Below are 453,505 nucleotides of genomic sequence, written 5' to 3' on the forward strand. Positions count from 1 at the left end.
GCTTTCGTTCTTCGTTCTTGCGTTTCCGACTCTATCAGAGTCAGTTCCGCTTGCTTTCCAGGTTCTTCGCTTTCGCGTTTTCCCTTTCCGGCGATGCCGACTCTATCAGAAGTTTTCCACCGGATTTCCCGGCTTCGGATTCCTGGATGAGGAGTCGACTGTGCCCCATTGGAATTCAATTCCTGTTGGGGGCGAGAGAGATTTTAAACCATCGCTGCCGAACTTGTCCAGTTCGAGGCAACCGTTCGAATCTACCTCCCCACGGCGACGGTGTCAACAGTCGCTGCGGGACGACGAGGAGACTAGCAGCTGAACGGGGTGCGACGCACATCGCACCGCTTCAGGCCGCCTCAGGACGACTCAGGCCGCCGTGGGCAGCGTGGCCGTCTGGTCTGCGGCTTCCACGTCGCCCGCCTCACCCGCGCGCGCGGCCCGGCCGCCGAGGACGTAGACGTACGTCAGGAACAGGCCCTCTGCCGCGACGCCGATCGTGATGCGGGCCCAGGTGGGAAGGCCGGACGGGGTGACGAAGCCCTCGATCAGGCCCGATACGAACAGGACCACCGCCAGGCCGATCGCCATGCCCAGCGCGGCGCGCCCCTGCTCGGCCAGGGCGGCCCTGCGGGTGCGCGGGCCCGGGTCGATGACCGTCCAGCCGAGGCGCAGGCCGGTGCCGGCCGCCACGAACACCGCGGTCAGTTCGAGCAGGCCGTGCGGGAGGATCAGGCCGAGGAAGACGTCGAGACGGCCCGCCGAGGCCATCAGGCCGATGCCCGTCCCCAGGTTGAGCATGTTCACGAACAGGATCCACAGCACGGGTATCCCCAGGAACGCACCCAGGACCAGGCAGACCGCGGCCGCCTGGGCATTGTTCGTCCAGACCTGGGCGGCGAAGGAGCCCGCCGGGTGGCTGGAGTAGTACGTCTCGTACCCGCCGCCCGGCTTCGTGAGCGCCTTCAGGTCCTCCGGGGCCGCGATGGCCCCCTGGACCTCCGGGTGCGTGGCTATCCACCAGCCGAGGAGGACGCCGACCGCCGTGGAGAGCAGCGCCGTCGGTATCCACCAGCGGCGGCTGCGGTAGACGGCGGCCGGGAAGCTCGCGGTGAAGAAGCGGGCCGCGTCTCGCCAGCCGGCGCGGCGGGCGCCCGTCACCGTGGCGCGGGCACGGGCGACGAGCTGGGTCAGGCGGCCCGTGAGCATCGGGTCCGGGGTGCTCGACTGGATCAGCGAGAGGTGGGTGGAGGCCCGCTGGTAGAGCGCGACCAGTTCGTCCGCCTCGGCTCCGGTCAGCCTGCGGCCGCGGCCGAGCAGCTGCTCCAGGCGGTCCCATTCCGCCCGGTGGGCCGTCACGAAGACGTCGAGATCCATCCGGTTACCGCTCCCCTGCCCCAGGACCTGCTCTGCTTCTGCTTACTTCTACTGTGGTCAGCTTGGCAGACTGGTGGCCGAGGGGCGGGTCCGGTCACGGGAAGGGTGTGCAGGGTGAGCGATCTGGTGACGGGGGACGCGGTCGTCCTGGGGTTGCGGCCGGCGAGGCTGCCGAGCCGGGCGCTGGCGATCTTCCTCGACCTGCTCGTGTACATCACCGGCTACCTGATCATCTCGATCGGACTGGCCCTGGCCACCGCTTCCCTCGATCCCGCCGCACAGGCCGCGGTCTCGGTGGCGTCCTTCCTGCTGGTGCTGGTCGGGGTGCCGATCGCGGTGGAGACGCTGTCCCACGGACGCTCGCTCGGCAAGCTCGCCTGCGGGCTGCGCGTGGTCCGCGACGACGGCGGGCCGATCCGGTTCCGGCACGCGCTGGTGCGCGGGGCGATGGGGGTCGTGGAGCTGCTGGGCACCTTCGGTGCCATCGCCTGCATCGCCTCGCTGATCTCGGCCCGCGGTCGGCGGCTGGGCGACGTGTTCGCGGGGGCCCTGGTCGTACGGGAGCGGGCGCCGGGGGTGCGGGTGATGCCGCTGCCCCCGCCGCCGCCGTGGCTGGCAGGGCGGTTCTCCGGGCTGGACCTGTCTGCCGTACCGGACGGGCTGTGGCTGGCGATACGCCAATACCTGACGCGGATGAACCAGCTGGACCCGCAGGTGGGCGCCGCGATGGCGGTGCGGCTCGCCGACGACCTGGTGGCGCGTACGGGGGCTCCGGCGCCGGTGGGTGTGCCGGCCGCCGCGTTCTTGATGGCGGTGGTGCACGAGCGGCAGAGCCGGGACGCGGCCCGCGCGTTCGGCGGCGGCGCGCCCGCGTACGCGCCTCCGGTCGCGCCCGCGTACGCGCCGCCCGCGGTGCCCGGCCCGATGCCGGACGCTTGGGGGCAGCAGGGCCCCGGCGCGTACGTACCGCCGGCCGTGGCCCCCGCCACTCCCCCGGTCCCGGTCCCGGGCGAGATGCCCGCGACCGGCGCGCCCCCGCGGCCCGCGACCGGGTTCGCGCCCCCGGGATGATCGCCTGACCTGCGCGACATGTCAGCGAACGTCGCATTCACCCTCCGCGTCACGGGCATCGAGGACGAGGCCCGGGCGCAAGCCGTCGTCGAGGAGCTCCGCGAGCTGATGCGGGACGAGGGCATCGGCCGCCAGGTCACGATCGGCATCCGGCGGGAGGACGGCGGGTACGCCGTCACCGGCGGGTCCGACTTCCCGGTCTCCGTCAGCCGCGCCCACCTGTGGTGCCCGGAGTTCGAGAAGTCCGTCGCCTGGTACGCGAAGGAAGCCGCGCCCGCTGCGGCCTGCGCCGTCGAGTGGAGCCACCCCGACGAACGGGGCTGATCCGGGGCCGGGAGCCGGGCGGGCGTCAGTCCTCGAACGTCGAGGGCGGGGTCTCCAGGTGTTCCAGTTCGATGCCCGGGGCCGCGAGGACGACGTCGCCCGCGATGTGGACCGTATGCACCTCGCCCGTGTCCAGGGCGGTGACCTGGTACTCGTCCACCACGAGCGCTCCGCCGTCCGTCGCGTGCTCGGCGCGCCCCCGCAGGGCCCAGGCCTGGTCGACCGTACGGGGCGCCAGCACCGGGTCGGTCAGCGCCACGAGCCGGACCCGGGTCGCGGCGGCGCCGGGGGCGAGCCGGAGCAGGCGGGCGGTGGCGACGAGGAAGGCGGGTGAGGTGCCGGTGAAGCCCGCGGCGGGGACGTTGCCCTCGGTGGCCTCGGATCCCGTGGGGTCGGAGCGCACCCAGGTGACCCCGTCGATGGCCGCGCCGCGCACCTGCCAGCTCGCGGCGTTCGCTTCGAGGCGGATGGGGCGGCCTAGTTCGTCGATCGCGAGGTCGACCGAGCCGCGGTGGTCGCCGTCCGGGCCGGTGAGCTGGGAGACGTAGCGCCAGCCGGAGGGGCCGGGCGCGCAGTGGAAGTGCTCCTCGCCGAGGGGCGTGTGGTCGTGCGGGTCGTGGAGCGAGTAGCGGCCGCGGGGCATGGGTGCCGTCCTTGCGTGCGTCGTACGGGGTCGTACGGGTCGTACCGGTCCTGCTCACGGGGCAGGCCCCCGGCGTACGTGCCGGGGGCCTGCTCGGTGCCGTGCATCCGCGGGGATCCGCGCGTCCGCGCGGATCCGGCCGGGATCAGTAGCGGTAGTGGTCCGGCTTGTACGGGCCCTCGACCTTGACGCCGATGTAGGAGGCCTGCTCCGGGCGGAGCGTCGTGAGCCTGACGCCGAGGGCGTCGAGGTGGAGGCGGGCGACCTTCTCGTCGAGGTGCTTGGGCAGCACGTAGACGTCGGTCGGGTACTCGGCGGGCTTGGTGAAGAGCTCGATCTGGGCCAGGGTCTGGTCCGCGAAGGAGTTCGACATGACGAACGACGGGTGGCCGGTCGCGTTGCCGAGGTTCAGCAGGCGGCCCTCGGAGAGGACGATCAGGACCTTGCCGTCGGGGAACGTCCAGGTGTGGACCTGCGGCTTGACCTCGTCCTTGACGATGCCGTCGACCTTGGCCAGGCCGGCCATGTCGATCTCGTTGTCGAAGTGCCCGATGTTGCCCACGATCGCCTGGTGCTTCATCTTGGCCATGTCGGCGGCCATGATGATGTCCTTGTTGCCCGTGGTCGTGATGAAGATGTCGGCCGTCTCGACGACGTCGTCCAGCGTCGCGACCTGGTAGCCGTCCATGGCCGCCTGGAGCGCGCAGATCGGGTCGATCTCGGTGACGATGACGCGGGCGCCCTGGCCGCGCAGCGACTCGGCGCAGCCCTTGCCGACGTCGCCGTAGCCGCAGACGACCGCGACCTTGCCGCCGATGAGGACGTCGGTGGCACGGTTGATGCCGTCGATGAGGGAGTGGCGGCAGCCGTACTTGTTGTCGAACTTCGACTTGGTGACGGCGTCGTTGACGTTGATCGCCGGGAAGAGCAGGGTGCCCTCGTCCATCATCTCGTAGAGGCGGTGGACACCGGTGGTGGTCTCCTCGGTGACGCCGCGGATCTCGGACGCGAGCTGCGTCCACTTCTGCGGGCTCTCGCCGAGGGTGCGGTTCAGCAGGGTGAGGATGTGGGCGTACTCCTCGGAGTCCGCCGTCGACGGGTCCGGGGCGGAGCCGACCTTCTCGAACTCGACGCCCTTGTGGACGAGGAGGGTGGCGTCACCACCGTCGTCGAGGATCATGTTCGGGCCGCCGGTGGGGGTGTTCGGCCAGGTCAGCGCCTTCTCCGTGCACCACCAGTACTCCTCCAGCGTCTCGCCCTTCCAGGCGAAGACGGGGATGCCCTGCGGGTTCTCCGGGGTGCCGTTCGGGCCGACCGCGATGGCGGCGGCCGCGTGGTCCTGGGTGGAGAAGATGTTGCAGGAGGCCCAGCGGACGTCGGCGCCGAGGGCGACCAGGGTCTCGATCAGGACGGCGGTCTGCACGGTCATGTGCAGGGAGCCGGTGATGCGGGCGCCGGCCAGGGGCTGGGCGTCGGCGTACTCGCGGCGGATCGACATCAGACCGGGCATCTCGTGCTCGGCGAGGGTGATCTCCTTGCGGCCGAAGGCGGCGAGGGAAAGGTCGGCGACCTTGAAGTCCATGGGTGCTGCTCCTCATGGGTGGAGAGGGTGGGTACGGCTGAGCCGCGCATCGCCTGGTGAAGACGGTGCACCGGTCGCTCAGTCCGTCGGGGGCCCTCTCTCCCCTCGGCCGGTCGCGAGGACCGCCCGACCGCCATCAGCAGCGACGCCTGACACTGATGACGAATCTACACCGATGGGCCGGGCGCGCCCCAGTGGGCCGGGGAAGCCGGGCCGGAAGCCGGCGGCTGAACGGGGCCGTCCGGCGGCCTGATTCAGGCCTTTCGGACTTTCGGTCCGGCCCTTGTGTGTTGGACGATGCCGGAGGATCGTTCGTACGCGCGAGAAGGAGATTGCAGTGACCACTCCGGCCGACTCTCCCGGTGGCGGGACCACGAGCGGGGGCGCGCGCCTGAAGCTCCTCGCCGTCACCGCGTGCCCCACCGGGATCGCGCACACGTACATGGCCGCGGAGAAGCTCCAGCAGGCCGCCGCCCGCCTCGGCGTCGACATGAAGGTGGAGACGCAGGGCTCCATCGGGGCCGAGAACGTGCTCGCTGACAACGATGTCAGAGAGGCGGACGGGATCATCATCGCCGCCGACAAGGAGGTGGACCGCGAGCGGTTCGCCGGCAAGCGGGTGCTGTCCACCGGGGTCGCCGACGGCATCCACCGGCCGGAGGAGCTCATCGAGCGCGTGCGGAGCGCGCCGGTGCAGCCGGGGACCGCGGCGGGCCCGGTCGGCGGGGGCGGCGGGGGCGGCAAGGAGCGCAGCCTCGCGTACAAGGCGCTGATGAACGGCGTCTCGTACATGATCCCGTTCGTGGTCGTCGGCGGTCTGCTGATCGCCGTCTCGCTCGCCCTCGGCGGGCACGCGACCGCCGAAGGATACGTGATCCCCGAGGGCACGTTCTGGGCTCACGTGAACGCCATCGGCGGCATCGGCTTCCAGCTGATGATCCCGATCCTGTCCGGCTACATCGCGTACGCCATCGGCGACCGTCCGGCGCTCGTGCCCGGCATGATCGGCGGATTCATCGCGAACACCGGGGCGCTCTACGGCTCCAAGGCGGGCGCGGGCTTCATCGGCGCCATCGTGACCGGCTTCCTGGCCGGTTACCTGGTCCTGTGGATCAGGAAGGTCAAGGTCCCCAAGCCCGTCCGGCCGATCATGCCGATCATCGTGATCCCGATCGTCGCGACGACGACGCTGGGCCTGTTCTTCGTCTACGTCATCGGCAAGCCGATCTCGTGGGTGTTCGAGAACCTGACGAGCTGGCTGTCCGGGATGACCGGGAGCAGCGCGGTCCTGCTCGGCGCGATCCTCGGCCTGATGATCGCCTTCGACATGGGCGGCCCGGTCAACAAGACGGCGTTCCTCTTCGGTACGGGGCTCATCGCCTCCGGCAACCACGCGGTCATGGGCATGTGCGCGGCGGCCATCCCGGTCATGCCGCTGGGCCAGGGCCTGGCGACGCTGCTGCGCCGCAGGCTGTACTCCGACCAGGAGCGCGAGACCGGCATGGCCGCGCTGTTCATGGGGATGTTCGGCATCTCGGAGGGCGCGATCCCGTTCGCGGCGGCGCGGCCGGCGGTCGTGATACCGGCGAACATGCTCGGTGGTGCGGTGGCCGGGGCGATCGCCGGTGCGGCGGGCGTGGGCGACCACGTGCCGCACGGCGGTCCGGTCGTGGCCGCGCTGGGCGCGATCAGCGGCTGGGCCTGGTTCCTGATCGCCATCGCGGCGGGCACGGTGGTCACCGCCCTGACGACCAACGCCCTCATCGACCTCAAGGCGCGCCGGGGGGCGATCGCCGCCGTGGCACCGGTCGCCGCCGGTGCCGGTGCGGGTACGGGTACGGGTACCGGTGCCCCCGGGCCGGCGGTGCTCGCGGGCGTCGGCGCGGGTACGGGCACTGCCGCGGCCGTGGCCATGGCCGCGGCCGCCCCCGCCGCCGCGGCCGCCCCCGCTGCCTCCGTGGCCGCGCCCGCGACGCCCGACGTGCTCTCCGGGTACCTGACCGCGCAGACCGTGAAGACCGAGCTGGCCTCCGGCTCCAAGGAGGCGGCCATCCGCGAGATGGCCGAGATGCTGGCCGCGACCGGCAACGTACGGGACGTGGACGAGCTCGTACGGGTCGCCCTCGCCCGCGAGGCGCAGGGCACGACGGGTCTCGGCGAGTCCATCGCGATCCCGCACGCCAAGACGGACGCGGTGTCCCGGCCGACGGTGGGCTTCGCCCGGTCCGGGGCGGGCATCGAGTGGGGATCGCTGGACGGGACGAGGGCCCGGCTGGTCTTCATGATCTCCGTTCCGGAGGCCGCCGCCGGCGACGAGCACCTGAGGATCCTCGCGCTGCTGTCCCGCAAGCTGATGGACGAGGACTTCCGCGAGCGCCTCGGATCGGCGCCGGACACCCCGGCGGTCCTGGAGGTGCTCCGCGAGATCGGGTGACCGGGCGGCCGGCCGGAAGACGCGAAGGCCCCCGCGGCGCGTCCTGCGCGGCGGGGGCCTTCGTGCGTCCCGAAGGCTGGTCAGCCCTTGGCGGCGGCTTCCGCCCTGTAGATGTCCGGCTCCAGGTAGATCACGCGGGCGATCGGGACCGCCGCGCGGATCCGGGCCTCGGCGGCGTTGATGGCGTCCGCCACCTGCGTCGCGGTGTCGTCGCCCTCGACGGCGATCTTCGCGGCGACCAGCAGCTCCTCCGGGCCGAGGTGGAGGGTGCGCATGTGGATGACGCGGGTGACGACGTCGCCGTCGACGAGCGCCGCCTTGATCTTCTCGACGTCCTCCGTGCCCGCGGCCTCGCCGAGCAGCAGGGACTTGGTCTCGGCGGCCAGGACGATGGCGATGAGGATCAGCAGGGTGCCGATGCACAGGGTGCCGATGCCGTCCCAGACGCCGTCGCCGGTCGCGAGCGCGAGGCCGACGCCGCCGAGGGCGAGGACCAGGCCGACGAGCGCGCCGAAGTCCTCCAGCAGGACCACCGGCAGCTCGGGGGCCTTGGCGCGCTTGATGAACTGGCCCCACGACAGGGAGCCGCGGATCTCGTTCGACTCCTTGATCGCCGTCTTGAAGGAGAACCCTTCGGCGACGATCGCGAAGAGGAGCACGCCGATCGGCCAGTACCAGTCCTCGATGGGGTGCGGGTGCTGGACCTTCTCGACGCCCTCGTAGATGGCGAACATGCCACCGACGGTGAAGAGCACGATGGAGACGAGGAAGGCGTAGATGTAGCGCTCGCGCCCGTACCCGAAGGGGTGTTGCGGGGTCGCCTCGCGCTGGGCCTTCTTGCCGCCGAGGAGCAGCAGCCCCTGGTTCCCGGAGTCGGCCAGCGAGTGGACGCTTTCCGCGAGCATCGACGACGAGCCGCTGAAGACGAAGGCCACGAACTTGGCTACAGCGATGGCGAGGTTGGCGGCGAGTGCCGCCACGATCGCCCTGGTACCGCCCGACGCGCTCATGGGTTTCCGGAGTCCCTTCCTCGGTACGGCGCCCCTGCCCGGGGCGCCGCGCTACGGCGGCACATTGTTGCAGTCGCAGCGGCGGACGCCACGTTCACACCGGCACGGTGGCCCGGAAAATGGTGCCGATACCGGACAGTTCGACCTTTTCGTCGGCCGGGACGAAGACCGACTCCCCGGGGGACAGCGTCACTTCGCCCGCCTTCGGGCGGCCCGCCGTGCAGAGCAGGATCTGCGGGGCCCCGGCCGGGAGGGGGTGGGGGGCGGCGCCGGGGGCCAGTGCGAAGCGGGAGAGCCGGAATTCGTCGGCGGGGGACTCGTAGACCTCCTCGCCGTTGCCCTCGGGGCGCTGTACGGCCGGGTCGGCGGGCTCGAAGCGCACGATCTTCAGGAGCTCGGGCACGTCCACGTGCTTGGGGGTGAGCCCGGCGCGCAGCACGTTGTCGGAGTTGGCCAGCAGTTCCACCCCGAGGCCGTCGAGGTAGGCGTGCGGGACGCCGGCGCCGAGGAACATCGCCTCGCCGGGCTGGAGTCGTACGTGGTTGAGGAGCATCGCCGCGATCACGCCCGGGTCGCCCGGGTAGTGGTGGACGAGGGAGGCGTACGGGGCGTACGGGTCCCCGAGGCGCTCGATCGCGGCGCCGGCCTCGGCGACCGTACGGGCCATCTCGGCGCGGTCCGCGGTCAGTACGGCGGTGAGCATCTCGCGCAGGGCCGCTTCCTCCGGGTGGGCCCGCAGGAGGTCGGCGTACGGCTTGAGCGAGTCCACCCCGAGGCCTTCGAGGAGTTCGGCGGCCTCCAGCGGCGGGCGGAACCCGCACAGGCCGTCGAAGGGGGTGAGCGCGCAGATCATCTCGGGCTTGTGATGGGGGTCCTTGTAGTTGCGGTGCCCCGCGTCGGCCGGGATCCCGCGGCGCTCCTCGTCGGCGTAGCCGGCTTCGGCCTGTTCGAGGTCGGGGTGGACCTGGAGGGAGAGCGGGGCGCCGGCCGCGAGGAGTTTGAGGAGGAAGGGCAGCCGGGGGCCGAACTTGGTGACGGCGGCCGCGCCGAGCTCGCGCTCGGGGTCGGCGGCGATGACGTCCGCGAGGGTGGTCTCGCCGGCGCCGCGGTCGAGGCGGGAGGGGGCGCCGGGGTGGGCGCCCATCCACATCTCGGCCTGGGGCTCCCCGGTGGGTTCTACGCCGAGGAGCCCGGGGATCGCGGTGGTCGATCCCCAGGCGTAGGGGCGGATCGTATTCGTCAGGCGGTCCATCTTCGTCCGTCTTCCTGGATGAAGGGCCGGCACGGTGGTGTGCTCAGCCGTGTCCCCTGGTCGCCAGCGCCAGGTAGGCGGTGGCGAAGTCCGTGACGGCGAGGAGTTCGGCGATCTGTTCCAGTTCGCCGCCCTCCTCCGGTTCGAGCTCGCTGATGGCCGTGTCGTGGCTGAGGGCGAGCTCGCGCGCGGCCGGGGCGGCGGTGAGGCCGCCCGTGGGCCGGTCGCGCAGCAGGACGATGCGGGCGCGGAGCGCTTGGGGCTCCTCCACCCGGTCACGGAAGAAGTCTTCGGGATCGGCCCCGGCGGCGAAGGAGCCGGCGAGCAGGACCCCGTGGGCCGGCAGGGCTTCGGGCAGGTCTGCGGCCAGGGCGGGGCGGCCTGCGAGTTCGGCGAGGGTGGCGGCGAAGCGGCGCCCGGCCGGTCCGGCGCCGGCGCCCTCGCTCCAGATGAGCGGGAGGGTGTCGGCGAGCTCGGCGGCGAGGGTCTTGGCCGGGTTGGAGTACGTGGCGATGGCCGGTCCGCAGCGCTCCGCGGTGCGGTCGAGCCGGTCGGCGACGCGCTGCAGGGTCTCGGGGGCGGCCGCGATCAGACCGACCTTGTCGAGGAGCACGAGCAGCGGGGTGAGCAGGGCCCACAGGGCGCCGGGGCCGGCCGCCGCGGATTCGTCGTACTCCTGGTACGGGGCCTTGGCCATCGGTACCAGGAGCCCGTGCGCGCCGTCGACGGCCTCGCTCAGCGGGGACCTCTCGGGGGCGACGGCCACGACGGTGCAGCCGCGCCGGTAGGCCTGCTCGGCGAGGACGGCGAGCCCGGGCTCGGTGCCGTCGGTGGTGGCCAGGAGCAGCAGGTCGACGGAGCCGGCCCAGCCGGGCAGCGCCCAGCGCAGGGCGCCGGCGGCGTGGGCGACGCCGGTGGGGTGCAGCCGGGTGACGGGTGCGCAGGCTCCGGCGAGGGCGCCGAGCAGGTCGGCGACGCCGGTGGCGGCGGTGCCGGGCCCGGCGATGAGCACGGCGCGGGGCCGGCCGTCGGGGCGCAGGTCGGCGAGGCCCGCCTCGGTCGCGTGCCGGGCAGCGGTGCGGACTCTGGCCCCGGCCTCGGCGGCGCCGCGGAGCAGGCCGCGGCGGTCGGCGCGGGCGAGCTCGTCCGGTGCGTCGAGGAGCGACTCGTCGAGCATTGCGGCCTCCGGCTGATTCAGAAGGGCGGGCGACTCGGTTGCTCGGGCGCCCGGTGCTGCGACGGGCGCCCCTTGATGCCTGTTCGGTGCCTGTGCGGCCCGTGCGTTGCCCGGGCGGTCCCGGGCCCGGGGCCCGGGGCGCGGCCTCAGGCGGGGCGGCGGGCCTCGTCGACGAGGAGGACCGGGATGCCGTCGCGGACCGGGTAGGCGAGGCCGCAGTCCCGACCGGTGCAGATCAGCTCGGGAGCCGCTTCGTCCGCCGACTTGTCCTCAAGGGGCGAGTGGCAGGCGGGGCAGGCGAGGATCTCCAGAAGGCCGGCTTCGAGCGGCATGGGGCGGTTCCCTTCGAACATGCGGATTGGGCGAGGTCAGCGTACCGCCGGGCCGCACCTGGCGCGGCCCGGCGGTGACACGGGCTCTAGGCCCGGACGAGGGCGAGGACCTCGTCGCGGACCTTGGCGAGGGTCTGGGGGTCGCGGGCCTCGACGTTGAGGCGCAGCAGCGGCTCGGTGTTGGAGGCGCGCAGGTTGAACCACCAGTCGGCGGAGACGGCGGTCAGGCCGTCGAGCTCGTCGAGGGTGATGCCCTCGGCACCGCCGTACACGGCCTTGACGGCGGCGAGCCGGTCGGCCTGGTCGGCGACGGTGGAGTTGATCTCGCCGGAGCCCGCGTAGCGGTCGTACGAGGAGACCAGCTCGGAGAGCGGGCCCTCCTGGCCGCCGAGGGCGGCGAGGACGTGGAGCGCGGCGAGCATGCCGGTGTCCGCGTTCCAGAAGTCCTTGAAGTAGTAGTGCGCCGAGTGCTCGCCGCCGAAGATGGCGCCGGACCTCGCCATCTCCTCCTTGATGAAGGAGTGGCCGACGCGGGTGCGCACGGGGGTGCCGCCGTGCTCGCGGACGACCTCGGGGACCGACCAGGAGGTGATCAGGTTGTGGATCACGGTGCCGGTGCCGCCGTTGCGGGCCAGTTCGCGGGCCGCGACCAGGGCGGTGACGGCGGACGGGGAGACGCCCTCGCCGCGCTCGTCGACGACGAAGCAGCGGTCGGCGTCGCCGTCGAAGGCGAGGCCGAGGTCGGCGCCCTCGGCCTTCACGCGGGCCCGGAGGTCGACGATGTTCTTCGGGTCGAGGGGGTTGGCCTCGTGGTTCGGGAAGGTGCCGTCGAGCTCGAAGTACATCGGGACGAGCTCCAGCGGCAGGCCCTTGAACACGGTCGGGACGGTGTGGCCGCCCATGCCGTTGCCCGCGTCGACGACGACCTTGAGCGGGCGGATGGCGCGCAGGTCGACCAGGGCCTTGAGGTGCTCGGCGTAGCCGGCGAGGGTGTCCTGCCCGGTGATCGTGCCGGGAGCGGTGCCTTCGGCGACGGCCGGGGCGCCCTGCTCGGACCACTGCTCGACGAGCTCGCGGACGGTGGAGAGGCCGCTGTCCTGCCCGACGGGGGCGGCGCCGGCCCGGCAGAGCTTGATGCCGTTGTAGCGGGCCGGGTTGTGCGAGGCGGTGAACATCGCGCCGGGCAGGTCCAGCGTGCCGGAGGCGTAGTACAGCTGGTCGGTGGAGCACAGCCCGATCAGGGTGACGTCCACGCCGCGGGCGGCTGCGCCGCGGGCGAAGGCGCCCGACAGGGCGGGCGAGGAGGGGCGCATGTCGTGGCCGACGACGATGGCCGTCGCGCCGGTGACCTCGACGAAGGCGGCCCCGAACAGCTCGGCCAGCGACTCGTCCCACTCGTCGGGTACGACACCACGTACGTCGTACGCCTTGACGATGTTCGAAAGATCTGCGGCCACTGCCTGCCCTCCTGGTGCTGTGCGGTGGAGCAAACCTACCTGCACGGCGAGGGGCTTTTCAGACCATGTGATGTCAGGAGTCGGGCGAACGCAGGACCCGCAGGTGTCCGCGACGCGTCTCCCCGGTGCCGCTGCCCCCGCTGCCCGGACCGGTGCCGCCGGCCTGGGCGGCGCGGTCGTGCGGACGGGCCGCTTCGCGCACGGCGTTGGCGAGGGCTTCGAGGTCGTCGCCGCTCGGGCGGGAGGGGGCGGATCCGTCCGTCAGGCGCACGACGTCCCAGCCGCGCGGGGCGGTCAGGCGCTCGGAGTGCTCGGCGCACAGGTCGTAGCAGTGGGGTTCCGCGTAGGTGGCGAGCGGGCCGAGGACTGCGGTCGAATCGGCGTAGACGTACGTCAGTGTCGCGACGGCAGGGCGGCCGCACGCAGTGCGCGAACAGCGACGTACAAGGCTCACGACGTTGGACGGTACCGCACTCTTGACCGGGCCGCGACGACTCTCCCCCGGCCCACTCCCCCGTGTCGTGCCTGCGGAGGGGCGCGGCGGGTCCGGAAACGCCCGGGTGGCAGGGGCCGCGAGGGCTACGCTGCGGGGGTGACCGACAGCCCCCTGACCCCCGGCCCGCCCCGCTCCGCCGAACCTCCCGCCGAGCCGCGGCCGCGCCGCCGCGACCGGCACGGGCGGGGGATGCGGGGGCCGCTGGCACCGCCGCAGGTTCCCTTGTCGGCGAGCCGGGCGGAGCTGTTCGGGGACCTCGTACGGGATTCGGTCGAACGGCTGGAGCGGCGGTTCCCGCAGTTGGCCGAGGTGGAGTTCGTGGTCGCGGACGTCCCGGGGCCGCCGGGCGGTCCGGCCACCGGCTGGAACGACGAGGCGGTGCCGCTCGGGGCGCTGTCGGATCCGGACGGGGCGGGGCGGCCCGCGCGGGTCGTGGTGTTCCGGCGGCCGGTGGAGATCCGGACGAAGAGCCGGGACGAGCGGGCGCTGCTGGTGCACGAGATCGTGGTGGAGCAGGTGGCGGAGCTGCTGGGGCTGTCCCCGGAGACGGTGGACCCGAGGTACGGCCAGGACTGACGGCCGGCCGTCGGTCCCGGCCCTCGTACGGGCCGCTAGTCGATCAGGACCGTGAGGTCCTGGGTGGCCTTGGGGACCGAGACCATCGCGTGGTCGTCCGACAGCGTCTGCACCGTGAACATCGGGATGCCCTCGTGCGGCAGGGTCAGCGTCCGCGCCGCGTACACCGGACCGCCGGAGACCGTCTCGACCGTCAGCGCGTAGGCGCCCTTGGCGCCCGCCGGGGCCAGCGACACGGTCTGCGTCGTGCCCGCCTTGACCGTGACCTCCTTCGAGGCCGCTTCACCGGCCTCCGTGCCCGCCGAGGCCGTCACCTTGACCTTCGCGTCCGCGCCGCCCGCCGCCGTCAGCGAGAGCACCGTCGCGTTCTCGTCGGCGCGGTTGTCGGCGACCGTGGCCCGCGCGCCGACCGGCCCGGTCGCCTGGACGAAGCCCAGCTCCTGCTTGGCTCCGCTGCCGCGGACCACGCGAACGGCCGCCACCACCGGTACGGCCTTCTTGCCGTTCGCCGGGGCCAGCACCAGCGAGCCGGCCTCGCCCCGGGTCACGTCCTTGAGGTCGAGGCTCGCCGTCATGCCGCCCTTGAGGTGCAGCTGCTCGTTGCCCGCCGGGCTGATCGAGCCGTTCGGCCCGGCCAGCTTGACCGTGAGGTCCGCGTCCTCCTCGCCCGGCGCGAAGGCCACCAGCCGTACGGAGGTGGCGTCCGCGGGGATCCCGGGCAGCACCAGCGAGCCCGCCGGGTCGGCGGAGGCGGCCAGCCAGTCGGCGCCCACCCCCTCCTCGCCGACCTGCACGGAGGCCCCCACGCGGCCCGCACGGGTCGTCACATGGGCGGTGACGTCCGGGAGCTGGGCGGCGGGCGCCAGGGAGGCCAGCGAGACGGCCTTGGTGGACTTGGGGTCGATGCGGATGTTCTCGCCGGTGCCGCCTTCGGACTTGACCGCACCGTCCGGGCCGAACATCTTGATGTCGATCACGGCCGCGGTGTCGTCGGGGTTGGTGAGGTGCACGTAGTCCTCGCGCCCCTTGGCCGTGCTCGCGCCGGGGAACCAGAAGTCGGTGCCGGGCGTGGTGCAGGCGACGCCGAGGACGCCGCGCGCCCGGCCGACCGTGACCTTCGTGGTCTGCTGCGCGGTCCAGCCGGGGGCCAGGATCCCGTCGGCGACGCCCGTGAGCGCCGGGGCGCCCGCACCGGAGGCGGTGGCCCCGGCCGGCTTGCCGCGCTCCTTGAGCTCCAGCACCGGCTTGGCCTCCTTGGTCGCGCCGAGGAGCCGGGCCGTCCCCTTGCCCGCGGCGCCGGCCGCACCGGGGGTGATCGCCGTGTACGTGGTCTCCGCGATGTCCGAGGAGCTGGGCGCCGGGCAGACCAGCGCGGAACGCTCCACCGGCATCCGGGCGGCGGCCGCGGGCTTGGCCTCGGCGGCAGGGGCCGCGGGGGCGGTGAGGTACCCGACGCCGGTGACGGCCGCCAGGGCCGCTGCCACCGCCGCCAGCGTCAGGGGTGCGCGCTGCTTCACTGCTGGGGGCTCCCGTCGGGACGCGGCTCGTGCTGTCCGTAGGTGTCGTACGGCTGCTCGTAGGGCGGGTAGGGGTACGGCTCCTGCTGGTGCTGCTGCTGCTGGTGCTGCTGCTGCGGGTACGCCTGCTGGGCCTCGTAGCCCTGCTGGGGGTACGGGTACTGCTCGTACCCGGGGGCCTGCGCGGGCGCGGGCACGTACGGCTGCTGCGGGTGCTGGGGCTGCTGCGGTTGCGGCTGCGGTTGCTCGTACGCGTAGCCCTGGTCGCCGTACGCCTGGTACGCGTACGCGTCCTCCCCGTACACCGGCTGCGCCGGGATCTGCGCGTACGGGTCGGCGACCGCGCCCGAGGGCTCCTCGGCGGCGGCAGTGGCGGCGCCGGCGGACTCGGCCCCGGCGCGCAGCCGGCGGGCCCGGCGGCCCTCTCCGGCCTCGCCCGCGGCGGACCGCTCGGCGGCCTCCGCCTCCTCCTCGGGCAGGTCGTCGTCGAGGCGGGCCTTGCGGCCCGGCAGGGCCATCACGAGCAGCACGAGCGCGAGCAGGCCCTGCGCCCAGTGCCAGGCGGTCCGGGTCAGCGCGTCCTCGTGGACGAGGTCGAGGCGGCCGCCCGCGGCGGGCAGTTCGAAGCCCTGGGCCCAGCCGTCGAGGGTCTTGGGCTTGAGGGGCTTTCCGTCGAGGGTGGCCGCCCAGCCGGGGGCCGCCCGGTCGGCGATGCGCAGGACGCGCCCCGCCTCGCCCGGACCGATCTTGGTGTGGACCTCGACGGGGCCCGAGGCGACCGGGATCGGCGCCTCGCCGGGCTTGCCCGGGACGATGGCGGCGCGGGCGACCTGGCGGTCCACCCGCCACAGGGCGCTGCCGTCGAGCTGGCTGAGGCGGCTGAGGCCCGGGGTGGCGTCGAGGACCTTGCGCATCTGCTGCGGGGCGCCGTCGCGGACCAGGATGTAGCGGATCGCGAACCCGCTGAGCTGGTCGCTCTGGTCGGCGCCGGAACCGGCGACGAGGCTGGAGACGACCTTGTCGAGCTGGGAGCTGCTGCCGGCCGCGGCGGCGAGTTCGGCGTCGCCGAGGCGGCCGCCGGAGCCGCGGGCCAGGGTGTACGAGACGGTGGCGGGCGAGGTGCCGCCGAGGACGAGGGTGCGGGCCTGGTCTCGGGTGCCGCTCTCCTCGGCGACGAACGCGGGGACCTGGACCGGGTCGCGCCGCTCCAGCGGGCCGTCGGCGCCGCTGATCATCCAGCCGGCGGCGCCGAGCAGGGGGCCCGCGGCGGCGGCGAGCGCGATCAGCGCGGCGAGCGGCTGGCGCCAGCCGAAGCTGCTGGCGGCGACCCGCTCCTTGGCGCCGTCGGCGCCGACGGCGGCCGCGGCGAGCAGGGCCAGTCCGTAGACGAGGGTGGCGGGTCCGGCCCAGCCGGTGCGGTTGACGACGACGGCCAGCAGCAGCGAGGCGAGGGCGGCGGCCCAGGCGGTGCGCACCGCGAACTGCCGCTCGGCGCGCAGCAGGGCGGCCAGGGCGGCCAGGACGATGCCGATGAGCAGCAGGCCGCCGGCGGTGCGGGGGCCGCCGGGGCTGATGCCGAGCAGGTCCAGGGCGGTGGCCGAGCCGGATCCGTAGGGCAGGCCGGCCTCGTGCAGGAGCCGGCCGGGGTGCGTGAGCAGGCTCAGCGACCAGGGGGCGAGCACGAGCAGCGGGACGGCGAGGGTGGCCAGCAGCCGCAGGCCGTACGTCTTCCAGCCCGTGCGGAGCCGGGGGGCGAGGGCGGCGGTGCCGAGGACGGCGGCGAGCGGCCAGACGACGGGGGTGAAGGCGGTGGCCAGGGTCAGCAGGAGGGTGTACGTCCACACCGGACGCCAGCCGGCCCGCTCGCCCTCGGCTCCGCCGAAGTGGAAGGCGGCGACGGCGGAGCGGGCGATGAGCGGGAGCAGGACCGCGAGGACGGCGGTGCCGAGGCGGCCGCCGGCGAGGGCTCCGGTGACGGCGGGCAGGAAGGCGTAGGCGACGGCGGCCCAGGCGCGCAGCAGCCGGGACTCGACGAGCGGCCGGGAGGCGAAGTAGGCGGTGAGTCCGGCGAGCGGGACCGAGCAGACGAGCAGCAGGGTCAGCGCGGCGCTGGTGGAGCCGAACAGCACGGTGGCGAAGGCGCCGAGGACGGCGAGGTAGGGGGGCGCTCCGGCGGTGGAGCCGGTGGCCACGGGCTGCCAGTCGTCGGTGTAGGCGCGCCAGAGGGCGAGCCCGCCGTCGGGGGCGGGCAGCAGGGCGCCGCCCATGAGCGAGCCGCCGCCGAGCAGGGCGCGGCAGGCGATCACGGAGACGAGCAGGAGGAGCGCGAAGAGGACGGGCGCGGGGTTGCGGGCGATCCGCTTGAGGCGCGCGAACTGTTCGATCTCCAGGTAGTCGGCGTCGTCGCCGCCCGGGCCGGATTCCACGGCTCCGCCGTGCCTGCCGATGGCGGCCGCGTCGGTGTCGCGGTCGGCGCCGAAGTACCCGGCGAGCTGTTCGGCGTTGGCCCGCACGCTCGCGCCCGGGGGCGGGAACAGGGGGCGCAGTTCCTTGGCGGGGACGGCGGGGCGGCCGCGTCTGCGGCGGGCGCCGAGGATGCGGCCGGGGCGCAGCAGGGTGGCGAGGAGGCCGGTGATCTCGTCGACGGCCTGGCCGGGGGCCTTGCCGACGAGGTAGGCGAGGGCGCGGAGCACGGTGCCGACGAGCAGGCGGAGCAGGACGTACGGCAGGGCGCGGCCGGAGCTGTTGGCGAGGACCGTGTAGACGGCGCCGGCCTTGTCGACGCGGTGCGGGCTGGAGCTCGTACGTCCGGCGCAGTCGACGGTGCGGCGCTCGCGGGCGGCGGCCTCGGCGTGGCGCAGGACGGCGTCGGGGGCGACGAGGACTTCGTGGCCGGCGCTCTGGGCGCGCCAGCACAGGTCGACGTCGTCGCGCATCAGCGGCAGGCGGCGGTCGAAGCCGCCGAGGGCTTCGTACACGTCGCGGCGTACGAGCATGCCGGCGGTGGACACGGACAGCACGGGGCGGACCTGGTCGTGCTGGCCCTGGTCCTGTTCGCGGCGGTCGAGGCCGGTCCAGCGGCGGCCGCTGCGGGCGATGGTGACGCCGGCTTCGAGGAGCTGCTTCTTGTCGTACCAGCCGCGCAGTTTGGGGCCGATGACGGCGGCGTCGGGGTTCTCCTCGGCGACGCGGAGCAGTTCGGTGAGGGCGTCGGGTTCGGGTGCGCTGTCGTCGTGGAGCAGCCAGAGCCACTGGACGGGTTCGCCGTGGGGGAGTTCGGGGAGGTCGTACGCGTCGTCGCGCCAGGTGCGGCTGACGGGGTCCCAGCCGCTGGGGCGCTTGAGGTACGGGAGGTCCTCGGGGGTCAGGGTGCCGGCGGAGCGGGCGGCCTCGTCGACGGCGGCGCCGAAGCCGGTGCGGCGGGCGAGGTGCAGGACGCGGTCCTCGCCGAGGGCTTCGCCGAGCAGCCGCGCGGAGTCGTCGGCGCTGCCGGTGTCGGCGGCGACGTGGTTCTGGGCGGCGCGTTCCTGGCCGAGGAGGCCGGCGAGGGTTTTGGGCAGCCAGCGGGCGCCGTCGTGGGCGACGAGGACCGCGGTGACGACGTGCCGGGGGAACTCGGGTGTGGCGGCAGCCTGGTGGGAGGCCGTCGACTGGCTGTGCAGGGACATCGCTCTACTGGCCCTCCGGCCTGGGGGTCCCCCCGGACGCGGTCCGGGGAGTGGATCCGGGGGTGGTGTGCTCCCGGAGGCTGCTGGACAGCGCCCCACACTAACGGCTGGAAACACAGCGGTCCGCCTCCTGCGGGGAAGGTGCAGGAGGCGGACCGTTTGCTCTGCTCGTTGCGCTGTCGCGCGCGATGTTCTGCGTGACGTTGTGCGTGATGTGCCGTGCGGTGTTCCGCGTACCGCCGCGTACCGCCGCGTGCCGCCGCGCGTTGCCGTGCGTTGCGCGGTGTTGCGCTGCGTGCTCAGACCGCGGCTTTTTTCAGCCGTCGGCGTTCGCGCTCGGAGAGACCGCCCCAGATGCCGAACCGCTCGTCGTTGGCGAGTGCGTACTCAAGGCATTCGGAGCGGACTTCGCAGGCGAGGCAGACCTTCTTGGCCTCGCGGGTGGAGCCGCCCTTCTCGGGAAAGAAGGACTCGGGGTCGGTCTGGGCGCACAGAGCGCGCTCCTGCCATCCGAGCTCTTCGTCCGCCTCCTCGACCAGCAGTTCCTGAAACAGCTCGGTCATGTGCGCCCCTCGCTCTGTCTGTGCGTCCCCGTGGTGTTGTCGTCACTCATCGCTACGTAACGACACGAGTGAAATTACAAGTGGGCCGCTCCCGGGCAGTCAAGCCGAGATCTGCTATTGGGCCCCTTATTCACTCTGCGGAACCAAGCGTATGCAGAAAGTGTTCATATCGCCAAAAATCGTGACACATGCATCGAGTGCCCCACGGGGCCGTGTTCATCCGCAATCGACGTACCGCTCCGGGGTGCGGTTGCGATCAAGCCAAAGAAGCGGCGCAGATCACATTTCGATCACGGGGCGGCGCGTCAGGTTTGGGCACGGCCTGTAGGGATGACGCGATGTGCAGCGCCACCTCCCCTGCATCGGTTTGCACAAACCTTTCTCCCAGCACGGCAACCGGATCAGATGAAACTTTTGCGGCCATTCGAGGCATTGGGTTGACAGTCGGGCCCGCGACCCGGTCTCCTTGTCCCCATGTCAGTGACCTCGACCGCCACCCGGACCCCCATTCGTGGGTTCCTGAGTGCTGTCCAGGTTCTCTGTCGCTGTTGCAGCTGTTGATGCCCGCGGAGCTTCGGCTCCCCCTGAGCTCCGGCCACCCCCACAGCGACCGCCAGCACGACTGACATCCGTCGAGGACTCCCCACGATGAACAGCACCTCCGTGAGCGCCCCCGCCACCACCGCCGCCCTCGCCCCCCTCGCCGTCGAGAGCGACCTCCAGATCGCCGGCGACATCCTCTCCGTCCAGCACCTGCTCCAGCCCGCCCGCGAACACCCGGCCACCGTCGCCGAATTCGTCGGCCTCGCCCGCTCCATCGCCGCGAACCGCGCCGAATGGGAGCACCTGGTCCGGTACGACGCCACCGCCCGCTGGTACCACCGGCTGCGCACGGGCCCGGGCTACGAGGTCTGGCTGCTCAGCTGGGTCCCCGGCCAGGGCAGCGGCCGCCACGACCACGGCGCCTCCTCCGGCGTCCTGACCGTCCTCGACGGCGAGCTCACCGAGCACGGCCCGCGCGGACCCCTCGCCCTCGGCTCCGGCGCCCAGCGCGTCTTCGCCCCCGGCTACGCCCACGAGGTCGTCAACGACACCCTCGAAGGGGCCGTCAGCCTGCACGTGTACTTCCCCGGCCTGACCGAGATGCCGATGCACGGCTGCTCCCCGGCCCACCGGGAACACGTACCCGCCTGACACTCCCGCCCGCCCGGCCGGCCGACCGCCACCCCCGGGCGGCGGCCCGCGGCCTGCTGACAGACTGTCCGCATGCGCATTGTTGTTCTGGCCGGCGGCATCGGCGGCGCCCGTTTCCTGCGCGGCCTCAAGGCCGCCGCTCCCGACGCGGACATCACGGTCATCGGCAACACCGGTGACGACATCCACCTGTTCGGGCTGAAGGTGTGCCCCGATCTGGACACGGTGATGTACACCCTCGGCGGTGGCATCAACGAGGACCAGGGCTGGGGCCGCACCGACGAGTCCTTCACCGTCAAGGAGGAGCTCGCGGCGTACGGGGTCGGACCGTCCTGGTTCGGCCTCGGCGACCGCGACTTCGCCACCCACATCGTCCGTACGCAGATGCTCGGCGCGGGCTACCCGCTGAGCGCCGTCACCGAGGCGCTCTGCGACCGCTGGGAGCCCGGGGTCCGGCTGCTGCCCATGTCCGACGACCGCGTCGAGACGCACGTCGCCGTCACCGACCCGGAGACCGGCGAGCGCCGCGTCATCCACTTCCAGGAGTACTGGGTCCGGCTGCGGGCCTCGCTCGACGCCGAGGCCGTCGTACCCGTGGGCGCCGACCAGGCCAAGCCCGCCCCCGGCGTGCTGGAAGCCGTCGCGGCCGCCGACCTGATCGTCTTCCCGCCGTCCAACCCGGTCGTCTCGGTCGGCACCATCCTCGCCGTGCCCGGCATCCGCGAGGCCGTCGCCGCCGCCCGGGCGCCCGTCGTCGGCCTCTCCCCCATCGTCGGGGGCGCGCCCGTGCGCGGGATGGCCGACAAGGTGCTGGCCGCCGTCGGCGTCGAAGCGACCGCCGCGGCCGTCGCCCTGCACTACGGCGGGGAACTCCTCGACGGCTGGCTCGTGGACACGGCCGACGCGGACGCCGTCGCCGAGGTGGAGGCCGCCGGGATCGCCTGCCGCGCCGTGCCGCTGATGATGACCGACCTGGCCGCCACGGCCGAGATGGCCCGCGCCGCGCTGGCCCTCGCGGAGGCCTCCCGGTGAGCGTGTCCCCCGCCCCCGACGTCCCCGCCGTCGCCGCCGTCCCCTCGTACGAGGTGCGCGCCCTCGCCGGGATCCCGGAGGTCCGCCCCGGCGACGACCTGGCCGCGCTGATCGCGGCCGCGGAGCCCGGGCTGCGGGACGGGGACGTCCTGCTGGTCACCTCGAAGATCGTCTCCAAGGCGGAGGGCCGGATCGTCCGCGCCGACTCCCGCGAGGACGCCATCGACGCCGAGACCGTACGGGTGGTCGCGCGCCGGGGCCCCCTGCGGATCGTCGAGAACCGGCAGGGGCTGGTCATGGCCGCGGCCGGCGTCGACGCCTCGAACACCGAGCCGGGCACCGTCCTGCTGCTGCCCGAGGACCCCGACGCCTCCGCCGCCCGGATCCGCTCCGCTCTGCGCGGGCTGCTCAGCGTCGACGTCGGCGTCATCGTGACCGACACCTTCGGGCGGCCCTGGCGCGCCGGGCTGACCGACGTGGCGATCGGCTCGGCCGGAGTGCGGGTCCTGGACGACCTGCGCGGCGGTACGGACGACCGGGGCAACCCGCTGAGCGCGACGATAGTGGCCACGGCGGACGAGCTGGCCGCGGCCGGGGACCTGGTCAAGGGCAAGGCGGCCGGGCTGCCGGTGGCCGTCGTACGCGGGCTCGGCCACGTACTCGGCGAGGGATCGGCGGCCGCCGACCTCGTGCGGGCGCCCGCCGACGACATGTTCCGGCTCGGTACCTCGGAGGCGGTGCGGGAGGCCGTGACGCAGCGGCGCACCGTACGGGCCTTCACCGACGAGCCGGTGGACCCGGGCGCGGTCCGCCGCGCGGTGGCGGCGGCGGTGACCGCCCCGGCCCCGCACCACACGACGCCGTGGCGGTTCGTCCTGCTGGAGTCCGCCGGGGCCCGGCTGGAGCTGCTGGACGCGATGCGCGACGCCTGGGTCGAGGACCTGCGGCGCGACGGCAAGTCCGAGGAGTCCATCGCCAAGCGGGTCCGGCGGGGCGACGTGCTGCGCCATGCCCCGTACCTGGTCGTGCCGTGCATGGTGACGGACGGCGCGCACGATTACGGGCACGCCCGGCGCGATGCGGCGGAACGGGAGATGTTCGTCGTCGCGACGGGCGCGGGCGTGCAGAACTTCCTGGTCGCGCTGGCCGGGGAGCGGCTCGGCTCGGCGTGGGTGTCCTCGACGATGTTCTGCCGGGACGTGGTGCGCAAGGTGCTCGGGCTGCCGCAGGAGTGGGAGCCGATGGGCGCCGTGGCGGTCGGCCATGCCGCGGCGGCCCCGGCACAGCGGCCCGCGCGGTCGGCCGAGGCGTTCATCGAGGTCCGGTGACCGCCTAGAAACGGGCGATGTCGCTGCGGTACATGCGCGGGGCGCGGCGGGGCGGGGTGCGGCCCGCGAGGAGGATCAGGCGGGCGGCGCGGTGGCGCTGGCCCGCGTACGGGGCCAGCAGCTCCAGCATCCGTTCGTCGTCGGCGTCCCGCTCGCCCGTGAGGGCGTAGCCGACGATGCCGGGCAGGTGCAGGTCGCCGGTGGTGACGGCGTCTGCGGCGCCGTTGCTGCGCTGGAGGGTCTCGGCGGAGGTCCACGGGCCGATCCCGGGAACGGCCTCCAGCCGGGCCGCGGCCCGGGCCGGCTCCATCGCGGCGGCCTCCTCCAGCCGGGCCGCGACGCGGGCGGCGCGCACGATGGTCGACGACCGCTTCATGTCCACCCCGGCCTCGTGCCAGCCCCAGGAGGGGATCAGCGCCCAGGTGCGGGCGTCGGGCATCACGTACAGGTCCTGGGGGCCGGGGGCGGGCTCCCCGTAGCGGCGCACCAGCCGGCGCCAGGAGCGGTAGGCCTCGTCGGAGGTGACCTTCTGCTCCAGGACGACCGGGATCAGCGATTCGAGGACCAGTCCGGTACGGGTCAGGCGCAGTCCGGGGCGGCTGCGGTGGCTGGCGTGCACGAGCCGGTGGCGCGGGACGAAGGCGGCGGGGTCGTCGTCGGCGCCGAGCAGCGCGGGGAGCGCGGTCAGCACCCAGTCGGCACCGGGGCCCCAGGCCTCCGCCTCGATCGCGCCGTCCGCGGCGCGGGACACGCGCAGGGTGGCGGGGCCCCCGGGGGTGCGGGTGGCCCGCCAGACGGAGCCGTCGGGTGTGGTGCGGAAGGTGGGGTCGGCGGGGCCGCGGCGCAGGGGGCCGAGGGTGAGGCCCAGGTCGACGGGGGCGCCGGGGCTCCGGTGCCGCCGGCGGGCGCCGGCGGCGCCCGCGGCGGGGCCGGGCCCCGTGCCCGGGGGCACCTGGGTGCGGCCGCCGCGGACGGCGGTGCGGTCGAGGGGGTCGAAGCGGCCGGCCATGCATCGAGCGTAGCCCGGCCGGCCGGCGCCCGGGGGCGGCCCCTAAGGGCGGCCCTGGAGCTTGGCGGACGAGGTGCGGGTGGGCGGGAGCTGCGCGTAGAGGAGCTTGCCGGGGCATTCCGTGGCGAAGCCGTCGCGGTGGCCCGAGATCACGTTCAGCTTGACGTTGGTGCCCTTCTTGAAGCGGTTGCCGCCGCCCGACTTCAGGGTGGTCTTCGCCCGCGGGTCCCGGTTGAACAGCCCCAGTTTCCACGCCGTGAGCTGCGCCACCGCCTTCACCGCGGCCGCCGGCGGGTTGGTGCCCGTGTACGTGCCGAGCACCGCGACGCCCATGCTGTCCGTGTTGAACCCCATGGTGTGCGCGCCGAGCACCGCCTTGGCGACGCCTCCCGCGCGGCCCTCGTACACCGTCCCGCACTTGTCGACGGCGAAGTTGTAGCCGAGGTCGCGCCAGCCGCTGCTGACCACGTGGTAGCGGTACAGGCTGCGCAGCACGGCCGGGGCGTCCTTGCAGGCGTAGTTGTTGCCGGAGGCGCTGTGGTGGACGAAGGCCGCCTTGACCGTGCTCGTGTAGACGAAGCCCGACTCGCGCAGGGTTTCGTCCGCGCCCCAGCCCAGCCGCGTGACGATCCGCGGCCGCGGGCCGATGTACGGGCGGGCCGCCGCGGTGAGGCCGCTGTCGGCGACGGCGTCGGCGGTGGTGTCCGCCTTGTCGAGGGCGGTGATCTCCTTCGCGCCGAGCGCGGCCAGCGGGACGTTGGCGGAGGAGGACTCCGCCGTCTCCATGGTCATGCCCGGCAGGGCCACCACGTCGCCCTTGTCGTCGCCTTCGGGTTCGTCGGAGGGGCCGGCGGGGCCGGCGGGGCCGGAGGGGCCGGAGGGGCCGGAGGGGCCGGAGGCGCCGTTCTTGGCGTCGACCACCGTCACCGGGTCCGAGGCCCCCGGGTCGACGAGTTCGATCCGCATGCCCGACGGGAGCCGGGCCCCGGCGCGGGTGGCCGGGGCCCCGGGCTGCGCCTGGACGCGGACCTCGACGCCGTCGGAGTCGCCGACCCAGAGCGGGGCGGTGCTGCCGCGGAGGCGGCCGGAGCCGCTCTCGCGGGTGCCGAGGTCGGGGGCGTGTTCGCCGTTGTGGGTCTCGACGTCCTGCCAGCCGGACCAGGTCCCGGTCGCCACCGCGCGGGTGCGGACCTGGACCCGGCCGAACAGCTCGGTGCCCGCGTCGTCCCAGACGACGCCGACCAGCGAGAACCTCTTGACCTCGCGCGGGGCCAGCCCCCGGGTCTCGGGCAGCCGCGGCGAGGTGTTCATGCCGGGGACGCCGGGCGACCGGCCGGCCGCGGGGGGACCCACTGGGGCGAGCGGCAGCGACTGGGTGGACCCGGCGGGGGCCACGGGGGCGGCCGCGCCCTGCGAAGGCGCGGCCAGGGCCGGAGTGGAGAGCGCGAGCGGCAGGGCCAGGGCGGCAGCCGTCGCGACACCGATCGAGGAAGCAAGGAATCCACGCATGAAAGCGATGCTGAGCACAGCCACCACGAAGCGCCATCGGAGAACTGACGGCCCGTCCGATCGCTCCCGCGTGTCCCTCGCCCGTACGGAGGAGCCGCAGCCCTCCGTACGGGCGAGGGGCCCGCGTAGGGTGTGCCGGGTGAACGCCACTGACCGCACCCCTGCCGACCTGCTGCGATCCGCGCTCGCCGCCGATCCGGGCCGCCCGCTCGTCACGTTCTACGACGACGCCACGGGCGAGCGCGTCGAATTGTCCGTCGCCACCTTCGCCAATTGGGTGGCCAAGACCGCCAATCTGCTCCAGGGCGACCTGAACGCCGAACCCGGCGACCGGCTCGCGCTGCTGCTCCCCGCGCACTGGCAGAGCGCCGTGTGGCTGCTCGCCTGCGCCTCGGTCGGCGTCGTCGCCGAGGTGGGCGGGGACCCGGCCGGCGCCGATCTCGTCGTCAGCGGGCCGGACACCCTGGAGGAGGCCGCGGCCTGCTCCGGCGAGCGCGTCGCGCTCGCGCTGCGGCCGCTGGGCGGGCGGTTCCCGCAGCCGCCCGCCGGGTTCGCGGACTACGCGGTGGAGGTACCGGGCCAGGGCGACCGCTTCGCCCCCTTCGTCCCGGTGGACGCGGACGGGCCGGGCCTGGTGGTCGGCGGCGAGGAGCTCTCGTACGCACAGCTCGTCGGCCGCGCCCGCGAGGACGCCGCGAAGCTCGGCCTCACGGCGGGCTCCCGAACGCTGTCGGGACTCGGCTACGACACCTGGGACGGCCTCTCGGCCGGCCTGTTCGCCGCCCTGGCGACGGACGGCTCGGTGGTCCTGTGCCGCAACCTGGACCGCCTCTCCCCGGAAGCCCTGACGGCCCGCACCGAAACCGAACGCGTGACCCGTACCGTCGCGTAGCGCGGGCGTCCGGGAGGCGCCGAGTGGTGTGGGTCTCGTCTCGTTCGGGGGCCGGGCAGGTGCTGACGCGGATGGGCTAACTTGGGACCCTCATAGGGCCCGAACCGGGTGGGGAGAAACAATTTTGGAAGCCATCCTGCTGGTCGGGGGGCAGGGGACGCGTCTGCGCCCCGTAACGATCAACACCCCCAAGCCGATGGTGCGCGCGGCCGGTGTTCCGTTCCTCGCCCACCAGATAGCCAGGGCCGCCGCCGCAGGTGTCACGCACATCGTGATGGCCACGTGCTACCTCGCCGAGGTCTTCGAGCCGTACTTCGGCGACGGCTCCGCCTTCGGCGTCTCGCTGGAGTACGTCGTCGAGGACGAGCCGCTCGGCACCGGCGGAGCCATCCGCAACGCCGCGCAGCGCCTGACCGGCGGGCCGGACGAGCCCGTCCTCGTCTTCAACGGGGACATCCTCACGGGCCTGGACATCGCCGGGCTGGTCGACTCCCACCGGGCCGCCGCCGCCGACGTCTCGCTGCACCTGGTGCGGGTCGAGGACCCGCGCGCGTTCGGCCTGGTCCCCACCGACTCCGAGGGGCGGGTGCTGGCCTTCACCGAGAAGCCGCAGACCGCCGAGGAGATCATCACCGACCAGATCAACGCCGGCTGCTACGTCTTCCGCCGCAGCGTGATCGACTCCATCCCGGCCGGGCGCCCCGTCTCCGTCGAACGCGAGACCTTCCCCGGCCTGCTGGCCTCCGGGGCCCGGCTCCACGGGGTCACCGAGAACACCTACTGGCTGGACCTCGGCAAGCCCGAGTCCTTCGTCCAGGCCTCCGCCGACCTCGTACGCGGAGTCGTCTCCTCCCCGGCCGTCCCGGGCCCGCGCGGCGAGTCCCTGGTGCTCCCGGGCGCCGAGGTGGCCGCCGGAGCGAAGGTGTCCGGGGGCACCGTCGTGGGCGCCGGCGCCCGGATCGGGGCGGGCGCGGTGGTCGAGGGCTCGATCGTGCTCGACGGCGCGGTCATCGCCGCGGACACCCGGGTGCGCGCCAGCCTGATCGGCGTCGGCGCCACCGTGGGAAAGCGGACCGTCCTGGACGGCGCGGTCCTCGGCGACGGGGCCGTCGTCGGCTCGGACAACGAGCTGCGCGCGGGCGCGCGGGTGTGGTGCGGGGCCGAACTGCCCGCCGCCGCCGTCCGGTTCTCCTCCGACCGCTGACAGAACGCGAGATGCCGCCGGCCGGTGAGGTCGGCGGCATCGTCGTGTCCGGGACGCGTCCGGGTCACGTCCGGGGCACGTCCGGTCCGGGCCCGGCTAGTTGGCCGTGACCGTGACCTTCTCGTCGTGCTGGATCTGCTTGACGAGCTGCTGCACCTTCGCCTTGTCCCAGAGCAGGTTGCCGCCGCGCTCGCCCGCGATCGGCATGTTCATCGACACGCCCTCGCCGCCGCTGATGCCCTTCATCGCGAAGAACATGTCGGCCAGGTCCCACAGGGACATGTCCTTGTCCACGATCAGCGTGTCCAGGCCCGCACCCAGCACCGGGTACAGCTTGAACGGGTTGAGGATCGTGCCCGGCGTCGCCGCCTGGTTGGCCAGCGTCGACAGGAACTTCTGCTGGTTCTTCGTACGGGCCAGGTCCGACTCGGCGAACGCGTACCGGGTCCGGACGAAGGCCAGCGCCTGGCTGCCGTTGAGGGTCTGCTCGCCGGCCTTGAAGTCGGCGCCCGACTTCTCGTCCTTGAAGCCCTTCTCGATGTTCATGTCGACACCGCCGAGCGCGTCCACGATGTTCGCGAACCCGGCGAAACCGATCTCCGCGTAGTGGTCGATGCGCAGGCCCGTGTTGTGCTCCACGGTGCGCACGAGCAGTTCGGGACCGTCGTCCGCGTACGCCGCGTTGAGCTTGGTGTGCTTGCCCGTGCCCGGGTACTTCTTCCCGGACTCGGAGCCGACGAAGGAGGGGATCTCCACGTCCGAGTCGCGCGGCAGCGAGATCATCGTGTTCCCGCTGGAGCAGGCCGCCAGGATCATCATCGAGTCGGTGCGCTTGCCCTCGGCCGAACCCGTGTGGAGCTTCTTCTTGTCCTCGTCGGACAGGCCCTCGCGGCTGTCGGAGCCCACGACCAGGTACGTCGTGCAGTCGCCCTCCTTCGGGCGCTCGATGACCTTGGAGAGGTCGACCTCGCGGCGCACCTTTGAGTCGGCCCAGAAGTAGGTGCCGATGGTGGTCGCGAGCAGCGCCGTGACGAGCACGATCGAGCCGATCTTGATCCGCTTGCGCCAGTCCGGGGCCGGTCCCGCGGGCCTGCGCCCCGGCCCGCCGGGACCCCCGGGGCCGCCCGGACCGGTGGGCGCGCCCGGGCCGCCCGGACCCGACGGGGTGCTCTGCGGCCGCCCGTAGACCTGGCCGCTGTTGTAGCCGCTGTCGTAGCCGCCGTACGTGTCGTGGCTCGGGGCCTGCTGCGGCGGCACCCCGTACGCGGGCGGCTGCCCGGGCCGGGCCGGCGGCTGCGCCGGTCGCTGCGGTTGCTGCTGCGGCGGCACCGGCCGCTGCTGCCGGCGCTGGACATGCGGCATACGCCGGGCACCCTCAGGCTGCGCCTGCGCGCTGCCGCGTCCGTACCGGTCGTCGCCGCTGTCGTTGCGCCCCTCGGGCCACTCACTCATGCCGCCTAGGATGCCTGGCCGGACGGGGTGCCCGACAGTCCGGGCCGAGCTTCGTTCCGGTGCTGTTGCAGAGCTGATGCCCCGGCGTCGGCTTTAAGGTGGGCGCATGACAGAGATACCGGGCGTGACGGCCGGCGAACCACAGGGCAAGCCGATCTCGGCCTCGCGGACCACGCTCAGCCACATCATGACGGCCAACGACACCAACCTCCTCGGCACGGTGCACGGCGGCGTGATCATGAAGCTGGTCGACGACGCGGCCGGCGCCGTCGCCGGGCGGCACTCCGGCGGCCCCGCCGTCACCGCGTCCATGGACGAGATGGCCTTCCTCGCCCCCGTCCGGGTGGGCGACCTCGTCCACGTGAAGGCGCAAGTCAACTGGACCGGCCGCTCCTCCATGGAGATCGGCGTACGGGTCCTGGCCGAGCGGTGGAACGAATCCACCCCCGCCACCCAGGTCGGCAGCGCCTACCTCGTCTTCACCGCCGTCGACGCCGACGGCAAGCCCCGCACGGTCCCGCCGGTGCTCCCCGAGACCGACCAGGACCGGCGCCGCAACCAGGAGGCCCAGATCCGCCGCACGCACCGGCTCGCCCGGCGCCGCGCGATCATGGCGCTGCGCGAGGAGCGCGCCGCCCAGGGATTCGACGACGCCTGAGCCGGGGCCCGGGCCCGCCCCGGACCCCGGAGCTACTTCCCGCAGATCACCTGGTCGCCCGTGACCGCCCCGTACCGGCCCTGGGGCGGGTCCTCGGGCCGGACCGGCACCACCTTCCGGTAGTCCGCCCCGGCGATCACCAGCACCGTCCGGCCCTGGCCCGCCACCGCCCGCAGCTCGCTGCCGGGCAGCGCGGTCGACACCGTACGGGCCGAGCGGTCCCAGCGCGGGTCGTACGCGATCACCGTGCGCTTGACGTCGCGGCTCGCGCCGTTGCCCGGGGCCCGGGTGGTGTCGAAGCCGGTGGCGCGCAGGGCCGTGTCCACGCGCCCGCCGAGCCCGTCGATCCGGGTGCCGTTCTCCACCCGTACCCGGATCTGCTCCGGCGGGACGTCCACCGGCACCGCGGGCTGCTGCCGCGAGCTGCCGGCCGGCCGCTGTCCCGGCGCGGCGGGGGCCAGCAGCGGCCGGTCCAGGCGCAGCGCCTCGAACAGCTTCGCGGCCTTCGGCTCGTCCCATTTCACCGTCGAGCCGATGCCCTTGACGGGGAACGAGGGGTTCCCGATCGGGACCGAGGCGAACTCCGAGGACGAGGGGGTGAAATCGCGCAGGGCCTGGCCCAGGGCCAGCATCTGTTCCGAGCCGAAGCCCCGGTCGGCCCGGACCGAACCCAGGAGGGTGGAGCTGACCTCCTTGAACTTGACCGGGTTCAGCAGGACCCCGCCGCCGGTGGCCTGCTTGATCAGGGCCGCCACGAACTTCTGCTGGCGCTGCATCCGGCCGAGGTCGGCGGCCCCGTCCACGTGGCGCGAGCGCACGTACTGCAGGGCCTGGCCGCCGCTGAGCCGGTGGCTGCCCGGCAGCAGGTCGAGGCCGGTGTTCTGGTCGTGCAGGGCCTTGACGGTGCAGATCTCCACGCCGCCCATGGCGTCGACCGTCTTCATGAAGCTGGTGAAGTCGACCTCCAGGTAGTGGTCGATCTTCACCCGGGTCATGTTCTCGACGGTCCGCACGGTCAGCTGCGGCCCGCCCTCCGCGTACGCGGCGTTCAGCTTCACCGGGTGCGGCCCGTGCTGTTTCCCGCTGGACTCGTCGCGGTGCGCGGGCAGCTCGGCGTAGCTGTCGCGGGGCAGGCTGACCACACTGGCCCGCTCCCGGTCGGCGGAGAGGTGCACGAGCATGACGGTGTCTGTGCAGTGGCAGGGGGCGCCGCCGAGGCGGTACTCGCGCTTGTCCGCGGGGGTGATCTTGTCCCGTCCGTCGGTGCCCACCAGGAGGAAGTTCAGACCGTGTCCGGCCTGCGGCCGGTTCTTCATGTCCTTGAACGGGTCCACCCGCTCGATCCCGGTGTCCAGGCCGGTCATCACCGCGTGCCCGATCGCCCCGGAGCCCAGTACCGCCACCGCCAGCCCGGCCGCCAGCCGGACTCCCCACCGGGGCCGGGCGTCCCTGCGGCGCCGGTCCGGAGCACCTCCGCGCCGTGCGCGCTGCGGCTGCGGGGGCCGGGCGGGTCGGGTGGGACGGTGCGGCTGGGGCACGGGGGACACCTCCGCGGGGGCAGCAGGACCTACAGGGACGAACCAGACACATAGGAGCCGGACCCATCGGACCGGACACATCGGGCAGATCGTCAGAACAGTAGGCCCATACGATCAGCCTCTGTCCCTACCGATCATGCGGCGCGCACCCGTTTCCCCCGTACGCGGTAACGTGACACCGATACCCGACCTTGAAGGACCACATGCCCGCCCAGCAGCCCGCAGTCTCGGTGATCATGCCGGTGCTCAACGAGGAGCGCCATCTGCGTGACTCCGTCCGCCACATCCTCGGACAGGAGTACGCCGGTGAGATGGAGGTGGTGATCGCGCTGGGTCCGTCCACGGACCGCACCGACGAGATCGCCGCCGAGCTCGTACGCGAGACCGCATCCAGTGAACGAGTCCGCGTCGTCACCGTTCCGAACCCGTCCGGCCGCACCCCGGCCGCCCTCAACGCCGCCATCAAGGCCTCGCGTCATCCGATCGTGGTGCGCGTCGACGGCCACGGCATGTTGTCGCCGAACTACATCGCCACCGCGGTCCGCCTCCTGGAGGAGACCGGCGCGCAGAACGTCGGCGGCATCATGCACGCCGAGGGCGAGAACGCCTGGGAAGACGCGGTCGCCGCCGCGATGACCTCCCGGATCGGCGTCGGCAACGCGGCCTTCCACACCGGAGGCAAGGCAGGCCCGGCCGACACCGTCTACCTGGGTGTCTTCCGCCGCGAGGCGCTGGATCTGGCGGGCGGCTACAACGAGGAGTTCATCCGCGCCCAGGACTGGGAGCTGAACTTCCGCATCCGCGAGGCCGGCGGGCTGATCTGGTTCTCGCCCGAGCTGAAGGTCCAGTACCGCCCGCGGCCCTCCGTACGGGCGCTCGCCAAGCAGTACAAGGACTACGGCCGCTGGCGGCACGTCGTGGCCCGCTACCACTCGGGCTCGATCAACCTGCGCTACCTCGCCTCGCCGACCGCGCTGTGCGCGATCGCCGCCGGTGTCGTGGTCGGCGCGGCCGTCAGCCCGTGGGGCTTCGTGGTCCCGGCCGGCTACCTCGCGGCGATCACCGCGGGCTCGGTCCCGGCCGGCAAGGGCCTCTCGCTGAAGGCCCGGGCGCAGATCCCGGTGGCCATGGCCACCATGCACATGTCCTGGGGCTTCGGCTTCCTGACCAGCCCGCGCTCGCTCGCGGCCAAGGTCATCGCGAGCCGCCGCCCGGCGGTGCGCCGGGACCTGGCCGGCGGGGTCTGAGCAGGCCGCGCACGCACGTACGGAAAGGGGCCCGGTGGCGCTGTCGCCACCGGGCCCCTTCGTGCGTGAAGGGTCCTACCAGGTGAAGCCCGGCTGGACCGCCATGCACTCCTTGTCGTCGTCGCCGTTGAGCGGGCGGGCGGAGTCCGGCGCCTTGGTCGGGGCGGGCGCCGGCGGGGTCGGCGCGTTGCCGGTCCGCCAGTCCTTGCCGACGAACAGCACGATCCCGGTGACGTCGTCGGACTTCTCCACGGCGGTGGCCGGCAGGCCGAGGGCGGTGGCCACGGCCGCCGCGTCACCGGCCTGATCGGGGCTGGAGAAGCGGACCACGGTGGTGTCCTCGGCGCCGGTCTGCTGGGTGGACTGGGCCTTGGCGAAGCCCTTACCGACGAGGAGCGTGGCGACTTCGTCGGCCCGGCCCTTGACCCGGACCTGCGCGCCGTCCTTGCCGCCGGTCGCGTTGCGCACGCTGACCGCGATCTTCGCCGGGGGCGCTGCCGGGTCGGCCGCGGGCTGGGAGGGCGCCGTGGAGGGAGCGGTCGAGGGGGAGGCGCCCGGCGACGGCGTGGAGCCGTCCGGGTTCCCGGAGCCCTTGCCGTCGAGCGCGATGTCCTCGCGGACCATCCGGAACAGGGCCTCGGCCTCGACCGGCTTGGGCTCGACCCGGCCCTCCTCGCGGGTGCTGTACACCCACGGCATGGTGGTCATGGTGATCCGCCCGGTGGGGACCTTCTTGAGCTCCATGCTGAGGTCGTACAGCTTGTCGATCTTGTCCAGGCCGGGGTCCACGACCATGGCCTTGATGGCCGCCTGCGCCAGGCTGTTGAGCTTCACCGGGTTGCTGAGCTTGGCGTTCTTGCGGAACTCACGGGCCATCGAGTTCATGTACATGTGCTGGGCGTGGGTGCGGCCGAGGTCGGTGCCGTCCTCGAACCCGTAGCGGGTGCGCAGCCACTGCAGGGCCTGCTCGCCCTGGATGGTGCTCGTACCGGCGGGCAGCTTCAGGCCGGAGCCCTTGCCGTCGCGGGTGCGCGACTCCACGTTCTGCTGGACGCAGACCGGGACGCCGCCGATGGCGTCCGCCATCGTCACCACGCCCTTGAAGTCGATCATCATGAAGTGGTCGATCGGGATGCGGGTGAGCTCGGTCCAGGCGGCGACCGTGCAGCCCGGCCCGCCCCGGCCGAGGGACTCGTTGGTCTGCACGAGGCCCTTGCTGGCCTGGTGGACCTTGCCCCCCGGCTCGGTGCACTTCGGCATCATCAGCATCGTGTCGCGGGGCATGGACACCACCGACATGTTGCTGCGGTCCGCCGACAGGTGCAGCAGCATCTGCACGTCCGCGAGGGGCGGTCCGCCGAAGGTGTCCTTGGCGCCGCCGAGGGCCTGGTTGGCCGCGTCGTCACGGGCGTCGGAGCCGATGAGGAGGATGTTCAGCGGGGTCTGGCCGAAGGCGTTGGGCTTGGAGCCGCCCAGCTTGTTCTCGCCGAGGTTCAGGACGTCCGTCTTGATGCTGCCGTTGAGGTGGCGGTAGTAGAGGTAGCCGCCCGCCGCCGTCGCGAGTATGAGGAGCGACAGGATGGAGGACACCCAGCGCAGCACCCGCCGCCGGCCGCGCCGCTTGGGGGCGCCGCCGGACCCGCCTCTCGGTGGGGGGACGGCGCCGGACGCGCCGGATCCGCCACCGGATATCTCACCGGGCTGGGCGGGCGCCCCCTCCCCTCGCACGCTGCTGTGCCTCACACGTCCCCCTCAAGATTCACTTTGTGTCGTGGTGTGCCGGTCGCACCGGCACGGGCCGGCCCGCTCGCCTTGCTCGGTCTTGCTCGGCGGGCCGGCCCGGCCTTCCCCAGTCGGCCTACTTCGCGCAGATCGCCTTGTCCGCCTCGACCCGCTGGATGTCCTCCGGCGCCTTCTGCGGCGCCGTCAGCGAGACCCCCGCCCCCTTGAAGTCGGCGCCGAGCGTCAGCTTCATCGGGGTCTTGGGCGCGGCGTCCGCCGTGCCCATCTTCAGTGCCGTGGCCGGCAGCCCCATCAGGTCGGCCAGCGCCCGGGCCTGGTCGGCCTGGTTGGGCGCGTACTCCAGCTGCGTCGCGTCGACCTTCGCGGGCGCGTTGCCGCGGTTGCTGGACTTGCCCACGCCCTTGCTGTTCTGCAGCCAGCTCACGGTGGTCGAGGCCGCGCCGCCGGGACCGCCGCCGTTGTAGACGTCCACCCGTACGTCGCCGGCGGGCGCCCGGTTGCCCTGGAGCAGGGCGTCCGACTTGCTCTTGGCCTCCGCGTCGGCCGCGTCCTTCGCCGCCTGCTCCTTCTTCTCGACCTCCGTCAGCGAGACGTCCCCCTGGATCATCTTCAGCAGCGGATCGGCCGACCCGTGCTCGATGACCACGGTCGCCTTCTGGCCCTCGGGCTCGGCCGGGTTGTCGAGCACCGGGAGCGTGGCGAAGGTGATGTTCTTCAGGTCCATGTCCTTCAACTCACCGGCGAGGTCGGTGAGTTTGTCGATGGAGCCTATGCCCGAGTCCACGTTCAGCGACTTGGTCGCCGCCTCCGCGAGGGAGAAGAACTTCTTCGGACTGGTCAGCGTCTCCTTCGACTTCATCTCGCGCATCATCGAGCCCAGGAACTGCTGCTGGGTCTTGATCCGGTCGAGGTCGCCGTGGTTGCCGAACGAGTGCCGGGTGCGTACGAAGGCCAGCGCCTGCTCGCCCTGGAGCCGGTGCTCGCCGGCGTCCAGCTTCAGCTTGGAGTCCTTGTCGTCCACCGGCTTCGCGAGGCAGACCGGAACGCCGCCGACCGCCGTGCTCAGCACCTTCACCGCGTTGAAGTCGACCATCATGAAGTGGTCGACGGTGACCCCGGTGATCTCCTTGACCGTGCGCATCGTGCAGCCCGGGTCGCGGCCCTCCTGGCCGAGGCTGATGTTGAACCGGGTCCCCTTCTCGCCGGGGATGGTCTTCGTCGAACCGTCGGGCTGCTTCGTCGGGCAGGGCGGGATGTTCGTGATCAGGTCTCGCGGGATGGACAGCGCGGTGGCGTTGCTGCGGTCCTTGGCGACGTGGAAGAGGATCGTGGTGTCGGCGTGACCGACGCTCTCCGCGTCCCCGTAGCCCTCGTTGCCCGCGCCGCTGCGCTTGTCGGTGCCGATGACCAGGATGTTGATGGGCTGGTCCTTCTTGAACCCGCCCGTACCCGCGTCACCGACGTCGGTGACCTTGAGGTTGTTGTTCAGATGGTCGTAGTAGAGGTACGCGCCCACCGAACCGGCGACCAGCAGGAAGGCCAGGGTGCCGCCGGTGACGACCAGGATCCTCTTGCGCCGGCCGCCGCCACCGCCGCCCTTGCGCGGCCGGCCGCCGCGCCGCCCGGGCGGACCGTCGCCGCGCCGCGGCCCGGGCACCGCCGGAGACGGGGCCTTGGGAGCCTTGGGGGCGCCGGGCGCACCTGTGCGGGCCGAGGACGTCGGTCTGCGGGGGGCGGCGACGGAGGGCTGCTGCTGCGCAGCGGAACGGTCCAGTTGCAGTTCGTAGTTGCCAGTGCGGGGGTTGAGCACCCACTGGTCTGCGGGGTCGATTTCTTCCGCCCGCCCACGGCTTTGCGCATCCACGGTTGCTCGAATCCTCCGTCGGTGCCTCGCGACGCGTCTCCCCCAAGACGCTCGGTCAACGATCCGGCTGCTGGTGCACGGCCTCTTGGTCTGGTCGGGGCACCGGATCGCTCACCTTATCCGCCCCAGTTGACCGCAAACCATGGTGGTGACAAATTCCACTCCCCTTATAACGGCCCAAACCACCCAAGGCCTTCGCTTCGGGCACCGCCTTTTGGGATTGCTTTACCGGCAATCGGCCGTGCCCGCCGTGGTTCCCGTGAAGGTGGGGACGGGCGCGGGGGTGGATCCGGTTCCCTTCGAGGGCTCCGGGCTCTCGCCGTCGGCGGCGCGGGCGCTGCGCGGGGCCTGTTCGGTTTCGGCCGCCGCCGGGCTCGGCGGGGTCACCGCGAGCGGCTTGTCCGTCCGCAGGTGCTCGAACAGTTGGGCCGCCTCCGGCTGCACCAGCTCGTCCCGGTTCGGGTCGGCGGCGTACGGGCGGCGGGGCACGGTCAGGAACTTGACCTGCTCGGCCGGTATGTCCCGGACGCCGCGTACCAGTTCGTACAGGCCTCGCAGCGAGGCCAGCCCGGGGTCCGTGGTCACCGAGGAGGTCGCCGCGTCCAGCAGCGGGTAGAGCCGCCCCGGGTTCAGCAGCACCCCGGTGCTCTGCACCTTCTTGACCAGCGAGCCGAGGAACTGCTGCTGGCGCTCCATCCGTTCGGTGTCGCTGCCGTTGCCCAGGCCGTAGCGGGCGCGGACGAAGCCGAGGGCCTGTTCGCCGTGCAGGGTCTGCCGGCCGGCCGGGAGCTTCAGCTTCGCCTCGGAGTCCTTCATCGGCTGGTTGAGGCAGATCTCCACCCCGCCGACCGCGTCGACCATCTTCTTGAACCCGCCGAAATCCACCACCATGTGGTGGTCGATCCGGATTCCGGAGAGCTTCTCCACGGTACGGATCGTGCAGGCGGCCCCGCCCCACTCGTACGCCCAGTTGAACTGGGCGAGCCGCTCGGCGGTGCGGCTGCCGTCCGCCGTCAGGCACGCGGGGATCTGCGTCATCAGGTCGCGGGGTATCGAGACCGCGGTCGCGCTCCCGCGGTCCGCGGGCAGGTGCAGCAGGATCGTGGTGTCCGAGCGTTCGGTGCCGCGGTCCTGGCCGTAGCGGGCGTTCTCCTTGCCGGAGCGCGAGTCCGAGCCGATGAGCAGGATGTTCTGCGAACCGCCCACGGCGTGGGTGGGGCGCTCGCGCTCGTAGCGCTCCAGCTCGGCGGCGGCGGAGGTGTCCTCGGTGATGTTCCCGTCGAGCTTGCGGTAGATCCACCAGCCGACCGCCGCCCCGCACAGGACGAGCAGGGCCAGCCCGAGCGCGATCCAGCGCAGCAGACGGCGCCGGCGGCCGCGCGGAGGCTTCGAGGAGCCTCCGGCCGCTTCGGTGCCGCCCGGTATGCCTGCGCTGTCCGTCACTGGCGCTCCGTCCCCTCACCTCGCGCGTGCGGGCCGTACGACCGAAACCACGACCCCAGCCGATCGTGCCCCCGCCCCACGCCGGCGGCCCGGGGGCAGGGGCCTGTCTAGAGCCGTCCGGGTGACAAATGGCAGTTCGTCGCCCCCTGCGAGCCGATCGAACGCGAAACGGCCCCCGGCGGGTGCCGGGGGCCGTTCTCGGGACTGCGGGGCGGGCCGGACTACGGCAGGTTGCGCGCCATGACGATGCGCTGGACCTGGTTCGTGCCTTCATAGATCTGCGTGATCTTGGCGTCGCGCATCATGCGCTCGACCGGGTAGTCACGGGTGTAGCCGTAGCCGCCGAGGAGCTGGACGGCGTCCGTCGTGACCTCCATGGCCGCGTCCGAGGCGAAGCACTTCGCCGCCGCGCCGAGGAAGGTGAGGTCGGCGTCGCCGCGCTCGGAGGCGGCGGCCGCCTGGTAGGTCAGCGCGCGGGCGGCGGCGATCTTCATGGCCATGTCCGCGAGCATGAACTGCACGCCCTGGAAGTCGCCGATCGGCTTGCCGAACTGCTTTCGCTCCTGGACGTAGCCCTTGGCGTAGTCCAGGGCGCCCTGGGCGATGCCGAGCGCCTGGGCCGCGATGGTGATGCGGGTGTGGTCGAGGGTCTTCATCGCCGTGGCGAAGCCGGTGCCCTCGGCGCCGATCATGCGGTCGGCCGGGATCCGCACGTTGTCGAGGTAGACCTCGCGGGTCGGGGAGCCCTTGATGCCGAGCTTCTTCTCCGGGGCGCCGAAGGAGACGCCCTCGTCGGACTTCTCGACGACGAACGCGCTGATGCCCTTGGAGCGCTTCTCCGGGTCCGTCACGGCCATGACCGTGTAGTACTCGGAGACGCCCGCGTTGGTGATCCAGCGCTTGACGCCGTTGAGCACCCAGAAGTCCCCGTCGCGCACGGCGCGGGTCTTCATGCCCGCCGCGTCCGAGCCCGCGTCGGGCTCGGAGAGGCAGTACGAGAACATGCCGTCGCCCTTGGCCAGCGGGCCGAGGTACTTCTTCTTCAGGTCCTCGGAGCCGGAGAGGATCACCGGGAGCGAGCCGAGCTTGTTCACGGCCGGGATCAGGGAGGAGGACGCGCACACGCGGGCCACCTCCTCGATCACGATCACGGTGGCCAGCGCGTCCGCGCCCGCGCCGCCGTAGACCTCGGGGACGTGGACGGCGTGCAGGTCGTTGGCGACGAGCGCGTCGTGCGCCTCCTGCGGGAAGCGGGCCTCCTCGTCGACCGCGGCGGCGAACGGCAGGATCTTCGCCTCGGCGAGCGAGCGGACGGACTCGCGGAGCATGTCGTGCTCCTCGGCCGGGCGGTACAGGTCGAAGTCGGCAGAACCCGCCAAGACTCTCACTCCCCAAGTGTGATGCGTGATGCTAACTACCGTTAAGTAACCCAAATCTTAGTGTCCGGCGTCCCGGCAGCGATATGTACGGAGTACGTGAGCTGCGTGACAGCCGGGTCTCCTGGGGAACGTCCCCCCGGACCGGCCCGACTATGCTCAGTGGCCGCAAACGGCCCCGCACCTCTGGAGCATCCATGGCCCCCCTCAGGATCACTGTGATCGGCACCGGCTACCTCGGCGCCACCCACGCCGCGGCGATGGCGGAGCTGGGCTTCGAGGTGCTCGGGCTGGACGTGGTGCCGGAGAAGATCGAGATGCTGTCCGCGGGCCGGGTGCCGATGTACGAGCCCGGGCTGGAGGAGCTCCTCGCCGCGCACGTCGAGGGCCTGCCGGGCTCCACCGGGCGGCTGCGCTTCACCCAGTCCTGGGAGGAGGTCGGCGCCTTCGGCGACGTCCACTTCGTCTGTGTGAACACCCCGCAGAAGCACGGCGAGTACGCCTGCGACATGAGTTACGTCGACTCCGCGATCGAGTCCCTCGCCCCGCACCTGACCCGTCCCGTCCTGGTCGTCGGCAAGTCCACCGTGCCCGTGGGCTCGGCGGAGCGGCTCGCCGCGAAGCTGGCCGAGCTGGCTCCGGCGGGCGAGGAGGTCGAGCTGGCGTGGAACCCGGAGTTCCTGCGCGAGGGCTTCGCCGTCCAGGACACCCTGCACCCCGACCGGATCGTGATCGGCGTCCACGGCGAGCGCGCCGAGAAGGTGCTGCGCGAGGTGTACGGGACCCCGATGGCGGAGGGCAGCCCGCTGGTGGTGACCGACTTCCCCACCGCCGAGCTCGTCAAGACCGCCGCCAACTCCTTCCTCGCCACCAAGATCTCCTTCATCAACGCGATGGCGGAGGTCTGCGAGGCGGCCGGCGGCGACGTGGTCAAGCTGGCCGAGGCCATCGGGCACGACGACCGCATCGGCAGGAAGTTCCTGCGCGCCGGCATCGGCTTCGGCGGCGGCTGCCTGCCCAAGGACATCCGGGCCTTCATGGCGCGCGCCGGCGAGCTCGGCGCGGACCAGGCGCTGACCTTCCTGCGCGAGGTCGACTCGATCAACATGCGCCGCCGCGGCCACATGGTCGAGCTGGCCCGCGAAGCCGTGGGCGGATCCTTCCTCGGCAAGCGGGTCGCGGTGCTCGGCGCCACCTTCAAGCCGGACTCCGACGACGTCCGCGACTCCCCCGCGCTGAACGTGGCCGGGCAGATCCACCTCCAGGGCGGCCAGGTCACCGTCTACGACCCCAAGGGCATGGACAACGCCCGCCGCGTCTTCCCCACCCTCGGGTACGCGGACTCGGCGCTGGAGGCCGCCCGCGGCGCGGAGGTCGTCCTGCACCTCACCGAGTGGCGCGAGTTCCGCGACCTCGACCCGGTCGCGCTGGGCGCGGTCGTCACCGACCGCCTGATCCTCGACGGCCGCAACGCCCTGGACACCGACCGCTGGCGCGCGGCCGGCTGGACGTACCGCGCGATGGGCCGCCCGCGCGCGTGACGTCCGCCGGCCGGCCTACGCCGGTCTGCGGTGCTGGGCGGCGCGGGCCGTGAACTCCGCGTCGCGCAGCACCCGCTGGGCGTTGCCCCAGGTCAGCAGCGCCAGATCGGTCTCCGACCAGCCCCGCTCCAGCAGCTCCGCGACCAGCCGCGGATAGCCCGAGGGGTCGGTCAGGCCCGTCGGGCGGGGGACCCCCGGCTCGGTGCCGAAGGTGGCGCCGAGGGCGACGCAGTCCGGGCCGGCCACGGCCCGTACGTGCTCCAGGTGGTCGGCGACCGCATGGAGGGAGTCGCCGGTCTGGGCCGCGTCGAAGGTGACCATCGCCAGCCCCTCCGCGGCCCGCAGGGCCAGCAGCACCTCGTCGGTCACGTTCCCCGGATGCGGCTTCAGCGCCGCCGCCGCGGTGTGCGAGACGATCACCGGGGCCTTGGAGGCCCCCGCCAGCTGGCAGGCCACCTCCGGCGTGCAGCCGGTCAGGTCCACCAGCATCGCCAGCCGGTTCATCTCCTTGACCACCTCGTGGCCGAAGGGGGTCAGCTCGTCGCGGGCCCAGGGCGCTCCCGCGGGCGCGAGGATCCGTACGCCCAGCGCGTGGAAGGCGCGCAGGGCGCCCAGCGAATCGGTCAGCGTACGGCCCGGCACGGGGCCCAGGAACGAGGCGATCCGGCCCCGGTTGCGGGCGTCGGCCATGTCGTCCGCGGTCAGCGCGAGGCACAGGCCGTCCGGGTAGCGGCGCATCAGGGCCAGCGCCGTGTCGATCTGGTCGAGGGTGTCGGACAGCACCTGGTCCGCGGTCTCGTCCTCGTGCGGCGGCAGCAGCGACCAGAACTGGGCGCCGACCCCTCCGGCGCGCAGCCGCGGGATGTCGGTGTCGACACCGCTGTCGGGGGTGTCGATGTCGTGGTACGGGCTCTGGCGCAGCGTCCAGACGAGGGTGTTGTGCCCGTCGGCGACGGGATGCACGGACAGCAGCGCGACGGCCCGTTCCAGGGCGCTGCCCGCCACCGGGGCGGGTGGGTCCTCGGCTCCCGCGGATCCGGGGCCCGCGGGGACCGTGTCGGCGGCGTACGCGGTGTGCGCCGCATAGTCGGTGTGCGGTTCATCCTGCAGGTCGGCCATGGCGTTCGGCTCCGGTCTCGGCGGCAGCAGGGAGAGAGATGCTGCCACGGTGACACGCGGGGCGGCCGGGCCGCCCGGCGGATGTGGCGTTCGGGTGTAACCCGCAGGTCACACCCCTGGCCGCAGCCGCCGGGAGGTCCGGCGCCAAGGACCGCCGGCGGCTACAGCACCGCGTTGGAGGGGCCGTGCGAGGCCGAGAGCTCGCGCGCCACCGCCTCCGCGTCGCGCAGTGCCCGTACGGCGTTGGACCAGGTCAGCTTGGCCAGGTCGGCCCGCGACCAGCCGCGCGTGAGCAGCTCCGCGATCAGGTTCGGGTAGCCCGCCACGTCGTCCAGCCCGGCCGGGGTGAAGGCCGTGCCGTCGTAGTCCCCGCCGATGCCGATGTGGTCGACGCCGGCCACCTCGCGCATGTGGTCCAGGTGGTCGGCGACCGTGGCGGCGGTGGCCACCGGGCGCGGCCGCTCCGCCTCGAAGGCGCGGTGCAGGGCCATCGCCTCGGGCGAGGTGTCGAGGTGGTGGAAGCCGTGCGCGCGCAGGTTCGCGTCCGCGGCCAGGGTCCATTCGACGGCCGCCGGGAGGATGAACTTCGGTACGAACGTGGCCATCGCGACGCCGCCGTTGGCCGGCAGCCGCTCCAGCACGTCGTCCGGGATGTTGCGCGGGTGGTCGCACATCGTCAGCGAGGACGAGTGGGAGAAGATCACCGGCGCGGTCGAGACGGCGAGCGCGTCGCGCATCGTCGTCGCGGCGACGTGCGAGAGGTCGACGAGCATGCCGATGCGGTTCATCTCGCGGACGACCTCGCGGCCGAAGTCGCTCAGGCCTCCGTGGCGCGGTTCGTCGGTCGCCGAGTCGGCCCAGTCGATGGTGTCGTTGTGCGTGAGCGTCATGTAGCGCACGCCCAGCTGGTGCAGGGCGCGCAGCGTGGCCAGCGAGTTGTTGATGGAGTGGCCGCCCTCGGCGCCCATCAGCGAGGCGATCCGGCCGTCGGCGCGGGCCGCCTCCATGTCGTCGGCCGTCAGCGCCCGTACGAGGTCCGCCGGGTAACGGTCGATCAGCTGGGCGACGGCGTCGATCTGCTCCAGGGTGGCGCTGACCGCGGTGTCGCCCGCGTAGTCGGAGCGTACGTACACCGACCAGAACTGCGCGCCGACCCCGCCGGCCCGCAGCCGGGGGATGTCCGTGTGCAGGCGGCCGCGCTGGTCGTCGGCGATGTCGCGCCGGGCCAGGTCGTAGCGCACCTGCTCGCGCAGCGCCCACGGCAGGTCGTTGTGCCCGTCGACGACCGGGTGCTCGGCGAGCAGTTCCCGCGCCTCGCCCAGCCGCTGCGCGGCGCTCACTTGCCGAATCCGAAGGAGTCGGCGCCCGCGACCTTCGTCCGCAGCCGCTTGCCCTTCTCGGTGGCCTGGTCGTTCAGCTCCTGCTGGAACTCCTTCATGCGGGCGAGCAGCTCGGGGTCGTGGGCGGCCAGCATCCGTACGGCCAGCAGCCCGGCGTTGCGCGCCCCGGCGACGGAGACGGTGGCGACGGGGACACCGGCGGGCATCTGGACGATCGAGAGCAGGGAGTCCATGCCGTCGAGGTACTTCAGGGGCACGGGTACGCCGATGACCGGCAGCGGGGTCACCGAGGCGAGCATGCCGGGCAGGTGGGCGGCGCCGCCGGCCCCGGCGATGATCGCCTTGAGGCCGCGTCCGGCGGCCTGCTCCCCGTACGAGACCATCTCGCGCGGCATCCGGTGGGCCGAGACCACGTCGACCTCGTAGGGGATCTCGAACTCGTCGAGGGCCTGGGCGGCGGCCTCCATGACGGGCCAGTCGGAGTCCGAGCCCATGACGATGCCGATGACGGGACCTGTGGTGGAGCTGCTCATGCGGTGATCGTTCCCCTGAGGTAGCCGGCTGCGTGGCGTGCGCGTTCCAGCACATCGTCCAGGTCGTCGCCGTAGGTGTTGACGTGTCCGACCTTGCGGCCGTGCTTCACGTCCTTGCCGTACATGTGGATCTTGAGCTGCGGGTCGTGGGCCATGCAGTGCAGGTACGCCGCGTACATGTCGGGGTAGTCCCCGCCGAGCACGTTCGCCATGACCGTCCAGCGGGCCCGCGGGCGGGGGTCGCCCAGGGGGAGGTCCAGGACCGCCCGTACGTGGTTGGCGAACTGGGAGGTGATCGCGCCGTCCTGGGTCCAGTGGCCGCTGTTGTGCGGGCGCATCGCCAGCTCGTTGACGAGGATCCGGCCGTCGGCGGTCTCGAACAGCTCCACGGCCAGGTGGCCGGTCACGCCCAGCTCCTTGGCGATGCGCAGGGCGAGTGCCTGGGCCTCGCCCGCGAGGGCCTCGGAGAGGTTCGGGGCGGGGGCGATCACCGTGTCGCACACGCCGTCGACCTGGATGGACTCGACCACCGGGTAGGCGACGGCCTGGCCGTGCGGGGAGCGGACGATGTTGGCCGCGAGCTCGCGGACGAAGTCGACCTTCTCCTCCGCGAGGACCGGCACGCCCGCCTTGAAGGGGGCCTCGGCGTCCTCGGGGGTGCGGACGAACCACACGCCCTTGCCGTCGTAGCCGCCGCGCACGGTCTTGAGGATGACCGGGAAGCCGCCCACTTCGGCCGCGAAGGCCGCCGCGTCCGCCGGATCGCTCACGATCCGGTGGCGGGGACTCGGGGCGCCGATCTCGTCGAGCTTCGCGCGCATCACCCCCTTGTCGGCGGCGTGCATCAACGCGTCGGGCCCCGGGCGGACGGGGATGCCGTCCGCTTCCAGGGCTCTCAGGTGCTCGATGGGCACGTGCTCGTGGTCGAAAGTGATCACGTCACAGCCGCGCGCGAAGGCGCGCAACGTCTCCAGATCGCGATGGTCGCCGATGACGACATCGTTCACGACCTGGGCCGCCGAGTCCTGTGGGGTGTCACTGAGGAGCTTGAATCTGATGCCGAGGGGGATGCCCGCCTCGTGGGTCATGCGGGCGAGCTGACCGCCGCCGACCATGCCGACTACCGGGAACGTCACCTCTCCAGGGTATCCGCCGGTATTCCGCCATCCGGACGTGACCCTGGCCCGTTCTGGTCGACGCGCGTAGCGTCGGCGCCCCCGTGTGCCGTGCGTCGCACGGTGTGCGAAGGCACAGACGGGCCCCTCGGGCGACACTTAGCATGGGCGCCTTGACCGAAGCGGCAGACGCCTCCACGGACGCCCCCGACCGGGGCGGTGACGACAGGACTGATCCATCACATGAGCACGCCGCAGCAGGGTTCCGCGCTCGAACGCGTACGCGGCCTCGCCCGCGAAGTCGCGAAGTTCGGGGCCGTCGGCGGCGTGGGTGTGCTCGTCAACCTGGGCGTCTTCAACCTGATCCGCCACACCACCGACCTCCAGGTCGTCCGGGCGAGCGTCATAGCCACCGTCGTGGCGATCACCACCAACTACCTGGGCTTCCGGTACTTCACCTACCGCGACCGCGCCCGCACCGGCGGCTCCCGCGAGCTGCCGCTGTTCGTGGCCTTCAGCGTGATCGGCCTGGTGATCGAGAACGGCGTGCTGTACGCCGCCACCTACGGGTTCGGCTGGGACGGCCCGGTCGCGACGAACGTGTTCAAGTTCATCGGCATCGGCACCGCCACCGTGTTCCGCTTCTGGTCGTACCGGACCTGGGTCTTCAAGGCCCTGCCGGAGCCCCGGCCGGATACCACCGAGGTCGCGGCCGTGGTTTCCTCCCCGCGCGGCAAGGCCGCCGGCGCCACCCGCGCCCCCGAGCACGCCGCGAAGTAGCGCGTCGCCCCGGCGTCGCCCTGCACGGTCCCGGCGTCAGCCGTTCAGCGCACCGTCTGCTCCGGCGCCGGCCGCTCCGGGGCCGTCCGGCTCAGGAACAGTGCGAACACCGGCGGCTGCGTCTGCAGCAGCTCCAGGCGCCCCCCGTCGGCCTCCGCGAGGTCCCGCGCCACCGCCAGCCCGATCCCGGTGGAATTGCGCCCGCTGATCGCCCGCTCGAAGATCCTGTTGCCGAGGTCCGGCGGCACCCCCGGCCCCTCGTCCGTGACCTCCAGCACCGCCTGGTTCCCGATCACCCGGGTACGCAGCGCGACGGTGCCGCCACCGTGCATCAGCGCGTTCTCCACGAGGGTCGCCAGCACCTGCGAGACGGCGCCGGGGGTGCCGACCGCCCGCATGCCCGTCTTCCCGGAGCGCACGATGGCCCGCCCTGCGCTGCGGTAGGCCGGCCGCCACTCCTCCACCTGCTGCTTGACGACCTCGTCCAGGTCGAAGGGGACCGCCGAGCCCGTCCGCGGGTCCCGCGAGTTCGTCAGCAGCCGCTCGACCACGTCCGTGAGCCGCTCCACCTGGGTCAGGGCGATCGTCGCCTCTTCCCGTACGGTCTCCAGGTCGTCGGTGACCGTGATCTCCTCCAGCCGCATCGACAGGGCCGTGAGCGGGGTGCGCAGCTGGTGCGAGGCGTCCGCGGCCAGCCTCCGCTCGGCGGTCAGCATCCGGGCGATCCGCTCCGCGCTGGAGTCCAGTACGTCCGCGACCCGGTCCAGCTCGGGGACCCCGTACCGCTTGTGCCGCGGCCGCGGGTCGCCCGAGCCCAGCCGCTCGGCGGTCTCGGCGAGGTCGGTGAGCGGCGAGGCCAGCCGGTTGGCCTGCCGTACCGCGAGCAGTACGGCCGCCACGACGGCGAGCAGCGCCACCGCTCCGACCACGGCCAGGGTCCGCCCGACCTCCCGGGTCACGGTGGAGCGGGACTCCTCGACGACGACGGTTTCCCCCTGCTCACCCTTGGCGGTGCCGCGGATGACGCTGTCGGGGATCCGGTCGCCGACCTCCACGGGCGGCTGACCGGGGACGGTGATCCTGGCGTAGCCGCCCATGTCGAGCTGCTCGGCGAGGGCGTGGGCGTCGATGGGCTTGCGCTCCAGGACGCTCGCTTCGACCATGCCGACCAGGCGCAGCGCCTCGGACTCGATGCGGTCCTGGGCGCTGCTGGTGATCGTCCGGGTCTCCACGATCACCAGGGAGACCCCGAAGACGGCGATGACGACGAGCACCACGGCGAGCGTGGAGTTGATCAGGCGGCGGCGCATGGTCCGGGAGGCCGCTCAGCTCTTCTCGAAGCGGAAGCCGACCCCGCGGACGGTGGCGATGTAGCGCGGGTTGGCGGCGTCGTCGCCGAGCTTCTTGCGCAGCCAGGAGATGTGCATGTCGAGGGTCTTGGTGGAGGACCACCAGGTGGTGTCCCAGACCTCGCGCATCAGCTGGTCGCGGGTGACGACCCGGCCGGCGTCGCGGACGAGGACCCGGAGCAGGTCGAACTCCTTGGCCGTGAGCTGGAGCTCCTCCTCCCCCATCCACGCGCGGTGCGATTCGACGTCGATCCGCACGCCGTGGGTGGCGGGGGCCTGGGTGGCGTCGCCCGCGCCGCGCCGCAGCAGGGCCCGGACCCGGGCCAGCAGCTCGGCCAGGCGGAAGGGCTTGGTCACGTAGTCGTCGGCGCCGGCGTCCAGGCCGACGACCGTGTCGACCTCGTCCGCCCGGGCGGTGAGTACGAGAATGGGGAAGCCGTGGCCCTCGGCGCGCAGCCGGCGGGCGACTTCGAGGCCGTCCATGCCCGGCAGGCCCAGATCCAGGACGACGAGGTCGACGCCGCCCTGAAGTCCCGCGTCCAGGGCGGTGGGGCCGTCCTCCCGGACCTCGACCTCGTACCCCTCCCTGCGCAGGGCGCGGGCCAGGGGCTCCGAGATGGATGCGTCGTCCTCGGCGAGCAGTACACGCGTCATGTGGGTGATGGTAGTGCGCGGCGGGTGTGATGAGGGGCGTGCCCGAAGACCCCTTTCGATCTGGGCTTATGAACTACTAACGGCCTTCGAATACGATCAAACGGTTCCCCGGAATCCTGTGATCCATATCTCAAGTCCTTCCATATGCCGCAGTGTCCTGTCGTATGGTGGCGAGACGCCTGATGCACTACCCAGGGGATCTTTGTGCCGAAAAGCGAGCCAAAGACCTCAAATTCTGCTCTGGTCGGTTTCAACCGGCCCAGATGACAGTGAATGACCTGTAGGCCGGGCCCCGAGCGCCAAAGGTGCGCGCCGGGGCGTGGATCCCGGTTACGGATGTCCCCTGCCCCCCTCCTTCGAGGACGGGGGCAGACCCCTGGGCGTGGGGTGGGACACCCGTCGCCGGTGCCGGCCACCCCCCACCGGGCGCTGTTCCGCTCACGAAGCGAAGCGTCCCGAGCAAGCAAGGATCGACCATGGCTTCCAGCCTGACGAGGGACTCGGCGGACCCGTCCACCGAGAAGACCTTCTTCGGCCACCCCCGTGGCCTGGCCACTCTGTTCATGACCGAGATGTGGGAGCGTTTCTCCTACTACGGCATGCGTGCACTCCTGGTGTACTACCTGGTCTCGGGCGGCGCCGACGCCGCCACGGGCAGCCAGGGTGGCGGTCTGGCCATGACCGCGGCCACCACCACGGCCATCTACTCCGTGTACGTCTCGATGGTCTACCTGATGGCCATGCCGGGCGGCTGGTTCGGTGACCGTGTCTGGGGCGCCCGCAAGACGGTCGCCATCGCAGGCTTCGTGATCATGGCCGGTCACCTCTCGCTGGCCGTCCCCGGTCAGGCGATGTTCTTCGTCGGTCTGATCCTCGTCGCGGCGGGCTCCGGTCTGCTGAAGGCCAACATCTCCACGATGGTCGGCCACCTGTACAACGGCCCAGAGGACCCGCGCCGTGACGGTGGCTTCACGCTCTTCTACATCGGCATCAACCTCGGCGCCTTCGTCGCGCCGCTGGTCGTCGGTACGGTCGGCAAGGAGCACAACTGGCACCTGGGCTTCGCCCTCGCCGCGGTCGGCATGGGCCTGGGTCTGACCCAGTTCCTGCTCGGCACCAAGCACCTGAGCCCGAAGAGCAGCATCGTTCCGAACCCGCTGTCGGCGGAGGAGCGCAAGGCCGTCCTGACCAAGGTCGTCCTCGTGGTCGTGGCCATCGCCGTCTTCTACGGCGCCGTCATCGGCCTCGGCGCGTACACGCTGAACTGGGCCCTGGTCCCGCTGACGCTGGCCGGTCTGTTCATCCCGATCGCCGTCCTGACCCGCATCAAGCGCGACAAGGACCTGTCGGGCGCCGAGCAGTCGAAGATGACCGCGTACATCTGGTTCTTCATCGCCGCCGCCGTCTTCTGGATGATCTACGACCAGGGTGGCTCGACGCTGTCCCTGTTCGCGGACGACAAGACCGCCGACACCGTCTTCGGCCTCGGCTTCTCGGCCACCTGGTACCAGTCGCTGAACCCGCTGTTCGTGATGGCGCTGGCCCCGGTCTTCGCCTGGCTGTGGGTGTGGCTGGCGCGCAAGAACCAGGAGCCGAACACCATCGTGAAGTTCGCGATGGGCCTGGTCCTGATCGGTGCCTCGTTCTTCGTCTTCATCGTCCCGATGGGCATGGCCGGCGACGGCACCAAGGTCTCCCCGATGTGGCTGGTCTCGATCTATATGATCCAGACCATCGGTGAGCTGTGCGTCTCCCCGGTCGGCCTCTCCGTCACCACGAAGATGGCCCCGCAGAAGTACGCCTCCCAGATGATGGGCGTCTGGTTCCTCGCGGTCACCGCCGGTGACTGCATCACCAGCCTCCTGTCCATCGGCGGCGTCGACCTCAACGGCACCTGGGTGATCGCCTTCCAGGCGCTCGCCGCGGCCCTGGCCGGCTTCGCGGTCTACGCGTACCGCAAGAAGGTCCAGGTACTGATGGGCGACGTGCACTGACGCACCTCCTCTGACGCGCGCGGCGGCCCGGCACACCTCCTGGTGTGCCGGGCCGCCGTGTTTTCGCCCGTACGGGTTACCTCGTGCCGCGCAGGCGACGCCACGGGGTGAACGTGAAGACCGCGCCGCCGAGCAGGATCACCGTGCCGGCGACCAGGGCCAGGGCCTTGATGCCGCCCTCGTCCTCGGCGCCCGTCTCCGCGAGGCCGCCCGAGGCGGAGGTGGAGCCGGTGGTGGCCGGCGAGCCGGAGCCGCCCTCCTGGGCGGTGGTGTCGAGCTCCAGCGAGACGCCGCTGCTGGCCGCCTTGCAGGGCACGTTGATCGGCGTGGCTCCCGGGGCCATCGTGACGTCGATCGTCAACTGGTCCGGGCTCAGCGTGACCTTGCCGGTCTTGCCGGGCTTGTAGGTGCCGGTCATGTCGCTGAGGCTGACCGGCGCCTTGTCCGGGATCGGTTCGGCGTTGGCCGGGCCGGAGACCTTGACCGTGCCGCTGTCGGCGCCGCCGAGCTTGATGTTCATCGAGGGCTTGAGGGCGCCCGCCGGCAGGGCCATCGGGCTGGCCATCGCGCCCTTGGCGGTCTTGACGGTCAGGTCGTAACCGCCGCCGTTCTTCTTGGCGTTGATGGTGACCGGGGTCTTGATGCCGCCGGGGACGACCGGACCGCAGTCGAAGGCGACCTCGACGGGCTTGCCGGGGAAGTCGGTCTGGCCGCCGCCGCCACCGGCGGTGGACCCGGCGGTCGATCCGGCGGTCGAACCGGCGGTGGACCCGCTGGTCGAGCCGCTCGACGTGCCGCTCGTCGTACCGGCGGTGGTCCCGCTGGTCGTACCGGACGTGGTGCCGCTCGTCGTACCGGACGTGGTGCCGCTCGTCGTACCGGCGGTCGTGCCGCCGCTGGTGCCGGCCGACACGTCGATGGTCGCGCCCACGCCCACGGCTCCCGTGGGCGCGCACTTGGTGACGAACGTGCCGAAGGAGAAGGTGACCGCGACGTCGTACTTGCCGGGGGTCAGCGTGATCTTGCCCGCCTTGGTGAGCTTCAGCTTCCCCTTCATCGTCGACATCTGCATGGGGGCCTTCTTGGGGATCGGCGGGTTCTTCTTCTCCCCGACGACCTTCAGCTCGCCGCCCCCGCCGCCCACCGTGATCCAGCCGGTGGGCTGGACCGCGTCCTGCGGGATGTCCATCAGGTCCGTGTTGTTCGAGGCCGGCTTCACGGTCTCCCAGGACACGTCGATCTCGTCACCGACCTTCGCCGACGCCGGGGCGGTGACCTTGGCGGTGGTCTCGCCCTCCACCGGGTCGCCGCCGCCCGCCGGCGGCACGCACTTGACGTTGAACTTGGTCTCGGCCGCCTGGGCGGGACCGGCCCCGATGGCGATGCCGGCGCCGCCGAGCAGCAGCGCGATCACGGCCGCGCTCACCCTCCGTTGGGTCTTCACAAAGGTCCTTTCGTCGTCGGACTGTTCTCAGACGGTGCGGACGCCTGTGGTACGTGTGGGTTCCTCGGCCCCGGCGCGCTGTCCGGGGTGAACCACGGCAGTACCGCCGTGGTGGTCTGGGGGGAGTCCGGCGCGGGCGCCGGCCCGGCCCCGGAGGGGCCGCCCGGCTCCGGGGCGCCCGCGCCCCGGTGGCGGCCGCCGCCCGTCGCCGCCGTGCGCGGCCGGACCTTGTCGACGACGGCCATGCCGATGCGGAAGACCGCGGCCGGGATCACCAGCAGGAGCAGGCCCCAGAACAGCACCACCCCGTACGGACGGTCCACGCCCCAGGGCTGCGTGGCCACGACCGTGTCCCCGTACTTGAGGGAGACGGTGTAGTCCCCGTGCGCCCCCGCCGCCAGGCTGACGTTCAGCCGGACCTCCGCCTTGCCGCCCGGCGGGATCGTCCCCTTCCACCGGACCTCGTCCCACAGCGGCGCGAACACCCCGTGGGCGGTGCCGAGCTGGAAGACGGGGTCCTTGACCGGGGCCGAGCCGAGGTTGCCGACGGTGACCGTGAACTTCCGGGCGGGCGGGGCCCCGAACCAGGTCAGCACCCCGTCCCCGCCCTCCAGCCGGACCCCGCTGAGCATGGCCAGGCGCGCCGAACCGGACTCGGCGGGCAGCTCGGCCACCGGGTGGCCGGTGATCTTCAGGGGGGCGGCGACGGTGGCCTGGTCCCCGCCCACGGAGGTGACGTTGACGACGCAGGGGCAGGGCTTGGGCGGCGCCGCCACGGCCAGCCGGGCGGCGAACCGGCCGTCGTCGCCGACCGAGACCGCGGCCCCGTCGGCGTTGGCGCAGCTGTTGGTGCCGCCGATCATGTTCTGTCCGCAGACCAGCAGCATCACCAGGGTCTTGGCGCGCCAGCCGGTGCCGGTGACGGTGATCTCGGCGCCCTTGGCGGCCTCCTGGAGCGAGAGCGCCACGGCGGGTTCGCCCTCGGCGGCGAGCGCCGCCGGGGCCGGGAACAGGATCAGGGCGCACAGTGCCAACCCCGTCGCGAGGCACGCCACGACCTTTCCGCAGAGCCCTCGGACGCCCGTCCCGCCGGCCGTCCCGCCGACCCTTGCGCTCACCTGGGTGCTCCCGTCAGCTCGTGTTCCGGTGCCCGCTTCCCCGCGGGTACGGGCTCCTCGCCCGCCGGCGGCCCGCCGCGGGCCCGCCGCTTGCGTACGAGGAGCAGTGCGGCCAGGCCGACCCCGCCGAGGCCGAGCAGCCCCGCGCCGATCCGGGCCGCGATCCCCCAGGGCACGAACCGCGCCGAGGCGCCGGCGGTGGCCGGGGCCGCGCCGGGGGCGGTGACGGTGAGGGTGAGGTCGACGTCGTCCAGGACCGGCGCCCCGGGCCAGGGCTCGGTCAGCGACACCCGCTGACCGGGGAGCAGTTCCACGGGCAGGGGGCGGGCGGTCCGGCCGGGGACCTCGCCGAAGAGGCCCTCGGCGCGCAGGGCCAGTTCCGGGACGAGGGCCACGTTGCCCCGGTTGACCAGGGTGTACGCGACGACCGCGCGGGCCCCCTTGCCGCGCACGGAGACGTCCTCGACCGTGAGGGCGGCCAGCGTCGGGCCGCCGACGCGCAGGTGGACCCGTACGCCCGCCTCGCGGCCGTCCTCGGCGGCGATCACGGCGGCCGGGTGGTCGCCGGGCAGGGAGGCGGGCGGGAGGGTGACGGTGAAGGGGACCACCGCGCGGGTGCGGGGCGGGATCTTCACGGTGGCGGCGGACCCGAAGCTGATCCAGGAGCCGGCGCCGGGGGCGGTGCCGCTGCGGCCGTCTGCGGCCGGGGGCACCGCCGGGCGCACGGCGAGGGCGCCGTCCGCCGTGTTGTAGGCGTCGGCCCCGCGCAGGGTGACGGTGTGCTCCCGGTCGGAGGTGTTGGTCAGGGCCAGCCGGTCCTCCAGGACGGTGCCGGCCGGGCCCGCGAGGTAGAAGTACGGGCGCGCCGGCCCGGCGCCGCCCGCGGCGGGCTCGGCGGTCCAGCCGGGCTCGTCGGCGTGGGCGGCGGTCGCGGTGACGGCGGCGCCGCCCGCGGCCCCGAGCAGCAGGGCCGCGGCGAGCAGCGCGGCGCTCGGGCGCCGGCCGGCGGTGGGCGCGGGGGTGTGGAGCACGGGCATGGCCGGGGGCGCTCCGTTCAGGACCGGGCCCGCTGGCCGCGCCGGGTCAGCCAGAGCACGCCGGCCGCGCCGGTGAGGAGCACGGTGGCGCCGAGGGTGCCGAGGGCGAGGGCGGAGTCGGTGGGTCCGGTCTGCGGGAGGGTGTCCTCCGCGGTGCCCTCGGACTCCCCGGATCCTCCGGACCCGCCGGACGATCCCGCGCCCGTCACGTCCATCTCCAGGGAGGGCTTGGGGCTGTTGCCGGGGGTGCAGGTGGTCGTGGTCCCCAGCGCCTTGATGGTGAGCACGCCCGCCGTGAAGGTGACCTTGCCGCTCTTCTTGGGGGTGTAGGTGCCCGAGAGATCGGTGATCTTGATGGGGGTGTTGGCGGGCACGGCCTCGGGATTGGACGCTCCCGAGACCGGCACGGACGCCTTCTCCGCCCCGCCGACGAGGATGACGGCGCTGGGGCTCATGGCGCCCTTGCCGAGTTCGACGGGGCTGGACGAGACGCCCTTCTGGAAGGACATCGTCAGCTTGTACCCGCCGCCCTCCTTGACGGCCTTGATGTCGATGGGCGAGACCGCCGACTTGTCCCCGATGGGGGTCTTGCAGTCGTACGCGACGTCGACGACGTCCGCGTGGGCTGCGGGGGCGGCCAGCAGGACCGCCGCCGCGGCCAGCGCGGAGGCCAGCGCGAGCGCGGTGGAGCGTTTCCGGTCGGACACCTTCGTCTTCCCCTCGGGCCACGGGTTCCCGATGGCCGATTCCTGACGGCGCATCAGATTGGTGGCTCAAGGTACGCCCGGGGCCTTACGGAGGGAAGACAAAGGACAGGCCGGGATTGACCGTTCGTCAGTGTGCGCGGACGCCCTTCCGCCAGACCGCCGAAACCAGCGGAACGCCCGGCCGGTAGGCCAGGTGGACATGGCTCGGCGCCTCCAGGAGGGCCAGGTCGGCGCGGGCCCCGGGGGCGATCCGGCCGATGTCGGTGCGGCGCAGGGCGCGGGCGCCGCCGGCGGTGGCGGACCAGAGCGCCTCGTCCGGGGTCATCCGCATGTCGCGTACGGCGAGGGCGATGCAGAAGGGCATGGAGCTCGTGTACGAGGAGCCGGGGTTGCAGTCCGTGGACAGCGCGACGGTGGCGCCCGCGTCGATCAGGCGGCGGGCGTCGGGCCACTGGGCGCGGGTGGAGAACTCGGCGCCGGGCAGCAGCGTGGCGACGGTGGTGTCCGCGGCCTGGACGAGGGCGTCGACGTCGGCGTCGGTGAGGTGGGTGCAGTGGTCGGCGGAGGCGGCCTCCAGCTCCACCGCGAGCTGCACGCCGGGTCCGTGGGAGAGCTGGTTGGCGTGGACGCGCGGGATCAGCCCGGCGGCGGCGCCGGCGGTGAGGATCGCGCGGGCCTGGTCGCCGTCGAAGGCGCCCTTCTCGCAGAACACGTCGACCCAGCGGGCGTACGGGGCGCAGGCCGCGAGCATCTCGCCGGTGACGAGGCCGACGTAGCCGGCCGGGTCCTCGGCGTAGTCGGGGGAGACGATGTGCGCGCCGAGGTAGGTGACCTCCTCGGTGTGCGCGGCGGCGATGCGCAGGGCGCGGGCCTCGTCCTCGACGGTGAGGCCGTAGCCGGACTTGGTCTCGAAGGTGGTGGTGCCCTGGCGGCGGGCCTCGTCGAGGTGCCGGACCAGATTGGCTTCGAGCTCGGCGTCCGTGGCGGCGCGGGTGGCGGCGACGGTGGTGCGGATGCCGCCTGCGGAGTAGCTGCGCCCGGACATGCGGGCGTTGAACTCCGCGGTGCGGTCGCCGGCGAAGACGAGGTGGGAGTGGGAGTCGACGAAGCCGGGGATCAGCGCCCGGCCGCTCGCGTCGAACGCGGAGTCGGCGGCCGGGGCCCGGTCGGCGGGGCCGACCCAGGCGATGGTCTCGCCGTCGATGACGACGGCCGCGTCCCGGACGAGCCCGAGGGGGCTGCCGTCCCCCAGCGCGGGGTCGTTGGTGACGAGACTGCCGATGTTGGTGACGAGGGTGGTGGACATGGTTCCCTTCGGGAACGAGAACGTCAGCCGCGGACGGCTGCGATGGACTCGGACAGGGCGGACGGGACGTCCGGGACCAGGGTGTGCGACCCGTCGCGGACGATGTGGCGGCCGCCCACCACCGTGTGGCGGACATCGGCGGCCGTGGCCGCGAAGACGGCCGTCTCGGCGCCGAGGCGGGGCAGCGGACCCGCCGTACGGACGGAGTCCAGCGCGATCGTGGTGAAGTCCGCGAGCGCGCCAGCCTCCAGGCGGCCCGCGTCGGCCAGGCCCAGCGCCGCATGGCCGTCCGCCGTCGCCGCCGCCAGCAGCGCGTTCGCCGTCCAGTGCCCCCGGGTCCGGCTCCGCAGCCGCTCGTTGAGCTCCATCGCGCGGGCCTCCTCCAGGAGGTCGATCACCGCATGGCTGTCGCTGCCGAGCGAGAGCGGGCTGCCCGCGTGCTGGAGCCGGACGGCCGGGCCGATGCCGTCGGCCAGGTCCCGCTCCGTGGTGGGACACATGCACGTGCCGGTGGTCGTACCGCCGAGCAGCGCGATGTCCCCGTCCGTCAGGTGCGTGTTGTGGACGCCGACGGTCCGCGGACCGAGCACCCCGTGGTCGGCCAGCAGCTGCGTCGGGGTGCGCCCGTGCGCGGCCTTGCAGGCCTCGTTCTCGGCGGTCTGCTCCGAGAGGTGGACGTGCAGCGGGGCCCGCCGCTCCTCGGCCCAGCGGGCGACGGTGCCCAGCTGGTCCGCCGGTACGGCGCGTACGGAGTGGATCGCCGCCCCGATCAGCGCGTGCTCGCGCGGCTTCAGGGCCGAGACCCGCTCCGCCCACGCCTCGGCCGTCCCGTCCGAGAACCGCAGCTGGTGGTGGTCGGGGGCCTTGCCGAAGCCCGAGGACAGGTACGCCGTGTCCAGCAGCGTGATCCGGATGCCCGCCGCCGCGGCCGCCTCGATCAGCGCCTCGCCCATCGCGTTGGGGTCGGTGTACGGGGCGCCGCCCGGGGCGTGGTGCACGTAGTGGAACTCGCCGACGTTGGTGATGCCGGCCAGCGCCATCTCCGCGTACACCGCCCGCGCGAGCGCGAAGTACGTGTCGGGGGTGAGGTTCTGGGCGACCTGGTACATGAACTCGCGCCAGGTCCAGAAGGTCCCGGACCCCACCTGGACGCGGGAGCGCAGTGCCCGGTGGAAGGCGTGCGAGTGCGCGTTGGCCAGCCCCGGAACGGTCAGGCCGCGCAGTACCTCCGCTCCCGGCGGCGGGGTCTCGACCCCGGTCCGCAGGGAGGCGATCCGCCCCTCGGAGCCGCCCGCCACGCCGCCCGCGGCGCCGTCGCCGCCGGAGACGGTGAGGGCCACTCCCGGCTCCACGTGCGTGCCGAGCCAGGCGTGTTCCAACCAGTACGTCTTCACCGGCAGGCCAGTCCTTCCAGTACGTCGGCCAGCGCGAGGACTCCGGCCACGCAGTCGTCCTCGGCGGCGAACTCCCGCGGGGAGTGGGAGACCCCGGTCGGGTTCCGTACGAACAGCATCGCGGTCGGGACGGCGGCGGAGAGGATTCCGGCGTCGTGTCCCGCCCCCGTGCCGAGGACCGGTACGGAGCCGCCGAGGATCCGGTTCATCTCGTCGCGCAGCGCGTGCTCGAACTCGACGACCGGGGTGAAGGACTCCCGTACGACGGCCAGGTCGATGCCGTCCTGGTCGGCGCGCTCGCGCGCTGCCTTCTCGATGGCGGTGACCACGGTGTCCAGCGTCGCCTGGTCGGCGGCGCGGGAGTCGAGCCAGCCGCGCACCAGCGAGGGGATGGCGTTGACGCCGTTCGGCTCGACGGAGATCTTGCCGAAGGTGGCGACCGCCCCGGCGAGGGCCGCCTCGGTCCGGGCGGCCAGGACGGTCGAGGCGTACGTGAGCATCGGGTCGCGGCGGTCCACGAGACGGGTGGTGCCGGCGTGGTTGGCCTCGCCGCGGAAGTCGAACCGCCAGCGGCCGTGCGGCCAGATCGCGGACGCGATGCCGACGCGGTCGCCGGAGAGGTCCAGGGCCCGGCCCTGCTCGACGTGGAGCTCGACGAACGCGCCGATGCGGGCGAGGCGTTCGGGGTCGGCGCCGATGGCCGAGGGGTCGTACCCGGCGGCCTCCATGGCCTCGGGCAGGCTGATCCCGTCGGCGTCGCGGAGCTCGTACGCCTTCTCCTTGGTCAGCTGTCCGGCGGCCAGCCGGGAGCCGACGCAGGCGAGGCCGAAGCGGGCCCCTTCCTCGTCGCCGAAGTTGGTGATGGCCAGCGGCCTGGCGAACTCCGCGCCCCTCCTGCGGAGTTCGTCCAGGGCCGCGAAGGAGGACACCACTCCCAGGGGGCCGTCGAAGGCGCCCCCGTCGGGCACGGAGTCCAGGTGGGAGCCGGTGACGACGGCGTCACCGGCGAGGGGGTCGCCGAGCCAGGCCCACTGGTTGCCGTTGCGGTCGGTCTCGTACGCGAGGCCGCGGGCCTGGGCCTGGGCCTGGAACCAGGTCCGGCAGTCGGCGTCGGCCCCGGTCCACGCGTGGCGCCGGTAGCCGCCGGACTCGGCGTGGCGGCCGATGGGGGCGAGCTCGTCCCACATGGTGTGGAACGAGGCCGCCCCGGCGGGGTTGTCGCTCACGCGTCGTCGCCCTCGCGCATGGGGACGCGGACGCCGCGCTCGTCGGCGACCGTCTCGGCGATGTCGTAGCCCGCGTCGACGTGGCGGATGACGCCCATGCCGGGGTCGTTGGTGAGCACGCGGCGGATCTTCTCGCCCGCCAGCTTGGTGCCGTCGGCGACGGTGACCTGGCCGGCGTGGATGGAGCGGCCCATGCCGACGCCGCCGCCGTGGTGGATCGAGACCCAGGAGGCGCCGGAGGCCACGTTGACCATGGCGTTGAGCAGCGGCCAGTCGGCGATCGCGTCGGAGCCGTCGAGCATGGCCTCGGTCTCGCGGTACGGGGAGGCGACGGAACCGCAGTCGAGGTGGTCGCGGCCGATGGCCAGCGGGGCGGCGAGGGTGCCGTCGGCCACCATCTCGTTGAAGCGCTCACCGGCCTTGTCGCGCTCGCCGTAGCCGAGCCAGCAGATGCGCGCCGGCAGGCCCTGGAAGTGGACGCGCTCGCCGGCCATCTTGATCCACCGGTGCAGGGACTCGTTCTCGGGGAAGAGCTCCAGCATCGCCTTGTCGGTCTTGTGGATGTCCGAGGCCTCGCCGGACAGGGCAGCCCAGCGGAAGGGGCCCTTGCCCTCGCAGAAGAGGGGGCGGATGTAGGCCGGGACGAAGCCGGGGAAGGCGAACGCGCGGTCGTAGCCGGCCAGCTGGGCCTCGCCGCGGATGGAGTTGCCGTAGTCGAAGACCTCGGCTCCGGCGTCCATGAAGCCGACCATGGCCTCGACGTGCTTGGCCATGGACTCGCGGGCGCGGGTGGTGAAGCCGGCCGGGTCCTTGGCCGCGTACGCCGCCATGTCGTCGAAGTCGACGCCGACGGGCAGGTACGCGAGCGGGTCGTGGGCGGAGGTCTGGTCCGTCACGATGTCGATCGGGGCGCCCTCGGCGAGCATCTGCGGGAGCAGCTCGGCGGCGTTGCCGAGGAGGCCGATGGAGAGCGGCTTGCGGGCGTCGCGGGCTTCGACGGCCAGCTGGAGGGCGTGGCGCAGGTTGTCGGCCTTGACGTCCAGGTAGCGGTGCTCGATGCGGCGCTCGATGGCGCGCGGGTCGACGTCGATGCAGATCGCGACGCCGTCGTTCATCGTCACGGCCAGCGGCTGGGCGCCGCCCATGCCGCCGAGGCCGGCGGTCAGGGTGATGGTGCCGGCGAGGGTCCCGTCGAACTTCTTCGCGGCGACGGCCGCGAAGGTCTCGTAGGTGCCCTGGAGGATGCCCTGGGTGCCGATGTAGATCCAGGAACCGGCGGTCATCTGGCCGTACATGGTCAGGCCGAGGGACTCCAGACGGCGGAACTCCTCCCAGTTGGCCCAGTCGCCGACCAGGTTGGAGTTGGCGAGCAGCACGCGCGGCGCCCACTCGTGGGTCTGCATCACGCCGACGGGACGGCCGGACTGGACGAGCATCGTCTCGTCCTGCTTGAGGGTGCGCAGGGTGCGGACCATCGCGTCGTACGAGCGCCAGTCGCGGGCGGCCTTGCCGGTGCCGCCGTAGACGACGAGCTTGTCGGGGTGCTCGGCGACCTCGGGGTCGAGGTTGTTCTGGAGCATCCGGAGGGCGGCTTCCTGCTGCCATCCCAGGGTGCTGAGCTCGGTGCCTCGCGCAGCACGTACGGGGCGGGGTCCTGACATGGCGGTGCCTCCTCCGGTGTTGGTCAATCCATTCACATCCTGGCTGCCTGAATAGATTCAGTCAACAGCTGCGGGCCGACCCGCCGGGTGATTGGCTGGCGGGCATGGCTGCCGAGATGCACGCGATGGACGCTCCGGACGCGGCGAAGCGCCGGGACCTGGCCGTACGGGCCGCCGTCGAGCAGGGTCTGGTGGGCGGGGCGGAAGGCTCGCAGCCCCTGGTCTGCCTGCTGGACGTGGCCGGGATCCGCTCCTCCGCCGCCGCCCTGACCGGCGCTTTCGCCGCCGTCCTGGCTCCCGGTACCCCCGTCCTGCACGCCTTCGCGGTGAAGGCCTGCCCGCTGGTGCCGGTGCTGCGGCTGCTGGCGGAGCACGGCCTGGGCTGCGAGGTGGCCGGTCCGGGCGAGCTGGAGCTGGCCCGGGCGGCGGGGGTGGAGCCGCGGCGGACGGTCCTGGACTCCCCCGCCAAGACGGTGGCCGAGCTGCGCGAGGCACTGGCCCTGGGGATCGCGGTGAACGCGGACAACCGCCAGGAGCTGGACCGCCTGGACGCGCTGATCGCGGGCGCCCCCACCCGGTCCCCGGTCGGGATCCGGATCAATCCGCAGACGGGCGCGGGCACGATCGACGCCCTCTCCACCGCCACCACGACGTCGAAGTTCGGCGTCGCGCTCCGGGATCCGGGCGCCCGCGCGTGGCTGGTCAGCGCGTACCTCGACCGCCCGTGGCTGACCCGGCTGCACATCCACTCGGGTTCGCAGGGCGTCCCCCTGTCCCTGATCGCGCAGGGGGTGCGCGACCTCCACGCCCTGGCCGAGGAGATCAACGCGGCGGCCGGACGCCGCCAGGTCGACACCCTCGACATCGGCGGCGGCCTGCCGGTGAACTTCGACTCGGACGAGGAGACCCCGACGTACGCGCAGTACGTGGCGGCCCTGCGCGAGGCCGTGCCGGCCCTGTTCCGCGGCCGCTACGGCCTGGTGACGGAGTTCGGCAGGTCGCTGCTGGCCAAGCACGGGCTGGTGGTCTCCCGGGTCGAGTACACGAAGACCACCGGGGGCCGCCGGATCGCGCTCACGCACGCGGGGGTCCAGCTGGCCACCCGTACGGTGTACGCCCCGGCGGCGTGGCCGCTGCGGATCCTGCCGTACGACGCCAAGGGCGCCCCGAAGACCGGCCCGCCCGTCGCCCACGACATCGCGGGACCGGCCTGCTTCGCGGGCGATCTGCTGGCCACGGGCCGGGACCTCCCGGAACTGGACCCGGGCGACCTGGTCGCGGTCCCGGACACGGGCGCGTACTTCTTCACGGCCCACTACGGCTACAACAGCCTCCCCCGCCCCGCGGTCCACGGCTTCACCACCACGCCCTCCGGCGGGACCCGCTTCACCCTGGCCCGCCCCGGGCAGTCCCCGGCGTCCCTGGTCACGGAGGCGGGCGGCGAGTTCCGCGACGCCCTCCTGTGACGCCGGCCGCGCCCCGGCTACTCCACGAACAGGCCCCGCGCCGCCGCGCGGGCGTCGAAGGCCTCCAGGCGGGCCTGGGCGTCGGGGAGGGCGTCGGCCATCGCCTCCAGCAGCACCCGGCCCAGCAGCATCGGCGCGCAGGCCGTGTCGAAGGCCAGGCCCGTGCCGACCGGCGCCGGAATCAGCAGGTCCGAGGAGCGGGCCACCGGCGCGAAGGCCGAGTCGGCGACCGTCACCACCTTCAGCCCCGCCCCCCGCGCGTGGTCCAGCGCCTCCGCCACCTCCCGCGGATGCCGCGGCAGCGCGAAGCACAGCAGCGCCGAAGCCCCCGCCCCCGCCGCCGCGTCGATCCGGTCGGCGAGCATCGAGCCGCCCTCGTCGAGCAGCCGTACGTCCGGATGCACCTTGGCGGCGAAGTAGGCGAACCCGCGCGCCTGCGAGGACGCCGCGCGCAGCCCCAGTACCGGCAGCGGACGGGACCCGGCCAGCACCCGCCCCGCCTCCTCGACCGACGAGGGGTCGGCGAGCATCGCCGACAGCTGCCGCAGGTTCTCGATCTCGCCCTGGACGGCCTGCTGGTACTCGTTGTACGCGTCCTCGTGCGCGGCGGCCGCGGCCCGCTCGGCGGGAGCCACCTCCCGCAGGTGCCGGCGCAGCGCCGGATAGCCGTCGAAGCCGAGCGCCACCGCGAACCGGGTCACCGACGGCTGGCTCACCCCGGCCAGATCGGCGAGCTCCACGCTCGACAGGAACGGCACGTCGGCCGCCCCGCGCACCATGCAGTGGGCGATCCGGCGCTGGGTGGGCGTCAGCCGGTGCCCCTCGAACAGCTTCTGCAGCCGCGCTGCCGGGCTGTCGCTCATCCCGACCCCTCCGTCCCCGTGAATATTCAGTCACCGAGCACTCTGCATGCGGTTATGCAGCACGGCAAGCCGCGGACCGCTCCGCGAGACGTCCCGGGCCGGGACGGCGGCGAAAACGGGGGAATTGCGGGGGTGGGGGGCGGGGCGGGACGGGCGCGGGTGGGGCGGGGCGCGGCGCGGCGCGGCGGGGAATACGGGGGCTAACCCCAGTGTCCCGGCCGCCGGCCGTTCCTACGCTGGGCGCATGGAGTCCCAGGAGCTGAAGAAGGAACTCGACGCGACGTTGGACGCCCGGCGCGAGCTGGGGCCGGACTACGAGGCCGCGCTCGTGGACTCCTTCGTGGAGAAGGTCGACACGCAGGTCCGGCGCAGGCTGGCCGAGGAGCGGCTGGCCGCCGCCCGCGGCGGCCCCGCCGGCAGGCCGTCCCCGCTGGAGGGCGGCTTCGGCGAACGCTTCGGCTTCGCCATCGTCACGCTGGTCCTGGCGATCCCGCTGTCGGCCATCGGCGCCACGCAGGCGGGGCTCAGCGGCCTGCTGGTCGCCTGGGCGGGCGTACTCGGCGTGAACTTCGTCCACGCCACGAAGCGCCTGCGCCTGCGCGACAAGGCCGAGTGACACCGGACCGGGAGGGTGTGCGCGGGGACCGCCGCACCCTCGCGCGAGCGAGGGGCGGGACGACGGCGGTCCCCGCGAAGGACACGGGCCGGGTCAGGGCCGTCCGCGTCCGTGGCGTTCGCGCGGTCCGGGAGCCGCTCCGGACGTACGCCAACGCCGTTCGGTGGTGCCGGCCGGGAGGTTCGCCCTCCCTGCCGACAACCACCACTGTGCCGGAGCCGTGTTAAGCCGGTGCTGCCACCACATGACGGTCCCGTACCTTTTGTGCGACGGCCCGACACGGCGTCATCGCGCCACGCGCTCGCGCCACTTCGCGGCTACCGCGCGGCTACTTCGCGCCCTTGGCGAGGAACGCCAGCAGGTCCTGCCGGCTCACCACACCGGTCGGCTTGCCCTCGACCAGCACGATCGCCGCGTCCGCCTCGCCCAGTACGGACATCAGCTCCGACACCGGCTCGCCCGAACCGACCTGCGGCAGCGGCCGGCTCATGTGCTTCTCCAGCGGGTCCGACAGCGAGGCCTGCTTCGCGAACAGCGCCGCCAGCAGCTCCTTCTCCACGACCGAGCCGATGACCTCGGCGGCCATCACGTCCGGGTGGCCGGCGCCGGGCTTGACGATCGGCATCTGCGAGACGCCGTACTCGCGCAGCACCTCGATGGCCTCGCCGACGGTCTCCTCGGGGTGCATGTGGACGAGGGAGGGGATGCCGCCCTCCTTGTCGTTCAGCACGTCGCCGATGCGCGCCGCCGGGCCCGCGTCCTCCAGGAAGCCGTGTCCCGCCATCCACTCGTCGCTGAAGATCTTGCTGAGGTAGCCGCGGCCGCTGTCCGGCAGCAGGACGACGACCACGTCGTCCGGGCCGAGCCCCTCGGCGGCCTTCAGCGCCGCGACGACCGCCATGCCGCAGGAGCCGCCGACGAGCAGGCCCTCCTCCTTGGCGAGGCGACGGGTCATCTGGAAGGAGTCCTTGTCGGACACCGCGATGATCTCGTCCGTCACGTTCGGGTCGTACGCGGTCGGCCAGAAGTCCTCGCCGACGCCCTCGACCAGGTACGGCCGGCCCGATCCGCCGGAGTAGACCGAGCCCTCGGGGTCGGCGCCGATGACCTTGACCTTGCCGCCGGACACCTCCTTGAGGTAGTTGCCCGTACCCGAAATCGTGCCGCCCGTGCCGACGCCCGCGACGAAGTGGGTGATCTTCCCGTCCGTCTGCTCCCACAGCTCGGGACCGGTGGTCTCGTAGTGCGAACGGGGGTTGTTCGGGTTGCTGTACTGGTCGGGCTTCCAGGCGCCGGGCTCGCGCGCCAGGCGGTCGGAGACGTTGTAGTACGAGTCCGGGTGCTCGGGGTCGACGGCGGTCGGGCAGACCACGACCTCGGCGCCGTAGGCGCGCATCACGTTGATCTTGTCCATGGACACCTTGTCAGGGCAGACGAAGATGCACTTGTAGCCCTTCTGCTGGGCCACGATGGCGAGTCCTACACCGGTGTTGCCGCTGGTGGGCTCCACGATGGTGCCGCCGGGCTTGAGGGCACCGCTCTGCTCGGCGGCCTCGATCATCCGGACGGCGATGCGGTCCTTAACGGATCCACCGGGATTGAAGTACTCGACCTTGGCAAGGACGGTGGCCTGCAGGCCTTCGGTCACACGGTTGAGCTTCACCAGCGGGGTGTTGCCGACGAGGCTGATCATCGAGTCGTGGAATTGCACCATGTTCTCCAGGGAGGGGACTCCACGGGTTCTCCGGGAGGTCACGCCAGACTAAGCGGAAAGGGATTGGCCGACCGGCAGTACGGGGCAGGTAGGTCATCGGGACCCGGCAGGAAGGGAAGGTGGCTCAAGGGGTGTCCAGGGCGAGGACGGCCCGCCGGATCGCGGCGGGCGCGGCGTACGGCGGAGGCGGGCTCGGGCTGGTCGGAGTCGCCGCCGTGGGGCTGGTGCTGGCGGAGGTCCAGTTCGCGAAGCGGACGGTGGGCACCGGGCTCGGCGATCCGCCGCGGGCGGACGGGCTGTACGGGAGCGAGTTCGCGGCGCTGGTCGCGGCCGGTCCGGATCCGGGCGCGGGGCCGCTGCGGCTCGGCATGCTGGGCGATTCCACGGCCGCCGGGCTCGGCGTGCGCAGAGCCAGACAGACCCCGGCCGCGCTGCTCGCCTCGGGGCTGGCCGCGGTGGCCGAGCGGCCGGTGGAGCTGCGGAACGTGGCCCTCTCGGGGGCCATGTCCGACGACCTCGAACGGCAGGCGGGGCTGCTCCTGGACGGGGAGCTGCCGCCGCCGGACGTGTGCGTGATCATGATCGGCGCGAACGACGTGACGCGGCGGATGCCGCCGACGCAGTCGGTGCGCCATCTGACCTCGGCCGTACGAAGACTGCGGCTCGCGGGCTCCGAAGTGGTGGTCGGCACCTGCCCCGACCTGGGCACCATCGAGCCGGTGTACCAGCCGCTGCGCTGGCTGGCCCGGCGGGTCTCGCGCCAGCTGGCCGCCGCGCAGACGATAGGGGTCGTCGCCCTGGGGGCCCGTACGGTCTCCATGGGAGACCTGCTGGGCCCGGAGTTCGCGGCGAACCCGCGCGAAATGTTCGGCCCGGACTCGTACCACCCCTCGGCGGAGGGCTACGCGACGGCCGCCATGGCCGTCCTGCCCACGCTCTGCGCGGCGCTGTCGCTGTGGCCGGAGTCGGACCGGCTGGAGGTGGCGCGGGACGAGGACATGCTGCCGGTGGCCAAGGCGGCGTCGGCCGCCGCCGGGCAGGCGGGCACGGAGGTCACCCCGGCCCGCGGCCCGTGGGCCCTGCTGAAGCACCGCCGGCGCAGGCGGGTCCCGGCCGAGGACCTGGCGGCCGCTCCGGCCTCCCGGGCGGCGTCCCCGTCCCCGCCCCGGGCCGACACCCCGTCCCCGGGCTGAGGGCCGCCGGGCGCGGCCGGGCCGGGCCGGGCCGGGGCCCGGAACAGAAGGCCGGCCCGGCGCGTTCCACCCGCGGAGCGACCGGCATCACATGCCCAAGTCGGTGACCTCGACCGTACGGGCCGGTAACTTCGCTTGCGGTCCCGCAACGAGCCGCAACTCACCCCCCTTGGAGCCCCGATGCCCGAAGCAGTCATCGTTTCCACCGCCCGCTCCCCCATCGGGCGCGCCTTCAAGGGGTCCCTCAAGGACGTGCGTCCGGACGACCTGACCGCCACGATCATCCAGGCCGCCCTCGCCAAGGTCCCCGAGCTGGACCCGCGCCAGATCGACGACCTGATGCTCGGCTGCGGTCTCCCGGGCGGCGAGCAGGGCAACAACCTGGCCCGCATCGTGGCCGTGCAGATGGGCATGGACTTCCTGCCCGGCACCACCATCACCCGCTACTGCTCCTCCTCCCTCCAGACCTCCCGCATGGCGCTGCACGCCATCAAGGCGGGCGAGGGCGACGTCTTCATCTCGGCCGGCGTCGAGACGGTCTCGCGGTTCGCCAAGGGCAATTCCGACTCCTGGCCCGACACCCACAACCCGCTCTTCGCCGACGCGGAGGCCCGTACGGCCGCCGTCGCGCAGAGCGAGGGCTCCTCGTGGCAGGACCCGCGCGAGGGCGGCCTCGTCCCCGACGCCTACATCTCGATGGGCCAGACCGCCGAGAACCTGGCCCGGCTCAAGGGCGTGACCCGCCAGGACATGGACGAGTTCGGCGTCCGCTCGCAGAACCTCGCCGAGGCCGCCATCAAGAACGGCTTCTGGGAGCGGGAGATCACCCCGGTCACCACCCCGGACGGCACCGTCGTCTCCGCGGACGACGGCCCGCGCGCCGGCGTGAGCCTGGAGGGCGTCCAGGGCCTCAAGCCCGTCTTCCGCCCCGACGGCCTGGTCACGGCCGCCAACTGCTGCCCGCTCAACGACGGCGCCGCCGCGCTGGTCATCATGAGCGACACCAAGGCGCGGGAGCTGGGCCTGACCCCGCTGGCGCGGATCGTCTCCACCGGCGTCACCGGCCTCTCCCCCGAGATCATGGGCCTCGGCCCGGTCGAGGCGTCGAAGCAGGCCCTGAAGCGCGCCGGTCTGACCGTGGGCGACATCGACCTGTTCGAGATCAACGAGGCCTTCGCGGCCCAGGTCATCCCGTCGTACCGCGACCTGGAGATCCCGCTGGAGAAGCTGAACGTCAACGGCGGCGCCATCGCCGTCGGTCACCCGTTCGGGATGACCGGCGCCCGCATCACCGGCACGCTGATCAACAGCCTCCAGTTCCACGACAAGCAGTTCGGTCTGGAGACCATGTGCGTCGGCGGCGGCCAGGGCATGGCGATGGTGATCGAGCGGCTGAGCTGAGCCGGAGCGGAGGGTAGGGGTCGCTGCGAGGTACGAGCGGCGGCACCTGCCCGTAGCGGTGGCGAAGCTCAGCGCGACCAGAAGACCGAGCGGCTGAGCTGAGCCGGAGCGGAGGGTAGGGGTCGCTGCGAGGTACGAGCAGCGGCACCTGCCCGTAGCGGTGGCGCAGCTCAGCGCGACCAAAGGATCGAGCGGCTGAGCCGAGCCGGGTTCCGCCGTCCAGACGCCGCAAGGGATCCGCTTGATCCCTTGCGGCGTTGCTGACACCGAATCCAATCCCGTCGCGGCCGACCTGTGACCGAATCTCCCCCAGGATGTGACCTTCGTCCTGGGGGTTTGGCATTTCCGCAGGTCAGAGCAGATTTGCAAGAGCCGTGTGTGACCAAAGCCCTGTCCAATTCGTGACGTAATGCACTGCACGCCATTCCCAGGTCAGGACACTCTGATGTAGGAAGTCGGGGGATCGAATCAATCAGGAGTTAGTCAGTGAGCGCCATGTCTCTTGCCCTACTGCTGACCACGGCCGCCGCCGCGGCCGTGGGCGCTGCTGCGCTGCACGCCGTACACGGCCTGCGCAAGCAGGTGACGGCCCTCCGCGGTGAGCTGGCGACGCCCGCCCACACCCGCGGCACGACCGTCCCGCACGCCCGCAGTGCCGTGCAGTCCCCCGCCGCCGAGATACGAGCCGCCGTGGCCGAGGCCCTGGCCGAGGAGCGCGAGCGCGAGCTCGCCGAGGCGCGGGCCTTCTGGGCCGCGCAGGAGGCCCGTGACGCCGCCGACGCGCCTTCGCTGCTCGGTGGCCTGCCCGGCCTCGGTGAGGACGGCCCGGGCGTCTTCCTGCCCCGCCAGGCCGACCTGGTCGGTCTGGAGCCGCTGCTCGGCGACGAGGCCGTCGACGACTACCCCGAGGATTCGGCCGAGCTGGCCGCCGCCCGCCGGCGCCACCCCTCGCACCCCGACTTCGTACCGGTCCAGGCCTCCGCCCCCGGCGCCGACCACGAGCGCACCGTCTCGCGCCTGGAGGAGCTCGCGGAGGCCCGTACGGCCCTCGCGGACGTCCGCCCGGGCCCGCTGGGCACGCTCGACGTGTACGTCTTCACCGACGGCACCACGCTGTGCATGACCCCGGGCCACCGGGAGACGGCGGAGCGCCTCGCCGAGGCACTGCGCTCGGGCACCGCGCCGATCCTGCTGGGCGGCTCCGGCATCTCGGGCGCCTACGCGCTGACCTTCTCCTGCGGCGACACCCAGGACCCTGACGACAACGTCTACATCCTCGCGGACCGCGTCATCGCGTCGCTCTGACGACCGCGCCGCTCCGCGCGGCGCGCCGATCAGCGCGTCGCTCCGGCTTCCGCCAGCTCCACCAGCCGTACGGCCTCGTCCAGCATCACGGACGGGGCCTTCGCGGTTTCCGGGGCCCCCTCGGCGGCGGCGCGCAGGGCCTCGGCGAGGTCCAGGCCGGCGACCGCCACCTGGTCCCCGACCACGAACACCCCCGCGTCGGGCATCTCCCGCGCCGGAGCCGCCCCCGCGCCCTCACCCCGCGTCTCCAGCGCCTGGGACCGTACGGAGAGCTCCCGGGCCAGCTCCAGGGCCCGGGCCGCGGCCCCCTGCTGGAGACGGCTCTGCGGCATGGCCCGCAGCCGGTCGGCGAAACGTTCCACGGCGGCGGTCAGGGGCGAAGTATCAAGCACCCGGCCGACCTTACGCGCCGCCGCGGCGCCATTGCCAACGGGCGAACTCTCCGGCACGGTGGCGTGAAGAGAACAGCACAGCACGGCGATACCTCCGGAGGCGCCCATGTCCGTAGAGTTCTCCGAGCAGACCCACCGCAACATGATCGACAGAATCCCCCTGACGACCGGTCGTGAAGTCTCCGACTGGCTCCGGGACGTGGACGACGGCCCCTCCCTCGTCCGGTTCGAGGAGAAGGTCAGCTGGCTGCGCGGCGCGCACGAACTCTCGTACGGCCAGGCCAAGGCGATCATCCACGAGTACGACCTGCGCAGAGCGGCTCGCAAATTCGGCTGAGCCCGTCCCCGACCCGACACCCACCACTCCCTCCGTCCCCGATCCCGTGCCCCTCCGAGACGCGGGAAGGCCCCGCGAGCGGTGAGCTCGCGGGGCCTTCCCCTTGTCGTCCGTACGGGTTCGACGACCGGTACGACTAGTCGTCGCCGGAGAGGATCTGGAACAGGCGCAGCAGCTCCAGGTAGATCCACACCAGGGTCACCGTGAGGCCGAAGGCCGCCAGCCAGGCCTCGTCGCGGGGGGCGCCGTAGGTGATGCCGTCCTCGACCTGCTTGAAGTCGAGGGCGAGGAAGCAGGCGCCGAGGACGACGCCGACGATGCCGAACAGGATGCCGAGGCCGCCGCTGCGGAAGCCGAGGCCGTCACCGCCCGCGAAGACCGAGAACAGCAGGTTCGCGACCATGAGCAGCATGAAGCCCATGGCGGCCGCCATCACGAAGCCGTAGAAGCGGCGGGTGACGCGGATCCAGCGCATCTTGTACGCGAACAGCACGGAGGCGAAGACGCACATCGTGCCCAGCACGGCCTGGATGACCACGCCGGCACTGAAGTAGGTGCTCGTGGCCGAGCTGAGGACGCCGAGGAAGAAGCCCTCGAAGGCCGCGTAGCCGAGGATGACCGGCGGGGAGGCCTTGCGCTTGAAGGACTGGACGAGCCCGAGGACCAGCGCGACGAGCGCGGCGCCGACGGCGATGCCGTACGACTTGTTGACGTTCGCCGGGTCGACGGGCATGGCGATCCACGCGATCGTCGCCGTGAGGATGACGGTGCCGAGCGTCATGGCCGTACGGCTCACGACGTCGTCGATGGTCATCACGTCGGTGCGGGCGGGGGCCTGCGGCATGCCGGTGGCGGCGTCCGCGGCGTAAGGATTCGTCGCGTACGGGTTGGTCCCGGCCTGCTGGTGCTGCGCGCCGAAGCCCGCGTAGCCACCGTTGTCGCGGCTGAACCCCCGTCGCGAGAAGACCGGGTTACTGCTCCTCATCTCACTCCTCCATGGCCACCGTGCGCGGCCTTGCAACAAGAGTAATGCGTTAGCAAAAATCTGACCCTACTGCTCAGGGAGGATCTTTGCCCAGCGCCTTACCGTGCATTTACGCAGACCGCACAAGAGATTTCCCATGATGTGGGCACATGGCGGCACAGGCGGGCGCCCGACGGGCGGAAGGCGCGGAGAAGCCCCGGACAGGCCCCGGACAGGCCCCGGGGAAGGTGCGCGCAGGACCCGGAACGCAGGACGGCGGGGGCACCCCATGGGCGCCCCCGCCGGTCCGTTCTGCGGGTCTCGACAGAGCATGTCGTGCCCGGAGCCGGACTTGAACCGGCACGGCCTAGGCCAGCGAGGTTTAAGCTCGCCGTGTCTGCATTCCACCATCCGGGCAGGGCGTAGCGGCTCCCGTACAAAAAGCACTGAACGCTGCGCCGAGCCTATCCGGATCACCCTGGTCAGCAGTGGGCCGTCTATCCGATGTTGTCTGATTTTATTGGCGCTTGAGGGGCCGTCAGGGGCCAGAACACGCGGTGGGCCCGTTACTGGCGGCGATCACCCGTGACGCGGGATTGACGGGATTTCGATGGCCCCCGCCACCCCTCCCGCCACCCCGCGCGCCACCCTCCCCGCCACCCCGGGCCACCCCGGCCGCCGGAAGCCGTCCGGCCGCCCCGCGCAAGTCCTTCCCCGACACCGCCCGGAGGCGGCGTCATACCAGAGGAGGAGGCGGCCCGTCCCGTGATCAGACTCCAGTGGGCCAGCGAACGGGCACCGCGGCTGATCCCCCGCAGGGGTGCCCGCCGCGACGATGGGAGCGTCCCGCCATTCCGCAGACCGCACCCCGGTCCGCAGCCCGAGGAGCCGCTCCCGTGACCACCATGAACTACGCCCCGCACACCACCCAGGCCGTGGCCGCCCGGGCCACCGGCCTCTCCAAGGTGTACGGCCAGGGCGAGACCCAGGTGGTCGCCCTGGACAACGTCTCCGTGGACTTCGGCCAGGGCCAGTTCACCGCGATCATGGGCCCCTCGGGCTCCGGCAAGTCCACCCTGATGCACTGCGTCGCAGGTCTGGACACCTTCTCCGCGGGTTCCGTCCGCATAGGCGACACCGAGCTCGGCACCCTCAAGGACAAGCAGCTGACCCAGCTGCGCCGGGACAAGATCGGCTTCATCTTCCAGGCGTTCAACCTGCTGCCGACGCTGACGGCGCTGGAGAACATCACCCTCCCGATGGACATCGCCGGCCGCAAGCCCGACAAGCAGTGGCTGGACACCGTCATCGAGATGGTCGGCCTCTCCGGCCGCCTCTCCCACCGCCCCACCCAGCTCTCCGGCGGCCAGCAGCAGCGCGTGGCCGTGGCCCGCGCCCTGGCCTCCCGTCCCGAGATCATCTTCGGTGACGAGCCCACCGGAAACCTGGACTCGCGCTCCGGTGCCGAGGTCCTCGGCTTCCTGCGCAACTCCGTCCGCGAGCTCGGCCAGACCGTCGTCATGGTCACCCACGACCCGGTCGCCGCCTCCTACGCGGACCGCGTCATCTTCCTCGCCGACGGCCGCATCGTCGACGAGGTCCTCAGCCCCACCGCCGACGTGGTCCTGGACCGCATGAAGGCCTTCGACGCCAAGGGCCGCACCAGCTGAGGGACGTTCCCTCCCCGTCCCCGCTGACCCCTTACCACCTGGACTCCTCCACCATGTTCCGTACCGCCCTGCGCAACGTGCTCGCGCACAAGGCCAGGCTGCTGATGACGGTGCTCGCCGTCGTCCTCGGCGTCGCCTTCGTCTCCGGCACCCTCGTCTTCACCGACACCCTCAGCAAAGCCCTCTCCAGCCAGTCCGCCAAGGGCTACGAGGGCGTCGCCGTCTCCGTGACCTCGTACGGCCCGACCCGCGGCGAGAACGGCCAGAAGGAGGGCGAGGCGGGCCTCAGCCAGCAGACCCTCGACAAGGTCAAGTCCCTCGGCGGCGTCGACTCCGTCTCCGGCCGCGTCTCCGGCTTCGCCGGCGTCGGTGACGAGAAGGGCCGGCTGATCGGCTCCGGCTGGTCCAACAAGGGCTCCAACTACGCCCCCGTCAAGGACGGCAAGGACCCGCGCTACGCCTTCACCGAGGGCACCGGCCCGGTCAAGGCCGGCGAGATCGCCCTGGACAAGGCGACCGCCGACACCGGCAAGTACAAGGTCGGCGACAAGGTCCGCGTCGCCACCAACGGCCCGGTGAAGGAGTACACCCTCTCCGGCGTCTTCACGACCGAGGACGGCGCGGTCAGCGCCGGCGGCAGCCTGGTCCTCTTCGACACCGCCGTCGCCCAGGAGCTGTACCTCAAGCCCGGCTTCTACCAGGAGCTGTCGGTCGCCGCCAAGGCGGGAACCTCCCCCGACCAGCTGCTCGGCGAGATCAAGCCGCTGCTCGACGACAAGCACACCAAGGCCCAGACCGGCACCGCCCTCGCCGCCGAACAGGCGAAGGACGTCGAGCGGGGCATGTCCAACATGAACCAGATGCTGCTCGCGTTCGCCGGCATCGCGCTCTTCGTCGGCATCTTCCTGATCTACAACACCTTCACCATGCTGGTCACCCAGCGCACCAAGGAGCTGGCCCTGCTGCGCGCCGTCGGCGCCAACCGCGGCCAGGTCATGCGCTCGGTCCTGACCGAGGCGCTGGTCGTCGGCGTCTTCTCCGCCGTCGTCGGCCTCGTCGCCGGCACCGGCCTGGCCGTCGCCATGCGCTCCGCGATCGAGGCCTTCGGCGCCAAGCTCCCGGCCGGCGACCTCGTGATCGCCCCGGGCACCGTCATCGCGGCCGTCGTCATCGGCGTCCTCGTCACCACCCTCGCCGCGCTGCTGCCCGCCTGGCGCACCGGCCGGATCGCCCCGGTCGCCGCCATGGGCAGCGCCCACCTGCCGGCCACCGCGAAGTCCCTGGTCGTACGGAACGTCCTCGGCTCGCTCATCAGCCTCGCGGGCATCGGCCTGGTCCTGCTCGGGGTGAACAAGGGCGGTGACACCGGCCGCATGACCCTCGGCGCCGGCGCGTTCTTCATGCTCATCGGCCTGATCGTGGTGCTGCCGCTGCTCTCCAAGCCCGTCATCGGGGCGGTCCGCCCCGCGCTGCAGAAGGCGTTCGGCGTCCCCGGCAAGCTCGCCGCGCAGAACGCCGTGCGCAACCCGCGCCGCACCGCCGTCACCGCCGCCTCCCTGGCGATCGGCCTGACCCTGGTCACCACCCTGTCGGTGCTCGGCATCACCCTCGGCCAGGCCATCGACCGGATGAGCACGGACAAGCTGAAGGCCGACTACAAGGTCTCGATGGCCGCCGAGGGCATGAGCCTGGACAAGTCGGTCGTCGACGCCCTGGCCAAGGCCCCCGGCATCAAGGCCGTCTCCCCGCAGGCCGACGGCTACTTCAAGGTCGGCGAGAACTTCCGCGCCGCGTCCGGCGTCAACCCGGCCGCCATCGGCCAGATGCTGAACATCGAGACCCTGGGCGGCTCGCTGGACAGCCTCGCCAAGGGCGAGGTGGCCGTCGCCGAGAGCACGGCGAAGAAGCAGAACCTCTCCGTCGGCTCCACGCTCCAGGTCCAGTACGACGACGGCGAGAAGGGCACCCTCAAGGTCGGCGCCGTCTACAAGGACCTGGAGGGCCTGCTCTCCCCGTACGTCCTCGACAACAAGATCCTCGGCGCGCACAGCGAGGACCAGTACATCCGCGAGGTGTACGTCAACACCACCGGCGGCGCCTCGAAGGCCGCGCAGCAGCAGGTGGTCGACGCCCTCGGCAAGAACCCGGCGATGAAGGTCGCCACCCAGCAGGACGTGCGCAACGAGATGGGCGGCATGATCAACACGATGCTGAACATCATGTACGGACTGCTCGGCATGGCGCTGATCATCTCGGTGCTGGGCGTGGTCAACACCCTCGCGATGTCCGTCTTCGAACGGACCCAGGAGATCGGCATGCTGCGGGCGATCGGCCTCGACCGCGGCCGGGTCAAGAACATGATCCGCCTGGAGGCCGTGGTCATCTCGCTCTTCGGCGCGGTGCTCGGCGTGGGCATCGGGATCTTCCTCGCCTGGGCGGTGGGCACCACCATCGCCAAGGGGATCCCGGACTACGCCCTGGTCCTCCCCTGGGAGCGGATCGGCATCTTCCTCCTGCTGGCCGCGGTGGTCGGCGTCCTGGCGGCCATGTGGCCCGCCCGCAGCGCGGCCCGGCTGAACATGCTGACCGCCATCAAGACCGAGTAGGCGCGGGAGGTTCCACCGCGGTTCGACGGCAGGGACACGGAAGGGCCCCGGGGCACACGCCCCGGGGCCCTTCCCGTGCGTACGGGGCTACGCGCCCCAGGTGCGCAGCCTCAGCGGCAGCCCCGAGCGCCCGGCCGCCGCGGGCTTCACCGCGAGGACCTGGTTGACGCCGAGCCGGCCCCGCTCGAAGCCCAGTGCCGAAGCCGCCATGTACAGCCGCCAGACCCGGGCCCGGCCCGGCGAGGTCAGCCGTACGGCCTCGTCCCAGTGCTCCTCCAGCCGCCCCACCCACGCCCGCAGGGTCAGCGCGTAGTGCTCGCGCAGCGCCTCCACGTCGCGGACCTCGAACCCGGCCCGCTCCAGCTCGCCCACCGTCGTGCCCAGCGGGGAGAGTTCGCCGTCGGGGAAGACGTAGGCGTCGATGAACTCGTCGATGCGGTACGCCTCTTCGTCCGGCTCCGGCGGGCGGGCGATCTGGTGGTTCAGCAGCCGGCCGCCGGGAGCCAGCAGGGCGTACAGGTCGCCGGCGTACTCGCGGTAGCGCGCGGCGCCGACGTGCTCGGCCATCCCGATGGACGAAATGGCGTCGTACGGGCCGTCCTTGACGTCCCGGTAGTCCTGGATCCGGATGTCGACCCGGTCGGCCAGGCCCTCCTCCGCGGCCCGCTTGCGGGCGTACGCGGCCTGCTCGCGCGAGAGCGTGACGCCGGTGACGTGGACCCCGTACTCCCGGGCCGCGTGCAGGGCCATGGAGCCCCAGCCGCAGCCGACGTCGAGGAGCCGCCGGCCGGGCTGGAGGCCCAGCTTGCGGCAGACCAGGTCGAGCTTGTCGCGCTGGGCCTCCTCCAGGGTGGAGCCGGGGTTCCAGTAGGCGCAGGAGTACACCATCGAGGGCCCGAGGACGTGCTCGTAGAACTCGTTGCCGACGTCGTAGTGGTGACTGATCGCCTGCTTGTCGCGGCTCTTGCTGTGCGCCGGGCCGCTGCGGCGGCCCGGTGCCTCCTCGGGCGGCGGCGCCGGCGCCGGCCACGGCCGGGCCAGGGCGAGCAGCTCGCGCAGGGCGGCCCGGGCCTCGGGGTCGCGCAGCAGCGCGGCGGCCTGGGCCGCGCCCGCGGTCCGGTCCGGCAGCTGCGGCAGGTGGGAACTCAGTACGCCGAGCTTTCCGAGGCCGGAGCGGCGCAGGGCCGGCGTGGTCTCGGGGGCGGGCGCGGACCCGCGCTCCCAGAGCAGCCCGGCCACCCGGTCCAGCATCTCGAAGAGGTCGCCCTCCACGGTCAGGTCGCCGGCGACCCAGGCACGGGCCAGGCCCAGTTCACCCGGCCGCCACAGCACGCGGCGCAGGGCGCGGCGGTTGGTCAGCACCAGGACGGGTCCGGTGGGCGGTCCGGCCTCGCTGCCGTCCCAGGCACGAATCCGGACGGGCAGGGGGGCGCCCAGCAGGGTCTCGGCGAGAGCGGCCAGCCGCGGCGCGGCTTCGGTCATCGTAGGCACCTCCAGTAATGATCCGACCGAACGGCCTACCCACTTCGGGCAGCGCTCAATCGGACGACACTCCGAACAGGCCTACGACGGCGCCGGGTCGGGCGACGGGGGCACGCCGAAGGGGCCGCCCGCACCACGGATGGCGGGCGGCCCCTTCGGGGACGTACTGGAGGAGTTGCCGGTCAGGCCCGGGTCAGGAGGCCTTGGCCTTCGCGGCCGGGGCGGCGGTGGCGGCCGGAGCCGGCGCCGGCTTGGCGGCCTCGTAGAACTCCTCGCGCGGGGTCTCCAGCGCACCGAGGGAGACGACCTCGCGCTTGAGGAACATGGCGAGGGTCCAGTCGGCGAAGACGCGGATCTTGCGGTTCCAGGTCGGCATGGCCATGCCGTGGTAGCCACGGTGCATGTACCAGGCGAGCCGGCCCTTGAGCTTGATCTTCGTCTTGCCCATGACGATCATCGCGACGCCCTTGTGGAGGCCGAGGCCCGCCACCGCACCCTTGTTGGAGTGCGCGTACTCGGCCTGCGGGAAGCCCCGCATGCCCGAGATGACGTTGTCGCCGAGGACCTTGGCCTGGCGCAGCGCGTGCTGGGCGTTCGGCGGGCACCAGGCGTTCTCGACGCCGGCCTTGCGGGCGGCCATGTCCGGGACCTGGGCGTTGTCGCCCGCGGCCCAGATGTAGTCGGTGCCCTGGACCTGGAGGGTCGGGGCGGTGTCGACGTGGCCGCGCGGGCCCAGCGGGAGGCCGTAGCGGGCCAGCACCGGGTTCGGCTTGACGCCGGCGGTCCACACGAGCGTGTCGGAGTCGACCTCAAGGCCGTTCTTCAGCACCACGTGGCCGTCCACGCAGGAGTCCATCGAGGTGTTGAGGTAGATCTCGATGCCGCGGGATTCGAGGTGCTCCTTGCCCCAGGTGCCGAGCTTGGGCCCGACCTCGGGGAGGATCTTGTCGGCCGCGTCCACCAGGATGAAGCGCATGTCCTCGCGCTTGATGGTGGTGTAGTACTTCGCGGCGTCGCGGGCCATGTCCTCGACCTCGCCGATCGTCTCGGCACCGGCGAAGCCGCCGCCGACGAAGACGAAGGTGAGGGCCTTGCGGCGGACGTTCTCGTCCGTCGTGGACTCGGCCTTGTCCAGCTGCTCAAGGACGTGGTTGCGCAGGCCGATGCCCTCTTCGACGCCCTTCATACCGATGCCCTGTTCGGCGAGGCCGGGGATCGGGAAGGTGCGGGAGACGGCGCCGAGCGCGATCACCAGGTAGTCGAAAGGCAGCTCGTACGCCTCGCCGACCAGCGGCGTGACGACGGCGACCTTGCGGTCCTGGTCGATGCTGGTGACCCGGCCGGTGAGAACCTCTGCCTTGGGCAGCACGCGTCGCAGCGGGACGACGACGTGCCGAGGCGAGATGCTGCCTGCGGCCACTTCGGGGAGGAAGGGCTGGTAGGTCATGTACGACCGCGGGTCGACGACCGTGACGGTCGCCTCGCCATAGCGCATCTTCTTCATGATCCGCTTGGCCGCGTACAGGCCTACGTACCCACCTCCTACAACGAGGATCCTGGGACGCTCCGTGGTGCTCATGGAACGAGTATCCAGCACCCCAAGGGGTGACGCTCGTGAGCCCCTTCACAAGGTGATGGAGGGCCTCTGCTACACTGCGCGGCCCACGTGACGGAGGTCATGGCGCGCAACGGGAACCAGGGCGTCACAGGATTCGTTGTTCACCCGTCCTGAACTGGCCTCCAGGCCCGCAAGCGGAGTAGACCACCGGGTTGGTGGATACCTACCGACGAGGTCGGGCGGCCCCCTCATTTCGCACGAATGCTCGGACGAACGAGGCCCGATGGCCCGCGGATCGCCCCGGAGAACCCTCCCCGCGGCCCATCAGGCCTCTTTTCCTTGTGAAGAACTTCACGAAGTTTCTGTGGACGAGGGGACCAAAGACCCCCGCAAGCCCCTCCGAGGGCCCTCGACGACCTTCGAAACAGCAGAACGCGGCAGCGGCGCTCCGGTGGACCCCCCGGAGCACCGGCGGTCAGGCGATGGACCAGGCGATGCCGTCGAGGATGTCGTGCTCCGAGACGACGACCTCGCGGGCGCCGGTGCGCTCCATGATGGCGAGCAGGACCAGGGTGCCCGCGCCGATCACGTCCACCCGGCCGGGGTGCAGGACCGGGACGGCCGCCCGCTCGGCGTGGGTCGAGGTCAGCATGCGGTCGGTGATCTCGCGGACCTGCTCGTACGAGATGCGGGCGTGGTGGATCGCGGCGGAGTCGTACTCCGGCAGCCCGAGGGCGATCCCGGCGACCGTGGTCACCGAGCCGGCCAGGCCCACCAGGGTCCGCGCCCCGGTCAGCGGGACCGTCTGCCCGACCAGGTCCAGCGCCGCCTCGATGTCGGCCCGCATGGCGGCGACCTGCTCCGCGGTCGGCGGGTCGGTGACCACGCCGTCCACCACCAGGTGGCGCTCGGTCATCCGGACGCAGCCCACGTCGACCGAGCGGGCCGCCCGCACGTGCTCCTCGCCGACCACGAACTCGGTGGAGCCGCCGCCGATGTCCACCACCAGGAAGGGCTTCTCCACGTGCGTGGCGCCCGCCAGCTCCTTGGTGGCGCCGATGAAGGAGAACTCCGCCTCCTGGTCGCCGGAGATCACCTCGGGCTCGACGCCCAGGATGGCGAGGACGCCCTGGACGAACTCCTCGCGGTTCTCGGCGTCGCGCGATGCCGAGGTCGCCACGAAGCGCACGCGCTCCGCGCCGAGCTCCTTGATGACCGCCGCATAGTCGCGGCAGGCCGCGAAGGTGCGCTCCAGCGCCTCCGGGGCCAGCCGGCCCGTCTTGTCCACGCCCTGGCCCAGGCGGACGATCGTCATCCGCCGGTCCAGCTCCACCAGCTCGCCGGAGGCGCCGTCGGACACCGTGCAGTCCGCGACGAGCAGGCGGATGGAGTTCGTACCGCAGTCGACGGCGGCGACGCGGGTCACGCCTGCGGCTCCGTCTGCTCCGCCTGCTCCGCCTTCTGCGCGCACGGCGTCACGCACGCGCCCTTCGCCCACCACTGCGGCAGCATCGCCAGAGCCTCGTCGCCGAACGGGTTCACCCCGGGCCCGGCTGCCAGCGAGTGACCGACCAGCACGTGCAGGCACTTCACCCGGTCCGGCATCCCGCCGGCGCTCGGGAAGCCCTCCAGCACCTCGATGGCGTCGCGACGCCGGATGTAGTCCTCGTGCGCGGCCCGGTAGGCGGCGGCGAGTTCGGGGTCCTCGGCGAGCCGGGCCTGCATCTCCTTCATCACGCCGTTGGCCTCCAGCGTGCCGATCGCGGAGGCCGCGCGCGGGCAGGTGAGGTAGTACGTCGTCGGGAAGGGCGTGCCGTCGGGGAGGCGCGGGGCGGTCTCCACCACGTCCGGCTGGCCGCAGGGGCAGCGGTGCGCGATGGCGCGCAGTCCGCGCGGCGGGCGGCCGAGCTGCTGCTGGAACGCGTCGATGTCCGCGTCGGTCGGCTCGGTCCGGTCGGTCTGGGGCGGGGGCGTCTGCATGCCTGGAGGAAGTCTCTTCGGTTGAGTGGGTGGGTGGTGCGGGTGGTACGCGTGGGGTGCGGTACCGGTCACTCGCCGGGGCGGTCGGCCTTGTCGACCCCGTCCCAGACGTTCGAGTACCAGGGCCGGTCGGAACCGGCCGCTCCGGTGCGGTGCCGCTCGGCGGCCCCGGCCCCGGGGTCGGTCATGATGTAGCTGATCTCGCCCGGGCGGACGAAGTGCAGGTGCTTGCGCGCCTGCTGCTCCGCGTACGCGTTGTCCTGCCAGCGGGCCTTCTCGTCGCGGAGGCGTTCGAGACGCCGGCTCGCGGCCTCGGCGGCCCGCCGCTGCTCCGCGATCTCCGAGCGCTGGGAGACGTACTGACGCATCGGATACGCGAGGGCGACGACCAGCGTACAGAGGACGAGCACCAGGAGCGCGGCGCGGCCGGTGAGCCGGCTGCGGCGGACCTGACGGCGCGTCTGCGAGCGGTAGACGTGGGCGGCGGTCCGCTCACCGAGCTGCTTGAGCCTGGTCGCGGTGGAGAAGGTGGAGAACCGATCCCGGTTCCCGGCCATTGATCCCGCCTCCCCTGTGTCCCTCTGTCCCTGGGCGCGCGGTACGCGCTACGCAATACGTCCCCGCACACGGTACGGGACCGAGTGCGGGGACGTACGGAGGCCAGCCCCGGAGGGCTGCCGTGATTAGCCCTTGAAGCGCGGGAAGGCGCTGCGGCCGGCGTACACGGCGGCGTCGTCGAGGATCTCCTCGATGCGCAGCAGCTGGTTGTACTTGGCGACGCGGTCCGAGCGGGCCGGGGCGCCGGTCTTGATCTGGCCGCAGTTCACGGCGACGGCGAGGTCCGCGATGGTGACGTCCTCGGTCTCGCCGGAGCGGTGCGACATCATGCACTTGAAGCCGTTGCGCTGGGCCATCTCGACGGCGTCGAGGGTCTCGGTCAGCGAACCGATCTGGTTCACCTTCACGAGCAGGGCGTTCGCGGAGCCCTCCTCGATGCCGCGGGCCAGGCGCTCCGGGTTGGTGACGAAGAGGTCGTCGCCGACGATCTGGACCTTGGTGCCCAGCTTGTCGGTGAGGGTCTTCCAGCCGGCCCAGTCGTCCTCGTACAGCGGGTCCTCGATGGAGACCATCGGGTACGCGGAGACGAGCTCCTCGTAGTACTCGGTCATCTCGGCGGCCGAGCGGGACTGGCCCTCGAACTCGTACTTGCCGTCCTTGTAGAACTCGGACGCGGCGACGTCGAGCGCGAGCGCGATGTCCTTGCCCGGGACGTAGCCGGCCTGCTTGATGGCCTCGACGATGAGGTCGAGCGCGGCGCGGTTGGACTCCAGGTTCGGGGCGAAGCCGCCCTCGTCGCCCAGGCCGGTGGAGAGGCCCTTGGTGTGCAGGACCTTCTTGAGGGTGTGGTAGACCTCGGCACCCCAGCGCAGCGCCTCGGAGAAGGACTCCGCGCCGATGGGCGCGATCATGAACTCCTGGATGTCCACGTTGGAGTCGGCGTGCGAACCGCCGTTGAGGATGTTCATCATCGGAACGGGCAGCAGGTGCGCGTTCGGGCCGCCGAGGTAGCGGAACAGCGGGAGGTCCGAGGCCTCGGACGCGGCGTGCGCGACGGCGAGGGAGACGCCGAGGATGGCGTTGGCGCCGAGCGAGCCCTTGTTGTCGGTGGCGTCCAGGTCGAACATGGCCTGGTCGATCAGGCGCTGCTCGGTGGCGTCGTAGCCGACGAGCTCCGGGCCGATCTGCTCGATGACCGCGAGGACGGCCTTCTCGACACCCTTGCCCATGTAACGGTTGGGGTCACCGTCACGGAGCTCAATGGCCTCGAAGGCACCGGTGGAGGCGCCGGACGGAACTGCAGCACGGCCGGTGCTGCCATCGTCGAGGCCCACCTCGACCTCGACCGTGGGGTTGCCTCGGGAGTCCAGGATTTCCCGGGCTACGACGACGTCGATGGACGGCACGAGCATCTCCTTCTGGGATGTGACGCTGGGTGTGCGGTGGCATGTCGGGCCGTGGGATGGCCCCGCCGACTAGAGCCTAACCGCCTCCGGGCACTCGGCCGGCCGACCGCCCGCCCCCTGGGACGAAAAAGGGCCCGAATACCCGCCTTCCGGTACATAGGACCCTGGACCGCGGGCGCGAACGCCGCCGCCCGGCGCGTGAGGGGAAGACGCGCCGGGCGGTCGGGCTGCCGCGGCGCCGCACGGGCGGCCGCGGTCGTCACTGCGGGATTCAGCTGAGCTTGAGCATCTGACCCGGGAAGATGAGGTCGGCGTCCGAGACGATGTCCTTGTTGAGCTCGAAGAGCTTCTCCCAGCCGCCCTTGACGCCGTTGGCCTCGGCGATGGTGCCCAGGGTGTCGCCCGGCTTGACCTCGTACGAGCCGTTGCCGGTCTTCACGACCGGGGCCTCGGCACGCTCGGAGCGGGTGACCGGCGCGGAGCTCTCGCGCGTGGTCTCCTTCTTCGGCTCGGTCTTCTTCGGCTGGGTCTTCTTGGTCTCGGTCTTCGTTTCCGTCTTCTTCGGGGTGTCGGTCGCGCCACCACCGTTGTAAGCGGAGCTGGAGAGGCCCTTGCCGCAGACCGGCCAGGCGCCCTTGCCCTGGCCCTTGAGGACCTTCTCGGCGATGGCTATCTGCTGCGACTTGGAGGCCTGGTTGGCCTGCGAGGCGTACGACTTGCCGCCGTACGCGGCCCACGTGGAGGACGAGAACTGCAGGCCGCCGTAGTAGCCGTTGCCCGTGTTGATGGACCAGTTGCCGCCGGACTCGCAGCTCGCGACGGCGTCCCACTGGGAGGCCGTGGCGGCGGAGGCCGAGCCGGCCGCCATCAGGGGGGCGGCGACGGCGACACCGGCGACACCGGCGAGCGTGACGATGCGGGCGGCCTTGCCGGCGCGACGGTGCTTTCCCTTGCCGGAAATCAGCATGGAGTTCTCCTCACCGACGCCTACGAGGTGAGCTGTCGGGTTCGGGCTGATGAGTGCCCGGCCGTGCGGTGTGGCGCACGACTTAACCCCTAGCCGTTCCCTCGCCGTCTCTCAACGGCCGGTCCCGGCGCCTACCTTGGTTCCCCCGCTCCTGCCTTCGGCGCTTGACGCGACGACTGTTCCCCCCGTCCGCCGGCAGGATTCGGCGATGCGGTCGAAGGAGCCCGCGGTGGCGGGCGACTCAGAAGGTAGACAGGTCTCTCCCCGATGTTCAACGAGGAACACCGGGGAGAAACGGGCCCTACTTGCGCCCTCCTTGCGGGCGTTTGCGCAGGTGAGGGCGGGGTTTGCGGAAGGCTCCAGGCGGGACACGCCAGTTGACCGGAAGAGACACATGTCTCACTTGCAGATAACGGACATTCAGCCTTTTCCGGGTGTCCGAAGTGCCGCTATTTCTAACTTAGATCCAGATTCTGACCGGGCTTGATCAGATTGGCGTCATCGCCGATGACCAGCTCGTTGGCCTGGTAGAGCGCGTTCCAGCCGCCCTTGACCCCCTTGGCAGAAGCGATGGTTGCCAGACTGTCGCCCGCCTGAACCGTGTACGAGGGATCCGACGCCGCGTCAGGCGTGGCGGGCACCTCAAGCGCGGGCGTACCACGGTGCTTGCCGCTACCGGAGGGGTCCGGGATGCCGGCCGGGTCGGTCGTGGCACCCGGGACGCCCGGGGTGCCCGGGGCCGAGGGGGAGGCGGGGGCGCTCGGGTCGGCCGGGGTGACCGGAGCGGTCGGATCCGGGCTGCCCGGCGTGGTCGGGGTGCCCGTCGAGGGGGCCGTCGGGTCGGTGGGCGCCGTCGGGGTGCCCGGGGACGTCGTCGGGTCGCCCGGGAGCACCGGGGCGCTCGGCGAAGTGGACGGCAGGTCCGGGTCGGGCATGACGGGCAGTCCGCTGTTCGGCGCGAGCGGCGCCGGCGGAAGGGTGAAGACCGGGGTCGCAGTCGGGGTCGGGGCGCCGAAGTCCTGCGGCTTCGCACCGGAACCGCCGGCCGGGACCGAGTCGTCGGGGCGCGAGGGGCTCGGGGTGACCGGGCCGAGCGTGCCGGGCAGGCCCGGGTCCACGGCGGCCGCGGGGCCCTGCCGGGTCAGTCCGGCCGTCTCCGAGCAGTGCCCGAAGGCCTCGGGGCCCTGGGCGCCCAGTACGCGCTCGGCGACGGCTATCTGCTGCGAGCGGCTCGCGAGGTCGGGGCGCTCGGCGAATTCCAGGCCGCCCGAAGCGCTCCACTGCTCCTGCGTGAACGAGAGTCCGCCGTAGGACCCGCTGCCGGAGTTGGCGCTCCAGGAGCCGCCGCTCTCGCACTCGGCCACCGTGTCCCACGTGGAGGCCTCGGCCGCGCTCGCGCCGGTGGCGGCGAGCAGGGGCAGGGCCAACGCGGAACCGGTGACTCCGGCGGTGACGACTATCGCGGGTACCTGGCGGGGGCGTCTGTGGCGGCCGTTCCCGGAACGCATGAGCTGCACCTTTCGCATAACGGCTGGGTAACGGCAGAACCTAGCCGCCTTAGCATGCGAGTAACAACTCTTGACGGGGGCTGACTTACGGTCAAAGAGAGTTCAGGGGTTTCGGGCTGTGAACTTCACGGGAAGAGTGCGCAGGCCACGCATGATCAGACCCCCGCGCCAGCGAAGCTCGTTGGGCGGAACAGCGAGTTCCAGATCCGGCAGACGCGTCAGCAAAGTCGCAAGCGCCGTCTGTCCTTCAAGTCGTGCGAGCGGAGCACCCAGGCAGTAGTGGATTCCGTGCCCGTACCCGAGGTGCTGGTTGTCGGTGCGGGAGAGGTCGAGGGTGTCCGGATCGGCGAACCGCTCGGGATCGCGATCGGCCGCGGCGAGGACGACGAGCACCGGATCGCCCGTCGCGACCTCCTGGCCGCCGAGGGTCAGCGGCTCGGTGGCGAACCGCCAGGTGGCCAGCTCCACGGGGCCGTCGTAGCGCAGCAGTTCCTCGATGCCGGTCTCCAGCAGGGCGGTTTCGCCGGCGGCGAGGGAATCCTGGAGGCGGGCGCGCTGAGCGGGGTTCATGAAGAGGGAGTGGACGCCGTTGCCGATGAGGTTCACGGTCGTCTCGAATCCGGCGAACAGGAGGATGAAGGCCATCGCGGTGGCCTCGGCCTCCGTCAGGTGGTCGCCGTGGTCGCTCGCGCGGATCAGGTCCGAAATCAGGTCATTGCCCAGATCATCCCTTTTGCGGTGGATGAGTTCACCGAGATAGGTCCGCATCTGCTTCACGGAGCGGGCGACCCCGCCGCGCGGGCCGCCGCCGTGCCGGATCATCATCCCGGCCCAGTCACGGAAGTCGTCCTGGTCCTCGCGCGGTACGCCGAGCATCTCGCAGATGGCGTAGATGGGGAGCGGGAAGGCGAACTCGTGGATGAGGTCCGCTTCACCCCGGCTCGCGAACTGCTCGATGAGGTGGTCGGTCAGCTCCTGCACCCGGGGGGTGAACTCGGCCACCCTGCGCGGGGTGAACGCCTTCGACACCAGCCGCCGCAGCCGCGTGTGGTCCGGCGGGTCGATGTTCAGCAGGTGCGTCATCAGCTCCGCCTTGCGCTCCCCCGGGATCCCGGTCTTGCCCTTGGCGTGCGCCGGCTCCGCGTGGTGCGCCGGGTTCTTGCTGAGCCGCTGGTCGGCGAGGGCCTGGCGGGCGTCGGCGTACCGCGTGACCAGCCAGGCCTCGACCCCGCTCGGCAGCTTGGTGCGGTGCACCGGGGAGTGCTCGCGCAGCCAGGCGTACGCCGGGTACGGATCGGTCGCGAACTCCCAGTCGAACAGGGTCGGGCCCTGGGGAGGAGTGCCGTCTTCGGGGGCTGCGGGGGCTGCGGGGGTCGGCTCATGCACCCGCTGACCGTATCCCGCCCGCCCCCATCCCATATGGGTGGTTCGCCGCGGCTGTCCGTAGATCCGCCAACGCTTGACCTCGCGTTCCCCGGCGTTCCTACTGTCGGTTTTGTGGATGTGAGGATCTTGAAGAGCAGCTTCGCGGTGGTGGAGAGAAGGGCCGAGCACGCGGTCAAGTACTTCTACTCCCACCTCTTCTGGCACAACCCCGGGATCCGTGAGCTCTTCCCGGCCTCCCCCGCGGACATGGAACGCCAGCGCGACCGGCTCTTCGCCGCGCTGACCCACGTGGTCACCCGCCTCGGCGACGAGAGCCTGCTCCCCTATCTCCACGACCTCGGCCGCGACCACCGCAAGTTCCTCGCCGGCCCCGAGCACTACGCGGCCCTCGGCTCCTCCCTGCTCGCCGCGCTCGCCCGCACCTGCGGCGAGGCCTGGACCCCGACGGTGGAGAAGGCCTGGTCCGAGGCGTACCAGGTGATCGCCGACGCCATGATGGCCGGGGCCGCCGCGAGCGAGGACCCGCCCTGGTGGGACGCCGAGATCGTGCGCCACCTCCAATACGGGCAGGACATGGGGGTGCTGACCCTGCGCCCGCACGCCCCCTTCCCCCACCTCCCCGGCCAGTACGCCAGCGTGAGCTGCGAGCGGGTCCCGAGGATCTGGCGCACGTACTCCATCGGGAACGCCCCCCGCCCGGACGGCACCCTCGACCTGCACGTCAGCCGCATCGAGGGCGGCCGGCTCAGCACCGCCCTGGTCCGCGAGGTGCGGCCGGGCGAGGTGCTGCGGCTCGGCGCGGCCGGAGGGCAGCTGACCTTCCGCCGCGCCGACCGGCCCGTCACCCTCATCGCGGCGGGCACCGGCTGGGCGCCGATCCGGGCCATCGTGGAGCAGTTCGCCGACCAGCCCCCCGATCAGGACGTGCGGCTCTTCGTGGTCGCCCGGGACGCCGCGCACCTGTACGACCGCCCGCTGATCGACGAGTACGCCGCCGCCATCGGCCGGCTCGGCGTCACCTACATCACGCCCGCCCCCGGACAGCACCGCGACCAGGCCACCGGGCGGCTCGCGACCGCGCTCGGCCACCGGGCCATGTGGCCCGAGCAGGACGTGTACCTCAGCGGGCCGCCGCCGTTCGTCGAACAGACCGTGCACGTGCTGAAGGAGCTGGGCGCCCTGCCGGGCAGGATCTTCCACGACTCGGTGCCCACCGCGGGCACCGGCCACGGCCCGGGCGGCCGGCCCCTGGGCTTCGGCGAGTGGTTCCTCGGCCGCCCCGAGCCGCACTGGCACAACCCGTCGGGCCGCGCGCCCCGTTAGGCCTCCCCGCCGCTCCCCGCTACTCCCCGCCGCTCCCGGCCCCGACGCCCTCGGCGGCGCGGATCGCGTCCCGGTAGGCGCGGGCCGCCGCGCGCAGCGCGGTCTCGGGGTCGACGCCCGCCGCCTCGGCGCGGGCCGCCAGTTCCAGCAGCTCGTAGCCGATGCCCTCGCCGCGGGGCAGTTCCACGGCCACCCCGCCCGTACGGACCCGCCCGGCCAGCTTGGCCGCGAGCGCGAGTCCGGGCTGGCCCAGCGGGATCCCGTCGGTGACGGACTCCCGCTGCTTCTCGACCGCCTTGGTGCGCTGCCAGTGGGCGCTGACGTCCTCCGGGGTCTGCGCGTCCGCGTCCCCGAAGACGTGCGGGTGCCGGTGGATCAGCTTCTCGACGAGGCCGCCGGCCACGTCGTCGATGGAGAACGGCTCGTCGGCGTGCTCCTCGGCGATCCGGGCGTGGAAGACCACTTGCAGGAGCACGTCTCCGAGCTCCTCGCGCAGCGCGTCCCGGTCGCCGTCCTCGATGGCCTCGACGAGTTCGTACGCCTCTTCCGTGGCGTACTTGACGAGTCCCTCGTGGGTCTGGCGCGAGGTCCAGGGGCATTCGCGGCGGACCCGGTCCATCACCTGGACGAGGTCGAGCAGGCGGGCACCGGGCAGGTCGTACGAGCCGGGCAGCAGTTCGAGGTCGGGCATGTCGACGCGGCCGGAGCCGGCGAGCCGGGCCAGCCCGTCGGTGAGCCGCCGGTCGCCCTCGCCGGACGGGATCACCACGATCGTGCGGCCGCCGGCGCAGTCCTCGACGAGCGCGTGCGCGTCCGGGGCCTCGTGCGCGACCTCGACGCCCGCCTCGCGCAGGTACGGCAGCTGCGGGTGGCCCGGGTCGGCGCACAGCACCCGGTCCGCGGCGTGCAGGGTCCGCCAGGCCGGCCAGGACAGCAGGCCGGGGGCGACCCGGTGGCTCGCGGTCAGCAGGACGATCCGGCCGGCGGCCGTGGCGTCGGCGGATCCGGCCGGGACGGGTCCGGCCGGGGCGGGCACGGCGGGGGCGGGTTCGGCGGTGTGGTCGGTCACCCTCCGAACCTACCTCCGGACGGGCGGCTCAGGCTCCGGCGGGGGCCTGCTCGGGCCGGGTCCGCTGGACGATCCAGGGGGTGTCCTGGTCGCCGAGCACGATCTGCTGCGCGTCCCAGACGCCGTAGCGCGGGTTCACCTCGATGTGCAGGGCCTTCGCGGCGGACGCCAGCTTCTCGACGGCCTTGTCCTGGCTGCCGTAGTGCTCGAAGAGCTTGTCGCGCAGCAGCTTGAAGCGGGCGTCGGCGTCGAGCTGCCCGGGCGCGAGCTGGGCCTGCTCCAGGGCGGCCGCGGCCAGCTTCTCGGTTCCGCCCGCCTGCTGCAGCTGGGCCTTGCGGAAGTCCTGGACCTCCTTCTCGCTGACGCTCACCCCCGCGTCCTCGGCGGCCCGCTCCAGAACGACCGTCTGGATCATCTTGTTGAGCTTGACCCGCTCCAGGCCGGGCGAGGACTGGATCAGCTGGGCCGCGGTGGACCCGGTCCGGTTCTGCGCGGCGCGGACATCGCCCACCTGGGCCTGGAGCGCGGAGGTGGTGATGCGTTCGCCGCCGACGACGGCCGCGGTGCCGGGCCGGGCCTGGCCCGAGCAGGCGGACAGCAAGGGGGCCGCCACGAGCAGGGCGGCGGAGACGGAGAGCGCAGTGCGACGGTGCAAAGGAGCCTCCAGGGCCGGGAGATTGTGCTTTGGTGCACAAGGCCGTGCGGTGATCGATGGTATGCAGTCAGGGTGATCCGAGCCACTGGTTCGACCAACGATTCCCCGGGTGTTGGGGTACGCGTCTGTTGATGTCACGGTCACCCCGTGGCCATCCTCCGGTCCACCGGCGGTGCCAAGGTCGGCCCACCATGTCCACACCGCACCGCTCGCCGCGCCGCCCGAGCCTGCGCGGCTCGGCCCTCGCCGCCCTGATCACGGCGGTGGCCGTCTGCGCCGGGGACGCGGTCGCCCGCGTCTTCCCGTACGGACACCGCCACCGCAGCATCAACGACCTCGGCAACCAGTTCGTCCCCTTCCACGCCCACCTGTGGGACCTCCTGCACGGGCGCGCGGAAGGCGGCCTGCTGCTCAACTGGCAGTCCGGCTTCGGCACCGGCTTCCTGCCCGACTTCGGCACCTACCTCTCCAGCCCCTTCGCGGTGCTCGTCGCCCTCTTCCCGCGCGAGGACATCGACCTCGCCGTGTACGTGGTCACCGTGCTGAAGATGGCGGCGGCCGCGGCGGCGATGGCCTGGCTGCTGCGCACCCAGCGCCGCGGGCCGTGGTGGGCGGCGGGCCTGCTGGGGGCCTCGTACGCGCTGTGCGGCTGGTCGGTGATCGAGGCCTCGTACAACCCGATGTGGCTGGACGGTCTGATCGCCCTCCCGCTCCTGTGTCTGACGGGTGAATGGGCGCTGCGCGGGCGCCGGCCCGCCCTCGCCGTCCTGGTGGTGGCGGTGTCCTGGACGGCGAACTTCTACACGGCCTACATGGCGACGCTGGGCGCGGCCTTGGTGCTCCTGGTACGGGTGGTGCTGACGCGCGAGGGCGTACGGGAGCGGCTGGCGGTGCTCGTCCGCGGCGCCGTGACGACCCTGCTGGGCATCGCGGTGTCCGCGCCGGTGCTGGTGCCCCTCTTCCTGAGCTCGAAGCAGGCCTACCCCGGGTGGACGCGCCAGTTCGACCCCGTGTCCTGGCCGGACCTGTTCGCCCGGATCCTGCCCGCGACGTACTCCTTCTCCTCACCGGCGCTCTTCGTCGGCACCGGGACGCTGCTGCTGGTGGCGGCCCTGCCGTTCCACACGGCGGTGCCGCCGCGCACCCGCCTGTGCTGGGCGGGGCTCACGGCCGCGGTGCTCCTCTCCTTCCAGTGGACGCCGACGCATCTGGCCTGGCACGTCTTCGCGACCCCGAACGGCAGCCCGTACCGGCAGACGTTCGTACTGGCCGGGGTGGCCGTGATCGCCGCGTGGACCGGGCTGGCGGCCGGGCTGCCCCGGCTGCGGGAGCTGGCGGCGGGGGCCGCGGTGCTGGCGGCGGCGGCCGCGGTCGCCGCCGCCAGCACACTCGCGACGGCCTGGGGCCTCGCCCTCTTCTGCGGCGGCCTGGCACTGGCCGTGGCGGCCTGGTGGTCCCTGCGCCATCGACGGCTGGTCCTCCCGGCGGCCGGGGTGCTGGCGCTCGTACTGATCGGGCAGGCGGCCGCGACCACGGCGTTCGGGCACAAGGGCAAGCTGGGCGGGCTGGACGACTACCCCTCGTGGGGCACGGCGCACACCGCGCGCTCCGAGGCCCTGGCCGGCGCCGAGGGCTGGCCCGCGTACCGCACGGACCCGGGCCGGCCGGCGCTGACGGGCAACGACCCGCTGCTGCTGGGCGGGGAGGGCGGCGCGTACTACAGCAGTCACACCCCGGACGTGTTCACGCGGACGATGGTGGCGCTCGGCGCGGGCTGGACCTCGCGCGGGCGCAACGTGCAGAGCATCGACAACCCGGTGACGGACGCGCTCTTCGCGGTCGGCGCCCGCCTGCGGCCCGACGGCACGATCAGCCGCGCGCAGGTCGTCCCCCCGCTGGTCACGATCCGCCCGGCGGGGCCCGTGCCCTCGTACGGACCGTTCGACGGCCCCCCGTTCGCCAACCAGGAACTGCTGCTGGGCGCCAGGGTGTACGAGGACCCCGTCGCGCCCGGGGTGTGCCGCGCGGGCACGGAGGCCTACCTGTGGGCCCCGGAGTACAACGCGACGGCCCGCCTCGCGGACGGCCGCGCCTTCCGCCTGAACGGCAACGCGCCGCGCAACCGGGCGGCCCTCCAGCCGCTGGGCGCCTCCCGGGGGGCCTCCTCGGCGCTGGTCTTCGACGCTCCGGCGCCGCCGCGCTGGGCCCTGTCCTGCCTGGACCGCACCCGCCTGGACCCGGCGGTGGCCGCCCTGCGCGCATCGGCGCCCACGGGACTGCGGGTCGGCTCCTCGACCGTCAGCGCCACGCTCCCGGCGGGCACCACGGGCACCGCGGTCCTCTCCTCCCCGGCGATCGCGGGGTGGAGCTGCAACGGCCGGCCGGCCACGCCCTACCTGGGCCTGGTCTCCGTCCCGCTGACCCCCGGCACCACCACCATCAGCTGCTCGTTCCGTCCTCCGGGTCTGGTGCCGGGCTCGGCGGTCGCGGGCGCGGCCCTGCTGGTCCTGGCCGGGCTGCTCCTGGCGGAGCGCCGCCGCGGGCCGCGGACCCGCCGCAGCGCCGGCCCCCCGCACGGCCCGGAGGCCGGCGCACCCGTGGAGCTCGCCCCGGCCGGGGCCTGAGCGGCCGGGGCCCGGGCGGCGGCGGGCTCAGCGGACCTGGCTGAGCCAGTGCAGGGTGCGGCGGACCTCCGTCGAGAAGGGATGGTTCGGACCGTGGATGCGGTCCGCGTCGAACAGCAGGCGGGCCAGGGTGTCGTGGGCCGCGGGCCGCTCGCCCAGGGAGAGCAGCAGGTGCGCTATCCGGCGCCGGACCTCCAGCGGGAGCCCCGGGTCCGGGTTCGCGTAGTGGTTCTCGAACAGCGGGAGCAGTGAGCGGTACTCGGCCAGGGCCGCCCCCGGCGCGTCCAGCTGCTCCAGGCACTGGGCCGCGTCGTAGCGGAAGCGCAGGGACTGGGGGTCGCCGGCCGGGAACTCGTCGGCGAGGCGGCGCAGTTCGGGCAGGGCCCGGCGGTACTGGCCGTCGTCCATCAGCGTGGCCGCGTACTGCTTGCGCAGCGAGCGGACCACCGTGGAGTGCTCGCCGTGCTCGGCCGCCGCGGCCGGGAGGATCCCGCCGAGGATGTCCACGGCCTGGGTGAGGAGGCCCTGTTCCAGGAGGCTGCGGGCCTCGTCCACCGCGGCCGGGATGTCCGGCTTGGGCGGGGTCTGCGGCGTGGGCGGCGTCGTCGGCTGCGGCGGGATGGTGGCGGCGCGGTCCGGCCAGGGGGCGTGCGGGCGCAGGAAGGGGCGGGTCGGGTCGAGCCTGCCCGCCGGGGTGCCCTGCTTGGGCAGCAGCGGGGCGAGGGCCTCGTACACGTGCTGCGCGGAGGCCGGCCGGTCCTGCGGGTCCTTCGCCAGCAGGTGCAGCAGGACCGCCTCCAGCTGGTGCGGGACCTCCGGGCGCAGCCGGCGCACCGGGACGGGCGGCTCGTACAGGTGGCGGTGCAGGACGCCGAGCGCGGTGGACCCGGCGAACGGGACGTTGCCGCTGAGGAGTTCGTACAGCAGCACGCCGAGGGCGTACAGGTCGGTGTACGGGCCGACCGCTCCGCCCATCGCCTGCTCGGGCGCCATGTACGCCGGACTGCCGATCGGGGTGCCGGTGCTGGTGAGGCGGGTGGTGTCAGTGTCCATCACCGAGGCGACGCCGAGGTCGAGGACCAGGACGGTGCCGTCCGGGCGGACCATGACGTTGCGCGGCTTCAGGTCGCGGTGCACGATCGGCACCGCGTGCACGGCCGAGAGCACCCCGCACAGCTGCGCGACCACGGCGACCGCCCACGGCCAGGGGTACGGATCGTGCTGCGCGAGGTGGTCGGCGAGGTCGGTGCCCTCGACGTGACCCATGACGAGGAACAGCTCGTCGCCGTCGCTGCCCGCGTCGTGGACGGTGACCAGGCCGGGGTGGTCCACCTGCGCCGTGACCCGGCATTCGCGTACGAAGCGGCGGCGCAGCTCGTCGGCGACGGAGCCGGGTCCCGCCACCTTGTCGGGGCGCAGCAGCTTGACGGCGACGCGGCGGTCCAGCCGCTGGTCGTACGCCGTCCAGACCTGGCCCATGCCGCCCTGGCCCAGGACGGAGGCCAGGCGGTAGCGCTCGCCGATGATCCGGTCGTCGTCCGTCACCGGGCCGGGCCCTCAGCGTCGTTGCCGAAGGCGTTCGGGTTCTGCGGGTGCGGGTTCTGCGGGTGCGGGGCCTGCGGGTGCGGGGTCTGCTTGCGCAGCAGTTCGCTCAGCTCGTCGAGCTCGGCGCGGACCTGCCCGATGCGCGGCGGATTGGCAGGTCCGGGGGCGGGGGTCGGCGTGGGCGTGGGCGTGGGCGTCTGCTGCTGCGCCGGCGGCGGGTAGCCGTACGCCGGCCGCTGCGGCTGCGGCTGCTGCTGGGGTACGTACGGCGCGGGCTGCGCGGGGTACCAGGCGGCGGTCGGGGCGGCCGCCCGGCCCGCGTGGTGCTGGATGTCGGCGACCAGGAAGTACACGCAGGTCAGGAACCCGGTGATGATGACGCCGAAGGCGCCCGTATTGCCCTGCCAGCCGTTGGTCTCGGGCGTCGGGTCGGCGCCGATCAGCGCGACCGAGGCGACGGTGAGCACGCAGTTGACGGCCAGCAGCCACCAGTCGCGGGGTTTGCGGGTGACGACCGCGAGCCGCAGCATCGTGGCCCAGCCCAGGAAGCCGCAGCTCAGGACGGGCAGCAGGGCGAACAGCACGCGCAGTGCCACGACTCCCCCGGTACTGGGCTGGGGGCCTTGCTGCGGCGGGAGGCCGGGGCCGTGCATCGCTGCTCCTGACGGACCGTGTCGACGAAGTTTCGGGTCTGAGCGTATACAGCGTTTCCGGCCGCCAGTGAGGGGATGTGCGCAACCGTTGCAGGGTCGCCGCACACCTCCCGGCGGACGCGGGCCGGCCGGGCCGCGCGGAAATCGCGGACTCCCCCTGACCGGCGGCGACTACCCTCGGCAGTCGAGTTGTTGTTCCAGGGGGGAATCCACATGCGAAGCCGGAGCATCGGCGTGTCGGTGCTGACCACGACGGCCTTGTTCGGACTGACGACGGCCTGCGCGCCGGTCGGCGCGAGCAAGGCCGCGGACATCGGCCGGGCTGCCCGCGCCGCCGCGTCGGCGTCGGCCGGGGCCGCGCCCGCACCGGCCGCGAAGGGCAAGGGGGCCGCCAAGGGCACCGGCGGGCTCGCGGACCTGTCGGGCGCCGAGATCCTGAGCCGGTCGCGCGAGGCGATGCGCAAGGTCGAATCGGCGCGTGTCGTCGCGAAGATGCGCGACGGCGGCACCCCGGTCGAGTTCGAGCTCTCCCTCGACAGGAAGGGCAGCTGCAGCGGCGCGATCCGGTACGAGGGCATGGGCAAGGTGGACCTCGTCAAATCCACCGAGCTCATCCACTTCAAGGGGGACGCCGACTACTGGCGGGGCACGGCCGCGAAGAAGTACGCGCCCAAGAAGCAGACCGACGCGATGGTCACGATGCTCGCCGACCGCTGGCTGAAGATGCCGGTCTCGGACCCCAAGGCCGCCGCGATGGGCCACATCTGCGATCTGGACAAGCTGACGGACGGCGGCGACCGGCCCAACCCGCTGGCCCGCAAGGGCGAGACGGTCACCCTCGACGGCAAGCAGGCGCTGGCGGTCACCACGGCGGCCAAGGAGGGCACGGAGACCGACTACATAGCCACCCAGGGCACTCCGTACGTCCTCAAGTCCACCATCACGGGGGACCAGACCGGGGAGGTCCTCTTCTCCGCCTTCGGCACGCCCGTGGACACGGCCCTGCCGCCGGGCGCGGACGTGCTGGACCTGTCCAAGCTGGGGGACGGCGGCCCGGCCGAGTCGGTCTGAGCGCGCACGGCCGGGGAGCTCCGAAGCGGAGCGGTCCCCGGCCGCGTGCGTTTCAGGACCCGAGGATCGTGGTGAGGAACTCGCCGGTCCAGGCCAGCAGTTCCCGCCCGACCAGCGGCTTCCCGCCCACCCGGGCCGTCTTGGGCCGCGGGATCAGCACCTGCGAGGTGGCCGGCTTGAGCACCGAGCCCGGGTAGAGGCGCTTGAGGCGCAGCTCCTGCGATTCGCGCAGCTCCACCGGACCGAAGCGGATGTTGGGCCCCTGGAGGGTGACGTCGCCGACCCCGCAGGCCCGCGCCAGCATCCGCAGCCCCGCCACCAGCAGCAGGTTCTCCACCGGCTCCGGCAGCTTGCCGTAGCGGTCGTGGAGCTCCTCCCGTACGGCCTTGACGTCCGCCTCGGAGTTGGCCGAGGCGATGGAGCGGTACGCCTGCAGGCGCAGCCGCTCGCCCGGCGCGTAGTCGTGGGGGACGTGCGCGTCGACCGGCAGCTCGATCTTGACCTCCAGCGGCGGCTCCTCTTCCACCCCGCCGTCGATCGCCGCCCGGTAGTCGGCCACGGCCTCGCCGACCATGCGGATGTAGAGGTCGAAGCCGACGCCCGCGATGTGCCCGGACTGCTCGCCGCCGAGCAGGTTGCCCGCGCCGCGGATCTCCAGGTCCTTCATCGCCACGTACATGCCGGCGCCCATCTCGGTGTGCTGGGCGATCGTCGCGAGCCGCTCGTGCGCGGTCTCGGTGAGCGGCTTCTCCGGCGGGTAGAGGAAGTACGCGTACCCGCGCTCGCGGCCGCGGCCCACGCGGCCGCGCAGCTGGTGGAGCTGGGAGAGGCCGAAGTTGTCGCCGCGCTCGACGATGAGGGTGTTGGCGTTGGAGATGTCGATGCCGGACTCGACGATCGTCGTCGAGACGAGCACGTCGAACTTCTTCTCCCAGAAGTCCACGACGACCTGCTCCAGGGCCTGTTCGGACATCTGGCCGTGGGCGGTCGCGATCCGCGCCTCGGGCACGATCTCGCGCAGCTTGGCGGCGGCCCGGTCGATGGACTCCACCCGGTTGTGGATGTAGAAGCACTGGCCCTCGCGCAGCAGTTCGCGGCGGATGGCCGCGCCGATCTGCTTCTCCTCGTACGGGCCGACGAAGGTGAGGACCGGGTGGCGCTCCTCCGGCGGGGTGGTGATCGTCGACATCTCGCGGATGCCGGTCACCGCCATCTCCAGGGTGCGCGGGATCGGGGTCGCGGACATGGTCAGCACGTCCACGTTGGCGCGCAGCTTCTTCAGCTGCTCCTTGTGCTCGACGCCGAAGCGCTGCTCCTCGTCGACGATGACCAGGCCCAGGTCCTTGAACTTGGTCTCCTGCGAGAACAGCCGGTGGGTACCGATGACGATGTCCACCGAGCCCTCCTTCAGCCCCTCCAGGGTGGCCTTGGACTCGGTGTCGGACTGGAAGCGGGACAGCGCCTTCACGTTGACGGGGAACTGGCTGTAGCGCTCGGAGAAGGTCCCGAAGTGCTGCTGCACGAGCAGGGTGGTGGGGACGAGGACGGCGACCTGCTTGCCGTCCTGGACCGCCTTGAACGCGGCCCGCACCGCGATCTCGGTCTTGCCGTAGCCGACGTCGCCGCAGATCAGGCGGTCCATGGGGACGGACTTCTCCATGTCCTCCTTGACCTCGGCGATGGTGGTGAGCTGGTCGGGCGTCTCCGCGTACGGGAAGGCGTCCTCCAGCTCGCGCTGCCAGGGGGTGTCCGGGCCGAAGGTGTGGCCGGGGGCCGCCATGCGGGCGCTGTAGAGCTTGATGAGGTCGGCGGCGATCTCCTTGACCGCCTTCTTCGCGCGCGCCTTGGTCTTGGTCCAGTCGGCGCCGCCGAGCCGGTGCAGGGTCGGGGCCTCGCCGCCGACGTACTTGGTGACCTGTTCCAGCTGGTCGGTGGGGATGTAGAGGCGGTCGCCGGGCTGGCCGCGCTTGGCGGGGGCGTACTCGACGAGGAGGTACTCGCGGGTGGCGCCCTGGACGGTGCGCTGCACCATCTCGATGTAGCGGCCGACGCCGTGCTGCTCGTGCACGATGTAGTCGCCGACCTCCAGGGTGAGGGGGTCGATGGACTTGCGGCGCCGGGTCGGCATCCGGCCGAGGTCCTTGGTGGCGGTGCGCTGGCCGGTCAGGTCGGTCTCGGTGAGGACGGCCAGCTTCAGCGCCGGGTCGACGAAGCCGTTGTCGAGGGAGCCGCAGGCGACGTGGACGATCGACGGCTCCAGGGTGCGCAGGTCCGCCTCCAGCCGGGCCGCGATGCCCTCACCGCCGAGCACCTCGACGGTGCGGGCGGCCGGGCCGTGGCCCTCGGTGAGGTAGACGGTGTGCCAGCCGTCGGCGATCCAGCCCTTGGTGTCGGCGAGGGCGCGGGCGGTGTCCCCGCGGTAGGCCTCGGGGGCGTGCATGCCGAGCCCCAGGGTGTCCGCGGCCAGGTCCGCGTCGTCCGCCGCGAAGGGGGAGACCGACCACCACATCATGCCGAGCTCGCGCGCATGCTCCCGTACGTCCGCGATCCCGCGCAGGGAGGCCGCGCCGACGTCGATCGGGGCCTGGCCGCCGCCGGCGGTCGCGGCCCACGAGGCCATCAGGAACTCCTGCGAGGTGGCGACGAGGTCGGCGGCCCGGGTGCGGACCCGCTCGGGGTCGCACACGACGGCCATCGACCCGGCCGGCAGGACGTCGATCAGCAGTTCCATGTCGTCGACGAGGACCGGCGCGAGGGACTCCATGCCCTCGACCGCGATCCCCTCGGCGATCTTGTTGAGCAGTTCACCCAGCTCGGGGTGGGCCTCGGCGAGGGCCGCGGCCCGCTCCCGCACCTCGTCGGTCAGCAGCAGCTCCCGGCAGGGCGGGGCCCACAGGCCGTGCTCGGCGACCTCCAGGGAGCGCTGGTCGGCGACCTTGAAGTAGCGGATCTCCTCAACCTCGTCGCCCCAGAACTCCACGCGCAGCGGGTGCTCCTCGGTGGGCGGGAACACGTCGAGGATGCCGCCGCGCACGGCGAACTCGCCGCGCTTCTCGACGAGCTCGACGCGGGCGTACGCGGCGGCGGCCAGCGCCCCGGTCACCTCGCCCAGATCGACGCTCTCGCCGTGCCGAAGGCTCACCGGGACCAGGTCGCCGAGCCCCTTGACCTGCGGCTGGAGGACGGAGCGGATCGGCGCGACGACGACGGAGACGGGCCCCGCGGCCGGGTCGTCCTTGCTCGGGTGCACCAGCCGGCGCAGTACGGCGAGCCGCCGGCCCACGGTGTCGCTGCGCGGGGAGAGCCGCTCGTGCGGAAGGGTCTCCCAGGACGGGTACTCGGCCACCTCGTCGGGCGGCAGGAAGGAGCGCAGCGCGGCGGCCAGGTCCTCGGCCTCCCGGCCGGTGGCGGTGACCGCGAGTACGGTCCGCTCGCTCCTGGCGGCCAGCGCGGCGATGGCGAAGGGCCGTGCGGCCGGGGGTCCGACGAGGTCCACGTGCATGCGGTTGCCGTCCCCGGCCGCGGTGACCGCCTCGGCGAGGGCCGGGTCCCGGGTGACGGCGTCGAGCAGTCCGTGCAGGCTCATGAAAGGAGGCTTCCGTCCGGTGGAGGGGCAACGCGAAGGGCCCGACACGTCGCACGGGCCGGGGGTTCCCACCCTACGACGCCCCCGGGTCCCCCGCGCGAGGGAACGGGGTCCCTCCCCGGAGTGACGGACCGACTACGGATCGGTGAAGGGCCGGATCTCCATCTCAGACGACTTCGACGAGCTCCCGGACGGCTTCGCCGCGGCGTTCGCAGAGCAGACGTGCACGTGCTGGCCGTGTGAACGGCCGTCGGCCCCGAACGGCCCCGAAGGGCCGGCCGGGGCCGGCGGTCCCCCGAACGAACGCCGAGCCCCCTACTCGCTCGCGATCGCGTTCAGTACGTTCATCCGTCCTGCCCGGAAGGCCGGGACCAGTGCGGCGAACAGGCCCACGAAGGCCGATCCGGCGAAGACGCCGATGATCGTCGGCCAGGGGATCTCCAGCACCTTCAGGCCCTCCAGGGCGAGCAGCTGCTGCGCGGTGGCTCCCCAGCCCATGCCCAGGCCCAGGCCCAGCAGGGCACCGAAGAGGGCGATGACCACGGACTCCAGGCGGATCATGCGGCGCAGCTGGCGGCGGGAGAGGCCGATGGCGCGCATCAGGCCGATCTCGCGGGTCCGCTCGACCACCGAGAGGGCCAGGGTGTTCACGACGCCCAGGACCGCCACGATGATCGCCAGGCCGAGCAGCCCGTAGACCATGTTCAGCAGCTGGCCGACCTGGTCCTTGAGGGTCTGCTTGTAGTCGGTCTGGTTCTGCACGGCGTACTGGGGGTACTCCGCGAGCGCGCCCTTGACGGCGCCGTAGGCGGCGTCCGCCTTCCCGTCGGCGGCCTTGGCCAGCAGCATGAACGGCCGCGGCATCCGGTCGGCCGGCAGGAACTGCTCGGCGGTGGCGGTGCTGACGTACTTCACGCCCTTGTCGAGGTTGCCCTCGTCGGAGGTGATCGCGGCGACCTTGAGCGTGGTGGTCTGGCCGCCGGTGAAGGCGACCGTCAGCTCGTCGCCGACCTTGACGTGGTGCTCGTCCGCGTAGAGCGAACCGACCGACATCGCGCCCTTGCCGTACGCCGCCGCGTGCTCGCCCGCGATCATCTTGCGCCGGACGTCCTGGGCGTAGCTCGGGTCGGTGACGCTGATGCCGTCGTCCTTGACGGAGCCGTCGGGGGCGGTGATCTTCGCCTCCACCTCCCGGTACGCGGTGACGTGGTCCAGGTTCTTGGTGGCGCGCAGCGCCTGCTCGGCCTGCGGCATGATCGGCTGGCCCGTCTGGGACTGGACGATGTAGTCCGCGCCGACCGTCTTGTCGAGCTCGTCGGTGGCGGAGGCCACCATCGAGGAGCCGACCACCGACAGGCAGGCGACCAGGGCCAGTCCGATCATCAGCGCGGCGGCGGTGGCGCCGGTGCGGCGCGGGTTGCGCAGCGCGTTGCGCTCGGCGAGCCGGCCGACGGACCCGAAGGGCCGCAGGACGATGCCGGAGAGCAGCCGGACCACGAGGCCGGCGAGCAGCGGGCCGATCACGATGAAGCCGATGAGGGTGAACAGCACGCCCAGGGAGAGCCAGAGCGAGCCGGCCGCCGCCTCGTCGGCGCCCGCGGCGAGGAAGAGGCCCGCGCCGCCGAGGCCGGTGAGGACCAGGCCCAGGGTGGCGCGGATGCGGCCGACCTTCTTGTCGCCGGGGGTGCCGGCGTCGCGCAGGGCGGCCATCGGGGAGACCTTGCCGGCCCGGCGGGCCGGGATGAAGGCCGAGACGACGGTGACGACGATGCCCAGTACCAGGCCGACGACCGGGGTGGTCCAGGCGATGGTCAGGTCATCGGTCGACAGGTGCATGCCCATCTGGCCCATGAGCTGCATCAGGCCGACGGCCAGGCCCACGCCGGCCCCGACCCCGAGGACCGAGCCGACGAGGCCGAGCAGGAAGGCCTCGACGATCACGGACTTGAGCACCTGGCCGCTGTCGGCGCCGATGGCCCGCATCAGGCCGATCTCGCGGGTGCGCTGGGCGACCAGCATCGAGAAGGTGTTGAAGATGAGGAAGATGCCGACGAGGAAGGCGATCCCGGCGAAGCCGAGCATCACGTACTTCATGACGTCGAGGAAGGAGCCGACGTCCTTGCGGTTGGCGTCCGCGGACTCCTTGGCGGTCTGGAGCTTGTACGTGTCCGCGCCGACGGCCTTCGCGACGTTCTGCTTCAGCTGGTCGTCGCTGACCCCGTCCTTGGCGATGACGTTGACGTGCGTGAAGAGGCCGGGGCCGCCGAGCAGCTTCTCCTGCGCGGTGGCGGTGTCGAAGTAGACGATCGCCGCGCCCGGGTTGGTCACGGTGAAGGTGGCGATGCCGCTGATCTTCGCGCGGACGTCCCCGGTGATGGCGATGGTGCGCAGCTCGTCGCCGAGCTTCAGGTGGTGCTTCTTCGCGGTGTCGGCGTCCACCATCATCTCGGTCGGGCCGCGCGGGGCCTGGCCGGAGGTGATCTTCATCGACTTGAGCTCGTTGTCGTTCCAGTTGCCCGCGATGGTCGGGGCGCCGGTGGTCGAGCCCATGTTCTCGTTCTTGGCGTTCACCACCGTCACCGACATCGAGACGACGCCGCCCTCGGCGCTCTTGACGCCCTCGGCCTTCGCGACCTGCTCGACGGCCGAGGCCGGCAGCACCTCGGGCTTGCCCCGGTTCGGGTTGTCCTCGCCGCCCTTGGCCCCCTTCGCGGTGACGGTGACGTTGGCGCTGGTGACGCCGAACAGCTTGTCGAAGGTGGTGTTCATGGTGTCGGTGAACACCAGGGTGCCGCAGACGAAGGCGACGGAGAGCAGGACGGCGACGGCGGAGAGCGCCATCCGCCCCTTGTGCGCGACGAAGTTGCGCCGCGAGGTCTTCAGTACGGTGCCCGCGCTCACGAGGTCCGCCCGCGCGCGTCGAAGTCCTTCATCCGGTCCAGCACCTGGTCGGCGGTGGGCCCGTACATCTCGTCCACGATCCGGCCGTCGGCCAGGAAGATCACGCGGTCCGCGTACGAGGCGGCCACCGGGTCGTGCGTGACCATCACGATGGTCTGGCCGAGCTCGTCCACCGAGCGGCGCAGGAAGCCGAGGACCTCGGCGCCGGCCCGCGAGTCCAGGTTTCCGGTGGGCTCGTCGCCGAAGATGATCTGCGGACGGGCCGCGAGGGCGCGGGCGACGGCCACGCGCTGCTGCTGGCCGCCGGAGAGCTCGGTCGGGCGGTGCTTGAGGCGCCCGGCGAGACCGACGGTCTCGACGACGCGGTTCAGCCACTGCGCATCGGGCTTGCGGCCCGCGATGTCCATGGGGAGCGTGATGTTCTCCAGGGCGTTGAGCGTGGGCAGCAGGTTGAAGGCCTGGAAGATGAAGCCGATCCGGTCGCGGCGCAGCTGCGTGAGCTTCTTGTCCTTCAGCCCGGTGATCTCGATGTCGTCCAGGTGGATCTGTCCGCTGGTCACCGTGTCGAGACCGGCGAGGCAGTGCATCAGCGTGGACTTGCCGGAGCCGGAGGGGCCCATGATCGCCGTGAACTGGCCGCGCTTGATGTCCACGTCGACCTCGTCGAGGGCGATCACGCGGGTCTCCCCGGCGCCGTAGGCCTTGACGACCTTGCGTGCCCGGGCCGCGACGGCTTCATGCCCTCCAGTACCCCCGTGCCTGGTTTCGGTCATAGCCGTTGTCACGGTGCTTCCCCTCGTTGGTTCGTTGCTCGCGCCGATGGTTCGTTGCTCGCACTGCCACGCATGTGGCCGGATTCCGCTGTCTTGCCGTCGTGAAGTCTGCGGGGCGGAGGCCGTCGGCGCCCTGGTGCCCATCGCCGTATCCGCAGGGGGGTTAACCCCACCCCGCCCCGTAGGAACCAGTTAAGGACCTCATCCGGCCGTCCTCCTCCTCCGCCGGGACGAATGGCCCCTGGGCCCTTGTGAGGAGCAACCCCTAGGGGTTCTGCATCTTTTGGCGGATCACCTCTGGGGGATACCGGGGGGATACCGCCGGATACCCCGCGATGAGAAGGTGTTCCCCGCGGATACGTGCACGGTGAAAGGATCTTGGTGAGCGCGGAGGAGAGCACGGGCGAACGCACCGGGGAAGCGGCGGCTTCCGGATCCGGAGCCGCTTCGGGGACCGGCGGGCGGGCCCCCCGTACCGCCCTGGTCACCGCCCTCATGCTGGCGATGGCGCTCGCCGCCCTCGACAGCTCCATCGTCTCCACCGCCGTCCCCCAGATCGTCGGCGACCTCGGCGGCTTCTCCGTCTTCTCCTGGCTCTTCGCCGGCTACCTGCTCGCCGTCACCGTCACCCTCCCCGTCTACGGCAAGCTCTCCGACACCTTCGGCCGCAAGCCCGTGCTCCTCTTCGGCATAGCCCTGTTCATCGTCGGCTCACTGCTGTGCGCGCTCGCCTGGAACATGGCCGTCCTCATCGCCTTCCGCCTCGTCCAGGGGCTGGGCGGCGGCGCCCTCCAGGGCACGGTGCAGACCCTGGCCGCCGACCTGTACCCGCTCAAGGACCGCCCGAGGATCCAGGCCCGGATGTCCTCCGTCTGGGCCGCCTCCGCCGTGGCCGGCCCGGCGCTCGGCGGACTCATCGCCTCGTACGCCGACTGGCGCTGGATCTTCCTGATCAACCTGCCGCTCGGCGGCCTGGCCCTGTGGATGCTCGCCCGCCACCTCGTCGAGCCCGTACGGTCCCCCGGGCGCCGCGGCCCCGTCGACTGGGCCGGCGCCCTCGCGGTCTTCGCCTGCGGCGGGCTGCTGCTCTTCGCGCTCGTGCAGGGCGGCGTCGCCTGGCCCTGGCTGTCCGCTCCCTCCCTCGGGCTCCTGGGCGCGAGCGCCGTACTGGCGGGCCTGGTCGTCCGGATCGAACGCCGGGCCGCAGAACCGATCATTCCTGGATGGGTCTGGCGCCGGCGCACCATCGCCGCGGTCAACCTGGCCCTCGGCGCGCTCGGCCTGCTCATGGTCGCCCCGCTGGTCTTCGTCCCGACGTACGCGCAGTCCGTGCTCGGCCTCGGAGCCGTCAGCGCCGGCCTCGTCATGTCCGCGATGACCCTCACCTGGCCCGCCTCAGCCGCCTTCAGCCAGCACGTCTACCGGCGCATCGGCTTCCGCAACTCCGCGGCCGTCGGGATCTCGCTGGCCGCCGTGATCCTGTTCTCGTTCACCCTGCTCCCCCACCCCGCCCGGCCCTGGCAGCCCACGCTGATCATGCTGCTGCTCGGCGCCGCCCTCGGCCTCTTCCAACTGCCGCTGATCGTCGGGGTCCAGTCCACCGTCGGCTGGTCCGAGCGCGGTACGACCACGGCCTCCGTGCTGTTCTGCCGCCAAGTCGGGCAGAGCCTCGGGGCCGCCCTGTTCGGGGCCGTCGCCAACGCGACGATCGCCGCCCGGCTGGCGCACGCCCCGATGTCCGGGCTGCCGGACCACCTCGACGGCGTCTCCGAGGCCCTCGAACGGCCGGAGCTGCTCCCCCGGGCCGCCGCCGACTACCTGCGCGAAGCGGTGGCCGCCGCCGTCGACCACATCTTCCTCGGCGCGACCGCCGCGGCCGTGGCCGCGCTGCTCGTCCTGCTCCTCCTGGCACCGCGGCGGTTCCCGATACTGGAGGAGCACCGGGAGAAGCGGCCGGCCGACACGTAGTCCGCCTCCGCCCGTCCTGCTTGTCATGACCCCGGTCAACGGAGTAGACCTCGGAGTCCTGCATCCCGGAGTTCCGCGTCCGGGATCCGTTCCGGGGGGACGACATGGCTTCCGCACTCTTCGCACTCGCCTTACTGGCCGCCCTGGCCGGGCCCACGGCCCTGCGGCTGCGCCGCCGTCCGGGCTTCGTCACCGGCCGCGACGGCCGCCTCTCCACCTCGACCACCCTGGCCCTGGCCTGGACGGTGATCCTGGTCTGGCTCCTGCTCACGATCCTCGCGTACGGGCTCACCGCGGGCGGCGGCATCGGCTGGTTCACCGGGGAGCACGGCCCGCTGTCCTCCCTGACCAAGGTGTACCTGCCACTGCTCGGAGGCCCGTACGTGGCGATGATCGGGGCCAAGACGGTCGTCGGCATCCGCGTCGAGAACGGCACCATGGCCAAGCCCGCCCCGAAGCCCACCGGCTCCGGCCAGCGCCCGCTGCGCGAGCTGATCGCGAACGACAGCGGGCGCACCGACCTCGTCGACCTCCAGTACGTGGCCCTCAGCGCCGTCACCATGCTCTACGTGGTGCTGTTCTTCCTCGCCGACGTGGGCGGCGGACTCCCCCGCCTCCCCGGCGAGATCTGGGCGCTGACGGGCGCCCCGGCCGGCGCCTACCTGGTCAACAAGATGGCCACACGGGCCAATCCGGTGATCACGCGGGTGACGGTGGCCGGCCCCGCACTGGTCGTCGAGGGCGGCGGCTTCGGCCCGGAGGCCCGGGTGGAGCTCGACTCCACCGCGCTGCCGAGCGTGTACGACCCGGCGACGGGCACCCTGAGCGCGCAGCTCCCCGCCACCGGGGCGCCGGCCGCGTTCACGGTGGTGGTCACCTCGCGCGGCCTGCGCAGCGACCCGTACCGCCACGCGCCGGCGTCCGTACCGGCTCAGGTTCCGGCTCCGGCTCCGGCTCCGGCTCCGACCCAGGCTCCGGTTCCGGCTCCGGCTCAGGCCGCGGACCAGGCGCAGCAGCCGGCGGGCTGAGGGGGGGATCCCCCCTCAGGGGAGCTTCGCGAGGAACCCCTCGATCAGCGGGGCGATCTCCCCGAGGTGCGTCTCCAGCGCGAAGTGCCCCGCCCCGTCGACGACGTGCACCTCGGCGTCCGGCGCGTCCCGCAGGTACGCCTTCGCCCCCGCCGGGATGAAGAAGGGGTCCCCCGCGCCCCACACGACCAGGACGGGCACCCCGCAGGCCCGCAGCCAGGCCTGCCAGACCGGGTACTGCGTGAAGTTCGAGGAGTAGTCGAAGGCCAGGTCGGCCTGTGCCCCGGCGCGCCCCGGCAGTCCGACGTAGTGCACGTCGAGGGTCCACCCGTCCGGTGAGACCAGGGCGGGGTCGGCGACACCGGCCTCGTACTGGAAGCGGATGCCCTCCGGGCTGAACAGGGCGCGCACCTTCTCCTCGTCGCCCGGCACCTCCCGCCGGTGTCCGGCGAACGCGCGGGCCGCGTCGGAGAGCCCCTCCTCGTACGCGTTGCCGTTCTGCACGATCAGGCCCGTCACCCGCTCGGGCCGCCGCACGGCGAGCCGCAGTCCGACGGGGGCGCCGTAGTCGAAGACGTAGAGCGCGTAGCGGTCCAGCCCCAGGGCGTCGGTGAACCCTTCCAGGACGTCCGCGAGCCGGTCGAAGGTGTACGTGAACCCGGCCGGGGTCTCGGTGCGGCCGAATCCGGGGTGGTCGGGGGCGATCAGCCGGTACCCGGTGCCGCCGAGGGCGTCCATCAGCCGGGCGAACTGGTGCGAGGAGGTGGGGAACCCGTGCAGGAGGAGCAGGACCGGTCCGTCGGCCGGGCCGCTCTCGCGGTAGGCGACGCGGACCCCGCGCACATCGGCGGTGCGGTGGTGAACGTGCAGCATCACATGCCTCCAGTGGCCTTGTTCCCATTAGTTTGACTCTGCACTTCTAACGGGTCAAGTGCTTCACGTAGCATTAGTGACATGACCGCGAACCCGACGGACACGCCGTTCCCGCTCACGGGCGAGCCCCTCGCCCTGGACCTGCTGAACACCCGGCCCGCCGATGCGGGCGATCTGATCGCCGGCCCGGAAGGACTCACGGCCTGGCTGGCCGTTCAGGAGGACCGCCTCGGGCCGGTCGCCGAGGCGGGCCCGGCGGAGGTGGCGGCCGTGCACGCCGTACGGGAGGCGGCCGGCGCGGCGCTCGCGGCCGCGCGGCGCGGCGAGCGTCCCCCGGCCGGCGCCCTGCGCGCCCTGAACGAGGCCTCGGCGGCCGCCCCGGCCCACCGGGAGCTCGCCTGGACCCCCGAATCCGGGCTGACGGCGGCCGCCCACCGCACGGGCGCCCCGGCCCGGCGGCTCGCCGCACGACTGGCGGACGCCGCGGTCGAGCTCCTGACGGACCCGCGGGTGCGGGACGTACGGGAGTGCGAAGGGGCGGACTGCGTCCTGCTGTTCCTCCCGGCGCACCCCCGGCGCCGCTGGTGCGTGGCCTCGACCTGCGGCAACCGCGCCCGCGTCGCCCGCTACTACGCCCGCCACAAGCCCTGACGGCCGGGACGACCCGTCAGCCCTCGGCCGGGGCGCGGCCCGTCAAGGCCGCCAGGCTGGAGCGCACATGGTTCATGTGCGCCCGCATCTCGTCCTGCGCCTCCCCGTGCTCGCGCAGGATCCGCTCCGTCTCCCGGCCCGTCCGCTCCTCCTGCATCCCGGCCTCCGCCAGCAGCTCCGCCGCCCGCGCCTCCGCGTCCTCCTGCCCGTGCCGCGCCGACTCCTCCGCCTCCGCGTACCCGCGCCGCGCCTCCGCCAGGCGGACCTCCGCGTACCGCTCCAGCTCCGCGTGCCGGGCCTCCAGATCGGCCTCCCGGGCCGCCAGCTCCCGCTCCGCCGCGTCCCAGCGCTCCACGTGCTCCTGCTCGCCGTCCGCCAGCAGCGCGTCCGACCGGCGCCGCATCTCCGTCAGCGCCGCCTGCGCCTGCGCCCGCCACTCCGCCGCGTCGTCCTTCGCCTCCGCCCGGACCGCGTCGGCCTCCCGCCCCGCCCGCAACAGCCCCTGGCGCGCCCGGACCTCCGTCTGCTCCCGCACCGCCTCCGCGTCCTGGCGCGCCAGCTCCGCCACCCGGTCCGCGTACGCCTCGGCCGCGCCACTCGCGTCCACCGCGTCCGCCCGCGCATCGCGCCGTACGGTGTCCGCCTCCTCCTCCACCAACAGGAGGATCCGCCGCGCCCGCTCGCTCAGCTCGTCGTACGTCTGCGGAGCCAGCGCCGCAACGGCCTCGCGCAGCCGCCCCGCCTCCGCCTCCATCCGCTTCGCCAGGACCGTCAGCCGTGCCACCCGCTCCCACGCCTCGTCCCGGCTGCCGGAGAGGCGGGCGAGATACCGGTCGACCTCTTCCGTGCGGTAGCCGCGACCTCGTACGGTCGCGAAACCCGGTCCGTGAGGTGACATGGGTGCAGTCATCCTGGAAGCGCCTCTCTCGGGGTGATTCCTGTCAAGGATGCGCCATTTGCGGCCGGAAGCCCGAATGGCCGGGCCGGTACCCCGCACGAGGGTCCCGGCCCGGCCATCCGCCCGATCATCCGATCAGAGCAACCCGTCCCACATCTGCTCCAGAAGCACCGACCACCAGCTCTCCGGCGACGCCAGCGCCGCGCTGTCGAGCCCCGCCAGATTCGTCTGGAAATCGGCGGTCCAACGGCCCGCCTGCTCCGGCGTCAGATGCTGGCGCAACCGCCACATGTGACCCAGCATCGCCAGCGAACGCGCGAACTGCGGCAGGCTCGAATTCACGAACTGCGGCGGCACCGGAGCACCGCCCGGACCGGCCTCCACCGGCACCGCCACTATGTGCGCCGTCCCGTACTGCACGCACAACGCCTTGCCGAAGTCGCTGCCCACCACCAGGTACGAGCCCGCGTCGGACGCCGGCTGAACCTGCCGCTGCGCCGCCAGCTCCGCCAGCGTCGGCACCGGCTGACCCGGCACCGCCTGCGCCCAGAAGAACGGCCCGAAGTCCGTCGGCAGACCCGCCCACATCAAGGTCTGCGCCACGATCTCCGGCACACCCTGGCGCGACACCGCCCGCTGATCGAAGCGGAACACACCCTGCGGGCCGAACGCCCCGGCCAGCTCCGCGCCGATGGCGTCCAGCGGAATCGCCGGCTGGAGCGGCACCTGCTGGAGCGGCGCCCGTACCGGCGCGGGGCGCGCCGGACCGTCCGCCACCTGGTGCAGCTCACCCTGATGGGTCAGCAGATGCCTCATGCCCTGCTGACGGCCCGCGTGGTCCTTGCCGTACGGGGCCACGCTCGTGATCCGGACCTGCGGCCAGGTCTCCCGGATCATCCGCGCGCAGTAACCGCCGGGAAGCTCGCAGGACTCCAGCTCGGTGTGCAGCTCCAGCACCTGCTGCGGCGGCACGTTCATCGCGCGCAGCTCGTACAGGATCTGCCACTCGGGGTGCGGGGTACCCGGCGCCGAACGCCGGATGAGCTGCTGCTCGGAGCCGTCCGGCGCGCGGTAGCGCAGTACGGCCTGGTAGCCCGGGCCGACCGTGGGCGCGCCGGTGGGCGCCGGGGGCGCCGCGGGGCCGGGACCGGCCTGCGGCTGCCCGGGCGGGCCGGGGGGTGCGGGCTGACCCGTCACGGCCGGACCCGCCAGCATCGTCGCGGCATGGTCCAGCCCGCCCCCGGGCGCGCCGGGAGCACCGGGAGCCCCCGGCGGACCGGGCGGCTGCGGTACGCCGGGACCCGCGAGCATCGTGGCGGCCTGGTGGCCCGAACCGCCGGGAGCGCCGGGCGGACCGGGGGGCGCCGGCGGCTGACCGGGAGCACCGGGCGGACCCGGAGGCTGGGGTACGCCGGGACCCGCGAGCATCGTCGCGGCATGGTCCAGCCCGCGCCCCAGCGAGCCCGGAGCACCGGGCGGCCCGGGAGGCGCCGGCGGCTGACCGGGAGCACCGGGCGGCCCCGGAGGCGCGGGCTGACCCGTCACCGCCGGACCCGCCAGCATCGTCGCGGCGTGGTCCAGCCCGCGCCCCAGCGAGCCCGGAGCACCGGGCGGCCCGGGAGGCGCCGGCGGCTGACCCGGAGCACCGGGAGCACCCGGAGCACCGGGCGGCCCCGGAGGCGCGGGCTGACCCGTCACCGCCGGACCCGCCAGCATCGTCGCGGCGTGGTCGAGGCCGGGCGCACCCGGAGCCCCCGGCGGACCCGGCGGCGTCGCGGGAGCCGCACCCGGCCGGGAGACCTGGGCCTTGCTCGTCGGAGCGTCGGCGATCGACCCGGAATCCGGGCCCTCACCCGCAGCCGCCCCGAGATCCAGCGCGGGGGCGATCGCGGTCTTCGGGAGCCGGCTGCCCCCGGGAATCAGCGCGGTCTTGGCCTCCGGGGCCACACCGGAAGGCGGCGCCATGTCGTCCAGGTCCGAACCCGACAGCGGGGGCGCGAACACCGTCGCGGGCAGCGGTACGGACACGTCGTCCGCACCAGGGTTCACATCGGTGCCGGCCCACGGCGTGGCCCCGGCCGGAACCCCGTCGTTCGCGGTCGGCTCGTACGGCACCTCACGGCGCAGCGGAACCGCCTCCACCGGCTCGGGACCCGGAGCGGACGCGACCACCGGCTCCGGAGCCGGCACGGGCGCCGGCCCGGGCGCGGCCACGGGCTCGGCCGCCACGGCGGGAACCGGCGTCGGCGCCGCCGCAATCCCCGCCCGGTCCGCCGCCTCCTGCAGCCACTCCGGCGGACTCAGCATGAACGAGGTCTGCTCCGAGTCGATCCGCGGCGTCGGGACCGAGGGCTCCGCCACCTGCGCGGCCGCGACCCCGTACTCCTCCTCGTACCGGCGGATCACCTCACCCACCGGCAGACCCGGCCACAGCGTCACCTCCCCGCTGTCCCGCGCGATGACCAGCCGCTGCCGGCCGCCACCGGACACCGGACCGGCCGCCCGGTCCTCCGCCCACACCACGAACCCGAGTCCGAACTCCCGTACCCGCACCTCACGGTGCTGGTACGCCGGCACGTCCCCGTTGATCCATTCCTCGGCGCGCTCCTGCGCCTGCGCAAACGTCACCATCGCGCCGTCACCCCTCCACCGGTGCCGCACCGGACACGGGAACCGAGCGTGCGAATCCGCCGTCCACCATCAGACCGGCCACCGTTTCCAACTCCGGCGGATTACCCGCCAACCGCTCCAGAAAGGCATCGAAATCGGCACCGCACGGCAGCAACAAACGCCCCACGCGCTCCTGCACGGACCAGCCGTCCTGGTCGCGGGCGTCGTCGTACGGGGAGAACCAGACCGAGCCGATCGCCTCGCCCTTGACCTTCAGCGCGAGCAGACCGCCCTGCACGAAGGCCACGCACAGGTAGTCCTTCGTCAGGTGGTCCCGCAGACACTTGTTGACGTACACGAGGTCGTTGACCGCCGCCTCCTCGCGCACCGTGAAGAACGGCTGGTCCACCAGCAGACCCAGGTCCACGTCGAGCCCGGCGCCCACCGGCGCGCAGCCGCCCGCCGCCTTCAGGAACGCGCGGTACGCCTCCGGCAGCCGGTAGCCGAGGTCCTCCTCGACTCCCTGCACCGCCTCCTCGGCGACCGACACCACCGTCTTCGGCAGACCCAGGTGCACCGGGCGCAGCTCCTGCAACGGCCGCGTCCCGCGCTTGCCGTGGTCGACCGGCGCCGTCGCCAGCCCCGCGTGATGCCGCAGCAGTGCCTTCACCTCGACCGGGACCAGCTCCATGCGCCGCGTCCCGGCCACGTGGTGCCAGGTCCAGCCGTGCGGGGTCGCCACCGGCCCGACGGTGTCCCACAGGGCGTGCCCGGCCGCGTGCATCGCCGCGTTCGCGGACACGCAGTCCGTCAGCCGCAGCTCGTCCACACCGAAACCCTCCGGCGGCTCGGCGATCTCCACCGCCGCGCGCGCGTACGGGGAGAAGTCGGGATGTCCGTCCGCGTCCATCCGTACCCCGTGGGGATGCCGAGCGGCCCGGACCGGGTCCGGGAAATGCACGACCTGCCCGGAGTACGCGGCGTTGGGTGGCGCGGCCTGCTGCCCGAGCCGACCTGTCGTCATGGCGGTAGCCCCCTGCTGGATCTGGCTGGTTCACCACAGCCTATGTGGTCGGGCAAGGGCCCCACCCGCCCACGACCCCCGCACCCGCGCGCGGGCCAGGAACATCCGAATTGATACGAATATTCGACCCCGCTTCCACACGACAGGGGACATTTGACAGGCTGTCCCCTCAGCACGGGGGCGTGCGCGACAGCGGCCACCACCGCCGCCACGGGAGGGAAGACGCGACCATGCAGAACACGGCGACACGCACGGACACCGCCGACGGCGCCTCGGGACCCGGCGACCAGGGCGACCCGGGCGACCCGGCAGCCGGCAGGCAGGCCGGGCCGGCCGCCCCGGCCGGAGACCCCCGCCTGCGCTGGAGCAGCACCGACGGCCGGCCCGCCGCACCCGTCCTGCGCTTCCGCCGCGACGGCATCCTGCCCACCATCGCCGCAGCCCTCTCCGTACGCGGCGAAACCCTCACCGGCACCGCGGGCAAAGCCGACCAGCCACCCGCCCTGCACCCCCTCGTCCAGGACTTCCTCGACACCCTCACCAGCGGCCAGCGCGAACGCTTCACCGGCCGCTGCCCCGAGGCGATCCTGCTCTCGCGCCACCTCGCGGCCGTGGAGGGCGCCCGCAGCAAACGCGCCTCCCGCAAACCCCTCACCGCGAGCGAAGCGCGCCGCGCCCTGAAGCACTCCAAGATCACCGCACGCCGCATCCGCGAGGACGGCGACCCGCTCCACGGCAGCTACGCACCCCCCTGCCGCTCCTGCGAAGCCCTCCTCGCCCACTTCGGCGTACGCGCCGTCGACCTCACCCCCGCGTCAGAGAAGGCCTGACCTCCACCACCATGACCACCTCCTCAGCCTCCTACGACCGCTCCACGGCCACCCGCTTCCCGGGCCCCGTGGACACCGCCCTGCGCACCGCCGGCTGGGAGCCCGGCCGCTGGGACATCAAGCAGGCCGAGTTCTGGGCCGATGCCCTGCGCGACCACACCACCCCCGCCGGCCACCGGCACACCGTCTTCCCCGCCGCCGTCGAGGCCTGGGCCGAATTCGGCGGCCTCCACATCACCGCGCCCGGCCCCGGCCGCCAGATAGCCCCCGCCCCGGTCCGCCTCGACCCCCTCAGCGGCCTCCACCTCGCCCGCACCTTCGCCGACCTCGGCCGCGCCCTGTCCACGGAGCTCTGCCCCCTCGGCGTCGACGCCGACGCCGGATCGCACCTCGCCATCGACCGCGAAGGCCGCGTCTACGGCATCGACCACACCGGCGACTGGTACCTCGGCACCGACCTGGACGAAGCGCTCACCCTCCTCCTCACCGGCCTCCAGCCCACCCGCCTCACCACCGCCCCGTAGGAAGGGCGCCCCGCAGGAAGGGCGCCCCGTCGATCAGGCCGGCGCTCGCCCACGCGGGCCGCGCCGGCCGGCCCGATCCGAAAGAAACGGCCTACGCCCCCCGCAGAACGCACGGCAGGACCACCGACACCCTGAAGCCGCCCTCTTCCGTCGCGCCGGACACGAAGACGCCGCCCAGGCCGAGCACCCGCTCGCGCATGCCGACCAGCCCGTTCCCGCCGCTCGGCAGGCCGGGCTGGACCACGTCCGCCCCGCACGGCCCGTTCTCCACCTGCATGGCCACCTCACCCTCCCGATGAGCCAGCCGCACCACCACCCGCGCCCCCGGCGCGTGCTTGTGGCAGTTCGTCAGCGCCTCCTGCACCACCCGGTACGCCGTCTGCTCCACCTCCGCCGGATACCCCGCCCCCGCGCCCCGGACATCCAGCTCCACGACCATCCCGGCCGCCCGCGACTGCCCGACCAGCGCCTCCAGCTCACCCAGCGAGGGCCCGGGACCGTCCTCGAAGCTCCCCACCAGCGCGGCCACCGTCGCCCTCGCGGCGGAAGCGGCGGCGGCCGGGGCCCGCTTCGGCGACTCCGCCGCCCGCAGCACCCCCAGCATCTCCCGCAACTCCGTCAACGCCTGCCGCCCCATGTCCCCCACGAGCGCGGCATTCTTCGCCGCCCGCTCCGGGTCCTTGACCGCGACCGCCTCCAGCGCCGCCGCGTGCACCACCATCAGCGACACCCGGTGCGCCACCACGTCGTGCATCTCGCGCGCGATCCGCGTGCGCTCCTCCGTACGGGCCCACTCGGCCCGCTCCTCCGCCCGGTCCGCGAGCAGCGACAGCTCCCGCTCCAGCGAATCCGCCCGCTCCTGCAAGCTCTCCATCAGCCGCCGCCGCGCCCCTATGTACAGGCCGAGCAGCACCGGCGGCACGGTCAGCGCCACCGCGACGAACACGGACAGCACGATGACGAGCGACTGCGAGGCCCCCTGGTCCCCGCTGGTCCGCACGTACATCACCACGAAGGTCGCGACCAGCGACATCGAGGTCAGCGTCGCGGTGATCCGCCGGGGCACCTCACAGGCGGCGAGCGTGTACAGCCCGACCACTCCGAGCAGGAAGCCCATCGCGGCCGGCGACACGGCGATCCCGACCAGCACCACGGCGATCGGCCAGCGCCGCCGCAGTACGAGCGTGGACCCCACGAGCAGCCCGAACAGCACCCCGACCGGCACCGGGAGCCCGGCCTCGTGCGCGAAGGGCACCCCTTCGACGGCGCACTCGACGGCCGACACGGCCGCCAGCCCCACATCGAGCACGGCCCCCCGCGGCCGCTCCCACCACCATGGCCCGTCCCGCCCGGCCCCGCCCTGCTCTTCCCCCGTAATGGTCATGCCGTCCAGCGTACGCAGGGCCCCCAGCACACGTGCGAACGTAATTCCGGCGGACCGGGCCCGATCGCACGTACGGCCGAGTCGCCCGTCGACCGCGACCTGGCACCACGTTCCGAACGTTTCTCGCACGGCTGCGCCTCGTGGGCCCGACGGGAGACCGCCCGGGGCTCGGGCTTCAGATCCACAAGACCGCCGAAGCGGCGGCCGCGGAGCGGCATCGGCCCCAGGCGGTGGGGTTGGATTCGCCGCAAGGCGCTGATCTTTACCGTCGCATCGAGGGGTGGTGGTGCGGCATAGTAGGTGCCGTCGACTCGACCGACGAGAGGTAATGTCCGGTTTAGTCGCAAATAATCCCCTGTGGTGTAATTGGCAGCACTGAGGCTTTTGGTGCCTTATGTCCGGGTTCGAGTCCTGGCGGGGGAGCTCCTGTACACGCGGGTCCTGACCTCTCGGTCGGGACCCGGCTTCGTTTCCGGGGTGCGGCCCCCCGGTATCCTTCACGGGTCCACCACCCGAAGCCGAAGGGCATCCCCGTGAGCGCCAACCGCCCGGCAGCCGTCGTCGTACTCGCAGCGGGTGAAGGCACCCGCATGAAGTCGGCCACTCCCAAGGTTCTGCACGAGATCTGCGGGCGCTCGCTCGTGGGTCACGTCGTCGCCGCCTCGCGCGAGCTGGACCCCGAACACCTCGTGGTCGTCGTCGGCCACGCCCGCGAGCAGGTCACCGCGCACCTCGCCGGCGTCGACGCCGGCGTCCGCACCGCCGTCCAGTACGAGCAGAACGGCACCGGACACGCCGTCCGCATGGCCCTCGAAGAGCTCGGCGGCGGCGTCGACGGGACCGTGATCGTCGTCTGCGGCGACACGCCCCTGCTCACCGGGGAGACCCTGCAGCAGCTCGCGGCCACGCACGTGTCCGACGGCAACGCCGTCACCGTGCTCACCGCCGAGGTCCCCGACTCCACCGGCTACGGCCGCATCGTCCGGGACGGCGCCGGCGCCGTCACCGCCATCGTCGAGCACAAGGACGCCACCGACTCCCAGCGCGCGATCCGGGAGATCAACTCCGGGGTCTTCGCCTTCGACGGCGCCCTCCTCGCGGACGCGCTCGGCAAGGTGCGCACCGACAACAGCCAGGGCGAGGAGTACCTCACCGACGTGCTCGGCATCCTGCGCGAGGCCGGTCACCGCGTCGGCGCGGCCGTCGGCGGCGACCACCGCCAGATCGTCGGGATCAACAACCGCGTCCAGCTCGCCGAGGCCCGCGCGCTGCTGAACGCCCGCCTCCTGGAGCAGGCGATGCTGGCGGGCGTGACGGTCGTCGACCCGGCGAGCACGTTCGTCGACGTGACCGTGACCTTCGGGCAGGACGCGCTGATCCACCCGGGTACGCAGCTGCTCGGCGCGACGCACGTCGCCGAGGGCGCCGAGGTCGGTCCGAACACGCGGCTCAAGGACACGAGGGTGGGCCCGCGGGCGCGCGTGGACAACACGGTCGCGGACACGGCGGTCATCGGCGAGTCGGCTTCGGTCGGCCCGTACGCGTACCTGCGTCCGGGGACGAGCCTGGGCCTGAAGGCGAAGGCCGGTACGTACGTGGAGATGAAGAACGCGACGATCGGCGAGGGCACGAAGGTGCCTCACCTCTCGTACGTGGGCGACGCGACGATCGGCGAGTACACGAACATCGGCGCGGCGAGCGTGTTCGTGAACTACGACGGCGAGCACAAGCACCACACCACCGTCGGTTCACATTGCAAGACGGGTTCGGACAACATGTTTGTGGCGCCCGTCACGATCGGGGACGGCGCGTACACGGCGGCCGGTTCGGTGATCACGAAGGACGTGCCGGCCGGTGCGCTGGCCGTGGCGCGTGGCCAGCAGCGCAATATCGAGGGCTGGGTGGCTCGGAAGCGTCCGGGAAGTGCTGCGGCGACGGCGGCGCAGTCGGCGGTTTCGGAGGATTCCGACCCCCGCTGAGGCCTCGTTGAGGTGAACTGACCGGAAACAGGTAGGCCCGGCAGGGCGTACCGTGATAGGTGCACGCAATTCGGCTGGCTCACCGTGTGCGGGACGGACGCACACGGGGGCGAGCAGCTTTCAACACGTCTGAGGAGACTGTGCTGTGACCGGGATCAAGACGACCGGCGAGAAGAAGCTGATGCTCTTCTCCGGCCGCGCCCACCCCGAGCTGGCCGAGGAGGTTGCGCATCAGCTGGGCGTTGCCCTCGTGCCGACCAAGGCTTTCGACTTCGCGAACGGTGAGATCTACGTTCGTTTCCAGGAGTCGGCTCGTGGCGCGGACTGCTTCCTGATCCAGAGCCACACGGCTCCGATCAACAAGTGGATCATGGAGCAGCTGATCATGATCGACGCGCTGAAGCGCGCGTCGGCTCGCTCCATCACCGTGATCATCCCGTCCTACGGCTATGCCCGTCAGGACAAGAAGCACAAGGGCCGCGAGCCGATCTCGGCCCGCCTGGTCGCCGATCTGCTGAAGACCTCGGGTGCGGACCGCATCCTCACGGTCGACCTGCACACGGACCAGATCCAGGGCTTCTTCGACGGTCCGGTGGACCACCTGTCGGCGCTGCCGGTCCTCGCGGACTACGTGGGCGCGAAGGTGGACCGTTCGAAGCTGACGATCGTCTCCCCGGACGCCGGCCGCGTGCGCGTCGCCGACCGCTGGTGCGACCGTCTGGACGCGCCGCTGGCGATCGTGCACAAGCGCCGTGACAAGGACGTCGCGAACCAGGTGACGGTCCACGAGGTCGTCGGTGAGGTCCGCGGCCGCGTCTGCGTCCTGGTCGACGACATGATCGACACGGGTGGCACGATCTGCGCCGCCGCCGACGCGCTGTTCGCGCACGGCGCGGAGGACGTCATCGTGACGGCCACGCACGGCATCCTGTCGGGGCCGGCCGCGGACCGCCTGAAGAACTCGAAGGTCAGCGAGTTCATCTTCACGAACACCCTGCCGGACCCGTCCGACCTGGAGCTCGACAAGATCACGGTCCTGTCGATCGCCCCGATGGTCGCGCGCGCGGTGCGCGAGGTCTTCGAGGACGGCTCGGTCACCAGCCTGTTCGAAGAGCAGCAGTAACCGGTAGCGCAGAGATCCTTTTGGGTGCGGCCTCCGCGCCGGGTAGACTCCACGAGTTGCTCGGCGAGGGAGGCCGCACCTTTTCGGTGTCGGCGCTCCGTTATCGACGCGCTCTTCGTAGCAGGCCGTTCAGGCCGGGTGACCTTCGTCCGTTTTCCGTCACCCCACGAGGAGTGAGCATGTCCGAGGTCAAGCTTTCCGCCGAGCTCCGCACCACCTTCGGCAAGGGCTCTGCCCGCCAGGCCCGTCGTGACGCCCTGGTTCCCGGCGTCATCTACGGCCACGGCAACGACCCGAAGCACGTCAACGTCGAGGGCCACGGCCTGGCGCTGGCGCTGCGTACCCCGAACGTCCTGATCTCCCTGGACATCGCGGGCGACGGCACCGAGCTGGTCATCCCGAAGGCCGTGCAGAAGCACCCCCTGAAGCGTTCGATCTCCCACGTCGACTTCCTGATCGTCAAGAAGGGCGAGAAGGTCACCGTCGAGGTCGCCGTCGTCACCGAGGGCGACCTGGCCCCCGGCAACAACATGCTGGAGACCCTCCTCAACACCATCACGGTCGAGGCCGAGGCCACCCACATCCCGACCGAGGTCACCGTCTCCATCGCGGGCCTTGAGGCCGGTGCCTCCATCCACGCCAAGGACCTGGTCCTGCCGGCCGGCACCACGCTGGCCGTCGACGGCGACACCGCCGTCCTGCAGGTCGTCGCCCCGCAGGCCGAGGAGCCGGCCGCCGACGCGGCCACCGAGGGCGAAGAGGCCTGAGCCTCGCCCTTCCCCCTCAGCACTTGCTGATCGACCGCCGTCCGGCTCCACTGGGAGCGGGACGGCGGTCGTCCTCGTTAAGGAGCATGGATGTCGGACGATGCGGCGCCGTGGCTGATCGTCGGCCTCGGTAATCCCGGGGCGGAGTACGCGGGCAACCGCCACAACATCGGGTTCATGGCGGTGGACCTGCTGGCCGAGCGGATGCGCGGGAAGTTCAAGGCGCACAAGGCGCGGGCGCAGGTGGTCGAGGGCCGGATGGGTCCTCCGGGGCCGGCGAACCGCCGGGTGGTGCTGGCGAAGCCCATGTCGTTCATGAACCTGTCGGGCGGGCCGGTGACGGCTCTGCGCGATTTCTACAAGGTGCCGGTGGACCGGATCGTGGCCGTCCACGACGAGCTGGACATCGACTACCCGACGCTGAGGCTGAAGCTGGGCGGCGGGGACAACGGGCACAACGGCCTGAAGTCGATGACGAAGTCGATGGGGCCGGAGTACCACCGGGTGCGGTGCGGCATCGGGCGCCCGCCGGGCCGTATGCAGGTCGCGGACTTCGTGCTGAAGGACTTCTCGTCGACGGAGCGCAAGGAGCTGGACTGGTTCGTGGACCGGGCGGCGGACGCGGTGGAGTGCCTGATCGCGGAGGGCCTGGAGCGGGCCCAGTCGGCGTACAACTCCTGACCGCCCACGTCATGGCCGCCGGCCGTCCGGTGCACGAAGGCCCCCGCCGTCCGGTCCGGATGGCGGGGGCCTTCGTACGTGGTGGGGTCAGCCGGTGTTGCGCAGGCCCGCGGCCACGCCGTTGACCGTGAGCAGCAGGGCTCGGGCGAGCAGCGGGTCCGGGTCTTCGCCGCGGGCGGCGGCCTCGCGCTGGCGGGCCAGCAGGGAGACCTGGAGGTAGGAGATCGGGTCCAGGTAGGCGTCGCGGACGGCGAAGGTCTGCTGGAGGACCGGGTTGGAGTCCAGGAGCTTCTGGCCGCCCGTGATGCGCAGGACCTCGCGGACGGTGAGCTCGTGTTCGGCCTCGATGCGGGCGTAGACGTGCTTGAGGTCTGCGGGTACGAGGGTGTCGACGTAGTGGCGGGCGATCCGCAGGTCGGTCTTGGCCAGTGTCATCTCGACGTTGGACAGGAAGTTGCGGAAGAAGTGCCAGCGCGTGCCCATCTCGGCGAGGGCGTCGCCCTGGCCGGCCTCGCGCAGGGCCTTCAGGCCCGAGCCCACCCCGTACCAGCCGGGGACGATCTGGCGGGACTGGGTCCAGCCGAAGACCCACGGGATGGCGCGCAGTCCGTCGAGGCCCGCGCCCGAGTCGGGGCGCCGGGAGGGGCGGGAGCCCAGGTGGAGGTCGGCGAGCTGGTCGACGGGGGTGGCGGCGAAGAAGTACGCCGGCAGGTCCGGGTCCTCGACGAGTTCGCGGTAGGCGGTGTGCGCGGCGTCCGAGACGGTGTCCATGGCCGCGTCCCAGCGGGCGAGGTCGTCCTCGGACTGCCGGGGGGCGGTGTGCAGGGCGGAGGCCTGGAGGGTGGCCGCGACGGTCAGCTCCAGGTTCTCGCGGGCCAGTGACGGGACGAGGTACTTGTCGGAGATGACCTCGCCCTGCTCGGTGACCTTGATCTCGCCTTCGAGGGTGCCCCAGGGCTGGGCGAGGATCGCGTCGTGGGAGGGGCCGCCGCCGCGGCCGACGGTGCCGCCGCGCCCGTGGAAGAGGCGCAGCCGCACGCCGTAGCGGTGGGCGACGTCGCGCAGTCGGCGCTGGGCGCGGTGGATCTCCCACTGGCTGGTGGTGATGCCGCCGAACTTGGAGGAGTCGGAGTAGCCGAGCATGACCTCCTGGACGTCGCCGCGCAGGGAGACGAGGCGCCGGTAGGAGGGGTCGGCGAGCATGGCGTCGAGGATGACGTCGGCGGCCTTGAGCTCGTCGGTGGTCTCCAGGAGCGGGACGATGCCGATCTTGGCCCAGCCGGCGTGGAGGTCGACGAGGCCGGCCTCGCGGGCGAGGACGGCGGCGGCGAAGACGTCGTCGGCGCCCTGGCACATCGAGATGATGTACGACTCGATGACCTCGGGGCCGAACTTCTCGAAGGCGTCCTTGATGGCGAAGAAGACGCCGAGGGTCTTGTGGCCGGCGGCGTCGAGGGGTGCCGGGGTGGGGGCCAGCGGGCGGCGCGAGCGCAGTTCCTTGGCGAGGAGCTTCTGCCGGTAGTCGCGCGGCATGTCGGCGTAGCGCCAGGACTCCTCGCCGAGCCGGTCGAAGAGCTGGCCCAGCGCGTGGTGGTGGGCGTCGGCGTGTTCGCGGACGTCCATGGTGGCGAGCTGGAGGCCGAAGGCGGCCAGTGTGCGGATGGTGCGGTCCATGCGGCCGTCGGCGAAGAGGGCGCCGCGGTGTTCGCGCAGGGAGGTCTGGATGAGGGTGAGGTCGGTGAGGAGCTCGGCGGTGCCGAGGTAGTCGCGGCCTTCCTCGTGGGGGGTGCCCTTGGCGAGGCGCTCGCGGGTGTTGACGAGCTTCTGGCGGATGCAGGTGGCCTTGAGGCGGTACGGCTCCTCGGCGTTCAGCCGCTTGTAGCGCGGGCTGATCTCGGGGAGGCGTTCGAGGTCGGCCTGGAGGGAGGAGAGGAGTTCCTCGGTGGCGCCGGTGTAGCGGATGGAGTTCGACAGCAGTCCGCGCAGGAAGTCGACGAGTTCGAGGGCGTCGGTGATGCCGTGCTCGTGCTGGAGGATCAGTACGTCGCGGGTGACGTCGGGGGTGACGTTGGGGTTGCCGTCGCGGTCGCCGCCGATCCAGGTGCCGAAGGTGAGCGGGCGGGTGCCGGCGGGGATCTCCACGCCGACGCGCTGGAGCTCGGCGGCGAGGTCTTCGAGTACGTCGCCGACCGCGCCGGCGTGCAGCTCGTCGAGGTAGTAGATGGCGTTGCGGGCCTCGTCGGCGGGTTCGGGCCGTACGACGCGCAGCTCGTCGGTCTGCCAGACGAGGTCGATGTTCTCGGCGAGGCGCAGGTCGTGGCGGCGGCGTTCGCCGGCGCCGGCGACGGGCTCCTCCAGGAGGGCCGCGATGCGGCGCAGCTTGTTGAGGACGCTGCGGCGGGCCGCTTCGGTGGGGTGCGCCGTGAAGACGGGGCGGACGTTGAGGTTCTTGACCGTCTCGCGCAGGTGCTCGGGGTCGGCGTCCTTGAGCATGTCGGCGGTGCGGGCGAGGAGCCCGCCCTCGGCGGCGCGGTGGGCGCGCAGTTCCTTGCCGCGGTGCACCTGTTCGGTGACGTTGGCGAGGTGGAAGTAGGTGGAGAAGGCCCGTACGAGCTTGGCGGCGGTCTCCAGGTCGGTGTCGCCGAGCAGTGCGGCGGCAGCGATGCCGTCGGTGCGCGTCAGGGCGCGTACTTGTTCGACGAGGTCGAGGAGTTCTTGGCCTTCCTGGCGGACGAGGGTCTCGCCGAGGAGGTCGCCTAGGCGGCGGATGTCCGCCCGCAGCTCCGCGTTGGCGGCGGCGACGGCGGTGGCCGGGGCCTTGGCCGGGGCCTTGGCCGGGGTGGAGGAGGCCTGGTCAGCACTGCTCACAGGTGCGGCTCCTTGCAGTGTTCGAGCGCTACTGGGAGGTGGGCTCCGGGGTGCGCGGGGGATGGGCCCGGACTCCGTTCCCGGCTGTCGCCGGGAGGGGGCCGGGGGGTGTCCCCCACCTGGTGCGCAGCTCGGCTGCCCGTGCGGACCGCGCTGTCCGACGACACCAGGATAGGTGTCCGGGCCTCGTGCCTCGCTAAACGTCTCACCAGGCGGCGCGCGGCCCGCTGCGAGCGCCCTTGAGAGCGCCTCGGGCCCGGTCGTGCTCCTCTTGCCCCGGGCTCCGGCTTTGCCATACTTACGTTGCCGTAGGTTACGGATCCGTAGCCTGGATGGGCGCCACGGGCGCCCCACCGATTACTCACCCCCCAGGGGACCCTCATGACCACCAGTCCCGAGCTGATCGAGGGCGCCTCGGCGGCCTCCGATTCCGATACCCCCGCGCCCTCCGCGACCCTCGGAGGCGAGAACAAGCGGTCCGTCGAACAGATCGCCCTGCTGCTGTTCATCGTCGTTCCCTTCCTGGCGCTGCTGGCGGTGGTCCCGCTGGCCTGGGGCTGGGGGGTGAGCTGGCTGGATCTGGGCCTGATGGTGTTCATGTACTTCCTGGCCTGCCACGGGATCACCATCGGCTTCCACCGGTACTTCACGCACGGTTCCTTCAAGGCGAAGCGCCCGCTGCGGATCGTGTTGGCCGTGATGGGTTCGATGGCGGTGGAGGGTCCGCTGGTGCGCTGGGTGGCGGACCACCGCAAGCACCACAAGTTCTCCGATCACGACGGGGACCCGCATTCGCCGTGGCGGTTCGGCGAGACCGTTCCGGCCCTGATGAAGGGGTTGTGGTGGGCGCACATCGGGTGGCTCTTCGACGAGGAGCAGACCAATCAGCAGAAGTACGCCCCGGATCTGATCAAGGACCCGGCGATCCGGCGGATCTCGCGTGACTTCGTCCTGTGGACGATCGTGTCGCTGGCGATCCCGCCGCTGGTCGGCGGTCTGGTGACGATGTCGTGGTGGGGTGCGTTCACGGCGTTCTTCTGGGGCTCGCTGGTGCGGGTCGCGCTGCTGCACCACGTGACGTGGTCGATCAACTCGATCTGCCACGCGGTGGGCAAGCGTCCGTTCAAGTCCCGGGACCGCTCGGGCAACGTGTGGTGGCTGGCGGTGCTCTCGTGCGGGGAGTCCTGGCACAACCTGCACCACGCGGATCCGACGTCGGCCCGCCACGGCGTGCTGCGCGGCCAGGTGGACTCCAGCGCCCGGCTGATCCGCTGGTTCGAGCTGGCGGGCTGGGCCACGGACGTGCGCTGGCCGTCCAGGGACCGCATCGACGCCCGGCGCAGGGAAAACGCGTCGAACGCGGCATGATGGGGGACGTGGCGATCGACGGCAGCAGTTCCAGCAGTGACAAGCCCCGGCGTGGCCGCCGGGTCCGGATGACGGGCGCCGAACGGCGTCAGCAGCTGCTGGACATCGGCCGCACCCTGTTCGCGGAGAAGGGCTTCGAAGGCACGTCGGTGGAGGAGATCGCGGCGAAGGCCGGAGTCTCCAAGCCGGTGGTGTACGAGCACTTCGGGGGCAAGGAGGGCCTGTACGCGGTCGTCGTGGACCGGGAGATGCGCCAGCTGCTGGACGGGGTGACGGGCGCGCTGACGGCCGGGCACCCGCGGGAGCTGCTGGAGCAGGCGGCGTTCGCGCTGCTCGACTACATCGAGTCGTACACGGACGGTTTCCGCATCCTGGTCCGGGACTCTCCGGTCGCCCAGTCGACGGGTACGTTCGCCTCGCTGATCAGCGACATCGCCACGCAGGTCGAGGACATCCTGGGGCTGGAGTTCAAGGCGCGCGGGTTCGACCCGAAGCTGGCCCCGCTGTACGCGCAGGCGCTGGTCGGGATGGTCGCGCTGACCGGGCAGTGGTGGCTGGACGTGCGCCGGCCGAAGAAGGCGGAGGTCGCGGCGCATCTGGTGAACCTGGCCTGGCACGGGCTGGACGGGCTGGAGTCGAAGCCGCGGCTGATCGGCCACCGCAAGAACTGAGCCGTAAGGCCACGCACCACGAACGCACGGCGGGCACGCACCGCGCGACGGCGCCCCGTCACCGGATCTCCGGTGGCGGGGCGCCGTCGCGCGGCACCGCTGCCTCGGGAGCTCAGGCCTGCGGTTCGAGGAACTCCAGCCGGTTGCCCACGGGGTCCTCGGAGTAGAAGCGGCGGTGTCCGGGAAGGTCGTCGTCCCAGACGACCTCGGCGCCGCGCTCCGCCAGTCTCTCCGCGTACGCCTCGATCCCCGTGACCCGCAGCCCCGGGTGGGCCTTGCGGGCGGGCCGGAAGTCCGCTTCGACGCCCAGGTGCAGCTGTACGGGCCCGGCGGCGAACCAGCAGCCGCCGCGGGCGGCGAGGACGGGCGGCTTGGGGATCTCGGTCATGCCGAGTACGTGGGTGTAGTACGCGCGGAGCCGGTCCTCCGAGCCCGGCGGCGCTGCGAGTTGGACGTGGTCGACTGCGCTCAGCACGGCGGTCAGAGCTCCTTGCGGGCGACGGCGAAGATGCGGCGGAACGGGAAGACGGTGCCGCGCGGGCCGGGCGGGTAGGCCTCGCGCAGCAGGTCGCGGTATTCGGCGAGGAAGGCCTCCACCGCCGTCCGGTCGTCCCCGAGGGCGGTCAGCACGGGCCGCAGGGCGGTGCCCTTGACCCAGTCGAGCACCGGGTCGGTGCCGGTGAGGAGCTGGTGGTACGTGGTGTCCCAGGTGTCGACGGTGCAGCCGAGCTCGACGAACCGGTCCAGGTACTCGCCGGGTTCGAGGAGGTGGGTGTAGCGGGCGCCGTGGCCGGCGAGGCGGCTGCGCCAGCGCGGGGTGTCGCAGAGCCGGGCGAGCAGCGCGTGGCTGGGGGCGGTGAAGTTGGCGGGGATCTGGAAGGCGAAGGTGCCGCCGGGGCGCAGTCCGTTGATCCAGGCGGCGAAGGAGCCCGGGTGGCTGGGGACCCACTGGAGGGCCGCGTTGGAGACGATCAGGTCGTAGGGCTCCTCGGGGAGCCAGTGCGCGAGGTCGCCGTGGCGGAATTCGAGGCTGCCGCCGCCCGAGGTGGGTCCCGCGTACTCGTCGGTGGCGCGGCGGAGCATCTCCGGGGAGAGGTCGAAGCCGGTGACGCGGGCTTCGGGCCAGCGTTCGGCGAGGAGCGCGGTGACGTTGCCGGGGCCGCAGCCGAGGTCGGCGATGCGGGCGGGCCTGGAGGGCAGCTCGGGTATCCGGTTCAGGAGGTCGAGGAAGGGCCGGGTTCGGTGTCCTGCGTGGCGGAGGTACTGCTGGGGGTCCCAGGTGGGCGCGGCGTGGGCGGAGGGTGCGGGGATCCTTGCCGACGCGGTATCGGAATGCATGTTCGAGCCTCCCTACTGGCGGGGCGGACGGAAGCGGAAGCGGTTCCGGCCCCCTCCATGCCCATCGTCGCCCAAAATATATCTCGACGTCAAGACTCATGACATCAAGATATCTATATCCGAGATCCTCGATTTGAAGAGACTTCACATCGACAGACCCCTTACACTGATCGGCATGGAGGACGAGGTCGACCGATTGGTCGCGGCATGGCGGCGGGAGCGCCCTGACCTCGACGTGGAACCGCTCGAAGTGCTGAGCCGCGTCAGCAGGCTCGCCCGGCACCTCGACCGCGCCCGCAGGCTCGCCTTCTCCGAGCACGGCCTGGAGCCTTGGGAGTTCGACGTCCTGACGTCGCTGCGCCGCGCCGGCGCGCCCTACCAGCTCTCCCCCGGCCAGCTCCTGACGCAGACCCTGGTCACCTCGGGCACCATGACCAACCGCATCGACCGGCTCGCGAAGAAGGGCCTCGTCGAGCGGCTGCCCGACCCCAACGACCGGCGGGGGGTGCTCGTGCGCCTCACCCCGGAGGGGCGCGACCGCGCCGACGAGGCCCTGGCCGGCCTGCTGGCCCAGGAGAGGGCGATCCTCGCCCAGCTCTCCCAGGCCCAGCGCGGCGATCTCGCGGGGCTGCTACGCCAGTTGACCGCTCCGTTCGACAACATCCCCGGCTAGGTCCGCCGGCCGTACGCCCGCCCGCCGGGCCAGGGCCACCGCCGCGAGCGTGGAGTGCACCCCGAGCTTGCCCAGCACGTTCTGCATGTGCGTGCGGACGGTGTGCGGCGACAGGAACAGCCGCGCCGCCACGTCCTTGCGGCCCAGCCCCGCCACCATGCAGCGCAGCACCTCGTGCTCGCGCGGCGTGAGGGACTCGACGAGCCGTTCGCTGTCCGTGCGGTGCTTGCGCGCGGCGGTCAGTTCCCGCAGCACCCCGGTGAGCAGCGCGGGCGGCAGGTGGGTCTCCTCGCGCAGGACCCCGCGGATGACCGACAGCAGCCGCGAGAGCGAGCAGTCCTTCGCCACCCAGCCGGAGGCCCCCGCCTGGAGGGCGTGCGCGGCCCGGCGCGGATCGTCGCGCTCGGCGAGCACGACGGTGCGGACCCCGGGATGGGACACCCGCACCCCGGCGACGAGCGCGATCCCGTCGGCGCCGGGCGGTGGCCCGGAGCCCGATTCGCGCTGGGCGGGCACGGACCCGGCGGCGGCGCCGAGATCGGCGTCGACGAGCAGGACGTCGAAACGGCGGCCCTCGGCCACCGCGCGTTCGAGGCAGCGCAGCGCGGCGGGACCGCTGCCGGCCGCGGACACGTCCACGTCGGGCTCGGCCGCGAGCGCGGCTGCGAGCGATTCGGCGAAGATGCGGTGATCGTCGACCACGAGAACCCGGATGCGAACCACAAAACCCCCAAGGGTCGGGGAACGGACGACTGCGGGCACGGCGCCCGGACCGGGTGATCCGCAGCTGCCGCGGCCGCCGCCGAGACATCTCTGCACTACCCCGGACCGGACGCCGTACCCGGCATGTCTCGACCCCTGAATCAACACCGGCCCCCACCGGTATTACGCATCAGCGTAGAACGGGGTGCCGCTCACGGTTGGCCGAATAGCAGAAGTTTTCCGAGGGATTTTCCGGCTGGGCAGGCGTGAACCAGGTTTGCGGTGGCTTGAATTCGACCATACAGACGGTCTGGAAGACGGTTTCCGGCGGGCCCGTGCCGCGGGCAGTTGCGCAGAGGGCATTTCACCCGGCGTGTGCACGCCGGGCGCCCGCGCACCGCGCCCTCCCCCGGCGCGGCCCGCCCCCGCGCGCTCCCCGCGCACGCCGCTCCCGTACCGCGCCGCTCCCCGTGCCGCGCCGTACGCACCGCGCCCCCCGCACCGTCGGGTGCGGGGGGCGCGGGTGAAGGCGGGGCGTCGGGTCAGGAGCGGTGCTTGCGGGTGAAGTTCCAGGCGTCCGTGATGATGCCGGTGAGGTCCGAGCGGGCCGGGGTCCAGCCGAGCCGCTCGTGGGCCGTGCGCGCGGAGGCGACGAGCACCGCCGGGTCTCCGGCCCGGCGCGGGGCGACGACCTCCGCGATCTCCGCGCCCGTGACCTTGCGGACCGTCTCGACGACCTCGCGGACGGAGAATCCGTTGCCGTTGCCGAGGTTGCAGATGAGGTGCTCGCCCGCGGTGGCGGCCTCCAGGGCTGCCAGGTGGGCCTCGGCCAGGTCCGCGACGTGGATGTAGTCGCGTACGCAGGTGCCGTCCGGGGTCGGGTAGTCCTCGCCGAACACCGAGATCGACTCCCGCTCGCCCAGGGCGACCTGGAGCACCAGCGGGATCAGGTGGGTCTCGGGGTCGTGCCGCTCGCCGAACTCCCCGTACGCGCCGGCCACGTTGAAGTAGCGCAGCGAGACCGCGGCGACGCCGTGCGCCGCGCACTCTCCGGTGATCATGTGGTCGACGGCCAGCTTGGTGGCGCCGTACGGGTTGGTGGGCTTGGTGACCGAGTCCTCGGTGAGCAGGCCCTCGGTGGGCTCGCCGTAGGTGGCGGCGGTGGAGGAGAACACCAGCTTGCGCACGCCGTGCGAGCGCATCGCGGCCAGCAGGGCGAGCGTGCCGCCGACGTTGTTCTCCCAGTACTTGCCCGGGTTGGCGACCGACTCGCCCACCTGCGAGGACGCCGCGAAGTGCAGCACCGCGTCGTAGGAGGCGTCCAGGTGGCGCTCGGCGTCCTGGATCCGGCCCTCGACGAAGGCGGCGCCCGCCGGGACGCCCTCGCGGAAGCCGGTGGACAGGTCGTCGAGGACGGTGACCTCGTGACCGGCCTCCAGGAGGTGCGCCGCGACGACGCTGCCGACGTATCCGGCGCCGCCGGTGACCATGTATTTCACTCGTCCACTGCCTTCTCGCGGGGGATTGCACGCGGGCGCGTGCACATGCCGGTCACTGGCTTACCGGATTACGGGCCTCCGGGGAAATCGACGGCCGCCGACGGCAGTCCCGCCCGGTCCAGCAGACCGGTGCGGGCGGCCAGCGCGGCCGCCTCCAGCCGGGAGCCCACGCCCAGCTTCATCAGCACGCGCTGCACGTGCGTACGGGCGGTGCTCGGCGCGATCTCCATGCCCGCCGCGATGAGCCGGGTGTCCTCGCCCTCGGCCACCCGGACCAGCACCTCCACCTCGCGCGGGGTGAGCAGCCGAAGCAGCCGGCTGCCCTCGTCGTCGGGCTGGGCGGCGGGGTTGAGGAGCTCGGCGAAGGCGCCCTGGAGCAGCTGCGGGGAGATCGCCACCTCCCCCGCCCGGGCTTTGGCCAGCGCCCGCTCCACCCCTTCGATCCGCTCGTCGTGGCGCACGTACCCCGAGGCGCCGGCGGCGAAGGCGGCCGCGATCCCGCGGGGGCTCGGCACCGGGCCGAGGACGACGACGGCGATCTGCGGCCGTTCCCGCTTGATCCGGGCGACCGGCTCGAAGACCCCCGGCTCGGCGGGGGTCGCGGTGCCCAGCAGGCAGACCTCCGGCGCCCGGCTGATGACCAGCTCGGCGGCGCCCGCGGCCGGGGCGGCCGCGGCCAGCACCCGGTGCCCGCGCAGTTTGAGGGCCGAGGCCAGCGCCTCGGCCAGCAGCCGGTGCTCGTCGAGCACCATGACCCGTACGCCCATCGCGCACCCACCCCCGACCCTTCTGACCCGGCAAGCTACACGCTTGTTCGACGGTGCGCGGCGGATACCGCGCAGAAGCCCCCGGAAGGCGGACCTTCCGGGGGCTCGTGCCCGCTGCGCGGTGCGGCCGCGATCGGCCGGGTATCAGCTGGCGGTGAAGGAGACGAACAGGTACTCGGGGTCGCCCTTGTCGGAGTAGGGCTTGCGGGCCATCGTCCGGGAGATGAAGAGCTTGCCGTTGTGGTAGCGGTATTCGGAGTAGTCGGGCGAGAAGCCGGTCTCGGCGGTGCGGCTGGTCTTCTCCGCCGGGTTCTCCATGAGGACGGTCTCCTTCATCGTCGTACCGTCGATGCTGACGACCTGGCCGCCCTTGTCGTACGGGGGCTCCTTGTACGCGATGATGTTCGGCCCGTCCATGCGGAGCGGGAACATGGTGTACCGCTCGCCCGCGTCGGCGCGGTCGGTGGTCTGCTTGCCGGTCTCCAGGTCGAAGGAGAGCAGCTCGTTGGTGCGGCCGGCCTCCGCCGAGCCCTGGTGCTCGATCGAGGGCAGGTAGATCTTGCCGTTGCCGACCACGAAGCCGGCGCACTTCTCGACCTCGGTGCCGCCGCACTTGCCGCCGAAGGTGCCGGAGGCGAGCGAGATGCGCGCCTTCAGCTCGCCCTTGGGGTCGACGACGAAGAGGTCGCTGACGCCGGAGGCGTTCTTGGCGGTCTTGCCGACGTCGGCGCCGACGATGAGGGGCTTGGTGGAGACGATGGACGCCCACTGGATGCCAGGGGAGAGCTTGTACGAGGACAGCTGGGCACCGGTGGCCGGATCCAGCGTCTGCGCGTACAGGGTCTGGTTGTCGCCGCTGCCGCACTTGCGGATCACGCCGAGGGCCTCGCCGCCGGCGTAGCCGCTGTCGTAGCAGCCCTCGCCGTCGACCTTGGGCGTCCACAGGGACTTGCCGTCGGCCAGGTTCCAGGCGGCGCCGCCGCTGGTGCCGCCCGCGGCGACGGTCTGGCCGCTGATGGTGACCTCGTAGTAGGAGGCGGGCTTGTCGCCGGTGGTGGCGCCCTTGGCGTTGCCGGACCACAGGAGCTTTCCGGCGGCCAGGTCGATGACGCCGACCTCGGTGCACGCGGGGTACTTGTTGTCGGGCGTGGGCTTGGTGGGCCGGAAGACGACGGCCGTCTTGTTGTCGCTGACGTGCTGGGTGGCGGCGCAGAGTTCGCCCGGGAGGGGAACCTCCCACTTCTTGCCGCCGTCGACGGTGTTGTAGCCGACGACCTTCGCCACGTCCGACTTGACGTAGGTGGAGTCGGTGATCCAGGAGCCCGCGACCGTGACGACGTCTTCCGGGGTCGGGCTGGGCTGGTTGAACAGCGGCTTCGACTTGGTGTTGGCGGGCACCTTCTCCGAACCGGGGGTGCCTGAGGCGGGCTTGTCACCGCCGGTGCTGGTCTTCGGGGCGGGCTGGCCGCCGTAGCCGCCGTCGTCGCCGGAGACGTACCAGAAGCCGCCCGCGATGATCAGGACGATGGCCAGCAGGGCCGCGCCGACGATCATCAGCTGGGTGCGCTTGTCGTTGCCGCCGCCCGGGCCGGCCGGGGCCGGGGGCCGGGCCGCGTACATGGGGGCCGTGGGCGCGCCGTAGGCCGTCGGGGCTCCGGCCCCGGCGGGGGGCTGCTGCTGCGGGTAGCCGTACCCCTGTTGGGGGTAGCCGTACGCCGGCTGCTCCTGCGGCGCTGCGCCCGGCCCGGCGGGCGCGGTCGGCGGGCCCGCCGGTACGGGCGGCTGCTGCGGCGGGGCCGGCGGCATGGGCGGCGGCTGCGGGGCGCCCTGCGGAGCGGGCGGCACCGGCGGCGGCGCGCCGAAGCCCCCGGGTGCGGGCTCCTGCGGCGCTCCGAAGCCACCGGCGGGCGGCTGCTGGGGGGGCGGCGGGGTACTCATCGCTTGCTACTGCCTCTCGGTGGGCGGCTCGGTGGACTCGCTGCGCGTCATTTGCCGAAGACCATCAGGAGCTTCTCGGGGGTGCCCTTGGCGAGAAGACGGGACTGGGAGACGAAGAGCCTGCCGTCCGCGTAGTCGACGATCGGGGTGAAGAAGGAGTTCTCGATCGGGGCGGAGGGTCCCGACGGGTTGCGCAGCAGCGCGGTGGGCGTGCCGCCGGCGGCGGGGATCGAGAGGACCTCGCCGCCCTGGTCGGAGGTGGCCTTGCGGTAGGCGATCAGCTGGCCGTTCGCGGCGCTCAACGGGACGATGGTGCGGCCGTCCCCGGCGGGGGTGCGCCACTTGGCCTTGCCGGTGCCCAGGTCGAAGGCGACGATCTCGTTGGCCTTGCCGGACTCGGCGACGGTCGGCATGTAGAGGGTGCCCGCGTCCACGGCGGTGGTGGAGCAGATCTCGACGGAGCGGAAGAGGCCGTTGGTGCACTCGGTGGCGAAGCTGCCCTCGCCGCTCACGGTGGCGCGCTGCTTGCCGTCGGGTCCGAGGACCACGATGGCGCGTTCCTTCTTGTCCTGGTTGCCGATGTCGAGGACGAGCGGGTCGAGCGAGTAGACGGCGCCGACCTTGTACTTGGCGGGCAGCTTGAAGGTCCAGGTCTTCTTGCCGGTGACCGGGTCGGCGTCGGAGACCTCGCTGGAGAGGTCGTCGTCGTAGCAGGTCGCGATGGCGATCATCTTGCCCTTGTTCGCCACGTACGCGTCGGGCTTGCAGCCCTCGGCGGTGGCGCTGCCGAACAGCTTGTCGCCGGTGCTGACCTTGAAGGCGCTGGCGGTGCCGCCGCGGCTGACGGCGACGGTGTCGCCGGTGATCCCCAGGCTGGGGCTGGTCATGATGTCGAAGAGGCCCTCCTTGGGGACCTCCTTCGTCCAGCCTTCCTTGCCCGTCTTGAGGTCGACCTGCTTCATCTGGCTGCAGGTGGCGGAGTCGCCTTCGCCGTCCTTGAACATGACGACGGTCTTGCTCTCGGCGGTGGTCTGCTTGGTGACGGAGCAGATGGGAGTGGGGAGGGCGAGCGTCCACTTCTCCTTGCCATCGGCGATCCCGTACGCGGTGAGGTTCTTCCACACGCTCTTGACGACGGTGTCGCCGACGATCCACTGGCCGCCGGAGTCCACGCCGAGGCCGGGACCGTCGATCTTGGCGGTCTTGAGCCAGAGGGTCTTGTCCTCGCCCTGCTTGCGGCCGGCGTTGAGGTCCTCGGTCGCGTTGCCGCCGTTGCCGCTGCCGTCGCCGTTGTCCACGGTGGCGGAGGGCTTGGCGTCGGCGGGGGTGGAGCCCTGCGCGACGGGCGGCTTCGGGTCCGTGCCGCCGTCGCGGAAGGCGAAGTAGCCGCCGGTGCCGAGGACGAGCACGCCGGCGACGGCCGCGGCGATGATGACGGCCGTCTTCTTCTTGGGCGGCTGCGGCGTGCCCGGCGCCTGGTACGGGCCGGCGGTGGGCATGCCGGGGGGCGGCGGGAAGTAGCCCTGCTGGGGCGCGGGCTGCTGCATGGGCTGCGTGGGGGGCTGCTGCGCGTACGGGTTGTCACCCTGCTGCGGGTACCCGTAGCCGGGCTGCGGCGGGCCGGGCAGGTGACCGTAACCGGAAGGCGGGGGCGGCTGGTTCGGCGGCTGGGGCGGCTCGGTCATCAGCGCATACCTTCGGCGTCGGGTGGCGTAGGGGGATGACCTTTGTATCACTGACGGCGCTTTTACATCGGGCCGGTCCAGCCCCTGTTCCCAAGGGAGGACCGGCCCGTGACAACGCCGTTATCGGGTCGGGCGACGCCCGCCGCCGGCGGAATCTAGGCCTCCTCGGCCAGCTCCAGCCAGCGCATCTCCAATTCGTCGCGCTCAGAGATGAGTTCGCGCAGTTCCGCGTCGAGCTTGGCGACCTTGTCGAAATCGGTGGCGTTCTCGGCGATCTGGGCGTGCAGGTTCGACTCGCGGTCGGACATCTTGTTGAGCTGCCGCTCGATCTTCTGGAGCTCCTTCTTCGCGGCGCGCGAGTCACCGGAGGCGCTCGACTTGGCGGCGGCCGGGGCGGGCGCCGGGGCGGCCGCCTCGATCATCTTCTGCCGGCGCTCCAGGTACTCGTCCAGGCCGCGCGGCAGCATCCGCAGGCTCGCGTCGCCCAGCAGCGCCATCACCGTGTCGGTGGTGCGCTCGATGAAGAACCGGTCGTGGGAGATGACGATCATCGAGCCGGGCCAGCCGTCGAGGAGGTCCTCCAGCTGGGTGAGGGTCTCGATGTCGAGGTCGTTGGTGGGCTCGTCGAGGAAGAGCACGTTGGGCTCGTCCATCAGCAGGCGCAGGATCTGCAGCCGGCGCCGCTCACCACCCGACAGGTCGCCGACGGGCGTCCACTGCTTCTCCTTGGTGAAGCCGAACTGCTCGCAGAGCTGACCGGCCGTCATCTCGCGGCCCTTGCCGAGGTCGACGCGGTCGCGCACGCGCTGCACCGCCTCCAGGACCCGCAGGGACGGGTCGAGTTCGCCGACCTCCTGGGAGAGGTAGGCCAGCTTGACCGTCTTGCCGACGGTGACGGTCCCGGCGACCGGCTGGACGTCGCCCTGCGTACGGGCCGCCTCCGCGAGCGCCCGCAGCAGCGAGGTCTTGCCCGCGCCGTTGACGCCGACGAGGCCGATGCGGTCGCCGGGGCCCAGGTGCCAGGTGAGGTGCTTGAGCAGGACCTTCGGTCCGGCCTGGACGCTGACGTTCTCCAGGTCGAACACGGTCTTGCCCAGGCGGGCGTTGGCGAAGCGCATCAGCTCGGACTTGTCGCGCGGCGGCGGCACGTCGGCGATGAGCTCGTTGGCCGCCTCGATGCGGTAGCGCGGCTTGGAGGTCCGGGCGGGGGCGCCGCGGCGCAGCCAGGCCAGCTCCTTGCGCATCAGGTTCTGCCGCTTGGACTCCTCGGTGGCGGCGATGCGCTCGCGCTCGGCGCGGGCGAAGACGTAGTCGCTGTAGCCGCCCTCGTACTCGAAGACGGAGCCGCGCTGGACGTCCCACATGCGGGTGCAGACCTGGTCGAGGAACCAGCGGTCGTGGGTGACGCAGACGAGCGCCGAGCGGCGCTCCTGGAGGTGCTTGGCCAGCCAGGAGATGCCCTCGACGTCGAGGTGGTTGGTGGGCTCGTCGAGGACGAGGAGGTCCTGGTCGGCGATGAGCAGCTTGGCGAGCGCGATGCGGCGGCGCTCGCCGCCGGAGAGCGGGCCGATGACGGTGTCGAGTCCCTGGCCGAAGCCGGGGAGGTCGAGGCCGCCGAAGAGTCCGGTGAGCACGTCGCGGATCTTGGAGTTGCCGGCCCACTCGTGGTCGGCCATGTCCCGGATGATCTCGTGGCGGATGGTCGCCGCGGGGTCGAGGGAGTCGTGCTGGGTGAGGACGCCCATGCGCAGGCCGCCGCTCTGGGTGACCCGGCCGGTGTCGGGCTCCTCCAGCTTGGCGAGCATGCGGATGAGGGTGGTCTTGCCGTCGCCGTTGCGGCCCACGACACCGATCCGGTCTCCCTCGGACACGCCGAGGGAGATGCCGTCGAGCAGGGCACGGGTTCCGTACACCTTGCCGACTGCCTCGACATTGACCAGATTGACGGCCATCAGACGCGCTCCAGGGAAGGGTGTGGATCAGCCCCTCAGCCTAACCCTCCGAGCCGACGCCGAGCGCTCCACCAGGAGCCAGCCTCCCAGAGCCATGCCGATGGCGGCGGGCGCGGTGACCGGAAGGGCGATGAGGGTGGCGCTGTGGCCCTCCAGCAGTCCGCCGAGCCCGGTCATGGACAGGCCGAGGATCCCGAGCAGGCACAGGGTGATCCCGAGGGCGGCGCGGGGCCCGGATCCGGGCTCGGCGCCGCCGCGGCCGGGGGCCTCGAAGCGGCGGAAGACGGCGACGAGTACGCCGGTCAGCGCGGCGGCCGCGAGCAGCCGGACGGGGACCTGCGCCCACCAGGCGGCGGTGGCCGGCTCGGGCAGGCGCAGGCCGAGGCCGAGCTGGGCGGCGTAGACGGCGAGCATGGCGGTGAGGTGCCAGAGGAACGCGGTCATGGCGATCCCGTTGGCGGCGACCACCGGGCGCCAGACCCGGGGGCGGGCGAGCAGCGCGGCGGCGGGCTTCCTGAGCAGCTCCACGGCTCCGACGAGCCACGTCCCGTGCGCCAGCAGCGCGAGGGTGGGCGGGGCCATGTTGGACACCTTCTCGCCCGGCATCCCGACCATGGACAGCGGGTACGAGCCGTACGCGACGAGCAGCACCGCGCCGGCCAGCCCGGCGGCGGCGAGCAGCGCGGGGCGGGTGATCCGCCCGTCGGCGCGCAGGAAGCCGAGCTGGTGGACGGCGAGCCAGACGAGGGCGAAGTTCAGGAACTCCACGTACGGGACGGCGAGCGCGAAGCGCAGTACGTCGACGGCGGCCGCGGCCGCGGCCAGCGCGGCGAAGGCCCCCCAGCCCCACCGCCGGTGGAGCCTGAGCAGCGGCGGGGTGAAGGCGACCATGGCGAGGTAGATCCCGATGAACCACAGCGGCTGGGTGACCAGCCGCAGGGCGGCCCCGGTCAGCTTCCCCTCCCCGCCGCCGGCGAGCTGGACGGCGAGCGCCCCGGCGGTCCAGACGAGGACGAAGACGAGGGTGGGCCGCAGCAGTCGCTGGAGCCGGGCGCGCAGGAAGGCGGCGTAGACGGGCCGCCCGTCGGCCCGCCGGGCCAGGGACCGGTACGACAGGGCGTGCGAGAACCCGCCGACGAAGAAGAACACCGGCATGATCTGCAGGCCCCAGGTGAGCACTTGGAGCGCGGGGACGAGGGCGAGCAGGTTCCCTATGCCCTCACTGCTGACGGCGGCCATCAGCCAGTGCCCGAGCAGCACGGTCCCGAGCGAGGCGACCCGCAACAGGTCGACGTAGCGGTCCCGGCTGCCGGGGGTGGCCTCGGCGAGGTCCTTGGCGGTGTGCGCGGCGTATCCCATGGGTGCACGTTCCCGCCCGGGGGCCGGGCGGGAACAGAGCGCTGGTACTCACTTCGCCCTGGGTACCTGCGTACGCAAGCCGCCTCAGGAGGACAGGACCGTGGCCCCCGGGGCCGGGCTGGTGGCCGTACGGGTCGTGCGGCAGGTGCCGCTCGCTTCGAGGGCGGCGGCGACCTTGAGGGCGGATTCCGGGTCGCGGACCAGGAAGGCCGTCGTCGGGCCGGAGCCGGAGACCAGCGTGGCCAGGGCGCCGGCCGAGGTGCCGGCCTCCAGCGTCGCGGCCAGCTGCGGGCGCAGCGACAGCGCCGCCGGCTGGAGGTCGTTGGCCAGGGTCGCGGCGAGGGCGTCCGGGTCGCCCGAGGCGAGGGCCGCGAGCAGCGCCGGCGAGGCCTCGGGGGCCGCGATGGTCCGGTCCTCGGCGAGGCGGTCGAACTCGCGGAACACCGCGGGCGTCGACAGTCCGCCGTCGGCCACGGCGAACACCCAGTGGAAGGGGCCCGCCTCGACCGGGGTCAGGAGCTCCCCGCGTCCGGTGCCCAGCGCCGCCCCGCCGACCAGGCTGAAGGGCACGTCGCTGCCGAGTTCCGCGCAGATCGCCAGGAGCTGGGCGCGCGGCGTGTCCAGGCCCCACAGGGCGTCGCAGGCCAGCAGCGCGCCGGCGCCGTCGGCGCTGCCGCCCGCCATGCCGCCGGCGACGGGGATGTTCTTCGCGATGTGCAGGTGGACGGCGTCGGAGCGGCCGCCCCGGGCCGCCAGGATCTCGGCCGCCCGCGCCGCCAGGTTCGTACGGTCCAGCGGGACCTGGTCGGCGTCCGGGCCGGCGCAGGTGACCGTCAGGGTCTCGGCCGGGGTGACCGTCACCTCGTCGTACAGGGACACCGCGAGGAAGACGTTGGCCAGGTCGTGGAAGCCGTCGGGCCGGGCCGCGCCCACCGCCAGCTGCACGTTGACCTTCGCGGGGACCCGTACGGTCACGCTCTTCTTCGGGCGGGGGCTCACAGCGCGGGCCTCTCCGCCGCCGGCTTGTGCTCGGCGATCGCCGCGAACTGCTCCACCGTCAGCGACTCGCCGCGCGCCTGCGGGGAGACCCCGGCGGCCACCAGCGCCTGCTCGGCGCCCGCCGCCGAGCCGGCCCAGCCGGACAGCGCGGCCCGCAGCGTCTTGCGGCGCTGCGCGAAGGCGGCGTCCACGACGGCGAAGACCTCGGCCTTCGTGGCGGTCGTCTTGATCGGCTCGGCCCGCCGCACCAGCGAGACCAGTCCGGAGTCCACGTTCGGCGCGGGCCAGAACACCTTGCGGCCGATGGACCCGGCGCGCTTGACGTGCGCGTACCAGTTGGCCTTGACGGAAGGCACCCCGTAGACCTTGTTGCCCGGCTCGGCGGCCAGCCGGTCGGCGACCTCCGCCTGCACCATGACCAGCGTGCGCTCGATGGTCGGGAACCGGTCCAGCATGGTCAGCAGCACCGGCACGGCCACGTTGTAGGGCAGGTTCGCGACCAGCGCGGTCGGCGCCGGCCCCGGCAGCTCCTCCACCAGCATCGCGTCGGAGTGCACCAGCGCGAAGCGGTCCTTGCGCTGCGGCATCCGCGCCTCGATGGTGGCGGGCAGCGCCGCGGCCAGGACGTCGTCGATCTCGACGGCGGTGACCCGGTCGGCGGCCTCCAGCAGCGCGAGCGTCAGCGAGCCCAGCCCCGGCCCGACCTCGACGACGACGTCGTCGGGCCGCACCTCGGCGGTGCGCACGATGCGGCGCACCGTGTTGGCGTCGATGACGAAGTTCTGGCCCTTCTGCTTCGTCGGCCGTACGCCGAGTACGGCGGCCAGCTCGCGGATGTCCGCCGGTCCGAGGAGGGCGTCGGATGCGGCGGCGGTCGTGCTGCCGGTCGTACTGCTGGTCGTGCTCTCGGGCTGCTGCTCTGCGGTGCTCACCGGTAAAGCCTACGGCCGCAGTGGGGCCACGGGGTCGCGCCCCTTTGTACGTAGAGCTTCTTCGCCCGGTACGTCTGTTCCGAGCCCGGGGCGTCCTGGGGGCGGCCGGAGCCGCCGAGGCTCTGCCAGGTGCGGACGTCGAACTGGTACAGGCCGCCGTACGTGCCCGAGGCGTCGGTGGCGGCGGGGCGGCCACCGGACTCGCACTGGGCCAGCGCCCCCCAGTCGAGGCCGTCGGCCCCCGCGACGGAGGTCGGCAGCGGCCTCGTGCCGACCCTGACGAGCTGGGTGACGGGGTCGCGGACGGTCTCCTCGGCGACCTTGCGGGGCTTTTGCCGCACCCCGTTGACGGTGCGCAGGACGTACGTGACGCGGCGCGCGCCGGGCCGGCCCGCCCGCTCGACGACCTCGGTGCCGGCGAACAGGGAGTCGTCGTCGGTCTTCTCGATCGCGTACGGGACGCGCTCCTCGCGGACCTCGCGGGTGCCGGTGATGCGGAGCACGGTGACGGTCTGGCCGTCGCGCGGGAAGGAGGCGGGCGGGACGGAGGTGGTGTCCTGGCCCTGGAGGGTGATCCCGGCCTGGCCGAGGGCTTCTTGGACGGTGGCGGCGTTGGTGCGGATGGTGCTCTCGCGGCCGTCCGCCATGAAGGTGACGCTGCGTTCGGTGCGGACGGCGAGGGCGAGGCCGGCCCGTGGCACGGGGGCGGTGCGCGGGGCGGAGAGGTAGGCGCCCTCGACGCGGACGCCGAATTGGCGCAGGGCCCCCTCGACGGTGCCGGCGGTGGTCCACACCTGACGGCTCTGCCCGTCGAGGGTCAGGCGCAAGGGACGGCCGTAGCGGACGACGATCTCGTCGCCGTCGTCGAGGGCCTCGGTGCGCGCGGGGGCGACGAGGTCGTGGGGGCCGACGCCGAGGCCTTCGGCGGCGAGGAGCTCGTCGACGTCGTCGGCGAAGGTGTGCAGGGTCCGGGGCTCCCCGTCGACGGTGAGCCGTACGGACTTGTCGGCGGCGACGAAGGCCGTGGTGCCGCCGGCCAGGAAGGCGACGACCAGCGCCTGCGGGACGATCCGCCGCCAGTTGCCCGGGCCCGCGGCCGTGGCGGCGGGGGCGCTGCGGCGCCGGCGCCCGGTGGGGGCGGCGAGCGCGGGGCCGGCCTCGGCACCCTTGCGGCGCCGTGCGGCCCGCCGGTCCCCGGTGCGCGGGGCGGGCACCACGGCGGGCTGGGGGTCCGGGGCCACGGCCTCGTGCCCGTACACCTCGGTGAAAGGACTCTCGCTCACGACGCTCGCTCCACTGGTCCGGCCCCATCGGTTCGGGCACGGCACCCTAGCGGACGTCCGTCACTCACCAAAGTCGTACGGCTACCCAGCGTGTCGGTCGGCCGGGGTGGAGGCGGTGGGCGCTCAGTAGTCGAAGGCGCGGGCCGTGTTCGCCGCCAGGGCGGTCGCCATCGCGTCCTCGTCGATCCCGCGCACCGCCGCCATCGCCCGTACGGTCAGCGGAACGAGGTACGGGGCGTTGGGCCGTCCGCGGTACGGCGCGGGGGTGAGGTAGGGGGCGTCCGTCTCGACGAGGACGAGCTCCAGCGGGGCAACGGCCAGGGCCTCGCGCAGCGGGGCCGCGTTCTTGAAGGTGACGGTCCCGGCGAAGGACATGTAGTAGCCGGCGGCGGCGCATTCGCGGGCCATCTCGGCGTCCCCGGAGTAGCAGTGGAAGACGGTCCGTTCCGGCGCGCCCTCCTCGCGCAGGATGCGCAGGACGTCGGCGTGGGCGTCGCGGTCGTGGATGACCAGGGCCTTGCCGCGGCGCTTGGCGATCTCGATGTGGGCGCGGAAGGAGCGCTCCTGCGCGGCCATTCCGTCGGGACCGGTGCGGAAATGGTCGAGTCCGGTCTCGCCGACGGCCTTGACGTGCGCGAGCCCCGCGAGGTCCTCGATCTCGGCGAGCGCCTCGTCGAGCGCGGTCTCGCCGCCCCCGGCGCGCGCCCCCTGCCGCGACCAGCCGTCGGGGTCCCCCAGCACGATGCGGGGCGCTTCGTTCGGGTGAAGGGCGACGGCCGCGTGGACGTTGTCGTACGCGGCCGCCGTCTCGGCCGCCCAGCGGGACCCCTTCACGTCGCAGCCGACCTGGACGACGGTGGTCACCCCGACGGAGGCGGCCTTGGCGAGGCCCTCCTCGACGGTGCCCCGCTGCATGTCCAGGTGGGTGTGGGAGTCCGCCACCGCCACCCGCAGGGGTTCGGGCAGCGGCGGCGGGGTGTCCTTGGAGGCAGTGCTCATGGAGCCGATCTTATGACCGGCGGAAGAGCCTCATCAGCCGGGAGAGCAGGCTCCCGCGCCCGGAGTCCTCGTCGGCCGCCGGGACGGGCCCGGGGGAGTCGTGCAGCGGGGTCGTGCGCTGCTTCGGGGCCCGCGGGACGTTCGCCCCGGCCGGCACCGGGCCGGCGATCCCGGGCGAGATGCGGTGGTGGTAGAGCTTGTCGATCGTGCCGAGCACCGAGGACACCTGGCCTTCGCGCATGATCCGCACCACGTGCCCGCCGCAGTTGTGGCAGGTCGGGTTCGACAGCGGGGAGGGCACCCGCTCGCCCTGGACGGTGTAGATGATGAAGGGCTGGCCCACGCCGTCGACGTGGTGCTCGATCTCGTAGCCCTGCTCCCAGCCGTAGCCGCACTTCATGCAAGCGAAGGAGTACGCCTCGTGCACGGTGTGCACACCAGGCCTCGGCACGGAGACGGGTACGGCCACTGCAGCCGCGGGTACGGGTACCGAGGTGTCTGCGATCTCACTCATGCGAGCTCCTCTTGTTCCACTGGTGCCAATGCCAGTGGACGCCTCTTCGGGCGGGAGCGCATCAGGCCCTGTCTACTGTTGGACGGCCTTTGGGCGACTCATGTCCCAAAGCGCCCGGTGCGCGGTCTGAGCTTTGCTTTTCAGGTTAGCCCTTTACCGTCTTACAGCACCTTTTGAGCCGCATTCTTTGCCGCGACGACCGCGTCGAAGACCTCCCGCTTGGGTACTCCGGCTTCGGCCGCGACGGCCGCGATGGCTTCTTTTCGACGCTCCCCGGCCTCCTCGCGCACCCGCACCCTGCGCACCAGCTCCTCGGCGTCCACATCGCCGGGCCGGGCCGCCGGTGCGCCCTCCACGACGACGGTGATCTCGCCGCGCACGCCCTCGGCGGCCCAGGCAGCCAGCTCGCCGAGCCCGCCGCGCTTGACCTCCTCGTACGTCTTGGTCAGTTCGCGGCAGACCGCCGCCCGCCGCTCGGCGCCGAAGACCTCGGCCATCGCGGCGAGGGTGTCGTCGAGCCGGTGCGGGGCCTCGAAGTAGACGAGCGTGCGGCGCTCGCCCTCGACCTCGCGCAGGCGCCCGAGGCGCTCGCCCGCCTTGCGCGGCAGGAACCCCTCGAAGCAGAAGCGGTCCACCGGCAGCCCCGACAGGGCGAGCGCGGTGAGCACCGCGGACGGCCCGGGCACGGCGGTGACCTTGATGTCCTTCTCGACGGCGGCGGCGACCAGGCGGTAGCCGGGGTCGGAGACGGACGGCATGCCGGCGTCGGTCACCAGCAGCACCCGCTTGCCCTGCTCCAGCGCTTCGGCCAGCTCCGGGGTGCGCGCCGATTCGTTGCCCTCGAAGTACGAGACGACGCGCCCGGTGGTGTGCACGCCGAGCCCCTGCGTGAGCCGGCGCAGCCGCCGGGTGTCCTCGGCGGCGATCACGTCGGCCCGCTCCAGTTCGGCCGCGAGCCGCGGCGGCGCGTCGGCGAGATCGCCGATCGGGGTGCCGGCGAGCACGAGCACGCCCGCGGAACCCGCGGAGGAGGAGGTCGAGGAGGGGGTTTCGGAGCCGGTGGGCTGGTCAGTCGTCACCCGTCCATCCTCTCAGCCGTCCCGCCCGGCACATGTCATCCGTCCCACCCGGCACACGCACCGAGGGCCCCCGGCACTGGGGTTCGCACAGCCGCGTTCCCTACGATGACCCGGTGACCAGTACCGCGACGCCGCCGCCCAGCCCCGCGGGGGCCCCGCCCGCCCCTGCGGCGGGACGCGCAGACCAGCCGTCCACCTGGCTGCGCCGCCTGCGCAGCTTCGGCTACGTGCCGCCCGCCGACGCCCGGCGCCGGGGCCCCGGGCGGGCGGCCGCCCCGAGTCCGGACGTCCGCGCCCGCCTGGTGCCCCCGTACGCCCGGCCCTCCGCGCAGCTGTGGACGGCGCTCGGGGTCCCGCTCTCCGCGTCGGCCGGCTGGCAGCGCGTGCTGGCGTGGGCGGGGCCGCTGCTGGTGGCGCTGGTGGCCGGGGTGCTGCGCTTCGTGCACCTGGGCAGCCCGAAGGCGGTGATATTCGACGAGACGTACTACGCCAAGGACGCCTGGGCGACCATCCGGCAGGGCTACGAGGCGAGCTGGCCCAAGGACATCGACAAGTCGATCCTCGCCAACCCCGACGGGATCTCCCTCCCGCTGGACCCCGGCTACGTCGTGCACCCCCCGGTCGGCAAGTGGGTCATCGGGCTCGGCGAGTGGATGTTCGGCTTCACACCGTTCGGCTGGCGGTTCATGACGGCCGTGCTCGGCACCCTGTCGGTGCTGATGCTGTGCCGGATCGGGCGCCGGCTGTTCCGCTCCACCTTCCTGGGCTGTCTGGCGGGCACGCTGCTCGCGGTGGACGGCCTGCACCTGGTGATGAGCCGCACGGCCCTCCTCGACCTGGTCCTGATGTTCTTCGTGCTGGCCGCTTTCGGGGCGCTGCTGATCGACCGGGACAAGGCCCGGGCCAGACTCGCGGACGCGCTCCCGGTGGACGAGGAGGGCCGCACCCGGCCGGACGTCACCGTCGCCGAGACGCTGCGCCTGGGCTGGCGCCCGTACCGGATCCTGGCGGGCGTCTGCCTGGGTCTGGCGTTCGGCACGAAGTGGAACGGCCTGATCGTGCTGGCGTTCTTCGGCGTGCTGACCGTCCTGTGGGACGCGGCCGCGCGCCGCACCGCGGGGGCCGGCGCCCCGTACGCGGCGATGCTGCGCCGCGACGCGCTGCCGGGCTTCCTGTCGACGGTGCCGGTGGCAATCGCGGTGTACCTGGCCTCGTGGACCGGCTGGATCCTGTCCCCCGACAACGGCAAGGGCGGCTATTTCCGCGACTGGGCGGCCAAGAACGACCAGCACAGTTCGCTGTCGTTCCTGCCGGAGTGGCTGCGCAGCCTGTGGCACTACGAGACCGAGGTCTACGCGTTCCACGTCGGGCTGACCTCCGGGCACACGTACGAGTCGAACCCGTGGAGCTGGCTGGTCCTGGGCCGGCCCGTCTCCTATTTCTACGAGTCCCCCGACCCGGGGACGGACGGCTGCCCGGCGACGGAGGCGGGCAAGTGCGCCCGCGAGGTGCTGGCCCTGGGCACCCCGCTGCTGTGGTGGGCGGGCTGCTTCGCGCTGCTGTACGTGCTGTGGCGGTGGTTCTTCCGCCGTGACTGGCGGGCGGGCGCGATCGCGTGCGCGCTGGGCGCGGGTCTGCTGCCCTGGTTCAACTACCAGGAGCGGACCATCTTCTTCTTCTACGCGGTGGTCTTCGTCCCGTACCTGTGCCTGGCGGTGGCGATGATGATCGGCGCCCTGCTCGGCCCGTCGGGCTCGACGGAACGAAGGCGCGCGCTGGGCGCGATCGCGGCGGGCGTGCTGGTCCTCCTCATCATCTGGAACTTCATCTACTTCTGGCCGATCTACACGGGCGAGACCCTGCCGATGGACTCCTGGCGCGGCCGCATGTGGCTGGACACCTGGGTCTAGCGGCCACGACACCGGGCCCGGCACCTCCTGGTGCCGGGCCCGTCCGGGGTCGTTGTTGGTGGTCACTGGCCATCCTGGGCCACCTCTCGACGGCCCACAGACGGCCCAGACCTTTACCAGCCTGGTGTCTAACCCAACCCCGGTTCGTCTCCTCCAAGAACCCTTCGAGCCGCCCCCTGAAAGGCCGCATAGGCTTGATCCACCTCTGCCTCTGCCTCATCCCGATCTGGAGAGTCATAGGCAAACAGCCTGCGCGAATCGCCGCGATGGGCTGCGCCCAAGGAGACGTAGGCTAGGAGGAGTGCAAAGCAGGCCAAGCAGAGCCGACTAGCAGCTTCACTGAGCTCCGGAGGCCCTTCGAGAGAAACCGTGGATCCTGCCTCCTTGAGCGCGATGATCGCATCCTCAGCAGCTGGAAGTTGGGAAGCAACGGGCTCGTCTGGATTCGAGGCTGGCAAGATCTTCTTGACTTCGGCAAACCTGCGATCGACCTCGTGATAGGTGGTCAGGAACTGGGCATAAGCGTCACGACGCGCCTCGCGATGCATGACGAGACGCTGCTCATCGCGATCCAACTGCCTGTCTACGCGCTCCTGGCGCCCCTTCAGCAGCGTAAAAGTGCCTGTTAACGCCACGCCAGCAAGCACACCTGCCGCGCTAATAAGCGCCACCGCCTGTTCAGCCATGCTGCATCCAAACCGACGGCAGGCGGGCTCCGCAGCCGAACGAGCAAGGCCCGCAGCCTGCACGCCCCTAGGACCTGTCCGGCCGATCATGTAACTGCTCTGGGTCTGAGGCGTTAGACCGCGTAAGCAGGCCGGAGGGATCCCGACAGCCGGCTATCAGACTCGCGAGCAGCAAGAGGGGTTCATCGTGTTGACCGGTGACAGCTTCAGCAGCAGCACCTTTGCCATCGAGCTGGGCAAGTTCCAGGTGGAGACCGTCCAGAGCGTCTCGGGACTCCAGATGGAGCAGGATGTGGTGGAGGTCCGGCAGGTCTCTCCGGTAGGGGAGCTCCTGGTCCGCAGGCAGCCGGGGGCCCGCAGCGCCGGCGAGGTCACGATCACCCGCGGCACGGACAAGAGCACCGCCTTCACCGACTGGATCAAGGCCACTCTGGTCAACGGCGACCTCGACTCGGCCCGCCAGAACATCACCATCGCTATGAAGGACGCGAAGAAGCAGACCGTCCGCCGCATCCACCTCAGCAACGCCTGGGCGTCCCGCTGGGACGGACCGTCCTTGGAAGCCTCCGAATCCGGTCCCGCCACGGAACAGGTGACGCTCGCCTACGAAGACATCACCGTTGAGTAGCCCAGGAGTTCTGTCCGGGGGATCACGCCCGAAGCCATAGCCGGATCGCGGCGAGGACGACGGAGCCCTGAAAGACGTAGGCCCTCTTGTCATAACGAGTGGCGACGGCGCGGGACTGCTTCAAGAGGTTGATCGCCCGCTCGACAGTGTTGCGCTTCCTGTAGCGGTCCTTGTCGAAGCCAGGCGGCCGTCCGCCACGTGATCCTTTACGCAGGCGGGCGGCCTGGCTGTCACTCTTCTCCGGAATGGCGTGGGGGATACCCTGCCGTCGCAGGTACTCACGGCAGGGACCATTGCTGTACGCCTTGTCGGCAGCCAGGCTGTCGGGCTTCCGCCGTGGCCTGCCCGGACCGATCCGCGGTACTCGGATCTTCTCCAGCACGGCTGCGAACTGTGTGCAGTCTGCCCGCTGACCAGGTGTGATGAGCAGGGACAGAGGACGGCAGAGGCCGTCCGCGCTCAGGTGGAGCTTGCTGGTGAGCCCACCCCGCGAGCGGCCCAGGCTCTCACCTCCAGCACCACCTCCACCAAGCGGGCCACGAGACTCTGCCAGGGCGTTTCGCCCTGGTGTTCTGCCTGCTCGCCCCCCTTTGGCGCCGGTGCTGGCGGAGGGGTGGTACGGGCACCAGCCGCATGCTGGTGAGCGCGGACAACGGTGGAGTCGACGGAGATGTCCCAGTCGATCTCACCCGCCGCATCAGCCGCGACCTGGACTTCCTGGAGCAGTCGCTCCCACGTTCCGTCCGCGGACCACAGCCGATGGCGTTCATAGACGGTCTTCCACGGCCCGAACCGCTCGGGCAGATCACGCCACTTCTGGCCGATCTACACGGGCCAGACCCTGCCCATGGACTCCTGGCGCGGCCGCATGTGGCTGGACACCTGGGTGTAGGCGCCTCCCGGCGGCCCGGGGCCGCCGGCGCTCGCGGAAGCGAGGGCTGGTGGCCATGCTGGTAGGAGGACGCCCTCGGCTTCGGATACCGGTCGTCCTGAACGGGGCGACCGGGTCGGGGGCGCCGGAGAGGTGGTGCGTCATGCGCATGCGACGACTGCTCGGCCTCGCCCTCGCCACGGCGGCCCTGGCCGGCACGAGTGCCCTCGGTGCCGCGGTGGCCCAGGCGGCGGCATCCCCGACGATCACGTCCGGGGAATGCGCGGACCAGGGCGGAACGGTCCGGACCATCCCCTACGGCGGAACGGTGTGCGTGCTCCCCGACGGAAGCAGGCTGACCGTCACCTGACGGCCCGTTGTTCCGGTCTGGTAACAAGCCGTACGCGTTGCGTTTGCACAGAGTAAGGTCCGCACCAGAGGTTCTTTGAACACGTTCAGAGAACAACGGGGATCTGGGGAGGAAGTAAGTGAACGGGGCTGCGAAAGGGGCCATCATCGGCGGGGTGTTCCTCGCGATGCTGGGCGGAGCCGGGTACGGGGTGTACGCGCTCGTGGGTGACGGAGACGACGCCGACGGCAAGAACGCGGACACCGCCGTCCGCGCCGAGAAGGGCAGCGGGCCCGTCACCGACAAGGAGGCCGCGCAGACCGCGAAGGCCTTCCTCGCCGCCTGGGCCGCCGGGGACGCGCAGGCGGCGGCGGAGCTGACGAACAACGTGCAGGCCGCGCAGAGCGCCGTGGCCGACTACCGGGCCAAGGCGCTCGTGTCGAAGGCCGTGATCACTCCGGGGGCGCAGACGGGCACGACCATCCCGTTCGGCGTCGCCGCGGAGGTCACGTACGAGGGCGCCACCAAGCCCCTCGCCTACGAGTCCAAGCTGACCGTCGTACGCGGGCTGACCAGCGGGAAGCCGCTCGTCGACTGGCAGCCCTCGGTGATCCACCCGCAGCTGCAGAAGGACGAGAAGCTGCGCGCGGGCGCACCCGCGGCCCCGCCGGTCAAGGCCGTCGACCGCAACGGCGAGGAGCTCAGCGCCGAGAAGTACCCCTCGCTGCGGCCGGTCCTCGACCAGCTGCGCCAGACGTACGGCGGCAAGACGGGCGGCAAGACCGGGGCCGAACTGTGGATCGAGCCGGCCGCCCAGGACGCGCCGAAGCGGACGCTGCTGACGCTGGTCCAGGGGGAGCCGAGCACGCTGAAGACCTACCTGGACGCCAAGGTGCAGGCGGCGGCCGAGAAGGCCGTGGCCAAGTACCCGGAGTCCTCGGTGGTCGCCGTCCAGACGGGCAACGGGCACGTCCTCGCGGTCGCCAACAACCGCAAGGACGGCTTCAACGCGGCGATGGAGGGGCGGCGTGCGCCCGGTTCGACGATGAAGGTCGTCACGGCGGCGATGCTGATCGACCGGGGCAAGGCGGCGGCCGACAAGCCGGCGGAGTGCACCAAGGAGGCCTCCTGGGGCGGCCGCAGCTTCCACAACCTGAACAACTTCGAACTGCCGGGCGGGAACTTCGCGACCAGCTTCGCCAAGTCCTGCAACACCGCCTTCATCAAGCAGATCGACGACGTCGACGACGACGCGGCACTGGCGAAGGAGGCCCGGGAGGTCTTCGGCCTCGGGCTGGACAACTGGAAGACGGGCATCCGATCGACGGACGGCCAGGTGCCGGAGGCGAAGGGCGCGGAGGCCGCCGCCGAGTACATCGGGCAGGGCCGGATCACCATGAACCCGCTGAACGTCGCCTCGTTCACGGCCACCGCGCGCAGCGGGGTCTTCCACCAGCCGCTGCTCGTCCCGCCGGAGCTCGACGGGCGGCCGATCGCGCAGGCGGCGCGGCAGATGAAGCCTTCGGTCCAGCAGCAGCTGGTCCGGATGATGCGGCTGACGGCGACCAGCGGCACGGCGGCCCAGGCGATGAGCTCGGTGGGCGGCTCCGACAAGGGGGCGAAGACCGGCTCCGCGGAGGTCGACGGCGCCGGCAGCCCGGACAGCTGGTTCACGGGCTACAGCGGCGACGTGGCCGCGGCGGCGATGGTCGAGGCCGGGGGCCACGGCGGCGACGCGGCGGGCCCGCTGGTGGCCGCGGTCCTGAACGCCTCGTAAGGGCGGCTCCTCCAACCGGGACCCCGGGACCCCCGCCGGCGGCGGCTCCGGGGGCCGCGGGGGGGCAGGGCCCTCGGGGGGGGCCGGCCCCCGGGAAGGTCAGAGCGCGCCGCGAACGGCCCGCAGCAGTGCCTGCGCCCGGGGATCGGCCGTGACCGACTTGGCGTGGGCGTTCGTCACGTACCCGAACGCCACCCCCGCCTCCGGGTCCGCGAAGCCGAGCGATCCGCCGCGCCCCGGATGCCCGAAGGAGCCCGCGGAGAGCAGGGGCGACGCCGGGCTGTGCAGCATGTACCCGGGCCCGAAGCGCGTGTTGACCACCAGCACCCGGTCCGGCCCCGACGAGAGCTCCGTACCCGCCAGCCGGCGCGTCTGCGCGGTGAACAGCCCCGCTCCGTCCTCCGTGTCGCCCAGCAGCGCCGCGTACACGCCCGCCAGGCCCCGCGCCGTGCCGATGCCGGCCGAGGCCGGGAGTTCGGCCGCGCGGAACTCCGGGGCGTTCTCGTCCGGCAGCGGGGTGATCGCCGCGAACGCCCGGCGGGTCAGCGAGGAAGGGTCTTCCCACGCCTGCGTGACGTTCCTCCGCGGACGCGTCCTGAGGCCGCCCGCCATCCCCGAAGGCGGCTCCACGGGCCCCACCCGGCCCACCCGTCCCGTCTCCTCCGCCGGCAGGCCGATCCAGAACTCCAGCCCCCGCGGCCCCGTGACCTCCTGCGCGAGCCACTGGCCCAGCGAGGCCCCGGTCACCTGCAGCACCAGCTCCGACAGCAGCCAGCTGTACGTCTGCGCGTGGTAGCCGTGCGCGGAGCCCGGTTCCCAGAAGGCCCGCTGCCCGGCGACCGCGCGCGCTCCCGAGACCCCGTCCACCGCCTCGCCCGGCGTCAGCGGAACGTCCAGGGCCGGCACCCCGGCCCGGTGCGCGAGCAGGTCCCGCACCAGCGCCCGCTCCTTGCCGCCCGCCTTGAACTGCGGCCAGTACGCCCCCACCGGCGCGTCCAGGTCCAGCAGCCCGCGCTGGTGCAGCAGCAGCGGGACCACGGCGGCGACGCCCTTGGTGGCCGAGCGCACCACCTGCGCGGTACCGGCCGCCCAGGGCTCGCCGCCCTCGCCGCCCTCGACATCCTTTGAGCCCGCCCACAGGTCCACGACCTTCCGGCCGTCCCGGTACACGGCCACCGCCGCGCCCCGGTCCCCGAGCACCTCGAAATTGCGTACGAAAGCGTCGCGGACGGCCTCGAAGCCCGCCGCCACCTCACCCTGGATGTCCACGAGCGGTCCAACAATCACCTGGTCGGACTTATGCCGGGGCGGATCCGCCGGGGATCAGGCCACCGACACCGAACGCGGGTCGAACCCGAACGGCAGCTCCAGCCGGTGCGCCCGCATCAGCTCCTCGTCGCACAGCAGGTCCTGCGTGCGCCCGTCCGCCGCGATGACCCCCTCGCTCAGGATCACCGACCGCGGACACAGCTCCAGTGCGTACGGCAGGTCGTGGGTCACCATCAGCACCGTCACGTCCAGCGAGCGCAGGATGTCGGCGAGTTCGCGCCGCGACGCCGGGTCCAGGTTCGACGAGGGCTCGTCCAGGACCAGGATCTCCGGCCGCATCGCCAGTACGGTCGCCACCGCGACCCGGCGGCGCTGCCCGAACGACAGGTGGTGCGGCGGCCGGTCCGCGAAGCCCGCCATGCCGACCTGCTCCAGCGCCTCGCGGACCCGCGTCTCCAGTTCCGCGCCCCGCATCCCGGCGGCCGCCGGGCCGAAGGCCACGTCCTCGCGCACGGTCGGCATGAACAGCTGGTCGTCCGGGTCCTGGAAGACGATCCCGACCCGGCGCCGGATCTCGGCGAAGTTCCGCTTCTCGACCGGAAGCCCGGCCACCGTCACGGTGCCGACCCCGCCGCCGAGGATGCCGTTGAGGTGCAGCACCAGCGTGGTCTTGCCGGCGCCGTTCGGACCGAGCAGGGCCACCCGCTCGCCCTGTCCGACGGCGAGGTCCACGCCGAAGAGGGCCTGGTGCCCGTCCGGGTAGGCGTACGCGAGGCCGGAGACCTCAAGGGAGGCGGGAGCGGGAGAAGACGCGGAGGGGGTCACAGGGTCCATCCCATCAGACAGACGGCGAGCGCCGCCGCCGGGAGTACGGCCGCGTACGCCCACTGGGCGCGCGTGGCCACGACTTCGTCGATCACCGGCATCGAGCCGGCGTAGCCGCGGCTGACCATCGCGAGGTGTACCCGCTCGCCGCGCTCGTACGAGCGGATGAACAGGGCCCCGGCGGTCTTGGCCAGCACCCCCCAGTGCCGGATCCCGGCGGCCTCGAACCCGCGCGAGCGCCGGGCGATGGACATACGCCGCAGCTCGTCGGTGATCACGTCGCCGTACCGGATCATGAACGAGGCGATCTGCACCAGCAGCGGCGGCAGCTTGAGGCGCTGGAGCCCGAGCAGCAGCGCCCGCAGCTCGGTGGTCGAGGCGAGCAGGACGGACGCGGCCACCCCGAGCGTGCCCTTGGCCAGGACGTTCCAGGCGCCCCACAGGCCCGAGACGCTGAGCGACATGCCGAGCACCTCCACCCGCTCGCCCTGCGCCACGAAGGGCATGAGCACGGCGAACGCCACGAACGGGACCTCGATCAGCAGCCGCCGCAGCAGGAAGCCGGCCGGGATCCGGGCCGCCGCCGCGACCGCCGCGATGAGGACGGCGTACAGGCCGAAGGCCCACACCGCCTCGCGCGGTGTGGAGACGACGACCACGACGAAGGCGAAGGTGGCGGCCAGCTTGCAGTGCGGGGGCAGGTCGTGGATCGGTGAGTGCCCGTGCCGGTAGAGCTTGTGGGCGTGGCCCGCGCCCATCTCAGACGGCCGAGGTCGCGGAGGCGGTGGAGGAGGCCGTCAGGTCCTCCGCGCGCCGGCGCCGTACGGTCCAGAAGATCCCGGTGCCGACGACCACGGTCGCGCCGACGCCGATGACACCGGCGAGGCCGCCGGAGAGACGGGCGTCGCCGACGTCCTTGACGCTGTAGTCGGCGAGCGGGGAGCCGGCGCTCGCGTGCTCCTTCACGTTCTGGTCGATGCCCTTGTCGGCGGCGACCTTCTCCAGGCCGTCGGGGCTGGTGGAGGCGTAGAAGGAGACGACCCCGGCGAGGAGGAGAGCGGTGACCAGACCGGTGATCCACACCGGCTTCGCGGACCGCCCGGCGGCGGGGACGGCGACCGGGGCCGCCGCCGGGGCCGCAGCCGGGGCGTCGACCAGCTCGCCGCCGACGCGCAGCTTCAGCGGCGCGGCCAGCCCGCGCGCCCCGTGCACCAGGTCCGGCCGCACGGCCAGTACGGCGCCCACGGTCGCGGCGGTGATCACGGCCTCGCCGATGCCGATCAGCACGTGCACGCCGACCATGGCGGTGAACACCTTGCCGAGGGGGACGTCGGTGGTCCCGCCGAGGGCGTACAGGAGGGTGAACATGACGGCCGCGCCGGGCACCGAGAGGAGCGCTCCGGCGAAGGCGGCGACGGTGACCGAGCGGCGGGTGTCGGGCAGGAGCTTCAGCAGGGCGCGGAAGACGGCGTAGGCGACGACCACGGTCACGACGGCCATGTTCATGACGTTGACCCCGAGGGCGGTCAGGCCGCCGTCGGCGAACAGGACGCCCTGCATGAGCAGCACCACGGACACGCAGAGCACACCCGTGTAGGGGCCGACGAGGATCGCGGCGAGCGCCCCGCCCAGCAGGTGCCCGCTGGTGCCGGCGGCGACCGGGAAGTTCAGCATCTGGACGGCGAAGATGAACGCGGCGACGAGCCCGGCGAGCGGGGCCGCCCGCTCTTCGAGCTCTCGGCGGGCGCCGCGGAGGCTCACGGCCACCGCGCCCGCGGCGGCGACACCTGCGGCGATGGAGACGGGGGCGTCGATGAAGCCGTCGGGCACATGCATGGGGCTGCTCCGCTTCCTGCGGTCTTTGAGCTGACAAAATCTTTAACCGCTTAAGAATAATGCCCAATTGCAAACCGTTGGCAAGAGCGTCCGCACCACAAATACCTCCGCGCGGATTCGTGGGAATGTGCGAGGCTGGGGGCAATACGGACTCATGTGTTCCGATTTGAGGAGTCTTGTCGTGTCAGCCACCGCCGAGAATCCCCCCGTGGCCGCAACCGCCACCGCCGTCGCCACCGCCGTCGCCGTCGCCACCGCCGCCGTCGAGGACCGCGTCACCGCCCGCGTGATCAGCGACGACCCGCTCTACCGGAAGATCCCGGTCGCCCTGCGCTTCGCCCCCGCGGAGCCGCTGGCCGTACGGATCGTCTTCCCCGCCGGTCTCTCCCCCGAGGGCACCGAGAACGAGTGGGTCTTCCCGCGAGCCCTCCTCGAAGCGGGCCTCCAGGCGCCGACCGGCACCGGCGACGTACGCGTCTGGCCCTGCGGCCGCGTCCAGGCGGTCGTCGAGTTCCACTCCCCCGAGGGCGTCGCGGTGATCCAGTTCGACATCGCCGCGCTGCGCCGCTTCCTGCGCCGTACGAACGCCGCCGTCACCCGGCAGGCGTAACGGCCCCGGACGGAAACGGACGCGCACGCGGAGCGGGACCGGCCCCGCACCTGATCGCAGGTGCGGGGCCGGTCCCGTTGCGCGGGGAGTGACTGACGGGTCAGGCGTTGACCAGCTCGCGGTCCTTGTCCGGACCCTCCGAGGAACCGCCGGCACCTTCGAGGTGCTTGCGCAGGCTCTCGCCCTCCACGTCCACGTTCGGCAGCAGCCGGTCCAGCCAGCGCGGCAGCCACCAGGCCTTGTGGCCGAGCAGGGCGAGCACCGCCGGCACGATCGCCATGCGGACGACGAAGGCGTCGAAGAGGACGGCGATGGCGAGACCGAAGCCGATCATCTTGATCATCTGCTCGCTGGCTCCGATGAAGCCCGAGAACACCGCGATCATGATGACGGCGGCCGCCACGACCACCCGCGCGCTGTACTGGAAGCCGGTCACGATGGCCTGGCCCGGGCGCTCGCCGTGGACGTACGCCTCCCGCATGCGGGTGACGAGGAAGACCTCGTAGTCCATGGCCAGACCGAACACGACGCCCACCATGAAGATCGGCATCATCGACATGATCGGGCCGGTCTGCTCCACCCCGAAGAGCGAGCCGAGCCAGCCCCACTGGAAGACCGCGACGACCGCGCCGAGGGCGGCGACCACCGAGAGCAGGAAGCCGAGCGCCGCCTTGAGCGGGACCAGGATGGAGCGGAAGACCACCATCAGCAGCAGGAAGGCGAGGCCGACCACGAGCGCCAGGTAGGGCAGGAGCGCGTCGTTCATCTTCTGCGAGAAGTCGATGTTCATCGCGGTCGCGCCCGTGACGAGGACGTCGTCGCCGCTGCCGTCGCGGATCGTGTGGACCAGGTTCTCGGTCTCCACGGAGGACGGGCGGTCCTTCGGGATGACCGTGATGACGGAGGCGTCGCCGTCCTTGTTCGGGGTCGGCGGGGTGACCGCGGCCACGCCCTCCAGGCCCTTGATCCGGTCGACCGTCTCGTCGGCGAGCTTCTTGTCACCGTCGACGACCACCATCAGCGGGCCGTTGAAGCCCGGCCCGAAGCCCTCGGACAGCAGGTCGTACGCCTTGCGCTGGGTGGTGGAGACCGGCTGGGCCCCGTCGTCCGGCAGGCCCATCTCCAGCTTGCTCGCCGGGATCGCGATGGCGCCGAGGCCGATCACGCCGACGAGCAGGACCATGATCGGGCGGCGCAGGACGAACCGGGCCCAGCGGGTGCCGCCGTTGGCCTTGGGCTCGGCGTCGGCCGGCTTGCCCTTGCCGAACAGCTTGCTCTTCTTGCCCGCCGGCAGGACCTTCTTGCCCGCGAAGCCCAGGATGGCCGGGACCAGCGTCAGGGCGACGAGGACGGCGATGACCACGGTGCCCGCGGCCGCGAAGCCCATCTTCGTCAGCATCGGGATGTTGACGACGGCCAGGCCCACGAGGGCGATGACCACGGTGAGACCGGCGAAGACGACGGCGGAGCCTGCGGTTCCGGCGGCCCGGCCCGCGGCCTCGTCCCGATCCCGGCCCTCGGCGAGCTCCACGCGGTAGCGGGAGACGATGAAGAGGGCGTAGTCGATGCCGACCGCGAGGCCGATCATCATCGCGAGGGTGGAGGTGGTGGAGCCGAGGTCCAGCACGTTGGCGAGCGCGGTGATGGAGGAGACGCCGATGCCCACGCCGATGATCGCCGTCAGCAGCGGCAGTCCGGCCGCGACCAGCGAACCGAAGGTGATGACGAGGACGATCGCCGCGATCAGGATGCCGATGATCTCGCCGGAACCCGTCTCGGGGGCCGTCATCAGGGCGTCGCCGCCGATCTCGACGGTGAGCCCGGCGGCCTTGGCGGCGTCGCCGGATTCCTTGAGCGCGTCGCGCGCCTCGTCCTTCAGCTCCATGCCGCTGACGGTGTACTTGACGCTCACGTACGCGGTGGAGCCGTCCTGGCTCACCGCCTGCGCCTGGTACGGGTCGGCGACCGAGGCGACCTGGGCCTTGCCCGGGCCTTCCTTCAGGTCGGAGACGATCTTCTCGACCTGGGTCTTGTTCTTCTCGTCGTTGACCGAGGAGCCCGCGGGCGCCTTGACGACGATCCGGGCGGTGGCGCCGTCGGCAGCCATGCCCGGGAACTTCTTGTCCAGCACGTCGAAGGCCTTCTGGGCCTCCGTGCCGGGTATCGAGAACGATCCGGAGGTGGGTGCGGACGCCGTCGCCGCGCCGAAGCCGGCAGCGAACAGCAGCGCCACCCACAGGAGCGCGACGAGGCCACGGCGCCGGAAGGCGCCCCTGCCGAGTCGGTAGAGGAAGGTAGCCACGGAGGCGGTTCTCCCGTTCAGGTCGTGGTGGATCCGGGACGGATCAGGGCGTGGAGAGCCGGCCCGACGACGAGAGCGGCGTGTCAGGAGCAGCAGGAAGGATCGGACGATCAGACGCCGAGGGCGGGGAACACCACGGAGTCCATGAAGTCGGCGAGGAACGCCTGGTCCACGGATCGGTCCTCCATCAGCGGCAAGGCGATGAAGGCGCCGATCAGCATGTGCGGTACGAAGCGGATCGCGGGACAGTCCGGGGCGATCTCGCCCCGTTCCACTCCGCGTCGCAGGATCTCGTCGAGTCCGGAGATCTCCGGCTCCATGAGCAGCCTGCGCAGCGCCTGGTGCAGTTCGGGGCTCGTGTGGACGGCATGGGCGAGGCCCCGCAGCAACGCGGTGTCCTTCGCCATCTGCGCGTTGTCGGAGAGCTCGACCATGCGGTGGAAGTCGCCGCGCAGCGTGCCCGTGTCGATCTCCCGGAGGGAGGTCGGCTGGGTGCACCGCAGGGCTCTGGCGACCAGCTCGGGCTTGCTCCCCCACTGGCGGTAGAGGGTGGCCTTGCTGGACTTGGTGCGGGCGGCGACCGCGTCCATGGTCAGCGCCTCGTAGCCGACCTCGCGGAGGAGGTCGAGGACCGCCTCGTGGAGCTCGGCTTCCCGCTCGGGGGTGATCCGGCTGCGCCGCGACGAGACTTCTTCGGGCATCTCCGGCACCTCCCATCCGAACGAAACCGTTTCGTACACCAATGACGATACCCCCGCTCCGAGCGAAACGAAACCGTTCCGTTTCGCTTGGGGAGTGGCATGTGTCACCTACGGCGGGCATGGATCACCTGTACGAGTTGCCAGCCCCCCTCGGCGCGGAAAGCATTGTGGGGTGAGTCACGACGGCGCGTACCTCCGCTTCCCGCACCTCCACGACGATTTGCTGTGCTTCGCGACCGAGGACGACCTCTGGGTCGCCCCGCTGGTCCCCGAGGGCGAGAGCCCCGGCCGGGCCTGGCGGATCACGGTCGACCGGACCAGGGTCGGCCACCCGCGCTTCTCCCCCGACGGCCGCCACATCGCCTTCACGAACTGGCGCAGCCTCGACCCCGAGATCCACCTCGCCCCGGTGGCCGGCGGTCCGGCCCGCCAGCTCAGCTACTGGGGGGCCACCGACACCCGCGTCTGCGGCTGGACCCCGCCCGACAAGGACGGCCGCAGCGACATCCTCGCCGTGTCCTCGCACGGGCAGCCCTTCTCCTATTACGCCTGGGCCTACAGCGTGCCGACCGACGGCTCACCCGGCGGCAAGCTGCCGTGGGGACCGGTCTCGGACATCGCCGTCCACGAAGAGGCGGGAGGAGAGCGGCGCACCCTGCTCCTGACCGGCAAGCCCCCGCACGAGCCCGCCGCCTGGAAGCGCTACCGCGGCGGCGCCACCGGCCGCCTGTGGCTGCACGGCAAACAGCTGATGGAGCACGTCGAGGGCCACCTCGACGCCCCGATGTTCGTCGGCGGCCGGATCGCCTTCCTCTCCGACCACGAGGGCATCGGCAACCTGTACTCCTGCCTGCCCGACGGCACCGACCTGCGCCGGCACACCGACCACGAGGAGTTCTACGCCCGGCACGCCTCCAGCGACGGCTCCCGCGTCGTCTACCAGTGCGGCGGGGACCTCTGGCTCGTGGACTCGCTCGCGCCCGAGGCCGTCCCGCGCCGCCTCGACGTCCGCCTCGGCGGTCCCCGCGCGGGCCGCCGTACGTACCAGATCCCGGCCGCCAGCCACGTCGACTCGCTCTCCGTCGACGCCACCGGCCGGGCCAGCGCCGTCGTCATCCGCGGCAGCCTGTACTGGCTCACCCACCGCGACGGGCCCGCCCGGACCATCGCCGACACCCCGGGCGTACGGGTGCGGCTGCCCGAGATGCTCGGCAGCGGCGGGCAGGTCGCGTACGTGACGGACGCCGAGGGCGAGGACGCGATCGAGATCGCCTACCTGCCCCGGGCCTCCGGGGACCGCGAGCCGCGCCGGCTGGCCTCGGGCGAGCTGGGCCGCGTACTGGAGCTGCTCTCCGATCCGGACGGGGAGCGGCTCGCGATCGCCTCCAACGACGGGCGGCTGCTCCTCATCGACGTGTCCGACGACGAGGGCGAAGCCGCGGGGACCGAGGAGTCCGAACGGGGTGGGGGTACCTCCCGGGCCGAAGGATCCGGGGGAGTCACCGAGCTGATCCGGTCCATCAACGGGCCCGTCACCGACCTGGCGTTCTCGCCCGACGGGGCCTGGCTGGCCTGGTCGCACCCGGGCATCGGGCGCTCCCTGCGCCAGATCAAGATGGCCCGGATCTCCGGCCCCGGCCCGCACTCCATCGTCGACGTCACCAACGGCCGCTTCGAGGACGAGAATCCGGTCTTCACCCGCGACGGCCGCTACCTGGCCTTCCTCTCCTGGCGCGGTTTCGACCCGGTGTACGACGTGCACACCGGCGACCTGTCCTTCCCGCTGGGCTGCCGGCCGTACCTGGTGCCGTTGTCCTCGGCGACCCCCTCGCCGTTCGCGTTCACCCCCGACGGGCGCCCGGCGGCGGGCGGACTCGACCCGGGCGAGGGCGAGTCCACCGAGGGCGAGGGCGCGGTGATGGTGGAGGTGGAGGGGCTGGAGAGCCGCGTCACCCCGTTCCCGGTGACGGCGTCGAAGTACTCGGCCCTGTACCCGGTCAGCGGCGGCGGGCTGGTGTGGCTGCGCTGGCCGATCTCTGGCGCGCTCGGCGAGACCTTCGCCAACCCGACCGACACCAGCGGCAAGCCCACCCTGGAGCACTTCGAGATCACCAAGGCGCGCAAGAGCGCACTGGCCTCCGGGCTGGACTGGTTCGCGGTCAGCGGCGACGGCACCCGGCTGGTCGTCAACGACGACGGCGACCTGCGCGCGGTCCCGTCGACCGAGTCCGGCGACGGCGACTCCACCGTCTACCTGGACCTGCGGCGCATCCTGCACGAGGTGGACCCCGCCGCCGAGTGGCGCCAGGCCTTCGAGGAGGCCGGGCGGCTGATCCGCGCCTACTTCTGGGAGCCGGACATGTGCAACATCGACTGGGACGGGGTGCTGCGCCAGTACCGCCCCCTGGTCGAACGGGTCGCCTCGCCCGACGAGTTCGCTGACCTGCTGCGCGAGGTGCTCGGCGAGCTCGGCACCTCGCACGCGTACGTGGCCCCCGCGCGCCGCAACGAGGGCCCGCCGCACTACCACCGGCCGATCGGGCTGCTCGGCGCCAACTTCGTGCCCCGCGAGGAGGGCTGGACGCTCGCCCGGATCCTGCCCGGCGAGTCCTCGGACTCCAAGGCCCGCTCCCCGCTCGCCGGCACCGGCATCCGGGAGGGCGCGGTGCTCACCCACATCGACGGGCGACCGGTGGATCCGGTGGCCGGTCCCCATCCCCTGCTCGCGGCGGCCGGCGGCACCACGGTCGAGCTGACCTTCGTACCCGCCGAAGGCGAGGGCCGGGCCCGGCGGGTCGCGATCGTGCCGCTGATCGACGAGCGGCCGCTGCGCTACCAGGACTGGGTGTCCAAGCGGCGCGCGGTGGTCCGCGAGCTCAGCGGCGGCAAGTGCGGCTACCTGCACATCCCCGACATGGGCGGTTCGGGCTGGGCCCAGTTCAACCGGGACCTGCGGATGGAGATGTCCCGGCCTGCGCTGATCGTGGACGTGCGCGGCAACGCGGGCGGGCACATCAGCGAGCTGGTGGTGGAGAAACTGACCCGCTCGATCCTCGGCTGGGACCTGACGCGCAATGCCCAGCCGGTCAGTTACGCCTCCAACGCGCCCCGCGGTCCGATCGTGGCGCTGGCCGACGAGGCGACCTCCTCGGACGGGGACATGATCACGGCGGCCTTCAAACTGCTCGGGCTCGGTCCGGTGGTCGGCCAGCGCACGTGGGGCGGGGTGGTCGGGATGACCGGCCGGCACACCCTGGGCGACGGCACGGTGATCACGGTGCCGATGAACGCCGCCTGGTTCCCGGAGTACGGCTGGTCGGTGGAGAACCACGGCGTGGAGCCGGACCTGGCGATCCTGCGCACCCCGCTCGACTGGGCGGAGGGGCGGCACGCGCAGCTGGACGACGCCGTGTTCCTGGCGCTGGAGCTGCTGGAGCAGGAGCCGGCCGCGGTGCCGCCCGGGTACGCGGACGTCCCCGACCTGAAGCGTCCGAAGCTGCCGCCGAGGCCGTAGGCCGCGGGGTCACGAAAAGGGGCGCGGCCTGTGCAGTGCACGGGCCGCGCCCCTTCCGTCACGAACTGCGGGCGTCAGAAGTCCCAGTTGTCGTCGAGCTCGTCGTGGACCTTTTCCTTCTTCTTCTTGGCCTGGTCGGAGGCGGGCGCACCGCGCTGGGGCGCCTCGTCCTTCGCACCCTGCCGGGCCGCCTTGGCCTTGTCCTCAAGCTCTTGCGCCTTGTCCTGGAACTGGTCCTTGATGCCCATGCTGTTCACTCCTGGTGGGGTGTAGGGGACCGGGCTGCGACCAGATTTGCACGAGCGGACAAAGCTCGCATTTCGATCAATGACGCTCCGTGCCCGGGGTCCGTTCCTTCTCGTCGGCGGCGCCTCCGGCCCCCACCAGTCCCCTGGAGACGCTCGTCAGCCGGGGCTCGAAGCGCTTCATCTCCCGCTGCCCGACGGTCGCGATGATCCCGGGCAGGTAGCCGCGCACGCCCTGCATGCCGCGCAGCCACCACTGCGCGTACACGTGCGGCGAGCGCCGCTCGATGCCGGCCACGATCCGGTCCACCGCCGGGCCCAGCGGGTACGTGCGGTTCGACGGCCAGGGCAGCCGTTGGCGCAGCTCCCGCATGACCTCGTCCTGGTCGGCCCCGCGCACCATGTCGGTGTCGGTCCAGGAGAGGTAGCCGACGCCCACCTTGACGCCCTTGTAGCCGACTTCGGCGCGCAGGCAGTGCGCGAAGGCCTCGACACCGGACTTGGAGGCGCAGTACGCGCTCATCATCGGCGCAGGCGTGATCGCGGCGAGCGAGGCGATCTGGAGGAAGTAGCCGCGGCTCTCGGTGAGTACGGGGAGGAAGGCGCGGGCGGTGACCGCCCCGCCGATCAGGTTGACCTCGACCACCCGGCGCCAGGCCTCGGGGTCGGAGTCGGCGAACGGACCGCCGGCGGCGACGCCCGCGTTGGCGACGACGAGGTCGACCTTGCCGAAGCGCTGCTTGACCTCCTGCGCGACGCGGGCCATCGCCTCGTGGTCGGTGACGTCGGCGTGCCAGTGGTCGCTGTCGGTGTGCAGCCGCTCGGAGACCTCCTTGAGGGCCTCCGGCTCCAGGCCGACCAGCGCCACCTTCGCACCGCGCGCGGACAGCTTGCGGGCGAGGAGCTCGCCGACCCCGCGGGCCGCGCCGGTGACGACGGCGACCTGGCCTTCCAGACTCCTGCGCTCGCTCACGGCGTCTTCTCCTTCAGTTCGTCGGTCACGTTCGCCAGGTGGACGGTCAGCTCGCGGATGGCGCCGGTGACCGCCTCGGGGGCCTCGATCGGGGTCATGTGCCCCATGCCGGTCAGTTCGGTCAGCCCCACGCAGCGGGGCAGCGCGGCGGCCAGCCCCCGGGCGTGCACGATCGGGGTGAGCCGGTCGTTCGTGCCGCCGACGACGGCGGTGGGCACGGTGAGCGCCGCGAGGTTCGCCTCCAGGTCCAGGCCGGCGAGCACCTCGGACCAGGCGTGGCGGACCCCGGTGGGGCAGGCGTGGACGATGCGGGCGCAGGCCTCGACCTTGTCGGGCGCGGCCCCGGGCCCCATGGTGGCGTACTTCAGCACTCTTTTAGCGACCGGCGTGACGGGCCCGAGAGGGGCGCGCGCCCCGAGGACCGCGCCGGTGATACGCGTCCGTACGCGCCCGGGACGCAGGGGCACGACCAGCGACTCCGCGACCAGCCGGCCGCTGCCGGTGCTGCACAGCAGCGCGGCGGCGGTGTGCTCGGCGAACTCCGGCCGCCCGGCGGCGGCCATGATCGTCATGCCGCCCATGGAATGCCCGGCGACGACCGCCTTCTCCCCGGGGGCCAGGGTGGCCCCGAGGACGGCGACGAGGTCGTCGGCGAGGGCCCCGGTGGCGTAGCGGGAGGCGGCGGGGCTGCGCCCGTGTCCGCGCTGGTCGTAGGCGATGACCCGGTGGTCCCGGGCGAGCTCGCGGATCTGCGCGGCCCAGAACGCGGTGGAGCAGGTCCAGCCGTGGGCCAGGACCACGGCCGGCGCGCCCTCGTCCCCGTGTTCCTCCACGTGCAGCCGGGCCCCGTCGGCGGAGACCGCGACGAGCTCCCGACGGGCGGCGGGCGGGGCGTACCGCCCGGAGGTGACGTACCCGGTCCGGCTCATGCGGCGCCCTCCGCGTTCCCGGCGCCGGCGGGGATGCGCTCGGCCCGGTCCTCCCGGAGCCGGATGACCTCGTACTCCGACAGGTCCACGCTCCGCGTCTCCTTGCGGAACTCGCCGGTCGTGCCCGGCCAGACCGTCGTGTTGCGCCCCTGCGCGTCCAGGTACCAGCTGGTGCAGCCGCCGGTGTTCCACACGGTCCGCTCCATGCGGGTCTGGACCTGGCGGTTCCACTGGTGCACCGCCGAGGGCCGGGCCGCGAGCGCGACCCGCCCGCCGAGCACGTGCAGTTGGCGCAGGTAGTCCGCCATGTAGTTCAGCTGCGACTCGATCATCAGGATCATCGAGCTGTTACCGAGCCCCGTGTTCGGCCCGATGATCGTCATCCAGTTCGGGAAGCCGGCCGCGGTCGCCCCGCGCAGCGACTGCATCCCGTCCTTCCAGTGGTCGGCGAGGGTCCTGCCCTCCGCGCCCACGACCCGGTCCGCGATCGGCATGTCGGTGACGTGGAACCCGGTGCCGAAGATGATCGCGTCGACCTCGGTCTCCGTGCCGTCGGCGGCGACCAGCGTGTTGCCCCGGACCTCCTGGAGCCCGGAGGCGACCAGGTCCACATTGGGCCGGGCCAGCGCCGGGTAGTACTCGCTGGAGAGCAGGATCCGCTTGCAGCCGATCCGGTACGAGGGCGTCAGCTTGGCCAGCAGCTCCGGGTCCTTGATCGAGCGCGCCATGTTCGCCTTGGCCAGCGACTCGATGAGCCCGAGCTGGTTGGGCCGCTTGGTGAAGGCGCTGACCTGGAGCTCCCGGATCCCCCACAACAGCCCCCGGCGGGCCGCCCGGGTGAACGGCAGCTGACGGTGCAGCCAGCGCTCCGCGCCGCTGATGGCCCGGTCGGTGCGCGGCATCACCCACGGCGGGGTCCGCTGGAACAGCGTGAGCCGGCGCACGTCGGGGGCGATGGCCGGCACGATCTGGATGGCCGAGGCGCCGGTGCCGATCATGGCGACCCGCTTGCCGCGCAGGTCGTAGTCGTGGTCCCAGCGCGCGGAGTGGAAGACCTTGCCCGGGAACTCGGCGAGCCCCGGGATCTCGGGCATCTTCGGGTCGGACAGCGGCCCGGTGGCGGAGACCACGACGTCGGCGGTGAGTGCACCGGCCGCGGTCTCGATCTCCCACCTCAGCCGGTCGGCGTCCCAGCGCATCATGCGAACCTCGGAGTCCAGCCGCAGGTGCGGGCGCAGCCCGAAGGTGTCGGCGACGTGCTCCAGGTACGCGCGGATGGCCGGCTGCCCCGAGAAGGTCCGCGGCCAGTCGGGATTGGGCGCGAAGGAGAACGAATAGAGATGGGACGGGACGTCGCACGCGCACCCGGGATAGCTGTTGTCCCGCCAGGTCCCGCCCACGGAATCGGCCCGTTCCAGGATCACGAAGTCCGTGATCCCCTCCCGCCGCAGCCGTACGGCCGCGCCCAGTCCGCCGAAGCCGGAACCGATCACCGCCACTCGTACGTGCTCGCGCCCACCCATGCCACCGCTCATGCCCGCCGCCTTCCGCAGCCCCACAGCGCAACACTGCCAGCAATCACTGGCACAATCGGGAGACTAGAGCAGCTCCGTACTCATGGGTAGAGGTCGCGCCCGGAAAGTTACTGTCGGTACGCCATAGGCTGCGTCTGTGGAAGACACGGAAGCGGGGACGACAGTGCGTGAATACCGTACGGAGGAACTGGCCGAGGCGGCCGGCATCCCCGTCCGCACCCTGCGCTTCTACCGCGAGCGCAAGCTGCTCCCGCCACCGCGCCGCGAGGGCCGGATCGCCTGGTACGACGAGCACCACCTGGCCCGGCTGCGCACCATCGCCGCCCTGCTGGAGCGCGGTCACACCCTCGGCGGCATCGCCGAACTGACCGCCGCCTTCGAGAACGGACGCGACGTCGGCCAGCTCGGCGAACTGCTCGGCATCGGCTGGTCCGAGGAAACCCCCGTACGGCTGACCCCGGAGGCCCTCGCCGACTACTTCGAGGGCGAGGTCACCCCGGAGAACCTGGCGGCCTCCCTCGACCTCGGCTACCTCGCCACCGACGGCGACGCGATCGTGCACGTCAGCCGCCGCCTGCTGGACGTCTCCTCCGAGCTGGTCCGCGAGGGCGTTCCGCTCGCGGCGGTGCTGGAGACCGGACGCCGGGTCCGCGAGCACGCGGACGCCATGGCGGCCCTGTTCACCGAGCTCATCTCCACCCACCTGCCGCAGGACGCCCTGCCTCGCCTGCGTCCCCTCGCCAAGAGCGTGGTGGAGGCGGAGCTCACGATGGCCATGGACCGCCTCCTGGCCTCGGCTCAGGACCCCAGTTCGTAGACCGCGGTCACGGGCGCGTGGTCGGACCAGCGCTCGGGGTGCGTCTCGGCCCGCTCGACGAAGGCCTTCACGGCCTTGGCGGCCAGACCCGGCGTCGCGACCTGGAGGTCGATGCGCCAGCCGGCGTCGTTGTCGAAGGCCCGCCCGCGGTAGGACCACCAGGAGTACGGCCCCTCGGTGTCGGGGTGCAGGCTCCTGACGACGTCCACGTAGCCGGCGGTGTCGTACACCTGCCCGAGCCACTCCCGCTCCTCGGGCAGGAAGCCGGCGTTCTTCCGGTTGGTCTTCCAGTTCTTGAGGTCCACCTCGTTGTGGCAGATGTTCCAGTCACCGCACACCACGACCTCGCGCCCCTCGGCGGCGGAGCGCACCTTCAGCTCGGCGAGGTAGGGGAGGAACTCCCCCATGAACCGGTACTTCTCGTCCTGCTTCTCGGTCCCGGCCTCGCCGGAGGGCAGGTAGAGGCTGGCGACGGTGACGCCCGGGAGGTCCGCCTCGATGTAGCGCCCGCTCGCGTCGAACTCCTCGCTCCCGAATCCCACCCGCACGGCGTCGGGCTCGCGCCGCGTGTAGAGCGCGACCCCGGCCCGCCCCTTGGCGGCGGCCGGCGCGAACACGGTGTGCCAGCCGTCGGGCGTGCGGACCTCGTCCGGAATCTGCCCCTCCTCGGCCCGCACCTCCTGCAGGCAGACGACGTCGGCGTCCGACCCGGCCAGCCACGGGGAGAACCCCTTCTTGGCGGCGGCGCGGATCCCGTTCACATTCACGCTGGTCACAGTGAGCATCCCCGCACCATAACGGGAGCGTTCCGTACGATGTTCCGATGTCTCACGGGATAGAGCTCCGCGTCGTGCCCTACGACCACCCGGACGCGCTCAAACTCAACGACCAGGTCCAGCTGGAGTACCAGGTGCGCTACGGCGGTGAGGGCGATGTCACACCGCTCGACCCGGCGATGTTCGCCCCGCCGCGCGGCCTGTACCTGCTCGCGTACGACGCCTCGGGCGCACCCCTGGCCAGCGGCGGCTGGCGCAGCCAGGACCGGAACGACGAGGGCTACTCGGACGGCGACGCCGAGCTCAAGCGCATGTACGTGGTCCCCGAGGCCCGCGGACTGGGCCTGGCCCGCCGCGTCCTGGCCGCGCTGGAAGCCGACGCCCGCGCGGCGGGCCGCACCCGCATGGTCCTGGAAACGGGAGACCAGCAGCCGGAGGCGATAGCCCTCTACTTCTCCTCGGACTACACCCTCACGACGAAGTTCGGCCACTACCGCACATACGACTCCAGCCGCTGCATGTCCAAGCCCCTCACCCCGTGACCCACGGCGGCGGCCGGCCCCCGCCCCCTCGGGCGGTGGTCGGGGGCTCCCGCGAAAGGGTCGCCCGTCCCGGACCGGTCTTCGCCGTTCCCGAAGGAAGCTCCTCAAACGCCGAGATCCCGCCCGGTCTTTCGACCGGACGGGATCTCGGGACGTTTCCGAGAGCTACTCGGAAACTGTCGTTTGTGGACCTGTGGGGATTTGAACCCCAGACCCCCTCGATGCGAACGAGGTGCGCTACCAGACTGCGCCACAGGCCCTTGCGACGTGTGAAACATTAGCATCCCCGTGCCGGTGCTCCAAAACCGATACCGGGGGCGTCGGCGCAGGTCCGTTCACTCGTTCGCGGCGCGGGGGCGGTCGTCGCTTTCGTACTGGTCGAACAGCGGTGTGCGGCCGCGGCCCTGGCCGCGTACGCGGGCGTTCGGGAGCGGCTTCTGGTCCGCCTTCGCGTCCGGCTTCGGCTCGGGCCTCGCGGCCGGCGAGGGCTGCGCGCGCAGCCGCGGGTCCGTCGGCTCGGCCGTGCTGGAGCGGGTCGCGCTCCAGGCGTCCGGGTTCGCGGGGCCCGTGGCGCGCGGGGCGACCGGGGCCGTCACGTACGTCGGCAGCGGGACCGGGACCGGCTCCCAGCTGTCACCGTGGGCGGGGCCGCGCTCGCGCTCGCGCTGCTGGTCCACCCACTCGGCGTGGTCGGTCTGCTCGACCAGCGCGCGCCGTCCGGCCTCCTGCGGGGAGACCGGTGGAGCAGGGTCCGGTTCGGATCCCGCGGCCGCCTCCGGCTCGCGGCGGCGCGGGCGGTTCTCGCGCAGCTGCCGGGCGGCGGCCTCGGCGCGCCGCCGGTCCATCGTGAACTCGTAGCGGCGCCGCTCCTGGACCCGCAGGTGCACGATGTACGCGCTCAGCAGCAAGGCCGGCAAGGCCGGCGCCCAGAGGTAGCCGAGACCGCCGACCGCGGCGACGATCGCGCCGAGCGTGAAGATCAGGAAGAGGAGCGCGGTGGTACGCCGACGGCGCGCGAGCACCTGGAGGCGCTGCTCGCGCCGGTGGCGCTCCGCCACGGCCGACCTCGGCTCCGCCCTGGTCGGGGGTACGGCAACGGCCCGGGCGTCGGCGTCCACGGAATTCACCGTTTCCGTCGCGGCGTCCGGGTCCGCGCGGTACTCGGGACCGGCCTCCTGGTCGCCGCGTTCACGCAGCCCCTTGGCGTAACGACGCTCCATTCCCGCCCGGCCGGAAAGCAGCCGAATGGCAGTGGAGAAGCGTTCCGTCGGACGGGCTTCGTTCAGCTCGTCCTGCCTCCGGAGCCACATGGGCACCAAGTAGGCGGCCCAGGCCCCGACAATGACTGCGTAGATGAGGCCGCTGCTGCTCACACCTCACACCGTAGAGGGGCGCGGCCGGACGGATCCGCCAATTGGGCCGGTGTGTCGCGCGAACCGGCTGATATCACGGACTTTTTTTGTGATTCTTCGGATCAGGTTATGGGCGAATCGGTTCCGCCCCCCGATAATTCGAACAGTTATTCGTTTATGCGCGTGCCCGGTGCCATCGGCGCAGGAGCCCCTCCGGGACCTCGTCCGCCGTCAGCGCGTACACGAGGTGGTCGCGCCACGCGCCGTCGATGTGGAGGTAGCGCGGCCGCAGCCCTTCCTCGCGGAAGCCCAGCTTCTCCACGACCCGCCGGCTCGGCCCGTTCTCGGGGCGGATGCAGACCTCGATCCGGTGCAGCCCGACCTTGGCGAAGCAGTGGTCCACCGCCATCGCGACCGCCGTCGGCATCACGCCCCGGCCCGCCACCTCGCGGTCCACCCAATAGCCCACGTGGCCCGCGCACATCGAGCCCCAGGTGATCCCGGCGACCGTCAGCTGGCCGACCAGCCGCCCCTGGTACTCGATGACGAAGGGCAGCATCCGCCCCGCGTTCGCCTCGGCCCGCAGATGGCGGACCATCTGGCGGTACGTCGGCCGCTGGATCACCGGTCCCCAGGGCGCGGGCGGCGGAATCGTCGCCTCCCACGGCCGGAGCCAGTCGCGGTTGCGCCGGTTGACCTCGCGCCAGGCACTCTGGTCCCGCAGTTTTATCGGCCGGAGCGTGACGTCGCCGTCGGTGAGCACCACCGGCCAGGTGGGTCCGTTCAGCTCGTGCTCCCGTGAGGCTCCGCCGGTCTGGGGTGGTCGCCGCCCCGGATCTGGTCCACCGCGTGCGGCAGGATGCGGGCCAGGACGGCCAGGCCGTCGCGCACCCCGCCCGGCGAGCCCGGCAGGTTCACGATCAGCGTGTGTCCGGCCACGCCCGCCAGGCCCCGGGACAGGGCGGCGGTCGCCACCTTGGCCAGGCCCTCGGCGCGGATGGCCTGCGGGATGCCCGGGACCTCGTAGTCCAGCACCCGCGCCGTGGCGTCCGGGGTGCGGTCGGTCGGCGAGATGCCGGTGCCGCCGGTGGTGAGGATGACGTCGTACCCGGCGGCCACGCCCTCGCGCAGCGCCTGTTCGACCGGGTCCCCGTCGGGGACGACCCGCGGGCCGTCCACCGCGAAGCCGAGCTCCTCCAGCCCCTCGGCCAGCAGCGGCCCGCCCCGGTCGGCGTACACGCCCGCCGAGGCGCGGTTCGAGGCGGTGACCACGAGGCCGCGCAGGGCGCGCCCGGGCTCGTGCCCCGCGGCCGCCGCATCCGGTTCGGCCGGCCGGCCCGCCGCCCCGCTCCCGTCTGCCGGTACGGGCAGGTGGCTGAAGGCGTCGCCGCCGCGCGGGGCGTTCACGCGCGCGTCCAGTCGCCGGACTTGCCGCCGGTCTTCTCCTCCACCCGGACGTCGGTGATGACGGCCCCCTTGTCGACGGCCTTCACCATGTCGATCACGGTGAGCCCGGCGACCGCGACGGCCGTCAGCGCCTCCATCTCGACGCCCGTACGGTCGGTCGTCTTGACGGTGGCGAGGATCTCGACGGCGTCGTCGGCGACCGACAGGTCCACCTTCACGCCGGAGACGGCCAGCGGGTGGCAGAGCGGGATCAGGTCGGGCGTCTTCTTCGCGCCCATGATCCCGGCGATCCGCGCGGTGGCGAGGGCGTCGCCCTTGGGCACTCCCTCGCCGCGCAGCAGCTCGATCACCCGCGCGGAGACGAGCACGCGGCCGCTGGCCCGTGCCGTCCGCGTCGTGACGTCCTTCTCCGAGACGTCCACCATCCGGGCCGCGCCGGCCTCGTCGATGTGCGTCAGCCTGCTGTGCGTGGTCATAGGTTCGTGCCGCTCCCGCTCCGGGCCCCGCAAGGGCCTGTGTGGTGCAACACGCTACCCGCACCGGCCGTACTTCAGCCGAGCAGGACCACTTCGAGCTCGGCCCCCGGCTCCAGCGAGGTGACGTCCTCCGGTACGACCATCAGGGAGTCGGCGTGGGCCAGCGCCGCGATCAGGTGGGAGCCCGATCCGCCGACCGGGCTGACCGTGCCCTTCTGCGCGTCGTACTTGCCGCGCAGGAACTGGCGGCGCCCGGCCGGGGAGCCCAGCGCCTTGTCGGCTTCCAGCACGGCCCGCACGCTGGGCCGGCTGACGTCGGCCAGGCCCATGAGCGCGCGGATCGCGGGCCGCACGAACAGTTCGAAGGAGACGTACGAGGACACCGGGTTGCCGGGCAGGGCCAGCAGGGGGGTGTGGTCCGGTCCGACGGTGCCGAAGCCCTGCGGTTTGCCGGGCTGCATCGCCAGCTTGCGGAAGTCCATCCGCCCGCCGTCGGCCTCGTCGTCCGCGGCGCCGACCGAGGTCAGCGCCTCCTTGACCACGTCGTACGCGCCGACGCTGACGCCGCCCGTGGTGACCAGCAGGTCCGCCCGGATCAGCTGGTCCTCGATGGTGGAGCGCAGGGTCTCGGCGTCGTCGGCCACGGCCCCGACCCGGTAGGAGATCGCCCCGGCGTCGCGCGCGGCCGCGGCCAGCGCGAAGCTGTTCGAATCGTAGATCGTCCCCGCGGCCAGCGATTCGCCCGGCTGGACCAGCTCGCTGCCGGTGGACAGCACGACCACGCGCGGGCGCGGGCGCACCCGTACGCTGCCCCGCCCGATGGCGGCGAGCAGAGCGATCTGCGGCGGGCCGAGGACCGTGCCCGCGGCGAGCGCGAGGTCACCGGCCTGGACGTCGCTGCCGCGCGCGCGGACGTGGGCCCGCGCCTCGGCGGCCCGGTGCACCCGTACCTCGCCGCCCGCGCCCTCGGGGGCCGCGCTGGCCGGGGTCATGCCGGCCGCCGCGCCGCCGCCCGTACCGCCGTCGGTCCACTCGACCGGTACGACGGCTTCCGCGCCGGGGGGCAGCGGGGCGCCGGTCATGATGCGGGCGGCCTGGCCGGGGCCGACGGTGGGCAGCTCCGCGCTGCCCGCCGCCACGTCCCCGATCACCGTCAGCACCGCGGGGAACTCCTCGCTCGCGCCCTGGACATCGGCCGTGCGGACGGCGTACCCGTCCATGGAGCTGTTGTCGAAGGGCGGGAGCGCGACGGGCACGGTGACGTCCTCGACCAGGACGCAGCCCTGGGCGTCGAGCAGCTGGAGCTCGATGGGCTCCAGCGGCCGGATCGCGGCGAGGACGTCAGCGAGGTGCTCGTCGACCGACCACAGGCGCTGGGCGGCCCGGCCGGTGTCCTGCGGTGCGCGGCTGCTCAAGGTCCTACATCTCCTCCGTGACGTAACGGTGAAGCCAGGTGCGGAACTCCGGGCCCAAGTCCTCGCGCTCGCACGCGAGTCGGACGATGGCCCGCAGGTAGTCCCCGCGGTCCCCGGTGTCGTAGCGGCGGCCCCGGAAGACCACGCCGTGCACCGGGCCGCCCACGGTCTCGTCGGCGGCCAGCTTCTGCAGGCCGTCGGTGAGCTGGATCTCCCCGCCGCGGCCCGGCTCGGTCTCCCGCAGTATGTCGAAGATCGCGGGGTTGAGGACGTACCGTCCGATGACCGCGTAGTTGCTGGGCGCGTCAGCCGGGTCGGGCTTCTCGACGAGGCCGGTGATCCGGACGACGTCGTCCTCGTCCGTGGCCTCGACGGCGGCGCAGCCGTAGAGGTGGACGTTGGCGGGGTCGACCTCCATGAGGGCGATGACCGTGCCGCCGGTGCGGGCGTGGACGTCGGTCATCTGGCGCAGCAGCGGGTCGCGCGGGTCGATCAGGTCGTCGCCGAGCAGGACGGCGAAGGGCTCGTCGCCGACGTGCGGCTCGGCGCACAGGACGGCGTGGCCGAGGCCGCGCGGGTCGCCCTGGCGGACGTAGTGCATGGTGGCCAGGTCGCTGGACTCCTGGACCTTCTTGAGGCGGTCGTCGTCGCCCTTGGCGATGAGGGCCGACTCCAGCTCGTAGTTGCGGTCGAAGTGGTCTTCGAGGGCGCGCTTGTTACGTCCTGTGATCATCAGGACGTCGTCCAGGCCGGCCGACACGGCCTCCTCGACCACGTACTGGATGGCCGGCTTGTCCACGACCGGGAGCATTTCCTTGGGCGTCGCCTTCGTCGCCGGAAGGAAGCGGGTACCGAGACCTGCGGCCGGGATCACGGCCTTCTTGATCACAGGGTGCAACTGAGTCATGGGCAGAACGATAGTGGGTCACGCGGACCGCTCCGGGCTTGTTTCCGGTAAGTAGATCCGATAATGAACCGATTTGAAAGGAAATCAGAGTCAGCTGTGGTAGAGAACCCGTCGAACCCGTCCGAAAAGGCTCCACTGCGCCGAGAACTGCTCGCCGCCCGCCGCCTCCTGCCCCCCGAGTCCCTTCGCGCATCGGCCCTGGCTCTCTCCCGCTCGGCCCTCGAACTACCCGAACTGGCCGATGCCCACACGGTGGCGGCGTACGTCTCCGTCGGATCCGAACCCGGCACCCGCGATCTGCTGGACGCCCTGCTCGCCGCCGGGAAGCGGGTGCTGCTGCCCGTGCTGCTGCCCGACAACGACCTCGACTGGGCGGCGTACGAGGGCCCGGACAGCCTGGCCGAGGCCGCGCACCCCGGGAAGATGCGGCTGCTGGAGCCGGCCGGGACCCGTCTCGGGCCGGACGCGGTCACCGGCGCCGACGCGGTGCTGCTGCCCGGACTGGCCGTGGACGGGCGCGGGATGCGCCTGGGGCGCGGCGGGGGCTCGTACGACCGGGTGCTGGCGCGCCTGGCGCGCGCCGGGGCGCATCCCGCGCTGGTCGTGCTCCTCTACGACGAAGAGGTGGTCGCGCGGGTCCCGGAGGAACCGCACGACCACCCCGTTCAGGCGGTGGCCACCCCGTCGGGGGTGGTCAGATTCACGGCTTGAGGGCCGTCACGGCTTGAGCGTGAGGGTCTCCGTGGTCGCCTTGTCCACGGCCTCCTTGCCGAAGGGCCAGTCCAGCAGCTCGCCCTTGGCCCACATCGTCGTCTGGTCCGTGTAGTTGTCGTGGTACGCGTGGCCCGAGGCACCGGTCAGGTTGATCCAGCGCGACTTGTCCAGGTCGTTGAGGTTCACGACCATGCGCATCGACGGCACCCACGTGACCCCGTACCCGCTGGAGGCGTTCCAGCCGGTCGCGTTCACCGTGGCCTCGCCGCCGCCCAGGTTCCACGGGCCGCGGTTGAGGAGCCACTGCATGAAGCCGGGGCCCCCGGTGCCGATGGTCTGGTTCTTCAGCGTCAGCTGGTGCAGGCGGCCCCAGCTCCACGTGGACTGGTCCTTGCCCAGCTTGGCGGTCAGCTCCCAGCGGGCGTCCTTCATGGCCCGCGCGAACAGCTGGTCGCGGGTGGCGGTCGCGGGCTGGTTGCGGGCGGCCGGCGTCTGCCACCAGGCCGACTTCTCGTCCTTGACCAGGCGGCGGACCACCTCGAACCAGCGGTCGCCGCCGTCCGGCTGCGCCGAGTCGGCGTCGCGCGCACCGCACTCGCGGACCGTCTTGGCCAGGTCGTCGACCGGACCGCTGCTCTCCTCCTGGACGTTCATGCAGCTGCCCTCGATCCTCAGCTCCTTCGGCATCTTGTCGCCGAAGGACAGCTTGAGGATGTTGCGCCAGACCGCGTTGAAGTACGCGGCCGCCGCCGAGTCGGGCTCCTGGGTGTAGTTCCAGCCCTCCAGCAGCTTCTGCGCCGAGCGCACGTCCGGGTCCGAGACCTCGATCTTGGCCAGCATCGGGGTCAGCAGCGCGGCGATCTCGCTGCCGTTGTCCATCTGCATGGTGCGCATGTCGTCGGTGGAGATCTTGCCGTTGTCCTTGATCTTCGCCTCGATGAGGTCGTTGATCCGCTGGCTGCGGGCGCCGTAGCCCCAGTCGGTGGTCAGGACGTACGGGTACTTGCCCGCGCCGGTCCCGCTCTCGACGACCGCCTGGTTCGCGGTGACGATGTAGCCGCGCGCCGGGTTGTAGTCGTACGGCATCTCGTCCTGCGGGATGTAGCCCGCGTTGCCGTCCCTGGCGCCCTTCCAGGCGTACTTGGAGTCCCAGCCCGGGGCCGGCATGCGGCCGTCGCCTGCGCCGCGGATCGGGATGCGGCCCGGGGCCTGGTAGCCGATGTTGCCGGCGGGGCCCTTGTTGTCGGCGTAGATCAGGTTCTGCGAGGGCACCTCGAAGTCGCGGGCGGCCGCGCGGAAGCCCGCGAAGTCCTTGGCCCGGTCGAGGGCGAAGACCGCGTCCATCGACTTGCCGGGGTCCAGGGCGGTCCAGCGCAGGGCGACGGCGTAGCCGTTGCCGCGGTCGGGGGCCGAGCTGGAGACGGGGGCGCGGCTGCCGACCGTGCCCAGCTCGTCGCTGCGGTCGGAGATCAGCGGGCCGTTGTTGGTGGTGCGGACGGTGATCTTCTTGCTCTTGCCGCCCGCGATCTTGATGACCTCTTCACGGGTCGTGAAGGGGACCACCTTGTTGTCGTAGACGTAGCCCTCGGGCTTGACCTGCTCCAGGTAGAGGTCGGTGACGTCGGCGCCGAGGTTGGTCATGCCCCAGGCGATGTCGGCGTTGTGGCCGATGACCACGCCGGGCATGCCCGAGAAGGTGTAGCCCGCGACGTCGTACTTGCACTGGTTGGAGACCGTGCGGCAGTGCAGGCCCATCTGGTACCAGACCGAGGGCAGCTGCGGGGACAGGTGCGGGTCGTTCGCGAGCAGCGGCTTGCCGGTGGTCGTGTACTGGCCGGAGACGACCCAGGAGTTCGAGCCGATGCCGCTGCCGTTGGGGCCGAGGATCGCCGGGACCTTGTCCAGGGTCGCGGCGAGGGAGGTCAGCGAGTTGCGCAGGCCCACGGTGGCGCCCTGGGCGGTGGTGTCGTCCGCGAGGCCGGTGGGGTTCGCCGGGGCGGCCGGACCCTGCGCGCCGGTCGAGGCCTGCGAGCCGGTGGTGCCGGTGCCGCCGGAGTTCTTGCCGGCGGCGGTGGAGCCCGCGGCCGTGCCCTGGGGCGCGTACTTGCCGCCCTCGATCTTGCCGGCGTCGACGATCGGCTTGTTCCGGTCGAAGGGGTACGGCGGGTAGAGCTCGTCGATCTGCGCCTGCGTGAGCTTGTTGGACATCAGCGCGCGGTCGATCTCGTCCTGCATGTTGCCGCGCAGGTCCCAGGCCATCGCCTTGAGCCAGGCCACCGAGTCCACCGGCGTCCACTGCTCGGGCCGGTAGTCGTCGCTGAGCTTGAGGGCGGCGTGCTCGACGGAGAGGTCCTTGCCGGACTTCCCCTTCAGGTACGCGTTGACCCCGTCGGCGTAGGCCTGGAGGTACTTCTTCGTCTCGGGCGACAGCTTCTTGTCGTACTCGGCCTGCGCGACCTGGCGCCAGCCGAGCGTGCGCAGGAAGGCGTCGGTCTCGACCTGGTCGGCGCCGAACATCTCGGAGAGCCGGCCGGAGGTCATGTGGCGCCGGACGTCCATCTCCCAGAAGCGGTCCTGGGCGTGGACGAAGCCCTGTGCGCGGAAGAGGTCGTCGTCGTTGTCGGCGTAGAGCTGGGGAATGCCGTGGGAGTCCCGCTTGACCTCGACGGTCCCGGTCAGGCCGGGAACCTTGAGGGTGCCGGTGGCCTGGGGGAACGAGGCGCGGACGTTGTCCATGCTCCAGTACGTCCCGTACCCGAAGCCCGACAGGAGCGCCAGGACCAGCACGAGCACGATCAGACGGGCGCGTCGTCCCCTCTTCTTGACGGGAGGAGCGGTTTCGTTGGCGGGCATCGCTGTCCTTAGAGGGGCAGGGTGGTCCTGGGAGTGCTGGGAGCAACCATAGGCGCAGCACCGGGTCCGTTGATCCGCCAGGGGTCGAGGTGACGAGGACAGGGCCGAACAGGCGTTTCACAATGTGGGTATCGCGTAAAGGGCGCGTCAAATATTAGGTAAGGTAACGAAGTACCTGCCGATCTTGCCGGACTTGTCGCCTGGAGGAACGTTCCGCCGGGCGACTTGAGGAAAGGGCCGCCCGCTGACCGTCCACACGCTCAATGAGCTCCTGCTGGTCTGCTCGCTCGTGCTGCTCGTCGCCGTCGCGGCGGTACGCATCTCTTCACGCAGCGGCCTCCCCAGCCTGCTCATCTACCTCGGCATAGGCATAGCGATAGGCCAGGACGGCATAGGCAACGTCGTTTTCGACAATGCCGAGCTGACACAGGTCATCGGCTACGCCGCGCTCGTCGTGATCCTCGCCGAGGGTGGTCTGGGCACCAAGTGGAAACAGATCAGGCCGGCGCTGCCGGCCGCGATCGTGCTGTCGCTCGTCGGCGTCGCCATCAGCGTCGGCGTCACGGCCGCGGGCGCGCACTACCTGGTCGGGCTCGACTGGCGGCAGTCCCTGCTGATCGGCGCGGTCGTCTCCTCGACCGACGCCGCGGCCGTCTTCTCCGTACTGCGCAAGGTCCCGCTGCCCTCGCGGATCACGGGCGTGCTGGAGGCGGAGTCGGGCTTCAACGACGCCCCCGTCGTCATCCTGGTCGTCGCCTTCGCGACGGTGGGCCCGGTGGACCAGTGGTACGTCCTGGTCGGCAAGATCGCCCTGGAGCTGCTGATCGGCGTCGCGATCGGCCTGTCGGTGGGCTTCCTGGGGGCGTACGGCCTGCGGCACGTGGCACTGCCCGCCTCCGGCCTCTACCCGATCGCCGTCATGGCGATCGCGGTGTCGGCGTACGCGGCCGGCGCGATGGCGCACGGCTCCGGCTTCCTCGCCGTCTACCTGGCCGCGATGGTGCTCGGGAACGCGAAGCTGCCGCACTGGCCGGCGACCCGGGGGTTCGCGGACGGGCTCGGCTGGATCGCCCAGATCGGCATGTTCGTCCTGCTCGGGCTCCTGGTCACCCCGCACGAGCTGGTGAACGACTTCTGGCCCGCCGTGGTCATCGGCCTGGTGCTGACGATGGTGGCGCGCCCGCTGGAGGTCTTCCTCAGCCTGCTGCCCTTCCGGATCCCTTGGCAGGAGCAGGCCCTGATGTCGTGGGCGGGGCTGCGCGGCGCCGTTCCCATCATCTTGGCGACCATCCCGATGGTGACCGGGATCGAGGGGAGCGACCGCGTCTTCAACATCGTCTTCGTGCTGGTCGTCGTCTACACCCTGGTCCAGGGGCCGACCCTGCCCTGGCTCGCCCGCAAGCTGGAGCTCGGCGCCGGTGACGAGGGGGCCGCCGACCTGGGGATCGAGTCGGCGCCGCTGGAGAAGCTGCGCGGACACCTGCTGTCCTTCGCCATCCCCGCGGCCTCGCGGATGCACGGCGTCGAGGTGAGCGAGCTGCGGCTGCCGCCGGGGGCGTCGGTGACGCTGGTGGTCCGGGACGCGAAGAGCTTCGTACCGCTGCCGTCGACCGTGCTGCGGCGCGGGGACGAGCTGCTGGTGGTGGCCACGGATCCGGTGCGGGACGCGGCGGAGGCCCGGCTGCGGGCGGTGGCGCGGGGCGGCAAGCTGGCCGGATGGCTGGGGACGGGCTCGAACGGGGGCTGAGCGGGGCCGCGGGCCCCGGACCTGACTTCAACAGAGCGTTAGAGTGTCGTTCTAATTCTATGTTTTCGGGGTTTGCGGGCGGTTTCACCCCACTTTTACGGGCTCCGGAATGCGAACTTCCAGTTAATCGCAGGTGAAGACACCGCATGTCGCCGGAATCACAGGACACATACCTGGTCTGCCTGTACGATAAAGGCACACCACATCGAACCAACTCTGCCTGACGCAGAGCTGGCGCGACCGCAAAGCGGCCGTGGCTCCCTCCCGCAGTGGGCGCCCAGGTATCACTCGGTTCTGCGCAAGAGGACAGCTCTCGGGGCTCCCACATGTACGGGTGCGGTCGCTCACAAGGCGGCCCACCGTCCGCAGACGGGGACGCTCTACCAGGCAGCGGAAAGGCCAGGCCGTGACATCCGCGGTCACGACCGACAAGTCCGCCCGCCCCGGTTACGGGCAGCTCCTGCGCACGCCCGGCGCCATCGGCTTCGTTCTCCCGGGATTCGCCGCCCGGCTCCCCTTCGGCATGCTGACCATCAGCATCCTGCTCCTCGTCCAGCACACCAGCGGCTCCTACGGCAGCGCCGGCATCGTCGCCGCCGTCACCGGCGTCTCGATGGCGCTGTCCGCCCCGGTGATGGGCAAGCTCACCGACCGCCGCGGCCAGAGCGCCGTCCTGGTCCCCGTCGTCCTCATGCACTCCGCCGCCGTCTCCACCCTCGTGGCGCTCGCACTGCTGGGCGCCCCCGTGTGGGCGCTGGCCCTGGCGGCCGTCCCCGCCGGCGCCTCCGTCCCGCAGGTCGGGCCGATGGTCCGGGCCCGCTGGGCCGCCAGGCTGGAAGGCTCCCCGCTGCTGCCGACGGCCGCCGCGTTCGAATCCGTCACCGACGAGTTCACCTTCGTCGTCGGCCCGGTGCTGGCCACCGCCCTGTGCACCGGCGTCCACCCGGCCGCCGGACTGATCACCGAGGCCGCGCTGACGCTGGCCGGCGGTCTGGTCTTCGCCGCGCAGCGCGCCACCCAGCCGAAGCTGCACACCGTGGCCGCCGGGAGCGAGGAGCACGCCTCCGCGCTGTCCTTCCCGGGCCTGCGCGTCCTGATCGTGGCCTTCCTCGGCATCGGCGCCGTCTTCGGCGGCATGCAGGTCTCGCTCGCCGCCTTCTCCAACGAGATCGGCAACCCGGGCGCCAACGGCCTGCTGTACGGCGTCTTCGCGGCCGGCAACATGACCGCGGGCATCGCCTGCGGCGCCATCGCCTGGAAGATCGGCCCGCGCCGCCGGCTGCTGCTCGGCTACGCCGGCCTCACCGTGGCCGCCTCGGTCCTGTGGACCGCGCACTCCATGATCCTGCTGGGCGCGCTCGGCCTGGTCGTCGGCCTGTGCATCGCCCCGGCCCTGATCACCGGCTACACGATGATCGAGTCCCTGATCCCGGCGAACGCCCGCACCGAGGCCTTCACCTGGCTCACCGGCGCCGTCGCCTTCGGTCAGGCCACCGCCGTGACCCTGGCCGGCCGCCTGACGGACGCACACGGGTCCTCGTACGGCTTCCTGGTGCCCATGGCGGGCACCGTGCTGGCGCTGGCGACCCTGCTCGCGCTGCGGTCGAGCCTGGCCCCGAAGGCGCCGAGCCGGATCATCAACTCGTCGGCGGGAACGCCTGCCACCGGTGCTCCGGAGGTCCCTGCCGCGCGGGTGAACGAGCGTGGTGTCGGTCACCGCGTGCCGGTGACGGTGGACTGATCGGCCGGAATACGTCACCATGGAACGTCGTTAGCACTCATTGAGTCAGAGTGCCAGGAGGAAATTCGTGCCGACCTACCAGTACCAGTGCACCGAGTGCGGTGAGGGCCTTGAGGCCGTGCAGAAGTTCACCGATGACGCACTGACCGAGTGCCCGAACTGCCAGGGACGCCTCAAGAAGGTGTTCTCCGCGGTCGGCATCGTCTTCAAGGGATCCGGTTTCTACCGGAACGACAGCCGCGGCGCCTCGTCGAGCAGCACGCCTGCCTCCTCGAAGCCGTCGACGCCTGCCGCCGCCCCGGCCGCTTCGTCGACGTCCTCGTCGTCGTCTTCCTCGTCGAGCACGAGCAGCAGCTCGACGTCCGCCGCCTGATCCCTGATCTCGTCCGTTCTTCGTAAGGCCCCGCAGCCCTTCCCGGGCGGCGGGGCCTTGCGCATGCCCGGTTAGGGTGGCGGCATGGCTAACGCAGAGATCGGTGTCATCGGCGGCTCGGGCTTCTACTCCTTCCTGGACGACGTCTCCGAGGTCCGGGTGGACACCCCGTACGGGCCTCCGAGCGACTCCCTCTTCCTCGGTGAGCTGGCCGGGCGCCAGGTCGCCTTCCTGCCCCGCCACGGTCGCAGCCACAAGCTCCCGCCCCACAAGATCAACTACCGGGCCAACCTGTGGGCGCTGCGCTCGGTGGGCGTCCGCCAGGTGCTCGGCCCGTGCGCGGTCGGCGGCCTGCGCACCGAGTACGGCCCGGGCACGCTGCTCGTTCCCGACCAGCTGGTCGACCGTACGAAGTCCCGCGCCCAGACGTTCTTCGACGGCGAGCCGCTGCCCGGGGGCACGGTCCCGAACGTCGTGCACACCACCTTCGCCGACCCGTACTGCCCGGTGGGCCGCTCGGTGGCGCTGGCGGCGGCGCGCGGGCGCGCATGGGAGCCGGTGGACGGCGGCACGATGGTCGTCATCGAGGGCCCCCGCTTCTCGACGCGCGCCGAGTCGAAGTGGCACGCCGCGATGGGCTGGTCGGTCGTCGGCATGACGGGCCACCCGGAGGCGGTCCTCGCCCGCGAGCTGGGCCTCTGCTACACGTCGATGGCGCTGGTCACGGACCTGGACGCGGGCGCGGAGACGGGTGAGGGCGTGTCCCACACGGAGGTCCTGAAGGTGTTCGGCGAGAACGTCGGCCGCCTGCGGGAGGTCCTCTTCGACGCGGTCTCCGCCCTGCCCCCGACGGACTCCCGCGCCTGCCTGTGCACCCACGCCCACGACGGCTGGGACCTCGGCATCGAACTGCCGTAGCGGTCCACGTGAGCGGGAGCAATACGATCGTCGCCCTCGACTTCGCGGGGCGGCGGGAGGCCGAGGCGCTCGCCGACCGCCTCGGGAATGCCTGCGGCCACTACAAGATCGGGCTGGAGCTGCTCACCGCCGCCGGGCCCGGCCTCGTCGAGGAACTCATCGGGCGCGGGCACGAGGTGTTCCTGGACCTGAAGCTCTTCGAGATCCCGAATTCCGTGGCGGGCGCGGTGCGCGCCGCGGGCGCGCTGGGCGCCTCGATGGTGACCGTGCACGCGATGGGCGGTACGGGCATCATGTCCGCGGCGGTGGCGGCGGCGCGGGAGTTCCCCGGGCTGCGGGTGATCGCGCTGACGGTGGTCACGAGCATGACCGGGAGCGACCTCGCCGACATCGGCATCGGCACGTCGACCGAGGAGCAGGTGCTGCGGCTGGCCCGGCTGGCGGTGGACGCGGGGTGCGACGGTCTCGTCGCCTCACCGCGGGAGGCCGGTGCGCTGCGGGCCGCGCTGGGGCCGCGCCCGTTGATCGTGACGCCGGGGATCACCCTGGCGGGCGGGGAGCCGGGCGAGCACGCCGCCCGTGCCGGGACGGCGCGGGCGGCCTTCGCCGCCGGGGCATCGCACGTCGTGGTGGGCCGGGCGGTGACACGGGCCGCCGACCCGGTGGCGGCGCTGCGGCGGGTCCGGGAGGGCGGCTGACCGCCGGGCGGCCACTCGTGTGGGTGATGGCGTTGTCCATAGGCTGGGGATTGTCCCCAGGGGCGAGCGGGAGTTGGCGGGGCGGCGGATCGTGAGGGGTGTCCGGGCGCTGGGTCCGGGCGTCGGAACTCGATCGCCGGTGGTGGCCGTCATGTCCAAGTCCTCGCCCTTCTCCTCTTCTTCCCCCTCTTTCCCCTCTTCCGCGTGTCCCCCCGCCTCTTCCGCGTGTCCCCCCGCGCGGCCCGTGCCCTCCTTTCCTCCGCTTCGCGTCGGGCGGGGCGGGGACCGGCTGCGCCGGGCCGTACGGCGTCGGCGGCGCGCGGCTTCGGCCGGCCTGGCCGTACTGGCGGCCGCGCTGGCGGTGGTGGGCGGGACGGAGGCGGCCCAGGCTTCGCGGGGCGCGACTCCGCCCCCCGGGGTGAAACCCCCGCCGGCCGCGGTGCGGTGGGTGTCGGCGCCGGTGCGCATCGCGGACGCGGCGACGGTGCGGCTGTTGCGGCCCGGGGACCGGGTGGACGTGGTCGCGGCGGAGCGCGCGGGCTCGCCGAGGGTGGTGGCCGCCGGTGCGCGCGTGGCCGAAGTACCCGCTCCGGAGAAGGATGTCGGGGATGCCGGGGCGCTGGTCGTCCTGTCGGTGCCCCGGGACACCGCGCGGGCTCTCGTGGGGGCGGGCGCCGTGGCACGGCTGGCGGTGACACTGTGCTGAATCGGACTTGCGTGCAGTCAAGTCACCACAAGACGGGCACCGATTGGACACGCCGGGCCCGGACTGCCGTAGCTTTCGGAACCGTTGGCTCCATGTTCGGCGGATTCGAAGAGAGGCTCAGTGGTGAGCGAGAAGAAGAAGGAAGGCGTCCTGGCAGGCTTCAAAGCCTTCCTGATGCGCGGCAACGTGGTCGACCTGGCGGTGGCGGTCGTCATCGGCGCCGCGTTCACGAACATCGTGAACTCGGTCGTGAAGGGGATCATCAGCCCGCTGGTCGGCGCCGTGGGGACGAAGAGCCTGGACGGCTACACGTCTTGCCTGAAGGACCCTTGCGGCATCGACGCGAAGGGGGAGCCCACCGGCGTGAACATCCTCTGGGGTTCGGTGCTGAACGCCGCGCTGACCTTCCTGATCACCGCAGCGGTCGTCTACTTCCTGATGGTGCTGCCGATGTCGAAGTACCTGGCCAAGATGGAGCAGCGCCGCAAGGCCAAGGAAGGCGTCCAGGAGACCATCGAGATCACCGAGCTGGTGGTCCTCAAGGAGATCCGGGACGAGCTCATCGCCCAGCGCGGCCAGAACGGCCAGAACGGCCAGGGCGGCCAAGGTGGCCCGGGCGGGTACGGCGGCCAGGGCGGCCAGGGCGGCCAAGGCGGCCAGGGTGGGTACGGCGGCCAGGGCGGCCAGTACGGTCACCCCGGTCAGGGCTACTAGCGGGTCAGACGTGGTGCGGCGGCTTCTCGTCGAGGAAGCGGGCCAGGTCGGCCGCGCTCCCGGCGGAGGCCGGCCGCTCGCCCCACCCGCGGTCGGTGTCGTCCGAGGACTGCTGGTCCAGCGGGTCGTCGAAGACGAGCCGGGGCTTGGGCCGCGGCGCGGGCGCAGCCTCGGGCCGGGGCTCGGGCTGCGGGGACTGCGGGTCGGAAGCGGGGGCGCTGCTCATGCCTCCAGAGTACGGCCGCCCCCGCCCCGGACCCCGCCCCCTCCACCGCCCTGCCCCCGGCCCGGGGTCAGCTCGGGGCCTCGGCGCCCGGGCGGGCGTAGAACCACCAGCACACCGCCAGGCAGGTGGCGTAGAAGCCGATGAAGAGCCACAGCGCGTTCGTGACGGCCATGGCGGCGAACATCGCCGGGATGAAGAAGAACCCGTAGGCGGCGATGGCGGAGGAGAAGCCGGTGACGGCGCCCGCCTCCATCTCCGACTGCTTCAGCGCCGCGGCCTGCGCCTCGGGGCCCCTGCCCTCGGCTTCACGCATGTGCTGGTCCCGGAAGATCACCGGGATCTGCCGGAAGGTCGATCCGTTGCCCAGCCCGGAGAAGGCGAAGGCGAAGAGGAAACCGATGAAGAACGCCCAGAAGCTGCCCTGGTCGCCGCCCGAGGGCAGCGCGAAGATCACCACGACCAGAGCCGCCGCCATGCCGACGAACGACAGGATCGTGACCCTGGCGCCGCCGATCTTGTCGGAGAGCCAGCCGCCGGCCCAGCGCATGAGCGCGCCGATGAACGGGCCGATCCAGGCATAGGTGGTCGCCTGGTAGCCCTGCGCCTCGAAGTTGTTCTTGATCAGCAGGGGCAGGCCGGCCGCGAAGCCGATGAAGGACCCGAAGGTGCCGACGTAGAGCCAGGTCATCAGCCAGTTGTGCTTGCGCTTGAAGATGATCTTCTGTTGGCTGAAGGGGGCCGCGGCCACCCGCAGGTCGTTCATCAGGAACCAGGCGAGCAGCGCCATGATCACCAGCAGCGGCACCCAGAGGAACGCGCCGTTCTGGAGCCAGATGTCGGTGTTCTTCTTCGCGTCGTGCTGCGGACCGCCCGCCGGCGCGCCCAGTACCGCGGCCGTGACCACCAGCGGAGCGACCAGCTGGACCACGCTCACGCCGAGGTTGCCGAGACCCCCGTTGAGGCCGTTGGCGCTGCCCTTCTCCCGCTTGGGGAAGAAGAAGCCGATGTTCGCCATCGAGGAGGCGAAGTTCGCTCCGCCGATCCCGCAGACGGCCGCGATCAGCGCCAGCTCCCAGTACGGGGTGCCGGTGTCCTGAAGGGCGAAGCCCAGCCACAGCATCGGCCCGGTCAGGATGATCGTGCTGAACGCGGTGAACTTCCGCTCGCCGAAGATCGGCCCGATGAAGGTGTACAGGATCCGGAAGGTGCCGCCGGTGATGCCGGGGATGGCCGTCAGCCAGAACAGCTGCGACTTGGAGAAGCCGAAGCCGACGTCGTTCAGCTTGACCACGGTGACCGACCAGACCTGCCAGACCACGAAGCCGAGCATCAGCGCCGGGATCGAGACCCAGAGGTTGCGCTGGGCGACGGTGCGGCCGGTGGACTGCCAGAACCCCTCGTCCTCGGGCCGCCAGTCGCCGATGGTGGCGCCCGGCTTGTAGGTCTCGCGGCGGTGCGAGCGCACCGGGGACGGGGTGGGGGTGGGGGTGGGTATGGACATGGTCATCGGTCCTTCGGGTCGAGGAGCCACAGTCCCAGCACGACGAGGAAGGACAGGATCAGGAATCCCGCGCCCCACCAGGCCGTGCCGGTGTTGCCCTCCATCCACTCGTTGACGGTCACCGTCAGCGCCCAGAGCTGGCCGATCACGACCGTGAGGGCCAGGGTCAGACGGGCGTTGAGCTTCGAGGAGCGCTCCGGCTCCTGTTCGGATCCGGCGCCCGGACCGGGGCCCGTGTGCCGGATCCGCGGGTCTCCGTAGCCGCTGGTGGGGCGGATCTGCGGATACCGCTCCCGCACCGGCCGGTTCAGCCGGGGCTGGGCACTGCCCGGCTGGTAGTCCGGGCGCGGAGGCAGGGCGCCGTCGCTCATGTGCGCCTGCTCTCGGTGGCGCGGTCCGCACCGGGGCAGCCGAGCCTGCGGGCCATGTCGGGCCGGGCCTCGCCGAACTGCCGGCACAGGGCTTCCCTCGCCGACTCTCCCGACCGGGCGGTGGCGACGGCCCAGACGCTGCCGTCGGTCTCCTCGGTCAGGAAGATCCTGGGGAGCGGGCGCGGCGGCGGGCCGGCGGTCACCTCGCCGGTACGGGCGTCGAAGACGCCCTCGTGGCAGGGGCAGTACAACTCCCCGTCGGATCCCCGGTCCTCGCGCCACAGCACGGCGCAGGCCAGGTGGGTGCAGACGGCGGAGTAGCCGACGAGGGCGCCGTCCGGCAGCCGTACGGCCAGGGCCCGGTCCTCGTCCCCCGGGAAGCGGAAGGCGACGGACTCTCCCGGCGCCAGCCGGTCGGCGACCTTCTTGGTCTGGGGCGGGCTCGCGCTGTCGCCGTGCCGGTGCAGGATGCCGGAGGCGACGCCCACACCGCCGATGGCGAGGCCGCCCGAGACGGTGGCCACGATCCGCAGGTAGTCGCGGCGGGTGGTGAGGGAGTCGGCACTGATCCGGTCGCGCAGCCGCTCCGCGGCGTCCTCTCCCGCGAGTTCCGGTCCCGTGGCGGGCGAGGGCGGTTCGGTGAGGCTCATCGGACATCCACTCCGTTGATCTCGACGACGGGCAGGCCGCCGGGGACGGGCCACTGGACCTTGTCGGCGGGGACGACCATCGCGACGCCGGTGCTGACCATCACGTCGCCGAAGGCGAAGGAGTCGGCGACCTGGACGCCGGGGCGTTCGGCCTGGAGCTCTTCGAGGGTTCCGTAGAAGAGGGCCCCGGTCGGGCAGACGGTGGCGCACATCGGGGCCAGGCCGTAGGCGGTGCGGTCGTAGCAGAGGTTGCACTTCATCTGCAGCTTGGCCTGGAGGTCGATCTTCGGGACGCCGAAGGGGCAGGCGTTGACGCAGTTGGCGCATCCGATGCAGCGGGTGGTGTCGGCCTGCTGGACCACACCGTCGGCGGTCACCAGGATCGCGTCGGCGGGGCAGACCTCGGCGCAGGGGGCGACCGGGTCCTCGCAGTGCATGCAGACGGTCGGAAGGGAGGCGACGGACATGCCGGGGTCGGTGTAGTCCAGGTGGATCATCGATTTGCCGCGGTGGGAGTCGCATTCGCGGCAGGCGGAGACACAGGCCTGGCAGCCGATGCAGCGCCCCGGGTCGATGAAGATCGTGCGGCCCATCATGGCGGGTCAGCTCCTCTCCGCCGTGCCACGGCCCTGCGGGGACGTGGGGGGCAGGCGGTCGGTGCGGGAGGCCTGGGCCTCCGGGTAGGCCTCGTGGCCCGGGGCCGTGGGCGGCGCGGGCACCTCGTCGACCCGCTCGGCGGCCTCGATCCGGGCGGCGCAGACCTTGTACTCGGGGATCTTCGAGCGGGGGTCGAGGGCGTCGATGGTCAGGGCGTTCGCGGACGTCGGAACGGGCCAGTGGTACGGGATGAAGACGGTGTCGGGGCGGATGGCCTCGGTGACCAGGGCCGGGAAGACCTCGCTGCCGCGGCGGGTGACCACCCGGACCGGGTCGCCGTTGCGGAAGCCGTGCGAGGGGTGCACCTCCACCCAGGGGCGGGGGGTCTGCTCGACGAGGGCGCCCAGGCGGCGGGTCTGGTTGCCGGAGAGGAAGTGCGCGACGGTGCGGCCGGTGGTCAGGGAAAGGGGGAACTCTTCGGTGTAGGCGTCCATGGGCGGATGCCATTCCACGACCTGGAGGTGGATCTTTCCGTCGGGGTGGTACGTCCGGCCGTCCTCGAACAGCCGGGGCGTGCCCGGGTGCTCGGTGGACGGGCAGGGCCAGGCGATCCCGCCCGTCTCCTCCAGCCGGTCGTAGGTGATGCCGTAGTAGTCGTTGACCGTGCCGGCGGAGGCGATCCGCAGCTCCTCGAACACCTCGCGGGAGCCGGGGAACTCGAAGTGCGCTCCGGCGCCCAGCCTTCGGGCGAGCTCGCAGATGACCCAGGTGTCGGTGCGCACCCCGGCCGGGGGCTCCTGGGCCTTGTTGTGCTTGACCACGCGGGCCTCGGCGTTGGCCATCACTCCCTCGTCCTCGGCCCAGGTGGTGACGGGGAAGACGACGTGGGCGTTGGCCGCGGTCTCGGAGAGGAAGAAGTCGAACTGTGCGTGGAACTCGGCGGTGTCGTAGCCGTCCTTGACCACCGCGTAGTTGGGAAGGGAGACGAAGGGGTTGTTGCAGATGCCGATGAGGCCGCGGATCTCCCGCCGCTGCATCTGCCAGACCATCTCCATCATGGAGGTGCCGGCGCCGGGGAGTTCGGATTCCTCGATGCCCCAGATCCGGCAGATCTGCGCCCGGTGCTCCGGGTTGGTGATGGAGCGGCCGCCGGGAAGGAGGTCGGACTTCTGGCCGTGCTCGCGTCCGCCCTGGCCGTTGCCCTGGCCGGTGATGGTCCCGTAGCCGGCGCCGGGCTTGCCGATGTTGCCGGTGGCGGCGCACAGGTTGATGACGGAGAGGCAGTTCTCGACGCCCTGGGAGTGGTGCTCGATGCCGCGGGCGTGCCAGGCCATGGCCCGGCCCGCACCGGCGAAGACGCGCGCGACCTGGACGATCTGCTCCGCGGGCACCCCGCAGATCTCGGCGGAGCGGGCGGGCGGGTACTGCGCGACGGTCGCCTCGACCTCGTCCCAGCCGGTGGCGTGGGCGGCGAGGTAGGCCTCGTCGGCCAGGCCCTCGGCGACGATCACGTGCAGGACGGCGTTGAAGAAGGCGGAGTCGGTGCCGGGCCTCAGCGCGACGTGGATGTCCGCGGTGCGCGCGATGGCCGTCTCGCGCGGGTCGACCACGATCAGCGTGGCGCCCCGGTCCCGCGCCCCCCACAGGTACTGGGTCATCACGGGGAAGCACTCCCCCACGTTCGACCCGGCGATGAGCAGGCAGTTCGTGAGGAGGATGTCGGAGAAGGGGTTGCCGGCCCGGTCGATGCCGAAGGCGAGCTTGTTGGCGCCCGCGGCGCTGACCATGCACAGGCGGCCGTTGTAGTCGACGTGCTTGGTCTTCAGCGCGACCCGGGCGAACTTGCCGACCAGGTAGGTCTTCTCGGAGAACAGGCTGGCGCCGCCGAGCAGGCCGAACGCGTCGTTCCCGTACGCGCCCTGGATGCGGCGGATCTCGGAGACGGTGAAGTCCAGGGCCTCGTCCCACGAGCACTCCCGGAACTCCTCGTCGCGGGATCGGCGCATCAGCGGGCTCGTCAGCCGGTCGGGGTGGTTGACCTGCTGGTAGGCGTTGATGCCCTTGGGGCACAGCCGCATCCGGTTGATGTCGTGGTTGCGGGGCTCCACGCCGAACACCTTGCCGCCGCGGTCCACGCGCAGGTACATCCCGCACTGCACGCCGCAGAAGCAGCAGTGGGTGGGGACGAGGGTCTCGCCGTTCTGGTCGGCGTGCCACTGGTCGGCAGGGATGCCGCCCGCGTCGCGGAAGTTGCGCGTGCCGGGCGGGGCGATCGACGGGTCGAGGGGCAGTGCGGCCTGCTTGGCGGGGTCCGTCGCGGTCACTTGAAGCCCTTCTTGACGTGCGCGAGGTAGGCGTTGCCGCGCAGGACCCGCTTGCAGCGCGGGCAGTACTCGACGAAGGCGTTGAAGTCGAGCTTCAGGTCCCGCATCGTGCCGCGCAGGTTCTCGACGTACGGGGCGGTGTCGACGGGCTCTGCGCAGCGCTTGCAGGCGAAGACCTGCTCGTCCTGGCGGGCCGTGTACTTGAACAGCTGCATGCCGACGGCGGCGGGCCGCTGCACGATGTGGAAGGACTTCCCGAACGGGATGTAGATGAGGGTGAACACCACCGACACCATGTGCAGCAGCGCCAGGAACTCGTAGCCGCCGCCGTGCAGGAAGATCGACGAGAAGGTCAGCAGCAGCCCGGTCACCGAGATCACGATCAGGCAGATCAGCGGCAGCAGGTCGTAGGCGAAGCGCTGGCCCGTGATGGCCCCGCGGTCCTTCATCCGCCGCCACAGGAAGTACGAGGCACCGGGGATGACCAGCACGGCGGCGATGTCCAGGCCGTGGAACATGAGCCAGCCGACGACGTTCAGCGCGTTGAAGCCGAGGATCTTGAAGCCCCAGATCCGCATCTCGTATCCGGGTCCCGAGCCGGTGGAGGAGGTGAAGGTGAACCAGCCCCAGGTGAGCGGGAAGGTGATGGCCGCCGCCAGCAGGCAGCCCCAGAAGATCATCTGGTGTGCGGCCCAGCGCGAGCGCGAGCGGGCGCCCAGGAACTTCTGGAAGCCGAGGTAGGTGGCGATCATCCGCGGCACGGCGGTGGGGGCCTTGCGGAAGTTCGCGGCGGAGAAGAAGCTGCCGAAGCCCTTCTTGAACAGGCGCCGGGCGCCGGGCGCGGAGACCCAGACCGTGTACCGGTAGGCCACGCCGAAGGCGAGGAAGACGGTGGCGACGGCGTACGGCAGCAGCGCGGAGTCGAAGTCGCGCAGGAGCCGGCTGCCCAGCACGATCGCGGCGATCAGCAGCAGCGAGACGACCGTGCCGGCGAGCGTCGCCCGCGCGGTGACGGACGGTCCGGCCGGCGGGAGGGTCCCCGTCAGCGGCGGCGCGGCCGGGCGCGGGGGCACGGACGGGGGCGGGGGCGGTGGCGGCTCCGCGGCGAGGGCTTCTGAGGGCTCGGACACAGCACCACGCTAGGTGGTCTGTACCGATTAGGCCCGTTATAACGTAGTTGGGGGTGGGCCGTACGAGTGAGTGTCCGACAAAGCCGAACGGCCCCCGCGCCTCAGACGGCGGTCAGCCCGCGGGCCTCGAAGGCCGCCCTGGCCATCGCGATCTGCTCCGCCGTGGGCGACGGGGTCCCGTGCAGCGTGAACTCCTTGCCGAGCGCCTCCCACTTCCCCACCCCCAGCTTGTGGAAGGGCAGCACGTCGACCCGCGCCACGTTGCCGAGGCGGGCGGCGAAGGCGGCGACGCCCTCGACGTTCTCCCGGGCGTCGGTCAGCCCCGGCACCAGCACGAAGCGCAGGTGCACCTCCTTGCCGAGGTCGGCGAGGCGGCGGGCGAAGTCCAGCGTCGGCCGAAGCGGCCGCCCGGTCACCTTCCGGTACGTCTCCCGGTCCCAGGACTTGATGTCCAGGAGGACGAGGTCCACATCGCGCAGCAGCGCGTCGGTGGCCCGGGCGCCGAGGAAGCCGGAGGTGTCCAGGGCGGTGTGCAGACCGAGCTCGTGCTTCATCCGGTGCAGCAGTTCGCCCGCGAAGACCGGCTGGAGCAGCGGCTCGCCGCCGGAGACGGTGGCGCCCCCGCCCGAGGCCGCGATGAACCGCGTGTACTTGCGGGCCTCGGCGATGACCTCGTCCGCGGAGGTGCGCTTGCCGGACCGCATCCGCCAGGTGTCGGGGTTGTGGCAGTACAGGCAGGTCAGCGGGCATCCGGCGAGGAAGGTGACGAAGCGGGTCCCGGGCCCGTCGACGCCGGTGGACAGGTCCCAGGAGTGGACCGAACCCTCGCTGGGCCGGTGGGTCGCGGCGGCGGCCAGGGTCGTGGGGAGGGGAAGCAGGACGGTCATGGCAGGCACCCCTTGAGCTGTGGTCCGTCGTTTCTCGATCGCGGTGGGAGATCCTTGGCGTGCGGTCCGGAGCCGGGTGAGGGCCGGCCCCGGACCGCACGTTCGCGGGGTTACAGCGCGCCGTGGAAGGTGCGGTTCAGCACGTCGAGCTGCTGGTCCCGGGTGAGGCGGACGAAGTTCACCGCGTAGCCGCTGACCCGGATGGTCAGCTGCGGGTGGTTCTCCGGGTGTTCCATGGCGTCCCGCAGCACGTCGCGGCTCAGCACGTTGACGTTCATGTGGAAGCCGTCGCCGGCCACGTAGCCGTCGAGGACGCCCGCCAGGTTCTTGATCCGCTCCCCGGGGGTGCGCCCCAGGCCGCCGGGGGTGACGGTGCTGGTCAGCGAGATGCCGTCCTCGGCGTCCTCGTACGGCAGCTTCGCGACCGACAGGGCCGAGGCGACGTAGCCGTGGGTGTCGCGGCCGTTCATCGGGTTGGCGCCCGGGGAGAACGGCTCGCCGGCGCGACGGCCGTCCGGGGTGTTGCCGGTCTTCTTGCCGTAGACGACGTTCGAGGTGATCGTCAGCACCGACTGGGTGTGCTCGGCGCCCCGGTACGTCGGGTGGCGGCGCACCTTGCGCATGAACTCCTCGACCAGCCGGACCGCGATGCCGTCGACCCGGTCGTCGTTGTTCCCGTACGCCGGGTACTCGCCCTCGACCGTGTAGTCGGTGGCCAGGCCGGTCTCGTCGCGGTGCACCCTGACCTTCGCGTACTTGATGGCGGCCAGCGAGTCGGCGGCGACGGACAGGCCGGCGATGCCGCAGGCCATCGTGCGGCGCACGTCGCGGTCGTGGAGCGCCATCTCGATGCGCTCGTACGCGTACTTGTCGTGCATGTAGTGGATGACGTTCAGCGCGTGGACGTAGGTGTCGGCGAGCCACTCCATCTGCTCGTCGAACTTGGCCATGACCTCGTCGTAGTCGAGGACGTCCGAGGTGACGGCGCCGCTCGCCGGGCCGACCTGGGCGCCGGACCTCTCGTCCCGGCCGCCGTTGATCGCGTACAGCAGGGTCTTGGCGAGGTTCACGCGGGCGCCGAAGTACTGCATCTGCTTGCCGACCGGCATCGCGGACACGCAGCAGGCGATCGCGGTGTCGTCGCCGAAGCGCGGGCGCATCAGCTCGTCGGACTCGTACTGCACCGAGGAGGTGTCGATCGAGACGCGGGCGCAGAACTCCTTGAACCCCTGCGGCAGCCGCGGCGACCAGAAGACGGTCATGTTCGGCTCGGGGGCCGGGCCCAGGTTGTAGAGGGTCTGGAGGTAGCGGAAGGAGGTGCGGGTGACCAGGGGGCGGCCGTCCTCGCCCATGCCGGCGATGGACTCGGTGACCCAGGTCGGGTCGCCGGAGAACAGCTCGTCGTACTCGGGCGTGCGCAGGAAGCGCACGATCCGGAGCTTGATGATGAAGTCGTCGACGAGCTCCTGAGCCTGCTCCTCCGTCAGGAGGCCGGCCTCGATGTCACGCTGGAGGTAGACGTCGAGGAAGGTGGAGGTCCGGCCGAGCGACATGGCCGCGCCGTTCTGCTCCTTCACGGCGGCCAGGTACGCGAAGTACAGCCACTGGACGGCTTCGCGGCCGGTGCGCGCGGGTCCGCAGATGTCGTGACCGTAGGAGGCGGCCATCGCCTTGAGCTCGGCGAGCGCGCGGATCTGCTCGGAGAGCTCCTCGCGCAGGCGGATCGTCTCCTCCAGCGGACGGGGAGTCGCGGAGAGGGAGTTCAGCTCCTCCTTCTCCTCCTTCTTGACCGCGATGAGGCGGTCGACGCCGTACAGGGCCACGCGGCGGTAGTCGCCGATGATGCGGCCCCGGCCGTACGCGTCCGGCAGGCCGGTGACGACGCCGGCCTTGCGGGCGGCGCGGATCTCGGGGGTGTAGGCGTCGAAGACACCGGCGTTGTGCGTCTTGCGGTACTCCGTGAAGACCTTCTCCAGCTCCTCGGAGACCGGGTAGCCGTACGTCTCCAGAGCGCCGGCGACCATGCGCCAGCCGCCGTAGGGCATGATCGCGCGCTTGAGCGGGGCGTCCGTCTGGAGACCGACGATCAGGTCCTTGTCGCGGTCGATGTAGCCGGGGGCGTGCGCGGTGATGGTCGACGGGACGTCGTACGCGACGTCGAGGACGCCCTTCTCGCGCTCCTGCGGGAACTTGTCCGTGATGACCTTCCACACGGCGGTCGTGCGGGGAGTGGGCCCGGCCAGGAACTCCTCGCCGCCTTCGTACGGCGTGTAGTTCTGCTGGATGAAGTCGCGGACGTCGATGGCGTCGCGCCACAGACCTCCCTTGAAGCCCTCCCAGGCCTCGCAGGCCTCGCCGTTCTTCGTGGTCTCCGCAGGAGTGGCGGTCATGGCCGGCACCTTCTTCCGTCGCATCGTCGCTTGACTCCATTGCACGCCTTTTGATCGATCATTCGGCGCCGCGTTGGTCCCGATCCGATGCCCGAAGGTCCCGCGTCTCACCGAAAATCGACGTCGACACCATCTCCGACCTGGGCTTTCCCCCAGGACGAAAGTCCATGGCACCCCTTGTGAAGATCTTCACAAGGGGTGCCCCCAGCCCCCTCAGACTCGCCGGGTGCGCACGAGCCGGAAGGCGGCAAAGAGGAGCCCGGCGGCCAGGGCCAGCACGAGGGAGATTTCGACGAGCTGCGTCGGCCAGTAGTGCGAGACCGGGTGGAATTCGGCGTACCGGCCGATGACGTGCATGTCGGCGGGGCAGTCGCCCATGTGCCCGGTCCGCTCGAAGCAGGCGTACTGCGGCAGGCGCTCACCGGTGGCGGTGACGAGTCCCGCGTCCATCAGCAGGGCCGACCCCGGCTGCCCTGCGGCCACGCTCCCGCGGGGGAAGGGCGTGATCACCGTCTGCACCGGGAGGAACGACCACCGCAGGGCGCCGAGGGCCACCAGCACCAGACCGACCAGGAGGCCGGTGACGGCCATGGCGGCGAGGGTGCGCCGCACCAGCTGGCCCACGAGGACCCCGACGGCCACACCGAGCAGGCAGTACGCGACGAGCACCGGGCCCCCCGCCTCGTAGGGCCCCCGGTCCGCCCAGTGGAGCTGATAGGTGCCGTACACCCGGGCCCAGCCCAGGCGGTAGATCCCGACCAGTGCGGCCGAGCCCAGTCCGCAGACCACCGCCGCCACCAGGACCTTCGCGCCGAGCCACGCCCTCGCCGTCGTGGACTGGGAGAGGGCGAGCCGCCAGGTACCGCTCTCCAGCTCGCGAGCGGTCATCGGGCCGGCCACGAAGGCCCCCACCAGCAACGGCAGGAACAGCAGCGCCCCACCCGCCGACTGCAGGCAGAGCCGCAGCAGGTCGTACCCGCGGTCCGGGGGCAAGAGGGCCGACGGGTCGGAGTACGGGGCCTGCGCCCCCGCGCGCAGGGCCACCACCGCGGCGAGGCTCGCGGCCACCACGGCCGGTATCGCCCACAGCACGCGCCGGTGCTGGCGGACGGTGACCCAGTACGGGCCCTTCAGCGTGAGCGCGCTCATGCCCGCACCCCCGTACCGGCGAGGGAGTCCTCGACGTCGAACGACGGGGCGTCGGGCGAGCGCAGATGGGCGAGCAAGAGCTCCTCCAGCGAGGGGTGCACCGTCTCCCAGGTGCCGCCGTCGACGGGGCCCCGCGGCCGCACGAGCGCGGTGATCCGGCGGCCCGTGGTGCGGGTCTCGACGACGGTGTGCGCGGCGAGTTCGGCGCGGGCGGCGACGGGGCCGCTCAGCAGCCGGTGGGCGGCCTGGACCTCGTCCATGGGGCCGCTGAGGCGGATCCGGCCGCCGTCGACGAGGAGGAGGTGGTCGCAGACGCCCTCCAGCTCGGTGAGGATGTGCGAGGACATCACCACGGTGGTGCCGTTCTCCGCGGCGTCGGCCATCAGTGCGCCCATCAGGCGGTGCCGGGCCAGCGGGTCGAGGTCGGCCATCGGCTCGTCCAGGAGGAGCAGGCCGGGGCGCTTGCCGAGGGCCAGCGCCAGGGCGACGCGGGTGCGCCGGCCGCCGGAGAGCGCGCGGATCCTGGTGCCCGGGTCGAGCTCCATTTCCTCCACGATCCGCTCCGCCGCCTTGGCGTCCCAGCGGCCGCCATTGAGCTCGCGGCCCATGCGCAAGGTCTCGGCGATGGTGAACTGCGGATAGAGGGGCTTGTCCTGGCCCACGTAGGCCAGCGCCTCGGCCGGCGCCGTGCGCAGCGTGCCCTCCGTGGGGAGGGCGAGCCGGGCCGCGAGGGTCAGGAGCGTCGACTTTCCGGCCCCGTTGGGGCCGACGAGCGCGCACACCCGTCCTTCGCGCAGCCGGAAGGAGCAGTCGCGCAGCGCCCAGCCTCCCCGGCGTCCGTGGCGCAGGCCGAGCCCCTCCGCCTCGATCACGGTTTCCGTCATGAGTCGCCGTCCCCCTTGAATCGTCGGTCCAGTACGGACGCGAAGAGCGCCGCCACGTCGTCCCGTTCCATCCCGGCCTCCCGGGCCCGCCGCGCCCAGTCCGCGAGTTCCTCGACCAGCGGAGAGTCGGCCGGGGCACTGCCCAGGGACCTCCGGATGAAGGTGCCGAGGCCCCGCTTCGCCTCGACGAGTCCTTCGCGTTCGAGCTCGCGGTACGCCTTGAGCACGGTGTTCGGGTTGATGGCGGTGGCCTCCACGACCTCGCGCGCGGTCGGCAGTTTGTCGCCGGGCTCCAGCAGGCCCAGGCGCAGCGCCTGCCTGGTCTGCTGGACGATCTGGAGGTACGTGGCGATGCCGCTGCGCCGGTCGATGCGGTACTCCAGCACGCCGGAACCACCCTTTCACTAGCCAAGTAGTGGAAGGGTGGTGCAGAGCCGGCTTCCTGTCAACCTGCCCCGCCGCGGCGGGAGTCGGCCTAGCTCGGGGCCTCCGCGCCCTTGCGGGCGTAGAACCACCAGGCCACCGCCACGCAGCTGGCGTAGAAGCCCACGAATCCCCACATGGCGCTGGTCACCGAGAAGTTGGCGAACATCGCCGGGATGAAGAAGAAGCCGTACGCCGCGATCGCCGCCGTGAAACCGGTGACCGCGCCCGACTCGATCTCCGCCTGCTTCAGCGCGGCCGCGTACTGCGGCGTGCCCTCCGTCAGGCCCTTCAGGTGCTGGCCCCGGAAGATGACCGGGATCTGGCGGAACGTCGAGCCGTTGCCGATGCCCGAGAAGAAGAACGCCGACAGGAAGCAGAGGAAGAAGCCGGGGAACGAGCCCCGGTCCGAGCCCGCCGGCAGGAAGGTGATCACGCCCATGATCGAGCCGGCCATGCCCACGAAGGACAGGATCGTCACCCGGGCGCCGCCCAGCTTGTCGGCGATCCAGCCGCCCGCCCAGCGCGCCAGCGCGCCCAGCGCCGGGCCCATCCACGCGTACGTGGCCACCGAGTACGCCGGGAAAGTCGTCTTGATCAGCAGCGGCAGGGCCGCCGCGAAGCCGATGAAGGAGCCGAACGTGCCGACGTAGAGCCAGGTCATCAGCCAGTTGTGCTTGCGCTTGAAGATGACCTTCTGCCGGCTGAAGGGGGTGGCGGCCACCAACAGGTCGTTCTGCCCGAACCAGGCCACCGCGGCGAGCACGACCAGGACCGGGATCCAGACGAACGCCGCGTTCTGGAGGTAGATCTCCGAGCCGTCCGCCTTCTCCTGGCCCGCTCCGATCGCCAGCACGGACGAGGTGATCAGGATCGGGGTGAGCAGCTGGACCACGGAGACCCCGAGGTTGCCCAGGCCGCCGTTGATGCCGGTCGCGTTGCCCTTCTCCTGCTTGGGGTAGAAGAAGCCGATGTTGGCCAGCGAGGAGGAGAAGTTCGCACCCCCGATGCCGCACAGCGCGGCGATCGCGATCATCGTGCCGTACGGGGTGTCCGGGTTCTGCACGGCGAAGCCCAGCCACAGCAGCGGGCCGATCAGCACCACCGTCGAGATCGCCGTGAAGCGGCGCTGGCCGATCATCGGTCCGAGGAAGGTGTAGAGGATCCGCGCCGTACCGCCGGTGATGCCCGGGACGGCCGTCAGCCAGAACAGCTGCGACTGGCTGAAGCCGAAGCCGACGTCCTTCAGGTTCGTCGCCGTGATGCTCCAGACCTGCCAGACCACGAAGGCGACGAGCAGGGCCGGCACCGCGATCCACAGGTTGCGGGTGGCGACCCGCTTGCCCGTGGTCCGCCAGAAGGACGGATCCTGCGGCGTCCAGTCCGTGATGGTGCGGCCGGGGCGGTACTGCGCCGGATCGGGCGCCTGCGCGCGGCGGCCCGTCTCCGTGCGCAGATCCTGCGTGGCGGAACTCATGGCATGTCCTGGGGGTTTGAGAAGGCTCCTGAGGGTCCTGACCCATCCAGGTTCCGTCCCGCACGCCCCCCGGCATCAGAGGAGAACGTCGCCCGGCCGACGAGGAGAACGTCGCCCCGCCGACGAGGACAAGGTCCCGTCGCCCACAGTGCGCAGGTCTGGGACCCCGACCGCGCGCCTCGCCTGCCGACCGTCGTGCGGCTGCTGTCCTGTGCGGTATGACGTACGTACCGATGACCTCCCGCAGCCGGCACGAGAGCCACCGGGCCTCGACCCCGCTGGAGCTGTTCTTCGACCTCTGCTTCGTCGTCGCCGTCGCGCAGGCCGGCCGGCAGCTGGTCCACGCGCTCGCCGAGGACCACGTCGGCCCCGGCATCACCGGCTACCTCTTCGTGTTCTTCGGGGTGTGGTGGGCCTGGATGAACTTCACCTGGTTCGCCTCCGCCTACGACGTCGACGACGTGCCGTACCGGATCGCGACCCTCGTGCAGATCGCCGGCGTGCTCATCTACGCGGCCGGGATCCCGCGCGCCTTCAACGACAACGACTGGACGATCTGCGTCCTCGGCTACGTGGTGATGCGGCTCGCGCTCACCGTGCAGTGGCTGCGCGCCGCCGCCGGGGAGCAGGGGGCGGCCCGGCGCACCGCGCTCACGTACGCGGTCGGCCTGCTGGTCTGCCAGGCCGGCTGGGTGGCGCTGCTCGCCGCCCCGGAGCACTCGCGCAGGTGGCTGTTCCTGGTCCTGGTCGTGGTCGAGCTGCTGATCCCGGCCGTCGCCGAGCGCAGCTACCAGACCCAGTGGCATCCGCACCACATCGCCGAGCGGTACGGCCTGTTCACCATCATCGTGCTCGGCGAGACCATCGCCGCCAGCACGGTCGCGGTCCAGTCGGCGATCGACGAGCACGAGGCGCTGGGCGAGCTGCTGCCGATCGCCGCCGGCGGGCTGCTGCTGGTCTTCGCGGCCTGGTGGATCTACTTCGCCGTCCCCGCGCACGACCGGCTGCGGGGCAATCGCGAGGCCATCCCGTGGGGGTACGGGCACTACGTGATCTTCGCTTCGGCCGCGGCCATCGGGGCCGGCCTCGAAGTGGCGATCGAGCACGCGGTCGGCAAGACCCACGTCTCCGCGCTGTCCGCCAACCTCACGGTGTGCGTCCCGGCGGCGGTCTTCCTCGCCTTCGTCTGGCTCCTGCACTCCCGCCACTTCAAGCGGGGCACCGCTCAGCAGCTGGTGCTGCCGCTGACGGCACTGGCGATCCTCGCCTGCGCGTGGACCGGCCCCCAGGCGGTGCTGTGGGCCGGGCTGGTCGCCTCGGCCTCCGTCGCGGTGGGCGTGACCTTGGCCGACCGGGCGCGTTCTGGTGCGTGAGGACGGCGGGCGCAGCGGCCGCGGCGGCCGAGGCGAGCGCGCCGGCGACAGGGAGAAGAAACGATGAAGGTCCCGGTACAGCGGTACGCGGACACGGGCGCGGCGGTGGCGGAGTACGGGGAGCTCGCCGACCCGGCGTTCTGGCAGCAGCCCCCGGCGGCGCGCCTCGCGGCGTTCGCCCGGCTGCGGGCCCTGGACTCGCCGGTCTACGTGCCCGAGGGCAAGGGCCGCGGCCACTGGGCCCTCGTACGGCACGCGGACGTGCAGGAGGCGAGCCGGCTCCCCAAGGTGTTCGCCAGCGCCCCCGGGGTGACCACGCCCGAGCCCGCCCGGTGGGTGCGGGCGCTGTTCGGGGACTCGATGGTCAACCTGGACGGCGCGGACCACGCGCAGCTGCGCAAGATCGTGCAGCGGGCGTTCACGCCGCGGCTCCTGGCGGCGGCCGAGGCGGACATCCTCGCGGTGGCCGCCCGGATCGTGGACGACGTACTGGCGCGGGAGCCCGACGAGTTCGTCTCGGCCGTGTCCTCCCGGCTGCCGCTGGAGGTCATCTGCAACATGATGGGGATCCCGGAGCGCTACCGCGCCGAGATCGCCGACCGCGTCAACCACGCCTCGGAGAACATCGGCGTCGAGCGGGGCCTGGCCGCCCGGCTGCGGATGCCGGGGCGCGGACTGCGGGCGCTGGCCAGGATGCAGCGGATGGTCGCGGGCATCGGCCGGGAGCGGCGCAAGAACCCGACGGACGACCTGATCTCGGCGCTGGTCTGCGCCGATGTGGACGGGCAGGCCCTGAACGCCCGCCAGCTCGGTGCGTTCTTCTCGCTGCTGATGGTGGCCGGGGTGGAGACCACCCGCAACGCGATCACCCACGGGCTGAGCCTGCTGACCGACCACCCCGGCCAACGGGACCTGCTGCTCGCCGAGTTCGAGACGTACGCGGACGGCGCGGTGGACGAGATGATCCGCCACTCGACGCCGATCATCCAGTTCCGCCGGACCGTGGCCGCCGAACACACCCTGGGCGGGCACCTGTTCCACCCCGGCGACAAGGTGGTGCTGTACTACGCCTCCGCCAACCGCGACGAGGCGGTCTTCCCCGACCCCGACGCCTTCGACATCACCCGCTCACCCAATCCGCACCTGGGCTTCGGCGGTGGCGGTCCGCACTTCTGCCTGGGCGCGCACCTGGCCCGGGTGGAGATGAAGGCCCTGTTCCGCGAGCTGCTGACCCGGCCGGTCGGACTGCGGGCGGTGGGGCTCCCGGACCTGGCGGGCTCGAACTTCGACAACCGGGTCCGCGCGCTCAAATTCGCCTTCGAACGCCCCTGAGGGGCGCGGCCGGCCACCGGGCGGGCTGGGAGCCCGGCGGCCGGAGCGGGGGGGGGGATCCGCGGGAGCGCTCATGCGCGGCCAAAAGCGCCCTACTGCAGGCGCCGCACCGCGAGCACGCAGTGGGCGCTGCCCGTGAGCACGGCCTCGTCGCCCGCGAACTCCTGAAGGGTCTTCGGGTCGACCGGCTGGCCCGGGACGGCCTCGGGCCAGGCCCGGGTGGCGAAGAGGAAGTAGGCCTGGCCGCTCTCGTTGGCCGCGGCGACCCACTCGTCCGGGGCGGTGCAGGTCGCGTTCAGCCCCGGCAGGGTCAGCGCGACCTGGTTGTCCGCGAGCACGATCTGCACGGGGAAGCCGGCCGGGTTGCGGGTGCCGTCCATGACCACGTCACCGATGGGCAGGCCGATCTCCTCCAGCAGCCCGCGGGCGGCGGTCTCGCCGGCCTCCCGCCCCCGCGGCCCGTCGCCGAGGGTGTAGGCGAGCAGGTACGGGATGTCGTGGCCCTCGGCGGGGTCGCCGATCCAGGCGAGCACCGAAAGGGTGCCGAGATGGGACCGGTCGGTTTCGGCTTGAGTTGAAGTCATGCGCCGCACCCTAGTGCTCTCTCCGCCGCGCCTTTCCGGCCTTTCACCCGGGCGGGCTAGACGGCCCAGAATCCCTCTGCGGAATTCGCCTGCATGTTCGCGTCCTGGTACTGGAGCCGCACGATGCGCGCCTTTTCCGGGATTTCGAACACCACCCACCCCTCGGCCCGCTGGCCGACGGCGAGGGAATCGAAGACGAGCGGTTTTCCGGTGGTCAGCTCACCGGTCGGCACCACCCTGTGGCGCCCTCCCGCGCTGTCGTACGCCCACATGTGCCCCAGTTCCCCGTACGAGTCCCCGCCGACGTTGACGAACGACATCGAGGCCGCCACCCAGCGCTTGCCCGCGGGCGGGGCGTAGTTCTTCTCGACGCTGACCGCGGGGTCGACGTACGCGTTGAGCACGGCCTGCAGGTGCCGGCCCATCTGACGGCCGCGCACCCGTACGGCGTCACCCACGTGTGCGTCCTTCGCGGCGGACCGGGCCGCCCCCGGGGCCGCCGGATCCTCCCCGGCCCCCGGTGCGCCGTCGTCCACCGGGACGGCGGGCGCCGCGGCCGGGGCGAGCGCGGGCCCCTCGGGGGCGCCGGAGCAGGCCGTGGCACCGATCAGCAGGAGGGGGAGCAGGGCGAGGACGGGGAGAGCGGGCTGGCGCATGCAAGATCCCTTCGGGGATGTATTTCGGTCAGTTTCACGCGCCCTGCCAGGCAATTGCGCACAACGACACGAGCGTGCGGAGCGAGTTCGTACGGCCACCTGCCAGCACAATGCGTTCCGGCGGATTCCCGCCGCTCGCACCATCTGGAGGAAGAATGCGCATTTCAACCCGCGGAATGGCTCTGACGGCCTTCTCCGCACTGGCCGCCGGCACGCTGTTCACCGCTCCGGCCGGCGCCACCGCTTTCCATCAGAGCATTTCCGTACACCATGACGCGTACGTCGCGCAGGACGGCTCCGTCACCCTTTCCGGGCCGTACCACTGCGAGCAGGCGTCACCCACCGGGGTGATGCAGATCAAGGCGACGGTCGTACAGGAGGACGGCAGCCGGCTGAGCATCGGCGCGGAGCAGCCCGTCTGCGACGGCCGGGAGCACCGCTGGGTCGCCGTCGCGCCGGGCCGGTTCGCGAACGTGCACCCCGGCCGCGCGGAAGTCACCGCGGAACTCCAGGAGATCCACCTCTCGGGCCTGATGCCCCGGTCGGTCACCACGGTCGCCCGGGACACGCGGGACGTCGAGGTCCACGGGCACTGAGCGGTACGCGGCGAGCGACACGCACCCGCCCGGTGGCCGCCGCTACCGGCAGGCGGGGGCCACGCCGGTCATCGACATGAACGCGACGGTCCGGCAGCCCGGATCCGCATGCGGGCGCCCGGCCGTACGGTGCACGGCCGCCGGTACGCCGGCGGACAGCAGGAGCAGTGCGAGGAGAGCGGTCGTGGCCCCCTTGCCCGGCCGCTTGTTCAGCCGGTGCACGGCGGTGTCCCGGTCCGTGTGGTCGTCCGTTCCATGGACGGCATCATCACTCCGGCCCCGGCATCCCACAACTCGGGGTGAGCGAGTGGTCACCCCACGCCGCGGGAGCTGCCCGCGACGTCGAACTCGCACCACACCGCCTTGCCGTCGCCGCGGGACTCCACGCCCCAGTGCGTGGCCAGCGCGTCCACCAGCAGCAGCCCGCGCCCGGTGGTCGCGGCCTCGCCCGGGGTGCGCCGGCGCGGCCAGACGCTGGAGCGGTCCTTGACCCACAGCCGGATCCGCCGGACCGGCTCCGGCAGCACCTCCATGGTCAGCACCGCCCCGCCGTCCGTGTGCAGCAGCGCGTTGACCAGCAGCTCCCCGGCGGCCAGTTCCACATCGTCGGCGAGGTCGGGCATGCCCCAGTCGCGCAGGGCCTGGCGCAGGGCGTAGCGGGCCTCCGAGAGCCCCTCCGGGTCCGCCTGGTGGATGTACTGGTGGATCCGCGGGGCCCGGTGGGTGCCCGGGTCGGGGGCCCGGCGCAGCACCAGCAGGGCCACGTCGTCCCCGGAGCCCCAGCGCTCCCAGAGCCGGTCCGAGAGGTGGTCGGCGAGCGCCCCCGCCTCCTGGGGGCCGCTGCGCACGGCGTGGGCCAGGGCGTCCATGCCCTGGGTGATGGCGGTGCCGGGCTCCTCCACCAGGCCGTCGGTGCACAGCACCAGCGTCTCCCCGGGGACCAGGTCGAGCCGGGTTTCGGGGAAGTCCTCCTGTTCGAACACCGAGGCCAGCCCGAGCGGCAGTCCGCCCCGTACGTTGGGCCAGCCCGTACGCCCGTCCGTGTGCCGGATCAGCGGCCCGAGGTGGCCCGCCCGGACCGCCCGCACGCCACCGGTCTCCAGGTCCACCTGTGCGTACATGCAGGTCGCGAAGCGCTCGGTGTCCAGTTCGGCGAGGAAGCGGGAGGCCCGGGCCAGAACCGTGGACGGCGGATGCCCCTCCCCCGCGTACGCCCGCAGCGCGATCCGCAGCTGGCCCATGATCGCGGCCGCGTGCGTGTCGTGGCCCTGTACGTCGCCCACGACGATGCCCACCCGGTCGCGGGGCAGTGCGATCACGTCGTACCAGTCCCCGCCGACCTCCCGCCCGCTCCACGCGGAGTGGTAGCGCACCGCGATCTCCCCGCCGCTGATCTCGGGGATCCGGCGCGGCAGCATCGAGGCCTGCAGTCCCGTGGCGAACTCCCGCTCCTGGTCGAACAGGAGCGCCCGCTGGAGGGACTGCGCCACGATGCCCGCCAGGCCCAGGCAGAGGTTGCGCTCCTCCGGGCTGAACTCGGTGCGCCGCCGGTAGAACAGCACGAGCCCGCCGATGGCCTTGGCCTGCGCGATCAGCGGCAGGTAGGCGGCGGCGTCGAAGCGGATCCGGCGCAGGTAGTCCGCGAGCAGCGGGAACTCCCCCGCCAGTTCGGTCAGGGAGGTGACGAACCGCGCCTTGCGGGTGAGCACCGCCTGCGACAGCGGCAGCGAGCCGTCCAGCCGGGTGAACTGCCGCTCGCTGAGGATCTCCAGCGACTCCCCGCTCAGCGCGATGATCTTGATGGCGCCGTTCTCGACCAGCCCCAGGGCCAGCCCGTCGGCGCCGAGGCGTTCCAGCGCCCCCGCGCCGGTCAGCGTGGCCGTGACGTCGTCGACCGTCACGGCCCGCGACAGGGCCTCCGTCGTCCGCTGCACGATGGCGGCCTGCTGGGCCCGCGCCGACTCCAGCTTGCGCAGCACCGTGGCGTGTGCCAGCTCGGCCGTGGCGTCCCGGACGATCCCGACGATCCGCAGGGGCCGCCCCTCGGCGTCCCGCTGGATCCGGCCCTGCGTGTGCGTCCACTGGTCGACGCCGTCGCGGCGCTGCACGGTGAAGTACGAGCCGTACGTCTCCATGCCGCCGTCCAGGGCCGCCTGCGTGGACTCCGCCAGCCGGGCGCCGTCGTCGGCCGGGATCCGCAGCCCCAGCCCGTCCGGGGTGTCGTCGAACTCCTCCCGCTCCAGATCGAAGACCACGAGCCCGGACTCGTCCAGCGTCAGCGTCCCTGCCTCCAGGTCCCACTCGAAGCTGCCCATGCCGTTCAGCGCGAGCCGCTCGCCGGGCCCCGTCACGGGGTCCCGGCTGCCCTGCCCGGATCTGTCGCGCTCCGCCGCTGCCACGAGAGACACACCACCTAACGGCCGGGCCAGCACGGCTGGGAGATCAGCCGCTCCCACTCCTCGTCAGGATGCCCCGGAAGGGTGCGCCCGGCCTCCTGCCAGCGCCTGACGAGGGAGAGGTAGATCGTCGGCTGGTCCGGTGCGGCGCGCCCGGCAGGGGTGTGGGTGCCGGGGGCGCAGGGCGAGGCGGCGGCCCTGGCCACGGGCCTGGAGCCCGGCCTCGCGGCGGGACCGGCCGCGCCGGGCTGCTCCGCCCGGCTCGCGGGAATGCGCACCCAGCCACGGCCGCCCTGTGCTCGCTGCTCCGCACTCATCGCGGACCCCTCTCGACCTCACCGCAGAGACGTCTTCGGATGCCCGGCACCGGCCCGGTCGGGCCGTACGGTCCCGGTGGAGCCCGTCGGCCTGCCCCGGGCACCGAGGCGCTTTCGCACTCCTGTGACCAGTCTCCCCGCCGTGAACCCCGCACCGTGCACGAATCGCATGGAAGGGCCGAATGAGGGAGCCGTGAGCAGCCCCGCGAAGAACAGTCCCGGCCACGAGGACTCGAAGCCGGCACTGAGCTCCGGCGTACCGCCGTCCCCGACGGTGTCGAGGACGGCCCGCAGCCGGGCGTCCAACAGCTCCAGGCGTCCCAGGTGCGGGGTGAACCCGGTGGCCGCGACCACGTGCGCGACGTCCAGTACGACCGACTCCCCGGCCGGCGTGGTCAGCCCGAGCCGGGTCCGCTCGCCGACCGCCGCCGCGCGGTGCAGCCGGTGCCCCAGCAGCACCGGCACGCTCCGCTCGAAGCGGTCCCGCAGCCACCAGGCCCCGGCGGGCCCGAGCGCGGTCGCCGCGATGCGCTCCCGGGTCGGCGCGGGCAGCCGGCGCACCGCCCAGGGCAGCTCCGACCAGGCCCAGCTGCGCCAGCCGGTACCGAGGCCGCTGTGCGGCTCGCGCAGGGCGCGCAGCAGCGGGCGCTCCAGCGGCTGGGGCACGGTGTTCCAGTTCAGCCGGGAGCGGCGGGCGACCAGGCAGGGCCGGGCCCCGTTCTCCGCCAGCAGGGCGGCGGTCTCCAGGGCCGCCTGCCCGGCCCCGATCACCGCGACCTCGCGGCCGGCGAAACGGGCCAGGTCGCGGTGGCCGCTGCTGTGCGAGCAGTGCCCGGCAGGCAGCTCCCGCAGCGGCTCGGGGAGGTGGACGAAAGGCATCACCCCGACGGCGAGAGCGACCGTGCGGGCGGGCAGCGGCGGCCCCTCGGCGGTGCGGACCAGGAAGCCGTCGCCCTGCGGGCAGACCTCGGTGACCGTCACCTCCTCCACCTCGGGGACGGCCTGCCGGGCGAACCACATGCCGTACGAGCTGAACACCTCGATCGGGAGCGGGCTGCCGTGCTCGGCCGCCGGTCCGCGGCCGGCGCAGTACGCGGCGAGGGTGTGCCGGCCGCCGGGCGCGGACAGGTTGGAGGACCAGGGCTCCGACTTCAGGTACATGCCCTCGGGCATGTGGTCCCGCCACGAGGCCATGGGCCGCCCGAGCACCCGTACGCCGAGCCCGGCCGCGGCCGCGTGCGCGGCGATCGACAGCCCGTACGGCCCGGCGCCGACCACGACGAGATCGTTGATCCGCGTCACCGCTGTCCCTCCAGTCTCATGGACCCCGCGCCACTGTCCGTGCCACTGCCCGTGCCTGCGGCGGCGGGCGGAGGCGGGTGGCGGGGCGTCACCGGGTCACCAGCTCGTCCGGTTCGGCGGGGGCCGCGGGGTTGGCCGGGTTGGCCGGGGTGGCCGGCGGAGTCAGGTCGCGGCCGCGCTGGCGCGGGGCGCGCACCACGGCTCGCGCCGTGCGCCGGCCGTGCGCCGGGACACCGCGCAGGGCGCGCGCGCCCTTGCCCGCGCCCCGGCCGAGGAACGCGGCGAGCATCGCGAGGAACGGCATCGGGTCGTCGGCGGCGAACCAGGCCGCCTCCACCCGTCCCCGCTCCACCCGCGGCGCCACCCGTACGGGCCCGGGCCGCGGACCGCCGGACCGCGCACCGCCGGGCCGCTCGCCGCCGGACCGCGCACCGCCGGCGTGCTCCTGCCCGGACCCGCTCTCCTCGGAGCGCGCCGGTGCGGGGACGGCGGCCCGGCCGACCGCGCCGGACCGCCACGGGAGTTGGCGGCCGCGGACCGCCGCCAGCAGGGCGTAGTTCTCCGCGACGAACACCCGGCCGGGTCCGCCCGAGGGCTCCGGGACCCGTTGCCCCGTCAGATCCAGGTACATCGCCTGGACCACGTCCAGCCCGCCCGCGTCCGTGAACAACCGGAACTGCGCCCCCGGCCGTGGGTTGAAGTCCACCAGCCGGAAACAGCCGTTCTCGTCCCGGCGGAAGTCCAGGTCCAGGATCCCCTGGTAGCCCAGGCGCCGGGCGAGCCGCAGCCCCGCCTCCTCCACCGCCGGGTCCGGCAGCCAGCGACCCACCGCCGTCAGCCCCGTCCGCACCGGCCAGGACAGCTCCTTGCGGCCCGATCCCGCGAGCAGCGGATGCCCGCCCCGGCCGAACGCCCCGTGGAAGAACCAGTCGGTGTCCGTCCCGGCCGGCAGGAACCGCTGGAGCAACAGCCTGCTCCCCGCCTCCTGCGTGCGCTCGTACAGCCGCCGCGCCTCGGCGGCGCAGTGCACGAGCGTGGTGCTGCGCAGCCCGGCGCCCGCGGGCAGCAGCCAGGGCCGGCTCCACTTGGCCACCACCGGCAGGCCGAGCCGCCACGCGGCCTCCGCCGCCTCCGCGCCGCTCGCGGGGATCACCGTCTCCGGGTGCGGGACGTCCCAGCGCGCGCACAGCCGCGACAGCTCCGCCTTGTCCGCCACCCGGGCCGGCAGCCCGTCGGGCTGATGGGGGATCCGGAACCGCCCGTCGAGCATCGAGGCGATCCGCGCGACGGCGATGGCGCTCAGGTCGTCCATCGCGATCAGCACCGCGGGCCGGCCGATCCGCTCCGACACCCCGACGAGGCAATCCAGCAGCGTCTCCGGGGCCTCGGGGTCCAACCCCCCGTCCGGGCCCGGATGTACGGCGCGCAGGTAGCGCGAACGCCCCATGGGACCTCCCCCGGCCTCGACGACGGCATGGACCTCCACGCCCCTGCGCCCGAGCGATCTGACGGCGCCGAGGGTTCCGTGGTGGAACGGATTCCGATCGAGTCTGAGCACTACTGCGGGCACATGGCCGTCGAACGCGTGCATGGGAACGGTGTCTTTCACCTAGTCGGACCAAGCGGGGAGGATACGCAGCTGCGAATGGCCTAGGCGGCGGTCACCGGACAGGCCATTCGTCAGATGTGATGCCTAACGTCTTTGACAAGCACACCGATTCAGGAAAGTTCGGGAGACGCCATGCCCAGACCACACCGCCGACTGGCGAGCACCTGCATCGGTACGGTGACGGCCGGGCTGCTCGCCACCGGAGCCGCGCTCGCGGCCCCCGAGAAGGAGCAGCCCAAGGGTTCCGACATCGCCATGGGCGCGTTTCTCGACTCCGGCCAGACCGGGGTCGCCCGCATCCCTCAGCTGTCGCGCTGGCTGGGCGGCAAGGAGATCCGGGTCGGGCACACCTATCTGCCCGGAGACCGGTGGGCCCGCATCGAGAACCCCGACTTCCTGGAGGCCTGGGCCCAGTGGCGCCGGGCCAAGCCGGACCGGCTCTTCGTCCTCAACGTGCCCATGCAGGAGCACAACGAGGACCACGTCCCCGACCGCGAGGTGGCCCGGCTGATCCGGGCGGGCGCGGAGGGCCAGTTCGACCACCACTTCGAGAAGCTCGCCCACCGGCTGGTGGAGCTGGGCGTCCCGGACACGGTGATCGTGCTCGGCTGGGAGATGAACGGCGCCACGTACACGCACCGCTGCGCGCCGGACCCGGAGGGATGGAAGGAGTACTGGAACCGCATCGTCAACACGATGCGCTCCGTCCCCGGGCAGCGGTTCAAGTTCGATTACGCCCCCAACCGCGGTTCGGACGCGATCGGCTGGACCAAGTGCTACCCGGGCGACGACGTGGTCGACGTCGTCGGCATGGATTCGTACGACCAGGCGCCCGGCAAGACCTTCGACGAGATGGTCAAGCAGCCGTACGGACTCCAGCAGCACGTTGATTTCGCGAAAGCGCACGGCAAAGATATCTCGTACCCGGAGTGGGGGCTGTTCCGGCACGGGGACAACCCGGCGTACGTGCAGCGCATGCTGAAGTGGATCGAGCAGCACAAGCCGCTCTACCACACCATCACCGACTACTGCCCGCACGGCGTGTGGCAGTGCAAGCAGAACCCCCGCTCCGCGAAGGCCTTCCGGGCCGCGCTCGCACCCGAGCGGCCGGGCCCGGTGATCCCGACCCCGGTGGTGCCGACGCCGGTCATCCCGACGCCGGTGGTCCCGACCCCGGTCCTGCCGACGCCGTCGATCCCGACGCCGCAGATCCCGACGCCGCAGATCCCGACCCCCGGGCTCCCCGTGCCCTCGCCGGTGGTCCCGAGCCCGCAGCTCCCGGCTCCGGACCCGTCCCCCGAGACCCCGGGCACCGGCCCGAGCCCCGAACCCGCGCCCGAACCCGTGCCCGTGCCCTCGCCGGCCGTGCCCTCGCCCGAGGTCCCGGTCCCCGCCCCCGAGCCCGTTCCGGTGTCCCCGGAGCCGGTCGAGCCGAGCCCGCAGGTCCCGGCACCCGAGAGCCCCTCGCCCGAGCCGGTTCCCGAGCCCGTGCCCTCCGCGGCGGTCCCGTCGCCGCAGACCCCGGTGGACCCGGGTACCGGCCCGAGCCCGGAGCCCGTCCCGGTGCCCGTCCCGGTGCCGGTCCCCGAGCCCTCGCCGGTGCTGCCTCCGGCCCCGGACCCGGTCCCGGTCACACCGAAGCCCGAGCCGCCCGCCAACAGCACGCAGTGGTGCGTGCCGGTCAACTTCGGCGAGTGGCTCTCCAAGCTGGTCGGCAAGCAGTCGGTCTGCGTCAAGGTCGACTGGGGCAAGGACTCCGGCTTCTGGCCCTGGTAGAGCCGTCATCGGACCCGCAGTTCGTTGAGCCGCGCCCGCCAGTCCCTGGCGGCCGGCAGCGCCTCGCGCAGCGCGTCCACCGCCCGCTCGCGCCCCGTCACCTGCGATTCGTGCAGGCGGAGCAGGGGCGCGAGCGCCGTCCTGGCCAGCAGGAACCGCTGGTTGACGACGGTCTCGGGCCGCCAGTGGTTCTTGTACGGCTCGCTGCCGCGCAGGAAGCTCACCACCGGGCGGCCCTCCGCCAGGGCCCGGCCCGCCTCGTAGCGCAGCAGCAGCGTGGCCACGTCCACCTTGCGGTTCCGCAGGTCCGGGTCGGCCCCGTACAGGTAGCCGCCGCTGAGCGCCCCCGACAGCAGCGTGACGTTGGCGGCGACCACCTTCCCGTCCAGCCGGAACTCGGTCAGCCGGCCCTCGCCCACGCGCACCATCCGCCGGGTGGCCCGGGTCAGGTGCTCGGCGAAGCGGGGCCGCAGGTGTTCCGGGGTCACCCCGCGCCCGCGCCACTGCTTCTCGTGGAGCCGCAGCAGCGTCCGTACGGCGCGCGGCACTTCCTGCTCGGTGACCTCGCGCTCCTCGATCCCGGCCGCGTCGGTCTTGCGCAGCTTGGCCCGGACCCGCTGGGCCCCGGAGGCCGGCATCCGTTTGACCAGCTCGTCGAACGGCAGCGCGGGCAGCTCCATGCAGGTGGAGTCGGTGAGCTTGCTCCGGGTCCCCTGCCACTGCTCGAAGAGCGCCTCGGCGGCGGCCCCCGGCCGTACCTCGCGCAGGTCGACGACCGCGCCGCGGGCGGCCCGGTGCAGGCCGCGGGCCAGCGCCGGGACGACCTGGTCGGCGTACCGCGCGTCCACGAGCACGTCGAAGTAGTCGGTGATGCCCCCGCCGAGCGGCACCAGGAGCGGGAGCGGCCGGTGGACGAGCATCAGCGCGCAGGCGCCGACGAGTTCCTCGCCGCGCCGTACGAGCACGATCCGCAGGCGCCCGTCCCTGCCGTACGAGAGCCACCAGGAGTGCAGCCAGGCGTGGCTCTGGAAGGGGGTGGCGGTGGGACAGGCCCGCATGAGCCGGTTCCACGGCTCTTCCATCGAGGCGAACTGCCGGGGGTCGCGGCACAGCGTCACCGACAGGGCCCCGGCGGAGCCCGTCGTCATCGCACGGACTCCTTCTCCTTGGTCTCGGTGTGGTCGCCCTGGGCGGGCAGGGAGGCGTACTCCTCGACGGCGGGCGCGGCGACGGGCCGCTCCTCGGGCCGGCGGGTGCGGCCGGCGGGCCGGGCCAGCAGCCACAGACCGCCCAGCAGCCCGCCGGCGCACAGCCCGACGGCCCCGCTGATGGCGGCGGACGGCGAGGCGGGCTCGCTCGGCGCGACGGCCTGGTTGAACAGGAGCAGCTGGACGCCGGTGTTCTTGGCGGCCTGATTGCTGCTCAGCGAGAGCGCGTCGGCGACGGCGTTGGCGATGTCGGCGGCCTCGCTCGCGCTCTTCGAGGTACCGGTGATGGCGATCATCGGGGACTCGGGGGAGGTCTCGGCGCGGACCTGCGTACGGAGCTCGCGGGCGCTGACGCCCGCCCGCGGCTGGGCGTACGCGAGCGTGGAGCTGCTGGTGGCGATGCGGGCGTACGCCTGGGCGAAGCCGAGGGCGGTGGCCGGCTCGGTGGTGTCGTCCGGTACGGCGACGACATAGCTGGTGGCGGCGTACTCGGGGGCCTTCAGCACCCCGTACGCCCCGCCCGCGGCCAGTCCCAGCACGGCGGCCACCGGCAGCGGCCACCACGCGGGCGGCGGCAGGAGCCGCACCTTGCGACGGCGCCGGTCGGTCCGCTTCTGGTCGGCCCGCTTCTGGTCGGCCTTCCTCTGGTCGGCTTTCATCTGGTCGGTCTTCTTCGGATCGGCGGTGTCAGCCATGTACGTGCCTTCCTGGAGGGATGGGAGTGGTTTCGGGCCCCCGCGCGGGGAACCCCGTCGGTGGTGCGTCGTCGATCAAGGCGCCCGGCGGCGGCACCGGGGCGGGGCGGGATCCCGGCAGGGCCAGGGCGTAGACCGCGAGAAGGCGCTCCGCGCTGCGGGCGATGTCGTAGCGGCGGGCCACCGGGGGCTGGGGCAGGCGCCGTGCCCCCGCCTCCATGTGCCCGCGCAGGGCGGCGACCAGCTCCTGCGTCCCGGTCCCGATCCGCCGGGCCCCCGGCGCCTCCGCGGCCGGCAGGTCGTCGATCGCGGGACAGGTGACGTGCAGCACCGGCAGCCCCGCCGCCAGCGCCTCCACCACCGCCAGCCCGAACGCCTCCTCCCGCGAGGGCGACACGAACACGTCCATCGCGGCCAGCAGCGCCGGGATCCCGGGCGTGCGCCCGTCGGCGCTGTCGCCCAGCGGATCCCGCTCCCCCAGCAGGTGGATCCGGCCCTGCGCGCCCAGTTCCGCGGCCAGCCGCCGCAGCGCCGCCCGCTCCGGCCCGTCCCCGGCCAGCAGCAGGTGCGCCCCCGGCAGCGCCGCCACCGCCCGTACGAGCGAGTCGAACCGCTTGCCCGGCACCAGCCGGCCGACCCCGCCGACCACGAACGCCCGCTCCGGCAGCCCGGTACGGGCCCGCGTGGCCCGGCGCACCCCCTCGTCGAAGCGGAAGCGGGCCGCCTCGATCCCGTTGGGCACGACGTGCACCCGCGCGGCCGGCACCCCCCAGCCCTCCAGCCGCGCCGCCACGGTGTCCGACACCGCGACGGTCGCCGCGCCGAGCCGCTCACTGGCCAGGTACAGCGCCCGCACCCCGCCCGTCAGCTTCCGGCCCTCGATCTCGCCCTCGCCGAGCGAGTGCTCGGTGGCCACGGTCGCCCCGACCCCCGCGAGCCGGGCCGCGAGCCGCCCGTACACGCAGGCCCGGTACAGGTGCGTGTGCACGAGGTCGTACTGCTCGCGCCGGATGAACCGCACCAGCCTCGGCAGCGCCCCCAGGTCCCGGTTGCCCTTCATGCCCAGGTGCACCACCCGGACCCCGTCGGCGCGCAGCCCCTCGGCCACCGGCCCCGGGTTGGTCAGCGTCAGCACGTCGCAGCGCATCGGCATGTGGCGCAGCAGCAGCCGCAGCTGCTGCTCGGCGCCGCCGACGCCGAGCCCGGTGATGATGTGCAGCGCCCGCAGCGTCTTCACCGGCGCACCGCCCGGCGCAGTTCCCGCACCCGGTGGCGCAGCTGCTTGATCCGCAGCCGCGCGGGCCCGTCCGCCTGGCTGACGTGCGTGCGCGGCAGGGCGTGCGGGCCGGCCAGCCGGCCGGGGTCGATGGCGCAGGCGTACCCGTACCCGGCGGCCCGGGTCGCCGCGACGACCCGCGCGTCGAGGTGGCCGTACGGGTAGCAGAACCCCTCCGGCAGGGTCCCGGTCAGCTCCCGGATCAGCTCCCTGCTGCCCCGCAGCTCCTGCTGGAGGATGTCGTCGGGGGCGGCGGTCAGGTCCTGGTGGAGCAGTCCGTGCGAGCCGATCTCCTGCCCCGCGGCGGCGACTTCGCGGATGCCCTCGGCGGTCAGCAGGGACTTGCGCGGGCCCAGCGGGTCCCACACGTTGTCCACCCCCAGCCGCCCGGGCAGCACGAACAGCGTGGAAGTGCAGTCGTGGCGGCGCAGCAGCGGCAGCGCCCGGGTCAGGTAGTCGGTGTAGCCGTCGTCGAAGGTCAGCCCGACGAGGTCGGCGCCGCGCCCGGCCGCGCAGGCCCGCAGCAGTTCGCCGACGGACACTCCGCGCAGGCCCCGCGAGCGCAGCCACAAGAGCTGCGCCTCCAGCGTGGCCGGGGTGACGGTGATGCCGTACGGGTCCTCGGCGGGGTCGGTGAACTCGGCGACCGAGTGGTACATCAGGACCCACGGCGAGGCGGTCCGGCGGGCGGGGACCAAGTGGGCGGCCGGCGCCGTGCGGGTGTCAGCGGGCATTGCGGAACCTCTGGGTCATCTGGGCGATCTGGGCGGGCAGGGCGGTGATTTCGAGCACCCGTATGGCCACGCCGCAGGCGCCGAACATGGCGGGCACGAGCAGGCAGCCGAGCGCGGCGCTGAGCAGCGGGTCGGGGATCATCGGCCCGGCGATCCAGCCGGTGGCGCAGGCGCCGACGCCGGCGACGGAGAGCCGGCCGATGCTGAGCGCGACCCGGCGGACCTGGATGGCGACGATCCGCGAGCCGAGCCCGGTGAGCAGCAGTGCGGCGGTGGTGGAGATGCCGGCCGCGTTGGCGGCGGCGATGCCGTAGGTGCCCCACCAGCGGACGGCGAAGGCTCCGGCCACGATGTTGACGAGGAGTCCGGCACCCATCGCGAGCGCCGGGAACCAGGTGGGCCGGGCGGTCGAGAAGAAGGGCCGGGACAGCGCGCCGACGAGGCAGTGGCCGAGCAGTCCGAGGGCGTAGACCCGCATGACGGAGGCGGTGGCCAGGGTGTCGCGGTGGGTGAACGCGCCGCGTTCGAAGAGGACCTGGATGATCTGGGGCGCGTAGCCGATGACGAGGGCGCTGCCCACGAGGACGGCGAGGGAGGCCAGCGCCAGGTCCTGTTCGACGCGCCGCCGGGCCTTCTCGCGCTCTCCGCCGGCCATGGCCTGGGCGACGACGGGGAAGGTGACGGTGCAGATCATCAGCGACAGCACCATCGGCATCTGCGCGACCTTCTGCGCGTAGTTCAGGTGCGAGATGGCCCCGGACGGCAGCGAGGCCGCCAGGAACCGCTCGACCAGGACCTGCGACTGCCGGAACACCGCGAAGAAGATCACCGGGGCGATCAGGCCGAACGCGATGAGGGTGGGCCGGTCCCGGTCTCGCTGGCTGCGCGGTGCGCCCTTGGCGCGGGGCGGCCCGAAGCCCACGTTCCGGATGAACGCGGGCAGTTGGACGAGCACCATCAGCAGTCCGCCCGCGGCGACCCCGGCGGCGGCGGCCCGCACCCCCCACACCGCGTGCAGGGCGATCATCGTCCCGATGATCCCGACGTTGTACGAGACGTAGATCGCGGCCGGCGGCACGAACGAGCGGTGGGCCCGCAGCGCGGCGCTGAAGTACCCGGCGATCCCGAAGGACAGCACGGTCAGCGCGGTCATGCGGGTGCACTCCACGGCCAGTGCCGGATCGGGCAGTCCGGGCGCGAGCACGGCGACGACCAGCGGCGCGGCGACGACGAGCAGGGAGGCGACGGCGGCCAGGAACACCGTCAGCCGCGGCAGGGTCGCCCCCACGAGCAGCCTTACGGGGTCCTGCGCGCGGGCCGCCTGACGGGTCAGCCCGGCGCGGGCGGCCGCCCGCCGGGCGAGGGCCTGGCTGAACGCGGGCACCATCAGCAGGGCCATGGCGTCCTCGATGAGCAGCGTCGAGGCCATCTCGGGCACGGTCCAGGCGATCAGGAAGGCGTCGCTGTCGTGCCCGGCCCCGAAGAGGTGCGCGATGGTCTGGTCCCGGAACAGCCCGAACACCGCCCCGGCGGCGGTCAGTCCGGCGGTGACGGCGGCGGCCTTGGCCAGGAACCGCCCGAGCGGAGCCGGCGCCGCGTTCCCGCCCGGAGTACCGGCGGGCGGCTCGTCGCGTACGGGCCCCTCGGCCTCGGGCGGTTCCCGGCGGGTGGCGGCCCGGGCCGCCACCCGGACCCCGCGCTCTGCCGCGGCTCCGCCCGGGGACGGGGGCCGGACCCCGGCGGAGCCCTGCGGTGCGCCGGGGGACGCCGGGGCCGGGGTGCCCGGGACGCGGGCGGGGCCCGCCCCGGCCGGGGGGCCGGAGGCGGGCCGCCAGGGCGTCGTATCGGTCACCGGCCGTCCGCACCCGAAGCGGCGCGCGGTGCGGCCACGAGGCGGGTGCGCCCTCCCGTCGCGGCGGCCGTGTCCCGTCCGGAGGGCGAGGGCAGGGCCCACCAGGCCGCCAGACCGATGATCACTCCGGTCAGGACGGTGGAGGGGCCGCCGATGTCCGCGTACAGGAAGTCGATCAGCTGCCACACGAACAGCCCGATCGCGATCAGCCCGCAGTCCCGGATCCCGGCGCCGCCGCCCGCGCAGCGCCGCAGGCCGGCGACGAGCAGCGCAGCCCAGCCTCCCGCCAGCGCGGTCAGCCCGATCAGCCCCTGCTCGCTCAGCACCAGCAGGTACATGTTGTGCGGGGAGAGCAGCGGCTGGCGGATGTACGCCTGCCCCGCCCCCGCGGTGTCGCTGCCGGAGGACAGCCCCAGCGAGGAGTGCCCGTCCCGGTTGGCCGGGAAGCCCTTGAGGCCCACCCCGACCGCCGGCCGCTCGCGCCACATCGACTCGGCGGCGGCCCACATCGTGTACCGGTCGGTCACCGACTGGTCGGGGGCGCTGGAGACCTGCGTGATCGAGGTCAGCCGCTCCGCGACCATCTCGGAGCCGACCCCGAGCCCGCCCACCAGGACCACCCCGGCCGCGGCCAGTGCGAGCAGCACCTTCAGCGCCCGCCGGATCCCGGCGAGCAGCATCACCAGCACCGCCGCGCCGACCGTGGCGATCCACGCGCCCCGGCTGAAGGACAGCACCAGCGGCACCACCAGCACCAGGGCCGCGCCGCCCGCGATCCGCCGCACCCGGCCCGGCAGTCCCGGGGCCAGGGCCGCCGCGGTCGCCACGACCAGCCCGTACGCCACCACCGTGGCCATGCCCATGACGTCGCCGGGCCCGAAGGTGCCGACGGCCCGGATGTCCTCGCCCTGGTACGAGGCCCCGGTGTGGGTCGCGAACTGCACGACCCCCACCGCGCCCTGCACCAGCGCCAGCACCACGAAGCAGCCGGCGGCCAGCCGGAACTCCCCGGCGTCGCGCACCAGCAGCACGATCGCCGCCGGGACCAGCACGAACACCTGGAGGTAGCGCACGAACCCGGGCAGCGCCGCGTACGGGTCACCGGCGGTCGCGGTCGCCACCGCCAGCCCCACGGCGGGCACGCCGAGCACCAGCACCCCCAGCGGGCTCAGCGCCCGCACCCGGCCGCGCAGCGCCTGCACGGCGCAGACCACCGCCAGCAGCAGCGAGGCGGCGTCGGCCGGGCCGACCTTGCCGGAGGTGCTCGCGTCGCCCGCCGCGATCGGGGCGAGGAGCAGCAGGACGGTCGCGGCCAGCGGCAGCAGCGGCCAGTGCCGGCGCAGCAGCCCGGCGGCCGGGTCGGGCCGGGCGGCGGCCGCGGCGCCGGGCGGGGAGACGGCGAGGCTCATCAGCTGCCCCCCAGCCGGAAGCGGAAGAAGGAGGCCGCGGTGCGGCCGAGGATCCACAGGTCCTGCCAGAGCGACCAGGTGTCGATGTAGTGGTTGTCGAAGCGGGCCCGGTCCTCGATGGAGGTGTCCCCGCGCAGGCCGTTGATCTGGGCGAGCCCGGTGATGCCGACGGGCATCCGGTGCCGGGCCTCGTAGCCGGGGTGCACGGTGCTGAACTTCGCCACGAAGAACGGGCGTTCCGGCCGCGGCCCGACCAGGCTCATGTCACCCCGTACGACGTTCCACAGCTGCGGCAGCTCGTCCAGCGAGGACTTGCGCAGGAAGGAGCCGATCGGGCTCATCCGGTTGTCGCCCGCGACCGTCCACCGGGTGGCCGACTCGTGCTCGTCGGCGCGCAGGGTGCGGAACTTCAGCAGCGTGAAGGGACGCCCGTACAGGCCGACCCGCTCCTGCCGGAAGATCACCCCGGGCCCGTCGGAGATCCGTACGGCCAGCGCGCACGCGCCCATCACGGGGGCGGCGGCGATCAGCGCGAGCGCGGCCAGCAGCCCGTCGATGGCCCGCTTCACCCACCGCTCCACCGGCCGGGACGGGCGCGGCAGCAGAGGCTGTACGGCGTACCCCCACAGCTGGTCGGCGGGCTGGGCCACCCGCATGCCGGTCACCTTTGCGGTGCCGGCCGGGTCGGCGAGCCAGAGCCGGCAGCCGTGGTCGTGGAAGAGCCGGACCAGGGAGGCGGTGCGCTCGTCGGCCTCCGGCGGGCGGGTGAACACCGCGTGCCGGACCGAGTTCTGGATGACCGCGCGCCGGATGTCCTCGTGCGTGGCGAGCACCGGCACGGCGCCGCCGTCCTCTTCCGAGGCTCCGGTGGCGGCGAGCCCGACGGGCCGCAGCCCGTACTCGGGCCGCCCGTGCAGGGCGGCGGCGACCGCACTCGCCCCGGCGCCGGGGCCGACGACGAGGGCGGAGGCGGGCCGCAGGCGGGCCGCGCGGCGGCGGAGCTGGTTGACCGACCCGCGCCCGGCGCAGGTCAGTACGGTCTGCAGACAGACGGCGCCCAGCAGGGCCGGCCAGCCCATGGCCCCGCCCGGTGCCGTGGCGGCCACGACCGCGGCGAAGGCGCACCACAGGATGGCGGCCCGCCCGGCCAGCGCGGGCAGGTCCAGCAGCGCGGAGGGCGCGAGCCGCGGCCGGTACAGCCCGGCCTGCGCGTGCAGGGCGGCGAGCAGTACGGCCATCGGGGCGGCCGCCTCGGCGGGCATCGCCGGCGCGGACGCCGACAGGACCGTCGTGGTGAGCGTCGTGGTGACTGCGGCGGCCAGCGCATCGGCGGTCAGCAGCGGGAGGACGCCGTCGCGGCGCCGGACCCGCTGCGGCCGCGCCAGGGGCCGGGCCTGGTCGGCCCGGGGCCGGCGTGGGGGGTGGATGGCGGTCACGGACCGTCGGACGGCTGCGGTGCCGGCGGCGGCGCCGCCGGACCCCGTGCCGCCCTGCCCGGTGTGCCGGGCGGGTGCGCTGTCCATCGTCATCGGCTGATGCGCTCCTGGTTCAAGGGCCGGGGCCTGCCCAGCAGTTCGTGGTACAGGCCGGTGACCGCGTCCGTGGTCCGCCGCACGTCGAAGTCGGTCCGGGCGTGCTGCCCGGCCTGCTCCCCGAGTGCGGCGAGCAGCCGCGGTTCGGCGAGCAGCCGCCCCAGGGCCTTGGCCAGGGCCGTCGGGTCCTCCGGCGGTACCAGGCAGAGCCGTCCCTGGCCGGGCGGCAGGCTCTCCCGGGCACCGCTGACGTCGGAGACCAGGACCGGTCGGCCGCAGGCCATGGCTTCGAGCGGGGCGAGCGCCATGCCTTCCCACCGCGACGGCAGTACAACGAGATCGGCGGCCCGAAGCCACGGTCGGATGTCGGGAGCGGCGCCGGCGAAGAGCACCCCGGGCGGGGCGCTGCGGCGCAGCTTCTCGGTGTCGGGGCCGTCGCCGACGAGCACGAGACGGGCCTCCGGGACGTTGCCGAGCACCTCCCGCCAGGCCCGGAGCAGGATGTCCTGGCCCTTCTGCTGGCAGAGCCGGCCCACGCAGACGGCGAGCGGCCCGTCGCCCAGGAAGGCTGCGGGCAAAGGGAGTTCGGTACGCGCGCGGGCCCGGTCGGCCTCGCGGTCGGGGCCGCCGGGGCGGAAGTGGTCGAGGTCCACGCCGTTGCGGATCACCGCCCAGTGCGCGGCGATCCCCTCGGCCTCCCCGGCCCTGCGCTCGGCCTCGCTGACGCAGAGCACCCGGTCGGCCCAACGGGCCCCGAACCGCTCCCATCGCAGGGCGAGCGCGGCGGTGGCCCCGCCGACGGCGTCGAACGACCAGGCGTGCGGCTGGAAGACGGTGGGCACCGCCCCGCGCACGGCGAGCCGCCCGGCGAGGCCCGCCTTGGCACTGTGGGCGTGCAGGACGTCGGGCCGGACCAGGCGGATGACCCGCCGGGCGCCGAGCACTTCGGCGGGCAGGTCGGGTCCGGGGGACCGTCCGGCGCGCCAGGCGAGCACCTCGGCCCCGGCCGCGCGAGCGGCGTCGGCGAGCTGTCCGCCGCGCGGGCAGGCGACCGCGGTCCGCAGGCCGGCGGCCGTCTGGGCGCGGACGAGGTCGAGGACGACGCGGGCGACGCCGCCGTCGACGGGCTGGACGAGGTGCAGGACGGACGGGGGGCGGGGAATCGGAGCCTGCGCGCGGGAAGACTGCGCAGGGGGAGGCTGTGTCGGCACGCGGAGTGGTCTCCTACGTTCAGCGGCGCGCGTCTGTCTGAACGAAGAGCACGCCGAGGAATTGACCCTGGCTTTCGCCCGTGAACCTGAAGCTCAGGCTGCGGGCGCCACCGGACAGGGCGGGACTCAGATCGAACACGTCCGCGTCATATCCGAGATTATTCATATGTTCGGGCTGTCGCACGAACGAGGGATCTCCGAATTCGGTGATCGTGGAATTCATAACATCATTAAAAGGATTTTCAGCATCGCTGATGGCGACCCGGCGGCCACTGTCGGAGGTCACCGTGAGCGAGTCCCCCAGCGTCCCCCGGTCCCCGTCGTACGCGACCACCCCGGCCTTCCCGGCGGAACCGGCGGCCGCGTCCAGGCCGGCGATCTCGACCGTGTCGGCGGCACCCGGGCCGGCGCCCGCGGCGATCGACTCGAAGCCGTCCCACACCGAGATCCGGCGCACCGGCTCCTGCGGGTGCTCGTACGCCACGACCAGCGTCCAGCCGCCCCAGGCACCCACGTCGGAGTGGCCCATCGCGATGTTCAGCTGGGCCACCGTCCACATGCCGGCGCCGCCCCTGCGGACCATCGGGGTCACGTCCGCCGAGGCCTGGTAGGCATCGCTGCCCGCGTCCGACCGGTGGCCGATCACCGTGTCGGCCAGGACCTCCTTGTAGGCCCCGCCCGGCTCGGCGACCAGCACCCGGCCGTTGTCCTGCGGCGGCTTCTGCTCGCCCACCCGCAGGTTCCCGCCCCAGTACAGGCGGGCGTACGAGACCTTCGCGCCCTGCGGGACCTTGAGCTCGGCCCGGGTGGAGTTGTAGGTGTCCGGGTCCTTGTCGACCTCGCTGTAGAACATGTCGAAATCGCTGTTGACCCCCGCCGCGCCCCGGTCGACCTCGGTGCACGGCTCGGCGTCCGGCGCCTCCTCACGGCGGCAGGCGATGGAGGAGTTGGAGGCGCGGACCAGTCCGCCGCGCTGGACGGCCTGGTAACGCTGCGCGAAGGGGACCTTGGTCATTTCCCGCACGGCGGGGGCGGCCGGGCCCGGTGGGGCGGCGGCCGCGGCCGCGGCGGGGACGTTCGCCGAAAGTACGAGGCAGGACAGCAGGCCGAGCGTGCCGAGGATTCCGCGGGACGAACCCATGACCCTGTCTCCATTTTCGATCAAGGGGACAAAACAGAAGTGAACTTTGTCAGAAAGCAGGCGGGAAATCACGCCGGACTCGCTCGTACGGCCTTTTGGGCGATAACACGCACCCTCACAGGCGGCGGGTCGTTATGCGGTGCACCATTGTTCGAACCGAAAGGAAAAACGGAGATGAAGAAGAGGCTGATGCGCGGCACCACCCTGGCGGTCGCCGGCACTGCGGTGCTGATGGGCGGCGCGGGCCTCGCCTCCGCGGACTCGGGAGCCGCGGGCTTCGCGGCGGAGTCCCCCGGTGTGCTGAGCGGCAACCTGGCCCAGGTCCCGGTCAACGTGCCCGTGAACGTCTGCGGCCTCACGGCGAACCTGGTGGGCGTGCTGAACCCCGCGTTCGGCAACACCTGCGTCAACGCCTGACCGACGGTCCGACTGTCAGCCGAACCGTCAATCAGGCCGCTCGAAACCAAGGCATCCGGGTGAAGCCACGCAACCCGAACCAGGGCCGGGGCGTTGATCCGGGTGCTCCACCACCGGGCAATCCAGCAAAAAAGGGACGACAATGATCAAGAAGATGATGGCCACTGCGGCTGCCGCAGCCTCGGTCGTGGGCATCGGTGCCGCCATGGCCCCTCAGGCGATGGCCATCGGCAACGACAACGGCATCAACACCGTCAACGGCAACGGCGCCTCGCAGATCTACGGCAACCAGGCCACCTACGGCAACATGAGCCCCCAGATGGCGCTCATCCAGGGCTCGTTCAACAAGCCCTGCATCGCGCTGCCGGCCAAGGTCAACGCCCAGTCGATCCTCGCGGTCCTCAACGTCGGCGTCCAGGACATCCCGGTCCTGTCCAACCCGATGAACCAGCAGTGCACCGAGAACTCCACCCAGGCCAAGGGCGACGAGCCGCTCTCCCACATCCTGGACAACATCCCGGTCCTGTCGGGCAACGTCTCCGCCGGCAGCTGACCGCCGCCGCGCAAGCGAGGCCGCCGCACCCTCCGGGTCGCGGCGGCCTCGCCGCTTGTCCACACCGTGCACACGCTCCTCTCGGCCGCGCCGTAAATAGCGCGAATATCCGTCGCGAATTCCGGACGGCGTACGCGTGGGTGAATTTACGAAGCCACTCGCGAAAATCTCCGGTTTCTTTTCCCGGACCCACTCGTTGTTATTTCTGCAGTGGACACGCCCCTGCGGGAAGGATCGAAAACAAATGACGTACAAGAAGGCAGTGGTGCTGGCCGCCGGCGTCCTCATGGCCGCCGGTGCCGCCTCGCCCGCCATGGCCGACTCGGCTGCCGACGGCAAGGCCATCGGCTCCCCCGGCGTGCTCTCCGGGAACCTCGTCCAGGTTCCGGTCCACGTCCCGGTCAACGTCTGCGGCAACACCGTCAACGTGATCGCCCTGCTGAACCCCGCGTTCGGCAACACCTGCGTCAACGCCTGACGAAGCACCTGCCCGCAAGGGCAAACCTCCTCGGGGTGGCCTCGGAGTGCACGGCGGTGCACTCCGAGGCCACCTTCGATTCAGCACCGGCGGGAGTGCCGGTAGACAGGGAAGGACCCATGCGACAGGTACTGAGCCGACAGGTACTGGGCAAGGGGGTGCTCACGGCGGCGGCCGCCTCAAGCCTGCTGTCGATCGCGACCGGCGCGGCCTACGCGCACCCGGGGGCGATGGCCGAGGCCTCGCATTCGCCGGGCGTGCTGTCCGGCAACAGCGTCTCGGTACCGATCACCCTCTCGCCGAACGTGTGCGGCAACAGCGTGGACGGCGGAGCGGCGCTCAACCCCGCGATGGGGAACACGTGCGCCACCACGACCGGCTCGAACGCCCACCAAGCCGACCGCGACTACGAGCGCTACCTCAGCCCGGAACACGCCGAGGCCTTCGAGCGCTACCTCGAAGAGCACCAGGGCGGCCGGCACGCGCTGCCCGAGCAGCGCCACGAGGAGCCGCGCCACGAGGAGGCCCGCCACCACGCACCGCGGCACGCGGCCCCCCGGCACGAGGAGCCGCACGACGAGGGCGGCTACGGAGGCTCGGACGAGGAGGAGTGCGACGACCATCCGCACGCCCTCCCCGCCCCGGCGCCGGTCGCCCACCACGCTCCACCGGCTCCCGAGCGGCCGCAGCCGAGGCCCCACCCGAGGCCGCAGCCGAAGCCGAAGCCGGAGGCGGAGCACCCGGCTCCGATGCCCGCGCCGAAGCCGCACCCGGCACCGAAGCCGGTCCCCCACCCGGCGCCGAAGCCCCCGGTCCACGAGGCGCCCGCCCCGGTCCCGGCTCCGGTTCCGCTGCCGGCCCCGGTCCACGAGGCGCCCGTACCGCTCCCCGCCCCGGTCGCGGAGGCGCCCCGACCGCTTCCGGCTCCCGCGCCGGTCGCCGAGGAGGCCCCCGTACCGGCGCCGCCGCACGGCAGCCGGTTCGAGGAGCACCCGGCCCCGGCGCCGGCGCCCCAGGTCGTCCGTCCCGCCGACCAGCCGCCGGCCGCCCCCGCCGGTGACACCCCGATCCACCTGGCGCCGGCTCCCGTCCCGGTGACCCCGGCCGCGCCGGCCCCCGTGCCGGCTCCGGCTCCCGCTCCGGCGCCCGCTCCCGCGCACGTGTCCGCGCCGGAGCTCGCCGCGACGGGCGCGGGTCAGCCCGGCGCGGCGGCCGCCCTCGCCTCGGCGCTGATCCTGGGCGGCGCCATTCTGTACCGGAGGTCCCGAAACGCCTGACCGGCAATACCGGTAATCGGAAGAAATATCGGCCGGAGAATCCCTCGTCGGGTTCTCCGGCCGTTGCCGTACGCGTTTCCGGAGCGGCAGGTAATCGTTACCCAGGGCGAAAGCGGCGCGACGGTCGCCACTGACACCTGTGTCCACGAAAGAAGAGGATTTCGATAATGAAGCTCACGAAGGTCGCCGCGGTCATCGCCGGCTCCGTTGCCGCGCTCGGCGCCTCCGCTCCCGCCTTCGCGGCCGCGGCGCCGGTCGAGATGCCCCCCATGAGCCTGACGAGCGGGGCCACCGAGGCGGTCAACTCGCTCGCCCCGGTCACCGAGTCGCTCCCGCAGACGCTGGGCAACGGGGTGGCCGAGCAGGGCGAGACCGTCACCAAGGTCGTGGACACCGCGCAGCGCGTCAACAAGGTCCGCAACGATGCTCCGGGCGAGGTGCTCAAGGTCGCGAGCGGGGCCACGGGGGCCTCGCCGCTCCTCGGCGGCGTCAAGCTCAACGGCGGGGCCCACTGAGCCGGTCCGGTCCCCCGCCCCCGGCGGGATCCGCGGGATCAGCGGGAGAAAAAGAACTGTGGGCGCCACCGGCGAGGCCGGTGGCGCCCACAGTCAGGTGTGCCGACTGACGTCAGTCGTTGACGCAGACGTTGCCGAACGCGGGGTTCAGCAGGCCGATCACGCTGACGGAGTTACCGCAGACGTTGACCGGGACGTGGACCGGGACCTGGATCAGGTTGCCCGAAGCCACACCGGGCGAACCCACGGCCGCGCCTTCGGCCGACGAGTCGGCCATGGCGGAGCCGGCGGCACCGGCCGCAGCGAGACCGGCGGTGGCCAGGACCAGGGCGGCCTTCTTGGCAGAGTTCATGGGAAGTGCACCTTCTGTTCGATGTTCTGCCCCGACGCGGGGCTCACACCGAGCGAAACGGTCCAGCGTCCCGTACGACACGGCCCCGCGCGCAATCAGACCTGTTCAGCTCAATAGTCGTAACCACGCGCGGTTCTCGGCCGTTCGTATGCGATCATTCCTCCCCGCTACGGGAGGGCGGGGAGCTCCGGCATGACCTCCACCGGCGTCAGGACCGGCTTGGCCGGCTTGAGCGGCTCGGCCGGACTCACCGGAGCGACCGGAGTGACCGGCTTCGCCGGCTTCGCCGGGGCGGCCGGCACCGCGGGCACCGCGGGCACCGCCGGCTTGGCGACGGGCACCGCCGGCTTGGCGACCGGAGCCACCGGCTGGGAGACGGGGACCTCAGGGATGTCCGGGATCTCGGGGATGGAGGGGATGGAGGGGATGGAGGGGATCGGCAGGGCCGGCAGGGCCGGGATGTCCGGGATCGTCGGAAGGTTCGGCAGGGTCGGCAGCGAGATCGGCGGGAGCTTCACCCCGGGCAGGAGCCCCTCCAGGGATTTGGTGATCCCGTCGAGGATCGCGGTGATCTGCGCGAGGAGGTCGTCGAGCGGCCCGGCGGCCGCCGCGCGGCGGTCGACCTGCTGCTGGACGGCCGCGACCCTGTTCCGGACGGCGGCGGCCGTGTCACCGTCCGCGGCGCCCGCGGGGGCGGCCGCGCCGGAGAGTATGACGACGGCGAGGGCCGACGGGACGAGGACGCGGACGCGGGACGGCTTCGTGCGGTGCATGGCGGTTCCTTCGGTGGTCGCACAGAGGCGGACCCGAGCGATCCGCTTCCTCACCCACCGTGCGAACACCTTCCACGGAGCGCAACCGGACCGTGAACCGCCCGGCCGCCTCTGGGCGCTTCGTACGGGCTTCGCGCACGCGTCCGCAGAAGCCTCACCCTGGGCGGGGAAATCCTCGGCCGCGGCAGGCCGTTTGAGTGAAGCAGCGGAACCAACCCCCGGGAAGGGCAGTTGACCAGGGCGCTCCACTAGCGGGCACTCGTGCGACAAAAGGACCAATGATGCTCAAGAAGATCATGACTGCTGCCGCGGTCACCGCCGCCGCCGTCGGCGCGGGCGCTGCTGTTGCGGCCCCGGCCATGGCCATCGGCAACGACAACGGGATCAACACCGTCAACGGGAACGGTGCTCAGCAGATCTACGGCAACCAGAAGACCGAAGGCCCGATGAGCCCGCAGCTCGGCCTGGTCCAGGGCACCCTCAACAAGCCCTGCATCGGCCTGCCGGTCAAGGTCAACGCGCAGTCGATCCTCGCCCTCATCAACGTCGGTGTCCAGGACGTCAACGTCCTGTCCAACCCGATGAACCAGCAGTGCACCGAGAACTCCACCCAGGCCAAGGGCGACGAGCCGCTCTCCCACATCCTGGACAACATCCCGGTCCTGTCGGGCAACGGCTCCGTCGGCAGCTGATCTCCGCTCCCTGCTTTCCGCGGTCCGGGCCCGATGTGCCCGTGGAGCGATGTGACGAGGGCCCCGGCAGCGTCCAGCTGCCGGGGCCCTCGGTCGTGCGGGGCCCTCAGCCGGTCCAGAACTCCCACCACCGGGTGAGGATCAGCATTCCGATCACCCCGATGTGCAGGACGGGCGGGGCCCAGCCGAACTCGGTGAAGAAGGTCCGTACCGGGCCGGGCGCGGGCAGTGCGCCCGTACGGACGTTGTGCGCGGTGACCGCCCAGAACATCAGCAGGGTGGCCGTCCAGGTCAGGCAGCACCACAGGCAGAGCGCGTTGATCTCGTACAGGGACTGGACCATCAGCCAGGTGCAGAAGCCGACCCCGAAGACCGTCCCGGCGTTCAGTCCCAGCCAGAACCAGCCGCGGTAGCGGGCGCCGGCCAGCAGGCCCGCGCCGACGCACACGACGGCCCCGAACGCGACGAGCCCCAGCAGGGGGTTGGGGAACCCGAAGACCGCCGCTTGGTCGCTCTTCATGACGCTTCCGCAGGAGACCACGGGGTTCAGACTGCAGGCGGGTTTGAAGTCCGGGTCCTCCAGCAGGAGGAACTTGTCGAGGGTGATCACCCAGGAGGCCAGCACCCCGGCGGCCCCGGTGAGCACCAGCAGCCAGGCGGGCGCCCGCCGGCCGGATTCCGGTTCACCCTCGTCTCGACTGGAGGGCAGTCCCTGTTGGCGGGGAAGGCCCACTGTTTTCGTTGCCATACGGCCCATGTTCCCGCGCTCCGGCACAGACCCGGGCGAACCATGCACATCCCGGGCCAAGTTGACCTGAAGGGGTGGCGGGAACCCCTGATGCTTCCCGGACGTTTTACCGAACCCCGGACGTGATGTCAGAGCCAGGGGCTACGTTGAGCTTCCGCTAAGTCACAAGCTGCGACGGCCTGGAGACCCACCTTGAGCGATCCGTACGAGACAACCGAGGCGCACCTCGCGCGACTCCTGGGCCGCGCCCTCAACTCCTTCGACCTGCCGGACCGGTTGGTCGAGCGCCTCGGTACGGCGCTCGCCCACAGCTCCTCGCTGTACGCCACCCACCACAGTCCGGCGGCGGGCCTCTGGCGGGAGACCCACCGGCACACGTACCTGCTGTCCGACGGCGGTTCGGCGTCCCTGTGGGAGCTGGTGTACCGGCTGGCGGGCGACCGGACGATCCGGCACGAGGTGTTCGTGAGCAAGGCGGAGGCCTGCCTGGCCGTGGCCCGGCTGTTCGGCGAGCCCCCGGCGGAGGCGGCGTTCGACCCGGACCTGGATCCGGCGCTCGCGGCCGCCGAGGAGGAGCCGGACACCGATGCGGCCTTGCTGAGCGCGCTGTTCGCGGCGACGGCGCCGGCGCGGCGGCACCGGGAGTACGCGGTGGAGGAGTCCGCCGACCACGCCCGCCGGGTGCTGCGGCGCGCGGAGAACCCGGACCGGCCCGGTGAGGGGACGGCGCTGCGGCTGCGGTCGGCGTACGCGCACCAGATCACCCAGGCGTTCGGGACCCGCCCGTTCACGGCGGACGGGCGGGGCACGGGATTCAACCTGTACGAGCACTCGTTCGTACTGCTGGACGGGAGCGAGCTCAGCCTGTGGGAGGTCGAGCACACGGCGACGCCGGACGGGCGGCACATGTGCGAGGTGTACGAGAGCGAGGTGGCCGCCCGCGGTGCGATGGAGCTGCGCGCACAGGTGAGATGACCGCCCCTCAGGGCAGTGCGGGGGCGGACAGGCGGAGCTCCGGGGACGGGTCCTGCGTGATGCGGACCGCCTCCGGGCGCAGGTCCGCCGGGGTCGGCATGGCAGTGCCCGGGAGCCGGACCGCGGCCGCGCCGTGGGCCAGGGCCGAGGCGAGGGCCTTGGGGCCGGTCCCGCCGGCGATCAGGAACCCGGCCAGAGAGGCGTCGCCCGCCCCGACGTCGCTGCGCACGGCGGTCACCGGCGCGGTGCCGTGGAAGGTGCCCTCGGCGCTCACCAGGAGCTGCCCGTCCGCGCCGAGCGAGGCCAGCACGGCGCCCGCGCCCCGCGAGCGGAGTTCCTGAGCCGCCCGGGCGACCTCGCCGAGGGTGGCCAGGGGGCGGCCCACCGCCTGGGCGAGCTCCGAGGCGTTCGGCTTGACCAGGTCCGGGCGGGCCGGGAGGGCCGCGGTCAGCGCCGGGCCCGAGGTGTCGAGGGCGACCCGGGCGCCGGCCTGGCGGCCGCGCGCGACCAGGTCGGCGTACCAGCCGGGGGCCAGACCGCCCGGGAGGCTGCCGCAGGCCGCGATCCAGTCGGGGTGGCCGGAGGCGGTGCGGACGGTCTCCAGCAGGAGGGCGGATTCCTCCGCGGTGAGTACGGGGCCCGGTGCGTTGATCTTGGTGAGGGTGCCGTCCGGTTCGACGAGCGCGATGTTGGAGCGGGTCTGCCCTGCGACCGTCACCGCCGTGACGTCCACGCCCTGCACGCCCAGCAGTTCGGCGATCAGGGCGCCCGCGGAGCCGCCGAGCGGGAGGACCGCCGTCGTGAGGACTCCCGCGGCGGCCACCGCGCGCGAGACGTTGACCCCCTTGCCTCCCGGGTCCACGTGGTCGCCGGTGGCGCGCACCACGGCGCCCCGGTCGAGCGAGGGGACCTCGTACGTCCGGTCGAGGGAGGGGTTCGGGGTGACGGTGAGGATCATACGAGCACGACTTCCGTACCGGCGGCCTCGATGGCCGCCTGCTGGGCAGGGGCGAGCCCCTGGTCGGTGATCAGGAGGTCCACGTCCGCGAAGGAGCCGAAGCGCGCGAAGTGTTCGCGGTCCGCCTTCGAGGAGTCGGCGAGCAGCACCACCCGGCGGGCGGCTGTCATCGCGGCCCGCTTGACGGCGGCTTCCGCGAGGTCGGGGGTGAAGAGGCCGTGCGCCGAGAAGCCGTTGGCGGCGAGGAAGGCGACGTCGGCGCGGATCTCGGCGTAGGCGCGCAGCGCCCAGGCGTCGACGGCGGCCCGGGTGCGGTGGCGGACGCGGCCGCCGACGAGGTGGAGGTCGATGCCGGCGTGGTCGGCGAGGCGGGCGGCGACGGGCAGCGCGTGGGTGACCACGGTGAGCGCGGAGTCGACGGGGAGGGCGGCGGCCAGGCGGGCGACGGTGCTGCCCGCGTCGAGGACGATGCTCCCGCCCCCGGGGACCTCGGCGAGGGCGGCGAGCGCGATGCGGTCCTTCTCGTCGGCCCGGGTGGCCTCGCGTTCGGTGAGGTCGGGTTCGAAGTCGAGGCGGCCGGCCGGGATGGCCCCGCCGTGCACGCGGCGGACCAGGCCCGCCCGGTCCAGGGCCTTGAGGTCGCGGCGTACGGTCTCGGCGGTGACCTGGAAACGGTCGGCGAGGGACAGGACGTCGATCCGGCCCGCCTCGCGGGCGAGCCGGAGGATCTCCTGTTGGCGCTCCGGTGCGTACATGTGGATTCGCGTCCGTTTCTGCGGATTACACCCCACTGTACGCTGATATAGGGCCATAACAAACCAAACGGGCATGTCCGCCAACAGAAGCGGACATGCCCGGAGGAGTGCGGGAGGAGCTAGCCGACGGGGACGGCTTCGGAGGCGGAGGCCTGCGTACCGCCCTCGCGCTCTTCCATCGGGATCTGCTTGCGCGGCAGCACGAACATCACCGCGAAGATCACGACGAGCACCGCCACGACCCACCACAGGGCGCCGCGGAAGGCGTCGGCGTACGGGGCGCCGAGGACCCGGTCGTCCGCGATCGACCCGAAGAAGACGACGGAGGTCAGCGCGAGGCCGAGCGCGTTGCCCATCTGGCCCGTGGTGTTGATCAGGCCGGAGGCCGAGCCGGCGTGCTCGCGCGGCACCTGGGACAGGATCGTGTCGTTCAGCGGGGCGACGATCAGGCCCATGCCGACGCCCATGACGACCAGCGGAGCGGCCATCTGCCAGGAGGCGATCCCCATGCCGTAGTGCTGCGACTCCCAGATGTAGAGGAGCAGACCCGCGGCCATGGTCAGTGCGCCGGCCTGGAGCACCTTGCGGCCGAACCGCGGGACGAGCTTCTCGACGGAGAGGCCGGCGGCGACGGAGACGGCGATGGAGAAGGGGATGCCGGTGGTGCCGGCGCGCAGCGGGCTCCAGCCGAGGCCCATCTGCATGTAGAGCGTCCAGACGAGGAAGAAGATGCCGGTCGCCAGGCCGAAGGCCAGCTGGACCGTGATGCCGCCGGCGAAGCTCTTGATCCGGAAGAGGGAGAGCTCGACGAGCGGGGAGCCGTCCTTCTTGATCTTGTACTTCTCGTACACGATGAAGGCGGCGAAGACCAGCGGCGAGGCGATCATGCAGACGAAGCCCCACAGCGGCCAGTCGTTCTCCCGGCCCTGGGTGAGCGGGAAGATCAGCATGACCAGGGCGAGGGTCGCGAGGACCATGCCGACCAGGTCGAGGCGCAGGGCCTTGGGGGCCTTGGACTCAGAGATGAACTTGCGGCCCAGGATCACGGCCGCGATGCCGACCGGCAGGTTGATCAGGAAGATCGTGCGCCATTCGAGGCCGAAGAGGTTCCACTCGGTGAGCAGCGCGCCGAGCATCGGCCCCGAGACCGCGCCGAGGCCGACGATCGCGCCGAACATGCCGAAGACCTTGCCGCGCTCGTGCGGCGGGAAGGTGACGTGGATGATCGCGAGGACCTGCGGCACCATCATGGCCGCCATGCTGCCCTGGAGGAGGCGGGAGGCGACGAGCATGCCGGGGTCGGCCGCGATGCCGCACAGGAGCGAGGCGGCGGTGAAGCCGGCGACGCCGACGAGGAAGAGGCGCCGGCGTCCGTAGATGTCCCCGAGACGGCCGCCCGTGATCAGGCCGGCGGCGAAGGCGAGCGCGTAGCCGGCGGTGATCCACTGGATCGCGCTGGTGGAGGCGCCGAAGTCCTGGCGCATGCTGGGTATCGCGATGTTGACGATCGTGACGTCGACCAGGTCCATGAAGGACGCGGTCATCACGATGGCTAGCGCCAGCCAGCGGCGGCGATCGGCGGGCGAGGTGGTCTCGGAGGTCATGGAAGGAAACTTAGACGGGATCTAGGCCAGATGGTGTCCTATTTCCCATGGCAATGTGGATCGCATGACCGACACCCCGGCACGGCTGCTGACCCTGCTCTCCCTGCTCCAGACCCCGCGCGAATGGCCCGGGAGCGAGCTGGCGGAGCGGCTGCGGGTGAGCCCGCGCACGATCCGCCGCGACATCGAGCGGCTGCGGGAGCTGGGGTACCCGGTGGAGGCCACGCTGGGCGCGGAGGGCGGGTACCGGCTGGTGGCGGGGGCCGCGATGCCTCCGCTGCTGCTGGACGACGAGGAGGCGGTGGCGATCGCGGTGGGGCTGCGGGCGGGCGCCGGGCACGCCATCGAGGGGGTGGAGGAGGCGTCCGTACGGGCCCTCGCGAAGCTGGAACAGGTCCTGCCGGGACGGCTTCGGCGCCGGGTGGGCGCGCTGCAGTCGGCGACGATCGCGGTGACCCGGGGAGACGGGCCGAGCATCGACCCCCGCACGCTCACCACGATCGCGGCGGCGGTGGCGGGGCCCGAGCGGCTGCGGTTCGCCTACCGGGCGCGGGACGGGGCGGACTCGAAGCGGCTGGTGGAGCCGTACCGGCTGGTGAGCACCGGGAGCCGGTGGTACCTGGTGGCGTACGACCTGGACCGGGGTGACTGGCGGACCTTCCGGGTGGACCGGGTGGCGGAGCCGTTCGCGACGGGTGCCCGGTTCGCGCCGCGGGAGCTGCCGGTGGACGCGGCGGAGTTCGTACGGCGCGGGCTGCGGGGCGGGGAGACGTACGCGGTGGACGTGTCGTTCGGCGCCCCGGCCGAGGTGCTGCCGGGGTGGCTGCGCCAGCACGCGGAGCCCGTGGGCGGGGGCTGCCGGGTGAGGTTCTCCAGCGGGGACTCCCCGGAGTGGGTGGCGGCCCGGCTGGCGCTGACCGCGGTCCCCTTCACGGTGCACACGCCCGACTTCCTGGCCGCGGCGGCGCGCGCTCTGGCGTCCCGGCTCACGGCGGCCGTGGCCCCGGGCACGGCCCCGGCCCCGGTCCCGCAGGGGTGAGCACGGGCGGTGAGCACGGGCGGCGAGTGCGGGCAGAGGGGAGCCCCCGGCGCCTGGGGGGGTAGGCACCGGGGACTCGTTCGGGGGGCGGTCGGTCCGGGGTCAGGCCACCGCGTCGAAGCCCGTGTCGCGGGCCATCCGCTTCAGCTCCAGCAGGGCGTGCTTCTCGATCTGCCGGATCCGCTCGCGGGTCAGTCCGTGCTGCTTGCCGACCTCGGTCAGGGTCCGCTCGCGGCCGTCCTCGATGCCGTACCGCATCTTGATGATGGAGGCCGTGCGCTGGTCCAGCTTGCCCAGCAGGTCCTCCAGCTCCTCGCTGCGCAGGAGGGACAGGACGGACTGCTCGGGGGAGATCGCGGAGGTGTCCTCCAGGAGGTCGCCGAACTGCGTCTCGCCCTCGTCGTCCACCGCCATGTTCAGGCTGACCGGGTCGCGCGCCCAGTCCAGGACGTCCCCGACGCGCTTCTCCGTCGTGTCCAGCTCGGCGGCGATCTCGGCGTGCTCCGGGTCCCGGCCGTTCTCCCGGTTGAACTCGCGCTGCACACGGCGGATCCGGCCGAGCTCCTCGACCAGGTGGACGGGGAGGCGGATGGTGCGGGACTGGTCGGCGATGGAGCGGGTGATGGCCTGGCGGATCCACCACGTCGCGTACGTGGAGAACTTGAAGCCCTTGGCGTAGTCGAACTTCTCGACGGCGCGCACCAGGCCGGCGTTGCCCTCCTGGATCAGGTCGAGCAGGGGCAGGCCACTGCGCGGATAGCGGCGGGCGACGGCCACGACGAGGCGCAGGTTGGAGCGGATGAAGATCTCCTTGGCCCGCTCCCCCTCGGCGGCGATGGCTTCCAGCTCCTCGCGGGCCGGGCTCTCGCCCTTGCGCTCTATCTCCCCGTCGAGGATCTGCCGGGCGTACACGCCCGCCTCGATGATCTGGGAGAGCTCCACTTCCTTGGCCGCGTCGAGCAGCGGGGTACGCGCGATCTCGTCGAGGTACATGCCCACCAGGTCGCGGTCGGCGATCTCCCCGCCCACAGCGCGGGCGCTGCCCCTGGACTGACTACGGGCGACGGCGCGGGTTGCCATGCGTGCTCCCTTGCAATGAGTTAGGTCGCGGTGCGGCTGCTGGAACGCGGGTGTCTCTTCGCGGTGCGTTCCTGGACACTCTCCCGAGTGCCCGCTTCCGAAGGAAACAACGACTGGAATCGGGACAGAATTCCCACGACGGTCCCTCTTTTTGGGGATCTTGCAGTATCCTGCCCCGCCACCGCGCCCGAGTGACCGTCGTCACACCCCGCGGTGCCCGTCGTGGCCACCCGCTCCATCCCTGAAGACGGCCACCGCCCCCTTCTGGTTGCCCGACCCGGCCCGCCGAATCGCCGGATACGCGACAACCACCCCAAACCCGCCGCTCCCGCACCCCTCACCTCACCCGTCCGAGTGAGGGATGGCGCATACGCCCCCGGCATGGTCGGCGCCTGGTCGGCTTCGGAGAGTCGCACCGCTCTCGCACACGAGACGTTGGAGGCCGTAATGCCGAAGGTCGCGACCTCCGCGTCGGATCAGGACGAGGCCGTGTGGGAGTCATGGAAGGCCATGGACCCCCATCCTGGTCGCACCCGAAGACCTGGAGGAACACGGCAGTGAGGACGGGGTCGGGGTCAAGGCGTCCGCCGTCCAGGTGATCATCGAGGTGGTCTCCCCCGGTCACGAGAACATCGCGCGCGACCGCACCCGCAAGCGGCGTGAGTACGCGCACGCCGGCGTTCCGGTCTACGTGCTCATCGACGACTACGACGCGGGCGGCACCGTCACCGTGCTGAGCGCGCCAGACCCCGAGCGCGCCGTCCACGAGGACGAGATGAGGGCCTCGTACGGAACCGGGGCCACCATCCCCTCGGGACCCGCCAAGGGGTTCACCATCGGTGCGGACATCACCAGGTCCGGCGGGGCGGGCTGAGCCCGGAACAAGACCGACCCCCTGTCGTTCGCATGCGAACGACAGGGGGTCGTCAGTCATCCCCGGGGTGCCCCGAGCCGCGTCAGTGGGCGATCACCGGGATCTTCACCTCGGCGTCGGCACCCGCGCCGTCACCGGAGGCCACCGGACCGCCGGCGCCCGGCCGGCCCGTGGTGATCAGCGTCAGGGCGATGGTCGAGCTGGCGACGAGGATGCCGACCGCCCACCAGATGGCGGAGGAGTAGCCCTCCACCATCGCCTGGGCCTGGATCAGCTTCGCCGCCGGGCCGCCCGCCGCGGCCTCGGCCGCGTGGTCGGTCAGGTACGCGGTCGTCGCCGAGGCGGCGATCGTGTTCAGCAGCGCGGTGCCGATGGCGCCGCCCACCTGCTGCGAGGTGTTGACCATGGCGGAGGCGACACCGGCGTCGGCCGGGTTCACCCCGTGCGTGGCCAGCGACATGGCCGGCATGAACGCCGTACCCATGCCCAGGCCCAGCAGCAGCTGCGCCGGCAGGATCAGCGCCGGGTACGAGGACCCGACCTCCAGCTGGGTCAGCAGCAGCATGCCGGTGGCGGCGAGCAGGAAGCCCGGACCCATCAGCAGCCGGGGCGGGACCCGGGTCATCAGACGGGCGCCGATCTGGGTGGAGCCCGTGATCATGCCCGCGATCATCGGCAGGAAGGCGAAGCCGGTCTTGACCGGCGAGAAGCCCTTCACGACCTGGAGGTAGTACGTGAGGAAGAGGAACAGGCCGAACATCGCGATGACGGCCAGGCCGAGCGAGAGGTAGACGCCGCCGCGGTTGCGCTCCAGCAGGACGCGCAGGGGGAGCAGCGGGGACTTCACGCGGGACTCGACGAACACGAAGGCCGCGAGCAGCAGGGCCGAGGCGACGAACATGCCCACGGTGAGCGCGTCCGACCAGCCGGCCGACTCGGCGCGGGTGAAGCCGTAGACCAGCGCGACCAGACCCGTGGTCGAGAGGATCACGCCGGGGATGTCGAGCGGGGCGCGGTTGCGGCCGCCCGCGGGCTCACGGATGATCATCCACGCACCCACGGCCGCGATGATCGCGAACGGGATGTTGACGAAGAAGGTCCAGCGCCAGTTCAGGTACTCGGTGAGGAAGCCGCCGAGGATGAGGCCGACGGCGCCACCGCCACCGGCGATCGCACCGTAGATGCCGAAGGCCTTGGCCCGCTCCTTGGCGTCGGTGAACATGACGGCCAGCAGGGAGAGCGCGGCCGGGGCCAGCAGTGCGCCGAAGGCACCCTGGAGGGCGCGGGCGCCCAGCATCATCGCCTCGCCGTTGGCGGCGCCGCCGAGCGCGGAGGCCAGGGCGAAGCCGATGAGGCCGACGATGAAGGCGTTCTTACGGCCCCACTTGTCGGCGATGCGGCCGCCGAAGAGCAGGAGTCCGCCGAAGGCCAGCGCGTACGCGGTGATGACCCACTGGCGGTTGCCGTCGGAGATGCCGAGGTCGGTCTGGGCGGACGGGAGGGCGATGTTCACGATCGTCGCGTCGAGGACGACCATCAGCTGGGCCAGGGCTATGAAGACGAGTGCCTTCCAGCGACTGGGATCGGCAGCCAGCGGCGCGGGCGCGGCTGTTTTTGACATGGGGGTACCCACTTCTGTGCGGAATGACTGAAACGAAGTCTCTGATACTGCTTACGACTGCTTGATGCTGTTTAAGACGGGTTTACGACGCTAGCGGGCGCGACCCGGGACGTCACATGGTTTTCTGCCTCAGGTCCTCAAGCGTGGCCGCCTCACCCGGCAGTTCGGAGCGGGCCGGTGCGCGCAACCCGTCCAGGAACAGCTGGAGGTGACGGTGGACGAACCCGTCGACCGCCATGCACGAGATGCCCGGCAGGGGCCGGCTGAGCTGGGAGAGGGCGACCATCAGGTCGCCGACGCCGACGTCCGTCCGGACCAGCCCGGCCTTCTGACCCGCGGTCACGAGGGTCTCGACGTTTTCCGCCAAGGCCTCGCGGGCCGCGATGAGTTCGGGGTGCTCGCCGTCGAAGTCCCCGCCGAGCATGGGGCACAGGGCGCCGATCCGCTCGTCCGCCGCGGCGTGCGTGAAGCGGCACAGCGCGGCGAAGGCGTCGGCCTCCTGCGCGAGAGCGTCCTCGGCCTGGACCGTGACCCGGTCCATGACGAAGAGCACGACGTGGTGGACGAGGGCCGCGCGGTCGGGGAAGTGCCGGTAGAGGGTCGCGTTCCCGACGCCCGCCCGACGGGCGATCTCGTCGAAGGGGGCCGCCGAGCCCTGCTCCACCAGCACCTCGCGCGCCGCCACCAGGATCCGCTCGCGGTTGCGCACGGCGTCCGCGCGCGGCCGCGGGACCGGGCCGGCCTCCGTGGCCAGCAGGTCCACGGCCGCCTCCGGGGCGGACAGGGCCGCCGCCGAGGTGGTGGGGCGCTTCATGCGGGGCCTCCCTGGGCCTGGGTTCCGTACTCGCCCCCCAAACGGGGAGTCGGTCCCCGCTTTGCGGGACTCCCGTACAAACGGGGATTGCGTCCCCGGTTATTTCACTCTCTTGTGTGACCTGGGTCACATGAGGGTTCCCGTTCGGCCGCACCCGGCGCGCGGGCGCGCCGCAGCCGACGGAGGGTGATCGCACAGAGCGCAGTCCGGGCCCGGCCGGCTGCCGCGGACCCGAAGGCGATCTTCATGCCGCAGACCCGCCACCGGATACGCACACCACGCCGCGCCGGCGCGTACATCGGCCTCACCGTGCTGGCCCTCGGGATCACCGCGACCGCGAGCACCGGGATATCCAGCCGAGGCCATTCCGCGGCCGGGCCCGTGGCCACGAGCGCCGAGTCGGCGCTGGCGCCCTGCCGGATCACCGGCGCGATGGGCGTCCAGATGTCCGAGGGACTGCCCACCCCGCCGGGGTACTCCCGCTCGACCGGCGAGGTCCGCGCGCTGAACCTGATGATCGACTTCCCGGACGCCAAGGGCGAGGGCACCGCGCTCGACCGGATGGCGGAGTTCTTCCCCCAGACCTCCGACTGGTTCCGCACCAGCTCGTACGGGCGGCTCACGTACCGGGCCGAGGCCCCCATAAGGACCTGGCTGCGGATGCCGATGCCGTTCGCCGCGTACGGGATCGAGCGCGGATCCGCGTACGAGCCCGGTTACCGCCAGCTCGTCGAGCACATCGTGAAGGCCGCCGACGCGGAGGTGGACTTCAGCCGCTACGACCTGGTCAACGTCCTGGTCACGCCGAACGCCGGACCGTCCGCCCTGGACACCGTGCTCTCCGTGACCTTCTCCGGGAACGCCGAGGCCCCGATGGCCGACGGCGTACCGCTCGCCAACACGTCCTTCGTCTACAGCCGCCAGGACGACGGCTCCGGCACGTACCGGGAAACCGGCTACCGGGTGCTCCCGCACGAGAACGGGCACGTCTTCGGACTGCCCGACCTCTACACCTCCGACGGCGGGGGCTCGGTCGGGCACTGGGACATCATGAGCGAGGACTGGGGAGCCAACAACGACCTGCTGGGCTGGCACAAGTGGAAGCTGGGCTGGCTGGACAGCTCGCAGATCAGCTGCGCCGCGAAATCCGGCGTCAGCGACCACACCCTGACCCCGCTGGCGGTGGAGGGCGGCACCAAGCTGGCCTTCGTACCGCTGTCGGAGACCGCCGGGTACGCGGTGGAGGTGCGCACCCGGGCCGGGAACGACGAGGCCGTCTGCAAGCCCGGCGTACTGATCTACAAGGTGGACTCTCAGGTGGACACCGGGCGCGGGCCCGTCGCCGTCTCGGACAGCGCGATCGGCAGCGGCGGCTGCACCCGGCGGCCCAACGTGCACGGGGAGCTGTCGGACGCGCCGTTCCGGCCGGGCGAGACCTTCACCGACGAACAGAACGGCATCAGCGTCTCGGTGGTGGGCGAGCTGCGCAACGGCAGCTTCCAGGTGCGCATCACCCGCCCCTGAGACCGCGCGACCGAACCGAGGAGAGAGCAGGATGACGACCGGTACCCCCGAGGAGCGGCTGGCCGCGGCCGGATTCACCCTCCCGAAGACGCTCGCCCCGCTGGGCGCCTACGTGCCCGCCCTGGTCAACGGGCACTACGTGTACACCTCCGGCCAGCTCCCGATGGTCGACGGCGCGCTGCCGCTGACCGGGAAGGTCGGCGCCGAGGTGACCGAGGAACAGGCCAAGGGGCTGGCCCGGCAGTGCGCGCTGAACGCGCTCGCCGCGATCGCCTCGGTGGCCGGGGACCTCTCCGCCGTCAAACGGGTGGTCAAGGTGGTCGGGTTCGTGGCCAGCGACCCGCGGTTCACCGGCCAGCCGGGCGTGGTCAACGGGGCCAGCGAGCTGTTCGGCACCGCGTTCGGCGACGCGGGCATCCACGTGCGCAGCGCGGTGGGGGTGGCGGTGCTGCCGCTGGACGCGCCGGTGGAGGTGGAGGTCGTCGTGGAGCTGCACACCCCGATGGGCGTCTGAGGCACCGGCCGGCCGGGGCCCGCCGGGCCGGTGGAGGCGCACGCTGCGCTCACTCGGCTCCGCGGCCGCGGAGCTCCTCCCAGGTCCACAGGAGCTGGCGGCGGGCCAGGACGCCCACGGCGTGGCGCCGGTACTTGGCGGTGCCGCGCACGTCGTCGATCGGGTTGCAGGCCGCGGCGGCGAGATCCCCGAACTGCTTGACGATCGACGGGGTGATCGCCGTACGGCTCTCCCAGAACCCGCCCTCGTCCAGGGCCGCGGCCAGGAACTCCTCGGCCGTCTTCGCCCGGACCGGCGTGGGGGCCGCCGAGCCGATGCCCGTACGCACGCTCCGGGTCCGCGGGTGCAGGGCCAGGCCGAAGGCGCAGACGGCGATGACCATGGCGTTGCGGGTGCCGACCTTGGAGAACTGCTGGGGCCCGTCGGCCACCGAGACGTGCACGGCCCTGATCAGCTCGTCGGGGGCGAGGGCGTTGCGCTTGACGCCGGTGTAGAAGGCGTCGATAGGGATCAGCCGGGAGCCCCGTACGGACTCCACCTCGACCTGCGCGCCGGCGGCGAGCAGCGCCGGGTGCGCGTCACCGGCCGGGGAGGCCGTACCGAGGTTGCCGCCGACGCTGCCGCGGTTGCGGATCTGCGGGGAGGCGACGGTGTGCGAGGCGAGGGCCAGGCCCGGGAGCGGTGTCCGCAGGTGCTCCATGATCTGCGTGTACGTGACGCAGGCGCCGAGCCGTACGACGTCCTCGCCGGTCTCCCATTCCCGCAGCGCCCCGATGCGGTTCAGGTCCATGAGGTACTCCGGCCGGCGGTGGTCGAAGTTGATCTCGACCATCACGTCGGTGCCGCCGGCGATGGGCACGGCGGTGGGGTGCTCGGCCTTGGCGGCGAGCGCCTCCTCCCAGCCGGCGGGACGAAGGAATTCCATGGGAGTCCCATCGACCGGCGCGTTCGGCCTCAAACCGAATCAGCCGGAATTCCCCTGCGGGGAGACACGTCCTCGGGCCGGACCGCCCCGGCGACACCCGGCAGGAGGCTGCGCCGGGCGAACCGGGTCGTACGCGGCCGCACCACGGCGGGGTCGAGCACGTCCCCACTCCCACCCCGACGCCCACAACCCCCAGGTCACGCCCACGCGTTTGGCTCCGCCCCGCTCCTGCCGCAATCCGTGCGACCACTCCCAGCACGATCCGCTAGGCTGTCAGCGGCCAGTTCGCCTTCGTAGCTCAGGGGATAGAGCACGGCTCTCCTAAAGCCGGTGTCGCAGGTTCGAATCCTGCCGAGGGCACAGTGGAGAAGGGCACCTACCGAAATCGGTAGGTGCCCTTCTGCGTGAGGCGGGTCAGGCGACCAGGTCCGCCGGTGGTGGCGTCGACCTTGAGGTCGGCCATCTCTCCCGCGTCCTGGATCTCAAGATCAGCTCAGGCCTCTGCTGCGTTCACCGATGCGGTCACCCTGCGGAGTGCCGGCCCGCTTCAGGGCCGCCTTGGTGTGCGCTCCGCCCTTGACCTTGCTGCGCACGAGACCGTCGAAGCCGTGGCCTGCCGGGCGCGGCGGCCGATCCGGCTCCAGGCCCTGGAAGGCCTCTCGGAAATCCTGCCTCTGCTGCTCTTTGCTCATCCCGTCGTCAACTCCCTCGGGAAGCACCCAATCGGACTATTGGGATGGTATGCAGATATGAGGAGCAACGCACCCGGACCGACCGTAAAAACTCCCGATCAAGCCGGTCAGGGGCGCGGCGGAGCCGGACGGTCCGGCTGCCCCGCCAGCCACCGGGTCAGCTCCTCCGGACAGGGCGTCCCGCGCGGCAGCTGGTACTTCGCCGCCACCCGGTACACCCCCGGCCCCGGAGCCAGCAGCTCCGTCCAGACATCGCCCGCCGCGTCGGGAGCGGCCTTGAACAGGCACCCCGCCGTGTTCGCGTATTCCTTGCCCAGCGCGCCCGAGCCCGCGCCCCCGCCGCGCGCCTTCGACGCGAACGTCTCCTGCGGCGGCGGCACCGGCCTGCCCGCCCCGTCCACCAGCCCCAGCCACGGCGAGTGCGGGATCCGTACGAGCACCCGCCCGGCCGCCTTCACGTCCACGACCAGCTGGTCCGCGCCCGCGCGCACCACCGTGGCCGACCCGGACACCAGGTCCGTCGGCCCGTCGACCTTGAACAGCCGCCAGTTCCGGTCGCCCCACACCTGCTCCAGGTACGGAAGCCCCTCGCGCACCAGCTTCGCCTCGTCCTCGCCACCCGAATCGGGTTTGTCGGACGGCAGCACCACGTAGTGCACGGCCCAGCGGTCCAGCCACTCGCGGTAGCTCTCGGCCGTGAGGGTGTCGTCGTAGAAGAGCGGATTGCGCTCCAGGTCGGCCTGCCGGTTCCAGCCGCGCGCGAGGTTCACGTACGAGGGGAAGGCGGAGGACTCGCGGTGGCTGCTGGCGGGCACCACCTCGACCCGGCCGCGCGCCGCGTCCGCCTTCTTCAGCTGGTCGACCAGCGGGGCCAGCTCACGGTTCCAGGCGGCCACCGGGGTGGTGCGGACGATGTCCGTGATGCTGTTGGCGGTGATCCAGACGTTGATCCCGATGAACGCGAACAGCACCCCGTACCAGCGCCTGCTGCGCGGGACCGCGTACGGGAGGGCCGCGAGCAGCACGGCCGTGCCGAACAGCATCACCAGCCGGGTGACGTTCGAGCCGACCTGCGAGTCGATCGCCCAGGTCAGCAGCACCCCGAACGCGTACACGGCGGCGGCGATCCGGACCGTCTTCCACCGCTTCGGCACGAGGAACAGGATCGCCAGCCCGAACACGAACGGCGGAGCGGCCGAGCCCAGCTTCATCGGCTGCGTCCCGGAGAACGGGAACAGCCAGGCCGACAGCCCGACGACCGCCGCCGGGGCGAGACCCAGCGCGTACGCCCCCGGGCGCCGTCCGCTCAGGAACAGCGCGGCCGCGATCACCCCGAGGAAGAGCCCGGCCACCGGGCTGGAGGCGGTCGCGAGAGCGGCCAGCGGGGCCGCCACGGCCGCCTTGGCCCAGCGCCGCTCCGCCCATTTGCGGGGCCAGCAGAAGACGGCGGCCACCGCGGCGAGCGCGAACATCGCGCCGAGCCCGAAGGTGACCCGGCCGGACAGGGCGTTGCACAGCAGCCCGTAGACCCCGGCGAGGGCCGGCCACAGCGGCTCGCGGACGGTGCCGCGGCTGCGGGTCAGGATCAGCGCGAGCAGCCCGGCCGAGACCGTGCCGGCGACCATCATCGTGGTCCGCACGCCGATCATGTACATCACGTACGGGGACACCACGCTGTACGAGACGGGGTGCATGCCGCCGTACCAGGCCAGGTTGTACGCCGAGTCCGGATGGCGGCCGACGAACTCGGCCCAGGCGTCCTGCGCGGCCAGGTCGCCGCCGCTGTTGGCGAAGCTGAAGAACCAGATGACGTGCAGGAGGGCGGCCACGGCGGTGGCGACGAGCACGGGGTGGCGACGGAGCAGACCGATCGCGCGGGAGCCCGCGGCGGGCGGGAGCGCCCCTATGCCGCCGGGTGCGGCCCCGGGCACGTCGCCTCCGCCGGCGGCTCCGGATGCACCCCGGTCTCCCTTGCTCTGCTGCTCAGCGGTGGTCACTGCACTACTCCCCGGATTCTCCGGACTTCCCGGACTCCCCGGGTTCACCGGAGCATCGATCGAACTTCTGCATGCCGTTCCCGGCTCGCTAGACGCGCGGCGGCGCCCCGGGGTTGCCCGGGGCGCCGGATCACGCGGTATCGCGGGGGCTGTCAGCCGACACGGGTCAGTTTGCTGCCGATGCCCGGAGCGGCGAGGTCGCTCTGCAGCGCCACCGGCACCTTCACCTGGCTGGCCCCTTCGCCGACGGTCAGGACGCCGATCTCGGTGCCCGCCTTGGCGGTCTGCGGCAGCTTGCCGTCCCCGGCGCCGAGCTTGACGTTGACCGTGAGCGACGGCCAGCCGACCGCCTCCACGTCGGCGGTGGCGACGACCGGGGTGTGGCCGCCGAGACCGTCGTCCACGTACCCGACGACATCGCCCTTCTTCGCGACGGGCGCGTTCACCAGCATCTTCTGCGTGGCCAGCATGACCTGCTTGCTCGCCGCGATCGCCGTGTCGAGGATCGGGACGCCGTACTGGCCGAGCACCGCGCCGACGATCAGCTGCTTGGTCTTGCCGACCTGCTTCTCGGCGGCGAAGAGCAGATTGCCCCCGGCCTTGGTGGTGGAGCCGGTCTTGATGCCGAGCGCACCGTTGCCCGGGATGAGCGTGTTGTAGTTGCGCCACTTCTTGCCGTACTGGTCGGTCCATTCCGGCAGCTTGGTGATCGCGATCAGCTCCGGCATCTCCACGACCTTGAGACCGAGCTTGACCTGGTCCTCGGCCGTGCTGACCGTCGTCGCGTCCAGGCCCGAGGGGTCCGTGTACGTGGTGTTGGCCATGCCCAGTTCCTTGGCGGCCTCGTTCATCTTCTTGACGAACGCCTCCTGGTCACCGCCGGCGTCCCACCGCGCGAGCAGCCGCGCGACGTTGTTGGCCGACGGGATCATGATCGCGGCGAGGGCGTCGTACTCCGAGATCTTGTCGCCCGCCTTGAGGGTGCCGACCGTGGACTCGCCCTCGGAGCTCTTGGCGCCGTCGTCGACCGCCGTCTGGTCGATGTCGATCATCGGACCCTTTTCCCCCTTCTTGAGGGGGTGGTCCTTCAGGATCACGTACGCCGTCATCGTCTTGGCGACGCTGCCGATGGCGACCGACTTCTGCTCGCCGAAGCTGCCGACGGTGCCGAGGCCCGCCGCGGCCATGTAGCCCTGGCCCTCCTTCGGCCAGGGCAGGACCGGGTTGCCGCCGTCGAAGGTGTACGAGGACTTCGCGGTCATCGTGAGCTTCGGCTCGGGCATGGGGCGCACGAGCTGGACGACCGCCAGGACGATCGCGAGGAGCGCGACGAGCGGGGCGTAGATCTTGAACCGCCGGACGGCCGTGCGCATCGGGCTCGGCGGCGGGGGCGGGTTGTTGGTGAGGTCCGCGAGCATGTCGAGCGGCGGCTTGGGAGGCAGCGGCTGCTGCGTGGTCCGCTCGGTGTGCTCGGGTACGGGTACGGGGGCGGGGGCCGCCGGGGCGGCCTTGGCCGGAGCCGGAGCCGGGGCCGGGGCCGGCGGGGCGGCCGCCGAGGCGGGCTTGGCCGGAGCCGGGGCGTCGTCCTTGCGCAGCGGAACGAACGTGCTGGCCCGCTCCCCGCCGACCGCCTTCGGCGGCACGGGCCGGGAGGCCGCGGGCTTCTGCGAAGCCGGGGCGGGGGCCGGAGCAGGGGTGGGGGTGGGGGCCGGAGCCTTGGCGTCCGGCTTGACGGCACGGAACACGGCGGTGCGCTCGCTGTCGGCCGCCTCGTCGGCGCCCTTGCCCGCGGGGCCGGATCCGGAATCCACCTTCGGGGCGCGGAACACGGCGGTGCGCTCGCTGTCCCGGGAGGCCTTGTCGTCATCGGCGGAGCCGGAGCCCCGCTCGGCGCTCCCCGGCTTCACGGCGCGGAACACGGCGGTGCGCTCGCTGTCGTCCGCCGAAGCGGAACCCTCGGGCCGGCCCGCCGGAGCCGAACCCGGCTTCCGGGCCGGAGTCCCGGCGGAACCGGAACCCTCGGGCGCGGAGGCCGCGCCACCCCGGGCGGGAGCCGAACCCGGCTTCGCGGTCGAGGCATCGGCGCCAGCCGAACCGGAACCCTCGGAAGAGGCGGCCGAGCCGCCCCGGGCGGGTGCCGAACCCGGCTTCACGGCGCGGAACACGGCAGTGCGCTCGCTGTCCTGCGCCGACGGCTTGGCCGAGGTATCGGCAGCCGGCGACTTGTCCGTGCCGGACTCCGAAGCGGAATCCTTACGCGCGGTACCGGAACCGGAACCCGCTGCCGGGCTCCGCTCGCCGTCGACCGGCTTCCCGGGGGCGGATGCCGGGGCATCCGTACCGCTGCCCGTCTCGTCGGGAGTCGGAGTCGGAGTCGCGGCCGGGGCCGGGGTGGCGGGCGGGCGCGGGGCGCTCGCGTCGGCCTCGGCCTCGGCCTCGGCCGGGGTCGGATCGGGCTGCGGCTCGGCCGGCGTGACCGACGGGGTGCGCAGGGCCGTCGTGCGGTCGCTCTCGGCCGGGGCCGGGGCGGCGTCCGCATCCGCCTCCGCAGGCGCGTCGGAGTCCGCGTCCGCATCAGCGTCGGAGCCCGCGTCGGAGCCCGCGTCGGAGCCCGCGTCGGAGTCCACCCGACCGGAGGACTCCGTCTCGTCCTCGGTCGTGGCCACCCACGCCGCCACCGCGTCGCGCAGCGGGTCGCGCTTCTCGCCCGCGGTGCCCGACTCCGGTTCCCGCGGCCGGAACACCGACAGCCTCGGGTCACGCTCCGCGGAGGACATCGCCGCCCCCGACGCTCCTTCATCAACCGACTTGTCGGGGGACTCGCCCGCCACCAGTTCCTCCTCGATCGCCACCACGTCCGGCTGTCCGAATGTCTAACAGTGTCCCGTCTCGGGAGCATCGCCCCCGCGCTAGACGAGAACGACATAGTTGCCGGTTCCCCCACAAAGCGACCAGGCGCTCTCGACAGATGAATGTGAGAGGCGTCACCCTGTCACTCATCCACGCGGGGAGGCATGGATGGGCAGGAGCCGCAGAACAATTCCGGAGGAGCTTCTGCTGCTCGCTTTGGACCCGACCACGGGTACCACGGCGCAGCCGCAGTCGCTCGACCTCGGCCTGGCCGGGGCACAGCTAGTAGAGCTGGCTCTGGCAGGACGGATAGCCCCTGACGGGGATCGTATCGCCGTGGTGATGCCACGGCCGACAGGAGATCCGACTCTGGACTCCGCACTGGAACTGCTGCGCAGGCGCGGCAGCCCGGTACGGGCCGTCCACTGGATCGGTGGACCCCGGCTGGGGCTCCGCCAGATTTACCTCGCTCATCTGGAGCGCTGCGGCATGGTGCATGCCGTCGCGGGCCAGATGTGCGGAGTGCTGCCGACGACTCGCTACCAGGCGACCGACACGGCGATCAGCCGGGAGATCCGTGCCCGGCTCGACAGTGCGATCCGCACCGGCGTACCGCCGGACCCGCGGACCGCGGCGCTCGCCGCACTGGCCCACGCGGTCGGACTCGGCAAGCACCTGTACCCCGGCAACGAGGGGCGGTCGTCCAGATCCCGGCTGCGGGATCTGATCCGGCACGACCCGATGGGCGGTCTCGTGGCGCACGCCGTCATGGACGTCCAGAACGGCGTGGCGGCGCAGCCGCGCCGCGACCGTGCACCGGCGGCCCCGCCGCCCGCCCGGGCCACGGCGAACGGCGTACCGATGCAGGCGCGCCGGACGGGTGCGATGGCACGCGCCGGTGTGGCCGCGCACTGATCCACCCGATCCACCCGATCCACCCGATCCACCGGACCGAAGGACTTTCGGCTCCACGGCTTTACCGATTCACCGCTCCACCGAACCGCCATCGCCGCAACCGGCGTCCCCGATGACCCGGTTCGGGAGCCGCCAGCGCGCGGGACGGCGGGGCCGGTCCGCCGGCCCCGCCGTCCCGCGCGTCTGCATTTCCGGGCCGTTCTCCGGCGCCGCCCCGCCCTTCGGTGGCAGTCTGCTCACCATCAGACACGCAGAGAGACAGAACCAGAAGAAGGCGGAGGTGCCGTTCAAGTGGCGTCCAATGTCAATCCCACCGTCCGACGCCGCCGACTGGGCATGGAGTTGCGCAAGCTCCGCGAAGACAAGGGCATGACGGCCGAGCAGGTCGCCGAACGCCTGCTCGTCTCCCAGTCGAAGATCAGCAGGCTGGAGAACGGCCGCCGTTCCATCAGCCAGCGCGACGTCCGCGACCTGTGCGACGTGTACGAGGTCGAGGACCGCCGGCTCGTCGACTCCCTCATGCAGATGGCCAAGGACTCCCGCCAGCAAGGCTGGTGGCACGCCTTCGGCGACATCCCGTACAGCGTGTACATCGGCCTGGAGACCGATGCCGCCAGCCTGCGCACCTACGAACCCCAGATGGTGCCCGGCCTGCTCCAGACCCCGGAGTACGCCCAGGCACTCATCCGCGGCGCGCTGCCCGAGACCGCTCCGGTCGATGTCGAAAAACGCGTACAAGTGCGCATGCACCGGCAGAAACGGCTCTCCGAGACGGACAACAACAATCCGGAAGTCGGACCGTTGCGCCTGTGGGCGGTCATCGACGAAGCCGCGCTGCGCCGGCACGTGGGCGACCCCCAGCTGATGATCAAGCAGCTTGAGTACTTGATAGAGCAGTCCGAACAGCCGTACATCACCGTGCAGGTGATGCCGTTCTCGATGGGCGCCCACCCGGGCGTGAACGGCCAGTACGCGATCCTGGAATTCCCGGACGCGTCGGACTCGACGGTGGTCTACATCGAGGGCGTGACGAGCGACCTGTACCTGGAGAAGGCCAATGACGTCCAGAAGTACAGCGTGATGTACGAGCACTTGCGCGCGCAGGCCCTCAACGTGGAACAGACGCGGCACTTCATCGGCGAGATCATCGGCGAGTACGCGGGCAAGGGGCGGTAAAGGCGGCAGGGGCGGTAGAGGCAGAGAACGAGGTAAAAGGGGAGGAAACCGGGCAGGTGGCGAGGGGGGCCGGTACGGTACACCGTCACTCCCCGGCCACAGAAGTCCTGAATGGAATATGCCACTCGGTCGGGTGAATGACCCCTTCACCTGTCCGGAGGTGCCGGTAGCGTCGATCACGTCGGTCAGGGAAGCGAAATGGCCGACACCCCACTGGCACGACTCGCTGAACCGGAGAGAAACATGGCTATTCGTCAGGGCGCCACGGACAACTGGATCAAGTCCTCCTACTCCGGCGGAAACGGCGCTTGCATCGAGGTCAAGTCCCCGGTCGTGGAGGCCATCGCGGTCCGCGACTCGAAGGTGCAGGACGGTCCGTCCCTCACCTTCGCGCCGGGTTCCTGGACCTCCTTCGTCGCCGACGTCACCGAGGGCCGGCTGGGGCGCCTCGCCTGAACGTCACGGCGTACGGCCCCGCCGGTCCCTCCTCTGCATCACGCGCCACGACCGCATCACCCGCACCACCCGCTCCACTGACTGAAGCCCTCTCGACTGGCCCGCCGTCCCGGCCGAGGGGGCTCGGCCATGTCCGCCCTACCGGAGCTCCCCCACGTACCGGTCCGTTCCCGGCACCGTCGGGATGAACGGCGCCACCAGCTCCACCCGCCCCAGCCCGGCCTCCGCCACCTCGGCGTCCAGGCCCCGGAACCGGTCCCAGCAGGCGCGCGGATCGGCCTCCAGGAACCACAGCAGCGTCAGCCGGGTGTCGACCCCCTCGACCTGCTTGACGTACGTCATCCGGTCGCCGGGCAGCGGAGTCGGCCGGAAGACCGTCACCATCGCGGCGGGCGAACCGTGCAGCCGCTTCGGCAGGGCGCGCGAGCGCAGCCACTCCAGCAGTTCCGCCCGCTGCTCGGGGCCGTCCGCGTCGACGACCTGGAGGACCAGCCCGGCGTACGGGTGGTCGAGGGCGTGGAAGTCCCGGGGACCCGCCGCCCCGTCGCGGTAGACCGTCGCCTCGTGGTCCTGGAAGGACGTGAACACGTGGGTGCGGTCCTGGTAGACGCGGCCGTCCCGGTTCAGCCGCTTGTTGATGCCGACCGTCCACTTCATGTGCTCGTCGTAGCGGCCCTCGGTGACCCAGTACGCGGAGATGTAGCACCCGGCGGTGACGGGCTGGGCGACGGCCGACTTCTCCGGGTAACGCAGCTCCTGGAGCTCGCGGGTGGCGACCCAGCGGCGGCCCGCGTACATCCAGGGCATGGCCATGGCGCCGGCGTAGTAGTGGTCGTCCTCGTACCAGCGGTTGTACGCGTACTCGTGGCCCGGATGCGGCTCCACCATGGTGATCAGCGCGTGGCCGGGTCGGACCCCGTACGGGCCGACGGCCGCCAGAGCGGCGTAGTCCTCGGGCCGGGCGTCCTCGCGGCGCTCATGTGTCGTCATGCCCAAGGGTCTAGCTGATGTGACGTCAGATGACGAGCCCTCGGGGCGCGTTCCACTCCTTGACACATAGGTGCTGTCTACATGCTTCCGCGTCTAGGATGCGCGCGTCCGCCTTCCCCGAAGGAGCACCATGTACGCGACCGCCACCCTCCCCCCACCCGCGTTCGCCGCCCGCGCCACGGCCGTCGCCGGGTCGCCCGTCCGCGAGATCCTCGCCCTCACCGCACGCCCGGGGGTGATCTCCTTCGCCGGCGGCCTGCCCGCGCCCGAGCTCTTCGACGCGGAGGGCCTGCGGGCCGCGTACGACGCCGCCTTCGCGGAATCCGCCGCCCGGGCGCTCCAGTACTCGACCACCGAGGGCGCCCCGGAGCTGCGCGAGGCGGTGGCCGCGCGGGTGACGGCCCGGGGGCTGGCGACCGGCGCGCAGGACCTGCTGGTCACCACCGGCTCCCAGCAGGCCCTCACCCTGATCACCTCCACGCTGGTGGAACCGGGCGACGCCGTCCTCGTCGAGGACCCGACGTACCTGGCGGCCCTCCAGTGCTTCGGGCTGGCCGGGGCGCGGGCCATACCCGTGCCCTGCGACGGGGAGGGCATGCTGCCCGACGCCCTGGAGGAGATCGTGGCCCGTGAGCGGCCCAAGCTCCTGTACTCGGTGCCCACGTTCCAGAACCCGACCGGGCGGACCCTGCCGGGCGTACGGCGGGCGGCGGTGGCGGACGTCGCGGCGCGGCGCGGTCTGTGGCTGGTGGAGGACGACCCGTACGGGGAGCTCCGGTACGAGGGGGCGGAGGTCCCGTGGCTCGCGGCGCACCCGGGGGCGGAGGACCGTACGGCGCTGCTCGGGAGCTTCTCGAAGGTCATGGCCCCGGGGCTGCGGCTGGGCTGGCTGCGCGCGCCGCAGGCGCTGCGGCGGGCGGCGGCGGTCACGAAGCAGGCGGCGGACCTGCACACCTCGACCGTGGACCAGCTGGCGGCGGCCCACTACTTGCGGACCGCCGACCTCGACGCGCACGTCGCCACGGTCCGCGCGGCCTACCGGGAACGGCGCGACGCACTGCTGGCGGGTCTGGGCGCGGCCCTGCCGGAGGGCTCGGCCTGGAACCGCCCCGAGGGCGGCATGTTCGTGTGGGCCCGCCTCCCGGAGGGCCACGACGCGACGGCCCTGCTGGCCTCGGCCACGGCCCGCGACGTGGCCTTCGTCCCCGGCGCCCCCTTCTACACGGGCACCCCGGACCCCCGCACCCTGCGCCTGTCGTTCACGACGCACACCCCGACCGAGATCGCCGAGGGCCTGAGCCGGCTGGCGGGAGCCTTCTCCGGGTCCTGAGGCCGGGCCGGGGCCGATCAGACCTTGACGACGGTGACGCGCCCGCCACACAGGGCCGCCAGGTCCTCCGGATCCGAGGTGAGGACGGTGGCGGGCCCTTCGGCGAGCAGCGCGGTGGCGCCGACCATGGCATCGATGGCGTACTTGTGCCCGTGCAGCCCCGCCTCGGCGAGCAGGGCGGCCGCGTGGCGCGCCACGGTGTCCGTGACCGGCTCGACGACCAGACGGGACAGTGTCCACTCCAGTGCGGCGCGGTTGATCCGGGGATGCATGACCTCCACGAGCGTGGCCGCCGACGTGATCACGCGCAGGTCGTCGGCGCGGGCGAGGGCGAGCCAGGTGGTGAGGGTGCGGTCGCGGAGGACCGCTTTGGCCAACCCCTCGCTGTCGAGGACCAGGGTGCCGCCGGCTGCGGCGGACGAGCGGGTCACGCAGCCCCCGACCGTCCGGGCGCCTGTGCTCGGCGAGCCGCGTGGAGCCGGTCCCGCAAGGCGTCGACCTCTTCGTCGGTGATGGGGCCGTGCCCCGCCTCGGCGACCGCGATGATCTCGTTCAGATCGTCGCGTTCGAGCTGGCGCGCCACGGCGGCGGCAACGTATGCGGACAGGCCCGAGTGGCCGCTGCGGGTGCGGGCCGCCTCCGCGATGTCACGCGGCATGGTGATCGAGTACTTCCCAGTAGGCTCGCTCATGCCACTCATGCTACTGGCCATCCTCCCCACCTGAACGCGGCGTTCGAGCCGCTCCCGCATCTCAGGCGGCCTTCGGCTGAGCGGTCGCGCCCCGGGCGCGGCAGTCGCCGCAGTGGGTGTCGGGGGTCGGGGAGCGGAAGGCGCGTTCGCAGCCGTCGCAGGTCCGGAAGGGGTGCCGGGGCCGGTCGGGTGGCGGGGTTCCGACGGGGGCCCGGTCGGGCACGGGCAACGGGGGCGGCAGGGCGGCCCGCAACCGGTACGCGAGCAGTCCCGCCGGGTTGCGCAGGTCGGACGGTACGTCGGCGGTCAGGGCACGCCGTACGGCCTCGGGCGCGGCCCCGCGGTCCAGCCACTCCACGACCGCGGGCGCGAGCCGCTCGACGTCCCGCTCGGAGAGCAGCAGCCGCGGTTCGCGGACCCGCAGCCCGGCCAGCAGAGACGCGGCCTCCTGGCGGAGCCCAGGGGCGACGGCCGCCCGTGACTGCGGTACGGGCTCGCCCGGCGCCGGTGCCTGCGCGCCGGGCGGTACGGGGGCGGGGCCCGGCGGGGCCGGCTCGGGGAGCAGGCGCCGCACGGGCGGTTCCGGATCCTGGTCGGGGCCGGGGCCGGGGGCACAGTCCTGATGCGGCGCGGGCCGTTCGGCGCGGGGCGCGGGCGGTTCCGGATCCGGATCCGGGGCGGGGCCGGACGGTACGGGGTCCGGGGCGGGGCCGGACGGATCCGGCCGTGGCGGCGGGTCCGGGTCGGGGTCGGGCTCCGGCGGGGCTGCGGACAGCGGGAGGTTGTACGAGACGGTGCGCGTGACCACCTTGCCCTCGGCCGTGCGCAGCCGCGTGCGGCGCAGGAACCCGGCCGCCTCCAGCTCGTTCAGCGCGAGCCCGATCCGGTACTCGGTCTCGGGGAAGCGCTCGGCCAGGGCCCGGATGCTGACCGGGGTGCCCTCGGGGAGGGACTGGATGTGCAGGCCGGCGCCGAGCGCGAGCAGCGACAGCTGCCCGTGCTGCGCGAGCAGGTTGCTCACGACGGTGAAGTTGCCCGCGAGGGGGACGTTGGCGTGCCGGACGCCGGAAAGGCCACCGGATCGGGCGGTTCCGCGCGAGGCACGGAGCGCTGCGGGCAGGGCCCGGCTAAGCTTCTGAAAGGCCATCGGGAAGGTACTGCTTCCTCGTTGGATCAGGCCCTCGGCCGGGATTGCCGTCCCGCCGGGGGCCGTCTCATGTTCTGGAGTTGTCGCGGCAGAGCATATGCCAGCCAACCCCACGCCAATCCAGTCGAGTTGGACAGATTCACCCGACCGAGCGATTGCGGTCGAACGGGGAGGCTGGAGGGGTTGGGTCTGGTTCTTCCCCCGGTTCTTTGGTGGTTTGGCACCGGCGCGACCGCCACGCGCATTCCCACTGCCCGGTCCGAACAGGGCAGTTGGGATTTCCGCAATCACGTCACTCACCGTGTTGACCCGTGCATAGCCTGTACACAGGGAGGTGGGCGGATGAGCGAGGACAGGGGCGAGTCCGGCTGGGACGTGGACCCCGAGGACGAACAGGGCGCGGCGGTGGTGGCGGCGGTGGGCCGCCAGTTGAAGGTGTGGCGGGAGATCGCGGGGATGAAGATCGCGGACTTCGCCCGCGCGATCGGCTACGGCGAGGACCTGGTCCGCAAGGTCGAGGCGGGCACGCGGATCCCGCGCAGCGAGTACCTGGACAAGGCGGACGCGGCGCTGAAGGCGGGAGGCCGCATCGCGGCCATGAAGGTGGACGTCGAGCCGGTCCGATACCCGAAGCGGGTGCGCGACTTGGCCAAACTTGAGGCGCTCGCCGTGGAGATGTACGCCTACGGCAACCACAATCTGCACGGCCTTTTGCAGACGGAAGAGTACGCCCGGGTGCTGTTCGAGCTGCGACAACCCGCCCAGAGCGCCAAAGTGATCGAGAGTGGCATGGCAGGTCGGATGGGCCGACGGGCCATCTTCGATCGCGATCCCGCTCCGACTCTCAGTTTTGTCCTGGAAGAAGTCACCCTCCGTCGGCCGATCGGGGGAAAGATGGTTCTGCGCCGACAGCTCGAACACCTTCTAGACGTAGCCAAACTGCGACAGGTCACCGTTCAGGTCATGCCGACCGACCGTGAGGAGCACGCAGGGATGGGCGGCCTGATCCAAGTGCTGAAGTTCAGTGACGGTACGGCAGTTGGACGCGGTGAGGGCAGGTTCCACGGTCGCGCAGTGACGGATCCGAAGCAGGTCCGGATCCTCGACCTGTGCTATGGCATGATCCGTTCCCAGGCGCTGTCGCCCCGGGAATCGATCGCTTTCATCGAGCAAGTGCTGGGAGAAACATGATCCACGAGCATGAGCTGGCCTGGTTCAAGAGCAGCTACAGCGACAGCGACGATGTCAACGACTGCGTCGAGGCCGCCCCCACCCCCACCGGGATCCATGTCCGGGACACCAAGGCCGTTCCCGGGCCCGTGCTGACCTTCGGGGCCGGCGCCTGGGCCGGGTTCATCGCGCACGCCGCCTCCCGCTGAGCAGGGCGGGTGACGGCGGAACGATTCAGCGCGGGCCGGAGCGTGACCGTGCGCCCGGCCCGGGGAACCGTGGGGTGATCCATACCCCCACATGACGGGACACCCACATGCGTCTGCGCAACGCCATCATCGCCGCCCTCGGCGCCTTCACCCTCCTCCTGGCCGTCCCGAGCTCCGCCTCCGCCGCGGGAGGGGAGCTCAGCTACACGTACGGCACCAACGGCGCTTCGTTCACCGGCATCCTGACCGAGCCGGCGAGCGACGACTGCATCAACATCAAGGACGCGACGGCGCTCGACCCGGCCCGCGCCCCGTACAACAAGACCGACGCCGTGGCGGTCGTGTACCTCGACTTCGACTGCGAGGGCACCTTCAACACCCTGACCGTGGGCAAGAAGACGGACGACACTGTGCTTTTCCGCTCCGTCGTCTTCAGCAGCGCGGGCTGACCCCGGTTGGGTCCGGCGGGTGATCCACTCTGACGCCGCGTGTCAGTCAGCTGATCATTCATATGCGGAACGTAGCGTTCCGGACGGGAACCTCCCTGTCCCCCCATGCCTCCAAGGAGAGTCATGCACGCCGTCCCCGCGCGTCGCCGCACCCTGCCCGCCGCCCTGCTCGCCCTGTCCCTGACCGGCGCCCTCGCCGGCCTCGGGGCGGCCCCGGCCCAGGCCGCGGCCGCCCCGGCCCCCTGCGGCACGAAGATCTCCGACTACACCGGCAGCCTCGCCGCCGACACCGCCTTCAAGGGCACGATCACGATCACCGAGCCGGGCATCGCGAACCGCGCCATCACCCTCACGCCGGTCTCCGCGAACTCCAACCTCCTCAACGTCGAGATCAAGATCTCCGACACCGAGACCACGTCCGCCACGGGCAACTTCCAGCTCCGCGTGAACCCCCTCAACCAGGGCCAGATCACCTTCCCGACCTACACGGGCGCCGTCGGCCGCAGCACCGGCGTGGCCTGCAACCTGACCAGCAGGGTCGTCGGGATCAGCGGAACGATCCACACCACCGGCGTCAAGGGCGAGATGACCTTCACCGCCACCCGCCTCTGAACCACCCCCCTCTTCCCTCCTCGGCGCCGCACCCCTAATCTGACGCACCGTCATACACGGGTCCGGCGCCGGGAGGCACGCGCATGTTGCTGCAAGGGAAGACCGTCATCGTCTCCGGGGTCGGGGCCGGACTCGGCCACCAGGTCGCCGCCGCCGTCGTACGCGACGGCGGGAACGCCGTGCTCGGGGCCCGGACCGAGGCCAATCTGGCCAAGTCCGCCGCCGAGATCGACCCCGACGGCCGGCACACCGCCTACCTGCCCACCGACATATCCGACGAGGCCCAGTGCGCGGCCCTGACCGCCCTCGGACGCGAGCGGTTCGGCGGGATCGACGCCGTCGTGCACGTCGCCGCCTGGGACTCCTACTTCGGCGGCCTCGAAGACGCCGACTTCGGGACCTGGCAGCAGATCCTCGACGTCAACCTCCTCGGCACCCTCCGGATGACCCGCGCCTGCCTGCCCGCCCTCAAGGAACGGGGCGGATCCGTCGTCATCATCGGGACGCAGTCCGCCATCGCCGCGCCCAACGAGGTGCAGCAGGCCGCGTACGCCGCCTCCAAGGGGGCCCTCACCTCCGCCATGTACTCGATGGCCCGCGAGCTCGGCCCGCACCGGATCCGCGTCAACACCGTGCTGCCCGGCTGGATGTGGGGGCCGCCGGTGCAGGCCTTCGTCACCTTCACCGCGCACACCGAAGGCGTCCCCGAAGCCGAGGTGCACAAGCGGCTCACGGAGCGCATGGCGCTGCCCGATCTGGCCACCGACGGGGACGTCGCCGACGCCGCCGTGTTCCTCGCCTCCGACCGGGCGCGGGCGATAACCGGCCAGTCCCTGCTGGTCAACGCCGGTGAGCTGATGCGATGAGCCCCCGCCGCCGCCTCCCGGCGGGGACGTCGGATCGTATGCTCACCGCATGACGACTCCGACCGAAAACGCGATGCGCCGCGCGCTCAGGCGAGCCCGCGACGGCGTCGCGCTCGACGCGACCGAGGCGGCCGTACTCCTCCAGGCGCGCGGCGAGGACCTCGAAGACCTCGCCGCCTCCGCCGCCCGGGTCCGCGACGCCGGCCTCGCGGCCGCCGGGCGGCCCGGCGTCATCACGTACTCGAAGAGCGTGTTCATCCCGCTGACCCGCCTGTGCCGTGACAAGTGCCACTACTGCACCTTCGCGACCGTCCCCGGCAAGCTCCGCCGGGACGGCCACGGGATGTTCATGTCCCCCGACGAAGTGCTCGACATCGCCCGCCGGGGCGCCGCGCTGGGCTGCAAGGAAGCACTCATCACGCTCGGCGACAAGCCCGAGGACCGCTGGCCCGAGGCCCGCGAGTGGCTGGAGGCGGCGGGCTACAGCGACACGATCTCCTACGTGCGGGCCATCTCGATCCTGATCCTGGAGGAGACCGGACTCCTCCCGCACCTGAACCCCGGCGTGATGTCCTGGGCCGACTTCCAGCGGCTCAAGCCCGTCGCACCCTCGATGGGCATGATGCTGGAGACCACGGCCACCCGCCTGTGGTCCGAGCCCGGCGGCCCGCACTTCGGCTCCCCCGACAAGGAGCCGGCCGTGCGCCTGCGCGTGCTGGAGGACGCCGGGCGCTCCTCCGTCCCCTTCACCTCCGGGCTGCTCATCGGGATCGGGGAGACCTACGAGGAGCGCGCCGACTCCCTGTTCGCGCTGCGGCGGGTCGCACGCTCGTACCACGGCGTGCAGGAGCTGATCATCCAGAACTTCCGCGCCAAGCCGGACACGGCGATGCGCGGCATGCCCGACGCCGAGCTGGACGACCTCGTCGCCACCGTCGCCGTCGCCCGGCACATCATGGGCCCCTCCGGCTGCCTCCAGGCGCCGCCCAACCTGGTCGACGGGGAGTACGCGCGGCTGATCCGGGCCGGCATCGACGACTGGGGCGGCGTCTCGCCGCTGACCCCCGACCACGTGAACCCCGAGCGGCCCTGGCCGCAGATCGACGCACTGGCCGAGCAGTCGGCCGCGGCCGGCTTCGAGCTGCGCGAGCGGCTGTGCGTGTACCCGGAGTTCGTGCAGCGCGGCGAGCCGTGGCTGGACCCGCGGCTGCTGCCGCACGTACGGGCCCTTGCCGATCCGGAGACCGGCCTCGCGAACCCGGACGCCGTCGTCACCGGCCATCCGTGGCAGGAGCCGGAGGAGGCGTTCACCTCCGTCGGGCGCACCGACCTGCACACCGCGATCGACTCGGAGGGGCGCACCGGAGACCGGCGCGAGGACTTCGACGAGGTGTACGGGGACTGGGAGGCGCTGCGCGAGGCGGCCGCCCCCGGCATGGTCCCCGAGCGCATCGAAACCGACGTACGGGCGGCGCTCGCGCAGGCCGCCGACGATCCGACGAAGCTGACCGACGACCAGGCCCTGGCCCTGCTGCACGCGGACGGACCGGCGCTGGACGCGCTGTGCCGGATCGCGGACGACCTGCGCAAGTCGGTGGTGGGCGACGACGTCACGTACATCGTCACGCGGAACATCAACTTCACGAACGTCTGCTACACCGGCTGCCGCTTCTGCGCGTTCGCGCAGCGCCGCACCGACGCCGACGCGTACACGCTGTCGCTCGACCAGGTCGCCGACCGGGCCGCCCAGGCCTGGGACGTGGGCGCGGTCGAGGTGTGCATGCAGGGCGGCATCCACCCGGACCTGCCGGGGACGGCGTACTTCGACATCGCGCGCGCGGTGAAGAAGCGGGTGCCGGGGATGCACGTGCACGCGTTCTCGCCGATGGAGGTCGTCAACGGCGCGACGCGGACGGGGATGTCCGTACGGGAGTGGCTGACCGCCGCCAAGGAGGCCGGTCTGGACTCCATCCCGGGCACGGCGGCGGAGATCCTGGACGACGAGGTCCGCTGGGTGCTCACCAAGGGCAAGCTGCCGACGGCGGACTGGATCGACGTCGTCACGACGGCGCACGAGCTGGGGATCCGCTCCTCGTCGACCATGATGTACGGGCACGTGGACCAGCCGCGGCACTGGCTCGGGCACTTCCGCACGCTCGCGCGGATCCAGCAGCGGACCGGCGGCTTCACGGAGTTCGTGACGCTTCCGTTCATCCACACCAACGCTCCGGTGTACCTGGCGGGCATCGCCCGGCCCGGTCCGACGGTCCGCGACAACCGCGCGGTGACGGCGATGGCCAGGATCCTGCTGCACCCGCACATCACCAACATTCAGACGAGCTGGGTGAAGCTGGGTGCGGAGGGCGCGGCCGAGATGCTGCGCTCGGGGGCCAACGACCTCGGCGGGACGCTGATGGAGGAGACCATCTCCCGGATGGCGGGATCGAGTTACGGCTCGTACAAGTCCGTACGGGACCTCATCGCGGTCGCGGAGGCCGCGGGCCGGCCCGCGAAGGCCCGTACGACGCTGTACGGGGAGGTGCCGCAGGAACGCCGGGACGCGGCCCGCGCCTCGGACGGGCACCTGCCGGAGCTGCTGCCCGTGCTCGACTGAGGGCGTACGGCGAAGGGCCCGGCCGGGACCGTTCCCGGCCGGGCCCTTCGCCGCGCGGCCGGTGGATCAGCCGACGAGGAGGTCCTTCTTGAGCTGCTTCAGCTCGCGGGCGTCGATGCCGAGACCGTCCTTGAGGTAGCGGTCGAAAGTGCCGTACTCCGCCTCGACCTCGTCGTAGCCGGAGTTCAGGTACTCGGCGCGGACGTCGAGCATCGGCTTGTACACGGCGGCCTGCGGGGCGGGCAGGTGCGACAGGATCGCGTCGTTGGCGGCCCGGCGGTAGTCGTTGCTGGCCAGGTAGTCGGCCATGACCGTGTCGCCCGGCACGCCGAGGGCGGTCAGCAGGGCGGCGTTCGCCCAGCCGGTGCGGTCCTTGCCGGCGGTGCAGTGGAAGAGGACGGCGCGGTCGCGGTCGCGCTCCAGGCCCTCGAAGACCTGGTGGTAGGCCTTCTTGCCGCCCTCGCCGCCGACCATCGCCTTCTCCGCGTCGACCATGGCCTTGACGGCCTCGTCGGGGGACTTCGGCAGGGCCTGGAAGGAGCCGGAGCCCGCGAAGACGTCGGCGACGGTGTACTTGGCGCCGGCCGGGACCTTGTCGGGGTCGGCGGTGCGCTCGCTCTCCATGCGGAGGTCGAAGACGTTCTTGACGCGCAGGCGCTGGAGCTTGGCCAGGTCGGCGGCGGTCAGCTTGTTCAGGGCGTCGGAGCGGTAGACCTCGCCCATCTTGACCCACTGGCCGGTGGTGGTGCGGTAGCCGCCCGCGTCGCGGAAGTTGACCGCGCCTTCGAGCGTGATGAGGCGGTCGGCGAGGCGCAGGCCCTCCCCGCGGTCGGCCTTGAAGTCGAACCACTGGCGGTCGGCGGCGGGCAGGCCGGAGACCACGGCCGTGCCCTGGGCGCCGCCCTTGGCGACGACCTTGCCGTTCGCCTTGATCTCGACCCGCTTGGCGCCCTGGGCCTTCCACTTCAGCGTGAACCGGCCGTCCGCGCCGGCGGTGACGGTGGCTTCGGTGAAGGGTATGGAGCCGGCGCGGCCGTGGTGGTTGCTCCAGGGGAGGTCCCAGCCGGTGGAGGCCGGTGCGGCGGTGGCGGCGGGGACTGCGACCAGGGAAGCGGTGAGCGCGGAGGCGACGACGGTCGCGGCGAGGAGTGCCTTCTTCATGCCCTTGAGGCTGTTGGCCGTCGGATAACTCCGCATGAACGAGACATGGCCGAAACCGGCCGGCTCCAAGGCGAGTGGCAAAACGTGCCACATGTCGATCAAGGGTCGCCACCTGGGCGTCTGCCGGCCGGTTCGGACCGGATGTGATCGAGATGTCGAGGGAACGGCCCACGGATTCCAGCCGTTCCGCAGGAACATGAGGCTTGCTGGACGCCCCGGTTCCGTATTCGATCAGACGTGTCCATTACAGTGCGCGCCAGAGCATGCCGGGGCGGGGCAGGGGGATCGCGATGGACGACACGACGACCGAGAAGCACTCCATACCGCCGATTCCCGGCACCGGCACCGACACCGGTATCGATACCGGCGCCGGTATCGATACCAGCGCCGACACCGGAGCGCGGCCGGTGGGCGGGCCCGCGGCCGCGGCCGGCATCGCGGCCCGGGTCGCCGGAGCCCGCCCCGCGCCGCAGCCCGGCGGCACGCTCGGCGGGCGGACCCGCGTCGTCGCCGGGCTCTGGGGCCGGCCCGAGCAGCAGGACTTCCGCAGCCGCGTCCGCGGCACGCTCCTCGGCTCCGCCGTCGGCGACGCCCTCGGAGCCCCCGTGGCCGGGCTCTCCCTCGACGCCATCCGCGAAGCGCACGGCCCGCAGGGCCTGACCGAACCCGCCCCGGGCCCGCAGGGCCCCCGCGGCACGGTCACCGCCGCCACCCAGCTCACCCTGTTCACCGTGGACGGGCTGATCCGCGCCCACGTACGCCGGGACACCGGCGCCTGGCACCCGCCCACCGACATCCACCGCGCGTACCTGCGCTGGGCCGCCACCCAGCACGACTGGGGCCCTGACGAGCGCCGCAAGGACAACGGCTGGCTCGCGCAGCAGGAATGGCTCTACGCCCGCCGCGCCCCCGAGCGCGCCTGCCTCACCGGCTTCGCCGACGACGTCCTCGGCACCCTCGGCCGGCCCAAGAACCCCGCCGCCCGTGACGCGGCCGCGGCCGCCCGCTCCGCCCCCTTCGGTCTGCTGGTCGGCTGGGAGCCCGGCCTCGTCCTCCAACTCTCCACCGAGTGCGCGGCGCAGAGCCACGGCCACCCCGCCGCGTACCTCACCGCCGGCGCCTTCGCCGTCATCGTCCACGGCCTGACCCGCGGCGACTCCCTCGACGCGGCCGTCCAGCGCTCCCTCGGCCTGCTCGGCGCCCGCCCCGGCCACCAGGCCGTCACCGACGCCCTCCAGCAGGCGCTGGCGGCCGTCCCCCGGGGGACGCCCTCCGCGGGCACGGTGTCGGCCCTGGGCAACAGCGGTGACGGCCCCGGCGCCGCCGAGGACGCCCTTGCCGTCGCCGTCTACTGCGCGCTCGTCGCCGAGGACGTCCCGCACGGCCTGCGCCTCGCCGTCAACCACGGCGGGGACTCCCGCGCCGCCGGCGCCCTCTGCGGGGCCCTGCTCGGCGCCCTGCACGGCGAAACCGCCCTCCCGGGCGCCTGGCTCGCCGGCCTCGAAGGCCGCGCCACCCTCCTGGAACTCGCCGACGACTTCGCCCTCGAAATGACCCAGGGACCCTCCCTGCACGGCCCGAAGGTCCCCTCCACCGGCTGGCAGACCCGCTATCCCGTGGGCTAGGCCGCCCCGTTCGGATCAGGACGGATCGGCCCCGGGCCCATCCCGATCCGAAAGACGCGACCCGGGCCTGACGCCCCCTCAACAATCGCGCGTGCAGGCCGTAGCGTGGCCCTCCATCGAAGAGCCACGGAGGTGCCCCCAGCCATGCGGATCGCCACGACCATCTTCCTGACGGACCACACCATCTCCCCCGTCCGCCTCGCCCGAGCCCTGGAGGAGCGCGGGTTCGCCGGGCTCTACCTCCCCGAGCACACCCACATCCCGGTCGCCCGCGACACCGCCGCGCCCATGGGCGGGGACCTCCCCGAGATGTACGGGCGCACCCTCGACCCCTTCGTCGCCCTCGGCCAGGCTGCCGCCGTGACCGAACGCCTCGCGCTCGGCACCGGCATCACCCTCGTCACCGAGCACGACCCCATCGCCCTCGCGAAGCAGATCGCCACCCTCGACCACCTCTCCGGCGGCCGCTTCACCCTCGGGATCGGCTACGGCTGGAACGTCGAGGAAGCCGCCGACCACGGCGTCGAGTGGCGCACCCGCCGCGAACTGGTCAGGGACCGCATGGCCCTGATGCGCGCCCTGTGGGCGCCGGAACCCACCCCGTACATCGGCGAGTTCTGCTCCGTACAGGCCAGCCAGGCCCACCCCAAGCCGGTCCAGGCCCCGCGCGAACTCGGCCCCGGCCACCCCCTCCACGGCCCCCGCACCCTGATCGGCGGCGCGGCCGGCCCGAAGCTCTTCGCGGCCATCGCCGACCACGCCGACGGCTGGCTCCCCATCGGCGGGGGCGGCCTCACCGAGTCGCTGCCGGTGCTGCGCCAGATCTGGGAGAGCGCGGGCCGCGACCCGAAGGACCTCCAGGTGGTCCCGTACGCGGTCCACCCGAGCCCGGGCCAGCTCGCCCACTACGCGGACCTGGGCATCGAGGAGGTCGTCGTCCAGCTCCCGCCGGAGCGGGAGCCGGAGATCATGCGCATCCTGGACGACTTCGCGCAGTACCTCTAATTCGTTCGACGCGGGCGCACGGCCGGTCCGACGATGGCCCCCGAAAGGGGGCTGATCCACATGCCGGGCCAGCAGAAGCGCAAACGAAGCCGGGAACGTGCCCACCGCCGGGCGGCGGCCGTACGCGGCCACTGGGAGCCGCTGTTCTCGACGCAGGTGCACGCGGAGATGAAGGAGTACGTCGGCCGCCTCTGCGCCGAGCGCGAGCTCGACCCCGAGTGCGTACGCATCGACCAGTTCTGCGGCCGCCTCACCCACCCGACGAGCTACCGGGTGAGCGTCTTCGTCCCGGAGGGACCCGCGTGAGCTTCCGGTGGGAGAGCATCCCGGCCGGCGTCCGCGAACAGGCCGACGGATACGTACTCCAGGACCGGTACATGTACGCGGTCCGGGCGGTCTGGGAGGCCGGCCGCGTATCGGGCCTCGGCCTCAGGCAGGCCCAGGACCTGGTCGGCGCCCGCTACGCGCACTTCGGCGACCGGGTGGCCCGCACCCCCGACTCGCCGGTCGACCTCGACTCCCTGGCGGCGCGCGCCGCCGGGTTCCCGGGGCGCGTGGTGGCGGTCGAGGCCGTGTGGGACGGGGACACGGTCCACGACTGGTTCGTGGTCCTGCTGGCCATCACCGACGGGCCGGCCGGGGAACACCGGCTGGCCACCGTCCACCGGAGCACCGCCGCCGCGGTGGCCACCCGCTCCGGCACGGCCCTCGCCGACCACCTGGGAGTCCCCTTCCACTTCCCGACCCCGGACCGCCCGGACGACAGGGCCCCCCGCTGGCAGCGCCGATAGCCCGAGCCGGCCGAACCGCGCTCACCGCCGGTCGGTGGCTCGCGGGTGCCCCGTACCGGCGAAGGTGATCCAGCACGTATCCCGATCCCTGTCCACGAGGTACCGGATCCCAGCCCTTGGCCGAGGCTCCGTCGGCGAATCGGACCTCCCACTGGCCGTCAGGGGCGGGCGGCGCGGCGCGGTCCCCGCGCCCTGGCGTCATGCAACACCTCGCGGATCGGGCACCGGCCCGTAGTCCCCATCATGATCCCTGGACAGCGCATCGAGCAGCTCGGGGTCCGAGTGGATTTCGGCCGTGTGCTGCCATGCGACGAGCAACTGGGCGACGGAGGCACTGTTGCCGATGGAGTCGGCTGCACGCATGGTGTCGACCAGCTCGACCGCGAACGCATGGACATCGGGCTCGGGCAGGAAGCGGACCCAGGGAAACGCGTCCGGCAGTATGTCGAGCAGCAACTCCATGCTGCCAGGCTCCCGTCGCGCCATCGCGGCCAGCATCCTGGTAGCGGCCGACACCACGGTCTGGTCTTGCTCCGCTCTCGCCGCGGTGGTGAGGACCAAGTCCTCACCGTCTCTGCGGTGCAGGAGCAGCCGGGGTGATTCCTTGAGCCGAGCGAGCGTCTGCTTGTTCTTGTTCACCAGCTCGGAGAAGTTCACAGCGTTCTCAGCGGTCACAACTTTGAAAATACTTCGAAATTGCTTGAGCCGCCATCACCCACAAGAGGGGCACAGCCACCGCCATGCCGATCACGTCGGCTCAGACCCATCCTTGATCACGGAAAAGTCGATCTCACCGTCGGAGACCATCTGCCGCAGCCGATCCACTCCAGCAAAACGCCGCTCACTGCGCCCTCGGCCCAGCTCGGCCCAGACCGTCTTGCCGATCACCCGGTCGGCGACGCCCCAGTCAGCGGCGACGGCATCGACGATGCGCAGGCCGTAGCCGCCCTCGGCCTGGTGGGCGTGCGGCTGGACGACGGGCCGCCGCTCGCGGCGGGCGTCGGACACCTCGATGCGGAGCACGCTCCCGAGGAGCGTCAGCCTGAGCTCGAAATCCCGGCCGGCGGCGTGCCCGTGGGTGACGGCGTTGGCGGTGAACTCGGCGACGATCCGCTCCGCGTCCTCGGACAGCGGGGTGCGGTGCGGAATCCCCCAGTCGTGCAGCTCGACCACGGCGAGACACCGCGCGAGGCGGGCCCCGCGCCGGGTACTGCTGAAACGCTGCGTGAACGTGCGGACGGGGGGCTGGGCGGGGGCAGGGGGTGCGGTCATGGGAGCAACGTGGCGGGTGGGCGGGGCGGTTGCCAGAAAGTCGACCGCTACTTTTCATCTGTACGAGTTCACGTTCTGGACAGGCGCGGTTACCGCCCGTGAAGCTGAACGCGGGAGGTGACCGCGATGGCGAGCCAGGACGAGAGCGGTGACGGCGGGGCAGGACCGGACGGGGGCTTGCGGAACTTCGGCGAGACGCTGAAGGCCTTCCGTAAACGGGCTGGGTTCACTCAGGAGCAAATGGCCGAACGCCTTCGCTACTCCGTCCAGTACGTCGGCTCGGTAGAACAGGGTCGGCGACATCCGTCCGCGACGTTCGTGAACCGCGCGGAGGAGGCGTTGGACGCCTTCGGCGTCATCCGCATCGCTGCTAGGGAGCTGACGCGGAGGCGGGGGCTGGCGTCCTGGTTCAGGGCATGGGCGGAGCACGAAGAGGAAGCGGTCACGCTCAACACGTACGAGTCCCGTTCGGTCCCAGGGCTGTTACAGACCGAGCCCTACGCACGCGCATTGGTCAGCGCGGCACTCCCGCCACCCACGGCGGAAGAGGCGGAGGCTCGGATCGTGGCTCGCCTGGACCGGCAGAAGCTGCTGTCCCGCACCCCGTACACAGTCTTCAGCTTCATCCTCGAAGAGGGGGTCATTGAGAGGCAGACCGGTGGACCGGTCGTAACCCGCCAGTTGATCGACCACCTGCTGGAGTACGCGGCGCTGCCCAATGTCGACCTGCAGATGATGCCGAGAGTGAGCCAACAACACGTGGGTCTCGGTGGACCCTTCTGTCTCCTCGAAACGAACGACCACGAGTGGGTGGGATACAGCGAAGGTCAGCAGTCGGGTCGGGTCATCTATGACCCGAAAGACGTCAGCGTTCTCCACCAGCGGTATGCCAAACTTCGCATTCAGGCCCTCAACCCTGCTGACAGCGTGGGCTTGTTGATGCGAATGCGAGGCGACCTGTGAACAGATCCCAGTTGCGTTGGTTCAAGAGCAGTTACAGCAGCGGCGACGGCGACAACTGCGTCGAGGTCGCCCTCCCCTGGCACAAGTCGACGTACAGCGGCAGTCAGGGCGACAGCTGCGTCGAGGTCGCCGCATGCCCCGAAGCCGTCCACATCCGGGACTCGAAGGTGACGGCGGGCCCGGAGCTGGCCGTACACCCCACGACCTGGGCTGCGTTCCTCGGCGGCGTCACCGGAGCCTGAGCTCCGGCCGGTCGGCATCAGAGGGAGTCCGGGGGTTTCCCGGCAGTCCACTGTCCTTCCGTGTCGGTCCGGGCCGTCAAGGGCGCTCCCTGCGGTCGCGTCGCTGCGCGATGGCCTTCGGCCACCCTTGACTGCCCGGCCCGCCCCGGAATGCCATAAGACTGCCGGGAAGCCCCCGAAGGAACGGTCAGGGGGGACGTGTTCCCACATCCCCGTGTCAGGGATGCCGACCGTGCCCCCCTGTCCAGCCACCCCAGCCCACCGGGCCACCCAGCCGGAGCGAAATGACGCCCGGGGAGGCCGGAGCCTCCGGCAGAGCCCTCACGACAGTCCTTTCCGCACCACACCGGCCCACCCCACACCAGGCAGCGATCAGATCCCCATCCCCCACCCCCACGCACCAGATCGCTACGCGCTCCTCGCCTCTCAGCGTCCGACGACCGCCTGTGGCCGGACATAAGCCGCCCACCACTCGCATTGACCTCTCCCGGCAGGCGCCCGCGGGCTGTTCGTCCCTTTCATCCGGTGATCGGGACCCTCAACGAGCCTTGGTGGAGTGAAAGGTTGAAACATCCGGCATCAGGCTCCTCCTCGCCCCCTCCCACCCACTTTTCACCCCTCTCAGCCGTCATTTGCAGTCCGATCGGGCGGCAGACGCCCGACAAGCGGCCCAAGGACTTCGTCTGGGCGGCCTATGTCCAGCCACAGGCGGTCGCAGGCCGCTAGGCCGAGAGGAGCGCGTAGCGATCGGCCGCGCCCCCCGTCATGGCCGGGCCCGGTGGCCCCGGGAGGGATCTCCGGGCGATCCGGGGGTGCTGGTCGGCATATCCAGATGCCCTGGTCGGAACACGAACCCCCCGGCCATCCTTCGGGGGCTTCCCGGCAGTCTGTTGTCTTTCCGGGGCGGGCCGGGCGGTCAAGGGTGGCCGAAGGCCATCGCGCAGCGACGCGAACGCAGTGAGCGCCCTTGACGGCCCGGACCGACACGGAAGGACAGTGGACTGACGGGACGCCCCCGGACCCTCTCTGATTCCGGTCCGCTGTGGCCCTGCCCTGCCCTGCCCTCCCCGACCCCGACGCGCCGTTCCTCCGAGCCCCGCCCCACCGTGGCCCCCTACCCCGCCCGCCAGAACTGGGACAGCGCCGCCTCCTTGTACGGGGCCGGGCTCACGCTCAGGTCGCCCGCGAAGGGGCGGTCCAGGGCCATCACCAGCAGCAGGCTGAAGCCGATCAGACCGGCCACCGCCGAGACGAACAGCAGCTGCATCTTCAGGCTGCGCAGGCCGAACAGGAACGTGAGCGGGAGGATCACCAGCGCGCCTCCGTACACCAGTACCTGGAGCAGCACCGGCAGGGACGTTTCCGCCATCGTGACGCGGGCGCGGCGCTGCGCCGCGACGTCGTTGAGGCGGCCCACCGCCTCCTCGTAGAAGGTCTCGTTGCGGGTTCCGGAGGGCTCGTACGCCTGGAACGCCCGGTACAGGCCGTGCGTCTGCTCGGCGGTCGCGTCGTAGCTGGGGCGGCCGTCCCGCATCATCGGCCACTGGACCTCGACGACGGCGTGTACGTAGGCGCCCACCGCCTGCTCCACGCGGGCGCGTTCGGCCGGCGGGAAGGACTCGGCACTGCGCACGACGAGGGCGAGGTCGGTGGCCTCGGTCGCGACGACGGTCTGGGTGCTCTCCAGCTGGGTCCAGAGCGTGACGACGACGAAGGCGAGGATGATCCCGTAGATCGCGCCGAACATGCCGAGGGCCACGCCGACCATCTCGTTGTGCTCGCCGCCGGCCAGGTGCGGGAAGCGGCGGCGGGCGGCCAGGCTGCCGAACACGGCGAGGGCGACGAAGCCGCCGACGAGGAGGATGCCGAGGGTGAACGTACTGAAGGTATTGAGCAGCCACAGGATCATGGCCTGCTCAACGATCAACTCCCCTTGAAGGCCCGCCCGCAGGCCCGCCGCCCGGTCGCCGGGTCAGCGCACCGACGGGGCCTTCGGGAGCCCGTCGATGGCGTTGCCCGCGCCCGCGAGGGAGCTGTCGGTGGCGTGGGTGGCGGTGCCGGCGGCGGAGGTGGTCACGGCCAGGGCCGTCTTCGTGTCCTCCACCGCCTGGCCCGGGTGGTTGGCGATGTCGGTGATGCGCTTGGTGACGGGCTGCCCCTCGATGGTGGGGCCCTTGGTGTCGGCGTGGGCCGCGGCGAGGGGGCTCAGGGCGAGGGCGGCGCCGCTGGTGAGGACCAGGGCGGCGAGGCGGCGCTTCATGGGGTTCATGCCGTACCCAACGACCCGCCGCCACCCAGGGTCACCACCGGGCCCACCATGGGGTGACGTCCGGTGCGACCGGTATTGGGTCCGCGGCCCGGAGCGGGGGGATCGTCCCGGGCCGCGGGGACTCCTCCAGTGTGCGGCGGGGTCAGTCCTCGACCACCAGGGCCGGGGTGGACTTTGTCAGGATCTCGCCGCGGAAGAAGGCCGGGCTGCGGCGCTCGGTGACCAGCATGACGACCAGGCCGAGGGCCAGCAGGCCGACGCCGATGACGAAGACGCTGCCGACGCCGAGGACGGTGGAGCCCGAGCCGTACGACGGGTTCCACATGTCGATGAGGGTCTTGAGGAAGACGGCGGCGAGCAGGAGCCCGCCGAGGACCGGGAAGACGCCCTTGAAGAACAGGTCACGGGCGGAGCGGCGCAGCTCGCCGCGGAAGTACCAGGCGCAGGCGAAGGCCGTCAGCGAGTAGTAGAAGCAGATCATCAGGCCGAGCGCGAAGATCGTGTCGGTCAGGACGTTCTCGCTGACGAGGGTCATCACGGTGTAGAACGCGCCGGTCGCGACGCCCGCCATGACGGTGGCGCGGCCCGGGGTCTTGAAGCGGGGGTGGACCTTGGCGTAGGAGGCGGGCAGGGCCTCGTACGTGGACATGGCCAGGACGGTGCGGGCGACCGGGATGAACGTGGTCTGGAGCGAGGCGGTCGCCGAGGCGAGGACCGCGACGAAGAGCAGGATGCCGAGCACCGGGCCCATCACCGGGCCGGCGAGGGCGGCGAAGACGTTGCCGGAGGTCTCGGGGTTGCCGAGGCCGAGGCCGGCGGCGCCGGAGCCGACGGCCATCTGGGCGGCGATGCCGGTGGCCAGGTACGAGCCGACCAGGACGACCATCGCGATGAGCGAGGCGCGGCCGGGGGTCTTGGCGGAGCCGGTGGTCTCCTCGTTGGTGGCCAGGCACGCGTCCCAGCCCCAGTACATGAAGATCGAGAGGGAGAGTCCGGCGGTGAAGGCGCCCATGGACTCGACCGCGAAGGGGTTCATCCACTGCCAGGAGAAGTCCAGGCCGGTGTCGAAGGTGCCGGCCGAGGCCTTCTGGAAGGCCATCGCGACGAAGAGGCCGAGGACCGCGAGCTGGAGCCCGACCAGGGTGTACTGGACGCCCTTGGTGGCGGTCATGCCGCGGTAGCTGATGGCGGTCGCGGAGGCGATCAGGGTGAGGCAGGTGACGATGTGGACGAGCTTGTCGTCGTCCAGGGCCGCGATCGCCGGATTGCCGGTGATCTCTCCGGCCAGCAGCCAGAAGTACGAGGTGGCGACCCCCGCCAGGTTGGAGAGCACGATGATCGTGGCGATCACCAGGCCCCAGCCGCACATCCAGCCGATCCGCGGGCCGAAGGCCTTCACGGTCCAGGTGAAGGAGGTGCCGCAGTCCGGTACGGCCTTGTTGAGCTCGCGGTACGCGAAGGCGACGAGCAGCATCGGCAGGAAGCCGGCGAGGAAGACCGCCGGCATCTGGACGCCGACCTCTCCGGCGGTGGAGCCGAGGGTGGAGGTCAGGCAGTAGACGGGGGCGACGGTGGAGATGCCGATGACGGCACTGCCCACCAGGCCCACGGAGCCCTTGCCGAGGCCCTTGCCGCGCACGTCACCGTCGTCGCCGGCGCCGCCCTCGCCGCCGGCACCGCCGTTCACCGTGTCTGCGACCCGAGGCCGTACGTCCAGCTGTGTCATGGGTCAGGACGTTAGAGGCTGCGTTTTCCATATCCGGAGGCTTTGAGTCCGACCCGCTACCGACGGAAACACCTTGGAATCCAGAGCCAATCCCGGTTCACCGTCATGCAATTCAAGGTTCATCTCCGGACCCGCCCCCTGGACACCAGGGAGCGGACACTCCGTTCCGGAATGCGGAAACCGCAGCCGTACCCCTTTTGTGCCGCTTTGAACTTTCCCGTGTGACCCGCGTCTCACGTCGTCCAGACGATCGACTGCATCTCGCTGTACGCGTGCAGCGCGTACGAGCCCACGTCCCGCCCGACGCCCGACCGTTTGAAGCCGCCGAACGGGGCCTCCATGTTCCGGCCGATCGTGTTCACGCCGACCCCGCCCGCCCGCAGCCGGCGCGCCACCCGGAAGGCGCGCGCCGCGTCCCCGGACCACACGTAGCTCAGCAGCCCGAAATCGCTGTCGTTGGCGAGGCGGACCGCCTCCTCCTCGTCCCCGTCGAAGGGCACGACCACGACCACCGGCCCGAAGATCTCCTCCCGGACCACCCGCATGTCGTTCGTGCAGTCCACCAGCAGCGTCGGCGCCACGTAGAACCCGCGGCCGTCCCCGACCACCGGCCGCTCCCCGCCGTACGCGATCCGCGCGCCCTCCTTGCGGCCGAGCTCGACGTACGACTCCACGCGGTCCCGGTGCGCCGCCGAGATCACCGGGCCCACCACCGTCCCCGCCGCCGCCGGGTCGCCGACCTTCATGAAGGCCAGGTAGCCGGTCAGCTTCTCCACCAGCCGCTCGTACACCGACCGGTGCACGATCACCCGGGTCGGAGCCGTGCAGATCTGACCGGAGTAGAAGGAGAAGGTGGTGCCGATCCCCATCACCGCCGCGTCCAGGTCGGCGTCCCCGAAGACGATCGCCGCGCCCTTGCCGCCGAGCTCCATCAGCTGCCGCTTCATCGAGCGGCCGCAGACCTCCGCGATGCGCTGCCCGACGCCCGTGGAGCCGGTGAACGACACCATGTCCACGTACGGGGAGTCCACCGCGGCCTCGCCGACCTCGACCGACGCACCGCAGACCACGTTCACCACGCCGGCCGGAGCGCCCGCCTCGTGCAGGGCCTCCGCCATCTTGAACACCGACAGCGGGTCCTGCGGGGCCGGCTTCACCACCACCGTGTTGCCCATGGCCAGCGCCGGGGCCACCTTGCCCGCCGGATTCGCCCACGGGTTGTTGTACGAGGTGATGCAGGTGACCACGCCGACCGGCTGGCGGACCTCCAGCGCCCCCAGGACGCTCGCCTTCCCCATCGGCCCGGCCTCGGTGACCTGCGGCGCGAGCCCGCGCTCCACCGGTTCGAGCGCGCCCTTCGCGTACCGCCTGAAGCGCGCGACCCCGACCCCGACCTGCATCCCGCGCGCGATCCCGGTCGGCGCGCCCGTCTCGGCGCGGGCGAGGGCCGACCACGGCTCGTACTCGCGCTGCATGATGTCCGCGGCCCGGTCCAGGACGGCCGCCCGCTCCTCGGGACTCGTACGGGACCAGGGCCCGAAGGCCTGCGCCGCCGCGCGCGCCGCCTCCTCGACCTGGGCGCGCGAGGCCTCGGGCGCGAGCCCGACCACCGACTCGTCGGCCGGGTTGACCACCTCGTAGTGGCCGGCCTCCGGCTCGACCCACTCACCGCCGATGTACAGCTTCTGCCGCAGGGGCCCGCTCATCGCGTGCTCACCGTCCTCGTGTCGCGGCCCGAGCGGAGCACGATCCCGGGGATCGCCCCCGTGACCTCGTCGTCGCGGATGGTCTCCACGCCGTTGACCCGTACGGACACGATGCCGATCGCGCGGGCGTCCAGGCGCGGGCTGTCGCCCGGCAGGTCGTGGACGAGGGTGGCCGGGCCCGCTTCGATCCGCTCCGGATCGAAGAGGACGAGGTCCGCGTGGAAGCCCTCGGCGATCCGGCCGCGCTCGCGCAGCCCGAACAACTGCGCCGGGTCGTCGGTGAGCATCTTCACCGCCTGCTCCAGCGGCACCAGCTTGCGCCCGCGCAGGCAGTCCCCGAGGAAGCGGGTCGTGTACGGGGCCCCGCACATGCGGTCCAGGTGCGCGCCCGCGTCGGAGCCGCCGAGCATGACGTCCTCGTGCTGCCAGGTCTCGGCGCGCAGCGCCCAGCTCGCCGGGTCGTTGTCGGTGGGCATCGGCCAGAGCACCGTGCGCAGGTCGTCGTTGGCGCAGATCTCGACCAGGCACTGGAAGGGGTCCTGGCCGCGTTCGGCGGCGATGTCGTTCACGACGCGGCCCGAGAGGCCCTCGTTCTCCTTGCCGTACGTGTCCCCGATGACGTAGCGGCCGAAGTTGGCCAGGCGCCGGAAGACCCCGGCCTCCTTGCTGTCGGCGCGGCGCAGCATCTGCGCCCGTACGCCGGCGTCGCGCAGCTTCGCGATCCGCTCGGGCACGGGCAGTCCGAGGATCTCGCCCCAGCCCGGGATCAGGTTCAGCGCGCAGAAGGTGCCGAGCGACATGTTCATGGGGGTGAGGATCGGCATGGTCAGCGCGACGATGCGGCCGCCCGCCTTGCGGGCGCGCTCGCTCGGTATGAGCTGGCGCGGGACCCGTTCGGGCACGGCCGCGTCGATGGTGAGGACGTTCCAGTTCAGGGGGCGGCCGGCGGCGGCGCTCATGTCGACGAAGAGGTCGATCTCCTCGTCGGCGAACTGGTCGAGGCAGCCCGCCACGATGGCTTCGAGCTGGGTGCCCTCGTGTTCGGAGACGGCCTTCGACAGCGCGAGCAGCTCGGCGGGCTTCGCATGGCGGGAGGCGACGGGGGCGCCGTCCCCGTCGGAGTGGGTGGCGGACTGGGTGGTGGACAGTCCCCAGGCGCCGGCGTTCATGGCGTCGTGGAAGAGGTCGAGCATCTGCTGCATCTGCTCGGGGGTGGGCTGTCCGCCGACGGCGTCCGCGCCCATGACGTGGCGGCGCAGCGCGCAGTGGCCGACCATGAAGCCGGCGTTGACCGCGATCCGGCCCTCCAGGGCGTCGAGGTACTCGCCGAAGCCGGACCAGGTCCAGTCGACGCCCTCCTCCAGGGCCGCCAGGGCCATGCCCTCGACCTTGCTCATCATGCGCCGGGTGTAGTCGGCGTCCTCGGGGCGGTCGGGGTGCAGCGGGGCGAGGGTGAACCCGCAGTTGCCGCCGGCGACGGTGGTGACGCCGTGGTTCATGGAGGGGGTCGCGTACGGGTCCCAGAAGAGCTGGGCGTCGTAGTGCGTGTGGGGGTCGACGAAGCCGGGGCACAGGACGAGCCCGGTGGCGTCCTCGGTGGTCCGGGCCTCCTCCGTGACCGTGCCGGGCGCGCCGATGACGGCGATCCGCCCGCCGCGCAGGCCGACGTCCGCCGCGCGGGCGCCGGCTCCGGTGCCGTCGACGACGGTGGCTCCCTTGATCAGGTGGTCGAGCATGACGTCCCCTCTGCCGGTGTTCGTGTCGCTGGCCGTCGTCCGGGGGCCGCGCCCGCCGCGCCGCCCGCCCCGGACGTCCGCGCGCCCCGGCCGGGGGCCCCGCCGGGCCGGCCGCGGCCTCGGCATGACCTCCGGCCGGGGCCGGTGCGGGACGGCGGTCCGGGAAGACGCCGCCCCCGTACTGCCCGCCCGGTCAGGCGGATTCGCGGAACCGCGTGGTGCGGTGGACCGGGTCGGTGTCGATCTTCGGGATCACGTGCTCGCCGATGAGCTTGACGGTGTTCATCGTGTCCTCGTACGAGACCCCGGTCGGCAAGCCGAACGACAGCTGGTCCGCCCCCGCCTGCTCCCAGCGCTTGCACTGCGCGAGCACCTCGGACGGGTCCCCGCAGATCAGCAGCTCCTCGGCGATCAGCAGCTCGATGATCTCCGCGTTGTACTCGGGGAGCGTCTCGGGCCACTGCGGGATCGCCTCGGGCCGCGGGAAGGTGTCGTGGTAGCGGAAGACCAGGGACTGGAAGCGGTTCATGTTCGCGTTGACCGCGATCTCCACCGCCTTGTCGTGCGTCTCGGCGCAGATGGCGGTGGAGGTGACCATCACGTTGTCGTTGACGAACGCGCCGATGGCCTTGGCCTCCTGGATGGCCGTCTTGTACTGCTCCAGCACCCACTCCATGTCGGAGACCTTCTGGACGCTGAAGCCGAGGACGCCGAGGCCCTTCTTCGCGGCCATCGCGTACGAGGAGGGGGAGCCGGCCGCGTACCACATGGCCGGGTGGGCCTTCCCGTACGGCTTGGGGAAGATCTTGCGCGGCGGCAGCGACCAGTGCTTGCCCTGGAACCCCTCGTACTCCTCCTGGAGGAACATCTTGGGGAACTCGGCGATGGTCTCTTCCCAGATCTCCTTGGTGTGGTTCATGTCCGTGATGCCGGGCAGGAAGCCGAGGATCTCGTGACTGCCCGCGCCGCGGCCGGTGCCGAACTCGAAGCGGCCCTTGGAGAGGTGGTCGAGCATCGCGACCTTCTCGGCCACCTTGACGGGGTGGTTGACCGGGGCGAGCGGGTTGAAGATGCCGGAGCCGAGGTGGATGCGCTCGGTGGCGTGGGCGAGGTAGGCGAGGAAGACCTCGTTCGCCGAGAGGTGCGAGTACTCCTCCAGGAAGTGGTGCTCGGAGGCCCAGGCGTACTTGAAGCCGGACTTGTCGGCCTGGATGACGTACTCGGTCTCCTCGATCAGCGCCTTGTGCTCTGCCTCGGGGTCGACCTTGGACCGCGCCTCAGGCACGTATCCCTGCACGAAGAGCCCGAATTCCAAGGGGGTTCACCGTCCTTTGGTTTCTGACGTGTCGTCAGATTTGATGAGTCGACTGTTCCACCGGGGGAGCGGGAGCGTCAATACCTGACGCCTCATCAGATGAAGGCGGAGCGCAGGTCACATGATGCTGACGCCCGCCATCCAGCCACCGTCGATGACGAACGGCTGGCCGGTGATGTACGAGGAGTCCTCGCTGCTCAGGAACAGGGCCAGCTTGGCGATCTCGTCCGGCCGGCCCACCCGGCCCATCGGCACGACCCGCCCGTAGAGCTCCGCCATCGCGTCCCGGGCCTCGTCGCTCATGTTGGCCGGGTCCAGCAGGCCGGGGTTGGCCATCGGGGTGTCCACCGCGCCCGGGCACATCGCGTTGACCCGGATGCCCTTGGCGGCCAGCTCCAGGGCGGCCACCCGGGTCAGGCCGACGATCGCGGCCTTGGTCGCCGCGTACGCGCCCACGTACGCCATGCCCGTCAGGCCCGTGTACGAGGAGGTGTTGACGATGGTGCCGCCGCCGGCCGCCTCTATCTCGGGGGCGAAGGCCTTGATGCCGAGGAAGGTGCCGACCTGATTGACCTGGATCAGCTGCTCGAACTCCTCCAGCGGGGTGGAGACCAGCTCGTTGAAGCGCAGGATGCCGGCGTTGTTGACCAGGCCGCCGACCGGCCCGAAGGCCTCCTTGGCGGTGGCCACGGCGGCGGCCCAGTCCTCCTCCCGGCTCACGTCGAGCCGCACGTACCGGGCGCGGTCCTCGCCCGCCTCCTCCGATATTTCCTTGGCGACGGCGGCGCCCTGCTCGTCCAGCACGTCGCAGAGGAGCACCTTGGCCCCCTCGGCGGCGAAGAGCCGGGCCTCCTGCTCGCCCTGGCCGCGCGCCGCGCCCGTGATGACGACGACGCGCCCGTCCAGCTTGCCCATGCCCGTACTCCCAGTCGTTGAGTGTTCCGTCGTTGAGGCGGTTCGATCGGTGAGGCGTTCAGTCGTTTCGATCGGTGAGGCGTTCAGTCGTTGAGGAGCGGGCCGACCTCGGCCCCGAACGCGGTGATCTGGTCGGTCAGTTCGGCGCGGTCGCGGCTGCGGAAGCGGACCTGGATCTGGTCCACGCCGAGGGCCTTGTACGCGCGCAGCGACTCGGCGAGCGCCTCCGCCTTGCCCGTGAGGGTGCGCCGGCCGGTGTCCCAGCCGGGCTCGCCGACGTACAGCGCCTCGGTGATCGCGCCGAACTCGATGGGGTCCGCGATCCCGGCCGCCGCACGGAGCTCCTTGATCCGGGCGATCTGCGCGGGCAGCTTCTCGCGCGGGTCGCCCTGCGGGAGCCAGCCGTCGCCGCGCACGGCGGCCCGGCGGACGGCGGCGGGCGAGGAGCCGCCGACCCAGACGGGGATGCGGCTCTGGGCGGGGCGGGGCAGCTGGCCGAGGTCCTTGAAGGAGAACAGCTCGCCCTCGAACTCCGGGTACTCCTCGGGGCCGAGGGCGGCGCGCAGTGCGTCCAGGGTCTCGTCGAGGACGGCTCCGCGCCGGGCGAAGTCGACGCCGAGGACCTCGAACTCCTCCTGCACGTGGCCCGCGCCGACGCCGAGGATGAGCCGGCCGCCGGAGAGGTGGTCGACGGTGGCGTACTGCTTGGCGCTGAGGAGGGGGTGGCGCAGGCCGAGGATCGCGACGTGGCTGAGCAGCCGTACGCGCTCGGTGATCCCGGCGAGGAAGGAGAGGGTGGCCACCGGGTCGTACCAGACGGTGCTCATGGGACCGGCGAGGCGGCGCGGGATGGCGACGTGGTCGCAGGTGGCGAGGTACCCGAAGCCGGCCCGGTCGGCGGCCCGCGCCACCTCGGCGAGGTCGGCGGCGGTCGCCGAGGCCTCCCAGGGCTCGGCGTAGATGGTGCTCTGCGACTGGATCGGGAGCTGCATCCCGTAGACCAGCCGGCCTTCCGCAAACACGCGCGCCATGCCGCCTCCGCTTCGTCGTCCAGGTTCACCGGCGCCGCCGCTGCGGGACCCGCTCGGCGAGGGCCCGGTGCCGGGGCCATCGTCGTAGCTGACGGTCCGTCAGGCAAGGGGTAGGCGAGTAGCGGCGACCGGACCCGAAAGGAATGCGCGAGCCGAATGACATTCAGTTTGTGACGATGGCGCCATGGTCGAACCCCCTCCGCCCGGCGAAGGCCCGACGCGGCCGGTGTCCGTCTCCCTCCACGAGGGGAGCATCGCGGCGCTCAAGGCGCGCACCCACGTGAAGCGGTCCCGGTTCGACCACGCCGTCTCCCGGTCAACGTGATCCCACCGAGCGAGGCGATCGCCCGCGCCGCGAGCAAGCTGCTCGCCGCCGCCGGGCTGCACGGGCACACGCAAGCGCTGGATGCCATCGTGGCGGCGACCGCCCCGGAACGGCCGGGCCCGTCACCCGCCTGACTTCTGATCCCGAAGACCTGTCCGCGCTGTGCGGGAGCCGGGTCCGGGTCGTCAGGATCTGACCCCAGGGCCGAGGGGAATCAGGCGCCCGAGGGGTGTGTGTCCGTACGGGTGCCCGCTAGGGTGCCGCGGATGGATCTCTTTCTGACGCTGGTCAGCGGTGTGGCGTGGACCGTCGTGTACGTCGAGGCGATCCGGGTCGGACTGCGGGACCGTACGTACGCGATGCCGGTGGCCGCGCTCGCGCTGAACTTCGCGTGGGAGGCGACCTACGCGGTGGGTGACTTCCGCACCGGGGTCTCCGCCCAGGGCGTGGTCAACGTGGTGTGGGCCCTCGCCGACGTCGTCATCATCTGGACCTACCTGCGCTTCGGGCGCGCCGAGCTGCCCGGGTTCGTGACGCGGCCCCTCTTCGCGGGGTGGAGCGCGCTCGTCTTCGGCAGCGGCTTCGCCGTGCAGTGGCTGTTCCTGGCGCACTTCGGGACGCACGACGCGACCCGGTACGCGGCGTTCCTGCAGAACCTGCTGATGTCCGGTCTCTTCATCGCCCTCTACGCCGACCGGCGCGGGCCGCGCGGGCAGTCCCTCGTCATCGCCGTCGCCAAATGGCTCGGCACGCTCGCCCCGACCCTGCTCTTCGGGGTCATCGAGGACTCGGCGTTCGTCCTCGGGCTCGGCGTGCTGTGCAGCGTCTTCGACCTGACGTACATCGGGCTGCTGCTGCGGGAGCGGCGGGTGTCCGCCGCTCCCGTCCTGCGGCCGGTCGCCGAGCGGGCGCTCTGAGCGTCGGCTCCGGCGGCCGGCCCTGACCTCCGGCCCTGACCTCCGGCTCAGGCCGTCGCCCCGGCCGTCAGAAGCCCGCCGGGCCCATCACGACGACCGGCTTCGCCGCCGGGTCCAGGGTGGTCAGCAGCTTCTTCATGGCTTCCTTCGAGATGCCGATGCAGCCCTGCGACGGGCCGTTGTGGTCGACGTGGAGCCAGATGCCGCCGCCCTTGTCCTCGCCCTCCGGCTTGACCAGGTCCAGCGGGGACAACCCCTTGCGACGGTTGTAGTCGACCGCGATGACGTACTCGAAGGCGCCCGCGAGGGATTCGCCGTTCACGCCCCGCCCGGTGGGGACGAAGAGCCGGTTGTGGTCGTACGGGAACTTCGTGCCCGGCGGCTTCTCCAGCAGACCGCCGGCGTCGCCCAGGGTGAACACGCCCACCGGGGTGGTCAGGTCCCCGTCCTCGCGTTCGCCGGAGTTCCAGCCGCTGGCGCCGTTGTGCGCGGGCCAGCTCTCGGTGGTCCGGACCCAGTCGGCACCGGCCGCCGGGCGGCTGTAGAGGGTGGCCGTGGACTCCGAGGAGTCCCTCGCTTTGCCTTCGACGAGGAGGAGCTGGCGGGCGTCGGCCGGGATCCGCGCCCGGGTCTCGTCGCTGACCTCGGACAGGCCGTCGGTGGGATCGGAGCCGGCAGGGGCACCGGATGCTCCGGAGGCGGAGGGGGCTGCTGGGGCTGCGGGTGCTCCCGGGGCGCCGGGAGCACCGGGTGCCCCGGGAGCGCCCGGGGCGCCGCGCGACCCGCGGGTGGTGTGCGCGGCTCCGCCGGCGGGGGCGGAGTCGGAGGTGGCGGCATCGGAGGCCGTTCCCGAGGACGGCGGACGGACGGCCGCGTCCCCCGGACGGTCCCCGGTCCGGGCCTGGGCGGTGGGGCCGGGGGCGTCCTCCTGGACCGTGTAGACCCAGCCCGCCCCGAAGGCCAGCAGGCCCACGGCGGCGGCGAGCGCGACACGCCGGGGCGAACGGAGGCCGCGGAGCGTACGGAAGGAGAGGGGCGTGCGGGAGCCGGCGCGGGGGTGCTTGCTCATGTGACCGACGTTACACATGCGATCATCAGAATTGCTGAGGCGACGCCGTCCGGTGCGGCGCAGGTGTGACCGGAAAGCGCACTCGGACCGTCAGACCGCCGCCCGGTCCCCGATTGGCCCGCACCACCAGCTTCGCGCCGTGCGCCCGCGCGATCGAGGCGACGATCGAGAGCCCCAGCCCGGCGCCCTCCCCCGCGGTGTGCTGCCGTTCGGCGCGCCGCCGGAACGGCTCCAGCAGCCGCGGCACGTCGGCGGGGTCGATCACCGGCCCGGTGTTGGACACCGTCAGCGCCCCGTCGGCGGAGGTCTTCACGCTGATCCGGCCGCCCGGCCGGTTGTGCCGTACGGCGTTGGCCAGCAGGTTCCGTACCAGGTGCCCCAGCAGGGCCCGGTCGCCGACCACGCTCAACGGCTCAAGGCTCCGTACGAGGGCCGGGCCGGCCTGCGGGGCTCCGCTCCCGGCCGGGTCCGTATCCGGCGGCTCCGGCAGGGTGAGCGCCATGTCCGTCAGCGCCGTGTCCGTCAGCGCCGTGTCCGTCAGCGCCATGTCCGTCAACGGCATCTCCGTCAGCGCCGACTCCGTGAGCGCCGCGAGGTCCACCGGGGCCGTGGTCTCCAGGCCCTCCTCCGATACGGCGAGCAGCAGCAGCGACTCGACGAGGTGCTCGCTGGACTCGGCGACGCCGATCAGCTTGGACCGGATCCGGGCCACCTTCTCGGGGGGCGGGTCCCCGGCCAGCCCGATCTCGGCGGCCGCCCGCTGCACGGCCAGCGGGGTGCGCAGCTCGTGGGCGGCGTTGGCGGCGAACCGGCGCTGCGCGCCGACCAGGCTCTCCATCCGGTCGAGCATCCCGTCGAAGGTGTCGGCCAGCCGTTTGAGTTCACCGGGCGGGGCCTTGAGGCCGATCCGCTCGTGCAGGTTCTCCCCCGAAAGGCGGCGGGCCGTCTCGGTGATGACGCCGACCGGTCGCAGTACGCGGCCCGCCATCCACCAGGCCAGCCAGATCGACGGTACGGCGAACACGGCGAGGGCGATGAGCGAGACGATCAGCAACTCGTGGAGGGTGGCGCTCTCGACGGCGGTGGAGAGGTTGCGGGTGGCGGCCCAGGTCTGGAGCTGCTCTTGCGTGGGGACGGCGGCGCCGGGCGGGAGCCGCTGGGCGGGGACCGCCTTGAGCGGTTGGCCCTCGACGGCGGCGCGCTCGAAGGCGGTGCCGGGGACCGCGGTGGTGACGGCTCCGCTGATGCGGGTGTAGAGGCCGCCCCGCAGCAGGACGTTGATCAGGGCGATGAGGCCGCCGCCGGCGAGGACGAGCAGGGAGCCGTAGAGCGCGGTGAGACGGGCGCGCTCGGAATGGAGCACCGCTCTCATCGTGGATCGGTGCCCGCATCGGTGGTCGGCCCGGCGCCCGGTCCCGCGATCCGGTAGCCGGCCCCCGGCACCGTCTCGATGAGCTGCGGCTCGCCCAGCTTCGCCCGCAGCTTGCTGAGGGTCACCCGCACGGCATTGGTGCTGTACGAGGTGTCCTGCTCCCACACCTGCTCGATCAGGTCGTCGTTGCCGAGCACCGCCCCCTCCGCCCGCAGCAGCGCCTCCAGCACCGCGAACTCCTTGCGCGACAGCGCCAGCCGGTGCCCGTCGCGGCTCGCGCTGCGCCGGGCGGTGTCCACGGAGATCCCGCACCGCTCCAGCACCGGCGGCAGGGCCGGCCGGGTGCGCCGGCCCAGCGCCAGGACGCGGGCCAGGAGCTCGTCGTAGGCGAAGGGCTTGGTGAGGTAGTCGTCGGCGCCGAGCCCGAGCCCCTCGACCCGGTCCCGTACCGTCCCGGAAGCGGTCAGCATCAGGACGCGGGTCAGCAGCCGCTCGCGCACCACCTGGCGGCAGACCTCGTCCCCGTGCAGGCCGGGCAGATCGCGGTCGAGGACGAGGACGTCGTACTCGCCCAGGCGCAGGCGGCGCAGGGCCTCCAGGCCGTCGCCCGCCTCGTCGACGGCCAGCGCGTCGCGGCGCAGCCCGTCGGCGATCATCTCCCGGAGGAATTCCTCGTCCTCCACCACCAGAACTCGCATGACGCCCTCTTTACCGGAATCCCGTATTTCCTCGTCATAAGCAAGATCGGAGAGGGAAGCGAAACCCGCATCGGGTGCAGGGTCCGGCGCATGAATCGATCCATGACCATGACCACGGCCGCGGCGCTCACCGGCCTGACCCTCTTCGTCACCGCCTGCACGGGTGGTGCCGGCTCGGACGGGAAGGACGGCAAGGACGGGAAGAAGGACGGCGCGTCCACGAACGCGTCGAGCGGTGGCGGCGGCAACGGGAAGGCGAGCGGCGCCGACGCCGACAAGGCGCTCAAGACGCGCAAGTGCCTGCGCGAGCACGGCATGGACGCGCCCGACCCGGAGCCCGGCCAGGACCCGCGCGGCATGACCCTGGGCTCGGGCAGCGAGGACCCGGAGGCCGTGAAGAAGGCCTTCGACGCCTGCGGGCTCCAGGCCCCGGGCAGCGGCCAGGTGTCGCAGGAGGACAAGGACAAGGCCCTGAAGTGGGCCAAGTGCATGCGGGACAACGGCGTGAACATCCCGGACCCGACCTTCAACGGGAGCGCGATGAGCGCGACCCGGATCCCCGAGGGCCAGGAGCAGGCCTTCCAGGACGCCCAGAAGAAGTGCGAAGCCGCGTGAGGCGGCGCGGCACGTGGCTGCTGGGCTCGCTGGCCGTCGTACTCGCCGTCTCGGGCGGCGGGTACGCGGTGACGGCGGCCCAGCCGCGGTCGGACTCCGACGGCTCGAAGGACCGGCGCGCGGACGGGCTGCCCCAGGCGACGGCCCCGGTCACCCGCGGGGACCTCGGCTCGGGCCTCACGGTCGAGGGCACGCTCGGCTACGCGCAGGAGCGCAAGCTGGCCGCGGGCGGGCCGGGCGTACTGACCTGGGCCGCGGGCGCGGGCACGGCGGTCGAGCGGGACGGGAGGCTGTACGAGGTCAACGGCAGGCCGGTGCGGCTCATGTACGGCAGCACGCCCGTGTACCGGCAGATGAAGACCGGGGACAAGGGCGAGGACGTCAAGCAGCTCAAGCGGAACCTCCAGGCCCTCGGGTACGGGACCGGACTCGACCCGCAGGACGGCACCTTCACGGCGGGTACGGCGACCGCGGTCAAGCGCTGGCAGAAGGCGCACAAGTCGGCGGAGACGGGCGAGGTCGGCAAGGAGGACATCGCCTTCGCGGCCGGCCCGCAGCGGGTGCAGAAGAACGACACGGCGGTCGGCGACGAACCGGCGCCGGGCAAGCCGGTGATGACGCTGACCGGGACCGAGCGGATGGTCCGCTTCCAGCTGGACGTGGCCAAGGCGGGCGCGGCGAAGACGGGCGACAAGGTGACCGTGAACCTGCCCGGCGGCGGGACGGCCACCGGGAAGATCGACTCGGTGGGGAGCACGGCGAACGCGGACGACCCGAACGGAGGCGGCCCCGGTGGGGGCGGCGGGGGCGGGGGCGGAGGCGGAGGCGGGAAGCCGAAGGTCGAGGTGAACGTGTCCTTGGACAACGCCTCCGAGATCAAGGGTCCGGACCGGTCCCCGGTCTCCGTCCGGCTCACCGGCGAGACCCGCAAGGGCGTCCTCTCCGTTCCGGTCAACGCCCTCCTCGCGCTGTCCGGCGGAGGCTTCGGCGTGCAGGTCGTCGAGGGCGGCGCGGTCCGCGACGTGCCCGTGGAGCTCGGCATGTTCGGCCAGGGCCGCGTCGAGGTCAAGGGGGACGCCCTCAAGGAGGGCATGCGGGTGGGGATCCCCAAGCCATGACGACGGACACCGTGAGTACGGCAGAACACCGGCACGCGCGCGCCGTCGTGGAGCTGGCGGGAGTCACCAAGGAGTACCCCGGCGGGGTCAAGGCGCTGCGCGGGGTGGACCTGACCGTCCTGAACGGCGAACTCCTCGCCATCGTCGGCCCGTCCGGCTCCGGCAAGTCCACCCTGCTGCACATCGTCGGCACCCTCGACCGCCCGAGCGCCGGTGGGGTCGCCATCGCCGGGCACGACATCGCGAAGCTGTCCGACCGCGCCCTGTCGGCGCTGCGCTCGCGCCATGTCGGGTTCGTCTTCCAGTCCTTCCACCTCGTGCCGGGCATCAGCGCACGGGCGAACGTCGCCGAAGGGCTGCTGTACTCGGGCCTCTCGCGGGCCGAGCGCGGCCGCCGGGCGGCGCGGGCCCTGGAGCGGGTGGGCCTCGGGGACCGGATGGAGCACCGGCCGCACGAACTGTCGGGCGGGCAGAAGCAGCGCGTGGCGATCGCCCGGGCGGTGGCCGGGGAACCGGACCTGCTGCTGGCCGACGAGCCGACGGGCGCACTGGACTCGGCGTCGGGCCGGTCGGTGATGGAGCTGCTGCACGAACTGAACGCGGAAGGGGCCACCATCGCCGTGATCACCCACGACCACGAGATCGCGGCGAGCCTGCCGCGGCAGGTGCGGATCCGGGACGGCGAGATCGTGGCGGACGTGTGGAACAGGGCAGGGGTGAACGCGCCATGAGGGCCTCGCGAAGGCTGACCCCGGCCCGGCTCGGGCCGCGCGACGTCCTGCACGTCGGCTCGGCGGGGCTGCGCTCCCGCCCGATGCGGGTGTTCCTGTCCGCGCTCGGGATCGCGATCGGCATCGCGACGATGATCGCGGTGGTCGGGGTGTCCTCGTCCAGCCAGGCCAAGCTGCTGCGGGAGCTCGACAAGCTGGGTACGAACATGCTGGTGGCGACGCCGGGCCAGTCGATGTTCTCGGGCCAGGACACGAAGCTGCCGAAGGAGGCCCCGGGCATGGTCTCCCGCATCGAGGGGGTCGAGTCGGTGGGTACGACGGGCGATGTCGCCCAGTCCGTACGGCGCTCGGAGAACATCCCCAAGGAGGAGACGGGCGGCATCGGCCTGAAGGCGGCGAAGGACGACCTGCTGGAGGTGCTGCGCGCCGGGATGCAGAAGGGCACCTGGCTGAACGGGGCCACCGGGCGCTACCCGTCGGTGGTGCTCGGCAACGTCTCGGCCGAGCGGCTGGGCATCACGGAGCCGGGGCAGCAAGTGTTCATCGGCGGCCGGTACTTCACGGTCATCGGCATCCTGGACCCGATCCCGCTGGCCCCTGAGATCGAGCGCGCGGCGCTGATCGGCTGGGAGGCGGCGGAGCAACTGCTCGGCTTCGACGGCCACCCGACGGCGGTCTACGAACGCTCGGCGGACGACCGCGTCGCGGCGGTGCGCGAGCTGATCGCCCCGACGGCCAACCCGCAGTCGCCGAGCACGGTGTCGGTGTCGGACCCGTCGGCGGCGCTCCAGGCGAAGGCGGCTACGGAGGGCGCGTTCAGCACGCTGCTCCTGGGGCTGGGCGGGATCGCCCTGCTGGTGGGCGGGGTCGGGGTGGCGAACACCATGATCATCTCGGTCCTGGAGCGCCGCCACGAGATCGGGCTGCGCCGTTCGCTGGGCGCGACCAAGGGCCAGGTGCGCATCCAGTTCGTGACGGAGTCCCTGCTCCTGTCGGGCCTGGGCGGCCTGGCCGGCATCGCCCTCGGCGCGGCGGCCACGGCGGCGTACGCCCGAGCGGGCGACCTCCCCTGGGTGGTCCCGCTCTGGGCGGTGACGGGCGGCTTCGCCTCGACGCTGGCGATAGGCACCCTGGCCGGCCTCTACCCGGCGGTCCGCGCGGCACGCCTGTCGCCGACGCTGGCACTGCAGGCGGGGTAGGGGGCGGGGCCGGGGCCGGGGGGCTTCGGAGGGGGGCGGGGCTTCGGGGGCGGGACCCATGCGCTCGGGGCCGGGAGGGTGTCCGGGGGCGTCCCGGCAGTCCACTGTCCTTCCGCGTCGGGCCGGTCCCTCAAGGGCGCTCCCTGCGGTCGCGTCGCTGCGCGATGGCCTTCGGCCACCCTTGACCGACCGCCCCGCCCCGGAAAGACAACAGACCGCCGGGAACCCCCGGAGGAACGGCCGGGAGGTTCACTGACCAGAAGCGGCCGCCTCAGGGATCCCGGACCGCGGTCCCGGCCGGCCGGCCCCGCCTCCCCGGAACACCGAGTCAGTCAGGGTCAGGACCCGGGGAGACCGGCCCACGAACACGGCCCCACCATCACCCTTCTCCGCACCACCGTGGGCCGACCCACACCGGACAGCGACCAGACGCCCATCCACCGCCCCTTCGCACCGGATCGCCACGCGCTCCTCACGGCATGGCGTCCGACGACCGTCCCGGGGGCTGGAGACGAGCGCCCACGACCACGTGTCCTACAGCCCGTCACGCGGCGGGCAGCTCGCGTGCCACTGCGCCGGGGTCCTTCAGTGGCGCACGTGGTCGTCCCGGTGCGGCGAGAGCGCGTGCCGGACGCCGCGGGGCAGGCGGGCCTTTGCGGACACCCCTACGTGACGACGGCGGCGATGGAGGCTGCGGTGGCTGCCGTCATCGCCGCCTGCATGTCGCGGATGGCGGCGCGGACGCTCTCGGCAGCCCACTGGCCTGCGGCGATCTCTGCCGTCCTCCCGACGACCTCCTTGCGCGGACTGTCGGGGAAGGCCAGACGGTGCAGCCTGGCGGAGTGGATCAGCGCGATCAGACCTGCCGTCCGGGTGTCCGGGTCAGCGCCGTCCAGCACGGCCGCACGGAGCCGCTCCCGCAGCTCGGCCTCGACCGCGCCGTCGGCCTCGGGGTAGCGGTGTACCGGAAACATCCCGAGCGCCTTGCGCTCCGTCTCCACGACCACCCCGCGCCGGCACAGGCTCTGGAGGGTGGCCGCGACGGCCTTGGACTGGTCCTTCGTCAGCCACTGGTCCACACGACCCTTGCTGCGGCTCCGCAGCCAGGTCTTCACCATGACCCCTAGCCGAGCCGCCTGCCGCCCGATGGGCTGTAGGACACGTGGTCGTGGGCGGCTCGTGTCCAGCCTCGGACGGCCGCCGGACGCCGAGACGGGAGAAGCCCGTGGCGATCCGGTGCGCAGGGGTGGCGCACGGGGATCTGGTCGCTGTCCGGTGCGGGTTGGGCCGCCGTGGCGCGGAGAAGGCTGATGGTGGCCTGCTGCCGGGGCCTGCCCCTTCCCGCGCGTCATCCCGCTCGGACTCGGTGGCCCTGGTGGGCTGGGTGCGGCTGACCGGGCGGGGAGGCCGGGATCCCTGACGCACCCGTGTGGATGACTGTCCCCCTGACCGTTCCTTCGGGGGCTTCCCGGCGGTCTGTTGTCTTTCCGGGGCGGGGCGGTCGGTCAAGGGTGGCCGAAGGCCATCGCGCAGCGACGCGACCGCAGGGAGCGCCCTTGAGGGACCGGCCCGACACGGAAGGACAGTGGACCGCCGGGAAACCCCCGGACCGCTCCCGACCCCGGGTACGCGGATCCCGTCCTCCCGCCCCGGAGGGCCCGGGGTCCCGTTCTCCCGACCCCCACGACCCGGATCCCGGTCCGCCGGGCCCGGGTCCGCAGGTCGCCGCCTCCGTGCCGACTCCTTGCGGCCCCTCTCGTCGTACGCTGATCTGATGAGAACTCCTCGGCAGGCAGCGCGGATTGTCGTCCTCTCCCCCACCGGTTCGGTGTTCCTCTTCCGGGAGAACAACATCGAGGTCGGCATCCACTGGCTGCCGCCCGGCGGCGGGATCGATCCCGGGGAGACCCCCGAGGAGTGCGTGCGGCGCGAGCTGCGCGAGGAGACCGGGTGGACCGACCTGGAGCCGCAGCGGCTGCTCTGCACCTGGGAGCACGACTTCACCCACCAGGGCATCCCCGTCCGCCAGCACGAGCACATCTACGTCACCACCGGCCCGCGCCGCGATCCCGTGCCCGAGTCCCCCGACGCGCACTGGCGCTGGCTGTCGCAGCCCGCCCTGGCCTCGCTCGGGGAGCCGCTGTGGCCACCGCGGCTCGCCGAGCTGCTGGCCGACACCCCGGCCGAGCCCGTCCACCTCGGGCTCGTGGTCTGACACCGCCCGGCGTCCGGAGCCGCCCTGACCGGGCGGGCCCGGGCCGGCCCGGGCGGGCCCGGGCCGGGCGGGTCAGTGGCCCGCCGTCGCCTGCGCGTAGAGCGTCGCCGCGTACTCGCCCAGGATCGTGCTCGTCGAAACGTCGTCCGTGTCCCCGCCGGTCAGGACCCCGATGATCTTGCCGTCCTTCGCGAGCCACGCACTGCCGCTCGTGCCGCCCGGGAAGTCCGCGCAGTCGAAGCGCTGCTCGGTCGGGGTCTCGCGGATCGCCGACGCCGTGCACGTGCGCGGGACCTTGCGGTCCGCCGGGTAGCCGGTGACGGTGATCTCCTCGCCCGAGCGGCCCGTGGTGTCCAGGGTCGCGGCGCCCGTGACGTCCTCGATGTTGCGGCCCGAGGCGTCCGGGGCGAGGCGGGCGAAGGCGAGGTCGTAGTCGTCGTCGGAGTCCTCGGACCAGCGGGTGTCCTCGAAGACCTCCTCGATCGTCCAGGCGCCGTACGGGGCGCCGCCGTTCGCGTACGCGGGTGCGAAGACGGCTCCCGCGTCGCCGTGCTTCCCGGCGAGCAGGCAGTGGCCCGCAGTGACGATCATGTTCTTGCCCGGGCTGTGCACCACGGTGGCGGTGCAGAAGTGGTCACCCTGCACGCCGCCTTCGAACAGGGCGCCGGTGAAGGCGGCGGGGCTGCCCGGCCGGGGTGCTTCCGAGGTACTCAGTTGCGGTTGCTTCGCAGCTTGCGATCGCGAAGATGCGCTCGGGGAAGGCCTCGCCGCGGCCGCCGCCTTGACGGGGGCCTCCGACCGGCCCTCCGTAGCCGGCACCACCCTCGTCATGGCTGCGGACGCGCCCAGCGCCGCCACCGCGCACAACACCCCGGTCACCACGGTCCGCTTGTCCACCGCCACCGCCCCTCCCACTTTGCTCCGGCGAAGCATGCCCTGTTGTTCGCCTTCGCCGCAAGGGGACCTCCGGCCTCCCGCCGACCAGTGCGCCGACCAGCGCGCCGACCAGTCCGCGGACGCAGCCGCGCACGCGCCCGCCTACGCGCCCGCCCACAGCCCTTCGGCCGTCAGGCCCAGCAGGTCGATGGCGTTGCCGCGCACGATGCGGTCCACCACGTCCGGCGCCAGGTGGGACATCTGGGCCTCGCCCACCTCGCGCGACTTCGGCCACGTCGAGTCCGAGTGCGGGTAGTCCGTCTCGTAGAGGACGTTCGCGACGCCGATCGAGTCCAGGTTCTTCAGGCCGAACGGGTCGTCGAAGAAGCAGCCGAAGACGTGCTCCGCGAAGAGCTCCGACGGCGGACGGTGCACCTTGTCCGCGACCCCGCCCCAGGCGCGGTTCTCCTCCCACACCACGTTCGCGCGCTCCAGGATGTACGGGATCCAGCCGATCTGGCCCTCCGCGTACATGATCCTGAGGTTCGGGAAGCGCTCGAACTTGCCGCTCATCAGCCAGTCGACCATCGAGAAGCAGCAGTTGGCGAAGGTGATGGTGGAGCCGACCGCGGGCGGGGCGTCCGCCGAGGTCGACGGCATCCTCGACGAGGAGCCGATGTGCATCGCGATGACCGTGCCGGTCTCGTCGCACGCCCGGAGGAAGGGATCCCACTCGTCGGTGTGGATCGAGGGGAGGCCCAGGTGCGGAGGTATCTCCGAGAAGGCCACCGCGCGCACGCCGCGCGCCGCGTTGCGGCGGACCTCGGCGGCGGCCAGGTGGGCGTCCCAGAGCGGGACGAGGGTGAGGGGGATCAGGCGGCCGCGCGCCTCGGGGCCGCACCACTCCTCCACCATCCAGTCGTTGTACGCCCGTACGCCGAGCAGCCCGAGCTCGCGGTCCTTGGCCTCGGTGAAGGTCTGGCCGCAGAAGCGGGGGAAGGTCGGGAAGCAGAGCGCCGACTGGACGTGGTTGACGTCCATGTCCGCGAGGCGCTCGGGAACCGAGAAGGAGCCCGGGCGCATCTGCTCGTAGGTGATGACTTCGAGCTTGATCTCGTCGCGGTCGTAGCCGACGGCGGTGTCGAGGCGGGTGAGGGGTCGGTGCAGGTCCTCGTACACCCACCAGTCGCCGATCGGACCGTCGTCGCCCTTGGCCCCCATGACGGGCGCGAACTTGCCGCCGAGGAAGGTCATTTCCTTGAGGGGGGCGCGGACGATCCGGGGGCCGGTGTCCTGGTATTTGGACGGGAGCCGGTCCCGCCAGACGTGGGGAGGTTCAACCGTGTGGTCGTCCACCGAGATGATCTTCGGGAAGGTCTCCATGCGGACTACGGTAGCGCCGATCTGACGAACCGTCAGCTAGTTGGGGAGTGATCGGTCCGACACGGGCTGACGGGTGGGCGCAAGACAGGGCAGACTGGCCCTTACACCGACGGAAGGCAGGGGGGACGACAGATGGACGGCATACCGGCCATCCCGCACCAGCGGAACCGCCCCGAGGCAGCCCGGCGCCACTCCGCTGCCGCGCCGGACGCCAAGACCGGGGCCCGGCCCGACTCCACGCCCGCCCGCACCACACCCGCTCACGCCACGGAAGCCCCCGCCGTCGACGCCACCGACGCCCGAGCCACGCCCGCCCGCGCCGCGACCGCCCACACCACGGACGCCCCGGCCGACGCGCCCGCCCGAAGCTCCACGCCCGCCGCGCACGCCACCCCCGCCGACGACGCCGCTCCCGCCGCCCCCGCACCCGCGCCCGCACCCGACTCCTGCCGCTTCGCCGTCCTCGGCCCCATCCGCGCCTGGCGCGGCGGCGAGGTGCTGCCCTCCGGGACCCCCCAGCAGCGCGCCCTGCTCGCCGCGCTCCTGCTGCGCGGCGGCCGTACCGCGACCGCGCCCGAGCTGATCGACGCCATCTGGGGCGAGGACCCGCCGCAGCAGGCCCTCGCCACGATCCGTACGTACGCCTCCCGCCTGCGCAAGGTCCTCGCGCCCGGCATGCTCGTCACCGAGTCCGGCGGCTACGCCATCCACACCCCCGCCGACGCCCTCGACCTCGGCGTCGCCCGCGGCCTCGCCGCCGAAGCCGAGCAGGCCCGCGGCGTCGGCAACCGCGCCCTCGCCCGCACGCTGCTCCACCGGGTCCTCGACCTGTGGGACGGAGAACCGCTCGCCGGGGTCCCCGGCCCGCACGCCGACACCGAGCGCACGCGCCTGCAGGAATGGCGCCTCCAGCTGCTGGAGACCCGCCTCGACCTCGACCTGGAGGTCGGCCACCACGCCGAGGCCGTCTCCGAGCTCACCGCCCTCACCGCCGCCCACCCGCTGCGCGAACGGCTGCGCGAGCTCCTCATGCTCGCCCTGTACCGCAGCGGCCGGCAGGCCGAGGCCCTCGCCGTGTACGCCGACACCCGCCGGCTGCTCGCCGACGAACTCGGCGTGGACCCCCGACCCGAACTCGCCGCGCTCCAACAGCGCATCCTGCGCGCGGACGCCGAACTCGCCTGCGCCGAAGACCCGGCCCCGGCCGCCGCGCCCGCACTCGTAAGGCCTGCCCAATTGCCCGCCACCGTCGCCGACTTCACCGGCCGCGCCACCTTCGTCAACGAGCTCGGCGAGATCCTGTCCGGCGTCGGGGGCCAGGTCATGGCGGTCTCCGCACTCGCCGGCATCGGCGGGGTCGGCAAGACCACCCTCGCCGTACACGTCGCGCACGCCGCCCGCCCCCACTTCCCCGACGGGCAGCTCTACGTCGACCTCCAGGGCACCGAACCGCGCCCCGCCGAGCCCGTCGCCGTCCTCGGCTCCTTCCTGCGCGCCCTCGGCACCCCCGACACGGCCATCCCGGACAGCCCCGCCGAGCGGGCCGCGCTCTACCGCTCCATCCTCGACGGGCGCCGCATCCTGGTCCTGCTCGACAACGCCCGCGACGCCGCCCAGGTCCGCCCGCTGCTGCCGGGCACCGCGGGCTGCGCCGCGCTCGTCACCAGCCGGGTCCGCATGGCGGGCCTCGCCGGGGCCCATCTCGTCGACCTCGACGTGATGAGCCCCGAGGAGGCCCTCCAGCTGTTCACCCGGATCGTGGGCGCGGAACGCGTCGGCGCCGAACGCCAGGCCGCCCTCGACGTGGTCGGCGCCTGCGGGTTCCTGCCGCTCGCCATCCGGATCGCCGCCTCCCGGCTCGCCGCCCGCCGCACCTGGACCGTGTCCGTCCTCGCCGCGAAGCTCGCCGACGAGCGCCGCCGCCTCGACGAGCTCCAGGCCGGCGACCTGGCCGTCAAGGCCACCTTCGAGCTCGGCTACGGGCAGCTGGAGCCCGAGCAGCAGCGCGCGTTCCGCCTCCTCGGCCTCGCCGACGGGCCCGACATCTCGCTGGCCGCCGCGGCCGCGGTGCTCGACCTGCCCGAGTACGACACCGAGGACCTCCTCGAAGCCCTGGTGGACTGCTCCCTCCTCGAATCGGCCGCGCCCGGCCGCTACCGCTTCCACGACCTCGTACGCCTCTACGCGCGTGCGTGCGCCGAGCGTGACGAGCAGCCGCCCAGCAGCCGGGACGCCGCCCTGGACCGGCTGCTGGACTTCTACCTCGCCACCGCCTCCGCCGTGTACGCGATGGAGCGCCCCGGCGACCGGCTGCCCGCCCACCTGTCCGCGACCCACTACCCCGGCCTGCGCTTCGCCGAGCCGCGCGCCGCCCTCGACTGGCTGTACGCCGAGGCGGACCCGCTGCTGGCCTGCGTGCGGCAGGCCTCCGTACGCCGCGACGGGCGGTCGGACGTACTGCGCCGGGCCGTCGACCTGCTGTGGGCGGCGAAGGACCTCGCCGAGTCGGGGGCCAACTCCAAGCAGTACGAGTCCGCCGCCGTGGCCCTGCGCGACGCCGCGCACGCCGCGAAGGACCCGCAGGCGGAGGGCCGGGCACGGACCACCCTGACCAACGTCCACCTGGTCGCGGGCCGCTTCGGCGAGGCCGACGAGGAGGCCCGCCAGGCGATGGACCTCGCGCGGGAGGCCGGCGATCCGCTGCCCAGCTGCTGGGCGCCCAACGACCGCGGGATCATCGCCCTCTACCAGGGCCGGCACGCCGACGGCGAGCGGTACCTGCTGGAGGCCATCGAGAACTTCCGCGCCGACGGCAACCACATCGGCGAGGCCAGCGCGCTGTGCAACCTCTCCCGGATCCACGTCGAGCTGGGCCGGCTGACCAGCGCCATCGACCTCGCCGAGCAGGGCATCGCCATATACGACCGGATGGGGCTGACCCTGCGCCTGGCCAACGGCCGGTACGCGCTGGGCATCGCCCTCACCGAGGCCGGGCGGCTCGGTGAGGCGCAGACGCAGCTGACCGAGGCGCTCTCGCTGTTCCACGACAACCGGCAGCCCTTGTGGGAGGGCGTGACGCACTTCCGGCTCGCCGTGGCCCATCTGGCCGCGCACCGGCCCACGCTGGCCGCCGCGCACGCCGAGCAGGCGATCGCGCTGCGCGGGATCGGCGGGGAGTGGCGGCGGGCGACGGTCCTGACGGTGCTGGGCAAGGCGCTGCGCAGGCTGGGGCAGCGGGACCGGGCGCGAGTGTGCTGGCGGGACGCGGAGGTCGTCTTCAAGCAGCTGAAGTCGACGGAACTCGCCGAGGTGCAGGCCCTGTTGGCGGCCGAGATCGCGGCCTGAGCCCTCCGGCCCGGCCGAGCTGCGGCGATCGGCGCCCGGGCGGCGCCCGGGCGGCCGCTGATCGTCTGATGAACGAGGCATTCATCGTTCGTTTATCGCCGCCCGGCACGATAGAGACATCGACTCACCGCGTCGGGGGGCGTGGGAGTCGGCTGGAGGACCACCCGTTCGGCGGTCCGCGGGGGAATCGCCGAACGGGCCCGACCCATCCATCAGGAGAACCGATGACGACGAACGAGAACATCCTGCCGAACGACGGTGACATGAAGCCGATGGACAACCACGCGTCCGGCATCGAGATCAAGCCGCTCGACGACAGCCTGGCACCGGGCGTCGACATCACGCCGATGGACAACCACGCCTCCGGCATCGAGATCAAGCCGCTGGAGAAGAAGCCGGCTTCGGCCGAGGACATCGTGGCGATGGACAACCACGCCTCGGGACCGCGGCCGTAGGACGTCCCACGGGGGGGGATCACGGGGGACGGGGGGCCGGTCCCACGGGGGATACGGGGGACCGGGATCAACGGGGGGACCACGGCGGGCTTCGGGGGAACCCGCCGTGGTCGACGGGGGAGCACGAGCCGGTGGGGTCACGGGGGAACCGCCGGTGAGCAAGGCAACGGGGGAGCGCACAAGGACGGAGGCCGCGGTGGCCCGGAGGGGGAGCCACCGCGGCCTCCGTCGCATGCCCGTATCCGGATCGGGCTGCGGTGAGGCCGACGGAAGGACCCGGCGCCGTCCTCCGCTCACTAGGCTGGGGCCCGTGTTCACCTCACAGGGACCCACCGTCCGCGAGCTCGCCGTGCAGGCCCTCTCGTCCGTCGAGCGCGGGTACGACCTGCTCTCCCCCAAGTTCGACCAGACCCCGTTCCGCACCCCCGACCGCATGCTCGACGCCGTCGAGGAGACGCTCGCCCAGCGGGAGGGCTCCTTCGGGGCGGGGCTCGACGTGTGCTGCGGGACCGGAGCCGGGCTCGGGATGCTGCGGCGGCTGTGCCGGGACCGGGTGACCGGGGTGGACCTGAGTGCGGGCATGCTGGCGCAGGCCCGGCGGGCGCACCCCGACGAGCGCGTCGACCTCGTACGGGCCGACGCGCGGGCGCTGCCGCCCGGGCTGGCGCACTCGTACGACCTGGCCGTCAGCTTCGGGGCCTTCGGCCACTTCCTCCCGGCCGAACGGCCCGCCCTCTTCTCCGGCGTCCACACCGCGCTGCGCCCGGGCGGCCTCTTCGCGTTCCCGATCGGGGCGCCGATCGCGCCGGCCTCCCCCGTGTGGTGGGCGGTGGCGGGCTTCGACGCGGCGATGCGGGTGCGCAACGCCGTGTGGCGGCCGCCGTTCGTCATGTACTACCGGACGTTCTCGCTGGGCGGCGTGCGGGCCGACCTGCGCGCGGCCGGCTTCACGGTGGAGACGGTCCCCTTGGAGCACTTCGGCCGCCGCGACGACGGAACCCCGCGCTGGCGCCTGCTCCTGGCCCGCAAGCCGGGCCCGGGACCCGCGTAGTCCGTCCCGTAGGGCGCCGCCCCGGACGACATGTCCGGGGCGGCGCCCTACGATGGAAACGGTGCACCGCAGACGTGTCCCGGCTCCGTCCGGGGCTACTACGGCACGCAACAGAGGAAGGTGCAGGGCTTATGCGCCGACGCACCCGACATGCCTGGCTGATCCCGGTCGCCGCAGCCGTCGCGCTGGGCGCGGCCGCCCCCGCACTCGCCGCGTCCGCCACCGCGGCGCCGGTGGCCGTGGCCGCCGGTACGTGCACGGTCAGTCCGATGGCCAACGGGAAGTACTACGTACAGGGCAAGGGCTTCAGCGGCGTCATCAGCATCTCCAACGGGAAGGCCGCGTTCACCGTGACGGCCGACAAGCCGTACGGCACGTTCTCCGTCAGGAACACCAAGAGCTCCACGTACACGGTCACGCCCGTGGCCGGCGGGCCGACGGTGACCTGCACGGCGTCCGCGACCGCCCAGCCCACGCCCAAGGAGACCAGGAAGCAGTACGAGCAGGGGTACCAAGCCGGGTACACGGCGGGACGGGCGGCCGGCTGCGCCCGGACCACACCGCCGGCCGGCTCCTCCGAGTACTTCACCAAGGGCTATCAGGACGGTTCCAGCGCCGCCCGGGAGCGGTCCGACCCGCCCTGCCCGCCGGCCGGAGCACCGGCCGCGCCCTAGACCCGGGCCCGGAGGCGCAGTTCGCGCTTGAGGACCTTTCCGCTCGCGTTGCGCGGGAGTTCGGTGACGAACTCGACCTCGCGCGGGACCTTGTAGTTGGCCATCTCCCGGCGTGACCAGGCGATCAGGTCGTCGGCGGTGAGGGTGGAGCCGGGGCGGCGGACCGCGTACGCCTTGCCGACCTCCCCCAGACGCGGGTCGAAGACGCCGACCACGGCCACGTCGGCGATGTCCGGGTGCAGGCCGAGGAGTTGCTCTATCTCGGCGGGGTAGGCGTTGAACCCGCCGACGATGAACATGTCCTTGATCCGGTCGGTGATGCGCAGGTTGCCCGCGGCGTCGAGGACCCCGACGTCGCCGGTGCGCAGCCAGCCGTCGGAGGTGACGGCCCCGGCCGTCTCGGCCGGGTCCTCGAAGTAGCCCTGCATGACGTGGTGGCCGCGTACCCACACCTCGCCCGCGGTGCCCGCGGGCTGGGCCCTGCCCTGCCGGTCGGCGACGACCTTCACCTCAGTGTCCGGGATGGCCCGCCCGGAGGTGGAGGCGATGACCTCGGCCGGGTCCCCGCGGCGGCACATGGTGACGATGCCGCTGGCCTCGGAGAGCCCGTACGCGGTGAGGACCGTGGCGATGTGCAGTTCGCCGCGGAGCCGTTCGACGAGCTGGAGCGGGACGACGGCGGCGCCGGTGACGACCAGCCGCAGCGCCGACAGGTCGTGGTGGTCGCGCTGGGGGTGGTCGAGGAGGGACTGGTGGAGGGTGGGCGGTCCGGGGAGTACGGAGATCCGCTCGGCGGCGATGTTGGCCAGGACGGTGTCCACGTTGAAGACGGGCTGCGGGACCATCGTGGCACCGCGCATCAGGCAGGCGATGATGCCGGCCTTGTAGCCGAAGGTGTGGAAGAAGGGGTTCACGATCAGGTAGCGGTCACCCTCGCGCAGCCCGGCGAGCTCGCTCCAGACGTCGTAGCAGCGCAGCGACTGGGCGTGGGTGATGACGGCGCCCTTGGGGCTTCCGGTGGTGCCGGAGGTGAAGATGATGTCCGAGGGGGCTTCGGGGCGGATCGACTCGGCGCGCTCGCGCACGGTCTCGGCGCAGACCCCGTCCCCGCCGGCCAGGAACTCCTTCCAGGTGCTGAAGTCCTGCGGGGCGTCCTCGGCGAGCACGACGACCTGATCGAGGTGCGGCAGCCCGGGCAGCGGGCCGTGGCCCTCCCCCTCGGCGGCGGCCCGGCGCAGGGAGGCGACGTACGAGGTGCCGAGGAAGGTGCCGGTGACGAAAAGGAGTCTGGCCCGGCTGCGCCGCAGGACGTACGCGGCCTCGGAGCCTTTGAAACGGGTGTTGAGGGGGACGAGGACGGCGCCCGCCGAGACCGCGCCGAGCGCGGAGACGATCCACTCCAGGGTGTTGGGTGCCCAGAGGGCGACGCGGTCCCCCGGCTCGATCCCGGCGGCGATGGCGGCGGCGGCAGCCCGCTCGACGCGCTCGCCGAGCTGCGCGTAGCCGATGCGGACGCGCCCGTCGACGACGGCCTCGCGGTCGGCGTACTCCGCGGCCGCCGCGCGCACCAGTCCCGCGATGGAGCCCCAGCGCAGATCCCCCCGCACGTCTTCGGTCATCGCACACCCCTCCCAGTAGCTGACTATCCGTCAGATTAGCTGTAGCCTTCGCGGCTGTCAGTACTGGTGCAGCCCCGGAGGTGGCGATGGCGGCAACACTCAAGGACGCTACGGCGATAGTCGGGATCGGCCAGACCGCCTTTGCCAAAAGGCTCCCCGAGTCGGAGAAGGAGCTGGCGTGCCGCGCCATCCTGGCCGCTCTCGCGGACGCCGGAATAGCGCCCTCCGAAGTCGACGCCTTCTCCTCGTACACGATGGAGGAGACCGACGAGGTCGAGGTGGCCAAGGCCATCGGCGCCGGAGACGTCACCTTCTTCTCCAAGATCGGCTACGGCGGCGGCGGTTCCTGCGCCACCGTCGGCCACCTCGCGGCCGCCGTCGCCACCGGGCAGGCGAGCGTGGGCGTCGCCTGGCGCTCGCGCAAACGCGGCTCCGGCCCGCGCCCCTGGAAGAACACCGCCGTCCAGCTGCCCACCCCCGGCCAGTGGACCCGCCCCTTCGGGCTGCTGCGCCCCGCCGACGAGATCGGCATGCTGGCCCGGCGCTACATGCACGAGTACGGCGCCACCCGCGATCACCTCTTCAACGTCGCGATGGCCTGCCGCAACCGCGCCAACGAGAATCCGGCCGCGATGATGTACGAGCGCCCGCTGACCCGCGAGATGTACATGACCTCGCGCATGATCAGCGACCCCCTCTGCCTCTTCGACAACTGCCTGGAGACGGACGGGGCGCTGGCCTGCGTGATCGTGAGCGCCGAGCGCGCCCGCGACTGCCGCCGGAAGCCCGTGTACGTCCACTCCGTCGCCCAGGGCCTGCCCGCCCAGCACCACGGCATGGTCAACTACTGGAACGACGACCCGCTGTCAGGGCCCGCCTGGACCGCCGCCCGGCACTTGTGGAAGCAGGCCGACTTCGGGCCCCAGGACGTGGACGTGGCCCAGATCTACGACGCGTTCACCCCGCTCATCCCGCTGTCCCTGGAGGGCTACGGCTTCTGCGGGCGCGGCGAGGGCGCCGCGTTCACCGAGGGCGGGGCCCTGGAGATGGGCGGCCGGCTCCCGATCAACACCGGGGGCGGCGGGCTGTCCGAGGCCTACGTCCACGGCTTCAACCTGATCAACGAGGGCGTCAAACAGCTCCGGGGCACCTCGACCGCCCAGGTGCCGGACGCCGCGACCTGCCTGGTGACGGCGGGCGAGGGTGTCCCGACGTCCGCGATCCTGCTGAGGAGCTGACCCGATGACGACCACCACCTCCCCCGCCGTGGACGAACTGCTGCTGCCCGTCCCCGACGAGGACGGCGCCCCCTTCTGGGAGTACGCCGCCCGGGGCGAACTCCGCGTCCAGGCCTGCACCTCATGCGGCCGGCTCCGCTTCCCGCCGCGCCCCTGCTGCCCGCACTGCCAGTCGTTCGACTCCGAGTGGCGCCCGATGAGCGGCCGGGGCCGGATCTGGTCGTACGTACAGCCGCATCCGCCCCTGCTGCCGGCGTACGCCGCGCAGGCCCCGTACAACGTGATCCTCGTGGAGCTCACCGACGCCCCGCACATCCGCCTCGCCGGGAACCTGGTCACCTCGGCCGACGCCCCGCTGAACTCGGTGGATCCTGCGCGCCTGCGCATCGGCGCCCGCGTACAGGTGGTGTTCACGCGAATCGGCGGGGTGGCGGTGCCGCGCTGGGTACTGGAGAAGTCGTGACGGTACGGGTCGAGCGCGACAAGGCGAGCGGGGTCGCGGTCGTCACCCTGGACCGGGAGCACAGGCACAACGCGATCGATCTGGCAACGGCCGCGGAACTCGCCTCGGTGTGGCGGGAGTTCCGGTTCGCGGACGACGTACGGGCGGTCGTGCTGACCGGCGCCGGGCGGGCGGCGTTCTGCACGGGCATCGACCGCGGGGTGGAGGTGCCCCAGCCGTCCTCTCCGTACTCGGTGGACGACCCGCTGGTGACCATCGGGCCGAAGGCGAACGACCTGTGGAAGCCGGTGATCGCCGCCGTCAACGGCATGGCCTGCGGCGGGGCGTTCTACCTGCTGGGCGAGTCGGAGTTCATCGTCTCCTCCCGGGCGGCGACGTACTTCGACCCGCACACGACGTACGGGATGGTCAGCGCCTACGAGGCCGTCTACATGGCGCAGCGGATGCCCTTCGGGGAAGCCGCCCGGATGTCCCTGATGGGGACGGCGGAACGGCTCTCCGCGCGGCGGGCGTACGAGATCGGCCTGGTCTCGGAGCTGGCCGAGCCCGACGAGCTGCTCGCGGCGGCGCTGCGAGCGGCCGGGACGCTGGCCGACTGCCCGACCGGGGCCGTGCAGGGCACCGTGCGGGCCCTGTGGTCGGCGAAGCAGGCGGCGCTGCACCAGGCACTGGCGCAGGCCCCGGCGCTGATCTCGCTGGGGAACCTGGCGCCGGAGCGGCAGGCGGACCTGTTCGCGGGGCGCCGGGCGGCGCCGGAACCGAGGATCCGCTAGGCCTTTACCGACCTAGAGGGAGCAACGGGGCTAAACAAGATCATCCGCATCGGAGGACTCTGCCGCCCCGCCTCCCAACTGCCGGGTAGTTACTGCTGCTGCTGTTGCTGCTGCTGCTGTTGCTGCTGTTGTTGTTGTTGCTGCTGCTGTTGCTGTTGCTGCTGCTGCTGTTGCTGCTGTTGCTGTTGCTGTTGCTGTTGCTGTTGCTGTTGCTGCTGTTGTTGCTGCTGCTGCTGCTGCTGCTGTTGCTGCTGCTGCTGTTGTTGCTGCTGCTGCTGCGGGTTCTGCTGCTGCTGCTGCTGCTGCTGCTGCTGCTGCTGCTGCTGTTGCTGTTGCTGTTGCTGTTGCTGTTGCTGTTGCTGCTGTTGCTGCTGCTGCTGCTGCTGTTGCTGTTGCTGCTGTTGCTGCTGCTGCGGGTTCTGCTGCTGCTGCTGTTGCTGTTGCTGTTGTTGCTGCTGCTGTTGCTGCTGTTGCTGCTGCTGCTGGTTAACTTGATTGATGATTTGGATCAGGATCGGTTGCGCGATACCGAGGCGCTTCCCTGCGGCTTCGGTCGCTGCTCTGGCCTCTGCCTTCACCACCTGCGGCGGGGCGCCTCTCTGTATCGCCGCTTGTGCCGCAGTCGTACCTGCCTTTAGCGCAACGGCTGCCTTTGCCGAGGCCGCTGCCGGGCCGACGCAAACCACAGGGCCAACGGAGAAGGGACCCTGACCCGTAACGGTGACCGGTCCGATGCGACCGGCAGAAGTGGAATTCACGGTCTTTCCGCCAGGCGAGACGGTGAACGTCTTGCCCGCAGCGAAATTCTCTCCCGTCAGAGCGGTTCCGCTCACTCGACACTTCGGGCTGGGAGCGGCGGAAGCCGAGGAGACGGCGGCTCCAGACATTCCGCCTCCTAGCGCGACTATCACGGCGACGCTCAATACGACCTTGCCTTTCACGGACTTCTCCTCTCGACACTGCGCCATCACAGCCCGCTCTCGGCTGGAGCTCGTCTGGCCTGAGTCTCAGGGCCCGGGTATCTTCGCCGGCAACTTCCGTGCCGCAGCGCCAGGTTCAAGTGACACTCAGCCTGCTCCCCCGGCGCTCGGGTCGCCTTGCCCGACACCTGAAGAGCGGCTGTTGGTGTTGCGCGGCAAGTTGACGGGCCTTCGAAAGCGGGATTTCCCAGTGCGCCCGGTACGTCGCGCCTTCGCGGCGATGGCACCTTCTTCTCTGTCTGTTGCCTGGAGGCGGTGTGGCGCTGTCCGGCTCTGATGGCTGCACGTCCGCCGATGACCGCCACGACCAGCAAGGCCCCAGGGCGACACCGTCTCAAGCCAGCTGGAGGGCAGTACATGCCTCTCTTCCACCATGCCCGCCATCCCGTTGAATCGCATCCCGAGCGCCAGGGTGCCGGGGATGGCGGTCGGCCGGTGCACGGCTTCGGCCAAGCCGGGCTCGTGGGTGCTTCCGCGGAGTACCGACCACCAGGATCCACCTGCACGGCCCGCCTGGCCGGCCCGGCCGGCGAGAGTGCGTGCCGGGCGGCGCGGGACAGGCGGGACCTTTCGGACAGCCCCTAGTTGATGGTGCCGACGACGCAGCTGCTGACGTCGGCCGCCTTGTCCTTCCGGCTCATGTCGGCGGTGACCGTGCGGGTCTCGCGGGCCCCCAGCGAGACCCGGACGGTGGTCCGGTCCACGACGCCGTTCGCGCCCTGGAAGACGACCGGGACGTCGACGAGGCGCGCGGTGTCGACGACGGAGGTCACTTTGAGGACGGATGCCGGATTGCCGGGTCCGGCGCAGGTGACGACCGAGGCGCGTGCGGGTGCACCGGCGCTCTTGGTGGGCGAGGGACTCGACTTCCCGCTGCCGCTGCTGCCACTGCTGCTGCCGCTGCTGCTGTTGTTGCTGTTGCTGTTGTAGCTGCTCCGCTTCTTGGAACTGGAGCAGCCGCCACCGCTGCCGCTGCTCTTCGAGCCGTGCCCGTGACCGCTCGACGAAAATCCGGTGAGCGCGAACACGACGGCGACCAGCACTGCGGTGAACCTGATCCGACGTCCAGCCACCATGACCGATTCCCTCCCCTGGACAACGGCGGGCCACGCTATCACCGCCCCTCCCCTTCGCAACTGCCACGGCACCGGCGTACCGCGGCGAAGCATCGGGAGGTGATCCCGGGGGCCCGGGGGCCCCTGGGGTCCCGGATCAGTACTCGCCGTCGAGCGCGGAGGAGGAGGCGGCGCGGAAGCAGGCGGACACGACGCTGAAGAGGATCAGCGAGTCCCCGGTGGCCGATTTCCTCTCGCCGGTGACGTGCACGGCGAACTGCTCGGCCTTGTTCTCGGCGTAGATCTCGGGGTCCTGCGCCTGACTGTTGGCCTTGCCGTCCTTGGTGATCTTCCAGCCGTTCTCACCGAGAGCCTTGCGCAAGTTCTGCATGCCCTCATCGACCTGGGCGTCGGAGATCTCGTACACCGACCACGGATGGTCCGTGGAGAACAGGTCGTCCCCGTATTCCCGGCAGCGCGTGACGCTCGGCCCGGGCTCGGTCACCTTGCCCTTGATCCCGGTCATCTCCAGCAGCCGGCTGGAGATCTGCTTCGTCTTCGTGCGCGCAGGATCCGGATCCATCCTGACGGGCGTGTAACTCAGTTCTTTCACGTTGGAGCACCCCACGGACAACAGGGAAAGCGAGCCGGCGAGAACGACGGCGAGAGCCGTGGCCCGCAACGGTATGGACTTCGTGCGATCAGCCGTTGACTTCCTCATGTCAGTCAAGGACCACCTTGTCGTAACGACCGGCAACCACTCTCGCCTGGTTTTCAAGACTGAAGGAGTCCTTTCTCCAGTAGTCGGTGTGGCTGTCCGCGTCGTTGTCCATGATATGGGCTCCGAAATCCTCGTCGGAAGGCACGTTCTGCCCCCAGACCGACCCGAACGGCAATATTTCCTTCCAGAACGGCGTACCGCCGCCGAGCCCTGCGAACTTACCGCCCGCCGGCACCTGGTCCTTGGTGAACGACGCCGCCTCCGACCACACGTGGCCCTCTTCGACGTCCAAGTCCTTGGCGTGGCCGACCAGCATGCCGGGACTGCCCGCCACGAGAATGTCGTCCGCCCGCAGGTCGCCCGCATTGGAGGCCGCGCCGATGACGGTGCTGCCGTAGCTGTGCCCGATGAGCGTGGTGTGGCTCCCGCCGTCGCCGCCCTGGATGTGCTCAAGACCCGCCATGAAGTGGTTCAGGTCGGGTGCCGCATCATGGGCGTAGCCCTTGGTCATCGCCTCGGGAACGATGCTCTGCGGGGCGTCGTATCCGATCCAGGTAATGGTGGACACGTTCTGGCCGGGCACTTGGGCGTGGGTCTTCTTCCACAGCTCGCCCATGTGACCGATGTAGTCGTCGCTCTTCTCGATGGCGGTGAAAGTACCGGGGACGAACACGGCCGTATGGTCGGCCGTTTCCGGGTTGCCGTTCGCGACGATGGCCCGCCCTCCGCCCTTGGTGTCGAATCCGAGGAGGTAGGCCTCCGGCAGGCCTTCCTTGCCCGTTGCGTCGAAGCGGGCCTGGATGGCGTTCATGCCGTCGAGGTTCCTCTTCAGGAATTCCTCGTCCTTGGCGTACTTGTCGTGCCACTCACGCCACTCGTCGGTCTCTTCGCGCGTCCAGGCGCGCCCGTGCTGGACGTAGTGGTACCTGGACTTGGGTTCCTTGGGGATCGCGTCGTACCTGATCTGGAACTCGGCCTTCTTCTCCGCCAGTACGGTGCGATTGGCCTCGTCCCGGACCACGGAGGGCAGCCCGTCCAGTGCGCCCACATCGGCCGCGTTCAGGGAGAGGTACGCCGACTGCTCGTCCGCGGACAGCCCCTTCCACCAGTCCGCGTTCGCCTTCGGGTCATCGCCCTTCGGCGGAGGTTTGATGTGGTCCAGGTAGTCCTTGGCTCCGGCACGGACGTCGGCGGTGTCGCTCTGGACGTCCGCCCAGTCGCCGTCGGAGACGACGAGGTCGTCGTCCGCCTTGAGTTTGCGCAGCTTGGGCGCCCACATCGTGTCGGCTTCGGTCGCCTCGGCGACCGCCTGCGCGATGCGGTTGGCGATCGCCACCGCCTTCCCGAAGTTCGGGTTGGGGTGGATGTTCGCCGCCTGGCGCTCCAGCGCGGCGGACAGGTCGTTGGCGTCCCGTGTCGGGTCGATGACCGTTCCCGCGGGCTTGCCCTTGGCACTGCCGGTGACCGTTCCGCCCTCGGGAAGCTTGCCGTCCTTCTCCTCACCGCCGGGCGGAAAGGTCACCGAACCGTCCGCGCCCACCGTGAGCTTCTGGTGCGCCGCGTCCTCCAGGGCATCGTCCAGCTTCTTCTTCGCGTCCGTCATCGCGGCCGCGAACGCCTTGAGGGACGTGGCCGCGAGACCGCATTCCACCTGCACGTAGTGGAAGTTCTTCGCCAGATCTCGAAGCGATCCCAGCGCGGCGTCCACGGCCACACCGTGGAGGCCTGCCTGCAGGCGGGCCGATATCTGTCCCTCGGTGTCGCCGTGGGCGTGGTCGGCCATGTCACTGGCCGCCTTGTAGCCGTCAGCCGCCTCGGTGAACTCGGACGGCTTGAGGGCCTTGAGCGCTGCGTAGTCCATGGGTCAGACTCACCGACCCCCGTCGCTGCCGCCGGTGGCGGGGGTGTCCTTGTAGTTGCCGTCGATCTGGTGGAAGCCGCCCCTGATTGCCTCGTCGTTCTCGTACTGGCCCTGACCGGCCTTCTCCAGGGGCCCCCGGAGGGCAGTGCACTTGCCCGACAGGTTCTCCAGGTACGTCTTCCAGGACTGGTACAGCTCCGCTTGGGCCGTCGCGCTCTCCACGCCGGTCATGGCCGCGCCCTTCTGGCCCGCCTCCAACGCGCCCACGCCGGTCTTGATGCTCGTCGAGAGACCGCCGAGGTCCTTGCTGGCCCTGTTCCAGACCGCCTGGTCGGACTTCAGGTCGCCGTTGCCCCCGCCCCCGCCGCCGTCGGCGGGTGCGGCGCTCGCGAGGCGCATGTCCGCCCCGGCCGCCGCCTGCTGTTTGAGTCCAGCCCACTCCGTGTCGAACGTCACCACGCCGAATCGGCCCCCGTCTTCGCTTTGATCAGATCGAGGAATCATCCTATGAACACATTCGCAAAGCGAAGATCCAGCCCAACGGCGTGAGGAGGCAACGGCGATGGGCCGTCTCTGGGACAAGTGGATGGGGACCCGCCACCCCGAGGGCGGTGGCGCGGCCGTTCCCACCCAGGAGCTGCGCCATGCGCTGCTCGCGCTGAACGGCACCGGCGTCCCGTTCACCGTCCGCGAATCCTCGGGATCCGATCTGGTGGCGCAGTGGCAGGTGAGGGAGCCCGCCCGGGGCTCTGGCCGCACCCGTACGCAGGTGCAGCGGACCTTCAAGATCTGGCTGCGCTTCGTCCCGGCGGAACGCGAGGTGCGGGCCGTGGACGAACAGTGGGCGGTGACACTGGCCGGCCCGCCGCCCGGCCGTCAGATCCGGCGCGAGCGCGGCCGGGGGCCCATCCGCAGCGTCCACAAGGAGTGGACGCTGGAGCGCGGGCCCGACGGGCGCCGCCGCAGGGTCGAGACGTTCAGCCTGGACACCCGGGACATGAAGGACCCCCTGCGCGAGGCGGTCGTCGAGTCCGGCTGGACCTGGCGCGGCTGCCTCAGGCACTGACCCTTCGACGGGTGACCTCCTGCACCGCCCGGTGAACGGGTGACCTCCTGCACCGCCCGGTGAAACGGCGGCGGCCCCGTCCCACGTGCGGGGGCGGGGCCGACCAGCCGGTGCGGCGGGTGGTGCGGGTGGTGCGGGTGGTGCGGGTGGTGCGGGGTGGATCAGGCCTCGACGACGCCCGAAGCGGCGATCTCGATCTTGCCGCGGGTGGCGCCCGAGGAGGTGCCGAGCTTCTCGATGGCGTCGACGAGCTCGGAGCCCGAGACGACCTCGCCGAAGACGACGTGCTTGCCGTCCAGCCACGGGGTGACGACGGTGGTGATGAAGAACTGCGAGCCGTTGGTGTTGCGGCCGGCGTTCGCCATCGACAGCAGGTACGGACGGTCGTGCTTCAGCTGGAAGTTCTCGTCGGCGAACTTCTCGCCGTAGATGCTCTTGCCGCCGGTGCCGTTCTGGTTGGTGAAGTCGCCACCCTGGAGCATGAACTGCGGGATGACGCGGTGGAACGGCGAGCCCGCGTAGCCGAAGCCGTGCTGACCGGTGGCCAGCTCGCGGAAGTTCTTCGCGGTCTGCGGGACGACGTCGTCGAAGAGGTTGAAGACGATGCGGCCGGCGGGCTTGCCGTCGATGTTGATGTCGAAGTAAACGTTGCTCATGGGGTCCATCCTGTCACTCCCGGTGCCGCACGCGACTCGGAGGGGCCCGATAACCCTCACCCGGCCGTACGCGTGCCCGTGCCCTTGGCCGCGTCCAGCGCGTAGACGCAGCGGTCCTTGCTGCATGCGTAGACCACCCCCGCCTCGGCCACCGGGGCGCCCGTGATCTCCCCGCCCGTGGCCAGCTTCCAGCGCAGCTGGCCGCCCGCCGCGTCCAGGGTGTACAGGCAGTGGTCGGCCGAGCCGAAGTGCACCCGGCCGTCCGCGACCGCCGGCGGGCCGGTGATCTCACCGCCCGCGGCGAAGCGCCACTTCGGGGTGCCGGTGACCGCGTCGAGCGTGTACAGCGCGCTGCCCGCGCCCAGGTGGACGTTGCCGTTCGCCACCATCACCGGGTCCGAGGACGGCCGCGGCTCGGTGGCGATGCGCCAGCGGTCCTTGCCGGTGGCCGCGTCGAGGGCGTACACGGTGCCCAGGTAGTCGGCGAGGTAGACCCCGCCGCCCGTGACCGCCGCGCCCGGCGCGAAGGCCGGGGCCGCCAGGAAGACCGCCGGGGCCTCGAAGTGCCAGCGGACCCGGCCCGAGGCCCGGTCGACGGACAGGACGCGGGTGCCGGCGGCGATGTAGACGTTGCCGTCCGGGGCCGGGGTGACCCGTACGGGGACGTTGCCGCAGGAGGCCGCGTCGCCGACCGGGTACGACCAGGACTCGCGGCCGCTGCGCGCGTCGAGCGCGCGCAGCCGCGCGTCCTGCCACACGTACACCGTGCCGTCGTGCAGGACCGGGGCCGCCTCCGGGGTCTCGAAGTCGCTCTGGGCGCCGGTCAGCTCCCACAGCATCTGCCCGTTGGAGGCCTCCCGGCCCTGTACGCCGCCGCCGCGCGTGGCGGTGACCACGGTGCCCCGGTCGGCGCGCAGGGCGTACACCCAGGCATCGGTGTTCAGCCGCCAGCGCTCGGAGCCGTCGCCGGCGTCGAGCGCGTAGAGGGAGGGGCCGTCGGAGGCGTGGATGCGGCCGTCCGAGACGGCCATGGACCAGGCGACGTCACGGGTCTTGAACTGGCGGCGGCCACTGGCCACGTCCAGCGCGTGCACCTCGAAGGAGGTCACGTACAGCAGGTCTCCGGCGACGGTCGGCGTGCCCCAGACCTCGTTCGACATGCGGAAGCGCCAGGGGCGCCAGCGGCCGCTGTCGGGGCCCGCGGCGGGCGAGGGCACCACGGCCGAAGCGGACGAGGCGGCCGGGGCGGCCGGGGCGTGGGCGGCGGCCGAGCCGCCCGGCGGGCGGACCCAGCCGGTCGCCGAGTCGGCGGCTGCCGCGTGCGCGGCGGGCGCCGCCACGGCGGCGCGCGGACCGGGCCCGATCGGCACCGGCGAGCCGCCGAGCCGCACCGGCTCGCCGGACGGCGCCGGGGAGGCCGACCGCGGCGGGTGCTGCGGGCGCTGGGGCATGGCCTGGCCGGTCCGCGGGTCGACCCACGGGTCGCCGCCGCCGGGGCCGCCGCTCGGCTCCCTGCGGTGCGTGGCGGCGTCGGAGCCGCGCCCCGGGCCTCGGCCGGGCGCCGGGACCGGTGCGGCGGCCGTGCGCTGCCCGGCGCGCCGGGCCTCGATCATGGCCACGGCCCGGCCGGGCAGCCACGCCGAGGCGGTGCCGCTGTCGTCGCCGCCGTCGAAGAGGTGCGGGGCGAGCTGCGCTTGCAGGTCGGCGGGGGTCGGGCGCTGCGTCGCGTCCATCTGCATGCAGGAGTCGATCAGCGGCCGCAGCTCGTCCGGGAGCCCCTCCAGGTTGGGCTCGTCGCGCAGCAGCATGAACACCGTCTCCACCGGGTTGGCCCCGTGGTACGGCGGATGCCCGGTCGCGGCGAAGACGAGCGTGGAGCCCAGCGAGAACACGTCGCTGGCGCCCTTGACGCTGCGCGAGTCCTTCGCCTGCTCGGGCGACATGTAGGCGGGCGTGCCGACGGCGACGTTCGTCATGGTCAGGCGGGTGTTGGAGACGCCGCTCGCGATGCCGAAGTCGATCACGCGCGGGCCGTCCTCGACGACGAGCACGTTGGACGGTTTCAGGTCGCGGTGGACGAGGCCCGCCCCGTGGATGGACTGCAGGGCCTCGGCGATCCCGGCGGCGAGCCACCGTACGGCCTGGGCGGGCATCGGCCCGCACTCGTTGACGATCTCCTCCAGGGAGGGCGCCGGGACGTACGCGGTCGCCAGCCAGGGCACGGCGGCCCGCGGGTCGGCGTCGACCACGGCCGCGGTGTAGAAGCCGGACACGGCGCGCGCCGCCTCCACCTCACGGGTGAAGCGCACCCGGAAGAGCTGGTCCTCGGCGAGCTCGGTCCGCACCGTCTTGATCGCCACCCGGCGTCCGGATGCCGACCGTGCGAGATAGACCAGCCCCATGCCGCCGGCGCCGAGCCGTCCCAGCACCTCGAAGGGGCCGATCCGTCTCGGGTCGTGCTGCGTCAGCTGCTCCACCACTCGCCTCACAATCCCCGTACGGGCCCTCGCCGGGCCCGTTCCCACCTGCACGCGCGCCGGCACGGCGGTCGGCCCCGTGCAGCGTCTCATCCCGGGCGCCGCCCGGGGTCGCGCAACCCGATTCTGTCAGGCCCGCGCGAGGGGCGCGTCGTCACAGTGCGGGCCCGGCGTGGACATCCTCCGGGCGTCCCTCACCCGAGCGGACCCGTACGGGGCTCCGAGAGGAGGGCGAACACCGCGCCCTGGTTGTCGGCGACGACCGCGATCCGCCCGTGCGGGGTGTCGAAGGGGTCGGCGGTGACGCGGCCGCCGAGCCGCTTCACCGTCGCGACGGATTCGTCGACGTCCGGGACGGCGAAGTACACGAGGAAGTGCGCCGGCATGATCTCCGGGAACGCGTCGGTGATCAGGCTGCGCCCCAGCACCGCGGTCTCGGCCCCGGGCCGGCTGCCGGGCGGGGACCACAGGCGGTACTCGACGCCGCTGCCGGCGTCGTCCTGGTCCTCGGGGACGTAGCCGAAGACGTTGGCGTAGAAGACGTCGACGGCGTCGCGGGCTCGCGTGTAGACCTCGCTCCAGCAGTACGTGTACGGCTCCTGCTGGGCCTCGAAGCCGTGGTGGGTGCCGGGCTGCCACAGGCCGAAGACGGCCCCGCCGGGGTCGGCGGCCAGCGCGGCGCCGCCGTACGGGCCCACCGGCTGGGGGTCCATGACCATCTGGCCGCCGGAGGCGCGGATGCGCGAGGCGCACGCGTAGGCGTCCACGGTGTAGAGGTAGATCCCCCATACGGTGGGCATGCGGCCGTCGGGTTTGGGGGCGAGGGCGGCGACGTTGCGGCCGCGGCTGTACGCCTGCGTGTAGCCGCCGTACGCGGGACCGGCGCCGGCGGAGAAGGTCCACCCGAAGAGCTCACCGTAGAAGCGCTTGCCGGCCTCGACGTCCGGCAGCGAGGCGTCCACCCAGCAGGGTGTTCCCTCCGCGAATGCGGCCATGGCCCGGTTCCTTCCGTTGTGCCCCGCTATATCCCGCTGTGTCCCTCAGCCATGATCTGCCCGAAAACTTGTCCACAGCCTGTTGATAAGACTAATCGGGGGATTTCGAGCGGAAGCGGGCGGGGTGGGCCGGGCCCCGGGCACCCGTATTTCGCACCGGATCTGTGCGGAATACGCCCGGAATCGGCACGTCCGCCACCCGGAAACGGCCATGCGCGGCGGCCCGGGGGGCGGTCTTCACCCAGGCCAGGCGTCACGTAACCCCATTTGCAGGCGGCCGAATCGCGCCCGGATCACCCCTCGGTAAGCTGACGGCATGACAGGACAAGTACGCACCGTCGACGGCCGCGTTGCCGGCCGGCGCGGTCAGGCGACGCGGCAGAAGCTGCTCGACTGCCTCAGCGAGATGCTCAGCTCCTCGCCGTACCGCGACGTCAAGGTGATCGACGTCGCCCGCAAGGCCGGCACCTCCCCCGCGACCTTCTACCAGTACTTCCCGGACGTCGAGGGCGCCGTCCTGGAGATCGCCGAGCAAATGGCCACGGAGGGCGCGCAGTTGACGGCGCTCGTCGAGGGCCGCAACTGGGTCGGCAAGGCCGGCTGGCAGGCCGCCGAGGAACTCGTCGAGGGATTCCTCGACTTCTGGCGGCGCAACGACGCGATCCTGCGGGTCGTCGACCTCGGCGCGGCCGAGGGAGACAAGCGCTTCTACAAGATCCGCATGAAGATCTTGAACTCCGTCACCAACTCCCTCACGGAGTCGATGAAGGAGCTCCAGGCCAAGGGCAAGGTCGACAAGGACCTCAGCCCGGCGGCGATGGCGGGCTCGCTGGTCGCGATGCTGGCCGCGGTCGCCTCGCACCAGAAGGGCTTCCAGACCTGGGGCGTCAAGCAGGCCGAGCTCAAGCCGAACCTGGCGCTGCTCGTCCACCTGGGCATCACCGGGAAGAAGCCGACCAAGTAGCGGCGGACCCTCCCGGGGTCCGCCGCCCTCCCCCTGCCGCAGTCCCCCGCCCCGCCCCTGCCCGCACCCACCCGTCCCGCGCTCCACCCCTCCCGCGCGCCCTTTCCGCGCGCCCCTTCCCCCTCCCGCGCCGGCCGCCCGCCGCGATCAGCGACGCTCCAGGCGGAACAGCCGGATCTCGCGCTCGATGCGCGCCTGGTACGTCGCGTACGGCGGCCAGAACCTCAGCACGGCCTGCCACGCCGCCGCGCGTTCCGCGCCCTCCAGCAGCCGGGCCCGTACGGCGATGTCCTCGCCTTTCCAACTCACGTCCGCTTCAGGATGCTTGAGCAGGTTGGCGGTCCACGCCGGGTGCCCGGGGCGGCCGAAGTTGGAGCCGATCAGGAGCCAGCTGACGCCCCCCTCCTCCGGCATGCAGGCGAGCGGCGTGGTGCGCGGCTCGCCCGTCTTGGCGCCCTTGGCGGTCAGGATCACGCCGGGGAGCATCCGGGCGCTCAGCATGACCTTGCCGCGGGTCAGCCTGTGCACCGCCTTGTCCATGGCGGGGATGAAGTGCGGTGCGATCTTGGCGAACAGCATGGTCGAGGAGACCTTCTGCATCAGCTTGACGCCGGCTGCCATTGCCATCAGACGGCCACCTTCTCTTGTGGGGTGGTGAACAGGCCCGCGCGGTGTGCGGCGTGCGCCCGCAGCCGGTGGACGGGGCCGAACAGGAGCTCGTCGGCCGCGGCCCGCTTGAAGTAGAGGTGCGCGTCGTGCTCCCAGGTGAAGCCGATGCCGCCGTGCAGCTGGATCGCCTCGCCGGCCGTGATCCGCAGGGCTTCGAGGGCCTGGGCGAGGGCGAGGCCGCCCTGCCGCGGGTCCCAGGCGGCGTAGTAGGCCGCGGAGCGGGCCGCCTGGACCTGGACGTAGAGGTCGGCGAGCCGGTGTTTGACGGCCTGGAAGGACCCGATGGGCCGGCCGAACTGCTCGCGCCGGCACACGTACTCCACCGTCCGGGCCAGCGCCGCGCCGGCCGCGCCGACCGCCTCGGCGGCGAGGACGGCGGCCGCGGTGCGCCCGGTGGCGGCGAGCGCGGCGAGGACGGCTTCGTCGGTGGCGTTGTCGGCTTCGGCTCCCAGCAGTTCGGCCGGGGTGTCGCGGAGTTGGATCCGGGCCTGCGGCCGGGTCTCGTCCAAGGTGGCCTGACGCGCCCGGACCAGCCCGGGCGCGTCCTCCCGCACGAGGAACAGCAGGGTCCGGCTGCGGGCGAACCCGCCGGTGTGCGCGGCGACCAGCAGGAGGGAGGCGCTGTGCCCGTCGAGCACCTGGGCGGCCTCCCCGTACAGCCGCCAGCCGCCGTCCTGCCCGGGCCGGGCCTGCACCCCGCCCGCCCGGCCCCCGCCGGCCCACTCCCCGGGGGTGTTCTCGCCGGTCAGCGCGAGGGCGGTGGAGAGCGCCGGGCCGGGAACGGCGAGGGCCGCGGTGAGCCCGCCGGCGGCGAGCGGCGGGAGCAGGGCGGAGCGCTGGGCGGCGGTGCCGAGGGCGGTGATCAGCGGTACGGCGAGCACGGCAGTGGCCAGCAGCGGCGAGGGCAGCAGCGCCCGCCCGGTCTCCTCGCAGGCCAGCGCCAGGTCGGCGGGGGTGCAGCCGACGCCCCCGTACTCCTCGGCGACGGCCGTGCCGGGGAGGCCGAGCTGGAGCGCGAGCTGCTGCCAGAGCTCGCGGTCGTGTCCGGCCGCGGTGCGGACGGCGGTCTTGACCTCGTCCGGGCCACAGCGTTTGCCCAGGATCTCGCGCAGGGTGCGGCGCATCTCGTCCTGCTCCGCGGTGAAGGCGGCATCCATCGTCTGGCTCCTCCTGGGGGCACCTCCCGGCGGTGACCGGGAGGGTATCTGACGGGCCGTCATGTTAGGGCGGCCGGCGGCAGATGCACAGGGGGCGGGACCCGGGGCGTCGGCAGGACCGTGCGGCGCGGACTAGAAACTGACAGTACGTCAGATGTACGTTCTGGTGCATGCCTGGACCCACGACTGAACCTCGCAACGGACGCCGCCGGGTCGCCGTCGTCGGCGTCGCCCTCTCCGACTGCGGCCGGGTGGACGGCCCCACCCCCTACGCCCTGCACGCGCAGGCCGCCCGCCGCGCCCTGGCCGACTCCGGCCTGGACCGCTCGGTCATCGACGGCTTCGCCTCGGCCGGCCTCGGCACCCTCGCGCCGGTGGAGGTGGCCGAGTACCTCGGGCTGCGCCCCACCTGGGTCGACTCCACCTCGGTGGGCGGCTCGACCTGGGAGGTCATGGCGGCGCACGCGGCGGACGCGATAGCGGCGGGGCACGCGAACGCCGTGCTGCTCGTCTACGGATCCACGGCCCGCGCCGACATCAAGGCCCGGCGGCGCACCTCGAACCTCTCGTTCGGGGCGCGGGGGCCGTTGCAGTTCGAAGTGCCGTACGGGCACACGCTCGTCTCGAAGTACGCGATGGCCGCGCGCCGCCACATGCACGAGTACGGAACGACGGCGGAGCAGCTCGCCTCGGTGGCGGTCCAGGCCCGGGCGAACGCGGCGACCAACCCGGACGCGATGTTCCGCGACCCGATCACGGTCGACGAGGTCCTGTCCGGCGAGATGATCGCGGACCCCTTCACGAAACTGCACTGCTGCATCCGTTCGGACGGCGGCTGCGCGGTGCTGCTGGCAGCGGAGGACCACGTGCCGGACACGGCGAAGGATCCGGTCTGGATCCTGGGCTCGGGCACCTCGGTCTCGCACACCACGATGTCGCAGTGGGAGGACTTCACCGTCTCCCCGGCGGCGGTCTCGGGCCGCATCGCGTTCGAGCGGGCGGGGCTGACCCCGGCGGACGTCGACATCGCGCAGATCTACGACGCCTTCACGTACATGACCCTGGTCACCCTGGAGGACCTCGGCTTCTGCGCGAAGGGCGAGGGCGGGGCCTTCGTGGAGAAGGGCCGCCTGCTGCGCGACGGCGAACTCCCGGTCAACACCGACGGCGGCGGCCTCTCCGCCTGCCACCCGGGCATGCGGGGCCTGTTCCTGCTGGTCGAGGCGGTCCGCCAACTGCGCGGCGAGGCGGGCCCGGGCCGCCAGGTCACCAAGCGGGGCGGCCGGCTCCCGGAGGTGGCCGTGGCCTCGGGGACGGGCGGCTGGTTCTGCTCGTCGGGGACGGTGATCCTCGGGAGGTGATCCCGGGGAGGTGTTCAGGGGCGTTCGGGGCGGCTTCGCGGCGCTGCCGGACGGCTGCGGGCCGGTGTTCCCAGGGCGGCCGGGCTCCCGGTCGACAGGTCAGCGGGGGCGGGGGAGGATGGAACGGACGGACTCCTTCCGGGGCCGATCGGGACGTGCGCGTGGAGCGCACCCGCTCCCGCGCACTGTGCGGGCATCGTGGGCACGAGTCCGTACGCCCACCGTGTGCCCCGATCCGCAGTGTCGGCCTCGTGCATTCCTCGACCCTCCCACCACAGGTGAGGAACGACGATGAACCGACGAACCCGCATCACCCTGTTCACCCCCCTGATGGCCTGTTCGCTCGCCCTCGGCGCGACCGCCACGGGATGGGCCGCCACAACCCCGCAGACCGCCCCGGCCGCCGCCCCCGCCGCCCCCGCCCCCAAGCCCGAGTGCTTCGTCGAAGCGAAAGCCGGCGACGCGACGAAGGCGATCGTCAGCGGCGAGGGCTGGGACAAGGCCAAGGGCAAGGTCTTCCTCGACCAGACCGACGGCGCCGGCTCCGGCTCCGCCACCGTGGGCGACGACGGCAAGTTCACGTCCGGCGACGTACCGGCCGGAAAGTACAGCGCCTTCCAGAACACTGACGGTGGCGGCAAGGCCGTCTGCCTGGGCGGCGCGGCGGCCCAGGACGCCGTCAACCAGAAGCTGATCACGAAGGAACGCCAGCGCGGAGCCACGGAGGGCTTCACGGACGGCAAGGCGCTGGCCCAGGCCGGCAACTGCGACGCCGAACCGAAGCCGCCGGCGAACCAGAACTTCCAGGGCCTGGTCCCCGACTCCGAGGGCAAGAAGCTGGCCAAGGAAGCCCACGACGCCGCCTACAACAGCGCCTTCAGCGCAGCGCTCACGCGGTACTGCACCGACTAGCCACAGGTCCCCGGCCATCCGGCCCTCACCCCTGCGCGGACCCCGCGGTGAACACCGCCGGGTCCGCGTCGGCCGTCCGGCCGGGATGGTGTTCGATGGGCGGCATGACCGCCGAGACGAGCAGCGACGCATTCCGCACGACCCTGCACTCCCTGCGGGTGTGGGACGGCCCGCTGCCGGACTTCGATCCGGAGCGCGCACCGGCCGAGCCGCTGCCCCTCTTCCACGAGTGGTTCGTGCGGGCCGCCGCTGCCGGGCAGCCCGAGCCGCACACGATGAGCCTGGCCACCGTGGACGCCGAGGGGCGGCCCGACGTCCGCACCCTGATGCTGCACGACGCCGACGGGCGCGGCTGGCACTTCGCCTCGCACGCCACCAGCGCCAAGGGCCGCCAGCTCGCCGGACACCCGGACGCCGCGCTCGGCTTCTACTGGCCGGCGGTCGCCCGCCAGATCCGGATCCGCGGCCGGGTCGCCGCCTGCGGCCCCGAGGAGAGCCGGGCGGACCTGGCGGTCCGCTCGCGGGGCGCCCTCGCGGCCGCGCTGACCGGCCGCCAGAGCGAGGTGCTCGACAGCCTGGACGAGCTGCGCCGCGTCTCCGGGGCCGCCTGGGAGCGGGCCGGCGCGGAGCCGGAAGCACCGGCCCCGACCTGGACCCGGTACGTACTGGCCGCCGAGGAGGTCGAGTTCTTCCAGGGCGACGCCTCCCGTCGCCACGTCCGCCTGCACTACCGCCGCGCACCCGGCGGGCTCTGGACCCGCACCCTCCTGTGGCCGTGAGGCGGCCGTGGACGGCCCTGGGCCCGGTCAGTTCCGGGCGTACGAACCGAGGCCGATCAGGCAGTACACGTACTGGTTGATCGGGGTCCCGTTGAGCGTGTAGCTGTAGGAAAAGGCGTACTCGGTGCGCGAGTTGGCATCGCAGCTGTGCAGGTCCGAGGTGAACCCGAAGCGCTGGATGACCTTGTAGTGCGCGTCCGACGCCGAACAGGAGACCTCGTCCACGTCCTCGACGCGCTGCGCGGTCGTCGAGTCCGGCAGCTGCCCGTTGAGGCAGGTGCCGGCGTCGAAGGGGCTCGGCGCCGGTGCCGCCGCGGTGGCGGCGGCGGAGGGGTACGGATCGCTCCCGGAGCCGCTGCCCGTGCTCGTGCCCGTGCCCGTACCTGCGCTCGTGCTCGTGCCCGACGTGTACGAGGGCAGCGGCGTGGGCGACCAGGAGCTGTACGTCGGGGTGGGCGAGGAGGAGGCGGTGCCCTTGTCGTCGTCGCCTCCGTTCAGCGCGACGGCGGCGATGATCACGGTCGCGACGGCGGCGAGCACCGCCAGACAGCCGGCCGTACTGCCCGACTTGGGCGGGCGCTGCCCGGACACGGCGGGCGTGGCGGCGGTCGGCGGCCCGGGTACTCCCGCGCCCGCGCCCTGCTGCGTCGGGGCGGTCCGCCCGGCGTCCGGCGCCGCTGCGGCCGCCCCCTGCGCCGGCGCGACCCGCAGGCGCACCATTAACTCGGAGCCGCCGACCCGGACCCGTACGAGTTGGCCGTCGCGGCAGCCGGAGGGGATCCGCAACCGCGTGACCCCGCCGGGCAGTGACACCGGCAGGATCACGCCGTGGGCGGCCTGCTCGGGGGTGATCGTGAGGGGGATCTCCTGCGAGGACACCGGTTGCTCCAAGGGGTGAGGCGGTACGGACCTTTCTGGCGACACCCCAGGTTCGCCGGATCCTGCACGGGGAGGCAGCCGTTCCGCCGGACCGGTGCGTGCCTGTGACACACGCCGCGCTCGACTGCGGCTCCGTACGCCGGCCGGTCTCTCGCGTCGGGAGCCCTACCGGTGGTCGGGGCGGAAGACGGGCACGACGGCCGCGCCGGGACCGCCCTCACGGAACGCGACCCTCAGCGGCATGCCGATCCGCAGGTCCGCCGCCCCGCACTCCACGACCTCCGTCATCATCCGCGGGCCCTCCGCCAGGTCCACGACCGCGGCCGCGTACGGCACCCGCTCACCGAAGGGCGGCAGGTCGTTGCGGTGGATGACCGACCAGGTGTAGAGCGTGGCGCGGCCGCTCGCGGGCTCCCAGACCACCCGCTCCTCGCCGGCCCAGCAGTACGGGCAGAACTCCCGCGGGTAGTGGTGGGCCCTGCCGCAGTCCGCGCAGCGGCGCAGCAGGAGCCGGCCCTCGGCGGCCGCGTCCCAGTAGGGGCGGGTGAAGTCGTCGATCTCGGGCAGGTCGTGGCGCGTGGTCACAGGAAGAGTCCGATCGCCGCGTCGAGGGACCACGTCTGCCAGGCCATCGCGAAGAGCGCGACGAGCGAGATGAGGGCCATCATCGCGTTCTGCCCCTGCTCGGCCCAGTCGTGGATCATCAGCACCAGGTACAGCAGGTTCAGGAGGAGCCCGCCGACGAGTGCGACCGGCGTCAGGAAGCCCAGCACCAGGCCGAGCCCGAGGGCGAGTTCCGCGTAGACCACGACGTACGCCATCAGCCGCGGGCGCGGCCGCACCACCTTCTCGAAGCCACCCTTCACGAAGGGCCAGCGGTGCTTGCCCGCGACATCGGCGGCCCAGGCGATGCCCGTGCCGCGTTCGAACCAGCCCTTCTTGTCCTTGTGCCGCCAACTCTCCAGCCACCACAGGCCGAGCCCTATCCGGAGCACGGCGAGCCACTCGGCCCCACTGAGCCAGATGGTCTGCATCGGCCCCCCCTTCCCTATCTGACGGTATGTCAGTTCACCGGATACGCGCCGATCCCGCAAGGCCCCGGGCGGGAACCCAGCCCTCCGGCCCCGGGCCCCGCCCCGCCGCCGCGCTCCCGCCCCCGCCCGCGACCGCGCCCGTGATCGATCCGCAATCGATTCCCCGCTCGTCCGAGACCCATCAACGCTGTGTGTCGATACGCTCACACCTCATGCCCGCAGTCCCCGAAACCCCCGACATGTCCACCCAGCCCCGCCCGGTCTACGTGATCGGCGCCGGTCCCGGCGGCCTCGCCGCGGCCGCCGCGCTGCGCGCCCGCGGGGTGCGCGCGGTGGTCGTCGAGAAGTCCGACGCCGTCGGCACCTCCTGGCGGGGGCACTACGACCGGCTCCACCTGCACACCACGCGCCGGCTCTCCGCCCTCCCCGGGCTGGCCATGCCGCGCCGCTTCGGGCGGTGGGTGTCGCGGGACAACGTGGTGCGGTACCTGGAGAAGTACGCCGAGTTCCACGCGCTGGAGCTCGTCACCGGCGTCGAGGTGACCCGGATCGACCCCGCCCCCGGCGGGGACGGCTGGCTGCTGCACGCCAGCGGCGGGCGGGTGCTCGACGCCCGGGCCGTCGTCGTCGCCACCGGCTTCAACCACACGCCCGCGCTCCCCGACTGGCCGGGCCGGGACACGTACACCGGGCAGCTGCTGCACGCCCGCGAGTACCGCAACGCCGTGCCGTACGAGGGCCGGGACGTGCTCGTCGTCGGCACCGGCAACACGGGCGCCGAGATAGCCGTCGACCTCGTCGAGGGCGGGGCCGCGCGGGTACGGCTCGCCGTGCGCACCGCCCCGCACATCGTGCGCCGCTCCACCGCGGGCTGGCCCGCGCAGCGCACCGGGATCCTGGTGCGGCGGCTGCCGGTACGGCTCGTGGACCGGGTCGGCGCGCTGGTCGCCAAGGTGTCCGTACCCGATCTGACGGCGCACGGACTCCCCCGCCCCGCCACCGGCCTGTACAGCAGGGTCAAGGAGGGTGCGATCCCGGTCCAGGACGTCGGCCTCATCGACGCGGTCCGCGCGGGGCGGGTGGAACCGGTCGCGGCCGTGGCCTCCTTCGAGGGCGCGGAGGTGGTGCTCGCCGACGGCTCCCGCATCACCCCGGACGCGGTGGTGGCGGCCACCGGATACCGCCGCGGCCTGGAGGGCCTGGTCGGGCACCTGGACGTGCTCGACGGGCGCGGCCGCCCCCGTACGCACGGAACGCGCACCCCCGCTCAGGCCCCCGGCCTGTACTTCACCGGCTTCTCCAACCCCATCAGCGGCATGTTCCGCGAGATGGCCCTGGACGCCGAGAAGATCGCCAAGGCCGTGGCCCGCCGCGTGGGCCCGCGAACCGGCCTCCCGCCGGCCGCCCCCCTCCCGGACACGGGCCTGCGTCCGGTCGACCCCCTCGCCTGAGGCGCGGGCCGCCCGGCACCCACCCGGCCCGGCCCAGCCCGGCGGACCCCCGCCGGGCTCGGCCGAATCGCGCCCTGGACCGGCCCCGGTGGGATCTGTCACCGTTCCACACACCACCTCCACCAGCTTTCCTGCGCAGCACTGTTCCTGACGGCACGTCAGTTCAGTAATCTGACTACGCGTCAGTTATTGAGGTTCATCGAGCAGGAGCGGGCGGAACGATGCTTGGATCTACTCACGGCACCCTCACCACCGACTTCCGCGCACGTGTCGAGGCCTGCGGGGAGACCCCCAGGACGGCCGTCCACTCCGCGGCGGCCCCGACCGCCGCGGACGCGGTCGCGGTGGACGTCAGCGGACGGCCCCTGCACGCCGACGTCCCCGACCTGGACCGGTTCTTCCGGCCCGAGTCGGTGGCCGTCATCGGCGCCTCCGACGCCGACGGCAGACCGAACACCGGCATCACCCGCCAGCTCATCGCCTGGGCGGAGCGCGTCGGTGCCCGGATCCACCCCGTGCACCCCACCCGCCCCACCGTCTTCGGGCTGGCCTGCCACGCGTCGGTGGCCGACCTGCCCGAGCAGGTGGACCTCGCCGTCCTGCTCGTCGGTGATCCGCTGCCGGTGATCGAGGAACTGGCCGAGGCCAAGGTGAAGTTCGCCGTCGCCTTCGCCTCCGGTTTCGCCGAGACCGGCGACGCGGGCGCCGCCGCCCAGGAGCGGCTCGCGGCGGCCGTCCGCCGCTCGGGCCTGCGCCTCCTCGGCCCCAACACCAACCTCAACGCCTTCCAGGAGTTCCGCGAGGACCTCGACGGCCCGGCGATCGCACTGATCACCCAGTCCGGCCACCAGGGCCGGCCCGTCTACACCCTCCAGGAGCTGGGCATCCGGCTCTCCCACTGGGCTCCGACGGGCAACGAGGCCGACCTGGAGACCTCCGACTTCATCTCCTACTTCGCCGAGCGGCCCGAGGTGGGCGCCATCGCCTGCTACGTGGAGGGCCTCAAGGACGGCCGCCGGTTCCTGCTGGCCGCCGACCGCGCGGCCCGGGGCGGCGTCCCCGTCGTCGCCGTCAAGGTCGGCCGCACCGAGACCGGCGCCCGCATGGCCGCCTCCCACACCGGGAAGCTGACCGGCGCCGACACCGTCGTGGACGCCGCGATGCGCCAGTTCGGCGTCATACGGGTCGACGGGCTGGACGAGCTCCAGGACACCGCCGCGCTGCTCGCCCGGGCCCGCAAGCCGCTGGCCGACGGGGTCGTCGTGTACTCCATCTCCGGTGGCACCGGCGCCCACTTCTCCGACCTGGCGACCGAGGCGGGGCTGAACCTGCCCACCCTCTCCCGGGCCAGGCAGGACGAACTCCACCAGTGGATCCCGGAGTACCTGAACGTCGCCAACCCCGTCGACAACGGCGGCCACCCGGTCGGCGACTGGCGCGGCCGCAAGATCATCGACGCGATCCTCGCCGATCCGGCGGTGGGCGTCCTGATCTGCCCGATCACCGGGCCGTTCCCCCCGATGAGCGACAAGCTGGCCCAGGACCTGGTCGACGCGGCGGAGCGGACGGACAAGCTGATCTGCGTGGTCTGGGGCTCGCCGGTCGGGACCGAGGAGGCCTACCGCACCACCCTGCTCGGCTCCTCCCGGGTGGCCACGTTCCGTACGTTCGGCAACTGCATCACCGCCGTACGCGCCTACCTCGGCCACCACCGCTTCACGGCCGGGTACCGCTCCCCCTTCGAGGACGCGCCGCGGACCCCGTCCCCCTCGTACCGCAAGGCACAGGCGCTCATGCGGCCGGGCCAGCAGCTCAGCGAGCACGCGGCGAAGCAGCTGCTGCGGGCGTACGGGATACGGGTGCCCCGCGAGCAGCTCGTGACCAGCGCGGCGGCGGCGGTACGGGCCGCGGGGCTGGTGGGCTACCCGGTGGTGATGAAGGCCTCGGGCCCGCAGCTCGCGCACAAGACGGAGCTGGGCCTGGTCAAGATCGGCCTGACCTCGGCGAGCCAGATCCGCGACGCCTACCGGGAGCTGACGGACATCGCCCGCTACGAGAACGTCCCGCTGGACGGCGTCCTCGTCTGCCAGATGGTGGAGCGGGGGGTCGAAATGGTCGTGGGCGTCACACAGGACGAGCTCTTCGGCCCGACCGTGACGGTGGGCCTGGGCGGGGTGCTGGTGGAGGTCCTGCACGACGCGGCGGTGCGCGTCCCGCCGTTCGGCGAGGACCAGGCGCGGGCGATGCTGACGGAGCTGCGGGGGCACGCCCTGCTGGAGGGCGTACGGGGAGCCCCGCCGGCGGACGTGGACGCGCTGGTGGAGGTGGTGCTCCGGGTCCAGCGGATGGCGCTCGAACTGGGCGGCGTCCTCTCGGAACTGGACATCAACCCCCTGATGGTCCTCCCCCGCGGCCAGGGCGCGGTGGCCCTGGACGCACTGGCCATCTGCCGCTGATCCGCAGTCGCGCGGGGCCGCCTCAACCGCCCCTACCCCGAACGGGAGTTCACCCCATGACCAGCGCCCCCGCCGAAGAAGTGCTGCACCGCGTCGAGAGCGGCGTCTCGTGGATCACCCTCAACCGGCCGGAGGTCATGAACGCCGTCACCCGGGACCAGCGCGAGCGCGTCATCGCGCTGCTCGCCGACGCCTCCGCCGACCCCGGCGTGCGGGCCGTCGTCCTCACCGCCACCGGCAAGGGCTTCTGCGCGGGCGCGGATCTGCGCGGCGCCCCCGCCACACCGGGCGAGCGCGTCGCGGGCGACGTCGCCCGCGTGATCCGGCTCGGAGCGCAGCGCCTGATCGGCGCCGTGCTCGACTGCGAGAAGCCGGTCCTCGCCGCCGTCAACGGCACGGCCGCCGGCATCGGCGCCCACCTCGCCCTCGCCTGCGACCTCGTCATCGCCGCCGAATCGGCCCGCTTCATCGAGGTGTTCGTCCGCCGCGGCCTGGTCCCCGACGGCGGCGGCGCGTACCTGCTCCCGCGCCTGGTCGGCCCGCAGAAGGCCAAGGAGCTGATGTTCTTCGGCGACGCCGTCCCGGCGGCCGAGGCCGAGCGCCTCGGCCTCGTCAACCGGGTCGTCCCCGACCCGGAGCTGGAGGCCACCGCCCGCTCATGGGCCGAACGCCTCGCGCAGGGCCCGACCCGCGCCCTCGCCCTGACCAAGCAGCTGGTCAACGCATCCCTGGACGGTGGCCGGGCGGCCGCACTGGCCGCCGAGGCCACCGCTCAGGAGATCAACATGACCACCGCCGACGCGAACGAGGGCGTGGCCGCCTTCGTGGAGCGCCGCTCACCCAAGTACCTCGGCCGCTGACCGGGCGCCTCACGTCATCGGGTTCGGCTTCAGCAGCGCGAACACGGCTCCGGACGGGTCCGCCACCCACGCGATCCGGCCGACGTCCGGCACGTCCGCGGCCGGCATGAGCACCGTTGCGCCGTTCCCGCTCGCCGCCGACACCGTCGCGTCGACGTCCCCGACGTTGAAGTACGGAACCCAGCGCGGCTTCTCGACGCCCCCGCCCGCTCCGTCGCCCATCGGCGCGATCCCGCCGAACGAGGTCTGCTGCTGGTCGCCGTCCTTCAGGCTCACCACGCGGTACGTCATCCCGGGCGTCTCCATCTCCTGGCTGCGCCAGCCGAAGACGCCGTTGTAGAAGGTGACGGCCGCGGCCGGGTCCGGTACGTGCAGCTCCGCCCACACCAGGGTGTTCTCGTCGGAGGCCTTGCCCAGCCCGGCGGTCTTCCCGGGCTGCCACAGCGCGAACTCGGCGCCCTGCGGGTCGGTGACCTGCGCGAGCCAGCCCTCGCCCATCACGTCCATCGGCTCCATCCGGATCTTCCCGCCGCCGGACCGGACGTCCGAGACCGTGGCCTGGATGTCGTCGGCCTGGAAGTGCATCATCCAGGCGGAAGTCGCCCCTTCCTCGGTGAGCGGGCCGAGGGCGGCGACCGTCTTGCCGTCCACCTGGAAGAACCCGTACCCGCCGGCGTCCGGGCCCAGGTCGGTGAAGGTCCAGCCGAAGACGGAGCCGTAGAACCCCACGGCGCCGGTGGTGTCGGGGCTGCCGAGGTCGAGCCAGACGGGCGATCCGAGGCGGAAGTCGGTGCCGAGCATGGGAGTCCTCCTGGAGGCGGTGGATCGGGATCGGGCCGGGGGCCACGATGCCCACCTCCCGCGGGACTGTCCTCCGTACGGGTCCCGGCGGGGCACTGGATTCACCCGTACGGGCGAACGGCCCGCCCCGCCCCGGCCCGCCCCGCGGCTACCGGCGGTGCACGGTGATGGCGTGCCGGGGGTGGAGGTCCTGCGCATCGCCGAGCACGGAGAACAGTTCGGGCCGTTCGGCCGTGCCGGCCACCTCCCAGTCGCGCATCGGGCCACAGCCGTCGATCGAGAGCGCGACCCGGTCCCGCGGGCCGCGGTGGAAGAGGCCACCGGACTCGCGCCGCGGCTCGAACTTCCACCACCCGGTCCCCGAGCAGGTGTCCCACGACCCGCTCGGCGCGACCAGCGGCATTCCCCCGGCCACCGCCTCGCCGTTCTCTCCCAGCCGCAGGGTGTAGGCGCCCCCGCCGCCGATCCAGTCCCCGGCGTACTGCCCCCGCGCCAGCCGGGGCGGCTCGTACGCGCCGAAGGCGGTCCGCTCCTGGAGGAACGCGCCGAACGCGCAGACGAGCAGGGCGATCCCGGTGGCGGCGCCGACCCGGGCCGTCGTCGCGGTCCACCCCAGCGACCGGTGGCGCGCGTACGAGGCTGCGACCACCGGGAGCACCCCGGGCCCCGCGATCCACAGCAGCGTCCACCCGTACGGCAGGTCCCAGCCCTCGGCGGCCAGCCCGGCGTAGGCCGCGGCGAGCGCGGCGGCGCCGGGCGCCGCCCACCACGCGGCGCCCAGCCCCCGGGCCAGTGCCATCACCGGCAGGGTGAACAGCGCCCGGTGCAGGCACGCGGCCAAGGCCACCACGAGAAGCATCAGCGGAACCGCGGCGAAGGCGCCGGGGTCGAAACCGAGGCCGTGGTCGTCGCGCATGCCGGAGGTGGCGAGGAAGACCGCCCCCGCCACGACGAACTGGGCGATGAAGGCCGGCTCCGACCCGGTCGACAGCCGCTTCCGGGTCCCGGCCCGCGCGTCAGGCCCCTCGTACACCTCTGGCATCGCCATGACCCCCACCCCCGCAGTAATTGAACATGTTCAATCGATGGCGACGATACACCTTCCCCATTTCCGAGTCACCCGCCCGCACCCCTTCCCATCTGACGGACCGTCAGCTTCAATCGTTGACGTGATGGGACACGCAGGGATGGCGGCCACCGTCGTCCGATACCTCAGGTCAGTCGGCTCCCCCACCTCCGCCCCGTCGGAGCAGGACCCGGACGCCGGACGCGTCGACGCGCTGCCGCGTCCCGATCTGCGGGCCGTCGGCGAGGACGAGCGGGCCCCCGTCAGCCCCGCCGAGTTCCGGACCGTACTAGGGAACTTCGCCAGCGGGGTCACGGTCATCACCTCCCCGGCCGGGGAGGGGGAGGACGGCCCGGCCGGGTTCGCCTGCCAGTCCTTCGCCTCGCTGTCGCTCGACCCGCCGCTGGTCACGTTCATGGTGGCCCGCACCTCGACCACCTGGCCCCGGATCGCCCGCGCCGGGGTGTTCTGCGTCAACATCCTCGGCTCCGAGCAGGGCGAGCTGTGCCGGGCCTTCGCCGTCAGCGGGGCCGACAAGTTCGCGGGGGTCACGCACACCCCGGCCCCCGTGACCGGATCACCGCAGCTCGACGCCGTGCCCGCCTGGATCGACTGCCGCGTCCACGCCGTGCACACCGGTGGGGACCACTTGATCGTGGTCGGCCGGGTCGAGGCCATGGGCGCGGCCGGCGAGGACGGCCCGCTCCTGTTCCACAAGGGCCGCTTCGGCCGCCTCGCCGCCGAATAGCCCCGCGTGCGGTGCGAAGACTTAGGTCTTCGCACCGCACGCGTCAGAACGTGAGCACGCCCCGCGCCACCCGGCCGTGCCGGGCGTCGTCCACGGCCTTCGCGAAGTCCTCGATCGGGTAGGTCTCCGTGACCAGTTCGTCGAGCAGCAGCCTGCCCTGCCGGTAGAGCTCCGCGTACAGGGCGATGTCCCGCTGCGGACGGGAGGAGCCGTACCGGCAGCCCATGATGGTCTTGTCCAGGTACATGGACGAGACCATGAAGGAGGCCTCCTCCTTGAAGCCCGGGACTCCGAGCAGGATCGCCTGCCCGTGCCGGTCCAGGAGGTCGACGGCCTGGCGGATCAGCTTGACGTTGCCCACGCACTCGAAGGCGTGGTCCGCGCCCGTCGGGAGGATCTCGCGCACCGCCGCCGAGGAGTCGGGGACGGCCGACGCGTCGATGAAGTGCGTGGCCCCGAACTGCCGGGCCACCGCCTCCTTCGCCGGGTTCGCGTCCACCGCCACGACGGCGCCCGCGCCCGCGATCCGGGCGCCCTGGATCACGTTGAGCCCGATGCCGCCCGTGCCGATGACGACCACCGACTCGCCGTGGTCGACGCGGGCCCGGTTCAGTACGGCCCCCACGCCCGTCAGGACACCGCAGCCGATGAGCGCCGCCGAGGTCAGCGGGATGTCGTCCGGGATCTTGACGGCCTGGACGGCCTTGACGATCGTCCGCTCGGCGAAGGCCGAGTTCGACGCGAACTGGAACAACGGCTTCCCGGCCCGCGAGAACGGCTGCCCGGGCATCCCGATCGCCTTGCGGCACATGGTCGGCCGGCCCCGGTCGCAGTCGGCGCAGGCCCCGCAGTTGGCCAGGGTGGACAGGGAGACGTGGTCGCCGGGCACCACGTGCGTCACGCCCGAACCGACCGCCTCCACCACCCCCGCGCCCTCGTGCCCGAGGACCACGGGCGGCGGGAACGGTATCGTCCCGTCGATCACCGACAGGTCGCTGTGGCACAGCCCGGCCGCCGAGATCGCGACCAGCACCTCCCCCGGCCCCGGATCGCGGATCTCCAGATCCTCGACCACCTGGACCTGCTTTCCGTCGAAGACGACGCCTCTCACCTGGGCTCCTTAGGCAGGCCGAGCACGCGCTCGGCGATGATGTTCCGCTGGATCTCGTCCGATCCGCCGTAGATCGTGTCGGCGCGGGTGAACAGGAACAGGCGCTGCTCCTCGTCGAGTCCGAGTTCGTACGGGGTCCCGGGCGCCCAGTCCGCCGGCCCGGCCGAGGCCCCGGCCCCGCGGACCGCCACCGCCAGCTCGCCGAGCCGCCGGTGCCAGCCGCCCCACAGCAGCTTGGCCACGCTGGGCGCGCCCGGATCGTCGGCGGACCCGAGGGTCCGCAGGGCGTTCCAGCGCATCGTGCGCAGCTCGGCCCACTGCCGTACGAGGCGTTCGCGCAGCACGGGATCCGGCGAACCTCCCGAACCTCCCGAACCGCCGAGGCCACCCGGACCACCCGGACCGCCCGAGCCGCCCGAGCCGCCCGAGCCGCCCGCGGCCACGTACGCCCCGACCACCCGCTCCAGCTCCGCCGCGAAACCGATCTGCTGGACGAGCGTCGAGACCCCGCGTTCCAGGGCGAGCAGTCCCATGGCCACGGTCCAGCCGTCGCCCTCTCCCCCGACGACCTCGGCCGCCACCGCCCCGTCGAAGAAGACCTCGTTGAACTCACTCGTCCCCGACATCTGGCGGATCGGCCGGACCTCGACCCGCCCCGGCTGGTCCATCCGCACGAGCAGGAAGGACAGCCCGTGGTGGCGCCGCGAGCCGGGCTCGGTCCGGGCCAGGACGAAGCACCAGTCGGCGTCCCCGGCCAGTGAGGTCCAGATCTTCTGGCCGGTGACCCGCAGCAGCCCGTCGGCCGCGTCCCGCACCGCGGTCGTACGGATCCCCGCCAGGTCAGAGCCGGCGTCCGGCTCGCTGTACCCCTGGCACCACAGCTCCTCACCGCGCGCGATGCCCGGCAGGAAGCGGTCCCGCTGCTCCCGGGACCCGTACGCGATCAGGGTCGGCGCGAGCAGGTTCTCCCCGATGTGGCCGACCCGGCCGGGCGCGCGCAGCGCCGCGTACTCCTCGGCCCAGACGACCTGGCCGGTCAGCGAGAGCCGCTGCTGCCCGTACGCCCCGGACGGCAGCTCCCAGCCCTGGCCGATCCAGCCGCCCCGGCCCAGCTCGCGCTCCCACGCGCGCCGGGCCCCGACCCCTTCGTGCTCGCTGCCGGGCCCGCCGAGGCCGAGGGCGTCCGCGTACGGGCCCGCCAGGTGCCCGGTGAGCCAGGAGCGGGCGCGGGCGCGCAGTTCCTCGTCCTCGGCCCCGAAGCTGAAGTCCATGTCGTCCGGGCTCCCCTACGCGTTGGGGCGGTCCTTGGCGGCCGCCGCCTTGGCCATGGCCTCCAGCTGCGCGAGCATCGGCATCGGGTCGGTGCCCACCGTCCCGGGCAGGAAGTCGGCGATCTTCTCGGGGGTCCAGGAGCCCTCGGCGTAGCCGGCGCGCAGTTCGCGCGGCTGCGCCCAGACGGCGATCTTCGGGCCGGCGATCGTGTAGACCTGCCCGGTGATCCTCTCGCCGCCGACGGCCACGGCCTTGTCGGAGAGCAGGTAGGTGACGAGCGCCGCGACGTCCTCGGGCTCGCCGATCTCCTTGAGCTCCATGGGGACGTTGGCCGACATCCGGGTCCGGGCGACGGGCGCGACGGCGTTGGCGGTGACCCCGTACTTGGCCAGCCCGAGCGCGGCGGAGCGGACGAGCGAGATGATCCCGCCCTTGGCCGCGCTGTAGTTGGCCTGGGCGACGGAGCCCTGGTGGTTGCCGCTGGTGAAGCCTATGAGGGTGCCGGAGCCCTGCCGTCGCATGACGGCGGAGGCCGCGCGGAAGACGGTGAAGGTGCCCTTGAGGTGGGTGGCGACGACGGGGTCCCACTCCTCCTCGGACATGTTGAACAGCATCCGCTCGCGCAGGATGCCCGCGACGCACACGACGCCGTCGACGCGGCCGAACCGCGCGAGGGCGGTGTCGACGATGCGCTGGCCGCCCGCCATGGTCGAGATGTCGTCGGCGACGGCGACGGCTTCGCCGCCGGCGGCCTGGATCTCCTTCACCACGCCGTCGGCGATCTCGCTCGCCGGCTCCCCGCCCTCGATGCCGACCCCGTAGTCGTTGACGACGACCTTGGCGCCCTCGGCGGCCGCCGCGAGCGCCACGGCCCGCCCGATGCCCCGGCCCGCGCCGGTGACGGCCACGACCTTGCCGGCCAAGAAGTTCCCCACGCCCGACCCCTTCCCGCGTTTTCTGACGGTCCGTTAGATTCTATGACCAGTCAGATGCTCAGGCACAAGCCCCAGTCGGCCACAGTTGCCCCGGCGCACCCCAGGAGCTGATGGAAGCCATGACCATGCCCCCCGAGTTCCACGACATCGCCAAGCGCGTCAACAACTGGGGCCGCTGGGGCGCCGACGACGAGATCGGCACCCTGAACCTGATCACCGACGAGGTCGTACGGGCGGCCGCCGCCGAGATCCGCACCGGCCGCCGGATCCCGCTCGCGCTCCCGCTCAAGGAGGACGGGGTCCAGGCCGGCATGATCCCCGGCCGGGTCAACCCGCTGCACACGATGGTGCAGATCAACCAGGAGCTGTTCGGGCCGGGCACGGTGGCGTGCAGCGACGACGCCGTGACGATGGGGCTCCAGTCGGCCACCCACTGGGACGCCCTCACCCACGTCTCGCACTCGGGCCGCATCTACAACGGCCGTCCCGCGTCCACGATCACGGCGCACGCGCGCGCCGAGTTCAGCGGCATCGACAAGGCCGGCCACATCGTCTCGCGGGGCGTCCTGCTGGACGTGGCCCGCGCGAAGGGCCTGGACCGGCTGCCGGGCGGCCACGCGGTGACCCCGGAGGACCTGGCCCAGGCGGAGGAGTTCGGCGGGGTCACGGTCCGCCCCGGTGACATCGTCCTGGTGCGCACCGGGCAGATCCAGGTCTACCTGGCGGGCGACAAGCACGGCTACGGCTACCCGTCGCCCGGGCTGTCCGTCCGCACCCCGCAGTGGTTCCACGCACGCGACGTGGCGGCGGTGGCGAACGACACCCTGACCTTCGAGATCTTCCCCCCGGAGATCGAGAACCTGTGGCTGCCGGTGCACGCGCTGGACCTGGTGGAGATGGGCATGCACCAGGGCCAGAACTGGAACCTCGAAAAGTTGTCCACAGCCTGTGCAGAAGAGAACCGGTACGGCTTCCTGCTGTCGGCCATGCCGGAGCCCTTCGTCGGCGGCGTCGGCACCCCCGTCGCCCCGGTGGCCATCCTCTGAGCACGTTCGGCTGAGCACGTTCAGCCGTACGGCCCGATTCGGCCGGTGGGGGCGGGGTATGGAGGGCCCGTCCAACCCTCATCGGCAGCCCCGGAGGCATCCGTGCCCGACATGAACGGCCCCTACCAGGCCGGCACCCCCTGCTGGATCGACCTGATCGTCCCCGACCAGCAGGCGGCCCTCGACTTCTACCGCGACCTCTTCGGCTGGCAGGGCGAGATCGGCTCGCCGGAGACCGGCGGCTACTCCGTCTGCACCCTCAAGGGCAGGCCGGTGGCCGGGATCATGCGCGCGTCCAACCCGGACGGCTCCGTCCCGGACCCGATGCCGCCGGCCATGTGGACCACGTACCTGGCCACCGACTCCATCGACTCCACCCTCAAGGCGGTCCCCGACGCGGGCGGCACGGTGATGATGGGCCCGATGGACGTCATGGACCTCGGGCGGATGGCCGTCGTCATCGACCCGACGGGCGCCGCCGTCGGCCTCTGGCAGTACGGCACCTTCGCCGGGGCGGGCATCGTCAACGAGCACGGCGCGCTGATCTGGAACGAGCTGACGACCGGCGACATCGACGCCGCGTCCGCCTTCTACTCCGCCGTGCTGCCGCTGACCACGGCGAGGTCGCAGATGCCGGGCGCGGAGGAGTACACGGAGTTCCAGGTCGGGGGCCGCGCGATCGGCGGGATGATGGACCTCGCCTCGATGCCGACCGGCGTTCCGCCGCACTGGCTGCCGTACTTCGCCGTCGACGACGTCGACAGCGTCCAGGCGGCCCTGGTCCGGGCCGGCGGCAGCGTCAAGGCCCCCGCGTTCGACATGGCGGCCGGCCGCATGGCCGTCCTCGCCGACCCCCAGGGCGGCACCTTCGCGGTGATCACCGGGGCCGAGCCCGGCTAGCCCGCCCGGCGGTTGCCCCGGCCGAGCGGCCGAGCGGCCGGCCGGCCGACCGGCCGGGGCAACGCACCGCAGCGGAGCCCCGGCTCAGCGGTAGCGGGCCGCGGATGCGGCGAAGGACTGGGCCTCGGCCGGGGCCAGGGCCGTCACGGCGACCCAGGAGAAGTCCGCGAACTCGATGTCCATGCGGCCCTGCAGGACCGATGCCTGCGCGCGGACGACGGTGACCGCCGAGCGCGGGACCTCCCAGTACTGCTTCATCAGGGGCGTGGACTGCCAGACCGGAGAGACGTCCGTCAGGGCGAACCAGCGCCGGTCGGTCACGACGAGGAGGTCCGTCCCCGAGCCCCGCGCACCGGCCCGGCCGATCAGGAACCGGCCGGCCTCGCTCTGCCAGCCGCCTTCCATGGCCGGGCCCGCCGCCGGCTCCGGAAGCCGGTCGGCGGCCGGGTCCCGGCGCTCCTCGTGCGCGCGGGCCTTGAAGAACTGCTGGAGGGGGCGGGGGAGCTTCTCCTCGATCCGCCGGCCGAGCGCCGCCGGCTCCTGCGGCGCGAGCAGGTCCTCCGGCGGGGCCGGCACGCCCGGACCCGGCTCGCAGGCACATACGGCGATCAACTGCTCGTCGGGCTGCAGGAAGTCCTCGGCCTGGCGGCGCCGGTCCTGGTTCACGCGCTTGCTCCTACTGCTGAGTAACGTCGAGTGCGCCCCAATTGTCCTCGAAAGCGGAATGCCTGGTTACCACCGGGTCCGAAACCCTCCCGCGGGCTGCATCCCGAGGGCGGATGTCCGTCCGTGCGGGGCTCGTTACTGTCGCGGCATGAACACCTCATCAACGCAGGTGAGCGGAGGCCGAACGGCGCTCCGGTGGCAGGTCGCGGCCCTGTGGACGGGCGCCGCGCTCGGCACCCTCCTCCTGTCGAACCTCGCCTTCCGCGTCCCCCTCGGCGTGGGGGACCGGATCTTCGAAGTGGGACCGCTCCTCGCGATCGCCGGCATGCTGACCGGCGCCCTCCTCGTGCGACGGGCACCGCTCACCACCCTCGCCCTGATGCTCCTCGGCACGTACCTGATGCTGTTCCTCGGCCGCGCCCCCGCCCTCACGATCACGCTGGTGATCCCCGCCGCGGTGGCGCTGGGCATGGTGGCGGCCACCCGCCCGCGCCGGGTGACCCTGCCGGCCACGGGCATCACCGTCCTGCTGCTGATCACCGCCCAGTTCGCCCTGCCCGCGACCGACTCCGCGGCCCGCGTCCTGTCCCAGAGCCAGCTGCCGGTCGTCGTCCTCGGCTGGCTGATCGGCGACTCCGTACGGCGCGGCCGCGAGTCCGCCGCGCAGGCGCAGGCCCGCGCCACCGAGCAGGCCCTCACCGAGGAGCGGCTGCGCATCGCCCGCGAACTGCACGACATGGTCGCCCACAGCATCGGCGTCATCGCCATCCAGGCCGGGGTCGGCAGCCGGGTCATCGAGACGCAGCCCGCGCAGGCCCGCGAGGCGCTCCGGGCCATCGAGTCCACCAGCCGCGAGACCCTCGCGGGGCTGCGGCGCACACTGGTCGCACTGCGCCGCAGCGAGCCCGCGTCGACGGCGCCCGCGCCCGGCCTGGACGGCATCGACCGGCTCACCGCGGCCACCGCGGCCGACACGGGCGTACGGGTGGACCTGGTGTGGTCGGGGGAGCAGCGCCCGCTGCCGTCCGACATCGAGCTCGCCGCGTTCCGCATCGTGCAGGAGGCGCTGACCAACGTGGTGCGGCACGCGGGCGCCGGAAGCTGCCGGGTGGAGATCGCGTACGGGCCGGACGAGCTCGCCCTGGAGATCACCGACGACGGGCGCGGCATTCCGGAAGGCGGCCCGCCCGGCGCCGGATTCGGCCTCACCGGCATGCGGGAGCGCGCCACCCTGACGGGCGGCCGCTTCGAGGCCGGCCCACGGCCCGGGGGCGGATTCCGCGTGGCGGCCACCCTGCCGGTCGAACGACCCGAGGAGAAGCGATGAACGGCAGCGTCCGCGTCCTGCTCGCCGACGACCAGCCCCTGGTGCGCTCGGGGCTGCGCGTCCTGATGGCCGACACCCCGGACCTGGAGGTCGTGGGCGAGGCCGCGAACGGTGCCGAGGCGGTCCGCATGACCGCCGAGCTCGCCCCCGACGTGGTGGTGATGGACATCCGCATGCCGGAGATGGACGGCATCGAGGCCACCCGCCGGCTCACGGCCGCCGACGGCCCCGGCGGCGCCCGCGTGCTGATCCTGACCACCTTCGACGAGGACGAGCACGTGTACGGGGCGCTGCGCGCCGGCGCGAGCGGCTTCGCCGTGAAGGACATGGCGCTGGACGACATCCTCGCCGCCGTGCGCGTGGTCGCGGCGGGCGACGCCCTCATCGCGCCGGGCGTCACGCGCCGCCTGATAGCGGACTTCGTCTCGGGCCCGGCGCCCGCCCCCGATCGCGTCCCGGCGATCACGGGCCGGGAGCAGGAGGTGCTGACCCTGGTGGGGCGGGGCCGGTCGAACAGCGAGATCGCGCAGGACCTGTTCATCACGGTGGCGACGACGAAATCGCACCTGGCCCGGCTGTTGACGAAGCTGGACGCCCGGGACCGGGTGCACCTGGTCATCAAGGCCTACGAAATGGGCCTGGTCGCGCCGCCCCCATAGGCGCCTGCGGGCGCCGGCGGGGCGGCACGGGAACCACTGGGTGGCGGCGTACGGTCGTGCGCGCCCCGAGCGCGGCACGGCAGCCGCCACCCCACGACCCGCACTCGTCAAGGTCTGCCCTTGGCGTCCCCTCGCGACGAATCGCTCAGTACAAGGGTGATCAACAGTTGACGAACCGTCAACACCTCGTTAGAGGTACACGCGCGGTTCCCGGGTCGGCCGGCATTCCTTGGGTTTGCCGGCGCGGTCGATCTCGCACCAGATCCGCTTGCCCGCACCCTCGCGCTGCCAGCCCCAGCGGTCGGCCAGCCCGTCCACCAGCTCCAGCCCGCGCCCGCCCGTGTCGTCCCCCGCGGCCTGCCGCCGGGCCGGCCCGCGGGAGCTGGTGTCGGCGACCTCGACCCGCACCCCCGGCTCCCCGAAGAGCATCCGCAGGACGGCCGGACAGCCGGTGTGCACGACCGCGTTGGTGACCAGCTCGGAGATCAGCAGGATCAGCGTCTCGGCGAGCGGCTCGTCGTCCCCTATGCCCGACCCGGCCAGCCGGGACCGCGCCCAGCGGCGGGCCCTGCCGACCTCGGCGGGGTCCGGTCCTACCTCCAGCTGTACCTGAAGCACCTGCACCGCTCACACCATCCGAACCGGCGGACACTTCGCCTCGCGACAGGACGGGATCACCGAGTGTGATCCCCTTGCGGAGCAGCATGGTTGACATACAGTCACCACAACAAGCGCTTCGGGCATATTCCAGCGCGAAGGAGTAGGCGTGGTGCATACTGCGCGTCGCTCGCGCTGCCGTGCCGCTCGCATTCCCGGGAGCGTACCGGAGCAGGCCCCCGAGTCCGGGCCGCAAGGGGCCGGGCCAAGGACACAAACCGATATCAACTCTCTGTAATCGGACATGCGTCCCGGGCCGTCCCGACCGTGCCCCGTCCCGCCCCCGTCCACCCCCCTTCGTGACGGTGAGCTACATGGCGGCCGAAGCCAGTTCGGCCGCCAGCAGCTCCTGCGCCTCCCCCGCCGTCCGCCACTGCTCGGCGCGCACCCAGGCCCGCTTCAGGTGCAGGTGCACGTCCGCCTCCCACGTGAAGCCCATCCCGCCGTGCACCTGGAGGCAGTCGCGGGCATTGCGCACGGCGGCCTCGTCGGCCAGCAGCTTTGCCCCGGCCACCTCCGCCGCATCCGCCGTGATCGCCGCCGCGTAGAGCGCCGTACGGGCCACCTCCGCGCGCACCAGCATCTGCGCGCACAGGTGCTTGACCGCCTGGAAGGCCCCGATCGGCTGCCCGAACTGCTCGCGCTCGCCCGCGTACCGCACCGCCAGCTCCACCGTGCGCAGCGCGCTGCCGACCTGGAGGGCGGCGGTCAGCAGCGCGCCCTCGTCGCGGTACGCCGCCGCCTCCCCGGCGGCCGGCGGGGAGGCCACCCGGTGCAGCGGGGTGAGCGGGTCCGCCGAGGGCACCGGCTCGCCCGCAGGGAGCGAGCCCGCACCGAGCACCGCGTCCGCCTCTCCCAGGTGCGCCACCAGGGCTCCCCCGAGGTCGAACGCCGTGACCACCGCCGTCCCCTCGGCCGCCCCCGCGACCACCCCCGCCGCCAGGTGCGTGGCGACGAGCGGCCCCGGCAGCAGCGCCCGCCCCGCCTCCTCGAAGACGAGGACCGCCTCGGGCAGCCCGAGCCCGACCCCGCCCCGCGCCTCCGGGAGCCGCAGCGCGAAGAACCCGGCCTCGCCGAGCTCCCGCCACAGTCCCCGGTCCAGGGCCCCGCCCGCGTCCACGCAGGCCCGCAGCGCCTCTCGCCCGTAGCGGCCCGCCAGCAGGTCCCGTACGCCCGCCTGCAGGTCGCGCTGCTCGTCCGTCAACCGGAAGTCCACGGCCCTCACCGGCCCTTCGGGAGGCCGAGGATCCGCTCGGCGACGATGTTCCGCTGGATCTGCGAGGTGCCCGCCGCGATCGTGTACGAGAGGGACGAGAGCCGGTCCAGCACCCACTCCCCGTCCAGTGCGAGGCAGTCCGCGCCCATCACCTCGGCGGCGGCGTCGTACAGCTCCTGCCGCGCGTGCGAGTAGGCCAGCTTGAAGACCGAGCCGCCGACGCCCGGTACCCCGCCCGAGGCCTGCGACTCGCTCACGTTCCACTGCGTGAGCCGCCACAGGGCGCCGAACTCGCCGTACAGGCGCCCGAGCCGGCGCCGCAGCACCGGATCGTCCCAGCGGCCGTTGGCCTTCGCGGTGCGCGCGAGCGCGCCCAGGGTGCGGCGGCAGGCCACGACCTCGCCGACGAAGGCCGTCCCGCGCTCGAAGGAGAGGGTGACCATGGTGACGCGCCAGCCGTCGTTCTCCTCCCCGACCCGGTTCGCGACGGGGACGCGCACCTCGTCGAGGAACACCTCCGCGAACTCGGCCGAGCCGGCGAGGGTGCGCAGCGGCCGCACCGTCACCCCGGGCGCGTCCATGGGCATGGCCAGCCAGGAGATCCCGCGGTGCTTGGGGAAGGCCCCGCTGACGGGCTCCGTCCGTACGAGCAGCTCGCACCAGTCGGCGACCTCCGCGTGCGAGGTCCAGATCTTCGAGCCGGTGATCACGTAGTCGTCCCCGTCGCGCACGGCGCGGGTGCGCAGCGCGGCCAGGTCGGAGCCCGCGTCCGGCTCGCTGAACCCCTGGCACCACACCTCGTCCCCGCGCAGTACGGGCGGCAGCCAGCGCGCGCGCTGCGCGGCCGTGCCCTCGGCGGCGATGGTCGGCCCGGCGTGCAGGAGCCCGACGAAGTTGGCACCCACGTAGGGGGCTCCGGCGCGCTCGGTCTCCTCCAGGAAGATCAGGTGCTGGGTGGGGGTGGCCCCGCGGCCGCCCGCGTCCACGGGCCAGTGCAGCCCGGCGTACCCGGCGTCGTACAGCCGGCGCTGCCAGCCCGCGTCGTACGCGCGCCGGCCCGGCCAGTCGTCGGGGGACGGCTTGGCGGGCAGCTCGGGCAGGGTCTTGCCGAGCCATTCGCGCAGCCGGGCCCGGAAGTCCCGCTCCTCGTCGGTGTAGGTCAAATCCATCAGACGAGATCCAGGCCGAGCATGCGGATGGCGTTGCCGCGCATCAGTTTGTAGACGGTCTCGTCGTCCAGGCCCTTCACGTGGTCGAGGGCGACCTCCCTGGTGTGCGGGAAGGTCGAGTCCACGTGCGGGTAGTCGGTCTCGAAGGTGGCGTTGTCGCGGCCGACGACGTCGAGCGAGGCGATGCCGTGCTTGTCGCGGAAGAAGCAGCAGAACATCTGCCGGTAGTAGTACGTGGACGGCGGTTCGGGGATCAGGTCGCGGACCCCGCCCCAGGCGCGGTGCTCCCGCCAGACGTCGTCGGCGCGTTCGAGGGCGTACGGGATCCAGCCCATCTGGCCCTCGCTGTACGCCAGCTTCAGCCTCGGGAACTTCACCAGCACCCCGCTGAACAGGAAGTCCATCATCGAGGCCATGGCGTTGTTGAAGCTGAGCGAGGCCTGGACGGCCGGCGGGGCGTCGGGCGAGGCGGCGGGCATCTGGGAACTGGACCCGATGTGCATGTTGACGACGGTGCCCGTCTCCTGGCAGACGGCGAAGAAGGGGTCCCAGTAGCCGGAGTGGATGGAGGGGAGTCCCAGGTACGTCGGGATTTCGGAGAAGGTCACGGCGCGCACCCCGCGGGCGGCGTTGCGGCGGATCTCGGCGACGGCGAGGTCGATGCCCCAGAGCGGGATGATGCAGAGCGGGATGAGCCGGCCGCCGCTGTCGCCGCACCACTCCTCGACCATCCAGTCGTTGTACGCGCGCACGCAGGCGAGGGCGACCTCCTTGTCGTGCGCCTCGGCGAAGGTCTGCCCGCAAAAGCGCGGGAAGGTCGGGAAGCAGAGCGAGGCCTCGACGTGGTTGAGGTCCATGTCGGCGAGGCGCGCCTTGGGGTCCCAGCAGCCGCGCCGCATCTCCTCGCGCGTGATGCCTTCGAGGGTCATGTCGTCGCGGTCGAAGCCGACGGCGGCGATGTTGCGCTTGTACGGGAATTTCAGGTCCTCGTAGATCCACCAGTCGGTCGGAGGGCCCTCGGGGTCCATGGAGATCACGTACTTGCCCCCGGTGTACTGGAGCTCGCCGATCCCGGCGGTGAGCGCCTTGGGCCCGCGGTCGCGGTACTTGGCCGGCAGCCAGACGTCGAACAGGTGCGCGGGTTCGATGACGTGGTCGTCGACGCTGATGATCCGAGGCAGTTCCAGTTCCATGGTGTCCCCTCGCGAGCCGATGAATCCGGTGAATCTGATGGAGCGTCAGAAAACACGCTAGCCCCGCCACCCCTGGACCGACAAGCGCCGGAGGCCTACGCTCTGCGCTGGATCTGACTGAGCGTCAGTTACGGGAGGCTGGGGATGGCGGACACCAAGGACACGGCGGTACGGCTGAGCCACTCCCCCACCCTGTGGGAGCTGGTCGCGGCGCGGGCCGCACTGAGCCCCGGCGCCCCGGTGCTGATCGAGGCGGCCGAGGACCCCGCCGACGACCGGACGCTCACCTTCGGCGAGCTGCGCGAGCGCTCCGAGCAGGTCGCGGCGGGGCTGTACGGGATGGGCGTACGGCCCGGCACGGTCGTCGCCTGGCAGCTGCCCACCCGGATCGAGACGGTCCTGCTCTCCCTCGCCCTGGCCCGCATCGGGGCCGTCCAGACCCCGGTGATCCCCTTCTACCGGGACCGTGAAGCGGGCTTCGCACTGCGCGAGTCCAAGGCCGAGTTCTTCGCCGTCCCGGGCGTCTGGCGCGGCTTCGACCACACCACCATGGCCGAGCGGCTCGGCGCGCGCGGGGTCTTCGAGGCGTACGCGGCCCTGCCGACGGGCGATCCGGCCGTGCTCCCCCCGCCGCCCGCGAACGGCACCGACGTCAGATGGATCTACTGGACCTCCGGGACCACCTCCGACCCCAAGGGCGTCCTGCACACCGACCGCTCACTGATCGCGGGCGGCTCCTGCCTGGCCCACGCCCTGCGGCTGAGCCCGGCCGACGTCGGCTCGATCGCGTTCCCGTACGCGCACATAGGCGGCCCGGACTACCTCGTGATGCTGCTCCTGTACGGCTTCCCCGCGGTCCTCTTCGAGAAGTTCGCGCTCCCGGACGCGCTGGACGGCTACCGGCGCCACGGGGTCACGGTGGCCGGCGGCTCCACGGCCTTCTACTCGATGTTCCTGGCGGAGCAGCGCAAGGACCCCTCGACGAGGCTGATCCCCAGCCTGCGCCTGCTCGCCGGCGGCGGCGCCCCCAAGCCCCCCGAGATCTACCACGCGGTCGTCCGCGAACTGGGCTGCCGGCTGACCCACGGCTACGGCATGACCGAGGTCCCGATGATCACGATGGGTGCCCCCGACGACACCCCCGAGCACCTCGCCACGACGGAGGGCCGGCCCCCGGCCGGCATGTCGATCCGCATCACGACGCCCGGCGGCGAGCTCCTGCCCCCGGACACCGACGGCGAGGTCCGGCTGCGCGGCGAGGCGGTCTGCCGGGGGTACCTGAACCCGGAGGGCCGCCCGGCGGAGGCCTTCGACGCCGACGGCTACCTGATCACCGGCGACCTCGGCCACCTGACGCGGGACGGCTACCTCGTCCTCACCGGCCGCAGCAAGGACGTGATCATCCGCAAGGGCGAGAACATCTCCGCGAAGGAGGTCGAGGACCTGCTGCACCTGCTCCCGGGCATCGGCGACGTGGCCGTGATCGGCCTCCCGGACCCGGAGCGCGGAGAACGCGTCTGCGCGGTGGTGGAACAGCCGCCGGGCGCCGCCCCCCTGACCCTCCCGCAGCTGACGTCCCACCTGCGCGCCCAGGGCCTGTCCCCGCACAAGCTCCCGGAACAACTGGAACTGGTCGAGGCCCTGCCCCGCAACGAAGCCCTCCGCAAGGTCCTGAAGTACAAGCTGCGCGAACGCTTCGCGTAGCGGCCGGCGCGTTCGCGGGCGCGGCGGACCGCCGTGCGGCGTACCCCGTAAGGGCCGCACGGGGGTTCGGCCTCCCGGACGGCGCGGGCTACGCGTCCGGGGCCTCGACGCCGCAGTACGCGGCGAAGGCCGTCAGGATCTCGTCCTCGGTGATGCGGCCGTCGGCGTCGGCGTCCAGGGCCCGCGCCACGTGGTCGGCCATTTCGGGCGGGGTGCCCAGGACGCGCAGGACGCGGGCCGCCGCCTCCGGGGTCGTACCGCGGCCGTCCTCGTCGGCGACCGCGATCACCCCGTGCAGGAACGGCCGGGCGATCTCCGCGAACCGCAGCGGATTGTCGCGCAGCCGCTTCGCGGCGCCGGTGATGAACTCCTCGCGGGTCACCCGCTGGTCCCCGTCGACGTCCGCGATCCCGGCCATTCCCTGCCAGAAGGCCTCCGCGCCGGCGAAGACGGCCTGGCCCCTGTCCGACCGCGCGGTGGTGCCGAATTCGGCCAGGACGGCCTTCGCGGCCGCGCTGAAGTCCTCGCGGTCGATGTATCCGTTCCCGTCCTGGTCGAAAGTGGCAAACCGGGCGGCGATCTTGCGCTCGTATTCTGCGCTGTCCATATGCGGCGTTCCGCCTTCACATGTGCGGTGGAGTTCAGTTCAAGACAAGGCAGGAGCGTAAGGCCTACGTGGCCTGCCCGTTAAGCGAAGTCGTCAAGCAGACGGCCGCATCGAACCCGCGCACGGGAAGCGCGGCGGGGCGCGTACACCAGTGCCCATGTGCCGGGGCCCGACCCACCGTTCACACCCCGCACCGCACCTATCACGCAGGGCACTCTTCCTGGGCCCCGTTCCTCCAAAACGGGCGCGAACCCGCCTTTGGCGACTACATTCGAGGCGTCGACACACGGCTGGGGGCAGTTATGCCGAAGGACGTACCACCGCGCTGGGACCGCCGCATGCAGCAACGCCTCGCCCGCGGCGAGGCCGCCGCGCTCGGAGAGCTGTACGACCGCTTCGCCTCGCTCGTGCACAGCCTGGCGCACCGCGTCCTCGGCGACGAGGGCGCAGCGGACCGGATCACCCGCGAAGTGTTCGGCTACATCTGGGAGAACCCCGACGCGTACGACCCCAAGCAGGGCTCCATGCGCTCCTGGGTCGCCCGGATCACCCAGGGCCAGGCCGTGGCCCGGCTGCGCCAGGCCGAACTCGGCCGCGGTTCGCGCGAGGAGCTCGAACAGAAGGTGCGCAGCGCCAGCGCCGCCGCCCGCGCCGACTACATCGTCACCTCGATGCCCGCGCCGCTGCGCGCCGCGCTGGAACTCGCGTACTTCAAGCGCCGCGACTACCGGCAGGCCGCCGCCGACCTGCGCATCAGCGAGGACGAGGCCCGGCGCCGGCTGCGCCTGGGCCTCCAGCTGCTCTCGACCGCCAACGTCCTCCCGCAGGAGGACACCGCTGCGCCCGGATACGGCCCGCCAGGATATGGATCGCCCCGATGAACGGCCCCGCCGACCCGTCCGACGAGGGATACGAGGAGCAGCGCCCCGGGGGTCCGGCGCGCATACCGGGTCCGCGCGGGGCCGCCGACGACCTCGATCCGCGGCACGCCCCCGACCCGCGGCACGCCCCCGATCCGCGGCACGCCCCCGATCCGCGGCACGCCCCTGAGCCGCTGCCCGAGCCACCCGCCGCGACCGGGCCGCCCCAGCCGCCGCGCACCCACGCCGTGCTGAAGTCCCTGCTCGGGGCGTGGGCGCTGGCGGCCTGCTCCGCCGAGGAGACCCAGGCGGTCGAGGACCACCTCACCGAGTGCGCGCAGTGCGCCGAGGAGGCCCTGCGCCTGCGCGACGCGGTGGGCCTGCTGCACCCCGAGGACAATCTGGACCTCAAGCCGCTGCTGCGCTCACGGGTCCTGGAGGACTGCCTCGGCAAGCGGCCCGCCCGCATCCCGGTGCCCGCGTGGGCGAACCCGTACGACACGGAGACCGCGCGGCTCGACGCGCTGCTGCGCGACTTCGGCGACTCGGAGTGGCAGACCCCGGTACGGCTGAAGTGGTTCGAGGAGGAGCAGCGGCGCACGCGCCGGACCACGGTGGCCGGGGTGATCGGGCACCTGCTGACGGTGGACGGGCTGATCGCGACGGCGCTGGGCCTGGACGACCCGCTGGGCCCGGAGGCCCCGGCCGGCGCGACCGACCGTACCGAGCACTACTGGAGCTCCGCCGAGCAGCCGATCACCCGGCGGATCCGCGAGCCGTGGCGGGAGCAGGGACACACGCTGCTGCGGACGGTGTCGTTCGCGGGCCGGGGCGTCGGGGACCTGTCGGTGGACTACGGGACCTTCGCGCTGCCGCTCGGGGACGCCTTCCTGGAGCGGGCCTTCGAGTGCTGGGTGCACGCGTGGGACATCGCGGAGGCGGTGGACTACCCGTACGACGCGCCGTCCGGGCCGCACCTGCACCGGATGATCGACCTGGCGGCGCGGCTGCTGCCGAGCGCGCTGGCCCACCGGCGCCGGGCGGGCCTCGCCGCCCCGGCGCGCGGACTGGTCGCGGCGGGCGCACCGGGGCGCACCCTGCACCTGGAGATCGAGGGCGCGGGCGGCGGCAGCTGGGACATCGCCCTGGACTCCCCGGCGGCGAAACCGTCGGCGGAGCACACGGTGGCGCAGATCGCGATGGACGGCGCCGAGTTCTGCCAGCTGGCCGCCGGTCACATCTCCCCGGAGGAGGCGGCCGTGGGCCAGCACGGCGACCGCGAGGCCATCCGCGACGTCCTGTTCGCGGCGGCCTCGTTGAGCCGCCTCTAGCCGACCGTGCTCCGCCGGTCCGATCCGGCGGAGCCCGGGCCGTCTCGGGCTACGCGAAGACGACCGTGCGGGTGCCGTTCAGGAGGACGCGGTGCTCGCTGTGCCACTTCACGGCCCGCGCCAGCGCCTGGCACTCCACGTCGCGGCCGATGGCCACCAGCTGGTCCGGGGTCACCTCGTGGCCGACCCGCGCGACCTCCTGCTCGATGATCGGGCCCTCGTCCAGGTCGGCCGTCACGTAGTGCGCGGTGGCACCGATCAGCTTCACACCGCGCGCGTGCGCCTGGTGGTACGGCTTCGCGCCCTTGAAGCTCGGCAGGAAGGAGTGGTGGATGTTGATGATCCGCCCGCTCAGTTCCTTGCACAGGGTGTCCGACAGCACCTGCATGTACCGGGCCAGGACCACGAGCTCGACGTTCTCGTCGCGGACCAGCGCCAGCAGCTGCGCCTCGGCGTCGGCCTTCGTCTCCTTCGTCACCGGGATGTGGTGGAAGGGGACGCCGTACGAGCGCACCAGCTCGGTGAAGTCGGTGTGGTTCGAGACCACGGCCGCGATCTCGACCGGGAGCGCGCCGATGCTGGAGCGGAACAGCAGGTCGTTCAGGCAGTGCCCGAACTTCGACACCATCAGCACGATCCGCATGCGCTCGTCGGAGCGGTGCAGCTGCCAGTCCATCCGGAACGAGTCGCCGATCGCGGCGAAGCTGGCCCGCAGCTTGTCGAGCGTCACCGGAGCGTCGGCGGAGAAGTGGACCCGCATGAAGAAGAGGCCGGTGTCGTGGTCGCCGAACTGCCGGCTGTCCTCGATGTTGCATCCGGTCATGAACAGGTAACTGGACACGGCATGCACGATGCCCTGCTTGTCCGGGCATGACAGGGTCAGTACGTACTGCTGGGGGGCCTGGGCCTGCGGGTCGTCGCTCATGACCCCACAGCCTTTCACACCCCGCGGCTCACACCGCGCGGGTCAGAATCCTCAGCACTTCCAGCGACCGCGGCGGCGCGTCCGGTTCGTCCCCGTCCGCCGTCGCGAGCCGTACGTGCGCCTCGCGCGCGGCCCGTACCGCCTCGGGCCAGGCGTGGTGCTCCAGGTAGGCGGAGACGGGGGCGTCGGGCCCGACCTGGTGCAGGATCCGCAGCACCCGCAGCACCGCGAGGTCCACGAGCGCGGCCTCCTGGGAGTCGCGGAATATCGTGCCGACGTACTTCTCGGCGGACCAGCTGTCGAGCCAGGTGTCCTCGACGAGGCGGTACACGGCGTCGGTGACGTCCCCGTACCCCTCGCCGCCGGCGAGCCAGGTCTCCTCGTGGAAGACCGGGTCGGAAAGCATGTGGAGCGCCGAGCGCACGTTGCTGCGCCAGCGCCACCAGGGCATGTCGTTCAGGGGCATGCCGCCCATGGTGGAGGAGCGGCCACCTCGGCGGGAAGGGTTCTTCGAACCTTGGGCGAATGTCACGCTTGCGATGTTACGTTCACGGCTTGCGCGATCTTGAAGCACCTGTGCGCAGCACCTCCCCCGCAATTCACCTTCACGTCACCCCCTGTTGTGTCCATCTCACTCTCCAGTTACCCACGGGGCGGAAGTGTGCGTGGACATGACCGAATGGCGACGCACGGCTCCACTGACCCGCACCTTGGCGGCAACGGCGATGGGAGCGTGTCTCGTCTCGGGATGCGGGGTGCTCCCCGGGGGCTCGGGGGGCTCCGGGGCGACCATCACGGTCATGACGTTCGCGCCGCAGGACACCAACGCGACCAACATGCCGGGAATGCCTGGAATGGCCAAGGCCTATGAGGCCTGGGTCAATTCCAAGGGCGGGATAAACGGCCACAAACTACGTGTTCTGACCTGCAACGAGAAGAACACCCCGACCGGCGCCGCCGACTGCGCCCGCAAGGCCATCGACGAGAAGGCCGTCGCCGTCGTCGGCTCCTACAGCCAGCACGGACGCGCGTTCATGGCCCCGCTGGAAGCCGAGGGCATCCCCTTCATCGGCGGCTACGGGGTCTCCTCCGAGGAGTTCCAGAGCACCCTGTCCTACCCGGTCAACGGGGGCCAGCCCGCGCTCCTCGCCGGCGCCGGACAGCAGCTGGGCAAGGCCTGCAGCCAGGTGGCCATCGTCCGCCCCGACACCCTCGCGGGCGACTCCATGCCGATCCTGCTCAACGCCGGGCTGAAGCTCAACAAGGCGCCCGAAGCCGACGACATCCGGGCCGCCGAGGACTCCGCGGACTACATCGCGCAGGCCCGCGAGGCACTGGCCAACTCCTCCGGCGGCAAGGACCGCGGCTGCGTGAGCGCCGTCCTCGGCGAGCGCACCGAGACGTTCTTCGACGCGTTCCGGCGCGAGGACGCCAAGCACAAGAACCCGCAGATCTCCTCGGTCCTCGGCAGCGTCAGCCAGGCCGTGGTCGACCGCACCGGCGGCAAGGAGAGCCCCTTCGAGGGCGCGTACGTCACCAGCTGGTACCCGGTGTCCACGGACGCGCTGTGGGAACCGATGCGGAAGGTGATCGCCGAGCACGCCTTCGGCAACAGCGCCGTCGACGCGGACGACAGCGGGACGCAGACCACCTGGATCGCGTACACCGTGCTCAGCGAGACCCTGAAGCGGTTCAAGTCCGACGAGGACATCACCGCGCGCAAGGTGGCGCGCACGCTGAACCAGGGGGAACCCGTCAAGACCGGCGGGCTGACCCCTGACCTGAGCTGGCGCTACAAGGACATGCGCGCCGTCTCCGGCTTCCCGCGCATGGTGAACGGGCGGGTCAACTTCCAGGTCGTCCAGGCGGGCCGGCTCGTCGCCCAGCAGGGCGGCGAGCCGTCGATGGACATGACGGAGACCCTGGAGCAGGCGCCCCGCGCGGCGTAGCGGTCCGTCCTGCGGTCAGAGCTGGGACTTGTCCCGCTTGGTGAGGCCGTACTTGGCCGCGATCGCGTTCCACATGGTCGCGGCCGACTCCTTCGCCCTGGTCGCCTCGCCGCTCGCCTTGTTGCCCTCGCCGGCGTTGCCGGTGCTCTTGGCCTGCCCGTCCTTGCAGCCCTTCTTGTCGGCGGCGGTGTCGTCCGCCCAGGCCGCGTAGCTGTTGTCGGCGGACGCGGAGGACTGCCAGGCCTTGGTGAGCGCGGCGGCCAGCTTCGCGTTGTCGGGGAGCTGGTCCATCTTCAGGTCCTGGAGCCGGGTGACGAGCTCCTCGCGCTGGCGGGCGGCGTCGCGCAGGTCGGCGGCCGCCTGGCCGAGGTTGCGGCAGCCCTTGATGTCGTCGACGGAGCGGATCACGGCGGCGCGGCTGTCGTTGCTGTCCGCGAGGACCTTGTCCAGCTGGACGGCCTGGGAGCGGGCCGGGTCCACGGGCGCCTCGCCGGCCGCCGCGGCCGAGCTTCCGGCACTGGGGGGCGCGGCCGCCGCCGCGGGGTCGTTGTTCTGCTTCTTGCCGTCGCTGAGCAGCGCGCCGACGCCGAGCCCGACGACGGCCAGGCCGATGACGACGGCGGCGATCACCCAGGCCGGCACGCGGCGGCCGGCCTCCGGCTGCGCCGGGGACGGGGGCGGGGGCGGGGGCGGGGGCGGGGCGTACTGCGGATGCTGCTGGTGCTGCTGGTGCTGTGGGGGCTGGTGAAACTGCTGGGCCTGCGGCGGTACGGGCCGCTGCCCGCGCGGCGGATACCCCCGCGGAGGCTGCGGGCGCAGCACCGGCTCCTGCACGGGCGGCATCTGCCGCGTGTGCCCGGCGTCGGCGCCCTCCTCGCGGAACAGCGCGTCGAACCCGTCGGCGATGGGCGGAATGTACTGCGTGGCCGCCTCGCCCGGCCCCGCCCCGCCCGGTACCGGCGGGATGTACTGCGTGGCCGCTTCGTCGTGCGCGGCGCCGGACGGCACCGGCGGGATGTACTGCGTCGCGCCCTCGTCGTGCGCTGTGCCGGACGGGACCGGCGGGATGTACTGCGTGGCCGCTTCGTCGTGCGCGGCGCCGGACGGCACCGGCGGGATGTACTGCGTGGCGCCCTCGTCGTGCGCGGAGACGCCGAATCCCGGCGGGTAGGGGGCCGCCGCCTCACCGGGCCCGGGCCCGGCAGGGACCGGCGGGATGTACTGGGTGACCGCCTCGGGCAGCGGCGGGTAGCCGTACCCGTGCGGCTCCCCCGGCCCCTCGTAGCCCGGCCCCACCACGTGCCCGGCCGGGGCCTGCCCCGACACGGGCGGCCGGGCGTACGCGGGCGAGCCCGACGGCTCCGGGCCCAGCGGCTGCGGCTGCGGCTGTCCCGGCTGGGCCTGGCCGGCCGCCGGCGGGTAGCCGTACGCCGGCCGGCCCGGCTCGGGCTGCGCCGGCGGCGGGTAGCCGTACCCGGGCTGCGGGTACGCCGGGTCGGGGTCCCACGGCGTGCCCGCCTGCGGGCTGCCGCCCTGTCCGCTCTCCGTCACCGGGACTCCTTCGCCGACTGCTCCGGTATTCCGAACCGTCGGCTCACGCTACCCGGTCAGCCCCCGCCACCGGAGGCCCCCCGTGTGCTCTCGTGGAGCATCCCCTACGCCACCACCTCCAGCCGCGCGGTGAATTCGCGCGCCGACGGCTCGTCCCGGTACGGGGCGAGCCGGGTCCGGAAGTCGTCCAGGTACTCCGCGCCGCGGTTCGAGCGGAGCCCCGACAGCAGCTCGGCCGCCTTCGCGGCCGTCTGGCACGCCTGCTCCACCTCACGCTGCTGCACCTGTGCCGCCGCCAGCAGCAGCAGCCCGATCGCCCGGCGCCGCTCCTTGCCCGCCGGAAGGCCCCGCAGCGCCTCCTGCGCCTGCCGGGCCGCCGCGTCCGCCTGGCCCAGGTCCCGGTGGCAGTGCGCCAGCTCGTCCGCGAGGTACGCCGCGTCGAAGTGCCGGATCCACACCGGGTCGTCGCCCGACTCCGGCTCCGCCCGCTCCAGCGCCGTCACCGCCCGCGAGGACAGCACCGCCGTGGCCCGGGTGTCGCCCAGCAGCGCGTGCCCGCGCGCCTCGGCGGCGTAGAACATCGCCTCCACCCGCGGCGTGACCTGCCCGCGGGTCCCCTCCTGCGCGGCCCGCGCCAGCTGCGCGATCTCCCGCGGATTGCCCAGCTCCGCCGCGAGGTGGCTCATGGACGCGGCGAGCACGTAGCCCCCGTACGCCCGGTCCCCGGCCGCCTGCGCCAGCCGCAGCGCCTGGATGTAGTAGCGCTGCGCCAGACCCGGCTGGCCGGTGTCCACCGCCATGTACCCGGCCAGCTCGGTCAGTCTTGCCACCGCGGCGAACAGCGCCCGCCCGACCGGCTCCCGGTAGGAACCGCCGATCAGCCCGGACACCACCGAGTTGAGGTAGTGCACCACCACCGGGCGCACGTGCCCGCTGCCGAAGCGGTGGTCGAGGTCCTTGAGGGCGTCGGTGGTCGCCCGCACCGCCTCCACGTCCGGCATCCCGACGCGCGAGCCGCCGCTGCGCGCCACCTGCGCGTCGGCGCCGGTGATCAGCCAGTCGCGGCTCGGCTCGACCAGCGCCGAGGCGGCCACGCTGGAGCCCGACAGGAAGTCGCGGCGGCCCACGTCGCTCCGCCACAACTCGCTGACCTGCTCGATGGCGCCGACGACGGTCGGAGAGAACTGCAGGCCGATGCCGGAGGCGAGGTTCTTGCCGTTGGCCATTCCGATCTCGTCGATGGTGACGGTCCGGCCGAGTTTGCGCCCCAGCGCCTCGGCGATGATGCCCGGCGCCCGGCCGCGCGGCTGCTGACCGCGCAGCCACCGGGCCACGGACGTCTTGTCGTAGCGGAGATCGAGGCCGTGTTCGGCCCCGCACATGTTGACGCGCCGGGCGAGCCCGGCGTTCGAGCACCCGGCTTCCTGGATGAGCGCCTGAAGCCGTTCATTCGGCTGGCGCGCGACGAGAGGCCTGGCTGCCATGAAAACCCCCAGTAGCCGCGGGTGATCGTTGGAATGATCACTTCCCGCCTGAGTTGCGGAGAATCATCCGCTCTGCGTCGTGTCGCTACCCAACTCCGGCGCCCCGACCTCCTACGCGCCCCCGCGCGTGCTCCAGTGCGCCCCGCATGCAGGATCGATGCTCCGGCCACCGGCCGGTTTACGCCCGTAACCCCGAGTGACCCCGAGAGTTGTGATGGGCGTGGAAGAGACCATCGGAGTCACGGAGACCGCACCCGTCCCCAAGCAGCGCGGCGAGCAGCTGCTGGACCATGCCGTGCGGTACGCGGAAGAACGGCACTGGGACGTCTTCGCCGGCACCTGGCTGGAGTCCGCGGACGGGCGGGAGGTGTGCTCCTGCGGGGCACAGGACTGCCCGGCGCCCGGCGCGCACCCCACGGTGAAGGACTGGGCGGCTCTGGCCACGGGCAGCGCGGTCCAGGTGCGGCGGATCTGGGCGAAGCGGCCCGAGGCCTCGATCCTGCTGCCGACGGGCCGCACGTTCGACGCGCTGGACGTGCCGGACTCCGCCGGGTTCCTGGCGCTGGCGCGCCTGGAGCGGATGGAGCGCACCCTCGGACCGGTCGCCCTGACGCCCGACCACCGCATGCTGTTCTTCGTCCTGCCGGGCGCCGGGGCGAAGGTGCCGGACCTGGTGCGCAAGCTGGGCTGGGCGCCCGCCTCGATCGACCTGGCCGCGCGGGGCGAGGGCGAGTACGTGGCCGCCCCGCCCACCCGCTTCGGCGGCCGGGGCTCGGTCCAGTGGGCGCGCCGGCCCACCCCGGCCAACCGGTGGCTGCCGGACACGGAGGAGCTGATCGCGGCGCTGGCGTACGCCTGCGGACGCGAGGCCGCGGCGGACCGGGACCGGCGGGGCGCCTGACCCGCATCACCGAGATCGCAGGTCAGACCCGGGATGTTCGTGCCCGGAAACTCATGACATAAGTAACTGCCCGGCCTTTCCCCACCCTCTTATGGTGAGAGGGCAAGACCACGGGGAACAGGACGAGAGGCAGGCGCACATGCCGGACCAGGCAGTTGCGACGGGCGGGGCGGACGGACGGGACGGCGCGCGACCCGCGCCGCCCGCCGGACGGGCGGCGGTGCGGGTCGAAGGCCTGTGGAAGCGCTTCGGCGAGCAGGTCGCGGTCGCGGGGATCGACCTGGAGCTGCCCGCGGGCCAGTTCATCGGCCTGGTCGGACCGAACGGCGCGGGCAAGACGACGACGCTCTCGATGGTGACCGGGCTGCTGCGCCCCGACATGGGGCGGGTCCTCGTCGCCGGACACGACGTGTGGAGCGACCCGGTCGAGGTGAAGTCTCGGATCGGTGTACTGCCCGAGGGCCTGCGGCTGTTCGAGCGCCTGTCGGGACGCGAACTGCTCGGCTACATGGGCCGGCTGCGCGGGCTGCCGGGCGAGGAGACCGACAAGCGGGCCACGCAGCTGCTGGACGTACTCGACCTCGCGGGCTCCCAGCACAAGCTGGTCGTGGACTACTCGACGGGCATGCGGAAGAAGATCGGCCTGGCCGCCGCCCTGCTGCACAACCCCGAAGTGCTCTTCCTGGACGAGCCGTTCGAGGGCGTGGACCCGGTCTCGGCGCAGACCATCCGCGGGGTGCTGGAGCGGTACACGGCGTCCGGCGCCACGGTCGTCTTCTCCTCCCACGTGATGGAGCTGGTCGAGTCGCTGTGCGACTGGGTCGCCGTCATGGCCGCCGGCCGGATCCGCGCCGCGGGCCCGCTGGCCGACGTACGGGGCGACGCGCCCTCGCTGCAGGCCGCGTTCCTGGAGCTGGTCGGCGCGGGCGGGCGCGACGCGGGCGACTCCCTGGACTGGCTCGGCGGGCAGGCCGCCCGATGAGCGCCGCGTCCGCCCCCGCCCCGACGGCCGGCCACGCCGCGGCCGCGGCCCCGGCCGCCGCTCCCGTGGTGAACCTGACCCCGGTCTTCGTCCGCCTCAAGCTCTCGCTGATCCGCAACGGGCTCAAGGGCTCGTCGAAGCGCAAGGCCGCCTACTTCACCTCGCTGGCGCTGTCGCTGGCGGTGGCCTGCCTCGCGATGCTCGGCCTGGCCGTACTGCACGGGAACGCGCACGCGGGCACGGTCGTCGTGCTGCTCGCGGCGATCCTGGCGCTGGGCTGGAGCTTCATGCCGCTGTTCTTCCCCAGCGGGGACGAGACGCTCGATCCGAGCCGGCTCGTCATGCTGCCGCTGCGGCCGCGGCCGCTGGTACGGGCCCTGCTGGCCTCCTCGCTGGTCGGCATCGGCCCGCTGTTCACGCTCTGCCTCGCGGTGGGCTCGGTGGTGGCCGTCGCGCGGGGCGCGGCGGGCATCGTGGCGGCCGTGGTGGCCGTGCCGCTGCTGGTGCTGGGCTGCGTCGCGCTGGCCCGCTCGGTGGCCACGGCCAACGTACGGCTGCTGAGCAGCCGCAAGGGGCGCGACCTCGCGGTGCTCAGCGGTCTGGTGATCGCGGTCGGCGCGCAGCTGGCGAACTTCGCGAGCCAGCGCCTGTTCCAGTCGGGCGGGCTGGCCCAGTTGGAGCCGGCCGAGGCCGTGGTGCGGTGGCTGCCGCCCGCGAGCGCCGTCGGCATGGTGGACTCGGCGAGCGAGGGCGCGTACGGGGTGGCGGCGGGCCAGCTCGCCGTGACCGTCCTCGCCCTGATGCTGCTCCTGCGGTTCTGGGAACGGAGCCTGACCTCGCTGATGGTCACCCCGGACGGATCGACGATCGCGGCGGCCAAGCCGGCGGCGGGGAAGTCCGCGGGCGGCACGGATGCCTGGGGGTTCCTGCCGGGCGGGCGGGCGGGCGCGGTCATGCAGCGCACGCTGCGCTACGTGGTGCGCGACCCGAAGACGAAGTCGGCGTGGGTGACGGCCCTGGCGGTCGGTGTGATCGTCCCGGTCTTCAACGCCCTCCAGGGCACGGGCTCGCTGTACCTGGCCTGCTTCGGCGCGGGCATGCTCGGCATCCAGATGTACAACCAGTTCGGGCAGGACACCTCGGCGTTCTGGATGGTCGCGCAGACCATCTCGACCCCGCGGGAGGCTTTCGAGGAGCTGCGCGCCCGCGCGTACGCCCTGGCGCTGGTGACCGTCCCGTACACGGTGGTGCTGACGACGGTCACCGCGTTGCTCGTGCACGACTGGAGGGCCTACCCGGCGGCCCTCGGCGTGGCCCTGGCGCTGCTCGGCTCGATGCTGTGCACGGGCGCGCTGGCCTCGGCCCGGTTCCCGTACTCGATCCCGACGGACGGCGCGTTCAAGAACGTGGCGCCGGGCCAGGCCGGGCTCGCGTGGGCCGGCATCTTCGGCGGCATGCTGACGTCGGCGGTGATCTGCTCTCCGGTGATCGCGCTGACGATCTTCCTCAACGTGACCGACCAGCAGTCGCTGACCTGGATCGTGCTGCCGCTGGGCGTGGTCTGGGGCACGTTCGCGGCCTGGGCTGGGCTGCGCCTGGCCGCCCCGACGGTGGCCAGGACCCTGCCGGAGATCCTCGTGGCGGTCAGCAAGGGCTGAGCGGCCGGCTGAGCGTACGGGCGTACGGAACTCCGTTCGGGAGGGGGTGACGGGCTACGGCCCGCCACCCCCTCCCGCGTTTCACGGTTCCGCCCCTCACGGGTTCCTCAGCGGGCGGCGCTTCTGATCTCGTCCAGGAAGGGTTCGAGAACGGCGCGCCAGGCCGCCGGCTGGTCGTAGTGGAGGTAGTGGCCGGCGTCGGGGATCTCGGCGTATCGGCCCGCCGGAAGGACGCGGACCATTTCCTGGGCCTCCGCGCGGCCCAGTTCGCCGTCGAGGCCTCGGACGACCAGGGCCGGGCAGCGGACCTGGGCCAGCTCCTCCCAGTGCGCGTCGTGGACCCAGGTCTCGCGGGCGGTCAACATCTGGTGGCGGGAGAACAACGGGCGCCAGCCGTCCGTGGCCTGGTGCATCACCTCGGCGAAGAAGGCGCCGCGGCCGGGGTCGGGACGCTCCACCCTGGGGTCGTCCTCGCCGAACCAGCGGCGGGCGGCGTCCTGGGTGGGGAAGGGGAGGGGCCAGCGGCGGAACCATTCCTCCCATTCCTCCTGGGAGGCCTGGCCGAGGGCGGAGGCGCGCATGTCGCAGATCACCAGGGCCTCGACCAGGTCGGGGCGGCGGGCGGCGAGCTGCCAGCCGGTGAGGGCGCCCATGGAATGACCGACCAGGGTCACGGGGGCCAGGCCGAGCTGCTCGATGACGGCCTCGGCATCGGCCACGAACGCGTCGCGCCCCAGGGGGGTCGTGGCGCCCGGGCCGGCGGCGGGGCGCTCGCTCCGGCCGTGGCCGCGCTGGTCGAGGGCGATGACGCGGCGGTTCGCCGAGAGCCAGCGGGCGGTGCCCGCCCAGTGGAAGGCGCGGCCCATCAGACCGTGGAGTAACAGCACCCGGGGCACGTCCGGATCCGGGGGCGCACTCGTGGGTGATTCCCGGAACTCCCAGGCGGCCAGGCGCACACCGTCTGCCCCTGTCACATCGATGCGCTGTACCACGGCAGATGCACCCCCTTCGCTCGCGGCCAGACTATCGAACCCGTATTCGAAAACGGGGTTCTCGCCTGCAACACCGCTCTTTCGAGTGACCTTGCTCAAGGATTGGCCGCCCCTGCCGATGGAGATCCTTTCAACAGGGAGGCGGGCCGCTCGGGGAAGACGGTCCGAGGGGATGACCTTGAGAGCTCGGGGCTCCGGGTCAGCAAAGGGGAGGACCGGTCCCGGCGCCGCAAGGCGCCGGGACCGCCCACGCCCACCACCGGCAGCGCTGCCACCGACCGTGCCGCGTGCTCGCCCGAGTAGGGGCCGTCAGCGCTTGGCCACGAACACGTGCGAGGCGATCTCCGCATCCAGTTCGGCGGCCTCGCCGCCGCTGCCGACCAGCACCCCGCCCGCCGACTCGGTCACGCTGACCACCGAGCCGGGCTGCACGCCCGCCCGCCGCAGCGTGTACATCAGCTGGGCGTCCGTCTGGATCGGCTCCCCGATCCGGCGCACGACCACCGTCTTGCCCTCGGCGCCCGGGTCGAGCTCCGACAGGCTGACCATGCCGTCCTCCAGGAACGGATCGGCCTCGGCCTTCTCGCCCAGCTCCTCCAGCCCCGGGATCGGGTTCCCGTACGGCGACTCGGTCGGGTGGCGCAGCAGCTCCAGCACCCGCCGCTCCACCGCCTCGCTCATCACGTGCTCCCAGCGGCAGGCCTCGGCGTGCACCTGCTCCCATTCCAGGCCGATGACGTCGACGAGGAGGCATTCGGCGAGCCGGTGCTTGCGCATCACGCGCGTCGCCAGCCGGCGCCCCTCCTCCGTCAGCTCCAGGTGGCGGTCGCTCGCCACGGCCACCAGGCCGTCGCGCTCCATGCGCGCCACGGTCTGGCTCACCGTCGGGCCGCTCTGATCGAGCCGCTCGGCGATGCGGGCGCGCATGGGGACCACGCCTTCCTCTTCCAGTTCGAGGATGGTGCGGAGATACATCTCCGTGGTATCGATCAGTCCGGACATTCGTGCCCCTCGGATATCGTGCGCTGGCCCTGCACCCAATTCTGACGCATCGCGCCGACAACCGTCCCGTGCCGGACGTCAAGCCCCGCACAGGACATCCCCGGACACCCCGGCCCCGGGATTGACGTTCGTATTGACACGCCCTTGGTCCAGACCGCACGGTGAGCGGCGGACACGGACGAACCCCACCTCTGGAAGGGCCATCGGCGTATGAGCGAGAGCAAGCTGGCCGGTCAGTTCCTCGACGCAGCGATCGGGCTCCTGGAGCGGGTGCGGACCGAGGAGTCCGCGCACATCTCCGAGGCGGGCGCCGTCATCGCGGACGCCGTCGCCGCCGGGAACCGGCTCTTCGCCTTCGGCGCCGGGCACTCCTCGCTCCCCGCGCAGGACGTGGTCTACCGGGCCGGCGGACTCGCGCTGGTGAACTTCCTCGCCGTCCCCGGCACCGTCGGGATCGACGTCATGCCGGCCACCCTCGGCAGCGCCCTGGAGCGGGTGGACGGCCTCGCCGGGGCCGTCCTCGACAGCAGCCCGGCCACCGACGGGGACGTCCTCGTGATCATCTCCCTCTCGGGGCGCAACGCGCTGCCGGTCGAGATGGCCATGAACGCCCGCGCGATCGGCCTGAAGGTCATCGGCGTGACCTCGGTGGCGTACGCGACGGGGACCAAGTCGCGGCACGCCTCCGGAACCTTCCTCAAGGACCACTGCGACATCGTCCTCGACAGCAAGATCGCGGTCGGCGACGCCGAGCTGAGCCTGGACGGCATCGACGCGCCGTTCGCCCCCGCCTCCACCGTCGTGACCAGCGCGATCATGCAGGCCGTGATGGCGGCGGCCGCCGGCGAGCTCGCCGCCCGCGGCCTGGAGCCCCCGCTGCTGCGCTCGGGCAACGTGGACGGCGGCCACGAATGGAACGGCCGCGTCCTCAAGGAGTACGGCGACCGGATCTTCTTCCGCCACTGAGACCCCCGGGGCGGCGGGCCGCCGGGGCCCCCTGCGCCTCCGGGGCCGGCCGCTACGGCCGCTGGGGGGCGGGCGGTTCCCCGTCCTTGGGCCGCCCGGGGCAGGCCGCCAGATCGAGGTCGGCCGCCACCCGGGCCGCCACTTCCTCCGCGTACGCCGCGTCCGCCTGCTCGAAGGGCGCCCGCGAAGCGGCCCGTACGAAGGTCAGAGCGCCCACGGTCCGCCCGCGGCTGCGCAGCACGGTGCACAGCACGTGCGCCGCGTCCTCGGGCCACTGCCGCTCCCGCGCCCAGCCCCCGGCCGGCTCCCCGCGCGGAGCGCTCGTACGCACCGAGCCGATCCGGTCCAGCGCCTGGAGCGCCGGGTGCCCGGGCGCGTAGCGGGCCGCGATCGCCCCCGCGCCCGCCAGCAGCGGCGGCGACGCCGCCATCCGTACGAGCCGGGGCCGGTCCGGATCGCCCGACCGCTCCAGTACGTCGAGCAGCGCGTGCTCCGCGAAGCCGGCGAGCGCGAAGTCCAGCCGTACGGCGGCCGCCTCGGCCGGGTCCTCGCACTCGGCGGCCGCCCGGCCCGAGCGGTGCAGCTGGCCGGCACGGAAACGCAGCTGCGCCGTGTCCAGCGCCGCCTGACGCGCCTCGGTGATGTCCTGGAACAGCCAGCCGACACCGAGCGGCACCGGCTCCTCCGCCAGCGGGGAGCCCAGCCTCAGGAACCCGGACCGCCAGCACCGGCGCCGCACCCCCTCCGGCGTACGGACCGACACCCACAGCTCCGTGGGCGCCGGCGGCGGGGAGCCCTCGGCGAGCACGTGCTGCAGGGCCCCCTCCAGCTCCTCGACGCCCTGGGCCAGCAGCTCCCCCAGCGGCCTCCCGAGCAGCGCGGTGCGCCCGGAGCCGAAGGCGCGGGCCGCGTGCGCGTTGACCACCGCGGGCCGCAGGTCCACGTCGACGAGGACGACGCCCCACGAGGCGTCGTCCATCAGCGCCTCGCTGAGCGCGATGGACCGCTCCAGGTCGATCTGGGCGTGCACCTCGCTGAAGGCGCAGTACACCCCGGCGGGCTTCCCGTCCGCCCCGGGCACGCCGGCGGACTGGGTCCGTACCAGCACCCGCCCGCCCTCCTTGGTCAGCAGCGCGAACTCGTGCACCTGCCGCCCGGGCACGTCCTGGGCGGACATGAGCCGCTCCTCCACGTCCTGCGCGTCGGCGGCGCGCACGGCCCACCCGGCGAAGCCCTTGCGCCCGACCGCCTCGGCGGCGCTCCAGCCCAGGATCCGCTCGGCCTCGCGGTTCCAGTGCGTGATCACGCCGTCGGAGTCGAACGCGCACAAGGCCGCGTCCATCCCGTCGAGCAGCGCTGCGAGCAGATCGTCGGTGGTCTCACCACGTCCGGAAGCACTCACCTGGCACCCCCTGCAGGTGTTCGCGTGTGCGGCACGTCAGATCATTCAACTGGAACGTGACGCAGCCCACATCGCATTCCCCGAATCGCCCCGAAATAAATCACTTGAGGACCTCGGGGAGCGGTTCTAGGCTCTGCATCACACGAGAAGGGAGGTGGTTCCCGAAATGTACGGAAACCGGACGCGTGAGGTGGCTGCGGGCTAAGGGCCCGTCGTCGCACGCACCCAGTGCGGTGCCCGGCGGGTAGCCAGGCGCCAATCCCAAGCAGTCACCCGACCCGCGAGCTCGCCGGTACGTCCGGCCGGCTTCTCTCACTGCAGGAGAGAAACCCGAGCTCGCGGGTCGTCTGCGTGTCGGCGCCGGTGACGGGCGGGCGCCACGGCACTACCGGGCTACGGGCACAGGCGCTCCAGGCGCCACTTCCCGTCCTCCAGGACGTAGCGCAGCCGGTCGTGCAGGCGGTTCTCGTGGCCCTGCCAGAACTCGATCCCGTCGGGGACGACCCGGATGCCGCCCCACTCGGGCGGGACCGGGACCTGCTCGCCCTCGGGGTAGCGCTCCGCGAGCTCCGTGTAGCGCCGGTCGAGCTCGGCGCGGGAGGCGATCACCCGGGACTGCTCGCTCGCCCAGGCGCCCAGCTGCGAGCCGTGCGGGCGGGAGCGGAAGTAGGCCGCCGTCTCGTCGCGGCCGATCCGCGAGGCCGTGCCGGTGACGATGACCTGGCGGGAGATGGGGTGCCAGGGGAAGAGCAGGGCGACGTGCGGGTTCGCGTCGATCTCGCGGCCCTTGCGGGAGCCGTAGTTGGTGTAGAAGACGAATCCCCGCTCGTCGAACTGCTTCAGCAGCACCGTGCGGGAACTGGGGCGGCCGTCGGGGGTCGCGGTGGAGACGACCATCGCGTTGGGTTCGAAGAGGTGCGAGTCCGCGGCCTGCTGGAACCACTCGGCGAACTGCCGCATGGGGTCCTCGGCGAGTCCGTCCTCGAAGACGATCTCCGAGCGGTACTGCTTGCGCATCGTGGCGGGGTCAATGTCCTGGTCGGTCACGCATGCCATCCTGCCGCAGGAGCGCTCGCGGCAGTGTGCCGTATGTCACGCTTCCGCCTGCCATCCGGAACAGCCAAAATCTTGGGGCCGGTCCGAAGGTCCCCGCGCGGGTGACCGACGGCCGTGCCGGGCATCAACGGGGATGACCGCGCCGGACCGCGAGTCACGCCGGGAGCCGCGCGTGTTCGCACTATCTGAGGAGCCGCCTGATGTCCGACTTCGTACCCGGGCTCGAAGGGGTCGTCGCGTTCGAGACCGAGATCGCCGAACCGGACAAGGAAGGCGGATCGCTCCGCTACCGCGGGGTCGACATCGAGGATCTCGTCGGACACGTCTCGTTCGGCAACGTCTGGGGCCTGCTGGTCGACGGGGCGTTCAACCCCGGTCTGCCCGCCGCCGAGCCCTTCCCGATCCCCGTGCACTCCGGCGACATCCGCGTCGACGTGCAGTCCGCCCTCGCCATGCTCGCGCCCGTGTGGGGCCTGAAACCCCTGCTCGACATCGACGAGAAGACCGCCCGCGACAACCTCGCGCGCGCCGCCGTGATGGCGCTGTCGTACGTCGCGCAGTCCGCCCGCGGGCAGGGCCGGCCGATGGTTCCGCAGAGCGAGATCGACAAGGCCGAGTCCGTCGTCGAGCGGTTCATGATCCGCTGGCGGGGCGAGCCGGACCCCAAGCACGTCAAGGCCGTCGACGCGTACTGGACCTCGGCCGCCGAGCACGGCATGAACGCCTCCACGTTCACCGCGCGCGTGATCGCCTCGACCGGCGCGGACGTGGCCGCCGCCCTCTCCGGCGCCGTGGGCGCCATGTCCGGGCCGCTGCACGGCGGTGCGCCCTCCCGCGTCCTCGGCATGATCGAGGAGATCGAGCGCACCGGTGACGCCGTGGCGTACGTGAAGAAGGCCCTGGACAAGGGCGAGCGGCTGATGGGCTTCGGGCACCGCGTGTACCGGGCCGAGGACCCGCGCGCCCGCGTGCTGCGGCGTACGGCCAAGGAGCTGGACGCGCCGCGCTACGAGGTGGCCGCCGCGCTGGAGAAGGCCGCGCTGGAGGAGCTGCACGCGCGCCGCCCCGACCGGGTGCTCGCGACGAACGTGGAGTTCTGGGCAGCGATCATGCTGGACTTCGCGGAGGTCCCGGCGCACATGTTCACGTCCATGTTCACCTGCGCCCGGACCGCCGGCTGGTCGGCGCACATCCTGGAGCAGAAGCGCACGGGCCGCCTGGTGCGGCCGTCCGCGCGCTACATCGGCCCCGGGCGGCGCGACCCGCGCGACATCGAGGGCTACGCCGACATCGCCGACACCGCCTGAGTTCTCCGCGTACGCCGGTCAGGGCGCCGCTTCCCGTGCGAGTACGGGGTGCGGCGCCCTCGGTGCGTGCGGGGAGTCCCGGCTTCAGCCGAGGGCGGCGTCCAGGATCCGGGACCACTGGGCGACCACGCGGGCCCGGCGGGCCGTGTCGTCGGTGAGGACGTTGGCCAGGCCGAGGCCGCGCGCCATGTCGAGGAGGCCCTGCACGGTCTCGCGTACGCCGGGGACGGACTCGTCCGCGCCGAGGAGCTCCACCGTGATGCGGTGGGTCTCGCGGCCCACGCGGGCCTCCAGTTCGGTGACCTGGGGGCGCAGCTGCTCCTCGTTGGAGGCGGCGACCCACAGCTGGAGGGCCGCGCGGAAGAGGGCTCCGGTGTAGAGGTCGACGATGGCCTCGACCACGGCGGGGCGGGCGGCGGGTCCGGCCTGGAAGAGGTCGCGCAGGGCGGCGTACCGCTCCTCGGAGACGTAGGCGACGGCAGCGGTGAAGAGGTCCTCGCGCGTCGGGAAGTGGTACTGGGCCGCGCCGCGCGAGACGCCGGCGCGTTCGGCGACGACGGCGACGGTGGAGCCGGCCCAGCCCTGTTCGGCGAGGCAGGCGACGGCCGCCTCCAGGAGGTGGCGGCGGGTGACGCGGCTGCGGGCCTGCTTGGGGCCGGGCTGGGCGTCGGGTGCGGACCGGTCCTCCTCGGCGGGCCGGGCGTCCCCGGTCGGCTGGATGCCGGTCACAGGGCCCATGACGGGTCCCGGCGTTCGAAGCGGGCGGTGATGCCCTCGCGGGCCTCGGCCGAGCCGAAGTGGTGCGCGGAGAGTGCGGTGAGTGCGCCGCCGTCGGCCGCCAGGACGGCCCGTACCGGGGCGGTGAGCAGTTCCTTGGTGGCGGCGAGGGCCTGCGGGCCCGCCTTGCGCAGGCCCGTGAGCACGGGGGCGAGGATCTCGTCCACGTCCTCGCCGGTGAGGGTGAGCAGGCCGATGCGGGCGGCTTCGGCGGCGTCGAAGGCCTCGGCGGTGAGGAAGTACCGGGCCGCGGCGCGCGGGTCCAGGCGCGGGAGCAGCGGCGCGGAGATCACGGCCGGGACGACGCCCAGGTGGGTCTCGGTGAAGGCGTAAGTGGAGGCGGGACCCGCGGCGGCGATGTCGCAGGCGCCGAGGAGGCCGAGACCGCCGGCCCGGACGTGGCCGGTGACGCGGGCCACGACCGGCTTGGGGAGCCCGGCGATCTCGCGGAGCAGGGCGAGGAAGTCGGCGGGGTCGCAGGGGGACTTCAGGTCGGCGCCCGCGCAGAAGGTGTTGCCGGTGTGGGTGAGGAGGACGGCCCGCGTCCCGGGGTCCGCCGCCGCGGCGGCGAGGGCCGCGCGCAGCTCGCCGACGAGGTCCGCGGAGAGTGCGTTGCGGTTGGCCGGGGAGTCGAGCGTGAGGGTGGTGATGCCGAGCGCTCGTGCGGCGCCGACGGGGCGGGTCATGCAGGGTCCTCCGGAGGTCGTGCGGGTCAGGCGAGCGGGGTGTCGGTGCCCGACGGGACGGATGGCGGTGCCGGGCGGCCCGGGGAGCTCCAGCCGCCCAGGTTAGTAAGACTTGGGGAGGCCCAGGGTCTGGTGGGAGACGAAGTTCAGGATCATCTCGCGGCTGACGGGGGCGATGCGGGAGACCCGGGAGGCCGTGATGAGGGCGGCGAGTCCGTATTCGCGGGTGAGCCCGTTGCCTCCCAGGGTGTGGACGGACTGGTCCACGGCCTTCACGCAGGCCTCGGCGGCGGCGTACTTGGCCATGTTCGCGGCCTCGCCGGCGCCCATGTCGTCGCCCGCGTCGTAGAGGTGGGCGGCCTTCTGCATCATCAGGCGGGCGAGTTCGAGGTCGATGTGGGCCGCGGCGAGGGGGTGGGCGATGGCCTGGTGGGTGCCGATCGCCTCCTTCCAGACCTGCCGGGTCTTGGCGTAGTCGACGGCCTTGGCCAGGGCGTAGCGGCCCATCCCGATGGCGAAGGCGGCGGTCATGATGCGTTCGGGGTTGAGCCCGGCGAAGAGCTGGAGCAGGCCCGCGTCCTCGTCGCCGACGAGGGCCTCGGCGGGCAGCCGTACCTCGTCCAGGACCAGTTCGAACTGCTTCTCCGCCGCCTGGAGTTCCATGTCGATGACGGACCGGGAGAAGCCGGGGGTGTCGCGGGGGACGATGAACAGGCAGGGCTTGAGGCTTCCGGTCCGGGCGTCCTCGGTGCGTCCGACGATGAGGGTGGCGTCGGCGATGTCCACGCCGGAGATGAAGACCTTGCGTCCGGTCAGCACCCACGTGTCCCCGTCGCGGCGGGCGGTGGTGGTGATGCGGTGGGAGTTGGAGCCGGCGTCGGGCTCGGTGATGCCGAAGGCCATGGTGCGGCTGCCGTCGGCGAGGCCGGGCAGCCAGGCCCGCTTCTGGGCGTCGGTGCCGAACCGGGAGATGACCGTGCCGCAGATGGCGGGCGAGACGACCATCATCAGCAGGGGGCAGCCCGCGGCGCCCAGTTCCTCCAGGACGATGGAGAGTTCGGCGATGCCGCCGCCTCCGCCGCCGTACTCCTCGGGGAGGCTGACCCCGAGGTAGCCCAGCTTGGCGGCGTCGGCCCACAGCTCGTCGGGGTGGCCGCCCTCGCGGGCGACGCGGGCGAGGTACTCGCGTCCGTACCGCTTCCCGAGTGCGGCGACGGCGGCGCGCAGGGCCTTGTGCTCTTCGGTCTCGACGGTGGTGCCGATGGCGGGGCTCATGCTGGCGTTTCCTCCTGGACTACGGCGAGCAGGGCGCCGAACTCGACCTGGTGGCCGAGGGTGGCGTGGAGCGCGGTGAGCGTGCCGGAGGCGGGCGAGACGATGCGGTGCTCCATCTTCATGGCCTCCAGCCAGAGCAGGGGCTGCCCGGCGGTGACGGCGTCGCCGGCGGCGAGGCCCTCGGCGACGCGGACGACGGTGCCGGGCATGGGGGCGAGCAGGGAGCCGGGTTCGGTGCGGTCCTGGGGATCGGCGAACCGGGGGACGGGGGTGAGGGTGTGGGCGCCGGTGAACGGCGAATCCACGTACACCTCGGGCCTGTTCGAATTGTGTTTCACGTGGAACACCCGCCGGACCCCCTCGACTTCGAGGGCGACCTGGTGGCGCTCGGCCGACAGGACGCGAACACCGGGGTGTTCCTCGGGGTCCACCGGGTGGTACCGGACCTCGTGCTCGGCACCGGCCACGGTGTAGCGGCGGGTCTGCGGCCGGGAGCGGAGGTTGCGCCAGCCGCCGAGCCGCAGGGCCAGCGGCGCGCCGGGCGCCGGGGCCGCCTCGGCGAGCGCTCCGGCGAGGGCGGCCAGCGCGGTCCGGGCGGCGGCGTCCGGGGCGGGCTCGGTGAGGGCGGCGAGGTGTCGCTCGTAGAACCCGGTGTCGAGCTGCCCGGCGGCGAAGTCCGGGTGCCGCAGGGAGCGTACGAGCAGCTCCCGGTTGGTGGTCAGGCCGTGCACGCGGGCCCGCGCGAGGGCGTCCGCCAGTGCCCGGACGGCCTCGGCCCGGGTCGGGCCGTGGGCGATGACCTTGGCCAGCATCGGGTCGTAGTGGATGCCGACGGTGTCCCCGTCGGTGAAGCCGGTGTCCACGCGGACCGCACCGGGGACGGCCAGGGTGTGCAGGACTCCGGTCTGGGGGCGCCAGTCCCGGGCCGGGTCCTCGGCGTACAGGCGGGCCTCGACGGCGTGCCCGGCGGGCTCCGGGGGCGTCAGCGGCAGGGCCGCGCCCTCGGCGACGCGCAGTTGCAGGGCGACGAGGTCGAGCCCGAAGACGGCCTCGGTCACGGGGTGTTCCACCTGGAGGCGGGTGTTCATCTCCAGGAAGTACGGGCGCCCGTCGGCGGTGACGAGGAACTCGACGGTGCCCGCGCCCTGGTAGGAGACCGCGCGGGCGGCGGCGACGGCGGCCGCGTGGAGGCTCTCGCGCAGACCGTCCGGCAGGCCGGGCGCCGGGGCCTCCTCGATGACCTTCTGGTGGCGCCGCTGGAGGGAGCAGTCGCGGGTGCCGAGGGCCCAGACGGTGCCGTGGGAGTCGGCGAGGACCTGCACCTCGACGTGGCGGCCGCGCTCGACGTAGGGCTCGGCGAAGACCTCGCCGTCGCCGAAGGCGGAGGACGCTTCGGCGCAGGCGGCGTCGAGGGACTCCTTGAGGGTGTCGAGGTCCCGTACGACGCGCATGCCGCGTCCCCCGCCGCCCGCGGCGGCCTTGAGGAGCAGGGGCAGATCGGCGGGGGTGGCGGCCGCCGGGTCCACGGGGTCCAGGAGCGGGACCCCGGCGGCGCGCATCAGCTCCTTGGCCCGGGTCTTGGAGGCCATGGCCTCGATGGCCTGGGGCGGCGGGCCGATCCAGGTGAGTCCGGCGGCGACGACCTCGCGGGCGAAGCCGGCGTTCTCGGAGAGGAACCCGTAGCCGGGATGGACGGCGTCCGCGCCGGCGGCGAGGGCGGCCTTGATGACGAGGTCGCCGCGCAGGTAGGTGTCGGCGGGGGCGGCGCCGGGCAGGCGCACGGCCGCGTCGGCCTCCCGCACGTGCAGGGCGTCGGCGTCCGGGTCGGAGTGGACGGCGACGGTGGCCAGGCCCAGGGCGCGGGCGGTACGGAAGATCCGTACGGCGATCTCGCCCCGGTTGGCGACGAGGAGGCAGGTGATGGGCTGCTGAGTCATGTGCGGGCTCACATCCGGAAGACGCCGAAGCCGCCGCGGGCGCCCTCGACGGGGGCGTTGTGGACGGCCGACAGGCACAGGCCGAGGACGGTACGGGTGTCGCGCGGGTCGATGACCCCGTCGTCGTACAGCCGCCCGGACAGGAACATCGGCAGGGACTCGGACTCGATCTGCGCCTCCACGAACGCGCGCATCCCGGCGTCGGCTTCCTCGTCGTACGGCTGTCCCTTCGCGGCGGCGGACTGCCGGGCCACGATGGAGAGCACTCCGGCCAGCTGGGCCGGGCCCATCACGGCCGACTTGGCGCTGGGCCAGGCGAAGAGGAAGCGGGGCTCGTAGGCGCGGCCGCACATGCCGTAGTGGCCGGCCCCGTAGCTGGCGCCGATGAGCACGGAGAGGTGCGGGACGCGGGAGTTGGAGACCGCGTTGATCATCATCGAGCCGTGCTTGATGATGCCGCCCTGTTCGTACTCCTTGCCGACCATGTAGCCGGTGGTGTTGTGGAGGAACAGGAGCGGGATGTCGCGCTGGTTGGCGAGCTGGATGAACTGGGCCGCCTTCTGCGACTCGGCGCTGAACAGCACCCCCTGGGCGTTGGCGAGGATGCCGACCGGGTAGCCGTGGAGGGTGGCCCAGCCGGTGACCAGGCTGGTGCCGTAGAGGGGCTTGAACTCGTCGAAGTCGGATCCGTCGACGATGCGGGCGATGACCTCGCGGGGGTCGAAGGGGGTCTTGAGGTCCGCGGGGACGATGCCGAGGAGTTCTTCCGGGTCGTACTTCGGCTCCTCGGCGGCCGGTGGATCGGCGTGCGGCTTGCGGTGGTTCAGGCGGGCGACGACGCGGCGGGCCTGGCGGATCGCGTCGATCTCGTCGAGGGCGTAGTAGTCGGCGAGTCCGGAGGTGCGGGCGTGCATGTCGGCTCCGCCGAGGGACTCGTCGTCGCTCTCCTCGCCGGTGGCCATCTTGACGAGCGGCGGACCGCCGAGGAACACCTTGGAGCGGTCCTTGATCATGATGGTGTGGTCGGACATGCCCGGGATGTACGCGCCTCCGGCGGTGGAGTTGCCGAAGACGACGGCGACGGTGGGGATGCCGGCGGCCGAGAGCCGGGTCAGGTCGCGGAAGATCGCGCCGCCCGGGATGAAGATCTCTTTCTGGGAGGGGAGATCGGCGCCGCCGGACTCGACGAGGCTGATGCAGGGCAGGTGGTTCTGCCGGGCGATCTCGTTGGCCCGCAGCGCCTTCTTGAGGGTCCAGGGGTTGGAGGCGCCGCCGCGGACGGTGGGGTCGTTGGCGGTGACGAGGCATTCGACGCCCTCGACCGTGCCGATGCCGGTGACCATGGACGCGCCGACGGGGTAGTCGCTGCCCCAGGCGGCGAGCGGGGACAGCTCCAGGAACGGGGTGTCCGGATCGAGGAGCAGCTCGATGCGCTCGCGAGCCAGCAGCTTGCCGCGGTCCTTGTGGCGGGCCGTGTACTTCTCGCCGCCGCCGAGGAGGGCCTTGGCGTGCTCGGCGTCCAGCTCGGCGAGGCGGGCGCTGGCGGCCGCGTGGTGGGCGAGGTGGTCGGGGGCGTGCGGGTCGACGGTGGTGGGGAGGCGGGTCATGGGGTGGTTCCCTCCGGGGTGAGCGGGAGGTGCGTCGGCAGGAGGCGGGCGGGGACGTCGACGTGCCGGGCGCGCAGCCATTCACCGAGGGCCTTGGCCTGGGGGTCGAAGCGGTGGGCCGAGGCGACGCCGTCGCCGAGGATCCCCGCGATGGTGAAGTTGAGCGCGCGGAGGTTGGGCAGGGGGTGGCGGGTGACCGGCAGCCCCGCCGTCTCGGGGAGCAGGGCCTGGAGTTCCCCGACGGTGAGGGTGGTGTGGAGCCACTCCCAGGCCTCGTCGCTCTCGACCCACACCCCGATGTTGGCGTCGCCGCCCTTGTCCCCGCTGCGGGCCCCGACGAGCCGCCCGAGGGGCACGCGGACGGTGGGTCCTGCGGCACCGGGCCCGGCCGGGGCCGCGGGGCGGGTTCCGGCGCCGCTCCCCGGCGCGTCCGGGCGGGCCTGGAGCGGGGGAAGCGGGCGGACCGGGACGGGGCGGACCGGGACCGGGCGGACCGGGACCGGGGGGACCGGGTGTCGGGTGCCGTCCGGCAGGACCGCCACGTGGGGGACCGTGGCCGACGGGACGGTCGAGGACGTGAAGACGCCGTACGGCTGGGCCGGGCCCGGCGGGGACGTCACGTGGAAGCCCGGGTAGCTGGCCAGGGCCAGCTCGACGGCCTCCGAGGTGAGCGTGCGGCCCACCCGGTCCGGAGACGGGTCGCGCACCACCAGGCGGAGCATCGCGCTCGCCGTCTCCTCCGTCCGCGCGTCCTCGTGGTCCGTACGGGCCAGCGTCCAGTCCGCCGTCGCCACTTGGGACAGCGCATCCGCCAACTGGGCCTGGACCAGCGCCGCCTTCTCCTCGATGTCCAGGCCCGTCAGGACGAAGACCACCTCGTTGCGCCAGCCCCCGATGCGGGTCACGCCCACCTTGAGGGTGGGGGGCGGGGGTTCCCCGGCGACGCCCGTGACGGCCACCCGGTCCGCGCCCGCCTGCGCGAGGCGGACCGTGTCCAGGCGGGCCGTCACGTCCGGGCCCAGGTAGCGGGGGCCCTGGGTCTCGTACAGGAGTTGGGCCGTGACCGTGCCCACCGAGACGATCCCGCCCGTGCCGGGGTGCTTCGTGATCACCGACGAGCCGTCCCGCGCGATCTCCGCCAGCGGGAAACCGGGGCGGCGGACGTCGTGCGCCGTGAAGAAGGAGTAGTTGCCGCCGGTGGACTGGGTTCCGCACTCCAGGACGTGCCCGGCCACCACCGCCCCCGCCAGCCGGTCGTGGTCGTCCGGCGCCCAGTCGAACCACCAGGACGCCGCCCCGCTGACCAACGCCGCGTCGGTGACCCTGCCCGTGACGACCACGTCCGCGCCCGCCCGCAGGCAGGCCGTGATGCCCGCCCCTCCGAGGTAGGCGTTGGCCGTCAGCGCGCCCTCCGCGAACGGCATCAGGTCGTCGCCCTCGACATGGGCGACCGACACCGGGACCCCGGCCTCGGCGGCGAGCGCGCGGATCGCGTCGGCCAGTCCGGCCGGGTTCAGGCCGCCCGCGTTGGCGACGATCCGCACGCCCCGCTCCCGCGCGAGGCCCAGGCTCCGCTCCAGCTGGCGCAGGAAGGTCTTCGCGTAGCCGAGCTCCGGGCTCTTCAGCCGGTCGCGGCCCAGGATCAGCATGGTCAGCTCGGCGAGGTAGTCGCCGGTCAGCACGTCCAGCGGGCCCCCGGTCAGCATCTCCTCGAAGGCGCTGAAGCGGTCCCCGTAGAACCCCGAGGCATTGCCGACGCGCAACGGCCGCAGGCCGCGGCTCATCGGGCCGTCCCCGGGGCGCGGCCCGGGCCCGCCGGACCCGCGAAGGCCTGGGCGATGTCCAGCCAGCGGTCGGCGCCCGGGCCGGTCGCGGTCAGGTCCAGGTCGGCGCGGTGAGCCCGCTGGGTCACCAGGAGGCAGAAGTCGAGCGCCGGCCCGGTGACCCGGTCCGCCGCGTCCGGCGGCCCGTAGGTCCAGGGCTCCCCGCCGTCCGGCGCTGCGAGCTCCACCCTGAACTCCCCGGCGGGCGCGGGCAGTCCCCGTACGGCGAAGGCGTAGTCGCGGGCCCGTACGCCGATCCGCGCCACGTGCCGCAGCCGCGCGGTCGGGGTACGGCGTGCGCCGAGGGCGTCCGCGACGTCCTGGCCGTGCGCCCAGGTCTCCATGAGGCGGGCACTGGCCATGGAGGCGGCCTTCATCGGCGGCCCGTACCAGGGGAAACGGGTGTCGGGCGAGGCGGCGACGAGCGCCGCGTCGAGAGCGTCGCGCCCGGCCCGCCAGCGGGCCAGCAGCTCGGCGGGCGCCAGCGCGGCGCCCTCCTCCGCGCCCTCGTCCACGAACGAGTCGGGGGACTTGACGGCCTCCTCGACCAGGGCGGTGAAGCCCTCCGGATCGGTGACGGAGATCAGCGCGGCCCGGTCGGTCCAGTGCAGGTGGGCGATCTGGTGGGCGACGGTCCAGCCGGGCGCGGGGGTGGGCTCGGCCCAGCCCGCGTCGGGCAGGTCCCGTACCAGGGTTTCGAGCGCGAGGCCTTCCTCGCGCAGATCGGCGAAGACGGCGAAGACGGCGGCAGCTGACGGATCGGGCACGGCGGGCTCCCCTTTCGGCGTGAGGGGAAGACTGGCAGCCGCGCACAAAACAATCAAGCATGCTTGCATGATTTGGCCGACCGGCGGTTCCTGCTGCGGCCCCTTCCCGCCAGCGCCGCCAAGTCACGTGAGCTGGGCGGCATTTGGCGTCGAGAGGAGGCTCTTGCCAGGTCAGGGCGCGCCGGGGAGCCTGGCCCGGAGGGCGCGATTCAGGCCGTACGCCGCCAAGCGCCGGACCCTCGTCGGGCCTCGCCCCGATACTGAACGCTTCGTCGCCAGCGAAGCACCGCGAACCACCGCGGAGCACTGTGAACCACTGCGGAGCACCGTGAATCACCGCAGAGCACCGTAATCACCGCGGGGCAACGCGAAGCATCGCGGAGCACCGCAGACCCTCCGCGAACTCCTCGCGGAGGCCCCGCGAAGCCGCCCCCACGCGCAGCAGACACTCGCCGAACGTCACCCGACGAAGAGGATGAACCGACGTGATCTCAGCCGCCTTCTCGCTCTATCCCGAACTCGACGCGAACACCCTCACCGCTTTCGTCGCCGCCCTGGAGACCGGAGACGTCACGGGCCTCGCCCCCGCCCGCGCCGCCGAGGTCGCCGACGCCCGGTCCGTCGCCGTCTTCAGCCGCACCAAGGTCGCCGGGTCCGACGGGGACCTGCTCGACGCCGCACTGTGGCGGCACGGCTCGGGCGGCCCGCGGCCGGTGATCGTGATGCCCTCGCCGTGGACGAACCACGGGTGGCTCCCGTACGCCGTCCAGGCCAGCGTGTTCGCGGCCCGCGGCTACAACGTGCTCGCCTACAGCACCCGCGGGTTCGCCGGCTCCGAGGGCCAGGTCGACGTGGCCGGCCCGCTCGACGTCGCCGACGGCAGCCGGGCCCTGGACCACCTCATCGAGCGCACCGCCGGCCCGGTCACGAAGATCGGCTTCCTGGGGGACTCGTACGGATCGGGCATCGGCCAGCTCGTCGCCGCGCACGACACCCGCGTCGACGCGGTGGTCGCGCTCAGCACCTGGGGCGATCTCGGCGAGGCCTTCCACGAGAACCGGACCCGGCACGTGGCCGCCGTCGAGGCGCTGCTCAAGGCGGCCTCGAAGGCCAGGCTGAGCCCGCAGACCCAGAGCGTGTTCGAGAACGTCCTCGCGGGCCGCGACATCCAGGGCACCCTGCGCTGGGCGGAGCAGCGCTCGCCGTTCACCCACGTCAAGGAGCTCAACCGCCGTCAGGTCCCCGTCTACTTCTCGCAGGCCTGGCACGAGACGCTCTTCCCGGCCAACCAGACGCTGAAGCTGTTCAACGAGCTGACCGGGCCCAAACGCCTCGACCTCTCCATCGGCGACCACTCCGGGCCCGAGATGACCGGCATGATCGGTCTGCCCAACCGGATCTGGACGAACGCCCACCGCTGGTTCGACCAGCACCTCAGGGGGATCGACAACGGCATCGCCGACGAGGGCCAGGTGCTCAGCGAGGTCATGTGGAGCCAGACCCTGGAACCCCGCCCCACCTGGGAATCCCTCACCGAACAGGTGCGCCGGATGCACCTGGCCGGCGGCGGGGAGCTCACCGAGCGGCCCGAGGCCGGCTGGAGCGCGGGCGTCCTGTGCGGGGTGGACACCCCGGCGACCGTCGCCGACGAGATCGTCCGCTCCGGGTACGACGAGATCGCGGGCCGCCCGAAGGTCTACCGGACGGACGACATCGACCGCACCGTCGCCGCCGTGTGGACGGCGGACCCGGAGGCGGAGACCGCCCGGCTGCGCGGCACGCCGCGGCTGCGCGTCACGTACCGCGCCGCGAACTCCGACTCCTCGTTCGTCGCGTACCTGCTCGCGGTGGCGCCCGACGGTACGGCGCACATCGTCACGCACGCCCCGTACGCCCACCTCGACGCGGCCCCCGACAGCCTGGTCAGCGCCGACATCGAGCTCCAGGCGACGGCGTACGACGTCCCGCGCGGGCACCGGCTGATGCTGGTGATCGACGCCCGCGACCCGTTCTACGGGGACGCCAACCTGCCGCGCGCGACGCTGGCGTTCACCTCCCCGGAGGCCACGCCCTCGTACCTGGACCTGCCGCTGGGCTGAGCGCCGGGCACCCGCGCGCCCGCCCCGCCGAGCACCCCCGTGGCCGGCGGAGCGGGCGTACGGCTTCACGCCCGACGGGCGAATTCCATCGTCCAGTTGAGGAGCCAGCTCGCGCCCTCGTCGACCGAGAAGAACTGCTCCCAGCGGGGAGCGCCCGACGCGACCGCCGACCACACGAAGCGGACGCGGACGGTCTTGCCGCCGTACGTGTCCTCGCCCTCGAAGACGCCGGTGCCGTCCGTGAAGCGGCCCAGTACCGGCGGGAAGAGGGTGCCGGTGCGGCGGCTCGCCCAGTACAGCGACCACTGCTCGCGCTCCGGGTCGTACAGGCGCAGGGTCAGACCGGCGAAGCCCTCGGCCGGGAATTCGATCTCGTCGAAGCTCGCGGCGCCGTCGAAGTGGCGGGAGGCCCGGGACACGCCCCGGAACTCCTCCCACTCGCTGTCGGGGTCGAGGAAGTCGGTGCGCCGGCGGTTGGTGACGTCCCAGGTGCCGAGGAGAAAGTCGAAGTCGTTCATGCGGGGACCGTAGGACAGCTCCACTGACATCCTGTGTCAGTGAAGTCGAGCCGTCTGCTGTCGATCCTGCTGCTGCTCCAGACCCGGGGACGGCTGACCGCCGCCGAGCTCGCACAGGAGCTGGAGGTGTCCGTACGTACGGTCTACCGCGACGCGGAGGCACTGGCCGCGGCGGGCGTCCCGCTCTACGGGGACGCCGGGCACAGCGGCGGCTACCAGCTCCTGGCCGGCTACCGGACGCGGCTGACCGGGCTGAGCACGGGCGAGGCCGAGGCGCTGTTCCTGACCGGAATGCCGGGGCCCGCTGCGGAGCTCGGGCTCGGGCGCGCACTGTCGGCGGCCCAGCTGAAGCTGCGGGCGGCGCTGCCCGCGGAGCTGCGCGAGCAGGCGGACCGGATGAGGCTGCGGTTCCACCTGGACGCGCCGGGCTGGTACGCGGAGCACGAGGAGACCCCGTACCTGGCGCAGGTCGCGGACGCGGTGTGGCGGGGGCGGGTGATCGAGGTCCGCTACCGGCGCTGGAAGGAGCCGCGGGAGGTGGACCGGCGGCTGGAGCCGTACGGGCTGGTGCTGAAGGCGGGGCGCTGGTACCTGGTGGCGGGGGCGGTCGGCGCCGAGGGGGCCGTCGGCGCGGCGGGGGCGGTCGGCGCGGCGGGGGCGGTCGGTGCGGCGGGGGCGCGGACCTACCGGGTGGACCAGATCCTGTCGGTGCGCGAGACGGCGGAGCTCGCGGAGCCTGCGCAGGGCTTCGACCTGGCGGGGTACTGGCAGCGGACCCAGGAGGAGTTCCATGCCCGGCTCCACCCGGAGGAGGCGCTGGTACGCCTCTCCCCGCGCGGCGCGGCCCGCCTCACCGGCGTCCAGGCCCGGGCCCTGGCCGCCGGCGGCACCCCGGATCCGGACCTGCCGGGCTGGACCCGGGCGCTCCTCCCGATCGAGTCACAGGAACGGGCCCAGGAGCAGTTCCTGTCCCTGGGCCCGGACGCGGAGGTCCTCGCCCCGCCACCCCTGCGGACCCGCATCCGCGGCGCGCTGGGCATCATGGCCGCCCGGTACGGGGCCGACACCCCCTAGGGGGTGTGCGCTCGCCCGTCCGCACGTACGCCCGTACGCCCGTACGCCCGTACGCGTCAGGCCGACGCCTTCCGGGTCTGGGAGCGGACCGCGCCCATGCTCGCCGCGATGACCAGCGCGATCGCCAGCGCGTCGATCGTCGACATCGCCTGGTTCAGGAGCAGGAACCCGGCCGTGGCCGCGATCGCCGGTTCCAGGCTCATCAGGATCGCGAACGTCGGGGCGGGCAGGCGCCGCAGCGCCAGCAGCTCCAGGGTGTACGGCAGGACGGAGGACAGGACGGCGACGCCGACGCCGAGCGCCAGCGTGCTCGGCACCAGGAGCGCCGGGCCGGCCTCGATCACGCCCAGCGGGAGCGAGAGCACCGCCGCCACCGCCATGGCCAGGGCCAGCCCGTCCGCCTGCGGGAAGCGGCGGCCCGTACGCGCGCTGAACACGATGTACGCCGCCCACATCGCGCCCGCTCCGAGCGCGAAGGCGGCGCCGAGGGGATCGAGGCCGCCGAAGCCCTCGCCGCCGCCGTGGCCGGCGAGCAGGGCGACGCCGCCGAGTGCCAGGCCGGCCCACAGCAGGCTGACCAGACGGCGCGAGACGACCACCGAGAGGACGAGGGGGCCGAGCACTTCGAGGGTGACGGCCGGGCCGAGCGGGATCCGGTCGATGGACTGGTAGAAGAGCCCGTTCATACCGGCCATGGCGACGCCGAAGGCGACGACCGTGCCCCAGTCGGCGCGCGCGTACCCGCGGACCTTGGGGCGGCACAGGAGCAGCAGCACCAGCGCGGCGGCCGCGAGCCGCAGCGTGACCACGCCCGCGGCGCCCGTCCCCGGCATGATCATGACTGCGAGGGCGGCGCCGAACTGCACCGAGACGCCCGCGGCGATGACCAGTGCGACGGGGCCGAAGCGCGACGAGGCGGCCGACGTGGAGAGCGCCGGGCTCGTCGTGGGGTCGGCGGGCGCCGCGGCGCGGTCGGACTTGGGTGAGGTTGCGGGCATTAATCCAGACTAAGGGGTGCGTAAGGGCCACGGCGGCGTGCGTTGGCTTACACCTCCTCGGCCCCGCCCTCGGACCCGTCCGCCCCTTCGCCCTCGCCCAGGCCCTCCGCCAGGAGTTCGGCCAAGTGGCGGGCCCGGCCGCCGTCGGACAGCAGGGCGATCTGCGTACGGCAGGAGAATCCGTCCGCCAGGACCGCCGCCCCGGGCGGGGCCGCGCGCAGGGCGGGGAGCAGCTGCTCCTCGGCGCAGGCCACGGACACCTCCTGGTGGCCCGGCTCGAAGCCGAAGTTCCCGGCCAGGCCGCAGCAGCCGCCGCTGAGCTCGCCCGTGAGCCCGGCGCGCTCGCGCAGCCGCCGGTCGGCGGCGTCGCCGAGGACGGCGTGCTGGTGGCAGTGCGTCTGGCCGACGACGGGGCGGTCCAGGCGCGGCGGCCGCCAGTGCGGGGCGTGCTCCTCCAGCGTCTCGGCGAAGGTCCGCACGGCGTCGGCGAGGCGCTGCGCGCGCGGGTCGTCGGGAAGGAGGGCGGGGAGGTCGGTGCGCAGGGCGGCGGCGCAGCTGGGTTCGAGGACCGTCACGGGCCCTCGTACGTCGCCCACGGCGCCCAGGGTGCGGCGCAGGACGGCCCGGGCGCGGTCGAGACGGCCGGTGGAGACGTAGGTCAGCCCGCAGCAGACCCCCTTCGGGGGCAGGGACACGTCGAGTCCGGCGGCACGCAGGACCGTGACGGCCGCCCGGCCCGCCTCGGGGGCGAGGTACTCGGTGAAGGTGTCGGGCCACAGCGTCACCCGGCGTGGAGCCGTCGTGGCGGGAGCGGGGGCCGGGGCGGAGGCGGGGGCCGGGGCGGAGGCGGGGGCCGGAACGGCGCCGGCCGGATAGGCCGGATCGGCCGGATCGGCCGGATCGGCCCGCCACCCTCGCGTGAAGGGCACCCGGGCCACCTGCGGCAGCCCTCGCTCCCCGGCCGGTCCCGCCGCCCGCAGCACCCCCAACGCCCGCAATGCCCGCCCCGCCGCGTTGACCACCCCCGCCGCCCGCAGCGCGGCGATCAGCCGCAGCCACGCCGGCAGTCCGCCCAGGACGTAGTGCGACAGGGGGCGGATCCGGCCGCGCCAGTGACGGTCGAGGAACTCCGCCTTGTACGCGGCCATGTCCACCCCCACCGGACAGTCACTGCGGCACCCCTTGCAGGCCAGGCACAGGTCCAGCGCCTCCGCGACCTCCCGCGAGCGCCAGCCGTCCGTCAGGACCTCGCCCGCCAGCATCTCGTGCAGCAGCCTCGCCCGGCCGCGCGTCGAGTGCCGCTCCTCCCCCGTGACCCGGTACGACGGGCACATCACCTCCGGACCCACCGCGGCGGCGGACCGGCACTTCGCCACGCCCACGCAGCGCGCCACCTCCCCCGCGAACGGCGTCGCCGGGAGCACCGCGAAGCGCAGGTTCTCGTCCAGACGGGCCGGGCGGACCAGGATCCCCGGGTTCATCCCGCCCGCCGGGTCCCACACGTCCTTGTAGGCGCCGAAGAGCCGGACGACGTCCTCCCCGTACATCCGCGGCAGGAGTTCCGCCCGTGCCTGACCGTCCCCGTGCTCCCCGGAGAGCGAGCCGCCGTGGGAGACCACCAGGTCCGCCAGGTCGGTGGAGAAGGCACGGAAGCGCGCGATCCCCGCCCGCGACGCCAGGTCGAAGTCGATCCGTACGTGCACGCAGCCCTCGCCGAAGTGCCCGTACGGGGTCCCCCGCAGCCCGTGCTGCGCCAGCAGCGCGCGGAACTCCCGCAGGTACGCGCCGAGCCGGGCCGGCGGCACCGCGCAGTCCTCCCACCCCGGCCAGGCCATCCCCCCGTCGGGCATCCGCGTCGCCGTGCCCGCCGCGTCCTCGCGGATCCGCCACAGCGCCCGCTGCCCGGCCGGGTCCGTGACCACCACCGAGTCCACCGCGTCGGCGGCCCGCACCAGGGCCCGCGCGGCCCCCTCGTCCCGCATCTCGGCGAACAGCCACCCGGCGCCCCTCGGCAGCCCGGCCGCAGCCCCCACCAGGTCGGCCGCCATGCCCTCCACCGTCAGCGGCCCGTGCCCCAGCAGCCCGGCCGCCGCGTCGGCCGCCGCACTCTCGTCCGCGTACCCGAGGACCGCGAGCGCCGGTGCGCGCGGCGCCTCCACCAGGCGTACGACCGCCTCGGTCACCACCCCGAGCGTGCCCTCGCTCCCGCAGAAGGCCCGGGCCACCTGCACGCCCCTCTCGGGCAGCAGCGCGTCCAGGGCGCCGTATCCGGAGATCCGCCGCGAGAAACTCCCCGCCAGGCCCGTGCGCAGCACCGCCAGGTTCCCCGCCACCAGCTCCCGCAGGCCCTCCGGCGCTCCCGCCCAGCCCGTCCCGAGCCGGTGGGAGGAGCCGGCGTACGCCGTCACCGCCAGCTCCGTCACGTTGTCGGCGGTGGTTCCCCAGGCCACCGAATGGGCCCCGCACGCGTTGTTGCCGATCATCCCGCCCAGCGTGCAGCGGGAGTGCGTCGAGGGGTCCGGGCCGAAGGTCAGTCCGTACGGGCGCGCCGCCTCGCGCAGCCGGTCGAGCACCAGCCCCGGCTGGACCACGGCGGTCCGGGCGGCCGGGTCCAGCGACACCAGGGCGTTCATGTGCCGGGTCAGGTCCAGCACCACGCCGACTCCCGTGGCCTGCCCGGCGATCGAGGTCCCGCCGCCGCGCGGGACGACCGGTACGCCCGCCTCCGCGCAGATCCGCAGCGCGGCCGCCACGTCCGCGGCGTCGCGCGGCGCGACGACCCCCACCGGCACCCGGCGGTAGTTCGAGGCGTCCATCGTCGCGAGGGCGCGGGCCGCGGCCCCGAAGTCCACCTCCCCGCGCAGGTTCTCCCGCAATGTCCGTTCGAGTTCCCCGGGTGACGTCACGTTCCCCACCCTGCCACCGGCCGGACTCGTCTCATCGGGTGGACGCGCCTCCAAGGGGTGGACCGGGACCCGATACGCTCCGCTCGTGGCCGAGATCCAGATTCCCGCTGACATCAAGCCCGCCGACGGACGCTTCGGCGCGGGCCCCTCCAAGGTGCGGACCGAGGCGCTGGACGCCCTGGCCGCCACCGGTACCTCCCTGCTCGGAACCTCCCACCGCCAGGCCCCGGTCAAGAACCTGGTCGGCTCGGTGCGGGACGGCATCCGGGACCTGTTCTCCCTCCCCGAGGGCTACGAGGTGATCCTGGGCAACGGCGGCTCCACCGCCTTCTGGGACATCGCGACCGCCGGGCTCATCGAGCGCAAGTCCCAGCACCTCACCTTCGGCGAGTTCTCGTCCAAGTTCGCCAAGGCCGCCAAGCTGGCGCCGTGGCTGGACGAGCCGACCGTCATCTCCTCCGAGCCGGGCACGCACCCCGAGCCGGCGGCCGAGGCGGGCGTCGACGTGTACGCGTACACGCACAACGAGACCTCGACGGGTGTGGCGGCGCCGGTCAAGCGCGTCGCGGGCGCCGACGCCGGTTCACTCGTCCTGGTGGACGCGACCTCGGGCGCCGGCGGTCTGCCCGTCGACATCACCGAGAGCGACGTCTACTACTTCGCCCCGCAGAAGTCCTTCGCCTCCGACGGCGGCCTGTGGCTGGCGGCGTTCTCCCCGGCGGCCCTGGAGCGGGCGGCGCGCGTGCACGCCTCCGGCAGCCGGCACATCCCGGAGTTCTTCTCGCTGCCGACGGCGATCGACAACTCGCTGAAGAACCAGACGTACAACACCCCCGCCCTGTCCACCCTCTTCCTGCTGGACCAGCAGCTGAAGTGGATGAACAGCCAGGGCGGCCTGGAGTTCACGACCGGCCGCACGGCGGCCAGCGCGGGCCACCTGTACGGCTGGGCGGAGGCCTCGAAGTACGCGAACCCGTTCGTCGTGGACGCCGACAAGCGCTCCGCCGTCATCGGCACGATCGACTTCTCGGACGACATCGACGCAGCCGCCGTCGCCAAGGTGCTGCGCGCCAACGGCATCGTGGACACCGAGCCGTACCGCAAGCTCGGCCGCAACCAGCTCCGCATCGCGATGTTCCCGGCGATCGACCCGTCGGACGTGCAGGCGCTCACCACGTGCATCGACTACGTGATCGAGCAGCTCTGATCACGGCCTGAAGGCACCGTACGAGCCCCCGGCGACTCCCCGTCGCCGGGGGCTCGGCCGTTCCGCGGCGCGCTTCGCAAGCGCCCGGACCTCGGGACCTTGGTCCCAAAAATCGGGGCAAAGAGCCCGCAAACACAGCCCCCTTGGCAGGCGTGCGACCTGCGACTTCATACGCAGGGACCTTCGGCAGGCGCGTGGAGGGCCCCTCCACGAGCCTGCAACCAAAACGCCCTGGATGTCCCTCATGTCTGGTGTGCCGGGAACGAACCCCGGCCTCCCCTTCAGGAGGAAATCCCATGCGCAAGGCAGTCACCCTCGCGGCCGTAGCCCTCACCTCGACGCTGGCCCTGGGCAGCGCCGTCCCCGCGTTCGCCGCCGGTCCGAGCCCGTCCCCCTCGGCCGGCCACAGCACGGGCAGCAACGACAGCTCCGCGTCGCTGCGGCTCTCCGCCGCCTCCGGCAAGCCGGGCGACGAGGTCGAGGTCACCGTGAGGGCGCCCAAGGGGTCCACCGCCCTGTCGGTCTCCTCCAAGGCCCTGGAGGACATACGGCTGAGCCCGGCGGGCGAGGGCACCTGGACCGGCGCGGCGAAGATCGCCGAGGTCGCGGACGGAAGCCACGGCGTGAGCCTCACCGGCACCGGCCCGGACGGCGCGAAGCTCCAGGCCGGCGCCCAGCTGACCGTCAAGTCCGGTGTGACGCCGCCCGCCCCGGTCTCCTCCCTCAAGCTGTCGGCCGACCACGGCCGCACCGGCGACGAGATCGGGGTCACGGTCAAGACGGCGACCGACGTGCAGAACGCGTACGTCAGCTCCGACGCGTTCGGCGGCCGGGTCGACCTGAAGGGCGACGGCCACGGCACCTGGACCGGCACCGCGGTCGTCGCCAAGGGCGTCAAGACGGGCTACTACGGCGTGCACGCCTTCGCGGGCGGCAAGGAGTTCGACACCGTCAAGTTCTCCACCGAGGCGGGTGGCGGCGGGGGCGGCAAGCCCGACGTCAAGCCCGTGACCCCGCTCAAGCCGAGCGAGCACAAGAAGCCCAAGGGCTCCGTCAACACCGGCCAGGCCCCGGCCGGCCCCCTCCCCGAAGCCGCGGCCGACCGTGCCTGAGCAGCGTCCCGCCCCTTCCCGCCGGGGCGGCCGCGCACGCCGCGCCGCCGCCCTGGCGGGGGCCGCGGCCCTCGCCGCCGTCCTCGGCTCCGGCTGCTCCGCCTCGGCGAGCAGCGGCTCCGGCGGGGCGGCGGCCGCGAAGCCGGCCTCCGCCCTCCCCGCGTCCGTACCGGACCGCATCGAGATCCCGGACATCGAGGTCGACGCACCGCTCGACACGGTCGGCCTCGACGCCCAAGGCGTCATGCGGGAGCCGGACTTCGCCAAGCCGGACGACGCGGCCTGGTACAAGGACGGCCCGACCCCGGGTGAGCGGGGCGCGGCGGCCATCGTCGGCCACATGGACACCCCACAGGCCCCGAGGGCGGTCTTCTTCAACCTCAAGTCCCTGAAGAAGGACGAGAAGATCGAGGTCCACCGGGCCGACGGCACCACCGCCGTATTCGCCGTCGACGAAGTCGACACGTACGAGAAGGACGCGTTCCCCACGGACAAGGTCTACGGGGACACCCACGGATCGGCCCAACTGCGCCTGATCACCTGCGGCGGCAACCTCACCGCCGACCGCCACTGGGATTCCAACGTCGTCGTCTTCGCGCACCTCACCGGACAGGCGTAGGGACCGGGGCGCGACCGGGCCCGGCCGCTCCGACCGACGGGACCCGCACGCGATACCTTCAGGGCCTCCGCATTCGGCATTTCCGTGAATGCGGTGCGGCGCAGGACAGCATGGAGGCAGCGGCGTGAGCGTGCGAGTGACGGCGGCCCAGGGCGGCGCGGACCCCTTCGGCACGGCCCGGCTGCGGCGCGGGGTGCTCGACGCCTGGGGCGCGGGCCCGGCCCGCTTCCGTGAGGACGCCAACGCCGAGGAGGACCTGGCCCTCGGTGGCTACCGCGACCGGCTCGTCGTCGAGCTGGCGCAGAACGCCGCCGACGCCGCGGCCCGGGCCGAGGTGCCCGGCCGGCTGCGGCTCACCCTGCACCCCGGCGAGGCCGGGCACGCGGTGCTGGCCGTCGCCAACACCGGTGCCCCGCTGGACGCGACGGGCGTGGAGTCGCTGAGCACCCTGCGGGCCTCCGCGAAGCGCGAGCCGGCGGGGCGGCCCGGCGCGACCGGCGCGACCGGCGCGACGGTCACGACCGGATCGGCCGACACCGTGGGCCGGTTCGGCGTCGGCTTCGCCGCCGTCCTCGCGGTGTCCGACGAGCCCGCCGTGCTCGGCCGCCACGGCGGCGTCCGCTGGTCCCTCGCCGAGGCCCGCGAGCTGGCCCGCGACGCCGCCAACGGCAGTCCGGGCCTCGGCGACGAACTGCGCCGCCGCGACGGGCACGTCCCGCTGCTGCGGCTGCCGCTGCCCGCCGAGGGCACCGCCCCCGACGGCTACGACACCGTGGTCGTCCTCCCGCTGCGCGACGCCGCCGCCGGGGACCTGGTGCAGCGGCTGCTGGCCGGCATCGACGACGCGCTGCTGCTGACCCTGCCCGGGCTGGCGGAGATCGTCGTGGAGACCCCGCGGGAGGGAACCCGTACGCTCCGCCGCCGCGACGAGGGCCCGTACACCGTCATCGAGGACGAGGACGAGGGCGCGGGCACGGGCACGGCGGGCGAGACCCGCCGCTGGCGCACCGTCCGCCACAGCGGCCCCATCGAGCGGGCGCTGCTCGCCGACCGCCCGGTCGAGGAGCGGCTGCGGCCCGTCTGGACGGTGTCCTGGGCCGTCCCCGTCGACACCGAGGGCGCTCCCGTACGCCCGGCCACCGCGCCCGTGGTGCACGCGCCGACCCCGACCGACGAGCCGCTGGGCATCCCCGCGCTGCTCATCGCGACCCTGCCGCTCGACACCGCCCGCCGGCACCCCGCGCCCGGGCCGCTGACCGACTTCCTGGTGGAGCGGGCGGCCGACGCCTACGCCGAACTGCTGGGCTCCTGGGACCCGGTGAGCACCGCCCTGGTGGACCTCGTACCCGGGCCGCTCGGCCAGGGCCCGCTGGACGGGGCGCTGCGCGCCGCCGTGCTGGAGCGGCTGCCCCGTACGGCGTTCCTCGCCCCGGCGGCCCCGGCCGAGCACGCCGAGCACGCCGAGGAGCGGGCCGCCCTGCGCCCCTTCGAGGCCGAGGTGGTGGAGGGCGCGGGCGCCGAGACCGTACGGGTCCTGTCCGAGGTGCTGCCGACGCTGCTCCCCGCCGGGCTGGAGCGCCGCCCCGAGCTGCGCACTCTGGGCGTCGGCCGGCTGCCGCTGGGCGACGCCATCGAGCGGATCGCCGGCATCGAGCGCGGACCGCAGTGGTGGCACCGGCTGTACGACACCCTGGCCGGGGTGGACCCGGACCGGCTCTCGGGCCTGCCGGTGCCGCTGGCCGACGGGCGGACCACGATCGGCCCGCGGCACGTACTGCTGCCCGACTCGGACACCCCGAAGGACCTGGCCCGGATGGGGCTGAAGGTGGCCCACCCGGACGCGGCGCACCCGCTGCTGGAGCGCCTCGGCGCGCTCCCGGCCACGCCGCGCGCGGTCCTGACGACCCCGCAGGTGCGGGCGGCGGTGGCCGCCTCCCTGGACGCCGGGGAGATCTGGGACGAGGACGCCCTCGACGCCGACGAGCTGGCCGAGGTGGTGCTGCGCCTGGTCCGCGACGCCGACCTGGCGCCGGGCGACGAACCCTGGCTGGGCGCGCTGGCCCTGCCGGACGAGGACGGGGAGCTCACGCCCGCCGGCGAGCTGCTGCTGCCGGGCTCCCCGCTGGCCTCGGTGATCCGCGAGGACGAGGTCCCGTACGTGGACGGCGAGCTGGCCGAGCGGTGGGGCGCGCAGCCGCTGACCGCCTGCGGGGTGCTGGCCGTGTTCCAGCTGGTCCGCGCCGCCGACGTGGTCCTCGACCCGGACGAACTGGAGCCCCGCGACGGGGACTTCGCCGAGCCGGACGACGCGGGCCTGCTGGACGCGGTGGACGTGTGGTGCGAGGACGTGCTCGACCAGCTCCCGGACACCCCGCTGCCGCCCGTGGCCACGGAACTCGTCGCGGTCCGCGACCTCGATCTCGTCGACGACGACTGCTGGCCGCAGGCCCTGGCCATGCTCGCGCAGCCGCCGCTGCGCGACGCGCTGACCCAGCCCGTACGGGTGCTGCTGCCGGACGGCACCACGCAGTCGGTGCGCCCGTACACCGCCTGGTGGCTGCGCGACCACCCGGTGCTCGACGGCCGCCGCCCGGCGGGCCTGCGCGCGGCGGGCGGCGACCCGCTGCTGGCGGGCCTGTACACCCCGGCGGACGCGACGGGCTTCGAGGACGAGCAGGTGCTGCGGGCGCTCGGCGTACGCACGACCGTGCCGGCGCTGCTGGACGAACCCGGCGGAGCCGCCGAACTCCTGGGCCGCCTCGCCGACCCGGACCGCGAGGTGTCGGACCGCCAGCTGCACGCCCTGTACGGGGCCCTGGCCGATCTGGACCCCGAGCAGGTCACGCTCCCGGACGAGCTGCGCGCGGTGGTGGACGGCGAGGTCGTCGTGGTCGACGCCGCGGACGCGCTGATCGCGGACGCCCCGGACCTGCTGCCGCTCACGGCGGGGCTCCCGCTGCTGCCGGTGGCCCCGGCCCGCGCCGCCGACCTGGCGGAGCTGCTCCAGGTCCGCCGCGTCTCGGAGACGGTCCCGGCGGAGGTCACGACGCCGGGCGAGGAGCACGAGGTCCCCGAGTCCGTACGGATCCTGCTGGGCCCCTCGACCCCGGCGACCTACCTGGAGCACGAGGAGCTGATCGCGGGCGGCGTGGAACTCGACTGGCGCCGCACCCCGGACGGCACCCTGCACGCCTCCACCCTGGAGGGCGTGGCGGCGGGCCTGGCCTGGTCGGCCGCCCAGTGGCCCCGCCGCTTCGAGGTGGCCGCCCTCCTGGAGGACCCCTCCCGCACGGCCGAACTGGCCCGCGACCGCTGGTTCGACTGACCGTCCCGTACCGGGCCCGTCGGCAGCGGCGGGCCCGGGCCTACGCCGGGAACCTCCGGTCGACCCACCGGAAGGTGACTTCGATCAGGGCCGAGGCCGCCGCGGCGATGCCCACCGCGGTCCAGGGGAGCTCCGCGCCCACCAGCTTCAGCTCGAAGAACGTCTGGAGCCAGGGCACGACCAGGACGATCAGGAAGGCCGCGCCCATCGAGCCGACCAGGGCCACCCGCCACCACGTGTAGGGGCGGGCGATGATGACCAGCACCCACATCGAGGTCAGGAACAGGGTCAGCGTCGCCGCGCTCGTCTCCGCCTGGAGGGCTTCGGGGCCCGTGTAGTGGTGGCGGGCGACCAGGTACGTCACGAAGGTGGCCACCGCCGCGATCACACCGCCCGGGATCGCGTACCGCATCACCCTCTTCACGAAGTGCGGCTTCGCGCGCTCCTTGTTCGGCGCGAGGGCCAGGAAGAACGCCGGGATGCCGATCGTGAGCGTGGACAGCAGCGTCAGGTGGCGCGGCAGGAAGGGGTACTCGACCTGGAAGCAGACCACCAGGATCGCCAGGAGCACCGAATAGACGGTCTTCGTGAGGAAGAGGGTGGCGACCCGGGTGATGTTGCCGATGACCCGGCGCCCCTCGGCGACCACCGACGGGAGGGTGGAGAAGCTGTTGTTCAGCAGGACGATCTGGGCGACCGCGCGGGTGGCCTCGGAGCCGGAGCCCATGCTCACGCCGATGTCGGCGTCCTTGAGGGCCAGTACGTCGTTGACGCCGTCGCCGGTCATCGCCACCGTGTGACCCTTGGACTGCAGCGCGGCGACCATGTCGCGCTTCTGCTGCGGGGTGACCCGCCCGAAGACCGCGTGCTCGTCGAGGACCTCGGCCATCTCGGCCTGGTCGGCGGGCAGCGTGCGCGCGTCGACGGTGTTCTCGGCGCCCGGCAGGCCCAGCTTGCCGGCCACCGCGCCGACCGAGACCGCGTTGTCGCCGGAGATGACCTTCGCGTGGACCTTCTGGTCCTCGAAGTAGCGCAGGGTGTCGGCGGCGTCGGGGCGCAGCCGCTGTTCCAGGACGATCAGGGCGGTCGGCTTGGCTCCGGTCCCCACGGCCGCGTCGTCGAGCTCGCGCGCGGCCCGGGCGAGCAGCAGGACGCGCAGGCCCTGCTCGTTGAGGCCGTTGATCTCGTCGAGGGCCGGATCGCCGGCCGGCAGCAGCACGTCGGGGGCGCCGAGCAGCCAGGTGTTGTTCTCGCCGTCGCCCTCGCTGAAGCTGGCGCCGCTGTACTTGCGGGCGGAGGAGAAGGGCAGGGACTCGGTGCAGCGCCACTCGGCACTGTCCGGGTAGGCGTCGATGATCGCCTGGAGGCTGGCGTTGGGGCGCGGGTCGGATTCGCCGAGCGCGCCGAGCACCTTCTCGACGTACGAGGGCTCCGCGCCGCCGAGCGGGCGCAGCTCGGTGACGTCCATGCCGCCCTCGGTGAGGGTTCCGGTCTTGTCGAGGCAGACCACGTCGACGCGGGCGAGGCCCTCGATGGCCGGCAGCTCCTGGACCAGGCACTGCTTGCGGCCGAGCCGGATCACGCCGATCGCGAAGGCGACGGAGGTGAGCAGGACCAGGCCTTCGGGGATCATCGGGACGATGCCGCCGACGGTGCGGGCGATGGCGTCCTTGAGGTTGTCGTCCTTGACGACGAGCTGGCTGATGATCAGGCCGATCGAGGTCGGGATCATCATCCAGGTGACGTACTTGAGGATGGTGGAGATGCCGGAGCGCAGCTCGGAGTGGACGAGCGTGAAGCGGGTGGCCTCTTCGGCCAACTGGGCGGCGTAGGCCTCGCGGCCGACCTTGGTGGCGGTGAACGCGCCGCCGCCCGCGACGACGAAGGACCCGGACATGACGGGGTCGCCGGGCTTCTTCAGGACGGGGTCGGCCTCGCCGGTGAGCAGGGACTCGTCGATCTCCAGGCCCTCGGCCTCGCCGACCTTGCCGTCGACGACGACCTTGTCGCCGGGTCCGAGCTCGATGACGTCGTCGAGGACGATCTCGGAGGTGGAGATCTCGGCGGTCCGGCCGTCGCGGCGCACACTGGGTTTGGCCTCGCCGATGACGGCGAGGCCGTCGAGGGTCTTCTTGGCGCGCATCTCCTGGATGATGCCGATGCCGGTGTTCGCGATGATCACGTAGCCGAACAGGCTGTCCTGGAGCGGCGCGACGATGAGCATGACCACCCAGAGCACGCCGATGATGGCGTTGAACCGGGTGAAGACGTTGGCGCGGACGATGTCGGCGGTGGAGCGGCTGCTGCGGACGGGCACGTCGTTGACGGCCCCGCGAGCGACGCGCTCGGCGACTTCGGCGGTGGTCAGGCCCGCGGGCTTGAACCGGGGCGCGGGCGGCCGGACCGGGTGCACCGGATCGAGCTCGGCTCCCGCGTCGATGGCCGCGCCGCCGGGCCCGCCGCCGCTGCCCGGCTCGGGACCGCCTGGTTCGATCTCTGCCCGCTGCGTCATGCAATCGACGGTAAAGGGGGTTTTACCGCTTCACCCGCCGAGAAGTCCGAAGATCCGACTTCGGGATGACCCGAATCGTCCCCTGGTCCCCCCGGACCCCGACGCCGCCCCTCAGCCGGCGGCGCCCTCCCCGTCGCGTTCGGCCTGCCCGGCCTGCCCGGCCTGCCCGGCCTGCTCTGCCTGCTCGGCCGCGTGGCGCTTGAGCGCGGCATCGCGGCCGCGTACGTACCAGAGGCCGATCAGGCCGAGGAACCCGCCGGCCGCGCAGCACCAGACCCACCACAGCAGGTCCCGGTCGGCGAACCACCCGTAGAAGGGGAGCTGGACGACGAACATGGCGAACCAGAGGATCGTGCCGCCGGTGACGGTCGCGACGATCGGGCCCTCAAGGGGCGCGGGCGCCTCGTGCTTCGCAGTCCATTTCGCCATGCCCCCAAGTCTAGGTGGCCCAAAACGGGGTCTACGCGCGGAGATGGACGGGCTTTCGTTCATGTGTTCATACTGAAACGGTGTGGGCATGGCCCATTTTCTTCGTATGAATCACCCAATGCCCCCGCAATGAAGACACCAGAGGACCGCATGAGCACGTCGGCCCCCGCCCCCGCGCCCACCCTCCCGGACCCCGCCTCCGGCGGCGGATCCGCCCTGGACCGCCACTTCAAGATCTCCGAGCGCGGCTCCACCGTCGCCCGCGAGGTCCGCGGCGGCTTCGCCACCTTCTTCGCGATGGCGTACATCATCGTGCTGAACCCGATCATCCTGGGCAGCGCGAAGGACATGTACGGCCACCAGCTCGACAGCGGGCAGCTCGTGACCGCCACCGTCCTGACGGCGGCCTTCACCACGCTCCTCATGGGCGTCATCGGCAACGTCCCGATCGCGCTCGCCGCCGGCCTCGGCGTGAACACCGTCGTCGCGCTCCAGCTCGCCCCGCGCATGAGCTGGCCCGACGCCATGGGCATGGTGGTCCTGGCCGGCTTCGTCGTGATGCTGCTGGTCGCGACCGGCCTGCGCGAGCGGGTCATGAACGCCGTCCCGCTCGGCCTGCGCAAGGGCATCGCGATCGGCATCGGCCTGTTCATCATGCTGATCGGCCTGGTCGACTCCGGCTTCGTCACCCGCATCCCGGACGCCGCGCACACCACCGTGCCGCTCACCCTCGGCACCGGCGGCCACCTGCACGGCTGGCCGGTCCTGATCTTCATCGTCGGCGTCCTGCTGACCCTGGCCCTGCTGATCCGCAAGACGCCCGGCGCGATCCTGATCTCCATCGTGGTCATGACCGTCGTCGCCGTCGCCGTCCAGCTGATCGTCGGACTGCCCGACTCGGGCTGGGGCCTGACCGTCCCCGAGTGGCCGGGCAACCCGGTGGCCGCGCCCGACTTCGGGCTCGTCGGCCAGGTCAGCCTGTTCGGCGGCTTCGGCAAGGTCGGCGTACTGACCGGCATCCTGTTCGTCTTCACCGTGCTGCTGTCCTGCTTCTTCGACGCCATGGGCACGATCCTCGGCGTCGGCGACGAGGCCAAGCTGATCGACAAGGACGGCAACTTCCCCGGCATCAACAAGGTGCTGCTCATCGACGGCCTGGCCGTCGCCTCCGGCGGCGCCACCTCGTCCTCGGCCACCACCTGCTTCGTGGAGTCCACGGCCGGCGTCGGCGAGGGCGCCCGTACGGGCCTCGCGAACGTCGTGACCGGCGGCCTCTTCACCGTGGCGCTGTTCCTGACCCCGCTCGCCACCATGGTCCCGTCCCAGGCGGCCACCCCCGCCCTCGTGGCGGTCGGCTTCCTGATCCTGGCGGGCTCCGTCAGGGACATCGACTGGAGCGACTTCACCATCGCCGTCCCGGCCTTCCTGGCCATGGTGATGATGCCGTTCACGTACTCGATCACCAACGGCATCGGCTTCGGCTTCATCGCCTTCTGCGTGCTGCGGCTGGCGACCGGCCGGGGCCGCGAGGTCCCGGCGGCCATGTACGTCGTGTCGGCGGTGTTCGTCTTCTACTACGCGATGCCGGCCCTCGGCCTCACGTAAGCGTTCACGGGCTCACGTGAGCCCGTAGAACTTGTCCGTCTCGTCGACGGCAGCCTTGAAGCGCTCGTCGAAGTCATCGCGAATGAGCGTCCGGACCACGTAGTCCTGGACGCTCATTCCGCGTTTCGCCGCATGAGTCCGGAGGCGGTCGAGCAGCTCCCCGTCTATGCGCATGCTCAGCACGTGTGTCCCCATGCCGAAAGAGTCGTGGCACAGGACGTGGACGCGTGTCGCTTTCCACTGCGGACTCACCCGTACGAGTGACACGCTTCAATGGCATTCTTTAGAGAGAGTAATGAGGTAGTCTAAAGAGATGCTCGACCTTACCCATGGCGACGACGCTGCCGCCGTGAACGACCTCCGCTCCGCCGTCATGCGGCTGGGCCGGCGCCTCAAGCACCAGCGCGTCGACGAATCGCTGAGCCCGACCGAGATGTCGGTCCTCGGCACCCTCGCCCGGTGCGGCCAGGCCACCCCCGGTGAGCTGGCCCGGCGCGAACACGTCCAGCCGCCGTCGATGACACGCATCGTCGCGCTGCTGGAGGCCAAGGGACTGGTCAGGCTGCAGCCGCACCCGGACGACCGCCGCCAGAAGGTGGTCACCCAGACCGAGGAGGCCGAAGCGATGCTCGAAGAGAGCCGTCGCAAGCGGAACGCCTTCCTGGCCGGGCTCGCGGCCGAGCTCACCGAGGACGAATGGGCCAAGCTCCGCGAGGCCGCGCCCGTCCTGGAGAAGCTCGCGCACTTGTAACGGACGACGCCAGGAGGCGAACGCTTTTGAGTACGGGAACCGGAGCAGACTCCGCACCCGGCCATACATCCACCACTACCACCGGGCGCCCGGCGCGCTCCACAAGCTCCACACGCTCCACACGCTCCACAGGCAAGAACAACTCGATGTTCAGCTCGCTGAAGATCCGGAACTACCGGCTCTTCGCCATGGGGCAGGCGGTGTCCAACACCGGCACCTGGATGCAGCGCATCGCCCAGGACTGGCTGGTCCTGTCCCTGACCGGCTCCGCCTCCGCGGTCGGCATCACGATCGCGCTGCAGTTCCTGCCGATGATGCTGTTCGGCCTCTACGGAGGCGTACTCGCGGACCGGCTGCCCAAGCGGCCGCTGCTGATCGCGACCCAGACCCTGATGGGCCTGACCGGCGTCGCCCTCGCCGCACTCACCCTCGCCGGACACGTACAGGTCTGGCACGTGTACCTCGCGGCCTTCCTGCTCGGCCTCGTCACCGTCGTGGACAACCCCGCGCGGCAGATCTTCGTGTCCGAGATGGTCGGCAAGGAGCAGCTCGCCAATGCCGTCAGCCTGAACTCGGCGAACTTCCAGTCCGCGCGGCTGGTCGGTCCGGCGATCGCCGGTGTGCTGATCACCGCCGTCGGCGTCGGCTGGGCCTTCCTGCTGAACGGGCTGTCCTTCGCCGCGCCGGTCGCCGGCCTGCTGCTGATGCACGCGCGTGAACTGCACCCGGTGGAGACGCGGCCGCGCGCCAAGGGCCAGCTGCGGGAGGGCCTGCGGTACGTCGCCGGCCGGCCCGAGCTGATCTGGCCGATCGTGCTGGTCGGCTTCATCGGCACGTTCGGGTTCAACTTCCCGATCTGGCTGTCGGCCTTCGTCAGCGACGTGTTCCACGGGGACGCGGGCACGTACGGGCTCTTCAACACGCTGATCGCGGTGGGCTCCCTGGCGGGTGCGCTGCTGGCCGCCCGGCGCGGGCACTCCCGGCTGCGGCTGCTGGTCGCGGCGGCGGCGCTGTTCTCCGCGCTGGAGGTCGTGACGGCCTTCGCGCCCGGGTTCTGGCTGTTCGCGGCGCTGCTGGTGCCGATCGGGATGTTCGGTCTGACGGTCAACGTCACCGCGAACGCGAGCGTCCAGATGGCCACCGACCCCGAGATGCGGGGCCGGGTGATGGCGCTCTACATGATGGTGTTCACCGGCGGCACCCCGGTCGGCGCCCCGGTCGTCGGCTGGGTGACGGACACGTACGGGGCCCGGATCGGCATGGCCGCGGGCGGCCTCGTCTCCCTGGTCGCGGCCGCGACCATCGCGGTGGTCCTGTCCCGGGTCGGCAACCTCCGGCTCAGCGTGAGCCGACGCGGGGTCACGTTCGTCCCCTCGCTGCGCCCCCGCGAGCTGGTCACGGCGGCCTGAGGCCCCGTCGTCGGTCGCAGCCGTCGGTCGCGGTCGTCAGTCGCGCGGCTTGCGGCGCAAGAGCCGCTTGGCGCCGAAGACCAGGGCCGTGCCCACGGCCAGGACGGCCGCGCCCTTGGTGAAGCCGCCCCCGCCCTGCTCCCCCGCGGGGCCGGGGGCACCGGGAGCCGGGGTCGCGCCCGGCTTCCCGGGAACGGGGGACGCCGGGCCGCCGGAGGCCGCCCCCGGCTTCACCGCGACCGCCACCACCCGGCTCGACTCCCCCTCCGATCCGAACAGCAGCGTCCCGCCGTCCGCCGAGTACGTCACCGACTCGGCCTGCCCCTGCCACGGCGCGTCCACCCGCTCGCCCTCGCCCTGCGGCTTCCCGTCCTTCCACGGATAGGTCTTCGCGAAGAAGTAGCCGCGCAGCGTGAGCCGGCCGCCGTCCGGCGAGAAGGCACCGTCCGTCACCCACGGCAGGTCCGCGACCCGCCGGAACACGTTCGTCCCCGAAGCCGACAGCTTCTGCGGCCCCTCGTACAGCCCGCCCTTGTCCTCGCTCTTGCTCGCGATGTAGACCCGGCCCGTCACCGGATGCACCATCAGCGCCTCCGCGTTGCGCGCCCCGTCCGCGTACTTCACCGTGAACTGCTCGGCCTCGACCGTGACGTCGGCCAGCTGCTTCGGCTCCGGGAAGCGGTAGATCCAGACGTGGTCCCAGGTCCCGTTCAGGTTGTCGCCGATGTCGCCGACGTACAGCTGCCCGTCCGGGCCCAGCGAGATCGCCTCGACGTCGCGCGGGGTCCCGATCCCGGTCAGCGTCACCCGGGCCACGGTCTTGCCGGTCGCCGAGTCCACCGCGTACACGTAGGGGCCGTCATCGCTGTCGTTGTGCGTCCAGTAGACGCCCGGGTGGATCCGGCTCGCCGCCAGCCCGCTCGACTCCTTGATCCGCGGATCGGTGATCGTGAACCCGGAGGCGCCGGGGGATCCCGAGGCGGGCGCCGCCCCCGAGGACTCGGCGGCGGCCGCGGCCGAACCCGGCAGCACGGCAAGGGCAATGACGGCGGTCAACGGCAGCAGGCGCATGCCCCAAGCGTGCCAGGGCGTCCCGCGTGTCCGGCATCACAGGGGCTCCCGGCGCGTGATCCGCGATGATGACCGGATGCGTTTCATGTTCGTCGGTGATTCCATGACCATCGGACGCGCCGGCGACTACACCTGGCGCTACCGCATGTGGCAGCACCTGAGTGCCGTCCCGGGCGGCCCGCACGAGATCGTGGGCCCGCGCACCGCGCTCTTCGACACCGGCGCGGGCGAGCCGGTCAGCCACGCGTACGCCGACCCCGGCTTCCCCGAGGACTCCCGGCGCCACCTCGCCGGCTGGGGCGAGGGCTGGCAGCACATGGCCCCCCTCATCGGCTCCGCCGTCCGCTCCGGCGAGCCCGACGTCCTGCTCGTCTCCCTCGGCCTGATCGACCTCGGCTTCTACACCGCCGCCGAGGAGACCGCCGCCAACGCCCGCCGCTTCATCGCGGAGGCCCGCGCCGCCCGCCCCGGCATCCGGATGGTGCTGCTCCCGGTCATCCCGAACGTCCGGGCCGATTCGGACGCGCCGTTCGCGGCCGAGGTGGCCCGGTTCAACGAGCTCCTCGCGAAGGCGGTCGCCGACCTGTCGACCGACGCCTCGCCGATCCTGCTGGCCGCGCGCCCGGCCTCGTACGAGATCGCGCACGACACGTACGACGGCACCCACCCCAACGCCTCCGGCGAGCACCGCCTGGCCGGGGAGTTCGCCGCGGTCCTGCACCAGGCGTGGGGCATCGGCGGCCCCTACCGCAGGCCCTGACACCCCGTAGGGCCACATCCGGCGTTCCCGCCGTGACCGGGCCTCCGTGCGTATCGTTGTACTACGCGGCTGCCCGCGACTGCGAGGCAGCGGGGAGGAGCGCCACGATGACCGTCGTAGAGACCGACAGGATCGAGATGGCCGACATCAGCAGCGAGCAGGCCTTGGACGACATGTTCGAGGCGCTTGAGCCCGTCCCCGAGGGATTGAAGGTCGAGATCGTCGAGGGGACCGTCTACATGTCGCCGCAGCGGGACACGCACTGGGAGATCATCCGTAGGATCGTCCGTGCACTGGAAGACGAGTTCGGCATGGGAGTCAAAGCCCTGTCAGACGTGCGCATCGATTTCCCCGGCCGGCTGAACGGGTTCGCCCCTGACGTCGCGTTGCTCAGTACGGATGCCACGAAGGACGACGCGGCTCACTGGCGCCACGAGGACGTGGAATTCGTCGCCGAGGTGATCTCCAAGGGCACCGCGGCGAACGACTACGGCCCCAAGAAGGCCGCGTACGCCGCCGCCGAAGTGCCCGCGTACCTCATCGTCGACCCGTACGTCCGCCGCTCCCTGCTCTACACCCAGCCCAAGGACGGGGACTACGCCACCGAGACGAAGATCGCCTTCGGGGACGAGATCGACCTCACGGACACGCCGGTGGGCCTGGTCCTCGACACCTCCGAGTTCCCCCGCGACTGATCCGCGTCCCGGCCCGCGCCCCGCGCCGGGGCGCGGACCGGTCGCGCCGTCGCCCCGGCCGGGGACTACCGGCTCACCAGGCGAAGGCCTCCGGCGAGGCCCCCGGGCCGGGGAAGATCTCGTCCAGGCCGGAGAGCACCTCCTGCGACAGCTCCAGCTCCAGCGCCCGCAGGGCGCTCTCCAGCTGCTCCGCCGTCCGGGGACCGACGATCGGCCCCGTCACCCCGGGGCGGGTCAGCAGCCACGCCAGGGCGGTCTCGCCGGGCTCCAGGCCGTGCTTGTCGAGCAGGTCCTCGTACGCCTGCACCTGGGCCCTTACGGAGCTGTTGGCCAGGGCGTCCGCGGAGCGCCCGGAGGCGCGGCGGCCGCCCTCGACCTCCTTCTTGATGACCCCGCCCAGCAGCCCGCCGTGCAGCGGGGACCACGGGATCACGCCGAGCCCGTACTCCTGCGCCGCCGGGACGATCTCCATCTCGGCGCGCCGCTCGGCGAGGTTGTACAGGCACTGCTCGCTGACCAGGCCGAAAGAGCCGCGCCGGGCGGCCGTCTCGTTGGCTTGGGCGATCTTGTAGCCGGGGAAGTTGGAGGAGCCCGCGTAGAGGATCTTCCCCTGCTGGATCAGCACGTCGACGGCCTGCCAGATCTCCTCGAACGGAGTGCGGCGGTCGACGTGGTGGAACTGGTAGAGGTCGATGTAGTCCGTCTGGAGCCGCTTGAGGCTGGCCTCGACGGCCCGGCGGATGTTCAGCGCCGAAAGCCGGTCGTAGTTGGGCCACGGCTCGCCCTCGCCGGCCATGTTCGCGTACACCTTGGTGGCCAGCACGGTCTTGTCCCGCCGGCCGCCGCCCTGGGCGAACCAGGTGCCGAGGATCTCCTCGGTGCGGCCCTTGTTCTCGCCCCAGCCGTAGACGTTGGCGGTGTCGAAGAAGTTCAGGCCCGCGCCGAGCGCGGCATCCATGATCGAGTGGCTGGTGGGTTCGTCTGTCTGCGGACCGAAGTTCATCGTGCCGAGGACGAGTCGGCTGACCTTGAGTCCGGTGCGTCCGAGCTGTGTGTACTTCATGGGCACCAAGCCAACTGCCTGGAGTCCACTCGAAGCAAGGGTCCGCGCGGGCGGTCGCCGTCCGGGCCGGGCTACTGGCCCACGGCGGCTGCCACGGCCACTACGACGAACATCAGCACGAGTACACCGGCCATCACACGGTTTCGGGTCTTGGGATCCACCCGTCGAGCGTAACGCGGGCCGCGCCGGTTCCCGTACGAGGGTCAGGCGGCCAGGGGCCAGGCCTCGACCACCTCGTAGCGGGGCTGCTCCCCGGGGACCCCGGCGGTCGGGAGGTTGCTGCGGACCAGGCTGAGCTCCCCGACCCGCCAGGGCGTGCCCTCGAAGCCCGCCAGGGCCTCTGCGTAGGGGCTCAGGTCGGCGCCGGTGCGGCTGCGGGCCAGGGTGAGGTGGGGGGTGTAGCGGCGGTGGTGCTCCATCGGCACCCCGGCCCGCCGGGCGGCGGCGTCGGCGCGCTCGGCGAGCATCCGCATCGGGTCGATCCCGCCGGCCGCGCCGGCCCACAGGGCGCGGTCGCCGAAGTGTCCGGAGCCGTGGATGCGCAGGCCGAAGGGTTCGGTGCGGTGGGCGGCGCGGGCGAGGCGGGCGTGCAGGTCCGGCAGGAGCTCGTCGCGCACCTCGCCCATGAAGGCGAGGGTGAAGTGCCAGCCCGCCTCCCCCGTCCAGCGCAGCCGGTCGTCCCGCACCGGGGCCACGGCCCGGCGCAGCTCGTCGACCGCTTCCTGGGGCGGCATCACCGCGGCGAACAGCCTCATGGGCGCGAGCCTAACCCGGACCGCGGGTCAGGCTCGCGCCCGGGCGGATCACGCGTCCGCGATCGGGATCTGGTGCGAGGCGGATGCCGTCTTGCCGTTCACCGCGGTGGTGTCCGGCGCGGCCGGCCGGGCGTCCGGCTGGGACATCGACGAGAGCAGCTGACGGGCCAGGCCGAGGCCCGTACCGCCCATGGTCAGCGCCTTGGCGAACATCTCCGACATTCCCTCGGCGCCGTTCAGGAGCACCATGTGCTCCACGTTGCCGAAGGCACCCGCGCCCGCCTCCACGATCGCCGGCCAGTTCTCGGCGAGCTGCTGGGCGACGACCGCCTCCTGGTTCTCGGCGAGTGCGGCGGCCCGCGCCTTGATCGCGTCGGCCTCGGCGAGGCCCTTGGCCTTCGCCGACGCCGCGACCGCGAGGCCCTTCGCCTGGGTGGCGGCCGCCTCGGCCTCACCTGTCGCCCGGGTGGCCTTCGCCGCCGCCAGACCACGGGCCTCGGTGGCGGCCGCGTCCGCGGTCGCCGCCGTGGTCACGCGGGTGGCCTCGGCCCCGGCCGCCAGCTCGGTCTCCTTGGCCTTGGCCTGCGCCGCCGAGATGCGGGCGTCGCGCTCGGCCTCGGCGCGGGTGCGGGTCTCGTACGCCGCCGCGTCCGCGGGCTTGCGCACGTCCGCCTGGAGCTGCTGCTCGCGCCGGTGCGCTTCGAGCTCGGCGACCCGGGTCTCCTGTACGACGACCTCCTGGCGGGCCGCCGCCTCCGAGAGCGGGCCCGCCTGGCGCGCGGTCGCCGCGGCCTTGTCGCGCTCGGCCTGGTAGCCGGCCTGGAGGATCTCGCTGTCGCGGGTGGCCTCCGCCATCCGCGCGAAGGCGGTCTGCTCGGCCTCGGTGGCCAGACGGTTCGCCTCTGCCTGCGCGATGCGTGCGTCCCGCTGGACGGCGGCCGCGTGCGGCATCGCCAGGTTCTTGATGTAGCCGGTCGGGTCCTCGATCTCGTGGATCTGGAGCGAGTCGACGATGAGGCCGAGCTTCTCCATCTCCGTACCGCAGGCCGCCCGGGTCTGCCCGGTGAGCTTCTCCCGGTCGCGGATCATGTCCTCGACCGTCAACCCGCCCACGATGGACCGCAGATGGCCCGCGAAGACGATGTGCACGCGCTCGGGCATCATCTTCTGCTGGTCCAGGAAGCGGCGCGCCGCGTTCGCGATGGACACGAGGTCGTCGCCGATCTTGAAGATCACGACGCCCTTCACCCGCAGCGGGATGCCCTGGTGGGTCACGCAGTCCACGTTCAGCTGGGTCTCGTTGAGGTCCAGCGACAGCTTGCGCACCGCCTGGACGCCGGGGACCACCAGGGTTCCGCGCCCGGTGACGATCCGGAACCCCATGCCCTCGCCGATGCCCTCGGTGCGGTGGGTGGAGCCGGAGATGACGAGTGCCTCGTTCGGTTCGGCCACCCGCCACATGAGCTTGAACAGGCCGATCAAAGCCAGGATTGCGGCGAGAACGATTCCCGCCACGACGCCGATAGCCATCGGCAACGCCCCCTTATCGCAGTGCCGTTCGACACTGACGAGGGCGAGTGTGCTCCTGTGCCGGGCCGTTAAGAAGACGCCTGCGGATTCTTGTCGCCATCTTGATACGAAGCACATCCGCGCAGGTGGCGCCGGGCCTCAGTTGTCGTACGCCGCCATCACGTACACCGTGCGCGGCGGCAGGTACTCGACGACCGTCACGACCGTGCCGACCGGCAGCCGGCCCGTCCCGTGCGCCGGATGGGCGAGGAAGTGCTCCGCGCCGCCCCGGATGCGGACGATGACCTCGCCCACGAGTCCGGGGCCCACCGTGCCGGTCACCCGGCCGTCCAGCCCGATCATGCCGTCTTCCCCCATGGGGCGAGGGTACGCCGCGGCACCGGGGCCGGTGCGGCTTTACGAGTGGCCGAGGTCCGCGGCCGGGAGGTCCGCCGAGGGGACCGAGCCCGTGTCCGCGGCCGGACGCAGCGGGAACTCGTCCGTGGCCATCGAGTCGAGGACCGGCGGCGCCGGCCGCAGCGGCTTGGGCATGACCGCGGCCTCCGAGTGGCCGCCGCAGCCGTACGAGAGCGAGACGAGGTGCCCGTCGGCCGGGCCGAACTCGTTGGCGCAGACGCCGAAGGCCTGGCCGAGCGAGCCGCCGATGGCGACGAGGAACCCGCAGGAGACGCAGGAGGCGGGCGCCGCCTGCGCCATCGGGGTCTTGGCGCCGAAGGACTCGTCCCAGCGGTCCGCCGCGCTGTGCAGCCCGTACCGGGACAGGACCCGGGCCCGCCGCATGCCGAGCTCCTCCGCGACGGAGGTGATGGAGCCCCGTACGGGGACCACGGCGCGGTCGGTGACGTCGGCGTCCTCGGCCTCGACCAGTTCGGCCATCTCGGTGGAGACGACCGAGTTCGGCGGCGGCGCGTCCTCGCCGGACCAGCCCTGCTCCAGCCGCAGGTCCTCGGCGTCGGTGGGCAGCAGGTCGCCGGGGCCCATGTCGCCCGGGCGCAGCCGCTCGCTCCACGGCACCCACTCGGGTGCGAGCAGCGCGTCCTCGCCGGGAAGGAGCACCGTTTCGTCGAGGGTGACGTTCTTGGCGCGGGAGGCGCGCGTGACGGTGACGGCCCAGCGCCAACCCCGGTAGCCGGGGTCCTTGCACTCGAAGAAGTGCGTGACGACCCGGTCGCCCTCCGCCACGACGGAGACGTGCTCACCCACCACGGAGGGAGCGGCGGCTTCCTCGGCCGCCGTGCGGGCGAGGTCTACCGCCTCGGCGCACAGGCGGTCGGGGGTACGGCTTCGCGTCGTCGCAGCACTCACAGGTCTCGTTCTCTCCTACGCCGTCTCACGAGTGCGCCGTCCGTACTGTCGTCCTGAACGACCCGTCGGTCCTGTCCGTACGTGGCGCGGGCGGAGCGGACCAGAGGGCCGCGTCGACGTCCGCGCCCGATCGGCCTCGGGCGCACCTACCTGCAATCCATTCTGCGGGATCGCGAAGAGGCGCGCGGCCGAGAGCAACCGCCGGTGGCGCGCTACGCACGCTACCTCCTCCGAAGCCTTGGGCCCACATGCAAGGTCCGATTCGCGGACGAGAGCGCGTTCCGACATCCCTCCCACGACCCCCCGACGCCCGCCCGACGGCGATCCGACGGGCGCCCGTAACGCGCCGGGACGGGACCGGGAGGGGTCCGTGGGGCACTATGGCGGATGTGGCACCCGTACGGTCGTCCCGCGACGGCTCGGGACCGGCCAGGCGGGCCGGCCGGGCCGTCGGGCGTGCCCTGCGGCGCCCTTTCACCGGTACGGCGCGCGGGATCCGGCGGGCCACGCACGCGCACGGGGCCGGCGAATCGGGTCTCGGCAAGCTGATCGAGCTGCACGCGATCAACGGCGCCGGCGATGTGATGATCACGGTGGCGCTGGCCTCGACGGTGTTCTTCTCGGTACCCACGGACGAGGCACGCGGACGCGTCGCGCTGTACCTGGCGATCACGATGGCCCCCTTCACCCTGCTGGCCCCGGTCATCGGTCCGGCGCTGGACCGGCTGCCGCACGGCCGGCGGGCCGCGATGGCCGTGGCGATGCTCTCGCGGGCGCTGCTCGCGGTGATGATGTCGGGAGCGGTGGCCACGGGCGGACTGGAGCTCTACCCGGCGGCGCTGGGCGTGCTGGTCGCGTCCAAGGCGTACGGGGTGGTGCGCAGCGCGGTGGTGCCGCGGCTGCTCCCGCCGAAATTCTCACTCGTCAAGGCGAACTCCCGGGTGACGCTGGCCGGCCTGCTCGCGACGGGCGCGGCGGCGCCCGTCGCGGCCGGACTGCACACCATCGGGCCGCCGTGGCCGCTGTACGGGGCCTGCGCCATCTTCGTGTGGGGCACGTTCGCGGCGCTCTCGCTGCCGCCCAAGGTGGACGAGGCCAAGGGCGAGCGGCGGGCCCGGCTCTCCACGCACGAGCCGCATTCGCGCAAGCCGGGCCTGCGCACGGTGAGCCCGTCGGTGCTGTGCGGCCTGCTGGCCAACGCCTCGATGCGCGCGCTGTCCGGGTTCCTGATCTTCTTCCTGGCGTTCCTGCTGCGCGAGCACCCGCTCGCCGGGCAGAGCGCGGCCGTCTCGCTGGGCATCGTGGGCGTCGCGGCGGGCGTCGGGAACGCCTGCGGGACGGCGGTGGGCGCGTGGCTGCGGGCACGGGCCCCGGAGACGATCATCGCGTCGGTGCTGTCGGTGACCTTGGGGATCGCGATCCTGTCGGCGGTGTTCTTCAGCGGGCTGTTCATGGCCGTGCTGGCGGCCACGGCCGGCTTCTGCCAGGCGCTGGCGAAGCTGTCGCTGGACGCGATGATCCAGCGGGACGTGCCGGAGGCCGTACGGAACTCCGCGTTCGCCCGTTCGGAGACGCTGCTCCAGGTGGCGTGGGTACTGGGCGGCGCGATCGGGATCGTACTGCCGCTGAACGGCGTGCTGGGCATGGCCGTGGCCTCGGCGATCGTCGCGGCGGGCACCACGATGGCCATACGCGGCCGCCTCTGCGCCCCCGGCCACCACCATCCGGGTTCTCCACGCCCCCGAGTGGCTTAGGCCGCGTCTTTCGGCTCAAAGCGGGGCCAAATCGGCCCTCGCGGGACGGCCGCGCGCGGCGCGGCAGGCCACGGACACCCCCGTGCGGCGGCAGAGCGGGGTGGCCCGATAGCCTTCGGCTCATGACCGCACCGCTTTTCTCGGGTAGGGGCCGCCGCAGCGTCGCGGCCCTCGGAGCCGTGTCCGCCGGCCTCCTCCTCCTCTCCGCCTGCGACAAGCCGACGCCGCTGGCGACCGTGACGGTCGGCTCGTCGTCGGTGTCCACCGAGGCCGTCTGCTCCGATGCCAAGGAGCTCTCCATGGACAAGGTCCAGGAGTGCCTCACCGACATGAAGGACGCCAAGACCATCGACTACGCCCGCGGGGACACCCTGCGTCTCGGCGTCGAGCCGGAAGTCGTCGAGGACGGCAAGCGGTGGCAGGCGGTCCTGGACGGCCAGCCGATCACCGAGCCCTCCTCCAACACCTACCGCAGCTTCCCCGGCGCCGACATCTTCGCCACCGGCGGCCAGGGCGAGGCCCCGGCCTCCAAGAAGCTGAACATCGTCCAGGTCGGCGAGGACGGCAAGCCGCTCGCCGTCTGGGCCTACAACGTCAAGCTCAAGTAGTCACGTACCGACGGTGCGCGCGCTCATCGTGACCGCGGTGGCGGCGGAGGCAGACTCCGTCGCCGCCGGTCTCACCCCTCATCCGGACCCGGTGACGCCCGAACCGCGCACCCTGCCCGGGGGGTACCTCCTCTCCCGGCGGGACCTGCCCGGCCTCGCCGCCGACGTGCTCGTCGGCGGGGTGGGTCCGGCCGCCGCCGCGGCCGCCACGGCCACCGCGCTCGCGCTGGCCGAGTACTCCCTCGTCGTCTCCGCCGGCATCGGCGGCGGGTTCGCGCCCGCCGCCCCGGTCGGCTCCCTCGTGGTCGCCGACGCCCTCGTCGCCGCCGATCTGGGGGCCGAGACCCCCGAAGGCTTCCTCGCCGTACAGGAACTGGGCTTCGGGCACAGCGTGCACCTCCCGCCCTCCGAGCTCGCCGCCCGCGCCGCCGAGGCCACCGGGGCGCTGCTCGCGCCCGTGCTGACCGTCTCCACCGTCACCGGCACCGCCGAGGGCGCGGCCCGGCTCGCCTCCCGGCATCCGCTGGCCGGGGCCGAGGCCATGGAGGGCTTCGGGGTCGCGGAGGCGGCCGCCGCGCACGGGCTGCCCGTACTGGAGATCCGCGCCGTGTCCAACGCCGTCGGCCCCCGCGACCGCGACGCCTGGCGGATCGGGGACGCGCTGGCCGCGCTCACCGCCGGATTCCACGCCCTGGGGCCCGTACTCGTCACCTGGGGAGAACGCCATGAGCACCGCTGACCGGCCCGCCGGAGCACCCGCCGCAGCACCCGCCGGACCGCTCGCCATCGCCTATTCGCCGTGCCCGAACGACACGTTCGTCTTCGACGCCTGGGCGCACGGCCGGATCCCGGGGGCGCCCGCCCTCGACGTCACCTTCGCGGACATCGACATCACCAACGGCATGGCCGAGCGCGGCGAGCTGGACGTGCTGAAGGTGTCCTACGCCGTGCTGCCGTGGGTGCTGGAGGAGTACGCGCTGCTGCCGTGCGGCGGGGCGCTCGGGCGCGGCTGCGGGCCGCTCGTGCTGACGCGGGAGCCGGGACTGGACCTGACCGGCAAGACCGTCGCCGTGCCCAGCGAACGCTCCACCGCCTACCTGCTGTTCCGGCTGTGGGCCGCGGACGTGCTGCCGGAGGGCGTCGGCAAGGTCGTCGTCCTGCCGTTCCACGAGATCATGCCGGCGGTCCGCGACGGCCGGGTCGACGCCGGACTGGTCATCCACGAGGCCCGGTTCACGTACCAGGACTACGGGCTGCACCGCCTCGCCGACATGGGCGAGCACTGGGAGTCCACGACCGGCCTGCCGATCCCGCTCGGCGCGATCATCGCGAAGCGCTCGCTGGGCGCCGAGACCCTGCGCGCGCTGGCCGCGTCGGCCCGTACGTCGGTCCGGATGGCCTGGGACGACCCGGAGGCTTCCCGCCCGTACGTGCGCGCCCACGCGCAGGAGCTGGACCCGGCCGTCGCCGACCAGCACATCGGGCTGTACGTCAACGAGTTCACCGCCGACCTGGGCGACGCCGGGTACGCCGCGGTGCGCGGGCTGTTGACGCGGGCCGCGGCGGAGGGTCTGGTACCGGCCATCGCGGCGGGCGCGCTGGAATTCCCGTAGTCGTTTTTCGGCTGCGCACGACGTGTGTACGACGGTGCCCCGGCCCTCTTTCGAGGGCCGGGGCACCGTCGTGCGTACGGGCTCGGTACGGACTCAGACGTCGAGCTGGTCGGCCACCGCGCGCAGCAGGCCGGCGATCTTCGTGCCGTGCACCTTGTCGGGGTAGCGGCCGCGCTCCAGCATCGGAGTGATGTTCTCCAGCAGCGTCGTGAGGTCCTGCACGATCGAGGCCAGCTCGTCCGGCTTGCGGCGCTGAGCGGCCGCGACCGAGGGCGCCGGGTCCAGCACCGTCACGGAAAGCGCCTGGTCACCGCGCTGTCCGGCGACGACGCCGAACTCGACGCGCTGGCCGGGCTTGAGTGCGTCGACCCCGGCCGGGAGCACCGACGAGTGGACGAAGACGTCACCGCCGTCGTCGCGGGAGAGAAAGCCGAAGCCCTTCTCACTGTTGAACCACTTGACCTTGCCGGTAGGCACGTCCGTCCTCTGTCCTTGTGCTCGTCGGGGTCCGGGACGCCGCTCGGCGGGTCCGGACAACAGCGCAGCGGGTCATGGTGACCCGCCGTATCCAGGCTAGTGGGCGATGGACAGGAGACAAGACGTTCCCCGGTCCTTCGCCGGCTCTTCGCGATCGGCTGCGCTGTCGGCTGCTTCGGCCAGGGAACTACCCTGGTGAGGTGACTGTTACTCCTCATCCCGACGAAGCGCGGCCGGGCGACGGCCTGGTGCGCGCCGGTGGCATCGTGTTCATCGCGGGCGCCGTGGCGACCCTCGTGACGATGGCCCCGCTCTTCCTGGACATCGAGCCGTTCCCGCCGTCCGCGTGGGCGGTGTGCATGCTGATGGGCGTCGGCTTCCTGATCTCGGCGGCGGGCGTGCTGCGCTCGGCGGCGGCCCAGCGCCGGGCGGCCCGCGCCTCGCAGGCCTGACCCACCGTCAGGTCCGACCTCCGGGTCGGGCCTGGCGTCCGGGTGGGCCTGGCGTTCGGGTCGGGCCTGGCGTTCGGGTGGGCCTGGCGTCCGGGTGGGCCTGGCGTTCGGGTCGGGCCTGGCGTTCGGGTCAGGCCGCCTGCGCGCGGACGTACTCCGCGAGCCACTGCGGCAGCGCCGTGAGGTCCGGCAGCACCACGTCGGCGCCCGCCTCGCGCAGTTCCGGTTCGGGGCACGGCCCGGTCGGCACCGCCACCGAGAGCGCGCCGGCCGTACGGGCCCCGCGTACGTCGCCGACGTGGTCGCCGACGTAGACCTGCGCGCCGTACTCGCGCAGCGCGCCCGCCTTGGCCTCCGCCCACAGCCAGCCGATCACCGCGTCCGGCTCGATGCCGAGGTGCGCGAGGTGCAGCCGGGCGTTGGGCTCGTGCTTGGCCGTGACGACGATCGCACGGCCGCCGAGCGCCCGGACGGCCTCGATCGCCTCGCGGGCGCCGGGCATCGCCGGGGTCGGCTCGATGGCGTGTGTGGGATAGATCTCCCGGTAGCGCTCGGCCATGGCCGGGATCTCCGCCTCCGGGAACCAGTACGCGAGCTCCTCGTCCAGCGGCGGACCGAGCCGCGTGACCGCCTCGTCGGCATCGATGAACGTACCCGTCTCGGCGGAAAGCGCCTGGTAGGCGGCCTTGATGCCGGGGCGCGAATCGATGAGGGTCATGTCGAGGTCGAAGCCGACCGTCAGCTGGGCGGACGGGGCGGGCACGGCGGGGGTCTCGGAACTCATGCCCCCATTGTGCCGAGCCGGGGCGGACGGGCGGGAACGTAGACTTAGCCTCGCCTTACCGGACAGTGAAATTTGGTGACATGTCAGCGCCCGTCCCCGTGGCCTCCGTCCCGCGCGCGACCCCCGTCACGCGTGCTCTGACGGCCCGTCGCATCGCGTGGACCGCGGCCGGGTGCGCCGCGCTGGTGTGCGCCGTGCTCCTGAGCCTCGCCGTCGGCGCCCGCTCCATACCTCCCGGCGACGTGTTCGACGCGATCCTGCGGGACGCGGGCGGACCCGACGCCGAGGTGGTCCGCACGCTGCGCGTCCCGCGCACCCTGACGGCCCTGATGGTCGGCGCGGCCCTCGCCCTCGCGGGTACCGCGCTCCAGGGCATCACCCGCAATCCGATAGCCGACCCCGGCATCCTGGGCATCAGCCAGGGAGCCGGGGTCGCCGTCGTCTGCGCCATCTCCTTCGCCGGGGTGCACACGCTGACCGGGTACGTGTGGTTCGCCTTCGCCGGGGCGGCGGTCGCCGCGGTCGCGGTGTACGCGGTCGCCGCCGGCGGGCGCGGGGGCGCGACCCCGGTGAAGCTGGCGCTGGGCGGAGCCGCCATCAACGCGCTGCTGGTGTCGGTGACGATGGCCGTGCTGACGACGAAGGCGTCGACGCTGGACGAGTTCCGGTTCTGGCAGGTCGGCTCCGTGGCCGGCCGGGACTTCGAGGTGGTCCGCCGGATCTGGCCGTTCCTGCTGTTCGGGGCGGTCTTGGTGGTGTTCGTGGCACGCGGCCTGGACGCGCTCGCGCTCGGCGAGGACGTGGCGACGGGGCTCGGGCAGAACGTCGCACTCGTACGGGTCCTCGGCGGTCTCGGAGCCACCGTGCTGACCGGCGCCGGCGTCGCGGCGGCCGGGCCGATCGCCTTCATCGGGCTCGCGGTGCCGCACATCGCACGGGCCGTGGTCGGCGGAGACCACCGCTGGGTGCTGCCGATGGCCGCGCTGATCGGGCCGGTGATGCTGCTGGTCGCCGATGTGATCGGGCGGGTCGTGGTGCCGCCGGGCGAGGTGCCGGCCGGGGTGATGACGGCGCTGATCGGGGTGCCGTTCCTGGTCACGCTGGTGCGGCGGAAGGCGGTGACCGCGTGAGCGCCGCAGCCTCCGTGGTCCCCGCGGGGTACGCGCTGCTGCGCGCCGGGCGGGGGTCCTTCCTGCTGCACCGCCGCGCCGCAGCGGTCGCGGCCGGGCTGGCCGTGCTGCTGGCCGCCGTCTGCGTGGCGTACCTGTCGGTCGGGGAGTCGTTCACGGCCCCCGGCGAGGTGGTCGAGGTCTTGCTGGGGCGGCCCTCCCCGGACGAGTTCGTCGTCGGGACGCTGCGGCTGCCCCGGATGGCGACCGGCCTGCTGGTCGGCCTGGCCTTCGGGGTGGCCGGGGCGCTGATCCAGACCGTGGCCCGCAACCCGCTGGCCTCCCCCGACATCATCGGCATCAGCCAGGGCGCGGGCGCCGTCACCGTCGCCGCCCTGACCTTCGGCGTCACCTCGTACGCCCTCCTGCCGTACCTCTCGGTGCTCGGCGGGGTCCTCGCGGCGGCGCTCGTGTACGTCTTCGCCTGGCGCGGCGGCCTGCACGCGGCGCGGTTCGTGCTCATCGGCATCGGCTTCGCGATCGCGCTGCGGTCCGTCACCACCCTGCTGATGACCAAGGGCGACTACCTGGTGGCCCAGCAGGCCCAGATCTGGATGACCGGCTCCCTGAACGGGCGCGGCTGGGACGTCGCCGGACCGCTCGCGTGGGTGCTGACGGCCCTGCTGCCCGGCGTCCTGTGGGCGGCACGGGCGCAGCGCACGGTCTCCCTGGACGACGACACCGCGACCGCGCTGGGCGTCCGGCTGGGCCGGGTCCGCCTCGGCCTGATCGCGCTCGGCGTGGTCCTGGCCTCGGTGGCCACGGGCGCGGCGGGCCCGGTGGACTTCGTGGCGCTGCTGGCCCCGCAGATCGCCCGGCGCATGACGCGGACGGCGCAGATCCCGCTGCTGTGCTCGGCGCTGACGGGCGCGGTGATCGTCGTACTCGGCGATCTGCTGGCACGAAGGCTGCTGTCCCCGACCGAGCTCCCGGTGGGCGTGCTGACGGCCGCCGTGGGAGCCCCGTACCTGATCTGGCTGATCGTCCGCAGCCGTACCGGCCTGCGCAGTGGAGGAGAGTCGTGAGCCGTCTGGCGGCGAGCGGGCTGACGCTCGCGTACGAGGACCGCGTGGTCGTCGATGACCTGGACCTGTCGGTGCCGGACGGGAAGGTCACGGTGATCGTCGGCCCGAACGCGTGCGGCAAGTCGACGACGCTGCGCGCGCTCGGGCGGCTGTTGCGGCCGCGGGCGGGCGCGGTCCTGCTGGACGGCGCGGCCCTGTCCTCGCTGCCCACGCGGCGGATCGCGCAGACGATCGGCCTGCTCCCGCAGTCCCCGACGGCCCCGGAGGCGATCACGGTCGCCGACCTGGTGGCGCGCGGGCGCCAGCCGCACCAGCGGTGGTGGCAGCAGTGGTCGGAGGCGGACGAGCGGGCGGTGGCCGGCGCGATGGCCCGTACGTCGGTGGCCGATCTGGCGGACCGGCCGGTCGACGCGCTGTCGGGCGGGCAGCGCCAGCGGGTCTGGATCGCCATGGCCCTGGCCCAGGAGACGGAGCTGCTGCTCCTGGACGAGCCGACGACGTTCCTGGACATCGCGCACCAGGTGGAGGTGCTGGACCTGGTCCGGCAGCTCAACCACGAGCGCGGGCGGACGGTCGTCGCGGTGCTGCACGACCTGAACCAGGCGGCGCGCTACGCGGACCACCTGGTCGCGATGAAGGCGGGCCGCGTCGTCGCGCAGGGCCCGCCGTCCGCGGTGGTCACCGCCGAGCTGGTGCACGAGGTGTTCGGCCTCGACGCGATCGTCGTCCCGGACCCGGTCACGGGCTCCCCCCTGATCATCCCGTCGTCCCCGTGGAGCCCGCCGGGCGGGGCCTGAGCGCGGGCGGGGCCTGAGCACGGGCGGGCACCGGGCCCACACGGGCCTCGGCGACCGCGGGCCTCAGCGGCGGCGGGAGCGCCAGGCCAGGTAGAGGGCCGAGGCCACGGCCGCGCCGCGGGCCAGCCAGGGCCACATGCCCTGGAAGACCCCGCCCAGCCCGTCGTCCGTCAACGGCGCGCCCCAGCGGCCCTCCAGGCGGCCCCACAGCCACACCACCGCGCCCGCGAAGACGGCGCCCGGCAGCCCGAACACGACCGCCTTGCGCTCGGCCGGCCCCAACACCCGCGAGGCGTACGCGAGCAGCCAGCCGCCGATCAGCAGCAGCCAGGAGCCGGTGACGGCGCCCGCCACGAGCACGGCCGCGGCCAGCAGCAGGAAGGCGTGCGGTCTGGGGCGCGCGGCGGCGCCGGGCGCCGCCCCCGCATCGGGTGCGGCCGCCGCCTTGGCCTCCGCCTTCGCCTGCCGGCGCTGTTTGAGGAACCGTACGAGGCCCCGCACGGCCGATCCGTCCTCGGCGGCGGCCGGCCCCGCCGCGGGATCCGGCTTGCGCTCCTGCTCCGGGTGCTTGAACAGCTCCGGGATCTCGATGCCGCCCGCGAAGCCCTCCACCTGCGGCCCGGCCCCGTACGGGCCCGGGGCGACCCGCCACCAGTCGGGCTCCGCCCCGCCGTCGGCGCCGAGTTCGTCCAGCCCCGCCAGGTGCGGCGGCGCGGGCGCGGTGTCCGCCGGGCGCGGCTCCGGCACGGACTTGCGGAGCAGCCGGCCGGGTCCCCGCTGGGTCGGCACCGCCGGGGCCGGATCGGGGGTGGCCGCCCGCGTCTGCGGAGCGGGCGACGCGCCCATGCCGTCGAGGACCTCCTCGGGCGTGCCGATCCGCTCCAGGATGCGCCGTACGGCCGCCGGGGTCTCCGGCTCGTACTTGGCGCGCCGCCGGTCGATCTCGTCCCGCAATCCCGCCACCAGCCGCATCCGGTCCCCGGAGGACAGCTGCCGCCGCTGGGCCAAGTCCCCGACCCGGCTCAGATATTCGTAGACCAGATGGTCGCTCTCGATCCCCATGCCCGGCTCCTCCCGTACCACCCACCGGAAAGGTAGCGCGTGCGCCCGTGGAGCTGCCGAGGGCTCAGCGGATACCGTTGGCCGGATGGGGACCGGCCGACGCGACCATGGAGGCGACCGTGCCTGAGCTGCCCGAGCCCAGCAGTGCTGCGGGAAACGCCACAGCGAGCAGCGCCCCGCGCTCCCTCGCCGAGGCGCTGCGCGCCCGCGACGACGCGTCGCTCGCCGCCCTGCTGCACGCGCGCCCGGACCTGCTCGGCCCGGTGCCGGGTGACATGACGCAGCTGGCGACCCGGGCCGGGACCCGGGCCTCGGTGGTCCGCGCGCTGGACCGGCTCGACCGGTTCGCGCTCCAGACTGCGGAGGCCCTCGCGGTGGCCCCGGACCCGTGCCCGTACCCGGTGCTGGAATCGCTGCTGGCCGGCGAGCACGGCAGCGGATCCGGCTCCCGTGAGGACAACGGCGCCCGCGCCGTACTCCCGCGGGCCCTGACCACCCTGCGCGACCAGGCACTGGTGTGGGGCGACGACCAGCGGCTGCGGCTGGTCCGCACCGCCCGCGAGCTGCTGGCGCCCTCCGCAGGGCGACCCTCCCCGACCGGCCTCGGGCCGACCGTCGCCGAGGCCACGGCCGGGATGTCGCCGACGCGGATCCAGGAGATCGTGGCGGCGGCCGGGCTGCCCGCGACGCACGACCCCGTGTCCGCGGTGACGGCGCTGACCGGCCTGTTCACCGACCCCGAGCGGATGTCGGCGCTGCTGGACGAGGCCCCGGCCGAAGCCCATCAGGTGCTGGGCCGGCTGGTGTGGGGGCCGCCGTACGGGGAGGTCACGCCGAACCCGACCCCGCCCGTGCGCTGGCTGCGCGACCGCGGGCTGCTGCTGCCGGCTTCGGCGCGGACCGTCGTACTGCCCCGCGAGGTGGCACTGCACCTGCGCGGCGGACTCGCGCACCGGGAGACGGAGCCCGTGGCCCCGGCGGTGCCCGCCGACCGCGAACACCGTCCACAGCTTGTGGACGCGAACGCGGCGGGGCAGGCGCTGGCCGCGCTGGCCACCGTCGAGGAACTGGTGAAGTCCTGGGAGCACGCCGGGCCGCCGGTGCTGCGGGCCGGCGGGCTGTCCGTACGGGACCTGAAGCGGACGGCGGCCACGCTCGACGCCACCGAGCCGACGGCCGCGTTCTGGATCGAACTCGCCTACGCGGCCGGACTGCTGGCCAGCGACGGGGAGGCGGACGAGCGGTACGCGCCCACCCCCGCCTTCGACGACTGGCTGGAACTCCCGCCCGCCGAAAGGTGGTCGGCCCTCGCCGAGGCCTGGCTGGCGGCCACCCGGACCTCCGGCCTGGCCGGCGATCAGGACGCCAAGGGCCGCACCCTGTCCACGCTGGGCCCCGACCTCGACCGCTCCGCCGCCCCCGAGGTGCGCCGGCGCGTGCTCGAACTCCTCGCCGCCCTGCCCGAGGGCGCCTCCGCCGCCCCCGGGGCCCTGCTCGCGCGGCTGGACTGGGAGCGGCCCGTACGGGGGACGAGCGCGCTGCGCGGCCGCCTCGCGCGGTGGACGCTGACCGAGGCCGAGGTGCTCGGCGTGACCGGCCGCGGCGCGCTCGCGGCGCACGGCCGGGCCCTGCTGGAGCACCGCGATCCGGCGCCGCAGCTCGCTCCGCTGTTCCCCGAGCCGGTGGACCACGTACTGCTGCAGGCCGACCTGACGGCGGTGGCCCCGGGGCCGCTGCGCCGGGGCGTCGGCGAGGTGCTGGCCGTCCTCGCGGACGTGGAGTCCAAGGGCGGGGCGACGGTGTACCGCTTCACGCCCGGTTCCGTACGGCGGGCGCTGGACTCCGGGCGGACCGCCTCCGATCTGCACGCCTTCCTCGCCGAGCACAGCATCACGCCGGTTCCGCAGCCGCTGGCCTACCTGATCGACGACATGGCGCGGCGGCACGGGCACCTGCGGGTCGGCGCGGCCTCCTCGTACGTGCGCTGCGACGACGACGGCATGCTGAACGAGATCCTGGCCGACCGGCGCTCCGCCGGGCTGAACCTGCGGCGGCTCGCCCCGACGGTGCTGGCGGCGCAGGCCGAACCGGGGGCGCTGCTCGACGGGTTGCGGGCGATGGGGTACGCGCCGGCGGCGGAATCGCAGACCGGGGACGTGGTCGTGGCGCGGGCCGACGCCCGCCGGACGCCGGCGCGTTCGGCGCCGGTACCGGTGCCGGACGGCCCGCCGGTACCGGACACGACGCTGCTGGGAGCGGCCGTGCGGGCGATCCGGGCGGGCGACGTGGCGGCGACTGCGGTCCGCAAGGAGCCGGCGACGGCGCCCGTGGTGGCGGGCGAACTCCCGCGTACGAGCGCGGCGGAGACCCTGGCCACGGTGCAGGCGGCCGCCCTGACCGGGTCGGCGGTGTGGATCGGGTACGTGAACGCGGACGGCGCGGCGAGCCAGCGGGTCATCGCCCCGGTCCGGGTGGAGGGCGGCTTCGTCACCGGGTACGACCACACGGCGGACGAGGTGCGGACGTACGCGCTGCACCGGATCACGGGGGTCGCCGAGCTGGCGGAGGAGCACCTGTAGGCGCAGGAGCACCCGTAAAACGGCTGGCGGCCCGGGGTCCGCGCCGAGCACCCTTGCCACATGCAAGAAGTACGAGTCAACCGGCAGATCAGGGCCGCCCACACCGACACCACGGTGACCGTCTACCAGGCGTACTCGCCCGCGCTCGGCCTGCCCGCGGCCCGCGACGGCCGCTTCCCGCCCGCCTGGAAGCGGGAGCGCATGACGTGGATCAAGCCGTCGTTCCTGTGGATGATGTACCGCTGCGGCTGGGCCACCAAGGAGGGCCAGGAGACGGTACTGGCCGTCGAGATCACCCGCGAGGGCTTCGACCACGCGCTGCGCCGCGCCTGCCTGTCCCACTACGAGCCCCGCACGCACGCCGACCGGGAGTCCTGGCGGAGCGCCCTGCTCGGGACCAGCGCCCGGGTGCAGTGGGACCCGGAGCGCGACCTGCACCTGAACCCGCTGCCCCACCGCTCCCTCCAACTGGGCCTGTCCGGTGCGACCTCGCGCGCGTACGCCGACGAGTGGACGGTCTCCATCCGCGACGTGACGGCGCTGGCCCGGGAGATCCACGGGCTGGTCCGGGCGGGCGAGGAGGCCGCGGCGCGGGCGCTGCTGCCCGCGGAGACCCCGTACGAGGCAGGGCCGTTGGGCCACCTGGGCGCATAGTCTGCCCGCGGCGCGGAAAGCGGAATGCGGGGCATCGTTTTCGCAGCTCAGAAGGGGTGGAACGGCCCTCCGGCCCCTGTTGCAGAGCAGTGACAGACGGGCGATGGATTGGTGATCCGCGATGTGTGAAGATCAGTTCATCGCAGCAAGCGGCCGAGGAAGTCGAACCGGCGCCGGAGCGAGAACCCCGCACCACCCGCCACCGGCGCTCCGCCGCGGCACCTCGCACGTCCTCTTCCGTCTGTTCCGCCGGCCGCCACCGCTCTGCGCTGCTCGCCTGCCTTCGTGATTCCTTGGGGGGAGTCCACCATGTCCGCTCGCACCGCCACCCGCCGTTCCTTCCGCACCGCGGCCGCCACCGCCGTCGTCGCCACCGTCGCCGGTACCGTCCTGATGCCGCTGTCGGCGTACGCCGCACCGGCCGACGACAACCACGGCGCGCTGAAGATGACGATGGGCGCCCCGGCGCCGAGCGGCCCGCTGACCCGCGGCGGCGCGACGGAGACCTTCGAGCTGACCGCCACCAACACCACGGACAAGCCCAGCTCCTTCCACCCGTGGCTGCTCCTGCAGGACGCCGGCGCGAGCCCGCTCACGCAGAGCGACGTCGTCTTCAAGGTCGAGGGCGTGAGCGCGCCGGCGACCGAGTCCTCCATCGGGCAGCAGGACGGCGAGTGGCAGGGCATGTTCCACCCGGCGGGCAAGCCGGGCGGCGAGGGATTCGAGATCCCGGCGGGCGCCAAGATGACCTGGAAGGTCACGATCGGCCTCGGCAAGAGCTACCCGAGCACCAACGGCGACTTCAAGCTGACGGCCACGAGCTACTCCGGCGAGGTGGCGGAGGGCAACACCGCCTCCCTGACCTTCAAGACGGACCCGTCGGTCAAGACGGGCAAGCTGGAGACCGCGTTCAAGAACGTCGGCGACTGCAAGGGCGTCCCCGCGCTCCAGTGCCGCGAGATGGACCTGACCTACCGCCTCACCGGCGACGGCGAGTTCAAGACGGCGCTGTACACCTCGCTGGGCGTCAACTTCGCCGCCAACGCCAAGGTGCCCAACCTCCAGCTGGAGATGCTGGTCGACGGCAAGTGGCAGGGCGTCAGCACCGCCGACCCGTACAACTTCATGCTGCCGACGATCCCGGCGGGCTTCAGCGCCGCCTCCGGGGAGCGCGCCTTGCACCTGCGGACCTCGTTCGGCCCGAACACGGACTTCAAGAAGGCCACCGACGTCACCCTGAACGCGGAGGTCACCCTCCCCGAGGGCAACACCTTCGCGTTCTCCGGCGCCGAGACGAAGTTCCAGCTCGCCCCGGCCACCACCGCCCCGGCCCCGTCGCCGACCCCGAGCAAGTCCGCCACCACGCAGCCGTCCGCCGGCCCGTCCCCGTCGGCCTCCACCACCACGGCCGCCGCCACCACCACCAACAACACCAAGGCCACCGGCGCCACGGGCTCGCTGGCCAACACCGGCGCCGACTCCAACACCGGCCTGTACTCCGGCCTGGCCGCCGTCCTCGTCGGCCTCGGCGGCGCCGCGGCCTGGTTCGGCGCCCGCCGCCGCCGCGCGACCCGCGTCTGATCACCCACACCCCGGAGGGGCCCGGCACACACGTGCCGGGCCCCTCCGCCGTTCCCCGTTCAACTCGACCGAGACGCCCGCGCGTGCGCGTGACGGCGCAGGGCCGCGTCCTGTACGGCCACGGCCTCCAGATTGCCGGCCTTCCACGCCGGCTCCCGGTCCTGCACCAGCACCTGGCGCACCCCGCAGCCCCTGACGGCGCGGGAATCCCCGCCGAGGCGTCCCTCCGCGCTCACTCGGACTCCAGCGGGCACCTGATGTGCCGGTAGACGCCGACCGCCCCCTCCGCACCGGGTCGTGCGGTAGCGCGCGGGCCTCCCATACGGCCCGGGATGCGGCAGACTGGAGGTTTGGCCGTCCGCGTTCGGGCGGCCACCCCACGCAGGAAAGGGACGTTTGTGAACGGGCCTCTCATCGTCCAGAGCGACAAGACACTGCTTCTCGAAGTCGACCACGAGCTCGCGGGGGCCGCGCGGCGGGCCATCGCCCCCTTCGCCGAGCTCGAACGGGCCCCCGAGCACATCCACACGTACCGGATCACCCCGCTCGGCCTGTGGAACGCACGGGCCGCCGGGCACGACGCCGAGCAGGTCGTCGACGCGCTCGTCGAGTTCTCCCGCTACCCCGTCCCGCACGCGCTGCTCGTCGACGTGGCCGAGACCATGGCGCGCTACGGCCGCCTCACCCTCTCCAAGCACCCCGTGCACGGGCTGGTCCTGACCAGCACCGACCGGCCCGTGCTGGAGGAGATCCTGCGTTCGAAGAAGATCGCCCCGCTCGTCGGGGCCCGGCTCGACCCCGACACCGTCGCCGTGCACCCCTCCGAGCGCGGGCAGATCAAGCAGACCCTGCTGAAGCTGGGCTGGCCGGCCGAGGACCTCGCCGGGTACGTCGACGGCGAGGCGCACGCGATCGAGCTGGAAGAGGACGGCTGGGCGCTGCGCCCGTACCAGCAGCAGGCCGTCGAGGGCTTCTGGCACGGCGGCTCGGGCGTGGTCGTCCTGCCCTGCGGCGCCGGAAAGACGCTGGTCGGGGCCGGGGCCATGGCGAAGGCCAAGGCGACGACCCTGATCCTGGTGACGAACACCGTCTCGGCCCGCCAGTGGAAGCACGAGCTGGTCAAGCGGACCTCGCTGACGGAGGAGGAGATCGGCGAGTACTCCGGCACCCGCAAGGAGATCCGGCCGGTCACCATCGCCACGTACCAGGTCCTGACGACGAAGCGGAAGGGCGTCTACCCGCACCTGGAGCTGTTCGACTCCCGGGACTGGGGCCTGATCCTCTACGACGAGGTGCACCTGCTGCCGGCGCCGGTGTTCAAGTTCACCGCCGACCTCCAGGCGCGGCGCCGGCTCGGCCTGACCGCGACGCTGGTGCGCGAGGACGGCCGCGAGTCGGACGTGTTCTCGCTGATCGGCCCGAAGCGGTTCGACGCGCCGTGGAAGGAGATCGAGGCTCAGGGCTACATCGCGCCGGCGGACTGCGTCGAGGTCCGGGTGAACCTGACCGAGAGCGAGCGGCTGGCGTACGCGACCGCCGAGACGGAGGAGAAGTACCGCTTCTGCGCGACGACGGCGACGAAGCGGAAGGTCACGGAGGCGCTCGTCGCCAAGCACAAGGGCGAGCAGACGCTGGTCATCGGGCAGTACATCGACCAGCTCGACGAACTCGGCGAACACCTGGACGCGCCCGTGATCAAGGGCGAGACGTCCAACGCGCAGCGCGAGAAGCTCTTCGGAGCGTTCCGCGAGGGCGAGATCAGCGTGCTGGTGGTGTCGAAGGTCGCGAACTTCTCCATCGACCTGCCGGAGGCCACGGTGGCGATCCAGGTGTCCGGTACGTTCGGCTCCCGCCAGGAGGAGGCCCAGCGCCTCGGCCGCGTCCTGCGCCCGAAGGCGGACGGCCACGAGGCGCGGTTCTACTCGGTCGTCGCGCGCGACACGATCGACCAGGACTTCGCGGCCCACCGCCAGCGCTTCCTGGCCGAACAGGGCTACGCCTACCGCATCATGGACGCCGACGAACTCCTGACGACCGACGGACCGGCGGACTGACGGGCGATCTGACCGGCTGACCGCCCGGCTGACCGCCCGGCTGACCGACCGGCTGACCGCCCGGCTGACCGACCGGCTGACCGACCGGCCACCCGCCGTGGCCTGACCGGGCATCCTCGGCGACGCGGACGTCCTGCTGCCCGAGGGGCGGCCTCCGGACGGGGATGGGGACGGGGACCAGGTCCGGCGGGGGCCTCCGGCCAAGGCGGCGGGCCACCGCCCCGGCCAGGAGGGCGAGCAGCGGAACCGCCCAGACCCACAGGTGCGGCCAGTCCGGCAGCAGGGCCCGGACCGGGGCGGGCAGGTGCCGGGCCCAGAACTCGGCGGAGGCCTGCGGAAGGGCCAGCAGGCCGAGCAGGGCGGTACCGGCGAAGGCGCCCAGCGCCGTCAGCGCGGCCCTGACGCGGCCGGTCAGCAGCAGGTACGGGATCAGCAGCGCCGGGGTCAGGGAGATCCCGGCGGCGGTGCCCAGCGCGAAGCCCTTGCCGAGGGCCGCGCGGGGACGGCGCAGGTCCCACAGGACCAGGCAGGCCAGCGCCAGGTTGATCTGCCCGGCGAGCAGGCTCTGGAACAGCGGCTCCACCCACAGCCCGGCGATGGTGGCGGCCAGGACGGGACCGGGCCGGGCCCGCAGCCCCGCGAGGCGGCAGGACATCCGGATCAGCAGCGCGAGCAGGACCGCGTTGCCGAGGACGAAGACGGCCTTCAGCACCCCGGAGGGCAGCCAGGCGGCCGGGGTGAACAGGATCGCCGCGAACGGCGGGTACGCGGCGGGAGGGCGCCACTCGGCGGCGCTGAAGCCGGCGGCGAGGCCGTCGGCGATCGGGATCCGCACCACGATGCAGAGCACGCCGAGCACGAGGAGCGGGCCCGTGACCAGTACGCCGGCCAGGGGCGACGTCGGCGGGCTGGAAGGGAGACTCCGGGTCACGCGCGTGACCCTAGTGGATCACCACGGCCGCCCCGCCGCTATCCGGCCAGGCGGAGCAGGGGCCGCGGTCAGCGGCGTATGACGCCGACGTCCTCGCCGTACTCGCCCAGGACGACCACGCTCACGGCGGCGGAGGCGAAGACCTTCGCGGCGCGCAGGGCGTTGCCCACCAGGTGGCGGGGGCGGGAGTCGGAGGTGGCGGTGGCGCCGCTAGGGCGGCCGCCCCGGATCGGGGTGAAGGTTGCGGTGCTCATGTATCCATGGTGCGTTCTCTGCGCGGATGTCACATCGGTCTGCGGGTGGAACCCCAGGCCCTCCCGCCTACTCCTCCCGGCCCATGCCGCCCCCTAGTGGCTCTGTCCGAGGTCTGACACCCCCGGTACGACACCCGGACGGGCCCACCCCTCCGGGGGGACTTCCCGCCGGAGAATCCGTTCGCGCCGCGTCCGCGCACTGACTACAATCTCCGCTCTTGCCGCCTCCCGCCGCCGTTTCGGGGAGAGCCGCCCACCGGCCGGAAACCGGCGGGCTCCGTTCCGTACCGATCAGCAGCTGGAGGCACTTCCGTGTCCGCGCACGCCCCCGAGACCGGCATCGACGACGACAGCGACAACGACAACGACTCCGGCGCCGCCCACCCCCTCGCCCGCGAGCAGGCCCACCTCACCGCCTCCCGCGCCGCGCTCCGCGCCATGCGCGAGGACGTCGAGGCCCTCGACATCCGCGACGTCACCGCGAACTGGGTCAACGCGATCGTCCTCCAGGCCCAGATCGACGACCGGATCAAGGCCCTCGCAGACCTCGCGCACACCCCGCTCTTCTTCGGCCGCCTCAACTACCTGCACGCACCCGGCGCCGAGCTCGCCGAGGGCGCGGAGGGCGAGCAGTTCTACATCGGCCGCCGCCACGTCCACGACGCCGACGGCGACCCCATGGTCATCGACTGGCGCGCGCCCGTCTCCCAGCCCTTCTACCGGGCTTCCAAGAACGACCCGCAGGACATCGCGCTGCGCCGGCGCTTCGGCTACACCGGCGGCGAGCTCACCGCGTACGAGGACGAGCACCTCTCCGACCCCTCCGAGGCGGCCGCCGTCAGCAAGCTGCTCCAGCAGGAGATCGAGCGCCCGCGCGTCGGCCCCATGCGCGACATCGTCGCGACGATCCAGCCCGAACAGGACGAGATCGTCCGCTCCGGCCTGTCCGGTTCCGTCTGCGTGCAGGGCGGCCCCGGCACCGGGAAGACGGCCGTCGGCCTGCACCGCGTCGCGTACCTGCTGTACGCCCACCGCGACCGGCTCGCCCGCACCGGCACCCTCGTCATCGGGCCGAACCGCTCCTTCCTGCACTACATCGAGCAGGTCCTGCCCGCCCTGGGCGAGCTGGAGGTCAAGCAGGCCACCGTCGAGGACCTCGTCGCCCGCGACGGCCTGGAGATCCGCGGCGCCGACGCCGCCGCCACCGCCGTCGTCAAGGGCGACGCCCGCATGGCGCAGGTGCTGCGCCGCGCGGTCCGCTCGCACGTCACCCCGCCCGCCGAGCCGCTGATGGTGGTGCGCGGCTCGCGCCGGTGGCGGGTGCCCGTGTACGAGCTGGCGGAGATCGTGGCGGAGCTCCAGGACCGCGACATCCGCTACGGCGCCGCCCGCGACGCGCTGCCGCAGCGGATCGCGCACACCGTGCTCGTACGGATGGAGCAGGCGGGCGAGGCCCCGGACGACCGCGTCCAGGACTCGGTGGCCCGCGGCCCCGCCGTGAAGGCGGCGGTCAAGGCGATGTGGCCGGCCGTGGAGCCGGCGAAGCTGGTGCTGCGCCTGCTGTCGGACGCGGAGTTCCTGGCGGAGCACGCGGCCGGTGTGCTCTCGGACGAGGAGCAGGAGCTGCTGCTGTGGGCGAAGCCCTTCCGCAGCGTGAAGTCGGCGAAGTGGTCGGCGGCGGACCTGGTCCTGATCGACGAGGCGGCCGACCTGGTGGAGCGTACGCACTCGCTGGGCCACGTCGTCCTCGACGAGGCGCAGGACCTGTCGCCGATGCAGTACCGGGCGGTGGGGCGGCGCTGTACGACCGGCTCGGCGACGGTGCTCGGCGACCTCGCGCAGGGCACGACCCCGTGGGCCACGCGCAGCTGGGACGAGGCCCTCTCCCACCTGGGCAAGGCGGAGGCGGTGCTGGAGGAGCTGACGGCGGGCTACCGCGTACCGCGCGAGGTGATCGCGTACGCCTCGCGGCTGCTGCCGTCGATCTCGCCGGGACTGGCGGCGGTCTCCTCGGTGCGTGAGACGCCGGGGTCGCTGGTCGTGGCGCCGGCGGTGGACCCCGCCGGCCTGACCGCCTCGGTGATCGAGGCGTGCCGCGCCTCGCTGGGCCACGAGGGATCGATCGGCCTGATCGCGGCGGACGCCCGGATCCCGGAGCTGGCGCAGGCGCTGGAGGAGGCGGGGATGGCGTGCCTGGCGCCGGGTGAGGAGACGACGGCGGCCTCGCGCCTGACCCTCGTTCCGGCCTCGCTGGCCAAGGGCCTGGAGTACGACTACGTGGTCCTGGACGAGCCGGCGGCGATCGTGTCGGGCGAGCCGGACGAGCGGACCGGGCTGCGCCGGCTGTACGTCTGCCTCACCCGGGCGGTATCGGGCCTGACCCTGCTCCACGCGGCCCCGCTGCCGGCGGAGCTGGTCTGAGGCCCGTGCCCGCGGATCGGGCCGGAGGACGGGACCGTCCTCCGGCCGACCGTCAGGACAGGGCGGTTCGCCAGGCGGCCACCGCCCGGGCCGAGACGGGGGCCGACCAGCCGTCGGGGCGGGCCGCGCCGCCGATGTGGAACGCGTCGATCCCCGCCGCGAGCAGCACCGGCAGGTGCGACAGCGCCAGCCCGCCGCCCACGAGGATCTGCGCCGTGTAGCCCGGCTCGCCGCGGCGCGCCGCCTCGGCGAGCAGCACCGGCAGCCCGTCGTCGACGCCGGCCGCCGACCCCGCCGTCAGGTACGTGTCCGGCGCCGCGTACTCCGGCAGCTCCGCGAGCGCCTTGCGCAGCTGGTCCCGGTCCGCGGCCCGGTCGATGGCCCGGTGGAAGGTCCACTCGCAGCCGCCCAGCTCGGCCACGACCGCCTCGATCGCGGCCAGGTCCGGGCTGCCGTGCGCGTCCAGGAACCCGAGGACGAACTCGTCCGCCCCCTCCGCCCGCAGCGCCCGCGCCCGCGCGGCCAGCCGTTCCACGTCCGCCGCCGAGCCCGCCGCGAACCCGTCGGCCGTGCGGAGCATCACGCGCAGCGGGATGTCGACCGCCGCCCTGATCGCCGCGAAGGTCTCGCGCGGCGGGGTGAGCCCGTCGGCGGCCATGTCGGTGACCAGTTCGAGGCGGTCCGCCCCACCCTCCTGGGCCGCGACCGCGTCCTCCGCGTCGAGGGCGATCACCTCCAGGACTGCACGGTTGCTCATTGGGCCCCACTCCTCCGGAAAGCTGCTGGTATGGAAAATAGGTCTAGTCCAATATCCAGAATACGGGCCTCCGCCCACCCTCCACCAGCACAATCACGCCACCCGCACAATGTGCGCATGGACCGTATGGCTGACCGCATGGACACCGCCCCGCTCCGCGCCCGCTGGCGCGCGACCACCGCCGCGGCCGGCGCCGCCGGCGACCGCGACCCCGGCCCGTACGCCGACCGCCTCCTCGCCGCCTGGGCGGAGCCCCAGCGCCGGTACCACACCACCGCGCACCTGGCCGACGTACTGGCGCGGATCGACGTACTGGCCGCGCACGCCGCCGACCCCGCCGCCGTCGAGCTCGCCGCCTGGTTCCACGACGCCGTCTACCGCCCCGACCGCTCCGAGAACGAGGAGCGCAGCGCCGCCCTCGCCGAGCGCGCCCTGCCCGAGCTCGGCATCGACGCGGCCCGCACCGCCGAGGTCGCCCGCCTGGTCCGGCTCACCGTCACCCACGACCCCGCCCCCGGCGACACCAACGGCGAGGCGCTCTGCGACGCCGACCTGGCGGTGCTCGCGGGCGCCCCCGACGCGTACGCGGCCTACGTCGGCGCCGTCCGCGCCGAGTACGGCTTCGTCCCCGAGGACGCCTTCCGCACCGGCCGCGCCGCCGTACTGCGCCAGCTGCTCGGCCTGCCCCGCCTCTTCCGCACCCCCTACGGCGCCGCGCACTGGGAGGCCCCGGCCCGCCGCAACCTGGCCGCCGAACTCGCCGAGCTCGCCGAACCGGCCACCGGCCCGGGCACCGGCCCGGCCACCGATCCGGCCACCGATCCCGCCGCCCGGGAATGAGATCCGGTTCGCGGTGGTTTGTGCAGAGCATGCCCTCCGCCACCCCTCCGGCCGCAGGCCGCGTCCGCATGCCCGTCGCCGTCTACGTCCTCGGCCTGTCCGTCTTCGCGCTCGGGACGAGCGAGTTCATGCTTTCGGGGCTGCTGCCGCCCATCGCGCAGGACATGCACGTCACCATCCCGCAGGCCGGCCTGCTCATATCCGCCTTCGCGATCGGCATGGTCGTCGGGGCGCCGCTGCTGGCGGTCGCCACCCTGCGCCTCCCGCGCCGCACCACCCTCATCGCCCTCATCAGCCTCTTCGGCCTCGGGCAGGTGGCGGGCGCGCTGGCCCCCTCGTACGAGCTCCTCTTCGCCTCCCGCGTCGTTTCCGCGCTCGCCTGCGCCGGCTTCTGGGCGGTCGGCGCGGCCGTCGCCATCGCCATGGTGGACAAGGACCAGCGGGCCCGCGCCATGGCCGTCATGATCGGCGGCCTCTCCATCGCCAACGTCCTCGGCGTCCCCGCCGGCGCCTTCCTCGGGGAGCACCTGGGCTGGCGGTCCGCCTTCTGGTCGGTCGGCGCGGCCTCGGCGGTCGCCCTCGTCGGCATCCTGGCGCTGATCCCGGACATCCCGCGGCCCGCCGTACGCCCCACCCTCGCGCGCGAGCTGCGCATCTACCGCGACCGCCAGGTGTGGCTGTCGATCGGCGTCACGGCGCTGGCCGCGGGCGGCGTCTTCTGCGCCTTCAGCTACCTGTCGCCGCTGCTGACACAGGTCGCCGGACTGGATGCCGGCCGGGTGCCCTGGGTGCTCGCGCTGTTCGGCGTCGGCGCGCTCGTCGGCACGACGATCGGCGGGCGGATCGCGGACGCGCACCTGTTCGGCGTGATGCTGTGGGGGATCACCGCGTCCACGGTCTTCCTCCTCGCGCTGGCCCTGTTCGCCTCCTCGGCGGTGGCGGCCATCGGCCTGTCGTTCCTGATCGGCCTCTCGGCGTTCGCCACGGCGCCGGCGCTCAACGCCCGCATGTTCAACGTGGCGGGCGCGGCCCCGACCCTGGCCGGAGCCACCACGACGGCCGCTTTCAACCTGGGCAACACGGGCGGACCCTGGCTCGGCGGCGCGGTCATCGACGCCGGCCGCGGCTTCGCCGCCACCGCCTGGGCGGGCGCCGCGATGACGGTGACGGCCATCGCCCTGGGGGCGATCGCCCTGCGCCTGCACACCCGCACCCCGCAGCCCCCGACCCGGGTGATCGCGTCCTCCACCGCGCAGCCGGCCGCCCCGGCCACCGCGGACGCGGCCGCCCGCTGACCAGGGCCCTCCCCGGTTACGCGGCCGGGCGGCCCTTCGGACGGCGCAGGCCCGCGGCCGTCAGGCGGCGGACCAGTTCCTTGCTGCCGACCTCCACCGCGCCCGCGCCGACCGCGTCCGCGTAGCGGTGCGAGGGCACGTCGTAGTGGTCCCGCTCGAACGCCTTCGCCGGGCAGCCGATCGACGTCGCGAAGGCGTGCAGTTCCTCGTACGAGACGTCGCTGACCAGGTGCGACCACATGCGGCCGTGGCCCGGCCAGGTCGGCGGGTCGATGTAGAGCGTCACCGGCGGCTCACCGGCCGGCGCCGAACACGGGGGCGAGGCCGCCGACCGCGGCGACCTTCACGCCGGCCTTGGCGCAGACCCAGTGCGGATCGGGTCCCAACTCCGGCTCCACGTCCAGCGCGTGCGGATCGCCGTGCGAGCAGACCGGGCACAGCGGCCAGCGCCCGTACTTCTCCAGCAGCGCGTCCTGCACGTCCTGCGCGACGAGTCCGGCGAGGTAGTCGACCCCCTCGGGCCACTGCTCCACCCACCACCGGCGGTGCGTGACCGAGTCCTCGACGAGGGAGACGACATCGGCGTCGGCGACCTCGCCCGCGGCGAGATCGGCGAGGACGAGGGCGCGCGCGACGTGCAGCGCCTGTTCCAGGGGGGTCGCGTGGTCCATGCGCCCATTGTGAACCCGTACGGCCCAAGTGGTGAAGGTCGTTCCCGTACCGGTGCCCGAATGGTGCCTTGACCACCGCCCAGGCCGAAAATAGATTCCAGAAATGAGCGACGACCCGAAAGTAACTTTCAGCGAGGGCGTGGGCACCGTCCCGCTGCGGGCCCGCGTCCGCAGCCTCGGCCCCTCCATGACCCGCTCCGTCCAGGCCGTCGCCGAAACCGTCGCCGCCGACCCCGCCGGCTGCTCCCGCCTCACCGTCAGCGCGCTCGCCGCGCGCACCGGCACCAGCGAGGCCACCGTCGTCCGCACCGCCCGCCTCCTCGGCTACCCCGGCTACCGCGACCTGCGCCTGGCCCTCGCCGCGCTGGCCGCGCAGCAGGAGACCGGCGCGGCCCCCGCCGTCACCGCCGACATAGCCGTCGACGACCCGATCGCCGACGTCGTCGCGAAACTGGCCCACGAGGAGGCCCAGACCCTCGCCGACACCGCCGCCGGACTCGACCTCGCCGCCCTCGCCTCCGCCGTCACCGCGCTCGCGACCGCCCGCCGGATCGACGTCTACGGCGTCGGCGCCTCCGCCCTCGTCGGCCAGGACCTCGCGCAGAAACTGCTGCGCATCGGCCTCGTCGCCCACGCGCACGGCGACCCCCACCTGGCCGTCACCGGCGCCGTCCAGCTGCGCCCCGGCGACGCCGCCGTCGCGATCACCCACTCCGGCGCCACCGGCGACGTGATCGACCCCCTCCGCACGGCCTTCGAGCGCGGGGCCACGACCATCGCGCTCACCGGTCGCCCGAACGCCCCCGTCGCCCAGTACGCCGACCTCGTACTGGCCACCTCCGCCGCCCGCGAGACCCGGCTGCGCCCGGCCGCCATGTCCAGCCGGACCAGCCAGCTCCTCGTCGTCGACTGCCTGTTCGTCGCCGTCGCGCAGCGGACGTACGAAAGCGCCGCGCCCGCGCTCGCCGCCTCCTACGAGGCGCTCGCCCCCCGCCGCCGATCCGCCAGGAGCCCCCGCCCATGACCGGCTCGTACGCCGCACTCCGCGCCCAGCTCGACACCCTGACCACCGAGGTCTTCCGCCCCGAACTCGCCGAGATCGACCGGCAGTCCACCCTCGACATCGCCCGCACCATGAACGCCGAGGACGCCGGCGTCCCGGCCGCCGTCGCCGCGCAGCTGCCGCGGATCGCCGCCGCGATCGACGCCATCGCGCCGCGGATGGCCCGCGGCGGGCGGCTCGTGTACGCGGGCGCCGGCACGGCCGGCCGCATGGGCGTACTGGACGCCAGCGAGTGCCCGCCCACCTTCAACACCGACCCGGCGCAGGTCGTCGGCCTGATCGCGGGCGGCCCCGGCGCCATGGTCCGCTCCGTCGAGGGCGCCGAGGACTCGAAGGAGCTGGCCGCCGAGGACCTCACCGTGCTGGACGTCGGACCGGACGACACCGTCGTCGGCGTCTCCGCCTCCGGACGCACCCCGTACGCGATCGGCGCCGTCGAGTACGCCCGTACGCGCGGCGCGCTCACGGTCGGGCTGTCCTGCAACTCCGGCTCGGCGCTGGCCGCCGCGGCCGAACACGGCATCGAGGTGGTCACCGGGCCCGAGCTGCTGACCGGATCCACCCGCCTGAAGGCCGGCACCGCGCAGAAGCTCGTACTGAACCTGATCTCGACGATCACCATGATCCGGCTCGGCAAGACGTACGGGAACCTGATGGTCGACCTGCGCGCCTCCAACGAGAAGCTGCGCGCCCGCTCCCGCCGGATCGTCGCGCTGGCCACCGGGGCGCCGGACGAGGAGATCGAGGCCGCGCTGGATGCCACGGGCGGCGAGGTCAAGCAGGCCGTGCTCGTGCTGCTCGGCGGCGTGGACGGCCCGGCGGCGGCCGAACTGCTCACGGCCGCGCACGGCCACCTCCGCGAGGCGCTGGCCATGACCACGGCCTCGGCCCCGCGGCCCCCGACCCGCTGACCCGCTGACCCGCTGACCTGCTGACCTGCTGACCTGCTGACCTGCTGACCTGCTGACTGCCCCGTTTCCCCGACGCAAGGCGATCACCACATGTCCACTGACAAGAACCGCGCCACAGCCGCCGCGATCCTCCCCCTGGTCGGCGGCCCGGACAACATCGGCTCCATCGCGCACTGCATGACCCGGCTGCGCATCGCGCTGCACGACCGCTCACTGGTGGACGACGCGGGCCTGCGGGCGCTGCCCGCCGTGCTCGGCGTCGTCGAGGACGAGACCTACCAGATCGTGCTGGGCCCCGGGACGGTCGCCCGGGTGACCCCGGAGTTCGAGGCGCTCGTCGAGGAGGGCCGCTCGGCCGGGACTGCCCCGCGCACACCGGTCACCGCCGAGGAACTCGCCGCCCAGGGCGTCGCGTTGAAGGAGGCGCAGAAGGCCCGCAACAGCACGCCGGTCAAGCTGTTCCTGCGCCGGATCGCGAACATCTTCGTCCCGCTGATCCCCGCGCTCATCGGCTGCGGCATCATCGCGGGTCTGAACGGCGTGCTGCTCAACACCGGTTGGCTGCCCGGCATCGTCCCGGCCCTCGCCGCGATCGCCTCCGGCTTCATGTCGCTGATCGCGGTCTTCGTCGGCTACAACACGGCCAAGGAGTTCGGCGGTACGCCCATCCTGGGCGGGGCCGTCGCCGCGATCATCGTCTTCCCGGGCGTCGCGAAGATCGACGCCTTCGGCCAGCACCTCTCCCCCGGGCAGGGCGGGGTCCTCGGGGCCCTGGCCGCCGCCTTCCTCGCCGTCCACGTGGAGCGGCTGTGCCGCCGGTGGGTGCCCGAGTCGGTGGACGCGCTGGTCACCCCCACCCTCACCGTCCTGGTCTCCGGGCTGGTGACGATCTTCGGCCTGATGTTCCTCGCCGGTGAGGTCGCCACCGCCATCGGCTCCGCCGCCACCTGGCTGCTCTCCGCCGGCGGGGCATTCGCCGGGCTGGTCCTCGGCGGCCTGTTCCTGCCGCTGGTGATGCTGGGCCTGCACCAGGCGCTGATCCCGATCCACACCACCCTCATCGAGCAGACCGGCCACACCGCCCTCCTGCCGATCCTCGCCATGGCGGGCGCCGGCCAGGTCGGCGCGGCGCTCGCGGTCTACTGCCGGCTGCCGCACAACCGGTCCCTGCGCACCACCATCAAGTCCGCGCTCCCGGCGGGCTTCCTGGGCGTCGGCGAGCCGCTGATCTACGGGGTCTCGCTCCCGCTCGGGCGCCCCTTCGTCACCGCCTGCGTGGGCGGGGCGGCGGGCGGGGCGTTCGTCGGGCTCTTCAACCAGCTCGGCGTCGCCTTCGGCGCCACGGCCATCGGCCCGTCCGGCTGGGCCCTGTTCCCGCTGCTGGACGGCCCCTCAGGGCTCGGCCCGAACCTGGCGATCTACGCGGGCGGGCTGCTGACCGGCTACCTGGTCGGCTTCGCCGCCACGTACTTCTTCGGCTTCACCCCCCGGATGCTGAACGAGCTCAACACCGACCGGCCCCTCGCCCCGGCCGCCGCCGACCCCGCCCCGGAGCCCTCCCTGGCGAAGATCTAGACCGCCCGGGAAGACTGCCCGGATGCAGACGCCCGCCGAAGCCGCCCCGACAGACACCGCGCCGACAGACACCGCGCCGGCCGGAACCGCGCCCGACGGAGCCGTTCCCGGCGCCGCCCTCCCCCCGGTGGTCCCGCCGGGCCGGATGGCGGCCCTCCCGCAGCCGGTCCTCGACCTCCCGCCGGGCCCGTTCCACCTGCGGCCGTGGACCCCGTACGACGCGCCCGCGCTGGTCGAGTCCTGCCACGATCCGGAGATCCGCCACTGGAACCGCACGCCCGTGCTGTCCCCGGCCCGGGCGGAGGAACGGATCGCGCGCTGGCAGGAGCGCTGGCGCGCCGAGGCGGCCGCGATATGGGCGGTGGCCCCGAGCGGCGGCGGCCTGCCCGTCGGCCTGATCGGCGTGGCCGACCTCGACCTCCCCGGCGGGAGCGGGGAGATCATGTACTGGCTGCTGCCCGCGGGCCGCGGCCGCGGGATCATGGCCGGGGCGACGGCCCGGGTCGGACGCTGGGCGTACGACGACCTCGGCCTGCACCGTCTGCGGATCACCCACTCCGTGGCCAACCCGGCCTCCTGCCGCGTGGCGCAGAAGGCCGGCTTCGCCCTGGAGGGCACGATGCGCGGCGCCCTCCTCCACGCGGACGGCTGGCACGACGAACACCTCCACGCCCGCCTGCGCACGGACGGCCCGCTCCCCGCCTGAACTCCCCCCGGGGCGACGCGGCCCGGCTCACCAGCCGATCGTCGGGGCCACGTCGAGGATCGGCGGGAGGCGGCCGTCGTCGTCGAGGTTGACGAACGTCCGGCCGTCGAGGGCGAACGACCCTCCCAGCCGCAGGCCGCGCAGGACCGTCGACTCGCCCTCCGGCTCCCCCGTGTCCGGGGCGAGGTGCCGGCGGTGGGTGTACGCGCCCTCCGTGACCACGGCGATCCGGCCGGACCGGCCGTCGACGCCGAGGGCGCGGACCCGCCCGTCGTCGTCGAACGCGCGGGTCCACAGGTGGCGGCCGTCCTTCAGGGAGAACGCCGCCAGGACCTCCCTCTTCTCCCGTTCCGGGACCGCCGCGTACAGCACGTCGCCCGCGACCAGCCACTGTGCCCCGCCCGTGGTGGGGACGTACGGCGCCGGCGACTGCTCGCGCGGACGGCCCGCCCCGTCGAACACCACCAGGCGGCCGTCACCGACGGCGGCGGCCGGGGACGCCGACACGATGCGCGGGGACTCGTACCCGACCGGCATCGGGAACCGCCAGGCGACGGCTCCGGTGCCGTCAGCGAGCGCGGACAGCTCGACCCCCCGGTCGGTCCGGGCCAGGAGCAGGACCCGTTCGGGGCCGGCGGCGACCTCCATCGCGACGGCTCCCGCGGGCAGCGGGAAGCGCCACCGCTCGGCGCCGGTGGCCAGGTCGAGGGCGGTCACGGCGTCCGTGGTCGCGGTCACGGCCAGGGAGCCGCCCGCGGACGGCTTGCCGACGAGCCCCGGCACGTCCTCGGCCCAGAGCTGCTCGCCGGAGGTGACGTCCACCGCCACCAGGCGGTTGCCGCAGCTGCCCGCCGCGGTGGTCATGGTGAGCAGACCCGTGCCGGACGGGGCGTCCGCGCTCATCGCGCACACCGCGCCGCCCTCCGGGGCGGGCAGGCTCCAGCCATGGCGGCCCTCCCCGTTGTAGCCGGTCACCCCGTCCGTGCGGGCCCGGACCACGTACCCCGTGGCCCGGGGCCCCGCCCAGGAGCCGAGGGGCTTGCCCGCGCCCGGCCCGTCCGGGACCTGGTACGAGAAGAGGTCCATGTGCGGGCCGCGCAGCCAGGAGAAGCCGAGCCAGCCCGGCCACAGAGCGAGGAGCGAGACGGCGACGGCCACGGTCCAGCCGACGGCGGAGCGGTACCCGCGGCCCTTCACGACCGACCACCACGAGCCGCCCGCGAGCACCCCGGCGACCAGCGCCCACGCAACCAGCGGGACCAGCCCGCGCGGGTAGACCACGGCGTCGGGGGCCATGTCCACGACGGCCAGCCGCACGCACAGGACGGTGTACAGCACCGCCACGAGGCTGAAAGAGCAGGCCGCGGCGAGCAGTACGCGGTCCCGGAGCCGCTTCACGAGCGGCGATGGCGTGTCCATGATCGGATCCCCTCCCGGGCCGCAGCCTATCCGTGGGCCGGGGGGATCCCGTCGGAGCCCGCCGAGGTCGGAGGCCGGGTGCCCGGCCGTGCAGACCCCGCCCCGTTCGAGCCCGCGGCCCCAGGGGCCGCCCCGGGGGTCAGCCCCGGGCGGCCTCGACGAACGCCCTGATCAGCTCGGGGGACTTCACCCCGCGCTCCCGCTCCACCCCGCTGGACACGTCCACGCCCCACGCGCCGGTGGTCGCCACGGCCTCGCGCACGTTCCCCGGGTTCAGCCCGCCGGCCAGCAGCCAGCGCCCTTCGGGCGCGGCGAACTCCTCGGAGCCCCAGTTCCACGGCTTCCCCGAGCCGGGGTCGGGCGCGTCGAGCAGCAGCAGGTCCTCGCCGTACTCCCCGCAGCGCTTCACGTGCTCCGCGGTGGCCCGCAGCAGGGTCCGGCCCTCGGCGCGCAGCGCCTCGTAGAACTCGGGGCCCTCGTCCCCGTGGAGCTGCACTCCCCGTACGCCGCTCTCCTCGGCGAAGCGCCGCACCTCCTCGACCGGCTGCCCCCGGAACACCCCGACGGTCAGCACCGAGTCCGGCACTCCCGCGGCCAGCGCCCGCGCGGTGGCGGCGCCGACGGTGCGGGGGCTTCCCGGCGCGAAGACGAACCCGACGGCGTCGGCCCCGGCGTCCACGGCCGCACCGACGTCGTGCCCGGTCTTCAGCCCGCAGATCTTCACGAACAGCTCGCTCATGCCCCCAGTCAACCAAACCGCCCCGTCCGATGGTGATCCGTCTCGCCGTTCGACCCGGGAAACGCCCGAGGGCGGCACCCCCCGTGCAGGGAGTGCCGCCCTCGGTCGAAGAACAGCCGATCAGCCTGGGGCCGATCAGAAGTCCATGTCACCGCCCGGCATGCCGCCGCCGGCCGGGGCGCCGGCCTTCTCGGGCTTGTCGGCGATGACGGCCTCGGTGGTGAGGAAGAGGGCCGCGATCGACGCCGCGTTCTGCAGCGCGGAGCGGGTGACCTTCGCCGGGTCGATGATGCCCTCGGCGATCATGTCCACGTACTCGCCGGTGGCGGCGTTGAGGCCCCAGCCGACGGTCAGGTTGCGGACCTTCTCCACGACGACGCCACCCTCAAGACCACCGTTGACGGCGATCTGCTTGAGCGGGGCCTCCAGGGCGAGCTTCACGGCGTTGGCGCCGGTCGCCTCGTCACCCGACAGGTCGAGCTTCTCGAAGACCGCGGAGGCCTGGAGCAGGGCCACGCCACCACCGGCGACGATGCCCTCCTCGACGGCCGCCTTCGCGTTGCGAACGGCGTCCTCGATGCGGTGCTTGCGCTCCTTGAGCTCCACCTCGGTCGCGGCGCCGGCCTTGATGACGGCCACGCCGCCGGCCAGCTTCGCGAGGCGCTCCTGGAGCTTCTCGCGGTCGTAGTCCGAGTCGGAGTTCTCGATCTCGGCGCGGATCTGGTTGACGCGACCCTGAACCTGGTCGCTGTCACCGGCACCGTCGACGATCGTGGTCTCGTCCTTGGTGATGACGACCTTGCGGGCGCGGCCGAGCAGGTCCAGGCCCGCGTTCTCCAGCTTGAGGCCGACCTCCTCGGAGACGACCGTGCCGCCCGTGAGGATGGCGATGTCGCCGAGCATGGCCTTGCGGCGGTCGCCGAAGCCCGGGGCCTTGACGGCGACCGAGCGGAAGGTGCCGCGGATCTTGTTGACGACCAGGGTCGACAGGGCCTCGCCCTCGACGTCCTCGGCGATGATCAGCAGCGGCTTGCCGGACTGCATGACCTTCTCAAGGAGCGGCAGCAGGTCCTTGACCGAGCCGATCTTCGAGTTGACGATCAGGATGTACGGGTCGTCGAGCGACGCCTCCATACGCTCCATGTCGGTGGCGAAGTAGGCCGAGATGTAGCCCTTGTCGAAGCGCATGCCCTCGGTGAGCTCAAGCTCCAGACCGAAGGTCTGGGACTCCTCGACCGTGATGACGCCTTCCTTGCCGACCTTGTCCATGGCCTCGGCGATGAGCTCGCCGATCTGGGTGTCGGCGGCGGAGATGGAGGCCGTGGAAGCGATCTGCTCCTTGGTCTCGACATCCTTCGCCTGCTCCAGCAGGGCGCCCGAGACGGCCTCGACGGCCTTCTCGATGCCGCGCTTGAGGGCCATCGGGTTGGCGCCGGCGGCCACGTTGCGCAGGCCCTCGCGGACGAGCGCCTGGGCGAGCACGGTGGCGGTGGTCGTACCGTCGCCCGCGACGTCGTCCGTCTTCTTGGCGACTTCCTTGACCAGCTCGGCGCCGATCTTCTCGTACGGGTCCTCCAGCTCGATCTCCTTGGCGATGGAGACGCCATCGTTGGTGATCGTGGGGGCGCCCCACTTCTTCTCAAGGACGACGTTGCGACCCTTGGGGCCAAGGGTGACCTTGACGGCGTCGGCGAGCTGGTTCATCCCGCGCTCGAGACCGCGCCGGGCCTCCTCGTCGAACGCAATGATCTTGGCCATCTGAAGTGGTCCTCCAGGACTGGGGTTCCCCCTGCACCGTCGGTACGGGGGGAGGCTTGGATTGCTCCGGACCGCGCCCGCGCCCGCGACGGACGGCCTGCGTGCCCGGCGGTTCCTTCCCGCCGGACCCTGCGGGCCTCACCGACCCGGTCCTGTGTAGTAGCACTCTCAAGTGGAGAGTGCTAACGCCAATGATTAGCACTCGACCCCTCCGAGTGCAAGCGGCTTCGAGGAAGCCCCGCCGAGGGCGCCGGGCCCCCGCCCCGGTCCCGGGCAGCACGAAGGGCCCGTACCCCTCCTCTGAGGTGCGGGCCCTTCGTGTGTATGCGTCGGTGGTCGATCGCGCCGGGACTAGACGGCGAGCTTGACCATGTCCGCCTGCGGACCCTTCTGGCCCTGCGAGATCTCGAACTCGACCCGCTGACCCTCTTCAAGGGTGCGGTACCCGTCCATCTGGATGGCGCTGTAGTGGACGAACACATCCGCACCACCGTCGACCGCGATGAAGCCGTAGCCCTTCTCCGCGTTGAACCACTTGACGGTGCCCTGAGCCATGCCTAACTCCCCTATTACTGGCCCTTGCGCAGGACCGCACTTCGCGGTCCCGGGTCAGAACTTGCGCCGGAACGCCTCGACCGGGGCTGAATGTATCTGCACCGCTGCTGTCTGCAACAGGTCAATCCGACGAGAAATCTGGACACGGGGATACATTGAAATAGAGTGAAAATTTGGCATATTCCCGGGCAACTCGGACCCGGCATATCTCGCCAAAGCCCCATACCGCACTCGGACATTGACTCAATGTCAACCATCACGCGACCCGCTCATATGCGGCGGGCAAGAACAGCGGAGGGGACTTCCCCAACTCTACCGCGCCCAATCAAGCAGAATTACCCCCTCCGCTTTTACCGGAGGGGGTAATTCTGGGTCTTTCGCGCGTCAGCAGCCGCCGGCGACGGCGGGGATGATCGAAACGCCCGCGCCGTCCGGCGTCACCGCGTCCAGACCACCCTCGAAGCGCACGTCGTCGTCGTTGACGTAGACGTTCACGAAGCGGCGCAGCTTGCCCTGGTCGTCCAGGACACGGGCGGCGATGCCCGGGTGGCTCGCCTCCAGGGAGGCGATGACCTCGGAGAGGGTCGCGCCCTCGGCGGAGACCTCGGCCTGGCCGCCGGTGTAGGTGCGCAGGATGGTGGGGATGCGGACGTTGACGCTCATGGCGCTACTGCCTTTCCGGAAGCGAGGGGTGGGGATCAGGCCAGGCCGGCGGCGCGGAACGCGTCCAGGCTCGGGCGGATGGTGGCGGTCTGCCCGCTGTCCGCGGCCACCGCCTCCAGGGTCTTGAGGCCGTCACCGGTGTTGAGGACCACCGTGGTCAGCGCCGGGTCGAGCTGTCCGTTGTCGATGAGCTTCTTGGTGACGCCGACGGTCACGCCGCCCGCGGTCTCGGCGAAGATGCCCTCGGTCTGCGCGAGGATCTTGATGGCTTCGACGACCTGCTCGTCGGTGACGTCCTCGACGTAGCCGCCGGTACGGCGGGCGATGTCCAGGACGTAGGGGCCGTCGGCCGGGTTGCCGATGGCGAGCGACTTGGCGATGGTGTTCGGCTTCTGCGGGCGGACCACGTCGTGGCCGGCCTTGAAGGCGGTGGACACCGGGGAGCAGCCCTCGGCCTGCGCGCCGAAGATCTTGTACGGCTTGTCCTCGACCAGCCCGAGCTTGATCAGCTCCTGCAGACCCTTGTCGATCTTCGTCAGCTGCGAGCCGGACGCGATCGGGATCACGATCTGGTCGGGCAGCTGCCAGCCGAGCTGCTCGCAGATCTCGTAGGCCAGGGTCTTGGAGCCCTCGCCGTAGTACGGGCGCAGGTTGACGTTGACGAAGCCCCAGCCCTCGCCGAGGGGGTCGCCGATGAGCTCGGAGCAGAAGCGGTTGACGTCGTCGTAGTTGCCCTCGATGCCGACGAGCTCGCCGCCGTACACACCGGCCATGACGACCTTGCCCTGCTCCAGGTCGTGCGGGATGAACACGCAGGAGCGGAAGCCGGCCCGGGCGGCGGCGGCGCCGACGGCGCCTGCCAGGTTGCCGGTGGAGGAACAGGACAGGGTGGTGAAGCCGAAGGCGCGGGCGGCCTCGACGGCGATGGCCACGACGCGGTCCTTGAAGGAGTGCGTCGGGTTGCCGGAGTCGTCCTTGACGTACAGCTTGCCGGTGAAGCCGAGCTCCTTGGCCAGGTTGGCCGCGTCCACGAGCTTGGTGAAGCCGGGGTTCAGGCTGGGCTTGGAGGCCACGTCCGCGGGGACGGGCAGCAGCGGGGCGTAGCGCCAGATGTTGTTCGGGCCGGCCTCGATCGCCGCGCGCAGCGCTTCGGGGTCACCGGTCGGGAGGTCGTAGGCGACTTCCAGCGGACCGAAGCACTCGACGCAGGCGAAGATGGGTCCGAGCTCGAAACGGGTGCCGCACTCACGACACGAGAGGCCGGTGGCAGGTCCGAGATCGACAGAGGTGGCAACAGTCTGTGCAGCCATGATGGCGAGGCCCTTTCTCCTCATCTTCCCCATGGCGCACTTCGCCATGAGACGGAATTGGCACCTTCCCTAGCCGGGGACCTCGCTGCTGCAAGCAAGCGCGAGAACCGACTGGAGGGTTGCCGGGGCTTCAACGGGCCGTGTCCCTCTGCCCCTCTGGATGAGCGGTATGGCACCGGGTTGCGCGCAGGATGCGCGTCCGGGCGTTTGTGCGCGGGGACCCCCGGCATGCGGTGGTCCTTCGCGTTGTTCAAGACTGTAACCGAAGGCCCGGATGGTTGAGACAGCCGTCCGAACCGCGAGATGGATCATTTTTCGGCCCAAACCGCCGAGGGGCGACGGCCCGCCGGCGGACGACCAGGGAGTGCTGAACGTGCTGGAAGAGGTGGAGCGCTGGTTCGCGGACCGCTCCTGGTCCGCGGCCGACCGACCGCTCGACCAGCTGCTTTGCGCGAAGCGGGCGGCGGGCACCACGGTCAGCGTGGTCCTGCCCGCGCTCGACGAGGAGGAGACGGTCGGCGCGATCGTCGAGGTGATCCGGCGCGAACTGATCGACGGGTTGCCGCTGCCGCTGGTCGACGAACTGGTCGTGATCGACTCGGGCTCAACCGACCGGACCGCCGAGGTGGCGGCGAAGGCCGGCGCCCGGGTGGTGCACCGCGACGACATCCTGCCGCGGATCCCGGCCGTGCACGGCAAGGGCGAGGTGCTGTGGCGCTCACTGCTGGTGACCACCGGGGACGTCGTCTGCTTCGTGGACGCGGACCTGCGGGACTTCTCCTCCGCCTTCGTGTCCGGGATCGTCGGTCCGCTGCTGACCGAGCCGGACGTGCAGTTCGTCAAGGCGATGTACGACCGCCCGCTCGGCGCGGAGTTCGACGGGCCCGCCTCCGGCAGGCCCCCCGGCCAGGGCGGCCGGGTCACCGAGCTCGTCGCCCGCCCCCTCCTGAACCTCCACTGGCCGCAGCTGGCCGGGTTCGTCCAGCCGCTGGGCGGCGAGTACGCCGTGCGCCGCTCCCTGCTGGAACGCCTGCCGTTCCCCGTCGGGTACGGGGTGGAGCTCGGCCTGCTGGTGGACGCCCTGCACACCGTCGGACTGGACGCGCTGGCCCAGGTCGACGTGGGCGTACGGCTCCACCGCCATCAGGACGGCCAGGCGCTGGGCCGCATGGCCGCGGCGATCTACCGGACGGCGCAGCTGCGGCTCTCGCGCGCGCACCTCGTACGGCCGGAGCTGACGCAGTTCGAGCGCGGCCCGGACGGGTTCGCGCCCCGGACGTACCCCGTGGACACCGAGGAGCGGCCGCCGATGGCCGGCATCAAGGAGTACTCCGGCCGCCGGGTGGCGTGAGGGAACTGACGTTTGAGCGGGCGGGCCCCGGGCTAGGTTCGCCGCATGGCTTCCCAGGTACTCGTCGCAGCGAACCGCGGCCCGCTCTCCTACGTACTCGACGACGACGGCGCCCTCACGGCGCGGCGCGGCGGGGGCGGACTCGTCTCCGGCCTCTCCGCCGCCCTCGCCCGCCAGCCGGAGGCGCTGTGGATCTGCGCGGCGCTCTCCGACGCGGACCGGGAGGCGGTCCGCCGGGGCGTCTCCGAGCCCGGCGTCCGGATGCTGGACATCGATCCCACGACGTACGACGCGGCGTACAACGGCATCGCGAACTCGGTGCTGTGGTTCACCCACCACCACCTGTACGACGTCCCCCGCGAGCCGGTCTTCGACGCGCGGTTCCGGCGGCTCTGGCAGGCGTACGTCGCGTACAACCAGGCCTTCGCACGGGCGCTGGCCGAGGAGGCGGGCGAGGGCGCGGCGGTGCTCGTCCAGGACTACCACCTGGCGCTGGTCCCCGGTGAGCTGCGCGCACTGCGCCCGGACCTGAGGATCGGCCACTTCACGCACACGCCGTGGGCCTCGCGCGAGTTCCTGGAAATGCTCCCCGACGACATCCGCTCCCAGCTGACGTGGGGGATGCTCGGGGCCGACCGGCTGGGATTCCACACCCGGAAGTGGGCTGCCGAGTTCGTGCGCGGCGCGGCCGTCGACGACGCGCGCGGATGCGCCGACCCGTTCTGGCCGTCGGGTTCCGCGCCCGGCGTGCACCACCGCCCGATGGGCCCGGACGGACGGCTCGGGGAGCGGCGCACCACCGGCGTGTGGGCGTACCCGCTGGGCGTGGACGGGGACGACCTGCGCGACCTCGCCCACCGGCCGGTCGTCGACGACAAGCTCGCCGCGCTGCGGGCGGAGGTGGGCGACCGGGCGACGATCGTCCGCGTGGACCGCACGGAGCTGTCGAAGAACATCCTGCGCGGGCTGCTGGCGTACCGGGAGCTGCTGACCGCGCACCCCGAGTGGCGGGAGCGGGTGGTGCACCTGGCCTCGGCCTACCCCTCGCGCCAGGACCTGGAGGTCTACCGGTCCTACACCCAGTCGGTGCGGGACCTGGCGGCGGAGATCAACGCGGAGTTCGGCACGGCGGACTGGCAGCCGGTGCTGGTCTCCGTCGAGGACGACTTCGCGCGCTCGCTCGCGGCCTACCGGATGGCCGACGTGGCGCTGGTCAACCCCGTGCGGGACGGGATGAACCTGGTCGCGAAGGAGATCCCGGTGGTGTCGGAGGCGGGGTGCGCGCTCGTGCTGTCCACCGGGGCGGGGGCGTACGAGGAGCTGCGCGAGGACGCGCTGACGGTGAACCCGTACGACGTGACGGCGACGGCCGAGGCCCTGCACGCGGCCCTGTCCATGCCGGCGGGTGAGCGGCTGGAGCGCACGAAGCGCCTGGCCGCCGCCGCCACCGCGCTCCCCCCGGCGGCCTGGTTCACGGCCCAGCTGGACGCACTGCGCGGCGGCGCGTAGCGGCAGCCCGCCGCGCGGGGCCGGGGGCCCCGTCGGCCGGGGCCCCGTCAGCCGCGGATGGCCCCGGCCAGCGCGGCCAGGAAGGCCACCACGTCCGCCGGGCCGTTCAGGACCAGGTCGGCGCGGGACGCGAGTTCGGGCACCTCCGCCGAGCCGCTGGCCACCAGCAGCCCCGGCATGCCGTCGGTGCGCAGCTTCTCGACGGCCGCGTACGCCGCGAGGTCGCCCAGGTCGTCCCCGGCGTACAGGACGGCCTCGGCGCCCGTCTCCGCGAGGTACTCGGTCAGGGCCACGCCCTTGTCCATCCCCGGCGGCCGCAGCTCCAGCACCGCCCGCCCCGGCTCCACCATCAGCCCGTGCCGCGCCGCCAGCTCGGCCAGCGGCTCGCGCAGCGCGGCGAAGGCCGCGTCCGGGTCCGCGGCCCGCCGGGTGTGCACGGCCAGGGCCCGGCCCTTCTCCTCGATCCAGGTGCCGCGCCAGGCGCCGATGGAGTCCAGGAACCCGGGCAGCTCCGCCCGTACGGCGGCGACCCCCGGGTGCTCGGCCGGGGTGTGCACGATGCCGGTCACGGCGTCCCAGCGCTCGGCCCCGTAGTGGCCCAGGACCACCAGGTGCTCCAGGCCGTCGGCCCCCGCGAAGCCCCCGTAGCGGACCGCCACCCCGGCCGGGCGGCCGGTGATCACGGCCACCGAGGCGACCTCCGGGGCCAGGGCGGACAGCGCCGGGACGGCCCCCGGGTGGGCCCGCGCCTGGTCGGGGTCCGGGACGATCTCGGCGAGGGTGCCGTCGAAGTCGAGCGCGACCACGCTGCGGCGGGGCACGCGGAGGAGGGCTTCGAGTCCCTCCCGTCCGGCGGCGGTGACGGGCATCGGCATGCTGTGCGGATGGCTCCCCATGGGGACGACCCTAACGGCCCCGCCGGGCCACGGCTACGGCGCGGGACGCCCCCGGCCGCCCGTCCGCGGCCCGGGGCCGGCTCGGCCCGCCTCAGCCCGCGGGCCTCCGCGGCCTCCGCGGCCTCCGCGGGCCTGCGCGCCGTCAGCGCCGGGCCCGCTGCGCCTCGCGGATGCGGCGGAGCCGGTTGACCGTGCCGGGGGCGTGGGCCAGCGCCCGCGGGTCGTCCATCAGCACGTTGAGCAGCTGGTAGTAGCGGACCGGGGTCATCCCCAGCCCTTCCCGTATCGCCCGCTCCTTGGCTCCGGGCCCGGGCCAGGTGCGTCCTTCGTACGCGAGCACCGCGGCCTCGGTGGCCGTCAGCCCCACGTCGTCCGTCATACGGCCAGATTAACGCCGCCCGCCGACAGCGGCCGGGCCGCGCCCCCCGGCGCCCGCCCGGCCCGCGCCCCCCGCGCGCGCCCCCGCGCCCGCCCTTACTGCGCGTCCGCCTTGCGCGCCGACTCCGCGATGTCCTCCAGGACCTTCGCGGGCTGCCCGCCCGGCTGCACGGTCTTGCCGATGTTCTGCTTGACGTCCTCGCTGACCCCGGCCCACGACTTCTTGCCGACCGGGTAGAGGCGCGCGTTCGGCAGCGCCTGGAGGAACGTCTTGAGCTGCGTGGCCGAGCCGCCCGTATTGGCGTCCATCGCCCGGTAGCCGGTGGTCGTGACCGGCAGCAGGTCGTACTTGTTGGTGAACGTCGTCACGTTCTTGGCCTCGTACAGGTAGTCCAGGAACTTCCCGGACTCCTTGCGGTGGCCGTTCTTGAAGGCCATCACCCAGTCCGCGACGCCCATGGCCGGGTGCTCGGTGCCGTCCTCGGTCGGCATGGCCACCATGCCGAACTTCACGCCCTTCTCGGCCGCCTGCTTCAGCAGCGTCGGGTGGCCGTTGAGCATGCCGACCTCGCCCCGCGTGAAGGCGTCGAACGCGGTCTGCCGGTCCGTCTTCGCCGGTTCCAGCGCTCCGGTCAGCCCCTGGCCGACCATCTTGTCGCGCAGGAACTCGAACGTCTTGACGTTGTCGGGGGAGTCGATCGCGTACGCCTCTTCGTTGTCGGTGTAGCCGCCACCGCCCGCGAGCATCCACATCATCGTCTCGGCCTGCGCCTCCTCGCGGCCCAGCGGCAGCGCGAGCGGGGTCGCCACGCCCGCGGCCTTGAGCTTCTTCGCGGCGGCCTCCAGGTCGGCCCAGCTCTTCGGCTGCCAGCCGCCCTTGGCGTCCTTCGGCATGACCCCGGCGTCCGTCAGCAGCTTCTCGTTGTAGAAGAGCAGGCGGGTGCTGGCCACGAAGGGCATCCCGTACTGGACCCGCCGGACCTTGCCGGCGTCCGCGAGCGGCGCCAGGAAGTCGGCCTCGGTGCTGACGGAGAGCAGTTCCTCCGCCGTGTACAGCTTGCCGGCGGCCGCGTAGTCGGCGTACGCGCCGATCTGCGCGATGTCGGGGGCCTTGCCGGCCTTGACCATCTCCGCGACCTTGGCGTCGACCTCGGACCAGGAGTAGACGCTGACCTCGACCTTCACGCCGGGGTGGTCCTTCTGGAAGCCCGCGGCGAGGTCCTTCCAGTAGCCCGCCGAGGAGTTCTGCGGATTGTCCCCGTAGTCGGCCGCCACGACCCGCAGGGTCACCTCGTTGTCCCCGGTGATACTCGCCACGGTTCCGCAGCCGGTCAGTGCCGCGGCGGTCAGGCTCAGCACGGCGCCGGTCGCGGCCAGGCTCAGGTAACGGCCCTTCACAGTTCTCGATCCACCCCTTGTTGTACGTACGATCCACGTAAGGTCTACACCACTTTGGCGGCTCGTCCACATCCGGAGCGCACGGCGTGCGGTTCACCGCCCGACCAAGGCGTTCGATTTTGTATGGCCGCTCAACAATCCCCTTCAATGGACTAGACCTTTCCCCGCCGAGCACGCGAGACTGTCACCTGTGAAACCCGTGAAACACGTCATCGCCCTCGATGTGGGCGGCACCGGGATGAAGGCCGCCCTCATCGCCGACGACGGGGCGCTGCTGCACGAAGCGCGCCGCGCCACCGGCCGCGACCGGGGACCCGACGCCGTCGTCGAGACGATCCTGGAGTTCGCCGCCGAGCTGTCCGCCCTCGGCCGCGAGCGCTTCGGCGTGCCCGCCGCCGCGGCCGGCGTCGCCGTCCCCGGCATCGTCGACGCCGAGAACGGGATCGCCGTCTACGCGGCGAACCTGGGCTGGCGCGACGTGCCCATGCGCGAGCTGCTCAGCAGACGGCTCGGCGGCATCCCGGTGGCCCTGGGCCACGACGTCCGCACGGGCGGACTCGCCGAAGGCCGCATCGGCGCCGGCCGGGACGCCGACCGCTTCCTGTTCGTCCCCCTGGGCACCGGCATCGCCGGCGCCATCGGCATCGCCGGCCGCATCGAGGCCGGCGCCCACGGCTACGCGGGCGAGATCGGCCACATCGTGGTCCGCCCCGGCGGACCCGCCTGCGGCTGCGGTCAGTACGGCTGCCTGGAGACCCTCGCCTCCGCCTCCGCCGTCAGCCGCGCCTGGGCGGCCGCCTCCGGCGACCCGGCCGCGGACGCCGCCGACTGCGCCAAGGCCGTGGAGTCCGGCGACGCGCGCGCCCGCGAGGTGTGGCTGGCCGCGGTCGGCGCCCTCGCCGACGGCCTGGTCACGGCCATCACCCTGCTGGACCCGCGCACGCTGATCATCGGTGGCGGGCTCGCGGAGGCGGGGGAAACCTTGTTCACACCACTACGGACGGCCGTCGAGGAGCGCGTGACGTTCCAGCGGCTGCCCGACATCGTTCCGGCGGCCCTCGGGGACACCGCCGGATGCCTGGGCGCAGGGCTGCTCGCCTGGGACCTACTCGCCACGGAGGTACCTGCCTGATGTCCGGAAGCGCACACAGCACCGTTCTCTCCGGCGCCAGGGTGGTCCTGCCCACCGGGACCGTGGCGGGCGGCCGCGTCATCGTCGACGGCGAGCGCATCGCCGGCAGCGCCGGCGAGGGCGCGCGGATCGTCGACCTGTCCGGGCACTGGATCGTCCCCGGCTTCGTGGACATGCACAACCACGGCGGCGGCGGCGCCTCCTTCACCTCCGGCACCGCCGAGGAGGTCCTCAAGGGCGTACGCACCCACCGCGAGCACGGCACCACCACCCTCGTCGCCTCCACCGTCACCGGCGACCTGGACGAACTGGCCCGCCGCGCCGGGCTGCTGGCCGAGCTGACGCAGGCGGGCGAGATCGCCGGCATCCACTTCGAGGGGCCGTTCATCAACCCCTGCCGCAAGGGCGCCCACAAGGAGGACCTGCTCCGCGACCCCGATCCGGCCGAGGTCCGCAAGCTGATCGACGCCGCGCACGGCGCCGCCCGCATGTTCACCCTCGCCACCGAGCTGCCGGGCGGGCTCGACTCCGTACGGCTGCTGGCCGAGCACGGGGTCATCGCCGCGATCGGCCACACCGACTCCACGTACGAGCAGACGCGCCAGGCCATCGACGCGGGCGCGACCGTGGCCACCCACCTGTACAACGCGATGCCTGGCATGGAGCACCGCGCCCCCGGCCCGATCGCCGCCCTGCTGGAGGACGAGCGGGTCACCGTCGAGCTGATCAACGACGGCACCCACCTGCACCCGGCGATGCTGGAGCTGGCCTTCCACCACGCGGGCGCGCACCGGGTGGCGCTGATCACCGACGCGATGGACGCGGCGGGCTTCGGCGACGGGATCTACCACCTCGGGCCGCTGGAGGTCGAGGTGAAGGAGGGCGTGGCCCGCCTCGTCGAGGGCGGTTCGATCGCCGGCTCCACGCTGACCCTGGACACCGCCTTCAAACGGTCGGTGACCCTGGACAAGCTGCCCGTCGAGTCCGTGGTGCAGGCGATCTCGGCCAACCCCGCCAAGCTGATCGGACTGTACGACGAGGTCGGCTCGCTGGAGCCGGGCAAGTACGCCGACCTGGTCGTCCTGGACGCCGAGTTCGACGTCAAGGGCGTCATGCGGCGCGGCGAGTGGATCGTGGACCCGGCCGTCTGAGCGCGGCCGCGGCCGCTGGTCCGAGCAGGTACGGGGGGAAACGGGCGGCCCGGGGGACTGGGCCGCCCGCACCGCTGTTTGGCATGATCCCGGCACACACCGAGACCGGGGCCTGCCATGATCCTCACCGTGACGCTCAACACCGCACTCGACGTCACCCACCGCGTACCGAAGCTGATTCCGCACACCTCGCACCGGGTCACCGCCGTGAGCGAGCGGCCCGGCGGCAAGGGCCTCAACGTCGCCCGCGTCCTGGCCGCGCTCGGACACGAGGTCACCGCGACCGGCTTCGCGGGCGGGCGCACGGGCGCCGTCGTGCGCGAACTGCTCGCCGGCACCCCGCGGCTGACGGACGCCCTGGTCCCCTGCGCGGCCACCACCCGGCGCACCCTGGCCGTGGTCGACGAGGCCTCGGGCGACACCACGCAGTTCAACGAGCCCGGCCCGCTGATCGGTTCCGCGGAATGGGCCGCCTTCCTGGGCCGCTACGGGGAACTGCTGGCCGGGGCGGCCGCGGTGGCCCTGTGCGGCAGTCTCCCGCCGGGCGTGCCGGTGGGCGCGTACGCGGTGCTCGTACGGGCGGCCCGCGCGGCCGGGGTCCCGGTGCTCCTGGACACCAGCGGCGAGGCCCTGCGCCGCGGGGTCGCCGCCCGGCCCGAGATGATCAAGCCGAACGCCGCCGAACTCGCCGAGCTGACCGGCTCCCGCGAGCCGTTCCAGGCCACCCGCGACGCCCGGCGCCGCGGCGCGCACGCCGTGGTCACCTCGCTCGGCCCGGGCGGACTCCTGGCCGCCACCCCCCAGGGCACCTGGCAGGCGGCCCCGCCGCGCGCCCTGACGGGCAACCCGACCGGAGCCGGGGACTCCGCCGTGGCCGGCCTGCTGTCGGCCCTCGCGGAGGGCCTGGACTGGCCGGCCCGCCTGACCCGCGCGGTGGCCCTCTCGGCGGCCACGGTCCACGCCCCTACGGCGGGAGACTTCGACCCCCGCACCTACGAGGAGGTACGGGGGTCGGTGAAGCTGACGGCGCGCTAGCGGGCCCGGGGCCGGCCGCCGCGAAAAGGGCCGGTCAGCCCTTCTCAAGCCAGAGCTGGTCGAGGTTGACCTCGCACTGGTTGCCGGCCTCGCACGAGATCTTGACCGTGTTCGTGCCCTGCTTGAGCGTCACGAGCGACCAGGTGTTGGTCCAGCCCTTGTCCCACTCCCCCGGCTTGGCCCCGGAGAAGTTCTTCATGTTGATCGGCCGGGACTGCGCCTCGCCGTTGATGGTCAGCGTGGTGCTGGCGTCCTTGCCCGGCACCCCGTAGACCATCTTCAGCTTGTACTGGCCCGCCTTGGCCACGTCGACGTTCCAAGTCGCTGCCGCACCGGCGGCGTTCAGGCCGCCCACGTACTGGCCGCCCGCGCTCTTCGCGCCCGGGATCGTGGCTTCCAGGTGCGCGCCGCCCGTCAGGGACATGCCCGCGCCCGAGGCGTCCGCCTTGGGCAGCGGGGCCTCCGCGGACTGCGAGGGGCTCGGATCGGCCGACGAGGAGTTCTGCGGCTGCGCGGACTGCTGCCCGCCCGCCGTGTTGCCCTTGTCCTTCTTGTCGTCCTTGTCACCGAAGGCCACGGCCGCACCGATGCCGATCGCGACCGCGGCGACCACCGCGACGGCCGCGATGAGCATGCCCTTGCGGCTGGAACCGCCGCCTCCGCCGCTGCCGCCGCCGTGTCCGCCCGGCGCGGGCATCGTCGACGTGGTCTGCCCCTGCTGCGGCGGAACCCCGTAGCCGCCCGCCTGGAGGGCTTCCGGGGCCTGGTACTGGGCCTGGTAGGCCGGCTGCTGCTGCTGTGGCGGAACCTGGGCGCCGCGCTGGCCGCCGTACGTCCGTTCACCGACCGTGCGCACCTGGTTGTACGAGGTACGGGGGACACCGGGCTGCACGCCGGGCTGCCCACCGACCGTCGGGCCGGGGTAGCCGTATCCACCGCCCGGCGGGGGCGGGGTGGCTCCGGCGGCCTGGCCGTCCGCGTAGAGATAGCCGAACGGATCGTCGTCCTCGGGCTTGTTCGCCCCACTGTTCGGGCCGTGGTTCGCGGGCGTCGTCATCGCAGGTCACTCCTTTCGACCCACGGGAGCCTACCCCGAACAGGTGCACCCACGGGCGGCCGATCGGCTCAGCCGGCCCGGCGGTGCGCCTTGGAACGGGACCTTTTCTCGATGTACATCCGCTGGTCGGCGGAGCGCAGCACCTCGTCCGCCGACATGCCGCAGCTGGCCCAGCCGATCCCGAAACTCGCGCCCACGCGCACCGCGCGGCCGTCCACCCGGATCGGCGGGATGATCGCGTTGCGCAGCCGGACGGCCAGGTCCGCGGCGTCTGCCGCGCCCAGCCCGTCCGCGAGGACGACGAATTCGTCACCACCCAGCCGAGCGACGGTGTCACCGTCCCTGACGCCCGTCGTCAGCCGCCGGGCCACCTCGATCAGGACCGCGTCACCCGTGTGGTGCCCGAACCGGTCGTTGATCGACTTGAATCCGTCGAGGTCGCAGAAGAGGACCGCCAGCCCCTTCGTCCCGTCGTCGACGTCGCTCGCGGGCGCCACCGCGTGCACGTGGTGGTCGTACGGGCCCGCGCCGGGCCCGCCGGGGCCGGGCACGCCCGGGGCTCCCGGTGCGGGCACCGCAGGGGCGCCGGGGTACTCGAAGGGCTCCGGGTAGGCGTCGGGGCGAAAGCCGTGCTCCCCGACGGCACCACCCGCCTCGGTCCCGCCGCCCGCGTACGCCCCGTGCCCGGCGTGGGCCCCCTGGCCGCCGTGCGCCCCGTGCCCCTCGTACGCCGCGTCGAGCGCTTCCACGGCGGTGGCGCGGACCGACTGCGGCCTGCGGCACAGCCGCGCCCCGAGGCGCGAGCGCAGCTCGGCGCTGTTGGGCAGGCCCGTCAGCGAGTCGTGGCTGGCCCGGTGGGCGAGCTGGAGCTCGTGGCGCTTGCGCTCCTCGATGTCCTCGACGTGCGTGAGCAGGAACCGCGGCCCGTCGGCGGCGTCCGCGACGACGGAGTTGCGCAGCGAGACCCACACGTACGTGCCGTCGCGCCGCCCCAGCCTCAGCTCGGCCCGGCCGCCCTCGGCGGAGGTCCGCAGCAGGGTCCCGATGTCCTCCGGGTGGACCAGGTCGGAGAAGGAGTACCGGCGCAGCACGGAGGCGGGCCGGCCCAGCAGCCGGCACAGCGCGTCGTTGGTGCGCAGCAGCCGCCCGTGCTGGTCCCCGCCCATCTCGGCGATCGCCATGCCGCTGGGCGCGTACTCGAAGGCCTGGCGGAACGACTCCTCGCTGGCGCGCAGCGCCTGCTGTTCGCGCTCCAGCCGGACCAGGGCCCGCTGCATGTTCGCGCGCAGCCGGGCGTTGCTGATCGCAATCGCCGCTTGGAAGGCGTACATCTGGAGCGCTTCGCGTCCCCACGCGCCGGGGCGCCGCCCGTTGCGCGGTCTGTCCACCGAAATGACACCCAGAAGTTCCCCGCCGGACGCGTACATGGGGGCGTAGAGCCGGTCCTCGGGGTGCCACTCGTCCGCGAAGCGCGGATCGGGGCCGTCCGTGTGCCACTGGGGCACGTCGTCCTCCAGGAGGACCCAGCCTTCGGTGTGCGGGATGAAGCGGAGCCCGTCCCAGCTCTCACCCATCGTCAGACGGCGTTCCCAGGAGGCGCGGGAGCCCACGCGGCCCGTGATGAGGGCTTCCGCGGCGGGGTCTCCGGCGAAGGCGGCGACGACGAGATCCCCGTCAGGGCGTACGAGGTTGACACAGGCGAGTTCGTAGCCGAGGCCCACGACGATGCCGTCCACGACGGTCTGCAGGGTGTCCGCCAGGCTCCTGGCCGTATTGAGCTCGGCCACCACCTGGTGAAGCTGCCGCAGGGTCGCAAGACGGACGTACGGCTCCGACTCGGTCTCCATTGCTCGCTCTCCCCGAGACCTCGACAGCAACTCCAGGTTTGTCATCGGCGTTTCGTTGCGGTGTCCCGTCCACTGAATCACAGTGAGCTGTGCGCCAGGTACACAGGGTCAACAAATCTTGCCCTCTGTGACTCAAGTCACATGAGATGAATAAAGGTGGGAGACGAGGGGCGTGTCACCTGGAAGCGCTCCCCCGCATTCCCGAGAGCAAACGATACGCGTGGGCCTAGGCCAAGGGGCGGGGACGCGGCTCGGACTCGGGCCCGATGCGCGGTGCGGGAGGGCGACAGTAGCGTTTCGAACGTGCCGAAGACGACCCCCGTACCCATGACGATCCCCGCCACCCCTCATCCTGAGGGCGTGAGCAACGACGAGTTCCGTGCCGCGATGTCCCGGCTGGCGGCGGGCGTGTGCCTGATCACCGCGCACGAGCCTCCCCTGACGCCCGCCGGTCCGGACGGCGAGGACGTCGGCATGACGGCGACCGCCTTCATGTCCGTGTCCCTGGACCCCCCGCTGGTGCTGGTCAGCCTGCGCGAGGGCTCGCGGATGGACGACCTGCTGGCGGAGCAGCCGCTGTGGGCGGTCTCGGTACTCGCGGACCACCAGGTGCAGGTGGCGAGCCGCTTCTCCATGAAGAACCGCATCAGCGACCGGCTGCTCTTCGCGGACCTGCCCTACGGGCGCGGCGAGGTCTCGGGGGCCCCGCTGCTGACGGGCGCCCTGGCCACCCTCGAATGCCGTACGGAGAACCGCGTCGAGGCGGGCGACCACACCCTGGTCATCGGCCGCGTCCTGACCGCGGCGCTCCCCTCCCCCGACTCCCCGCCGCTGACGTACTTCCGCGGCCGCTACCGCCACCTGGCGCTCTGACGGCCCGAAGGCACCGCGGCCGCTACCAGTCGCGGCCGGTGCGGCCGCGCTTCGTCTCGGCGCGGGCCTTCTTCTCGCGCAGCCGCCGCTCGTTGATCCCCCGGGGGATCTTCGTCGCACGGCGCGCCCTGGGCGGCGGAGCGGTGGCCTCCGCGAGCAGGGACGCCATCCGTACCAGCGCCATCTCCCGATTGCGGAACTGCGACCGGTGCTCCGAGGCCCGTACGGTCAGCACCCCGTCCACGAGCCGGCCGGCGAGCCGTTCCAGCGCCCGCTCCTTCCACACGTCCGGCAGGGCCTTGGTGGCGGCCACGTCGAAGAGCAGCTCCACGCGTGAATCCGAGGTGTTCACGTGCTGCCCGCCCGGCCCGGAGGACCGCGAAAAGCGCCAGGCGAGCTCCGCCTCGGGGAGCGCGACCGAACCGCGGATGACATAGGGACCAGGCATGCCCCCTATGATCGCGCCCCGGGGAGCGCCCGTCACCCGTATTTCGCGGCGCATTCCGTCCCGAATTCCGCCGCGCGGAACCTCGCGACCCCCTCCCCGCGTTATGAAGGTCAGCGGTACCTTGGCCACGATCTCGCGGCCATCTGAAGACGAAGGGACACCAGTCAAAATGGCAGTAAGCCTGTCCAAGGGCGGCAACGTCTCGCTCACGAAGGAGGCCCCCGGCCTCAGCGCCGTCACGGTCGGCCTCGGCTGGGACGTCCGTACGACGACCGGTGTCGACTTCGACCTGGACGCATCCGCCATCGCGGTCAACACGATGGGCAAGGTCGTCTCCGACGGTCACTTCGTCTTCTTCAACAACAAGTCCACCCCGGACCAGAGCATCGTCCACACCGGTGACAACCGCACCGGCGAGGGCTCCGGCGACGACGAGTCCATCAACGTCAACCTCGCCACCCTCGCGGCCGACGTGGACAAGATCGTCTTCCCCGTCTCGATCTACGACGCCGAGGCCCGCAGCCAGAACTTCGGCCAGGTCCGCAACGCGTACATCCGCGTCGTGAACCAGGCCGGCGGCGCCGAGATCGCCCGCTACGACCTCTCCGAGGACGCGGCTACCGAGACCGCCATGGTCTTCGGCGAGCTCTACCGCAACGGCGCCGAGTGGAAGTTCCGCGCGGTCGGCCAGGGTTACGCCTCCGGCCTGACCGGCATCGCCCAGGACTTCGGCGTCAACGTCTGAGAACCACCGGCGGACAGCGCCGTGGCCAAGCCCCCTCCCGGCCGTCCGGGGAGGGGGCTTCGCTACGGTTCACCAGGTGATCCTGCAAACGCTCACCCCCGTGGACGGCGCCCTGCCGGGCCCGGTCCTCACCGAGATCGCCGTGCTCTACGCGACCAACCGCGCCTTCTTCGAGCTCAGCGGAGACTTCCCCGACCCGGGCCGCATCACCGTCGAACAGGTGGCGGCGGCCCTCGCCGACGAACTCGCCCACGACGGCGCCGAGGTGCTCCTGGCCCGCTCCGCCGGCCGGCTGGTCGGCCTGGCGGCCACCCTCGCGCACCATCCGGACCCTTCCTCCGGCGATCCGGACCCCTGGATCGGTCTGCTGCTCATCGACGCCACCGCGCACCGCGAGGGGTACGGCAGCGCCGTCGCCGGCCTCGTCGAGGAGCGCTTCCGCGCCGCCGGCCGGACCGGCGTGCGGCTCGCCGTACTGGACGCCAACCCGGCCGGCATGGCGTTCTGGCAGTCGCGGGGCTACACCGCCCTGCGCCGCTCCCGGGACCGCGAGCACGGCCGCGACTGCACCGTGCTGCGCAAGGCCCTGCGGCAGCCCTGAGCAGGGGCGCCGAGCACGGGCACTGAGCCGGGGGCCGAGCGGGTGCGCGTGCGCTGCGGGTGCGCGTGCGGCCGTACGGGCTACTTCGGCCGGCCTTCCCCGTACAGCCACACGTCCCAGACCTTCTTCAGGTCGTGGCCCGTCGACCGCTCCGCGTACGCGGTGAAGTCGGCCGTGCTCGCGTTCCCGTACTTGTGGTCGGTGGCCCAGCCGCGCAGCAGGGCGAAGAACTTCTCGTCGCCGACCTCCTGCCGGATCCGCTGGAGGACCATCGCGCCCCGGACGTACACCGGCTGCTCGGAGATGTCCCCGGCGCCGGGCGGGTCGGCGGGCGGGAAGGCCGCCCAGTCCTTGTCCGCGTCGTCGTCCACGGCGGTGTCGCCCTTGAGGTAGGCGTCGAAGTGCTGCTGCGCGGTGGTCCCGCCGTGGTCCTCGGACCACAGCCATTCGGCGTAGGTCGCGAAACCCTCGTTGAGCCACATGTCCTTCCAGGACTTCGGCGACACCGAGTCGCCGAACCACTGGTGGGCCGTCTCGTGCAGGAGGAGTTCCTCGTCGGGCGCACCGGAGAAGACGGGTTTGGTCTGCGTCTCCAGCGCGTACGTGAGGGACTCGGCCGGCAGCACGATCGCCCCCGCGGTCCCGAAGGGGTACGGGCCGAACCGGCGGCTGCCCCACTCCACGATCTCCGGCAGCTTCGCGAGCGCCGGGGCACTGGCGGCCGCCTCGGCGGGCGCGACGGCCTCGTACAGGGCGACCCCCGAGGGGGTCCGGCCGGTGGTCACCTTGAACTTCCCGATCGCCGCGGTGGCCAGGTAGCTCGCCATCGGCTCCGGGTTGTGCCACACGAACTCCGTCTTCCCCTCACCCGTGTCGGTCCGGGAGGCCAACTCGCCGTTGGAGACCGCCTCGTACCCCTTGGGCACGGTCAGCGTGATGTCGTAGGTGGCCTTGTCGCTGGGGTGGTGGTTCCCGGGGAACCAGGCCATCGAACCGATCGGCTCGCCGACCCCGACGGCCCCGTCGGCGGTGGCGATCCAGCCCTCCTTGGAACCGTCCGGGTCCTCGATGGGCCGGGGCTTGCCGCGGTAGTCGATCTCCGTGCGGAAGACCTCGCCCTTCTTGAGGTCCTTCGCGGGACGCACCGTCAGCTCCCGGCCGGTCCGGTTGAACCGGGCCTCCTCGCCCTGCACGGTGACGTGCTCGACCTCCAGGCCCGCGAGGTCGAGGTTGAAGGAGCTGAGCCCCTGTCCGGCGCGGGCCGTGATGACGGCGGTCGCGTCCAACTCCCCGCCGGCGGGGTCGTAGTCGAGGTCCAGGCCGTAGTGCTCGATCTGGTAGCCGCCGTTGCCCGCCTTGGGGAAGTACGGGTCGCGCAGCCCGGACGCACCCGGCCGCCCCTGCACCGTGCCGGCCGTACACGCCGTGGTGAGGGCGAGCAGGGCGGCAGCGGCGGCTGCGGGGGCGGCGACGGCGAGGCGGGAGGGCGCGCGGCGGTGATCCACGCGCCCGATCCTATGCGGGCCCGATGTCGTACTCCGGGGCGTTACTTCGCCAGGGAGTCGGCGCCGGCCTTGGCGAACTTCTCGTCCAGGTCCCCGCTGGGGGCGCCGGCCACGCCGATGCCGGCGACCGGGGCGCCCTTGGCCTGCACCGGGGTGCCACCGCCGAGGAACAGGGTGCCGGGGATGTCCTTCAGGTTCGGGGTCTGGGCGAGGCGGCCCGCGAGCACCGAGGTCGGGGCGTTCCAGGACACGGCGGTGTAGGCCTTGCGCTGCGCCGACTCGTAGGACTGCGGGCCCGCGCCGTCGCCGCGCAGGGTGACGATGGTGTTGCCGTTGCGGTCCACGACCGCGACCGTCACCTTCTGGTTCTCCTTCTGCGCGGCGTCCAGCGCGGCCTGGGCGGCGCGGGTGGCGGCGTCGACGGTGAGGTGGGTGGTGGTGGTGAAGTTCTTCTCGTCCGCCCCGCCGTCCTTCTTCGCGGTGGCGGCGGCAGCGGCGGCGGCCGGGGCGGTCTCGGACTGCGCGGCGCTGGCGCTGACCGCGCCGAAGGTCCCGGCGCCGAGCGCGACGGCGAGGGCGGTACCGGTGAGGATGCGGGTGCGGGTGTTCATGTCTGCTGCTCCTGGGTGCGTCGGCCGGGGCTGGGTACGTCGGCTCGTTCTGCTGCTCCAAGCCTGGGGCCGCAGCCGGTCCCGGCCCGTCCCCGTACCGGCTCGCGACGGCTGCCGCACCGGCTGACCCGGGGGTCAACCGATCGGCCGATGCGCAGGGGGTGCGGGTGCGGATGGGATGGACGACGCCGTCGCGCGCGACGCCATCGCGCACGACGCCATCGCGCACCAGCAGGCACGATGGAGGAGCCAGACCACGACCCGGGAGCCCGCTGTGAGCCACGTGAGCCGCGTACCGCCGCCGGGAGAGCCGGGGGCACTCGGTGCGGCGGGTGCGGCGGGTGCGCCACGGACGGCAGGTGCGCCCGGCGCGCCGGGCGCCGCGCCCGGCAAGGCCGACACGCGGGCCTTGGCGGCCGTCATGCACACGGCGTTCTTCCTGCTCCTCGGCGCCTCGGTGGCCCGCTTCCTGCTGCGCCACCCGGGCTCGCCCAGTACCCCGTGGATCATCGCCCTCAGCATCGCGCTGGCCCTGCTGTACGTACTCGGCCCCGCGCTCGGGGCCGCGCCCACCGTGCGCCGGCTGCTCTGGCTCGGACTGGTGGTGGCGGTCTGGGTGGTGCTCGTCGTCCTCGCGCCCAGCTTCGCCTGGTGCGCCGTCCCCCTCTTCTTCACCGCCCTGCGCACCCTGCCGCCGCGCGCGGCGATCGTGCTGGTGGCCCTGCTGACGGTGTTCGTGGTGGCGGCCCAGCTCAAGCTCTCGCGCGAGTTCGACCCGAACCTCCTGCTGGCCCCGCCCGCCATCGCCGCCCTGGCCACCGCCGTCTTCGTCCACATGGAGCGCCAGGCCGGGTCCCAGCGCGCCCTGATCGACGACCTCATCCGCACCCGGCGCGAGCTCGCCGCCACCGAGCGGCGCGAGGGCACCCTCGCCGAGCGCCAGCGGCTGTCGATGGAGATCCACGACACGCTCGCCCAGCACCTGTCCAGCCAGCAGATGCTGCTCCAGGCCGCGGACCGCACCTGGGACAGCGACCCGGCCACCGCCCGCGCGCACGTCCGTACCGCCACCGGCATCGCGGCGCGCGGGCTGGCGGAGGCGCGGCGCCTCGTCCACGACCTGGCCCCGCCCGAGCTCGAAGGGGGCGCAGGGCTCGCCGACGCGCTGCGCGCGCTCGACGCGGGCCCTGGCATCGAGGTCCGCTTCCACCTGGAGGGCGCCCCGGCCCCGCTGCCGGACCGCGTCCAGTCGGCGCTGCTGCGGATCGCGCAGGGCGCGCTGGCCAACGTACGGGAGCACGCGCACGCCCGGACCGCGGCCCTGACCCTGAGCTTCCTGGGCGACCAGGTCGTCCTGGACGTCGCCGACGACGGCGAGGGCTTCACCGAGCCGCGGCCGGGCACGCGTACGGCGGCCGGGGACCGCGGGCACGGGCTCCCGGCGATGCGCGCCCGCGTCCGCCAGCTCGGCGGCACGCTCACCCTCGAATCCACCCCCGGCGAGGGCACCGTCCTCTCCGCGGCCATCCCCCTGGAGCCCCCCGCATGACGACCGGAACCACCCCGATGACGACGATCCTGCTCTGCGACGACCACGCGGTGGTGCGCGCCGGCCTGCTGGCGCTGCTGGGCAGCGCGCCGGACGTCGAGGTGCTCGGCGAGGCGGGCAGCGGCGAGGAGGCCGTGGCCCTGGCGGCGAAGCTGCGCCCGGACGTGGTGCTGATGGACCTCCAGCTGGGCGAGGGCATCGACGGGGTCGAGGCGACGCGCCGCATCACGGCGGTGACCGACCCGCCGCACGTGCTGGTCCTGACCACGTACGACACGGACGCGGACGTCACCCGGGCCATCGCGGCGGGCGCCACGGGCTACCTGCTGAAGGCGGAGCGCCCGGAGGAGCTGTTCGCGGCGATCCACTCGGCGGCGGCGGGCCGCACCACGCTCTCCCCGCCGGTGGCGAGCCGGGTGATGGCCCACATGCGCGGCTCGCGCCCGACGCTGACCGACCGCGAACTGGACATCCTGGGCCAGCTGGCGCGCGGCCTGGGCAACCGCGACATCGCCCGGGCCCTGTTCATCAGCGAGGCCACGGTCAAGACCCACCTGGGCCGCATCTACGACAAACTCGGCGTGGACACCCGCGCGGGAGCGGTCGCGGTGGCCAAGGAACAGCGCCTGCTCCCGTAGACGCCGTGCCGGACGGGGCGGTCTGCCGGGCGGCGGGATCCGGACATCGGGCGGGGCGTGTTCGGACAACCGGCGCGGGATCCCCGGCAATCCTTGTCGTAGACCTGCCAAAGCCGGGCTCCGCCCTGTCACGCTCTCTCGCGCCGCCACCCCGGCCACCGCGAAGGAGCCCGAGTGACCCACCCCACGTCCTCCCGCCGCACCCGCCTCGCCGTCCTCCTCGGGACGGCCGCCGCCCTGACGGCCACGGCGGTGACGGCCCCGGCGACGTCCGCGGCCGAGACCCCGCACGGCACCACCGGCACCACCGGCACCACCGGCACCGGCGCCGCCATCGCGATCGGGATCGGCCCCGCGATCGGGACCGGGATCGGCCCCGCCCCCGGCCCCGGCGCCGTCGGCACCGGCCACAGCCAGCACTCCGGCACCGTCCCCCTCACCACCTACTTCACCGGCAGCGCATACCAGCTCCGCGACACCACCCGCGGCAACCAGCGCACCCTCGACGCCATGAACCAGACCGGCGGCGGCACCCTCTTCACCGACCCCGACAACGACTGGGGCGGCACCGGCACCCCCGCCAACCGCCAGTCCGCCGGCGTGGACGCCCACTACGCCACCGCCGTCACCTGGGACTTCTACAAGGGCGTCCTCGGCCGCAACGGCATCCGCGGCGACGGTACCGGCGTCACCTCCCGCGTGCACTACGGCAGCAACTACCCCAACGCCTTCTTCGACCCGAGCTGCTTCTGCGCCAACTACGGCGACGACCCCGTCACCGGCAAGACCCTCGCCACCCTCGACATCGTCGGCCACGAGCTCACCCACGGCGTGATCGCCTCCACCGCGGGCCTCACCTCCGCCGGCGAGCCCGGAGGCCTGGGCGAGGGCACCGCCGACATCCTCGGCACCGCCATCGAGTTCTTCGCCGACAACACCACCGACGTCGGCGACTACTTCATCGGCGAGCGCGCCTTCACCGACGGCCCCCTGCGCCGCATGGACCACCCCAGCCTCGACGGCCACTCCCGCGACTACTGGTCACGCGACATCGGCACCCTGGACCCGTACGCCGCCTCCGGGCCCGCCCGGCACTTCTTCTACCTCCTCGCCGAGGGCAGCGGCCCCAAGGAGATCAACAAGATCGCCTACGACTCCCCCACCTACGACGGCTCGAAGCTGCTCGGCATCGGCCAGGACAAGGCCGTCCGCATCTGGTACCGGGCCCTGAGCACGTACATGAACTCCACCACCAACTACGCCCGCGCCCGCACCGCCACCCTCATGGCCGCCGCCGACCTCTACGGCCCGACCGGCGCGGAATACGGCCGCGTCGCGGCGGCCTGGGCGGCCGTCAACGTCCGCTGACGCCGCCGCCGGGACGGGGAGGGCCGCACACCGGTGCCACCACCGGGCCGCACCCGTGACACCATCGGGTACGTGCTCGACATCGGCTACTCCCTCTCCCGGCGCTTCCCGGACCCCCCGCAGACCGACTACCGCTCGGCGGACGTCCACTCCCTGCGCCACGACCTGTTCTGCGGGGACGTCTACCTCGCGGACACCGTCAAGGACCGGGAAGTGTCCACAGCCTGGGGATGGGTGCCCGTACTGGACTTCGCGTGGGCGCTGTGCGACATCGTCGAGCAGCTCGACCAGGACCCGCGCGGCAGCCGCTCCGCCCACCGGCAGTACGCCGAACTCGACTTCACCGAGTCCACCGACCGCATGCTCTTCGAGCGCCGCTTCGGCTGGGTGGACATCGAGGCCGACTGGATGCCGGCGGAGGAGGAACCGCTGACCTTCAGCCACCGCCTGCTGCGCCGCGAGGCCCGCGACTTCCTGCACGACGTGATCGCGGACCTGACCGACATGCACGACACGCTGGCCGACAACCCGACCATCTGGACCCTCCAGTCCCGCTTCCCCCGCGTCCCGGCGTAAGCCCCCCCCCGCCGCGGGATCACGACAGGACGCGCAGTCCCAGCTGGGCCGCCAGGGCCGGGGCCAGGTCGAAGAGCTGGGGCGGGCTGATCACCGCACCGGCCAGCGCCCCCACCCCGCGCGCGATGTCCAGCTCCGCGGCCCCCCGCAGGTCCACGTCCACCATCCGCGCCCCCGTGAAATCGGTCCCCCGCAGCGCGCACCCACGGAACTCCACCCGCTCCAGCACCGCGCCCGCGAAGTCCGCCTCCACCAGCACGCACCCGTCGAAGACCACGTCCTTGAGCCGTGCCTTCCGCAGGTTCAGATAGTCGATCTTGCCCCCGCGGAACACCACCCGCTCCAGCACGGCCCCGTGCAACTGCACGCCGCCGAGCCGCGCCTCCACCAGCTCCACGTCCCGCAGCGAAGCCCCGGACAGGTCCGTCCCCACCCCCCGGACCCCCTCCAGCACCGAATCCAGGATCCGCGCCTTCGCCAGCCCCGTCTCGTCCAGCGCGCACCGCCGCAGCGCACAGTCCATGAACCGGGCCCCGATCCCCTCCTGCCCCGCGAAATCCAGGTCTGCGAACTCCAGCCCGTCGTAGTCCCCGTCCGGCTCCAGCCCACCGCCTTCCCACGCGTTCAGCTCCGGCAGCCGCACCTCCGGCCGCCGCGCCGCCTTCACCGTCTCCCGCTGCCCCTGCTGATCCTTGCGCGCCACCCCCTCATCGTCCCCCGCCCCACTGACAAAGCCCACCGGCACCCGCCCGCCGGCAGCGGCCCCCACCCCTTGACCTCAACCGCGCTTGAGGTCAGAGCCTGTCCGCATGGACACCCCGCAGAGCCCGCAGAGCCCGCAGAGCCCGCAGACGATGCGCGCCATCCGCCTCCACTCCTTCGGCCCCGCCGAGAACCTCGTCCACGAGCGCACCGAAACCCCCACACCCGCCCCCGGCCAGGTCCGCATCGCCGTGGCCGCCGCCGGAGTCCACCTCCTGGACACCGCCCTGCGCCAAGGCGCGCCGAGCCCCGTCCACACCCTCCCCGAACTCCCCACCATCCCCGGCCGCGAGGTCGCCGGCACCGTCGACGCCCTCGGACCCGGCACCGACCCCGCCTGGCTCGGCCGCCAGGTCGTCGTCCACCTCGGCTTCGCCCCCGGGGGCTACGCCGAGTACGCCGTCGCCGACGCCGACCGCCTGCACCCCGTACCGCCCGGCCTCGACCCCGCCCAGGCCGTCGCCATGATCGGCACCGGCCGCACAGCCCTCGGGATCCTCCAGTTCGCCGACCTCGGACCGCACTCCACCGCCCTCGTCCCCGCCGCCGCAGGCGGCATCGGCACCCTGCTCGTCCAGCACGCCCTGGCCGCCGGCGCCACCGTCATCGCCCTCGCCGGCGGCCCCGCCAAAACCGCCCTGGCCGCCGCGAACGGCGCCCACCTCGCCCTCGACTACACCTCCCCCGACTGGCCACGAGCCGTACGCGAAGCCCACCCAGCCGGCGCCACCGTCCTCTTCGACTCCGTCGGCGGCCCCACCGCCCGCACCGCCCTCGACCTCCTCGCCCCCGGCGGCCTCCACCTCGTCTTCGGCTGGTCCGCCGGCCCCATCCCCCTCACCGACGCCGACCGCACCCGCCTCACCGCCCGCGGCATCACCACCGAAAACGTCCTCGGCCCCGCCATGCTCCGGCGCGCCGCGGCAGCCGGCGGCGGCGACGCCCCCCTGCGCCACCTCGAAACCCGCGCCCTCGCCGAAGCCGCCGCCGGCCGGCTCCGGCCCGCCCTGCGGCGCTACCCGCTCGCCGAAGCGGCCACCGCCCATCACGACCTGGAAACCCGCGCCACCACCGGCAAGGTCGTCCTCGAACCCTGAAGCACCCCGCCCCCGCCGCCCGCCCCCGCCGGCAATATCGGATGACAGCGGCCCGTATCCCCACGTACCGTCCACCCGCGTGGACCCGCTCACCGAAAAACAGATCCGTTCCTCCTTTGTGAACTGCACGAAGGGCGAGGCCGCACGCCTCAAGCTCCCCCTGGACTTCAGCGAGCTCCCCTGGGATGACCTCGACTTCCTCGGCTGGATCGACCCCGGTGCCCCGCTGCGCGCCCACCTCGTACGCCAGGACGCCGACGGCACCCCCGTCGGCATCACCCTGCGCGTCCCGGGCACGAGCCGCACCAGCGCCCTCAAGTCCAGCGTCTGCCAGATCTGCCTCACGGGCCACGCCGCCTCCGGCGTCTCCCTCCTGGTCGCGCCCCTCGCCGGAGCCCGCGGCCGCGAGGGCAACACCGTCGGCATCTACGTCTGCTCCGACCTCGCCTGCTCCCTCTACGTCAGGGGCAAGCGCCAGCCGAAGCTGCGCGCCGGCCGGTACGAGGAGACCCTGACGCTCCCCGAGAAGATCGAGCGCACCCGCGCGAACCTCGACTCCTTCACGACGAAGATCACGGCGGCCTGACCCCGCCACCACCCCGACGCAACGCCTCCACCCCCGCGCCGGGTCCGGACCGGCCCCGGCCCCGGTCCGCCCCGGACCCGGCCCCGGACCTCACGCTCAGCCCCGCACCGCACCCAGCCGCTTCAACGGCTCATCCGTCAGCCGGTACACGGACCACTCGTCCTGCGGCCGCGCCCCCAAGGCCTCGTAGAACGCGATCGTCGGCGCGTTCCACTTCAGCACCGCCCACTCCAGCCGCTCGTACCCGCGCTCCACACAGATCCGCGCCAACTCCGCCAGCAGCGCCTTCCCGTACCCGCCGCCGCGCACGCCCGGCCGTACGTACAGGTCCTCCAGGTAGATCCCGTGCACCCCGCGCCACGTCGAGAAGTTCAAGAACCACACCGAGAACCCGACGGCCTCCCCGTCCTCCGTCTCCGCGATGTGCGCGAACGCCGCCGGCCGCTCCCCGAACAGCGCCTCCCGCAACTGCCCCGGCGTGGCCCGCGCCTCGTGCGGCACCTTCTCGTACTCCGCGAGCTCGCGGATCATGGCATGGATGACGGGAACGTCTTCGACAACAGCACTCCTGATCATTCCGGCAGCCTAGACACTCCCCAGGGACCCAGGGACGTCACCGCCGCCCCAGCAGCAACTCGGCCACCAGCAGCTGCTCCTCGTCGAGCTCACGCTCCCCGGACTCCACGTCCCACAAGACGTTCTGCAGCACCCGCCCCAGCGTCCACGCCCGGGCCCGCTCCCGGTCCAGGCTCAGCGCCCCCGTCAGCGCGTCGAACCGCCACCGCACCTCCTGCGCCGCGAACTCGTTCCGGATCGCCGGCAGCAACTCGAAACCCGGATCGCCCGCCAGCGGCTTCGGATCGATCGCCAGCCACGGCCCCCGGCCGCCACCGCCGGCCCCACCCGCCAGCACATTGCCGTAGTGCAGATCCCAGTGCAGCAAGCGGTCCCCCGGCTCGCCCGCCACCTCCGCCACCGCCGCCGCGCAATCCGCCACCAGCCCCCGCGCCCGCCCCGGCGCCACCCGCCCCAGCGCCGCCGGTACCGACCCCAGCATCCCCGCCGCCACACCCCCGAGCCCCCGCACCCCGGCCGGAGCCCGCACCCGCGTCAGCCGCACCAGCAACTCCCCCACCACCCGCACCGCCTGCCGCGCATCCCGCTCCGCCAGCTCCGACAGCGGCCGCCGCTCGTCCAGCCGCTCCAGCAACAGCGCGCCGGACACCGCATCGTGCTCCAGCAGCCGCACGCAGCCCCGCCCGCCCCACGCGCGCAGCGCCGTCGGTTCCCCCGCGCTCTCCTCGTCCACCCGCCCCAGCTTCAGCACGGCCGCCGACCCGTCCGCCCGCTCCACCGGCAGCACCAGAGCCGTCACCCCGTGCATCGCCGGCCCGGTGCGCCGCAGCCCCCACCGCTCCAGGGACCCTGCCGCCAGCGCGGGCAGCCCGGCGATGAACTCCCGGCCCGCGTCCCCGCCGTACGCGATCTGCGCCCGCACCAGCCCGTCCGGAACCTCCACCACGCCCACCACCCACCACCCACCAAACCTCTCGCAACCGGCACAAATGACCCACCGGCACCCTACGGACCCCGCCACCCCCGCCACACCACCCAAACGGCCACCTCCACCACCCCGAAACCCGACATCCGGTACCTGGACACCCCTCCGCCACGCCCTGTACCAACTCCTCATGACGATCAACGGCGGCATCTCCTTCTGGTACGCGACGGATCAGACGGCCACCCACCAGCCACCCCGCGCCCCCCTCACCGGCCACGCCACGGCCGACGTCGTCATCGTCGGCGGCGGCTACACCGGCCTGTGGACCGCGTACTACCTCAAGACCGCCGCCCCCGACCTCCGCGTCACCGTCCTGGAGCAGAAGTTCTGCGGCTACGGGGCCTCCGGCCGCAACGGCGGCTGGCTCTACAACGGCATCGCCGGCCGCGACCGCTACGCCGAACTCCACGGCCACCAGGCCGCCCAACGCCTCCAGCAGGCCATGAACGACACCGTCACCGAAGTCATCGACACCGCCGCCAAGGAATCCATCGACGCCGACATCCACCGCGGCGGCGTCCTCGAAGTCGCCCGCACCCCCGCCCAGCTCAGCCGCCTCAAGGCCTTCCACACCGCCGAACTCGCCTTCGGCGAGAGCGACCGCGAGCTCTACGACGCCACCGACACCCGCGCCCGCATCGACGTCGCCGACGCCGTCGGATCCACCTGGACCCCGCACGGCGCCCGCATCCACCCCCTCAAGCTCGTCAAGGGCCTGGCCGCCGCCTGCGAGCGCCTCGGCGTGGTCATCCACGAATCCACACCCGTCACCGAAATCGCCCCCCGCCAGGCCGTCACCCCGTACGGCACCGTCCGCGCCCCGTACGTCCTGCGCTGCACGGAGGGCTTCACCGCCGCCCTCAAGGGCCAGAAGCGCTCGTGGCTCCCGATGAACTCCTCGATGATCGCGACGGCCCCGCTGCCGCCCGAGGTCTGGTCCCGCATCGGCTGGTCGGACGCCTGCACCCTCGGCGACATGGCCCACGCCTACATGTACGCCCAGCGCACCGCGGACGACCGCATCGCCATCGGCGGCCGCGGGGTCCCGTACCGCTTCGGCTCCCGCACGGACACGGACGGCACCACGCAGCAGTCGACGATCACGTCGCTCACGAACCTCCTCACTTCCTTCTTCCCGCTCCTCACCGGGGTCGAGATCACCCACGCCTGGTCCGGCGTCCTCGGCGTCCCCCGCGACTGGTGCGCCACGGTCACCCTGGACCGCACGACCGGCCTCGGCTGGGCGGGCGGCTACGTGGGCTCGGGCGTGGCCACGTCGAACCTCGCGGCCCGCACGCTCCGCGACCTGGTCCTCGGGGACTCCACGGAACTCACCGCGCTCCCCTGGGTCAACCACCGGGTCCGGCGCTGGGAACCGGAACCCTTCCGCTGGCTCGGCGTCCAGGCCCTGTACGCGGCCTACCGCGAGGCGGACCGCCACGAGACGGCGACCCACACCTCGCGGACGACCCCACTGGCCCGCCTGGCCGACCGCATCTCGGGGCGCCACTGACAACAAAGCGGAAGGCTCCGGATAATCACCCGGAGCCTTCCGCTTCTGTACGAGTTCCCTGGATCAACCAGCCTGCGACCTGGGATGGGGCCCCCTGTCGGATTCGAACCGACGACCTTCCCATTACAAGTGGGGTGCTCTGGCCGGGCTGAGCTAAGGGGGCACATTTGACGCTGCACAGCGCACAGAATCGCCTTCACTTTACACAGCGACCAGACCTCCCCGCGAAGACCTTTCCAGCCGGCGCAACCCCTCGCCCTCACGTTCGTCATCCGCACCGGAGTGCATGTCCGGCCATCGGACAGCAGGGCCGGGGAGGGGCCGTGGCAGAAGCCACCGAGCAGGAGACCCGCGGGGTGGGCGCGGAGGCCAAGCGCGTCAAGCGCGAGGTCCCGGGCGTCGACCGAGGCGGAAGTCACGGGCCCCGGGGTGCTGACAGGACGGGGTACGCCGGGTAGCGTCGGGCGGAGTCCTCCTTACTGGACTAGACCTTCCACTCGGATCGTCCGGCACGTTCCTGCCGGTAGAAGGGATTCATCACCATGGCTTCTGTCACTTTCGACAAGGCGACCCGGCTGTACCCCGGCGGCGACAAGCCCGCCGTCGACGAGCTGGAGCTGCACATCGAGGACGGCGAGTTCCTCGTCCTCGTCGGGCCCTCCGGCTGCGGCAAGTCCACCTCGCTGCGCATGCTGGCCGGCCTGGAGGACGTGAACGGCGGCGCGATCCGCATCGGCGACCGCGACGTCACGCACCTGCCGCCCAAGGACCGGGACATCGCGATGGTGTTCCAGAACTACGCGCTGTACCCGCACATGACCGTCGCCGACAACATGGGCTTCGCGCTCAAGATCGCCGGCGAGGACAAGGCGACCATCCGCAGGAAGGTCGAGGACGCGGCGAAGATGCTCGACCTCACCCAGTACCTCGACCGCAAGCCGAAGGCGCTCTCGGGCGGTCAGCGCCAGCGCGTCGCCATGGGCCGCGCCATCGTGCGCAAGCCGCAGGTGTTCCTCATGGACGAGCCGCTGTCGAACCTCGACGCGAAGCTCCGCGTGTCCACCCGCACCCAGATCGCCGCGCTCCAGCGCGACCTCGGGATCACCACCGTCTACGTCACCCACGACCAGGTCGAGGCCATGACGATGGGCGACCGCGTGGCGGTCCTCAAGGACGGCCTGCTCCAGCAGGTCGACACCCCGCGCAACATGTACGACCGCCCGGCGAACCTGTTCGTCGCCGGCTTCATCGGCTCCCCGGCCATGAACCTGGTCGAGGTCCCGATCGCCGACGGCGGCGTGAAGTTCGGCGACAGCGTGGTCCCGGTGTCGCGCGAGGCGCTGTCCGCCGCCGCGGACGCCGGCGACCGCACCGTCACCGTGGGCGTGCGCCCGGAGCACTTCGACATCGGCACCGAGGGCGGTCTGACGATCACGGTCAACGTCGTCGAGGAGCTCGGCGCCGACGGCTACGTCTACGGCCGCACCACCGAGGCCGAGGGCGCGCAGGACATCGTGGTGCGCGTGGGCGGCCGCCACGTGCCCGAGAAGGGTTCGACGCTGCACGTGGTGCCGCGGGCCGACGAGATCCACGTGTTCTCGACCTCCTCGGGCGAGCGCCTCTCCGGCTGACCCGCCACCAAGAGCGAGTAGGGGCAGGGGCGTTCCTCCGGAGGGAGGGACGCCCCGTTCCGCATCCGGGGCAGACCGGGCCATTCGGCCCCACTCGTCAACCCTTAAATCGAAAAGCCACGTCGAACCATCCCCCGACCGGGTGACTAAATGTCGCCAAATCTTCACCGAGCGCTACTCTCGCCCTCGTGACCCACACTGCCCGCCGTATCGGCCGTTCCCTCGCCCTGGTCCTGCCCGTCGTCCTGGTCCTGTCCGGGACGCTCGCGGTCACCATGGTCCCCTGGGCGGACAACACGCCTTCCCAGATCCTGACCGCGTCCGCCGAGGACGTGTCCGTTCCCGCGAAGCCGCGCGCCGCGCAGGACGTGCTGCGCGACAAGCTGCTGGGCGAGCTCCAGCAGGGTGAGGCTCCGGGTGACGTACTGACGCACCTTCAGCAGGAGGTGGACCGGCGCCCGTCGCTGGCCGATCACTGCGTGGGGATCGCGCGGGCGCTGGGCCGGGCCGCCGTGGACGTGTACGGGCCGACGAAGGCGCAGTCCTTCGCGCGCCCCGTGTGCGACACCGCGTACGCGACCGGCGTCGCCTCGATGGGCTGACCACTGACGAACGACGGCTGACGGCTGACGGGCGTCGCCGTCCTCCGCCGCGCCGGGGCCTCTACTGTGACGGCCATGACCGACGCACCCCCCGTGTCCCGCTCCTCCGTTTCCGCGGCCGCGTATCCGGCCTCCCTCGCGCAGACGCCTGTTCAGGCGGTCGTGCTGGCGGGAGGCCAGGGTTCGCGGCTGCGTCCGTATACGGACGACCGGCCGAAGCCGATGGTGGAGATCCCGGGGACCGGGGTGCCGATCATCGGGCACCAGCTGGCCTGGCTGGCGGCCGAGGGGGTGACGGACGCCGTGGTTTCGTGCGGGCACCTGGCGGAGGTGTTGCAGGAGTGGCTAGCGGGGGCGGAGTTGCCGTTGCGGGTGACCACGGTGGTGGAGGAGGAGCCGCTGGGGCGCGGGGGCGGGCTGAAGTACGCGGCTCGCCACCTGCCGCACCCGGACCGGTCGTGGTACGCGACGAACGGGGACATCTGGACGCGGTTCTCGCTGCGGGAGATGGCGGAGTTCCATGCGGAGCGGGGGGCGACGGCGACGCTGGCGCTGGCCCGGCCGCGGATCCCGTGGGGGGCGGTGGAGACCAACGAGTTCGGGCAGGTGCTGGACTTCATCGAGTCGCCGCCGTCGCCGTATCTGATCAATGCGGGGGTGTACGTCTTCGGTCCCGAATTCGCGCCGCTGCTGCCGGATTTGGGCGACCACGAGCGCACGACGTTCCCGCGGCTGGCCCGTGAGCGGCGACTGGCGGGCTTCCCGCTGCCGCAGGGGGCCTACTGGCGGGCGATCGACACGGCGAAGGACCTGACCGAGGCGGCGCGGGAGCTGGCCGCTCAGAGCGGCTCCTGAGGGCCTCCGCAGGGCAGCCGGCTTGAGGGCGGGGCGCGGACGACGGAAAGGGGCCCGGCGCGCACATCGCGCGCCGGGCCCCTTCGCGTACGGCCGTCAGCCGAGGAGGCCGCCGACCAGTCCGGGCTTCTTCGGGGCGGTGTCCCCGCCGCCGCTGCCGCCGCTGCCGGAGCTGGAGGACGGGGGCTTCGGGGTGGACTGCCGGGGCGTGCCGCCCGAGTTCGAGCCGCTGCCGGAGCCGCGGGTCGCGGTCGGTGACTGCGAGCCGGTGCCGGCGCTCTGCTTGGTGGTGGAACCGGTGCTGCCGCGGCCGGACTTGGCGGCGGGTGCCGAGGCGCTGGCGGTGGGTTCGGCCGCCTTGGAGGGCTGCTGGGTGGCGGGTTGCTGCCGGGGCTGCGGCTGCTTGCTTCCGGTCGGCGCCTGCGGGAGCGGGGAGCCGGGCAGGTAGTTGCTGGGGGCCTCGCCGGGCCCGGGGACGGTGACCACGGTGGTGGAGCGAACGGCGCCGCCGAGGAGCGAGCCGATGAGCAGGGTGAGTCCGCAGACGAGGGTGGCCATGATGGTTCCGCGGCGCAGGACGCGCCGGCGCAGCCGCCAGATCTCGGAGCGCGGTCCGAGGGTTCGCCAGGCTTCGCTGGCGAGGCGTCCGTCGAGGGAGTAGACGGGGGCCCCGGCGATGATCAGCGGGCTCCAGGCGGCCAGGTAGATGATGTCGGGGGCGTCGTAGGCGGGGACGGTCTTCCAGCTGACCGTCATCAGGAGGGCGGCGGACAGCAGGGCGCCGATGCAGGCGGCGAACCGCTGCCAGAGGCCCAGGACGGTCAGTACGCCGACGATGACCTGGAGGAAAGCGACGCTGAGCCCGGCCCCGACGGGGTGGGCGAGGGCGAAGTCGCGCAGGGGTTCGGCGAGTGCCCAGGGGTGGAGGGTGCGCAGCCAGGTGACCATGGAGCCGCGTTCGCCGCCGTCGAAGTAGACGGGGTCGCACAGCTTGCCCATGCCGGCGTAGATGCAGATGAAGCCGAGGAAGACGCGCAGCGGGAGCAGCACGACGCCGAGGTTCATGCGGCGGCCGGGGTAGTACGAGGCCTGTCCGCGGGTGTCGGAGGGGCTGCGGCGGTAGTCGGCGGCGGCGGCGCCGTCGAGGCCGTCGTACGGGCCGCCGCCGCCCGCGTACCGGGGGTCGTGCGGGAGGTCGCGCACGGAGGTCAGCGGGCGGGTTTCGTCCGGGTCCCCGTACGTGCGCTGGCCGATGACGGTCGGCGTGGCCAGCGTGTCTTCGGCGAGGTCGTGGGCGAGGTCGACGCGGGGGATGGTCTGGGTGGCGCCTCCGTCGAACTCGTCGTGTCCGCGCCCGTGTTCGCGTACGGCCTGGAGGAGTCCGCCCATGGCGGCGGTGTCGCCGGGGGCCGACTTGCCGCTCCAGACGACGGGGGCCCGGCGGCGGCCCGCGCCGGCAGCGGCGGCGACCGCGGCGCCGCCGAGGACGGGCGCGCGGCCGGGGGCGTTCGCGGGCTTGGAACGCGCGCTCGGGCTCGGTGCGAGCCGCACGCGGAAGCTGGCGTGGTTGACGATGACCTGTGCGGGGTCGCACGGCACCTTGACCATGCTCAGCGCGGGCTGGTCGTCGAACCCTGACGTTCTGGTGTCCACACTCATCTAACCGAGTGATCAGTGTTTAGGACACTGCCTTGACAGCAGGGATGTGTCCGAGACCCGTCAAGATCAAGCCACCCCGCCCGAAAGGGGCGGGGTGGCACGCTCACGGGTCACGTTCCATGAGCCAAGTGGATCAAGGCGGCGGTGCCCCCATCAGGGCGGCGGCGCCGCCCGGGGGTCAGACGCGGCCGCGGGTGGCCCGGCGGCGGGCGGCCTCGTAGAGCACGACGCCGGCCGCGACACCGGCGTTCAGCGACTCGGCGCCGCCCGGCATCGGGATGCGGACGAGGTAGTCGCAGTTCTCGCCGACGAGGCGGCCGAGGCCCTTGCCCTCGGAGCCGACGACGATGACGACGGGACCGCCGAGCGCCTCCAGGTCCTGCACCTCGTGCGTGCCCTCGGCGGCGAGGCCGACGATGGCGATGCCGGCCTTCTTGAAGTCCTGGAGGGCGCGGGTCAGGTTGGTGACGCGGGAGACCGGGGTGCGGGCGGCGGTGCCGGCCGAGCTCTTCCAGGCACCGGCGGTCATGCCGGCCGCGCGGCGCTCGGGGATGACGACGCCGTGGCCGCCGAAGGCGGAGACGGAGCGGACGATCGCGCCGAGGTTGCGGGGGTCGGTGACCCCGTCGAGGGCGACGATCAGCGGGTCGTCGCCCTCGTCGTACGCGGCGGCGGTGAGGTCCTCCGGGTGCGCGTACTCGTAGGGCGGGACCTGGAGGACCAGGCCCTGGTGGTTGAGCCCGTTGGTCATGCGGTCGAGCTCGGGGCGCGGGGCTTCCATCAGGTTGATGTTGCCGCGCTCGCCGGCGAGCTGGAGGGCCTCGCGGACGCGCTCGTCGTTGTCGATGAACTGCTGGACGTAGAGGGTGGTGGCGGGTACGCCGTCGCGCAGCGCCTCGAAGACCGGGTTGCGGCCGACGACCATCTCGCTGGTGCCCTTGGGGCCGCCGCGGCGCGGGGCGGGGCGGCGCTTGGCGGCCTGGCGGGCCATGGCGTTGGAGATGCGGTTCGCCTTGTGCTTCTTGCGGTCCTCGGCCTTGGGCGTGGGGCCCTTGCCTTCCAGGCCCTTGCGCCGCTGGCCACCGCTGCCGACCGTGGCGCCCTTCTTGTTGGACGTGCGGCGGTTCCTGCGCTGGCTGTTCCCGGCCATGACCTCTACCTGTTTTCGTTGATCCTGCGATATGTACGTATGAAGAGTGTGCCGCCCGGGAGGCCGGGC

Annotated in this window: 406 protein-coding genes, 5 tRNA genes, 2 pseudogenes and 2 riboswitches; of the genes and pseudogenes, 173 read left to right on the forward strand and 240 right to left on the reverse strand. The window is 72.6% G+C overall.

From position 1 onward, the window contains the following. Positions 1-360: 360 nt before the first annotated feature. Positions 361-1,368, reverse strand: a complete 1,008-nt coding sequence (locus AB0M92_RS03150) for a stage II sporulation protein M (RefSeq protein ID WP_366100363.1) — start codon at positions 1,366-1,368, stop codon at positions 361-363. Positions 1,369-1,482: 114 nt separating this feature from the next. Between AB0M92_RS03150 and AB0M92_RS03155 the strand changes: the two genes are divergently transcribed. Both AB0M92_RS03155 and AB0M92_RS03160 read left to right on the forward strand, forming a co-directional pair. Continuing rightward, positions 1,483-2,439 (forward strand): RDD family protein, encoded by a 957-nt coding sequence (locus tag AB0M92_RS03155; protein WP_366100364.1) that lies wholly within the window; start codon positions 1,483-1,485, stop codon positions 2,437-2,439. An 18-nt stretch (positions 2,440-2,457) separates the two neighbouring features. Next, a complete protein-coding gene (locus AB0M92_RS03160) occupies positions 2,458-2,763 on the forward strand; it encodes a hypothetical protein (protein WP_366100365.1) in 306 nt (101 codons plus the stop codon). 25 nt (positions 2,764-2,788) lie between these two features. Here AB0M92_RS03160 and AB0M92_RS03165 read toward each other — a convergent pair whose 3' ends face one another. After that, the gene (locus AB0M92_RS03165) at positions 2,789-3,406 is read right to left on the reverse strand and encodes a hypothetical protein (RefSeq protein ID WP_366100366.1); all 618 of its coding nucleotides are present in this window, start codon (positions 3,404-3,406) and stop codon (positions 2,789-2,791) included. 145 nt (positions 3,407-3,551) lie between these two features. After that, a complete protein-coding gene (gene ahcY / locus AB0M92_RS03170; RefSeq protein WP_366100367.1) occupies positions 3,552-4,988 on the reverse strand; it encodes an adenosylhomocysteinase in 1,437 nt (478 codons plus the stop codon). Between the two features lie 337 nt (positions 4,989-5,325). Between ahcY and AB0M92_RS03175 the strand changes: the two genes are divergently transcribed. Then, on the forward strand, positions 5,326-7,422 hold the full coding sequence (locus AB0M92_RS03175; protein ID WP_366100368.1) for a fructose-specific PTS transporter subunit EIIC: 2,097 nt from the start codon (positions 5,326-5,328) through the stop codon (positions 7,420-7,422). Positions 7,423-7,502: 80 nt separating this feature from the next. Here the strand turns inward: AB0M92_RS03175 and AB0M92_RS03180 are convergent, their stop codons facing one another. From AB0M92_RS03180 to AB0M92_RS03205, 6 genes are all read right to left on the reverse strand, one after another. Continuing rightward, positions 7,503-8,432, reverse strand: coding sequence for a cation diffusion facilitator family transporter (locus tag AB0M92_RS03180; protein ID WP_366100369.1), 930 nt, complete (start codon positions 8,430-8,432; stop codon positions 7,503-7,505). A 94-nt stretch (positions 8,433-8,526) separates the two neighbouring features. Beyond that, positions 8,527-9,684: a mannose-6-phosphate isomerase, class I gene (manA, locus tag AB0M92_RS03185; RefSeq protein ID WP_366100370.1), complete on the reverse strand. Its 1,158-nt coding sequence runs from the start codon at positions 9,682-9,684 to the stop codon at positions 8,527-8,529. 43 nt (positions 9,685-9,727) lie between these two features. Next, the gene (locus tag AB0M92_RS03190) at positions 9,728-10,861 is read right to left on the reverse strand and encodes an SIS domain-containing protein (RefSeq protein ID WP_366100371.1); all 1,134 of its coding nucleotides are present in this window, start codon (positions 10,859-10,861) and stop codon (positions 9,728-9,730) included. A 146-nt stretch (positions 10,862-11,007) separates the two neighbouring features. Beyond that, entirely contained in the window at positions 11,008-11,193 is a 186-nt protein-coding gene (locus AB0M92_RS03195; RefSeq protein ID WP_030296876.1) for a Trm112 family protein, read from the reverse strand. An 86-nt stretch (positions 11,194-11,279) separates the two neighbouring features. Beyond that, positions 11,280-12,650, reverse strand: a complete 1,371-nt coding sequence (locus AB0M92_RS03200; RefSeq protein ID WP_366100372.1) for a phosphomannomutase/phosphoglucomutase — start codon at positions 12,648-12,650, stop codon at positions 11,280-11,282. Positions 12,651-12,723: 73 nt separating this feature from the next. Further along, positions 12,724-13,104: a DUF3499 domain-containing protein gene (locus AB0M92_RS03205; RefSeq protein WP_053688375.1), complete on the reverse strand. Its 381-nt coding sequence runs from the start codon at positions 13,102-13,104 to the stop codon at positions 12,724-12,726. Positions 13,105-13,242: 138 nt separating this feature from the next. Between AB0M92_RS03205 and AB0M92_RS03210 the strand changes: the two genes are divergently transcribed. Next, positions 13,243-13,722 (forward strand): metallopeptidase family protein, encoded by a 480-nt coding sequence (locus AB0M92_RS03210; protein ID WP_366100373.1) that lies wholly within the window; start codon positions 13,243-13,245, stop codon positions 13,720-13,722. A gap of 35 nt (positions 13,723-13,757) precedes the next feature. Here AB0M92_RS03210 and AB0M92_RS03215 read toward each other — a convergent pair whose 3' ends face one another. The 3 genes from AB0M92_RS03215 to AB0M92_RS03225 form a co-directional block, all read right to left on the reverse strand. Then, entirely contained in the window at positions 13,758-15,239 is a 1,482-nt protein-coding gene (locus AB0M92_RS03215) for a DUF5719 family protein (protein WP_366100374.1), read from the reverse strand. Further along, on the reverse strand, positions 15,236-18,907 hold the full coding sequence (locus tag AB0M92_RS03220; RefSeq protein ID WP_366100375.1) for a glycosyltransferase family 2 protein: 3,672 nt from the start codon (positions 18,905-18,907) through the stop codon (positions 15,236-15,238). The genes AB0M92_RS03215 and AB0M92_RS03220 overlap by 4 nt, the downstream gene beginning before the upstream one ends. A 299-nt stretch (positions 18,908-19,206) precedes the next feature. Continuing rightward, a complete protein-coding gene (locus AB0M92_RS03225) occupies positions 19,207-19,470 on the reverse strand; it encodes a WhiB family transcriptional regulator (RefSeq protein WP_003983763.1) in 264 nt (87 codons plus the stop codon). A gap of 648 nt (positions 19,471-20,118) precedes the next feature. Between AB0M92_RS03225 and AB0M92_RS03230 the strand changes: the two genes are divergently transcribed. From AB0M92_RS03230 to AB0M92_RS03240, 3 genes are all read left to right on the forward strand, one after another. Continuing rightward, positions 20,119-20,664: a cysteine dioxygenase family protein gene (locus tag AB0M92_RS03230; protein ID WP_366100376.1), complete on the forward strand. Its 546-nt coding sequence runs from the start codon at positions 20,119-20,121 to the stop codon at positions 20,662-20,664. 72 nt (positions 20,665-20,736) lie between these two features. Then, complete coding sequence (gene cofD, locus AB0M92_RS03235) at positions 20,737-21,696, forward strand: 2-phospho-L-lactate transferase (protein ID WP_366100377.1); 960 nt, start codon at positions 20,737-20,739, stop codon at positions 21,694-21,696. Positions 21,697-21,698: 2 nt separating this feature from the next. Next, positions 21,699-23,024 carry a coenzyme F420-0:L-glutamate ligase gene (locus AB0M92_RS03240; RefSeq protein WP_366100780.1) on the forward strand — a complete coding sequence of 442 codons (1,326 nt, stop codon included), beginning with the start codon at positions 21,699-21,701 and terminating at the stop codon, positions 23,022-23,024. Between the two features lie 4 nt (positions 23,025-23,028). Here the strand turns inward: AB0M92_RS03240 and AB0M92_RS03245 are convergent, their stop codons facing one another. Together AB0M92_RS03245 and AB0M92_RS03250 are read right to left on the reverse strand one after the other, a co-directional pair. Continuing rightward, positions 23,029-24,033, reverse strand: a complete 1,005-nt coding sequence (locus AB0M92_RS03245) for a DNA-3-methyladenine glycosylase 2 family protein (protein ID WP_366100378.1) — start codon at positions 24,031-24,033, stop codon at positions 23,029-23,031. A gap of 42 nt (positions 24,034-24,075) precedes the next feature. Beyond that, complete coding sequence (locus AB0M92_RS03250) at positions 24,076-25,542, reverse strand: peptidoglycan recognition protein (protein WP_366100379.1); 1,467 nt, start codon at positions 25,540-25,542, stop codon at positions 24,076-24,078. A 139-nt stretch (positions 25,543-25,681) separates the two neighbouring features. Here AB0M92_RS03250 and AB0M92_RS03255 point away from each other — a divergent pair, with 139 nt between their 5' ends. Both AB0M92_RS03255 and AB0M92_RS03260 read left to right on the forward strand, forming a co-directional pair. Continuing rightward, on the forward strand, positions 25,682-26,434 hold the full coding sequence (locus AB0M92_RS03255; protein WP_366100380.1) for a TIGR03089 family protein: 753 nt from the start codon (positions 25,682-25,684) through the stop codon (positions 26,432-26,434). A 121-nt stretch (positions 26,435-26,555) separates the two neighbouring features. After that, positions 26,556-27,638 (forward strand): NDP-sugar synthase, encoded by a 1,083-nt coding sequence (locus AB0M92_RS03260; RefSeq protein WP_366100781.1) that lies wholly within the window; start codon positions 26,556-26,558, stop codon positions 27,636-27,638. Positions 27,639-27,734: 96 nt separating this feature from the next. On the opposite strand, the gene AB0M92_RS03265 is transcribed toward AB0M92_RS03260, so the two are convergent. Further along, on the reverse strand, positions 27,735-29,090 hold the full coding sequence (locus AB0M92_RS03265; RefSeq protein WP_366100381.1) for an LCP family protein: 1,356 nt from the start codon (positions 29,088-29,090) through the stop codon (positions 27,735-27,737). A gap of 106 nt (positions 29,091-29,196) precedes the next feature. On the opposite strand from AB0M92_RS03265, the gene AB0M92_RS03270 reads away from it, so the two are divergent. Further along, complete coding sequence (locus AB0M92_RS03270) at positions 29,197-29,748, forward strand: acyl-CoA thioesterase (RefSeq protein WP_366100382.1); 552 nt, start codon at positions 29,197-29,199, stop codon at positions 29,746-29,748. 32 nt (positions 29,749-29,780) lie between these two features. On the opposite strand, the gene AB0M92_RS03275 is transcribed toward AB0M92_RS03270, so the two are convergent. Then, a complete protein-coding gene (locus AB0M92_RS03275) occupies positions 29,781-31,367 on the reverse strand; it encodes an LCP family protein (protein ID WP_366100383.1) in 1,587 nt (528 codons plus the stop codon). A 122-nt stretch (positions 31,368-31,489) separates the two neighbouring features. Between AB0M92_RS03275 and AB0M92_RS03280 the strand changes: the two genes are divergently transcribed. Continuing rightward, entirely contained in the window at positions 31,490-32,533 is a 1,044-nt protein-coding gene (locus AB0M92_RS03280) for a glycosyltransferase family 2 protein (RefSeq protein ID WP_366100384.1), read from the forward strand. A gap of 75 nt (positions 32,534-32,608) precedes the next feature. On the opposite strand, the gene AB0M92_RS03285 is transcribed toward AB0M92_RS03280, so the two are convergent. From AB0M92_RS03285 to AB0M92_RS03300, 4 genes are all read right to left on the reverse strand, one after another. Next, entirely contained in the window at positions 32,609-34,123 is a 1,515-nt protein-coding gene (locus AB0M92_RS03285) for an LCP family protein (RefSeq protein ID WP_366100385.1), read from the reverse strand. A 268-nt stretch (positions 34,124-34,391) separates the two neighbouring features. After that, positions 34,392-36,140: an LCP family protein gene (locus AB0M92_RS03290; protein ID WP_366100386.1), complete on the reverse strand. Its 1,749-nt coding sequence runs from the start codon at positions 36,138-36,140 to the stop codon at positions 34,392-34,394. 225 nt (positions 36,141-36,365) lie between these two features. Then, a complete protein-coding gene (locus AB0M92_RS03295) occupies positions 36,366-37,583 on the reverse strand; it encodes an LCP family protein (RefSeq protein ID WP_366100387.1) in 1,218 nt (405 codons plus the stop codon). A 221-nt stretch (positions 37,584-37,804) separates the two neighbouring features. Further along, positions 37,805-38,962 carry an acyl-CoA dehydrogenase family protein gene (locus AB0M92_RS03300; RefSeq protein WP_366100388.1) on the reverse strand — a complete coding sequence of 386 codons (1,158 nt, stop codon included), beginning with the start codon at positions 38,960-38,962 and terminating at the stop codon, positions 37,805-37,807. A 194-nt stretch (positions 38,963-39,156) separates the two neighbouring features. Here AB0M92_RS03300 and AB0M92_RS03305 point away from each other — a divergent pair, with 194 nt between their 5' ends. Then, positions 39,157-40,500 carry a UDP-glucose/GDP-mannose dehydrogenase family protein gene (locus AB0M92_RS03305; RefSeq protein ID WP_366100389.1) on the forward strand — a complete coding sequence of 448 codons (1,344 nt, stop codon included), beginning with the start codon at positions 39,157-39,159 and terminating at the stop codon, positions 40,498-40,500. Between the two features lie 15 nt (positions 40,501-40,515). Here the strand turns inward: AB0M92_RS03305 and AB0M92_RS03310 are convergent, their stop codons facing one another. The 4 genes from AB0M92_RS03310 to AB0M92_RS03325 all read right to left on the reverse strand — a co-directional run bounded on the left by AB0M92_RS03310 (position 40,516) and on the right by AB0M92_RS03325 (position 44,628). Next, on the reverse strand, positions 40,516-41,667 hold the full coding sequence (locus tag AB0M92_RS03310; RefSeq protein ID WP_366100390.1) for a dipeptidase: 1,152 nt from the start codon (positions 41,665-41,667) through the stop codon (positions 40,516-40,518). A gap of 113 nt (positions 41,668-41,780) precedes the next feature. Beyond that, positions 41,781-42,959 (reverse strand): dipeptidase, encoded by a 1,179-nt coding sequence (locus AB0M92_RS03315; protein ID WP_366100391.1) that lies wholly within the window; start codon positions 42,957-42,959, stop codon positions 41,781-41,783. After that, on the reverse strand, positions 42,956-43,492 hold the full coding sequence (gene purE, locus AB0M92_RS03320) for a 5-(carboxyamino)imidazole ribonucleotide mutase (RefSeq protein WP_366100392.1): 537 nt from the start codon (positions 43,490-43,492) through the stop codon (positions 42,956-42,958). The genes AB0M92_RS03315 and purE overlap by 4 nt, the downstream gene beginning before the upstream one ends. Continuing rightward, positions 43,489-44,628 carry a 5-(carboxyamino)imidazole ribonucleotide synthase gene (locus tag AB0M92_RS03325; RefSeq protein WP_366100393.1) on the reverse strand — a complete coding sequence of 380 codons (1,140 nt, stop codon included), beginning with the start codon at positions 44,626-44,628 and terminating at the stop codon, positions 43,489-43,491. The genes purE and AB0M92_RS03325 overlap by 4 nt, the downstream gene beginning before the upstream one ends. 222 nt (positions 44,629-44,850) lie before the next feature. On the opposite strand from AB0M92_RS03325, the gene AB0M92_RS03330 reads away from it, so the two are divergent. Further along, complete coding sequence (locus AB0M92_RS03330; protein WP_366100394.1) at positions 44,851-45,387, forward strand: GtrA family protein; 537 nt, start codon at positions 44,851-44,853, stop codon at positions 45,385-45,387. Positions 45,388-45,431: 44 nt separating this feature from the next. Here AB0M92_RS03330 and AB0M92_RS03335 read toward each other — a convergent pair whose 3' ends face one another. Together AB0M92_RS03335 and AB0M92_RS03340 are read right to left on the reverse strand one after the other, a co-directional pair. Next, entirely contained in the window at positions 45,432-46,697 is a 1,266-nt protein-coding gene (locus AB0M92_RS03335) for an ATP-binding protein (RefSeq protein ID WP_366100395.1), read from the reverse strand. 15 nt (positions 46,698-46,712) lie between these two features. Next, positions 46,713-47,390, reverse strand: coding sequence for a response regulator transcription factor (locus AB0M92_RS03340; protein WP_048479095.1), 678 nt, complete (start codon positions 47,388-47,390; stop codon positions 46,713-46,715). Between the two features lie 476 nt (positions 47,391-47,866). On the opposite strand from AB0M92_RS03340, the gene AB0M92_RS03345 reads away from it, so the two are divergent. Beyond that, a complete protein-coding gene (locus tag AB0M92_RS03345) occupies positions 47,867-49,384 on the forward strand; it encodes an oligopeptide:H+ symporter (protein ID WP_366100396.1) in 1,518 nt (505 codons plus the stop codon). Between the two features lie 76 nt (positions 49,385-49,460). On the opposite strand, the gene AB0M92_RS03350 is transcribed toward AB0M92_RS03345, so the two are convergent. From AB0M92_RS03350 to hutU, 8 genes are all read right to left on the reverse strand, one after another. Then, the gene (locus AB0M92_RS03350; protein WP_366100397.1) at positions 49,461-50,810 is read right to left on the reverse strand and encodes a hypothetical protein; all 1,350 of its coding nucleotides are present in this window, start codon (positions 50,808-50,810) and stop codon (positions 49,461-49,463) included. Between the two features lie 14 nt (positions 50,811-50,824). After that, a complete protein-coding gene (locus tag AB0M92_RS03355; protein ID WP_366100782.1) occupies positions 50,825-51,862 on the reverse strand; it encodes a hypothetical protein in 1,038 nt (345 codons plus the stop codon). Between the two features lie 80 nt (positions 51,863-51,942). Then, positions 51,943-52,983, reverse strand: coding sequence for a hypothetical protein (locus AB0M92_RS03360; protein ID WP_366100398.1), 1,041 nt, complete (start codon positions 52,981-52,983; stop codon positions 51,943-51,945). Positions 52,984-53,000: 17 nt separating this feature from the next. After that, positions 53,001-53,690 carry an LPXTG cell wall anchor domain-containing protein gene (locus AB0M92_RS03365; RefSeq protein WP_366100399.1) on the reverse strand — a complete coding sequence of 230 codons (690 nt, stop codon included), beginning with the start codon at positions 53,688-53,690 and terminating at the stop codon, positions 53,001-53,003. A gap of 127 nt (positions 53,691-53,817) precedes the next feature. Beyond that, positions 53,818-54,996: an imidazolonepropionase gene (hutI, locus tag AB0M92_RS03370; protein WP_366100400.1), complete on the reverse strand. Its 1,179-nt coding sequence runs from the start codon at positions 54,994-54,996 to the stop codon at positions 53,818-53,820. Between the two features lie 23 nt (positions 54,997-55,019). Continuing rightward, complete coding sequence (locus AB0M92_RS03375) at positions 55,020-56,396, reverse strand: formimidoylglutamate deiminase (protein ID WP_366100783.1); 1,377 nt, start codon at positions 56,394-56,396, stop codon at positions 55,020-55,022. Continuing rightward, on the reverse strand, positions 56,387-57,577 hold the full coding sequence (locus AB0M92_RS03380; protein ID WP_366100784.1) for an allantoate amidohydrolase: 1,191 nt from the start codon (positions 57,575-57,577) through the stop codon (positions 56,387-56,389). Before AB0M92_RS03380 ends, AB0M92_RS03375 begins: the two co-directional genes overlap by 10 nt. 35 nt (positions 57,578-57,612) lie before the next feature. After that, entirely contained in the window at positions 57,613-59,277 is a 1,665-nt protein-coding gene (gene hutU, locus AB0M92_RS03385; protein ID WP_366100401.1) for a urocanate hydratase, read from the reverse strand. A gap of 104 nt (positions 59,278-59,381) precedes the next feature. Here hutU and AB0M92_RS03390 point away from each other — a divergent pair, with 104 nt between their 5' ends. Further along, positions 59,382-60,743, forward strand: a complete 1,362-nt coding sequence (locus AB0M92_RS03390; protein WP_366100402.1) for a diaminopimelate decarboxylase — start codon at positions 59,382-59,384, stop codon at positions 60,741-60,743. A gap of 17 nt (positions 60,744-60,760) precedes the next feature. Here AB0M92_RS03390 and AB0M92_RS03395 read toward each other — a convergent pair whose 3' ends face one another. After that, positions 60,761-61,606, reverse strand: coding sequence for a MurR/RpiR family transcriptional regulator (locus AB0M92_RS03395; protein WP_366100403.1), 846 nt, complete (start codon positions 61,604-61,606; stop codon positions 60,761-60,763). Positions 61,607-61,850: 244 nt separating this feature from the next. Between AB0M92_RS03395 and AB0M92_RS03400 the strand changes: the two genes are divergently transcribed. Then, entirely contained in the window at positions 61,851-62,222 is a 372-nt protein-coding gene (locus AB0M92_RS03400) for a hypothetical protein (RefSeq protein ID WP_366100404.1), read from the forward strand. Between the two features lie 328 nt (positions 62,223-62,550). On the opposite strand, the gene AB0M92_RS03405 is transcribed toward AB0M92_RS03400, so the two are convergent. Continuing rightward, entirely contained in the window at positions 62,551-63,933 is a 1,383-nt protein-coding gene (locus AB0M92_RS03405) for a cystathionine beta-synthase (protein WP_366100785.1), read from the reverse strand. Positions 63,934-64,067: 134 nt separating this feature from the next. Here AB0M92_RS03405 and AB0M92_RS03410 point away from each other — a divergent pair, with 134 nt between their 5' ends. The 3 genes from AB0M92_RS03410 to AB0M92_RS03420 all read left to right on the forward strand — a co-directional run bounded on the left by AB0M92_RS03410 (position 64,068) and on the right by AB0M92_RS03420 (position 67,835). Beyond that, positions 64,068-65,129 carry an SGNH/GDSL hydrolase family protein gene (locus AB0M92_RS03410; protein ID WP_366100405.1) on the forward strand — a complete coding sequence of 354 codons (1,062 nt, stop codon included), beginning with the start codon at positions 64,068-64,070 and terminating at the stop codon, positions 65,127-65,129. A 180-nt stretch (positions 65,130-65,309) separates the two neighbouring features. Then, a complete protein-coding gene (locus AB0M92_RS03415) occupies positions 65,310-66,530 on the forward strand; it encodes an acetyl-CoA C-acetyltransferase (protein WP_366100406.1) in 1,221 nt (406 codons plus the stop codon). A gap of 495 nt (positions 66,531-67,025) precedes the next feature. Continuing rightward, positions 67,026-67,835 (forward strand): hypothetical protein, encoded by an 810-nt coding sequence (locus AB0M92_RS03420; RefSeq protein ID WP_366100407.1) that lies wholly within the window; start codon positions 67,026-67,028, stop codon positions 67,833-67,835. 29 nt (positions 67,836-67,864) lie between these two features. Here AB0M92_RS03420 and AB0M92_RS03425 read toward each other — a convergent pair whose 3' ends face one another. Further along, entirely contained in the window at positions 67,865-68,227 is a 363-nt protein-coding gene (locus AB0M92_RS03425) for a hypothetical protein (RefSeq protein WP_366100408.1), read from the reverse strand. A 106-nt stretch (positions 68,228-68,333) separates the two neighbouring features. Here AB0M92_RS03425 and AB0M92_RS03430 point away from each other — a divergent pair, with 106 nt between their 5' ends. Then, on the forward strand, positions 68,334-68,564 hold the full coding sequence (locus AB0M92_RS03430; protein WP_366100409.1) for a DUF4287 domain-containing protein: 231 nt from the start codon (positions 68,334-68,336) through the stop codon (positions 68,562-68,564). A 136-nt stretch (positions 68,565-68,700) separates the two neighbouring features. Here the strand turns inward: AB0M92_RS03430 and AB0M92_RS03435 are convergent, their stop codons facing one another. Beyond that, positions 68,701-69,549 carry a Bax inhibitor-1/YccA family protein gene (locus tag AB0M92_RS03435; RefSeq protein ID WP_366100410.1) on the reverse strand — a complete coding sequence of 283 codons (849 nt, stop codon included), beginning with the start codon at positions 69,547-69,549 and terminating at the stop codon, positions 68,701-68,703. Positions 69,550-69,865: 316 nt separating this feature from the next. Further along, positions 69,866-69,945: transfer RNA gene (locus AB0M92_RS03440), tRNA-Leu, on the reverse strand. A gap of 488 nt (positions 69,946-70,433) precedes the next feature. Between AB0M92_RS03440 and AB0M92_RS03445 the strand changes: the two genes are divergently transcribed. Continuing rightward, positions 70,434-71,198: an ABC transporter ATP-binding protein gene (locus AB0M92_RS03445; RefSeq protein WP_366100786.1), complete on the forward strand. Its 765-nt coding sequence runs from the start codon at positions 70,434-70,436 to the stop codon at positions 71,196-71,198. 53 nt (positions 71,199-71,251) lie between these two features. Then, positions 71,252-73,804, forward strand: a complete 2,553-nt coding sequence (locus tag AB0M92_RS03450) for an FtsX-like permease family protein (RefSeq protein ID WP_366100411.1) — start codon at positions 71,252-71,254, stop codon at positions 73,802-73,804. 87 nt (positions 73,805-73,891) lie between these two features. Here the strand turns inward: AB0M92_RS03450 and AB0M92_RS03455 are convergent, their stop codons facing one another. From AB0M92_RS03455 to AB0M92_RS03495, 9 genes are all read right to left on the reverse strand, one after another. Beyond that, a complete protein-coding gene (locus AB0M92_RS03455; RefSeq protein ID WP_366100412.1) occupies positions 73,892-75,286 on the reverse strand; it encodes a cyclopropane-fatty-acyl-phospholipid synthase family protein in 1,395 nt (464 codons plus the stop codon). A 193-nt stretch (positions 75,287-75,479) separates the two neighbouring features. Next, the gene (locus AB0M92_RS03460) at positions 75,480-76,865 is read right to left on the reverse strand and encodes an NAD(P)/FAD-dependent oxidoreductase (protein WP_366100413.1); all 1,386 of its coding nucleotides are present in this window, start codon (positions 76,863-76,865) and stop codon (positions 75,480-75,482) included. Between the two features lie 454 nt (positions 76,866-77,319). Then, on the reverse strand, positions 77,320-78,270 hold the full coding sequence (locus AB0M92_RS03465) for a Ppx/GppA phosphatase family protein (protein ID WP_366100414.1): 951 nt from the start codon (positions 78,268-78,270) through the stop codon (positions 77,320-77,322). Further along, a complete protein-coding gene (locus tag AB0M92_RS03470; protein ID WP_366100415.1) occupies positions 78,267-78,824 on the reverse strand; it encodes a DUF501 domain-containing protein in 558 nt (185 codons plus the stop codon). Before AB0M92_RS03470 ends, AB0M92_RS03465 begins: the two co-directional genes overlap by 4 nt. A gap of 68 nt (positions 78,825-78,892) precedes the next feature. Continuing rightward, complete coding sequence (locus AB0M92_RS03475) at positions 78,893-79,381, reverse strand: septum formation initiator family protein (RefSeq protein ID WP_048479116.1); 489 nt, start codon at positions 79,379-79,381, stop codon at positions 78,893-78,895. Positions 79,382-79,507: 126 nt separating this feature from the next. Further along, on the reverse strand, positions 79,508-80,794 hold the full coding sequence (gene eno / locus AB0M92_RS03480) for a phosphopyruvate hydratase (protein WP_266628651.1): 1,287 nt from the start codon (positions 80,792-80,794) through the stop codon (positions 79,508-79,510). 265 nt (positions 80,795-81,059) lie between these two features. Then, on the reverse strand, positions 81,060-81,755 hold the full coding sequence (locus AB0M92_RS03485; RefSeq protein WP_366100416.1) for a transglycosylase family protein: 696 nt from the start codon (positions 81,753-81,755) through the stop codon (positions 81,060-81,062). Positions 81,756-81,757: 2 nt separating this feature from the next. After that, positions 81,758-81,928: riboswitch (cyclic di-AMP (ydaO/yuaA leader) on the reverse strand. Positions 81,929-82,210: 282 nt separating this feature from the next. Then, positions 82,211-83,263 (reverse strand): transglycosylase family protein, encoded by a 1,053-nt coding sequence (locus AB0M92_RS03490; protein ID WP_366100417.1) that lies wholly within the window; start codon positions 83,261-83,263, stop codon positions 82,211-82,213. Between the two features lie 102 nt (positions 83,264-83,365). Further along, a complete protein-coding gene (locus tag AB0M92_RS03495) occupies positions 83,366-84,583 on the reverse strand; it encodes a cytochrome P450 (RefSeq protein WP_366100787.1) in 1,218 nt (405 codons plus the stop codon). Between the two features lie 183 nt (positions 84,584-84,766). On the opposite strand from AB0M92_RS03495, the gene AB0M92_RS03500 reads away from it, so the two are divergent. Next, positions 84,767-85,972: a globin domain-containing protein gene (locus AB0M92_RS03500; protein ID WP_366100418.1), complete on the forward strand. Its 1,206-nt coding sequence runs from the start codon at positions 84,767-84,769 to the stop codon at positions 85,970-85,972. A 19-nt stretch (positions 85,973-85,991) separates the two neighbouring features. Here AB0M92_RS03500 and AB0M92_RS03505 read toward each other — a convergent pair whose 3' ends face one another. Further along, complete coding sequence (locus AB0M92_RS03505; RefSeq protein WP_366100788.1) at positions 85,992-87,008, reverse strand: nucleoside triphosphate pyrophosphohydrolase; 1,017 nt, start codon at positions 87,006-87,008, stop codon at positions 85,992-85,994. Between the two features lie 61 nt (positions 87,009-87,069). Continuing rightward, positions 87,070-87,696: a SurA N-terminal domain-containing protein gene (locus AB0M92_RS03510; protein WP_366100419.1), complete on the reverse strand. Its 627-nt coding sequence runs from the start codon at positions 87,694-87,696 to the stop codon at positions 87,070-87,072. A gap of 191 nt (positions 87,697-87,887) precedes the next feature. Between AB0M92_RS03510 and AB0M92_RS03515 the strand changes: the two genes are divergently transcribed. Further along, positions 87,888-90,320, forward strand: a complete 2,433-nt coding sequence (locus tag AB0M92_RS03515; RefSeq protein ID WP_366100420.1) for a YfhO family protein — start codon at positions 87,888-87,890, stop codon at positions 90,318-90,320. A 27-nt stretch (positions 90,321-90,347) separates the two neighbouring features. On the opposite strand, the gene AB0M92_RS03520 is transcribed toward AB0M92_RS03515, so the two are convergent. Beyond that, entirely contained in the window at positions 90,348-91,865 is a 1,518-nt protein-coding gene (locus AB0M92_RS03520) for a serine/threonine-protein kinase (protein ID WP_366100421.1), read from the reverse strand. After that, positions 91,862-92,461: a hypothetical protein gene (locus tag AB0M92_RS03525; protein ID WP_366100422.1), complete on the reverse strand. Its 600-nt coding sequence runs from the start codon at positions 92,459-92,461 to the stop codon at positions 91,862-91,864. Before AB0M92_RS03525 ends, AB0M92_RS03520 begins: the two co-directional genes overlap by 4 nt. A 270-nt stretch (positions 92,462-92,731) precedes the next feature. Here AB0M92_RS03525 and AB0M92_RS03530 point away from each other — a divergent pair, with 270 nt between their 5' ends. Then, positions 92,732-93,589 (forward strand): hypothetical protein, encoded by an 858-nt coding sequence (locus tag AB0M92_RS03530; protein WP_366100423.1) that lies wholly within the window; start codon positions 92,732-92,734, stop codon positions 93,587-93,589. A gap of 52 nt (positions 93,590-93,641) precedes the next feature. Here the strand turns inward: AB0M92_RS03530 and mfd are convergent, their stop codons facing one another. The 3 genes from mfd to AB0M92_RS03545 form a co-directional block, all read right to left on the reverse strand. After that, complete coding sequence (gene mfd, locus AB0M92_RS03535) at positions 93,642-97,175, reverse strand: transcription-repair coupling factor (RefSeq protein ID WP_366100424.1); 3,534 nt, start codon at positions 97,173-97,175, stop codon at positions 93,642-93,644. A gap of 315 nt (positions 97,176-97,490) precedes the next feature. Next, complete coding sequence (locus AB0M92_RS03540) at positions 97,491-100,016, reverse strand: FtsX-like permease family protein (RefSeq protein ID WP_366100789.1); 2,526 nt, start codon at positions 100,014-100,016, stop codon at positions 97,491-97,493. A 56-nt stretch (positions 100,017-100,072) separates the two neighbouring features. Further along, a complete protein-coding gene (locus AB0M92_RS03545; protein ID WP_366100425.1) occupies positions 100,073-100,861 on the reverse strand; it encodes an ABC transporter ATP-binding protein in 789 nt (262 codons plus the stop codon). A gap of 369 nt (positions 100,862-101,230) precedes the next feature. Here AB0M92_RS03545 and AB0M92_RS03550 point away from each other — a divergent pair, with 369 nt between their 5' ends. Both AB0M92_RS03550 and AB0M92_RS03555 read left to right on the forward strand, forming a co-directional pair. Then, positions 101,231-102,817, forward strand: coding sequence for an MFS transporter (locus AB0M92_RS03550; RefSeq protein WP_366100426.1), 1,587 nt, complete (start codon positions 101,231-101,233; stop codon positions 102,815-102,817). A gap of 104 nt (positions 102,818-102,921) precedes the next feature. Then, positions 102,922-103,845, forward strand: coding sequence for a hypothetical protein (locus AB0M92_RS03555; RefSeq protein WP_366100427.1), 924 nt, complete (start codon positions 102,922-102,924; stop codon positions 103,843-103,845). 15 nt (positions 103,846-103,860) lie between these two features. Here the strand turns inward: AB0M92_RS03555 and AB0M92_RS03560 are convergent, their stop codons facing one another. After that, positions 103,861-104,718, reverse strand: coding sequence for an alpha/beta hydrolase (locus tag AB0M92_RS03560; RefSeq protein WP_366100428.1), 858 nt, complete (start codon positions 104,716-104,718; stop codon positions 103,861-103,863). An 81-nt stretch (positions 104,719-104,799) separates the two neighbouring features. On the opposite strand from AB0M92_RS03560, the gene AB0M92_RS03565 reads away from it, so the two are divergent. After that, positions 104,800-105,369 carry a CGNR zinc finger domain-containing protein gene (locus AB0M92_RS03565; RefSeq protein WP_366100429.1) on the forward strand — a complete coding sequence of 190 codons (570 nt, stop codon included), beginning with the start codon at positions 104,800-104,802 and terminating at the stop codon, positions 105,367-105,369. A 16-nt stretch (positions 105,370-105,385) separates the two neighbouring features. Here AB0M92_RS03565 and AB0M92_RS03570 read toward each other — a convergent pair whose 3' ends face one another. The 3 genes from AB0M92_RS03570 to AB0M92_RS03580 form a co-directional block, all read right to left on the reverse strand. Next, on the reverse strand, positions 105,386-106,267 hold the full coding sequence (locus AB0M92_RS03570; RefSeq protein WP_366100430.1) for a cellulose-binding protein: 882 nt from the start codon (positions 106,265-106,267) through the stop codon (positions 105,386-105,388). A gap of 135 nt (positions 106,268-106,402) precedes the next feature. Beyond that, a complete protein-coding gene (locus tag AB0M92_RS03575) occupies positions 106,403-108,898 on the reverse strand; it encodes an SUKH-4 family immunity protein (RefSeq protein ID WP_366100431.1) in 2,496 nt (831 codons plus the stop codon). A gap of 7 nt (positions 108,899-108,905) precedes the next feature. Next, positions 108,906-109,901, reverse strand: coding sequence for an SMI1/KNR4 family protein (locus AB0M92_RS03580; protein ID WP_366100432.1), 996 nt, complete (start codon positions 109,899-109,901; stop codon positions 108,906-108,908). 230 nt (positions 109,902-110,131) lie between these two features. Here AB0M92_RS03580 and AB0M92_RS03585 point away from each other — a divergent pair, with 230 nt between their 5' ends. Together AB0M92_RS03585 and AB0M92_RS03590 are read left to right on the forward strand one after the other, a co-directional pair. Next, positions 110,132-110,731 carry a YwqJ-related putative deaminase gene (locus AB0M92_RS03585; RefSeq protein ID WP_366100433.1) on the forward strand — a complete coding sequence of 200 codons (600 nt, stop codon included), beginning with the start codon at positions 110,132-110,134 and terminating at the stop codon, positions 110,729-110,731. An 11-nt stretch (positions 110,732-110,742) separates the two neighbouring features. Then, positions 110,743-111,255 carry an SUKH-3 domain-containing protein gene (locus AB0M92_RS03590; RefSeq protein ID WP_366100434.1) on the forward strand — a complete coding sequence of 171 codons (513 nt, stop codon included), beginning with the start codon at positions 110,743-110,745 and terminating at the stop codon, positions 111,253-111,255. A 91-nt stretch (positions 111,256-111,346) separates the two neighbouring features. On the opposite strand, the gene AB0M92_RS03595 is transcribed toward AB0M92_RS03590, so the two are convergent. Continuing rightward, entirely contained in the window at positions 111,347-112,639 is a 1,293-nt protein-coding gene (locus AB0M92_RS03595) for a histidine kinase (RefSeq protein WP_366100435.1), read from the reverse strand. Between the two features lie 351 nt (positions 112,640-112,990). On the opposite strand from AB0M92_RS03595, the gene AB0M92_RS03600 reads away from it, so the two are divergent. From AB0M92_RS03600 to pth, 5 genes are all read left to right on the forward strand, one after another. After that, positions 112,991-113,062 (forward strand) — tRNA-Gln (locus AB0M92_RS03600). 110 nt (positions 113,063-113,172) lie between these two features. Next, positions 113,173-114,618 (forward strand): bifunctional UDP-N-acetylglucosamine diphosphorylase/glucosamine-1-phosphate N-acetyltransferase GlmU, encoded by a 1,446-nt coding sequence (gene glmU / locus AB0M92_RS03605; protein ID WP_366100436.1) that lies wholly within the window; start codon positions 113,173-113,175, stop codon positions 114,616-114,618. Between the two features lie 145 nt (positions 114,619-114,763). After that, complete coding sequence (locus AB0M92_RS03610; RefSeq protein ID WP_048479135.1) at positions 114,764-115,741, forward strand: ribose-phosphate diphosphokinase; 978 nt, start codon at positions 114,764-114,766, stop codon at positions 115,739-115,741. Positions 115,742-115,920: 179 nt separating this feature from the next. After that, positions 115,921-116,508, forward strand: a complete 588-nt coding sequence (locus AB0M92_RS03615; protein ID WP_366100437.1) for a 50S ribosomal protein L25/general stress protein Ctc — start codon at positions 115,921-115,923, stop codon at positions 116,506-116,508. Between the two features lie 90 nt (positions 116,509-116,598). After that, entirely contained in the window at positions 116,599-117,189 is a 591-nt protein-coding gene (pth, locus tag AB0M92_RS03620) for an aminoacyl-tRNA hydrolase (protein WP_366100438.1), read from the forward strand. Positions 117,190-117,276: 87 nt separating this feature from the next. Here the strand turns inward: pth and ppc are convergent, their stop codons facing one another. Beyond that, on the reverse strand, positions 117,277-119,970 hold the full coding sequence (gene ppc, locus AB0M92_RS03625; RefSeq protein ID WP_366100790.1) for a phosphoenolpyruvate carboxylase: 2,694 nt from the start codon (positions 119,968-119,970) through the stop codon (positions 117,277-117,279). 468 nt (positions 119,971-120,438) lie between these two features. Between ppc and AB0M92_RS03630 the strand changes: the two genes are divergently transcribed. Both AB0M92_RS03630 and AB0M92_RS03635 read left to right on the forward strand, forming a co-directional pair. Then, a complete protein-coding gene (locus AB0M92_RS03630) occupies positions 120,439-121,425 on the forward strand; it encodes a fatty acid desaturase (protein WP_366100439.1) in 987 nt (328 codons plus the stop codon). After that, positions 121,425-122,096, forward strand: a complete 672-nt coding sequence (locus AB0M92_RS03635; RefSeq protein WP_366100791.1) for a TetR/AcrR family transcriptional regulator — start codon at positions 121,425-121,427, stop codon at positions 122,094-122,096. The genes AB0M92_RS03630 and AB0M92_RS03635 overlap by 1 nt, the downstream gene beginning before the upstream one ends. Positions 122,097-122,208: 112 nt before the next feature. On the opposite strand, the gene AB0M92_RS03640 is transcribed toward AB0M92_RS03635, so the two are convergent. Both AB0M92_RS03640 and AB0M92_RS03645 read right to left on the reverse strand, forming a co-directional pair. Further along, positions 122,209-122,571, reverse strand: coding sequence for a VOC family protein (locus tag AB0M92_RS03640; protein WP_366100440.1), 363 nt, complete (start codon positions 122,569-122,571; stop codon positions 122,209-122,211). A 5-nt stretch (positions 122,572-122,576) separates the two neighbouring features. Further along, positions 122,577-123,434: a trans-aconitate 2-methyltransferase gene (locus AB0M92_RS03645; protein ID WP_366100441.1), complete on the reverse strand. Its 858-nt coding sequence runs from the start codon at positions 123,432-123,434 to the stop codon at positions 122,577-122,579. Positions 123,435-123,609: 175 nt separating this feature from the next. On the opposite strand from AB0M92_RS03645, the gene AB0M92_RS03650 reads away from it, so the two are divergent. Further along, entirely contained in the window at positions 123,610-124,107 is a 498-nt protein-coding gene (locus AB0M92_RS03650; RefSeq protein WP_099891746.1) for a MarR family transcriptional regulator, read from the forward strand. On the opposite strand, the gene AB0M92_RS03655 is transcribed toward AB0M92_RS03650, so the two are convergent. The 13 genes from AB0M92_RS03655 to rsmI form a co-directional block, all read right to left on the reverse strand. After that, positions 124,066-124,830, reverse strand: a complete 765-nt coding sequence (locus tag AB0M92_RS03655; RefSeq protein WP_366100442.1) for a response regulator transcription factor — start codon at positions 124,828-124,830, stop codon at positions 124,066-124,068. The genes AB0M92_RS03650 and AB0M92_RS03655 overlap by 42 nt on opposite strands. A 521-nt stretch (positions 124,831-125,351) precedes the next feature. Next, entirely contained in the window at positions 125,352-126,299 is a 948-nt protein-coding gene (gene galE / locus AB0M92_RS03660; protein ID WP_366100792.1) for a UDP-glucose 4-epimerase GalE, read from the reverse strand. A 77-nt stretch (positions 126,300-126,376) separates the two neighbouring features. Then, positions 126,377-127,075, reverse strand: coding sequence for a response regulator transcription factor (locus tag AB0M92_RS03665; protein WP_366100443.1), 699 nt, complete (start codon positions 127,073-127,075; stop codon positions 126,377-126,379). 144 nt (positions 127,076-127,219) lie between these two features. Further along, positions 127,220-129,013, reverse strand: coding sequence for a PQQ-binding-like beta-propeller repeat protein (locus AB0M92_RS03670; protein WP_366100444.1), 1,794 nt, complete (start codon positions 129,011-129,013; stop codon positions 127,220-127,222). A gap of 47 nt (positions 129,014-129,060) precedes the next feature. Then, positions 129,061-130,698, reverse strand: a complete 1,638-nt coding sequence (locus tag AB0M92_RS03675) for a PQQ-binding-like beta-propeller repeat protein (RefSeq protein WP_366100445.1) — start codon at positions 130,696-130,698, stop codon at positions 129,061-129,063. Positions 130,699-130,853: 155 nt separating this feature from the next. After that, positions 130,854-132,650: an ABC-F family ATP-binding cassette domain-containing protein gene (locus AB0M92_RS03680; protein WP_366100446.1), complete on the reverse strand. Its 1,797-nt coding sequence runs from the start codon at positions 132,648-132,650 to the stop codon at positions 130,854-130,856. Positions 132,651-132,677: 27 nt separating this feature from the next. Next, positions 132,678-134,009, reverse strand: coding sequence for an acyltransferase (locus AB0M92_RS03685; protein ID WP_366100447.1), 1,332 nt, complete (start codon positions 134,007-134,009; stop codon positions 132,678-132,680). Between the two features lie 84 nt (positions 134,010-134,093). Beyond that, complete coding sequence (locus tag AB0M92_RS03690) at positions 134,094-135,008, reverse strand: 4-(cytidine 5'-diphospho)-2-C-methyl-D-erythritol kinase (RefSeq protein ID WP_366100448.1); 915 nt, start codon at positions 135,006-135,008, stop codon at positions 134,094-134,096. Further along, complete coding sequence (gene rsmA, locus AB0M92_RS03695) at positions 135,005-135,844, reverse strand: 16S rRNA (adenine(1518)-N(6)/adenine(1519)-N(6))-dimethyltransferase RsmA (protein ID WP_366100793.1); 840 nt, start codon at positions 135,842-135,844, stop codon at positions 135,005-135,007. Before rsmA ends, AB0M92_RS03690 begins: the two co-directional genes overlap by 4 nt. A 92-nt stretch (positions 135,845-135,936) precedes the next feature. Next, positions 135,937-137,223, reverse strand: coding sequence for a ubiquitin-like domain-containing protein (locus tag AB0M92_RS03700; protein WP_366100449.1), 1,287 nt, complete (start codon positions 137,221-137,223; stop codon positions 135,937-135,939). 123 nt (positions 137,224-137,346) lie between these two features. Then, positions 137,347-138,222 (reverse strand): TatD family hydrolase, encoded by an 876-nt coding sequence (locus AB0M92_RS03705; protein WP_366100450.1) that lies wholly within the window; start codon positions 138,220-138,222, stop codon positions 137,347-137,349. A 10-nt stretch (positions 138,223-138,232) separates the two neighbouring features. Next, positions 138,233-138,622, reverse strand: coding sequence for a hypothetical protein (locus tag AB0M92_RS03710; RefSeq protein WP_366100794.1), 390 nt, complete (start codon positions 138,620-138,622; stop codon positions 138,233-138,235). A gap of 275 nt (positions 138,623-138,897) precedes the next feature. Further along, positions 138,898-139,746, reverse strand: coding sequence for a 16S rRNA (cytidine(1402)-2'-O)-methyltransferase (gene rsmI / locus AB0M92_RS03715; RefSeq protein WP_366100795.1), 849 nt, complete (start codon positions 139,744-139,746; stop codon positions 138,898-138,900). 182 nt (positions 139,747-139,928) lie between these two features. On the opposite strand from rsmI, the gene AB0M92_RS03720 reads away from it, so the two are divergent. Beyond that, positions 139,929-141,725 (forward strand): phospholipid carrier-dependent glycosyltransferase, encoded by a 1,797-nt coding sequence (locus AB0M92_RS03720; RefSeq protein WP_366100451.1) that lies wholly within the window; start codon positions 139,929-139,931, stop codon positions 141,723-141,725. A gap of 128 nt (positions 141,726-141,853) precedes the next feature. On the opposite strand, the gene AB0M92_RS03725 is transcribed toward AB0M92_RS03720, so the two are convergent. Then, positions 141,854-142,411, reverse strand: a complete 558-nt coding sequence (locus AB0M92_RS03725) for a hypothetical protein (protein ID WP_366100452.1) — start codon at positions 142,409-142,411, stop codon at positions 141,854-141,856. A gap of 187 nt (positions 142,412-142,598) precedes the next feature. On the opposite strand from AB0M92_RS03725, the gene AB0M92_RS03730 reads away from it, so the two are divergent. Beyond that, a complete protein-coding gene (locus tag AB0M92_RS03730) occupies positions 142,599-143,039 on the forward strand; it encodes a phage tail protein (RefSeq protein WP_366100453.1) in 441 nt (146 codons plus the stop codon). 25 nt (positions 143,040-143,064) lie between these two features. On the opposite strand, the pseudogene AB0M92_RS03735 reads toward AB0M92_RS03730, so the two are convergent. Next, positions 143,065-143,852, reverse strand: a pseudogene (locus tag AB0M92_RS03735) (transposase); the annotation flags it as partial. Between the two features lie 221 nt (positions 143,853-144,073). Here AB0M92_RS03735 and AB0M92_RS03740 point away from each other — a divergent pair. Together AB0M92_RS03740 and AB0M92_RS03745 are read left to right on the forward strand one after the other, a co-directional pair. Then, positions 144,074-144,280 (forward strand): hypothetical protein, encoded by a 207-nt coding sequence (locus tag AB0M92_RS03740; protein WP_366100454.1) that lies wholly within the window; start codon positions 144,074-144,076, stop codon positions 144,278-144,280. A 118-nt stretch (positions 144,281-144,398) separates the two neighbouring features. Further along, complete coding sequence (locus tag AB0M92_RS03745) at positions 144,399-146,036, forward strand: penicillin-binding transpeptidase domain-containing protein (RefSeq protein ID WP_366100455.1); 1,638 nt, start codon at positions 144,399-144,401, stop codon at positions 146,034-146,036. A 99-nt stretch (positions 146,037-146,135) separates the two neighbouring features. On the opposite strand, the gene AB0M92_RS03750 is transcribed toward AB0M92_RS03745, so the two are convergent. The 4 genes from AB0M92_RS03750 to AB0M92_RS03765 are packed head-to-tail and all read right to left on the reverse strand — an operon-like array spanning position 146,136 to position 149,966. Then, positions 146,136-147,305 carry a serine hydrolase domain-containing protein gene (locus AB0M92_RS03750; RefSeq protein ID WP_366100456.1) on the reverse strand — a complete coding sequence of 390 codons (1,170 nt, stop codon included), beginning with the start codon at positions 147,303-147,305 and terminating at the stop codon, positions 146,136-146,138. A gap of 54 nt (positions 147,306-147,359) precedes the next feature. Next, the gene (locus tag AB0M92_RS03755) at positions 147,360-148,139 is read right to left on the reverse strand and encodes an ABC transporter ATP-binding protein (RefSeq protein WP_366100457.1); all 780 of its coding nucleotides are present in this window, start codon (positions 148,137-148,139) and stop codon (positions 147,360-147,362) included. Next, positions 148,127-148,888 (reverse strand): cobalt ECF transporter T component CbiQ, encoded by a 762-nt coding sequence (gene cbiQ / locus AB0M92_RS03760; RefSeq protein WP_366100458.1) that lies wholly within the window; start codon positions 148,886-148,888, stop codon positions 148,127-148,129. The genes AB0M92_RS03755 and cbiQ overlap by 13 nt, the downstream gene beginning before the upstream one ends. 1 nt (position 148,889) lies before the next feature. Beyond that, positions 148,890-149,966 carry an energy-coupling factor ABC transporter permease gene (locus AB0M92_RS03765; RefSeq protein WP_366100459.1) on the reverse strand — a complete coding sequence of 359 codons (1,077 nt, stop codon included), beginning with the start codon at positions 149,964-149,966 and terminating at the stop codon, positions 148,890-148,892. Positions 149,967-150,147: 181 nt separating this feature from the next. Here AB0M92_RS03765 and AB0M92_RS03770 point away from each other — a divergent pair, with 181 nt between their 5' ends. After that, positions 150,148-150,576, forward strand: a complete 429-nt coding sequence (locus tag AB0M92_RS03770; RefSeq protein WP_366100460.1) for an SsgA family sporulation/cell division regulator — start codon at positions 150,148-150,150, stop codon at positions 150,574-150,576. Between the two features lie 100 nt (positions 150,577-150,676). Here AB0M92_RS03770 and AB0M92_RS03775 read toward each other — a convergent pair whose 3' ends face one another. Together AB0M92_RS03775 and AB0M92_RS03780 are read right to left on the reverse strand one after the other, a co-directional pair. Next, positions 150,677-152,878, reverse strand: coding sequence for an MMPL family transporter (locus AB0M92_RS03775; RefSeq protein ID WP_366100461.1), 2,202 nt, complete (start codon positions 152,876-152,878; stop codon positions 150,677-150,679). Between the two features lie 110 nt (positions 152,879-152,988). After that, entirely contained in the window at positions 152,989-153,579 is a 591-nt protein-coding gene (locus AB0M92_RS03780) for a TetR/AcrR family transcriptional regulator (protein WP_366100462.1), read from the reverse strand. A 172-nt stretch (positions 153,580-153,751) separates the two neighbouring features. Between AB0M92_RS03780 and AB0M92_RS03785 the strand changes: the two genes are divergently transcribed. Further along, positions 153,752-157,093 (forward strand): S41 family peptidase, encoded by a 3,342-nt coding sequence (locus AB0M92_RS03785; RefSeq protein WP_366100463.1) that lies wholly within the window; start codon positions 153,752-153,754, stop codon positions 157,091-157,093. 74 nt (positions 157,094-157,167) lie between these two features. Here AB0M92_RS03785 and AB0M92_RS03790 read toward each other — a convergent pair whose 3' ends face one another. The 4 genes from AB0M92_RS03790 to AB0M92_RS03805 all read right to left on the reverse strand — a co-directional run bounded on the left by AB0M92_RS03790 (position 157,168) and on the right by AB0M92_RS03805 (position 160,763). Continuing rightward, positions 157,168-157,341, reverse strand: a complete 174-nt coding sequence (locus AB0M92_RS03790; RefSeq protein ID WP_366100464.1) for a hypothetical protein — start codon at positions 157,339-157,341, stop codon at positions 157,168-157,170. 76 nt (positions 157,342-157,417) lie between these two features. Beyond that, positions 157,418-158,311 (reverse strand): SDR family oxidoreductase, encoded by an 894-nt coding sequence (locus AB0M92_RS03795; RefSeq protein WP_366100465.1) that lies wholly within the window; start codon positions 158,309-158,311, stop codon positions 157,418-157,420. Beyond that, positions 158,308-159,240 (reverse strand): alpha/beta hydrolase, encoded by a 933-nt coding sequence (locus AB0M92_RS03800; RefSeq protein WP_366100466.1) that lies wholly within the window; start codon positions 159,238-159,240, stop codon positions 158,308-158,310. The genes AB0M92_RS03795 and AB0M92_RS03800 overlap by 4 nt, the downstream gene beginning before the upstream one ends. Continuing rightward, the gene (locus AB0M92_RS03805; RefSeq protein ID WP_366100796.1) at positions 159,237-160,763 is read right to left on the reverse strand and encodes an NAD(P)/FAD-dependent oxidoreductase; all 1,527 of its coding nucleotides are present in this window, start codon (positions 160,761-160,763) and stop codon (positions 159,237-159,239) included. The genes AB0M92_RS03800 and AB0M92_RS03805 overlap by 4 nt, the downstream gene beginning before the upstream one ends. 148 nt (positions 160,764-160,911) lie before the next feature. Between AB0M92_RS03805 and AB0M92_RS03810 the strand changes: the two genes are divergently transcribed. Then, positions 160,912-161,592 (forward strand): MerR family transcriptional regulator, encoded by a 681-nt coding sequence (locus AB0M92_RS03810; RefSeq protein ID WP_366100467.1) that lies wholly within the window; start codon positions 160,912-160,914, stop codon positions 161,590-161,592. Here the strand turns inward: AB0M92_RS03810 and AB0M92_RS03815 are convergent. Continuing rightward, complete coding sequence (locus tag AB0M92_RS03815; RefSeq protein WP_366100468.1) at positions 161,574-162,377, reverse strand: exodeoxyribonuclease III; 804 nt, start codon at positions 162,375-162,377, stop codon at positions 161,574-161,576. The two genes, AB0M92_RS03810 and AB0M92_RS03815, sit on opposite strands and share 19 nt — an antisense overlap. A 38-nt stretch (positions 162,378-162,415) precedes the next feature. Here AB0M92_RS03815 and AB0M92_RS03820 point away from each other — a divergent pair, with 38 nt between their 5' ends. Continuing rightward, positions 162,416-162,910: a GNAT family N-acetyltransferase gene (locus AB0M92_RS03820; RefSeq protein ID WP_366100469.1), complete on the forward strand. Its 495-nt coding sequence runs from the start codon at positions 162,416-162,418 to the stop codon at positions 162,908-162,910. Between the two features lie 186 nt (positions 162,911-163,096). Here AB0M92_RS03820 and AB0M92_RS03825 read toward each other — a convergent pair. The 7 genes from AB0M92_RS03825 to galU all read right to left on the reverse strand — a co-directional run bounded on the left by AB0M92_RS03825 (position 163,097) and on the right by galU (position 168,467). Continuing rightward, positions 163,097-163,170: transfer RNA gene (locus AB0M92_RS03825), tRNA-Ala, on the reverse strand. Between the two features lie 75 nt (positions 163,171-163,245). After that, on the reverse strand, positions 163,246-164,283 hold the full coding sequence (locus AB0M92_RS03830; protein WP_366100470.1) for a hypothetical protein: 1,038 nt from the start codon (positions 164,281-164,283) through the stop codon (positions 163,246-163,248). A gap of 154 nt (positions 164,284-164,437) precedes the next feature. After that, on the reverse strand, positions 164,438-165,028 hold the full coding sequence (locus AB0M92_RS03835; RefSeq protein WP_366100471.1) for a GNAT family protein: 591 nt from the start codon (positions 165,026-165,028) through the stop codon (positions 164,438-164,440). 17 nt (positions 165,029-165,045) lie between these two features. Next, positions 165,046-165,546 carry a MogA/MoaB family molybdenum cofactor biosynthesis protein gene (locus tag AB0M92_RS03840; RefSeq protein ID WP_366100797.1) on the reverse strand — a complete coding sequence of 167 codons (501 nt, stop codon included), beginning with the start codon at positions 165,544-165,546 and terminating at the stop codon, positions 165,046-165,048. Between the two features lie 119 nt (positions 165,547-165,665). Next, positions 165,666-166,145 (reverse strand): cyclic pyranopterin monophosphate synthase MoaC, encoded by a 480-nt coding sequence (moaC, locus tag AB0M92_RS03845; protein ID WP_030156603.1) that lies wholly within the window; start codon positions 166,143-166,145, stop codon positions 165,666-165,668. A gap of 74 nt (positions 166,146-166,219) precedes the next feature. Continuing rightward, complete coding sequence (gene glp / locus AB0M92_RS03850) at positions 166,220-167,560, reverse strand: gephyrin-like molybdotransferase Glp (protein WP_366100472.1); 1,341 nt, start codon at positions 167,558-167,560, stop codon at positions 166,220-166,222. A 4-nt stretch (positions 167,561-167,564) separates the two neighbouring features. Further along, a complete protein-coding gene (gene galU, locus AB0M92_RS03855; protein WP_366100473.1) occupies positions 167,565-168,467 on the reverse strand; it encodes a UTP--glucose-1-phosphate uridylyltransferase GalU in 903 nt (300 codons plus the stop codon). A gap of 96 nt (positions 168,468-168,563) precedes the next feature. Here galU and AB0M92_RS03860 point away from each other — a divergent pair, with 96 nt between their 5' ends. Further along, positions 168,564-169,178, forward strand: coding sequence for a 5-formyltetrahydrofolate cyclo-ligase (locus AB0M92_RS03860; protein ID WP_366100474.1), 615 nt, complete (start codon positions 168,564-168,566; stop codon positions 169,176-169,178). A 6-nt stretch (positions 169,179-169,184) separates the two neighbouring features. Here AB0M92_RS03860 and AB0M92_RS03865 read toward each other — a convergent pair whose 3' ends face one another. Beyond that, complete coding sequence (locus AB0M92_RS03865; RefSeq protein WP_366100475.1) at positions 169,185-172,034, reverse strand: penicillin acylase family protein; 2,850 nt, start codon at positions 172,032-172,034, stop codon at positions 169,185-169,187. A 244-nt stretch (positions 172,035-172,278) separates the two neighbouring features. Between AB0M92_RS03865 and AB0M92_RS03870 the strand changes: the two genes are divergently transcribed. From AB0M92_RS03870 to mscL, 7 genes are all read left to right on the forward strand, one after another. After that, positions 172,279-173,781 (forward strand): potassium/proton antiporter, encoded by a 1,503-nt coding sequence (locus AB0M92_RS03870; protein WP_366100798.1) that lies wholly within the window; start codon positions 172,279-172,281, stop codon positions 173,779-173,781. A gap of 406 nt (positions 173,782-174,187) precedes the next feature. Further along, positions 174,188-175,522: an MFS transporter gene (locus AB0M92_RS03875; protein ID WP_366100476.1), complete on the forward strand. Its 1,335-nt coding sequence runs from the start codon at positions 174,188-174,190 to the stop codon at positions 175,520-175,522. Positions 175,523-175,589: 67 nt separating this feature from the next. Then, positions 175,590-175,895 (forward strand): FmdB family zinc ribbon protein, encoded by a 306-nt coding sequence (locus AB0M92_RS03880; RefSeq protein ID WP_366100477.1) that lies wholly within the window; start codon positions 175,590-175,592, stop codon positions 175,893-175,895. Positions 175,896-175,979: 84 nt separating this feature from the next. Next, a complete protein-coding gene (locus AB0M92_RS03885; protein ID WP_366100478.1) occupies positions 175,980-176,813 on the forward strand; it encodes an S-methyl-5'-thioadenosine phosphorylase in 834 nt (277 codons plus the stop codon). An 8-nt stretch (positions 176,814-176,821) separates the two neighbouring features. Then, positions 176,822-177,511 carry an orotidine-5'-phosphate decarboxylase gene (gene pyrF / locus AB0M92_RS03890; protein WP_366100479.1) on the forward strand — a complete coding sequence of 230 codons (690 nt, stop codon included), beginning with the start codon at positions 176,822-176,824 and terminating at the stop codon, positions 177,509-177,511. 151 nt (positions 177,512-177,662) lie between these two features. Then, positions 177,663-178,217, forward strand: coding sequence for a hypothetical protein (locus tag AB0M92_RS03895; protein WP_366100480.1), 555 nt, complete (start codon positions 177,663-177,665; stop codon positions 178,215-178,217). Positions 178,218-178,340: 123 nt separating this feature from the next. Continuing rightward, positions 178,341-178,931: a large conductance mechanosensitive channel protein MscL gene (gene mscL / locus AB0M92_RS03900; protein WP_366100481.1), complete on the forward strand. Its 591-nt coding sequence runs from the start codon at positions 178,341-178,343 to the stop codon at positions 178,929-178,931. 4 nt (positions 178,932-178,935) lie between these two features. Here the strand turns inward: mscL and AB0M92_RS03905 are convergent, their stop codons facing one another. From AB0M92_RS03905 to AB0M92_RS03965, 13 genes are all read right to left on the reverse strand, one after another. Continuing rightward, positions 178,936-179,157 carry a hypothetical protein gene (locus AB0M92_RS03905; RefSeq protein ID WP_366100482.1) on the reverse strand — a complete coding sequence of 74 codons (222 nt, stop codon included), beginning with the start codon at positions 179,155-179,157 and terminating at the stop codon, positions 178,936-178,938. Positions 179,158-179,224: 67 nt separating this feature from the next. After that, positions 179,225-180,658, reverse strand: a complete 1,434-nt coding sequence (locus tag AB0M92_RS03910; RefSeq protein WP_366100483.1) for a NarK family nitrate/nitrite MFS transporter — start codon at positions 180,656-180,658, stop codon at positions 179,225-179,227. 2 nt (positions 180,659-180,660) lie between these two features. Continuing rightward, complete coding sequence (locus AB0M92_RS03915) at positions 180,661-181,029, reverse strand: hypothetical protein (protein ID WP_366100484.1); 369 nt, start codon at positions 181,027-181,029, stop codon at positions 180,661-180,663. After that, positions 181,026-181,679 (reverse strand): Rieske (2Fe-2S) protein, encoded by a 654-nt coding sequence (locus AB0M92_RS03920; RefSeq protein ID WP_366100485.1) that lies wholly within the window; start codon positions 181,677-181,679, stop codon positions 181,026-181,028. The genes AB0M92_RS03915 and AB0M92_RS03920 overlap by 4 nt, the downstream gene beginning before the upstream one ends. Then, positions 181,676-182,275 (reverse strand): 4Fe-4S dicluster domain-containing protein, encoded by a 600-nt coding sequence (locus AB0M92_RS03925; protein WP_048474589.1) that lies wholly within the window; start codon positions 182,273-182,275, stop codon positions 181,676-181,678. Before AB0M92_RS03925 ends, AB0M92_RS03920 begins: the two co-directional genes overlap by 4 nt. Positions 182,276-182,281: 6 nt before the next feature. Beyond that, positions 182,282-184,600, reverse strand: coding sequence for a molybdopterin oxidoreductase family protein (locus AB0M92_RS03930; RefSeq protein ID WP_366100486.1), 2,319 nt, complete (start codon positions 184,598-184,600; stop codon positions 182,282-182,284). Next, positions 184,597-185,730, reverse strand: coding sequence for an MFS transporter (locus tag AB0M92_RS03935; RefSeq protein WP_366100487.1), 1,134 nt, complete (start codon positions 185,728-185,730; stop codon positions 184,597-184,599). The genes AB0M92_RS03930 and AB0M92_RS03935 overlap by 4 nt, the downstream gene beginning before the upstream one ends. 101 nt (positions 185,731-185,831) lie before the next feature. After that, entirely contained in the window at positions 185,832-186,617 is a 786-nt protein-coding gene (pflA, locus tag AB0M92_RS03940; RefSeq protein WP_366100488.1) for a pyruvate formate-lyase-activating protein, read from the reverse strand. Positions 186,618-186,727: 110 nt separating this feature from the next. Beyond that, a complete protein-coding gene (pflB, locus tag AB0M92_RS03945; protein WP_366100489.1) occupies positions 186,728-189,007 on the reverse strand; it encodes a formate C-acetyltransferase in 2,280 nt (759 codons plus the stop codon). Positions 189,008-189,220: 213 nt separating this feature from the next. Next, positions 189,221-190,156 carry an ABC transporter permease subunit gene (locus AB0M92_RS03950; RefSeq protein WP_366100490.1) on the reverse strand — a complete coding sequence of 312 codons (936 nt, stop codon included), beginning with the start codon at positions 190,154-190,156 and terminating at the stop codon, positions 189,221-189,223. Beyond that, complete coding sequence (locus AB0M92_RS03955) at positions 190,153-191,040, reverse strand: ABC transporter ATP-binding protein (protein ID WP_366100491.1); 888 nt, start codon at positions 191,038-191,040, stop codon at positions 190,153-190,155. The genes AB0M92_RS03950 and AB0M92_RS03955 overlap by 4 nt, the downstream gene beginning before the upstream one ends. Beyond that, positions 191,037-191,426, reverse strand: coding sequence for a GntR family transcriptional regulator (locus AB0M92_RS03960; RefSeq protein ID WP_366100492.1), 390 nt, complete (start codon positions 191,424-191,426; stop codon positions 191,037-191,039). The genes AB0M92_RS03955 and AB0M92_RS03960 overlap by 4 nt, the downstream gene beginning before the upstream one ends. Before the next feature lie 89 nt (positions 191,427-191,515). Next, positions 191,516-192,940 carry an MFS transporter gene (locus AB0M92_RS03965; RefSeq protein WP_366100493.1) on the reverse strand — a complete coding sequence of 475 codons (1,425 nt, stop codon included), beginning with the start codon at positions 192,938-192,940 and terminating at the stop codon, positions 191,516-191,518. Positions 192,941-193,158: 218 nt separating this feature from the next. Here AB0M92_RS03965 and AB0M92_RS03970 point away from each other — a divergent pair, with 218 nt between their 5' ends. Next, complete coding sequence (locus AB0M92_RS03970; RefSeq protein WP_366100494.1) at positions 193,159-194,313, forward strand: low temperature requirement protein A; 1,155 nt, start codon at positions 193,159-193,161, stop codon at positions 194,311-194,313. Between the two features lie 63 nt (positions 194,314-194,376). Beyond that, positions 194,377-195,645, forward strand: coding sequence for a cytochrome P450 (locus AB0M92_RS03975; RefSeq protein ID WP_366100495.1), 1,269 nt, complete (start codon positions 194,377-194,379; stop codon positions 195,643-195,645). A 92-nt stretch (positions 195,646-195,737) separates the two neighbouring features. Here the strand turns inward: AB0M92_RS03975 and AB0M92_RS03980 are convergent, their stop codons facing one another. After that, complete coding sequence (locus tag AB0M92_RS03980) at positions 195,738-196,229, reverse strand: DUF5949 family protein (RefSeq protein WP_366100496.1); 492 nt, start codon at positions 196,227-196,229, stop codon at positions 195,738-195,740. Positions 196,230-196,285: 56 nt separating this feature from the next. Continuing rightward, positions 196,286-196,885: a hypothetical protein gene (locus AB0M92_RS03985; protein WP_366100497.1), complete on the reverse strand. Its 600-nt coding sequence runs from the start codon at positions 196,883-196,885 to the stop codon at positions 196,286-196,288. A 155-nt stretch (positions 196,886-197,040) separates the two neighbouring features. Here AB0M92_RS03985 and AB0M92_RS03990 point away from each other — a divergent pair, with 155 nt between their 5' ends. Next, on the forward strand, positions 197,041-197,481 hold the full coding sequence (locus tag AB0M92_RS03990) for a DUF6299 family protein (protein ID WP_366100498.1): 441 nt from the start codon (positions 197,041-197,043) through the stop codon (positions 197,479-197,481). Positions 197,482-197,523: 42 nt separating this feature from the next. Here the strand turns inward: AB0M92_RS03990 and AB0M92_RS03995 are convergent, their stop codons facing one another. From AB0M92_RS03995 to AB0M92_RS04015, 5 genes are all read right to left on the reverse strand, one after another. Then, entirely contained in the window at positions 197,524-197,703 is a 180-nt protein-coding gene (locus tag AB0M92_RS03995) for a hypothetical protein (RefSeq protein ID WP_366100499.1), read from the reverse strand. An 89-nt stretch (positions 197,704-197,792) separates the two neighbouring features. After that, positions 197,793-199,880 carry a SpoIIE family protein phosphatase gene (locus AB0M92_RS04000; RefSeq protein ID WP_366100799.1) on the reverse strand — a complete coding sequence of 696 codons (2,088 nt, stop codon included), beginning with the start codon at positions 199,878-199,880 and terminating at the stop codon, positions 197,793-197,795. A 14-nt stretch (positions 199,881-199,894) separates the two neighbouring features. After that, the gene (locus AB0M92_RS04005) at positions 199,895-200,194 is read right to left on the reverse strand and encodes a hypothetical protein (protein WP_366100500.1); all 300 of its coding nucleotides are present in this window, start codon (positions 200,192-200,194) and stop codon (positions 199,895-199,897) included. Positions 200,195-200,212: 18 nt separating this feature from the next. Beyond that, complete coding sequence (locus AB0M92_RS04010) at positions 200,213-201,487, reverse strand: NAD(P)-binding domain-containing protein (protein WP_366100800.1); 1,275 nt, start codon at positions 201,485-201,487, stop codon at positions 200,213-200,215. A gap of 97 nt (positions 201,488-201,584) precedes the next feature. Further along, positions 201,585-203,087: an ATP-grasp domain-containing protein gene (locus tag AB0M92_RS04015; RefSeq protein ID WP_366100501.1), complete on the reverse strand. Its 1,503-nt coding sequence runs from the start codon at positions 203,085-203,087 to the stop codon at positions 201,585-201,587. 150 nt (positions 203,088-203,237) lie between these two features. On the opposite strand from AB0M92_RS04015, the gene AB0M92_RS04020 reads away from it, so the two are divergent. Further along, positions 203,238-204,881 (forward strand): glycosyl hydrolase, encoded by a 1,644-nt coding sequence (locus AB0M92_RS04020; RefSeq protein WP_366100502.1) that lies wholly within the window; start codon positions 203,238-203,240, stop codon positions 204,879-204,881. Between the two features lie 5 nt (positions 204,882-204,886). Here the strand turns inward: AB0M92_RS04020 and AB0M92_RS04025 are convergent, their stop codons facing one another. From AB0M92_RS04025 to AB0M92_RS04065, 9 genes are all read right to left on the reverse strand, one after another. Next, entirely contained in the window at positions 204,887-206,029 is a 1,143-nt protein-coding gene (locus tag AB0M92_RS04025) for a GNAT family N-acetyltransferase (protein ID WP_366100503.1), read from the reverse strand. After that, complete coding sequence (locus AB0M92_RS04030) at positions 206,026-206,784, reverse strand: lipopolysaccharide biosynthesis protein (protein ID WP_366100504.1); 759 nt, start codon at positions 206,782-206,784, stop codon at positions 206,026-206,028. The genes AB0M92_RS04025 and AB0M92_RS04030 overlap by 4 nt, the downstream gene beginning before the upstream one ends. Further along, positions 206,777-208,012: a glycosyltransferase gene (locus AB0M92_RS04035; RefSeq protein ID WP_366100801.1), complete on the reverse strand. Its 1,236-nt coding sequence runs from the start codon at positions 208,010-208,012 to the stop codon at positions 206,777-206,779. Before AB0M92_RS04035 ends, AB0M92_RS04030 begins: the two co-directional genes overlap by 8 nt. A 5-nt stretch (positions 208,013-208,017) precedes the next feature. Next, a complete protein-coding gene (locus AB0M92_RS04040; RefSeq protein WP_366100505.1) occupies positions 208,018-208,794 on the reverse strand; it encodes a polysaccharide deacetylase family protein in 777 nt (258 codons plus the stop codon). Continuing rightward, on the reverse strand, positions 208,784-210,646 hold the full coding sequence (locus AB0M92_RS04045) for a lipid II flippase MurJ (protein ID WP_366100506.1): 1,863 nt from the start codon (positions 210,644-210,646) through the stop codon (positions 208,784-208,786). Before AB0M92_RS04045 ends, AB0M92_RS04040 begins: the two co-directional genes overlap by 11 nt. After that, positions 210,643-212,055: an O-antigen ligase family protein gene (locus AB0M92_RS04050; RefSeq protein ID WP_366100507.1), complete on the reverse strand. Its 1,413-nt coding sequence runs from the start codon at positions 212,053-212,055 to the stop codon at positions 210,643-210,645. Before AB0M92_RS04050 ends, AB0M92_RS04045 begins: the two co-directional genes overlap by 4 nt. After that, on the reverse strand, positions 212,055-213,578 hold the full coding sequence (locus tag AB0M92_RS04055) for an exopolysaccharide biosynthesis polyprenyl glycosylphosphotransferase (RefSeq protein ID WP_366100802.1): 1,524 nt from the start codon (positions 213,576-213,578) through the stop codon (positions 212,055-212,057). Before AB0M92_RS04055 ends, AB0M92_RS04050 begins: the two co-directional genes overlap by 1 nt. A 2-nt stretch (positions 213,579-213,580) precedes the next feature. After that, positions 213,581-214,750, reverse strand: a complete 1,170-nt coding sequence (locus AB0M92_RS04060) for a glycosyltransferase (RefSeq protein WP_366100803.1) — start codon at positions 214,748-214,750, stop codon at positions 213,581-213,583. Positions 214,751-214,817: 67 nt separating this feature from the next. Next, a complete protein-coding gene (locus tag AB0M92_RS04065) occupies positions 214,818-216,011 on the reverse strand; it encodes a DUF3344 domain-containing protein (RefSeq protein WP_366100508.1) in 1,194 nt (397 codons plus the stop codon). Between the two features lie 102 nt (positions 216,012-216,113). Here AB0M92_RS04065 and AB0M92_RS04070 point away from each other — a divergent pair, with 102 nt between their 5' ends. From AB0M92_RS04070 to AB0M92_RS04090, 5 genes are all read left to right on the forward strand, one after another. Continuing rightward, positions 216,114-216,356 (forward strand): chaplin, encoded by a 243-nt coding sequence (locus AB0M92_RS04070; protein WP_366100509.1) that lies wholly within the window; start codon positions 216,114-216,116, stop codon positions 216,354-216,356. Positions 216,357-216,498: 142 nt separating this feature from the next. Next, the gene (locus AB0M92_RS04075) at positions 216,499-216,909 is read left to right on the forward strand and encodes a rodlin (protein WP_366100510.1); all 411 of its coding nucleotides are present in this window, start codon (positions 216,499-216,501) and stop codon (positions 216,907-216,909) included. 244 nt (positions 216,910-217,153) lie between these two features. Next, on the forward strand, positions 217,154-217,387 hold the full coding sequence (locus AB0M92_RS04080) for a chaplin (protein ID WP_366100511.1): 234 nt from the start codon (positions 217,154-217,156) through the stop codon (positions 217,385-217,387). A gap of 119 nt (positions 217,388-217,506) precedes the next feature. After that, on the forward strand, positions 217,507-218,664 hold the full coding sequence (locus tag AB0M92_RS04085) for a chaplin (protein WP_366100512.1): 1,158 nt from the start codon (positions 217,507-217,509) through the stop codon (positions 218,662-218,664). A 167-nt stretch (positions 218,665-218,831) separates the two neighbouring features. After that, complete coding sequence (locus AB0M92_RS04090; protein WP_366100513.1) at positions 218,832-219,179, forward strand: hypothetical protein; 348 nt, start codon at positions 218,832-218,834, stop codon at positions 219,177-219,179. A gap of 112 nt (positions 219,180-219,291) precedes the next feature. Here the strand turns inward: AB0M92_RS04090 and AB0M92_RS04095 are convergent, their stop codons facing one another. Next, the gene (locus tag AB0M92_RS04095) at positions 219,292-219,531 is read right to left on the reverse strand and encodes a chaplin (RefSeq protein ID WP_366100514.1); all 240 of its coding nucleotides are present in this window, start codon (positions 219,529-219,531) and stop codon (positions 219,292-219,294) included. 167 nt (positions 219,532-219,698) lie between these two features. Then, a complete protein-coding gene (locus AB0M92_RS04100) occupies positions 219,699-220,304 on the reverse strand; it encodes a hypothetical protein (protein ID WP_366100515.1) in 606 nt (201 codons plus the stop codon). Between the two features lie 281 nt (positions 220,305-220,585). On the opposite strand from AB0M92_RS04100, the gene AB0M92_RS04105 reads away from it, so the two are divergent. Then, a complete protein-coding gene (locus AB0M92_RS04105) occupies positions 220,586-220,996 on the forward strand; it encodes a rodlin (protein WP_366100516.1) in 411 nt (136 codons plus the stop codon). 106 nt (positions 220,997-221,102) lie between these two features. On the opposite strand, the gene AB0M92_RS04110 is transcribed toward AB0M92_RS04105, so the two are convergent. Next, positions 221,103-221,744, reverse strand: a complete 642-nt coding sequence (locus tag AB0M92_RS04110) for a vitamin K epoxide reductase family protein (protein WP_366100518.1) — start codon at positions 221,742-221,744, stop codon at positions 221,103-221,105. A gap of 192 nt (positions 221,745-221,936) precedes the next feature. Here AB0M92_RS04110 and AB0M92_RS04115 point away from each other — a divergent pair, with 192 nt between their 5' ends. After that, entirely contained in the window at positions 221,937-222,719 is a 783-nt protein-coding gene (locus AB0M92_RS04115) for a DUF6227 family protein (RefSeq protein ID WP_366100519.1), read from the forward strand. A gap of 7 nt (positions 222,720-222,726) precedes the next feature. On the opposite strand, the gene pfkB is transcribed toward AB0M92_RS04115, so the two are convergent. The 3 genes from pfkB to AB0M92_RS04130 form a co-directional block, all read right to left on the reverse strand. Next, a complete protein-coding gene (gene pfkB, locus AB0M92_RS04120) occupies positions 222,727-223,677 on the reverse strand; it encodes a 1-phosphofructokinase (protein ID WP_366100520.1) in 951 nt (316 codons plus the stop codon). Further along, complete coding sequence (locus AB0M92_RS04125) at positions 223,674-224,432, reverse strand: DeoR/GlpR family DNA-binding transcription regulator (protein ID WP_366100521.1); 759 nt, start codon at positions 224,430-224,432, stop codon at positions 223,674-223,676. Before AB0M92_RS04125 ends, pfkB begins: the two co-directional genes overlap by 4 nt. A gap of 119 nt (positions 224,433-224,551) precedes the next feature. Further along, positions 224,552-226,036: an MFS transporter gene (locus tag AB0M92_RS04130; protein ID WP_366100522.1), complete on the reverse strand. Its 1,485-nt coding sequence runs from the start codon at positions 226,034-226,036 to the stop codon at positions 224,552-224,554. A gap of 64 nt (positions 226,037-226,100) precedes the next feature. On the opposite strand from AB0M92_RS04130, the gene AB0M92_RS04135 reads away from it, so the two are divergent. Then, a complete protein-coding gene (locus AB0M92_RS04135) occupies positions 226,101-227,075 on the forward strand; it encodes a YafY family protein (RefSeq protein WP_366100523.1) in 975 nt (324 codons plus the stop codon). A gap of 102 nt (positions 227,076-227,177) precedes the next feature. Here the strand turns inward: AB0M92_RS04135 and AB0M92_RS04140 are convergent, their stop codons facing one another. Next, positions 227,178-228,155, reverse strand: a complete 978-nt coding sequence (locus AB0M92_RS04140) for a sigma-70 family RNA polymerase sigma factor (RefSeq protein ID WP_366100524.1) — start codon at positions 228,153-228,155, stop codon at positions 227,178-227,180. Positions 228,156-228,750: 595 nt separating this feature from the next. Here AB0M92_RS04140 and AB0M92_RS04145 point away from each other — a divergent pair. After that, a complete protein-coding gene (locus AB0M92_RS04145; RefSeq protein WP_366100525.1) occupies positions 228,751-229,029 on the forward strand; it encodes a Uma2 family endonuclease in 279 nt (92 codons plus the stop codon). Positions 229,030-229,111: 82 nt separating this feature from the next. Here the strand turns inward: AB0M92_RS04145 and AB0M92_RS04150 are convergent, their stop codons facing one another. Further along, a complete protein-coding gene (locus AB0M92_RS04150; RefSeq protein WP_366100526.1) occupies positions 229,112-230,650 on the reverse strand; it encodes an MFS transporter in 1,539 nt (512 codons plus the stop codon). 112 nt (positions 230,651-230,762) lie between these two features. Next, positions 230,763-231,464 carry a TetR/AcrR family transcriptional regulator gene (locus tag AB0M92_RS04155; RefSeq protein ID WP_366100527.1) on the reverse strand — a complete coding sequence of 234 codons (702 nt, stop codon included), beginning with the start codon at positions 231,462-231,464 and terminating at the stop codon, positions 230,763-230,765. A gap of 246 nt (positions 231,465-231,710) precedes the next feature. On the opposite strand from AB0M92_RS04155, the gene AB0M92_RS04160 reads away from it, so the two are divergent. Then, a complete protein-coding gene (locus AB0M92_RS04160; protein ID WP_366100528.1) occupies positions 231,711-232,988 on the forward strand; it encodes a M6 family metalloprotease domain-containing protein in 1,278 nt (425 codons plus the stop codon). A gap of 31 nt (positions 232,989-233,019) precedes the next feature. Continuing rightward, on the forward strand, positions 233,020-233,502 hold the full coding sequence (locus AB0M92_RS04165; RefSeq protein ID WP_366100529.1) for a RidA family protein: 483 nt from the start codon (positions 233,020-233,022) through the stop codon (positions 233,500-233,502). 49 nt (positions 233,503-233,551) lie between these two features. On the opposite strand, the gene AB0M92_RS04170 is transcribed toward AB0M92_RS04165, so the two are convergent. Then, a complete protein-coding gene (locus tag AB0M92_RS04170) occupies positions 233,552-234,427 on the reverse strand; it encodes a xanthine dehydrogenase family protein subunit M (RefSeq protein WP_366100530.1) in 876 nt (291 codons plus the stop codon). Between the two features lie 287 nt (positions 234,428-234,714). On the opposite strand from AB0M92_RS04170, the gene AB0M92_RS04175 reads away from it, so the two are divergent. Beyond that, a tRNA-Arg gene (locus AB0M92_RS04175) sits at positions 234,715-234,787 on the forward strand. 128 nt (positions 234,788-234,915) lie between these two features. Here the strand turns inward: AB0M92_RS04175 and AB0M92_RS04180 are convergent. From AB0M92_RS04180 to AB0M92_RS04190, 3 genes are all read right to left on the reverse strand, one after another. Then, the gene (locus AB0M92_RS04180; protein WP_366100531.1) at positions 234,916-235,119 is read right to left on the reverse strand and encodes a hypothetical protein; all 204 of its coding nucleotides are present in this window, start codon (positions 235,117-235,119) and stop codon (positions 234,916-234,918) included. 107 nt (positions 235,120-235,226) lie between these two features. Beyond that, entirely contained in the window at positions 235,227-237,116 is a 1,890-nt protein-coding gene (locus tag AB0M92_RS04185) for an MFS transporter (protein WP_366100532.1), read from the reverse strand. Positions 237,117-237,268: 152 nt separating this feature from the next. Continuing rightward, a complete protein-coding gene (locus AB0M92_RS04190) occupies positions 237,269-239,971 on the reverse strand; it encodes a hypothetical protein (protein ID WP_366100533.1) in 2,703 nt (900 codons plus the stop codon). Between the two features lie 163 nt (positions 239,972-240,134). Here AB0M92_RS04190 and AB0M92_RS04195 point away from each other — a divergent pair, with 163 nt between their 5' ends. From AB0M92_RS04195 to AB0M92_RS04205, 3 genes are all read left to right on the forward strand, one after another. Then, positions 240,135-240,881 carry a GPP34 family phosphoprotein gene (locus tag AB0M92_RS04195; protein WP_053688257.1) on the forward strand — a complete coding sequence of 249 codons (747 nt, stop codon included), beginning with the start codon at positions 240,135-240,137 and terminating at the stop codon, positions 240,879-240,881. Between the two features lie 291 nt (positions 240,882-241,172). After that, positions 241,173-242,057: a helix-turn-helix transcriptional regulator gene (locus AB0M92_RS04200; protein WP_366100534.1), complete on the forward strand. Its 885-nt coding sequence runs from the start codon at positions 241,173-241,175 to the stop codon at positions 242,055-242,057. 243 nt (positions 242,058-242,300) lie between these two features. Continuing rightward, the gene (locus AB0M92_RS04205) at positions 242,301-242,513 is read left to right on the forward strand and encodes a DUF397 domain-containing protein (protein WP_366100535.1); all 213 of its coding nucleotides are present in this window, start codon (positions 242,301-242,303) and stop codon (positions 242,511-242,513) included. A gap of 138 nt (positions 242,514-242,651) precedes the next feature. On the opposite strand, the gene AB0M92_RS04210 is transcribed toward AB0M92_RS04205, so the two are convergent. Beyond that, complete coding sequence (locus AB0M92_RS04210) at positions 242,652-243,503, reverse strand: hypothetical protein (RefSeq protein WP_366100536.1); 852 nt, start codon at positions 243,501-243,503, stop codon at positions 242,652-242,654. A gap of 130 nt (positions 243,504-243,633) precedes the next feature. Here AB0M92_RS04210 and AB0M92_RS04215 point away from each other — a divergent pair, with 130 nt between their 5' ends. Continuing rightward, positions 243,634-244,833 carry a PLP-dependent aminotransferase family protein gene (locus tag AB0M92_RS04215; protein WP_366100537.1) on the forward strand — a complete coding sequence of 400 codons (1,200 nt, stop codon included), beginning with the start codon at positions 243,634-243,636 and terminating at the stop codon, positions 244,831-244,833. Between the two features lie 17 nt (positions 244,834-244,850). Here AB0M92_RS04215 and AB0M92_RS04220 read toward each other — a convergent pair whose 3' ends face one another. The 3 genes from AB0M92_RS04220 to AB0M92_RS04230 all read right to left on the reverse strand — a co-directional run bounded on the left by AB0M92_RS04220 (position 244,851) and on the right by AB0M92_RS04230 (position 246,545). Beyond that, on the reverse strand, positions 244,851-245,264 hold the full coding sequence (locus AB0M92_RS04220) for a PIN domain-containing protein (protein ID WP_366100538.1): 414 nt from the start codon (positions 245,262-245,264) through the stop codon (positions 244,851-244,853). Continuing rightward, entirely contained in the window at positions 245,261-245,524 is a 264-nt protein-coding gene (locus AB0M92_RS04225; RefSeq protein WP_366100539.1) for a CopG family transcriptional regulator, read from the reverse strand. Before AB0M92_RS04225 ends, AB0M92_RS04220 begins: the two co-directional genes overlap by 4 nt. A 61-nt stretch (positions 245,525-245,585) precedes the next feature. Next, positions 245,586-246,545, reverse strand: a complete 960-nt coding sequence (locus tag AB0M92_RS04230) for a helix-turn-helix domain-containing protein (RefSeq protein WP_366100540.1) — start codon at positions 246,543-246,545, stop codon at positions 245,586-245,588. A gap of 468 nt (positions 246,546-247,013) precedes the next feature. Between AB0M92_RS04230 and AB0M92_RS04235 the strand changes: the two genes are divergently transcribed. The 6 genes from AB0M92_RS04235 (at position 247,014) to AB0M92_RS04260 (ending at position 252,591) form a co-directional block, all read left to right on the forward strand. After that, a complete protein-coding gene (locus AB0M92_RS04235; protein WP_366100541.1) occupies positions 247,014-247,862 on the forward strand; it encodes a helix-turn-helix transcriptional regulator in 849 nt (282 codons plus the stop codon). Then, positions 247,859-248,050 carry a DUF397 domain-containing protein gene (locus AB0M92_RS04240; RefSeq protein ID WP_366100542.1) on the forward strand — a complete coding sequence of 64 codons (192 nt, stop codon included), beginning with the start codon at positions 247,859-247,861 and terminating at the stop codon, positions 248,048-248,050. The genes AB0M92_RS04235 and AB0M92_RS04240 overlap by 4 nt, the downstream gene beginning before the upstream one ends. A gap of 107 nt (positions 248,051-248,157) precedes the next feature. Further along, entirely contained in the window at positions 248,158-248,499 is a 342-nt protein-coding gene (locus AB0M92_RS04245; protein ID WP_366100544.1) for a hypothetical protein, read from the forward strand. Between the two features lie 123 nt (positions 248,500-248,622). After that, positions 248,623-249,111 (forward strand): hypothetical protein, encoded by a 489-nt coding sequence (locus AB0M92_RS04250; RefSeq protein WP_366100545.1) that lies wholly within the window; start codon positions 248,623-248,625, stop codon positions 249,109-249,111. Positions 249,112-249,194: 83 nt separating this feature from the next. Next, entirely contained in the window at positions 249,195-249,977 is a 783-nt protein-coding gene (locus AB0M92_RS04255) for an SDR family oxidoreductase (protein WP_366100546.1), read from the forward strand. A gap of 49 nt (positions 249,978-250,026) precedes the next feature. Further along, a complete protein-coding gene (locus AB0M92_RS04260; protein ID WP_366100547.1) occupies positions 250,027-252,591 on the forward strand; it encodes a bifunctional FO biosynthesis protein CofGH in 2,565 nt (854 codons plus the stop codon). A gap of 66 nt (positions 252,592-252,657) precedes the next feature. Here AB0M92_RS04260 and AB0M92_RS04265 read toward each other — a convergent pair whose 3' ends face one another. After that, on the reverse strand, positions 252,658-253,752 hold the full coding sequence (locus AB0M92_RS04265) for a tyrosine-protein phosphatase (protein ID WP_366100548.1): 1,095 nt from the start codon (positions 253,750-253,752) through the stop codon (positions 252,658-252,660). A 290-nt stretch (positions 253,753-254,042) separates the two neighbouring features. Here AB0M92_RS04265 and AB0M92_RS04270 point away from each other — a divergent pair, with 290 nt between their 5' ends. The 4 genes from AB0M92_RS04270 (at position 254,043) to AB0M92_RS04285 (ending at position 257,173) form a co-directional block, all read left to right on the forward strand. Further along, a complete protein-coding gene (locus AB0M92_RS04270) occupies positions 254,043-255,377 on the forward strand; it encodes an ADP-ribosylglycohydrolase family protein (protein ID WP_366100549.1) in 1,335 nt (444 codons plus the stop codon). Between the two features lie 144 nt (positions 255,378-255,521). Beyond that, positions 255,522-256,382, forward strand: a complete 861-nt coding sequence (locus AB0M92_RS04275; protein WP_366100550.1) for an LLM class F420-dependent oxidoreductase — start codon at positions 255,522-255,524, stop codon at positions 256,380-256,382. Between the two features lie 60 nt (positions 256,383-256,442). Continuing rightward, on the forward strand, positions 256,443-256,688 hold the full coding sequence (locus AB0M92_RS04280; RefSeq protein ID WP_366100552.1) for a hypothetical protein: 246 nt from the start codon (positions 256,443-256,445) through the stop codon (positions 256,686-256,688). After that, positions 256,685-257,173: a hypothetical protein gene (locus tag AB0M92_RS04285; RefSeq protein WP_366100553.1), complete on the forward strand. Its 489-nt coding sequence runs from the start codon at positions 256,685-256,687 to the stop codon at positions 257,171-257,173. Before AB0M92_RS04280 ends, AB0M92_RS04285 begins: the two co-directional genes overlap by 4 nt. Before the next feature lie 198 nt (positions 257,174-257,371). On the opposite strand, the gene AB0M92_RS04290 is transcribed toward AB0M92_RS04285, so the two are convergent. Continuing rightward, on the reverse strand, positions 257,372-257,848 hold the full coding sequence (locus tag AB0M92_RS04290) for a hypothetical protein (protein ID WP_366100554.1): 477 nt from the start codon (positions 257,846-257,848) through the stop codon (positions 257,372-257,374). Between the two features lie 72 nt (positions 257,849-257,920). After that, the gene (locus AB0M92_RS04295; RefSeq protein ID WP_366100555.1) at positions 257,921-258,445 is read right to left on the reverse strand and encodes an ATP-binding protein; all 525 of its coding nucleotides are present in this window, start codon (positions 258,443-258,445) and stop codon (positions 257,921-257,923) included. A 126-nt stretch (positions 258,446-258,571) separates the two neighbouring features. Here AB0M92_RS04295 and AB0M92_RS04300 point away from each other — a divergent pair, with 126 nt between their 5' ends. Continuing rightward, complete coding sequence (locus AB0M92_RS04300) at positions 258,572-259,408, forward strand: helix-turn-helix transcriptional regulator (protein WP_366100556.1); 837 nt, start codon at positions 258,572-258,574, stop codon at positions 259,406-259,408. Continuing rightward, on the forward strand, positions 259,405-259,650 hold the full coding sequence (locus AB0M92_RS04305) for a DUF397 domain-containing protein (protein ID WP_366100557.1): 246 nt from the start codon (positions 259,405-259,407) through the stop codon (positions 259,648-259,650). The genes AB0M92_RS04300 and AB0M92_RS04305 overlap by 4 nt, the downstream gene beginning before the upstream one ends. A 1,114-nt stretch (positions 259,651-260,764) precedes the next feature. Here the strand turns inward: AB0M92_RS04305 and AB0M92_RS04310 are convergent. The 8 genes from AB0M92_RS04310 to AB0M92_RS04345 all read right to left on the reverse strand — a co-directional run bounded on the left by AB0M92_RS04310 (position 260,765) and on the right by AB0M92_RS04345 (position 270,348). Next, positions 260,765-261,559 carry a DUF4239 domain-containing protein gene (locus AB0M92_RS04310; RefSeq protein WP_366100804.1) on the reverse strand — a complete coding sequence of 265 codons (795 nt, stop codon included), beginning with the start codon at positions 261,557-261,559 and terminating at the stop codon, positions 260,765-260,767. A gap of 63 nt (positions 261,560-261,622) precedes the next feature. Beyond that, entirely contained in the window at positions 261,623-261,919 is a 297-nt protein-coding gene (locus AB0M92_RS04315) for a hypothetical protein (protein ID WP_366100558.1), read from the reverse strand. A gap of 142 nt (positions 261,920-262,061) precedes the next feature. Beyond that, a complete protein-coding gene (locus AB0M92_RS04320) occupies positions 262,062-263,645 on the reverse strand; it encodes an APC family permease (RefSeq protein ID WP_366100559.1) in 1,584 nt (527 codons plus the stop codon). A 233-nt stretch (positions 263,646-263,878) separates the two neighbouring features. Further along, positions 263,879-265,351 carry an aldehyde dehydrogenase family protein gene (locus AB0M92_RS04325; protein ID WP_366100560.1) on the reverse strand — a complete coding sequence of 491 codons (1,473 nt, stop codon included), beginning with the start codon at positions 265,349-265,351 and terminating at the stop codon, positions 263,879-263,881. Then, complete coding sequence (locus AB0M92_RS04330; protein ID WP_366100561.1) at positions 265,348-267,087, reverse strand: D-aminoacylase; 1,740 nt, start codon at positions 267,085-267,087, stop codon at positions 265,348-265,350. The genes AB0M92_RS04325 and AB0M92_RS04330 overlap by 4 nt, the downstream gene beginning before the upstream one ends. Before the next feature lie 193 nt (positions 267,088-267,280). Then, complete coding sequence (locus tag AB0M92_RS04335) at positions 267,281-268,402, reverse strand: LLM class flavin-dependent oxidoreductase (protein WP_366100562.1); 1,122 nt, start codon at positions 268,400-268,402, stop codon at positions 267,281-267,283. Between the two features lie 117 nt (positions 268,403-268,519). After that, positions 268,520-269,317, reverse strand: a complete 798-nt coding sequence (locus tag AB0M92_RS04340; protein ID WP_366100563.1) for an SDR family NAD(P)-dependent oxidoreductase — start codon at positions 269,315-269,317, stop codon at positions 268,520-268,522. Positions 269,318-269,400: 83 nt separating this feature from the next. After that, positions 269,401-270,348, reverse strand: a complete 948-nt coding sequence (locus tag AB0M92_RS04345) for an LLM class F420-dependent oxidoreductase (RefSeq protein ID WP_366100564.1) — start codon at positions 270,346-270,348, stop codon at positions 269,401-269,403. 184 nt (positions 270,349-270,532) lie between these two features. Here AB0M92_RS04345 and AB0M92_RS04350 point away from each other — a divergent pair, with 184 nt between their 5' ends. The 3 genes and pseudogenes from AB0M92_RS04350 to AB0M92_RS04360 all read left to right on the forward strand — a co-directional run bounded on the left by AB0M92_RS04350 (position 270,533) and on the right by AB0M92_RS04360 (position 271,590). Next, a complete protein-coding gene (locus AB0M92_RS04350; protein ID WP_366100565.1) occupies positions 270,533-270,673 on the forward strand; it encodes a hypothetical protein in 141 nt (46 codons plus the stop codon). Beyond that, a pseudogene (locus tag AB0M92_RS04355) lies at positions 270,670-270,869 on the forward strand (DNA-binding protein); the annotation flags it as partial. The gene AB0M92_RS04350 and the pseudogene AB0M92_RS04355, both read left to right, overlap by 4 nt. 70 nt (positions 270,870-270,939) lie before the next feature. Further along, positions 270,940-271,590, forward strand: coding sequence for a hypothetical protein (locus AB0M92_RS04360; protein WP_366100566.1), 651 nt, complete (start codon positions 270,940-270,942; stop codon positions 271,588-271,590). Between the two features lie 67 nt (positions 271,591-271,657). Here AB0M92_RS04360 and AB0M92_RS04365 read toward each other — a convergent pair whose 3' ends face one another. Genes AB0M92_RS04365 through AB0M92_RS04375 form a run of 3 tightly spaced genes read right to left on the reverse strand, consistent with a single transcriptional unit; the run spans position 271,658 to position 274,729 of the window. Beyond that, positions 271,658-272,659, reverse strand: coding sequence for a L,D-transpeptidase family protein (locus AB0M92_RS04365; protein ID WP_366100567.1), 1,002 nt, complete (start codon positions 272,657-272,659; stop codon positions 271,658-271,660). Positions 272,660-272,684: 25 nt separating this feature from the next. Then, complete coding sequence (locus AB0M92_RS04370) at positions 272,685-274,031, reverse strand: ATP-binding protein (protein WP_366100568.1); 1,347 nt, start codon at positions 274,029-274,031, stop codon at positions 272,685-272,687. Continuing rightward, positions 274,028-274,729 (reverse strand): response regulator transcription factor, encoded by a 702-nt coding sequence (locus AB0M92_RS04375; protein WP_366100569.1) that lies wholly within the window; start codon positions 274,727-274,729, stop codon positions 274,028-274,030. Before AB0M92_RS04375 ends, AB0M92_RS04370 begins: the two co-directional genes overlap by 4 nt. A 102-nt stretch (positions 274,730-274,831) precedes the next feature. Between AB0M92_RS04375 and AB0M92_RS04380 the strand changes: the two genes are divergently transcribed. From AB0M92_RS04380 to AB0M92_RS04395, 4 genes are read left to right on the forward strand one after another with little or no spacing between them, the layout of a single operon-like run. Next, positions 274,832-275,344 (forward strand): hypothetical protein, encoded by a 513-nt coding sequence (locus tag AB0M92_RS04380; protein WP_366100570.1) that lies wholly within the window; start codon positions 274,832-274,834, stop codon positions 275,342-275,344. Continuing rightward, positions 275,341-276,462, forward strand: a complete 1,122-nt coding sequence (locus AB0M92_RS04385; protein ID WP_366100571.1) for a peptidoglycan-binding protein — start codon at positions 275,341-275,343, stop codon at positions 276,460-276,462. The genes AB0M92_RS04380 and AB0M92_RS04385 overlap by 4 nt, the downstream gene beginning before the upstream one ends. Next, on the forward strand, positions 276,459-277,193 hold the full coding sequence (locus AB0M92_RS04390; protein WP_366100572.1) for an ABC transporter ATP-binding protein: 735 nt from the start codon (positions 276,459-276,461) through the stop codon (positions 277,191-277,193). The genes AB0M92_RS04385 and AB0M92_RS04390 overlap by 4 nt, the downstream gene beginning before the upstream one ends. Further along, positions 277,190-278,392 (forward strand): ABC transporter permease, encoded by a 1,203-nt coding sequence (locus tag AB0M92_RS04395; protein WP_366100573.1) that lies wholly within the window; start codon positions 277,190-277,192, stop codon positions 278,390-278,392. Before AB0M92_RS04390 ends, AB0M92_RS04395 begins: the two co-directional genes overlap by 4 nt. Positions 278,393-279,057: 665 nt before the next feature. Here AB0M92_RS04395 and AB0M92_RS04400 read toward each other — a convergent pair. After that, complete coding sequence (locus AB0M92_RS04400) at positions 279,058-279,510, reverse strand: GPP34 family phosphoprotein (RefSeq protein ID WP_366100574.1); 453 nt, start codon at positions 279,508-279,510, stop codon at positions 279,058-279,060. 656 nt (positions 279,511-280,166) lie between these two features. On the opposite strand from AB0M92_RS04400, the gene AB0M92_RS04405 reads away from it, so the two are divergent. Then, positions 280,167-280,607: an NUDIX domain-containing protein gene (locus AB0M92_RS04405; RefSeq protein ID WP_366100575.1), complete on the forward strand. Its 441-nt coding sequence runs from the start codon at positions 280,167-280,169 to the stop codon at positions 280,605-280,607. A 72-nt stretch (positions 280,608-280,679) separates the two neighbouring features. Here AB0M92_RS04405 and AB0M92_RS04410 read toward each other — a convergent pair whose 3' ends face one another. Next, positions 280,680-281,252: a trypsin-like serine protease gene (locus AB0M92_RS04410; RefSeq protein WP_366100576.1), complete on the reverse strand. Its 573-nt coding sequence runs from the start codon at positions 281,250-281,252 to the stop codon at positions 280,680-280,682. A 393-nt stretch (positions 281,253-281,645) separates the two neighbouring features. Beyond that, the gene (locus AB0M92_RS04415) at positions 281,646-282,866 is read right to left on the reverse strand and encodes an amidohydrolase family protein (RefSeq protein ID WP_366100577.1); all 1,221 of its coding nucleotides are present in this window, start codon (positions 282,864-282,866) and stop codon (positions 281,646-281,648) included. A gap of 132 nt (positions 282,867-282,998) precedes the next feature. Here AB0M92_RS04415 and AB0M92_RS04420 point away from each other — a divergent pair, with 132 nt between their 5' ends. The 4 genes from AB0M92_RS04420 (at position 282,999) to AB0M92_RS04435 (ending at position 288,391) form a co-directional block, all read left to right on the forward strand. Continuing rightward, positions 282,999-286,211, forward strand: coding sequence for a BTAD domain-containing putative transcriptional regulator (locus AB0M92_RS04420; RefSeq protein ID WP_366100578.1), 3,213 nt, complete (start codon positions 282,999-283,001; stop codon positions 286,209-286,211). A gap of 224 nt (positions 286,212-286,435) precedes the next feature. Further along, positions 286,436-286,666: a hypothetical protein gene (locus tag AB0M92_RS04425; protein ID WP_327132499.1), complete on the forward strand. Its 231-nt coding sequence runs from the start codon at positions 286,436-286,438 to the stop codon at positions 286,664-286,666. Positions 286,667-286,976: 310 nt separating this feature from the next. Then, entirely contained in the window at positions 286,977-287,717 is a 741-nt protein-coding gene (locus AB0M92_RS04430) for a class I SAM-dependent methyltransferase (RefSeq protein WP_366100579.1), read from the forward strand. A 131-nt stretch (positions 287,718-287,848) separates the two neighbouring features. Next, the gene (locus AB0M92_RS04435; protein ID WP_366100580.1) at positions 287,849-288,391 is read left to right on the forward strand and encodes a hypothetical protein; all 543 of its coding nucleotides are present in this window, start codon (positions 287,849-287,851) and stop codon (positions 288,389-288,391) included. Here the strand turns inward: AB0M92_RS04435 and AB0M92_RS04440 are convergent. Next, the gene (locus AB0M92_RS04440; RefSeq protein WP_366100581.1) at positions 288,388-290,010 is read right to left on the reverse strand and encodes a FadD3 family acyl-CoA ligase; all 1,623 of its coding nucleotides are present in this window, start codon (positions 290,008-290,010) and stop codon (positions 288,388-288,390) included. The two genes, AB0M92_RS04435 and AB0M92_RS04440, sit on opposite strands and share 4 nt — an antisense overlap. Before the next feature lie 86 nt (positions 290,011-290,096). Here AB0M92_RS04440 and AB0M92_RS04445 point away from each other — a divergent pair, with 86 nt between their 5' ends. From AB0M92_RS04445 to AB0M92_RS04460, 4 genes are all read left to right on the forward strand, one after another. Next, on the forward strand, positions 290,097-291,248 hold the full coding sequence (locus tag AB0M92_RS04445; protein ID WP_366100582.1) for a lipid-transfer protein: 1,152 nt from the start codon (positions 290,097-290,099) through the stop codon (positions 291,246-291,248). 4 nt (positions 291,249-291,252) lie between these two features. Continuing rightward, positions 291,253-291,711, forward strand: a complete 459-nt coding sequence (locus AB0M92_RS04450) for an OB-fold domain-containing protein (protein ID WP_366100583.1) — start codon at positions 291,253-291,255, stop codon at positions 291,709-291,711. Then, entirely contained in the window at positions 291,708-292,484 is a 777-nt protein-coding gene (locus tag AB0M92_RS04455; protein ID WP_366100584.1) for an enoyl-CoA hydratase/isomerase family protein, read from the forward strand. The genes AB0M92_RS04450 and AB0M92_RS04455 overlap by 4 nt, the downstream gene beginning before the upstream one ends. 104 nt (positions 292,485-292,588) lie before the next feature. Then, positions 292,589-293,122: a hypothetical protein gene (locus tag AB0M92_RS04460; protein WP_366100585.1), complete on the forward strand. Its 534-nt coding sequence runs from the start codon at positions 292,589-292,591 to the stop codon at positions 293,120-293,122. Positions 293,123-294,045: 923 nt separating this feature from the next. Here AB0M92_RS04460 and AB0M92_RS04465 read toward each other — a convergent pair. From AB0M92_RS04465 to AB0M92_RS04480, 4 genes are all read right to left on the reverse strand, one after another. Then, entirely contained in the window at positions 294,046-294,540 is a 495-nt protein-coding gene (locus AB0M92_RS04465) for a hypothetical protein (protein WP_366100587.1), read from the reverse strand. 136 nt (positions 294,541-294,676) lie between these two features. Beyond that, positions 294,677-295,132, reverse strand: a complete 456-nt coding sequence (locus tag AB0M92_RS04470; RefSeq protein ID WP_366100589.1) for a hypothetical protein — start codon at positions 295,130-295,132, stop codon at positions 294,677-294,679. Between the two features lie 109 nt (positions 295,133-295,241). After that, a complete protein-coding gene (locus AB0M92_RS04475) occupies positions 295,242-297,101 on the reverse strand; it encodes an alpha/beta hydrolase (RefSeq protein ID WP_366100590.1) in 1,860 nt (619 codons plus the stop codon). 9 nt (positions 297,102-297,110) lie between these two features. Further along, positions 297,111-297,557, reverse strand: a complete 447-nt coding sequence (locus AB0M92_RS04480; RefSeq protein ID WP_366100591.1) for a hypothetical protein — start codon at positions 297,555-297,557, stop codon at positions 297,111-297,113. 106 nt (positions 297,558-297,663) lie between these two features. Here AB0M92_RS04480 and AB0M92_RS04485 point away from each other — a divergent pair, with 106 nt between their 5' ends. Next, a complete protein-coding gene (locus AB0M92_RS04485; protein WP_366100592.1) occupies positions 297,664-298,167 on the forward strand; it encodes a hypothetical protein in 504 nt (167 codons plus the stop codon). A 161-nt stretch (positions 298,168-298,328) separates the two neighbouring features. On the opposite strand, the gene AB0M92_RS04490 is transcribed toward AB0M92_RS04485, so the two are convergent. The 3 genes from AB0M92_RS04490 to AB0M92_RS04500 all read right to left on the reverse strand — a co-directional run bounded on the left by AB0M92_RS04490 (position 298,329) and on the right by AB0M92_RS04500 (position 302,295). After that, on the reverse strand, positions 298,329-298,823 hold the full coding sequence (locus AB0M92_RS04490; RefSeq protein ID WP_366100593.1) for a peptidylprolyl isomerase: 495 nt from the start codon (positions 298,821-298,823) through the stop codon (positions 298,329-298,331). Positions 298,824-298,879: 56 nt separating this feature from the next. After that, entirely contained in the window at positions 298,880-301,303 is a 2,424-nt protein-coding gene (locus tag AB0M92_RS04495) for a PQQ-binding-like beta-propeller repeat protein (RefSeq protein ID WP_366100594.1), read from the reverse strand. A 191-nt stretch (positions 301,304-301,494) separates the two neighbouring features. Continuing rightward, entirely contained in the window at positions 301,495-302,295 is an 801-nt protein-coding gene (locus AB0M92_RS04500; protein ID WP_366100595.1) for a VOC family protein, read from the reverse strand. 316 nt (positions 302,296-302,611) lie between these two features. Here AB0M92_RS04500 and AB0M92_RS04505 point away from each other — a divergent pair, with 316 nt between their 5' ends. Beyond that, positions 302,612-303,259 (forward strand): TetR family transcriptional regulator, encoded by a 648-nt coding sequence (locus AB0M92_RS04505; RefSeq protein WP_053790587.1) that lies wholly within the window; start codon positions 302,612-302,614, stop codon positions 303,257-303,259. A gap of 147 nt (positions 303,260-303,406) precedes the next feature. Here AB0M92_RS04505 and AB0M92_RS04510 read toward each other — a convergent pair whose 3' ends face one another. Further along, a complete protein-coding gene (locus AB0M92_RS04510) occupies positions 303,407-303,880 on the reverse strand; it encodes a nitroreductase family deazaflavin-dependent oxidoreductase (RefSeq protein WP_366100805.1) in 474 nt (157 codons plus the stop codon). A 5-nt stretch (positions 303,881-303,885) separates the two neighbouring features. Beyond that, positions 303,886-305,085, reverse strand: a complete 1,200-nt coding sequence (locus AB0M92_RS04515; protein ID WP_366100596.1) for an acyl-CoA dehydrogenase family protein — start codon at positions 305,083-305,085, stop codon at positions 303,886-303,888. Positions 305,086-305,255: 170 nt separating this feature from the next. On the opposite strand from AB0M92_RS04515, the gene AB0M92_RS04520 reads away from it, so the two are divergent. The 3 genes from AB0M92_RS04520 to AB0M92_RS04530 all read left to right on the forward strand — a co-directional run bounded on the left by AB0M92_RS04520 (position 305,256) and on the right by AB0M92_RS04530 (position 308,137). Next, positions 305,256-306,446: an acetyl-CoA acetyltransferase gene (locus tag AB0M92_RS04520; protein ID WP_366100597.1), complete on the forward strand. Its 1,191-nt coding sequence runs from the start codon at positions 305,256-305,258 to the stop codon at positions 306,444-306,446. A 291-nt stretch (positions 306,447-306,737) separates the two neighbouring features. Beyond that, entirely contained in the window at positions 306,738-307,358 is a 621-nt protein-coding gene (locus AB0M92_RS04525) for a hypothetical protein (RefSeq protein ID WP_366100598.1), read from the forward strand. Positions 307,359-307,462: 104 nt separating this feature from the next. After that, positions 307,463-308,137, forward strand: a complete 675-nt coding sequence (locus AB0M92_RS04530) for a pyridoxal 5'-phosphate synthase (protein ID WP_366100599.1) — start codon at positions 307,463-307,465, stop codon at positions 308,135-308,137. Positions 308,138-308,164: 27 nt separating this feature from the next. Here the strand turns inward: AB0M92_RS04530 and AB0M92_RS04535 are convergent, their stop codons facing one another. From AB0M92_RS04535 to AB0M92_RS04545, 3 genes are all read right to left on the reverse strand, one after another. Next, positions 308,165-309,016 (reverse strand): hypothetical protein, encoded by an 852-nt coding sequence (locus AB0M92_RS04535; RefSeq protein ID WP_366100600.1) that lies wholly within the window; start codon positions 309,014-309,016, stop codon positions 308,165-308,167. 165 nt (positions 309,017-309,181) lie between these two features. Next, positions 309,182-309,601 carry a Zn-ribbon domain-containing OB-fold protein gene (locus tag AB0M92_RS04540; protein WP_366100601.1) on the reverse strand — a complete coding sequence of 140 codons (420 nt, stop codon included), beginning with the start codon at positions 309,599-309,601 and terminating at the stop codon, positions 309,182-309,184. Continuing rightward, positions 309,598-310,050 (reverse strand): DoxX family membrane protein, encoded by a 453-nt coding sequence (locus tag AB0M92_RS04545; protein ID WP_366100602.1) that lies wholly within the window; start codon positions 310,048-310,050, stop codon positions 309,598-309,600. Before AB0M92_RS04545 ends, AB0M92_RS04540 begins: the two co-directional genes overlap by 4 nt. Positions 310,051-310,262: 212 nt before the next feature. Between AB0M92_RS04545 and AB0M92_RS04550 the strand changes: the two genes are divergently transcribed. The 3 genes from AB0M92_RS04550 to AB0M92_RS04560 all read left to right on the forward strand — a co-directional run bounded on the left by AB0M92_RS04550 (position 310,263) and on the right by AB0M92_RS04560 (position 314,817). Then, complete coding sequence (locus AB0M92_RS04550) at positions 310,263-311,501, forward strand: NAD(P)/FAD-dependent oxidoreductase (protein ID WP_366100603.1); 1,239 nt, start codon at positions 310,263-310,265, stop codon at positions 311,499-311,501. A 221-nt stretch (positions 311,502-311,722) separates the two neighbouring features. Continuing rightward, entirely contained in the window at positions 311,723-313,957 is a 2,235-nt protein-coding gene (locus AB0M92_RS04555; protein ID WP_366100604.1) for an acetate--CoA ligase family protein, read from the forward strand. 56 nt (positions 313,958-314,013) lie between these two features. Further along, entirely contained in the window at positions 314,014-314,817 is an 804-nt protein-coding gene (locus tag AB0M92_RS04560; protein WP_366100605.1) for an enoyl-CoA hydratase-related protein, read from the forward strand. Positions 314,818-314,826: 9 nt separating this feature from the next. Here the strand turns inward: AB0M92_RS04560 and AB0M92_RS04565 are convergent, their stop codons facing one another. Next, positions 314,827-315,618 (reverse strand): VOC family protein, encoded by a 792-nt coding sequence (locus AB0M92_RS04565; protein WP_366100606.1) that lies wholly within the window; start codon positions 315,616-315,618, stop codon positions 314,827-314,829. Positions 315,619-315,766: 148 nt separating this feature from the next. Next, the gene (locus AB0M92_RS04570) at positions 315,767-316,666 is read right to left on the reverse strand and encodes a hypothetical protein (RefSeq protein ID WP_366100608.1); all 900 of its coding nucleotides are present in this window, start codon (positions 316,664-316,666) and stop codon (positions 315,767-315,769) included. A 139-nt stretch (positions 316,667-316,805) separates the two neighbouring features. Here AB0M92_RS04570 and AB0M92_RS04575 point away from each other — a divergent pair, with 139 nt between their 5' ends. Then, the gene (locus tag AB0M92_RS04575) at positions 316,806-317,432 is read left to right on the forward strand and encodes a flavin reductase family protein (RefSeq protein ID WP_366100806.1); all 627 of its coding nucleotides are present in this window, start codon (positions 316,806-316,808) and stop codon (positions 317,430-317,432) included. Positions 317,433-317,475: 43 nt separating this feature from the next. On the opposite strand, the gene AB0M92_RS04580 is transcribed toward AB0M92_RS04575, so the two are convergent. Genes AB0M92_RS04580 through AB0M92_RS04590 form a run of 3 tightly spaced genes read right to left on the reverse strand, consistent with a single transcriptional unit; the run spans position 317,476 to position 320,750 of the window. Next, positions 317,476-318,543 (reverse strand): Zn-dependent alcohol dehydrogenase, encoded by a 1,068-nt coding sequence (locus AB0M92_RS04580; RefSeq protein ID WP_366100609.1) that lies wholly within the window; start codon positions 318,541-318,543, stop codon positions 317,476-317,478. Continuing rightward, positions 318,540-319,814: an acyl-CoA dehydrogenase family protein gene (locus AB0M92_RS04585; protein WP_366100610.1), complete on the reverse strand. Its 1,275-nt coding sequence runs from the start codon at positions 319,812-319,814 to the stop codon at positions 318,540-318,542. Before AB0M92_RS04585 ends, AB0M92_RS04580 begins: the two co-directional genes overlap by 4 nt. A 15-nt stretch (positions 319,815-319,829) precedes the next feature. Then, positions 319,830-320,750, reverse strand: coding sequence for an SDR family oxidoreductase (locus AB0M92_RS04590; protein ID WP_366100611.1), 921 nt, complete (start codon positions 320,748-320,750; stop codon positions 319,830-319,832). A 119-nt stretch (positions 320,751-320,869) separates the two neighbouring features. Here AB0M92_RS04590 and AB0M92_RS04595 point away from each other — a divergent pair, with 119 nt between their 5' ends. Beyond that, positions 320,870-321,796: a cyclase family protein gene (locus AB0M92_RS04595; protein WP_366100612.1), complete on the forward strand. Its 927-nt coding sequence runs from the start codon at positions 320,870-320,872 to the stop codon at positions 321,794-321,796. Positions 321,797-321,907: 111 nt separating this feature from the next. Further along, entirely contained in the window at positions 321,908-322,696 is a 789-nt protein-coding gene (locus AB0M92_RS04600; protein WP_366100808.1) for a VOC family protein, read from the forward strand. Between the two features lie 84 nt (positions 322,697-322,780). Here the strand turns inward: AB0M92_RS04600 and AB0M92_RS04605 are convergent, their stop codons facing one another. Further along, entirely contained in the window at positions 322,781-323,362 is a 582-nt protein-coding gene (locus AB0M92_RS04605; RefSeq protein WP_366100613.1) for a hypothetical protein, read from the reverse strand. A 148-nt stretch (positions 323,363-323,510) separates the two neighbouring features. On the opposite strand from AB0M92_RS04605, the gene AB0M92_RS04610 reads away from it, so the two are divergent. Continuing rightward, the gene (locus AB0M92_RS04610; protein WP_366100614.1) at positions 323,511-324,689 is read left to right on the forward strand and encodes a sensor histidine kinase; all 1,179 of its coding nucleotides are present in this window, start codon (positions 323,511-323,513) and stop codon (positions 324,687-324,689) included. Then, the gene (locus AB0M92_RS04615; RefSeq protein ID WP_366100615.1) at positions 324,686-325,348 is read left to right on the forward strand and encodes a response regulator transcription factor; all 663 of its coding nucleotides are present in this window, start codon (positions 324,686-324,688) and stop codon (positions 325,346-325,348) included. The genes AB0M92_RS04610 and AB0M92_RS04615 overlap by 4 nt, the downstream gene beginning before the upstream one ends. Positions 325,349-325,537: 189 nt before the next feature. Here AB0M92_RS04615 and AB0M92_RS04620 read toward each other — a convergent pair whose 3' ends face one another. The 4 genes from AB0M92_RS04620 to AB0M92_RS04635 form a co-directional block, all read right to left on the reverse strand. Next, a complete protein-coding gene (locus AB0M92_RS04620; RefSeq protein WP_366100616.1) occupies positions 325,538-325,972 on the reverse strand; it encodes an ATP-binding protein in 435 nt (144 codons plus the stop codon). 343 nt (positions 325,973-326,315) lie between these two features. After that, positions 326,316-327,221, reverse strand: coding sequence for an acyl-CoA dehydrogenase family protein (locus tag AB0M92_RS04625; RefSeq protein WP_366100617.1), 906 nt, complete (start codon positions 327,219-327,221; stop codon positions 326,316-326,318). Between the two features lie 5 nt (positions 327,222-327,226). Further along, on the reverse strand, positions 327,227-328,390 hold the full coding sequence (locus tag AB0M92_RS04630; RefSeq protein WP_366100618.1) for an acyl-CoA dehydrogenase family protein: 1,164 nt from the start codon (positions 328,388-328,390) through the stop codon (positions 327,227-327,229). Beyond that, positions 328,390-329,583 (reverse strand): amidohydrolase family protein, encoded by a 1,194-nt coding sequence (locus AB0M92_RS04635; RefSeq protein WP_366100619.1) that lies wholly within the window; start codon positions 329,581-329,583, stop codon positions 328,390-328,392. The genes AB0M92_RS04630 and AB0M92_RS04635 overlap by 1 nt, the downstream gene beginning before the upstream one ends. Before the next feature lie 144 nt (positions 329,584-329,727). Here AB0M92_RS04635 and AB0M92_RS04640 point away from each other — a divergent pair, with 144 nt between their 5' ends. After that, positions 329,728-331,287, forward strand: coding sequence for an AMP-binding protein (locus tag AB0M92_RS04640; protein ID WP_366100620.1), 1,560 nt, complete (start codon positions 329,728-329,730; stop codon positions 331,285-331,287). An 88-nt stretch (positions 331,288-331,375) separates the two neighbouring features. On the opposite strand, the gene AB0M92_RS04645 is transcribed toward AB0M92_RS04640, so the two are convergent. After that, positions 331,376-331,894, reverse strand: coding sequence for an EF-hand domain-containing protein (locus AB0M92_RS04645; protein ID WP_366100621.1), 519 nt, complete (start codon positions 331,892-331,894; stop codon positions 331,376-331,378). 302 nt (positions 331,895-332,196) lie between these two features. Here AB0M92_RS04645 and AB0M92_RS04650 point away from each other — a divergent pair, with 302 nt between their 5' ends. Together AB0M92_RS04650 and AB0M92_RS04655 are read left to right on the forward strand one after the other, a co-directional pair. Continuing rightward, on the forward strand, positions 332,197-332,775 hold the full coding sequence (locus AB0M92_RS04650) for a sigma-70 family RNA polymerase sigma factor (protein ID WP_366100622.1): 579 nt from the start codon (positions 332,197-332,199) through the stop codon (positions 332,773-332,775). After that, positions 332,772-334,085: a zf-HC2 domain-containing protein gene (locus AB0M92_RS04655; RefSeq protein ID WP_366100623.1), complete on the forward strand. Its 1,314-nt coding sequence runs from the start codon at positions 332,772-332,774 to the stop codon at positions 334,083-334,085. The genes AB0M92_RS04650 and AB0M92_RS04655 overlap by 4 nt, the downstream gene beginning before the upstream one ends. A gap of 49 nt (positions 334,086-334,134) precedes the next feature. On the opposite strand, the gene purU is transcribed toward AB0M92_RS04655, so the two are convergent. Both purU and AB0M92_RS04665 read right to left on the reverse strand, forming a co-directional pair. Beyond that, on the reverse strand, positions 334,135-335,010 hold the full coding sequence (purU, locus tag AB0M92_RS04660; protein WP_366100624.1) for a formyltetrahydrofolate deformylase: 876 nt from the start codon (positions 335,008-335,010) through the stop codon (positions 334,135-334,137). Between the two features lie 28 nt (positions 335,011-335,038). Continuing rightward, positions 335,039-335,485, reverse strand: a complete 447-nt coding sequence (locus AB0M92_RS04665) for a hypothetical protein (RefSeq protein ID WP_048476148.1) — start codon at positions 335,483-335,485, stop codon at positions 335,039-335,041. Positions 335,486-335,810: 325 nt separating this feature from the next. Here AB0M92_RS04665 and AB0M92_RS04670 point away from each other — a divergent pair, with 325 nt between their 5' ends. After that, the gene (locus tag AB0M92_RS04670; RefSeq protein WP_366100625.1) at positions 335,811-336,959 is read left to right on the forward strand and encodes an ABC transporter substrate-binding protein; all 1,149 of its coding nucleotides are present in this window, start codon (positions 335,811-335,813) and stop codon (positions 336,957-336,959) included. Between the two features lie 15 nt (positions 336,960-336,974). On the opposite strand, the gene AB0M92_RS04675 is transcribed toward AB0M92_RS04670, so the two are convergent. Next, complete coding sequence (locus tag AB0M92_RS04675; protein ID WP_366100626.1) at positions 336,975-338,510, reverse strand: hypothetical protein; 1,536 nt, start codon at positions 338,508-338,510, stop codon at positions 336,975-336,977. Between the two features lie 104 nt (positions 338,511-338,614). Next, complete coding sequence (locus AB0M92_RS04680) at positions 338,615-339,994, reverse strand: transcriptional regulator (protein WP_366100627.1); 1,380 nt, start codon at positions 339,992-339,994, stop codon at positions 338,615-338,617. A gap of 220 nt (positions 339,995-340,214) precedes the next feature. Here AB0M92_RS04680 and AB0M92_RS04685 point away from each other — a divergent pair, with 220 nt between their 5' ends. The 3 genes from AB0M92_RS04685 (at position 340,215) to AB0M92_RS04695 (ending at position 343,535) form a co-directional block, all read left to right on the forward strand. Continuing rightward, positions 340,215-340,895, forward strand: coding sequence for a bifunctional DNA primase/polymerase (locus AB0M92_RS04685; RefSeq protein ID WP_366100628.1), 681 nt, complete (start codon positions 340,215-340,217; stop codon positions 340,893-340,895). 139 nt (positions 340,896-341,034) lie between these two features. Beyond that, entirely contained in the window at positions 341,035-341,877 is an 843-nt protein-coding gene (locus AB0M92_RS04690; protein WP_366100629.1) for an ABC transporter ATP-binding protein, read from the forward strand. Beyond that, the gene (locus AB0M92_RS04695; protein ID WP_366100630.1) at positions 341,874-343,535 is read left to right on the forward strand and encodes a transporter; all 1,662 of its coding nucleotides are present in this window, start codon (positions 341,874-341,876) and stop codon (positions 343,533-343,535) included. Before AB0M92_RS04690 ends, AB0M92_RS04695 begins: the two co-directional genes overlap by 4 nt. Positions 343,536-343,642: 107 nt before the next feature. Here the strand turns inward: AB0M92_RS04695 and AB0M92_RS04700 are convergent, their stop codons facing one another. Together AB0M92_RS04700 and AB0M92_RS04705 are read right to left on the reverse strand one after the other, a co-directional pair. Next, a complete protein-coding gene (locus AB0M92_RS04700; protein ID WP_366100631.1) occupies positions 343,643-344,527 on the reverse strand; it encodes an alpha/beta hydrolase in 885 nt (294 codons plus the stop codon). A 309-nt stretch (positions 344,528-344,836) separates the two neighbouring features. Beyond that, positions 344,837-345,529, reverse strand: a complete 693-nt coding sequence (locus tag AB0M92_RS04705; RefSeq protein WP_366100632.1) for a metal-dependent transcriptional regulator — start codon at positions 345,527-345,529, stop codon at positions 344,837-344,839. A gap of 210 nt (positions 345,530-345,739) precedes the next feature. Here AB0M92_RS04705 and AB0M92_RS04710 point away from each other — a divergent pair, with 210 nt between their 5' ends. Next, positions 345,740-346,495, forward strand: a complete 756-nt coding sequence (locus AB0M92_RS04710; RefSeq protein WP_366100633.1) for an SIS domain-containing protein — start codon at positions 345,740-345,742, stop codon at positions 346,493-346,495. A 52-nt stretch (positions 346,496-346,547) separates the two neighbouring features. Here AB0M92_RS04710 and AB0M92_RS04715 read toward each other — a convergent pair whose 3' ends face one another. After that, a complete protein-coding gene (locus AB0M92_RS04715) occupies positions 346,548-347,897 on the reverse strand; it encodes a PAS domain-containing protein (RefSeq protein ID WP_366100634.1) in 1,350 nt (449 codons plus the stop codon). A gap of 393 nt (positions 347,898-348,290) precedes the next feature. Next, the gene (pdxH, locus tag AB0M92_RS04720; protein ID WP_366100635.1) at positions 348,291-348,953 is read right to left on the reverse strand and encodes a pyridoxamine 5'-phosphate oxidase; all 663 of its coding nucleotides are present in this window, start codon (positions 348,951-348,953) and stop codon (positions 348,291-348,293) included. A gap of 200 nt (positions 348,954-349,153) precedes the next feature. Between pdxH and AB0M92_RS04725 the strand changes: the two genes are divergently transcribed. After that, positions 349,154-350,260 carry a citrate synthase 2 gene (locus tag AB0M92_RS04725; RefSeq protein WP_366100636.1) on the forward strand — a complete coding sequence of 369 codons (1,107 nt, stop codon included), beginning with the start codon at positions 349,154-349,156 and terminating at the stop codon, positions 350,258-350,260. Between the two features lie 84 nt (positions 350,261-350,344). Here the strand turns inward: AB0M92_RS04725 and AB0M92_RS04730 are convergent, their stop codons facing one another. The 7 genes from AB0M92_RS04730 to AB0M92_RS04760 all read right to left on the reverse strand — a co-directional run bounded on the left by AB0M92_RS04730 (position 350,345) and on the right by AB0M92_RS04760 (position 359,132). After that, a complete protein-coding gene (locus AB0M92_RS04730) occupies positions 350,345-350,998 on the reverse strand; it encodes a TetR/AcrR family transcriptional regulator (RefSeq protein ID WP_366100637.1) in 654 nt (217 codons plus the stop codon). Then, positions 350,986-351,723, reverse strand: coding sequence for an enoyl-CoA hydratase family protein (locus tag AB0M92_RS04735; RefSeq protein WP_366100638.1), 738 nt, complete (start codon positions 351,721-351,723; stop codon positions 350,986-350,988). Before AB0M92_RS04735 ends, AB0M92_RS04730 begins: the two co-directional genes overlap by 13 nt. Before the next feature lie 102 nt (positions 351,724-351,825). Then, on the reverse strand, positions 351,826-352,998 hold the full coding sequence (locus AB0M92_RS04740) for an acyl-CoA dehydrogenase family protein (RefSeq protein WP_366100639.1): 1,173 nt from the start codon (positions 352,996-352,998) through the stop codon (positions 351,826-351,828). Further along, positions 352,995-354,935, reverse strand: a complete 1,941-nt coding sequence (locus AB0M92_RS04745; RefSeq protein ID WP_366100640.1) for a biotin carboxylase N-terminal domain-containing protein — start codon at positions 354,933-354,935, stop codon at positions 352,995-352,997. The genes AB0M92_RS04740 and AB0M92_RS04745 overlap by 4 nt, the downstream gene beginning before the upstream one ends. An 8-nt stretch (positions 354,936-354,943) precedes the next feature. Then, complete coding sequence (locus AB0M92_RS04750) at positions 354,944-356,542, reverse strand: carboxyl transferase domain-containing protein (protein ID WP_366100641.1); 1,599 nt, start codon at positions 356,540-356,542, stop codon at positions 354,944-354,946. Beyond that, positions 356,539-358,326: an acyclic terpene utilization AtuA family protein gene (locus AB0M92_RS04755; RefSeq protein WP_366100642.1), complete on the reverse strand. Its 1,788-nt coding sequence runs from the start codon at positions 358,324-358,326 to the stop codon at positions 356,539-356,541. The genes AB0M92_RS04750 and AB0M92_RS04755 overlap by 4 nt, the downstream gene beginning before the upstream one ends. Beyond that, positions 358,323-359,132, reverse strand: a complete 810-nt coding sequence (locus tag AB0M92_RS04760) for a TIGR03084 family metal-binding protein (RefSeq protein ID WP_366100643.1) — start codon at positions 359,130-359,132, stop codon at positions 358,323-358,325. The genes AB0M92_RS04755 and AB0M92_RS04760 overlap by 4 nt, the downstream gene beginning before the upstream one ends. 485 nt (positions 359,133-359,617) lie before the next feature. On the opposite strand from AB0M92_RS04760, the gene AB0M92_RS04765 reads away from it, so the two are divergent. Next, complete coding sequence (locus AB0M92_RS04765; protein ID WP_366100644.1) at positions 359,618-361,231, forward strand: CocE/NonD family hydrolase; 1,614 nt, start codon at positions 359,618-359,620, stop codon at positions 361,229-361,231. A 65-nt stretch (positions 361,232-361,296) separates the two neighbouring features. On the opposite strand, the gene AB0M92_RS04770 is transcribed toward AB0M92_RS04765, so the two are convergent. Continuing rightward, on the reverse strand, positions 361,297-361,749 hold the full coding sequence (locus AB0M92_RS04770; protein WP_366100645.1) for a hypothetical protein: 453 nt from the start codon (positions 361,747-361,749) through the stop codon (positions 361,297-361,299). A gap of 39 nt (positions 361,750-361,788) precedes the next feature. On the opposite strand from AB0M92_RS04770, the gene AB0M92_RS04775 reads away from it, so the two are divergent. Further along, positions 361,789-362,823, forward strand: a complete 1,035-nt coding sequence (locus AB0M92_RS04775; protein ID WP_366100646.1) for a WYL domain-containing protein — start codon at positions 361,789-361,791, stop codon at positions 362,821-362,823. A 56-nt stretch (positions 362,824-362,879) separates the two neighbouring features. On the opposite strand, the gene AB0M92_RS04780 is transcribed toward AB0M92_RS04775, so the two are convergent. Next, complete coding sequence (locus AB0M92_RS04780) at positions 362,880-363,821, reverse strand: EamA family transporter (RefSeq protein ID WP_366100647.1); 942 nt, start codon at positions 363,819-363,821, stop codon at positions 362,880-362,882. A 47-nt stretch (positions 363,822-363,868) separates the two neighbouring features. Beyond that, positions 363,869-366,637: an FAD-binding and (Fe-S)-binding domain-containing protein gene (locus AB0M92_RS04785; protein WP_366100809.1), complete on the reverse strand. Its 2,769-nt coding sequence runs from the start codon at positions 366,635-366,637 to the stop codon at positions 363,869-363,871. Between the two features lie 175 nt (positions 366,638-366,812). On the opposite strand from AB0M92_RS04785, the gene serC reads away from it, so the two are divergent. From serC to AB0M92_RS04805, 4 genes are all read left to right on the forward strand, one after another. Further along, positions 366,813-367,934, forward strand: coding sequence for a phosphoserine transaminase (serC, locus tag AB0M92_RS04790; RefSeq protein WP_366100648.1), 1,122 nt, complete (start codon positions 366,813-366,815; stop codon positions 367,932-367,934). 296 nt (positions 367,935-368,230) lie between these two features. Further along, entirely contained in the window at positions 368,231-369,046 is an 816-nt protein-coding gene (locus tag AB0M92_RS04795) for a hypothetical protein (RefSeq protein ID WP_366100650.1), read from the forward strand. Next, positions 369,039-369,665, forward strand: coding sequence for a class F sortase (locus AB0M92_RS04800; RefSeq protein WP_366100651.1), 627 nt, complete (start codon positions 369,039-369,041; stop codon positions 369,663-369,665). The genes AB0M92_RS04795 and AB0M92_RS04800 overlap by 8 nt, the downstream gene beginning before the upstream one ends. A 124-nt stretch (positions 369,666-369,789) precedes the next feature. Next, positions 369,790-372,990, forward strand: a complete 3,201-nt coding sequence (locus AB0M92_RS04805) for a molecular chaperone Hsp90 (RefSeq protein ID WP_366100652.1) — start codon at positions 369,790-369,792, stop codon at positions 372,988-372,990. Between the two features lie 40 nt (positions 372,991-373,030). Here AB0M92_RS04805 and AB0M92_RS04810 read toward each other — a convergent pair whose 3' ends face one another. Both AB0M92_RS04810 and AB0M92_RS04815 read right to left on the reverse strand, forming a co-directional pair. Then, complete coding sequence (locus tag AB0M92_RS04810; RefSeq protein ID WP_366100653.1) at positions 373,031-375,502, reverse strand: cation-translocating P-type ATPase; 2,472 nt, start codon at positions 375,500-375,502, stop codon at positions 373,031-373,033. A 111-nt stretch (positions 375,503-375,613) separates the two neighbouring features. Then, entirely contained in the window at positions 375,614-375,931 is a 318-nt protein-coding gene (locus AB0M92_RS04815; RefSeq protein ID WP_366100654.1) for a DUF2530 domain-containing protein, read from the reverse strand. Between the two features lie 150 nt (positions 375,932-376,081). On the opposite strand from AB0M92_RS04815, the gene AB0M92_RS04820 reads away from it, so the two are divergent. Further along, a complete protein-coding gene (locus AB0M92_RS04820; RefSeq protein WP_366100655.1) occupies positions 376,082-377,536 on the forward strand; it encodes an NCS2 family permease in 1,455 nt (484 codons plus the stop codon). Positions 377,537-377,548: 12 nt separating this feature from the next. On the opposite strand, the gene AB0M92_RS04825 is transcribed toward AB0M92_RS04820, so the two are convergent. Next, entirely contained in the window at positions 377,549-377,731 is a 183-nt protein-coding gene (locus tag AB0M92_RS04825; RefSeq protein WP_229338494.1) for a BrnA antitoxin family protein, read from the reverse strand. A gap of 118 nt (positions 377,732-377,849) precedes the next feature. Here AB0M92_RS04825 and AB0M92_RS04830 point away from each other — a divergent pair, with 118 nt between their 5' ends. Together AB0M92_RS04830 and AB0M92_RS04835 are read left to right on the forward strand one after the other, a co-directional pair. After that, positions 377,850-378,287: a MarR family transcriptional regulator gene (locus AB0M92_RS04830; protein ID WP_030156888.1), complete on the forward strand. Its 438-nt coding sequence runs from the start codon at positions 377,850-377,852 to the stop codon at positions 378,285-378,287. A 26-nt stretch (positions 378,288-378,313) separates the two neighbouring features. Then, entirely contained in the window at positions 378,314-379,696 is a 1,383-nt protein-coding gene (locus AB0M92_RS04835) for an MFS transporter (protein ID WP_366100656.1), read from the forward strand. A 36-nt stretch (positions 379,697-379,732) separates the two neighbouring features. Here AB0M92_RS04835 and AB0M92_RS04840 read toward each other — a convergent pair whose 3' ends face one another. Next, positions 379,733-380,767, reverse strand: coding sequence for a WD40 repeat domain-containing protein (locus AB0M92_RS04840; RefSeq protein WP_366100657.1), 1,035 nt, complete (start codon positions 380,765-380,767; stop codon positions 379,733-379,735). Between the two features lie 76 nt (positions 380,768-380,843). Between AB0M92_RS04840 and AB0M92_RS04845 the strand changes: the two genes are divergently transcribed. Together AB0M92_RS04845 and AB0M92_RS04850 are read left to right on the forward strand one after the other, a co-directional pair. Beyond that, the gene (locus AB0M92_RS04845; RefSeq protein ID WP_366100658.1) at positions 380,844-381,527 is read left to right on the forward strand and encodes a GDSL-type esterase/lipase family protein; all 684 of its coding nucleotides are present in this window, start codon (positions 380,844-380,846) and stop codon (positions 381,525-381,527) included. A gap of 107 nt (positions 381,528-381,634) precedes the next feature. Beyond that, positions 381,635-382,222: a Uma2 family endonuclease gene (locus AB0M92_RS04850; RefSeq protein ID WP_366100659.1), complete on the forward strand. Its 588-nt coding sequence runs from the start codon at positions 381,635-381,637 to the stop codon at positions 382,220-382,222. A 73-nt stretch (positions 382,223-382,295) separates the two neighbouring features. Here AB0M92_RS04850 and AB0M92_RS04855 read toward each other — a convergent pair whose 3' ends face one another. The 5 genes from AB0M92_RS04855 to AB0M92_RS04875 form a co-directional block, all read right to left on the reverse strand. After that, positions 382,296-383,285 carry an aldo/keto reductase gene (locus AB0M92_RS04855; RefSeq protein WP_366100660.1) on the reverse strand — a complete coding sequence of 330 codons (990 nt, stop codon included), beginning with the start codon at positions 383,283-383,285 and terminating at the stop codon, positions 382,296-382,298. A gap of 203 nt (positions 383,286-383,488) precedes the next feature. Beyond that, positions 383,489-384,040 carry an RNA 2',3'-cyclic phosphodiesterase gene (gene thpR, locus AB0M92_RS04860; RefSeq protein WP_366100661.1) on the reverse strand — a complete coding sequence of 184 codons (552 nt, stop codon included), beginning with the start codon at positions 384,038-384,040 and terminating at the stop codon, positions 383,489-383,491. A 48-nt stretch (positions 384,041-384,088) separates the two neighbouring features. Beyond that, a complete protein-coding gene (locus AB0M92_RS04865; RefSeq protein WP_366100662.1) occupies positions 384,089-385,570 on the reverse strand; it encodes an SPFH domain-containing protein in 1,482 nt (493 codons plus the stop codon). Positions 385,571-385,708: 138 nt separating this feature from the next. Then, positions 385,709-385,927, reverse strand: coding sequence for a hypothetical protein (locus AB0M92_RS04870; protein ID WP_078864531.1), 219 nt, complete (start codon positions 385,925-385,927; stop codon positions 385,709-385,711). 39 nt (positions 385,928-385,966) lie between these two features. After that, positions 385,967-386,875: a DUF3027 domain-containing protein gene (locus AB0M92_RS04875; RefSeq protein WP_366100664.1), complete on the reverse strand. Its 909-nt coding sequence runs from the start codon at positions 386,873-386,875 to the stop codon at positions 385,967-385,969. A gap of 380 nt (positions 386,876-387,255) precedes the next feature. Here AB0M92_RS04875 and AB0M92_RS04880 point away from each other — a divergent pair, with 380 nt between their 5' ends. The 4 genes from AB0M92_RS04880 (at position 387,256) to AB0M92_RS04895 (ending at position 390,850) form a co-directional block, all read left to right on the forward strand. Further along, entirely contained in the window at positions 387,256-388,629 is a 1,374-nt protein-coding gene (locus tag AB0M92_RS04880) for an MFS transporter (protein WP_366100666.1), read from the forward strand. Between the two features lie 122 nt (positions 388,630-388,751). Continuing rightward, positions 388,752-389,237, forward strand: coding sequence for a DUF2771 domain-containing protein (locus tag AB0M92_RS04885; protein WP_366100667.1), 486 nt, complete (start codon positions 388,752-388,754; stop codon positions 389,235-389,237). 13 nt (positions 389,238-389,250) lie between these two features. Further along, entirely contained in the window at positions 389,251-389,976 is a 726-nt protein-coding gene (locus tag AB0M92_RS04890; protein ID WP_366100668.1) for a futalosine hydrolase, read from the forward strand. Beyond that, positions 389,963-390,850, forward strand: a complete 888-nt coding sequence (locus AB0M92_RS04895) for a 1,4-dihydroxy-6-naphthoate synthase (protein ID WP_366100669.1) — start codon at positions 389,963-389,965, stop codon at positions 390,848-390,850. Before AB0M92_RS04890 ends, AB0M92_RS04895 begins: the two co-directional genes overlap by 14 nt. A 93-nt stretch (positions 390,851-390,943) precedes the next feature. Here the strand turns inward: AB0M92_RS04895 and AB0M92_RS04900 are convergent, their stop codons facing one another. Then, positions 390,944-391,327: a cold-shock protein gene (locus tag AB0M92_RS04900; protein WP_030012939.1), complete on the reverse strand. Its 384-nt coding sequence runs from the start codon at positions 391,325-391,327 to the stop codon at positions 390,944-390,946. Positions 391,328-391,527: 200 nt separating this feature from the next. On the opposite strand from AB0M92_RS04900, the gene AB0M92_RS04905 reads away from it, so the two are divergent. Then, complete coding sequence (locus AB0M92_RS04905; RefSeq protein ID WP_366100670.1) at positions 391,528-391,779, forward strand: hypothetical protein; 252 nt, start codon at positions 391,528-391,530, stop codon at positions 391,777-391,779. Positions 391,780-391,909: 130 nt separating this feature from the next. On the opposite strand, the gene AB0M92_RS04910 is transcribed toward AB0M92_RS04905, so the two are convergent. Continuing rightward, a complete protein-coding gene (locus AB0M92_RS04910) occupies positions 391,910-392,563 on the reverse strand; it encodes an HAD family hydrolase (protein ID WP_366100671.1) in 654 nt (217 codons plus the stop codon). 80 nt (positions 392,564-392,643) lie between these two features. Between AB0M92_RS04910 and AB0M92_RS04915 the strand changes: the two genes are divergently transcribed. Genes AB0M92_RS04915 through AB0M92_RS04925 form a run of 3 tightly spaced genes read left to right on the forward strand, consistent with a single transcriptional unit; the run spans position 392,644 to position 395,554 of the window. Beyond that, a complete protein-coding gene (locus AB0M92_RS04915) occupies positions 392,644-393,693 on the forward strand; it encodes an iron ABC transporter permease (RefSeq protein WP_366100672.1) in 1,050 nt (349 codons plus the stop codon). Beyond that, positions 393,690-394,757 (forward strand): iron ABC transporter permease, encoded by a 1,068-nt coding sequence (locus AB0M92_RS04920; protein ID WP_366100673.1) that lies wholly within the window; start codon positions 393,690-393,692, stop codon positions 394,755-394,757. Before AB0M92_RS04915 ends, AB0M92_RS04920 begins: the two co-directional genes overlap by 4 nt. Then, positions 394,754-395,554: an ABC transporter ATP-binding protein gene (locus AB0M92_RS04925; protein WP_366100674.1), complete on the forward strand. Its 801-nt coding sequence runs from the start codon at positions 394,754-394,756 to the stop codon at positions 395,552-395,554. Before AB0M92_RS04920 ends, AB0M92_RS04925 begins: the two co-directional genes overlap by 4 nt. Positions 395,555-395,617: 63 nt before the next feature. On the opposite strand, the gene AB0M92_RS04930 is transcribed toward AB0M92_RS04925, so the two are convergent. Further along, positions 395,618-396,616: a hypothetical protein gene (locus tag AB0M92_RS04930; RefSeq protein ID WP_366100675.1), complete on the reverse strand. Its 999-nt coding sequence runs from the start codon at positions 396,614-396,616 to the stop codon at positions 395,618-395,620. 107 nt (positions 396,617-396,723) lie between these two features. Between AB0M92_RS04930 and AB0M92_RS04935 the strand changes: the two genes are divergently transcribed. From AB0M92_RS04935 to AB0M92_RS04945, 3 genes are all read left to right on the forward strand, one after another. Then, on the forward strand, positions 396,724-399,195 hold the full coding sequence (locus AB0M92_RS04935; protein WP_366100676.1) for a helicase C-terminal domain-containing protein: 2,472 nt from the start codon (positions 396,724-396,726) through the stop codon (positions 399,193-399,195). A gap of 60 nt (positions 399,196-399,255) precedes the next feature. Then, positions 399,256-399,849, forward strand: a complete 594-nt coding sequence (locus AB0M92_RS04940; RefSeq protein WP_366100677.1) for a DUF4291 domain-containing protein — start codon at positions 399,256-399,258, stop codon at positions 399,847-399,849. 309 nt (positions 399,850-400,158) lie between these two features. Then, a complete protein-coding gene (locus AB0M92_RS04945; RefSeq protein ID WP_366100678.1) occupies positions 400,159-401,430 on the forward strand; it encodes an LPXTG cell wall anchor domain-containing protein in 1,272 nt (423 codons plus the stop codon). 59 nt (positions 401,431-401,489) lie between these two features. Here AB0M92_RS04945 and AB0M92_RS04950 read toward each other — a convergent pair whose 3' ends face one another. Continuing rightward, entirely contained in the window at positions 401,490-401,666 is a 177-nt protein-coding gene (locus AB0M92_RS04950) for a hypothetical protein (protein ID WP_366100679.1), read from the reverse strand. 162 nt (positions 401,667-401,828) lie between these two features. Between AB0M92_RS04950 and AB0M92_RS04955 the strand changes: the two genes are divergently transcribed. After that, the gene (locus tag AB0M92_RS04955; protein ID WP_366100680.1) at positions 401,829-403,484 is read left to right on the forward strand and encodes a DNA repair helicase XPB; all 1,656 of its coding nucleotides are present in this window, start codon (positions 401,829-401,831) and stop codon (positions 403,482-403,484) included. Here the strand turns inward: AB0M92_RS04955 and AB0M92_RS04960 are convergent. Further along, the gene (locus tag AB0M92_RS04960; RefSeq protein ID WP_366100681.1) at positions 403,438-404,415 is read right to left on the reverse strand and encodes a glycosyltransferase family 87 protein; all 978 of its coding nucleotides are present in this window, start codon (positions 404,413-404,415) and stop codon (positions 403,438-403,440) included. The two genes, AB0M92_RS04955 and AB0M92_RS04960, sit on opposite strands and share 47 nt — an antisense overlap. A gap of 68 nt (positions 404,416-404,483) precedes the next feature. Next, entirely contained in the window at positions 404,484-404,669 is a 186-nt protein-coding gene (locus AB0M92_RS04965) for a hypothetical protein (RefSeq protein WP_366100682.1), read from the reverse strand. 438 nt (positions 404,670-405,107) lie between these two features. Here AB0M92_RS04965 and AB0M92_RS04970 point away from each other — a divergent pair, with 438 nt between their 5' ends. After that, entirely contained in the window at positions 405,108-407,090 is a 1,983-nt protein-coding gene (locus tag AB0M92_RS04970) for an AAA family ATPase (RefSeq protein ID WP_366100810.1), read from the forward strand. 52 nt (positions 407,091-407,142) lie between these two features. On the opposite strand, the gene AB0M92_RS04975 is transcribed toward AB0M92_RS04970, so the two are convergent. Then, the gene (locus tag AB0M92_RS04975; RefSeq protein ID WP_366100683.1) at positions 407,143-407,847 is read right to left on the reverse strand and encodes a copper homeostasis protein CutC; all 705 of its coding nucleotides are present in this window, start codon (positions 407,845-407,847) and stop codon (positions 407,143-407,145) included. Positions 407,848-407,964: 117 nt separating this feature from the next. On the opposite strand from AB0M92_RS04975, the gene AB0M92_RS04980 reads away from it, so the two are divergent. Both AB0M92_RS04980 and AB0M92_RS04985 read left to right on the forward strand, forming a co-directional pair. Then, on the forward strand, positions 407,965-408,687 hold the full coding sequence (locus AB0M92_RS04980; protein ID WP_366100684.1) for a hypothetical protein: 723 nt from the start codon (positions 407,965-407,967) through the stop codon (positions 408,685-408,687). A 68-nt stretch (positions 408,688-408,755) separates the two neighbouring features. Continuing rightward, positions 408,756-409,982: a Cmx/CmrA family chloramphenicol efflux MFS transporter gene (locus AB0M92_RS04985; RefSeq protein WP_366100811.1), complete on the forward strand. Its 1,227-nt coding sequence runs from the start codon at positions 408,756-408,758 to the stop codon at positions 409,980-409,982. A 16-nt stretch (positions 409,983-409,998) separates the two neighbouring features. Here the strand turns inward: AB0M92_RS04985 and AB0M92_RS04990 are convergent, their stop codons facing one another. Both AB0M92_RS04990 and AB0M92_RS04995 read right to left on the reverse strand, forming a co-directional pair. Next, on the reverse strand, positions 409,999-410,268 hold the full coding sequence (locus tag AB0M92_RS04990; RefSeq protein WP_366100685.1) for a DUF4031 domain-containing protein: 270 nt from the start codon (positions 410,266-410,268) through the stop codon (positions 409,999-410,001). Positions 410,269-410,275: 7 nt separating this feature from the next. Beyond that, positions 410,276-410,653: a hypothetical protein gene (locus tag AB0M92_RS04995; protein WP_099891255.1), complete on the reverse strand. Its 378-nt coding sequence runs from the start codon at positions 410,651-410,653 to the stop codon at positions 410,276-410,278. A gap of 103 nt (positions 410,654-410,756) precedes the next feature. Here AB0M92_RS04995 and AB0M92_RS05000 point away from each other — a divergent pair, with 103 nt between their 5' ends. The 4 genes from AB0M92_RS05000 to AB0M92_RS05015 all read left to right on the forward strand — a co-directional run bounded on the left by AB0M92_RS05000 (position 410,757) and on the right by AB0M92_RS05015 (position 414,908). Then, positions 410,757-411,677 (forward strand): MurR/RpiR family transcriptional regulator, encoded by a 921-nt coding sequence (locus tag AB0M92_RS05000; RefSeq protein WP_366100686.1) that lies wholly within the window; start codon positions 410,757-410,759, stop codon positions 411,675-411,677. Beyond that, positions 411,674-412,627, forward strand: coding sequence for an N-acetylmuramic acid 6-phosphate etherase (gene murQ / locus AB0M92_RS05005; RefSeq protein WP_366100687.1), 954 nt, complete (start codon positions 411,674-411,676; stop codon positions 412,625-412,627). The genes AB0M92_RS05000 and murQ overlap by 4 nt, the downstream gene beginning before the upstream one ends. A gap of 90 nt (positions 412,628-412,717) precedes the next feature. After that, positions 412,718-414,202 carry a PTS transporter subunit EIIC gene (locus AB0M92_RS05010; RefSeq protein WP_366100688.1) on the forward strand — a complete coding sequence of 495 codons (1,485 nt, stop codon included), beginning with the start codon at positions 412,718-412,720 and terminating at the stop codon, positions 414,200-414,202. Positions 414,203-414,224: 22 nt separating this feature from the next. Further along, a complete protein-coding gene (locus AB0M92_RS05015; RefSeq protein ID WP_366100689.1) occupies positions 414,225-414,908 on the forward strand; it encodes a GNAT family N-acetyltransferase in 684 nt (227 codons plus the stop codon). Positions 414,909-414,935: 27 nt separating this feature from the next. Here the strand turns inward: AB0M92_RS05015 and AB0M92_RS05020 are convergent, their stop codons facing one another. The 6 genes from AB0M92_RS05020 to thrC form a co-directional block, all read right to left on the reverse strand. Continuing rightward, entirely contained in the window at positions 414,936-416,327 is a 1,392-nt protein-coding gene (locus tag AB0M92_RS05020; RefSeq protein WP_366100690.1) for a PQQ-binding-like beta-propeller repeat protein, read from the reverse strand. 139 nt (positions 416,328-416,466) lie between these two features. Then, positions 416,467-417,066, reverse strand: a complete 600-nt coding sequence (locus tag AB0M92_RS05025) for a phosphoribosylanthranilate isomerase (protein ID WP_366100691.1) — start codon at positions 417,064-417,066, stop codon at positions 416,467-416,469. A gap of 135 nt (positions 417,067-417,201) precedes the next feature. Further along, on the reverse strand, positions 417,202-418,824 hold the full coding sequence (gene groL / locus AB0M92_RS05030) for a chaperonin GroEL (RefSeq protein WP_366100692.1): 1,623 nt from the start codon (positions 418,822-418,824) through the stop codon (positions 417,202-417,204). 351 nt (positions 418,825-419,175) lie between these two features. Further along, positions 419,176-419,379, reverse strand: a complete 204-nt coding sequence (locus AB0M92_RS05035; protein ID WP_005315736.1) for a cold-shock protein — start codon at positions 419,377-419,379, stop codon at positions 419,176-419,178. 384 nt (positions 419,380-419,763) lie between these two features. Continuing rightward, on the reverse strand, positions 419,764-420,042 hold the full coding sequence (locus AB0M92_RS05040) for a MoaD/ThiS family protein (RefSeq protein WP_030156974.1): 279 nt from the start codon (positions 420,040-420,042) through the stop codon (positions 419,764-419,766). Between the two features lie 35 nt (positions 420,043-420,077). Further along, positions 420,078-421,352 carry a threonine synthase gene (gene thrC, locus AB0M92_RS05045; protein ID WP_366100693.1) on the reverse strand — a complete coding sequence of 425 codons (1,275 nt, stop codon included), beginning with the start codon at positions 421,350-421,352 and terminating at the stop codon, positions 420,078-420,080. Between the two features lie 17 nt (positions 421,353-421,369). Beyond that, positions 421,370-421,519: riboswitch (SAM riboswitch) on the reverse strand. A 206-nt stretch (positions 421,520-421,725) separates the two neighbouring features. On the opposite strand from thrC, the gene AB0M92_RS05050 reads away from it, so the two are divergent. After that, positions 421,726-422,703, forward strand: a complete 978-nt coding sequence (locus AB0M92_RS05050) for a glucosyl-3-phosphoglycerate synthase (RefSeq protein WP_366100694.1) — start codon at positions 421,726-421,728, stop codon at positions 422,701-422,703. 45 nt (positions 422,704-422,748) lie between these two features. Next, positions 422,749-424,212: a trehalose-6-phosphate synthase gene (locus AB0M92_RS05055; RefSeq protein WP_366100695.1), complete on the forward strand. Its 1,464-nt coding sequence runs from the start codon at positions 422,749-422,751 to the stop codon at positions 424,210-424,212. A 47-nt stretch (positions 424,213-424,259) separates the two neighbouring features. Here AB0M92_RS05055 and otsB read toward each other — a convergent pair whose 3' ends face one another. The 3 genes from otsB to AB0M92_RS05070 form a co-directional block, all read right to left on the reverse strand. Further along, entirely contained in the window at positions 424,260-425,108 is an 849-nt protein-coding gene (gene otsB / locus AB0M92_RS05060) for a trehalose-phosphatase (protein ID WP_366100696.1), read from the reverse strand. Between the two features lie 142 nt (positions 425,109-425,250). Beyond that, positions 425,251-425,487: a DUF3263 domain-containing protein gene (locus AB0M92_RS05065; RefSeq protein WP_030156982.1), complete on the reverse strand. Its 237-nt coding sequence runs from the start codon at positions 425,485-425,487 to the stop codon at positions 425,251-425,253. 95 nt (positions 425,488-425,582) lie between these two features. Beyond that, positions 425,583-426,884: an extracellular solute-binding protein gene (locus AB0M92_RS05070; RefSeq protein WP_366100697.1), complete on the reverse strand. Its 1,302-nt coding sequence runs from the start codon at positions 426,882-426,884 to the stop codon at positions 425,583-425,585. Between the two features lie 199 nt (positions 426,885-427,083). Here AB0M92_RS05070 and AB0M92_RS05075 point away from each other — a divergent pair, with 199 nt between their 5' ends. The 3 genes from AB0M92_RS05075 (at position 427,084) to AB0M92_RS05085 (ending at position 430,202) form a co-directional block, all read left to right on the forward strand. Continuing rightward, on the forward strand, positions 427,084-428,016 hold the full coding sequence (locus tag AB0M92_RS05075) for an ROK family protein (RefSeq protein WP_366100812.1): 933 nt from the start codon (positions 427,084-427,086) through the stop codon (positions 428,014-428,016). Next, on the forward strand, positions 428,016-429,167 hold the full coding sequence (gene nagA / locus AB0M92_RS05080; RefSeq protein WP_366100698.1) for an N-acetylglucosamine-6-phosphate deacetylase: 1,152 nt from the start codon (positions 428,016-428,018) through the stop codon (positions 429,165-429,167). Before AB0M92_RS05075 ends, nagA begins: the two co-directional genes overlap by 1 nt. Before the next feature lie 117 nt (positions 429,168-429,284). After that, a complete protein-coding gene (locus tag AB0M92_RS05085) occupies positions 429,285-430,202 on the forward strand; it encodes a 1-phosphofructokinase family hexose kinase (RefSeq protein WP_366100699.1) in 918 nt (305 codons plus the stop codon). Positions 430,203-430,236: 34 nt separating this feature from the next. Here the strand turns inward: AB0M92_RS05085 and AB0M92_RS05090 are convergent, their stop codons facing one another. Together AB0M92_RS05090 and cdgB are read right to left on the reverse strand one after the other, a co-directional pair. Beyond that, a complete protein-coding gene (locus AB0M92_RS05090) occupies positions 430,237-431,259 on the reverse strand; it encodes a CBM35 domain-containing protein (RefSeq protein WP_366100700.1) in 1,023 nt (340 codons plus the stop codon). Between the two features lie 68 nt (positions 431,260-431,327). Beyond that, positions 431,328-433,106: a diguanylate cyclase CdgB gene (cdgB, locus tag AB0M92_RS05095; protein ID WP_366100701.1), complete on the reverse strand. Its 1,779-nt coding sequence runs from the start codon at positions 433,104-433,106 to the stop codon at positions 431,328-431,330. 327 nt (positions 433,107-433,433) lie between these two features. On the opposite strand from cdgB, the gene AB0M92_RS05100 reads away from it, so the two are divergent. Then, the gene (locus AB0M92_RS05100) at positions 433,434-433,979 is read left to right on the forward strand and encodes a flavin reductase family protein (protein WP_366100813.1); all 546 of its coding nucleotides are present in this window, start codon (positions 433,434-433,436) and stop codon (positions 433,977-433,979) included. A gap of 22 nt (positions 433,980-434,001) precedes the next feature. Here AB0M92_RS05100 and arfB read toward each other — a convergent pair whose 3' ends face one another. Next, a complete protein-coding gene (arfB, locus tag AB0M92_RS05105) occupies positions 434,002-434,427 on the reverse strand; it encodes an alternative ribosome rescue aminoacyl-tRNA hydrolase ArfB (RefSeq protein WP_366100702.1) in 426 nt (141 codons plus the stop codon). A gap of 169 nt (positions 434,428-434,596) precedes the next feature. Between arfB and AB0M92_RS05110 the strand changes: the two genes are divergently transcribed. Beyond that, positions 434,597-435,172, forward strand: a complete 576-nt coding sequence (locus AB0M92_RS05110) for a TerD family protein (RefSeq protein WP_366100703.1) — start codon at positions 434,597-434,599, stop codon at positions 435,170-435,172. Positions 435,173-435,248: 76 nt separating this feature from the next. Continuing rightward, positions 435,249-435,773 (forward strand): GNAT family N-acetyltransferase, encoded by a 525-nt coding sequence (locus AB0M92_RS05115; RefSeq protein WP_366100704.1) that lies wholly within the window; start codon positions 435,249-435,251, stop codon positions 435,771-435,773. A gap of 80 nt (positions 435,774-435,853) precedes the next feature. Here AB0M92_RS05115 and AB0M92_RS05120 read toward each other — a convergent pair whose 3' ends face one another. Together AB0M92_RS05120 and AB0M92_RS05125 are read right to left on the reverse strand one after the other, a co-directional pair. Further along, a complete protein-coding gene (locus AB0M92_RS05120; protein WP_366100705.1) occupies positions 435,854-437,278 on the reverse strand; it encodes a M1 family metallopeptidase in 1,425 nt (474 codons plus the stop codon). A gap of 41 nt (positions 437,279-437,319) precedes the next feature. Then, a complete protein-coding gene (locus tag AB0M92_RS05125; protein WP_366100706.1) occupies positions 437,320-437,889 on the reverse strand; it encodes a heme-binding protein in 570 nt (189 codons plus the stop codon). A gap of 421 nt (positions 437,890-438,310) precedes the next feature. On the opposite strand from AB0M92_RS05125, the gene AB0M92_RS05130 reads away from it, so the two are divergent. From AB0M92_RS05130 to AB0M92_RS05145, 4 genes are all read left to right on the forward strand, one after another. Continuing rightward, positions 438,311-439,438 (forward strand): sensor histidine kinase, encoded by a 1,128-nt coding sequence (locus AB0M92_RS05130; protein ID WP_366100814.1) that lies wholly within the window; start codon positions 438,311-438,313, stop codon positions 439,436-439,438. Continuing rightward, the gene (locus tag AB0M92_RS05135) at positions 439,435-440,076 is read left to right on the forward strand and encodes a response regulator transcription factor (RefSeq protein WP_366100707.1); all 642 of its coding nucleotides are present in this window, start codon (positions 439,435-439,437) and stop codon (positions 440,074-440,076) included. The genes AB0M92_RS05130 and AB0M92_RS05135 overlap by 4 nt, the downstream gene beginning before the upstream one ends. A gap of 174 nt (positions 440,077-440,250) precedes the next feature. Next, positions 440,251-441,444 carry a M4 family metallopeptidase gene (locus AB0M92_RS05140; protein ID WP_366100708.1) on the forward strand — a complete coding sequence of 398 codons (1,194 nt, stop codon included), beginning with the start codon at positions 440,251-440,253 and terminating at the stop codon, positions 441,442-441,444. A gap of 72 nt (positions 441,445-441,516) precedes the next feature. After that, positions 441,517-442,020, forward strand: coding sequence for a hypothetical protein (locus AB0M92_RS05145; protein ID WP_366100815.1), 504 nt, complete (start codon positions 441,517-441,519; stop codon positions 442,018-442,020). A 19-nt stretch (positions 442,021-442,039) separates the two neighbouring features. Here AB0M92_RS05145 and AB0M92_RS05150 read toward each other — a convergent pair whose 3' ends face one another. Continuing rightward, entirely contained in the window at positions 442,040-442,723 is a 684-nt protein-coding gene (locus AB0M92_RS05150; RefSeq protein ID WP_366100709.1) for a pentapeptide repeat-containing protein, read from the reverse strand. Between the two features lie 151 nt (positions 442,724-442,874). Here AB0M92_RS05150 and AB0M92_RS05155 point away from each other — a divergent pair, with 151 nt between their 5' ends. After that, positions 442,875-443,879: a zinc-binding dehydrogenase gene (locus tag AB0M92_RS05155; RefSeq protein ID WP_366100816.1), complete on the forward strand. Its 1,005-nt coding sequence runs from the start codon at positions 442,875-442,877 to the stop codon at positions 443,877-443,879. A 79-nt stretch (positions 443,880-443,958) separates the two neighbouring features. Beyond that, complete coding sequence (locus tag AB0M92_RS05160; protein WP_366100710.1) at positions 443,959-444,465, forward strand: FBP domain-containing protein; 507 nt, start codon at positions 443,959-443,961, stop codon at positions 444,463-444,465. Between the two features lie 96 nt (positions 444,466-444,561). Here the strand turns inward: AB0M92_RS05160 and AB0M92_RS05165 are convergent, their stop codons facing one another. Together AB0M92_RS05165 and AB0M92_RS05170 are read right to left on the reverse strand one after the other, a co-directional pair. Continuing rightward, a complete protein-coding gene (locus AB0M92_RS05165) occupies positions 444,562-445,041 on the reverse strand; it encodes a GNAT family N-acetyltransferase (RefSeq protein WP_366100711.1) in 480 nt (159 codons plus the stop codon). A 37-nt stretch (positions 445,042-445,078) separates the two neighbouring features. After that, positions 445,079-445,987, reverse strand: a complete 909-nt coding sequence (locus AB0M92_RS05170) for an aminoglycoside phosphotransferase family protein (RefSeq protein ID WP_366100712.1) — start codon at positions 445,985-445,987, stop codon at positions 445,079-445,081. Positions 445,988-446,156: 169 nt separating this feature from the next. Between AB0M92_RS05170 and AB0M92_RS05175 the strand changes: the two genes are divergently transcribed. Next, entirely contained in the window at positions 446,157-447,539 is a 1,383-nt protein-coding gene (locus AB0M92_RS05175) for an FAD-binding oxidoreductase (protein ID WP_366100713.1), read from the forward strand. Positions 447,540-447,624: 85 nt separating this feature from the next. On the opposite strand, the gene AB0M92_RS05180 is transcribed toward AB0M92_RS05175, so the two are convergent. Further along, positions 447,625-447,702: transfer RNA gene (locus AB0M92_RS05180), tRNA-Thr, on the reverse strand. A 160-nt stretch (positions 447,703-447,862) separates the two neighbouring features. On the opposite strand from AB0M92_RS05180, the gene AB0M92_RS05185 reads away from it, so the two are divergent. The 4 genes from AB0M92_RS05185 (at position 447,863) to AB0M92_RS05200 (ending at position 450,627) form a co-directional block, all read left to right on the forward strand. Continuing rightward, a complete protein-coding gene (locus tag AB0M92_RS05185) occupies positions 447,863-447,997 on the forward strand; it encodes a hypothetical protein (RefSeq protein WP_366100714.1) in 135 nt (44 codons plus the stop codon). Positions 447,998-448,081: 84 nt separating this feature from the next. After that, positions 448,082-449,170, forward strand: coding sequence for a sn-glycerol-3-phosphate ABC transporter ATP-binding protein UgpC (gene ugpC, locus AB0M92_RS05190; protein ID WP_366100715.1), 1,089 nt, complete (start codon positions 448,082-448,084; stop codon positions 449,168-449,170). A gap of 188 nt (positions 449,171-449,358) precedes the next feature. Next, positions 449,359-449,772 carry a hypothetical protein gene (locus AB0M92_RS05195; RefSeq protein WP_366100716.1) on the forward strand — a complete coding sequence of 138 codons (414 nt, stop codon included), beginning with the start codon at positions 449,359-449,361 and terminating at the stop codon, positions 449,770-449,772. 75 nt (positions 449,773-449,847) lie between these two features. Next, positions 449,848-450,627: a nucleotidyltransferase family protein gene (locus AB0M92_RS05200; protein ID WP_366100717.1), complete on the forward strand. Its 780-nt coding sequence runs from the start codon at positions 449,848-449,850 to the stop codon at positions 450,625-450,627. A 96-nt stretch (positions 450,628-450,723) separates the two neighbouring features. Here the strand turns inward: AB0M92_RS05200 and AB0M92_RS05205 are convergent, their stop codons facing one another. Continuing rightward, entirely contained in the window at positions 450,724-452,286 is a 1,563-nt protein-coding gene (locus AB0M92_RS05205; protein ID WP_366100718.1) for a DoxX family protein, read from the reverse strand. Between the two features lie 178 nt (positions 452,287-452,464). Continuing rightward, positions 452,465-453,436, reverse strand: coding sequence for a 23S rRNA (guanosine(2251)-2'-O)-methyltransferase RlmB (rlmB, locus tag AB0M92_RS05210; protein ID WP_366100719.1), 972 nt, complete (start codon positions 453,434-453,436; stop codon positions 452,465-452,467). Positions 453,437-453,505: the final 69 nt, after the last annotated feature.

This window comes from Streptomyces sp. NPDC051582 (genome assembly GCF_040681715.1).
In the GTDB taxonomy this organism is placed as follows: domain Bacteria; phylum Actinomycetota; class Actinomycetes; order Streptomycetales; family Streptomycetaceae; genus Streptomyces.

Excerpts from the sequence above, each read along its gene's own strand:
- AB0M92_RS03150 (WP_366100363.1), bottom strand. The coding sequence starts at position 1,368 with ATGGATCTCGACGTCTTCGTGACGGCCCACCGGGCGGAATGGGACCGC.
- AB0M92_RS03160 (WP_366100365.1), top strand. The coding sequence starts at position 2,458 with ATGTCAGCGAACGTCGCATTCACCCTCCGCGTCACGGGCATCGAGGAC.
- AB0M92_RS03165 (WP_366100366.1), bottom strand. The coding sequence starts at position 3,406 with ATGCCCCGCGGCCGCTACTCGCTCCACGACCCGCACGACCACACGCCC.
- ahcY (WP_366100367.1), bottom strand. The coding sequence starts at position 4,988 with ATGGACTTCAAGGTCGCCGACCTTTCCCTCGCCGCCTTCGGCCGCAAG.
- AB0M92_RS03180 (WP_366100369.1), bottom strand. The coding sequence starts at position 8,432 with ATGAGCGCGTCGGGCGGTACCAGGGCGATCGTGGCGGCACTCGCCGCC.
- manA (WP_366100370.1), bottom strand. The coding sequence starts at position 9,684 with ATGGACCGCCTGACGAATACGATCCGCCCCTACGCCTGGGGATCGACC.
- AB0M92_RS03190 (WP_366100371.1), bottom strand. The coding sequence starts at position 10,861 with ATGCTCGACGAGTCGCTCCTCGACGCACCGGACGAGCTCGCCCGCGCC.
- AB0M92_RS03195 (WP_030296876.1), bottom strand. The coding sequence starts at position 11,193 with ATGCCGCTCGAAGCCGGCCTTCTGGAGATCCTCGCCTGCCCCGCCTGC.
- AB0M92_RS03220 (WP_366100375.1), bottom strand. The coding sequence starts at position 18,907 with ATGTCCCTGCACAGCCAGTCGACGGCCTCCCACCAGGCTGCCGCCACA.
- AB0M92_RS03225 (WP_003983763.1), bottom strand. The coding sequence starts at position 19,470 with ATGACCGAGCTGTTTCAGGAACTGCTGGTCGAGGAGGCGGACGAAGAG.
- AB0M92_RS03230 (WP_366100376.1), top strand. The coding sequence starts at position 20,119 with ATGAACAGCACCTCCGTGAGCGCCCCCGCCACCACCGCCGCCCTCGCC.
- cofD (WP_366100377.1), top strand. The coding sequence starts at position 20,737 with ATGCGCATTGTTGTTCTGGCCGGCGGCATCGGCGGCGCCCGTTTCCTG.
- AB0M92_RS03245 (WP_366100378.1), bottom strand. The coding sequence starts at position 24,033 with ATGGCCGGCCGCTTCGACCCCCTCGACCGCACCGCCGTCCGCGGCGGC.
- AB0M92_RS03250 (WP_366100379.1), bottom strand. The coding sequence starts at position 25,542 with ATGCGTGGATTCCTTGCTTCCTCGATCGGTGTCGCGACGGCTGCCGCC.
- AB0M92_RS03265 (WP_366100381.1), bottom strand. The coding sequence starts at position 29,090 with ATGAGTGAGTGGCCCGAGGGGCGCAACGACAGCGGCGACGACCGGTAC.
- AB0M92_RS03270 (WP_366100382.1), top strand. The coding sequence starts at position 29,197 with ATGACAGAGATACCGGGCGTGACGGCCGGCGAACCACAGGGCAAGCCG.
- AB0M92_RS03275 (WP_366100383.1), bottom strand. The coding sequence starts at position 31,367 with ATGTGTCCGGTCCGATGGGTCCGGCTCCTATGTGTCTGGTTCGTCCCT.
- AB0M92_RS03280 (WP_366100384.1), top strand. The coding sequence starts at position 31,490 with ATGCCCGCCCAGCAGCCCGCAGTCTCGGTGATCATGCCGGTGCTCAAC.
- AB0M92_RS03305 (WP_366100389.1), top strand. The coding sequence starts at position 39,157 with ATGGCCCCCCTCAGGATCACTGTGATCGGCACCGGCTACCTCGGCGCC.
- purE (WP_366100392.1), bottom strand. The coding sequence starts at position 43,492 with ATGAGCAGCTCCACCACAGGTCCCGTCATCGGCATCGTCATGGGCTCG.
- AB0M92_RS03330 (WP_366100394.1), top strand. The coding sequence starts at position 44,851 with ATGAGCACGCCGCAGCAGGGTTCCGCGCTCGAACGCGTACGCGGCCTC.
- AB0M92_RS03335 (WP_366100395.1), bottom strand. The coding sequence starts at position 46,697 with ATGCGCCGCCGCCTGATCAACTCCACGCTCGCCGTGGTGCTCGTCGTC.
- AB0M92_RS03340 (WP_048479095.1), bottom strand. The coding sequence starts at position 47,390 with ATGACGCGTGTACTGCTCGCCGAGGACGACGCATCCATCTCGGAGCCC.
- AB0M92_RS03345 (WP_366100396.1), top strand. The coding sequence starts at position 47,867 with ATGGCTTCCAGCCTGACGAGGGACTCGGCGGACCCGTCCACCGAGAAG.
- AB0M92_RS03360 (WP_366100398.1), bottom strand. The coding sequence starts at position 52,983 with ATGCCCGTGCTCCACACCCCCGCGCCCACCGCCGGCCGGCGCCCGAGC.
- hutI (WP_366100400.1), bottom strand. The coding sequence starts at position 54,996 with ATGTCCACCACCCTCGTCACCAACATCGGCAGTCTCGTCACCAACGAC.
- AB0M92_RS03380 (WP_366100784.1), bottom strand. The coding sequence starts at position 57,577 with ATGTGGGACGAGCTCGCCCCCATCGGCCGCCACGCCGAGTCCGGCGGC.
- hutU (WP_366100401.1), bottom strand. The coding sequence starts at position 59,277 with ATGTCAGGACCCCGCCCCGTACGTGCTGCGCGAGGCACCGAGCTCAGC.
- AB0M92_RS03390 (WP_366100402.1), top strand. The coding sequence starts at position 59,382 with ATGGCTGCCGAGATGCACGCGATGGACGCTCCGGACGCGGCGAAGCGC.
- AB0M92_RS03395 (WP_366100403.1), bottom strand. The coding sequence starts at position 61,606 with ATGAGCGACAGCCCGGCAGCGCGGCTGCAGAAGCTGTTCGAGGGGCAC.
- AB0M92_RS03400 (WP_366100404.1), top strand. The coding sequence starts at position 61,851 with ATGGAGTCCCAGGAGCTGAAGAAGGAACTCGACGCGACGTTGGACGCC.
- AB0M92_RS03415 (WP_366100406.1), top strand. The coding sequence starts at position 65,310 with ATGCCCGAAGCAGTCATCGTTTCCACCGCCCGCTCCCCCATCGGGCGC.
- AB0M92_RS03420 (WP_366100407.1), top strand. The coding sequence starts at position 67,026 with ATGTCTCTTGCCCTACTGCTGACCACGGCCGCCGCCGCGGCCGTGGGC.
- AB0M92_RS03430 (WP_366100409.1), top strand. The coding sequence starts at position 68,334 with ATGTCCGTAGAGTTCTCCGAGCAGACCCACCGCAACATGATCGACAGA.
- AB0M92_RS03435 (WP_366100410.1), bottom strand. The coding sequence starts at position 69,549 with ATGAGGAGCAGTAACCCGGTCTTCTCGCGACGGGGGTTCAGCCGCGAC.
- AB0M92_RS03445 (WP_366100786.1), top strand. The coding sequence starts at position 70,434 with ATGAACTACGCCCCGCACACCACCCAGGCCGTGGCCGCCCGGGCCACC.
- AB0M92_RS03450 (WP_366100411.1), top strand. The coding sequence starts at position 71,252 with ATGTTCCGTACCGCCCTGCGCAACGTGCTCGCGCACAAGGCCAGGCTG.
- AB0M92_RS03455 (WP_366100412.1), bottom strand. The coding sequence starts at position 75,286 with ATGACCGAAGCCGCGCCGCGGCTGGCCGCTCTCGCCGAGACCCTGCTG.
- AB0M92_RS03460 (WP_366100413.1), bottom strand. The coding sequence starts at position 76,865 with ATGAGCACCACGGAGCGTCCCAGGATCCTCGTTGTAGGAGGTGGGTAC.
- AB0M92_RS03470 (WP_366100415.1), bottom strand. The coding sequence starts at position 78,824 with ATGCAGACGCCCCCGCCCCAGACCGACCGGACCGAGCCGACCGACGCG.
- AB0M92_RS03475 (WP_048479116.1), bottom strand. The coding sequence starts at position 79,381 with ATGGCCGGGAACCGGGATCGGTTCTCCACCTTCTCCACCGCGACCAGG.
- eno (WP_266628651.1), bottom strand. The coding sequence starts at position 80,794 with ATGCTCGTGCCGTCCATCGACGTCGTCGTAGCCCGGGAAATCCTGGAC.
- AB0M92_RS03485 (WP_366100416.1), bottom strand. The coding sequence starts at position 81,755 with ATGCTGATTTCCGGCAAGGGAAAGCACCGTCGCGCCGGCAAGGCCGCC.
- AB0M92_RS03490 (WP_366100417.1), bottom strand. The coding sequence starts at position 83,263 with ATGCGTTCCGGGAACGGCCGCCACAGACGCCCCCGCCAGGTACCCGCG.
- AB0M92_RS03515 (WP_366100420.1), top strand. The coding sequence starts at position 87,888 with ATGTCCACACCGCACCGCTCGCCGCGCCGCCCGAGCCTGCGCGGCTCG.
- AB0M92_RS03530 (WP_366100423.1), top strand. The coding sequence starts at position 92,732 with ATGCGAAGCCGGAGCATCGGCGTGTCGGTGCTGACCACGACGGCCTTG.
- mfd (WP_366100424.1), bottom strand. The coding sequence starts at position 97,175 with ATGAGCCTGCACGGACTGCTCGACGCCGTCACCCGGGACCCGGCCCTC.
- AB0M92_RS03540 (WP_366100789.1), bottom strand. The coding sequence starts at position 100,016 with ATGGCGCTCTCCGCCGTCGCCGTCCTGCTCTCCGTCGCCTTCGTCTGC.
- AB0M92_RS03555 (WP_366100427.1), top strand. The coding sequence starts at position 102,922 with ATGGCTTCCGCACTCTTCGCACTCGCCTTACTGGCCGCCCTGGCCGGG.
- AB0M92_RS03560 (WP_366100428.1), bottom strand. The coding sequence starts at position 104,718 with ATGCTGCACGTTCACCACCGCACCGCCGATGTGCGCGGGGTCCGCGTC.
- AB0M92_RS03565 (WP_366100429.1), top strand. The coding sequence starts at position 104,800 with ATGACCGCGAACCCGACGGACACGCCGTTCCCGCTCACGGGCGAGCCC.
- AB0M92_RS03570 (WP_366100430.1), bottom strand. The coding sequence starts at position 106,267 with ATGTCACCTCACGGACCGGGTTTCGCGACCGTACGAGGTCGCGGCTAC.
- AB0M92_RS03575 (WP_366100431.1), bottom strand. The coding sequence starts at position 108,898 with ATGGTGACGTTTGCGCAGGCGCAGGAGCGCGCCGAGGAATGGATCAAC.
- AB0M92_RS03580 (WP_366100432.1), bottom strand. The coding sequence starts at position 109,901 with ATGACGACAGGTCGGCTCGGGCAGCAGGCCGCGCCACCCAACGCCGCG.
- AB0M92_RS03585 (WP_366100433.1), top strand. The coding sequence starts at position 110,132 with ATGCAGAACACGGCGACACGCACGGACACCGCCGACGGCGCCTCGGGA.
- AB0M92_RS03590 (WP_366100434.1), top strand. The coding sequence starts at position 110,743 with ATGACCACCTCCTCAGCCTCCTACGACCGCTCCACGGCCACCCGCTTC.
- AB0M92_RS03595 (WP_366100435.1), bottom strand. The coding sequence starts at position 112,639 with ATGACCATTACGGGGGAAGAGCAGGGCGGGGCCGGGCGGGACGGGCCA.
- AB0M92_RS03615 (WP_366100437.1), top strand. The coding sequence starts at position 115,921 with ATGTCCGAGGTCAAGCTTTCCGCCGAGCTCCGCACCACCTTCGGCAAG.
- pth (WP_366100438.1), top strand. The coding sequence starts at position 116,599 with ATGTCGGACGATGCGGCGCCGTGGCTGATCGTCGGCCTCGGTAATCCC.
- AB0M92_RS03630 (WP_366100439.1), top strand. The coding sequence starts at position 120,439 with ATGACCACCAGTCCCGAGCTGATCGAGGGCGCCTCGGCGGCCTCCGAT.
- AB0M92_RS03635 (WP_366100791.1), top strand. The coding sequence starts at position 121,425 with ATGGGGGACGTGGCGATCGACGGCAGCAGTTCCAGCAGTGACAAGCCC.
- AB0M92_RS03645 (WP_366100441.1), bottom strand. The coding sequence starts at position 123,434 with ATGCATTCCGATACCGCGTCGGCAAGGATCCCCGCACCCTCCGCCCAC.
- AB0M92_RS03650 (WP_099891746.1), top strand. The coding sequence starts at position 123,610 with ATGGAGGACGAGGTCGACCGATTGGTCGCGGCATGGCGGCGGGAGCGC.
- galE (WP_366100792.1), bottom strand. The coding sequence starts at position 126,299 with ATGGTCACCGGCGGCGCCGGATACGTCGGCAGCGTCGTCGCGGCGCAC.
- AB0M92_RS03665 (WP_366100443.1), bottom strand. The coding sequence starts at position 127,075 with ATGGGCGTACGGGTCATGGTGCTCGACGAGCACCGGCTGCTGGCCGAG.
- AB0M92_RS03670 (WP_366100444.1), bottom strand. The coding sequence starts at position 129,013 with ATGAGTACCCCGCCGCCCCCCCAGCAGCCGCCCGCCGGTGGCTTCGGA.
- AB0M92_RS03675 (WP_366100445.1), bottom strand. The coding sequence starts at position 130,698 with ATGACCGAGCCGCCCCAGCCGCCGAACCAGCCGCCCCCGCCTTCCGGT.
- AB0M92_RS03680 (WP_366100446.1), bottom strand. The coding sequence starts at position 132,650 with ATGGCCGTCAATCTGGTCAATGTCGAGGCAGTCGGCAAGGTGTACGGA.
- AB0M92_RS03685 (WP_366100447.1), bottom strand. The coding sequence starts at position 134,009 with ATGGGATACGCCGCGCACACCGCCAAGGACCTCGCCGAGGCCACCCCC.
- AB0M92_RS03705 (WP_366100450.1), bottom strand. The coding sequence starts at position 138,222 with ATGAGCACTGCCTCCAAGGACACCCCGCCGCCGCTGCCCGAACCCCTG.
- AB0M92_RS03710 (WP_366100794.1), bottom strand. The coding sequence starts at position 138,622 with ATGAAGTGCGGCTACGGCTGGGAGCAGGGCTACGAGATCGAGCACCAC.
- AB0M92_RS03725 (WP_366100452.1), bottom strand. The coding sequence starts at position 142,411 with ATGGCTGAACAGGCGGTGGCGCTTATTAGCGCGGCAGGTGTGCTTGCT.
- AB0M92_RS03740 (WP_366100454.1), top strand. The coding sequence starts at position 144,074 with ATGCGCATGCGACGACTGCTCGGCCTCGCCCTCGCCACGGCGGCCCTG.
- AB0M92_RS03755 (WP_366100457.1), bottom strand. The coding sequence starts at position 148,139 with ATGGACCCTGTGACCCCCTCCGCGTCTTCTCCCGCTCCCGCCTCCCTT.
- cbiQ (WP_366100458.1), bottom strand. The coding sequence starts at position 148,888 with ATGGGCGCGGGCCACGCCCACAAGCTCTACCGGCACGGGCACTCACCG.
- AB0M92_RS03765 (WP_366100459.1), bottom strand. The coding sequence starts at position 149,966 with ATGCATGTGCCCGACGGCTTCATCGACGCCCCCGTCTCCATCGCCGCA.
- AB0M92_RS03780 (WP_366100462.1), bottom strand. The coding sequence starts at position 153,579 with ATGCCCGAAGAAGTCTCGTCGCGGCGCAGCCGGATCACCCCCGAGCGG.
- AB0M92_RS03790 (WP_366100464.1), bottom strand. The coding sequence starts at position 157,341 with ATGGGCATCAAGGACCAGTTCCAGGACAAGGCGCAAGAGCTTGAGGAC.
- AB0M92_RS03800 (WP_366100466.1), bottom strand. The coding sequence starts at position 159,240 with ATGAGCCGGACCGGGTACGTCACCTCCGGGCGGTACGCCCCGCCCGCC.
- AB0M92_RS03805 (WP_366100796.1), bottom strand. The coding sequence starts at position 160,763 with ATGGGTGGGCGCGAGCACGTACGAGTGGCGGTGATCGGTTCCGGCTTC.
- AB0M92_RS03815 (WP_366100468.1), bottom strand. The coding sequence starts at position 162,377 with ATGCTCACTGTGACCAGCGTGAATGTGAACGGGATCCGCGCCGCCGCC.
- AB0M92_RS03820 (WP_366100469.1), top strand. The coding sequence starts at position 162,416 with ATGTCTCACGGGATAGAGCTCCGCGTCGTGCCCTACGACCACCCGGAC.
- moaC (WP_030156603.1), bottom strand. The coding sequence starts at position 166,145 with ATGACCACGCACAGCAGGCTGACGCACATCGACGAGGCCGGCGCGGCC.
- galU (WP_366100473.1), bottom strand. The coding sequence starts at position 168,467 with ATGACTCAGTTGCACCCTGTGATCAAGAAGGCCGTGATCCCGGCCGCA.
- AB0M92_RS03865 (WP_366100475.1), bottom strand. The coding sequence starts at position 172,034 with ATGCCCGCCAACGAAACCGCTCCTCCCGTCAAGAAGAGGGGACGACGC.
- AB0M92_RS03885 (WP_366100478.1), top strand. The coding sequence starts at position 175,980 with ATGGCTAACGCAGAGATCGGTGTCATCGGCGGCTCGGGCTTCTACTCC.
- AB0M92_RS03895 (WP_366100480.1), top strand. The coding sequence starts at position 177,663 with ATGTCCAAGTCCTCGCCCTTCTCCTCTTCTTCCCCCTCTTTCCCCTCT.
- AB0M92_RS03905 (WP_366100482.1), bottom strand. The coding sequence starts at position 179,157 with ATGAGCAGCGCCCCCGCTTCCGACCCGCAGTCCCCGCAGCCCGAGCCC.
- AB0M92_RS03910 (WP_366100483.1), bottom strand. The coding sequence starts at position 180,658 with ATGTCCATACCCACCCCCACCCCCACCCCGTCCCCGGTGCGCTCGCAC.
- AB0M92_RS03915 (WP_366100484.1), bottom strand. The coding sequence starts at position 181,029 with ATGAGCGACGGCGCCCTGCCTCCGCGCCCGGACTACCAGCCGGGCAGT.
- AB0M92_RS03920 (WP_366100485.1), bottom strand. The coding sequence starts at position 181,679 with ATGAGCCTCACCGAACCGCCCTCGCCCGCCACGGGACCGGAACTCGCG.
- AB0M92_RS03925 (WP_048474589.1), bottom strand. The coding sequence starts at position 182,275 with ATGATGGGCCGCACGATCTTCATCGACCCGGGGCGCTGCATCGGCTGC.
- pflA (WP_366100488.1), bottom strand. The coding sequence starts at position 186,617 with ATGACCGTCCTGCTTCCCCTCCCCACGACCCTGGCCGCCGCCGCGACC.
- pflB (WP_366100489.1), bottom strand. The coding sequence starts at position 189,007 with ATGACCGCCACTCCTGCGGAGACCACGAAGAACGGCGAGGCCTGCGAG.
- AB0M92_RS03950 (WP_366100490.1), bottom strand. The coding sequence starts at position 190,156 with ATGAGCGCGCTCACGCTGAAGGGCCCGTACTGGGTCACCGTCCGCCAG.
- AB0M92_RS03955 (WP_366100491.1), bottom strand. The coding sequence starts at position 191,040 with ATGACGGAAACCGTGATCGAGGCGGAGGGGCTCGGCCTGCGCCACGGA.
- AB0M92_RS03965 (WP_366100493.1), bottom strand. The coding sequence starts at position 192,940 with ATGAGTTCCGCCACGCAGGATCTGCGCACGGAGACGGGCCGCCGCGCG.
- AB0M92_RS03970 (WP_366100494.1), top strand. The coding sequence starts at position 193,159 with ATGACGTACGTACCGATGACCTCCCGCAGCCGGCACGAGAGCCACCGG.
- AB0M92_RS03975 (WP_366100495.1), top strand. The coding sequence starts at position 194,377 with ATGAAGGTCCCGGTACAGCGGTACGCGGACACGGGCGCGGCGGTGGCG.
- AB0M92_RS03980 (WP_366100496.1), bottom strand. The coding sequence starts at position 196,229 with ATGACTTCAACTCAAGCCGAAACCGACCGGTCCCATCTCGGCACCCTT.
- AB0M92_RS03985 (WP_366100497.1), bottom strand. The coding sequence starts at position 196,885 with ATGCGCCAGCCCGCTCTCCCCGTCCTCGCCCTGCTCCCCCTCCTGCTG.
- AB0M92_RS03990 (WP_366100498.1), top strand. The coding sequence starts at position 197,041 with ATGCGCATTTCAACCCGCGGAATGGCTCTGACGGCCTTCTCCGCACTG.
- AB0M92_RS04005 (WP_366100500.1), bottom strand. The coding sequence starts at position 200,194 with ATGAGTGCGGAGCAGCGAGCACAGGGCGGCCGTGGCTGGGTGCGCATT.
- AB0M92_RS04015 (WP_366100501.1), bottom strand. The coding sequence starts at position 203,087 with ATGCACGCGTTCGACGGCCATGTGCCCGCAGTAGTGCTCAGACTCGAT.
- AB0M92_RS04020 (WP_366100502.1), top strand. The coding sequence starts at position 203,238 with ATGCCCAGACCACACCGCCGACTGGCGAGCACCTGCATCGGTACGGTG.
- AB0M92_RS04025 (WP_366100503.1), bottom strand. The coding sequence starts at position 206,029 with ATGACGACGGGCTCCGCCGGGGCCCTGTCGGTGACGCTGTGCCGCGAC.
- AB0M92_RS04030 (WP_366100504.1), bottom strand. The coding sequence starts at position 206,784 with ATGGCTGACACCGCCGATCCGAAGAAGACCGACCAGATGAAAGCCGAC.
- AB0M92_RS04040 (WP_366100505.1), bottom strand. The coding sequence starts at position 208,794 with ATGCCCGCTGACACCCGCACGGCGCCGGCCGCCCACTTGGTCCCCGCC.
- AB0M92_RS04050 (WP_366100507.1), bottom strand. The coding sequence starts at position 212,055 with ATGAGCCTCGCCGTCTCCCCGCCCGGCGCCGCGGCCGCCGCCCGGCCC.
- AB0M92_RS04055 (WP_366100802.1), bottom strand. The coding sequence starts at position 213,578 with ATGGACAGCGCACCCGCCCGGCACACCGGGCAGGGCGGCACGGGGTCC.
- AB0M92_RS04070 (WP_366100509.1), top strand. The coding sequence starts at position 216,114 with ATGAAGAAGAGGCTGATGCGCGGCACCACCCTGGCGGTCGCCGGCACT.
- AB0M92_RS04075 (WP_366100510.1), top strand. The coding sequence starts at position 216,499 with ATGATCAAGAAGATGATGGCCACTGCGGCTGCCGCAGCCTCGGTCGTG.
- AB0M92_RS04080 (WP_366100511.1), top strand. The coding sequence starts at position 217,154 with ATGACGTACAAGAAGGCAGTGGTGCTGGCCGCCGGCGTCCTCATGGCC.
- AB0M92_RS04085 (WP_366100512.1), top strand. The coding sequence starts at position 217,507 with ATGCGACAGGTACTGAGCCGACAGGTACTGGGCAAGGGGGTGCTCACG.
- AB0M92_RS04090 (WP_366100513.1), top strand. The coding sequence starts at position 218,832 with ATGAAGCTCACGAAGGTCGCCGCGGTCATCGCCGGCTCCGTTGCCGCG.
- AB0M92_RS04095 (WP_366100514.1), bottom strand. The coding sequence starts at position 219,531 with ATGAACTCTGCCAAGAAGGCCGCCCTGGTCCTGGCCACCGCCGGTCTC.
- AB0M92_RS04100 (WP_366100515.1), bottom strand. The coding sequence starts at position 220,304 with ATGCACCGCACGAAGCCGTCCCGCGTCCGCGTCCTCGTCCCGTCGGCC.
- AB0M92_RS04105 (WP_366100516.1), top strand. The coding sequence starts at position 220,586 with ATGCTCAAGAAGATCATGACTGCTGCCGCGGTCACCGCCGCCGCCGTC.
- AB0M92_RS04110 (WP_366100518.1), bottom strand. The coding sequence starts at position 221,744 with ATGGCAACGAAAACAGTGGGCCTTCCCCGCCAACAGGGACTGCCCTCC.
- pfkB (WP_366100520.1), bottom strand. The coding sequence starts at position 223,677 with ATGATCCTCACCGTCACCCCGAACCCCTCCCTCGACCGGACGTACGAG.
- AB0M92_RS04125 (WP_366100521.1), bottom strand. The coding sequence starts at position 224,432 with ATGTACGCACCGGAGCGCCAACAGGAGATCCTCCGGCTCGCCCGCGAG.
- AB0M92_RS04130 (WP_366100522.1), bottom strand. The coding sequence starts at position 226,036 with ATGACCTCCGAGACCACCTCGCCCGCCGATCGCCGCCGCTGGCTGGCG.
- AB0M92_RS04135 (WP_366100523.1), top strand. The coding sequence starts at position 226,101 with ATGACCGACACCCCGGCACGGCTGCTGACCCTGCTCTCCCTGCTCCAG.
- AB0M92_RS04140 (WP_366100524.1), bottom strand. The coding sequence starts at position 228,155 with ATGGCAACCCGCGCCGTCGCCCGTAGTCAGTCCAGGGGCAGCGCCCGC.
- AB0M92_RS04150 (WP_366100526.1), bottom strand. The coding sequence starts at position 230,650 with ATGTCAAAAACAGCCGCGCCCGCGCCGCTGGCTGCCGATCCCAGTCGC.
- AB0M92_RS04155 (WP_366100527.1), bottom strand. The coding sequence starts at position 231,464 with ATGAAGCGCCCCACCACCTCGGCGGCGGCCCTGTCCGCCCCGGAGGCG.
- AB0M92_RS04160 (WP_366100528.1), top strand. The coding sequence starts at position 231,711 with ATGCCGCAGACCCGCCACCGGATACGCACACCACGCCGCGCCGGCGCG.
- AB0M92_RS04165 (WP_366100529.1), top strand. The coding sequence starts at position 233,020 with ATGACGACCGGTACCCCCGAGGAGCGGCTGGCCGCGGCCGGATTCACC.
- AB0M92_RS04170 (WP_366100530.1), bottom strand. The coding sequence starts at position 234,427 with ATGGAATTCCTTCGTCCCGCCGGCTGGGAGGAGGCGCTCGCCGCCAAG.
- AB0M92_RS04180 (WP_366100531.1), bottom strand. The coding sequence starts at position 235,119 with ATGAGCAAAGAGCAGCAGAGGCAGGATTTCCGAGAGGCCTTCCAGGGC.
- AB0M92_RS04195 (WP_053688257.1), top strand. The coding sequence starts at position 240,135 with ATGGGCAGGAGCCGCAGAACAATTCCGGAGGAGCTTCTGCTGCTCGCT.
- AB0M92_RS04205 (WP_366100535.1), top strand. The coding sequence starts at position 242,301 with ATGGCTATTCGTCAGGGCGCCACGGACAACTGGATCAAGTCCTCCTAC.
- AB0M92_RS04210 (WP_366100536.1), bottom strand. The coding sequence starts at position 243,503 with ATGACGACACATGAGCGCCGCGAGGACGCCCGGCCCGAGGACTACGCC.
- AB0M92_RS04215 (WP_366100537.1), top strand. The coding sequence starts at position 243,634 with ATGTACGCGACCGCCACCCTCCCCCCACCCGCGTTCGCCGCCCGCGCC.
- AB0M92_RS04225 (WP_366100539.1), bottom strand. The coding sequence starts at position 245,524 with ATGAGCGAGCCTACTGGGAAGTACTCGATCACCATGCCGCGTGACATC.
- AB0M92_RS04235 (WP_366100541.1), top strand. The coding sequence starts at position 247,014 with ATGAGCGAGGACAGGGGCGAGTCCGGCTGGGACGTGGACCCCGAGGAC.
- AB0M92_RS04240 (WP_366100542.1), top strand. The coding sequence starts at position 247,859 with ATGATCCACGAGCATGAGCTGGCCTGGTTCAAGAGCAGCTACAGCGAC.
- AB0M92_RS04245 (WP_366100544.1), top strand. The coding sequence starts at position 248,158 with ATGCGTCTGCGCAACGCCATCATCGCCGCCCTCGGCGCCTTCACCCTC.
- AB0M92_RS04250 (WP_366100545.1), top strand. The coding sequence starts at position 248,623 with ATGCACGCCGTCCCCGCGCGTCGCCGCACCCTGCCCGCCGCCCTGCTC.
- AB0M92_RS04255 (WP_366100546.1), top strand. The coding sequence starts at position 249,195 with ATGTTGCTGCAAGGGAAGACCGTCATCGTCTCCGGGGTCGGGGCCGGA.
- AB0M92_RS04260 (WP_366100547.1), top strand. The coding sequence starts at position 250,027 with ATGACGACTCCGACCGAAAACGCGATGCGCCGCGCGCTCAGGCGAGCC.
- AB0M92_RS04265 (WP_366100548.1), bottom strand. The coding sequence starts at position 253,752 with ATGAAGAAGGCACTCCTCGCCGCGACCGTCGTCGCCTCCGCGCTCACC.
- AB0M92_RS04270 (WP_366100549.1), top strand. The coding sequence starts at position 254,043 with ATGGACGACACGACGACCGAGAAGCACTCCATACCGCCGATTCCCGGC.
- AB0M92_RS04275 (WP_366100550.1), top strand. The coding sequence starts at position 255,522 with ATGCGGATCGCCACGACCATCTTCCTGACGGACCACACCATCTCCCCC.
- AB0M92_RS04280 (WP_366100552.1), top strand. The coding sequence starts at position 256,443 with ATGCCGGGCCAGCAGAAGCGCAAACGAAGCCGGGAACGTGCCCACCGC.
- AB0M92_RS04295 (WP_366100555.1), bottom strand. The coding sequence starts at position 258,445 with ATGACCGCACCCCCTGCCCCCGCCCAGCCCCCCGTCCGCACGTTCACG.
- AB0M92_RS04300 (WP_366100556.1), top strand. The coding sequence starts at position 258,572 with ATGGCGAGCCAGGACGAGAGCGGTGACGGCGGGGCAGGACCGGACGGG.
- AB0M92_RS04310 (WP_366100804.1), bottom strand. The coding sequence starts at position 261,559 with ATGATCCTGTGGCTGCTCAATACCTTCAGTACGTTCACCCTCGGCATC.
- AB0M92_RS04315 (WP_366100558.1), bottom strand. The coding sequence starts at position 261,919 with ATGAACCCCATGAAGCGCCGCCTCGCCGCCCTGGTCCTCACCAGCGGC.
- AB0M92_RS04320 (WP_366100559.1), bottom strand. The coding sequence starts at position 263,645 with ATGACACAGCTGGACGTACGGCCTCGGGTCGCAGACACGGTGAACGGC.
- AB0M92_RS04325 (WP_366100560.1), bottom strand. The coding sequence starts at position 265,351 with ATGAGCGGGCCCCTGCGGCAGAAGCTGTACATCGGCGGTGAGTGGGTC.
- AB0M92_RS04330 (WP_366100561.1), bottom strand. The coding sequence starts at position 267,087 with ATGCTCGACCACCTGATCAAGGGAGCCACCGTCGTCGACGGCACCGGA.
- AB0M92_RS04340 (WP_366100563.1), bottom strand. The coding sequence starts at position 269,317 with ATGGGCAAGCTGGACGGGCGCGTCGTCGTCATCACGGGCGCGGCGCGC.
- AB0M92_RS04345 (WP_366100564.1), bottom strand. The coding sequence starts at position 270,348 with ATGGCGCGCGTGTTTGCGGAAGGCCGGCTGGTCTACGGGATGCAGCTC.
- AB0M92_RS04350 (WP_366100565.1), top strand. The coding sequence starts at position 270,533 with ATGGTCGAACCCCCTCCGCCCGGCGAAGGCCCGACGCGGCCGGTGTCC.
- AB0M92_RS04360 (WP_366100566.1), top strand. The coding sequence starts at position 270,940 with ATGGATCTCTTTCTGACGCTGGTCAGCGGTGTGGCGTGGACCGTCGTG.
- AB0M92_RS04365 (WP_366100567.1), bottom strand. The coding sequence starts at position 272,659 with ATGAGCAAGCACCCCCGCGCCGGCTCCCGCACGCCCCTCTCCTTCCGT.
- AB0M92_RS04370 (WP_366100568.1), bottom strand. The coding sequence starts at position 274,031 with ATGAGAGCGGTGCTCCATTCCGAGCGCGCCCGTCTCACCGCGCTCTAC.
- AB0M92_RS04375 (WP_366100569.1), bottom strand. The coding sequence starts at position 274,729 with ATGCGAGTTCTGGTGGTGGAGGACGAGGAATTCCTCCGGGAGATGATC.
- AB0M92_RS04380 (WP_366100570.1), top strand. The coding sequence starts at position 274,832 with ATGACCATGACCACGGCCGCGGCGCTCACCGGCCTGACCCTCTTCGTC.
- AB0M92_RS04390 (WP_366100572.1), top strand. The coding sequence starts at position 276,459 with ATGACGACGGACACCGTGAGTACGGCAGAACACCGGCACGCGCGCGCC.
- AB0M92_RS04395 (WP_366100573.1), top strand. The coding sequence starts at position 277,190 with ATGAGGGCCTCGCGAAGGCTGACCCCGGCCCGGCTCGGGCCGCGCGAC.
- AB0M92_RS04400 (WP_366100574.1), bottom strand. The coding sequence starts at position 279,510 with ATGGTGAAGACCTGGCTGCGGAGCCGCAGCAAGGGTCGTGTGGACCAG.
- AB0M92_RS04405 (WP_366100575.1), top strand. The coding sequence starts at position 280,167 with ATGAGAACTCCTCGGCAGGCAGCGCGGATTGTCGTCCTCTCCCCCACC.
- AB0M92_RS04415 (WP_366100577.1), bottom strand. The coding sequence starts at position 282,866 with ATGGAGACCTTCCCGAAGATCATCTCGGTGGACGACCACACGGTTGAA.
- AB0M92_RS04420 (WP_366100578.1), top strand. The coding sequence starts at position 282,999 with ATGGACGGCATACCGGCCATCCCGCACCAGCGGAACCGCCCCGAGGCA.
- AB0M92_RS04425 (WP_327132499.1), top strand. The coding sequence starts at position 286,436 with ATGACGACGAACGAGAACATCCTGCCGAACGACGGTGACATGAAGCCG.
- AB0M92_RS04435 (WP_366100580.1), top strand. The coding sequence starts at position 287,849 with ATGCGCCGACGCACCCGACATGCCTGGCTGATCCCGGTCGCCGCAGCC.
- AB0M92_RS04440 (WP_366100581.1), bottom strand. The coding sequence starts at position 290,010 with ATGACCGAAGACGTGCGGGGGGATCTGCGCTGGGGCTCCATCGCGGGA.
- AB0M92_RS04445 (WP_366100582.1), top strand. The coding sequence starts at position 290,097 with ATGGCGGCAACACTCAAGGACGCTACGGCGATAGTCGGGATCGGCCAG.
- AB0M92_RS04450 (WP_366100583.1), top strand. The coding sequence starts at position 291,253 with ATGACGACCACCACCTCCCCCGCCGTGGACGAACTGCTGCTGCCCGTC.
- AB0M92_RS04465 (WP_366100587.1), bottom strand. The coding sequence starts at position 294,540 with ATGGTGGCTGGACGTCGGATCAGGTTCACCGCAGTGCTGGTCGCCGTC.
- AB0M92_RS04475 (WP_366100590.1), bottom strand. The coding sequence starts at position 297,101 with ATGGACTACGCAGCGCTCAAGGCCCTCAAGCCGTCCGAGTTCACCGAG.
- AB0M92_RS04485 (WP_366100592.1), top strand. The coding sequence starts at position 297,664 with ATGGGCCGTCTCTGGGACAAGTGGATGGGGACCCGCCACCCCGAGGGC.
- AB0M92_RS04490 (WP_366100593.1), bottom strand. The coding sequence starts at position 298,823 with ATGAGCAACGTTTACTTCGACATCAACATCGACGGCAAGCCCGCCGGC.
- AB0M92_RS04500 (WP_366100595.1), bottom strand. The coding sequence starts at position 302,295 with ATGGCCGCATTCGCGGAGGGAACACCCTGCTGGGTGGACGCCTCGCTG.
- AB0M92_RS04505 (WP_053790587.1), top strand. The coding sequence starts at position 302,612 with ATGACAGGACAAGTACGCACCGTCGACGGCCGCGTTGCCGGCCGGCGC.
- AB0M92_RS04510 (WP_366100805.1), bottom strand. The coding sequence starts at position 303,880 with ATGGCAGCCGGCGTCAAGCTGATGCAGAAGGTCTCCTCGACCATGCTG.
- AB0M92_RS04515 (WP_366100596.1), bottom strand. The coding sequence starts at position 305,085 with ATGGATGCCGCCTTCACCGCGGAGCAGGACGAGATGCGCCGCACCCTG.
- AB0M92_RS04520 (WP_366100597.1), top strand. The coding sequence starts at position 305,256 with ATGCCTGGACCCACGACTGAACCTCGCAACGGACGCCGCCGGGTCGCC.
- AB0M92_RS04525 (WP_366100598.1), top strand. The coding sequence starts at position 306,738 with ATGAACCGACGAACCCGCATCACCCTGTTCACCCCCCTGATGGCCTGT.
- AB0M92_RS04530 (WP_366100599.1), top strand. The coding sequence starts at position 307,463 with ATGACCGCCGAGACGAGCAGCGACGCATTCCGCACGACCCTGCACTCC.
- AB0M92_RS04545 (WP_366100602.1), bottom strand. The coding sequence starts at position 310,050 with ATGCAGACCATCTGGCTCAGTGGGGCCGAGTGGCTCGCCGTGCTCCGG.
- AB0M92_RS04550 (WP_366100603.1), top strand. The coding sequence starts at position 310,263 with ATGCCCGCAGTCCCCGAAACCCCCGACATGTCCACCCAGCCCCGCCCG.
- AB0M92_RS04555 (WP_366100604.1), top strand. The coding sequence starts at position 311,723 with ATGCTTGGATCTACTCACGGCACCCTCACCACCGACTTCCGCGCACGT.
- AB0M92_RS04560 (WP_366100605.1), top strand. The coding sequence starts at position 314,014 with ATGACCAGCGCCCCCGCCGAAGAAGTGCTGCACCGCGTCGAGAGCGGC.
- AB0M92_RS04565 (WP_366100606.1), bottom strand. The coding sequence starts at position 315,618 with ATGCTCGGCACCGACTTCCGCCTCGGATCGCCCGTCTGGCTCGACCTC.
- AB0M92_RS04570 (WP_366100608.1), bottom strand. The coding sequence starts at position 316,666 with ATGGCGATGCCAGAGGTGTACGAGGGGCCTGACGCGCGGGCCGGGACC.
- AB0M92_RS04575 (WP_366100806.1), top strand. The coding sequence starts at position 316,806 with ATGGCGGCCACCGTCGTCCGATACCTCAGGTCAGTCGGCTCCCCCACC.
- AB0M92_RS04585 (WP_366100610.1), bottom strand. The coding sequence starts at position 319,814 with ATGGACTTCAGCTTCGGGGCCGAGGACGAGGAACTGCGCGCCCGCGCC.
- AB0M92_RS04595 (WP_366100612.1), top strand. The coding sequence starts at position 320,870 with ATGACCATGCCCCCCGAGTTCCACGACATCGCCAAGCGCGTCAACAAC.
- AB0M92_RS04600 (WP_366100808.1), top strand. The coding sequence starts at position 321,908 with ATGAACGGCCCCTACCAGGCCGGCACCCCCTGCTGGATCGACCTGATC.
- AB0M92_RS04610 (WP_366100614.1), top strand. The coding sequence starts at position 323,511 with ATGAACACCTCATCAACGCAGGTGAGCGGAGGCCGAACGGCGCTCCGG.
- AB0M92_RS04615 (WP_366100615.1), top strand. The coding sequence starts at position 324,686 with ATGAACGGCAGCGTCCGCGTCCTGCTCGCCGACGACCAGCCCCTGGTG.
- AB0M92_RS04630 (WP_366100618.1), bottom strand. The coding sequence starts at position 328,390 with ATGGATTTGACCTACACCGACGAGGAGCGGGACTTCCGGGCCCGGCTG.
- AB0M92_RS04635 (WP_366100619.1), bottom strand. The coding sequence starts at position 329,583 with ATGGAACTGGAACTGCCTCGGATCATCAGCGTCGACGACCACGTCATC.
- AB0M92_RS04640 (WP_366100620.1), top strand. The coding sequence starts at position 329,728 with ATGGCGGACACCAAGGACACGGCGGTACGGCTGAGCCACTCCCCCACC.
- AB0M92_RS04645 (WP_366100621.1), bottom strand. The coding sequence starts at position 331,894 with ATGGACAGCGCAGAATACGAGCGCAAGATCGCCGCCCGGTTTGCCACT.
- AB0M92_RS04650 (WP_366100622.1), top strand. The coding sequence starts at position 332,197 with ATGCCGAAGGACGTACCACCGCGCTGGGACCGCCGCATGCAGCAACGC.
- AB0M92_RS04655 (WP_366100623.1), top strand. The coding sequence starts at position 332,772 with ATGAACGGCCCCGCCGACCCGTCCGACGAGGGATACGAGGAGCAGCGC.
- purU (WP_366100624.1), bottom strand. The coding sequence starts at position 335,010 with ATGAGCGACGACCCGCAGGCCCAGGCCCCCCAGCAGTACGTACTGACC.
- AB0M92_RS04665 (WP_048476148.1), bottom strand. The coding sequence starts at position 335,485 with ATGGGCGGCATGCCCCTGAACGACATGCCCTGGTGGCGCTGGCGCAGC.
- AB0M92_RS04670 (WP_366100625.1), top strand. The coding sequence starts at position 335,811 with ATGACGTTCGCGCCGCAGGACACCAACGCGACCAACATGCCGGGAATG.
- AB0M92_RS04680 (WP_366100627.1), bottom strand. The coding sequence starts at position 339,994 with ATGGCAGCCAGGCCTCTCGTCGCGCGCCAGCCGAATGAACGGCTTCAG.
- AB0M92_RS04690 (WP_366100629.1), top strand. The coding sequence starts at position 341,035 with ATGCCGGACCAGGCAGTTGCGACGGGCGGGGCGGACGGACGGGACGGC.
- AB0M92_RS04695 (WP_366100630.1), top strand. The coding sequence starts at position 341,874 with ATGAGCGCCGCGTCCGCCCCCGCCCCGACGGCCGGCCACGCCGCGGCC.
- AB0M92_RS04705 (WP_366100632.1), bottom strand. The coding sequence starts at position 345,529 with ATGTCCGGACTGATCGATACCACGGAGATGTATCTCCGCACCATCCTC.
- AB0M92_RS04710 (WP_366100633.1), top strand. The coding sequence starts at position 345,740 with ATGAGCGAGAGCAAGCTGGCCGGTCAGTTCCTCGACGCAGCGATCGGG.
- pdxH (WP_366100635.1), bottom strand. The coding sequence starts at position 348,953 with ATGGCATGCGTGACCGACCAGGACATTGACCCCGCCACGATGCGCAAG.
- AB0M92_RS04725 (WP_366100636.1), top strand. The coding sequence starts at position 349,154 with ATGTCCGACTTCGTACCCGGGCTCGAAGGGGTCGTCGCGTTCGAGACC.
- AB0M92_RS04730 (WP_366100637.1), bottom strand. The coding sequence starts at position 350,998 with ATGGGCCCTGTGACCGGCATCCAGCCGACCGGGGACGCCCGGCCCGCC.
- AB0M92_RS04735 (WP_366100638.1), bottom strand. The coding sequence starts at position 351,723 with ATGACCCGCCCCGTCGGCGCCGCACGAGCGCTCGGCATCACCACCCTC.
- AB0M92_RS04740 (WP_366100639.1), bottom strand. The coding sequence starts at position 352,998 with ATGAGCCCCGCCATCGGCACCACCGTCGAGACCGAAGAGCACAAGGCC.
- AB0M92_RS04745 (WP_366100640.1), bottom strand. The coding sequence starts at position 354,935 with ATGACTCAGCAGCCCATCACCTGCCTCCTCGTCGCCAACCGGGGCGAG.
- AB0M92_RS04750 (WP_366100641.1), bottom strand. The coding sequence starts at position 356,542 with ATGACCCGCCTCCCCACCACCGTCGACCCGCACGCCCCCGACCACCTC.
- AB0M92_RS04755 (WP_366100642.1), bottom strand. The coding sequence starts at position 358,326 with ATGAGCCGCGGCCTGCGGCCGTTGCGCGTCGGCAATGCCTCGGGGTTC.
- AB0M92_RS04770 (WP_366100645.1), bottom strand. The coding sequence starts at position 361,749 with ATGAACGACTTCGACTTTCTCCTCGGCACCTGGGACGTCACCAACCGC.
- AB0M92_RS04780 (WP_366100647.1), bottom strand. The coding sequence starts at position 363,821 with ATGCCCGCAACCTCACCCAAGTCCGACCGCGCCGCGGCGCCCGCCGAC.
- AB0M92_RS04785 (WP_366100809.1), bottom strand. The coding sequence starts at position 366,637 with ATGGACGCCTCGAACTACCGCCGGGTGCCGGTGGGGGTCGTCGCGCCG.
- AB0M92_RS04795 (WP_366100650.1), top strand. The coding sequence starts at position 368,231 with ATGCGCAAGGCAGTCACCCTCGCGGCCGTAGCCCTCACCTCGACGCTG.
- AB0M92_RS04810 (WP_366100653.1), bottom strand. The coding sequence starts at position 375,502 with ATGACGCAGCGGGCAGAGATCGAACCAGGCGGTCCCGAGCCGGGCAGC.
- AB0M92_RS04815 (WP_366100654.1), bottom strand. The coding sequence starts at position 375,931 with ATGGCGAAATGGACTGCGAAGCACGAGGCGCCCGCGCCCCTTGAGGGC.
- AB0M92_RS04820 (WP_366100655.1), top strand. The coding sequence starts at position 376,082 with ATGAGCACGTCGGCCCCCGCCCCCGCGCCCACCCTCCCGGACCCCGCC.
- AB0M92_RS04825 (WP_229338494.1), bottom strand. The coding sequence starts at position 377,731 with ATGGGGACACACGTGCTGAGCATGCGCATAGACGGGGAGCTGCTCGAC.
- AB0M92_RS04830 (WP_030156888.1), top strand. The coding sequence starts at position 377,850 with ATGCTCGACCTTACCCATGGCGACGACGCTGCCGCCGTGAACGACCTC.
- AB0M92_RS04840 (WP_366100657.1), bottom strand. The coding sequence starts at position 380,767 with ATGCGCCTGCTGCCGTTGACCGCCGTCATTGCCCTTGCCGTGCTGCCG.
- AB0M92_RS04845 (WP_366100658.1), top strand. The coding sequence starts at position 380,844 with ATGCGTTTCATGTTCGTCGGTGATTCCATGACCATCGGACGCGCCGGC.
- AB0M92_RS04850 (WP_366100659.1), top strand. The coding sequence starts at position 381,635 with ATGACCGTCGTAGAGACCGACAGGATCGAGATGGCCGACATCAGCAGC.
- AB0M92_RS04855 (WP_366100660.1), bottom strand. The coding sequence starts at position 383,285 with ATGAAGTACACACAGCTCGGACGCACCGGACTCAAGGTCAGCCGACTC.
- thpR (WP_366100661.1), bottom strand. The coding sequence starts at position 384,040 with ATGAGGCTGTTCGCCGCGGTGATGCCGCCCCAGGAAGCGGTCGACGAG.
- AB0M92_RS04865 (WP_366100662.1), bottom strand. The coding sequence starts at position 385,570 with ATGGCTATCGGCGTCGTGGCGGGAATCGTTCTCGCCGCAATCCTGGCT.
- AB0M92_RS04870 (WP_078864531.1), bottom strand. The coding sequence starts at position 385,927 with ATGGGGGAAGACGGCATGATCGGGCTGGACGGCCGGGTGACCGGCACG.
- AB0M92_RS04880 (WP_366100666.1), top strand. The coding sequence starts at position 387,256 with ATGGCGGATGTGGCACCCGTACGGTCGTCCCGCGACGGCTCGGGACCG.
- AB0M92_RS04885 (WP_366100667.1), top strand. The coding sequence starts at position 388,752 with ATGACCGCACCGCTTTTCTCGGGTAGGGGCCGCCGCAGCGTCGCGGCC.
- AB0M92_RS04895 (WP_366100669.1), top strand. The coding sequence starts at position 389,963 with ATGAGCACCGCTGACCGGCCCGCCGGAGCACCCGCCGCAGCACCCGCC.
- AB0M92_RS04910 (WP_366100671.1), bottom strand. The coding sequence starts at position 392,563 with ATGAGTTCCGAGACCCCCGCCGTGCCCGCCCCGTCCGCCCAGCTGACG.
- AB0M92_RS04915 (WP_366100672.1), top strand. The coding sequence starts at position 392,644 with ATGTCAGCGCCCGTCCCCGTGGCCTCCGTCCCGCGCGCGACCCCCGTC.
- AB0M92_RS04930 (WP_366100675.1), bottom strand. The coding sequence starts at position 396,616 with ATGGGGATCGAGAGCGACCATCTGGTCTACGAATATCTGAGCCGGGTC.
- AB0M92_RS04935 (WP_366100676.1), top strand. The coding sequence starts at position 396,724 with ATGGAGGCGACCGTGCCTGAGCTGCCCGAGCCCAGCAGTGCTGCGGGA.
- AB0M92_RS04940 (WP_366100677.1), top strand. The coding sequence starts at position 399,256 with ATGCAAGAAGTACGAGTCAACCGGCAGATCAGGGCCGCCCACACCGAC.
- AB0M92_RS04945 (WP_366100678.1), top strand. The coding sequence starts at position 400,159 with ATGTCCGCTCGCACCGCCACCCGCCGTTCCTTCCGCACCGCGGCCGCC.
- AB0M92_RS04965 (WP_366100682.1), bottom strand. The coding sequence starts at position 404,669 with ATGAGCACCGCAACCTTCACCCCGATCCGGGGCGGCCGCCCTAGCGGC.
- AB0M92_RS04970 (WP_366100810.1), top strand. The coding sequence starts at position 405,108 with ATGCGCGAGGACGTCGAGGCCCTCGACATCCGCGACGTCACCGCGAAC.
- AB0M92_RS04975 (WP_366100683.1), bottom strand. The coding sequence starts at position 407,847 with ATGAGCAACCGTGCAGTCCTGGAGGTGATCGCCCTCGACGCGGAGGAC.
- AB0M92_RS04980 (WP_366100684.1), top strand. The coding sequence starts at position 407,965 with ATGGACCGTATGGCTGACCGCATGGACACCGCCCCGCTCCGCGCCCGC.
- AB0M92_RS04985 (WP_366100811.1), top strand. The coding sequence starts at position 408,756 with ATGCCCGTCGCCGTCTACGTCCTCGGCCTGTCCGTCTTCGCGCTCGGG.
- AB0M92_RS04995 (WP_099891255.1), bottom strand. The coding sequence starts at position 410,653 with ATGGACCACGCGACCCCCCTGGAACAGGCGCTGCACGTCGCGCGCGCC.
- AB0M92_RS05000 (WP_366100686.1), top strand. The coding sequence starts at position 410,757 with ATGAGCGACGACCCGAAAGTAACTTTCAGCGAGGGCGTGGGCACCGTC.
- murQ (WP_366100687.1), top strand. The coding sequence starts at position 411,674 with ATGACCGGCTCGTACGCCGCACTCCGCGCCCAGCTCGACACCCTGACC.
- AB0M92_RS05010 (WP_366100688.1), top strand. The coding sequence starts at position 412,718 with ATGTCCACTGACAAGAACCGCGCCACAGCCGCCGCGATCCTCCCCCTG.
- AB0M92_RS05015 (WP_366100689.1), top strand. The coding sequence starts at position 414,225 with ATGCAGACGCCCGCCGAAGCCGCCCCGACAGACACCGCGCCGACAGAC.
- AB0M92_RS05020 (WP_366100690.1), bottom strand. The coding sequence starts at position 416,327 with ATGGACACGCCATCGCCGCTCGTGAAGCGGCTCCGGGACCGCGTACTG.
- AB0M92_RS05025 (WP_366100691.1), bottom strand. The coding sequence starts at position 417,066 with ATGAGCGAGCTGTTCGTGAAGATCTGCGGGCTGAAGACCGGGCACGAC.
- groL (WP_366100692.1), bottom strand. The coding sequence starts at position 418,824 with ATGGCCAAGATCATTGCGTTCGACGAGGAGGCCCGGCGCGGTCTCGAG.
- AB0M92_RS05035 (WP_005315736.1), bottom strand. The coding sequence starts at position 419,379 with ATGGCTCAGGGCACCGTCAAGTGGTTCAACGCGGAGAAGGGCTACGGC.
- AB0M92_RS05040 (WP_030156974.1), bottom strand. The coding sequence starts at position 420,042 with ATGAGCGTCAACGTCCGCATCCCCACCATCCTGCGCACCTACACCGGC.
- thrC (WP_366100693.1), bottom strand. The coding sequence starts at position 421,352 with ATGGCTGCACAGACTGTTGCCACCTCTGTCGATCTCGGACCTGCCACC.
- AB0M92_RS05055 (WP_366100695.1), top strand. The coding sequence starts at position 422,749 with ATGGCTTCCCAGGTACTCGTCGCAGCGAACCGCGGCCCGCTCTCCTAC.
- otsB (WP_366100696.1), bottom strand. The coding sequence starts at position 425,108 with ATGGGGAGCCATCCGCACAGCATGCCGATGCCCGTCACCGCCGCCGGA.
- AB0M92_RS05065 (WP_030156982.1), bottom strand. The coding sequence starts at position 425,487 with ATGACGGACGACGTGGGGCTGACGGCCACCGAGGCCGCGGTGCTCGCG.
- nagA (WP_366100698.1), top strand. The coding sequence starts at position 428,016 with ATGTCCGGAAGCGCACACAGCACCGTTCTCTCCGGCGCCAGGGTGGTC.
- AB0M92_RS05085 (WP_366100699.1), top strand. The coding sequence starts at position 429,285 with ATGATCCTCACCGTGACGCTCAACACCGCACTCGACGTCACCCACCGC.
- AB0M92_RS05090 (WP_366100700.1), bottom strand. The coding sequence starts at position 431,259 with ATGACGACGCCCGCGAACCACGGCCCGAACAGTGGGGCGAACAAGCCC.
- cdgB (WP_366100701.1), bottom strand. The coding sequence starts at position 433,106 with ATGGAGACCGAGTCGGAGCCGTACGTCCGTCTTGCGACCCTGCGGCAG.
- AB0M92_RS05100 (WP_366100813.1), top strand. The coding sequence starts at position 433,434 with ATGACGATCCCCGCCACCCCTCATCCTGAGGGCGTGAGCAACGACGAG.
- arfB (WP_366100702.1), bottom strand. The coding sequence starts at position 434,427 with ATGCCTGGTCCCTATGTCATCCGCGGTTCGGTCGCGCTCCCCGAGGCG.
- AB0M92_RS05110 (WP_366100703.1), top strand. The coding sequence starts at position 434,597 with ATGGCAGTAAGCCTGTCCAAGGGCGGCAACGTCTCGCTCACGAAGGAG.
- AB0M92_RS05125 (WP_366100706.1), bottom strand. The coding sequence starts at position 437,889 with ATGAACACCCGCACCCGCATCCTCACCGGTACCGCCCTCGCCGTCGCG.
- AB0M92_RS05130 (WP_366100814.1), top strand. The coding sequence starts at position 438,311 with ATGCACACGGCGTTCTTCCTGCTCCTCGGCGCCTCGGTGGCCCGCTTC.
- AB0M92_RS05135 (WP_366100707.1), top strand. The coding sequence starts at position 439,435 with ATGACGACCGGAACCACCCCGATGACGACGATCCTGCTCTGCGACGAC.
- AB0M92_RS05155 (WP_366100816.1), top strand. The coding sequence starts at position 442,875 with ATGCGCGCCATCCGCCTCCACTCCTTCGGCCCCGCCGAGAACCTCGTC.
- AB0M92_RS05165 (WP_366100711.1), bottom strand. The coding sequence starts at position 445,041 with ATGATCAGGAGTGCTGTTGTCGAAGACGTTCCCGTCATCCATGCCATG.
- AB0M92_RS05175 (WP_366100713.1), top strand. The coding sequence starts at position 446,157 with ATGACGATCAACGGCGGCATCTCCTTCTGGTACGCGACGGATCAGACG.
- ugpC (WP_366100715.1), top strand. The coding sequence starts at position 448,082 with ATGGCTTCTGTCACTTTCGACAAGGCGACCCGGCTGTACCCCGGCGGC.
- AB0M92_RS05200 (WP_366100717.1), top strand. The coding sequence starts at position 449,848 with ATGACCGACGCACCCCCCGTGTCCCGCTCCTCCGTTTCCGCGGCCGCG.
- AB0M92_RS05205 (WP_366100718.1), bottom strand. The coding sequence starts at position 452,286 with ATGAGTGTGGACACCAGAACGTCAGGGTTCGACGACCAGCCCGCGCTG.
- rlmB (WP_366100719.1), bottom strand. The coding sequence starts at position 453,436 with ATGGCCGGGAACAGCCAGCGCAGGAACCGCCGCACGTCCAACAAGAAG.